405 protein-coding genes, 1 tRNA gene, 2 other RNA genes, 3 pseudogenes and 1 riboswitch (2 of these 412 cut by a window edge) are annotated in these 459008 nt (G+C 68.1%); of the genes and pseudogenes, 191 read left to right on the plus strand and 220 right to left on the minus strand.

The features are described 5' to 3' along the window. The 3 genes from BLV92_RS13500 to BLV92_RS13510 all read left to right on the plus strand — a co-directional run. A protein-coding gene (locus BLV92_RS13500; protein ID WP_090547064.1) for a DUF3096 domain-containing protein crosses the window boundary here: on the plus strand, window positions 1-25 show its 3' end. The gene continues 128 nt to the left of window position 1, outside the view; only the last 25 of its 153 coding nucleotides appear in the window; the start codon falls outside the window, past its left edge; the stop codon is at window positions 23-25. A 105-nt stretch (window positions 26-130) separates the two neighbouring features. Further along, window positions 131-1990: a glycoside hydrolase family 15 protein gene (locus BLV92_RS13505; RefSeq protein WP_090545657.1), complete on the plus strand. Its 1860-nt coding sequence runs from the start codon at window positions 131-133 to the stop codon at window positions 1988-1990. Between the two features lie 229 nt (window positions 1991-2219). Continuing rightward, window positions 2220-3500, plus strand: a complete 1281-nt coding sequence (locus BLV92_RS13510) for a polyhydroxyalkanoate depolymerase (RefSeq protein ID WP_090545658.1) — start codon at window positions 2220-2222, stop codon at window positions 3498-3500. 95 nt (window positions 3501-3595) lie between these two features. Here BLV92_RS13510 and BLV92_RS13515 read toward each other — a convergent pair whose 3' ends face one another. Then, complete coding sequence (locus tag BLV92_RS13515) at window positions 3596-4228, minus strand: TetR/AcrR family transcriptional regulator (RefSeq protein ID WP_090547066.1); 633 nt, start codon at window positions 4226-4228, stop codon at window positions 3596-3598. A gap of 288 nt (window positions 4229-4516) precedes the next feature. Between BLV92_RS13515 and rsxB the strand changes: the two genes are divergently transcribed. From rsxB to BLV92_RS13530, 3 genes are all read left to right on the plus strand, one after another. Beyond that, window positions 4517-5422: an electron transport complex subunit RsxB gene (gene rsxB / locus BLV92_RS13520; protein ID WP_090547068.1), complete on the plus strand. Its 906-nt coding sequence runs from the start codon at window positions 4517-4519 to the stop codon at window positions 5420-5422. 9 nt (window positions 5423-5431) lie between these two features. Next, window positions 5432-6076, plus strand: a complete 645-nt coding sequence (gene nth / locus BLV92_RS13525) for an endonuclease III (RefSeq protein WP_090545660.1) — start codon at window positions 5432-5434, stop codon at window positions 6074-6076. Between the two features lie 71 nt (window positions 6077-6147). Beyond that, a complete protein-coding gene (locus tag BLV92_RS13530; protein ID WP_090547070.1) occupies window positions 6148-6582 on the plus strand; it encodes a DUF1841 family protein in 435 nt (144 codons plus the stop codon). 138 nt (window positions 6583-6720) lie between these two features. Here BLV92_RS13530 and BLV92_RS13535 read toward each other — a convergent pair whose 3' ends face one another. Both BLV92_RS13535 and BLV92_RS13540 read right to left on the minus strand, forming a co-directional pair. Beyond that, window positions 6721-7119 carry a c-type cytochrome gene (locus tag BLV92_RS13535; RefSeq protein WP_090545662.1) on the minus strand — a complete coding sequence of 133 codons (399 nt, stop codon included), beginning with the start codon at window positions 7117-7119 and terminating at the stop codon, window positions 6721-6723. Between the two features lie 88 nt (window positions 7120-7207). Then, window positions 7208-7573, minus strand: coding sequence for a c-type cytochrome (locus BLV92_RS13540; RefSeq protein ID WP_090545663.1), 366 nt, complete (start codon window positions 7571-7573; stop codon window positions 7208-7210). A 442-nt stretch (window positions 7574-8015) separates the two neighbouring features. Between BLV92_RS13540 and BLV92_RS13545 the strand changes: the two genes are divergently transcribed. The 6 genes from BLV92_RS13545 to yjdN all read left to right on the plus strand — a co-directional run bounded on the left by BLV92_RS13545 (window position 8016) and on the right by yjdN (window position 13980). Continuing rightward, a complete protein-coding gene (locus BLV92_RS13545) occupies window positions 8016-8858 on the plus strand; it encodes an AAA family ATPase (protein ID WP_090545665.1) in 843 nt (280 codons plus the stop codon). Window positions 8859-8976: 118 nt separating this feature from the next. Next, entirely contained in the window at window positions 8977-9564 is a 588-nt protein-coding gene (locus BLV92_RS13550) for a GNAT family N-acetyltransferase (RefSeq protein WP_090545667.1), read from the plus strand. Between the two features lie 34 nt (window positions 9565-9598). Continuing rightward, window positions 9599-10771 carry a vWA domain-containing protein gene (locus BLV92_RS13555; protein ID WP_090545669.1) on the plus strand — a complete coding sequence of 391 codons (1173 nt, stop codon included), beginning with the start codon at window positions 9599-9601 and terminating at the stop codon, window positions 10769-10771. Between the two features lie 79 nt (window positions 10772-10850). Further along, window positions 10851-12068 (plus strand): benzoate/H(+) symporter BenE family transporter, encoded by a 1218-nt coding sequence (locus tag BLV92_RS13560; RefSeq protein ID WP_090545670.1) that lies wholly within the window; start codon window positions 10851-10853, stop codon window positions 12066-12068. Between the two features lie 221 nt (window positions 12069-12289). Then, complete coding sequence (tal, locus tag BLV92_RS13565; RefSeq protein WP_090545672.1) at window positions 12290-13249, plus strand: transaldolase; 960 nt, start codon at window positions 12290-12292, stop codon at window positions 13247-13249. A 299-nt stretch (window positions 13250-13548) separates the two neighbouring features. Then, window positions 13549-13980, plus strand: a complete 432-nt coding sequence (gene yjdN / locus BLV92_RS13570) for a VOC family metalloprotein YjdN (protein ID WP_090545674.1) — start codon at window positions 13549-13551, stop codon at window positions 13978-13980. Window positions 13981-13994: 14 nt separating this feature from the next. On the opposite strand, the gene BLV92_RS13575 is transcribed toward yjdN, so the two are convergent. The 4 genes from BLV92_RS13575 to BLV92_RS13590 form a co-directional block, all read right to left on the minus strand. Further along, complete coding sequence (locus BLV92_RS13575) at window positions 13995-15368, minus strand: FUSC family protein (RefSeq protein WP_373681883.1); 1374 nt, start codon at window positions 15366-15368, stop codon at window positions 13995-13997. A gap of 205 nt (window positions 15369-15573) precedes the next feature. After that, window positions 15574-17124 carry a monocarboxylate uptake permease MctP gene (gene mctP / locus BLV92_RS13580; protein WP_090545677.1) on the minus strand — a complete coding sequence of 517 codons (1551 nt, stop codon included), beginning with the start codon at window positions 17122-17124 and terminating at the stop codon, window positions 15574-15576. Continuing rightward, window positions 17121-17369 (minus strand): DUF3311 domain-containing protein, encoded by a 249-nt coding sequence (locus BLV92_RS13585; protein WP_090545679.1) that lies wholly within the window; start codon window positions 17367-17369, stop codon window positions 17121-17123. Before BLV92_RS13585 ends, mctP begins: the two co-directional genes overlap by 4 nt. A gap of 344 nt (window positions 17370-17713) precedes the next feature. Beyond that, on the minus strand, window positions 17714-18652 hold the full coding sequence (locus BLV92_RS13590) for a class I SAM-dependent methyltransferase (protein ID WP_090545681.1): 939 nt from the start codon (window positions 18650-18652) through the stop codon (window positions 17714-17716). A gap of 292 nt (window positions 18653-18944) precedes the next feature. Here BLV92_RS13590 and BLV92_RS13595 point away from each other — a divergent pair, with 292 nt between their 5' ends. Beyond that, window positions 18945-20483, plus strand: coding sequence for a methyl-accepting chemotaxis protein (locus BLV92_RS13595; protein WP_090547071.1), 1539 nt, complete (start codon window positions 18945-18947; stop codon window positions 20481-20483). 110 nt (window positions 20484-20593) lie between these two features. On the opposite strand, the gene BLV92_RS13600 is transcribed toward BLV92_RS13595, so the two are convergent. Further along, the gene (locus BLV92_RS13600; RefSeq protein WP_090545682.1) at window positions 20594-21619 is read right to left on the minus strand and encodes a methyl-accepting chemotaxis protein; all 1026 of its coding nucleotides are present in this window, start codon (window positions 21617-21619) and stop codon (window positions 20594-20596) included. A 568-nt stretch (window positions 21620-22187) separates the two neighbouring features. On the opposite strand from BLV92_RS13600, the gene BLV92_RS13605 reads away from it, so the two are divergent. Next, a complete protein-coding gene (locus BLV92_RS13605; RefSeq protein ID WP_090545684.1) occupies window positions 22188-22460 on the plus strand; it encodes a hypothetical protein in 273 nt (90 codons plus the stop codon). 22 nt (window positions 22461-22482) lie between these two features. Here BLV92_RS13605 and BLV92_RS13610 read toward each other — a convergent pair whose 3' ends face one another. Beyond that, window positions 22483-22887: a hypothetical protein gene (locus BLV92_RS13610; RefSeq protein WP_090545686.1), complete on the minus strand. Its 405-nt coding sequence runs from the start codon at window positions 22885-22887 to the stop codon at window positions 22483-22485. Between the two features lie 202 nt (window positions 22888-23089). After that, on the minus strand, window positions 23090-23296 hold the full coding sequence (locus tag BLV92_RS13615; protein WP_090545688.1) for a hypothetical protein: 207 nt from the start codon (window positions 23294-23296) through the stop codon (window positions 23090-23092). A gap of 52 nt (window positions 23297-23348) precedes the next feature. Between BLV92_RS13615 and BLV92_RS13620 the strand changes: the two genes are divergently transcribed. Both BLV92_RS13620 and BLV92_RS13625 read left to right on the plus strand, forming a co-directional pair. Further along, window positions 23349-24236, plus strand: a complete 888-nt coding sequence (locus tag BLV92_RS13620) for a helix-turn-helix transcriptional regulator (protein WP_090545689.1) — start codon at window positions 23349-23351, stop codon at window positions 24234-24236. Window positions 24237-24565: 329 nt separating this feature from the next. Further along, window positions 24566-25261, plus strand: coding sequence for a P-loop NTPase family protein (locus BLV92_RS13625; protein WP_090545691.1), 696 nt, complete (start codon window positions 24566-24568; stop codon window positions 25259-25261). 451 nt (window positions 25262-25712) lie between these two features. On the opposite strand, the pseudogene BLV92_RS33085 reads toward BLV92_RS13625, so the two are convergent. The 5 genes and pseudogenes from BLV92_RS33085 to BLV92_RS13650 all read right to left on the minus strand — a co-directional run. Further along, window positions 25713-25916: pseudogene (locus tag BLV92_RS33085) on the minus strand (glutathione S-transferase family protein); the annotation flags it as partial. 302 nt (window positions 25917-26218) lie between these two features. Continuing rightward, window positions 26219-26698, minus strand: a complete 480-nt coding sequence (locus tag BLV92_RS13635; RefSeq protein WP_090545693.1) for a DNA-deoxyinosine glycosylase — start codon at window positions 26696-26698, stop codon at window positions 26219-26221. Then, window positions 26698-27378: a chorismate--pyruvate lyase family protein gene (locus BLV92_RS13640; protein ID WP_090545695.1), complete on the minus strand. Its 681-nt coding sequence runs from the start codon at window positions 27376-27378 to the stop codon at window positions 26698-26700. Before BLV92_RS13640 ends, BLV92_RS13635 begins: the two co-directional genes overlap by 1 nt. A gap of 186 nt (window positions 27379-27564) precedes the next feature. Continuing rightward, window positions 27565-29478: a molecular chaperone HtpG gene (gene htpG / locus BLV92_RS13645; RefSeq protein WP_090545697.1), complete on the minus strand. Its 1914-nt coding sequence runs from the start codon at window positions 29476-29478 to the stop codon at window positions 27565-27567. A 160-nt stretch (window positions 29479-29638) separates the two neighbouring features. Beyond that, window positions 29639-31150, minus strand: coding sequence for an aminotransferase-like domain-containing protein (locus BLV92_RS13650; protein ID WP_090545699.1), 1512 nt, complete (start codon window positions 31148-31150; stop codon window positions 29639-29641). A 250-nt stretch (window positions 31151-31400) separates the two neighbouring features. Between BLV92_RS13650 and BLV92_RS13655 the strand changes: the two genes are divergently transcribed. The 6 genes from BLV92_RS13655 (at window position 31401) to BLV92_RS13680 (ending at window position 38739) form a co-directional block, all read left to right on the plus strand. Further along, window positions 31401-32081, plus strand: a complete 681-nt coding sequence (locus BLV92_RS13655) for a VOC family protein (RefSeq protein WP_090545701.1) — start codon at window positions 31401-31403, stop codon at window positions 32079-32081. A 71-nt stretch (window positions 32082-32152) separates the two neighbouring features. Next, on the plus strand, window positions 32153-33061 hold the full coding sequence (locus tag BLV92_RS13660; protein WP_090545703.1) for a DMT family transporter: 909 nt from the start codon (window positions 32153-32155) through the stop codon (window positions 33059-33061). A gap of 119 nt (window positions 33062-33180) precedes the next feature. Then, window positions 33181-34380, plus strand: a complete 1200-nt coding sequence (locus BLV92_RS13665; protein WP_090545705.1) for an aminotransferase-like domain-containing protein — start codon at window positions 33181-33183, stop codon at window positions 34378-34380. A gap of 183 nt (window positions 34381-34563) precedes the next feature. Beyond that, window positions 34564-35028: a RidA family protein gene (locus tag BLV92_RS13670; protein WP_090545707.1), complete on the plus strand. Its 465-nt coding sequence runs from the start codon at window positions 34564-34566 to the stop codon at window positions 35026-35028. A 103-nt stretch (window positions 35029-35131) separates the two neighbouring features. After that, window positions 35132-36016 carry a PhzF family phenazine biosynthesis protein gene (locus BLV92_RS13675; RefSeq protein ID WP_090545709.1) on the plus strand — a complete coding sequence of 295 codons (885 nt, stop codon included), beginning with the start codon at window positions 35132-35134 and terminating at the stop codon, window positions 36014-36016. 476 nt (window positions 36017-36492) lie between these two features. Continuing rightward, a complete protein-coding gene (locus BLV92_RS13680; RefSeq protein WP_090547073.1) occupies window positions 36493-38739 on the plus strand; it encodes a bifunctional diguanylate cyclase/phosphodiesterase in 2247 nt (748 codons plus the stop codon). 78 nt (window positions 38740-38817) lie between these two features. Here BLV92_RS13680 and BLV92_RS13685 read toward each other — a convergent pair whose 3' ends face one another. The 7 genes from BLV92_RS13685 to BLV92_RS13715 form a co-directional block, all read right to left on the minus strand. Next, on the minus strand, window positions 38818-39276 hold the full coding sequence (locus tag BLV92_RS13685) for a CopD family protein (RefSeq protein WP_090545711.1): 459 nt from the start codon (window positions 39274-39276) through the stop codon (window positions 38818-38820). A gap of 248 nt (window positions 39277-39524) precedes the next feature. Further along, window positions 39525-41843 (minus strand): DNA topoisomerase IV subunit A, encoded by a 2319-nt coding sequence (gene parC / locus BLV92_RS13690; RefSeq protein WP_090545713.1) that lies wholly within the window; start codon window positions 41841-41843, stop codon window positions 39525-39527. Between the two features lie 60 nt (window positions 41844-41903). After that, the gene (locus tag BLV92_RS13695) at window positions 41904-43892 is read right to left on the minus strand and encodes a DNA topoisomerase IV subunit B (protein WP_090545715.1); all 1989 of its coding nucleotides are present in this window, start codon (window positions 43890-43892) and stop codon (window positions 41904-41906) included. A gap of 225 nt (window positions 43893-44117) precedes the next feature. Beyond that, a complete protein-coding gene (locus BLV92_RS32075) occupies window positions 44118-44702 on the minus strand; it encodes a contact-dependent growth inhibition system immunity protein (protein WP_167627056.1) in 585 nt (194 codons plus the stop codon). 9 nt (window positions 44703-44711) lie between these two features. Beyond that, entirely contained in the window at window positions 44712-45449 is a 738-nt protein-coding gene (locus tag BLV92_RS13705) for an RNase A-like domain-containing protein (protein WP_167627078.1), read from the minus strand. 379 nt (window positions 45450-45828) lie between these two features. Then, window positions 45829-47760, minus strand: a complete 1932-nt coding sequence (locus BLV92_RS13710) for an ATP-binding cassette domain-containing protein (protein ID WP_090545716.1) — start codon at window positions 47758-47760, stop codon at window positions 45829-45831. Window positions 47761-47889: 129 nt separating this feature from the next. Beyond that, a complete protein-coding gene (locus tag BLV92_RS13715; RefSeq protein WP_090547078.1) occupies window positions 47890-48300 on the minus strand; it encodes a DUF4399 domain-containing protein in 411 nt (136 codons plus the stop codon). A gap of 293 nt (window positions 48301-48593) precedes the next feature. Here BLV92_RS13715 and BLV92_RS13720 point away from each other — a divergent pair, with 293 nt between their 5' ends. Next, on the plus strand, window positions 48594-48776 hold the full coding sequence (locus BLV92_RS13720; RefSeq protein ID WP_090545718.1) for a rubredoxin: 183 nt from the start codon (window positions 48594-48596) through the stop codon (window positions 48774-48776). A gap of 227 nt (window positions 48777-49003) precedes the next feature. Next, window positions 49004-49078: transfer RNA gene (locus BLV92_RS13725), tRNA-Arg, on the plus strand. Between the two features lie 158 nt (window positions 49079-49236). On the opposite strand, the gene BLV92_RS32080 is transcribed toward BLV92_RS13725, so the two are convergent. The 10 genes from BLV92_RS32080 to BLV92_RS13770 form a co-directional block, all read right to left on the minus strand. Beyond that, a complete protein-coding gene (locus BLV92_RS32080) occupies window positions 49237-49392 on the minus strand; it encodes a hypothetical protein (protein WP_166676649.1) in 156 nt (51 codons plus the stop codon). A 300-nt stretch (window positions 49393-49692) separates the two neighbouring features. Next, window positions 49693-50097, minus strand: coding sequence for a hypothetical protein (locus BLV92_RS13730; protein WP_244283795.1), 405 nt, complete (start codon window positions 50095-50097; stop codon window positions 49693-49695). 24 nt (window positions 50098-50121) lie between these two features. Beyond that, window positions 50122-50538, minus strand: coding sequence for a universal stress protein (locus BLV92_RS13735; protein ID WP_090545720.1), 417 nt, complete (start codon window positions 50536-50538; stop codon window positions 50122-50124). Window positions 50539-50697: 159 nt separating this feature from the next. After that, window positions 50698-51414, minus strand: coding sequence for a two-component system response regulator KdpE (gene kdpE / locus BLV92_RS13740; RefSeq protein WP_243844002.1), 717 nt, complete (start codon window positions 51412-51414; stop codon window positions 50698-50700). Then, window positions 51395-54211, minus strand: a complete 2817-nt coding sequence (locus BLV92_RS13745; protein WP_090545722.1) for a sensor histidine kinase — start codon at window positions 54209-54211, stop codon at window positions 51395-51397. The genes kdpE and BLV92_RS13745 overlap by 20 nt, the downstream gene beginning before the upstream one ends. A gap of 25 nt (window positions 54212-54236) precedes the next feature. Beyond that, window positions 54237-54818 (minus strand): potassium-transporting ATPase subunit KdpC, encoded by a 582-nt coding sequence (gene kdpC / locus BLV92_RS13750; protein WP_090545724.1) that lies wholly within the window; start codon window positions 54816-54818, stop codon window positions 54237-54239. A gap of 100 nt (window positions 54819-54918) precedes the next feature. Then, on the minus strand, window positions 54919-57012 hold the full coding sequence (gene kdpB / locus BLV92_RS13755) for a potassium-transporting ATPase subunit KdpB (protein ID WP_090545725.1): 2094 nt from the start codon (window positions 57010-57012) through the stop codon (window positions 54919-54921). Between the two features lie 85 nt (window positions 57013-57097). Further along, a complete protein-coding gene (gene kdpA / locus BLV92_RS13760) occupies window positions 57098-58903 on the minus strand; it encodes a potassium-transporting ATPase subunit KdpA (RefSeq protein WP_090545727.1) in 1806 nt (601 codons plus the stop codon). Continuing rightward, the gene (locus tag BLV92_RS13765) at window positions 58900-58995 is read right to left on the minus strand and encodes a potassium-transporting ATPase subunit F (RefSeq protein WP_090545729.1); all 96 of its coding nucleotides are present in this window, start codon (window positions 58993-58995) and stop codon (window positions 58900-58902) included. Before BLV92_RS13765 ends, kdpA begins: the two co-directional genes overlap by 4 nt. A gap of 349 nt (window positions 58996-59344) precedes the next feature. Further along, window positions 59345-59863, minus strand: coding sequence for a GNAT family N-acetyltransferase (locus BLV92_RS13770; protein ID WP_243842580.1), 519 nt, complete (start codon window positions 59861-59863; stop codon window positions 59345-59347). Window positions 59864-60042: 179 nt separating this feature from the next. Here BLV92_RS13770 and BLV92_RS13775 point away from each other — a divergent pair, with 179 nt between their 5' ends. The 8 genes from BLV92_RS13775 to BLV92_RS13810 all read left to right on the plus strand — a co-directional run bounded on the left by BLV92_RS13775 (window position 60043) and on the right by BLV92_RS13810 (window position 66708). Continuing rightward, window positions 60043-60432, plus strand: coding sequence for a hypothetical protein (locus BLV92_RS13775; RefSeq protein ID WP_090545732.1), 390 nt, complete (start codon window positions 60043-60045; stop codon window positions 60430-60432). A gap of 56 nt (window positions 60433-60488) precedes the next feature. Beyond that, a complete protein-coding gene (mnmH, locus tag BLV92_RS13780; protein WP_090545733.1) occupies window positions 60489-61535 on the plus strand; it encodes a tRNA 2-selenouridine(34) synthase MnmH in 1047 nt (348 codons plus the stop codon). Between the two features lie 97 nt (window positions 61536-61632). Then, the gene (locus BLV92_RS13785) at window positions 61633-61905 is read left to right on the plus strand and encodes a hypothetical protein (RefSeq protein WP_090545735.1); all 273 of its coding nucleotides are present in this window, start codon (window positions 61633-61635) and stop codon (window positions 61903-61905) included. Window positions 61906-62075: 170 nt separating this feature from the next. Then, window positions 62076-62372 carry a hypothetical protein gene (locus BLV92_RS13790; protein ID WP_090545737.1) on the plus strand — a complete coding sequence of 99 codons (297 nt, stop codon included), beginning with the start codon at window positions 62076-62078 and terminating at the stop codon, window positions 62370-62372. 161 nt (window positions 62373-62533) lie between these two features. Next, a complete protein-coding gene (gene dcm / locus BLV92_RS13795) occupies window positions 62534-63871 on the plus strand; it encodes a DNA (cytosine-5-)-methyltransferase (protein ID WP_177197998.1) in 1338 nt (445 codons plus the stop codon). A gap of 18 nt (window positions 63872-63889) precedes the next feature. Beyond that, a complete protein-coding gene (locus BLV92_RS13800) occupies window positions 63890-64339 on the plus strand; it encodes a very short patch repair endonuclease (RefSeq protein WP_090545741.1) in 450 nt (149 codons plus the stop codon). A 224-nt stretch (window positions 64340-64563) separates the two neighbouring features. Beyond that, window positions 64564-65067 (plus strand): YbhB/YbcL family Raf kinase inhibitor-like protein, encoded by a 504-nt coding sequence (locus tag BLV92_RS13805; RefSeq protein ID WP_090545742.1) that lies wholly within the window; start codon window positions 64564-64566, stop codon window positions 65065-65067. 231 nt (window positions 65068-65298) lie between these two features. Then, window positions 65299-66708, plus strand: a complete 1410-nt coding sequence (locus BLV92_RS13810) for an MFS transporter (protein ID WP_090545744.1) — start codon at window positions 65299-65301, stop codon at window positions 66706-66708. Window positions 66709-67025: 317 nt separating this feature from the next. Here the strand turns inward: BLV92_RS13810 and otsA are convergent, their stop codons facing one another. The 5 genes from otsA to BLV92_RS13835 all read right to left on the minus strand — a co-directional run bounded on the left by otsA (window position 67026) and on the right by BLV92_RS13835 (window position 71355). Beyond that, window positions 67026-68450, minus strand: a complete 1425-nt coding sequence (gene otsA / locus BLV92_RS13815) for an alpha,alpha-trehalose-phosphate synthase (UDP-forming) (RefSeq protein ID WP_090545746.1) — start codon at window positions 68448-68450, stop codon at window positions 67026-67028. A 179-nt stretch (window positions 68451-68629) separates the two neighbouring features. Continuing rightward, on the minus strand, window positions 68630-68851 hold the full coding sequence (locus BLV92_RS13820) for a hypothetical protein (RefSeq protein ID WP_090545748.1): 222 nt from the start codon (window positions 68849-68851) through the stop codon (window positions 68630-68632). A 61-nt stretch (window positions 68852-68912) separates the two neighbouring features. Continuing rightward, a complete protein-coding gene (locus BLV92_RS13825; protein ID WP_090545750.1) occupies window positions 68913-69185 on the minus strand; it encodes a hypothetical protein in 273 nt (90 codons plus the stop codon). Between the two features lie 143 nt (window positions 69186-69328). Beyond that, window positions 69329-70720, minus strand: coding sequence for a sigma-54-dependent transcriptional regulator (locus tag BLV92_RS13830; protein ID WP_090545753.1), 1392 nt, complete (start codon window positions 70718-70720; stop codon window positions 69329-69331). Between the two features lie 344 nt (window positions 70721-71064). Then, on the minus strand, window positions 71065-71355 hold the full coding sequence (locus BLV92_RS13835) for a hypothetical protein (RefSeq protein ID WP_090547082.1): 291 nt from the start codon (window positions 71353-71355) through the stop codon (window positions 71065-71067). A gap of 19 nt (window positions 71356-71374) precedes the next feature. On the opposite strand from BLV92_RS13835, the gene BLV92_RS31560 reads away from it, so the two are divergent. From BLV92_RS31560 to BLV92_RS13850, 4 genes are all read left to right on the plus strand, one after another. Beyond that, the gene (locus BLV92_RS31560; protein WP_143040683.1) at window positions 71375-71638 is read left to right on the plus strand and encodes a hypothetical protein; all 264 of its coding nucleotides are present in this window, start codon (window positions 71375-71377) and stop codon (window positions 71636-71638) included. Between the two features lie 181 nt (window positions 71639-71819). Continuing rightward, window positions 71820-72878 (plus strand): sigma-54 interaction domain-containing protein, encoded by a 1059-nt coding sequence (locus BLV92_RS13840; protein ID WP_090545755.1) that lies wholly within the window; start codon window positions 71820-71822, stop codon window positions 72876-72878. Between the two features lie 233 nt (window positions 72879-73111). Further along, window positions 73112-73615 (plus strand): hypothetical protein, encoded by a 504-nt coding sequence (locus BLV92_RS13845; RefSeq protein ID WP_373681885.1) that lies wholly within the window; start codon window positions 73112-73114, stop codon window positions 73613-73615. Further along, complete coding sequence (locus BLV92_RS13850) at window positions 73612-74172, plus strand: hypothetical protein (RefSeq protein ID WP_090545759.1); 561 nt, start codon at window positions 73612-73614, stop codon at window positions 74170-74172. Before BLV92_RS13845 ends, BLV92_RS13850 begins: the two co-directional genes overlap by 4 nt. 80 nt (window positions 74173-74252) lie before the next feature. Here BLV92_RS13850 and BLV92_RS13855 read toward each other — a convergent pair whose 3' ends face one another. Together BLV92_RS13855 and BLV92_RS13860 are read right to left on the minus strand one after the other, a co-directional pair. After that, window positions 74253-75602, minus strand: a complete 1350-nt coding sequence (locus tag BLV92_RS13855; protein ID WP_090545761.1) for an ABC transporter ATP-binding protein — start codon at window positions 75600-75602, stop codon at window positions 74253-74255. A 22-nt stretch (window positions 75603-75624) separates the two neighbouring features. Continuing rightward, window positions 75625-77382, minus strand: coding sequence for an ABC transporter permease (locus tag BLV92_RS13860; RefSeq protein WP_090545763.1), 1758 nt, complete (start codon window positions 77380-77382; stop codon window positions 75625-75627). Window positions 77383-78018: 636 nt separating this feature from the next. Between BLV92_RS13860 and BLV92_RS13865 the strand changes: the two genes are divergently transcribed. Both BLV92_RS13865 and BLV92_RS13870 read left to right on the plus strand, forming a co-directional pair. Then, on the plus strand, window positions 78019-79698 hold the full coding sequence (locus BLV92_RS13865; protein WP_090545766.1) for a sensor domain-containing diguanylate cyclase: 1680 nt from the start codon (window positions 78019-78021) through the stop codon (window positions 79696-79698). A gap of 218 nt (window positions 79699-79916) precedes the next feature. Further along, a complete protein-coding gene (locus BLV92_RS13870; RefSeq protein ID WP_090545768.1) occupies window positions 79917-80183 on the plus strand; it encodes a double-stranded DNA-specific endonuclease in 267 nt (88 codons plus the stop codon). Window positions 80184-80360: 177 nt separating this feature from the next. Here the strand turns inward: BLV92_RS13870 and BLV92_RS13875 are convergent, their stop codons facing one another. Beyond that, a complete protein-coding gene (locus BLV92_RS13875; protein WP_090545770.1) occupies window positions 80361-81677 on the minus strand; it encodes an ATP-binding protein in 1317 nt (438 codons plus the stop codon). After that, window positions 81661-82392, minus strand: a complete 732-nt coding sequence (locus BLV92_RS13880; RefSeq protein WP_090545772.1) for a response regulator — start codon at window positions 82390-82392, stop codon at window positions 81661-81663. Before BLV92_RS13880 ends, BLV92_RS13875 begins: the two co-directional genes overlap by 17 nt. A gap of 232 nt (window positions 82393-82624) precedes the next feature. On the opposite strand from BLV92_RS13880, the gene BLV92_RS13885 reads away from it, so the two are divergent. Further along, window positions 82625-83155: a Spy/CpxP family protein refolding chaperone gene (locus BLV92_RS13885; protein ID WP_090545774.1), complete on the plus strand. Its 531-nt coding sequence runs from the start codon at window positions 82625-82627 to the stop codon at window positions 83153-83155. A 130-nt stretch (window positions 83156-83285) separates the two neighbouring features. Here the strand turns inward: BLV92_RS13885 and BLV92_RS13890 are convergent, their stop codons facing one another. Next, window positions 83286-83984 (minus strand): pirin family protein, encoded by a 699-nt coding sequence (locus BLV92_RS13890; RefSeq protein ID WP_090545776.1) that lies wholly within the window; start codon window positions 83982-83984, stop codon window positions 83286-83288. 498 nt (window positions 83985-84482) lie between these two features. Between BLV92_RS13890 and BLV92_RS13895 the strand changes: the two genes are divergently transcribed. The 5 genes from BLV92_RS13895 to BLV92_RS13915 all read left to right on the plus strand — a co-directional run bounded on the left by BLV92_RS13895 (window position 84483) and on the right by BLV92_RS13915 (window position 89551). Next, window positions 84483-85259 (plus strand): ABC transporter substrate-binding protein, encoded by a 777-nt coding sequence (locus BLV92_RS13895; protein ID WP_090545778.1) that lies wholly within the window; start codon window positions 84483-84485, stop codon window positions 85257-85259. 286 nt (window positions 85260-85545) lie between these two features. Beyond that, on the plus strand, window positions 85546-86235 hold the full coding sequence (locus tag BLV92_RS13900; protein WP_090545779.1) for an ABC transporter permease: 690 nt from the start codon (window positions 85546-85548) through the stop codon (window positions 86233-86235). Between the two features lie 19 nt (window positions 86236-86254). Beyond that, window positions 86255-86968 (plus strand): ABC transporter permease, encoded by a 714-nt coding sequence (locus tag BLV92_RS13905; protein ID WP_090547084.1) that lies wholly within the window; start codon window positions 86255-86257, stop codon window positions 86966-86968. A 16-nt stretch (window positions 86969-86984) separates the two neighbouring features. Continuing rightward, window positions 86985-87767, plus strand: coding sequence for an ABC transporter ATP-binding protein (locus tag BLV92_RS13910; protein ID WP_090545781.1), 783 nt, complete (start codon window positions 86985-86987; stop codon window positions 87765-87767). A gap of 617 nt (window positions 87768-88384) precedes the next feature. Further along, complete coding sequence (locus BLV92_RS13915) at window positions 88385-89551, plus strand: porin (protein ID WP_090547086.1); 1167 nt, start codon at window positions 88385-88387, stop codon at window positions 89549-89551. 138 nt (window positions 89552-89689) lie between these two features. On the opposite strand, the gene BLV92_RS13920 is transcribed toward BLV92_RS13915, so the two are convergent. Both BLV92_RS13920 and BLV92_RS13925 read right to left on the minus strand, forming a co-directional pair. Continuing rightward, on the minus strand, window positions 89690-90028 hold the full coding sequence (locus tag BLV92_RS13920; protein ID WP_028207721.1) for a P-II family nitrogen regulator: 339 nt from the start codon (window positions 90026-90028) through the stop codon (window positions 89690-89692). An 86-nt stretch (window positions 90029-90114) separates the two neighbouring features. Then, window positions 90115-92181, minus strand: a complete 2067-nt coding sequence (locus tag BLV92_RS13925) for an NAD(+) synthase (RefSeq protein WP_090547087.1) — start codon at window positions 92179-92181, stop codon at window positions 90115-90117. 256 nt (window positions 92182-92437) lie between these two features. Here BLV92_RS13925 and BLV92_RS13930 point away from each other — a divergent pair, with 256 nt between their 5' ends. Further along, window positions 92438-93625: a GNAT family N-acetyltransferase gene (locus BLV92_RS13930; RefSeq protein ID WP_090545783.1), complete on the plus strand. Its 1188-nt coding sequence runs from the start codon at window positions 92438-92440 to the stop codon at window positions 93623-93625. Between the two features lie 63 nt (window positions 93626-93688). Beyond that, window positions 93689-94039, plus strand: coding sequence for a GIY-YIG nuclease family protein (locus BLV92_RS13935; protein ID WP_090545785.1), 351 nt, complete (start codon window positions 93689-93691; stop codon window positions 94037-94039). A gap of 84 nt (window positions 94040-94123) precedes the next feature. Here the strand turns inward: BLV92_RS13935 and ppa are convergent, their stop codons facing one another. Beyond that, entirely contained in the window at window positions 94124-94651 is a 528-nt protein-coding gene (ppa, locus tag BLV92_RS13940; protein ID WP_090545787.1) for an inorganic diphosphatase, read from the minus strand. Window positions 94652-95034: 383 nt separating this feature from the next. Between ppa and BLV92_RS13945 the strand changes: the two are divergent. After that, window positions 95035-95259 (plus strand): annotated as a pseudogene (locus tag BLV92_RS13945) (SDR family oxidoreductase); the annotation flags it as partial. 130 nt (window positions 95260-95389) lie between these two features. Further along, window positions 95390-96709 (plus strand): MFS transporter, encoded by a 1320-nt coding sequence (locus tag BLV92_RS13950; protein WP_090545789.1) that lies wholly within the window; start codon window positions 95390-95392, stop codon window positions 96707-96709. 322 nt (window positions 96710-97031) lie between these two features. Here the strand turns inward: BLV92_RS13950 and BLV92_RS13955 are convergent, their stop codons facing one another. Genes BLV92_RS13955 through hemC form a run of 3 tightly spaced genes read right to left on the minus strand, consistent with a single transcriptional unit; the run spans window position 97032 to window position 101362 of the window. Further along, on the minus strand, window positions 97032-98231 hold the full coding sequence (locus tag BLV92_RS13955; RefSeq protein WP_090545791.1) for a heme biosynthesis protein HemY: 1200 nt from the start codon (window positions 98229-98231) through the stop codon (window positions 97032-97034). Between the two features lie 3 nt (window positions 98232-98234). Then, on the minus strand, window positions 98235-100310 hold the full coding sequence (gene hemDX, locus BLV92_RS13960; RefSeq protein WP_090547089.1) for a fused uroporphyrinogen-III synthase HemD/membrane protein HemX: 2076 nt from the start codon (window positions 100308-100310) through the stop codon (window positions 98235-98237). Between the two features lie 56 nt (window positions 100311-100366). After that, a complete protein-coding gene (gene hemC, locus BLV92_RS13965; RefSeq protein ID WP_090545793.1) occupies window positions 100367-101362 on the minus strand; it encodes a hydroxymethylbilane synthase in 996 nt (331 codons plus the stop codon). A 493-nt stretch (window positions 101363-101855) separates the two neighbouring features. On the opposite strand from hemC, the gene ppc reads away from it, so the two are divergent. Next, complete coding sequence (gene ppc, locus BLV92_RS13970) at window positions 101856-105002, plus strand: phosphoenolpyruvate carboxylase (protein WP_090547091.1); 3147 nt, start codon at window positions 101856-101858, stop codon at window positions 105000-105002. 93 nt (window positions 105003-105095) lie between these two features. On the opposite strand, the gene BLV92_RS13975 is transcribed toward ppc, so the two are convergent. Beyond that, window positions 105096-105860, minus strand: coding sequence for a class I SAM-dependent methyltransferase (locus BLV92_RS13975; protein WP_090545794.1), 765 nt, complete (start codon window positions 105858-105860; stop codon window positions 105096-105098). 232 nt (window positions 105861-106092) lie between these two features. Here BLV92_RS13975 and BLV92_RS13980 point away from each other — a divergent pair, with 232 nt between their 5' ends. The 3 genes from BLV92_RS13980 (at window position 106093) to BLV92_RS13990 (ending at window position 109601) form a co-directional block, all read left to right on the plus strand. Next, the gene (locus BLV92_RS13980; RefSeq protein ID WP_090545796.1) at window positions 106093-106923 is read left to right on the plus strand and encodes a helix-turn-helix transcriptional regulator; all 831 of its coding nucleotides are present in this window, start codon (window positions 106093-106095) and stop codon (window positions 106921-106923) included. 162 nt (window positions 106924-107085) lie between these two features. Then, window positions 107086-108501, plus strand: a complete 1416-nt coding sequence (gene argH / locus BLV92_RS13985; protein WP_090545798.1) for an argininosuccinate lyase — start codon at window positions 107086-107088, stop codon at window positions 108499-108501. 164 nt (window positions 108502-108665) lie between these two features. Beyond that, entirely contained in the window at window positions 108666-109601 is a 936-nt protein-coding gene (locus BLV92_RS13990; RefSeq protein ID WP_090545800.1) for a bestrophin family protein, read from the plus strand. 229 nt (window positions 109602-109830) lie between these two features. Here BLV92_RS13990 and BLV92_RS13995 read toward each other — a convergent pair whose 3' ends face one another. From BLV92_RS13995 to apbC, 5 genes are all read right to left on the minus strand, one after another. Next, window positions 109831-110541 carry a lysozyme inhibitor LprI family protein gene (locus BLV92_RS13995; protein WP_090545802.1) on the minus strand — a complete coding sequence of 237 codons (711 nt, stop codon included), beginning with the start codon at window positions 110539-110541 and terminating at the stop codon, window positions 109831-109833. A gap of 5 nt (window positions 110542-110546) precedes the next feature. Then, the gene (locus tag BLV92_RS14000; RefSeq protein ID WP_090545804.1) at window positions 110547-112826 is read right to left on the minus strand and encodes an arginine/lysine/ornithine decarboxylase; all 2280 of its coding nucleotides are present in this window, start codon (window positions 112824-112826) and stop codon (window positions 110547-110549) included. Window positions 112827-112909: 83 nt separating this feature from the next. Continuing rightward, complete coding sequence (dcd, locus tag BLV92_RS14005) at window positions 112910-113479, minus strand: dCTP deaminase (RefSeq protein ID WP_090545806.1); 570 nt, start codon at window positions 113477-113479, stop codon at window positions 112910-112912. A gap of 209 nt (window positions 113480-113688) precedes the next feature. Further along, on the minus strand, window positions 113689-114225 hold the full coding sequence (locus tag BLV92_RS14010) for a superoxide dismutase family protein (protein ID WP_090545808.1): 537 nt from the start codon (window positions 114223-114225) through the stop codon (window positions 113689-113691). A 129-nt stretch (window positions 114226-114354) separates the two neighbouring features. After that, complete coding sequence (gene apbC, locus BLV92_RS14015) at window positions 114355-115443, minus strand: iron-sulfur cluster carrier protein ApbC (RefSeq protein ID WP_090545810.1); 1089 nt, start codon at window positions 115441-115443, stop codon at window positions 114355-114357. 303 nt (window positions 115444-115746) lie between these two features. Here apbC and BLV92_RS14020 point away from each other — a divergent pair, with 303 nt between their 5' ends. Both BLV92_RS14020 and metG read left to right on the plus strand, forming a co-directional pair. Then, a complete protein-coding gene (locus BLV92_RS14020) occupies window positions 115747-116397 on the plus strand; it encodes a YiaD family glycine zipper/OmpA-like lipoprotein (RefSeq protein WP_090545812.1) in 651 nt (216 codons plus the stop codon). Between the two features lie 441 nt (window positions 116398-116838). Continuing rightward, window positions 116839-118983, plus strand: coding sequence for a methionine--tRNA ligase (metG, locus tag BLV92_RS14025; RefSeq protein ID WP_090545814.1), 2145 nt, complete (start codon window positions 116839-116841; stop codon window positions 118981-118983). An 83-nt stretch (window positions 118984-119066) separates the two neighbouring features. Here the strand turns inward: metG and BLV92_RS14030 are convergent, their stop codons facing one another. Further along, window positions 119067-123728 (minus strand): translocation/assembly module TamB domain-containing protein, encoded by a 4662-nt coding sequence (locus BLV92_RS14030; RefSeq protein ID WP_090545815.1) that lies wholly within the window; start codon window positions 123726-123728, stop codon window positions 119067-119069. A gap of 79 nt (window positions 123729-123807) precedes the next feature. Next, a complete protein-coding gene (locus BLV92_RS14035; protein ID WP_090545817.1) occupies window positions 123808-125640 on the minus strand; it encodes an autotransporter assembly complex protein TamA in 1833 nt (610 codons plus the stop codon). A 319-nt stretch (window positions 125641-125959) separates the two neighbouring features. Between BLV92_RS14035 and BLV92_RS14040 the strand changes: the two genes are divergently transcribed. From BLV92_RS14040 to panD, 4 genes are all read left to right on the plus strand, one after another. Next, window positions 125960-126145: a DUF3460 family protein gene (locus tag BLV92_RS14040; protein WP_090545819.1), complete on the plus strand. Its 186-nt coding sequence runs from the start codon at window positions 125960-125962 to the stop codon at window positions 126143-126145. Further along, window positions 126145-127008: a segregation and condensation protein A gene (locus BLV92_RS14045; protein WP_090545821.1), complete on the plus strand. Its 864-nt coding sequence runs from the start codon at window positions 126145-126147 to the stop codon at window positions 127006-127008. Before BLV92_RS14040 ends, BLV92_RS14045 begins: the two co-directional genes overlap by 1 nt. Window positions 127009-127238: 230 nt before the next feature. Continuing rightward, a complete protein-coding gene (gene panC / locus BLV92_RS14050; protein WP_090545823.1) occupies window positions 127239-128072 on the plus strand; it encodes a pantoate--beta-alanine ligase in 834 nt (277 codons plus the stop codon). A 58-nt stretch (window positions 128073-128130) separates the two neighbouring features. Then, window positions 128131-128517, plus strand: a complete 387-nt coding sequence (panD, locus tag BLV92_RS14055; protein ID WP_090545826.1) for an aspartate 1-decarboxylase — start codon at window positions 128131-128133, stop codon at window positions 128515-128517. Window positions 128518-128586: 69 nt separating this feature from the next. Here the strand turns inward: panD and BLV92_RS14060 are convergent, their stop codons facing one another. After that, complete coding sequence (locus BLV92_RS14060) at window positions 128587-129213, minus strand: ParA family protein (RefSeq protein ID WP_090545828.1); 627 nt, start codon at window positions 129211-129213, stop codon at window positions 128587-128589. 195 nt (window positions 129214-129408) lie between these two features. Here BLV92_RS14060 and BLV92_RS14065 point away from each other — a divergent pair, with 195 nt between their 5' ends. The 5 genes from BLV92_RS14065 (at window position 129409) to BLV92_RS14085 (ending at window position 133588) form a co-directional block, all read left to right on the plus strand. Continuing rightward, complete coding sequence (locus tag BLV92_RS14065) at window positions 129409-129828, plus strand: PaaI family thioesterase (RefSeq protein ID WP_090545830.1); 420 nt, start codon at window positions 129409-129411, stop codon at window positions 129826-129828. 317 nt (window positions 129829-130145) lie between these two features. After that, a complete protein-coding gene (gene cobU / locus BLV92_RS14070) occupies window positions 130146-130685 on the plus strand; it encodes a bifunctional adenosylcobinamide kinase/adenosylcobinamide-phosphate guanylyltransferase (protein ID WP_090545831.1) in 540 nt (179 codons plus the stop codon). After that, window positions 130685-131620, plus strand: a complete 936-nt coding sequence (gene cbiB, locus BLV92_RS14075; RefSeq protein WP_090545833.1) for an adenosylcobinamide-phosphate synthase CbiB — start codon at window positions 130685-130687, stop codon at window positions 131618-131620. Before cobU ends, cbiB begins: the two co-directional genes overlap by 1 nt. Next, a complete protein-coding gene (gene cobD / locus BLV92_RS14080; protein ID WP_090545835.1) occupies window positions 131613-132662 on the plus strand; it encodes a threonine-phosphate decarboxylase CobD in 1050 nt (349 codons plus the stop codon). The genes cbiB and cobD overlap by 8 nt, the downstream gene beginning before the upstream one ends. Continuing rightward, entirely contained in the window at window positions 132659-133588 is a 930-nt protein-coding gene (locus BLV92_RS14085; RefSeq protein ID WP_090545837.1) for a cobalamin-binding protein, read from the plus strand. Before cobD ends, BLV92_RS14085 begins: the two co-directional genes overlap by 4 nt. A gap of 200 nt (window positions 133589-133788) precedes the next feature. On the opposite strand, the gene BLV92_RS14090 is transcribed toward BLV92_RS14085, so the two are convergent. The 7 genes from BLV92_RS14090 to BLV92_RS33090 all read right to left on the minus strand — a co-directional run bounded on the left by BLV92_RS14090 (window position 133789) and on the right by BLV92_RS33090 (window position 140377). Further along, a complete protein-coding gene (locus BLV92_RS14090) occupies window positions 133789-134454 on the minus strand; it encodes a histidine phosphatase family protein (RefSeq protein WP_090545838.1) in 666 nt (221 codons plus the stop codon). Further along, window positions 134439-135206: an adenosylcobinamide-GDP ribazoletransferase gene (locus BLV92_RS14095; protein ID WP_090545840.1), complete on the minus strand. Its 768-nt coding sequence runs from the start codon at window positions 135204-135206 to the stop codon at window positions 134439-134441. Before BLV92_RS14095 ends, BLV92_RS14090 begins: the two co-directional genes overlap by 16 nt. Window positions 135207-135242: 36 nt before the next feature. Then, window positions 135243-136307 (minus strand): nicotinate-nucleotide--dimethylbenzimidazole phosphoribosyltransferase, encoded by a 1065-nt coding sequence (cobT, locus tag BLV92_RS14100; protein ID WP_090545842.1) that lies wholly within the window; start codon window positions 136305-136307, stop codon window positions 135243-135245. A 37-nt stretch (window positions 136308-136344) separates the two neighbouring features. Continuing rightward, on the minus strand, window positions 136345-137172 hold the full coding sequence (locus BLV92_RS14105; protein ID WP_090547092.1) for an ABC transporter ATP-binding protein: 828 nt from the start codon (window positions 137170-137172) through the stop codon (window positions 136345-136347). Beyond that, entirely contained in the window at window positions 137169-138203 is a 1035-nt protein-coding gene (locus tag BLV92_RS14110; RefSeq protein ID WP_090545844.1) for a FecCD family ABC transporter permease, read from the minus strand. Before BLV92_RS14110 ends, BLV92_RS14105 begins: the two co-directional genes overlap by 4 nt. Window positions 138204-138245: 42 nt before the next feature. Then, window positions 138246-140216 (minus strand): TonB-dependent receptor plug domain-containing protein, encoded by a 1971-nt coding sequence (locus tag BLV92_RS14115; protein WP_090545846.1) that lies wholly within the window; start codon window positions 140214-140216, stop codon window positions 138246-138248. Continuing rightward, a complete protein-coding gene (locus BLV92_RS33090; protein ID WP_425018591.1) occupies window positions 140213-140377 on the minus strand; it encodes a hypothetical protein in 165 nt (54 codons plus the stop codon). Before BLV92_RS33090 ends, BLV92_RS14115 begins: the two co-directional genes overlap by 4 nt. Further along, a riboswitch (cobalamin riboswitch) is annotated at window positions 140333-140609 on the minus strand. Its footprint overlaps the gene before it by 45 nt. A gap of 196 nt (window positions 140610-140805) precedes the next feature. Here BLV92_RS33090 and BLV92_RS14120 point away from each other — a divergent pair. The 5 genes from BLV92_RS14120 (at window position 140806) to BLV92_RS14140 (ending at window position 143233) form a co-directional block, all read left to right on the plus strand. Continuing rightward, complete coding sequence (locus BLV92_RS14120) at window positions 140806-141165, plus strand: ATPase (RefSeq protein WP_090545848.1); 360 nt, start codon at window positions 140806-140808, stop codon at window positions 141163-141165. Then, the gene (locus BLV92_RS14125; protein WP_090545849.1) at window positions 141162-141476 is read left to right on the plus strand and encodes a cell division protein ZapA; all 315 of its coding nucleotides are present in this window, start codon (window positions 141162-141164) and stop codon (window positions 141474-141476) included. Before BLV92_RS14120 ends, BLV92_RS14125 begins: the two co-directional genes overlap by 4 nt. A gap of 72 nt (window positions 141477-141548) precedes the next feature. Beyond that, window positions 141549-141730, plus strand: a non-coding RNA gene (gene ssrS, locus BLV92_RS14130) — 6S RNA. A 140-nt stretch (window positions 141731-141870) separates the two neighbouring features. Continuing rightward, window positions 141871-142329 carry an EVE domain-containing protein gene (locus tag BLV92_RS14135; RefSeq protein ID WP_090545851.1) on the plus strand — a complete coding sequence of 153 codons (459 nt, stop codon included), beginning with the start codon at window positions 141871-141873 and terminating at the stop codon, window positions 142327-142329. A 172-nt stretch (window positions 142330-142501) separates the two neighbouring features. Next, a complete protein-coding gene (locus BLV92_RS14140; protein ID WP_090545853.1) occupies window positions 142502-143233 on the plus strand; it encodes an SIMPL domain-containing protein in 732 nt (243 codons plus the stop codon). Window positions 143234-143321: 88 nt separating this feature from the next. Here BLV92_RS14140 and lgt read toward each other — a convergent pair whose 3' ends face one another. Together lgt and BLV92_RS14150 are read right to left on the minus strand one after the other, a co-directional pair. After that, window positions 143322-144230, minus strand: a complete 909-nt coding sequence (gene lgt, locus BLV92_RS14145) for a prolipoprotein diacylglyceryl transferase (RefSeq protein WP_090545854.1) — start codon at window positions 144228-144230, stop codon at window positions 143322-143324. A gap of 161 nt (window positions 144231-144391) precedes the next feature. Then, window positions 144392-145378, minus strand: a complete 987-nt coding sequence (locus tag BLV92_RS14150; protein WP_090545856.1) for a LysR family transcriptional regulator — start codon at window positions 145376-145378, stop codon at window positions 144392-144394. A 146-nt stretch (window positions 145379-145524) separates the two neighbouring features. Between BLV92_RS14150 and ilvD the strand changes: the two genes are divergently transcribed. Together ilvD and BLV92_RS14160 are read left to right on the plus strand one after the other, a co-directional pair. Next, window positions 145525-147198 (plus strand): dihydroxy-acid dehydratase, encoded by a 1674-nt coding sequence (ilvD, locus tag BLV92_RS14155; RefSeq protein WP_090545858.1) that lies wholly within the window; start codon window positions 145525-145527, stop codon window positions 147196-147198. Window positions 147199-147385: 187 nt separating this feature from the next. After that, window positions 147386-147733, plus strand: coding sequence for a c-type cytochrome (locus BLV92_RS14160; RefSeq protein ID WP_090545860.1), 348 nt, complete (start codon window positions 147386-147388; stop codon window positions 147731-147733). 59 nt (window positions 147734-147792) lie between these two features. Here BLV92_RS14160 and BLV92_RS14165 read toward each other — a convergent pair whose 3' ends face one another. The 3 genes from BLV92_RS14165 to BLV92_RS14175 all read right to left on the minus strand — a co-directional run bounded on the left by BLV92_RS14165 (window position 147793) and on the right by BLV92_RS14175 (window position 150278). Next, window positions 147793-148188, minus strand: coding sequence for a DUF2486 family protein (locus BLV92_RS14165; protein WP_090545862.1), 396 nt, complete (start codon window positions 148186-148188; stop codon window positions 147793-147795). A gap of 124 nt (window positions 148189-148312) precedes the next feature. Then, complete coding sequence (locus BLV92_RS14170; protein ID WP_090545864.1) at window positions 148313-148729, minus strand: DNA polymerase III subunit chi; 417 nt, start codon at window positions 148727-148729, stop codon at window positions 148313-148315. A 37-nt stretch (window positions 148730-148766) separates the two neighbouring features. Continuing rightward, on the minus strand, window positions 148767-150278 hold the full coding sequence (locus tag BLV92_RS14175; protein WP_090545866.1) for a leucyl aminopeptidase: 1512 nt from the start codon (window positions 150276-150278) through the stop codon (window positions 148767-148769). 159 nt (window positions 150279-150437) lie between these two features. Between BLV92_RS14175 and lptF the strand changes: the two genes are divergently transcribed. Genes lptF through BLV92_RS14190 form a run of 3 tightly spaced genes read left to right on the plus strand, consistent with a single transcriptional unit; the run spans window position 150438 to window position 153124 of the window. Continuing rightward, entirely contained in the window at window positions 150438-151538 is a 1101-nt protein-coding gene (lptF, locus tag BLV92_RS14180; RefSeq protein ID WP_090545868.1) for an LPS export ABC transporter permease LptF, read from the plus strand. 3 nt (window positions 151539-151541) lie between these two features. After that, window positions 151542-152690: an LPS export ABC transporter permease LptG gene (gene lptG / locus BLV92_RS14185; protein ID WP_090545870.1), complete on the plus strand. Its 1149-nt coding sequence runs from the start codon at window positions 151542-151544 to the stop codon at window positions 152688-152690. A 56-nt stretch (window positions 152691-152746) separates the two neighbouring features. Further along, window positions 152747-153124 (plus strand): sirohydrochlorin chelatase, encoded by a 378-nt coding sequence (locus BLV92_RS14190; protein ID WP_090547094.1) that lies wholly within the window; start codon window positions 152747-152749, stop codon window positions 153122-153124. Window positions 153125-153241: 117 nt separating this feature from the next. Here BLV92_RS14190 and cobA read toward each other — a convergent pair whose 3' ends face one another. From cobA to BLV92_RS14220, 6 genes are all read right to left on the minus strand, one after another. After that, window positions 153242-154012 (minus strand): uroporphyrinogen-III C-methyltransferase, encoded by a 771-nt coding sequence (gene cobA / locus BLV92_RS14195; RefSeq protein WP_090545872.1) that lies wholly within the window; start codon window positions 154010-154012, stop codon window positions 153242-153244. 31 nt (window positions 154013-154043) lie between these two features. Further along, on the minus strand, window positions 154044-155363 hold the full coding sequence (locus BLV92_RS14200) for a sulfate adenylyltransferase subunit 1 (RefSeq protein WP_090545874.1): 1320 nt from the start codon (window positions 155361-155363) through the stop codon (window positions 154044-154046). Between the two features lie 25 nt (window positions 155364-155388). Continuing rightward, window positions 155389-156351, minus strand: a complete 963-nt coding sequence (gene cysD, locus BLV92_RS14205; RefSeq protein ID WP_090545876.1) for a sulfate adenylyltransferase subunit CysD — start codon at window positions 156349-156351, stop codon at window positions 155389-155391. Window positions 156352-156442: 91 nt separating this feature from the next. After that, the gene (locus tag BLV92_RS14210) at window positions 156443-157192 is read right to left on the minus strand and encodes a phosphoadenylyl-sulfate reductase (RefSeq protein WP_090545877.1); all 750 of its coding nucleotides are present in this window, start codon (window positions 157190-157192) and stop codon (window positions 156443-156445) included. After that, window positions 157189-157710: a DUF934 domain-containing protein gene (locus tag BLV92_RS14215; protein WP_090545879.1), complete on the minus strand. Its 522-nt coding sequence runs from the start codon at window positions 157708-157710 to the stop codon at window positions 157189-157191. Before BLV92_RS14215 ends, BLV92_RS14210 begins: the two co-directional genes overlap by 4 nt. 17 nt (window positions 157711-157727) lie before the next feature. Beyond that, window positions 157728-159407: a nitrite/sulfite reductase gene (locus BLV92_RS14220; protein ID WP_090545881.1), complete on the minus strand. Its 1680-nt coding sequence runs from the start codon at window positions 159405-159407 to the stop codon at window positions 157728-157730. 210 nt (window positions 159408-159617) lie between these two features. Between BLV92_RS14220 and BLV92_RS14225 the strand changes: the two genes are divergently transcribed. Both BLV92_RS14225 and BLV92_RS14230 read left to right on the plus strand, forming a co-directional pair. Further along, complete coding sequence (locus BLV92_RS14225) at window positions 159618-160559, plus strand: CysB family HTH-type transcriptional regulator (RefSeq protein WP_090545883.1); 942 nt, start codon at window positions 159618-159620, stop codon at window positions 160557-160559. A 98-nt stretch (window positions 160560-160657) separates the two neighbouring features. Then, entirely contained in the window at window positions 160658-161815 is a 1158-nt protein-coding gene (locus BLV92_RS14230; protein ID WP_090545885.1) for an ABC transporter substrate-binding protein, read from the plus strand. Window positions 161816-161837: 22 nt separating this feature from the next. On the opposite strand, the gene BLV92_RS14235 is transcribed toward BLV92_RS14230, so the two are convergent. From BLV92_RS14235 to BLV92_RS14270, 8 genes are all read right to left on the minus strand, one after another. After that, on the minus strand, window positions 161838-162125 hold the full coding sequence (locus BLV92_RS14235) for a type II toxin-antitoxin system RelE/ParE family toxin (protein ID WP_090545887.1): 288 nt from the start codon (window positions 162123-162125) through the stop codon (window positions 161838-161840). Next, window positions 162122-162454, minus strand: coding sequence for a type II toxin-antitoxin system RelB/DinJ family antitoxin (locus tag BLV92_RS14240; protein ID WP_090547095.1), 333 nt, complete (start codon window positions 162452-162454; stop codon window positions 162122-162124). Before BLV92_RS14240 ends, BLV92_RS14235 begins: the two co-directional genes overlap by 4 nt. A 129-nt stretch (window positions 162455-162583) precedes the next feature. Next, on the minus strand, window positions 162584-163738 hold the full coding sequence (locus tag BLV92_RS14245; protein ID WP_244283796.1) for a Gfo/Idh/MocA family protein: 1155 nt from the start codon (window positions 163736-163738) through the stop codon (window positions 162584-162586). Window positions 163739-163762: 24 nt separating this feature from the next. Next, window positions 163763-164812 carry a sugar phosphate isomerase/epimerase family protein gene (locus BLV92_RS14250; RefSeq protein WP_090545891.1) on the minus strand — a complete coding sequence of 350 codons (1050 nt, stop codon included), beginning with the start codon at window positions 164810-164812 and terminating at the stop codon, window positions 163763-163765. Between the two features lie 111 nt (window positions 164813-164923). Next, complete coding sequence (locus BLV92_RS14255; protein WP_090545893.1) at window positions 164924-165910, minus strand: substrate-binding domain-containing protein; 987 nt, start codon at window positions 165908-165910, stop codon at window positions 164924-164926. A 121-nt stretch (window positions 165911-166031) separates the two neighbouring features. Then, the gene (locus tag BLV92_RS14260) at window positions 166032-167048 is read right to left on the minus strand and encodes an ABC transporter permease (protein ID WP_090545895.1); all 1017 of its coding nucleotides are present in this window, start codon (window positions 167046-167048) and stop codon (window positions 166032-166034) included. Continuing rightward, the gene (locus BLV92_RS14265) at window positions 167029-168516 is read right to left on the minus strand and encodes a sugar ABC transporter ATP-binding protein (protein ID WP_090545897.1); all 1488 of its coding nucleotides are present in this window, start codon (window positions 168514-168516) and stop codon (window positions 167029-167031) included. The genes BLV92_RS14260 and BLV92_RS14265 overlap by 20 nt, the downstream gene beginning before the upstream one ends. Window positions 168517-168968: 452 nt before the next feature. Beyond that, window positions 168969-170063 carry a LacI family DNA-binding transcriptional regulator gene (locus BLV92_RS14270; RefSeq protein WP_090545899.1) on the minus strand — a complete coding sequence of 365 codons (1095 nt, stop codon included), beginning with the start codon at window positions 170061-170063 and terminating at the stop codon, window positions 168969-168971. Window positions 170064-170398: 335 nt separating this feature from the next. Here BLV92_RS14270 and BLV92_RS14275 point away from each other — a divergent pair, with 335 nt between their 5' ends. Next, window positions 170399-171052, plus strand: a complete 654-nt coding sequence (locus tag BLV92_RS14275; RefSeq protein ID WP_090545901.1) for a protein-L-isoaspartate O-methyltransferase family protein — start codon at window positions 170399-170401, stop codon at window positions 171050-171052. Between the two features lie 73 nt (window positions 171053-171125). Continuing rightward, window positions 171126-171449 carry a rhodanese-like domain-containing protein gene (locus BLV92_RS14280; protein ID WP_090545903.1) on the plus strand — a complete coding sequence of 108 codons (324 nt, stop codon included), beginning with the start codon at window positions 171126-171128 and terminating at the stop codon, window positions 171447-171449. Window positions 171450-171538: 89 nt separating this feature from the next. On the opposite strand, the gene aptA is transcribed toward BLV92_RS14280, so the two are convergent. Then, window positions 171539-172879, minus strand: coding sequence for an omega-aminotransferase AptA (gene aptA / locus BLV92_RS14285; RefSeq protein ID WP_090547096.1), 1341 nt, complete (start codon window positions 172877-172879; stop codon window positions 171539-171541). A gap of 505 nt (window positions 172880-173384) precedes the next feature. Here aptA and urtA point away from each other — a divergent pair. The 12 genes from urtA to ureG all read left to right on the plus strand — a co-directional run bounded on the left by urtA (window position 173385) and on the right by ureG (window position 185314). Continuing rightward, a complete protein-coding gene (urtA, locus tag BLV92_RS14290; RefSeq protein WP_090545904.1) occupies window positions 173385-174692 on the plus strand; it encodes an urea ABC transporter substrate-binding protein in 1308 nt (435 codons plus the stop codon). 118 nt (window positions 174693-174810) lie between these two features. Further along, complete coding sequence (gene urtB, locus BLV92_RS14295; protein WP_090547098.1) at window positions 174811-176451, plus strand: urea ABC transporter permease subunit UrtB; 1641 nt, start codon at window positions 174811-174813, stop codon at window positions 176449-176451. Window position 176452: 1 nt separating this feature from the next. Beyond that, window positions 176453-177643 (plus strand): urea ABC transporter permease subunit UrtC, encoded by a 1191-nt coding sequence (urtC, locus tag BLV92_RS14300; protein WP_090545906.1) that lies wholly within the window; start codon window positions 176453-176455, stop codon window positions 177641-177643. Next, entirely contained in the window at window positions 177640-178506 is an 867-nt protein-coding gene (gene urtD, locus BLV92_RS14305) for an urea ABC transporter ATP-binding protein UrtD (protein ID WP_090545908.1), read from the plus strand. Before urtC ends, urtD begins: the two co-directional genes overlap by 4 nt. Before the next feature lie 28 nt (window positions 178507-178534). Then, window positions 178535-179227, plus strand: coding sequence for an urea ABC transporter ATP-binding subunit UrtE (gene urtE, locus BLV92_RS14310; RefSeq protein WP_090545909.1), 693 nt, complete (start codon window positions 178535-178537; stop codon window positions 179225-179227). Between the two features lie 294 nt (window positions 179228-179521). Further along, window positions 179522-180460: an urease accessory protein UreD gene (locus tag BLV92_RS14315; protein WP_090545911.1), complete on the plus strand. Its 939-nt coding sequence runs from the start codon at window positions 179522-179524 to the stop codon at window positions 180458-180460. Between the two features lie 305 nt (window positions 180461-180765). Then, window positions 180766-181068, plus strand: a complete 303-nt coding sequence (gene ureA, locus BLV92_RS14320; protein ID WP_006048588.1) for an urease subunit gamma — start codon at window positions 180766-180768, stop codon at window positions 181066-181068. 16 nt (window positions 181069-181084) lie between these two features. Then, the gene (locus tag BLV92_RS14325; protein WP_090545913.1) at window positions 181085-181390 is read left to right on the plus strand and encodes an urease subunit beta; all 306 of its coding nucleotides are present in this window, start codon (window positions 181085-181087) and stop codon (window positions 181388-181390) included. A gap of 46 nt (window positions 181391-181436) precedes the next feature. Next, window positions 181437-183143, plus strand: coding sequence for an urease subunit alpha (gene ureC / locus BLV92_RS14330; protein ID WP_090545916.1), 1707 nt, complete (start codon window positions 181437-181439; stop codon window positions 183141-183143). Window positions 183144-183145: 2 nt separating this feature from the next. Continuing rightward, window positions 183146-183946 carry an urease accessory protein UreE gene (gene ureE, locus BLV92_RS14335; RefSeq protein ID WP_090545918.1) on the plus strand — a complete coding sequence of 267 codons (801 nt, stop codon included), beginning with the start codon at window positions 183146-183148 and terminating at the stop codon, window positions 183944-183946. After that, entirely contained in the window at window positions 183933-184613 is a 681-nt protein-coding gene (locus BLV92_RS14340) for an urease accessory protein UreF (protein WP_090545920.1), read from the plus strand. The genes ureE and BLV92_RS14340 overlap by 14 nt, the downstream gene beginning before the upstream one ends. A gap of 62 nt (window positions 184614-184675) precedes the next feature. Continuing rightward, window positions 184676-185314 carry an urease accessory protein UreG gene (gene ureG, locus BLV92_RS14345; RefSeq protein ID WP_090545922.1) on the plus strand — a complete coding sequence of 213 codons (639 nt, stop codon included), beginning with the start codon at window positions 184676-184678 and terminating at the stop codon, window positions 185312-185314. Window positions 185315-185427: 113 nt separating this feature from the next. Here the strand turns inward: ureG and waaA are convergent, their stop codons facing one another. From waaA to BLV92_RS14365, 4 genes are all read right to left on the minus strand, one after another. Further along, complete coding sequence (gene waaA, locus BLV92_RS14350; protein WP_090545924.1) at window positions 185428-186774, minus strand: lipid IV(A) 3-deoxy-D-manno-octulosonic acid transferase; 1347 nt, start codon at window positions 186772-186774, stop codon at window positions 185428-185430. Window positions 186775-186880: 106 nt separating this feature from the next. Then, window positions 186881-187765, minus strand: a complete 885-nt coding sequence (gene kdoO, locus BLV92_RS14355) for a Kdo hydroxylase KdoO (protein ID WP_090545926.1) — start codon at window positions 187763-187765, stop codon at window positions 186881-186883. A gap of 301 nt (window positions 187766-188066) precedes the next feature. Then, complete coding sequence (gene waaC / locus BLV92_RS14360) at window positions 188067-189062, minus strand: lipopolysaccharide heptosyltransferase I (protein WP_090545929.1); 996 nt, start codon at window positions 189060-189062, stop codon at window positions 188067-188069. A 419-nt stretch (window positions 189063-189481) separates the two neighbouring features. Beyond that, window positions 189482-190876: a phosphomannomutase/phosphoglucomutase gene (locus tag BLV92_RS14365; RefSeq protein ID WP_090545931.1), complete on the minus strand. Its 1395-nt coding sequence runs from the start codon at window positions 190874-190876 to the stop codon at window positions 189482-189484. A gap of 280 nt (window positions 190877-191156) precedes the next feature. Between BLV92_RS14365 and BLV92_RS14370 the strand changes: the two genes are divergently transcribed. Both BLV92_RS14370 and BLV92_RS14375 read left to right on the plus strand, forming a co-directional pair. Continuing rightward, window positions 191157-192419, plus strand: coding sequence for an oligosaccharide flippase family protein (locus tag BLV92_RS14370; protein ID WP_090545934.1), 1263 nt, complete (start codon window positions 191157-191159; stop codon window positions 192417-192419). After that, window positions 192416-193246: a glycosyltransferase gene (locus BLV92_RS14375; RefSeq protein WP_090545936.1), complete on the plus strand. Its 831-nt coding sequence runs from the start codon at window positions 192416-192418 to the stop codon at window positions 193244-193246. The genes BLV92_RS14370 and BLV92_RS14375 overlap by 4 nt, the downstream gene beginning before the upstream one ends. An 18-nt stretch (window positions 193247-193264) precedes the next feature. On the opposite strand, the gene BLV92_RS14380 is transcribed toward BLV92_RS14375, so the two are convergent. The 3 genes from BLV92_RS14380 to BLV92_RS14390 all read right to left on the minus strand — a co-directional run bounded on the left by BLV92_RS14380 (window position 193265) and on the right by BLV92_RS14390 (window position 196030). After that, window positions 193265-193999, minus strand: coding sequence for an LrgB family protein (locus tag BLV92_RS14380; protein ID WP_090545938.1), 735 nt, complete (start codon window positions 193997-193999; stop codon window positions 193265-193267). Then, window positions 193996-194367 (minus strand): CidA/LrgA family protein, encoded by a 372-nt coding sequence (locus BLV92_RS14385; protein ID WP_090545939.1) that lies wholly within the window; start codon window positions 194365-194367, stop codon window positions 193996-193998. Before BLV92_RS14385 ends, BLV92_RS14380 begins: the two co-directional genes overlap by 4 nt. 181 nt (window positions 194368-194548) lie before the next feature. After that, the gene (locus tag BLV92_RS14390; protein ID WP_090545941.1) at window positions 194549-196030 is read right to left on the minus strand and encodes an MDR family MFS transporter; all 1482 of its coding nucleotides are present in this window, start codon (window positions 196028-196030) and stop codon (window positions 194549-194551) included. A 405-nt stretch (window positions 196031-196435) separates the two neighbouring features. Here BLV92_RS14390 and BLV92_RS14395 point away from each other — a divergent pair, with 405 nt between their 5' ends. The 3 genes from BLV92_RS14395 to BLV92_RS14405 all read left to right on the plus strand — a co-directional run bounded on the left by BLV92_RS14395 (window position 196436) and on the right by BLV92_RS14405 (window position 200068). Continuing rightward, complete coding sequence (locus BLV92_RS14395; protein ID WP_134044660.1) at window positions 196436-197605, plus strand: glycosyltransferase family 4 protein; 1170 nt, start codon at window positions 196436-196438, stop codon at window positions 197603-197605. Between the two features lie 29 nt (window positions 197606-197634). After that, on the plus strand, window positions 197635-198666 hold the full coding sequence (gene galE / locus BLV92_RS14400) for a UDP-glucose 4-epimerase GalE (protein WP_090545945.1): 1032 nt from the start codon (window positions 197635-197637) through the stop codon (window positions 198664-198666). A 316-nt stretch (window positions 198667-198982) separates the two neighbouring features. Then, the gene (locus BLV92_RS14405; RefSeq protein ID WP_090545947.1) at window positions 198983-200068 is read left to right on the plus strand and encodes a class I SAM-dependent methyltransferase; all 1086 of its coding nucleotides are present in this window, start codon (window positions 198983-198985) and stop codon (window positions 200066-200068) included. Between the two features lie 36 nt (window positions 200069-200104). On the opposite strand, the gene BLV92_RS14410 is transcribed toward BLV92_RS14405, so the two are convergent. The 5 genes from BLV92_RS14410 to BLV92_RS14430 all read right to left on the minus strand — a co-directional run bounded on the left by BLV92_RS14410 (window position 200105) and on the right by BLV92_RS14430 (window position 206616). Next, window positions 200105-202003 (minus strand): polysaccharide biosynthesis protein, encoded by a 1899-nt coding sequence (locus BLV92_RS14410; RefSeq protein ID WP_090547100.1) that lies wholly within the window; start codon window positions 202001-202003, stop codon window positions 200105-200107. Window positions 202004-202008: 5 nt separating this feature from the next. Then, the gene (locus BLV92_RS14415; RefSeq protein WP_090545949.1) at window positions 202009-203037 is read right to left on the minus strand and encodes an MraY family glycosyltransferase; all 1029 of its coding nucleotides are present in this window, start codon (window positions 203035-203037) and stop codon (window positions 202009-202011) included. After that, window positions 203027-204019: a UDP-glucose 4-epimerase family protein gene (locus BLV92_RS14420; protein ID WP_090545951.1), complete on the minus strand. Its 993-nt coding sequence runs from the start codon at window positions 204017-204019 to the stop codon at window positions 203027-203029. Before BLV92_RS14420 ends, BLV92_RS14415 begins: the two co-directional genes overlap by 11 nt. Beyond that, the gene (locus BLV92_RS14425) at window positions 204016-204858 is read right to left on the minus strand and encodes a glycosyltransferase family 2 protein (protein ID WP_090545953.1); all 843 of its coding nucleotides are present in this window, start codon (window positions 204856-204858) and stop codon (window positions 204016-204018) included. Before BLV92_RS14425 ends, BLV92_RS14420 begins: the two co-directional genes overlap by 4 nt. 339 nt (window positions 204859-205197) lie before the next feature. Continuing rightward, the gene (locus tag BLV92_RS14430) at window positions 205198-206616 is read right to left on the minus strand and encodes a DUF2142 domain-containing protein (protein ID WP_090545955.1); all 1419 of its coding nucleotides are present in this window, start codon (window positions 206614-206616) and stop codon (window positions 205198-205200) included. Between the two features lie 535 nt (window positions 206617-207151). On the opposite strand from BLV92_RS14430, the gene BLV92_RS14435 reads away from it, so the two are divergent. Next, window positions 207152-207535, plus strand: a complete 384-nt coding sequence (locus BLV92_RS14435) for a GtrA family protein (protein ID WP_090545957.1) — start codon at window positions 207152-207154, stop codon at window positions 207533-207535. A 36-nt stretch (window positions 207536-207571) separates the two neighbouring features. Here the strand turns inward: BLV92_RS14435 and BLV92_RS14440 are convergent, their stop codons facing one another. The 9 genes from BLV92_RS14440 to rfbB are packed head-to-tail and all read right to left on the minus strand — an operon-like array spanning window position 207572 to window position 218993. Continuing rightward, window positions 207572-209389, minus strand: coding sequence for a glycosyltransferase family 2 protein (locus tag BLV92_RS14440; protein ID WP_090545959.1), 1818 nt, complete (start codon window positions 209387-209389; stop codon window positions 207572-207574). A 4-nt stretch (window positions 209390-209393) separates the two neighbouring features. Then, complete coding sequence (locus BLV92_RS14445) at window positions 209394-213047, minus strand: glycosyltransferase (RefSeq protein WP_143040684.1); 3654 nt, start codon at window positions 213045-213047, stop codon at window positions 209394-209396. A gap of 47 nt (window positions 213048-213094) precedes the next feature. Then, the gene (locus BLV92_RS14450) at window positions 213095-213844 is read right to left on the minus strand and encodes an ABC transporter ATP-binding protein (RefSeq protein WP_090545963.1); all 750 of its coding nucleotides are present in this window, start codon (window positions 213842-213844) and stop codon (window positions 213095-213097) included. 8 nt (window positions 213845-213852) lie between these two features. Next, window positions 213853-214635: an ABC transporter permease gene (locus BLV92_RS14455; protein WP_090545965.1), complete on the minus strand. Its 783-nt coding sequence runs from the start codon at window positions 214633-214635 to the stop codon at window positions 213853-213855. A 26-nt stretch (window positions 214636-214661) separates the two neighbouring features. Continuing rightward, complete coding sequence (locus BLV92_RS14460) at window positions 214662-215606, minus strand: glycosyltransferase family 2 protein (protein ID WP_167627059.1); 945 nt, start codon at window positions 215604-215606, stop codon at window positions 214662-214664. Then, window positions 215599-216483: a dTDP-4-dehydrorhamnose reductase gene (rfbD, locus tag BLV92_RS14465; protein ID WP_090545969.1), complete on the minus strand. Its 885-nt coding sequence runs from the start codon at window positions 216481-216483 to the stop codon at window positions 215599-215601. The genes BLV92_RS14460 and rfbD overlap by 8 nt, the downstream gene beginning before the upstream one ends. A gap of 7 nt (window positions 216484-216490) precedes the next feature. Next, complete coding sequence (rfbC, locus tag BLV92_RS14470; protein ID WP_090545971.1) at window positions 216491-217042, minus strand: dTDP-4-dehydrorhamnose 3,5-epimerase; 552 nt, start codon at window positions 217040-217042, stop codon at window positions 216491-216493. After that, window positions 217027-217920, minus strand: coding sequence for a glucose-1-phosphate thymidylyltransferase RfbA (gene rfbA, locus BLV92_RS14475; RefSeq protein WP_090545973.1), 894 nt, complete (start codon window positions 217918-217920; stop codon window positions 217027-217029). The genes rfbC and rfbA overlap by 16 nt, the downstream gene beginning before the upstream one ends. 11 nt (window positions 217921-217931) lie before the next feature. Continuing rightward, window positions 217932-218993: a dTDP-glucose 4,6-dehydratase gene (gene rfbB, locus BLV92_RS14480; RefSeq protein WP_090545975.1), complete on the minus strand. Its 1062-nt coding sequence runs from the start codon at window positions 218991-218993 to the stop codon at window positions 217932-217934. A 346-nt stretch (window positions 218994-219339) separates the two neighbouring features. Between rfbB and BLV92_RS14485 the strand changes: the two genes are divergently transcribed. Further along, window positions 219340-220191 (plus strand): symmetrical bis(5'-nucleosyl)-tetraphosphatase, encoded by an 852-nt coding sequence (locus BLV92_RS14485; protein WP_090545976.1) that lies wholly within the window; start codon window positions 219340-219342, stop codon window positions 220189-220191. A gap of 15 nt (window positions 220192-220206) precedes the next feature. On the opposite strand, the gene BLV92_RS14490 is transcribed toward BLV92_RS14485, so the two are convergent. The 9 genes from BLV92_RS14490 to BLV92_RS14530 form a co-directional block, all read right to left on the minus strand. Beyond that, entirely contained in the window at window positions 220207-221019 is an 813-nt protein-coding gene (locus BLV92_RS14490; protein ID WP_090545978.1) for a 2OG-Fe(II) oxygenase, read from the minus strand. A gap of 108 nt (window positions 221020-221127) precedes the next feature. Then, the gene (locus BLV92_RS14495) at window positions 221128-221913 is read right to left on the minus strand and encodes a lysophospholipid acyltransferase family protein (protein WP_090545979.1); all 786 of its coding nucleotides are present in this window, start codon (window positions 221911-221913) and stop codon (window positions 221128-221130) included. A gap of 49 nt (window positions 221914-221962) precedes the next feature. Then, window positions 221963-223237: a dihydroorotase gene (locus BLV92_RS14500; protein WP_090545981.1), complete on the minus strand. Its 1275-nt coding sequence runs from the start codon at window positions 223235-223237 to the stop codon at window positions 221963-221965. Between the two features lie 60 nt (window positions 223238-223297). Then, a complete protein-coding gene (locus tag BLV92_RS14505) occupies window positions 223298-224308 on the minus strand; it encodes an aspartate carbamoyltransferase catalytic subunit (protein WP_090545982.1) in 1011 nt (336 codons plus the stop codon). Window positions 224309-224407: 99 nt separating this feature from the next. Then, the gene (gene pyrR / locus BLV92_RS14510; protein WP_090545985.1) at window positions 224408-224944 is read right to left on the minus strand and encodes a bifunctional pyr operon transcriptional regulator/uracil phosphoribosyltransferase PyrR; all 537 of its coding nucleotides are present in this window, start codon (window positions 224942-224944) and stop codon (window positions 224408-224410) included. Continuing rightward, complete coding sequence (ruvX, locus tag BLV92_RS14515; RefSeq protein ID WP_090545987.1) at window positions 224941-225375, minus strand: Holliday junction resolvase RuvX; 435 nt, start codon at window positions 225373-225375, stop codon at window positions 224941-224943. Before ruvX ends, pyrR begins: the two co-directional genes overlap by 4 nt. Continuing rightward, the gene (locus BLV92_RS14520) at window positions 225372-225950 is read right to left on the minus strand and encodes a YqgE/AlgH family protein (RefSeq protein WP_090545988.1); all 579 of its coding nucleotides are present in this window, start codon (window positions 225948-225950) and stop codon (window positions 225372-225374) included. The genes ruvX and BLV92_RS14520 overlap by 4 nt, the downstream gene beginning before the upstream one ends. Before the next feature lie 340 nt (window positions 225951-226290). Beyond that, the gene (locus BLV92_RS14525; protein ID WP_090545990.1) at window positions 226291-227820 is read right to left on the minus strand and encodes a hypothetical protein; all 1530 of its coding nucleotides are present in this window, start codon (window positions 227818-227820) and stop codon (window positions 226291-226293) included. A 203-nt stretch (window positions 227821-228023) separates the two neighbouring features. Next, window positions 228024-228194 (minus strand): rubredoxin, encoded by a 171-nt coding sequence (locus BLV92_RS14530; protein WP_025527884.1) that lies wholly within the window; start codon window positions 228192-228194, stop codon window positions 228024-228026. A 245-nt stretch (window positions 228195-228439) separates the two neighbouring features. Between BLV92_RS14530 and thiD the strand changes: the two genes are divergently transcribed. Beyond that, entirely contained in the window at window positions 228440-229300 is an 861-nt protein-coding gene (gene thiD / locus BLV92_RS14535) for a bifunctional hydroxymethylpyrimidine kinase/phosphomethylpyrimidine kinase (RefSeq protein ID WP_090547102.1), read from the plus strand. Between the two features lie 132 nt (window positions 229301-229432). On the opposite strand, the gene groL is transcribed toward thiD, so the two are convergent. From groL to BLV92_RS14550, 3 genes are all read right to left on the minus strand, one after another. Beyond that, entirely contained in the window at window positions 229433-231073 is a 1641-nt protein-coding gene (groL, locus tag BLV92_RS14540) for a chaperonin GroEL (protein WP_090545991.1), read from the minus strand. A 43-nt stretch (window positions 231074-231116) separates the two neighbouring features. Next, window positions 231117-231407 carry a co-chaperone GroES gene (gene groES / locus BLV92_RS14545; RefSeq protein WP_090545993.1) on the minus strand — a complete coding sequence of 97 codons (291 nt, stop codon included), beginning with the start codon at window positions 231405-231407 and terminating at the stop codon, window positions 231117-231119. 522 nt (window positions 231408-231929) lie between these two features. After that, entirely contained in the window at window positions 231930-233087 is a 1158-nt protein-coding gene (locus BLV92_RS14550; RefSeq protein ID WP_090545995.1) for a porin, read from the minus strand. Between the two features lie 644 nt (window positions 233088-233731). Here BLV92_RS14550 and BLV92_RS32345 point away from each other — a divergent pair. Beyond that, the gene (locus tag BLV92_RS32345; RefSeq protein WP_177197955.1) at window positions 233732-235123 is read left to right on the plus strand and encodes a class I SAM-dependent methyltransferase; all 1392 of its coding nucleotides are present in this window, start codon (window positions 233732-233734) and stop codon (window positions 235121-235123) included. Between the two features lie 302 nt (window positions 235124-235425). Further along, window positions 235426-237603 carry a glycosyltransferase gene (locus BLV92_RS14560; RefSeq protein ID WP_167627061.1) on the plus strand — a complete coding sequence of 726 codons (2178 nt, stop codon included), beginning with the start codon at window positions 235426-235428 and terminating at the stop codon, window positions 237601-237603. A 124-nt stretch (window positions 237604-237727) separates the two neighbouring features. Here the strand turns inward: BLV92_RS14560 and BLV92_RS14565 are convergent, their stop codons facing one another. Continuing rightward, entirely contained in the window at window positions 237728-238849 is a 1122-nt protein-coding gene (locus BLV92_RS14565; protein ID WP_090545999.1) for a PLP-dependent cysteine synthase family protein, read from the minus strand. A gap of 146 nt (window positions 238850-238995) precedes the next feature. Then, window positions 238996-239700, minus strand: coding sequence for a GntR family transcriptional regulator (locus tag BLV92_RS14570; RefSeq protein ID WP_090547103.1), 705 nt, complete (start codon window positions 239698-239700; stop codon window positions 238996-238998). 223 nt (window positions 239701-239923) lie between these two features. Here BLV92_RS14570 and BLV92_RS14575 point away from each other — a divergent pair, with 223 nt between their 5' ends. Together BLV92_RS14575 and BLV92_RS14580 are read left to right on the plus strand one after the other, a co-directional pair. Continuing rightward, window positions 239924-241027 carry an MraY family glycosyltransferase gene (locus tag BLV92_RS14575; RefSeq protein WP_090546001.1) on the plus strand — a complete coding sequence of 368 codons (1104 nt, stop codon included), beginning with the start codon at window positions 239924-239926 and terminating at the stop codon, window positions 241025-241027. Window positions 241028-241120: 93 nt separating this feature from the next. Continuing rightward, window positions 241121-241255 (plus strand): entericidin A/B family lipoprotein, encoded by a 135-nt coding sequence (locus BLV92_RS14580; protein ID WP_090546003.1) that lies wholly within the window; start codon window positions 241121-241123, stop codon window positions 241253-241255. A gap of 186 nt (window positions 241256-241441) precedes the next feature. Here BLV92_RS14580 and BLV92_RS32085 read toward each other — a convergent pair whose 3' ends face one another. Then, window positions 241442-241606 carry a hypothetical protein gene (locus BLV92_RS32085; protein ID WP_167627063.1) on the minus strand — a complete coding sequence of 55 codons (165 nt, stop codon included), beginning with the start codon at window positions 241604-241606 and terminating at the stop codon, window positions 241442-241444. Between the two features lie 393 nt (window positions 241607-241999). Here BLV92_RS32085 and BLV92_RS32090 point away from each other — a divergent pair, with 393 nt between their 5' ends. After that, complete coding sequence (locus tag BLV92_RS32090) at window positions 242000-242452, plus strand: host attachment protein (protein WP_166676942.1); 453 nt, start codon at window positions 242000-242002, stop codon at window positions 242450-242452. Window positions 242453-242581: 129 nt separating this feature from the next. Here BLV92_RS32090 and BLV92_RS14590 read toward each other — a convergent pair whose 3' ends face one another. The 4 genes from BLV92_RS14590 to BLV92_RS14605 form a co-directional block, all read right to left on the minus strand. Then, window positions 242582-242758, minus strand: coding sequence for a DUF1427 family protein (locus tag BLV92_RS14590; RefSeq protein WP_090546007.1), 177 nt, complete (start codon window positions 242756-242758; stop codon window positions 242582-242584). Window positions 242759-242789: 31 nt separating this feature from the next. Further along, entirely contained in the window at window positions 242790-243758 is a 969-nt protein-coding gene (locus tag BLV92_RS14595; RefSeq protein ID WP_090546009.1) for a quinone oxidoreductase family protein, read from the minus strand. Window positions 243759-243900: 142 nt separating this feature from the next. After that, complete coding sequence (locus BLV92_RS14600) at window positions 243901-244713, minus strand: AraC family transcriptional regulator (protein WP_090546010.1); 813 nt, start codon at window positions 244711-244713, stop codon at window positions 243901-243903. Window positions 244714-244890: 177 nt separating this feature from the next. Further along, window positions 244891-245784, minus strand: coding sequence for an MBL fold metallo-hydrolase (locus tag BLV92_RS14605; protein ID WP_090546013.1), 894 nt, complete (start codon window positions 245782-245784; stop codon window positions 244891-244893). Between the two features lie 119 nt (window positions 245785-245903). Here BLV92_RS14605 and BLV92_RS14610 point away from each other — a divergent pair, with 119 nt between their 5' ends. The 3 genes from BLV92_RS14610 to BLV92_RS14620 all read left to right on the plus strand — a co-directional run bounded on the left by BLV92_RS14610 (window position 245904) and on the right by BLV92_RS14620 (window position 249051). Continuing rightward, window positions 245904-246239: an ArsR/SmtB family transcription factor gene (locus BLV92_RS14610; protein ID WP_090546015.1), complete on the plus strand. Its 336-nt coding sequence runs from the start codon at window positions 245904-245906 to the stop codon at window positions 246237-246239. A 347-nt stretch (window positions 246240-246586) separates the two neighbouring features. Next, window positions 246587-248191 carry a bifunctional protein tyrosine phosphatase family protein/NAD(P)/FAD-dependent oxidoreductase gene (locus tag BLV92_RS14615; RefSeq protein WP_090546017.1) on the plus strand — a complete coding sequence of 535 codons (1605 nt, stop codon included), beginning with the start codon at window positions 246587-246589 and terminating at the stop codon, window positions 248189-248191. 5 nt (window positions 248192-248196) lie between these two features. Beyond that, a complete protein-coding gene (locus BLV92_RS14620; protein ID WP_090547105.1) occupies window positions 248197-249051 on the plus strand; it encodes a sulfite exporter TauE/SafE family protein in 855 nt (284 codons plus the stop codon). A 37-nt stretch (window positions 249052-249088) separates the two neighbouring features. Here BLV92_RS14620 and BLV92_RS14625 read toward each other — a convergent pair whose 3' ends face one another. The 3 genes from BLV92_RS14625 to rarD all read right to left on the minus strand — a co-directional run bounded on the left by BLV92_RS14625 (window position 249089) and on the right by rarD (window position 250979). After that, window positions 249089-249469, minus strand: a complete 381-nt coding sequence (locus tag BLV92_RS14625) for a DUF5594 family protein (protein ID WP_090546019.1) — start codon at window positions 249467-249469, stop codon at window positions 249089-249091. A 69-nt stretch (window positions 249470-249538) separates the two neighbouring features. Continuing rightward, window positions 249539-249916 (minus strand): copper resistance protein CopC, encoded by a 378-nt coding sequence (locus tag BLV92_RS14630; RefSeq protein WP_090546021.1) that lies wholly within the window; start codon window positions 249914-249916, stop codon window positions 249539-249541. A gap of 175 nt (window positions 249917-250091) precedes the next feature. Then, a complete protein-coding gene (gene rarD, locus BLV92_RS14635) occupies window positions 250092-250979 on the minus strand; it encodes an EamA family transporter RarD (protein ID WP_090546022.1) in 888 nt (295 codons plus the stop codon). A 264-nt stretch (window positions 250980-251243) separates the two neighbouring features. On the opposite strand from rarD, the gene BLV92_RS14640 reads away from it, so the two are divergent. Beyond that, window positions 251244-252032, plus strand: coding sequence for a sulfite exporter TauE/SafE family protein (locus tag BLV92_RS14640; RefSeq protein ID WP_090546024.1), 789 nt, complete (start codon window positions 251244-251246; stop codon window positions 252030-252032). A gap of 79 nt (window positions 252033-252111) precedes the next feature. Here the strand turns inward: BLV92_RS14640 and BLV92_RS14645 are convergent, their stop codons facing one another. Both BLV92_RS14645 and BLV92_RS14650 read right to left on the minus strand, forming a co-directional pair. After that, on the minus strand, window positions 252112-252357 hold the full coding sequence (locus BLV92_RS14645; protein WP_090546026.1) for a hypothetical protein: 246 nt from the start codon (window positions 252355-252357) through the stop codon (window positions 252112-252114). Between the two features lie 285 nt (window positions 252358-252642). Further along, a complete protein-coding gene (locus tag BLV92_RS14650; protein ID WP_090546028.1) occupies window positions 252643-253005 on the minus strand; it encodes a BON domain-containing protein in 363 nt (120 codons plus the stop codon). A gap of 530 nt (window positions 253006-253535) precedes the next feature. On the opposite strand from BLV92_RS14650, the gene BLV92_RS14655 reads away from it, so the two are divergent. The 3 genes from BLV92_RS14655 (at window position 253536) to BLV92_RS14665 (ending at window position 256890) form a co-directional block, all read left to right on the plus strand. Beyond that, window positions 253536-255008: a TAXI family TRAP transporter solute-binding subunit gene (locus BLV92_RS14655; RefSeq protein WP_090546030.1), complete on the plus strand. Its 1473-nt coding sequence runs from the start codon at window positions 253536-253538 to the stop codon at window positions 255006-255008. A gap of 117 nt (window positions 255009-255125) precedes the next feature. Further along, a complete protein-coding gene (locus BLV92_RS14660; RefSeq protein WP_090546032.1) occupies window positions 255126-255779 on the plus strand; it encodes a 2-hydroxychromene-2-carboxylate isomerase in 654 nt (217 codons plus the stop codon). Between the two features lie 139 nt (window positions 255780-255918). Then, window positions 255919-256890, plus strand: a complete 972-nt coding sequence (locus tag BLV92_RS14665; protein ID WP_090546034.1) for a LysR family transcriptional regulator — start codon at window positions 255919-255921, stop codon at window positions 256888-256890. Window positions 256891-258046: 1156 nt separating this feature from the next. Here the strand turns inward: BLV92_RS14665 and xdhC are convergent. The 3 genes from xdhC to xdhA are packed head-to-tail and all read right to left on the minus strand — an operon-like array spanning window position 258047 to window position 262554. Beyond that, window positions 258047-258613 carry a xanthine dehydrogenase accessory protein XdhC gene (gene xdhC, locus BLV92_RS14670; RefSeq protein WP_373681871.1) on the minus strand — a complete coding sequence of 189 codons (567 nt, stop codon included), beginning with the start codon at window positions 258611-258613 and terminating at the stop codon, window positions 258047-258049. 16 nt (window positions 258614-258629) lie between these two features. Then, window positions 258630-260987: a xanthine dehydrogenase molybdopterin binding subunit gene (gene xdhB, locus BLV92_RS14675; RefSeq protein ID WP_090546036.1), complete on the minus strand. Its 2358-nt coding sequence runs from the start codon at window positions 260985-260987 to the stop codon at window positions 258630-258632. 37 nt (window positions 260988-261024) lie between these two features. Further along, the gene (gene xdhA / locus BLV92_RS14680; RefSeq protein ID WP_090546038.1) at window positions 261025-262554 is read right to left on the minus strand and encodes a xanthine dehydrogenase small subunit; all 1530 of its coding nucleotides are present in this window, start codon (window positions 262552-262554) and stop codon (window positions 261025-261027) included. A gap of 346 nt (window positions 262555-262900) precedes the next feature. Here xdhA and BLV92_RS14685 point away from each other — a divergent pair, with 346 nt between their 5' ends. From BLV92_RS14685 to BLV92_RS14695, 3 genes are all read left to right on the plus strand, one after another. Beyond that, a complete protein-coding gene (locus BLV92_RS14685; RefSeq protein WP_090546042.1) occupies window positions 262901-264112 on the plus strand; it encodes an MFS transporter in 1212 nt (403 codons plus the stop codon). 663 nt (window positions 264113-264775) lie between these two features. Beyond that, on the plus strand, window positions 264776-265744 hold the full coding sequence (locus tag BLV92_RS14690) for a LysR family transcriptional regulator (protein ID WP_090546044.1): 969 nt from the start codon (window positions 264776-264778) through the stop codon (window positions 265742-265744). Window positions 265745-265804: 60 nt separating this feature from the next. Next, window positions 265805-266803, plus strand: a complete 999-nt coding sequence (locus BLV92_RS14695; protein WP_090546046.1) for a 2-hydroxyacid dehydrogenase — start codon at window positions 265805-265807, stop codon at window positions 266801-266803. Here the strand turns inward: BLV92_RS14695 and BLV92_RS14700 are convergent. Next, entirely contained in the window at window positions 266788-267345 is a 558-nt protein-coding gene (locus tag BLV92_RS14700) for a plasmid fertility inhibition factor family protein (RefSeq protein ID WP_243842533.1), read from the minus strand. The genes BLV92_RS14695 and BLV92_RS14700 overlap by 16 nt on opposite strands. Window positions 267346-267546: 201 nt before the next feature. On the opposite strand from BLV92_RS14700, the pseudogene BLV92_RS14705 reads away from it, so the two are divergent. From BLV92_RS14705 to BLV92_RS14720, 4 genes and pseudogenes are all read left to right on the plus strand, one after another. Beyond that, window positions 267547-268304: pseudogene (locus BLV92_RS14705) on the plus strand (crotonase/enoyl-CoA hydratase family protein). A gap of 24 nt (window positions 268305-268328) precedes the next feature. Beyond that, window positions 268329-268670: a hypothetical protein gene (locus BLV92_RS14710; RefSeq protein ID WP_143040685.1), complete on the plus strand. Its 342-nt coding sequence runs from the start codon at window positions 268329-268331 to the stop codon at window positions 268668-268670. A 76-nt stretch (window positions 268671-268746) separates the two neighbouring features. Next, window positions 268747-269931, plus strand: a complete 1185-nt coding sequence (locus BLV92_RS14715; protein WP_090546050.1) for an MFS transporter — start codon at window positions 268747-268749, stop codon at window positions 269929-269931. 309 nt (window positions 269932-270240) lie between these two features. Then, the gene (locus BLV92_RS14720) at window positions 270241-271440 is read left to right on the plus strand and encodes an MFS transporter (protein ID WP_090546052.1); all 1200 of its coding nucleotides are present in this window, start codon (window positions 270241-270243) and stop codon (window positions 271438-271440) included. Between the two features lie 92 nt (window positions 271441-271532). Here the strand turns inward: BLV92_RS14720 and fahA are convergent, their stop codons facing one another. Both fahA and hmgA read right to left on the minus strand, forming a co-directional pair. Continuing rightward, window positions 271533-272846 carry a fumarylacetoacetase gene (gene fahA, locus BLV92_RS14725; RefSeq protein ID WP_167627065.1) on the minus strand — a complete coding sequence of 438 codons (1314 nt, stop codon included), beginning with the start codon at window positions 272844-272846 and terminating at the stop codon, window positions 271533-271535. Next, window positions 272843-274183, minus strand: a complete 1341-nt coding sequence (gene hmgA / locus BLV92_RS14730; protein WP_090546056.1) for a homogentisate 1,2-dioxygenase — start codon at window positions 274181-274183, stop codon at window positions 272843-272845. The genes fahA and hmgA overlap by 4 nt, the downstream gene beginning before the upstream one ends. Before the next feature lie 329 nt (window positions 274184-274512). On the opposite strand from hmgA, the gene BLV92_RS14735 reads away from it, so the two are divergent. Together BLV92_RS14735 and BLV92_RS14740 are read left to right on the plus strand one after the other, a co-directional pair. Then, window positions 274513-275340, plus strand: a complete 828-nt coding sequence (locus tag BLV92_RS14735) for an EAL domain-containing protein (RefSeq protein ID WP_090547108.1) — start codon at window positions 274513-274515, stop codon at window positions 275338-275340. A gap of 244 nt (window positions 275341-275584) precedes the next feature. Then, the gene (locus BLV92_RS14740) at window positions 275585-276202 is read left to right on the plus strand and encodes a hypothetical protein (RefSeq protein ID WP_134168197.1); all 618 of its coding nucleotides are present in this window, start codon (window positions 275585-275587) and stop codon (window positions 276200-276202) included. A gap of 58 nt (window positions 276203-276260) precedes the next feature. On the opposite strand, the gene murB is transcribed toward BLV92_RS14740, so the two are convergent. Continuing rightward, a complete protein-coding gene (murB, locus tag BLV92_RS14745; protein ID WP_090546058.1) occupies window positions 276261-277325 on the minus strand; it encodes a UDP-N-acetylmuramate dehydrogenase in 1065 nt (354 codons plus the stop codon). 285 nt (window positions 277326-277610) lie between these two features. Here murB and BLV92_RS14750 point away from each other — a divergent pair, with 285 nt between their 5' ends. Beyond that, window positions 277611-278096, plus strand: coding sequence for a YajQ family cyclic di-GMP-binding protein (locus BLV92_RS14750; protein ID WP_090546060.1), 486 nt, complete (start codon window positions 277611-277613; stop codon window positions 278094-278096). Between the two features lie 48 nt (window positions 278097-278144). Here BLV92_RS14750 and BLV92_RS14755 read toward each other — a convergent pair whose 3' ends face one another. The 7 genes from BLV92_RS14755 to queG all read right to left on the minus strand — a co-directional run bounded on the left by BLV92_RS14755 (window position 278145) and on the right by queG (window position 286130). Then, complete coding sequence (locus BLV92_RS14755) at window positions 278145-279944, minus strand: methyl-accepting chemotaxis protein (RefSeq protein WP_090546062.1); 1800 nt, start codon at window positions 279942-279944, stop codon at window positions 278145-278147. Between the two features lie 226 nt (window positions 279945-280170). After that, window positions 280171-281340, minus strand: coding sequence for an acyltransferase family protein (locus BLV92_RS14760; RefSeq protein WP_090546063.1), 1170 nt, complete (start codon window positions 281338-281340; stop codon window positions 280171-280173). Between the two features lie 436 nt (window positions 281341-281776). Continuing rightward, window positions 281777-282403, minus strand: a complete 627-nt coding sequence (gene plsY / locus BLV92_RS14765; protein ID WP_090546065.1) for a glycerol-3-phosphate 1-O-acyltransferase PlsY — start codon at window positions 282401-282403, stop codon at window positions 281777-281779. 155 nt (window positions 282404-282558) lie between these two features. Beyond that, window positions 282559-283050: a Cys-tRNA(Pro) deacylase gene (gene ybaK / locus BLV92_RS14770; RefSeq protein ID WP_090547110.1), complete on the minus strand. Its 492-nt coding sequence runs from the start codon at window positions 283048-283050 to the stop codon at window positions 282559-282561. Window positions 283051-283078: 28 nt separating this feature from the next. Then, the gene (gene xerD, locus BLV92_RS14775; protein ID WP_244283797.1) at window positions 283079-284224 is read right to left on the minus strand and encodes a site-specific tyrosine recombinase XerD; all 1146 of its coding nucleotides are present in this window, start codon (window positions 284222-284224) and stop codon (window positions 283079-283081) included. 11 nt (window positions 284225-284235) lie between these two features. After that, window positions 284236-284706 (minus strand): methylated-DNA--[protein]-cysteine S-methyltransferase, encoded by a 471-nt coding sequence (locus tag BLV92_RS14780; protein WP_090546067.1) that lies wholly within the window; start codon window positions 284704-284706, stop codon window positions 284236-284238. 80 nt (window positions 284707-284786) lie between these two features. Continuing rightward, the gene (gene queG, locus BLV92_RS14785) at window positions 284787-286130 is read right to left on the minus strand and encodes a tRNA epoxyqueuosine(34) reductase QueG (RefSeq protein WP_090546069.1); all 1344 of its coding nucleotides are present in this window, start codon (window positions 286128-286130) and stop codon (window positions 284787-284789) included. Between the two features lie 17 nt (window positions 286131-286147). Here queG and tsaE point away from each other — a divergent pair, with 17 nt between their 5' ends. Further along, window positions 286148-286723, plus strand: a complete 576-nt coding sequence (gene tsaE / locus BLV92_RS14790; RefSeq protein WP_090546071.1) for a tRNA (adenosine(37)-N6)-threonylcarbamoyltransferase complex ATPase subunit type 1 TsaE — start codon at window positions 286148-286150, stop codon at window positions 286721-286723. Continuing rightward, a complete protein-coding gene (locus BLV92_RS14795) occupies window positions 286705-288264 on the plus strand; it encodes an N-acetylmuramoyl-L-alanine amidase (protein ID WP_090547113.1) in 1560 nt (519 codons plus the stop codon). The genes tsaE and BLV92_RS14795 overlap by 19 nt, the downstream gene beginning before the upstream one ends. 73 nt (window positions 288265-288337) lie before the next feature. Here BLV92_RS14795 and BLV92_RS14800 read toward each other — a convergent pair whose 3' ends face one another. After that, the gene (locus BLV92_RS14800) at window positions 288338-289231 is read right to left on the minus strand and encodes an EamA family transporter (RefSeq protein ID WP_090546073.1); all 894 of its coding nucleotides are present in this window, start codon (window positions 289229-289231) and stop codon (window positions 288338-288340) included. A 159-nt stretch (window positions 289232-289390) separates the two neighbouring features. Here BLV92_RS14800 and BLV92_RS14805 point away from each other — a divergent pair, with 159 nt between their 5' ends. Next, window positions 289391-290272, plus strand: coding sequence for a pirin family protein (locus tag BLV92_RS14805; RefSeq protein WP_090546075.1), 882 nt, complete (start codon window positions 289391-289393; stop codon window positions 290270-290272). A gap of 102 nt (window positions 290273-290374) precedes the next feature. Then, complete coding sequence (gene trxA / locus BLV92_RS14810; protein WP_090546077.1) at window positions 290375-291223, plus strand: thioredoxin; 849 nt, start codon at window positions 290375-290377, stop codon at window positions 291221-291223. A gap of 78 nt (window positions 291224-291301) precedes the next feature. Here the strand turns inward: trxA and BLV92_RS14815 are convergent, their stop codons facing one another. Then, window positions 291302-292159 (minus strand): tRNA threonylcarbamoyladenosine dehydratase, encoded by an 858-nt coding sequence (locus BLV92_RS14815; RefSeq protein WP_090546079.1) that lies wholly within the window; start codon window positions 292157-292159, stop codon window positions 291302-291304. 170 nt (window positions 292160-292329) lie between these two features. Between BLV92_RS14815 and pdxH the strand changes: the two genes are divergently transcribed. The 3 genes from pdxH (at window position 292330) to BLV92_RS14830 (ending at window position 295891) form a co-directional block, all read left to right on the plus strand. Beyond that, window positions 292330-292965 carry a pyridoxamine 5'-phosphate oxidase gene (gene pdxH / locus BLV92_RS14820; RefSeq protein ID WP_090546081.1) on the plus strand — a complete coding sequence of 212 codons (636 nt, stop codon included), beginning with the start codon at window positions 292330-292332 and terminating at the stop codon, window positions 292963-292965. Between the two features lie 246 nt (window positions 292966-293211). After that, window positions 293212-294435, plus strand: a complete 1224-nt coding sequence (locus tag BLV92_RS14825; RefSeq protein WP_090546083.1) for an SAM-dependent methyltransferase — start codon at window positions 293212-293214, stop codon at window positions 294433-294435. An 82-nt stretch (window positions 294436-294517) separates the two neighbouring features. Then, a complete protein-coding gene (locus tag BLV92_RS14830) occupies window positions 294518-295891 on the plus strand; it encodes a DUF72 domain-containing protein (RefSeq protein ID WP_090546085.1) in 1374 nt (457 codons plus the stop codon). 31 nt (window positions 295892-295922) lie between these two features. Here BLV92_RS14830 and msrA read toward each other — a convergent pair whose 3' ends face one another. Then, the gene (msrA, locus tag BLV92_RS14835; protein WP_090546087.1) at window positions 295923-296471 is read right to left on the minus strand and encodes a peptide-methionine (S)-S-oxide reductase MsrA; all 549 of its coding nucleotides are present in this window, start codon (window positions 296469-296471) and stop codon (window positions 295923-295925) included. Window positions 296472-296656: 185 nt separating this feature from the next. Between msrA and BLV92_RS14840 the strand changes: the two genes are divergently transcribed. Next, on the plus strand, window positions 296657-297169 hold the full coding sequence (locus BLV92_RS14840; RefSeq protein WP_090546089.1) for a flavin reductase family protein: 513 nt from the start codon (window positions 296657-296659) through the stop codon (window positions 297167-297169). 75 nt (window positions 297170-297244) lie between these two features. Here the strand turns inward: BLV92_RS14840 and BLV92_RS14845 are convergent, their stop codons facing one another. Further along, window positions 297245-297751 (minus strand): Lrp/AsnC family transcriptional regulator, encoded by a 507-nt coding sequence (locus tag BLV92_RS14845; RefSeq protein WP_090546091.1) that lies wholly within the window; start codon window positions 297749-297751, stop codon window positions 297245-297247. Between the two features lie 130 nt (window positions 297752-297881). Between BLV92_RS14845 and kynB the strand changes: the two genes are divergently transcribed. From kynB to kynA, 3 genes are read left to right on the plus strand one after another with little or no spacing between them, the layout of a single operon-like run. Then, window positions 297882-298523, plus strand: a complete 642-nt coding sequence (gene kynB, locus BLV92_RS14850) for an arylformamidase (protein ID WP_090546092.1) — start codon at window positions 297882-297884, stop codon at window positions 298521-298523. A gap of 49 nt (window positions 298524-298572) precedes the next feature. Further along, window positions 298573-299823: a kynureninase gene (kynU, locus tag BLV92_RS14855; protein WP_090546094.1), complete on the plus strand. Its 1251-nt coding sequence runs from the start codon at window positions 298573-298575 to the stop codon at window positions 299821-299823. A gap of 11 nt (window positions 299824-299834) precedes the next feature. After that, window positions 299835-300887, plus strand: a complete 1053-nt coding sequence (gene kynA, locus BLV92_RS14860; RefSeq protein WP_090547115.1) for a tryptophan 2,3-dioxygenase — start codon at window positions 299835-299837, stop codon at window positions 300885-300887. A gap of 82 nt (window positions 300888-300969) precedes the next feature. Here kynA and purM read toward each other — a convergent pair whose 3' ends face one another. Continuing rightward, window positions 300970-302058: a phosphoribosylformylglycinamidine cyclo-ligase gene (gene purM / locus BLV92_RS14865; protein WP_090546096.1), complete on the minus strand. Its 1089-nt coding sequence runs from the start codon at window positions 302056-302058 to the stop codon at window positions 300970-300972. 114 nt (window positions 302059-302172) lie between these two features. On the opposite strand from purM, the gene BLV92_RS14870 reads away from it, so the two are divergent. From BLV92_RS14870 to panB, 7 genes are read left to right on the plus strand one after another with little or no spacing between them, the layout of a single operon-like run. Next, window positions 302173-303249 (plus strand): AI-2E family transporter, encoded by a 1077-nt coding sequence (locus tag BLV92_RS14870; protein ID WP_090546098.1) that lies wholly within the window; start codon window positions 302173-302175, stop codon window positions 303247-303249. A gap of 16 nt (window positions 303250-303265) precedes the next feature. Next, entirely contained in the window at window positions 303266-304015 is a 750-nt protein-coding gene (gene hda, locus BLV92_RS14875) for a DnaA regulatory inactivator Hda (protein WP_090546099.1), read from the plus strand. Window positions 304016-304026: 11 nt separating this feature from the next. Beyond that, entirely contained in the window at window positions 304027-304713 is a 687-nt protein-coding gene (locus tag BLV92_RS14880; protein WP_090546101.1) for a histidinol-phosphatase, read from the plus strand. Beyond that, a complete protein-coding gene (gene pcnB / locus BLV92_RS14885) occupies window positions 304710-306362 on the plus strand; it encodes a polynucleotide adenylyltransferase PcnB (protein WP_090546103.1) in 1653 nt (550 codons plus the stop codon). The genes BLV92_RS14880 and pcnB overlap by 4 nt, the downstream gene beginning before the upstream one ends. A gap of 53 nt (window positions 306363-306415) precedes the next feature. Then, window positions 306416-306955, plus strand: a complete 540-nt coding sequence (folK, locus tag BLV92_RS14890) for a 2-amino-4-hydroxy-6-hydroxymethyldihydropteridine diphosphokinase (RefSeq protein WP_090546105.1) — start codon at window positions 306416-306418, stop codon at window positions 306953-306955. Next, window positions 306952-307632, plus strand: a complete 681-nt coding sequence (locus tag BLV92_RS14895) for a deoxynucleoside kinase (protein WP_090547116.1) — start codon at window positions 306952-306954, stop codon at window positions 307630-307632. The genes folK and BLV92_RS14895 overlap by 4 nt, the downstream gene beginning before the upstream one ends. Before the next feature lie 42 nt (window positions 307633-307674). After that, a complete protein-coding gene (panB, locus tag BLV92_RS14900) occupies window positions 307675-308493 on the plus strand; it encodes a 3-methyl-2-oxobutanoate hydroxymethyltransferase (protein ID WP_090546107.1) in 819 nt (272 codons plus the stop codon). 52 nt (window positions 308494-308545) lie between these two features. On the opposite strand, the gene pabB is transcribed toward panB, so the two are convergent. The 7 genes from pabB to hrcA form a co-directional block, all read right to left on the minus strand. After that, on the minus strand, window positions 308546-310429 hold the full coding sequence (gene pabB, locus BLV92_RS14905; RefSeq protein ID WP_090546108.1) for an aminodeoxychorismate synthase component I: 1884 nt from the start codon (window positions 310427-310429) through the stop codon (window positions 308546-308548). A gap of 34 nt (window positions 310430-310463) precedes the next feature. Next, window positions 310464-311597 carry a molecular chaperone DnaJ gene (dnaJ, locus tag BLV92_RS14910; protein ID WP_090546110.1) on the minus strand — a complete coding sequence of 378 codons (1134 nt, stop codon included), beginning with the start codon at window positions 311595-311597 and terminating at the stop codon, window positions 310464-310466. A gap of 269 nt (window positions 311598-311866) precedes the next feature. Then, the gene (gene dnaK / locus BLV92_RS14915; protein WP_090546112.1) at window positions 311867-313813 is read right to left on the minus strand and encodes a molecular chaperone DnaK; all 1947 of its coding nucleotides are present in this window, start codon (window positions 313811-313813) and stop codon (window positions 311867-311869) included. Between the two features lie 347 nt (window positions 313814-314160). Further along, window positions 314161-314736, minus strand: coding sequence for a nucleotide exchange factor GrpE (gene grpE / locus BLV92_RS14920; RefSeq protein WP_090546114.1), 576 nt, complete (start codon window positions 314734-314736; stop codon window positions 314161-314163). A 469-nt stretch (window positions 314737-315205) separates the two neighbouring features. After that, complete coding sequence (locus tag BLV92_RS14925; protein ID WP_090546116.1) at window positions 315206-315613, minus strand: RNA-binding S4 domain-containing protein; 408 nt, start codon at window positions 315611-315613, stop codon at window positions 315206-315208. A 48-nt stretch (window positions 315614-315661) separates the two neighbouring features. After that, entirely contained in the window at window positions 315662-316729 is a 1068-nt protein-coding gene (gene hemH / locus BLV92_RS14930) for a ferrochelatase (protein WP_090546118.1), read from the minus strand. A gap of 160 nt (window positions 316730-316889) precedes the next feature. Further along, entirely contained in the window at window positions 316890-317909 is a 1020-nt protein-coding gene (hrcA, locus tag BLV92_RS14935) for a heat-inducible transcriptional repressor HrcA (RefSeq protein ID WP_090546120.1), read from the minus strand. A gap of 211 nt (window positions 317910-318120) precedes the next feature. Between hrcA and BLV92_RS14940 the strand changes: the two genes are divergently transcribed. Both BLV92_RS14940 and recN read left to right on the plus strand, forming a co-directional pair. Then, entirely contained in the window at window positions 318121-319026 is a 906-nt protein-coding gene (locus tag BLV92_RS14940) for an NAD kinase (protein WP_090546122.1), read from the plus strand. Between the two features lie 86 nt (window positions 319027-319112). Continuing rightward, window positions 319113-320780, plus strand: coding sequence for a DNA repair protein RecN (gene recN / locus BLV92_RS14945; protein ID WP_090546124.1), 1668 nt, complete (start codon window positions 319113-319115; stop codon window positions 320778-320780). A 205-nt stretch (window positions 320781-320985) separates the two neighbouring features. On the opposite strand, the gene glnE is transcribed toward recN, so the two are convergent. After that, window positions 320986-323799: a bifunctional [glutamate--ammonia ligase]-adenylyl-L-tyrosine phosphorylase/[glutamate--ammonia-ligase] adenylyltransferase gene (glnE, locus tag BLV92_RS14950; RefSeq protein WP_090546126.1), complete on the minus strand. Its 2814-nt coding sequence runs from the start codon at window positions 323797-323799 to the stop codon at window positions 320986-320988. A 209-nt stretch (window positions 323800-324008) separates the two neighbouring features. On the opposite strand from glnE, the gene BLV92_RS14955 reads away from it, so the two are divergent. From BLV92_RS14955 to tldD, 3 genes are all read left to right on the plus strand, one after another. Further along, window positions 324009-328541, plus strand: a complete 4533-nt coding sequence (locus tag BLV92_RS14955) for a YhdP family phospholipid transporter (RefSeq protein WP_244283799.1) — start codon at window positions 324009-324011, stop codon at window positions 328539-328541. Between the two features lie 159 nt (window positions 328542-328700). After that, complete coding sequence (locus BLV92_RS14965; protein ID WP_090546128.1) at window positions 328701-329531, plus strand: carbon-nitrogen hydrolase family protein; 831 nt, start codon at window positions 328701-328703, stop codon at window positions 329529-329531. Window positions 329532-329649: 118 nt separating this feature from the next. Then, the gene (gene tldD / locus BLV92_RS14970; RefSeq protein ID WP_090546130.1) at window positions 329650-331116 is read left to right on the plus strand and encodes a metalloprotease TldD; all 1467 of its coding nucleotides are present in this window, start codon (window positions 329650-329652) and stop codon (window positions 331114-331116) included. An 84-nt stretch (window positions 331117-331200) separates the two neighbouring features. Here the strand turns inward: tldD and BLV92_RS32095 are convergent, their stop codons facing one another. Continuing rightward, window positions 331201-331449: a hypothetical protein gene (locus tag BLV92_RS32095; protein WP_167626987.1), complete on the minus strand. Its 249-nt coding sequence runs from the start codon at window positions 331447-331449 to the stop codon at window positions 331201-331203. A 71-nt stretch (window positions 331450-331520) separates the two neighbouring features. Here BLV92_RS32095 and aroG point away from each other — a divergent pair, with 71 nt between their 5' ends. Continuing rightward, window positions 331521-332594: a 3-deoxy-7-phosphoheptulonate synthase AroG gene (gene aroG, locus BLV92_RS14975; protein WP_090546133.1), complete on the plus strand. Its 1074-nt coding sequence runs from the start codon at window positions 331521-331523 to the stop codon at window positions 332592-332594. Window positions 332595-332728: 134 nt separating this feature from the next. On the opposite strand, the gene BLV92_RS14980 is transcribed toward aroG, so the two are convergent. Further along, window positions 332729-333661, minus strand: coding sequence for a glycosyltransferase family 2 protein (locus BLV92_RS14980; protein WP_243842435.1), 933 nt, complete (start codon window positions 333659-333661; stop codon window positions 332729-332731). Between the two features lie 400 nt (window positions 333662-334061). Here BLV92_RS14980 and BLV92_RS14985 point away from each other — a divergent pair, with 400 nt between their 5' ends. After that, window positions 334062-335219 (plus strand): glycosyltransferase family 4 protein, encoded by a 1158-nt coding sequence (locus BLV92_RS14985; protein ID WP_090546135.1) that lies wholly within the window; start codon window positions 334062-334064, stop codon window positions 335217-335219. A gap of 99 nt (window positions 335220-335318) precedes the next feature. Here BLV92_RS14985 and BLV92_RS14990 read toward each other — a convergent pair whose 3' ends face one another. Further along, entirely contained in the window at window positions 335319-336566 is a 1248-nt protein-coding gene (locus BLV92_RS14990) for an oligosaccharide flippase family protein (protein WP_090546137.1), read from the minus strand. A gap of 289 nt (window positions 336567-336855) precedes the next feature. Between BLV92_RS14990 and BLV92_RS14995 the strand changes: the two genes are divergently transcribed. Further along, entirely contained in the window at window positions 336856-338142 is a 1287-nt protein-coding gene (locus BLV92_RS14995; protein ID WP_090546138.1) for a glycosyltransferase, read from the plus strand. Window positions 338143-338257: 115 nt separating this feature from the next. Here the strand turns inward: BLV92_RS14995 and BLV92_RS15000 are convergent, their stop codons facing one another. Further along, the gene (locus BLV92_RS15000) at window positions 338258-339409 is read right to left on the minus strand and encodes an acyltransferase family protein (protein ID WP_090546140.1); all 1152 of its coding nucleotides are present in this window, start codon (window positions 339407-339409) and stop codon (window positions 338258-338260) included. 264 nt (window positions 339410-339673) lie between these two features. Here BLV92_RS15000 and BLV92_RS15005 point away from each other — a divergent pair, with 264 nt between their 5' ends. Together BLV92_RS15005 and BLV92_RS15010 are read left to right on the plus strand one after the other, a co-directional pair. Beyond that, window positions 339674-341041 carry a hypothetical protein gene (locus tag BLV92_RS15005; protein ID WP_134042277.1) on the plus strand — a complete coding sequence of 456 codons (1368 nt, stop codon included), beginning with the start codon at window positions 339674-339676 and terminating at the stop codon, window positions 341039-341041. After that, window positions 341038-342249 carry a glycosyltransferase gene (locus BLV92_RS15010; protein WP_177197917.1) on the plus strand — a complete coding sequence of 404 codons (1212 nt, stop codon included), beginning with the start codon at window positions 341038-341040 and terminating at the stop codon, window positions 342247-342249. Before BLV92_RS15005 ends, BLV92_RS15010 begins: the two co-directional genes overlap by 4 nt. Before the next feature lie 41 nt (window positions 342250-342290). Here the strand turns inward: BLV92_RS15010 and BLV92_RS15015 are convergent, their stop codons facing one another. Continuing rightward, window positions 342291-342998, minus strand: coding sequence for a DapH/DapD/GlmU-related protein (locus BLV92_RS15015; protein WP_244283800.1), 708 nt, complete (start codon window positions 342996-342998; stop codon window positions 342291-342293). 233 nt (window positions 342999-343231) lie between these two features. Between BLV92_RS15015 and BLV92_RS32100 the strand changes: the two genes are divergently transcribed. After that, the gene (locus tag BLV92_RS32100) at window positions 343232-343852 is read left to right on the plus strand and encodes a hypothetical protein (RefSeq protein ID WP_090546144.1); all 621 of its coding nucleotides are present in this window, start codon (window positions 343232-343234) and stop codon (window positions 343850-343852) included. A gap of 67 nt (window positions 343853-343919) precedes the next feature. Here BLV92_RS32100 and BLV92_RS15025 read toward each other — a convergent pair whose 3' ends face one another. The 9 genes from BLV92_RS15025 to BLV92_RS15065 form a co-directional block, all read right to left on the minus strand. Continuing rightward, a complete protein-coding gene (locus tag BLV92_RS15025; RefSeq protein WP_090546146.1) occupies window positions 343920-345290 on the minus strand; it encodes a glycosyltransferase WbuB in 1371 nt (456 codons plus the stop codon). Between the two features lie 57 nt (window positions 345291-345347). Beyond that, a complete protein-coding gene (locus BLV92_RS15030) occupies window positions 345348-346490 on the minus strand; it encodes a glycosyltransferase family 4 protein (protein WP_090546147.1) in 1143 nt (380 codons plus the stop codon). Between the two features lie 184 nt (window positions 346491-346674). Further along, window positions 346675-347637, minus strand: a complete 963-nt coding sequence (locus BLV92_RS15035) for a GDP-L-fucose synthase family protein (RefSeq protein WP_090546149.1) — start codon at window positions 347635-347637, stop codon at window positions 346675-346677. Window positions 347638-347641: 4 nt separating this feature from the next. After that, complete coding sequence (gene gmd, locus BLV92_RS15040; RefSeq protein WP_090546151.1) at window positions 347642-348760, minus strand: GDP-mannose 4,6-dehydratase; 1119 nt, start codon at window positions 348758-348760, stop codon at window positions 347642-347644. A gap of 86 nt (window positions 348761-348846) precedes the next feature. Beyond that, window positions 348847-351069 carry a polysaccharide biosynthesis tyrosine autokinase gene (locus BLV92_RS15045; RefSeq protein WP_090546153.1) on the minus strand — a complete coding sequence of 741 codons (2223 nt, stop codon included), beginning with the start codon at window positions 351067-351069 and terminating at the stop codon, window positions 348847-348849. Window positions 351070-351139: 70 nt separating this feature from the next. Then, window positions 351140-352282 carry a polysaccharide biosynthesis/export family protein gene (locus BLV92_RS15050; protein ID WP_090546155.1) on the minus strand — a complete coding sequence of 381 codons (1143 nt, stop codon included), beginning with the start codon at window positions 352280-352282 and terminating at the stop codon, window positions 351140-351142. Window positions 352283-352332: 50 nt separating this feature from the next. Next, a complete protein-coding gene (locus tag BLV92_RS15055) occupies window positions 352333-353721 on the minus strand; it encodes an undecaprenyl-phosphate glucose phosphotransferase (RefSeq protein ID WP_090546157.1) in 1389 nt (462 codons plus the stop codon). Window positions 353722-353755: 34 nt separating this feature from the next. Next, window positions 353756-355210, minus strand: a complete 1455-nt coding sequence (locus BLV92_RS15060; RefSeq protein ID WP_090546159.1) for a mannose-1-phosphate guanylyltransferase/mannose-6-phosphate isomerase — start codon at window positions 355208-355210, stop codon at window positions 353756-353758. A gap of 158 nt (window positions 355211-355368) precedes the next feature. Further along, window positions 355369-356364, minus strand: coding sequence for a GlxA family transcriptional regulator (locus BLV92_RS15065; protein ID WP_090546161.1), 996 nt, complete (start codon window positions 356362-356364; stop codon window positions 355369-355371). Window positions 356365-356997: 633 nt separating this feature from the next. Here BLV92_RS15065 and BLV92_RS15070 point away from each other — a divergent pair. Then, a complete protein-coding gene (locus BLV92_RS15070; protein ID WP_244283801.1) occupies window positions 356998-358944 on the plus strand; it encodes a hypothetical protein in 1947 nt (648 codons plus the stop codon). Between the two features lie 280 nt (window positions 358945-359224). Continuing rightward, the gene (locus tag BLV92_RS15075; RefSeq protein ID WP_090546165.1) at window positions 359225-359677 is read left to right on the plus strand and encodes a GDP-mannose mannosyl hydrolase; all 453 of its coding nucleotides are present in this window, start codon (window positions 359225-359227) and stop codon (window positions 359675-359677) included. Between the two features lie 99 nt (window positions 359678-359776). Here BLV92_RS15075 and galU read toward each other — a convergent pair whose 3' ends face one another. Then, a complete protein-coding gene (gene galU, locus BLV92_RS15080; protein ID WP_090546167.1) occupies window positions 359777-360739 on the minus strand; it encodes a UTP--glucose-1-phosphate uridylyltransferase GalU in 963 nt (320 codons plus the stop codon). A 267-nt stretch (window positions 360740-361006) separates the two neighbouring features. On the opposite strand from galU, the gene BLV92_RS15085 reads away from it, so the two are divergent. Continuing rightward, entirely contained in the window at window positions 361007-361957 is a 951-nt protein-coding gene (locus tag BLV92_RS15085; protein WP_243843856.1) for a GlxA family transcriptional regulator, read from the plus strand. A 110-nt stretch (window positions 361958-362067) separates the two neighbouring features. Here BLV92_RS15085 and hmpA read toward each other — a convergent pair whose 3' ends face one another. Both hmpA and BLV92_RS15095 read right to left on the minus strand, forming a co-directional pair. Continuing rightward, window positions 362068-363273 carry an NO-inducible flavohemoprotein gene (gene hmpA, locus BLV92_RS15090; protein ID WP_090546172.1) on the minus strand — a complete coding sequence of 402 codons (1206 nt, stop codon included), beginning with the start codon at window positions 363271-363273 and terminating at the stop codon, window positions 362068-362070. Window positions 363274-363388: 115 nt separating this feature from the next. Next, window positions 363389-363985, minus strand: a complete 597-nt coding sequence (locus tag BLV92_RS15095; protein WP_090546174.1) for a cob(I)yrinic acid a,c-diamide adenosyltransferase — start codon at window positions 363983-363985, stop codon at window positions 363389-363391. Between the two features lie 153 nt (window positions 363986-364138). On the opposite strand from BLV92_RS15095, the gene BLV92_RS15100 reads away from it, so the two are divergent. From BLV92_RS15100 to proC, 6 genes are all read left to right on the plus strand, one after another. Then, on the plus strand, window positions 364139-365554 hold the full coding sequence (locus tag BLV92_RS15100) for an FAD-binding oxidoreductase (protein WP_090546177.1): 1416 nt from the start codon (window positions 364139-364141) through the stop codon (window positions 365552-365554). Between the two features lie 69 nt (window positions 365555-365623). Beyond that, a complete protein-coding gene (locus tag BLV92_RS15105; protein ID WP_090546178.1) occupies window positions 365624-367117 on the plus strand; it encodes an FAD-linked oxidase C-terminal domain-containing protein in 1494 nt (497 codons plus the stop codon). A 162-nt stretch (window positions 367118-367279) separates the two neighbouring features. Then, window positions 367280-368368 carry a glycolate oxidase subunit GlcE gene (gene glcE / locus BLV92_RS15110; protein WP_090546181.1) on the plus strand — a complete coding sequence of 363 codons (1089 nt, stop codon included), beginning with the start codon at window positions 367280-367282 and terminating at the stop codon, window positions 368366-368368. A 9-nt stretch (window positions 368369-368377) separates the two neighbouring features. Further along, window positions 368378-369607: a glycolate oxidase subunit GlcF gene (gene glcF, locus BLV92_RS15115; RefSeq protein WP_090546182.1), complete on the plus strand. Its 1230-nt coding sequence runs from the start codon at window positions 368378-368380 to the stop codon at window positions 369605-369607. Between the two features lie 144 nt (window positions 369608-369751). Then, window positions 369752-370450, plus strand: a complete 699-nt coding sequence (locus BLV92_RS15120; RefSeq protein WP_090546184.1) for a YggS family pyridoxal phosphate-dependent enzyme — start codon at window positions 369752-369754, stop codon at window positions 370448-370450. Window positions 370451-370471: 21 nt separating this feature from the next. Continuing rightward, window positions 370472-371287, plus strand: coding sequence for a pyrroline-5-carboxylate reductase (gene proC, locus BLV92_RS15125; RefSeq protein WP_090546186.1), 816 nt, complete (start codon window positions 370472-370474; stop codon window positions 371285-371287). A gap of 274 nt (window positions 371288-371561) precedes the next feature. Here proC and ubiA read toward each other — a convergent pair whose 3' ends face one another. The 6 genes from ubiA to recG all read right to left on the minus strand — a co-directional run bounded on the left by ubiA (window position 371562) and on the right by recG (window position 378938). Next, on the minus strand, window positions 371562-372425 hold the full coding sequence (gene ubiA, locus BLV92_RS15130; RefSeq protein WP_090546188.1) for a 4-hydroxybenzoate octaprenyltransferase: 864 nt from the start codon (window positions 372423-372425) through the stop codon (window positions 371562-371564). 218 nt (window positions 372426-372643) lie between these two features. Further along, window positions 372644-373132: a Dps family protein gene (locus BLV92_RS15135; RefSeq protein ID WP_090546190.1), complete on the minus strand. Its 489-nt coding sequence runs from the start codon at window positions 373130-373132 to the stop codon at window positions 372644-372646. Window positions 373133-373300: 168 nt separating this feature from the next. Continuing rightward, a complete protein-coding gene (locus BLV92_RS15140) occupies window positions 373301-373483 on the minus strand; it encodes a hypothetical protein (protein WP_110332442.1) in 183 nt (60 codons plus the stop codon). Window positions 373484-373677: 194 nt separating this feature from the next. Further along, the gene (locus BLV92_RS15145; protein ID WP_090546194.1) at window positions 373678-375123 is read right to left on the minus strand and encodes a catalase; all 1446 of its coding nucleotides are present in this window, start codon (window positions 375121-375123) and stop codon (window positions 373678-373680) included. A 422-nt stretch (window positions 375124-375545) separates the two neighbouring features. Continuing rightward, entirely contained in the window at window positions 375546-376505 is a 960-nt protein-coding gene (locus tag BLV92_RS15150) for a hydrogen peroxide-inducible genes activator (RefSeq protein WP_090546196.1), read from the minus strand. A 132-nt stretch (window positions 376506-376637) separates the two neighbouring features. Then, entirely contained in the window at window positions 376638-378938 is a 2301-nt protein-coding gene (gene recG, locus BLV92_RS15155) for an ATP-dependent DNA helicase RecG (RefSeq protein ID WP_090547123.1), read from the minus strand. 380 nt (window positions 378939-379318) lie between these two features. Here recG and queA point away from each other — a divergent pair, with 380 nt between their 5' ends. The 5 genes from queA to secF all read left to right on the plus strand — a co-directional run bounded on the left by queA (window position 379319) and on the right by secF (window position 385432). Further along, entirely contained in the window at window positions 379319-380374 is a 1056-nt protein-coding gene (gene queA, locus BLV92_RS15160) for a tRNA preQ1(34) S-adenosylmethionine ribosyltransferase-isomerase QueA (RefSeq protein WP_090546198.1), read from the plus strand. Between the two features lie 129 nt (window positions 380375-380503). After that, entirely contained in the window at window positions 380504-381703 is a 1200-nt protein-coding gene (gene tgt, locus BLV92_RS15165) for a tRNA guanosine(34) transglycosylase Tgt (RefSeq protein WP_090546200.1), read from the plus strand. A 264-nt stretch (window positions 381704-381967) separates the two neighbouring features. Then, window positions 381968-382297, plus strand: a complete 330-nt coding sequence (gene yajC / locus BLV92_RS15170; RefSeq protein ID WP_090546202.1) for a preprotein translocase subunit YajC — start codon at window positions 381968-381970, stop codon at window positions 382295-382297. Between the two features lie 121 nt (window positions 382298-382418). Continuing rightward, entirely contained in the window at window positions 382419-384467 is a 2049-nt protein-coding gene (gene secD / locus BLV92_RS15175; RefSeq protein WP_090546204.1) for a protein translocase subunit SecD, read from the plus strand. Window positions 384468-384481: 14 nt separating this feature from the next. Then, the gene (gene secF / locus BLV92_RS15180) at window positions 384482-385432 is read left to right on the plus strand and encodes a protein translocase subunit SecF (protein ID WP_090546206.1); all 951 of its coding nucleotides are present in this window, start codon (window positions 384482-384484) and stop codon (window positions 385430-385432) included. A 95-nt stretch (window positions 385433-385527) separates the two neighbouring features. On the opposite strand, the gene BLV92_RS15185 is transcribed toward secF, so the two are convergent. From BLV92_RS15185 to BLV92_RS15195, 3 genes are read right to left on the minus strand one after another with little or no spacing between them, the layout of a single operon-like run. After that, window positions 385528-386106, minus strand: coding sequence for a YceI family protein (locus BLV92_RS15185; RefSeq protein ID WP_090546207.1), 579 nt, complete (start codon window positions 386104-386106; stop codon window positions 385528-385530). Window positions 386107-386159: 53 nt separating this feature from the next. Further along, a complete protein-coding gene (locus BLV92_RS15190; RefSeq protein WP_090546209.1) occupies window positions 386160-386750 on the minus strand; it encodes a YceI family protein in 591 nt (196 codons plus the stop codon). Continuing rightward, window positions 386747-387316 carry a cytochrome b gene (locus BLV92_RS15195; RefSeq protein ID WP_090546211.1) on the minus strand — a complete coding sequence of 190 codons (570 nt, stop codon included), beginning with the start codon at window positions 387314-387316 and terminating at the stop codon, window positions 386747-386749. The genes BLV92_RS15190 and BLV92_RS15195 overlap by 4 nt, the downstream gene beginning before the upstream one ends. 445 nt (window positions 387317-387761) lie before the next feature. Here BLV92_RS15195 and BLV92_RS15200 point away from each other — a divergent pair, with 445 nt between their 5' ends. From BLV92_RS15200 to BLV92_RS15230, 8 genes are all read left to right on the plus strand, one after another. After that, window positions 387762-388577, plus strand: coding sequence for a paraquat-inducible protein A (locus BLV92_RS15200; protein ID WP_090546212.1), 816 nt, complete (start codon window positions 387762-387764; stop codon window positions 388575-388577). Beyond that, window positions 388574-389290, plus strand: coding sequence for a paraquat-inducible protein A (locus BLV92_RS15205; RefSeq protein ID WP_090546214.1), 717 nt, complete (start codon window positions 388574-388576; stop codon window positions 389288-389290). Before BLV92_RS15200 ends, BLV92_RS15205 begins: the two co-directional genes overlap by 4 nt. Beyond that, entirely contained in the window at window positions 389283-390920 is a 1638-nt protein-coding gene (locus BLV92_RS15210) for a PqiB family protein (protein WP_090546216.1), read from the plus strand. The genes BLV92_RS15205 and BLV92_RS15210 overlap by 8 nt, the downstream gene beginning before the upstream one ends. Continuing rightward, window positions 390917-391648, plus strand: a complete 732-nt coding sequence (locus BLV92_RS15215) for a PqiC family protein (protein ID WP_090546219.1) — start codon at window positions 390917-390919, stop codon at window positions 391646-391648. Before BLV92_RS15210 ends, BLV92_RS15215 begins: the two co-directional genes overlap by 4 nt. Before the next feature lie 120 nt (window positions 391649-391768). Continuing rightward, complete coding sequence (locus tag BLV92_RS31580) at window positions 391769-391954, plus strand: site-specific recombinase (RefSeq protein ID WP_166676900.1); 186 nt, start codon at window positions 391769-391771, stop codon at window positions 391952-391954. A gap of 157 nt (window positions 391955-392111) precedes the next feature. After that, window positions 392112-393434, plus strand: coding sequence for a THUMP domain-containing class I SAM-dependent RNA methyltransferase (locus BLV92_RS15220; RefSeq protein WP_090546221.1), 1323 nt, complete (start codon window positions 392112-392114; stop codon window positions 393432-393434). A 544-nt stretch (window positions 393435-393978) separates the two neighbouring features. After that, on the plus strand, window positions 393979-394368 hold the full coding sequence (locus BLV92_RS15225) for a VOC family protein (RefSeq protein ID WP_090546222.1): 390 nt from the start codon (window positions 393979-393981) through the stop codon (window positions 394366-394368). A gap of 111 nt (window positions 394369-394479) precedes the next feature. Then, window positions 394480-395172 (plus strand): helix-turn-helix transcriptional regulator, encoded by a 693-nt coding sequence (locus BLV92_RS15230; protein ID WP_090546225.1) that lies wholly within the window; start codon window positions 394480-394482, stop codon window positions 395170-395172. A gap of 39 nt (window positions 395173-395211) precedes the next feature. Here BLV92_RS15230 and BLV92_RS15235 read toward each other — a convergent pair whose 3' ends face one another. Genes BLV92_RS15235 through BLV92_RS15245 form a run of 3 tightly spaced genes read right to left on the minus strand, consistent with a single transcriptional unit; the run spans window position 395212 to window position 398155 of the window. Further along, on the minus strand, window positions 395212-396666 hold the full coding sequence (locus tag BLV92_RS15235; protein WP_090546227.1) for an NAD(P)(+) transhydrogenase (Re/Si-specific) subunit beta: 1455 nt from the start codon (window positions 396664-396666) through the stop codon (window positions 395212-395214). Then, on the minus strand, window positions 396663-396989 hold the full coding sequence (locus BLV92_RS15240; RefSeq protein ID WP_090546229.1) for an NAD(P) transhydrogenase subunit alpha part 2: 327 nt from the start codon (window positions 396987-396989) through the stop codon (window positions 396663-396665). Before BLV92_RS15240 ends, BLV92_RS15235 begins: the two co-directional genes overlap by 4 nt. Before the next feature lie 14 nt (window positions 396990-397003). Further along, the gene (locus BLV92_RS15245) at window positions 397004-398155 is read right to left on the minus strand and encodes a Re/Si-specific NAD(P)(+) transhydrogenase subunit alpha (RefSeq protein WP_090546231.1); all 1152 of its coding nucleotides are present in this window, start codon (window positions 398153-398155) and stop codon (window positions 397004-397006) included. Between the two features lie 496 nt (window positions 398156-398651). Between BLV92_RS15245 and BLV92_RS15255 the strand changes: the two genes are divergently transcribed. The 3 genes from BLV92_RS15255 to BLV92_RS15265 all read left to right on the plus strand — a co-directional run bounded on the left by BLV92_RS15255 (window position 398652) and on the right by BLV92_RS15265 (window position 402515). Continuing rightward, window positions 398652-399167, plus strand: coding sequence for an NUDIX hydrolase (locus BLV92_RS15255; protein ID WP_090546235.1), 516 nt, complete (start codon window positions 398652-398654; stop codon window positions 399165-399167). After that, window positions 399164-400327 (plus strand): tRNA 2-thiouridine(34) synthase MnmA, encoded by a 1164-nt coding sequence (mnmA, locus tag BLV92_RS15260; protein WP_090546237.1) that lies wholly within the window; start codon window positions 399164-399166, stop codon window positions 400325-400327. Before BLV92_RS15255 ends, mnmA begins: the two co-directional genes overlap by 4 nt. Before the next feature lie 574 nt (window positions 400328-400901). Further along, window positions 400902-402515 (plus strand): FMN-binding glutamate synthase family protein, encoded by a 1614-nt coding sequence (locus BLV92_RS15265; RefSeq protein ID WP_090546239.1) that lies wholly within the window; start codon window positions 400902-400904, stop codon window positions 402513-402515. Window positions 402516-402729: 214 nt separating this feature from the next. Here BLV92_RS15265 and BLV92_RS15270 read toward each other — a convergent pair whose 3' ends face one another. After that, window positions 402730-403341 (minus strand): glutathione S-transferase, encoded by a 612-nt coding sequence (locus tag BLV92_RS15270; RefSeq protein ID WP_090546241.1) that lies wholly within the window; start codon window positions 403339-403341, stop codon window positions 402730-402732. Window positions 403342-403642: 301 nt separating this feature from the next. Here BLV92_RS15270 and BLV92_RS15275 point away from each other — a divergent pair, with 301 nt between their 5' ends. The 9 genes from BLV92_RS15275 to BLV92_RS15315 all read left to right on the plus strand — a co-directional run bounded on the left by BLV92_RS15275 (window position 403643) and on the right by BLV92_RS15315 (window position 413631). Further along, a complete protein-coding gene (locus tag BLV92_RS15275; RefSeq protein ID WP_177197916.1) occupies window positions 403643-405154 on the plus strand; it encodes an aminopeptidase P N-terminal domain-containing protein in 1512 nt (503 codons plus the stop codon). Window positions 405155-405176: 22 nt separating this feature from the next. After that, window positions 405177-406451 (plus strand): UbiH/UbiF/VisC/COQ6 family ubiquinone biosynthesis hydroxylase, encoded by a 1275-nt coding sequence (locus BLV92_RS15280; RefSeq protein WP_090546243.1) that lies wholly within the window; start codon window positions 405177-405179, stop codon window positions 406449-406451. A gap of 463 nt (window positions 406452-406914) precedes the next feature. Further along, window positions 406915-407982, plus strand: a complete 1068-nt coding sequence (gene dusB, locus BLV92_RS15285; RefSeq protein WP_090546245.1) for a tRNA dihydrouridine synthase DusB — start codon at window positions 406915-406917, stop codon at window positions 407980-407982. After that, window positions 407979-408212, plus strand: coding sequence for a Fis family transcriptional regulator (locus BLV92_RS15290; RefSeq protein WP_090546247.1), 234 nt, complete (start codon window positions 407979-407981; stop codon window positions 408210-408212). The genes dusB and BLV92_RS15290 overlap by 4 nt, the downstream gene beginning before the upstream one ends. A 42-nt stretch (window positions 408213-408254) precedes the next feature. After that, window positions 408255-409820, plus strand: coding sequence for a bifunctional phosphoribosylaminoimidazolecarboxamide formyltransferase/IMP cyclohydrolase (purH, locus tag BLV92_RS15295; RefSeq protein WP_090546248.1), 1566 nt, complete (start codon window positions 408255-408257; stop codon window positions 409818-409820). A gap of 296 nt (window positions 409821-410116) precedes the next feature. Continuing rightward, on the plus strand, window positions 410117-410659 hold the full coding sequence (gene ruvC / locus BLV92_RS15300) for a crossover junction endodeoxyribonuclease RuvC (protein ID WP_090546250.1): 543 nt from the start codon (window positions 410117-410119) through the stop codon (window positions 410657-410659). Between the two features lie 154 nt (window positions 410660-410813). Next, window positions 410814-411395: a Holliday junction branch migration protein RuvA gene (gene ruvA, locus BLV92_RS15305; protein WP_090546251.1), complete on the plus strand. Its 582-nt coding sequence runs from the start codon at window positions 410814-410816 to the stop codon at window positions 411393-411395. Between the two features lie 201 nt (window positions 411396-411596). Next, window positions 411597-412658, plus strand: a complete 1062-nt coding sequence (ruvB, locus tag BLV92_RS15310; RefSeq protein ID WP_090546253.1) for a Holliday junction branch migration DNA helicase RuvB — start codon at window positions 411597-411599, stop codon at window positions 412656-412658. Window positions 412659-412761: 103 nt separating this feature from the next. Then, the gene (locus BLV92_RS15315) at window positions 412762-413631 is read left to right on the plus strand and encodes an oxygenase MpaB family protein (protein WP_244283828.1); all 870 of its coding nucleotides are present in this window, start codon (window positions 412762-412764) and stop codon (window positions 413629-413631) included. A gap of 150 nt (window positions 413632-413781) precedes the next feature. Here the strand turns inward: BLV92_RS15315 and BLV92_RS15320 are convergent, their stop codons facing one another. The 4 genes from BLV92_RS15320 to tyrS all read right to left on the minus strand — a co-directional run bounded on the left by BLV92_RS15320 (window position 413782) and on the right by tyrS (window position 417732). After that, on the minus strand, window positions 413782-414927 hold the full coding sequence (locus BLV92_RS15320; RefSeq protein ID WP_090547128.1) for a branched-chain amino acid ABC transporter substrate-binding protein: 1146 nt from the start codon (window positions 414925-414927) through the stop codon (window positions 413782-413784). Window positions 414928-415207: 280 nt separating this feature from the next. Next, a complete protein-coding gene (locus BLV92_RS15325) occupies window positions 415208-415879 on the minus strand; it encodes a histidine phosphatase family protein (RefSeq protein ID WP_090546257.1) in 672 nt (223 codons plus the stop codon). 118 nt (window positions 415880-415997) lie between these two features. Next, window positions 415998-416456 carry a D-aminoacyl-tRNA deacylase gene (dtd, locus tag BLV92_RS15330; RefSeq protein ID WP_090546259.1) on the minus strand — a complete coding sequence of 153 codons (459 nt, stop codon included), beginning with the start codon at window positions 416454-416456 and terminating at the stop codon, window positions 415998-416000. A gap of 28 nt (window positions 416457-416484) precedes the next feature. Further along, the gene (gene tyrS / locus BLV92_RS15335) at window positions 416485-417732 is read right to left on the minus strand and encodes a tyrosine--tRNA ligase (protein WP_090546260.1); all 1248 of its coding nucleotides are present in this window, start codon (window positions 417730-417732) and stop codon (window positions 416485-416487) included. A gap of 200 nt (window positions 417733-417932) precedes the next feature. On the opposite strand from tyrS, the gene BLV92_RS15340 reads away from it, so the two are divergent. Next, entirely contained in the window at window positions 417933-419060 is a 1128-nt protein-coding gene (locus BLV92_RS15340; RefSeq protein WP_256216047.1) for an anhydro-N-acetylmuramic acid kinase, read from the plus strand. A gap of 106 nt (window positions 419061-419166) precedes the next feature. On the opposite strand, the gene erpA is transcribed toward BLV92_RS15340, so the two are convergent. The 3 genes from erpA to rplM all read right to left on the minus strand — a co-directional run bounded on the left by erpA (window position 419167) and on the right by rplM (window position 420557). Continuing rightward, window positions 419167-419532, minus strand: coding sequence for an iron-sulfur cluster insertion protein ErpA (gene erpA, locus BLV92_RS15345; protein ID WP_090546264.1), 366 nt, complete (start codon window positions 419530-419532; stop codon window positions 419167-419169). A gap of 192 nt (window positions 419533-419724) precedes the next feature. Continuing rightward, window positions 419725-420117, minus strand: coding sequence for a 30S ribosomal protein S9 (gene rpsI / locus BLV92_RS15350; protein ID WP_090546266.1), 393 nt, complete (start codon window positions 420115-420117; stop codon window positions 419725-419727). An 11-nt stretch (window positions 420118-420128) separates the two neighbouring features. Then, a complete protein-coding gene (gene rplM, locus BLV92_RS15355) occupies window positions 420129-420557 on the minus strand; it encodes a 50S ribosomal protein L13 (protein WP_090546268.1) in 429 nt (142 codons plus the stop codon). 606 nt (window positions 420558-421163) lie between these two features. Between rplM and BLV92_RS15360 the strand changes: the two genes are divergently transcribed. Continuing rightward, window positions 421164-421586, plus strand: coding sequence for an OsmC family protein (locus BLV92_RS15360; RefSeq protein ID WP_090546270.1), 423 nt, complete (start codon window positions 421164-421166; stop codon window positions 421584-421586). Between the two features lie 91 nt (window positions 421587-421677). On the opposite strand, the gene rnpB is transcribed toward BLV92_RS15360, so the two are convergent. From rnpB to pyrC, 3 genes are all read right to left on the minus strand, one after another. Then, window positions 421678-422089, minus strand: an RNA gene (gene rnpB, locus BLV92_RS15365) — RNase P RNA component class A. 196 nt (window positions 422090-422285) lie between these two features. Then, the gene (locus tag BLV92_RS15370) at window positions 422286-423137 is read right to left on the minus strand and encodes a DUF3025 domain-containing protein (protein WP_244283802.1); all 852 of its coding nucleotides are present in this window, start codon (window positions 423135-423137) and stop codon (window positions 422286-422288) included. A gap of 351 nt (window positions 423138-423488) precedes the next feature. After that, window positions 423489-424544, minus strand: a complete 1056-nt coding sequence (gene pyrC / locus BLV92_RS15375; RefSeq protein ID WP_090546274.1) for a dihydroorotase — start codon at window positions 424542-424544, stop codon at window positions 423489-423491. A 347-nt stretch (window positions 424545-424891) separates the two neighbouring features. On the opposite strand from pyrC, the gene BLV92_RS15380 reads away from it, so the two are divergent. Next, the gene (locus tag BLV92_RS15380) at window positions 424892-425806 is read left to right on the plus strand and encodes a class II glutamine amidotransferase (RefSeq protein WP_090546276.1); all 915 of its coding nucleotides are present in this window, start codon (window positions 424892-424894) and stop codon (window positions 425804-425806) included. A gap of 147 nt (window positions 425807-425953) precedes the next feature. On the opposite strand, the gene BLV92_RS15385 is transcribed toward BLV92_RS15380, so the two are convergent. The 6 genes from BLV92_RS15385 to BLV92_RS15410 all read right to left on the minus strand — a co-directional run bounded on the left by BLV92_RS15385 (window position 425954) and on the right by BLV92_RS15410 (window position 431848). Beyond that, window positions 425954-426679 carry an amino acid ABC transporter ATP-binding protein gene (locus BLV92_RS15385; RefSeq protein WP_090546277.1) on the minus strand — a complete coding sequence of 242 codons (726 nt, stop codon included), beginning with the start codon at window positions 426677-426679 and terminating at the stop codon, window positions 425954-425956. After that, window positions 426676-427353, minus strand: coding sequence for a glutamate/aspartate ABC transporter permease GltK (gene gltK, locus BLV92_RS15390; protein ID WP_090546279.1), 678 nt, complete (start codon window positions 427351-427353; stop codon window positions 426676-426678). Before gltK ends, BLV92_RS15385 begins: the two co-directional genes overlap by 4 nt. Then, window positions 427353-428093 carry an amino acid ABC transporter permease gene (locus BLV92_RS15395; protein ID WP_090546281.1) on the minus strand — a complete coding sequence of 247 codons (741 nt, stop codon included), beginning with the start codon at window positions 428091-428093 and terminating at the stop codon, window positions 427353-427355. Before BLV92_RS15395 ends, gltK begins: the two co-directional genes overlap by 1 nt. A 79-nt stretch (window positions 428094-428172) precedes the next feature. Continuing rightward, the gene (locus BLV92_RS15400) at window positions 428173-429066 is read right to left on the minus strand and encodes a glutamate/aspartate ABC transporter substrate-binding protein (protein ID WP_090546283.1); all 894 of its coding nucleotides are present in this window, start codon (window positions 429064-429066) and stop codon (window positions 428173-428175) included. Between the two features lie 256 nt (window positions 429067-429322). Then, window positions 429323-430627 carry a Glu/Leu/Phe/Val family dehydrogenase gene (locus BLV92_RS15405; RefSeq protein WP_090546285.1) on the minus strand — a complete coding sequence of 435 codons (1305 nt, stop codon included), beginning with the start codon at window positions 430625-430627 and terminating at the stop codon, window positions 429323-429325. A 231-nt stretch (window positions 430628-430858) separates the two neighbouring features. Continuing rightward, window positions 430859-431848 carry a LysR family transcriptional regulator gene (locus BLV92_RS15410; RefSeq protein ID WP_090546288.1) on the minus strand — a complete coding sequence of 330 codons (990 nt, stop codon included), beginning with the start codon at window positions 431846-431848 and terminating at the stop codon, window positions 430859-430861. 249 nt (window positions 431849-432097) lie between these two features. Here BLV92_RS15410 and purB point away from each other — a divergent pair, with 249 nt between their 5' ends. After that, window positions 432098-433486, plus strand: a complete 1389-nt coding sequence (gene purB / locus BLV92_RS15415) for an adenylosuccinate lyase (RefSeq protein ID WP_090546290.1) — start codon at window positions 432098-432100, stop codon at window positions 433484-433486. Between the two features lie 116 nt (window positions 433487-433602). Here purB and BLV92_RS15420 read toward each other — a convergent pair whose 3' ends face one another. The 4 genes from BLV92_RS15420 to edd all read right to left on the minus strand — a co-directional run bounded on the left by BLV92_RS15420 (window position 433603) and on the right by edd (window position 438411). Continuing rightward, complete coding sequence (locus BLV92_RS15420) at window positions 433603-434106, minus strand: gluconokinase (RefSeq protein ID WP_090546292.1); 504 nt, start codon at window positions 434104-434106, stop codon at window positions 433603-433605. Window positions 434107-434116: 10 nt separating this feature from the next. Further along, the gene (locus BLV92_RS15425) at window positions 434117-435499 is read right to left on the minus strand and encodes a GntT/GntP/DsdX family permease (protein WP_090546294.1); all 1383 of its coding nucleotides are present in this window, start codon (window positions 435497-435499) and stop codon (window positions 434117-434119) included. Between the two features lie 369 nt (window positions 435500-435868). Next, on the minus strand, window positions 435869-436525 hold the full coding sequence (eda, locus tag BLV92_RS15430; protein WP_090546296.1) for a bifunctional 4-hydroxy-2-oxoglutarate aldolase/2-dehydro-3-deoxy-phosphogluconate aldolase: 657 nt from the start codon (window positions 436523-436525) through the stop codon (window positions 435869-435871). 2 nt (window positions 436526-436527) lie between these two features. After that, the gene (edd, locus tag BLV92_RS15435; RefSeq protein ID WP_090546298.1) at window positions 436528-438411 is read right to left on the minus strand and encodes a phosphogluconate dehydratase; all 1884 of its coding nucleotides are present in this window, start codon (window positions 438409-438411) and stop codon (window positions 436528-436530) included. Between the two features lie 289 nt (window positions 438412-438700). Here edd and BLV92_RS15440 point away from each other — a divergent pair, with 289 nt between their 5' ends. Further along, complete coding sequence (locus BLV92_RS15440; RefSeq protein ID WP_090546300.1) at window positions 438701-439552, plus strand: MurR/RpiR family transcriptional regulator; 852 nt, start codon at window positions 438701-438703, stop codon at window positions 439550-439552. Between the two features lie 199 nt (window positions 439553-439751). Here the strand turns inward: BLV92_RS15440 and BLV92_RS15445 are convergent, their stop codons facing one another. The 9 genes from BLV92_RS15445 to BLV92_RS15485 all read right to left on the minus strand — a co-directional run bounded on the left by BLV92_RS15445 (window position 439752) and on the right by BLV92_RS15485 (window position 449694). Beyond that, window positions 439752-440168 carry a CopD family protein gene (locus tag BLV92_RS15445; protein ID WP_090546302.1) on the minus strand — a complete coding sequence of 139 codons (417 nt, stop codon included), beginning with the start codon at window positions 440166-440168 and terminating at the stop codon, window positions 439752-439754. Window positions 440169-440302: 134 nt separating this feature from the next. Next, window positions 440303-441574, minus strand: a complete 1272-nt coding sequence (locus BLV92_RS15450; RefSeq protein ID WP_090546304.1) for a glutamate-5-semialdehyde dehydrogenase — start codon at window positions 441572-441574, stop codon at window positions 440303-440305. A 234-nt stretch (window positions 441575-441808) separates the two neighbouring features. Then, on the minus strand, window positions 441809-442999 hold the full coding sequence (gene holA / locus BLV92_RS15455; RefSeq protein WP_090546306.1) for a DNA polymerase III subunit delta: 1191 nt from the start codon (window positions 442997-442999) through the stop codon (window positions 441809-441811). Window positions 443000-443050: 51 nt separating this feature from the next. Further along, complete coding sequence (locus BLV92_RS15460) at window positions 443051-443602, minus strand: LPS-assembly lipoprotein LptE (protein WP_090546309.1); 552 nt, start codon at window positions 443600-443602, stop codon at window positions 443051-443053. 70 nt (window positions 443603-443672) lie between these two features. After that, entirely contained in the window at window positions 443673-446267 is a 2595-nt protein-coding gene (gene leuS / locus BLV92_RS15465) for a leucine--tRNA ligase (protein ID WP_090546311.1), read from the minus strand. Between the two features lie 350 nt (window positions 446268-446617). Then, the gene (locus BLV92_RS15470; protein WP_090546313.1) at window positions 446618-447064 is read right to left on the minus strand and encodes an ExbD/TolR family protein; all 447 of its coding nucleotides are present in this window, start codon (window positions 447062-447064) and stop codon (window positions 446618-446620) included. A 24-nt stretch (window positions 447065-447088) separates the two neighbouring features. Continuing rightward, the gene (locus BLV92_RS15475) at window positions 447089-447796 is read right to left on the minus strand and encodes a MotA/TolQ/ExbB proton channel family protein (protein WP_090546315.1); all 708 of its coding nucleotides are present in this window, start codon (window positions 447794-447796) and stop codon (window positions 447089-447091) included. A 52-nt stretch (window positions 447797-447848) separates the two neighbouring features. Beyond that, window positions 447849-448646, minus strand: a complete 798-nt coding sequence (gene dapB / locus BLV92_RS15480; protein WP_090546317.1) for a 4-hydroxy-tetrahydrodipicolinate reductase — start codon at window positions 448644-448646, stop codon at window positions 447849-447851. Between the two features lie 127 nt (window positions 448647-448773). After that, complete coding sequence (locus BLV92_RS15485; protein WP_090546319.1) at window positions 448774-449694, minus strand: outer membrane protein assembly factor BamE; 921 nt, start codon at window positions 449692-449694, stop codon at window positions 448774-448776. A 139-nt stretch (window positions 449695-449833) separates the two neighbouring features. Here BLV92_RS15485 and fur point away from each other — a divergent pair, with 139 nt between their 5' ends. Next, window positions 449834-450262, plus strand: a complete 429-nt coding sequence (gene fur / locus BLV92_RS15490) for a ferric iron uptake transcriptional regulator (RefSeq protein ID WP_090546321.1) — start codon at window positions 449834-449836, stop codon at window positions 450260-450262. Between the two features lie 137 nt (window positions 450263-450399). On the opposite strand, the gene gap is transcribed toward fur, so the two are convergent. Both gap and tkt read right to left on the minus strand, forming a co-directional pair. Then, window positions 450400-451410, minus strand: coding sequence for a type I glyceraldehyde-3-phosphate dehydrogenase (gene gap, locus BLV92_RS15495; protein ID WP_090546323.1), 1011 nt, complete (start codon window positions 451408-451410; stop codon window positions 450400-450402). 94 nt (window positions 451411-451504) lie between these two features. After that, window positions 451505-453499, minus strand: a complete 1995-nt coding sequence (gene tkt, locus BLV92_RS15500; RefSeq protein WP_177197920.1) for a transketolase — start codon at window positions 453497-453499, stop codon at window positions 451505-451507. 644 nt (window positions 453500-454143) lie between these two features. Here tkt and speE point away from each other — a divergent pair. The 3 genes from speE to BLV92_RS15515 all read left to right on the plus strand — a co-directional run bounded on the left by speE (window position 454144) and on the right by BLV92_RS15515 (window position 456258). Further along, window positions 454144-455007 carry a polyamine aminopropyltransferase gene (speE, locus tag BLV92_RS15505; protein WP_090546326.1) on the plus strand — a complete coding sequence of 288 codons (864 nt, stop codon included), beginning with the start codon at window positions 454144-454146 and terminating at the stop codon, window positions 455005-455007. A 67-nt stretch (window positions 455008-455074) separates the two neighbouring features. Continuing rightward, a complete protein-coding gene (locus tag BLV92_RS15510; RefSeq protein WP_090546327.1) occupies window positions 455075-455485 on the plus strand; it encodes a VOC family protein in 411 nt (136 codons plus the stop codon). 17 nt (window positions 455486-455502) lie between these two features. Next, a complete protein-coding gene (locus BLV92_RS15515) occupies window positions 455503-456258 on the plus strand; it encodes a 16S rRNA (uracil(1498)-N(3))-methyltransferase (protein WP_177197915.1) in 756 nt (251 codons plus the stop codon). Window positions 456259-456372: 114 nt separating this feature from the next. Here BLV92_RS15515 and BLV92_RS15520 read toward each other — a convergent pair whose 3' ends face one another. From BLV92_RS15520 to BLV92_RS15530, 3 genes are all read right to left on the minus strand, one after another. Further along, complete coding sequence (locus BLV92_RS15520; RefSeq protein ID WP_090546330.1) at window positions 456373-456936, minus strand: barstar family protein; 564 nt, start codon at window positions 456934-456936, stop codon at window positions 456373-456375. 16 nt (window positions 456937-456952) lie between these two features. Continuing rightward, window positions 456953-457447, minus strand: a complete 495-nt coding sequence (locus BLV92_RS15525) for a ribonuclease (protein WP_373681804.1) — start codon at window positions 457445-457447, stop codon at window positions 456953-456955. 345 nt (window positions 457448-457792) lie between these two features. Continuing rightward, a protein-coding gene (locus tag BLV92_RS15530; RefSeq protein ID WP_110332444.1) for an NADP-dependent malic enzyme crosses the window boundary here: on the minus strand, window positions 457793-459008 show its 3' portion. 1079 nt of this gene lie beyond the right edge of the window; only the last 1216 of its 2295 coding nucleotides appear in the window; the start codon falls outside the window, past its right edge; it ends in the stop codon at window positions 457793-457795.

Below are 459008 nucleotides of genomic sequence, written 5' to 3' on the forward strand. Positions count from 1 at the left end.
CGGGATGAATTCGGCGCATCTGTGACGCGCGCCCGCGGACATTGTTGCAACAAAGCGCGTTGCGCGAGCGCCCCCGCTGCATCTAAGCTGTGCGTGCCGCGGCCGTGAACCGCCTGTCAACTCGCTTACCATGCCCGCACTCATCGAAGACTATGCCCTGATCGGCGACGGCCATACGGCCGCGCTGGTGTCCCGCGCCGGTTCGATCGACTGGCTCTGCTGGCCGCGTTTCGACTCCGGCGCGTGTTTCGCCGCGCTGCTCGGCACCGAGCAGAACGGCCGCTGGCTGATCGCGCCCGCGCCCGACGACGCGCAGCAGGTAACGATCACGCGCCGCTATCGCGGCGAGACGCTGATCCTCGAAACGGACTTCGAGACGCCGGACGGCGCGGTCACGCTGATCGACTTCATGCCGCCCGGCAACGGCTGGTCCGAACTCGTGCGGATCGTCGTCGGCCGGCGCGGCACCGTGCGCATGGAGATGCAGCTGGTGCTGCGCTTCGATTACGGCTTCTCGGTGCCGTGGGTCAGCCAGCTCACCTATGAAAGCGGCATCAAGGCGATCGTCGGGCCGGACACTGTCGTGCTGCGCACGCCGGTCGACCTGCAAGGCGAGAACATGCACACGGTCGCGACGTTCGACGTGAAGGAAGGCGAACGCGTGCCGTTCTCGATGTCGTATGCGGCGTCGCATCTGCGCGTGCCGCCGCCGCGCGACCCGTTCACCGCGCTCGCGCGCACCGAGAATTTCTGGTCCGACTGGTCGTCGCGCAGCACCGTCACCGGCCGCTGGGCCGCGCCGATCCGCCGTTCGCTGATCACGCTGAAGGCGCTCGCGTACGAGCCGACCGGCGGCATCGTCGCCGCGCCGACCACGTCGCTGCCCGAGCAGCTCGGCGGCACGCGCAACTGGGACTACCGCTACTGCTGGCTGCGCGATGCGACGATCACGCTGCTCGCGATGATGCGCGGCGGCCACTACGACGAGGCGCGCGCGTGGCGCGCGTGGCTCGGCCGCGTGATGGCCGGCTCGCCGGAGCAGTTGCAGATCATGTACGGGATCGCCGGCGAGCGGCGCCTGCCCGAATCCGAGGTGGACTGGCTGCCGGGCTACGAAGGCGCGAGCCCGGTGCGGATCGGCAACAACGCGGTCGGCCAGTTGCAGCTCGACGTGTACGGCGAAGTGATGAACGCGCTGCACCTGGCGCGCGTCGGCGGGCTGCAGGCGGACGACACCGCATGGTCGATCCAGTGCACGATGCTCGAACACCTGGAGAAGATCTGGAACGCGCCGGACGAAGGCATCTGGGAAACGCGCGGCGGCCGCCAGCACTTCACGTTCTCGAAGGTGATGGCGTGGGTCGCGTTCGACCGCGCGATCGCGTCCGCCGAAAAGTTCGACCTGCCCGGCCCGGTCGAGCACTGGCGCGAGGTGCGCGACCTGATCCACGCGACCGTCTGCGAGCGCAGCTTCAATACGGAGCTGAACACGTTCACGCAGATCTACGACGGCACCGAACTCGACGCGAGCCTGCTGCTGATCCCGCTCGTCGGCTTCCTGCCGGCGGCGGACCCGCGCATCGCGGGCACGGTCGCCGCGATCGAGCGCGACCTGCTGTGCGAAGGTTTCGTGATGCGCTACCGCACCACCGAGTTCAACGACGGGCTGCCGCCCGGCGAGGGCACGTTCCTCGCGTGCAGCTTCTGGCTCGTGGACAACCTCGCGCTGCAAGGGCGCGTCGACGACGCGCGGCGCATGTACGAACGCCTGCTGTCGCTCGCGAACGACGTCGGCCTGCTGTCCGAGGAATACGATCCGATCGCGCGCCGGCTCGTAGGGAATTTCCCTCAGGCGTTCTCACACGTCGCGCTCGTTCACACGGGGCTCAATCTGATGCGCCACGAACAGCAGATCGCGGAAGAAACCGGGCATCCCGCTTGCGACGGGCTTGAGGAGGAAATCGCACGCGACGCGGACCTCCCTGCATGACCGTAAAAGCGCGCTAGATCATGGGTTCGACACCCGCATGACAGGCCCGTGACGTGTGCGGCGCGCAACGGTTGTTGCGTTGCACAATCAGACGGCCTCCGATATGATCGGACCCAAGCCAATGGCCTAAAAACCTGTCTATAACCTTACGAAGGCCCGCTACTGCGCCGCGCGCAGCACGACATACTGCAGTGCGACCGGGTGCGAACCGCCCCATGCTGGAGCGCCCATGCTCTACCAATTCCGTGAATTCCAGCGCGCGCTGCTGAGCCCGCTGACCGCCTGGGCCCAGGCCGCGTCGAAGTCGTTTTCGAATCCGGCCAGCCCGTTCTCCCTCGTTCCCGGCGCCAGCCGGCTGTCCGCCGGCTATGAACTGCTGTACCGGCTCGGCAAAGACTACGAGAAACCCGAGTTCAATCTCCACCAGATCCAGAAGGACGGCTTCAACATTCCGATCGTCGAGCAGACGATCATCGAGAAGCCGTTCTGCCGCCTGCTGCGCTTCAAGCGTTATGCGGACGACAGCACCGCGGTTTCGACGCTGAAGGACGAGCCGGTCGTGCTGGTGTGCGCGCCGCTGTCCGGCCACCATGCGACGCTGCTGCGCGACACCGTGCGCACGCTGCTGCAGGACCACAAGGTGTACATCACCGACTGGGTCGACGCGCGGATGGTGCCGCTCGAAGCCGGCCCGTTCCATCTCGACGACTACATCGCGTACATCCAGGAATTCATCCGCCACATCGGCGCGAAGAACCTGCATATCGTGTCCGTCTGCCAGCCGACGGTGCCGGTGCTCGCGGCGATCGCGCTGATGGCGAGCCGCGGCGAGGACACGCCGCTCACGATGACGATGATGGGCGGTCCGATCGACGCGCGCCGCAGCCCGACCGCGGTGAACTCGCTCGCGACGCAGCACTCGCTCGAATGGTTTGCGAACAACGTCATTCATCCGGTGCCGGCGAACTATCCGGGCGAAGGGCGTCACGTGTATCCGGGTTTCCTGCAGCACGCGGGTTTCGTCGCGATGAATCCGGACCGGCATGCGGCGTCGCACTGGGACTTCTACAAGAGCCTGCTGCGCGGCGACGAAGAGGATGCCGAAGCGCACCGGCAGTTCTACGACGAGTACAACGCGGTGCTCGACATGGCCGCCGAGTATTACCTGGAGACGATCCGGATCGTGTTCCAGGAGTTCCGGCTCGCGGAAGGCACATGGGATGTCGCAGGCGAGCGCGTGCGTCCGCAGGACATCACGCAGACCGCGCTGCTGACGATCGAGGGCGAACTGGACGACATCTCCGGCAGCGGCCAGACGCGCGCCGCGCAGGACCTGTGCACCGGCATTCCGGCCGAAAACAAACACCATCTGACGGCCGAGAAGTGCGGCCACTACGGGATCTTCGCCGGACGCCGCTGGCGCACGATCATCTACCCGCAGTTGCGCGACTTCATCCGGCAGCACAATCACGTGAAGAGCAGCCCCGCCGAACGCGCGGTGGTCGCATAAGCGGATAACGCAACGAACCAGGAAACAGGGGCGGCGCACTGCGCCGCCCTTTTTCGTTGTGCCGCGACCTGCGGCGTCCCGCGTCGGCCGCGCGCTTACTTGCGCATCAGGAACGCGAGCAGCATCTCCGTATTCAACTGAACGATCTCCGCGCGCTCGGTGGACGTGCTGAAGTCGCGCCCGAGCGTCGCCGCGAGCGTGTGGCGGTTCGACACGATGTAATACCCCATGCCGGACAGCGTCACGTAAAGACGCAGCGGATCGACGTTCGAGCGAAACAGCCCCGCCGATTCGCCGCGCGACAGGATCGAGCCGAGCGTCGCAACGATCGGCGAGATCATTTCGCGGATGCGCGACGACTTCTGCATGTAGCGCGCTTCGTGCAGGTTCTCGTTGTTCACGAGACGCAGCAGTTCGGGATGGTCGCGGTAGTAGTCCCATACGAAGTGCGCGAGCCGTGTGATCGCCTCGACCGGCGCGAGGCCCGACAGGTCCAGCGTGCGCTCCGCTTCGGTCAGCGCGCCGAACGCATGCTCCAGCACCGCGGTGAACAACTGCTCCTTGCTGCCGAAGTAGTAGTACAGCATCCGCTCGTTGGTTTCCGCGCGACGCGCGATCTGATCGACGCGCGCGCCGAACAGCCCTCCATTCGCGAATTCTTCCGCCGCGGCAAGCAGAATGCGGCGACGCGTGCCCTCAGGATCTCTTTTGATTTTCGGCTGATTCATGTTGGCAATCATGCTTGTTGAGCCGCGTTATCCGGATCGCGCCGACGGGTCCCTCCACTCCCTGCTCCGACGGCGTTGCACGGGGCGCGCCAGGTTAATGGACATGGACAACACCCGAGAATCCTACGGTCTATCGTATTAAGCGCTTTGATTATGGCACATGACATGCCGATGGCAATCCGGGAAATCGGCGATAATGCGACCTTTGACGCAAGTGCCGCGCGCACCCCGATGCGGCAGCGCCCGTCCCGGCCAGCCGGCTCCCCGGCCCGCCCTGATGTCGTGACCGTGACCGATTCCAAGACTCTCGCAGATCGCCTCGAAGATCTGCTGCCCCAGACCCAATGCACGAAGTGCGGCTACGACGGCTGCCGGCCTTACGCCGAAGCGGTCGCAGCCGGCGCCGCGAACTACAACCAGTGCCCGCCCGGCGGCGCCGAGGGCGTCGCGCGGCTCGCGCGCGTGCTCGGCAAACCCGTCATTCCGATCAATCCGGTCAACGGCGTCGAACGCGCGCGTCCGGTCGCGTTCATCGACGAACAGTTGTGCATCGGCTGTACGTTGTGCATGCAGGCATGTCCGGTCGATGCGATCGTCGGCGCGCCGAAGCAGATGCACACGATCGTGAAGGACCTGTGCACCGGCTGCGACCTGTGCGTCGCGCCGTGTCCGGTCGACTGCATCGCGATGATCCCCGTGACCGGCGACGCGACCGGCTGGGACGCATGGACCCAGCAGCAGGCCGACGCCGCGCGGCTGCGTCACGACCGCCGCGCCGCGCGGCTCGCGCGCGAGCGCGACGCGGCCGAGGCGCGCGCCGCCGCGCGCCGCCACGCGGCGGCGTCACCGCCGCAGGCCGCGGCGAAGGATGAAACGGCGAGCGCGGCGGCTGCGACGACGTCCGCCGCGACACCCGCGACGGCCGCAGCCGACGATCCGGAAGCGAAGAAGCGCGCGATCATCCAGGCCGCGCTCGAACGCGCGCGCCAGAAAAAAGCCGAACTGGCGGTGCGCGGCGAAGGTCCGCGCAACACCGAGAACGTGAGCGCGGACGTGCAGGCGCAGATCGACGCGGCCGAGGCGCGCCGCCGCCGCATCGGCATCGACGACGGACAACCCGATGAAGCGCGCGGCGAACCCTCCAGCGATGCGCCGCCACGCAACGACGACAACAACAACGACCCGTCCTCCTGAGCGCACCGTATGAACGCCACCAAGCGCCGCGCGATCTTCGAAACGCTGCAGAGCCTCAATCCGCATCCGACCACCGAACTCGAATACTCGACGCCGTTCGAATTGCTGATCGCGGTGATGCTGTCCGCGCAGGCCACCGACGTGTCGGTGAACAAGGCGATGCGCAGGATGTTTCCCGTCGCGAACACGCCGCAGCAGTTGATCGAACTCGGCGAGGAAGGCGTCGCGGACTACATCAAGACGATCGGCCTCTATCGCACCAAGGCCAGGAACGTCGTCGCGACGAGCCGCATCCTGCTCGAACAGTACGGCGGCGAAGTCCCGCAGACGCGCGAGGCGCTGGAAGCGTTGCCGGGCGTCGGCCGCAAGACCGCGAACGTCGTGCTGAACACCGCGTTCGGCCAGCCGACGATCGCGGTCGACACGCACATCTTCCGGGTCGCGAACCGCACCGGCCTCGCGCCCGGCAAGGACGTGCGCGCGGTCGAGGCCGCGCTGGAAAAGTTCACGCCGCCCGAGTTCCGGCACGACGCGCATCACTGGCTGATCCTGCACGGCCGTTACGTGTGCAAGGCGCGGCGGCCCGAATGCTGGCACTGTGTGATCGAGCCGCTGTGCGAGTTCCGCCCGAAGACGCCGCCGCCCGACCTGTGAGCGCGCGGCGCGCAACGCGCCCGCATGGTTATCATGAAACGCAGCAGCCCCACCCCGCATTGGTGACGACGATGTTCAATCCCAGCCGCGACGAAGTCCGCCGCTTTTTCACCGACACCTGGCGCAAGCAGCGCGCGGGCGAAATCCTCACGCCGCTCGAAGCGATCGCCGCCGACTGGATCGTCGAGCATCCGGAGTATCACGCGGAACTCACGGACGCCGACGCGGCCGCCGCGCAGGACTACTCGCCGGAGCGCGGGCAGAGCAATCCGTTCCTGCACCTGTCGATGCATCTCGCGATCAGCGAGCAACTGTCGATCGACCAGCCGCCCGGCATCCGCGCCGCGCACGAGCGGCTCGCCGCGCGGCTCGGCTCGACGCACGACGCACAGCACGCGATCATGGAATGCCTCGGCGAAACGATCTGGGAAGCGCAGCGCACCAACACGTCGCCGGACACCGACGCGTATCTCGCGCGCATCGAGCGCCGCGCATCGCGCGACTGAGCGCGGATCAGCAGGCACGGATCAAGCGCGAAGCACCAGGCGGACTGCCGAAACGACACTGCCCCTGATGGGCCTCGCGCCGGCGAGGCTCATCAGGGGCAGTGTCGTATCAGCGGATACCGGACGCCGCGAAGCCGCTTATTTCTTGTCGATCAGGTCGCCGCGCAGCGACTCGATGTACGCGGCGAGGTCGCGCATGTCGGACTGCGACAGGCTCTGCACCTGCGCCTGCATGATCGGGTTGTTGCGGCCGAGGTGCGGATTGCCGGTGCCCATCTGGTACTGGCGCAGCGCCCAGTAGATGTAGTCCGCGTGCTGCCCCGCGAGCTTCGGATATTCGGGGCTCACCGGCTGGTTCAGGTTCGGGCCGTGGCACGCCGCGCAGTTGTGGCTCTCCGCGAGCACCTTGCCGTTCGCCGCGTCGGCGGCAAATGCCGGATCGAATGCAAGCGCGCCGGCGAGCATGCCGGCGGCGGCGACAGTCCTGAACAGCGTGCCGGATGCGCGGACGGCCTGGGCCTTGTGGGGCTTGTTCATGAATTCTCCTGTCGATCGGAGCTGGCGCTTCGGCACTGACCCCGATCCCGTGCAAGATGATTGCTGTCCCGTCGATGCAGGGCGCGGGTTATTTCTCGGGATTGTTCTTCGACCCGGCGGTCTGCGCCGCATAGTAGGCGGCGATGTCCGCGATGTCCTGGTCGGTCAGCGACGCGGCGATCGCATGCATCGTTTCGAAATGCCGGTCGCCCTTGCGGTACGCCTTCAGCGCGTTGATGAGGTACTGCATGTTCTGGCCGCCGAGGATCGGCACGTGATAGACCTCGGGATACGCGGTGCGGTAGTCCGGAATCCCATGGCAGCCGATGCACATCGCCACCTTGCCCTGACCCGCCTTCGGATCGCCCACGATGTCCGCGTGCGCGACGGCTGCATAGCCTGCCAACACCGTCAGTGCTCCGATCACGACGTGCTTGCCGACAATTTTTTTCATAGCATCCAACCTGGCTTGAGGGGAATCGAACGCCCTGATCGGGCAACGACCTGCGCCGTTTTGCTTCTGGTTGTTACCTGGTTGTTACCTGGTAGCTACTTCTGGTTGCCATGCCTGCAGGACAAAAAAAGCGTCCCGATTGTACCGCGCTGCCGCGCCGTGCGTCCACCGGCCGACCCAGGCCCGGCAAGCCTTTGCGGGCAGGCGCGAGCGCCCCGCGAGCCGTGGCGGGACGGCCTTCGGCGCGAGCGATGCGCGTCGCATTCGCGACCGTCGAAGCCCGCGTAAACCCTGCCGCATCCGCGCCCCGCCGGCCGCCGTGCAGCCACCGCACGAAACGCCGCGCATGCCGCTGCCCGGCGCACCGACGATACGCGAACCCCGTCCGACACGGCATCCCATCTGACTTATACTGGGATTTTTTTCGAGCGAGCGGTCCGCCATGCGTTTCGAAGGTTCTTCGCAGTACGTCGCCACCGACGATCTCAAGCTCGCGGTCAACGCCGCGTTCCTGCTTGCGCGCCCGCTGCTGATCAAGGGCGAGCCCGGCACCGGCAAGACCATGCTCGCGGAAGAGGTCGCGGCCGCGCTCGGCATGCCGCTGCTGCAATGGCACATCAAGTCCACGACCAAGGCGCAGCAGGGGCTGTACGAATACGATGCGGTGTCGCGGCTGCGCGACTCGCAGCTCGGCGACGAGCGCGTGAAGGACATCGCGAACTACATCGTGAAGGGTGTGCTGTGGCAGGCGTTCGACGCCGACCAGCAGACCGTGCTGCTGATCGACGAGATCGACAAGGCCGACATCGAGTTCCCGAACGACCTGCTGCGCGAACTGGACCGGATGGAGTTCTACGTGTACGAGACGCGCGAACTGGTCCGCGCGAAACACCGGCCGCTCGTCATCATCACGTCGAACAACGAGAAGGAACTGCCCGACGCGTTCCTGCGCCGCTGCTTCTTCCACTACATCAGCTTCCCAGACCCGGCGACGATGCAGCGGATCGTCGAGGTCCACTATCCGGGCATCCGCGAGGACCTGCTGCGCGCGGCGATGGAGAGCTTCTTCGAACTGCGCGGCGTCGCCGGGCTGAAGAAGAAGCCTTCGACGTCCGAACTGCTCGACTGGCTGAAGCTGCTGCTCGCCGAGGACATTCCGCCCGACGCGCTGCGCGGCGCGGACGGCCGGCAGACGATGCCGCCGCTCGCGGGCGCGCTGCTGAAGAACGAGCAGGACGTCGGCCTGTTCGAACGGCTGATCTACATGAACCGCAACAACCGCTGACGCGCCGGATGCGGCGGGCGCGGCGGGCCATCGCGCCGCCGCGCCTTCGCCGCCAGAACACGCAGCGCCGCCTCGCAACGCCACCCTTCCAACCGAACGCCCGGGGAGCCCCAACACCATGAGCCGCTGGATCGAGCCCGTCACGCTGCAAGGCACGCACGTGAGCCTCACGCCGCTTTCGGCCGACGACACGCCCGCGCTCGCCGCCGCGGCCGCCGACGGCAAGCTGTGGGACCTGTGGTACACGAGCGTGCCCGCGCCGGGCCAGGAGCGCGCCTACGTCGACGCGGCGCTCGCGATGCGCGAGAACCTCGGCGCGCTGCCGTTCGCGGTGCGCGACGCATCCGGCGAGATCGTCGGCTCGACGCGCTACTTCAACGTGGACAGCGCGAACCGCCGGCTCGAAATCGGTCACACGTGGTATGCAAAGCACGTGCAGCGCACGCCGCTGAACACCGAGGCGAAGCTGCTGCTGCTCACGCATGCGTTCGAGAAACTCGACGCGATCGCGGTCGAGTTCCGCACGCATTTCATGAACCATCAGTCGCGCACCGCGATCGCGCGGCTCGGCGCGAAGCAGGACGGCATTCTGCGCAGCCATCAGATTGGCCGCGACGGCGTGCTGCGCGACACCGTCGTGTTCTCGATCATCGCGTCCGAATGGCCGGCAGTGCGCGCGAACCTGAAGCTCAAGCTCGCGCGCTGAACCTCGCGCGAGCGTCCCATCACGGAGATCCGGCATGCTGATCGACTTCTTCTACACGCTGCGCGACGCGAAGCTGCCGGTCTCGGTGAAGGAGTACCTGACGCTCGTCGAGGCGCTGAAGGAACGCGTCATCGCGCCGTCGCTCGACGAGTTCTACTACCTCGCGCGGATCACCCTGGTGAAGGACGAGCAGTACTTCGACCGCTACGATCAGGCGTTCGGCGCGTACTTCCGCGGCATCGAGGCGAAGTCGGCGCTCGCGTTCGACGTGCCCGACGACTGGCTGAAGAAACGCCTCGACCGCGACTTCACGCCGGAGCAGAAGGCGCAGATCGAGGCGATGGGCGGCCTCGACAAGCTGCTGGAACGGCTGAAGCAACTGTTCGACGAACAGAAGGAGCGTCACGAGGGCGGCAGCAAGTGGATCGGCACCGGCGGCACGTCGCCGTTCGGCAACGGCGGCTACAACCCGGAAGGCATCCGGATCGGCGGCGAAGGCGGCCAGCGCAGCGCGGCGAAGGTGTGGGAAGCGCGCGCGTTCCGCGACTACGACGACCAGGTCGAGATCGGCACGCGCAACATCAAGGTCGCGCTGCGGCGGCTGCGCCGCTTCGCGCGCGAAGGCGCGGCCGACGAACTCGACCTGCCGGACACGATCCGCAGCACCGCCGCGAACGCGGGCTGGCTCGACCTGAAGATGGTCCCGGAGCGGCACAACAACGTGAAGGTGCTGATGCTGCTCGACGTCGGCGGATCGATGGACGATCACATCCGCCGCACCGAGGAACTGTTCTCCGCCGCGAAGGCCGAGTTCAAGCACCTCGAATTCTTTTACTTCCACAACTGCGTGTACGACTTCCTGTGGAAGAACAACCGCCGCCGCCACGCGGAGCGCACGCCGACGTGGGACGTGCTGCACCGCTTCACGCCGGACTACAAGCTGATCTTCGTCGGCGACGCGACGATGAGCCCGTACGAGGTCGTGCAGCCGGGCGGCTCGGTCGAATACAACAACGCGGAGGCCGGCGCGGTGTGGCTGCGCCGTCTCGCGGACCACTTCCCGCGTTTCGCCTGGCTCAATCCGGAGCCGGAGCGGCTGTGGGAATACCGGCAGTCGGTGTCGATCATCCGCGAGGTGCTCGGCCACCGGATGTATCCGCTGACGATCGCCGGCCTCGAAACCGCGATGCGGGCGTTGAGCAAGTGACGCGCGCCGCCCCTTTCGCCATCCCTTTGATTCCGACTTTCATTCCGAACGTCGCGCACCCCGCCTGGAGAGTTTTCGCATGACCGCGCCCTCGTCCCCCGAACTGCCCGCGACCTTCCGGCCAGGACCGCTGCGGCCGTTCGCCGACACGTCGGTTTCCGCGATCGTCGCGGGCTTCGTCGCGATGATGACCGGCTACACGAGTTCGCTCGTGCTGATGTTCCAGGCGGGCCAGGCCGCGCATCTGACCGATGCGCAGATTTCGTCGTGGATCTGGGCGCTGTCGATCGGCATGGGCGCAACGACGATCGGGCTGTCACTGTGGTTCCGCGCACCGGTGGTGGTCGCATGGTCGACGCCGGGCGCGGCGCTCCTCATCAGTTCGCTGCCGCATGTTCCGTATGCGGAGGCGATCGGCGCGTACATCGTCTGCGCGCTGCTGCTGACCGCGGTCGGCGTGACCGGCTGGTTCGACACGCTGATGAAACGCATCCCCGGCGGCATCGCGGCCGCGCTGCTCGCGGGCATCCTGTTCGAGATCGGCATCGAGATCTTCCGCGCCGCGCAGTACCGCACCGCGCTCGTGCTGACGATGTTCTTCGCGTATCTGATCGTGAAGCGCCTCGTGCCGCGCTACGCGATCGTCGCGACGCTCGCGATCGGCATCGTCGCGGCCGCGCTGCTCGGGCTGCTCGACTTCAGCCGCTTCCACGTCGCGGTCGCGAAGCCGGTGTTCACGATGCCGGCCTTCTCCGTCGCCGCGATCGTCAGCATCGGGATTCCGCTCTTCGTCGTCGCGATGGCGTCGCAGAACGTGCCGGGCGTCGCGGTGCTGCGCGCGGACGGTTATCCGACGCCGTCGTCGCCGCTGATCGCGACAACCGGCCTCGCGTCGCTCGTGCTCGCGCCGTTCGGCTCGCACGGCATCAACCTCGCGGCGATCACCGCGGCGATCTGCACCGGCGCGGACGCCCACGAGGACCGCAGCAAGCGTTATACCGCGGCCGTCTGGTGCGGCGTGTTCTACCTGATCGCCGGCACCTTCGGCGCGACGATCGCGGCGCTGTTCGCCGCGTTCCCGAAGGCGCTCGTCGTGTCGATCGCGGCGCTCGCGCTGTTCGGCTCGATCATGAGCGGTCTCACGAACGCGATGCAGGACGCGCGCCAGCGCGAGGCGGCGCTGGTCACGTTCATGGTCACCGCGTCGGGCCTCACGCTGCTGTCGATCGGCTCCGCGTTCTGGGGGCTCGTCGCCGGCGTGCTCACGCAGGTCGTGCTAAACGTGCGGCGCGCCTGAGAGAGACGCGCGCCGCATGCGCAACACCGCGCGGTCACATCCGCTTCATCGCGGCGGCACGCGATCCGCAATAGAATGACGGGCATGAGCCGTGCATGACCGCGCGGCAAGCCGTCCGGCGCGGACGGCGCGGCGACACCGCATTCCGCCCGGCGCGCCCCGCGGCGCCCGGCCGTTCAACTCCCACCGATCATGGCGCGCATGCGCCTCCAGGGCCTGACATGACTACCGCACTCGATCAGTTGAAGCAGTACACCACCGTCGTCGCCGACACCGGCGACTTCCAGCAACTCGCGCAGTACAAGCCGCAGGACGCGACGACGAACCCGTCGCTGATCCTGAAGGCCGTGCAGAAGGACGACTACCGGCCGCTGCTCGAAAAGACCGTCCGCGATCACGCGGCGGAGCCGATGGAGTCGATCATCGACCATCTGCTGATCGCGTTCGGCACCGAGATCCTGAAGATCATCCCGGGCCGCGTGTCGACCGAAGTGGACGCGCGGCTGTCGTTCGACACGCAGAAGTCGATCGACAAGGCGCGTCACATCATCGACCTCTACAAGCACGCCGGCATCGACCGCGAGCGCGTGCTGATCAAGCTCGCGTCGACGTGGGAAGGCATCCGCGCGGCCGAGGTGCTGCAGAAGGAAGGCATCCGCTGCAACATGACGCTGCTGTTCTCGCTCGCGCAGGCCGCCGCGTGCGCGGAAGCAGGCGCGCAACTGATCTCGCCGTTCGTCGGGCGCATCTACGACTGGTACAAGAAGCAGGCCGGCAGCGCATGGGACGAAACGAAGGACGGCGGCGCGAACGATCCCGGCGTGCAGTCGGTGCGCCGCATCTACGCGTACTACAAGAAGTTCGGCTACCACACCGAGGTGATGGGCGCGAGCTTCCGCACGACGGGCCAGATCGTCGAACTGGCCGGCTGCGACCTGCTGACGATCAGCCCCGACCTGCTGCAGAAGCTGCACGACAGCAACGACAAGGTGGAGCGCAAGCTGTCGGCGGAAGCGTTTGCCGGCGAGCAGATCGACCGCGTGCCGGTCGACGAGCCGACGTTCCGCTTCCTCGTGAACGACGACGCGATGGCGACCGAGAAACTCGCGGAAGGCATCCGCGCGTTCGCCGCCGATGCAGTGAAGCTCGAAAAGCTGATCGACGAATTGCGCAAGCACTGATCGCGCCGTTTTTTCGGGTTCCGGATGCAACGCAAGCGGCCGCGCCGCGACGGTGAATGCCGTCGCGGCGCGGCCGTTTTGTCGTTGTGGGTGTCCGGCCGTTAGCGCAGGCCGCTGGCAACCCGCGTTCCCGCCTTCGTCCGCATAAACCCTGACCACATCGCGCCGCCGGCGCGCGAAGGCGCGCCTAGAATCAGGGCAGCGACGCCGCGGCGCGCAAACCGTCGCTTTCGCGGCGGGCGCGGCATGCACGCCATGCACGACATGGCGCCGTCCCCTCGATCCGCTGGAGAATCGCGATGCAGATCCAGTCCTACCTGTTTTTCAACGGCAATTGCGGCGACGTGATCGCGTATTACCGCGAAGTGCTCGGCGCCGAAGAACTGTTCCGGATGCGTTTCGACGAAGCGCCGCCCGACCCGCAACGGCCGCCGATGCCGCCCGACATGGGCGACAAGGTGATGCACGCGACGCTGCGGATCGGCCAGTCGGACCTGATGATGTCCGACGGCGGCTGCATGACGAACAGCAGCGCGTTCGCGGGCTTCAGCCTGTCGCTGGCCGGCGAGGACGCGGCGACCGCGGAACGCTACTTCAACGCGCTGGCGAAGGACGGCACCGTGAAGATGCCGTTCCAGAAGACGTTCTGGTCGCCGGGATTCGGCATGGTGACCGATCGTTTCGGCGTGCCGTGGATGGTCACCGCGCCGCCGCTCGAAAAGATCGGCTGACGCGGACGCGGCGATTACGGGGATTTCGGCGCGGCGCCGCGCTCGATGTTCCAGTTCGGCTCGATCGCGAGCAGCAGCGCGCGCAGTTCGGCGACCTGCTCCTCGAAACGCAGCGCGAGCCAGTAAGGCCCCTGCAATTCGGGCGCGAGCGGACCGGCGGCGGGTTCGGGCGGGCGTTGGGGTTCGGCTTCGGGTTGAGGCGGCGGCAAGGCCGGTGCCTGCGGTTGTGGTACCGCTTGTGTCTGCGCCTGCGCCTGCGATTGCCGTTGCGACGCCGCCTCAGCCTGACCCGGCGCGTCCGCCGTAACGGCATCCGGCATCGCACTCCGCACGCCGCCGCCGTCGCCCGCGCGAGAAACCCCGCCCAACGCAACATCGCCGCCGCCAACGGCCACCGAACCCGCCGCGCGATCCGCGCCCTTCTCCCCCCGCAGCGCATCCGCCGCGCCCCACGCGCGATGCGCGCCGCCGAAGCGCAACGCGCGCGCGGTCGCGAGCAGCATCGTCCGCACCGCCGCGCCGCGCGCCGCGAACGCGAGCCGCACCGGCTGCCGCGCGTCGTGGCCGACGCCGTCCGACAACATCTCCAGCGCGCTCAGCATCGACCGGTGCAGCCGCTGCACCTGTTCGAGCCGCGCCTGCGGCACGTCGATCTCCTTCGCGACCGACGGCATCAGCGCGCGCAGTTGCACCAGCCCTTCGCCGAGCCGCCGGAACGCGTCGGTCTGCGCGTCCGCGTCGAGCAGCTGGCCGCCCATCACGCGCGCGTAGATGCGCGCGCAGGCGCGCAGGTTGTCCGCGAGCCGGTAGCGCCACGTGTACGTCGCGTGCAGCGGCAGCGCGAACGAAAACGCGAGCGCGATCACGATGCCGATCATCACGTTCAGCGTGCGCCACAGGCCCGTGTCGATCAGGTTGTCGCCGTGACCCGCGACGATGCACATCGTGATCGCGGTCAGCAGCGCGACGTAACCCGGCTTGCCGATCGCGTAATACCCGCAGACGCCGGCCACCGCCGACATCAGCACGTAGGTCAGCGTCGTCGAGCCGGTGACCGCCTGCACGACGATCAGCGTGAGCCCGATCAATGCGCCGAGCAGCGTGCCGAGCGCGCGCTCGGTGGCCTTCTTGCGGATGAAGCCGTGGTGCTGAAGCCCGCCGATCACGACCAGCAGCGTCACCGACGCCCAGATGCCGTGCGGAATGTCGATGCCGGTCGTCGCGAGGATCGACGTCAGCATCGCGAGCCCGACCCGCACGCTGTGGATCACCTTCGCGTTGCGGTAGCGGTAGAACGGCGACGTGATCGCGCGCAGCATCCGCTCGGGCCGCGAGCGGCGGCGTCGCACGGGACGACGAACGGGAGTGTCGGTGCTGGATCGGGCCATGGGTGCTCGGACGAACGGGTCGGAGGGTCGCCACCGCAACGGTGCCGCGCCATCCATCCTGCACCAGAAGAAGAAAGGCCCGCAACCGGTCGTTGCGGGCCTGCGCCGGGAAGTCCCTCCCGGGCCTTCCCTGATGCTGCATCGCGCGCGGTCCGCGCCCGCCGCCATGCGTCCAGCGCGCACGGACGGGCCGGACCGCCGCCGGTCAGCCTTCGACGACGTCCAGATAGTCCTCCGGACGCGTGCGGTCCTCGGCCTTCTTCGCGCCGGCCACGTGCACCAGCGCGCTGACGGCCACCGACACGACGAGGTTCACGACCAGCGCCCACACCGCCGCGTACCCCGGCACCGCGAGGCCGAACAGGTGGATCACGTAGATCGAGCCGGCGAGCTTCAGCGACACCGCCATGTACGTGCCGGTCGCGATGCCGGCCGCCCAGCCGACCAGCAGGCCGCGATAGTCGAGCACCCGCGTGTACAGGCCGAGCACGATCGCGGGCAGCGTCTGGATGATCCAGATGCCGCCGAGCAGTTGCAGCTGGATCGCATACGTGAGCGGCAGCCCGAGAATGAACGCCACCGCGCCGACCTTCACGATCAGCGACACCAGCTTCGCGATGTTGGTCTCCTGCTCGTGGCTCATCCGGCGGTTGATGAACTCCTTGTGGATGTTGCGCGTGTACAGGTTCGCGGCCGCGATCGACATGATCGCCGCCGGCACCAGCGCGCCGATGCCGATCGCCGCGAACGCGACGCCGACGAACCACGACGGGAAGAAGTGCAGGAACAGCGCGGGCACCGCGAAGCTCGGGCCGAACGCCTTGAAGTACGGCGCGAACTCGGGCATGTCCTTCACGCCGGCCGCGAGCGCCATGAAGCCGAGCAGCGCGAGCAGGCCGAGCACCAGCGAGTACGCGGGCAGCATCGCCATGTTGCGGCGGATCGTGTTGCCCGACGACGACGACAGCACCGCGGTGATCGAGTGCGGGTACAGGAACAGCGCGAGCGCCGAGCCGACCGCGAGCGTCGCGTACGCGCTGTAGCCGTTCAGGCTCGACGCGTCGGGCGACTTCAGCAGCAGCTTCTCGGGCGGCACCGCCGCGAAAATGTGGCCGAAGCCGCCCATCTTCGCCGGGATCACGATGATCGCCGCGATGATCGTGATGTAGATCAGCACGTCCTTCACGACCGCGATCATCGCCGGCGCGCGCAGGCCCGACGTGTACGTGTACGCGGCGAGAATCGCGAACGCGATGATGAGCGGCAGGTCGCCGACGAAACCGGTCGTGTCGAAGCCGAGCGCGCCGATCACCACTTCGATGCCGACCAGTTGCAGCGCGATGTACGGCATCGTCGCGACGATGCCGGTCACGGCGATCGCGAGCGCGAGCATCCGGCTGCCGTAGCGCGCGCTGACGAAGTCGGCGGACGTCACGTAGTTGTGGCGCTTCGCGATTGCCCACAGCTTCGGGAACACGACGAACGCGAACGGATAGATCAGGATCGTGTACGGCAGCGCGAAGAAGCCGGTCGCGCCCGCGCCGAACACCAGCGCCGGCACCGCGACGAACGTGTACGCGGTGTACAGGTCGCCGCCGAGCAGGAACCACGTGACGAAGGTGCCGAAGCGGCGGCCGCCGAGGCCCCACTCGTCCAGATGCGCGAGGTTGCCGCGACGCCAGTGCGCGGCGACGAAACCGAGGATCGTCACGCCGACGAAGAACAGGATAAAGACGAAGGTGGCGGTGACGTTCATCGCGCGCCTCCCTGCGAACCGCCCGCATCGGCCTTGTTGCGGTTCTTCGTCTTCTGGTACACGAGCGCGGTGATGAGCGCGCTCAACAGCACCCACAGCAGCTGATACCAGTAGAAGAACGGGAAGTCCCACAGCGTGGGCTCGATCCGGTTATAAGACGGCACCCAGACCATCGCGATCCAGGGCAGCAGCAACAGCCAGAGCCAGTGTTTGCTGGCCTTGCCCGCGTCGGCGTCGTGAGCCATGACGTCTCCTCTGTCCTTATAGTGATTGGCGTCCGCCGGTCGGCGGGCGACGGCCCCGAGGGCGGATAACCCGCAGGGTCCCCGAAAGCGGGAAAAGAGTATAGGACGCGGCGGAACCCGGTCAAGCCGGGGCAACCCCAATCGTGGCGCGGCTGTCAAGCCGGTGGGGTGCGTCAGGGGGACCTGGGGGAGTGCTTCGGATGGCGAAGTCGTTCCGCGGCAACGAAAACGCCGGCGCGAAGGCCGGCGTCGCTATGCGGCGGGTGCAACGGGTTGACCGCAAGAAGCGGCCTCGTGCGCGCGGCTCGCCGAACCCGCGCCCGCCGGCGATCGACGATCGGCGCTCAGATCGAGAACGACTCGCCGTCCTTCCCGCTCGACTCGCGCAATCCCTTCACCCACTGCTGCGCCGGCAGGCCGAGCTTGGCCTCGATCAGCCGCGCGCGTTTTTCGAGCGCCGCGTACGGCACGTCGAGCGCCGGGCCGGAGAACGCGAGCGCGATGCGGTTGCCTTCGTGCACCTCGGGCAGCGCGATCACGCGGCCCTCGAACGCCTCGTTCAGCCGCTTCATGTTGCGCACGAAACTCGGATGGTCGCCGAACAGGTTGATCGTCGCGATGCCGGCATCGGTCAGGCACGCGCGCACCGCGCGGTAGAACGCGACGCTGTCGAGCACCGGGCCGCGCGCCGTCGCGTCGTACACGTCGATCTGCAACGCGCCGATCGTGCCGTGGTTCTCGCGATCGTTCACGAAGTCCCACGCATCGCGCTCGTGGACGGTCAGCCGCGCGTCGTCCGGCGGCAGCTCGAACATCGTTCGCGCCGCCACGACGACGGCCGGATTCAGTTCGACAGCCTCGACCTTCGCCGGCCGCAGGAAACGATGCGCGAACTTCGTCAACGCCGCCGCGCCGAGGCCGAGCTGCACGATGCGCGCCGGCGTCGCGAGGAACAGCAGCCACGCCATCATCTGCTGCGCGTATTCGAGTTCGATGTGATGCGGCTTCTTCAGACGCATCGCGCCCTGCACCCATTCGGTGCCGAAGTGCAGATACCGCACGCCGTCCTCTTCCGAGAACGTGACCGGCGCATAACGCGGCTTGCGCGGCGCGTCGATCTTCGGCGCGGCGTCGAGGTCGTCGTTCTGCGCTCGCGTGCGTTTCGTGTTCCGGCTGCGCGTCGCGATCGCGTCGTCCGACGCGGCCGCCGCGTGGCGGGCGTTGTTGCGGGAAATGCGGAAGGCGCGCGCCTCGGCGGACGCGCGTTTGATCAGAGTCGTCATGTAAAAGGTATCGCGCCAGCGGCGCAGGGTTGCGAGCGAACGAGAGAATATCATCCGGGTCGTCAACGCTTCCCGACAGCCGGCAAAAACCGTTCTGCAAGCCGCTTTCCGATCCGTTGCACGTGCAACCTCCAGCGCCAGGGCAACTTTCTTCCTTTGGCGCCGAAAACCCCGGGTATTCCCTAATGCGCGCGCATCGGCGCGACGCCGTAAGGCCATGGGAGCACACCATTTTGCCGTGCTCGAACTCCTCTCGCACGCAACGAACACCACGAAAAAACAGATGCAAAAAATGACCTTGAACCAGAAGCTCGGCTCGATGATCGCCGTGTTATGGGTTGGCCTGCTGCTGATCGGCGCGCTCGGCCTGTGGCAGAACCGGACTTCGATGCTGGACAGCCGCCGCGAGGAACTGACCGCGCTCGTCGATTCCGGCGTCGCGATCGCCAACCACTATTACCAGTTGTCGCAGCAGCACGTGCTTCCGGAAGACGAGGCGAAAAAACGGGCGCTCGAAGCGATCGGCGCGGTGCACTACGGCGATTCCGGCTACCTCGCGGTGAACGACTCGCATGCCGTAATGCTCGCGCACCCGAACCGGTCGATCATCGGCAAGAACATGGCCGACTTCACGGACCCGACCGGCAAGCACGTGGTCACCGACATGAACGCCGTCGCGGACCGCACCGGCAGCGGCTTCGACGACTACCTGTGGGCGAAGCCGGGCCACGACCAGCCAGTGCAGAAGACCGGCTTCGTGAAGCGCTTCGTGCCGTGGGACTGGTACGTGGTGACCGGCATGTACATGGACGACGTGCAGGACGCGTTCCTGCGCAGCGCGCTGCGCTGGCTCGCGATGACGGCGGCGCTCGCGGGCGGCTCGACCATGGTGATGCTGGTCGTGCTGCGCAGCGTGCGCCGCCATCTCGGCGGCGAACTCGAAGAGGCGGTCGAGACCGCGCGCCGGATCGCGCGGGGCGACCTGACCGTCGAGGTGCCGGTGCGCCGCGACGACGACGCGAGCCTGATGCACGCGCTGCACGCGATGCGCGCGGGGCTCGTGCAGACCGTGTCGCGCGTGTATTCGGGCACCGAGAACATCAACGTCGGCGCGAACGAGATCGCGTCCGGCAACACCGACCTGTCGCAGCGCACCGAGGAACAGGCGGCGGCGCTCGTGCAGACCGCGTCCACGATGGACCAGATGACGACCAACGTGAAGCAGAACGCCGACAGCGCGGTGCACGCGGCGCGGCTCGCGGGCCAGGCCGCCGAGGTCGCGACGCGCGGCAGCAGCGTCGTCGATCAGGTGATCGCGACGATGTCCGACATCTCGACCAGTTCGCAGAAGATCGGCGACATCACCGCCGTGATCGACAGCATCGCGTTCCAGACCAACATCCTCGCGTTGAACGCCGCGGTCGAGGCCGCGCGCGCGGGCGAGGACGGGCGCGGTTTCGCGGTCGTCGCGCAGGAAGTGCGCAGCCTCGCGCAGCGGTCCGCGAGCGCCGCGAAGGAGATCAAGACGCTGATCGGCTCGTCGACGCTGTCGGTCGAACAGGGCGCGACCCAGGTCGCGCAGGCCGGCGAGACGATGACGGAGATCGTCGAGTCGGTGCGGCGCGTGAACGAGATTCTGGAAGAGATCAGCCAGACGTCGCGCGAGCAGAGCGCGGGCATCGAGCAGGTGAACCGCGCGGTCGGCGAGATGGACCAGGTCACGCAGCAGAACGCGGCGCTCGTCGAAGAGGCCGCGGCGGCCGCGCATTCGCTGAAGGATCAGGCGGCTTCGCTGCGCGAGGCGGTCGCGAGCTTCAGGCTGCCCGCGTAGCGCCGGGACGGCCAACACCGAGCCGCAAACGAGACGGGCCGGCGAGCGCGTGCGGATGCTCCCCACGCAACTCGCCGGCCCGGTTTCATCCGGCCCGCGCGACCGGTTCGTCAGCGCGAACGCTTACGCTCGATCACGCCGTACCAGCCCATTCCCTTGTACGTCTCGTAACCCTGCGTCAGCGCGAACGCGATGAGCGCGTCGTCGGTCCAGTAGTAGCCGGAGCGGCTCGTTTCAGGGTCGTCCGTCGTCTTCAGTTGCAGGGTGCGGCGGAACACGCCGTCGTTGTCCGAGCTGGCGAGCACGCGGAACTTCGAATCGACGAGCAGGCAGCGCGTCGTTTCCCATTCGTCGCCGGACAGCCGCACGCCGCGCGTGACCGCGTGCGCCTGCGGGGCCCAGTCGAAGAACACCGCGAGCACGCCGATGGGCCGGCCGTTCTCGTTCGAGCCTTCGCGCACCGCGGTCGCATAGACCGCCGCCGGCGCGCCGCCGAGCAGCGCGACGCCTTCCGGCTCCGACGACACGTAGTCGGCGCCCGAGCGCGTCGCGACCGCCGGGCGGAACCACGACTCGTCCGCGACGTTGCGGCCGACGACCGGATACTTGCCCGGCCGGCCGGTCGCGACGACGTTGCCGTCGAGGTCCATCACCCACAGGTCGAGATAGACGGTGTAGCTGTCGAGAATCACGCCGAGCCGTTCGCTCGCGTGCGCCCGCGCGTCGCCCGACGCGTCTTCGAGCGCCTGCACGACGGCCGAATCGGTCGCCCACCAGCGCACGTCGCACGACCGCTCGTACAGGTTGCGGTCGATGATGTCGATCATGTTCAGCGCAAGATCCGTGAGCCGCTGCGCCTCCTGGTGCTGCAACTGGCCGACCATGCGCGTGCCGAGCGAATCGAGTTCGCTATGCAGTTCGCGCGTGAGCTGTTCGATTTTCTTCGAGACGACCTTGACCTGGTTCGCGACGACCGCAAAACCCCGCCCTGCCTCCCCCGCGCGCGCCGCCTCGATCAGCGCATTGATCGCGAGATACGTCGCTTCGCGATTGATGCTGTCGATGTCGGAAATCTTGCCGCGCGCTACCCGATTGATCTGTTTCGTTAGTTCGACGATGTCGACGACGTCGCCCATAAGTACCCCTTAGTCTCCACGATTCGCCGTAGCGACGAACCCGCCTCTCTCCGAAAATGGAAAAGCTGGAGCCGTATCCGGTGATCATGACTGAAAATAAAATCGTGGCAAAGACAAATTACGGGAATGTTGCGAAGTGGGCGTAATTGGTGAGAAAGCCGAAATAATTTGCACGAAGGCGGTTTCCCCCGTGCAATTAAATCGGTGCATTGCCGCACCTCGAATAAGCATCGGCATCAAAATGGGGAATTCGCCGTTCCGCCGATCAGCCGCGAAGTCAGTCCTGAGCCGGCCGCCGGGTCGGCTCCGGCGCGGCCCTCAAGTAATCGCGCACGCCGCCGTTAATGGCTCAAACCCTTTCGCACGGGACCGCGCCGAACCCGGCGGCGGCAGCAAAACCGACATGCAACTGAAACTCCGGCGTCAACGGAGCAGGCGAGAATCCACCGTGAGACCCGCCTCGTCGCGAACCGCGGGCGAGGCTGCAACCGGGCGGCACCGCTTCGATCCACGGCGGTGCATGACCCTGATGCGCAAGCGGGTATCACTGGATGCGGTTGGGCAACACATGAATCGAACATACGAATATCGCGGCTACCGGCTGGACGTCAGCGTCGAGGCGCTGTGCTTCGGCCAGGCGGGCCGCACGATGCTCGCGCGCCGACGCTACATCGCCGTGGTGCGGTTCGTCGCGGCGCACGACGCGACAGCGGAATTTCCGACGATGCGGCTCGACGAAGCCGGCGGACAACCGTTCGCATCGGAAGTCGATGCGCTGATGGGCGGCTATAGCGCCGGGCAGCGGCTGATCGACGACCGGTTGAGCCGGCCGCCGGGCTGACGCAGCCGGCGCGCCCTGCACGTCAGTCGTCGCAGCGCAGGTCCTGCTTCGACACCGCGATGATCACCGGATAGGTGCCCCGTTCCAGTTCGATGCGCGCGACCACCGCCATCGTCGTGCTGTCGATCTCGTCGTACACGCTGACCTTCTCGCGGCGAAGACTCGTGACCCCGGTGCAGCCGGACGCGCGGCCTTCGTCCGAGATCCGGCACTGGAACTCGTTGTCCGCCAGGTAGCGATACCTGTCCCGGTCGGGCGTCGCCAGATATTCGCGCAGGCTCTGCACCGCTCCGCCGACGCCGGTGACGTACCCGATCGAGCACGGCGGATCGGACGGCGCGCCGCCCGGCGTGTCGGCTTTCGCGGCCGTGCCCGCGAGCGCGATGACCGAGGCCAGCGCGAGGGTCGATGCAAGGATGGGTTTCATGCACAGGTTACGATCGTCGGTTCGAAGCCGTCGATTGTAATTGCATTGCGCATAAGCGGCGGCAAACGCGCACCGGCGCTGCCCCGCGGCAGGCAGGGGCCGCCGGCGACGCCATGCCATGCCTGCTACCATACCGGTCGCAGACGCGGACTCGACTGCCTTCCGATCGACTTCAAACTGCCCGGGTCGGGCCGTTCGTGACCTACGCGGCCTCGCGCGACTGCATCGCGGCAAGCGCCTGACGAAGCGTCTGCACGCGCGAACGCAGGGAATGGGTATCGGCAAACCCGCTCAGCACCTCGACGCGCTGCTGCCAGTAGCGCAGCGGGATGCCGCGGCGGTGACCGGAGATATAGCGGACCACCGTCTCCAGATGCTCGATTTCCCGTTCCAGCAAATGGGGATTCATAACGGACTCTCTGTGTATTCAGACGATCCATCGTTCGACGGGGAAAATATAAGTGAAGAATTCGCCGCTTCCTATTACCCGAAAGAGTAGCGAGGACGACCCCGCGCTACTGGCCGAGATCATCGGCCTCTATGCAGGCGAACCCGATCTGCATGAATTGCCCCCGCTGATTTTCTCGTCCGTGAGCCGGCTGGCCGGCGCCGACGTCGTGACCTATGCCGAGTTTCATCAGGCGACCCAGGACTTTCGTTCGCTGGTCTCCGTCGACGACGCGCCCGAGCGGCGCGCCGTCGCGATGGCGGCGTTCGCGCGTCACATGCATACGCACCCGTTCTGGCAGGGGACGCCGGACTTCTTCGGCGCGCATGCCTGGCGCGAATCCGATTTCTTCAGCGACACCGAATTTCCCGCGCTGCCGATGGCCCAGGACGCGTTTCTGCCATCGGGCGCGCGCCGCCTGATGACGATCGTGATTCCGCATAACGACTACGTGCTGACCGTCACCGCGGTGCGCATCATCGGACGCCCCGCGTTCAGCGACGCGGAGCGCGACCGCATGGAAGCGTTTCGCTCGCATTTGCTGCGGGTGTACCGGCAGGCGCAGGAACGCACGATTGCGCGGCTCACGCCCGTCGAGCGGCTGCGTTATGCGTTTCCGGACCTGACGCCGCGCCAGCTCGACGTCGCGTCGTGGATCGCGCGGGGCAAGTCGAACGACGAGATCGCGGCGATCCTCGAAGTCGGCATCGATACCGTGAAGGCGCATGCGAAGGCGATCAGCGGGAAGCTCGGCGCGGATAGCCGGGTCGGCACGGCCGTGCTGGCTCATACGGCGCTGCCGTTCGCGCGGTTTCCGCCGTTGTGGAAGCTGGGGGTCGGCGCGTGGGGGACCGAGGAAGGACAGGTCGTTCGGGTTGGAGAAGGGGCAGCGGAGAGGTGAGCGTCGCGACGCATGCTTGCGCAGCGAATCGAAACCCCGTTCGCGATGACAGGCATTGAACGCTTCCCATCTGCCGATGCCATGCGCGAGCATGCGAACCCATCGCGGGTCATCATGCAACGCGTGGAGCGAAAAGTCGCCCATCACCGAACCCCGAAACCGTCAGAGCGCATGAATATTTTGTCCAGTTTGACACCTCTGCCGCTCGCACAGCATGCTGCTGCCACGCGCGCATTTTCTTCGGACCCGATCCGTTCCGCCGCAACATCGCCAAAACTGCCGGCGTCCGTTTCCGGCCATACCTGCCACACAACACGGGGTTCTCAAGCATGAGCACGATCCACTTCATCGGCGGGGAAAAAGGCGGCGTCGGCAAATCGCTCGTCGCCCGCGTGTTAGCCCAGTATTTCATCGACCGGAGCATGCCCTTCGTCGGCTTCGATACCGACCGGTCGCACGGCGCGCTGCTGCGGTTCTATGCCGATTTTGCCGAGCCTGCCGTGCTCGATCAGCATGACAGTCTCGATCCCGTCATGGAATCGGCCCTCGCGGATCCGCAGCGACGCGTCCTGGTCGATCTCGCGGCCCAGACGCAGCAATCGCTCGTCAGCTGGCTCGACGATTCGGACGTACTCGGTTTCGCCGAAGAACAGGGGCTCGCGCTAACGTGGTGGCATGTCATGGACACCGGACGCGATTCGGTCGAACTGCTGCGGCAATGGCTCGACGAGTTCGGCGGACGCATCAAGCTGGTCATCGTGCTGAACGAAGTTCGCGGCGATCGTTTCGAGATTCTGGACGCATCCGGCGAGCGCGAGCGAGCCGAATCACTCGGCGCCAGCGTGGTTACGCTGCGTCATCTGCCCGACACGACGATGCAGAAAATCGATCGGCAAAGCGCCAGCTTCTGGGCGGCAGTCAACCATCCGGACCGCGCCGCCACCGGGCTCGGGTTGCTGGAGCGGCAGCGCGTCAAGATATGGCTGCAGCGCGCTTATGCGGAGCTGGAAAAGCTCGACTTGTAGGGTCGTCGCCACTGCTGCGCGGCGTGCTGCACATTGGGTCCCGGACGAGAAGGTCGCGGGCGACGCGCGACCAGCGACAAATCAGGGGATTGGGACGCTGCTGCAACGCCTGAAGATGGCGCCCAACGCCCTCTATCCGGCGAAAGCGACTACACCAATGGTTCACCGAGCCGTTCCGTCTTGATCGCCCGCTGAACCGCGGGACGTGCAAGCACGCGTTGCAGGTACGCGCCGAGTAGCGACCACTCGCGCGCCGGCTTCGCGAATCCGCGCGTCCATCTGCAAGCATAAGCGCATAGGGGTCCAATACCGTGTAGTGCTGGCCCAGCAGCCACGGGCCGCCGCTCGAATGAAGCTGAACCTCCAGCTGGTTGAGCAAAGTCGTAATCTTCGATTCGGCGTGAGCCCGAATCTGTTGCGCGCCGATTGAATTCTCCGGATCGACCCATCGCTAAGGGTAGTAATAGACGATCAGTGCCGTTTGCAGCGTATTCGTTAGCCACATCAACCATTTATAGAACTGCGCACGCTCCATCGTCCCCAGTTCGGGAGCAAGCCCGCTCGCCGGGTTCGTATCCGCCAGGTGCAAACAAATGGCGGCGGTCTCGTACAACACCAGGTCGCCATCAACCAGCACAGGGATCAATCCGGTCGGATTGAGCCGTAAGTATTCGACGGACTTATGCTCGCGTTGCTGGGGTAATAGAACAGTTTCACTGTCGTCATTTGAATAACATGGCCCTTGGGAGGGTTGTCCGCTGGTTTTCGCAGCCTATGACCACGGCAAGGCGGACATTAATGCGAGGTTCGCCTGCCTTCCATGACAGCTTGTGCACGAACGTCTGCGCCCATCCGGAAAGAGCCGTTATTGGCCCAGCATGGCGTCCGTCCGTTCGGGCCGCAATGTGCCAACCCTATCCGGACATAGCCCCCGTCTCCGAGAGAGCGCGGTGAACATCAAACAGGAATCTGCCGCCAAACAACCAGCTTCTCTTCGAACGAAAGCATCGCATAAGCCGGACTGGAAGAAGGCAACACGAGCGTGTCATACCCCGCGGCAGCGATGACCGGCGCAAACCGCCCCGCCGTCTTCCCGTTGAAGCAGACCTTCTTCAACAACGGCGCATGCTCGCGCAGCGAATCGAAGTCATTGGGCTGCGCATGGCGGATGGCCGAATCGAGGCTCCCTTCGCGATGACACGCATCGAGCACGTCCCATATGCCGATGCCGTGCGCGAGCACGCGAACCAGCCGGTCGTCATAGGGCAATTCGTGCAGCGAAGGCTCGCCGATCACGGCCCCCAACAGCCGCCAGAACTGATTCCGCGGATGCGCGTAATACTGCGCGGCGGCAAGCGATGCCTCCCCCGGAAAACTCCCGAGCACCAGCGTATGCGTCGTGTCGGCCGCGATAACCGGCGGGAACCCTTTCAGCATCAACGCCCCGCCCTGTCGTCCGCGCCGTGCGCGTGCGAAGCGGTATGCCCGAGCGGCCCGCGCTCGCGCGCCGGATGAACGCCGCGCGAGGCTAAAGCCGCAGCGTCCGCGTCGCGCGCCCCCGCCGCCAGCCGCGCCCACAAGGCCGGCAGCATGCATTCGGTGACCATCAGCGGCTCGTGATGCCGCTCGAACACCGACCGCCGCGCCACGAACGCATAGGGCAGCGCGTCCCCGGACAACTCGACCGCCGCCAGCGCATACAGCGGATGCCGCGCATTCACCCGCCGGCTCACGAGCGCCGAGCGCCCGACCTCGCTGTCGCTATACAGCAGTTCCGCCAGCGGCCGCGTGCGCAGCCGCCGCATCGCCTGCCACACGCCGACGCTCGCGCGCAGCGGCGTCACGCTATGCGCGGCGACGCACGGCGCGCCGTCGACGGACAGCACGACCTCGCGCACCCACGCGGGCTCGCGCGGCGCGAGCCGCAGCGCCGCGCATTCGTCGGGCCATGGCCGAGCGAACGCCTCGCGCGTGACGCGCACGTCGACCGCGCCGAGCGTGCGCAGATGCGCGGTCAGCGAGCCGCCGCGCGTGAGCCAGTCTTTCTGGTGAACGGTGAAGCCGGGCAGCGGCGTCTCGCGCCAGCGCCCGTCAGCGGCATCGAATCGGATAGGCATGGCGCGCATTATAGGCCGGCGCCCACACGCGCCGCGCCGCCGGCGGCATCCCGAAAAAGCGACACCCCGCAGGCATCGCGCCATGCGGGGTGTGCGGTCGAACCACTCGACGAATAGCCCGGCGAACCACCCGACGGCGACGGCCCGCATCGCGGACACACCGCCCGGGTCGCGCTTTCTCGCGTGTTAACCGGCCTTCGCGAGCAGCAGCGCGTTCGTGCGCTTCACGAAGCTCGCCGGGTCTTCGAGCGAGCCGCCTTCGGCGAGCAGCGCCTGGTCGAACAGCAGGTGGCACCAATCGCTGAACTCCGCGCTATCGGTGTTCAGCGCCTTCACGAGCGGATGCTCGGGGTTCACTTCGAGAATCGGCTGGAACGTCGGCGCCTGCTGGCCGGCCGCCTTCAGCATCCGCTGCAGGTAGCCGCTCATGTCGCCGTCGTCCGCGACGAGGCACGACGGCGAATCGGTCAGACGGAACGTCAGCCGCACGTCCTTCGCCTTGTCCTTCAGCGCGCCCTTCATCCGCTCGACGAGCGGCTTCAGTTCCTCGTTGACCTTCTCCTGCTGCTCCTTCTCGGCGTCGTCCAGCGCGCCGAGGTCGAGGTCGCCGCGCGCGACGCTCGCGAGCGGCTTGCCGTCGAACTCGGTCAGGAACGACAGCATCCACTCGTCGACGCGGTCGGTCAGCAGCAGCACCTCGACGCCCTTCTTGCGGAACACTTCGAGGTGCGGGCTGTTCTTCGCGGCCTGCCACGTATCGGCGGTCACGTAGTAGATCTTCGTCTGCTCGGGTTTCATCCGCGCGACGTAATCGGCAAGCGACACGTTCTGCTCGCCGCTGTCGTTGTGCGTCGACGCGAAGCGCAGCAGCTTCGCGATGCGGTCGCGGTTCGCATGGTCCTCGCCGATGCCTTCCTTCAGCACCTGGCCGAACTCGGTCCAGAAGGTTGCGTACTTCGCCTTCGCTTCGTCCGTGGCCTCGGCATCGCCCTGCGCGTTCGCGAGTTCTTCGAGCACCGACAGCACCCGCTTCGTCACGCCGTCGCGGATCGCGCGCACGTCGCGGCTCTCCTGCAGGATTTCGCGCGACACGTTGAGCGGCAGATCGCTCGAATCGACGACGCCCTTCACGAAGCGCAGATAGGACGGCAGCAACTGTTCGGCGTCGTCCATGATGAACACGCGCTTCACGTACAGCTTCAGCCCGCCGCGATGATCGCGGTTCCACAGGTCGAACGGCGCATGCGCCGGCACGTACAGCAGTTGCGTGTATTCGCTGCGGCCTTCGACACGGTTGTGCGTCCACGCGAGCGGGTCCTGGGAATCGTGCGCGAGGTGCTGGTAGAACTGCTGATACTGCTCGTCGGTGATCTCGTTCTTCGAGCGCGTCCACAGCGCGCTCGCCTGGTTGACGGTCTCGTCCTCGTCCTTCGCGACCATCTCGCCTTTTTCCTGATCCCACTCTTCCTTTTGCATCAGGATCGGCAGCGCGACGTGGTCCGAATACTTCTGGATGATCGTCTTGAGCTTCCACGCGGACAGCAGGTCGTCCTCGCCTTCGCGCAGATGCAGCGTGATCGTGGTGCCGCGCTGCGCGCGCTCGATCGTCTCGACCGAGAAGTCGCCTTCGCCGGCGCTTTCCCAGCGCACGCCCTCGGATGCCGGCAGACCCGCGCGGCGGCTCTCGACGGTGATGCGGTCGGCGACGATGAAGCCCGAATAGAAGCCGACGCCGAACTGGCCGATCAGCGCGGCGTCCTTCTGCTGGTCGCCGGACAGCTTGCCGAAGAATTCCTTGGTGCCCGACTTCGCGATCGTGCCGAGGTGCGACACGGCCTCGTCGCGGCTCATGCCGATGCCGTTGTCGTCGATCGTGACGGTGCGCGCGGCCTTGTCGAACGCGACGCGGATGCGCAGGTTCGGATCGTTCTCGTACAGCGCGCTGTTCGCGATCGCCTCGAAGCGCAGCTTGTCGGCCGCGTCCGATGCGTTCGAGACCAGCTCGCGCAGGAAGATTTCCTTGTTGCTGTACAGCGAATGGATCATCAGGTGCAGAAGCTGTTTCACTTCCGCCTGGAAGCTCATGGTTTCTTGTGCCATGGTCGAAGTCCCTGTTTCGTTGCTGAGCTGATGAGTGAATCGCGGGCGGCGGCGCGTGGCCCGCTGCCCCCGGTGCCGTCCGTCGCGCGGACCGGCCGGCGTGGCCGGCGCGGCTCCCTGCGGCACGCCGCCCGCGCAGATGGGGACGGCCGCACGTGTTTCAAGGGTTCGCCGGTCCGCCGGTCGGCGCGCGCCGCGCGACGCCGTCGAGATACCGCGCGAGGAACGCGGCCAACCCCGGATCCCCGCAGTTCGCAACGTTGAAGCGCAGCCACGTGGTCGGCGACTGATGCGGCGAAAACAGGCTGCCCGGCGCGAGCAGGAAACCCGCCTCGTGTCCGGCGGCGGTCAGCGCGTCCGCGTCGACGCCGGCGTCCGCCCACAGGAACATGCCGGCGCCCGGCGCGAGAAAGAGCCTCAGCCCCGCGCGCTCCAGCATCCGCGCGGCCTTGTCGCGCACGCCGTCGAGCCGCGCGCGCAAGCGTTCGACATGGCGGCGGTAGTGCCCTTCGGTCAGCACACGATACAGCACGCGCTCGTTCAGTTCGGGGCTCGTCATGCCGACCAGCATCTTCTGGTCGCTGACCGCCTGCGCGACGTCGAGCGCGGATGCGATGAAGCCGACCCGCAGGTTCGGCGCGAGCGTCTTCGAAAAGCTGCCGAGGTAGATCACGCGGCGCAACTGGTCGAGGCTCGCGAGCCGCGTCGCCGGATAACCGGCCGGGCACAGGTCGCCGTAGATGTCGTCCTCGACGACGATGAAGCCGTACTGCTCCGCGAGCCGCAGGATCCGGAACGCCTGCGCGGCGCTCAGCGACGTGCCGGTGGGGTTCTGCAGCACCGAGTTGATGACCAGCATCTTCGGCCGCCAGGTTTCCACCAGCGCTTCCAGCGCGTCGAGGTCCGGGCCTTCGGGCGTGTACGGCATCCCGACGAGCCGCGCGCCCTGCGACGCGAAACGCCCGAACATCTGGAACCACGCGGGATCGCCGACGATCACCGTGTCGCCCGGCTGCACGTAGAGGCGCGCGAGCAGGTCGATCGCCTGGGTGACGCCGGACACCATCACGATCTGGTCCGGCGTCGCGCCGATCTCCAGTTCCGCGAGGCGGGTCTGCAACTGCTGGCGTAACGGCAGGAACCCCTGCGGCGAGCCGAAGCCGAGCAGTTGCACGCCGCTGTGGCGGCCGAGCGAGCGCAGTGCGCCGCTGATCAGCTCGCCGTCGAGCCATCGCGCCGGCAGATAACCGAGGCCCGGCCCTTTCTCCGGCCGCGTCGACGTATGCAGCATGTTCCGCAGCAGCCAGACGACGTCGATCGTCGACGGCGCGGGCGCCGGGTCCGGGCTGACGAGGGTTACGGCCGGCGCGCCCGCGTCCGCGCCGCGCCGCTCGGCGGGCGCGAAACCCGCGGGCCGCTCGCGCACGTAGAAGCCGGAGCCGCGCCGCGAATCGAGGTAACCCTGCGCGACGAGCCGTTCGTATGCCTCGACGACCGTGAAGCGCGACACGCCCTTGTCGAGCGCGAGCTTGCGGATCGACGGCATCCGCATGCCGGGGCGGAACACGCGTTCGTCGATGCGGCGCCGGCCCCACTGCACGAGCTGGTCGACGAGCGTCAGCGCGGCCGCGTCATGCGGAGCGGGTATCTGGTCGAGTGCGACGGACGACATGGTCTCCTCCAACTGTACCGAACACTATCGGCCGGATTGTACCGTTACTGTGCAGGTGCGAGCCGGTACATTTGCTGTCGTGCGTACCGGTAAGGTTCCGGCGCGGCGGCGATCACGCCGCGTCCGCAGGTTCCGTACCTTGCCAGGCTGCCGCGCCCGACGGCCCGCGCCTGCGCCGGACCGGCCGCTTCGCCGCCCCGTTTCACCGTGTCGCCGCCCCATCGTTACGCGTTACGCCGAGCCGTCCGTCATGACCGCACTTCGCCTGAGCCTCGATCATCTCGTCGTTTCCGCCCGCACGCTCGCAGAGGGCGTGCAGTACGTGACCGACACGCTCGGCGTCGCGCCGGCCGGCGGCGGCGCGCATCCGCTGATGCGCACGCACAACCGGCTGCTCGGCCTGTGGGGCGGCGCGTATCTGGAGGTGATCGCGATCGACCCGGCCGCTGCGTCCGACACCGCTGCCCGCCCGCGCCTGTTCGCATTCGACGACCCGGCCATGCAGACGCGGCTCGCAAGCGGCCCGTACCTGTCGCACTGGGTCGCGCGCGTCGAGCCGCCGAGGAACCTCGAACGCTGGCGCGCGCAGTATCCGGCGCGCATCGCGGACGTCGTGCCGATGACGCGCGGCGACTTCGCGTGGTCGCTGACGGTCCCCGGCGACGGCGCGTTCCCCGCGTGGCAGGAGGCGGGCGACGGCGTGCTGCCGTCGCTGATCCAGTGGGACACGCCGCGCCACCCGTCGCAAACGCTGCCCGACTCGGGCCTCGCGCTGAAGGCGCTGCACGGCTTCCATCCGCGGGCCGACGTCGTGCGCGAGCAACTCGAATGGCTCGGCGCCGCGCACCTGATCGACGTGCAGGCCGCCGACGCGCCCGCGCTGGCCGCCGAATTCGAAACCCCGTCGGGCCTGCGCAGACTCGGCGCGTGACGTCCGAAAGCACCCGAAGCAAGCATCCTAAAACAAGCGAACCACACGAACCCGCCCGGACCCACGAAGCCATGAAAGCCCGCGAAACCCAAGGCATGCTGCTCGGCCTCGTCGGCGTGACGATCTTCAGTCTCACGCTGCCGATGACGCGCATCGTCGTCGCCGAATTCCATCCGCTGCTGAACGGCCTCGGCCGCGCGCTCGTGGCCGCGGTGCCGGCCGCCGCGCTGCTCGCGTGGCGTCGCGAGTCATGGCCGACGTGGCCGCAGATGAAAAGCCTCGCGGTCGTCTCGCTCGGCGTGATCGTCGCGTTCCCGGTGTTCTCCGCGTGGGCGATGAAGACGGTGCCGGCGTCGCACGGCGCGATCGTCAACGGCCTGCAGCCGCTCGCGGTCGCGATCTACGCGGCATGGCTGTCGCGCGAGCGGCCGTCGAAGGCGTTCTGGGCGAGCGCGCTCGCCGGCAGCGCGCTCGTCGTCGCGTTCGCGTTGCAGGCCGGCGGCGGCGCGCTGCACGCGGGCGACTTCTGGATGCTCGTCGCGGTCGGCATCGGCGCGCTCGGTTACGCGGAAGGCGCGCGGCTCGCGCGCACGCTCGGCGGCTGGCAGGTGATCTGCTGGGCGCTCGTGCTGTCCGCGCCGTTCCTCGCGCTGCCGGTCGGCTGGCTCGCGTGGGACCATCATCTGCATCATCCGGGGCCGGTCGCGATGAGGACATGGCTCGCGTTCGGCTACGTGACGCTGTTCTCGCAGTTCATCGGCTTCTTCGCGTGGTACGCGGGGCTCGCGATGGGCGGCACCGCGCGCGTCGGCCAGGTGCAGCTATTGCAGATTTTCTTCACGATCGCGCTGTCGGCGCTGCTGTTCGGCGAGCCGGTCGCGCCGTCCGCGTGGCTGTACGCGGCGGCCGTGATCGCGACCGTCGTGCTCGGCCGGCGCGCGACGGTCCGCAGCGCGCCGCTGCCGGTTCGCGCCGCCTGACGAATCGCGTCATAATCGAACGTTTCGACCTGCCCCATCCCGCTTTTTGCACCGCGCGGCGCGCAACGAACCCACGACCGCATTCACCCGCATTCACCACCGACCCACGAGGAGACTTCATGGACCATAGCGATCTTCAAGCCGCGCCCGCGTGGCAACTGTCCGAACGCGCGCTCAAGCTGACCAGTTCCGCGATCCGCGAGATCCTGAAGGTCACCGAACGGCCTGAAGTCATCTCGTTCGCGGGCGGCCTGCCGTCGCCGGCGACGTTCCCGGCCGAGGAAATGCGCGCCGCCGCCGACCGCATCCTGCGCGACGAGCCGGCCGCCGCGCTCCAGTACAGCGCGACCGAAGGTTACCTGCCGCTGCGCGAGTGGATCGCCGCGCGCCATTCGACCGGCGGCGTGCAGATCCGCGCGTCGCAGGTGCTGATCACGACCGGCTCCCAGCAGGCGCTCGACCTGCTCGGCAAGGTGCTGGTGTCGCCCGGCAAGCCGGTGCTGGTCGAGACGCCGACCTACCTCGGCGCATTGCAGTCGTTCTCGCTGTACGAGCCGCGCTACGTGCAGTTGCCCACCGACGAACGCGGGCTGATTCCCGAAACCCTGGCGCCGGACCTGACCGCCGACGCGCGCGTGCTGTACGCGATCCCGAACTTCCAGAACCCGACCGGCCGCCGGCTGCCGCTGGAGCGCCGCCGCGCGCTCGCGGAATTCGCGAAACGCGCGCCGTTCCCGATCGTCGAAGACGATCCGTACGGCGCGCTCGACTACGCGGGCGAGCCGCTGCCGACGCTCCTGTCGATGGCGCCGGAGCACATCGTGCATCTCGGCTCGTTCTCGAAGGTGCTCGCGCCGGGGCTGCGGGTCGGCTACATCATCGCGCCCGAGGATCTGCACTTCAAACTCGTGCAGGCGAAGCAGGCGACCGACCTGCACACGCCGAGCTTCACGCAGCGCATCGTGCACGAGGTCGTGAAGGACGGTTTCCTCGACACCCACGTGCCGAAGATCCGCACGCTGTACCGCAGCCAGTGCGACGCGATGATCGCGGCGCTCGAACGCTACATGCCGGAAGGCGTCACGTGGAACCGGCCCGAAGGCGGCATGTTCATCTGGGCGAGCCTGCCCGCGCACATCGACACGATGAAGCTGCTCGAAGAGGCGGTCGCGCGGAACGTCGCGTTCGTGCCGGGCGCGCCGTTTTATGCGAACGACGCGCAGCACAACACGCTGCGGCTGTCGTTCGTCACGGTGCCGCCCGCGAAGATCGACGAAGGCATCGCGACGCTCGCCGCGCTGATCCGCGCGCGGGCCTGATTGCAGCACCGGCCGCCGGCCGTCCGATGACCGTCTGTCCGTCTGTCCGTCTGTCCGTCTGTCCGCCTGTCCGCCGCGCCACGCGTGCGGCAACGACAGCGGCGACAACGACGGCGGTCCGCATTGCTCCGGTTTTCTTCCGTTCACCTTTCCCGTTCACCTTTCCGTAAAGGACCCCTGATCATGGCTGACCTCAACGTCTACGACCGGCTCGAACAACTCGGCATCGAACTGCCGGTGGCCGGCGCCCCGGCCGCCGCGTACGTGATGAGCGCGCAGAGCGGCAACACCGTGTACCTGTCCGGACACATCGCGAAGAAGGACGGCAAGGTGTGGGCCGGCAAGCTCGGCGACACGCTGACCACCGACGAAGGCAAGGCCGCCGCGCGCGCGATCGCGATCGACCTGCTCGCGACGCTGCACGCGCATACCGGCGACCTGAACAAGGTCACGCGGATCGTGAAGCTGATGAGCCTCGTGAACTCGACGCTCACGTTCACCGAGCAGCACATCGTGACGAACGGCGCGTCCGAACTGATCGCGGACGTGTTCGGCGAGCGCGGCAAGCACGCGCGCTCGGCGTTCGGCGTCGCGCAGATTCCGCTCGGCGCGTGCGTCGAGATCGAACTGATCGCCGAAGTCGCATAACGGCGTCGATCCCGTCGATCACGCGAGCCGCGCTGATCGCGGCCGTCGCCTCGACGGGCTCGCCGCCGCGAGCCCGTCCCGTCCCCTCCACGCCAATCTCCCGATGACCGCCCGCACCGTTCGCTTCAAGCAGGTCGACGTGTTCACGCCGGTTCCGTTCAAGGGCAACGCGCTCGCGGTCGTGTTCGACGCCGATGCGCTCGACGACGCGCAGATGCAGTCGATCGCCCGCTGGACCAACCTGTCCGAAACCACTTTCGTCGTCGCGCCGACCGATCCGGCCGCCGACTATCGCGTGCGCATCTTCACGACCGGCGGCGAGCTGCCGTTCGCCGGCCATCCGACGCTCGGCACCGCGCACGCGCTGCTCGACAGCGGCTACCGGCCGAAAACCCCGGGCCGGCTCGTGCAGCAATGCGGCGTCGGTCTCGTCGAACTGGCCGAACAGCGCGACGGCGGCTGGGCGTTCAGCGCGCCGCCCGCGCGCGTCGCGCCGCTGCCGCCGTCGCAATACGACGCGCTGGCCGCGGCGCTGCGCACCGACGCGATCGACTTCTCCGCCGCGCCGACCGCGGTGAACAACGGCGCGCCGTGGCTCGTCGTGCGGATGCAGTCGGCCGCCGCGTGCCTCGCGCTCGCGCCGGATACCCAGGCGCTCGCGTCGATCGTGCATGCCGCCGGCGCGCACGGCGTCGCCGCCTATGGCCCGCATCCGGCCGGCGGCCCGGCGACGTTCGAGGTCCGCTGCCTGATGGTCGGCGACAGCTTCGGCGTCGGCGAAGACCCGGTGACCGGCAGCGCGAACGCCGCGATCGCCGGCCTGCTGACGCAGCAGCAGCGCCGCCCCGGCCCGCGCTATACCGCGCGCCAGGGCACCGCGATCGGCCGCGACGGCCGCATCCGCGTCGAATACGACGACGATGCGGGCAAGACGTGGATCGGCGGCGAATCGGTGACGGTGTTCGACGGCACCTGCCGGCTTCCGTGATCCCGCGGGCTGCAAACCGGCTTGTAAACGTTTCGCATCCGCTTTCGCACCCGATCCGGCACGCAACGGTCTCGCGCCGCCCGTGCGATGCGCGTTCGCGCATCTATGCCCAACGGTTGCGCGGCGCGGGAAAGAAACGATGCAACGCGCGTATACCCGCACTGGGAACGCTTCCTTAATCAATTCTCTCCCGCTAATATCGAATCACCGGGCGCGTTCTGCGCCCGGTGCCCGTTCGGCCGTTCCGGCACCCTCCCATCCGTTGTCCTCGCTGCGATGTCGCCGATGCATTCGTCCGTTTCATTGCCGTCACGCTCACCGCAGCCGCGGCGACAGAGGCCGCGCACGCGGCGGGGACGAGCCGCGTGACCGGGCGCCCCCACCTGCCGGGCGCCGGCCTGCGCAACGAGCCAGCCACGCGGCTCACGCATCCGCGTGCGCTGCTCGTGATCCCGGTGCTCGGCGTGCTGGTGCTGATGGTGCTGTGGGCGGTGATCTTCACCCGGCTGTCGGTCGAAAAGGAAGCGACGCTGCGCGAGGCGAGCGCGTCGGCCGCGATCCTGTCGGCCGCGCTCGAACAGCACACGGTGAAGGCGATCCATCAGGTCGACCAGATCACCCGCTTCGTCAAATACGAATATGAAAAGGCGCCGGCCCATTTCGACCTCGCGACCACCGTCGACAACGCGGTCGTGCAAAGCGACTCGCTCGTGCAGGTGTCGCTGCTCGACGCGCGGGGCCGCCTCGTCGCGAACACGTCGGATTCGAATCCGAAGCCGATCGACCTCTCCGACCGCGAGCACTTCCGCGTCCATCAACGCGCGAACACCGACCAGCTGTTCATCAGCCGGCCGCTGACCGGCCGCCTGTCCGGCCACCAGACGTTGCAGTTCACGCGGCGGCTCAACCATCCGGACGGTTCGTTCGCGGGCGTCGTCGTGGTGTCCGAGGACCCGAGCTACTTCACGAGCGACTTCTACAACAACGCGGCGATCGGCCGGGACGGCGTGATCGCGGTGGTGTCCGACGACGGCGCGGTGCTCGCGCGCCGCACCGGCAGCGCCGAGCACGCGGCCGGCACGTTCTCCGCGAGCGGCGTCTATCCGTTGTCCGAACATGTATCGGGCATCTATGCGGACCCGATCGACCAGGTCACGCGGCTCGTGTCGTACCGGCACATCGACGGTTATCCGCTCGGCGTGCTGGTCGGGCTGTCCGAGGCCGAGGAGTTCGCGGACTACCACCACACGCGCGACGTCTATCTGCTGATGGCGACGTTCGTGTCGCTCGCGATCCTGTCGTTCTTCGCGGTCGCGACCGGGCTGATCGGCAAGCTGCTCGGCCGCGAGCGCGAGATGACCCAGCTCGTGCAGTACGACATCCTGACCGGCCTGCCGAACCGCTATTCGACGCTGCAGCGGCTGCGCCACGAGGTCACGCAGCCGGGCAACCTCGGCCGGCTCGCGATCCTGTTCATCGACCTGGACAACTTCAAGACCGTCAACGACACGCTCGGCCACAACGCCGGCGACATCGTGCTGCAGATGAGCGCCGCGCGGCTCGCGGACGCGGTCGGCAGCGCCGGCACGCTGTCGCGGATCGGCGGCGACGAGTTCGTCGTGATCGTGAAAGGCGACGACATCGAGGAACGCGCGGTCGCGCTCGCGGAAGCGACCGGCGCGGCGTTCATGCATCCGTTCGACGTGCGCGGCAGCACCTTCGTGCTGCATGCGAGCACCGGCATCGCGCTCTTCACGGTCGAGCACGAAAGCGAGATCGACCTGCTGAAGAAAGCGGACCTCGCGATGTACGCGGCGAAGGAAGCGGGCCGCAACTGCTTCCGGTTCTACTCGCCGCAGCTCGGGCATCGCGCCGACCATCTGATGAAGTGGGAGCAGCAGCTACGCGTCGCGCTCGACGACGGCCAGATCTTCCTCGCGTACCAGCCGAAGATCGACCTGCGCCGGCGCTGCATCACCGGCTTCGAGGCCCTGGCGCGCTGGAACCATCCGCAGTACGGGCTGATCCCCGCGGGCGAATTCATTCCGGTTGCCGAATCGACCGGGCTGATCGTGCCGATCGGCGATTTCGTGATCCGCACCGCCTGCGCGCAACTTGCGCAATGGCAACGCGAAGGTCACGAAACGCTGACGCTCGCGGTCAACATCTCGGCCGTGCAGTTCTGGCGCGGCGACCTGTACGAGACCGTCGCGCATGCGATCGAATCGACCGGCATCGATGCGCGCCGGCTCGAACTGGAGATCACCGAAACCGCGATGATGGAGTATCCGGACCTCGTGTCCGAGAAGATCTTCGCGCTGAAGCGGCTCGGCGTGCATATCGCGCTCGACGACTTCGGCACCGGTTATTCGTCGCTGTCGTACCTGAGCCGCTTCAAGGTCGACACGCTGAAGGTGGACCGCTCGTTCGTGCAGGCGATTCCGGCCGACCGCAGCGTATGCGTGATGGTGTCCGCGATCGTGAACCTCGCGCGCTCGCTCGGGCTCACGGTGGTCGTCGAAGGCACCGAGACCGAGGAGCAGGTCGCGTGGCTGTCGGCGCTCGGGCCGATCGAGGCGCAGGGGTTCCTGTTCTCGCGGCCGGTGCCGGCGAGCGACGTGCCGGCGCTGATCGAGCGTTACGGCGTCTGCGGCGTCGACGTGGCGGCGGGCCGGCGCGAACGGCTGGCGGAGCGCGTCAGCGACGCGCCGCAGCCGCGCTGAACGCGCGCGTCGGCGCGTTACGAAGAGAGCGAAGGGAAACGGCAGCGGGGCGGCGTGGCGCCCCGCGTGACCCGGAAATCAGAAACCGCGCGCGAGCAGCGCGACGCCGATCGTCACGACGCCGAGCACGATGTTCACGACGACGAGCCGGCGCACCGTGCCGACCGCGCGCGCGCCGTCGGGCCAGCGTTGCGCCTGCACCGCGCGGCGCACGCGCGGAAACAGCGCGAAGCGGATGTGGCCGAAGATCAGCATCATCAGCACGCCGAGGCCGGCCATCGCATGCAGTTGCCACGTCGCATGACCGCCGCCGAACTGCATCAGCAGGAACCCGCCGGACAGCAGGATCACGATCACCGCGCCGCCGACCCAGTTGAAGAAGCGGCCGAACACCGACTCCCACAGCGGCAGCCGCAGTTGCGGCGACAGGTCTTCGAGCGCGGGGCGCAGGCAGAAATGCGCGAAGATCATGCCGCCGACCCAGACGGCGACAGCCAGCAGATGCAGAAAAAGCGCGACTACGATCGCGTGGCCCATGGGGCAGGTTCCTTTGTTTTCGTGGATTGAACGGCATTGCGGGGCCGTGCGCGAAACGCGACGCCGGCCGGCGCACGGACTGCGTTCGACCGGCCAGCGCGCATTCGGTTCAGCGCATGCTTCAGTGCGCCGTGCGGCGCGCACGCGGCTGCGCGGCATTATTCCATGCCGCGGCCGCGCGCGCTCATAGTGCCGATGCGCTGGCACCTGGCATGCGCGCATCGCGCCCGCAATGCGAGCCGGCCCGCTCAGCCCGCGAGCACGGGACGCATGCCGCTCACCTTCAGCTTCGTGTCCGGCGCGCGGCCCTTGCGCGCGCGCTTGCCGACGTGCGGCTCCAGCGCGCCGCCCGCGAGCCGTTCCTCGCCGGCCTTGCCGCCGCGGCCGGTACCGAGCAGCAGGACGCCCGCCTTGTTGATCGCGAGCGCCTGCACGAGCTTCTCGTTGTCGTCGAGCGCCATCAGCGTGACGCCGCGTCCGCCGCCCGCCAGCGTCTTCATCTCGTCGAGGCCGAACACCAGCAGCCGCCCGCCGCCGGACAGGCACGCGACCTGCGTTGCGTCCGGCAGCATCGGCATCGGCGCGAGCGGCGTCTCGCCCGCGTCGATCGTCATGAACGACTTGCCCGCCTTCACGCGGCTCACCATGTCGCCGATCTTCGCGACGAAACCGAAACCGTTGCTCGACGCAAGCAGCAGCGCCTGGTCGGCCGGCGCGGCGAAGTAGTGCAACAGATGCGAGCCCGCTTCGAGTTCGATCAGCGACGTGACCGGCACGCCGTCGCCGCGCCCGCCCGGCAGCAGCGCCACCGCGACCGAATACACGCGGCCGTTGCTGCCCCACGCGATCAGCGTGTCCGGCGTGCGGCACTGGAACACGCCATAGAGCCCGTCGCCCGCCTTGAACATGAAGCCGGCCGGATCGAGCCCGTGGCCCTTCAGCGCGCGCACCCAGCCCTTCTGCGACACGACCACCGTCACCGGCTCGTCGACGACGCGCACTTCGAACGTCGCGCGCTTCTCCTGCTGGATCAGCGTGCGGCGCTCGTCGCCGTACTGCTTCGCGTCCGCCTCGATCTCACGGATCATCAGCCGCTTCATCGACGACTCGTTCGCGAGCAGTTCTTCGAGTTTCGCCTTCTCGTCGCGCAGTTCTTCGAGTTCCTTCTCGATCTTGATCTTTTCGAGCCGCGCCAGCTGACGCAGCCGGATTTCGAGAATGTCCTCGGCCTGGCGCTCCGAGAGGCCAAACGCGGACATCAGCGCGGCCTTCGGCTCGTCGGCCTCGCGAATGATGCGGATCACCTCGTCGATGTTCAGGAAGACGATCATCCGCCCTTCGAGGATGTGGATGCGGTCGTCCACCTTCGTCAGCCGATGCTGCGTGCGGCGCGTGAGCGTCGCGAAGCGGAACCCGACCCACTCCTGCAGGATCTCGCCGATCCCCTTCTGGCGCGGACGCCCGTCCGCGCCGATCATCACGAGGTTCAGCGGCGCGTTCGATTCGAGGCTCGTGTTCGCGAGCAGCGACGTGACGAACTCGGTCTGGTCGATGCGGCTCGTCTTCGGCTCGAACACGAGGCGCACCGGCGCGTCCTTGCCGGACTCGTCGCGCACCGTGTCGAGCAGCGCGAGCATCGACTGCTTCGTCTGCAGCTGTTCCGGCGTCAGCGTCTTCTTGCCGAGCTTGATCTTCGGGTTCGTCAGTTCCTCGATCTCCTCGAGCACCTTCTGGCCCGACGTGTTCGGCGGCAGTTCGGTGATCACCAGTTGCCACTGGCCGCGCGCCATCTCCTCGATCTTCCAGCGCGCGCGCACCTTCAGGCTGCCGCGCCCGGTCTCGTACGCGGCGGCGATCTCCGCCTCGCTCGAAATGATCTGGCCGCCGCCCGGGAAGTCCGGCCCGGGAACCTTCTCCATCAGTTCCGCGTGCGACATGCGCGGATTGCGGATCAGCGCGACCGCCGCCGCCGCGACTTCGCGCAGGTTGTGCGACGGGATCTCGGTCGCGAGGCCGACCGCGATGCCCGATGCGCCGTTCAGCAGCAGCATCGGCAGCCGCGCGGGCAGCGTGCGCGGCTCCTCGAACGAGCCGTCGTAGTTCGGCATGAAATCAACCGTGCCCATGTTGATTTCGTCGAGCAGCAGCTTCGCGATCGGCGTGAGGCGCGCTTCGGTGTAGCGCATCGCCGCCGCGCCGTCGCCGTCGCGCGAGCCGAAGTTGCCCTGGCCGTCGATCAGCGGATAACGCATCGAGAAGTCCTGCGCGAGCCGCACCAGCGCGTCGTACGCGGACTGGTCGCCGTGCGGGTGATACTTGCCGAGCACGTCGCCGACGACGCGCGCGGACTTCACCGGCTTCGCGTTGTCGGACAGGCCCATCTCGTTCATCGCGAACAGGATGCGGCGCTGCACCGGCTTCTGGCCGTCGCAGACGTCCGGCAGCGCGCGGCCCTTCACCACGCTCACCGCGTAGTCGAGATACGCGCGCTCCGCGTAGTGGCCGAGCGTCAGGAAATCGCCGTCGGGCGCGGTGGCCGGTTCGGTGAAAAGATCGTCTTGGTTCATTCAGTCAATCCGTGTGATTCGCGCATGAGATGGCGTGGCGGGAGCGGGTGCGCCGCGCCGTCAGATGTCCGCTTCGACCTCGTTGCCCTTCTCTTCGAGCCAGCTGCGGCGCGACGCCGCCTCGCCCTTGCCCATCAGCATCGTCATCCGCGCGACGGTCGCATCGAAGTCGAGGTCGCCCAGCGCGATCGGCGACAGCCGCCGCGTATCCGGGTTCATCGTCGTGTCCCACAACTGCTCGGCGCTCATTTCGCCGAGGCCCTTGAAGCGGCTGATCGTCCATTGCGTGTCGCGCACGCCGTCCTTGCGCAGCTTGTCGAGAATCGCGTCGAGTTCGCCCTCGTCGAGCGCGTACAGCTTCTGCGCGGGCTTCTTGCCGCGCGCGGGCGCATCGACGCGAAAGAGCGGCGGCCGCGCGACGTGCACGTGACCGCGCTCGATCAGTTGCGGGAAGTGCTTGAAGAACAGCGTGAGCAGCAACACCTGGATGTGCGAGCCGTCCACGTCGGCATCGGACAGGATGCAGATCTTGCCGTAGCGCAGGTTCGTCAGGTCGATCGTTTCGTCGGGGCCGTGCGGATCGACGCCGATCGCCACCGAGATGTCGTGCACCTCGTTGTTCGCGAACAGGCGGTCGCGCTCGGTCTCCCACGTGTTCAGCACCTTGCCGCGCAGCGGCAGGATCGCCTGGTATTCCTTGTCGCGGCCCATCTTCGCGGAGCCGCCCGCCGAATCGCCTTCGACGAGGAACAGTTCGTTGCGCCCGATTTCCGTCGATTCGCAGTCGGTCAGCTTGCCGGGCAGCACCGCGACGCCGGAACTCTTGCGCTTCTCGACCTTCTGGCCCGCGCGCGTGCGCGCCTGCGCCTGCTTGATGACGAGGTCCGCGAGCTTCTTGCCGTGCTCGACGTGCTGGTTCAGCCACAATTCGAGCGCGGGCCGCGCGAACGACGAGACGAGCTTCACCGCGTCGCGGCTGTTCAGCCGCTCCTTGATCTGCCCCTGGAACTGCGGGTCGAGCACCTTCGCGGACAGCACGAACGACACGCGCGCGAACACGTCTTCCGCGAGCAGCTTCACGCCCTTCGGCTGAAGGTTGTGCAACTCGACGAAACTCTTCACCGCCTGGAAGAGGCCGTCGCGCAGGCCGGACTCGTGCGTGCCGCCGGCGGGCGTCGGAATCAGGTTCACGTACGACTCGCGCGTAAGCGAGCCTTCCTCGCTCCACGCGACGACCCAGGCGGCGCCCTCGCCTTCCGCGAACGTCGTGTCGTCGCCCGCGCGCGAGTTGTCCGCGTAACGCTCGCCTTCGAACAGCGGAATCAGCAGATCGCTGCCGCCCATCCCTTCGAGCAGGTAACCGCGCAGGCCGTCTTCGTACTTCCAGCTCTGGCGCTCGCCGGTCTTTTCGTTGATCAGTTCGACTTCGACGCCCGGCAGCAGCACCGCCTTCGAGCGCAGCAGACGCTGGAGTTCGCCGAGCGGCAGGTTCGGCGAGTCGAAATACTTCGGATCGGGCCACGCGGTCACGCGCGTGCCGGTTTTTTTCTCGTCGCGCGCGGCGTTGCGCGTCTGCAGCTGCTTCGCGACGTCGCCGTGCGCGAAGCCGACCTCCGCGACCTTGCCGTCGCGCCACACCGTGACGTCGAGCCGCGTGGACAGCGCGTTCGTCACCGACACGCCGACGCCGTGCAGGCCGCCCGAGAACGTGTACGCGCCGCCGGCGGCCTTGTCGAACTTGCCGCCCGCGTGCAGCCGCGTGAACACGATCTCGACGACCGGCACGCGTTCTTCCGGATGCAGGCCGAACGGAATGCCGCGACCGTCGTCCTCGACCGACACCGACTGGTCCGCGTGCAGCGTGACCGTGATGCGGCGGCCGTAGCCGCCGAGCGCCTCGTCGGACGCGTTGTCGATGACTTCCTGGATGATGTGCAGCGGATTCTCGGTGCGCGTGTACATGCCCGGCCGTTGCCGGACGGGCTCAAGGCCCTTGAGCACCTTGATCGACGCTTCGCTATACGCAGCGTTGGACTTCTTCGTAGACATGGCGGATCCGGTCCGTCGGTTTCGACGCGCTTTCCACAGACGCTGTGGACAGCCGCGTGGAAACGCGTCGAGTTTTCAAAAAGGGCGAAACGAAACAACAGGGTGCGCGGGTCCGCCCGCCGCATGGGCAGGCGCCGCGCATATTCGCGAGGTATTGTACTGATTTGCTCGCGCGCGGCAATTTGCAGGAGGGGGAGTGGCTGACCGGATAGGGGGATGGGCCGGTTAGTCTAGCAGCAGGCGCTTCAGTTCGTTGAAAAAGGAGGCGGTTGTGTAGCCCCACAGTTCCGGGTCGAAGTCGGATCCGAAATCGCGCTCGAACCCAGCATCGAGGTCGTGGGGATGTTCCGCGGTGAATGAATCCAGTTCGACCGGGAGATTCCGATATTCGGGGCAGTCGTTTCTATAGCTGGAGACGACTTCCTGCACGGTGTTTCCGAACAGATCGAAATCCTGCCCGAAATACACGCCGAAGATCAGTCCCATCTGAGGGTAACGCTCCGCCGGCATCGTTTCCCCGTCCTCGATCAGCAGACGCCTTATGTCGGCGAGAAACGCAACCGCCGTGCAGCCCCATGATGCCGGATCGACAACCGGTCCAAAATCTCGTTTGAACGCAGGCTCCAGATCAGCGCGATGCTGCTCCATGTACGCGTCGATTTCGCGAGCCATCTCCCGATGCTGGTCGCGCCGGCTTTCTCTTCGGTAGCAGGAAACGATTTGCGGAAGCGATTTTTCGATCAGACCAGATTCGCGGCCCCAATACGCCTCCAGAAAATTTTCCAGCACCCAGTCATGATCCGATGACATCGTTCGCCCTCATTCGAGGTAAGCCGTCACGACATAGTGCGGCATATCGTTGTGCGATTCGAACTTCAGTACGACTTTTACCCTGTTCATTCGCTTGAGCTTTCCTTCTTTTCGCACGATTCCGTAGCCGATATTGCCTGCAATCCGTTGCATCAGCGTAAGAGGCGCGCGCCGGCCAGGACCATGCGCCCACGCCTGAATGCCTTGGGCATGGATCTGAAGCACCCTGGATATCGCCCATTCGGCCTGTTCGAGATTGACGAACGAGGACACCGCGCGGATGTCGGGTTCGTGCATCAATCTTTCCCGCAACTGCGCCTCCGTCCGCCCAACATGCTTCGCAATGGTATGCCCGCCGACCCGACTTCCCGCCCTCGCCTCATGCATCTCCAGGCGGATGCGGCCCATCGTGACCTGTGCGGCGCGTGCGGCCTTCAGCGAGCCCGCAAAGCCGAACGGTACGGCGATATCGATCGACAAGCCGATGTTGTCCGCCATCGCAGGATCGACGTTCAGCACCTCGGCCAGCTTCGTCGTGCCCTGACGGGTCAGCGTGGCCGTGTCCAGCCCGGTCCAGATTTGCCGCAAGCCCGCGGCCACCGTATCCGAGCCGTGCGCCCCGAACGCGACGCAGCCGATCTTGCTCGCCATCGTCGGTTCCGGCATCACGCACAGCACGCCTGCCCCCACCATTTCCAGCACGCCGCCCACGACCTGTAGCCCGCCCCATAGCTGGTTCGAAAGCATTTCGGTCCGGCTGATCGATTCGCGAGCCAGCACCGCCGCCTTTATCCGCCTGCGCCATACGAAAATCCCTGTCTGTTCGTTCGGGATTTCGATGCTGGCAGACAGGCCCGGCGGTACGGAATGGGCGACCGCTGATTCTGGAGTTTTCAGCGCGTGGGCATGCCGGCGGTCGCATTCATGGATCGGGCACGCGAGGCAGGCGGGGAAAAGAGCTTCGGCCGGGCGACGAGGCTCGGGCTCGCTGCGGCGCGCGGCCGCGCGCCGCCCGCACTCGCCGAATGGCACAACGACGCGACGGCCGCAACGAAAGCAGCCGGCACGCCGCGCACACGGCAGCGCCAGCGTTCCGCGGCCGCTTATTTGCTGCCCTTATTTGCCCTTACTTGCGCTTGCTTTCAAGCTCTTCCCAACGTTCGAGCACGACGAGCAGTTCCTCTTCGATCTGCGCATAACGCTCGGACAACCGCGCCCCTTCCTGCGCATCCTTCGCGAACACCGAACCGTCTTCGAGCCGCGCGCCGATCGTCTTCTGCTCCGCTTCGAGCGCCTCGATCTGCGCGGGCAACGCGTCCAGTTCCTTCTGCTCCTTGAACGACAGCTTCGCCGTGCGCTGCGCGTTGCGGCCCGCCGCGCTCTCCTTCGGCGCGCTCGCGGCCGCGCTCTCGCGCGCCGGCGTGCTGCGCGCGTCCGCGATCTGCTGCGCGCGGGCGCTCTGCGTCTGCCAGTCGGTGAAGCCGCCGACGTACTCGCGCCACTGGCCGTCGCCTTCGGCCGCGATCACCGACGTCACCACGTTGTCGAGGAACGCGCGGTCGTGGCTCACCAGCAGCACCGTGCCGTCGTAGTCCGCGAGCAGTTCTTCGAGCAGTTCGAGCGTCGGAATGTCGAGGTCGTTGGTCGGCTCGTCGAGCACCAGCACGTTCGCGGGCCGCGCGAACAGGCGCGCGAGCAGCAGCCGGTTGCGCTCGCCGCCGGACAGCGACTTCACCGGCGAACGCGCGCGCTCCGGCGCGAACAGGAAGTCGCCGAGGTAACTCATCACGTGCTTCTTCGCGCCGCTGATCTCCACCCAGTCGCTGCCGGGGCTGATCGTGTCCGCGAGACTCTTTTCGAGGTCGAGCTGCGCGCGCATCTGGTCGAAGTACGCGACCTGCAGGTTCGTGCCGACCCGCACCGTGCCTTCGTCCGGCTTCAGCTCGCCGAGGATCAGCTTCAGCAGCGTCGTCTTGCCCGCGCCGTTCGGGCCGACGAGGCCGATCTTGTCGCCGCGCATCAGCGTCGCAGAGAAACGGTCGACGACCGCGCGGCCGCCGTAACGCTTCGTCACGTCGGTCAGCTCCGCGACGATCTTGCCGGACTTCTCGCCCTGCGCGACGTCGAGCTTCACGTTGCCCTGCACGTTGCGGCGTTCCGCGCGTTCGCCGCGCATCTGTTCGAGCCGCGCGATGCGGCCGACGCTGCGCGTGCGGCGCGCCTCGACGCCCTTGCGGATCCACACTTCTTCCTGCGCGAGCAGCTTGTCGAACTTCTCGTTCTCGATGCGCTCCACTTCGAGCTGCTGCGCCTTGCGTGTCTGGTACTGCGAGAAATTGCCCGGATACGACAGCAGCCGGCCGCGATCAAGTTCGACGATGCGCGTCGCGACGCGGTCGAGGAACGCGCGGTCGTGCGTGATGAACAGCACGCTCGCGCGCTGCGACACGAGCAGGTCTTCGAGCCAGCGGATGCCTTCGAAGTCGAGGTGGTTGGTCGGCTCGTCGAGCAGCAGCACGTCCGGCTGCAGGACCAGCGCGCGCCCGAGCGCGACGCGCTTCTTCATCCCGCCGGACAGATCGCCGACCCGCGCGTCGCCGTCGAGGCCGATCTGCGCGAGCGTCGTCGCGACGCGGGTGCGCCAGTTCCACGCGTCGGCCGCGTCGAGCGACGATTGCAGCGCGTTCATCCGCGCGAGCAGCGCGTCGTGGTCCGCGCCCTCGGGCGTGTCCGCGAGACGGTGCGCGACCGCGTCGTATTCGTCGAGCAGCGCGCGCGCGCCGGCGAGGCCGGACGCGACCGTGTCGAACACCGACGCGTCCGTATCGAAGTCGGGCTCCTGCGGCACGTAGACCGTCGAGAGATTCTGCTGGCGCGTAACGAGGCCGTCGTCCGGCTTCGCGAGGTCGGCAACGATCGTCAGCAGCGACGACTTGCCCGCGCCGTTGCGGCCGATCAGCCCGACGCGCTCGCCCGCTTCGAGCGAAAAATCCGCGTGATCGAGCAGCGCGACGTGGCCGAACGCGAGCTGCGCGCCGGTGATGGAGTAAAGCGACATGAAAGAGGCGATGCCTGCGTTGGACCTGAAGCGCGCATTGTACCGGTCCGCGCGGGCGGGCATCCGGCGGCCCGCGGCGACGCCGGATGCCGGGCGGCGAGCGTTACATCACATGGTTACTTCACGGGGTTACTTCACGTGGACCGTGACCGTCTGCGCCCAGTCCGGGCCGTCCGAGCGATGCGCGCCGTCCGCGAACTGCGCGGTCAGCGTGTGGTCGCCGGGCGGCAGCGGCACGTCCGCCTCGGTCTGTCCCTTGCCGTAGTGCAGCGACTTGTCGTTCGCGGGTACGACTTCGCCCTTCGGCAGCGGGCCGCTGTCGATCAGCAGATGATGATGGCCGGTGCCGGGCGTCGTGGTGCCGGCGGGCGCGACCGTCATCCCGTCGACGGCGAACTTCACGTGAACCGGGCTGCTGACCGTCGCGCCGTCCTTCGGCTCGACGAACGACACGCCGTCCGCGCGCGCGGCGCCCGCCGCCGCGAAAAGTCCGACGCATGCCGCCGCCGCGAGCCATCGGCGAGAAGTGCTGGGGGTCATCGTGTGCTCCTGGTTGTCGTTCTGGTTGGGCCGGGCGCGCCTCAGTCGATCACGCCCGGCCGCGCGCCGCCGCGACACGTCGTCCATCGGACGCGCGAAAAAAGCATACACCGCCCGTATGACGGCGCGCCGCGAACGCGCGCCGGCGTCCGCCCAGGCGGCACGGAGGATTTCCGGTAACATCGCGGGTCGCGTCGCACCGTCAAACGGGGACGCAACGACGGGTCTGAAGGGTTCGGGACGCCTGGTGCGATCAGCACGACGGGCGCCGGCACAAACGAAGGATGTGAGCTGTGAGTGAAGTGATCGAGTACAAGAGCTGGGTCTGCCTGATCTGCGGGTGGATCTACAACGAAGAAGAAGGGCTGCCGGATGAAGGGATCGCGCCGGGCACGCGCTTCGCGGACATTCCGGACGACTGGCGCTGCCCGCTGTGCGACGTGGGCAAGGCGGAGTTCGCGGTGGTCGAGTTCTAGGCGGGTTCTGGATTTCTGGCGCCGGCGGCGGTTCGCGGCGGTGTCATGCGTTTGCTATACTCTTGGCCCTGCGGCGCGATTCGATCCGATCACGCTGGCGAAGCGGCGCATCGAACGCCGCGCGACGCCGGCCCGGATGCCGAACCGCGACGGCTCCGCGCCATGACGGGTCACTTGGGAAACATGGCGGCTTCGCGGAGCGCGGCTGCGTTCTCGTTGTGGTATGTCTCCCCGTAGTTCAATGGATAGAACAAGTGCCTCCTAAGCGCTAGATGCAGGTTCGATTCCTGCCGGGGGGGCCATCCGCCTCTTTCCTGTCGTCAGCGCGAGAGTTTACGCGCGCACCCATCATCGCGAACTGCTTCGCGACAACATCACTGAAAGCCAGAGCGGTCAGTGCCGGCAGTAGCCGTCGCCGGTTCTTCGACCGGACTTACTCCGCCGGCATTCACCGAATCCGCTAACGCCTGCGTTGCCCGCCACCCGGACGGTGCGCGCGTGCGACGACTTCCAGTTCGCCCAGCTTCGACAACGAATGGCAATGCGCAATCCACGCTGCCGCGAGCAGCAACGCCTGCGTCATTGCGAAGACGGTGACCATCTGAAGATCGGACATGGCTGCCTCCATGAGTGAACGAGCCAAGAGTAGGCGACCAAAACCGGCGTGAAAGTTAACGATTGTTAAAGACGCTCGATTGGCTTTTCGTAGCGTTGCGACGTCGAAAACGTGGCGGTCTCGCGTGGCATCGTGCTAGATCCGGTTCCGCCGCGTGAACGGCGACAGAGTCGCTTCCTTTTCCCCGATGCCATCGCTCAACGGCTGCCCGTCTCATCGCACCGCCGATTCTCGCTGGCCGGAACAGCAATCCTGGCTTCAGTGACTCGACAGCCGCGACCGATTCGACGACCCGCCCGGTCAGCGCCTGACGCATGAAGCCACCACCGCTCCCCCCTGCAACTCCACATACAAAACCACAAGCCACCTGCGCGGACACCGCCGCGCCACCCTCACACCCGAGCGTAACGTCTCGACATACCCCGCATCGCAAGCCGCGCGATACGCGTACTTCGCATCCGACCGTATCCACACGCTCAGCACCGTGCAAAGCGCGAAGCTGAACAGCGTCGTCAACCCGAGCGCGGCGTCCGGATGATTCCGCTGCGCGACGAACGCAAACGCGGTCGTCAGTATCTGGTTCGCGAGCACGACGATGGCGACGATCTTCGTCAGCGCCCTTTTCCGCCCCACCTTCCCGCGTCGCGCAACCGTCGCCGCGCCGCGATTCCTGTCCGCCGTATCCAGCGCCACCCGCTCATCCATCTGTTCCCCCGGCAACCCGCCCCCTCATTGCAGCAACGTCACCGGCGTATGCGTAAGCCGCCGCAGCCGCGCGATCACGCTCCATCGGCGAAAGAACCCGAGCCGGCTCGCGTCGATCACGACAATGTCCGCATGCCCGCGCTCCGCGCACGCGGCGATAACCCGCTCCGGCCGCCCGAACACGCGCTGCCACGTATAAGGCACGCCCGCGTCGTCGAGAATCGCGCGCGTGCGCAGCAGCGCGTCGCGCATCGCGTGCTTCTCGCCGAGCCGCAGTTGCGCGAGCGAACGGAACGCGGCGGTCCGGTCGTCGCCGACGTCGTCGAGCACCTCGACGATCTCCACTTCCGACACGCAGTACTCCGCAAACAGGAATGCGCCATGACGCGCCGCTTCGGGCGCGCCGTCGCGGTCGAGTATCGGTATCAGCAGTTTGAGCACGTGGAACCTCGCTGGGCCGCGCCCGGCCCGATGTTGAAACAGGCGGCCGAAAACCGCCCCTTCGTCTGCGATCAACGTTACCGGACCCGCCCGCAAATTGCCGCAAAGAATCGGCCCGGAAGCGTAAACACCGCATCAACGCACGCACTACCGCATGCACTACCGCACGCCGGCCAGCCGATACCCGACGGCCGTCTCGGTCAGGATGTGCTCCGGCTGCGTAGGGTCGCGTTCGAGCTTCTGCCGCAGATGCCCCATGTAGATCCGCAGGTAATGCGAGCTGTCGACGCGCGACGGCCCCCACACCTCCTGAAGCAGTTGCCGGTGCGTGAGCACGCGCCCCGCGTGGCGCGCGAGCGCGACCAGCAGCCGGTATTCGATCGGCGTCAGATGCACGGTGTCGCCGCCGCGCTGCACGAGCCGCAGGTTCATGTCGATGGTGACGTCGCCGAAGCTCACGCGCGGCGACTCGGCCTCGGTCCGGTTGTGCCGCCGCAGTTGGGCGCGAATCCGCGCGACCAGTTCGCCGACGCCGAACGGTTTGGTCAGATAATCGTCGGCGCCGGCATCGAGCGCGGCGACCTTCTGCTGTTCGAGGCTGCGCGCGGACAGCACGATCACCGGCATCGACGACCACTCGCGCAGTTGCCGGATCACGTCGAGCCCGTCGACGTCCGGCAGCCCGAGATCGACGATCACGAGATCGGGCCGCGTGCCGGCCGCCATCGCGAGCCCGCGCTGTCCGGTCTCGGCCTCGACGACGCGCATCGCCTCGCCCTCCAGCGACGTGCGCACGAACCGGCGGATATGCCGGTCATCCTCGATCACGACCACGTTGACGACCGCTTCCATCCGCTCAATCCCCCTCTTTTGCATCGATTCCGGCATCGCTGTCGGCATCGGCATCCGCCGGACCCGCTGCGGGCGGCGGCGCGTCGTCGGCCGGCAGTTCGAACCAGAAGCACGCGCCGCTCGCGCGGCCGTCCGCGCCGACGCGGTTCGCCGCGCCGATCCGTCCGTCGTGCGCATCGACGATCGCGCGGCAGATCGCAAGGCCAAGCCCAATGCCCGGTTTCGCGGACTCCTTCTCGCCGCGCGTGAACTTGTCGAACACGCGCGCCTCCATCCCGGCGGGCAAGCCCGGCCCGTTGTCGAGCACGTCGACGCGCACGCGCCGCCGCCCGTCGCCATCGACGACGATGCGCGCATCGAGCGTGACCGGCGTGCCGTCCGGCGTGTACTTCACCGCGTTCTCCAGCAGGTTCGCGAGCAGCCGCTCGACCAGCACCGCGTCGAGCTGCACGAGCGGCAACTCGGCGCTTACGTGCGTCGTCACCCTGCGTCCCGCGAGCATCCGCCGCGCGCCGCCGAGCGCCGCGCCGATCACCTCCTCGATCGACGACCACTGCCGGTGGAGCCGCATGCTGCCGTCCTGCAGCCGCGCCATGTCGAGCAGGTTCGTCACGAGGCCGGTCATCCTGAGCGCCTCGTCGTGAATCGCGTCGGCGAGTTCGTGCGCGGAACGGCCCGCCGGGGTCGCGTCGTGCGGCTGCTGCGCGAGCAGCGACGCGAACCCGACGATCGACGTCAGCGGCGTGCGCAGGTCGTGCGAGATCGCGGACAACAGCGAATTGCGCAGCCGCTCGGACTCCATGCTGACGAGCGCGTCCTGCGCGATCTCCACGTAGTGAACGCGCTCGACCGCGAGCGCGATCTGCGCGGCGAGCGTCTCCAGCATCCGGCGCTGCTCGGGCACCGCGAGTTCGTCCATCCGCGCGGACACGAGCGCGAGCACGCCGCGCGTGCGCATCGGCGCCTTCAGCGGCAGGTACAGCGCGACGGCGGCCGGCAGCGTATCGGTGCCGTGGCCGGCCGGCTTCTGCTGGTCGTACACCCACTGCGCGATGTCCGCGTCGAGCGATGCGTCGTCGAGCGTGACGGCCGGGTCCGGATTCTCGATCTTCTGCTTCACCTTCTCGGCGCTGTCGGGCAGCAGGATGGCGACGCGCGCGTGAAAAATTTCCGCGACGTGCCGCGTGCCGGTCTCGATGATCTGCGCGGTGGCGAGCGCCGCGCCGAGTTCGCGCGTCATCGCGAACATCGCGCCCGCGCGCCGCTCGCGCAGCGTCGCGACGTGCGCCTGGCGGCGCAGGCTCGACGTGAGATGGCTGATCGTCAGCGACGTCAGCAGCATTACCGCGAAGGTCAGCAGGTATTGCGTGTCGGACACGGTGAACGACATCCGCGGCGGCACGAAGAAAAAATCGAACGCGGCGACGCCGAGAAACGAATAGACGACGCCCGGCCCGCGCCCGAGCCGCGCGGCCGCGAACACCGCGCCGAGCAGGTACAGCATCACGAGGTTCGCGAGCGCGATGCTGTCGGCCAGCCCCGCGCCCGCGGCGGTGATCGCCGCGCACAGCGCGAGCGCGTACGCATACGCGGTGGTCGGCGAGCGGCGCGCGTCGTCACCGAGGCCCGCGAAACGCGCGGCGCGTTCGCCGCGATCCTCGCGGCCGGCGGCGTCGCGCACCGCCGGCGAGTTGATCAGCGTGACGTCGATGTCGGTCGCCGCGCGCACGATCCGCGCGGCCGCCGCGTGACCAAACCCGCCGCGCCAGCCAACCGACGCGGACGCCGCCGCGCCGACGACGAGCTTCGACACGTTGCGCATCCGCGCATACGCGACGAGCGTCGCGGCGACGTCGTCGCCGGGCAGCGTGACGGTTTCGGCGCCGAGTTCGGCCGCGAGCTTCAGCGCGGCGAGCGTGCGTTCGCGCCGCGCGTCGGGCAGCCGCTGCAGCTTCGGCGTCTCGACATACACCGCGAGCCAGTCGGCCTTCAGGCTCGCCGCGAGCCGCGCGGCGGAGCGCACGAGCGTCGCGCTCTCCGGTCCCGGCCCGACGCACACGATGATCCGCTCGCGCGCCTGCCAGATGCGCTCGATCGACTGGTCCGCGCGGTACTCGCGCATCTGCGCGTCGACGCGGTCGGCGGTGCGCCGCAGCGCGAGTTCGCGCAGCGCGATCAGGTTGCCCTTGCGGAAGAAGTTGCGCACCGCGCGCTCGGCCTGCTGCGGCAGATACACCTTGCCGTCGCGCATCCGGTCGAGCAGTTCCTCCGGCGGCAGGTCGACGAGCGTCACCTCGTCCGCGCGATCGAACACGCGGTCCGGCACTGTCTCCCACACGCGGATGCCGGTGATCTGCCCGACCACGTCGTTCAGGCTTTCGAGGTGCTGCACGTTGACGGTCGTGTACACGTCGATGCCCGCGTCGAGCAGTTCGTGCACGTCCTGCCAGCGTTTCAGGTGCCGCGAGCCCGGCACGTTCGAATGCGCGAGTTCGTCGACGAGGAGCAGTTGCGGTTTGCGCGCGAGCGCCGCGTCGAGGTCGAATTCGGCGAGCGTGCGGCCGCGATGCGCGACCCGCGCGGGTGCGAGTGTCTCCAGCCCGTCGAGCAGCGCGAGCGTTTCCTTGCGCCCGTGCGTCTCGACGACGCCGACGACGACGTCGATGCCCTCGTCGCGCCGGCGGCGCGCGGCCTGCAGCATCGCGAACGTCTTGCCGACGCCCGCCGACGCGCCGAAGAAAATCTTCAGGCGGCCGCGCTGCTGCCGGTCCTCGTCGCGCTGGATCCTGTCGAGCAGTTCATCGGGATCGGGCCGGTCCATCGAAAGTCCCCGTGCCATGCGCCAGTCAATGCAGCGGCTTCAGGTCGTCGAGCGCGAGGTTCAGCTTCAGCACGTTCACGCGCGGCTCGCCGAAGATCCCCCATTGCCGGCCGGCGGTGCTCTGCGCGATCAGGCTGTCGACCTGCTCGCGCGCGAGGCCGCGCGCCTTCGCGACGCGCCCGGCCTGCCACGCGGCGGCGGCCGGGCTGATGTCCGGATCGAGGCCGCTGCCGGACGACGTGACGAGATCGACCGGCACCGGCGCCGTGTTCGACGGGTCGGCCGCATGAAGCGCGGCGAGGCGGCCGTTCACCTCGTCGGCGAGCGCGGGGTTCGTCGGCCCGAGGTTCGAGCCGCTCGACGCCTGCGCGTTGTACGGGTTCGGCGACGTCGCGGACAGCCGGCCCCAGAAGTAATACGGCGCGTCGAACTGCTGGCCGAGCAGCGCGGAGCCGACCGTCTTGCCGCCGTGCTCGACGAGGCTGCCGTTCGCCTGATGCGGGAACGCGGCCTGGCTGACCGCAGTGACGACGGCCGGATAAACGATGCCCGTCGCCACCGTCATCACGGCGAGCAGGACGAGCGAGGGACGCAGGATGGACTTCATGATCGTAGGCTCGAATAACGTGGAGGTCTTCGGTGAAAAAAAGGCCGGGCGGGCGAAGAGTCCGGAAAAGATCCCGCCCGGCAAGGTCGCCGGTCGGCGCTCAGGCCCAGCCGCAGGCCGCGAGTCCCATGTCGATCAGCTTGATGAACGGGAACGGCAGCAGGATGCCGCCGAGCCCGTAGATCAGCAGGTTGCGCCGCAGCAGCGACGCCGCGCCGAGCGCGCGGTACCTGACGCCCTTCAGCGCGAGCGGGATCAGGAACACGATGATCAGCGCGTTGAAGATCACCGCGGACAGGATCGCGGACGACGGCGACGTCAGGTGCATCACGTCGAGCACCCGCAGTTGCGGATAGGTCGACGCGAACGCGGCCGGGATGATCGCGAAATACTTCGCGATGTCGTTCGCGATCGAGAACGTCGTCAGCGAACCGCGCGTCATCAGCATCTGCTTACCGATCTCGACGATCTCGATCAGCTTGGTCGGGTTCGAGTCGAGATCGACCATGTTGCCGGCCTCCTTCGCGGCCTGCGTGCCGGTGTTCATCGCGACCGCGACGTCGGCCTGCGCGAGCGCCGGCGCGTCGTTCGTGCCGTCGCCGGTCATCGCGACGAGGCGGCCCTCGGCCTGGTGCGCGCGGATCGTGGCCAGCTTCGCTTCCGGCGTCGCTTCCGCGAGGAAGTCGTCGACGCCGGCCTCGGCCGCGATCGCGGCGGCGGTCAGCCGGTTGTCGCCGGTCACCATCACCGTCTTGATGCCCATCTTGCGCAGTTCCGCGAAGCGCTCCTTGATGCCGCCCTTCACGATGTCCTTCAGCTCGATCACGCCGAGCACGCGCGCCGCGCCGCCTTCGGTGCGCGCCTTTTCGGCGACGACGAGCGGCGTGCTGCCGCGCCGCGCGACGTCGTCCACCGCCGTCTGCACGTCCTGCGGAAAGCGCCCGCGGTTGTCCTCGACGTAGCGGCGCACAGCGTCGGCCGCGCCCTTGCGGATCTCGCGGCCGGACGCCCCGGCGGAAGTCCCCTGCGGGGACAAGTCCACCCCGCTCATCCGCGTCTGCGCGGTAAACGCGAGGAACGTCGCCTGCAGCGAGGCCATGTCGCGCTCGCGGATGTTGAACCGCTGCTTGGCCAGCACGACGATGCTGCGGCCTTCCGGCGTTTCGTCCGCGAGCGACGCGAGTTGCGCGGCGTCCGCGAGGTCGTGCTCGGTGACGCCCGGCGCGGCGAAGAACGCGGACGCCTGGCGGTTGCCGAGCGTGATCGTGCCGGTCTTGTCGAGCAGCAGCACGTCCACGTCGCCGGCCGCCTCGACCGCGCGGCCCGACGTCGCGATCACGTTCGCCTGCATCATGCGGCTCATCCCCGCGACGCCGATCGCGGACAGCAGCCCGCCGATCGTCGTCGGGATCAGGCACACGAGCAGCGCGACGAGCGCGGTGATCGTCACGACGTGGCCCGCCTTCACCGCCGCGACCGAGAAGATCGAGAACGGCAGCAGCGTCGCGGTCGCGAACAGCAGCACCAGCGACAGCGCGACGAGCAGGATGGTCAGCGCGATCTCGTTCGGCGTCTTCTGCCGCTTCGCGCCTTCGACCATCGCGATCATCCGGTCGAGGAACGCCTCGCCGGGGTTCACGCTGACGCGCACGACGATCCAGTCGGACAGCACGCGCGTGCCGCCGGTCACGGACGAGAAGTCGCCGCCGGACTCGCGGATCACCGGTGCGGATTCGCCGGTGATCGCCGACTCGTCGACGGACGCGACGCCGTCGATCACCTCGCCGTCGGCGGGGATCGTGTCGCCGGCCTCGACGAGCACGACGTCGCCCTTTCGCAGATCGGTGGACGTGGCGATCTGGATCGGCGACTTCGGATGCGGCTGGTTCAGCTTCTTCGCGATCACGTTCTGCTTCGCGCTGCGCAGCGACGCGGCCTGGGCCTTCGAGCGGCCTTCGGCGAGCGCCTCCGCGAAGTTCGCGAACAGCACCGTGAACCACAGCCACAGCGCGACCGCGAGGATGAAGCCGGCCGGCGCCTCGGCCTGACCGGCGAGCGCCGCGATCCACAGGATCGTGGTCAGGATGCTGCCGACGTACACGCAGAACATCACCGGGTTGCGCAACTGGGTGCGCGGCGCGAGCTTCCTGAACGAATCGGCGATCGCGGGTTTCACGAGCGACGGGTCGAACATCGAGCGCACGGCGATACGGGCCTGCCCGAGATTGTCGGGACGATGGGCAGGCGTCGGAGTGGATTGAGTCATACGTTCCTCTGGTTCAATGGCCGGCGATCATCTGCAGATGCTCCGCGACCGGGCCGAGCGCGAGCGCCGGCACGAACGTCAGCGCGCCGATCAGCAGCACCGATCCGAGCAGCAGCACGACGAACAGCGGGCCGTGCGTCGGCAGCGTGCCGCCGGTGACGGCGAGCCGCTTCTTCGCCGCGAGCGAGCCGGCCACGGCCAGCAGCGCGACGATCGGCACGAAGCGGCCGAGCCACATCGCGACCGCGAGCCACACGTTGTAGAACGGCGTGTTCACCGACAGGCCGCCGAACGCGCTGCCGTTGTTGTTCGCCGCGGACGTGAACGCGTACAGGATTTCGGAGAAGCCGTGCGTGCCGGGATTGAAGATGCCCGCGGTGCCGGCGGCCGTCAGCACGCCGATCGACGTGCCGGTCAGCACGAGCAGCGGCATCACGAGCACCGCGATCGACACCATCTTCATGTCGTACGACTCGATCTTCTTGCCGACGTACTCCGGCGTGCGGCCGATCATCAGCCCCGCGATGAACACGCCGAGCAGCGCGAACGCGAGCATGCTGTACAGGCCCGAACCGACGCCGCCGAAGATCACTTCGCCGAGCTGCATCATCAGGATCGGCACGAAGCCGCCCATCGGCGTCAGCGAGTCGTGCATGCTGTTGACCGCGCCGCACGAGGCCGACGTGGTCGCGACGGTGAAGATGCCCGAATCCGCGATGCCGAAGCGCACTTCCTTGCCTTCCTGGTTGCCGCCCGCCTGCAGCGGCGTCGCGCTCTGGTCGACCCGCAGCGACGCGAACAGCGGATTGCCGGCCTGCTCCGCCGCGATCTCGCCCCAGCACGCGACCGCGAACGCGATTGTCATCGCGGCGAGCACCGCATACCCCTGGCGGCGGTCGCCGACCATCTGCCCGAACGTCACGCACAGGCCCGCGCCGATCGCGAGCATCACGATCACCTGCACGAAGTTCGACAGCGGCGTCGGGTTCTCGAACGGATGCGCGGAGTTCGCGTTCAGAAAGCCGCCGCCGTTGGTGCCGAGCATCTTGATCGCTTCCTGGGATGCGATCGGCCCCATCGGCAGCGTCTGTTTGTCGACCTTCACGTCCTGCATCGCCGGGTTGCCCTGCGCGTCCTTCACCGCGTTGCCCTGCGCATCGGTCTTCGGCGCCTGGTAGGTCGTGGTCTGCAGCGTCGGCACGTCCTGGTACGGCCTGAAGTTCTGGATCACGCCCTGGCTCACGAAGAACAGCGCGAGCAGGAACGAGATGGGCAGCAGCACGTACAGCGTCGAGCGCGTGAGATCGACCCAGAAATTGCCGATCGTCTGCGCCGAATGGCGCGCGAAACCGCGGATCAGCGCGATGACGACCGCGATGCCGGTCGCCGCGGACAGGAAGTTCTGCACCGTGAGCGCGGCCATCTGCGACAGATAGCTGAGCGTCGATTCGCCTCCGTAGTTTTGCCAGTTCGTGTTGGTCACGAAGCTGACCGCGGTGTTGAGCGCGGCGTCCGGCGTCATCGGGCCGAAACCCTGCGGGTTCGCGGGCAGCCATTGCTGAAGCCGCAGGAACGCGTACACAAGCAGCGCGCCGGCGAGGTTGAACAGCAGCACCGCGAGCGCGTAGTGCTTCCACGACATCTCCGCCTGCGGATCGACGCCCGCGAGCCGGTACAGCAGGTTCTCGACGGGGCGTCCGAGCTTCACGAGGACCGAGCGGCCTTCGAACACGGCGGCCATGTAGCGGCCGAGCGGGATTGCGATCGCGATCAGCACCGCGATGAAAACGACGGCGTGAAAAAGGTTGTTGGCGTTCATTCGAGGTCCTCCGCGCGCAGCAATGCGTACACGAGGTAGAAAAGCAGCAGCAGCGTCGAGGCGGCCGCGAGCCAGATCATCCAGGCACTCATGCGCGGCCTCCGGACGAACGTCGCGCGAGCTTTTCACAGCCGCTCGCGAGTGCCACGCATAGTCCCCAGAAGAAGACGATGCCGGCGAGGTAGATCAGGTCCATTGTTGTGTTCTCCCGTAACGGACAGGGCCAGCCGGAAGGTTAAGAAAATTCGGATAAAAGTCGTGACAAAAACCGGGGGGCGCGTGTAAAAAACGCGTAAACGCCGGGGGAATACGCGCGACGCGTCGCGAGCGCTGAAGGCGCTTCAGAAGGAGGGAAAACGCCGGCGACCGGGCGACACGCGCGCCAACGAGCCGCGCGTGCGCGGCATGCAGCGACGCAAGACGGACTGCGGAGAGAAAGGATCAGCCGACGCTGCGCAACTCGACGCCGGTCGGCTTGCTGAACACCGCGCTGTCGTAGCCGCGCCCCGCGAACTGCACGACGTCGACGAGCGCGAAACCCTGCGCGCGATAGAACGCGAGCAGATGCGCGGCCGGGAACGGCGTATCGAGCGCGAGTTGCGCGTAACCGTGCGTCGCGGCCCAGCGCGCGGCGAACGCGAGCATCGCCGCGCCGATGCCGCGGCTCTGCCACGACGGCTCGACGCCGAACTGATGCAGCGTCGCGACGCCGCGCAGCCGGTAGTGCTCGCACGGCGATTGCGGGTCGCGCGCTTCGAGCGTCATCGTCCCGATCACCCGGCCGTTGCACAATGCAACGAAGCAGTCGCCGGCCAGCGCGCGCTGGCGCGTGACGCTCGCGGGCTGGTCCGCCGACTCGCAGTGCAGGCCGCCCGCCGCGAGCGATGCGAACGCGCGATGCAGCAGCATCGTCAGCCGCTCCCACGAATCGCGTCGCGGATCGAAACGCCGCAGCACCATCCGGCCGATACCGGGCTGATGATGAAAAACCGGAGTGTCGTCGCGAAACGCTGCGTGTGGTGTCGGCATGGCGGGTCCTGAAGTTCAGGTGATCCGCAGTCTAGAATCGCGCCCCGCGCGCCACAAGAAAAAATGTCGTAAAAGCGCGGGGGGTGGCGCGAGTTTCCCGATCGATGCGTATGCACACGTTGCGCGGCATATCGGCCGGTTTCCGGGCTCGATTCGCGCGAAGCATCGCCGCGCGCGCGGCCGCCGCGATGCCGGACCTGAGCGGCCTCGACGACTGCCGGCCGTTCGTCGAGCGGATGCGCGCGGCGTTCTCGGCGATGATCGGCGCGGCGTCGCAGACCGCGCGCGACGTCGCGGAGGTCGTCTATGCCGCGACGGCCGACGGCACCGACCGGCTGTGCTACCCGGTCCGCGCGCCGCACGCTGGACGACCAGGATTACGTGGACTTCATGCGCAGGCGGTTCGGCGTGAAGTAAGCGGCGCGGACCGCCGCGGCTCGCGCGACGAAGCCGAACATGCGCACCGCGCGGGCCGTCCGGAACCGTCCGCACCCGCGTGAGATAATCGCCGCTTCGCCACACAGTGACGCCCACCCGCGTCCGGGACGTCCCGACCTTGAACCCGCTGCTCGTCACCCTCGACCGTCTGGCCGATTTCGAAGAGATCGTCGACGTGCGGACCCCGCTGGAGTACGCGGAGGATCACATTCCGGGCGCGCTGAACGCGCCCGTGCTGAGCAACGAGGAACGCGTGATCGTCGGCACGATGTATCACCGGGTGTCGCCGTTCGAGGCAACCCGCGTCGGCGCGGCGATGGTCGCGCACAACATCGCCAGGCATCTCGAAACGACGTTCGCGGACCGTCCGCGCGAGTGGCGGCCGCTGATCTACTGCTGGCGCGGCGGCAAGCGTTCCGGCTCGATGACGACGTGGTTCAACCTGATCGGCTGGCGCGCGCGGCAGCTCGACGGCGGCTACAAGAGCTGGCGGCGCAGCGTCGTCGATGCGCTCGCCACGCTGCCGTCGGCGTTCCGCTACAACGTGCTCGCGGGCCACACCGGCAGCGGCAAGACCCGCCTGCTGAACGCGCTCGCGACGGCCGGCGCGCAGACGCTCGACCTGGAGGCGCTGGCCGCGCATCGCGGCTCGCTGCTCGGCACGCTGCCCGGCGAACCGCAGCCGTCGCAGAAGGCGTTCGACACCGCGCTCGTGACGACGCTGCGCGGCTTCGATCCGAAACAGCCGGTGTTCGTCGAGGCGGAGAGCCGGCGCATCGGCGCGATCGCGCTGCCGCTCGCGCTGACCGACGAGATCCATCGCGGCGCCTGCATCCAGGTCGACACCGCGCACGACGAGCGCATCCGCCTGCTGCTGGAAGACTACGGCCACCTGTTTGACGACGCCGACGCGTTTCGCGCGCAGTTGTCGAAGCTGACCGAACTGCACGGCCGCGCGCGGATCGCCGAATGGCATCGGCTGCTCGACGAAGGCCGTCGCGCGGAACTGTTCGAGCAGTTGATCGACCGGCACTACGACCCCGCGTATGCGCGCAGCACCGCGAAGCACTTCGCGCGGCTGCCCGATGCGCTGCGTTTCGCGTTCCGCCCGACCGCCGACGACGTGCCCGAGCAGGCGCGCAGGCTGCTCGAACGCGCCGGCTGAACGGCCGCCGCGCCGCAACAAAGCCGCGCGCCGTTTGCATCGGCGGCGCGCGGTATCCTGTTCTTCACCTCCCGCTACTTCACCCGGATCGACACCCATGGACATCAACAAGCAGATCGCGGCGCTCACGGCGTCCGAACTCCAGACCGCCGGCGCGAGCCAGGCCACCGCGATCGCGGTCAGCGTGCTGCTGCGCCACCTGAACTCGCCGGAACTGTCGAAGCTGCTGAACTCGGCGTTCGAGAATCACCAGGCCGTGATGCTGCAATCGCCGTGGCCGGAACAGATGTTGCAATCGTTCGAGGCAACGCGGCGCTTTCTCGAAGGCGCCGCGCAACCGCAACGCGCGGCGCCGCCGCAGGCGGAATGAAAGGCCGGCCGGCGGAGGCGGCGCGCGAGGCGCCGGCAACGTCCGGCATCGTCGTGCGCGCGCGAATGTAGTTCTCGCGTGTAGCGCGTGCAGAAAGCGCAGCACGGGCGTCGGATCGCTGCTCAACCACGCTGCTCAAGAACGCGGCCATGCAGCCGTAATCCTGTCTTATGGATTCGAAGGTCCCACTTCCGCCCGGCGCGCTGGCGTCGAGCCTCATCGATCAGGAAATCGCGCACATCCGCCGCGTGATGCCGCTGTCGTTGAACGGCGATCTCGGCGGCCCGATCCTGCCCGCGCCGTACTGGCGTCAGCGGCTGTATCAGTTGCTCGACAGCGGGCTCGTCGGCAAGGGCCAGCTCGGCGAAATCGACAGCCTGTTGCTGCTGCTCGACGACTTCGAGCGGCGCGCGGCCAACGCCGGCGCACCGCCGAAGTCGGCCGGCGGCTCGGCCGAAGGTCGCTGAAGCGACGGGCGACCGGCCGCTGCGAAGCGGGCTGGCCGCGTGTCCTGATCTTTTCCGCGTGCGCTCGCCGCGCCGCGCGGGTTCCCGTTGCGTGCTCCCGCTGACCCGTTTTCCCGCTGCGCGTCGCGTTCGCTGCGAACGCGGGGCGGCGATCGGTCATAATGTCCGCCAAAACACCCAGCGAGGATTCCGTGCCCACGGCCCAACCGACAGACCTGCTGAAGCAGGCACGCAAGCGTTTCACCCAGCGGCAGATTGCCGAGCACGTCGGCAAGGACGTGAAGACCGTGCGTCGCTGGGAAAAAGGCGAGACGCCCTGCCCCGCGATGCTCGAACCCGCGCTGCGCGAACTGCTGCGGGTCGGCGGCGGCGCGGCGCGGCAGCCGGCGCGCTTTCGCTTCGTCGACCTGTTCGCCGGCATCGGCGGCATCCGCATGGGCTTCGACGCGCACGGCGGCGAATGCGTGTTCACGAGCGAGTGGAACCCGTATTCGAAAAAGACCTATCTGGAGAACCACGGCGACGGGCATCCGTTCGTCGGCGACATCACGGCGCTGCCGGCCGCCGACGTGCCGGACCACGACGTGCTGCTCGCCGGTTTTCCGTGCCAGCCGTTCTCGATCGCGGGCGTCAGCAAGAAAAACGCGCTCGGCCGCCCGCACGGCTTCGAATGCACGACCCAGGGGACGCTGTTCTTCGACGTCGCGCGGATCATCGCGGCAAAGCGCCCGGCCGCGTTCCTGCTCGAAAACGTGAAGAACCTGATGTCGCACGACCGCGGCCGCACGTTCGACGTGATCCTCCAGGTGCTGCGCGACGAACTCGGCTACGACGTGCATTACCGCGTGATCGACGGGCGGCACTTCACGCCGCAGCATCGCGAGCGGATCATCATCGTCGGTTTTCGCGAGCCCGCGCCGTTCTCGTGGGACGACCTGCGGCTGCCGTCCGACGGCCCGAAACTCGGCGCGATCCTGCACCGCGCCGACGGCGGCGAGCCGCTGCTGCCGTGGGACGGCGACCGCTTCTTCGACCACGCGGCGCGCCGGGTGCAGCCGAAATACACGCTGACGCCGGGGCTGTGGACGTATCTCCAGCAATACGCCGACAAGCATCGCGCGGCCGGCAACGGCTTCGGCTTCGGGCTCGCGTATCCGGACAGCGTCACGCGCACGCTGTCCGCGCGGTATCACAAGGACGGCTCCGAGATCCTCGTGCACCAGGGCGACGGCTTGCGCCCGCGCCGCCTGACGCCGCGCGAATGCGCGCGGCTGATGGGCTTGCCGGACACGTTCCGGATCACCGTCAGCGACACGCAGGCATACCGGCAGTTCGGCAACAGCGTCGTGATGCCGGTGATGCGCGAGGTCGCGCGCACGATGGTCCCGCATCTGCTCGCGGCGACGCGGCGCGACGCGCGCGCCGATACCGACCTCGCCCCCGCCCCTGTTACGACCGTCATCGCCGCTCCTCCGCAGCCGGCCGCGGAGACGGCCTGACTTCGCGAGGCCCGCGCGATGGTCGATGTCGTCGACGCCGCGACCCGCAGCCGGATGATGTCCGGCATTCGCGGCCGCAACACCAAACCCGAGATCCTGATCCGCAGCCTGCTGCACCGGCGCGGCTTCCGCTTCCGGATCGACGCGCGCGACCTGCCGGGCCGGCCCGACATCGTGCTGCCGCGCTATCGCGCGATCGTGTTCGTGCACGGCTGCTTCTGGCACGGCCACAACTGCGCGCTGTTCAAATGGCCGCAGACGCGCGCCGAGTTCTGGCGCGAGAAGATCTCGCGCAACCGCACCAACGACGCCAGGGCGCTCGCCGCGCTGGCCGCGCGCGGCTGGCGCGTCGCGGTGATCTGGGAATGCGCGTTGCGCGGAGCGGATCGCGATCCGCAGGCGGTCGTCGAACGGCTCGACGCGTGGCTGAAGGACGGCGCGTCCGCGTGGTTCGAAGCGCGCGCGTGACGCGCCGGCGGCCCGCGCGTGACTGCGCCCAAGCCGCGCGCGGCCCCCGCATGGCAGGTCCGGATTGCGTCGAGGATTGCGCGCGTCATGACGCACCTCATGCCGCGCGCCGGCCGGACACGCCCATTGGCCCACGCACGCGGTGATACACTCGATCGCTGATCCCGCAGCGCCGCCGGGCGCGCCCGACCATCCCGAAGAACCATCCGCGACGGAGGCAACCGATGGCTGATTTCCGACTGTGGTCCGACGACTTTCCGGGCAACGGCTTCATGCCGAAGGCCCAGGAATTCGACGACCGGGCCTTCGGCGTCGACGGCGACAACATCTCGCCGGCGCTGCAATGGGAAGCGCCGCCCGACGACACGCAGAGCTTCGCGCTGACCGTCTACGACCCCGACGCGCCGACCGGCAGCGGCTTCTGGCACTGGGTCGTCGTGAACATTCCGCCCGACGTGCGCTCGCTCGCCCGCAACGCGGGCAAGGCCGACGGCAGCCTGCTGCCGCGCGGCGCGGTGCAACTGCGCAACGACTACGGGCTCGTCGGATTCGGCGGCGCCGCGCCGCCGCGAGGCGACCGGCCGCATCGCTACATCTTCCGCGTGCACGCGCTGAAGGTCGCGCAACTGCCGGTCACCGCGGACACGACGAACGCGATCGCACGCTTCATGACGCATCTGAACGAACTCGACTCGACCACCTACGTCGGGCTGTACGAACTGAAGTGATCGATGAATTGATGGACGCAACCTCCCGCGAGCCGCCGCAGACGCGGTTCGCCGCGCGCCGGGCCGGCCAGCCGGCATAAACCGCGAACAGGCCCGGCGCGCGCAGAACAACAATCGAACGACATGGGACACGCGGCCTCCACGGAGCCGCGCACGAACGGACAACGACATCGGCCGCACCACCGCGCCACCACGCATCGGCATGGCGGCGCGTGGCCGGCTCCAGCAACGATGCACACCTCAGCTTCCCCGGACACCTCCGCCCCTCCCGCCGGCGCCGCCGCCGACGCCGGCCTGCCGCTGCCGCAGCGGTATCACGCGATCGTCGTCGTCGCGCTCGGCGTCACGCTCGCGGTGCTCGACAGCGCGATCGCGAACGTCGCGCTGCCGACGATCGCGCGCCATCTGCGCGCGAGCGCGGCCGGCTCGATCTGGATCGTCAACGCGTACCAGTTGTCGGTGACGATCTCGCTGCTGCCGCTCGCGTCGCTCGGAGACCGCATCGGCTACCGCCGCGTGTATCTGGGCGGGCTCGCGCTGTTCACGCTCGCGTCGCTCGGCTGCGCGCTGTCCACGTCGCTGCCGATGCTCGCGCTCGCGCGGATGATCCAGGGCCTCGGCGCGGCCGGGGTGATGAGCGTGAACACCGCGCTCGTACGGATGATCTACCCGCGCCAGCACCTCGGACGCGGCGTCGCGATCAACGCGATGGTCGTCGCGATCGCGTCGGCGCTCGGGCCGACGATCGCGTCCGGCGTGCTGTCGGTCGCGTCGTGGCCCTGGCTGTTCGCGGTCAACGTGCCGATCGGCGTCGCGGCGTTCGCGCTCGGCGTGCGCGCGCTGCCGGTCAATCCGCCGCATCGCGCGCCGTACGACTACCTGAGCGCGGTGATGAACGCGCTCGTGTTCGGCCTCGTGATCTTCGCGGTGGACGGCCTCGGCCACGGCGAGCGGCGCGCGCTCGTCGCGGGCGAACTGATCGCGGCGGCCGTGATCGGCTGGTTCTTCGTGCGCCGCCAGTTGACGCAGCCCGCGCCGCTGCTGCCGGTCGATCTGCTGCGGATTCCGGTGTTCGCGCTGTCGATCGGCACGTCGGTGTGCTCGTTCTGCGCGCAGATGCTCGCGTTCGTGTCGCTGCCGTTCCTGTTGCAGGAGACGCTCGGACTGTCGCAGGTGCAGACCGGCCTGCTGATGACGCCGTGGCCGCTCGTGATCGTCGGCGCGGCGCCGCTCGCGGGCGTGCTGTCGGACCGCTACCCGGCCGGGATGCTCGGCGGCATCGGGCTGACGCTGTTCGCGGCGGGGCTGCTGTCGCTCGCGACGCTCGGCGCGAACCCGACCGCGTTCGACATCTGCTGGCGGATGGCGCTGTGCGGCGCGGGCTTCGGCACGTTCCAGTCGCCGAACAACCGGCAGATGCTGTCGGCCGCGCCGCGCGAGCGCAGCGGCGGCGCGAGCGGGATGCTCGGCACCGCGCGGCTCACCGGGCAGACGCTCGGCGCGGCGTTCGTCGCGCTGATCTTCGGCGTCGCGCCGCAGCACGGGCCGACGATCGCGCTGTATCTCGCGGCGGCGTTCGCGATCGTCGCGGCGGTGGTCAGCATGATGCGGCTGATGCCTGGGAGCGTGGCGCGCGCGTAGGGGTAAGCGCGTGGAAAAGCTCGGCGCTCGAAGGGGGTCGCTGGGCGGGCGCGATGCGATTGCGTGGAGGTTCAACGGCGGACGGTGCGGCGCGCGGCGGCGGTGCTGACCGCGCAGTGAACCGACGTGATTGAAGAACCCATCGCTGCATAACGGCTCACAACGGCAGCGCCCGTCGATCAAGCCCTCGCGCGACGGTAAACGCAAACGCGGCGGCCTTTGGGCCGCCGCGTTTGCTTGCAGACCAGAGGCAACCGGCCCGCGCGCTTACCGGACGTCGCTCGATACGACGACACTCCAGAAGCGCATCGCCACCGTCACGCCGCCTTCGCCTGCACGAGCTTCGCGGCCTTCGCCGTCACCGACGCCGCGGTCGCGACGCTGCGCAGATCCGCGAGGAACGTATCGCGCCACACCGACAGATTGTTCTCGCGCAACGACGCCATCATGTCCGCGTGCCGCGCCTGGCGCTCGGCGAGCGGCATCGACAGCGCGCGCTCCAGCGCCTCGGCCGTCTGCGACAGATCGTACGGATTCACGACGAGCGCACCCGGCAACTGCTCGGCCGCGCCCGCGAATTGCGACAGCACCAGCACGCCCGGGTCCGCCGGGTCCTGCGACGCGACGTATTCCTTCGCGACGAGGTTCATCCCGTCGCGCAGCGGCGTCACGTAACCGACCTGGGACAGCCGGAACAGCCCCATCAGCAGATTGCGTTCGTACTTGCGGTTCAGGTACTGGATCGGCGTCCAGTCGAGCTGCGCGAAGCGGCCGTTGATGCGGCCCGCCTCGCCTTCGAGGTTGCGGCGGATCGTCTGGTACGTCTGCACGTCGGAGCGGGTCGGCGGCGCGATCTGCAGCAGCGACACGCGGCCATGCCAGCCCGGCCCGTTCTGCAACAGCCGCTCGAACGCCTGGAAACGCTCGGCGAGCCCCTTCGAATAATCGAGCCGGTCGACGCTCATGATCAGCTTGCGGCCGCGCATCGCTTCGCGCAGGCTGCGGACTGCCTTGCGGTCGCTGTACTGCGCGGCGGCCTTCGCAATTGCGTCCGGATAGATGCCGATCGGATAGGTGCCGACCTTCAGGAAACGGTCGAACGCGTGGACCATGCCGTCCTCGCTCGACGTGCCGTGGCCGCCGCGCTCGATGTAGTCGAGGAACGCCTGGCGGTCCGCGTCGGTCTGGAAGCCGACCACGTCGTAATGGCACATGAACTTGATCAGTTCTTCGTGCGGCGGCACCGAGCGCAGCACTTCCGGCACCGGAAACGGAATGTGCAGGAAAAAACCGATCGGATTCTTGACGCCCAGATCGCGCAGGCAGCGCGCGAACGGCAGCAGGTGATAGTCGTGAACCCAGATGATGTCGTCGGGCTGGATCAGCGGCTTCAACTGGCGCGCGAGCGTCACGTTCACGCGCAGATAACCGCCGTACTCCTGGCGCTCGTAGCGCGCGAGGTCGTTGCGGTAATGGAAGGTCGGCCACAGCGTGGTGTTCGAGAAGCCGCGATAGTACTGGTCGTAGTCGCGCCGGGTCAGACCCACCGTCGCGTACGTGACGCTGCCCTGCTGCTCGATCACCGGCGCGGTCGGCTCCGAAACGGTCTCGCCGCTCCAGCCGAACCACACGCCACCCGTTTCCTTCAGCGCGTCCAGCACGCCGATCGCAAGGCCGCCCGCGGCCGGCCGGCCTTCCTGGGTCGGCGCTACGCGATTCGATACCACGATCAGTCTGCCCATGCGGCTATACCTCCTGTTTCGTTGCGTAGGGACGTTGCCGATTCGTTGTATGCAAGACCCATGCCTTGCGGATACCGGCACGCGGCGACCGCGCGCGACCGCCTCCGCACGGACAGCCGTGTCCGCGTCCCTTCGCACTGCCTGTTATCGACGCCGGGCCGCCTGCCGGCGGCCGCGATTCACGCGTCCTGTTCGGACCCCAGGTCTCGCTGGTAATCGAGCCCTTCCGCCCGCGCACCGCCCTGGTTGTGCTCGCCATCCGGCGGAATGCCCGGCGCCGGGCGATTCTGCGCGGCCGGATCGGGCGCGACCGGCGGCGGGCCGCCCGCCTTCTGGTCGCCGTCGCGCGGACCGCGCTTGCCCGAATGACGCGCCGAGCGGCGCAATGCAGGGTGTCTCATCTCGCTCCCTCCAAGGGGAAGGCCGCTGCCGCGCGTCGAAGCGCAGCGGCGTTTGAATAGTCTAGGTGTTCGATGCGCCAAAATGCCGGTAAAAACTGCGACCGCTTTGTAACAAGTACATAAAATGTGTGAACACGGAGCGGCGTGGGTCCGCAAGTTGCACGCTGCGGCGCGCCACCGAGCGCGGCACTTCGCCCGGCTCGGGCGGGGGATCGCCGATCGGCGGCGCGTCGGGCTCGCCGGGTTCGTTCGGTGGGGGATCGTCGGGTTGCGGGGTATGCGCGCGCCACACGCGCAGGCGGTCGGCGGCGTCGGTCGTTCTGCAGAGCGGCATCTGAGGCTCCTCGTTGCGTCCATGCCTGCAACGCGCAAACGCTGTACCGCAGCCGCCGGGCGCGCGCAGCGGCGCTCCGGTCCGATCGCGCGCGGCAGCCTGCCGGCCCGCCGCGCCCGTCCGCTTCTCTTTGCGCGAACGCGCTACGCGCTCGCGCGCGACTCCGGATGATCCGGCGCGCCGCTCTTGCCCGACTCGTTGCCGTACTCGACGAGCCGGTTGTACAGCGTCTTGAGGCTGATGCCGAGGATCTCGGCCGCGCGCGTCTTCACGCCGCCGCACTGCTCCAGCGTCGCGAGGATCAACTGGCGGTCGGCGTCCGCGAGCGAGGTGCCGAACGGAATCGTCACCGCATTGCCGGCTGCCGGCTTCGACAGCGAAATCTGCATCGGCACCGTCGCGGTCAGGTCGGAGTCGGTGCCCGACATGATGTGCGCGCGCTGCACGTAGTTCTTCAGCTCGCGCACGTTGCCGGGCCACGGATACGTGAGCAGCATCTCGTGCACGGCCGGCGGGAACTGCTTGCGCGTGCCGTGCCGTTCGTTCAGTTCGTCGAGGAACGCCTGTGCGAGCAGTTCGACGTCCTTGCCGCGCTCGCGCAGCGGCGGCAGGCTGATCGGGAACACGTTCAGCCGGTGATACAGGTCGAGCCGCAGCTTGCCGTCGGCGACGGCCTGTTCCGGATCGCGGTTCGTCGCCGCGATCAGCCGCACGTCGGTCTCGAATTCCTTCGTCGTGCCGACGCGCATGAACATGCCGGTTTCGAGCACGCGCAGCAGCTTCACCTGCAGCTCGATCGGCATTTCCGTGATTTCGTCGAGAAACAGCGTGCCGCCGTTCGCGCGCTCGAAATAGCCCTTGTGCTGGCGGTCCGCGCCGGTGAACGAGCCGCGCTCGTGGCCGAACATCTCCGACTCGATCAGGTTCGGCGAGATCGCGCCGCAGTTCACGGCGAGGAATTCGTGCTTGCGGCGCAGGCTCAACTGATGAACCGTCTGCGCGGCGACTTCCTTGCCGGTGCCCGACTCGCCGACCAGCATCACCGATGCGGCCGTCGGCGCGACGCGGCTGATCTGGTCGTAGACCTCCTGCATCGCCGACGAATTGCCGAGCATCAGCCCGAAGCGGCCCATGCGTCGCAATTCGCCGCGCAGCGTGCCGATTTCGGCCTTCAGGTCGCCCGCGCGCGGCATCCGGTTCAGGATCGCCTTCACGCGCTGCAGGTTGATCGGCTTCACCAGGTAGTCGGTCGCGCCCGACTTCAGCGCCTCGACGGCGGTTTCAACGGTCGCGTGACCGGTGATCACGACGACCTCGACGCCGGAGCGCGGATCGAGATCCTCGAACAGGTCCATGCCGCTGCCGTCCGGCAGCTTCAGGTCGGTGAAGACGACGTCGGGGGTCTGCCGCACGAGCTGGATGCGCGCCTCGCGCAGGTCGCCGGCAAGCGCGGTGGTCAACCCGTCGTTGCCCACCACCGCCGCCAGCGCCTCGCGGGTGCCCGCGTCGTCATCGACAATCAATACATGTGGCATCGCGTCTCGTCAGCCTGGAAAGGTGAATGGCTCCACGCGCGGCGCAGAAACCGCCCCGCGCCGCCGGTTCGGGCGGCGCATCGGCTTGCGCTGTCGTGGAGTACGAAACGGATCGGACTGCGGGCCAAACCGGCGCACACTCGCATTGGATTCACCAACGCAACAATGTCGCTACCGGAATGCAGGCCGAACCATGATTGTTGTGAATATATCCATTATAGACATATTCGCGATAAGCCGGCGCGTTGTTCACAGGCTTGGGCATAAAGCCCCGCCCTACGGTCGGTCCTCGCCGCCGGCTAGCGGTCGGTCCCCGTACCGATCGGCAACCCGCGCGATCCGGGTCAGTGCCGCGTGCCGTGCGGAAACGGCCACGGGGTCGCCGTCGCGCCGTTCGTCATCTCCGGCGAGGCCGGCTCCAGCGGCTTCGCGGGCGCGGGCGCGCCGTTCTGCGGCGCGCTCTGGCCCGACGCTGCGAGCGCGCCGCCCTCGCCTTCCCAACGGCTCAGGTCGCGATGGTGCAGCGCATTCGCGCCACGATGCCGCTGCGCCCAGCGCCATGCGAGTCCGGCCACCGCGCCGACCGCGCCCACCGCCGCCAACGTACTGAACAGCCCCCTCTTTTGTCTGGACATTTCGCTCTCCCGAGTGCGTTTGCGACAACGGATCGACACCGCGTCCGAGACGCCGGATGGCGGCATCGCCGCGGGCCATCCCTCGTCGATCGATTTCGCGGACCTGAAGTTCCGCAGCATGCGACGTGCCAGCCGGGCGCACTTCTTGCGCGCCGCACGAAAACCGCCGCGACGTGCTGTAATCCGTCCGGTGCCGCGCCCGCGCGGCGACCCCGCGATGGCCACGCGGCCCGCGCGGAACCTGCATCGATTGCAGACCTCCACCGCCCTTGAGCCGGCGTGACGCGCGGCGCGTCCATTGCCCTGCGACGCGCGGCAGTGGTTAAATGTTTATGAGATTAACGCGGCCGTCGGCGCGGCACCCGCTCGCGCCAGTCCTGGGCGGCCATGCCGAACACCGCCCGCGCGCGAACCGAACCCCGGTCGCGCGCGGACAGCAGAACACTTTGCAGGACGAAATCCCTATGGCGTCAATCGGGCTGGAACCGCCGGCCGCCACGCGAGACGATGCGCGAGCGGCCGAAGCGCGCGTCGCGGGCCTACAGTCGTACGGCCTGTTGTACGGCTCGTCGGCGGTGATGCTGGACCTTTACGCGCAGATCGAACGCGTCGCCGTCACCGACGCGACCGCGCTCATCGTGGGCGAATCGGGCACCGGCAAGGAACTGATCGCGCGCACGATCCACGAACTGGGCGCGCGTCACGACGGGCCGTTCGTCGCGGTCAACTGCGGCGCGATCCCCGACGAACTGATCGAGGCCGAACTGTTCGGCCACGAGAAAGGCAGCTTCACCGGCGCCGTGCAAGGCCGCGCGGGCCACTTCGAACACGCGCACGGCGGCACGCTGTTTCTCGACGAGATCACCGAGATGTCGCCGCTGCATCAGGTGAAGCTGCTGCGCGCGCTCGAAACCGGCGAGTTCTTCCGCGTCGGCGGCAGCGAGCCGATTCGCGGCGACGTGCGGATCGTGGCCGCGACGAACCGCGACCCGGCCATCGCGGTGAAGGAAAACCGCCTGCGCGAAGACCTGATGTACCGGCTCGCGGTGTTTCCGCTGCGCGCGCCGCCGCTGCGCGAGCGCGACCGCGACCGCGAACTGCTCGCGCAGCTTTTCCTGACGGAGCTGAACGAGCAGGAAGGCGCGCGCAAGGTGTTCAGCAAGCGCGCGCTCGAAACGCTGCGCAGCTGGTCGTGGCCCGGCAACGTGCGCGAGCTGAAGAACGCGGTGTATCGCGCGTTCATTCTCGCGGAGAAGGTCGTCGAGATCGCGCATCCGCAACTCGTGTCACGCGTGAAAAAACCGGTCATGCAGGGCGACTCGATGAGCGTATGGATCGGCACGCCGCTCGCCGACGCGCAGAAGCAGATCATCCTCGGCACGCTCAAATATTGCGGCGGCGACAAGCGGCTCGCGGCGCGCACGCTCGGCGTGAGCCTGAAGACGCTGTACAACCGGCTCGGCGCGTACGGCACCGAGGACGCGCTCGACGACGATGGGACGGTGCCGCGCGACGACGCGTGATCGTGCGAACGGGTGCGGCGATGCCAGATAACGCCGCACCACGCACGATGTTTTGCAATTTCTTGCATTTTCCCTATCCCCTTGCGCGAACCCATCCTGCACAATCCGCAGCACGAGAATCGCGCGAACGCCAGCCACGAGCGGCGTCGAGCGCAAGTAGCCGGAACAGGAAAATGCCAGAACGAAGTTCTCCGGTGCCAACGGGTCCGCGTCGCCGCGCGACGCCGTTCGCGCTGCTGATCGTGTTGGCCGCGGGAGCGGCATTGAGCGGCTGCAGTTCGCTCTACTCCGAAACGGCGACGACGGGCGCGGGCATCGCCGGCGCCGCGGTCGCCGCGAAAGTCACCAACAATGCGGCGGTCGCGACCGGCATCGGCCTCGGCGTCGTCGCCGCGGCGCGCGCCGGCGTGCAGTACTCGGAACGCGTCGTCCACCGCAACACCCAGGACCGCATCGCGCAGATCGCCGGGCCGCTCGACGTCGGCGCGGTCGCGACGTGGTCGATCACGCACTCGATGCCGATCGAGGACGACGAACACGGCCGTGTCACGGTGAGCCGCTCGATCAGCAGCGGCGCGCTCGATTGCAAGGAGATCGTGTTCTCCGTCGATCACAACGCGACGAAGGACGCGGCCGCATCCAGCGCGTTCTACGTCGCGTCGATCTGCCGTGACGGCAGCGCGTGGAAGTGGGCGTCGGCCGAGCCCGCCACCGAACGCTGGGGCTCGCTGCAATGAGCGCGCGCGACCGGCGTCCTGCTTCTTTGCCCGCGCGTCGTTCCTGTCGCCGCTTCGCACGCGTCGCGGCGCTCGGCGCGCTGTGCGTGAGCGCCGCGACGCTGGTCGGCGGCTGTGGGTCGATCGGCGCGGCGAGCGGCGCCGCGGCGGGTGCGGCGACCGGCTTCGTGACCGCGAATCCGGCGGTCGGCATCGGCGTCGGCATCGCGGTGCAGGCGGCGACCGACGTGGCCGTCAACGACTTCATGCGCAAGATGCACACGGACCAGCAGAACCTGATCGCGTCGACCGCCGGCGCGCTGCCGGTCGGCGGCACGCAGACGTGGGCCGTCAAGCACAGGCTGCCGATCGAGAACGGTCACGGCGAGGTCCGCGTGACGCGCGCCTTCGCGTCGGCGCTCGCGCTCTGCAAGGAGTTCGTGTTCTCGGTGCAGGACGGCGACGGCCCGAACGCGCCCGCGCGCTGGTACACCGCGAGCACCTGCCACGACGACGACGGCGGCTGGAAATGGGCGGCCGCGGAACCCGCGGTCGACCGCTGGGGTTCGTTGCAGTGACGAAGCCCATGGCTGAAAGCGAAAAGGCCGCATCGTTGTCGATGCGGCCTTTTTAGTTCAGATCGGCGACTACGCGGATATCAGGACTCCACGTCTTCCAGACTGAAGATCTCCGACTGGTCGTTGTAAGAGAAAATCTCGCCGTAGCGGCCCCAGTCGATCACCGTGTCGAGCGTTTCTTCCGCCGCGCTATCGGACAGGAAGTCTTCCAGTTCCTGCTCGAAACGCACGCGCGGCGCGCGGTGTCCCGGCCGCTCGTTCAGCACCTTCTTGATCCGCGCGGCGAGCGGCACGTGCCGCAGCAGATGCTCGGCGAACATCATCTTGCGCTCCTGCGTGCCGAACTCCGCGAACACGCGCGCGGGCGGCGTCAGCAGCACGTCGCCTTCGCGCACGTCCGCGAACCCGAGGTTCTGCAGCACTTCGACGATCGGAAACAGGTCGTCCACTTCGAGATGCAGCGAGCGGGCGATTTCCGGCATGTCCGCGCGGCCGTGATACGGCGGCGCGGCCAGCGTCTCGATCAGACCCGCCATCAGGTTCGTCGAGACGCCCGGCAGCCAGCTTCCGAGTTCCAGCCCCTTCCTCGTCGTCTCGCCGGTCTGACGCGCGGTCATCTTCGCGTAGATGTCGTCCACCAGGCGGCGGAACGCCGGGTCCAGACGATTGCGCGGATGCTTGAACGGCACCTTGATTTCCGCGACCACCCGTCCCGGATTCGACGACAGCACCAGAATGCGGTCGCACATGAACACCGCTTCCTCGATGTTGTGCGTGACGATCAACACCGACTTGATCGGCAGACGCCCCTGCGTCCACAGGTCGAGCATGTCGGTGCGCAGCGTCTCGGCGGTCAGCACGTCGAGCGCGGAGAACGGCTCGTCCATCAGCATCAGCTTCGGGTCGACGACCAGCGCGCGCGCGAAACCGACACGCTGACGCATGCCGCCCGACAGCTCGCGCGGATACGCGTTCTCGAAACCGTCGAGACCGATCAGGTCGATCGCCGCGAGCGCGCGCTCGCGCCGCTCGCGCGCGCCGACGCCCTGCGCTTCGAGCCCCGCCTCGACGTTCTGCAGCACGGTCAGCCACGGGAACAGCGCGAACGTCTGAAACACCATCGCAACGCCTTCGGCCGGTCCGTCGAGCGGCTTGCCGAGCCACGTCACTTCGCCGCCGGTCGGTTCGATCAGCCCCGCGATGATGCGCAGCAGCGTCGATTTGCCGGAGCCGGAGCGGCCGAGCAGCCCGACGATCTCGCCTTCGCGCAGCGACAGGTTCGCATCGTCGAGGACCAGCAGTTCGCCCTGGGTCTTGTTGAACCCGCGGCACACGTCCTTCACGCGCAGGATTTCTTCGCCGAGCCGCGGCGGCGTGGCGGTCGTCTGCGCGTCGCCGGACGCGGCGCTCAAGGTCTTCGGGTTTTGCATTGCGTTTGCCTTCGGTTCTCGTTCAGTCGAGCCTCAGCCGGGCTTCGGCGTGAGCGTACATCGGTCGCCACAGCAGGCGGTTGAACAGCGTGACGAACAGCGACATCACCGCGATCCCGAGAATGATCTTCGGATAGTCCCCTGCGGCGGTCATCTGGGCGATGTATGCGCCGAGGCCGTGCGCGGCGACCCTCGTGTCGCCCCACTGCACGTACTCCGCGACGATGCTCGCGTTCCACGCGCCGCCCGACGCGGTGATCGCGCCGGTGATGTAGTAAGGGAAGATGCCTGGCAGGATCGCCTGACGCCACCACTGCCAGCCGCGAATGCGGAAGTTCGTCGCCGCTTCGCGGTAGTCGTTCGGATACACGCTCGCGCCGGCAATCACGTTGAACAGGATATACCACTGCGTCCCGAGCACGATCAGCGGCGACAGCCATACGTCCGGGTTCAGATGGAAGCGCACGATCACGACGACGAACGCCGGGAACAGCAGGTTCGCCGGGAACGCGGCAAGGAACTGCGCGAGCGGCTGGATCTTTTCGGCAAGCGCCGGACGCAGCCCGATCAGCACGCCGAGCGGCACCCAGATCACCGATGCGATCGCGATCAGCACGACGACGCGCAGCAGCGTAATCAAGCCGAGCACGAGTACGTGGCCGACCTCATCGAGCGTGACGCCGGTGCGCACGTAACCGACCACCCGCCACACGACGAACACGGTCAGCACGAGCACGAAGGTCGTCCACGCGATGTCGCCGAGCTTCGACGGCTTGCCGCTGCCTGCGGCCGGCACCGCGCGCCGGATCGACGCGAGCGCCGGCAGCCGCAGCGGCACGCGCGCCGCCTTCGCGAGCAGCCAGCCGGCCGGCACCAGCAGGCGGTGAATCAGCCGCGTGCGGCGGATCAGATCCAGCAGCCACGATTCCGGCGCGTTGCCCGAACTCGTGTTTTCCATCCGGAACTTGTCCGCCCACGCGACCAGCGGACGGAACAGCAACTGGTCGTACGCGAGGATCACCACCACCATCGTCAGGATCACCCAGCCGATCGCATGCAGGTTCTTGTCCGCGATCGCCTGCGCCAGATACGCACCGATCCCCGGCAGCGTGATCGTGTGGTTGCCGACCGTGATCGCCTCGGACGCCACCACGAAGAACCACCCGCCCGACATCGACATCATCATGTTCCAGATGAGCCCCGGCATCGAGAACGGCACCTCCAGCTTCCAGAAGCGTTGCCAGCCGGTCAGGTGAAAGCCTTTCGACACCTCGTCCAGATCGCGCGGCACCGTGCGCAGCGACTGGTAGAAGCTGAACGTCATGTTCCACGCCTGGCTCGTGAAGATCGCAAAGATCGCCGCGAGTTCGGCTCCAAGCACGCGCGACGGAAACAGCGCGAGGAAAAACGTCACCGTGAACGAGATATAGCCGAGCACCGGCACCGACTGCAGGATGTCGAGGATCGGCACCAGCACCTGCGCGGCGCGGCGGCTTTTCGCGGCGAGCGTGCCGTACCCCAGCGTAAAGACGAGCGACGCGATCATCGCCGCGAGCATGCGCAGCGTGGTGCGCATCGCGTATTCGGGCAGGTTCGACGGATCGAGCGAGATCGGCTGCGCGCTCAGCGTCGAGATGGGGGCCATCGACTCGTGAAAGCCGATTGCGGCCATCGCGAGCAGGCAGATGATCAGCGGGAACGCGACGAAGTCCCAGCGGTTCGGCAGCACGCGCCACGCGGATGCGTTGGCCGTGCGGTTCAGGTTGAAACCGAATTCCATCAGGCGCCCTCCCCATCGGCGAAGAGACGGGCGAGCGCAGCGGGACGCCGTGCGGCAGCGCCCCGGAACGAGCCATCCGGGACGCGAAACTCAGATTGGGCAAGACGCATGAGTACGGAAATTCGTTGACGTTGATAACGCGCGCGGCGCCGGTTCCGCAGACCGCTTTACAGACTCTTTGCAAACTGCGCGGAAAACCGGATCGTGCGGCTGATACGTTGCGGACTTGCCTTTTTTTATTCGGCACGACACTACTACAACCTGCGTGACAGATACAACCGCGGTGACGGCGTAGCCCCTGTCGCCGCGTGCGCCGCCCGTCGCGCGCGGCCCGCCGGCGTGGCGTGCGCGCGACAACCGAATGACAACTCCACTGGCCGCCGCGCCGTTGCCCGCGCAGCGATAATGGCATCCCGCATGAGTCCGCGCGCGATTCGTGTCGCTGCCGGATCGGGCGCGGCAGCGGGGGCCGCCGGGGAGCCGCCTTGCGCCGCCGTCCGCGCGGGTCACGGCGGGGTTAAAATCGGCGGGCGGCGACTGTCCCTCAGACCGGCACCGAAACGGAGGCGGCGCTGCGCCGATTGCGCGTCGCGCCGCCTGCCACCGACCCTTACTACTAACGGACCACAAAGGCCGATGAACAGGACACTCTTGCGCTGGACCGCCGGATCCGTCGGGATCGTGGCCGTCGTGCTCGTGTGCTGGGTTATCGCCGGCCTCGTGGCCGACCGGCTGGTCCGTCAGGAACTCGAAGGCGCCCTCAACTCGCAGCGGCAGATGACACGCTCGGTCGTCGGCAACATGGCCGAAGTGATCGCGAGCGACCTGTCGATGTCGCGTGCGATCCCCGCGACGATGGCCGAAACCGGCGTCGTCCAGCAGGCGCTCGCGCAAGCCGCGCATTATGCCCTGAACCGCTACCCGACGGAACTCGCGCGGCGCACCGTGCTGCTGAAGGCGCCCGAGTTCGCCGAGGTCAATATGCTGCTGCACGACGCGCAGGGTTTCTCCGGCCTCGACGCGATCTGGCTCGTGAACACGACCGGCATTTGCGTCGCGTCGAGCAACGCGAGCGACCGGATGTCGTACATCGGCATCGACATGCACACCCGCGCGTATCTGAACGACACGCTGCTCGGCGCGTTCGCGGAAATGTACGGCGTCGGCAATGCGAGCGGCGAGCCCGGCATCTTCGTCGCCGCGCCGGTGTACAGCGACGGGCTGCTGGTCGGCGCGGTGGTCGCGAAGGTCAGCATCGCGCGGCTGCGGCACTGGGTGGCGCACCCGGGCACGTTCGTGTCCGACAACAACGGCGTGATCATCATGGCGCACAACAGCGCGCTCGAAGGGCTCGCGCTGCCCGGCTCGCACGTCGAGGACATGAATGCGATCGACCGCGTGAACACCTACCTGCGCGAACGCTTCACGGAGATCGCGCTGCAGCCGGCCGCGCCGTCGGTGCGCCGGGTCGCGCCGTGGGTGCCGCGCGCGGACGCCGAGCAACTGGTCGAGCTGCCCGGCCAGCCGACGCCGGCGCTGTACGAATCGCGCGGCGGGCTGAATTCGGGGCTGTCCGCGCATCTCGTCGATCCGGTCAATTCGTGGCCCGAGTTGCTCGCGAACCATCACCGCAACCGGCTGCTGATCTTCCTGACGCTCGCCGGCACGGTGGCGCTCGCGGCGGTGATCTCGGTGTCGTGGGTGCGCGAGCGGCGGCTGCACCGCGCGACGCGCGAACTCGCGGAGCAGTTGCAGTCGGCGAACGCGCTGCTCGCCGCCGAGGCGCGCGACGATGCGCTGACCGGCGCGCTGTCGCGGCGCTATTTCCTCGACCTGCTGCGCCACGAGATCGACCGCGCGTACGAGGTCGGAGCGCCGCTGTGCATGGCGATCGCGGACCTCGACTACTTCAAGCAGATCAACGACCGCTTCGGCCACCCGGCCGGCGACCGCGCCTTGCAGCATTTCATCGAAACCTGCCGCACCGAACTGCGCGCGGACGACGCGGTTGGCCGGCTCGGCGGCGAGGAGTTCGGCATCCTGCTGCCGGCGACGACGCTCACGACCGGCCTCACGGTGGTCGAGCGGCTGCGCGAGCAGGTCCGGAACCGCCACTGCGCGGAACTGCCCGCCGACGTGATCCTGAGCGTCAGCATCGGGATCACCGAACTGGCCGCGAAGCAGGATCAGCCGGAGCGGCTGATGAGCCGCGCGGACCGCGCGCTGTACGCCGCGAAGTCAGCCGGGCGCGACCGCTGCGAAGCGGTGCCGCCAGACGGCGCGGTGCCGCCGCGCACGCCCGAAAACGCCTGGTAAGCGACTGGTAAGCGCCTGGCAAGCACCCGGTTAGCGCCCGCTAAACGCCGCCCCCGCCTTTGCCTCCCGCAGCGCGTCACACTGCCACGACGGCAGCCGCTTCGAAACGACGCGGTATCATCGGCCGGGCGCGCTGCGCGATTTTTCCGGCGCGCGCACGCGACGAGCGTGCGCGCGCTCCGCCGAACCGAGTTGTTCCGCAGAATCTGGAGGCATGCATGAAGGGAAATCTGGTCATCGTCTGCCGCGATCAGGACGCTGACGCGTTCGACCATCTGATGGTCGAGTACGGCGCGTTCCAGACGCGCCTGTCATCGACCGCGTGGTATCTGAAGCTCGATGTCGCGCCCGAGCTGATCCAGGAAGAGATCCTCGCCCGCATCGGCAAATACACGACGCATTACATCTTCGAAGCCGACACCGTCACGTACAACACCGTCGACAGCGAGGCCGCGTCCACCCTCGATTCGCTGTTCTCGGCCTGATCCGGCCGCAGACCGTCGCGGCCGGCATGAGCCGCGCGAACTGATCGACCCGCCGCGCGCCGGTTGCCGGCGCCACGTCGGGTCAACACTCCCGCGAAAAAAACCGTCGCGAACCGCGGCGGTTATCCGGTTACTGCCTGAAGAATGGCGGCGCCTTTTGCTTCCAGCGCCGCCGGATCACCACGCGTGCGCCGCTTCGACCGCCTTGCGCTGCACCACGTCGAGCGGGAACGTCATCCGCACGCACAGGCCGCCGGCCGGATCGTTGCCGATCTCCGACGCGCCGCCCGCGCGCCGCACCAGCCGCTCGACGATCGCGAGGCCGAGGCCACTGTGGCCGTTGCCGCCGCGCGCCGGATCGAGCCGCACGAACGGCCGGCTCGCGTTGATCAGGTCCTGCGCGGCGATCCCGCCGCCGTGGTCGCGCACCGTCAGCATGAAACCGCCCGGCGCCCGCGCGGTCTCGATGACGACCGGCGGCGCGCCGTAAGCCTGCGCATTGTCGAGCAGGTTCGACAGCACGCGTTCGAGCGTCGCGGCCGGCAGCCGGAAGCCGGGGCCGGCTTCGAGCCGGGTCTGCAGCGCGGCCGCGTCGCCGGCGACCGCCCGGTAGCTGCGCACGACGCGCTCGCACTGCTCGTCGACCTCGACCGGCTCGCTGCGGTCCGCGCCGTCGTGCGCGAACACGAGGAATTGATCGACGATGTGCGTCATCGAATCCACGTCGCGCACGACGCCGTCGCGCATCTTCGCGTCGTCCATCATCTCCGCGCGCAGCCGCAGCCGCGCGAGCGGCGTCTTCAGGTCGTGCGCGACGCCGGCCAGCATCACCGCGCGGTCGTTCCCGGTGCGCTCGACCTCGCGCACCATCTGGTTGAAGCCGAGCGTGAGCAGGCGCAGTTCGCGCGGCCCGCGCTCCGGCACCGGCGGCACCGGCAGTCCGCGGCCGAAGCGCGTGACCGCCAGCGCGAGCGAGCGCAGCGGCTGCTGAAGCTGCCACGCGGCGACCAGCGCCGCGATCAGCGCCGCCGAGAAGATGATGACGAACCACGGCACCAGCCTGTCGAGCGGCCGCATGATCCGGATCGGCTGAACCGGCACGACGATCCAGCGGCTGTCCGCGGGGCTGCGCACCCAGAGCGTCGGCGGACGGCCCGGCGGCCCGACGCGCACGTCGGTGCCGGGCGGCATCCGGTCGCGCACGTCGTCCGCGAAACGGCGCAGCGGCTGCGGCGTCTCCTCGCCGTTGACCGGCACGTCAGAACTCGTCGGCTCGACGAGTTGCACGCGCGACGGCAGCGGCTGGTCCGGCGAGCGCGCGACGTGCTGGCGCACCGCATCGACGAGGAAGGTCGCCTCCTCGACCGCGTAACGCGCCTGCATCTGGCTGCGCTCAAGGCGCATCAGCGCGAACCATGCGACGTGCGAGATCAGCAGGACGCCGACGAACAGCAGCGCGAGCCGCCCGAACAGCGAGTCAACCGGCCGGCGCATGGGAGTTCTGCTCGCCGTCCGGTACGAACACATAACCGCGGCCGCGCACCGTCTGGATGAAACGCGGCGTCGACGGATCGGTTTCCAGGATGCGGCGCAGACGCCACACCTGCACGTCGATGCCGCGGTCGGTGCCGTCGTATTCCGGGCCGTGCAGCAGTTCGAGCAGGCGTTCGCGGGTCAGCGTGCGCATCGGATGATTGACGAAGATCTTGAGCAGCGCGAATTCGCTGCCCGACAGCAGGATCGGCTTGCCTTCCTGCTGCAGCGTGCGCGACTGGAAGTCGAGCGTGAAGCGGCCGAACGAAAACGGCTCGCGCTGTTCGGGCGCGGCCGCCGACGGCATCGTGCGACGCCGCCGCAACACCGCCTGCACGCGTGCGAGCAGTTCGCGCGGGTTGAACGGCTTGCCGAGATAGTCGTCGGCGCCGAGTTCGAGCCCGACGATGCGGTCCACGTCGTCCGCGCGCGCGGTCAGCATGATGACCGGGATGTCGTCGCCGGACGCGCGCAGCTTGCGCAGCGCGGTGAGCCCGTCGACGCCCGGCATCATCAGGTCGAGCACGATCAGGTCCGGGCGCTCGCGTTCGAGCCGCCGCTCCAGCGAGCCGGCATCGTGCAGCACCGACACTTCCATGCCCTGCCGCGCCAGATAGTCGCGCAGCAGGTCGCGCAATTCGACGTCGTCGTCGACGACCAGGATTTGAGTAGCCATGGAGCGAAGTTTAACGCGCGCGCGACGGCGCCTTTGCTTACGGACCTGCCGTTTGGGTTACGAGGTGTTACTACGAAAGCGGTGCGTAATGTTGCGTAACGACCGGGGCCCGGCTCGTAACACGCGGCGCGCTCCGGGTCTTTACGCTACGGACACCGGATGCGCAAACGCGACGAGGTTGCTGGCGCATCGACGGATGGACGTGTTCACGTATCTAGTCAGGAGTTGCACCATGTACAAAAAGACCTCGCGCTTTCTCGCCGTTGCCGCCACCTCTCTCGCGCTGTCGATCGGCGCCGCGCATGCGCAGACGCCGCCGAAGGGTGGCTCCGGCGGCCCCGGCGGCTGGCACGGCCACATGATGAAGGAAATGCAGCAACTGCATGCGAAGCTGAACCTGAACGCGGATCAGGAAAAGCAGTGGCAGGCCGCGCTGACCACGATGAAGCAGAACCGCGAAGCTGCGCGCGCGAACCACAAGCAGATGAAGGAGCAGTTCGACTCGCTGAAGAACCAGCCGATCCTCGACCTGAACGCGCTGCACGCCGCGCACCAGCGCGTCGAGCAGCAGGACGCGCAGCTGCGCGAGCAGACCTCCAGCGCATGGCTCGCGTTCTACAACGGCCTGAACGACCAGCAGAAAACGACCGTCAGCAACGCGCTGAAGGCCCGCTTCGCGAAGATGGAACAGCGCCGCGAGAAGATGCGCGAACACTGGCAGCAGCATCGCGGCGCGGCGTCCGCGCCGGCCGCGCAGCAGTAACGCGGCCGAGGCCGTGCGGGCGGCGCGTCGCAGTCCGCACGGCGTTATCCGGGATCAACGAGCGGGGCCACGGAATCTCCGTGGCCCCGCTCTTCTTTGTCGCTCCGCAAGTGCGAAGCGGCAAACCCGATCACGCGACGTCGAACAGCAGCACTTCCGCGCGGTCGCCGCGTTCGAGCGTCACCGCGTCCTCGGCCTCGATCGTCGCCGCGTCGCCCGCGCGCAGCGCCTCGCCGTTGACATCCAGCGCGCCGCGCGCGACGTGCACATACACGCGCCGCCCCGCCGGCACCGCGTATTGCACGCGCTCGTCGCCGTCGATCAACGCCGCATGGATCGACGCGTCCGCGCGCACCGTCACCGAGCCGTCGCGGCCGTCCGGCGACGCGATGATCCGCAGCCGCCCGCGCCTGTCGTCGTCGCTGAAACGCTTTTCCTCGTAGCCCGGCGCGCCGCCGCGCTCGACCGGCAACAGCCAGATCTGCAGCAGATGGACTTCGTCGTCGCGCGACGCGTTGAACTCGCTGTGCATCACGCCGGTCCCGGCGCTCATCCGCTGCACGTCGCCCGGGCGGATCGTCGAGCCGTTGCCCATGCTGTCGCGATGCGCGAGCGCGCCGTCGAGCACGTACGTGACGATCTCCATGTCGCGATGGCCGTGCGCACCGAAGCCGCGGCCGCCCGCGATCCGGTCGTCGTTCAGCACGCGCAGCGCGCCGTACTGCATCTGCGACGGATCGTGATAGTCGGCAAACGAAAAGCTGTGGAACGTGTCGAGCCAGCCGTGATGGGCATGGCCGCGCGTGTCGGCGCGACGAATGGCGAGCATGGGGTTCTCTCCGGTAGATGAATATCGAGGCTCGTAAATGAGGACGGCGCGCCCGCGCGACAACCGCGGCTGCCGCACCGGATCGTTCCGCGCGCGGCGTCAATCGGCTTCGTCGCCTGGCCCGAAGCCCCGAAACGTCGGCCCCTGCCCGCCCGCGAACGGGGGGCCAGGCGCCGCCGTCCCCGTCCCGCCACAACTTCGGCCGCCGAACTGGCGCGCCCCCCGGCTTCGGGTAAAATACCGCGCTTTTCAGCCCCCGTCGCCCGGGCGACGCGTTCCGCGCGTCGGCATCGGACGCATCGGACGCGCCGGGCGATCGCCGTTCGACGCTCCGCGCCGAACGAAAAAAGCCGACTCCGGTCCCGGGTCGACCGGACGAGAACCGGACCACAACCGGACGACCCGCTTTTTTGATCGCCTAGAATGGCGGCGGCCGGCCATGAGCCGGCGCCGTTCGCGGGCTGTCCGCCGCGATCCGGCCGTATCAGCAGGAGCAAGATGAAGAAGTTCGCATTGTGCGTGGCGCTCGCGATGCTCGCGACCGGCGCCGCCGCAAAGGATTGGAAAACCGTGCGCATCGGCGTCGATGCCAGTTACCCGCCGTTCGAGTCGAAGGCGCCGGACGGCCGGATCGTCGGCTTCGACGTCGATCTGACGAAGGCGCTGTGCGAACGGATGAACATGAAGTGCGTGTGGGTCGAGCAGGATCTGGATGGCATCATCCCGGCGCTGAAGGCCCGCAAGTTCGACGCGATCGTGTCGTCGCTGACCGTCACCGGCCAGCGCCGCCGTCAGATCGACTTCTCGGACCGGATGTTCGACGCGCCCGCGCGGATGATCGCGAAGGCCGGCTCGCCGCTGCTGCCGACGCCCGCGTCGCTGAAGGGCAAACGCGTCGGCGTCGAGCAGGGCTCGACCCAGGAGAGCTACGCGAAGGCGCACTGGGAGCCGGCCGGCGTGGCCGTCGTGTCGTACCAGAACCAGGACCAGGTGTACGCGGACCTGATCTCGGGCCGCCTCGACGCCACTTTGCAGGACGAGGCGCAGGCGGACTTCGGCTTCCTGAAGACGCCGCGCGGCCAAGGTTTCGCGTGGGCCGGCCCGGAAGTCGAGGACCCGAAGACGATCGGCGAAGGCACCGCGATCGGCCTGCGCAACGAAGACGGAGACCTGAAGGCGAAGTTCAACGCGGCGCTCGCATCGATCCACCAGGACGGCACGTTCGACCGGATCGCGAAACGCTACTTCGACTTCGACATTTATAAAGGCAAATAAGTAGCGCAGACGAAGCCAACGGAAACGGAGAACACGCGCCCGGGGCAGTCACCGATGGGACGCCCGCGGGCTTCGTAATAAAGTCGATCCGAAGCGTCGAACCCGGCCCGGCTCGACCGGAGAACGACATCGAACCGCACGCAGTCCCGCCGGCAACGGCATGCGCGGGCGGCCCCGGCAAGACCGGGCGGCGCGCCGCAGCGACGGCCGCTTGCCCACCGGCGCACACGGCCGCGGCGCATCGCTTGAGCGCGGCCCACGCGACGCCCATCGTCAAGGACCACCTATGCTTCTTCAAGGCTACGGCCCGCTGATCCTCGCCGGCACCTGGCAGACCGTCAAGCTCGCGGTGCTGTCGCTCGCGCTGTCGTTCGCGCTCGGGCTGATCGGCGCGGCGGCGAAGCTGTCGAAAAACCGCTTCAGCAACGGCGCCGGCACCGTGTACACGACGCTGATCCGCGGCGTGCCCGACCTCGTGCTGATGCTGCTGCTGTTCTACAGCATCCAGATCTGGCTGAACGACCTGACCGACCTGCTCGGCTGGGACCAGATCGACATCGACCCGTTCGTCGCCGGCGTGATCGTGCTCGGCTTCATCTACGGCGCGTACTTCACCGAGACGTTCCGCGGCGCGTTCCTCGCGGTGCCGCGCGGCCAGCTCGAAGCGGGCCACGCGTACGGGATGACCAACTGGCAGGTGTTCACGCGAATCATGTTCCCGCAGATGATGCGCTTCGCGCTGCCCGGCATCGGCAACAACTGGCAGGTGCTGGTGAAGTCGACCGCGCTGGTGTCGATCATCGGCCTCGCGGACATCGTGAAGGCGACCCAGGACGCCGGCAAGGGCACGCTGCAGTTCTTCTTCTTCACGCTGCTGGCCGGCGCGATCTATCTGGTCATCACGACGGTGTCGAACTTCGTGCTGATCTATCTCGACCGGCGCTACTCGACCGGCGTGCGCAAGGCGGATCTCTAAAGGCCCACTCATGCAAGACCTGATCCAGCTGATCCAGCAATACTGGCGCAACTATCTGTACACCGACGGCTACCACTTCACCGGCGTCGCGATCACGCTGTGGCTGCTCGTGGTGTCGATCGGCCTCGGCTTCTGCCTGTCGGTGCCGCTCGCGGTCGCGCGGGTGTCGAAGAAGAAGTGGTTATCCGGCCTCGTGTGGCTGTACACGTACATCTTCCGCGGCACCCCGCTCTACGTGCAGTTGCTGATCGCGTACACCGGGCTCTACAGCCTGGAGATCATCCGCAATCACGAACTGACCAGCGCGTTTTTCCGCAGCGGCATGAACTGCACGCTGCTCGCGTTCACGCTGAACACCTGCGCGTACACGACCGAAATCTTCGCCGGCGCGATCAAGGCGACGCCGTACGGCGAGATCGAGGCCGCGCGCGCATACGGGATGTCGCCGTTCACGCTGTACCGGCGCGTGATCCTGCCGTCCGCGCTGCGCCGCGCGCTGCCGTACTACAGCAACGAAGTCATCCTGATGCTGCACGCGACGACCGTCGCGTTCACCGCGACCGTGCCGGACATCCTGAAGATCGCGCGCGACGTGAACTCCGCGACGTATCAGTCGTTCGGCGCGTTCGGCATCGCGGCCATCCTTTACCTGTTCATTTCTTTCACGCTCGTGTGGCTGTTCCGCTGCGCGGAGCGCCGCTGGCTCGCGTATCTGCGGCCGCTCGGCAAGTGAGCCTCCGAGGAACCTGATGAATTCGCAGAAGCAGAAACTTTTCGTCGACTCCCTGCACAAGCAGTACGGCGACCACGAAGTGCTCAAGGGCGTGTCGCTGCGGGCCAACGCCGGCGACGTGATCAGCGTGATCGGCTCGTCCGGCTCCGGCAAGAGCACGATGCTGCGTTGCATCAACTTCCTGGAGCAGCCGAATTCGGGGCGCATCTTCGTCGACGGCGAAGAGGTTCGCACGCTGTCCGACGTCCGTTCAGGCGCGCTGCGCGTCGCCGATCCGAAGCAGTTGCAGCGGGTGCGCACCAAGCTCGCGATGGTGTTCCAGCACTTCAACCTGTGGGCGCACATGACGGTGCTGGAGAACGTGATCGAGGCGCCGGTGCATGTGCTCGGCATCCCGCGCCGCGAAGCCGAGGACCGCGCGCGCACCTACCTCGAAAAGGTCGGCCTCGCGCCGCGCGTCGAGAAGCAGTATCCGTCGCACCTGTCGGGCGGCCAGCAGCAGCGCGTCGCGATCGCGCGCGCGCTCGCGATGCATCCGGACGTGATGCTGTTCGACGAGCCGACGTCCGCGCTCGATCCCGAACTCGTCGGCGAAGTGCTGAAGGTGATGCAGACGCTCGCCGAGGAAGGCCGCACGATGATCGTCGTCACGCACGAGATGGCGTTCGCGCGCAACGTGTCGAATCACGTGATGTTCCTGCATCAGGGACGCGTCGAGGAAGAAGGCAATCCGGCCGACGTGTTCGGCAATCCGCGCAGCGAGCGGCTCCGCCAGTTCCTGTCCGGCAGCCTCAAATAACGCGAAATCGGCCGGGCGGCCGGCGGACGCGCCGGCCTGTTCGCGGATGTAGTGAATGTAGTCTTACAAGGCGCTTTCCGCGCCTTTTCTTTTGTCCGCTCTGCGCCTTTTTCGAGGGCTTTTCGGGCCGTGCAACGCGGCCTCAAGGGCGCAAAAAACGCCCTTTTTGCCCTACTCCCAACCGTTTTTGACGTCAATAGTGGCAATCCTGAACGTTGCCCTGCGGGATCCGTGTGTCCCTTGTCCCACAAGGATTTACGCCGCGTCCGGAGGGTGCGCGAGGACACACAGGAGGCCGGCATATTGCAATTTGACGACACCCGCCCGCGCCGACGCCAATTAGTTCTCCCACATCTGACCTTTTTTGCTAAATTAGTAACCAAAGTAGCAAAACAAAGTTCATTAAAAGTAGTTTCACTTCAAAAAGAACGGGAGACGAGAGTCCAACAGGGGGATGCGCGACAACGAGCGGCCAGTTGTCTGGCTGCATCGTCCCCGGCATCCCCAGGTACGCTCCGTTGCGGATCCGGTTTTCGTTCGCGGCGCCTGACAACGCACGCGAACGTCTTTCGCAGTACCAGGGTACGACTTTTTTTGACAGGGTCATGGAGGAGAAGATGAAGAAAGCTTTGCTCGCCGCGGCATTGATGTCGGCCGGCGTAATCGCGCATGCGCAGAGCAGCGTGACGCTGTACGGCCGCCTCGATGCCGGCCTGGAGTACATCAACGGCTTGCCGACCGGCGTCGGTCCGAACGGCCAGGCGACCGGCAGCTCGCACCACTTCGCGGCCGAGAGCGGCGACTGGGGCACCAGCCTGTGGGGCTTGAAGGGCGTCGAGGACCTGGGCGGCGGCAACAAGGCGGTCTTCCAGCTCGAAGGCAGCTTCAACACGATGTCGGGCCAGGGCCCGGGCGGCGGCGGTCTCTTCAATCGCTGGGCGACCGTGGGTCTCGCGAACGACAGCTACGGTACGCTGCTGCTGGGCCGCGAACTGTTCATCGCGAACGGCGTGTGGGACTTCGATCCGTTCGGCCAGTCGAACTGGTCGTCGGCGTCGCTGGTCCGCGGCCGCAACTGGTCGCAGTCGAGCAACAACATTTCGTACCAGTCGCCGAAGTTCTACGGCTTCGACGTGTACGGCCAGTACTCGCTGTCGAACTCGACCAACTGGAACGGCAACGGCACGACGCCGCAAGGCCGCCAGGGCGGTCTGCAACTGACGTACACCAGCTCGCTGTTCCAGGTTCGCGGTATCTATGACGAAATCCGCAACCCGTCGAACGGCCTGCTCGGCGGCGCCTACGATCCGAACGACGGCAGCACGATCCTCGGCGGCAACGGCAACGGCAATGGCGTGTACGCGTATTCGCGCGAATACTCCGCGTTGCTCAACGTGTTCCTCGGACCGTTCAAGGTGCAGGGCGCGTATCAGGCGATCCGTTCGTCGGGCATGACGGGCGCGCTGCCCGGCCAGCCGACCACGCTCGACCACTTCTGGGGCGGCGTGACGTGGCAGGCAACGCCGGCGGCCGCGGCGATCGCGGCCGTTTATCACGTGAACGGCAACAACGGGGCGGGTAATGCGACGATCTACACGATCGGCGGCTCGTACAACCTGTCGAAGCGCACGCTGCTCGACATCCAGATCGCGACCGTGCAGAACAGCAAGGGCGCGAACTACGGCCTGAACGCGAACAACTTCGGCGACGCCTCCTCGACGGGCAACCCGCTGCCGGGTCACAGCCAGACGGGCGTTTATGCCGGTATCCAGCACTCGTTCTAACCACGCGCGAGTGTAATCAGAACAGCTTTACAACGTTTTCACGCTGCTGCGAGAGGCGCGTATCGGTGCGATGTCCGCAAGGGTATCGCACCGTTTTTTATTGATGCGGCCGGTTTATCCGGCTGGCCGGCGCGGGAATTACACCGCGGCTTCGTTCTCTTCGCCGGTGCGGATGCGGATCACCCGCTCCACGTCGGTCACGAAAATCTTGCCGTCGCCGATCTTGCCGGTGCGCGCCGCGCCGATGATCGCGTCGATCACCTGGTCGGCCTGATCGCTCGCGACCACCACTTCGATCTTCACCTTCGGCAGGAAATCGACCACGTATTCGGCGCCCCGATACAGCTCGGTGTGGCCCTTCTGGCGGCCGAAGCCCTTCACTTCGGTGACCGTCAGCCCGGTGAGGCCGACTTCCGCGAGCGCCTCGCGCACTTCGTCCAGCTTGAAGGGTTTGATCACGGCAGTAATGCGTTTCATGGCGTTCCTCGTCTCGTATCAGATGGTCTAAAAAGTTGCGGCTGTTCCGTCGATTCTACGCCACACACGCATGCGGCCTGCCCAGCTCATGCGTGTTGCGCGTCGCCGTCCGGCACCTCGGCGAGCGCGTCGAGCCACACCGTCGCTTCCGAATCGCTCGGCGCGCGCCAGTCGCCGCGCGGCGACAGCGACCCGCCGGTGCCGACCTTCGGCGCGTTCGGGATGCACGAACGCTTGAACTGGCTCTGCCGGAAAAAGCGGTCGAGGAAGATCCCGAGGTTGCGCTTGATCGCCGCGAGGCCGTACTGGTTGCGCACGACCTTCGCGTTCTCCGGCCACGCGCCGGTCTCGCGGTCGCCCCACGCGTGCAGCGCGAGGAACGCGACCTTGGTCGGCGAAAAGCCGAAACGCAGCGTGTAGTACAGGTTGAAGTCCTGCAGTTCGTATGGCCCGATCACGCTCTCGGTCTTCTGCTCCGGCGCGCCGTTCGCCTTGCCGGGGATCAGCTCCGGGCTGATGTCGGTGTCGAGGATCGCTTCGAGCACGTCCGAGCCGCTCGTGCCGATCTGCCCGGTCTCCGCGACCCAGCGCACCAGATGCGTGATCAGCGTCTTCGGCACGCTCGCGTTCACGTTGTAATGCGACATGTGATCGCCGACGCCGTACGTGCACCAGCCGAGCGCGAGTTCGCTCAGGTCGCCGGTGCCGATCACGATCGCATGGTTGAAGTTCGCGAGCCGGAACAGATGGTTCGTGCGCTCGCCGGCCTGCACGTTCTCGAACGTGACGTCGTAGACTTCCTGCCCTTCGTGATACGGATGGCCGAGGTCCTTCAGCATCTGCAGGCAGCTCGGGCGGATGTCGATTTCCGATGCGCTGCACCCGACCACGTCCATCAACTGCCGCGCCTGGCGCAGCGTGCGTTCGCTGGTCGCGAAGCCCGGCATCGTATAAGCGAGGATGTTCGCGCGCGGCAACCCGAGCCGGTCCATCGCCTTCGCGCAGACGAGCAGCGCATGCGTCGAATCGAGACCGCCCGACACGCCGATCACCACCTTCTTGATCCCGCTCGACGACAGCCGCTGCACCAGCGCCTGCACCTGGATGTTGTAGACCTCGTTGCAGCGTTCGTCGCGCCGCTTCGGATCGGCCGGCACATACGGGAACCGTTCGACGCGCCGCGCGAGCGGCAGCTTCTCCGCACCCGACGGCTCGACGTCGCAACGGAGCACGCGGAACTTCGCGACTTCGTCCGCGTGGCGGCGGATCGAATCGCCGAACGTCGTCTGCCGCACGCGCTCCTGCGACAGCCGCTCCAGATCGACGTCCGCGAAAATGAGGTGCGAGTCGTCGAGGAAGCGTTCCGACTGCGCGAGCAGTTCGCCGTTCTCGTAGACGAGCGCCTGGCCGTCCCATGCGAGATCGGTCGACGATTCGCCCTTGCCCGCCGACGTGTACAGATACGCGGCGAGGCAGCGCGCCGATTGCTGCGACACCAGTTGATGCCGATAACCGGCCTTGCCGACCACGACGTTCGACGCGGACAGATTCACGAGCACCGACGCGCCCGCGAGCGCCGCGAACGACGACGGCGGCACCGGCACCCATACGTCCTCGCAGATCTCGACGTGAAAGCGCAGCGACTCGATCGCCGGCACGTCGAACAGCAGCGACGCGCCGAACGGCACGTCGCTGCCGCCGATCCGCACCGAGTCCGCCGATGCGCTCGCGGCCGGGCTGAACTGGCGCGCCTCGTAGAACTCGCCGTAGTTCGGCAGATAACTCTTCGGCACGATGCCGACGACCCGCCCGCCCGCGACGACCGCCGCGCAGTTGAACAGCGTATGGCCGACGCGCACCGGCAGTCCGACGATCATCGCGAGCGGCAGCGATGACGACGCGGCCGCGATCGCCATCAGCGCGCGCTCGCACGCTTCGAGCAGCGCGTTCTGATGAAACAGGTCGTCGCACGTGTAGGCGGACAGGCCGAGTTCGGGGAACGCGACGAGCACCGCGCCGTGGTCCGCGGCTTCGCGCGCGAGCGCGAGCGTCTGCTCTGCGTTGAATGCCGGATCGGCGACGCGGCAGCGCGGCACGCCGACCGCCACGCGCGCGAAGCCGTGCGAATAAAGATTGAAGAAGCGCTCTTTCATGTGATTAACCTTGACGCGCACGCCGCGCGGGTTCACTGCCGGGTCGGTTCACCATCGCGGTCCGCCGTCGTGGTGCGCCGCACTCGCGCGCGGCGTTTGCATTACCATGACGTTCGCCGGGTTCGTCGGCCTGCGCCTGGCCTACGCTCGGCCTACGCGATATGCACACGCATCCATCGATGCCCGCGCCGCGATCGAACCGGCACACGCAACAGACAAACGCAACGCGCGCACGCACGTAACCGGACCACGCAGATTGAATCAGGAACGTTTCGATTATCGCACGGGCATTCTCGGCTCACCGGCCGAGGTGGACGCCGCCGAATGGAACGCGCTGCTCGCCCGCCAGGGGCAGCCGACGCCGTTCCTGCGCCACGAATTCCTGGCGGCGCTGCACGACACGCGCTGCGCGACGCCGGATGCCGGCTGGGCGCCGCAGTTCGTCACGCTGACCGACGAGCGCACCGGCCGGCTCGCGGCGGCCGCGCCTGTCTATCTGAAAGGCCACTCGTACGGCGAATACGTGTTCGACTGGGCCTGGGCCGACGCGTACAAGCGCAACGGCCTCGACTACTATCCGAAGCTGCTGTGCGCGGTGCCGTTCACGCCCGTCCAGGGCACGCGGCTGATCGCGGAGGACGAGATCGCGCGCCGCCATCTCGCGGCGACGCTCGTCGCGTTCGCGGAGCAGGCGGACGTGTCGTCGCTGCACGTGCTGTTTCCGACCGCCGACGACGCGGCCGCGCTGACCGGCCTCGGAATGATGCAGCGCGAAGGCGTGCAGTTCCACTGGCTCAACGACGGTTATCGCGACTTCGACGAGTTCCTGTCCACGCTCGAACAGAAGAAGCGCAAGAACATCCGCGCGGAGCGGCGCAAGGTGCGGGAAGCCGGCGTCACGCTGCGCCGCGTGCGCGGCGAGGACATCCGCGACGAGGACTGGCGCTTCTTCAGCCGCTGCTACCGGCAGACGTATCGCGAGCACTATTCGAGCCCGTACCTGAACCTCGACTTCTTCCGGTCGATCGGCGCGTCGATGCCGGAGAACCTGCTGCTGGTGATCGCCGAATACGAGGGCAAGCCGATTGCAAGCTCGCTCGTCGTCTATCAGCGCGACGAGAACGGCGGCGGCACGCTGTATGGCCGCTACTGGGGCGCGCTCGAACATGTGCCGTGCCTGCACTTCGAGACCGCGTATTACCAGCCGCTCGAATTCTGCATCGAGGAGAAACTCGCGGTGTTCGAAGGCGGCGCGCAGGGCGAGCACAAGATGGCGCGCGGGTTCATGCCGACCGTCACGCGCTCGACGCACTGGCTCGCGCATCCGGCGTTCTCGGATGCGGTCGCGCGTTTCCTCGAAAGCGAGACGAACCATATCCACTCGTACATGCACGAACTGAACGAGCACAATCCGTTTCGCGACCCGGACCATCGCGACCCATGACGCGCCATCGTGTGGGACACTGGCGCCCTCTCCTCCGTTTCCCCCGCTGAGCCTTTTCGACCCATGGCGTGGCATCTGTACCTGCTCGAATGCGAAGACCGCAGCATCTACACCGGCATCGCGACCGACGTCGCCGCGCGCTTCGCGCAGCACGCGAACGGCACCGGCGCGCGCTACACGCGCTCGCGCAAGCCGCAGCGGGTGCTCGCATCGTTCGAACTCGCGGACCGCGCGAGCGCGTCGCGCGCCGAATACTGGGTCAAGCGGCTCGCGCCGCGCGACAAGCGCGCGCTCGCGGCCGGCCTGCTGACGCTCGATTCGATCGTGCCGCCACGCGCGGCCGAACCGCCCGAACCGGGTGACGACACCGCCGCGCCGCAAGCCGATCCGCCCGCGACGATCGCCGCAGCATGAAAAAACCGCGCGGCCGTGAAACGGCTCGCGCGGTTCTGGCCGCGGAAGGCGTCGAGCCGTCCGCGCGCAATGCATGCGTCACGCTTACTTCTTGAAGTTCGCGATGCCTTCGGTGATTTCCTTGTGCGCGGCGTCGATGCCCGCCCAGCCTTCGACCTTCACCCACTTGCCCTTTTCGAGCGACTTGTACTGCTCGAAGAAGTGCTTGATCTGGTCTTTCAGATATTCGGGCACGTCGTCGATCGACTTGATGCCGGCCGTCATCGGGCAGACCTTGTCGTGCGGCACCGCGACCAGCTTCGCGTCGACGCCCGACTCGTCGGTCATCTGCAGCATGCCGACCGCGCGCGCGCGCACGACCGAGCCGGCGAGCAGCGGGAACGGCGTGATCACGAGTACGTCGACCGGGTCGCCGTCACCGGACAGCGTCTGCGGGATGAAGCCGTAGTTCACCGGATAACGCATGCCCGTGCCGATGAAACGGTCGACGACGAGCAGGCCCAGTTCCTTGTCGGCCTCGTACTTCACCGGATCGCTTTGCGCCGGAATCTCGATGATCACATTGAAGTCTTGCGGCAGATCCTTGCCGGCGGGGACGTTGCTGAAGCTCATGAGCGCTCTCTGGTCGGAAAAGAAGCCGGCAACCCGCGCCTGACGGAAGCATCAGGCGGCGCGCCGGCGGGCCGTGCGCGCCGAAGCGGACTCCGGACGATTGAGGATGCGCCATTATAGCCAATCGGTCCCGACGGACCGACGTTCGGCGGTGCGGGGCGGGCGGCGGCGGGCGTTCCGGCGGGGCCGGGCTGCTGAAACGCCCGTGACGGCGCGTGCCCGGTCAGCCGACCAGGCGACGATCTAGCGGACTGCACCGCGAGCCCGTCGCGCCGCCGGTCGCCATCCGCCCCGCGCCGTCGGGCGCGCTTCAGGTCACCTGGCAACGCCTCCAGCGCCTGCGTCCCTCCACATTGCCCCTCATGGCGCTCAACCGGCGAATGGCGCGATGCGTGAACCCGGTGCTCGGCGACACGGGGCTCACGGCCGAATTCACGGGTGCGGCCAATACGCCGGAGAACCGCGAGCGTGTGATCGCGGGCATTGCGCCCGGCCGCTTTTCCCCGCCGCAGGACATCGCGAACGCGTGCCTGTATCTCGCGTCCGACGACGGTGCATCGTTCATCACCGGCGTATGCCTGGAAGTGGACGGCGGACGCTGCACATGAACGCATAAGCGAACCCGGTCCCCGCTGCGTCGGTGTTTTCCCCGACCGTCACGCGCGTTCGCCGCGCGGCGGCGCTGTATAGAATGATCAGGCATCACAACAAAAAGACCGTTCAGGTTCAGGAGACACCATGGCCAGTCCCGCGAATCACCTGCCCCATGCAGGCACGGGCGCGCCGCCGTCCGGCTTCGAGGAGGCGACCTATCGCAAGGTCGCGTGGCGGCTGATCCCGTTGTTGATGCTGTGTTACGTGGTCGCGTATCTGGACCGCGTGAACGTCGGTTTCGCGAAGCTGCAGATGAGCGCGTCGCTGAACCTGTCCGACGCGGTGTACGGCTTCGGCGCGGGCATCTTCTTCATCGGGTACTTCCTGTTCGAAGTGCCCAGCAACGTCATTCTTCATCGCGTCGGCGCGCGCGTGTGGATCGCGCGGATCATGGTCACGTGGGGCCTCGTGTCGATGCTGACGATGTTCGTCACCACGCCGACGATGTTCTACGTGATGCGCTTTCTGCTCGGCGTCTGCGAGGCGGGCTTCTTCCCCGGCATCATCCTGTACCTGACCTACTGGTATCCGGCGCACCGGCGCGGCCGCACGACGACGTGGTTCATGACCGCGATCGCGCTGTCCGGCGTGATCGGCGGCCCGCTGTCCGGCTGGATCCTGAAGGCGTTCGACGGCCTGAACGCGTGGCAGGGCTGGCAGTGGCTGTTCCTGCTCGAAGGAGTGCCGTCGGTGATCGTCGGCGTGCTGGTGTTCAGCGTGCTCGACGACCGCATCCGCGACGCGAAGTGGCTCAGCGCGGAAGAACGCGCGCTGCTGGAGCGCAACATCGCGGCCGAGGACGCAACGAAGGTCGATCCGCCGATCCGCACGGTGCTGACGAGCCCGCGCACGCTGCTGATGAGCCTCACGTACTTCTCGTTCGTGATGGGGCTGTACGGCGTGAGCTTCTGGCTGCCGACGATCATCAAGTCGACCGGCGTCACCGATTCGCTCACGATCGGCCTGCTGTCCGCGATCCCGTTCGCGGCCGCGGTGGTCGGCATGGTGCTGGTGGCTCGCAGCGCGGACCGGCGGCGCGAGCGGCGCTGGCACGTCGCGCTGCCGGCAGCGGCCGGCGCGCTCGGGCTCGTGCTGTCGGTCGCGTGGGCGCACGACACGACGCTCGCGATGGCCGCGCTGACGCTCGCGACGATCGGCATCCTGACGACGCTGCCGCTGTTCTGGAGCCTGCCGACCGCGTGGCTCGCGGGCACCGGCGCGGCGGCGGGGATCGCGCTGATCAACTCGATCGGCAATCTCGCCGGGTTCCTGAGTCCGTATGCGGTGGGCTGGCTCAAGCAGGCGACCGGCGCGAACGACTCGGGGATGTACCTGCTCGCGGCGTTCATGATCCTCGGCGGATTGCTCGCGCTCGGCGCGCCGCGGAAGCTGGTGAATCGCTGACGCGTCGAGGGCCTAGCCACGCAGGCGCGATTTGCACGCGCGGCGCGACGCGACGCAAAAGCCGGAACTGACCAGGCAGCCGCGCGCCCCGCTGCGGCCCTCGATTGCCCCCGCCGCCACGACGCACCGCCACGCCACAACAACGCGGACGCGCCGAAAGCGTTGCCGCCACCCCGACACGCAGCGCCGCGCGACCTCCACGACGAAAAACACCCCGGAAAGACCGGACCACAAGGTCCGTCCCTTCCGGGGTGCCTGGTTCGGCCAGTCGGCGCCCGCGCCTTCGCGAAACCTCGCGAAACCGGACCCGACCGCCGCCCGCTCAAACCACGTTCATCGACAGCGCGCTCTCGCGATAGTGCTCGGCCGCCTTCGCGCTGTCGCCCAGTTGCTCGTGCAGCCGCGCGAGCGCGCGATGCGTGCGGATCTTCAGCGGCTCGTTCTCCGCGATGTCGGCGGACTTCAGCGCGCCTTCGAGGAACGATTGCGCCTTGCCCCACAACTGCTGCTTCAGGCACAGGCGGCCGAGCGCGAACAGCAGGTCCGCGTCGTCCGGCCGCTCCTTGCGCCACGCCTCGGCCTTCTGGATCAGCGGCAGCGCGTCCGCGCCGGCCGTGTCCGGGTAACGGCGCAGCAGCCGCGCGTCCCAGTTCTGCGCGAGCGCCTCCTCGACGATCCTGCGCGCGTCCTGCGGACGGTCCAGCCCGATCAGCAGTTCGGCCGCGAGATCCGCGAGACGCGACGAGTGACGCTCGACCGGCGTCAGCGACTGCCACAGTTCGAGCAGCGCGTCCGGATTGTGACGCCGGTCGCGCAACAGGTTCTCCGCCGCCAGCTGGCGCAGCCGCACCGCGACCGCCGGATGCAGCGCCTCGCGCTTCTCCAGCAGTTTCACGAGCTTGAGCACCTCGCTCCAGTTCTTCAACTGCTGCTGCGCGCGCAGCGCGATCTGCTGCGCGTGGATGCGGCGGCCGCCCTGGGTGCGCATCTCGGTCAGCGCGGTCAGCGCGCCGTCCGCGTCGCGGCCGTCCGCGCGCATGTCGGCGGTCGCCATCAGGCGCGCTTCCTGCCAGTCCGCGTCGTCGATCTGTTCGAGCCAGTCGTCGCGGCGCGCGTACTCGTGCATCCGGTGCGCGGCGTTCGCGGCGATCAGCCCGGCCGCGCCCTTGTTGCGCTCGTCCGCGAGCGAGTCGCGCGCGGCCTTCTCGGCGCGCGAGAAGCGCCCCGCGTACAGGTTGCCGATCGCGTCGCGCAGCGCGTTATGCGCCTTCTCCGCGCGCGAGCGCGCCCGATACGCAGCGACCCGGCGCGGCATCGTCACGACGTTGCGCACGAAGCGCAGCAACGCATAGAGCAGGATGAACACGACCACCACGCCGACGATGAACAGGTTCAGCGACACGTCTACCCGATACGGCGGATAGACGAACAGCACCTGCCCCGCGTCGAAGCGGCCGAGCGTCGCGAGCACGACCGCAATCGCGAACAGGAAAGCGAGCCACAGGAGTCCACGGATCGCCATGTCTTACCCCCGGCTCCGGAACTGCCCGATCGCCTGCAGGCTCGTGTCGAGGTTCGGCAGCGCGACCGACGCCGACCCCGCGTTCACCTCCTTCAGCAGGTCGCGCACCGCCTGGGTCTCCTTCGACGCGTTGTCGAAGTAGCGCGCGAGCGCGCCGTCGGCGGCCGCGAGGTCCGCCTTCAGCGTCGCGTCGTTGCGCGACAGCAGCGACAGCCGCGCGGACAACAGCCGCAGCTTCACGTTCTCGCGCACGAAGTAACCCTGGTCCGGCGCGACCAGCATCGCGTCCGCGTTGTCGATGCGGCGCACCTGCACGAGGCTCGCGATCTGCTGGCCGATGCCCGTCGCGAACTGGTCGAGCCACGCCTTCCAGCGCGGCTCGCCGTTCGCCGCGGCGGTCTTCGCGACGTCGCCCGGCGCGGCCGCATGCGGCTTCGCGCGCGGCACCGGCGCCTCGCCGGCGAGCGGCAGCGCGTCGATGCGGCCGAGCGCGGTGTCGAGCTTGATCGCGAGGCCGGTCAGGTCGGTCGACGGCGTGGCCTTCAGCTTGTCGATGTCCTGCGCGATCGCCTTGCGCACGACGAGCGCCTGCGGGTTCGACGACCCGGCGAGGCGGTTGTCCGCGCTTTGCAGCGCGAACAGCGCAAGCTGCGTGTTGCCGGTCAGTTGAAGCTGCTCGCTCGCGCTCGACAGCATCTGGCCGACCTCCGCGAGCGTCCAGTCGTCGCGCGTTTTCGCGAGGTCCGCGTATTGCTGCGCGAGCGCCTGCTGCGACGTCTGCGCGTCGGTGAGCCGGCCTTCGAGCTGGGAGATGTGCGACTCGGTCGCCTGCACGCCCGCGAGCGTCTGCTCGGTGCGCGCGCGCAGCTGCGCCGTCTGCGCGTCGGCGGCCTGCTGGCGCGCGACGAGCTGCTGGCCGGCCTGGTCGATCTTGCGGTTCAGCAGGTAACCGCCGGTGCCGGACGCCGCCGCCACCAGCACGAGGACGACCCACAGCAGCGGACCGCCCGCGCCGCGCCGCGCGCGCTCGTTGCCGTACGGCACGCCGGGCGGCGGCGTCAGCGGCGGCGCGGATTCGCGCGAACCGGAAGAACGGGGCGACGCGCCGGACGGCGCGGCTGGCGGAGTTGGCGTGTTGCTGGCGTTGTTCGAATCAGTCATGCGAGAGTGTGCCGGCGCATGCGCCGGAGGGTTCTGAACCGGTTGAACAGCAGAGGAAGCAAGGCCCGACAGCGTCTGCACGATGCGCTCGTCGCCGGCGCCGGACACCGTAATCCTATCAAAACCCAAACCCCGCGCCGTTTCGGCGATCCGTGGATGGGGCGCGACCAGCGGCGCGTGCTTCAACTGCGCGATCTCGCCGGCGGTCAGGTGCTCGTGCGCGAGTTCTTCCAGATTGCGCACGCCCTCGGAACTGGTGACGAGCCACGCATGCGGCGCGCCCGCGAGCAGCGCGTGCACCTGCTGCCAGACGCCGATCGCCGGGTCGGGCACGACGCGCCGGTACGCGGCGACCGTCTCCACCTCGGCGCCCGCCTCGCGCAGCCGGTCCGCGAGCCATTCGCGGCCGCCGTCGCCGCGCACGATCAGCACGCGGCGGCCGTCCAGGCCGGTCGCGCCGAACGTCGCTTCGAGCGCCGCGTAGAGCGCCTCGGAGTCGAACCGCGCCGGCTCCTCGTCGGCCGGCACCGGCGGGCTGATCACGCGATGGTCGGGCGCGGCGACGCCGTGGCGCGCGAGCGCGGCGACGCTCGCCGGGCCGACGACCGCGACCGGCAGCGGATGCGGCCAGATCGACGACACCGACGCGTAACTCGCGAATGCGCGATCGACCGCGTTCGGCGACACGAACACGACGAGCGCATACCGGTCGAGTCCGTTCAGCGCGGCGCGCAGCGGCGCGTCGTCGTGGGCCGGCGCGATCGCGATCAGCGGGAAGTCGAGCGTGCGGATGCGCCGCGCGGCAAGCTGCGCGACGAGCGAATCGGACTGGCCGGCGGGACGGGTGACGACGACGGTGAACGGGGCGGCGGCGGTCGGTGCGGCAGTCGGCGTGGCGGATGCGCCTTCGGCCGCCATCGCGTCGCTGTCACGGCGGCCCTGGCCGTCGCGATTCTCGGGAGTCGGCGCGCCGGTCATCGCGCGTCCGGCGGCGTGTTCGGCGACGGCGCGGCGTCCGCGAGCGCGCGCACGATGTCGAGCGCGCCCTGCGCGATCAGCGCCTGCGACACCTCGCGGCCGAGTTCGATCGCGCTCGCGGTGTCGGTCGCGCGGGTCGAGCCGTCGGCGCGCAGCACGCGGCTCGCGTCCGGCGTCGCGATGCTGCCGCGCAGATGCAGCACGCCGTCGCGCCACTGCGCGTACGCGGCGAGCGGCACGGAACACGAGCCGCCGAGCGCGCGCGACACCATCCGCTCGGCCTCGACCGCGGCGGCCGTGCGCGGGTCGTGCAGCGGCGCGAGCCACGCGGCGACGTCGGCCCGGTCCGCGCGGATCTCGATGCCGAGCGCGCCCTGGCCCGCCGCCGGCAGGCTGTCGTCCGGTTCGAGCAGCGCGCGGATCCGCGCCCCGAGGCCAAGACGCTTGAGCCCGGCCGCCGCGAGGATGATCGCCGCGTAGTCGCCGCGATCGAGCTTCGCGAGCCGCGTGTCGAGATTGCCGCGCAGCGGCTTCACGCCGAGATGCGGGTAACGCGCGCGGATCATCGCCTCGCGCCGCAGGCTCGACGTGCCGACGACGCTGCCCGCCGGCAGCGCCGCGAGCGAGTCGTAGCCGTTCGACACGAACGCGTCGCGCGGGTCCTCGCGCTCCATGATCGCCGCGAGCGCGAAGCCGTCCGGCAGCTCCATCGGCACGTCCTTCAGCGAGTGCACCGCGAGGTCCGCGCTGCCGTCCGCGAGCGCGTTCTCCAGTTCCTTCACGAACAGGCCCTTGCCGCCGACCTTCGACAGCGTGCGATCGAGAATCTGATCGCCTCGCGTCGTCATTCCGGCAATTTTCACGTCGCAGGATGGATATAATTTGTGCAGCGCAGCTTGTACATGCTCTGCCTGCCACATCGCCAGCCGGCTTTCGCGCGAAGCGATCACCAGCGTGCGGGGCGTGGGCGCGGATAACGTCTCGGGGTTCATCGCAAGGACACGAAGGACGGGATCGAAAAAAACGGATTCGGATAACCGGCAATGGTAGCACGCGCCCCCAGGCGCCCCGGCGGCAACTGCCCGCCGCACGGGCCTCCCGGGCCGCCACAGGGCGCGCGGACGACAACGGGGAGACAGGCGCGAACCCTTCCGCGCGACCCTCGCGCGGCGTAGCATCGCCGGCGCGAACGGCCGCGCCGGCGGCATCGGGTGCGCGCCCGCGAGGCGCGTTTGCGCGGGTGTTCACCCGTTGCGTTCGTCGCGTTCGCTTCGCGCCGCGCCGCACACGGGAGACCTGCTTCCCGGGCGCGGCGCACTCCACGAAACGGCCGCGCACCGTGCCGGCCGCATCCGCGCGCGGCCGCTCCGCCGTCCGGCCCGCTGTCGCACCCGGCGCTCTTCCCTGCTCCACCCGCAGCACGTGCAGTCGGCAGTCTCTTTCGATTAACGGACATCCACTCCTGGCTTGCCTGAGGAAATCATCGTGAAGTCTTCCGGAACGGCGCGCTCCGAGCGCCGCAACAACGCATCGAAGAACGCCGCCGCGGCGAATCCGGCCGCCCCCGCCGACAAGGCGGACAAAGCCGGCAAGGCCGCGAGGCGCGCCGCCGCGACAGCCGACGCCGCGCACGCGGCGAACGGCAAAAAAGCGCCGAAACACGCGCGCAAGCAGGCGGACGCCGCAGGCGACGCGCTGCCGACGCCAACGGCGGACGCGAACGGCGCCAACGGCGTCAACGGCGCGACCCAACCCGCCGAAGCGCCGAAGCCCGCGAAAACGCAGAAACCCGCCGTGCCGCGCAACGGCCGCACGCGCGACGACAAGGACCAGCCGCTGTTCGAGGACATCCGCTTTCTCGGCCGCCTGCTCGGCGACGTGGTGCGCGAGCAGGAAGGCGACGCAGTGTTCGACGTCGTCGAGACGATCCGGCAGACCGCGGTGCGCTTTCGCCGCGAGGACGACCGCGCGGACGCGCTCGCGCTGGAGAAGCAGTTGCGTTCGCTGTCGCCGGAAGAGACGGTCAGCGTCGTGCGCGCATTCAGCTATTTCTCTCACCTCGCGAACATCGCCGAGGACCGCCACCGCAACCGCCGCCACCGGATCCACGACCTTGCCGGCTCCGTGCCGCAGCCCGGCACCGTCGCGCATTCGCTCGACCGGCTGGTCGAAGCGGGCGCGGCCGCGACGCCGCTGTTGCAGCAGTTCTTCAACGACGCGCTGATCATGCCGGTGCTGACCGCGCACCCGACCGAGGTGCAGCGCAAAAGCATCCTCGACGCGCAGCACGACATCGCGCGGCTGCTCGCGGAACGCGACCAGCCGCTCACGCAGCGCGAATTCGCGCACAACGAGGCGCTGCTGCGCGCGCGGGTCACGTCGCTGTGGCAGACGCGGATGCTGCGCGACGCGCGCCTCACCGTCGCGGACGAGATCGAGAACGCGCTGTCGTATTACCACACGACGTTCCTCACCGAGATTCCGGCGCTGTACGGCGAGATCGAAACCGCGCTGAAGGAGCACGGGCTGTCCGCGCGGCTGCCCGCGTTTTTCCAGATGGGCAGCTGGATCGGCGGCGACCGCGACGGCAATCCGAACGTGACCGCGCCGACGCTCGAACAAGCCAGCGAGCGCCAGGCGACCGTGATCTTCGAACATTACCTGGAAGAGGTGCACCGGCTCGGCGCGGAACTGTCGGTGTCGAACCTGCTGGCCGGCGCGAGCGACGCGCTGAAGGAACTCGCGGCCGCGTCGCCGGACCAGTCGCCGCACCGCGTCGACGAGCCGTACCGGCGCGCGCTGATCGGCATCTACACGCGGCTCGCGGCGAGCGCGCGGGTGCGGCTCGGCGAAGGCGTCGTGCGGGTGCGCAGCGCCGGGCGCGGCGCGGCGCCGGTGCGCGCGAAGCCGTATGCGGACGCCGCGGAATTCTCGCGCGACCTGCATCTGCTGATGGACTCGCTCGCGGAACATCACGGCGCGTCGCTCGCGACGCCGCGCCTCGCGCCGCTGACGCGCGCGGTCGACGTGTTCGGCTTCCACCTGGCGAGCATCGACCTGCGGCAAAGCTCGGACATCCATGAGGCGGTGATCGCCGAACTGCTCGCGCGCGCGGGCGTCGCGGGCGACTACGCGGCGCTCGCCGAGGACGACAAGCAGATCGTGCTGCTCGCGCAGCTTGCGGACGCGCGCCTGCTGCGCTCGCCGTATCTCGACTATTCGGACCTCGTGAAGAGCGAACTCGGCGTGCTCGAAATGGCGCGCGTGACGCGCGAGAAGTTCGGGCCGCGCGCGGTGCGCAACTACATCATCTCGCACACGGAGACGGTGTCCGACCTGCTCGAAGTGATGCTGCTGCAGAAGGAGACCGGCCTTTTGACCGGCCGCCTCGGCCACGCGGACGACCCGGCGAAGGCCGGCTTGATGGTGATCCCGCTGTTCGAGACGATCCCCGACCTGCGCAACGCGCCGCACATCATGCGCGACCTGCTCGCGCTGCCGGGCCTCGACGCGCTCGTCGAGCACCAGGGCAACGAACAGGAAGTGATGCTCGGCTACTCGGACAGCAACAAGGACGGCGGTTTTCTCACGTCGAACTGGGAGCTGTACCGCGCGGAACTGGCGCTGGTCGCGCTGTTCAACGACCGCGGGATCACGATGCGCCTGTTCCACGGACGCGGCGGCACGGTCGGACGCGGCGGCGGCCCGACCTACCAGGCGATCCTGTCACAGCCGCCCGGCACCGTCGACGGCCAGATCCGCCTGACCGAGCAGGGCGAGGTGATCGCGAGCAAGTTCGGCAATCCGGAGATCGGCCGCCGCAACCTCGAAACGGTGATCGCGGCGACGCTCGAAGCGTCGCTGCTGCCGGTCGGCGAGGCGGCGGGCCACGCGCCGGACCAGTTGCCGGCGTTCGAGGAAACGATGCAGCGGCTGTCCGACGCCGCGATGGCCGCGTACCGGTCGCTCGTCTATGAGACGCCCGGCTTCACCGACTACTTCTTCACCGCGACGCCGATCGCCGAGATCGCGGAACTGAACATCGGCAGCCGGCCCGCTTCGCGCAAGCTGCAAGACCCGAAGCACCGGAAGATCGAGGACCTGCGCGCGATTCCGTGGGGCTTCTCGTGGGGCCAATGCCGGCTGCTGCTGACCGGCTGGTACGGATTCGGCAGCGCGGTCGGCGCGTATCTCGACGAAGCGGGCAGCGACGCCGAACGCGCGCGCCGCGTCGCGCTGCTGAAGAAGATGCACAAGACCTGGCCGTTCTTCTCGAACCTGCTGTCGAACATGGACATGACGCTCGCGAAAACGGACCTCGCGGTCGCGTCGCGTTACGCGCAGCTCGTGTCGGACAAGAAGCTGCGCAAGCAGGTGTTCGAACGGATCGTCGGCGAGTGGGAGCGCACGACCCGCGTGCTCGACGAGATCACCGGCGCGAGCGGCCGGCTCGCGGACAACCCGCTGCTCGCGCGCTCGATCAAGAACCGCTTCCCGTACCTCGATCCGCTGAACCATTTGCAGGTGGAACTGATCAAGCGGCACCGCGCGGGCGACACCAACGCGCGCGTGCGGCGCGGGCTGCACCTGACGATCAACGGGATCGCGGCGGGGCTGCGCAATACGGGCTGACGCCCGGTTCGCTCCGGCGAACGACTCGTCGCCACGAACCGCGCCGCCTTCTGGCGGCGCGGTTTTTTGCGGCGACAGAAACGAACCGTCCGCTCAGTCCCTTCGCGTCGCGAAAATCTGCAACGCGTCGAGCTTGAAAGACCCGTCCGGCTGCACGTCGAAATACTGTCTCACCTCGTCCGGCGCGCGGTCCCACAGCGAGCGGATCGCGACGACGCGCTCGTGGGGCGTGCGCATCCGCGCGACCCACGGCCCGAACTCGATGCCGATCCGCCAGCGCTCGTCGATCCGCGCGTCGAAACCCGCTTCGTCCAGCATCGCGAGCCATTCGTTAGCGCGGTAGTCGCGCACGTGCGAGCCGTCGCGCAGCAGTTCGATCGCCTGGATGTGGGTGTCGTACAGCGGATCGTCGATGCCGGCGATGTCGATGAACATCAGCCGGCCGCCCGGCGTCAGCACGCGCCGCACCTCCGCGAGCGCGCGGCGCACGTCGCGCCAATGATGGGCGCTCATCCGGCTGATCGCCCAGTTGAACGACGCGTCCGCGAACGGCAGCGCCTCGGCCACGCCCTGCTGCGTGCGGATCGACGCGAGGCCGCGCTCCTTCGCGGCTTCGGCGACCGTCGCGAGCATTTGCGGCGCGAGATCGTAAGCGACCACTTCGCGCACGTGCGGCGCAACCGCGAAACTCGCGTGGCCCGCGCCGCAGCCCATGTCCAGCACCGTCGCGTTGCCGCAGGTGGCCGCGAACGTCGCCGCGAGCCGTTCCAGATCCGCGCCGGTCGCGTGCACGCGGCTCGTCAGATACGCGGCGGCGGTCGAGCCGAACGCGTCGGCAACCTGATCGTGATGCTTCATCGAATGCTCCTGTTGCGTCGCGAACCGCGCTGCGCGGACCGGCGACGCCGTAGGTGGGGGGAGACCGCGACGCACGGGGCGTCGCGGCGTTCGCAAACCGGGGCGGCCGATGCGACGGCCCCAACGCCGCATCAGCCGCTACAATAGAGCCCGCGCTGTACCAGTACAAGACAAGCAATCATTCTGGTATCCGCACCACCCGCCACGGTTCACCACGATTCGCCGCACCGCCATGACCACCTCATTCGACGCTGCCGACACGGCTTCGTCCGGCCCCGCGAAAACCCTCGACGCGACACCCGCGCGCGCGCTCGGCGAGTTCATCCGCGCGCATCGCGAGCGGCTGTCGCCGCAGGCGGTCGGGCTGCCGCCCGGCCCGCGCCGCCGCACGCCCGGCCTGCGCCGCGAGGAGGTCGCGCAGTTGTGCGGCGTGAGCCCCACCTGGTACACGTGGATCGAGCAGGGCCGGCCCGTGTCGGCTTCGGCGGACGCGCTCGCGCGGATCGCCGTCGCGCTGCAACTGTCGCGCGCCGAACGCGCGTATCTGTTCGAACTGGCCGCGCAGCGCGATCCGGCCGAGCCGGACCCGGCCGCCGCCGACGCGCCCGCGACGCTGCTGCAGACCGTGCAACTGGTCGATGCGCCGGCCTACGTGCTCGACCGCCAGTGGGACGCGCTCGCGTGGAACGCGCACGCGGCCGACCTGTTCACCGGCTGGCTCGACGGCGCGCACGACCGCAACCTGCTGCGCTTCACGTTCACCGAGCCGCTCGCGCGCGCGCTGATCGTCGATTGGGAAACGCGCGCGCGGCGGCTCTGCGCGGAGTTCCGCGCGGACTCGATCCGCCATCTGAACGACGCGCCGACCCGCACGCTGATCGATTCGCTGATCGCCGCGAGCGACGACTTCGCGCGGTTCTGGGCGTCGCAGGACGTCGGCGAGCGCGAAGGCGGCCGGCGCGAATTCAACCATCCGCGTCACGGTCCGCTCGCGTACGACCAGATCACGTTCAAGCCGGCGCATCGCGAGGATCTGAAGCTCGTCGTGCTCGTGCGGCTTTGACTGCGCGCGCCCATCCCCGAAACCCGACACAGCCCCGCCCCGCCAGCCGGCCGCCCGGTGCGCGGGTGGTAAAATCGCCGTCTGTTTCTGTTGCGCCGCCCGCGCGTCCCGCATGCGCGGCCGGCCGCCCAGCCACCGCTCACCGTTCACTGCCCCAACACCATGACGTCCCAACTGCACAAAAAAGGCGAAGCCTGGTCGGCTCGCTTCTCCGAGCCGATGTCGGAACTCGTCAAGCGCTATACGTCGTCCGTCTTCTTCGACAAGCGCCTCGCGTTCGTCGACATCGAAGGGTCGCTCGCGCACGCGTCGATGCTCGCCGCGCAGAAGATCATCGCCGGCGACGACCTCGCTGCGATCCAGCGCGGGATGGCGCAGATCAAGGGCGAAATCGAACGCGGCGAGTTCGAGTGGCAGCTCGACCTGGAGGACGTGCACCTGAACATCGAGGCGCGCCTGACCGCGCTGATCGGCGACGCGGGCAAGCGCCTGCACACCGGCCGCTCGCGCAACGACCAGGTCGCGACCGACATCCGGCTATGGCTGCGCGGCGAGATCGACCGGATCGGCGCACTGCTCGGCGACCTGCGCGGCGCGCTGCTCGACCTCGCGGACCAGCACGCGGCGACCATCCTGCCCGGCTTCACGCACCTTCAGGTCGCGCAGCCGGTCACGTTCGGCCACCACCTGCTCGCGTACGTCGAGATGTTCTCGCGCGACGCGGAGCGCCTCGTCGACTGCCGCAAGCGCGTGAACCGCCTGCCGCTCGGCGCGGCCGCGCTCGCCGGCACGAGCTATCCGATCGACCGTTTCGCGGTCGCGAAGACGCTCGGCTTCGACGGCATCTGCGCGAACTCGCTCGACGCGGTGTCCGACCGCGACTTCGCGATCGAATTCACGGCCGCGGCCGCGCTGGTGATGACGCACGTGTCGCGCTTCTCGGAAGAACTGGTGCTGTGGATGAGCCCGCGGGTCGGCTTCATCGATCTCGCGGACCGCTTCTGCACCGGCTCGTCGATCATGCCGCAGAAGAAGAACCCGGACGTGCCGGAACTCGCGCGCGGCAAGACCGGCCGCGTGAACGGCCATCTGATGGCGCTGCTGACGCTGATGAAGGGCCAGCCGCTCGCGTACAACAAGGACAATCAGGAAGACAAGGAGCCGCTGTTCGACACCGTCGACACGGTCGCGGACACGCTGCGCATCTTCGCGGAGATGGTCGCCGGCATCCGCGTGAAGCCGGACGCGATGCGCGCGGCCGCGTTGCAGGGTTTCTCGACCGCGACCGACCTCGCGGACTACCTGGTGAAGCGCGGGCTGCCGTTCCGCGACGCGCACGAGGCGGTCGCGCATGCGGTGCGGGTCTGCGTCGATCGCAACTGCGACCTCGCGGACCTGACGCTCGACGAGATGCGCGCCGAGTTGCCGGCGGTCGCGCAACTGCTCGGCGACGACGTGTTCGAGGTACTGACGCTCGAAGGCTCGGTCGCGAGCCGCAACCATCCGGGCGGCACCGCGCCGGAGCAGGTGCGCGCGGCGATCGCCGCCGCCCGCGCGGCGCTGAACGCGTCGAAATAAGCGCGCGGTCGTGATGGGCGCGCGCGCCGTGTCACGGCATGCGCGCGTCCGTCGATGCCCGAACGCGATGTGCGGGTTCGCGGCCGGCCCTGAAGGCCGGACCGCGTCGCCCGACGCCCCGCCGCCGACCGCCCCGCCCCCCGCAACCGCCGATTCGTGATCCGATGATTGTCCGCCCCCGTCTCCACTGGTTCCGGATGCTGCTCGCGTGGCACGGCTCCGTGCTGCCGCAGCTGCTGCCGCGCCTCTTTCTCGTGCTGTGCCTGTCGATCGTCGCGGTCGCGTCGCACGACCACATCCTGCGGATCACCGTGAACCTGAGCACGGTGCCGTTCTCGCTGATCGGCATCGCGCTCGCGGTGTTCCTCGGCTTTCGCAACAACGCGAGCTACGACCGCTACTGGGAAGGCCGCAAGCTGTGGGGCCAGTTGCTGAACGAGTCGCGCTCGCTGGTGCGCCAGGCGCAGACGCTCGCGCCGAACGGCGGCGTGACGCCGCGCGTGCGCGAGTTAGTCAACGTGCTGTGCGCGCTGCCGCATGCGCTGCGCCATCAGTTGCGCGGCACCGATCCGCGCGACGACCTCGCAAGGCATCTGCCGCCCGCGCTGCTGGACCGCGTGATGGCATCGCGCTTCCGGCCCGCGACGCTGCTGCTGTGCGCCTCCGAATGGGTCCAGCGCGGGGTGCAGCTCGAACCGCGCGACCAGCGGATCGACGGCTGGGCCGTGGTCGCGTTCGAGCGCAACCTGAACGGACTGTCGGATGTGATCGGCGGCTGCGAGCGGATCGTGTCGACGCCGCTGCCGTTCGCGTACACGGTGATGATCCACCGGACCGTCTATTTCTTCTGCGCGCTGCTGCCGTTCGGGCTCGTCGACAGCATCGGCTGGCTCACGCCGGTGTTCGCGGTGTTCGTCGCGTATGCGTTCATGGCGCACGAGGCGATCGCCGCGCAGATCGAGGACCCGTTCGGCACCGAGGACAACGACCTCGCGCTCGGCGTGATGTCCACGGGGATCGAGGTCGCGCTGCACGACCTGATCGGCGACCCGACGACCGTCGACACGACGCCTCCCGGCAAGCGGACGGTTCTGCTGTAGAACACCGTGCGTGCCGGCTGGCGAGAGGTGCGAAGGCCGCTTCACGCGGCCTTTTTTGCGCGGATTGACGCGTCGTGAGCGACGTGAGCGACATGAACGACGCGGCACGGGCCGGATTCTGCCGATAAAACCGATCGAAAAGCGATGACGGCAGCGGTCGCCGCTCGCGCGCGCAGGTCAACGCCACGCCCGCCCAGCGCGGCTGACAGACCGGGCAGCCCGCCGCCCGCTAGTGATTCCCGACCGTCTCCGATAACCGCTTCAGCGTCGCGAGCCGCGCGCCGAGCAGGTCGAGCCGCGCGTGTTCGTCGATCAGCGGCGTCGTCGCGTCGCGGTAAGCGCGCCATGCGCTCTGCGCGCGCACGAGCGTCGGCCGCGAATGCGCGGGCATCCGCGCGGAGAGCCGGCGATAGTAGCGGTTCAGGTCATAGGTCGCGTGCTCGCAGCGCGCGTCGGCCGAACACGCCCGCGCGCGCGGCGCACGCTGCCCCGGCGCCATCTGCGCAAGCTGCGCGCGCAGCGCGAGCGCACGGTCGCGCACCGGCTGCAAACGCATGTCCGCTTCGTAGATCACGTACATCGACCCGCTCGTCGTCGCGAACACCGCGCCGAGCATCGGGTCCTCCGCATCGCGCCACGCGCCCCAGCGCTGCTGGCTCGTCTGCCAGCGGCGCTTCTGCGCGGCCGGCAGCTTCGCGAGCAGTTGCGCGAGCGCGGTGTCGGCCGCGCCGCGCCACGAAGCGCGCGCCTCGTCCATGCACTGCACCTGGCCCGCGGTCGACGAGCGGTCCGCGCGCGCGAGACACGCGCGCATCGCGGTGTCGATCGGATCGGCCGCCGCGACGTCCGCGTGCGCGGCGCCCGCGCCCGTCAGCCACGCGGCCGCCAGCACGGCAGCGGCGGCCCAGCGGCGGGACAGGCGGGTCGTCCAGGGCTTCATCGCGGTCAGTCGCGCACGCAGTCCACGAAGTACTCGATGCGGCCGTTGATCATCTCGCCGACGAGCCCGTGGATGTCCGTGTGGAAGCCGGGGAAACGCTCGTTGAACTCGCGCGCGAAACGCAGGTAGTTCACGATCGTCCGGTTGAACCGCTCGCCCGGGATCAGAAGCGGGATGCCCGGCGGATACGGCGTCAACAGGATCGACGTCACGCGGCCTTCGAGTTCGTCGATCGGCACGCGGTCGATCTCGCGGTGCACGAGCTTCGCGTACGCGTCGGACGGCTTCATCGCCGGCTCCATGTCGGACAGGTACATCTCGGTCGTCAGGCGCGCGATGTCGTTCGCGCGGTACACGCTGTGGATCTGCTGGCACAGGTCGCGCAGGCCGATGCGCTCGTATGCCGGATGCTGCGCCACGAACTCGGGCAGCACGCGCCACAGCGGCTGGTTGTTGTCGTAGTCGTCCTTGAACTGCTGGAGTTCGGTGACCATCGAGTTCCAGCGGCCCTTCGTGATGCCGATCGTGAACATGATGAAGAACGAGTACAGCCCGGTCTTCTCGACGATGATCCCGTGCTCGGCCAGATACTTCGTGACGATCGCGGCCGGAATCCCGTGTTCGCCGAACTCGCCGTCCACGTCGAGGCCCGGCGTCACGATCGTCGCCTTGATCGGGTCGAGCATGTTGAAGCCTTCGGCCAGCTTGCCGAAGCCGTGCCAGCGGTCGTTCGGGCGCAGCATCCAGTCGTCGCGCGAGCCGATGCCCTCCTCGGCCAGCTCCTCCGGACCCCACACCTGGAAGAACCAGTCGTCGCCGTACTCGGCATCGACCTTGCGCATCGCGCGGCGGAAGTCGAGCGCCTCCGCGATCGACTCCTCGACGAGCGCGGTGCCGCCCGGCGGCTCCATCATCGCGGCCGCGACGTCGCACGACGCGATGATCGCGTACTGCGGGCTCGTCGACGTGTGCATCAGGTACGCCTCGTTGAAGCGATGGCGGTCGAACGTGCTGTTCTCCGAATCCTGCACGACGATCTGCGACGCCTGCGAGATGCCCGCGAGCAGCTTGTGCGTCGAGTGCGTCGCGAACACCAGCGCGCCGGTGCGCGGACGGTCCGCGCCGATCGCGTGCATGTCCTGGTAGAACGAGTGGAACTCCGCGTGCGGCAGCCACGCTTCGTCGAAGTGCAGCGTGTCGAGCAGGTCGCCGAGCAGGTCCTTGATCATCTCGACGTTGTACACGACGCCGTCGTACGTGCTCTGCGTGATCGTCAGGATGCGCGGCTTCAGGTTCGGGTTCTTCGCGAGCGCCTCGCGCGCGAACGGATTCGCCTCGATCTTGCGGCGGATGTTCTCCGGCTTGAACTCGTCGCGCGGAATCGGGCCGATGATGCCGAAGTTGTTGCGGGTCGGCGTGAGGAACACCGGGATCGCGCCGGTCATCGTAATCGCGTGCAGGATCGACTTGTGGCAGTTGCGGTCCACCAGCACGACGTCGCCGGGCGCGACCGTCGCGTGCCAGACGATCTTGTTCGACGTGGACGTGCCGTTCGTCACGAAGAACACGTGGTCCGCGCTGAAGATGCGCGCCGCGTTGCGCTCCGACGCCGCGACCGGGCCGGTGTGGTCGAGCAGCTGGCCGAGTTCGTCGACCGCGTTGCAGACGTCCGCGCGCAGCATGTTCTCGCCGAAGAACTGGTGGAACATCTGGCCGAGCGGGTTCTTCAGGAACGCGACGCCGCCCGAGTGCCCCGGGCAGTGCCACGAGTACGAGCCTTCGTCCGCGTACTGCACCAGCTCCTTGAAGAACGGCGGCGCGAGCGCGTCCAGATAGACCTTCGCCTCGCGGATGATGTGGCGCGCGACGAACTCCGGCGTGTCCTCGAACATGTGGATGAAGCCGTGGAGTTCGCGCAGCACGTCGTTCGGCAGATGGCGCGAGGTGCGCGTCTCGCCGTACAGGAAGATCGGGATGTCCGCGTTGCGGCGGCGCACCGCCTCGACGAACGCGCGCAGCGCGACGATCGCGGGCGCGTCGTCCGGCGCGACGCTGTCCGAGCCGTCGACGTACGGCAGCAGTTCGTCGTCGTCGATCGACAGGATGAAGCACGACGCGCGGCTCGACTGCTGCGCGAACGACGTGAGGTCGCCGTAGCTCGTCAGCCCGAGGACTTCCACGCCTTCCTTCTCGATCGCTTCCGCGAGCGCCCGGATGCCGGAGCCCGAGATGTTTTCGGAGCGGAAATCTTCGTCGATGATGACGACGGGAAAACGAAACTTCATGGGCGATTCTCCAAAAAGAACGACCGCTGCTTCTGATGCGCAGCGGTCACCCGGAATGCTGGTGTGTCAGTGCGCAGCGCGCGTCACGTCTTCGGCAGCGTGACGCCGTGCTGCCCCTGGTATTTGCCGCCGCGGTCCGCGTAGGACACCTCGCAGACCTCGTCGCTTTCGAAGAAGAGCACCTGCGCGACGCCCTCGTTCGCGTAGATTTTCGCAGGCAATGGTGTCGTATTCGAGAATTCGAGCGTCACGTAGCCCTCCCATTCGGGCTCGAACGGCGTCACGTTCACGATGATCCCGCAGCGCGCATAGGTGGACTTGCCGAGGCAGACCGTCAGCACGGTGCGCGGAATCCGGAAGTATTCGACGGTGCGCGCGAGCGCGAACGAGTTCGGCGGGATGATGCAGACGTCGCCCTTGAAGTCGACGAACGACTTCTCGTCGAAATTCTTCGGATCGACGATCGTCGAGTTGATGTTCGTGAAGATCTTGAATTCGTCCGCGCAGCGGATGTCGTAGCCGTAGCTCGACGTGCCGTAGCTGACGATCTTGCGGCCGTCCTCCGACGTGCGGACCTGATCGCGCACGAACGGCTCGATCATCTTGTGCTGTTCGGCCATGCGCCGGATCCACTTGTCGGATTTGATTGCCATGTTGGTCGCTGCGTGACGGATAGGAAAGGTGAGCCGCTGCGGCGCGGCCCGCCTGCAAGGAGAGGGCCGGCGGCGCGCCGCGTTCGGGAACGCGAAAGGCGCCATTTTACGCGATATGGATCGCCGTGCCGCCAGTCTGCGCGGGCCGCCCGGCGAGCCGCCCGCTTCACGCCCGAGGACGTCGCCAGAAGCGCCGGCGAGCGCGGCGCTCACTGCTGGCGGATCACGCCGCACGCGAGCGCGGTGCCGGTGCCGCGCTGCGGATACGCATACGGATCGATTGCGTCGCGGTGGACGATCACCGCGCGTTGCAGCACCGAGCGGATGCCGTCGAGCGACACGTCCGGCGCGACGAGGAAGCCGGTCGCGACGCCGGTCGAATCCGCGTGGATGTTGCCGAGGTCGCCCTCGACGCGCGCGCCGGCGCGCAGCCGCTCGGCGGCTGGCGAAAACACCGGGCCGGCGCTCGACGCGTCGGCGGCATTGCAGTCGCCGCGCTCGTGGATCTGCAGCGCGTGGTCGCTGTCCGGCGGCAGCGAGGTCAGGCTGTAGCTCACCTGGACGCCGTCGGAGCGTTCGATGAAGGTCACGGTGCCGGTCGCCTGGTTGCCGACAGTGGGCAGCAGTTGCGCGTCGGCGCGCTTCTCCTGCGGCCGCAGAAAGCTGCTGCATCCGCCGAGCAGCGCGCACGCGGCCGCTCCCACGACGAATGCAAGCGCTATCTGCCTGTCGATTCCCTTTCCCATTCGATCCTCTTGCCGGCCGGCCGCGTCGTGCGCGGCCGTCGTGCGGTGCCGATGAAGCCGACATGATACCGCGCGCCACGCGCTGCGCCGCGTCTGCGAGCCGCTTCGCGCGGCGGCGCGGCCGCCTCCTCAGGTGTTCTGCACGACGATGCTCGGGAACTTCGACGTCATGTCGCGCGCGCGCTCCGCGATCTGCACCGCGACGCGACGCGCGATCGCGCGATACGCATGCGCAATGCGGCCGTCCGGGTCCGCGACGACGGTCGGGCGGCCCGCGTCGGCCTGCTCGCGAATGCCGATGTCGAGCGGCAGGCTGCCGAGCACCTCGACGCCGTATTCGCGGCTCATCCGCTCCGCGCCGCCGGTGCCGAACACGTGCTCCTCGTGGCCGCAGTTCGAGCAGATGTGCACGGCCATGTTCTCGACGATGCCGAGGATCGGAATGCCGACCTTCTCGAACATCTTGAGGCCCTTCTTCGCATCGAGCAGCGCGATGTCCTGCGGCGTCGTCACGATCACCGCGCCGGTCACCGGCACGCGCTGCGCGAGCGTCAGCTGGATGTCGCCGGTGCCGGGCGGCATGTCGACGACCAGGTAGTCGAGATCGCGCCAGTTCGTCTGACGCAGCAGCTGTTCGAGCGCGGACGTCGCCATCGGGCCGCGCCACACCATCGGGTTGTCCTGCTCGATCAGGAAACCGATCGAATTCGCCTGCACGCCGTGGCCGGTCATCGGGTTCATCGATTTGTCATCCGGCGACTCCGGGCGGCCCTCGATGCCCAGCATCATCGGCAGCGACGGGCCGTAGATGTCCGCGTCCAGCAGGCCGACCGACGCGCCCTCGGCCGCGAGCGCGAGCGCGAGATTCACGGCGGTCGTGCTCTTGCCGACGCCGCCCTTGCCGGATGCCACCGCAACGATGTTCTTCACGTTCGGCAGCAGCTTCACGCCGCGCTGCACCGTATGCGCGGCGATGTCCTGCCGCACCGAGACGCGGCTTTCCGACACGCCCGGCACCGCGGCGAGCGCCGCCTCGACCTGCTGGCGCACCGTGCCGAACAGGCTCTTCGCCGGATAGCCGAGCACGATCTCGACGCCGACGGCGCCGCCGTCGACCGTCACGTTGCGCACGCCCTTGTCGGCTGCATAAGGGCGGCCGGTGGTGGGATCCGTCAGCGCCGCAAGTGCGGCGTCGACCAAGGCCCGATCTAAGCTCATCGTTACTCCGTGGGGGGATGCAGGCGGCGCGATAGCGACCGCCCGGTCGTCCTCACGCCTTAAATGGAAAGAAATTGTTAAGCTGGATTGCGTAAATCCTGTCTGCAAGGCACGCTTCGCGGCAGCAGGCTCGCCCGACCCTCGCCGGGTGCCCTCGCCGGTCACGCAACCACCGGGCGCGCGCCTCATGCCGCCATTGTAGTGGCTGGCGGCGCACGCCGCCCGAAGACCCTCGGCGCTGTCGGGGCTGCTGGGAATCCACCGTGTGGTAGTCGTCCTGTTCACTCAAGAGAGGAATTCAAAATGAACACAAGAATCATGACCCGCCTGTCCGTGTTCGCTGTCGCCGGCGCCCTCGTCGCCGGCTGCGCGAGCCAGCAAGGCACCAACACCGCCGTCGGCACCGGCGTCGGCGCCGGTACCGGCGCGGCGCTCGGCGCGATCTTCGGCGGCGGCAAGGGTGCGGCGATCGGCGCCGGCGCCGGCGCGCTGGTCGGCGGCATCACCGGCTACAACTGGCAGGCGATCCGCAACCGCCTGTCGGGCGCGACGCAGGGCACCGGCACGCAGATCACCGAGCAGCCGGACGGCTCGCTGAAGCTGAATATCCCGAGTTCCGTCACGTTCGATACGAACAGCTACGCGATCAAGCCGTCGTTCGCGCCGGTGCTCGACCAGGTCGCGCAGACGCTGCAGCAGAATCCGGAAGTCATCGCGCAGGTCGTCGGCCATACCGACAGCACCGGCCAGCCGGCGTACAACCAGACGCTGTCGGTGAACCGCGCGCAGAGCGTCGTGAACTACCTCGCGCAACGCGGGGTCGCGTCGCAGCGCCTGTCGGCGGAAGGCCGCGGCGACACGCAGCCGGTCGCGGACAACAGCACCGAAGCCGGCCGCGCGCAGAACCGCCGCGTCGAGATCTATCTGCGCGCGACCGCGCAGCACCAGCAGTAACGACAGACGCCGCCGGTCGAGCCCCGGCGGCGGGAAGTGGCGCGGCGCACTCGCCGATGCGTTCGGCGGCGCGCCGCGCCATGCGGAAAACGGTGACGGAAAACCGTCCTGGACGGCGGCGATGCCGCCCGGCCGGCCCGGAAAATGGGCGCCGAACGATTTCGCAGGGCAATCGAAAAAATTTTCGAACTCTCCCGGAAATCCGCTGTCTTTCAGTACGGTACGTGGCTGGCGAAGCCGCCGCGTCACCATTCTCCTCTTGTCGTTGTTGCTCCGGGGCTACCGCCCCGGTTTTTTTTGGCCGCGCGTTTCGTGGCGCCGCCAGCCCGCCGACGAGGCCGCCGTCCCCGCCCGCCGCCCCGTCCCGCGCCGGACGCTGCGCGGGGCCGCCCTGCTAGAATCGCAGTTTCGTCCTCCCGCAACACTGGAAATCCCCCAGACATGTCAGCACCCGCCACCGACCTCCGTGCCGCCGGCGCGCCGCAGGGCCGCCGCCAGATTCTCGTCACGTCTGCCCTGCCCTATGCGAACGGGCAAATCCATATCGGCCATCTGGTCGAATATATCCAGACGGACATCTGGGTCCGCGCGCTGCGAATGCACGGGCACGAGGTCTATTACGTCGGGGCCGACGACACGCACGGCACGCCGGTCATGCTGCGCGCCGAAAAGGAAGGGATCACGCCGCAGCAGCTGATCGCGCGCGTCTGGCAGGAGCACAAGCGCGACTTCGACAGCTTCGGGATCTCGTTCGACAACTACTACTCGACCGATTCGGCAGAGAACCGCGAGTTGTCCGAGTCGGTGTACACCGCGCTGCGCGACGCCGGGCTGATCGAAACCCGCGACATCGAGCAGGCGTACGACCCGGTCCGGAACATGTTCCTGCCGGACCGCTTCATCAAGGGCGAGTGCCCAAAATGTGGCGCGAAGGACCAGTACGGCGACAGCTGCGAAGTCTGCGGCTCGACGTACCAGCCGACCGACCTCGTGAACCCGTACTCGGTCGTCTCGGGCGCGACGCCGGTCCGCAAGACCTCGACGCACTACTTCTTCCGCCTGTCCGACCCACGCTGCGAGAACTTCCTGCGCGCCTGGGTCAGCGGCCTCGCGCAGCCCGAAGCGACGAACAAGATGCGCGAATGGCTCGGCGAGCCGGGCGAAGCGAAGCTCGCGGACTGGGACATCTCGCGCGACGCGCCGTACTTCGGCTTCGAGATTCCGGGCGCGCCGGGCAAGTATTTCTACGTGTGGCTCGATGCGCCGGTCGGCTACTACGCGAGCTTCAAGAACCTGTGCGACCGGCTCGGCCTCGATTTCTACGCGTGGGTGAAGCCGGGTTCGAAGACCGAGCAGTACCACTTCATCGGCAAGGACATCCTGTACTTCCACACGCTGTTCTGGCCGGCGATGCTCGAATTCTCCGGCCACCGCACGCCGACCAACGTGTTCGCGCACGGGTTCCTGACGGTGGACGGCGCGAAGATGTCGAAGTCGCGCGGCACGTTCATCACCGCGCAGAGCTACGTCGACACCGGCCTCAACCCCGAGTGGCTGCGCTATTACTTCGCCGCGAAGCTGAACGGCACGATGGAAGACCTCGACCTGAATCTGGAGGACTTCCAGGCGCGCGTGAACAGCGACCTCGTCGGCAAGTACATCAACATCGCGAGCCGCGCGGCGGGTTTCCTGAGCAAGCGTTTCGACGGCCGCGTGCAGGACAGCGCGATGCAGCATCCGCTCCTCGTCGCGCTGCGCGTCGCGATCCCGCAGATCGCCGCGCACTACGAGGCGCGCGACTACGGCCGCGCGCTGCGCCAGACGATGGAACTCGCGGATGCGGTGAACGGCTACGTCGACACCGCGAAGCCGTGGGACCAGGCGAAGGATCCCGCGAACGCAGTCGCGCTGCACGAGACCTGCACCGTGAGCATCGAGGCGTTCCGGCTGCTGTCGCTCGCGTTGAAGCCGGTGCTGCCGACGCTCGCGGCCGCCGTCGAGGCGTTCCTGTCGATCGAGCCGCTGCAGTGGTCGCACGCGGACACGCCGCTGTCGTCGCAGCAGCCGATCACCGCGTACAAGCATCTGATGACGCGCGTCGATCCGAAACAGATCGACGCACTGCTCGCCGCGAACCGCGAATCGCTGCAGGCGACAGAAGCCGCCGCGCCGGCCGACGCCGCATCGAAGGCGAAGGCCAAGGCCGCCGCGAAGGACGCGGGCAAGAACGATGACGGCGCATCCGACACGATCTCGATCGACGACTTCGCGAAGATCGATCTGCGCATCGCGCTGATCGTCGACTGCAACGTCGTCGAGGGCTCGGACAAGCTGCTGCAACTGACGCTCGACGTCGGCGAGGGCCGCACCCGCAACGTGTTCTCCGGCATCCGTTCCGCGTACAGGCCGGAAGACCTGAAGGGCAAGTTCACGGTGATGGTCGCGAACCTCGCGCCGCGCAAGATGAAGTTCGGCGTGTCCGAGGGAATGGTGCTCGCGGCGTCGGCCGCCGACGAGAAGGCCGAACCGGGCCTCTACATCCTCGAACCGCACAGCGGCGCGAAACCGGGCATGCGCGTGCGCTGACACGCGACACCCGCCGCCGCGGTTCCCCATGAAAAAAGCACGCTCCCGGGCGTGCTTTTTTCGTTACTGCGCGCTCGCCGCGCCTAGCGGTCGTCGGCCGCCTGCGACCGCCCGCGGCTCCAGAACCGGTCGAACCGCCGCGTATAGAGCAGATCGACGCCGGAGAACGTGCCGCCGTACACCGCGACCGACCAGTAGCGCGTCAGGTTCAGCGTCGCCTTCACCGCGTTCGCCGCCGACTGCAAACCCTGCTCGTAGCCGATCACGAACCGCTCGTTGATCGCCTTCGAGATCATCACGACCTGCGGGTCGGTCAGCCCGACCTCGCTGCGGCCGATCGAGAATTCGTCGAGGCCGATCGTCTGCGCGATCCGCTTGCCGCTCGCGCTGCCGAGCAGCGCGAGCGCGGTCGTCATCGCGCTCTGCTGGCCGAGGTTGTTGCCCTGGTCGGTGCCGTGGCCGAACAGCAGCCACGACAGCTTTTCGTTGTCCGGCACGTTCGGCTCCGACACGAGCCGCGCGACCGGCGCCTGCACCGTGCCGGTCACCTGCACGCCTGCCTCGACCTGCTGGTTGCGGCGCATCGCGAGAATGTTGATGCCCGGGTTCGACACCGGCCCGTTGAACGTGAAAAAGCCGTTCTCGATGCCGAGCTTGCGGCCGAACGCCGTATACGTCGAACCCTCGGTCACGCGCACGTTGCCGACCGCGCGCAGCGGCAGGTTCGGCGCGCTCATCACGGTGATCGTGCCGGCCAGGCCGAGATCCGCGCCCTGGCCGCGGAAGCGGAAGTTGCGGCCGAGGTCGATGTCGACGTTCGCGCGCGGCGCGAAGCGGCCGACCGGCCGGTTCGCGCCCGGCGTCTCGACCGGGATGCCGCCGCGCGTGGTGCCGTCCGGCATCACGACGACGACGTCGTCGCCGAGCGACGGCGCCGGCTGGTCCGGCAGGTCGAACAGCGCGCGGTCGACCGCGAACTTGCCGTCGATCTGCAGCCCGCCCGCGCGGCCGGCGTTCGCGACCGTCGCGCTGCCCGACAGCGACAGCTTGCGGTCCGGCGACGCGAACAGTTCCAGCTTGTCCGCGACGATGCTCGCGGTCAGGTCCGGCTCGTCGTTGTCGAGCCGCACGCGGCCGGTCGCGCGCAGCGTGCCGCTCGCGCCGTGGAACTCGACCTGCTGGAAGTCCACGAGATTGTGCGACAGCGCGACGTGGATCACGCCGTCCTTCAACTGCACGCCCTGATCGACCATCGTCGCGGACAGCCCGTCGCCGGTCAGCGCGCCGGACAGGTCCGGCCGCGCGAGCGTGCCGCCGAGCGTCAGTTGCAGCGCGAGGTGGCCCGCGAGCAGGTAGCTCGGCCCGAACAGGCCGCCGGTCGTCGCGAGCGACGGCACGTCCGCGCGCACGGTGCCGCCGATCGGCGCGTCGTCCGCGAGCGCCAGCACGCCGTCCTGCGGCGTCAGCTGCGTGTACGCGTCGACGTCGAGCACGCCGACCCGGTTCGCGAGCGCGTGCGCCGTCAGGGTCAGCCGGTTGCCGCCGCTGAACTGCGCGCGCGCGTTCAGGTCCGCGATGCCGAGCGACGCCATCCCGCGGCCGATCTGCGTGGTGATGTCGCCGGCGCGGCGCTTCACCTGTACGTAGCCGGTCGCGGTCGGCCCGACCGAGAAGTCCCAGTCGCCGTCGAACACGAGGTCGGTGCGCATCGTCGACGCGACGCCGGTGATCTGCTGGCGCAACTGCATCAGCCGCGCGAGCGACACGCCGGTCAACGACCCGGCCGAACGGAGGCGGCCGTGGTCGAGGTCGAACGCGCGCAGGTCGAGCGTCGCGCCTTCGAGCCCGATCCGCGTCGCGCCGAGCGTCACCTTGCCCGGCCCGGCGCTGACGGTGAGCGGCGTCTGCAACGCGATGTCCGGCGCGCCGCGGTTCTGCAGCTGCGTGACGACGCCGTCCCAGCGCGTGCCTTCGCGCGTGTCGGACAGCCTGCCGTTCGCGGCGACCGACACGTCGAGCGCCTGCCCCTGCACCTTGCCGGTCGCGCTCGCGACGAACGTGTGCTTCGCGCGGGTGCCGGACAGGCGCGCGGTCAGCGTCGTCACGTCGATGCCGCCGACGCTCGCGTCGCGCGCGTCGGTCGTGAACACGAGCGCGCCGTTCGCGCCGTCGCGCAGTTCCGCGTGGCCCTGCGCGTGGCCGACGCGGTTCGAACCGAACGCGACGTTGTCCGCGCGGTAGTCGAGCGCGACGTCCGGATGCGCGAACGTGCCGGTCAGGTCGCCGCTCGCCGCGACCTGGCCCGCGAGGCCGAAGCCGAGGCGGTCGAGCTGCGGCGCGTCGATCCGGAAGCGCAGCCGGTCGCCGCGCGCGCCGAAGCTGCCTTGCAGATCGACTTCGTTGCCGGCGACCGACAGGTTCGCGCGGCTCGGCAGCAGCCGCGCACCCGCGAGCTGCACGGTGCCGGAGCCGGTCAGCGGCAGGCCGTCGTACACGCTCGGGCCGAGCCGGAAGTCTGCCTTCGTCGTGAACGCCGGCGCGAGCACGCCCGCGGCGGTGAGCGTGCCGTTCACGCGGGCTTCGACCGGACGCGAAGCGGATACGCCGCGGCGCGCGGGGGCGTGGCCGGACGCGGCCGGGCGCGGCGACGCGGGCGCGGGAGACGCGCGGGTCGGCTGCGGATGGCGCGCGTCGTCCTGTGCGGGGTTCAGCGCCGGATTACGGGCGGGATTCAGCGCGAGGTTGCGCTTCGGATCGAGCGCGTCGCGCTCGGCGGTGGCGCGGGAGGGAGCGCTGTTGCTGTTGGCGCTGTTACGGCTCCGCTGAACCGCCGCAGCCCCTGTTGCCGGCCGGCCATCGCCGCGCCGCGCCGCGCTCGCCGGCCGCTGCGACGTCAGCGACAGCGGATCGAAGTTCGTCAGCGTCGCCTTCAGGTTGTATGTCGAGTTCGCGTCGTGCTTGATCGCGCCGGCGAGGTCGATGCGCCCCGCGCCCGACGTCACGCGCACGTCGCTGAACGTCGTGCGCGCCGGATCGAGCGTCACCTTGCCCTGCGCGCGCAGACCGGCTTTCGCGTCCGCGAGGTCGAGCGTCACGCTCTGCACGTCGCCCGCGAGGCGGATGCCGACCGGGCCGGACAGTTGCGTCGCGCGCACGCTCGACTGGATCGCGTTCAGGTCGAGCGCCGCGACGTTCAGGTCGAACTGGCCGTTGCGCCCGCTGATCGTGCCGCCGCCCGTGACCGTCGCGTTCTTCACGACGCGCACGTTCAGGTTGCCGATCCGCTGCGTTTTCGCGTCGAGCGTGACGTCGGCGCGCGCGTCGATCAGCGGCAGCAACTGGTCGTCGAGCGAGCCGGGTTTCGCGTTGACGATCGACACGGAGCCGGCGACCGTAAAGCCGGCAGCGCCGCGCGATGCCTGCGGGTGCGGGGTCGGCGCAGCCGGCGACGCGCCGCCGGCGGAAGGAGCCGACGCGTAGGCGGACGCGGAAGCGGTCGAGGGTCCGCTGGCCCCAGGCGGGGCGGATGCGGCCAACTCAGGCGCCGACGCGGCCACCGGCTTCGACGCCCCGGCAACGCCCACAGCGCCGGACGCGCCGGACGCGCCGGACCTGCCGGACGCAACGCCCGCCGAAGCCGCCTTGACCACCCCGGCCGTCACGGCCGAACCCGCCGCCCCGGCGGCAGCCGCCGATGAAACCGCCGCCTCCCCGACCGGCGCCAGATCCGCCCGCACCGCGAGGTCCGCGAACGGCGCACCCGGCGCAAACGCCTGCGGATTCACGTGATCGAACGCGAGCGTCACGCGCTCCAGCGGCACCGCCTCGAACGGCGTCGCCTCCACGTGCGCGCGGCCGGTCAGCTTCATCCCGCTCGCTTCGAGATCGGCGCTCAGCGCCTCCAGCGAGCCGCCGACGCGCCCGTTCACCTGCACGTCCTCGCCGCTCACCTTGCCCGAATAACCGAGGTTGCCCTTCAGCGCGAACGGCCGCACGCCGTCGAGCTTCGCGTCGGCGCTCACCGCGCCGAACGGCGTGTCGAGCCGCTCGACGGTCGCCTCGTGATGGCGTCCGTCGCTGCGCGCGTGGAACATCAGCCGCGAATACTCGCTCGTCGACGCGCCCTGGTGCAGCGTGAGCCGCGCAACCTGGAGATCGCGGATCTCGACCGCGAGCGGCAGTTGCAGGTCGGTCGGCAGCGTCGCCGGCGACGACGGCTCCGTGGACGGCACGATCCGCAGATCGACGTCGCCGACGTGCAGATACGCGACGACGAACCGCCACGGCTGGCGGCCGAGCGCCCACTGTCCCGAGATGCGGTCCACGGTGACGCGCGTGCCGTCCGCGCCGCGCCACGCGACGTCGCGCAGCCGCACGCCGGTCGCGAGCGCGCCGCCGTCGAGCGTGCCCGCGAGCCGGCCGTCGAGCAGCTTCACCGCCGCGCGCCACGCGTACGCGGTGCCGCGCTCGGTCGTCAGCGCGCCGTACAGCAGACCCGCGAGCAACGCGACGAGCAGCACCGGCACCGCGATCAGCCACGCGAGCGCCTTCCACGGCCGGCGACGGCGGCGCGGCGGCGGCGCGTCCGACGACGGCGGCTCCGACCCGCCGCCGTGCGGCGGCTGCCCGCCGGAGAGCGGCGCGGCGTCGTCCCCGCTCCCGGCCGGCAGCGGCGGCCCGCCGGCGCGACCGGACGCACCGGACGCACCAGGCCAGTCGGACGGATCGTGCGCGGGCGTCGTCATACGGTCGGCGCGCCGCCGGGCGCGCGCGGGTACACGTTGCGGAACATCGAAGCGTTGCGGAACATCGAAGGCGTCATCATCAGAAAGCGATCCCGAGCGTCAGGTAAGGCCGCACGCTGCGGTTGCGAAAGCCGTACGCGAGGTCGAGGTTCACCGGGCCGACCGGGCTGCGCCAGCGCGCGCCGAGGCCCGCGCCCGGGAAGAACTGCTTTTCGCCCCACGTGTCGGTCGCGGTGCCGACGTCGAAAAACGCGGCCGCGCCCCAGTCGTGGCTGAACCAGTGCTGGTATTCGGCCGAACTGGTCACGAGGTACTTGGTCGGCAGGATCGAGCCGTCGACGTTGTTGCCGATGCTCTGGAAGCCGTAGCCGCGCACCGAGTTCGAGCCGCCCGCGCGGAACAGCAGCGACGCCGGCACGCCGGTCGAACTGCCGCTCGTGAACACGCCGCCGAGTTCCGCGCGGATCAGCACGATGTCGTCGCGGCCGATCGGGAAATACTGCTGGCCGCGCATGTAGCCGCGGATGAACGTCTGGTCCGCGAGCACGTCCTTCACCGCGAAACCCGCCTCCACGCGCACGAGGTTGCCCGAGCGCGGAAACAGCGGATCGTCGACGTTGCGGCGCGTCCACGACCACGACGGCACCAGCGCGCGGCTCGACGTCGGCGCGCCGGTGTTCTGCGTCAGCCGGTCCTGGTAGTACAGCAGTTGATACGCGTAGTCGATGTTCTGCGACGTGCGGGTGCGCTGCACGCCGATCCGCGCGCTGTAGATGTGCGTGTCGGACACGTCGGTGCTCGAATACGACGCGAGCGCGCTGTTCGTCCACGCGCGCGGCCCCGGCGGCATCGACAGCTGCACCTGGCCGAACTGCTGGATCTCGTCGAGCCGCCCCTGGATCTGGAACGGCCACGCGGCGCCGAACGTGTTCAGGTACGAGTACGAACCCTGCACGTGCGCGCCGGTATCGGTCGAATAACCGACGCCGCCCCGGAAGCTGTTGTACGGGAATTCGCTCAGCTTCGCGTGCAGCGGCGTCAAGAGCGGCTGGTCGGTGTTGTTGTCCACGTCGATCGCGACGCTCGCGTAATACGGCGTGTTCTGCAACTGGCGCTGCAGTTCGGTCACGCGCTGCAGGTCGTAGATTTCGCCCGGCGCGATCGGGTTCACGTTATGAACGATGCGTTCCGGATAGCGCCGCGCGCCGGTGACGTCGAGTGCGCCCATCGTGAAGGTCGGCCCGCTGTCGAACGTGACGGACAGTTGCGCGTCGTGCTTCTGCGGATCGACGCGCGCCTCCGAACGCGCGATCTTCGCGCCGAGGTAACGCTTCGACTGCAACGCCTTCAGCGACGCGTTTTTCGCGTCGTCCCAGCCGGACTGCGAGAACGGATCGCCCTCGCGCAGCGAGAACGCGAAGCGCGTCGCGTTCTCCTGCGTCGGGTCCTCGGTCAGCACCGGGCCGCGAAACGTCAGCGTGACCGACGACACCTTCGTCTGCGGCCCCGGCTCGACGCTCACCCGCACCTGCCGCTTGCCACCGGTCGTGCGCACGTCGGTCCGCACGACCGGCGTGAAATAACCGTCGGTCGCCGCGAGGTCGCGCACCTGCTGCGGCGTCGCGGTCACGAGAAAGCCGAACTGCTCGTCGCTGATGTCGTCGCGTTTCGCGAAGCGGGAGATGTCGAGGTGCTGCTGCAACAGCCGGCGCAGCGCGCGCGGCGACGCGTCGATGTCGACGCGGTACGACGCGAGCGCGTCGCCCGCCCACAGCGCGGCGACCAACGCCGCGACGAGCGGCCACGCGAGACGGAGCGCATGCGGACGCCGCGCCGGCCGGCCGGGCCAACGCACGCGAGCCGGCGCAACGGCGCCGCGAGCCGTGCCGCCGGCGGCACGGCCGGGCCGCATGCGCAACGATTCGATCTTCCACCCCGCCAAACAGGACCTCCGGCCGTCGTGATCTGGTTAGAACGGGGCTTCCCCGTCCGCTGGGCACCGCGTGGCGGGCGCAGACGCGTTATTTCACCACAACGGCGGCGCCGAACCCCACAACCAGCACGGCCGTCGGCACCAAACCCGGGTCGCGGCGGGATGCGCCGTGGCCTGTCCGGCACGCCGGGCCGGCGCGGGTGCCTTGCGCGCACGGCTTGCGGTAAAATTACGCCCGACCTGAACCCGCCACGGTTCGGCGTTGCGAAACCGCCTCCTTCGACCCGGACATCAAGCCATGTATCAGTCGGACATCACGCAGTTCCTGAACCAGCTCAAGCAACAAAAGCCTTCGCTCGAAGACGAACAGCGCCGCGGCCGCTCGCTGCTGTGGGACAAGCAGCCGATCGATCTCGACGAGCGCGAGCGCCAGCAGGCGTCGCGCGTGAAGCAGACGTCGTACGTGTACTACCAGAACTTCTGATGGCCGCTCCCGCCGGAGCAGGCGCTCCGGACGGCGACGCGCTCGCCGCCCCCGCGAACGACTCGACGCCCGACACGGTCGACGGCGTCGCGTTCGCGCGCCTGTACGGCGAGCCGCTGTTCAAGCTCCCGCAGGACCTGTACATCCCGCCGGACGCGCTCGAAGTCTTTCTCGAAACGTTCGAAGGGCCGCTCGACCTGCTGCTGTACCTGATCCGCAAGCAGAACTTCAACGTGCTCGACATCCCGATGGCCGAGGTCACCACGCAATATCTCGGCTACGTCGAGCAGTTGCGCAAGACGAACCTCGAACTCGCGGCCGAGTATCTGCTGATGGCCGCGATGCTCATCGAGATAAAGTCGCGGATGCTGCTGCCGGTCAGGAAGGCGGACACCGGCGACGAAGCGGAAGACCCGCGCGCGGAACTCGTGCGGCGTCTCCTCGAATACGAGCAGATGAAGCTCGCCGCGCAGCGCATCGACCAGTTGCCGCAACTCGGCCGCGACTTCCTGCGCGCCGAGGTGTACATCGAGCAGAGCGTCACGCCGCGCTTCCCGGACGTGAACAGCGACGACCTGCGCGCCGCGTGGGCCGACGTCGTGAAGCGCGCGAAGCTCGTCCAGCATCACAAGATCTCGCGCGAGGAGCTGTCGGTGCGCGAGCACATGAGCGTGATCCTGCGCAGGCTGCAAAACACGCGCTTCATGGAGTTCACGGAACTGTTCGACGTATCGCGCGGCGTGCCGGTCGTCGTCGTGAACTTCATCGCGATGCTGGAGCTGTCACGCGAATCGTTGATCGAGATCACCCAGGCGGAGCCGTTCGCGCCGATCTACGTGCGACTCGCCTACCTGCCGGCATGACGGACGCCGCGCGGGTCCGCTCGTCACGCACTCGCGCGCTCGCGCAACTCCAGCCGCGGCTGCGCTGCGCGCGCAAATCCACTACAATCCGCCCGCGCCTGCCCTGCCCGAAGCGGCCGGGCGCGCGCCTCGCGCAAGCGGCCCGCCGGCCAGGTCCGGCACGCCGGTTGCGGCAACCCTGTCCCGCTTCGCGCGTGGCTTAACGCACCGGCATCCCCGCCGCCCCGATCATGAAAGTCATCAGCTCGATCCAGGAATTGCGCGACCAGTTGCGCGGCCAGAACCGCACGGCGTTCGTGCCGACGATGGGCAACCTGCACGAAGGCCACCTGTCGCTGATGCGGCTCGCGCGCCAGCACGGCGACCCGGTCGTCGCGAGCATCTTCGTCAACCGGCTGCAGTTCGGCCCGAACGAGGACTTCGACAAGTACCCGCGCACGCTCGAAGCCGACATCGAAAAGCTGCAGAAAGAGAACGTGTACGTGCTGTTCGCGCCGACCGAGCGCGACATGTACCCGCAGCCGCAGGAATACCGCGTGCACCCGCCGCACGACCTCGGCGACATCCTCGAAGGCGAGTTCCGCCCCGGCTTCTTCACCGGCGTCTGCACGGTCGTGATGAAGCTGATGTCGTGCGTGCAGCCGCGCGTCGCGGTGTTCGGCAAGAAGGACTACCAGCAGTTGATGATCGTGCGCGCGATGTGCCAGCAGTTCGCGCTGCCGACCGACGTGATCGCGGCGGAAACCGTGCGCGACGCCGACGGCCTCGCGCTCAGCTCGCGCAACCGCTATCTGGCGCAAGCGGAGCGCGCCGAGGCGCCGCAGCTCGCGGCGGCGTTGCAGTCGGTGCGCGAAGCGGTGCTGTCGGGCCGGACCGACTACCCGCAACTGGAAATCGAAGCGATGGCGAAGCTCGCCGCGCGCGGCTGGCAGCCGGACTACATCGCGATCCGCCAGCGCTCGAACCTGCTGCCGCCGCTGCCGCAGGAAACCGATGCGCCGCTCGTCGTGCTCGCCGCCGCGAAACTCGGCGCGACCCGGCTGATCGACAACCTCGAAATCTGATCCCGATCCACCCAGACAGGAGCCCGGCGGACCGCCCCGTCCGCCCGAGGAGACGCCCATGCAACGCCACATGCTGAAGTCGAAGATCCACCGCGCGGTCGTCACGCACTGCGAACTGCATTACGAAGGATCGTGCGCGATCGACGAGAACCTGCTCGAAGCGGCGAACATCGTCGAGAACGAGCGGATCGACATCTGGAACATCAACAACGGCGAGCGTTTCTCGACCTATGCGATCAAGGGCGAGCGCGGCAGCGGGATGATCTCGCTGAACGGCTCGGCCGCGCGCCGCGCGCAGCTCGGCGACCTCGTGATCATCGCGGCGTTCGCGAACGTCGACGAAGCCGAACTGAAGGCGGGCTGGAAACCGGATCTCGTGTTCGTCGACGAGCAGAACCGGATCAAGGGCAGCCGCGATCACGTGCCGACGCAAAGCTGGACCTGACTCGCATTGCGGTCCGCCGCCGGTCATGCGCCGGCGGACCGCCGTCCGGATGGCCGATAGCCGTCCGCGCTACTTCCCGTTCAGCCACGACAGGATCGGCTGCCACTGCTCGACGTCGCGATCGACGCGGCTCTTCGCGACGTCCCACAGCGTGAGGCCGTGCGCCGCCAGTTGCACGTAGTTCTGCGTATCGCGCAGATAACCGAGCACCGGCAGCTTCAGCCCCTCGACGAAGCGTTGCAGCTGTTCCGCCGAGCGCGTGCGCGCATCGACGCGCATCCCGACCACGCCGACCTCGATCGTCCCCTTGCGCACCGCCTTCTCCTTCGAGAGCCGGTCGAGGAAGTCCTGCGTCGCGAGGATGTCGAACATCGACGGCTGCAACGGCACGATCACCTTGTCCGCCAGCTCCAGCACCGTCGCGAGGCGGCTGCCGTGCAGGCCCGCCGGCGTGTCGACGACCGCGTGCTCCAGTCCCTTCGGCGGCTTCGCGGGGTTGTCGAGATCGACGCTCCACGTCTCGATCGGCGGCAGCGTCGCGGGCCGAAGGTCGAGCCACGCGTGCGCGGACTGCTGCCGGTCGAGGTCCGCGAGCGCGACCCACTCGCCCTGCGCGGCGAAATAGCCGGCCAGATTGGTGGACAGCGTGCTCTTGCCGACGCCGCCCTTGGGGTTCGCCACCACGATCACCGTCATGAATGCTCCCGTCAGGAAGGCTGGCGCGCGGGCCAGCCGGATTGCCGATTCGGGGGCCGCGATGCGCGCGCCGCCCGTGGACGACGGGCGCGCAACGACCCAGCCGTTGATAATATCGGCAAACTCCGCCGCGCCGAAGCCCCTGACGCAACAGCGGCGGCCCATTCCAGCCCGTTATCCGGAGACTTTTCGCCCATGAGCCTGCTGCGCACCGACGTTTCGATCGACCGACTCCACGAACGGCAACGCGGCAAACTGCCGGATTGGCTGGGCTTTCGGGCCATTTCGCTCGACGCGGGGCGGCTGCGCGCGGAACTGGACGTCCGGCCGGACCTGCTCGCGCCGAACGGCTTTCTGCACGCGGCGACGGTGATCGGCCTCGCGGACACCGCCTGCGGCTATGCGTGTTTCGCGCACCTGCCGGACAACGCGAAGAACTTCACGACGGTCGAGCTGAAGAGCAACTTCGTCGGCACCGCGCGGGAAGGCACGCTGACGGCGGTCGCGACCGCCGTCCATCTCGGCCGCAGCACCCAGGTGTGGGACGCGACCGTCAGCGGGCCGGACGGGAAGACCATCGCGCTGTTTCGGTGTACGCAGATGGTGTTGTACTGAGCGTTCGGGTCGCTGATCTTCGCGGCGGTTGGCATGGCGAAGCGGTTCGGGGGTGAAACGGGGCGATCGGGTTCGGGGTCCGGGACAGGGCCGTCGAGCCGCCGCCCCTGTCGACGTTGATTTGCACGCCCGAACCTGCACGAGCTTTGCGCCCGCCCGACGCCGCTTTCGGGCATCGCATCGAGGCGGTCAAGCGCCGGCAAGCGCGTACGCCTGCCGGGGCCGCGCACCCACCGCGCCGAACGCCGGGCCATCGCCGTAACCGGCCGCCTCACCCCGCCCTCATCGCACCGCAACAACGCCGGTACAATCACGCGATGATTTCGCGCGACCTCACCTTCATCGTCGGCGGCGCGCGCTCGGGCAAGAGCGCGCACGCCGAACGGCTCGCCGCCGCGAGCGGCCTGCCCGTCACCTACGTCGCGACCGCGCGCGTCGCCGACGACGAATTCGCCGACCGCGTCGCGCATCACCGCGCGCGCCGCCCCGCCCACTGGGCGCTGGTCGAAGCGCCGCTCGACCTCGCGGGCGCGCTCGACGCCGCCGCCGCGCCCGGCCGCTGCGTGCTGATCGACTGCCTGACGCTGTGGCTCGCGAACCTGCTGTGCCCGCCGGACGCGGCCGCGCCCGCCGACGACTGGCTCGCCCGCCTCGACGCGTTCGCCGCCGCGTGCGAACGCGCGCGCGGCACCGTGCTCGTCGTCAGCAACGAGATCGGCCTCGGCGTCGTGCCGCTCGGCGCGGCGACGCGCCAGTACGTCGACGAACTCGGCCGCCTGAACCAGCGGATCGCCGCGCTCGCGGACCGCGCAACGCTGATCGTCGCCGGCCTGCCGGTCGTGCTGAAGGGGGGGTGATGCTGTCGCTGCCCGTCACCGCCGCGCTCGCGGTCGCCGCGGTTTTCGTCGACCGGGTGGTCGGCGAGCCGCGCCGCGCGCATCCGCTCGTCGCGTTCGGCGCGCTCGCGAACCGGCTCGAAGCGCGCCTGAACATCGGCCGGCGCGGCCGCCCGCTCGGCCTCGCCGCGTGGCTCGCGGCGGTCGCGCCGCCGGTCGCCGTCGCCGCGTGGCTGACCGCCACGCTGCCGTGGCCGCTCGCCGCCGCGCTGCACGTCGCGCTGCTGTGGTTCGCGCTCGGCGCGCGCAGCCTGCGCGAGCATCTCGCGCCGATCGCCCGCGCGCTCGCGCAGCGCGACCTCGCGGCGGCCCGCAAGCTGACGTCGCGAATCGTGTCGCGCGACACGTCGAACGCGGACGAGACCGCGCTGTCGCGCGCGGCCGTCGAATCGGCGCTCGAAAACGGCAACGACGCGATCTTCGGCGCGCTGTTCTGGTTCGCGGTCGCGGGCGGCCCCGGCGCGCTCGCGTTCCGCCTCGCGAACACGCTCGACGCGATGTGGGGCTACCGGACCCCGCGTTATCTGCGCTTCGGCTGGGCGGCCGCGCGCATCGACGACGTGCTGAACTGGATTCCCGCGCGGCTCACCGCCGCGAGTTACGCGCTGCTCGGCGACACGCGCGTCGCGCTGCGCTGCTGGCGCGACCAGGCGCCGCGCTGGGACAGCCCGAACGCCGGCCCGGTGATGGCGGCGGGCGCGGGCAGCCTGAACGTGCTGGTCGGCGGGCCGGCGGTCTATCACGGCACGCTCGAACAGCGGCCGGTGCTCGGCGCGGGCGCGCCGCCGCGCGCGGCCCACATCGACGCCGCGTTGCAGCTCGTCGAGCGCACCACGCTGCTGTGGCTCGGCGCGCTGCTCGCGCTCGCGTTCATCGGCGTCGCGACGCATGTCTGAGCGGATCGAACGCACGCCGGCCGCCGTCGCGCACGGCGGCAACCTGCACGACGCGGCCGAACGCTACGGCATCCCATACGACGCGTGGATCGACCTGTCCACCGGCATCAATCCGCATGGGTACCCGGTGCCGCCGGTGCCGGCCTCCGCATGGCGGCGGCTGCCCGACGACGGCGACGGCTTCGCCGCGTGCGCCGCGCGCTACTACGGCGCGCCGGACGAACGGCACGTGCTGCCGGTCGCCGGCAGCCAGGCGGCGATCCGCGCGCTGCCCGCGCTGCTGCCGCGCGGGGCGGCCGCGATCGCGCCGCTCACCTACGGCGAATACGCGCCGGCGTTCGCGCGCGCCGGCCATGCGGCGCTGATGCTCGACGCGACGGCCGACACGCTGCCGGACGGCGCGATGCACGCGGTCGTCGTCAATCCGGACAACCCGACCGCGACGCGCGTGCCGACGGCCCGCCTCTTGCGCTGGCGCGAGCAACTGGCGGCGCGCGGCGGCACGCTGATCGTCGACGAGGCGTTCGCGGATGCGTTCGCGCCGAAGCAATCGTCATCGCTCGCCGCGAGCGCCGCGCTGCCGGGGCTCGTCGTGCTGCGCTCGCCGGGCAAGTTCTTCGGAATCGCCGGCGCGCGCTGCGGCTTTGCGCTCGCGCAGCCGGACCGGCTGCACGCGCTGCGCGCCGCACTCGGCGCATGGACGGTCGGCGGCCCGGCGCGGCATGCGGTCCGGCATGCGTTCGCGGACACGGCATGGCAGACGCAGATGCGCGGGCAACTGGCGGCCGACAGCGCGCGGCTCGCGGCGCTGCTGCAAGCACATGGGCTCGCGCCGCGGACGACGCCGCTGTTCGCATGGGTCGCCGACCCGCGCGCGCAGGCCCTGCACGAAGGGCTGGCGCGACGCGGCGTGTGGACGCGCCTCTTTGCATCGCCCGCGAGCGTGCGTTTCGGCCTGCCGGCGTCGGACGACGAGTGGCTCCGGTTCGGCGCGGCGCTCGCGGACGCGATGCGATCGCTCGATCCGGGAGCCGTTCGATGACGTCGCGCGGATCGACAAGCGCGCGCGCGGCGCTGGCTGCGGCCGCCGTTCTGGCCGCTTCCGTCGGCGCGCACGCAGCAGTGACCGTCACCGACGACACCGGCGCGACCGTCACGCTCACCGCCCCCGCGGCGCGCGTCATCAGCCTCGCGCCGCACGCGACCGAACTGATCTACGCGGCCGGCGGCGGCGCGAAGCTCGTCGGCGCGGTCGCGTACAGCGATTACCCGCCGCAGGCGAAGGACGTGCCGCGCGTCGGCGACAACCGCTCGCTCGACCTCGAACGGATCGCCGCGCTGCGGCCGGACCTGATCGTCGTCTGGCGGCACGGCAACGCGCAGCAGCAGATCGACCGGCTGCGCGACCTCGGCATCCCGCTGTTCTTCAGCGAGCCGCGCCGCCTCGACGACGTCGCGACCGACCTGACGCGGCTCGGCGCATTGCTCGGCACGCAGGCCGCCGCGCAGCCGGCCGCCGATGCGTATCGGCGCGACATCGCGCAACTGCGCGCGCAGTACGCGACGCATCCCGCCGTCGACGTGTTTTATCAGGTCTGGGACCAGCCGCTGATGACGATCAACGGCTCGCAGATGATCAGCGACGTGATCGCGTTATGCGGCGGGCGCAACGTGTTCGCCGCGTTGCAGCCGCTCGCGCCGACCGTCTCGACCGAAGCGGTGCTGGCCGCGAATCCGGAAGCGATCGTGACCGCGTCGCAGGGCGCGACCGCCCCGGACCGTCCGCTGCCGGGCCTCGACCGCTGGCGCGCGTGGCCGACGCTGACGGCGGTCGCGCGCGGCAACCTGTTCGCGATCGATGGCGATCTGTTGAGCCGGCCCGCGCCGAGGATCGCGCAAGGGGCGGCGCTGCTGTGCAAGGACCTCGAAATCGCGCGAGGCCGGCGGCCGGAGGGGGGTGCGCGTTGAGGCGGCTGCCGGGGCGTGTCGCGAAACCGGACGCTCGGTTTGCTTTGCCGCTCCGATCCGGTGGATCGCTTACGCGCTCGTTCCCATGCCGTGCCGTTGCCGTCACGCAGCGTGGCGTCGCGAATACCCAGGGCGCGATACACGCATCGCCACCGACTGCGGCCGACCACCGCACACCGCATAACGCTCGCAAAGCGTGTTCAAACATTCCACCGCACGAGCCGCCACTCGCCACCCACCGCCTCGCGCCGCAGCCACACAATCGCCGCCATCTCCAGCGTCCAGCGCATGCAGTTCGACAGCGGCACGCCGAGCGCGCGCGCCGTCATCGCGCGAATCACGCCCGCATGCGTGACGATCCACGTCATCGACGGCGCACCGGGAACGCCGACCCACGCATCGAGCCCCGCCTGCACCCGCGCATCGAATTGCACAACACTCTCGCCGCCATGCTCGCGCGCATGCAGAAAATCGGCGGCCCACGCGTCGACCTGTCCGCGCGCGATCGCCTCCCATGCGCACAGTTCCCACGCGCCGAAGTCGATCTCCGCGAAACGGTCGTCATACTGCGCCGCGAGTCCGTGCATCGACGCGAGCCGTTCGGCAACCGACGAGCAGCGCGCGAGCGGACTCGTGACGATACGCAACGGCGACGCCAGGTCGCCGGTAGTCAACGCCTGCGCGATGTCCCCGCAGCCGGCAGGCGACACGTCACCGGCCGCTGCCGCCGCACCGATCGCAGCCAGCCGCCGCGCAATCTCCACAGCGCCCGCATCCGCATCGCCGGCGAGCGGCACATCGCTGCGCCCATAACAGACGCCCGCCTCGACGGCGACCGCCGGATGCCGGATCAGAACGAGATCCACGCGAGCCCCATCAGATAGATGGCGATTTCGAACACCTGCTGCGCGAAGCCGAGGCAGTCGCCGGTATAACCGCCGATGCGCCGCACGAAGTAACGGCCGAGCGCCCAGCGCAGCCCGCCCAGCACGACGAGCGTCGCGAGACCCGCGCGCCAGTCCGGCCACGCCGGCCAGAACAGCCACGGCAGCCCGAACGCGCACGCGACGAGCCATGCGCCCACGCGCATCCGCTGCGCGACCGGCTTCGCCTTGCCTTCGTCGCGCACGTAGTCGAGCGTCATCAGATAACTGATCGCGCACGCGCGGCTCGCCGCGTGCGCGGCGATCATCAGCGTCGCGGCCCGCAGCGGCGGCAGCGCGGCAAGCGTCTGCCACTTCAGCGCGAGCGCGACGACGAGGCCGATCGCGCCGAACGCGCCGATCCGCGAGTCGTGCATGATCCGCAGCACGTCGTCGCGTCGATACGCGCCGCCGAACGCGTCGCAGCAGTCGGCCAGTCCGTCCTCGTGGAATGCGCCGGTCGCGACGAGCGTCGCGACCATCGACAGCAGCACCGCGACGCCCGCCGGCAGCACGCGCTGCGCGGCGAGATACACGAGCGCGCCGAGCGCGCCGACGAGCACGCCGACAAGCGGAAAATAACGCGCGGCCGCGTTCAGCCACTGCGGTTCGTAACCGACCCAGCGCGGCACCGGCACGCGCGTGAAGTAACCGAGCGCGGTGAAGAAATAACGCAGTTCCGCGAGCGGATTCATCGCGCGGCCCCGTTCATCACGACGCGGTGTACGTCGTCATTCATCGCGGTCGCTGCGATCCGCGACGCCCGCCGATTCGAAGCTCGCCATCTCGTTGACGAATGCCGCCGCCGCGCGCAGCAGCGGCACCGCGAGCGCCGCGCCGGTCCCTTCGCCGAGCCGCAGATCGAGCGCGAGCAGTTCGCGCGCGCCGAAGTAGTCGAGCATCCGCCGATGCCCGGCTTCGTTCGACGCATGCGCGAACACGCAGTAGTCGCGCACGTTGCGCGCGAGCGCATCGGCGACGACGAGCGCCGACGTCGCGATGAAACCGTCGACGAGAATGACCATCCGCGCCTGCGCCGCCGCGAGCAACGCGCCGGCCATCATCGCGATCTCGAAGCCGCCGAACGTCGCGAGCACGTCGAGCGGGTCGCGCGCGTCCGCATGGCGTTCGAGCGCCGCCGCGAGCACGTCGCGTTTCTTCGCGACGCCCGCGTCGTCGAGGCCGGTGCCGCGCCCGACGCATTCCGCGACCGGCACGCCGCACAACCGGCTCATCAGACACGCGGCCGACGACGTGTTCGCGATGCCCATCTCGCCGAAGCCGATCACGTTGGTGCCGAGCGCCGCGTGATGGCGCACGCGCGCGGCGCCGGCCGCGAGCGCGGCAATCGCCTCGTCGCGCGACATCGCCGGCTCGCGCGCGAAGTTGCGCGTGCCGCGTCCGATGTGCGCGTCGATCAACGTCGGCGACGCGGGCAGCGGCGTCGCGACGCCCGCATCGACGATCTCCAGCGTCAGGCCCGCGACGCCGCTGAACGCGTTGATCGCCGCGCCGCCCGCGACGAAGTTCGCGACCATCTGCACGGTGACCGCCTGCGGATACGGGCTCACGCCCTCCTCCGCGATGCCGTGGTCGCCGGCGAACACGATCATCGCGGGCCGCTCGATGCGCGGCCGCGTGGTGCGCTGGATCATCCCGAGTTGCAGCGCGAGCCCTTCGAGGCGGCCGAGGCTGCCGGGCGGTTTCGTCTTCGTGTCGATCAGGTGTTGAAGCGTGTCGCGCAGCGACGTGTCGAGCGGCTCGACGGCGATCAGATCGTGCAGGGTGGAAGTCATGTTCGTTTCGTTCGTTGAAGGCATGGCAGGGCCGTTTTCATGCGTCGCGATGCAGCGCGGGCACCAGCGCCTCGTGCGCGCCGTCGCGGATCAGCACGAGCGGATGGCCGAACGCGTCGCTCGCGCGTTCGGGCGTCAGCACGTCCCGCACCGGTCCCGCGTGAAAACCGCCGCGTCCGTCGAGCAGCAGCGCATGGGTCGCGAACCGCCGCGCAAGGTTCAGATCGTGACAGGAAAAAACGATCGCACGCGCGTCCGCGTGGACCCAGCGGGTCAACGCTTCGAGGCACGCGATCTGGTGATGCAGGTCGAGATGCGACAGCGGCTCGTCGAGCAGCAGCAGCGGCGCGCCCTGGCACAGCACTGCCGCGAGCGCGACGCGCTGCCGTTCGCCGCCGGACAGCGACAGCACATCGCGCGCGGCGAGCCGTTCGAGGCCGAGCATCGCGAGCGCCGTCCGCGCGGCCGCGCGATCATCTGCGCGCTCCCAGCCCCAGCCGGTCAGATGCGGGTAGCGGTTCAGCAGCACGATGTCGAGCACGCTCGCGCTGAACGCATCGCGAATGTCCTGCGGCATCAATGCGCGCCGCTGCGCGAGCGTCGCGGGCGGCCAGTCCGCGAGCGCGGTTCCGTCTATCTCGACGTGGCCGTCGGCGGGTTTCGTCAGCCCCGCGAGCGTCGAGATCAGCGTCGTCTTGCCCGCGCCGTTCGCGCCGGCGACGCACCAGAGTTCGCCCGCGCGGAACGTCTGCGCCAGTCCTTCGACAAGCGTGCGCGTGCCGGCGCGCAGCGTCAGCGAACGCGCAGCGGCGAGCGCCTTGACGCCCGGTCCAACGGTCGCGGTCAGGTTCGTGCGGCCGGTCATCGCGGCCGCCTGCGCAGCAGCATCCACAGGAACACCGGCACGCCCGCGAGCGCGGTGACGACGCCGACCGGCAACTGCGTCGGCGCGACGACCGTGCGCGCGACGAGGTCCGCGCCCATCACCGCGACGCCGCCCGCAAGCGCGGCGGCCGGCAGCAGCATCCGCTGGTCGTTGCCGAACGCGAGCCGCAGCATGTGCGGCACGACCAGCCCGACGAAACCGATCGTGCCGCCGGTCGTCACCGCGGCCGCGGCCGCGAGCGACGCGGCGACGTACACGCCGAGCCGCAGCCGCATGACCGGCACGCCGAGCGCCTGCGCGGTCGCGTCGCCGCGCAGCAGCACGTTCAGTTGCGGCGCGGCCGGCACGATGCCGACCAGCACGATCGCGAGCGCGGCGAGCGCGGGCCACGGCGGCGCAACGCCGTTCAGGTCGCCGGTCAGCCAGAACAGCATCCCGCGCAGACGCGCGTCCGGCGCGAGCGTCAGCAGCAGCGTGATCGTCGCGCCCCAGCCCGCCGCGATCACCGCGCCGGTCAGCAATAGCCGTGGAGAACTGTCCTGCGGCTCGCCGCGCCACAGTTCGCGGCGCGCGAGGCCGAGTACCAGCAGGATCGATACGAACGCGCCCGCGCACGCGCTCGCCTGCACGATCCACCACGCGGCGCCGGCGATCATCGCGACCAGCGCGAACGCGGCCGCGCCGCCGGACACGCCGAGCACATAAGGCTCCGCGAGCGGATTGCGCAGCAGCACCTGAAGCAGCGCGCCCGCGAGTCCGAGCAGCGCGCCGCACGCGAAGCCGCCGAGCGCGCGCGGCAGACGCAGCGTGCGGACGATCTCCGCGGCGAGGTCCGCGCCGCCGTGCGCGGGCGTCAACGCGCCGACCGCCTGCGCGAGCGTAACCGGCACGCTGCCCGCGACGAGCGACGCGCCGAACACCGCGAGCGCGGCGAGCGCGAGCACGGCCCAGATCGCGGCCGCGCGGCGCGCGTTCATCGCGAGCGGCGCACGCACGATCGAACGGTTCATCGGCGCGTCATGGCTCACGCGGATCGCGCACGAAGGCCGGCATCACTGCTGCTGCCAGCCGAGCGTGAGATACGCGCCGCGACGCGGCGTGTTGTACGTGTAGACCAGCTCATAGTCCTTGTCGAAGAGGTTCTGGATTTGCGCGGCGACGTACCACGACTTCGTGATGTTATATCGCGCGGACAGGTTCACGATGCCGAAGCCGCCGAGTTCGGCGCCGCCGTCGTTGCGCGGCCCGCTGACGAGCCATTCGCCGCCGACGCGCCAGCCGCCGACGTTGCGGTTCGCCGCGAACGACGCGAAGCGCCGCGCGCGCCGGTCGAGGTCGGTGTGGTTGTCCTCGTCGACCGGATTCTGGAACGTGACCGACGCCCGCACGTCGGTCTTGCCGACGCGGCCGCGCCACGCGCCCTCGACGCCCTGCACCTTCGCGTTGCCGACGTTCTCCGCCATGTAGATGCCCGGCGTCGGCTGCGCGACCGATTCGATCAGGTTCGTATAGCGCGTCTGGAACAGGTTCACGCGGACCACGCCGAGCGCATCGGACGCGTACTGCAACGCGGCCTCGACCGAATGGCTGCGCTCGGGACGCAGCAGCGGATTGCCGTACATCGGATAAAACAGGTCGTTGAACGACGGCGCGCGAAACGAATCGGACCAGCTCGCCGTCGCCTTCCAGTGACGGTCGAAGTCGAAACCGTAACCGACGTAGTAACTGTTCGCGCCGCCGAAATCCGAATACTGGTCGTGCCGCAGGTTCGCCTGGATCTGGCTCGCGCCGAAGCGGCCCGTGTAGCCGACGAAACCCGAATCGACGTGACGGTCGGGCGCCGCGTAGCTGTTCGAATCGAGCGTCTGGTCCAGATGCTCGTAGCCGACCTGCAGTTTCTGTTGCGGCGCGAACGCGATGTCGTTCTGCCACGTGTACTGGCGATTGTCCGTGTCGTAGCGGTCCGTATAAACGCCGTTCAGCGCGTTCTGGTTGCGGTCGTTGCCCATCGCCGCCGTGAAGTGCGTCGTCCACCAGTCGGTCAGCCTGCCGTTCGCGAACACGGACGCCTGCTGCACGCGGCTGTACACGTCGTTCAGATCGGTTGGCATCCCGTACGGATTGTCGTAGCTGCTGTAGCCGTACACCTGGAAATAGCGCACGCCCGCGTCCCAGCGATCGTTGAAGCGGTGCCGCAACGACGCGGACACGCTCTCGTTCAGATAACCGTTCGGGTTCGGATTGACCGGCGCGCGCGCCGGATCGATCGCGGAGAAGCCGTCGTCCTTCGCGCGTGCGAGCGACACGCTGAAGGTCGTGCTGCCGTCCGCGTCGAGCGCGCCGGACACGCCCGCCTGCTGCCGCTGCGTGTGATAACTGCCGTACTCGACCTCGAAGTTGAAGCGCGGCGGATGATCGCCGCCGTCCTTCGTGAAGATCTGCACGATGCCGCCGATCGCGCCGGACCCATACAGCGCGGACACGTTGCCGTTCACGACTTCCACGCGGTCGATCTGGTCGAGCGGAATCTGCTCGATCTGCGCGCTGCCGAGGCTCACCGAATCGACCCGCACGCCGTCGATCAGCACGAGCGACTGGTCGGCATTCGAGCCGCGCAGATAGAGGCTCGCCGACGCGCCCGGCCCGCCGTTGCGCAGGATCTGCGCGCCGGGCGCGAGTTGCAGCAGACCGGGCAGATCGCGCGCGGTGGTGTCGGCGATGTCCTGCGCGTCGAACTGCGTGGTTTGCGGGATCGCGTCCGCGAGCGGCTGCGGGCCGCGCTGCGCGGTGACGACGATCGGCGCGAGCGTGCGCGGATCGCCGGGTGAAATCGAATCGCCTGCGGGTATCGAAGCCGCGATCGCCGATGCGGACGAAGCGGATTGTGCAGACGAAGCGGCTGACGCGGACGCCGCGCCGGTATCCGGCGCAACGGGCGCGGACGACTGCGCGAACGCCGCGAGCGGCACGCCGAGCGCAAGCAGCGCAATACGCGCGGCGCGCGGGCCGAGGGGCGTGTTCATCGAATGAAGATTCCTGTGGTGACGGGCGCGATTCCGCTCTCCGCGGAACCCTGCGCGATCAGGCGCGTCGCCGGGCGGCCGGCCGTCTTGAAGACATCGGCCGGCGCGGCACGCGGCGGCGCGTCCGCAGTCTGGCCGGTATCCGGGCTGACGATGTGCATCGATCCGCCTTCCCGCGCGAAGCGCAGTGGCCGGGGACGCGTTGCGCGATGCAGAAGCGGCATCGCACGACGCGTGCTGGATCGACGGGCATGCGCGGCGTGTGCGCATGCGATCGTTGTACCGTTGCGGAGAGCAGCACAGGATGGCGCGTCCGGGGCCGGACTTCGCTCCCTGTTTCCCGTTTAACCGCGCGCATTTTTCGGCGCGGGCACCAGAGTGCGGCAAGTGTAGGAGCGGACTCCAACACCGTCAAGAAACCTTCAGACACCGTTGCCGAACGGCCGCGCGGACCGGCAAGATGCGTTCCCGCGTCGCGAGCTACGGACCGTTACCGGCATGAAGCGAGGTTGTTACGTCTGGAAACGACGCAGTTATCGGAATACGCATTAATCCGCGCTAGAATGCCTGTCTTTAGAGGACGCAGCACATGCTCAACGAACTCGAAACACTCTCACAGAACATCGGGCGGCTGATTGAAATCAATCAGCGCCACCATGAGGCGCGCCTCGCGCTCGAAGAGCAACTCGCGCAACTGCGCGCGCAATGTGATGCGACGCGTGCGGAACTCGAACAGGTGCGCGAGGAACGTAATGGATTGCAGGCGGAACGCGATGCGTTGTCGGCGAAGATCGACGACGCGCAGGTGCGCCTGAACGCGATCCTCGAAAAGCTGCCGCGCGCCCGCTCGCAGTCCGAGCCGGACAACCAGCTCGATCTGCTCGACCCGGCGCGTCAGTCCGACGACGGTGAAGACAGCAACGCGGCCCGCCACGGAGAAAATGCATGACGACCAAGCAGATCGAAGCGACGATTCTCGACCAGACCTATCGTCTCGTGTGTTCGCCCGAGACCGAAGCGGCGCTGCTCGAAGCGGTCGCGCGCGTCGACGCGGAGATGTCGAAGATCCGCTCGCACAGCAACGTGCGCGGCATCGATCGCATCGCGGTGATGGCCGCGCTGTCGCTCGCATCGGAACTGCTGAAGCTGCAGACGAGCGTGCGTCATGGGGAGGCATTCCCCGCGGACGAAATCCGTCGTACAATGCGGCAAATGAATGAGCAGCTCGGCACGGTGATCCAGCAGTACGGCGTGCAGTAAGCGCATCACGGCGCGAGCTTCGGCAGCAGCATTCACAGGTTTTAAAAGGTCTCGCTTCAACAGGTTTAGTCAGCTTCCCTGCCTGGTTCGCCAAGGTCATATATTCCTTGAACCAATGCCATGTGCACGGTTGCGGAAATTTGTAGCACGGGTGTGCGCGTCACTCTGTCTGATGTACCCGAAGTGCTGCTAACTGCGACCAATTCTGAACCTCAGGTTCAGGATGCCGGCCTAGCGGCTAAGGCGGGGACCTTTTCCAACGGCATCGGACGCAAGTCCGATGCCGTTTCTCTTTGCAGCGTCCGCATTGCATCGGCCCGCGGCATCATGCGGATTCGCCGGTGCATGGCGCGCCGCGCGCCGTTCTCCCTTTCGACGTGACCTCCGACTGCTCATGCGCTACTGGCTGATGAAGTCCGAACCCGACGAAGCAAGCATCGACGACCTCGCGGATGCGCCGCATCGCACGTTGCCGTGGACCGGCGTGCGCAACTATCAGGCGCGCAACTTCATGCGCGATTCGATGCAGGTCGGCGACGGCGTGCTGTTCTATCACTCAAGCTGTCCGGAGCCCGGCATCGCGGGGCTCGCGAAGGTGTCGTCCACCGCGTATCCGGACCCGACCCAGTTCGATCCGAAGAGTCCGTACTTCGATCCGAAATCGACGCAGGAGACACCGCGCTGGCTGCTCGTCGACGTCGTGTTCGCGAAGAAGACGCCGCTGATTCCGCTCGCCGCGCTACGCGAGCACGACGAACTCGCCGGCATGCGCGTGCTCGCGAAGGGCAACCGGCTGTCGATCACGCCGGTGACCGCACACGAGTGGAACTTCATCACGAAGCGGCTGATGTGACGGCACGCGCGATGCCCGCCCACGCAGTCGCGGCATCGACGCCCCGCGCCGGCGGGAACCATCGCAACCGCCCACCCAACTAAATGGCACGCAGAAAACGCGCGGGCACGCGTCGTCATACCCTGCGGTCCGCGCGGATGCTGCGCCAACCTGTTCCGGAAGGAGTGAATACATGACTCGAAAAACCGTGATGACGCTCGCGGCCGCGTTCGCCGTGGCCGCGCCGCTTGCGCTGTCACTCGCGCCGCGCGTCGCGTTTGCGCAGAGCGACGCGCGTTATCAGCCGTCCGGCGTGCTGTCGCTCGCCGCGCAGGCGAGCGCGGAAATCCCGCAGGACGTCGTCACGATCACGCTGTTCTACGAGCAGGAAGCGAGCGATCCGTCGTCGCTGACGTCCACGCTGAACCAGCGGGCGGACGCCGCGTTGCAGCGCGCGAAAGGCGTGAGCGGCGTCACCGCGCGCTCCGGGCAGTTCTCGATCTTCCCGTCGACCGATCGCGACGGCCGCATCTCCGCATGGCGCGGCCGCACCGAGGTCGTGCTCGAATCGCGCGACTTCGCGGCCGCATCGAAGCTCGCGGGCGACCTGTCGTCGGCGATGCAGGTCGGCAACGTGCAGTTCTCGCTGTCGCCGGAAGCGCAGCGCGCGGCCGAGCAGAAGCTGACCGGCGAGGCGATCGCGTCGTTCCGCGACCAGGCCGCGGCCGGCGCGCGCGCGTTCGGCTACAGCGGGTATTCGATCCGCGAGGTCAACATCGGCCACTCGGGCGCCGCGCCGCGTCCGATGATGATGATGAGCGCGCGCGCGATGTCCGCGGACGCGAAGATGGCGCAGCCGCTGTCGCTCGAAGGCGGCACGTCGACGGTGATGGTCAACGTGTCCGGCTCCGTGCAGATGAAGTAACGACCCCACGCATACCGGCGGCGCGAACAAAAACGCCACGCTTGCGAGCGTGGCGTTTTTGTTATGCGGTGCCGGAAAAGCCGCGCGTTCAGCCCCCTGCGCCGACCGTCTGCGCGCCGTTGCGGCCCGCGCGGCGATACGCCCAGACCAGCATCAGCACGCCGGCGACGATCATCGGCAGCGACAGCCACTGCCCCATCGACAGGCCGAGCGCGAGCAGGCCGAGGAAGTCGTCCGGCTCGCGCGCGAACTCGACGGTGAAGCGCGCGAGTCCATAGCCGATCAGGAACACCGCGGACACCGCGCCGACCGGCCGCGGCTTGCGCGAGAACAGGATCAGCACGAGAAACAGCACGATCCCTTCGAGCGCGATTTCATAGAGCTGCGAAGGATGGCGCGGCAGCATGTGGTACTGCGCGAAAACGTCCGCGAGATGCCATTGCGCGGCCTGCTGCGGATGCGCGGCGAGCCACGCGCCGTCCTCGTTCGACGCGCCCGGAAACAGCATCGCCCACGGCGCGGACGGATCGGTCACGCGGCCCCACAACTCGCCGTTGATGAAGTTGCCGAGGCGCCCGGCCGCGAGCCCGGTCGGCACCATCGGCGCGATGAAGTCGGTCACCTGCAGCCAGGTGCGGCCGCGCTGCCACGCGAACAGCACCATCGCGAACGTCACGCCGAGGAAGCCGCCGTGGAACGACATCCCGCCTTCCCACACCTTGAAGATGTCGAGCGGATGCGCGAAGTACCAGCTCGCCTTGTAGAACAGCACGTAGCCGAGCCGGCCGCCGAGGATCGTGCCGAGCACGCCGTAGAACAGGATGTCGTCGATGTCCTTCGCGGTCCAGCCCTGCGCGGCGACGTGCGGCAGGCGCAGCCTCAGCCGTCCGATGACGATCGCGAGAACGAAGCCGACGAGATACATCAGGCCGTACCAGCGCACGGCGAGCGGCCCCAGGTGAATGGCTACGGGGTCGAAATTCGGGTGAATGAGCATCGTGAAGTCAGTTGACGTGTTGTTATCGGCGGGGGTCGGCGATTATCGGTGAAGGGGGCGTAAGGGTTCGGAAAGACGCGCCTGCGCGTCGCGAGCGTTGGACGGGCTGCGTCGCGCGAGGTTCGCGGGCCGCGATATGAACGCAAACCCGAACGCGGCGCTCATCGCCCGCCCGGATTCGGGTTCGCCGCTGCATCGCCCTTCACCGCGCCGGCCTTCGCCGCATGGGCGCGCACGATCTCGATGAAACCCGCGAGCACCGGGCTCACTTCGCCGGTGCGCCACACGAGGCCCGTCTCGATCGTCGTCGCGCGCTGCGCGAGCGGCCGGTAGACGACGCCGGTGCGCCGCAGGTTACGCAGCGATTGCGGCACCAGTGCGACACCCATCCCGGCGGACACGAGGCTCACGATCGTCTGCATCTGGATCGCCTCCTGGCCGACGCGCGGCGCAAGCCCGGCCGCGCCGTAGCAATCCATAATGATGTCATAAAAGCCTGGCGCCAGACGTCTTGGGAAAACGACGAGCGGCGCATCCGCGAGATCGCCGAGACTGACCGGCACGTCGGACCAGTCGAGATCGGCCGCCGCGCCCGCGCGCGCGGCCAGTTCGGCCGGCATCGCGATCACCAGCGGCTCGCGCGCGACCGGCAGATACGATAGCTGCGCCGCGTGGCGCGGCGGCAGCGGCGCGATCACGAGGCCCGCGTCGATGCGGCCCGCGACCAGTTCCTCGATCTGCACGTCGCTCGTCGCCTCCGCGAGTTGCAGCCGCACGCGCGGATGGCGCGCGCCGAAGTCGCGCAGCAGGAGCGGCAGCAGCCCGTAGTCGGCGGTCGACACGAACGCGAGCGACAGCACGCCCGCCTCGCCGCGCGCGAGGCTCTGCGCAAGCGGCCGCAGCGCCTCGGCGGCCGCGAGCAGCCGGCGCACCTCGGGCAGCAGGTCCGCGCCGACCGGCGTCAGCTCGACCGAGCGCCGCGTGCGCGCGAACAGCTCGACGCCGAGCGTATCCTCCAGCGCGCGGATCGCCTGCGACAGCGGCGGCTGCGTCATCGACAGCCGCGCCGCCGCGCGGCCGAAATGCTGCTCCTCGGCGACCGCGACGAAGTAGCGTAGCTGGCGCAGATCGGGAACCGTCGAATTCATCGTCTGATATGTTTTCCGACCCAATAGAGCCAGAATAATATATTGGACATTCGGCTCGCGAAACTGCATTCTTCACGCGACGTGCCGGCAGTCCCCCCGATACGCATCAAGCCGGTATCAGAGACAAAGACCAATGGAGCCCCCCAATGTCGTACAACCGTCGTTCGAAAAACATCACGCAAGGCGTCGCGCGTTCGCCGAACCGTTCGATGTATTACGCGCTCGGCTATCAGAAGAGCGATTTCGACAAGCCGATGATCGGCGTCGCCAACGGCCATTCGACCATCACGCCGTGCAACGCGGGCCTGCAACGCCTGACCGACGCGGCCGTCGAGGCGATCAAGGCCTCCGACGCGAACCCGCAGACCTTCGGCACGCCGACGATCTCGGACGGCATGTCGATGGGCACCGAGGGCATGAAGTATTCGCTCGTGTCGCGCGAAGTGATCGCCGACTGCATCGAGACCTGCGTGCAGGGCCAGTGGATGGACGGCGTCGTCGTGATCGGCGGCTGCGACAAGAACATGCCGGGCGGCATGATGGCCATCGCGCGCGCGAACGTGCCGGCCGTGTATGTGTACGGCGGCACCATCAAGCCGGGCAACTGGAAGGGCAAGGACCTGACGATCGTGTCGTCGTTCGAGGCCGTCGGCGAATTCACCGCGGGCCGCCTGTCGCAGGAAGATTTCGAAGGGGTCGAAAAGAACGCGTGCCCGACCACGGGTTCGTGCGGCGGCATGTACACCGCGAACACGATGAGTTCGTCGTTCGAGGCGCTCGGCATGTCGCTGCTGTACTCGTCGACGATGGCGAACCCGGACCAGGAGAAGGTCGACTCGGCGGCCGAGTCGGCGCGCGTGCTGGTCGAGGCGGTGAAAAAGGATCTGAAGCCGCGCGACATCATCACGAAGAAGTCGATCGAGAACGCGGTGTCGCTGATCATGGCGACCGGCGGCTCGACGAACGCGGTGCTGCACTACCTGGCGATCGCGCACGCGGCCGAAGTGGACTGGACGATCGAGGACTTCGAGCGTATCCGCAAGCGCGTGCCGGTGATCTGCGACCTGAAGCCGTCGGGCCAGTTCGTCGCGACCGACCTGCATCGCGCGGGCGGCATTCCGCAGGTGCTGAAGATCCTGCTCGACGCGGGCCTGCTGCACGGCGACTGCATGACGGTCACCGGCAAGACGATCGCCGAGGAACTGAAGGACGTGCCGTCGGCGCCGCGCGCGGACCAGAAGGTGATTTTCCCGATCGACCAGGCGCTGTACAGCGAAGGCCACCTCGCGATCCTGAAGGGCAACCTCGCGACGGAAGGCGCGGTCGCGAAGATCACCGGCCTGAAGAACCCGGTCATCACCGGCCCGGCGCGCGTGTTCGAAGATGAGCAGAGCGCGATGGAAGCGATCCTCGCGGACAAGATCAAGGCAGGCGACGTCGTCGTGCTGCGTTACCTCGGACCGAAGGGCGGCCCGGGTATGCCGGAGATGCTCGCGCCGACGTCGGCGATCATCGGCAAGGGGCTCGGCGAATCGGTGGGCCTCATCACCGACGGCCGCTTCTCGGGCGGCACGTGGGGGATGGTGGTCGGCCACGTCGCGCCGGAAGCGTTCGCGGGCGGCACGATCGCGCTCGTGCACGAAGGCGATTCGATCACGATCGACGCGCACAAGCTGCTGCTGCAACTGAACGTCGACGACGCCGAACTGGAGCGCCGCCGCGCCGCCTGGAAGCAGCCGGCCCCGCGTTACACGCGCGGCGTGCTCGCGAAGTATGCGGCGCTCGCGCTGCCGGCGAACCGCGGCGCAGTGACCGGCTGATGCGTGGATGACGGCCGCCTGGCCGCGTGGGCCAGTCCGTTCGATTCGCGACGTGATGCGATTCGATGCGGACGACCGCGGCGGTCCGGCGCGGTCAAGTGACAAAGGGCGCGCGGCCAGGCCGCGCGCCCTTTGCTTTTATAATGCGACCACACAACAGCCGGTGACCACGCCGGTGGAGACCAGCATGAATCTCGGGTCGCACGCGAAAACGACAATAGCGACGTTGGCCGCCGCCTTCGCGCTCGGCGGCGCCGGCGCGGCCGCCGCGCAGTCATCGGGGCCGCAGGGCCTCGCGCTCGCACAGCAGCAGAACTGCATGAGTTGCCACTCGGTGAGCCGCACGTTCATGGGACCGGCGCTGCGCGACGTCGCCGCGAAATATGCGGCGCGGCCCGATGCGCAGAGTTATCTCGCGCGCAAGATCACGGACGGCAGCAGCGGCGTCTGGGGACCGGTGCAGATGCCCGCGAACACGCAGTTGAGCGGCGCGCAGGCCGCCGCGCTCGCAAGCTGGGTTCTTTCGTTGAAGTGAAGGACGTGATGCGTGTGCTGCGTTGTCAGGTGTGTCGCGCGACGCGGCAGCGCCCGGCGCTATACGCCAGTGGACGGCGGACGGCCCGCGCGCGACGCCGCTTCGTCGCGCATCGCATCGCGCACCCAGCCGGCCAGTTCGGTTTCGAGCGCGAGGCCGACTTCACGCGTGATCTGGCCGACCAGCCAGTCCGAATGTTCGTTCAACGCCGCGCGGCAGCGCGACTCGACCACCGACCGCCCGTCGCCCGCGAGCCACGTCAGGCAGCGGCCGCGCAGCCGCTCGACGAGCGCATCGGCTTCGTACTCGCCGGCGCCGGAGTCCATGAACGCGGCCGTCGCCGCGACGGCCGGCTGTTCCGCGACCGACAGCGCCAGCGGCGGCGCGCTGCGCGCGCGCGCCGGATCGCCCGACACGAGGATGTCGGTCAGCAGCGGAATCGAAGGGTCGTACATGTCGTGAGGTTCCTGCGCGTCGGACACGGTCAGCCTCCGTCAATCGAATCATCCCGGCCCGTCGGCCGCGCGCCGCCGCCCCGCACCCATCCGCGATCTGACGGACGGCATGCGCGGCCGGCGCTCACGCGCCCTGCCGGTAGTTGTTGAGCGTATACCCGCGATCGCGGTAGAACCGGTAGCGGTCGCGGCCCGCGGCGAGTTCTTCCGGCGCGTTGCCGACCACTTCGAGCAGCCGCTCGAAGCGCGCGAACTGCTGCGGCACCGCCGCGCCGAGATTCAGCAGCACGCCATGATGCGGCGCGCGTTCGAGGTCCGCCGCCAGCACGACCGGCGTCTGCGCGGCGTTCGTGTTTTCGGCCATGCAGTGCGGCACGAAGTCGAGCGGCGAGAACGTCCACAGCATCTCGTCGAACGCGCGCAGCCGCTGCGGCTCCGCGAGCACCACCGCCTGCGTGCCCGCCTGATAGGCCTTGCGCACGAGCCGGCACGCATACAGCAGCGAATCGCCGACGTTCGTATGGAAGTCGATCCGCGTCATTGCGTGCGGCTCCGTGCGCGACCGGAAACGCGTCCGGTCATTGGCCCGCGCGGTCGATCAGGAACTGCGTGAGGAGCGGCACCGGACGGCCCGTTGCGCCCTTCGCCGCGCCGCTCTTCCATGCGGTGCCCGCGATGTCGAGGTGCGCCCACGGATACGCGTCGGTGAAGCGCGACAGGAAACACGCGGCGGTCACGCTGCCGGCCGGACGGCCGCCGATATTCGCGAGGTCCGCGAAGTTCGACTTCAGCTGGTCCTGATACTCGTCGTCGAGCGGCAGGCGCCACGCCGGGTCGCCCGCCTCGCGCGACGCGTCGAGCAGTTCGCCCGCGAGCGCGTCGTCCTTCGAGAACAGGCCGCTGTTGTGATGGCCGAGCGCGATGATGCACGCGCCGGTCAGCGTCGCGATGTCGACGACCGCGGCCGGCTTGAAGCGCGCCGCATACGTGAGCGCGTCGCACAGGATCAGGCGGCCTTCCGCGTCCGTGTTCAGCACCTCGATGGTCAGGCCGGCCATGCTGGTCACGATGTCGCCCGGCTTCGTCGCGTTGCCGGCCGGCATGTTCTCGCAGGTCGGGATGATGCCGACCACGTTCAGCTTCAGCCCCATCTCGGCGATCGCGCGGATCGTGCCGAGCACCGAGCCCGCGCCGCACATGTCGTACTTCATCTCGTCCATGCCCTCGCCGGGCTTCAGCGAGATGCCGCCGGTATCGAACGTGATGCCCTTGCCGACCAGCACGACCGGCGCGGCCTTCGCAGCGCCGCCCTGGTACTGCAGCACGATGAACTGCGGCGGCTCGACCGAACCCTTCGTGACCGCGAGGAATGCGCCCATCTTCAGCGCCTCGATCTGGCGGTCGCCGAGCACCTCGACCTTCAGCTTCCAGTCGCGCGCGAGCTTCTTCGCGGTGTTCGCGAGATACGTGGGCGTGCAGACGTTGCCCGGCAGGTTGCCGAGGTCGCGCGTCAGGTCCATGCCGTTCGCGATCGCCGCGCCCTGCTTCGCGGCGAGTTTCACCGCCTTCTCGTCGCCCGCGTCGACGCTGAACACCACGCGGCGCAGCGCGCGCGGCGCGGGTTCCGGCTTGCTCTTCATCTGCGTGAAGCGGTAGGTCAGTTCGCGCAGCGCGAGAATCGCCGTGCGTACCGCCCAGTCGGCCGAGCGATCCTTGATGGGCAGTTGCGCGAGCGCAAAGGTCACCTGTGCGATCTTCGTGCCGAGAATCGCGCGCCATGCGGCCTTCGCCGCGTCGCCGTACGCCTTCTGGCCGAACGCATCCTGCTTGCCGAGGCCGACGAGCAGCACGCGCGACGCGCCGATGCCCGACACTTCCGGCAGGAACAGCGTGGAGCCCGCCTTGCCGTCCATGTCGCCGGCCTTGACGATGCGCGAGATCAGGCCGCCCGTCGCGGCGTCGATCGCGAAAGCCGCGCCCGACAGCGTTTGCGCCTCGAACACGCCGACCACGATGCAGTCCGATTTGCCGGTCAGGAACGGGCCTTCCCCGCCTTTGCTCCAATCACAGGCTTTTATGCTAAAGTCCATCGCGCTTGTCCTCGGATAAAATCAGGGCTTAGGATGAAAGCCGCAATTATCCGCTATTTTTCCCGCGGTGGCTCCCCGGCAATCGTGCGACGGGCGCGGCACCCGATGCGCGCCGCGCGAACCGCGACGACGGCAGCCGCCCGCCCAGCCCATCCATAAATGATCTTCGAACGCTCCCTGCAGCGCGAACTCGCGTACACGGCCGGCGCCGTGTTCATGGTTCTGCTCACGATCATGCTGACGACGATGATGATCCGCATCGTCGGCTTCGCTGCGTCCGGCCAGATCGACCCGCGCGACGTGCTGGTCCTGATCGGCCTGACCGTGATCGGCTACATGGCCGTGATGCTGATCGTCACCCTGTTCGTGTCGATCCTGTTCGTGCTCACGCGCTGGTACAAGGATTCCGAAATGGTGGTGTGGCTCGCGTCCGGCGCGAGCCTGACGCGCCTCATCAAGCCGATCGCGATTTTCACGACGCCGATCCTGATCCTCGTCCTCTTTTTCGCATTCATCGGCTGGCCGTGGTCGAACGCGCAGAGCAAGCTGATCCGCCAGCGTTTCCAGCAGCGCGACGAAGTCTCGCTGCTCGCGCCGGGCCAGTTCCGCGAGTCGCCGACCACGCATCGCGTGTTCTTCATCGAGAGCATGTCGCCCGACCAGTCGCGCGTCGAGAACGTGTTCGTGACGAGCACCGAGAACGGCAAGGTCAACGTGATCGTGTCGAAGACCGGCCACACCGAGACGCGCGACAACGGCGACCGCTTCGTCGTGCTCGAAAACGGCCGCCGCTACGACGGCGAGCCGGGCCATCCGGACTTCCGCATCATGGAATTCCAGCGCTACGGCGTGAAGATCCAGAGCCAGCCGGTCGTGCCGGTGCAGACCGCGAGCAGCACGTCGACGCCCGGCCTGCTGCGCTCGCCGACGCCGGACAACCTGGGCGAACTCGCGTGGCGCGCGGGCCTGCCGCTGATCGCGATCAACCTGATGCTGCTCGCGATCCCGCTCGCATACCAGAACCCGCGCCGCAGCCGCACGATCAACCTCGTGATGGCGGTGTTGATCTACCTCACGTACTCGAACCTGCTGAACGTCGTGCAGTCGTGGATCGAGCAGGGCAAGATGTCGTTCGGGCTCGGGCTCGTCGGACTGCACGTCGTCGTGTTCGCGCTTGTCGTGTTCATCTTCTGGCTGCGCGTGCGCAACCGGCCGCTCATTTCGCGCGCGATGTTTTCCCGCGCGTCGCAACGGAGCTGACGGATGCGGATCTACGAACGATACTTCGCGCGTCAGGTCTATCTGACCTTCATCTTCATCCTGTTCGCGTTCTCGGGTCTGTTCTTCTTCTTCGACCTGATCAACGAGCTGAATTCGGTCGGGCACGGCAACTACAAGTTCACGTATGCGGTGCTGCGCGTCGCGCTGCAGACGCCGTCGCGCTTCTACGAAATCATCCCGGTCGCCGCGCTGATCAGCGCGATCTACGTGTTCGCGCAGATGGCCGCGAACTCGGAGTACACGATCTTCCGCGTATCCGGCCTCGCAACCGGCCAGGCGCTGCGCTCGCTGCTGAAGATCGGCATTCCGCTCGTGCTCGTCACGTACCTGATCGGCGAGGTGGTCGGCCCGTACACGGACCAGTTGTCCGAACGCGTGCGGCTCGAAGCGCTCGGCTCGGCGGTCTCGACGAACTTCCAGTCGGGCGTCTGGGTGAAGGACACGCTGAACGCGCGCGCCGACGGCGAGCAGGTCACGCGCTTCGTGAACGTGGGCGAGCTGCAGCCGAATGCGACGATCAGCAACGTGCGGATCTACGAATTCGATTCGCAGTTCCGGCTGTCGAACGTGCGGATCGCGAAAAGCGGCGCTTATCAGCCGCCGGGCCACTGGCTGCTGCGCGACGTCACCGAGACGCAACTGATCGGCGTCGCGCCGCCACAGGGCCAGCCGGTCGATGCGCTGAACCCGGTTTATCGCGCGCAGCAGGTCACGCTGCCCGAATACTCGCTCCGCTCGGAACTGACGCCGCAGATCCTGTCGGTGCTGCTCGTGTCGCCGGACCGGATGTCGATGTTCAACCTGTTCCGCTACATCCAGCACCTGACCGAGAACCACCAGGACACGCAACGCTACGAGATCGCGTTGTGGCGCAAGCTGCTGTATCCGTTCGCGGTGTTCGTGATGCTGGTGCTGTCGCTGCCGTTCGCGTACCTGCATACGCGCGCGGGCGTCGTCGGCGTGAAGGTGTTCGGCGGGATCATGCTCGGGATGAGCTTCCAGCTCGTGAACACGCTGTTCTCGCACATCGGTACACTGAACACGTGGCCCGCGCCGCTCACCGCGGCGACGCCGGGCCTGATCTATCTGGCGCTCGGGCTGATCGGCCTGAAGTGGGTCGACCGGCATTGAGGCCGCGCGTGCGCGCGACCGACCCGCGGCGCGCGACGAACGAGGAGACGGCGACGATGGGCGCGCACGGCATGATCCTGTTCGGCCACGGCGCGCGCGACGCGCGCTGGGCCGAGCCGTTCGAACGGCTCGCCGCGAAGCTCGCCGCCGCGCGCGGCGACAGCGGCCCGGTCGGGCTCGCGTTCCTCGAACTGATGACACCGGATCTGCCGGCGGCGGTCGCCGCCCAGGTCGCGGCCGGCTGCGACACGATCACGGTGATTCCGGTTTTCTTCGGCCAGGGCGGCCACGTGCGGCGCGATCTTCCACAGATCGTCGCGCAGTGCGAAACCGCGCATCCGGGCGTGCGGATACGCTGCGCGGGCGCGGTCGGCGAGGACGACGCGGTGCTCGATGCGGTGGTGAGGTACTGCCTGGAGACGGGTGCGGCGTGATCGACGCGGGCCGTTGCGGCCCGCTTCCGCTGGGCGCTAACGAAGGCTATCGGAGGAGTAACGCTGAATCGGGCAGCGGCGTCTTCGCGACGCCGCCCCGCTCTTGACCGGCCAGGCTCAAGCCGCCGCGCGCCTGCCCTTCTGCTCTTCTTCCTGTTCCTGCTCCGACTCCGCGCCCGCGCGTTCCGCGAACGCGTCGCCGATCATCAGCAGACTCGGCTGCGCCGGGTCGAGCCACGCCTGCGCGTCGCCGGCCGCGAGGCCTGCGAGCGTCAGCGTCAACATCCGTTCGCGGGGCGTGCTGCACGCCTCGACGATCGCGACCGGCGTGCCGCCCGGGCGACCGGCGTCGATCAGTTGCTGCGCGATCTCCGGCGCGCTGTCGCGGCCCATGTAGAACACCAGCGAATCCGCGTTCACCTGCTCGCGAATTTCGTCGGAGTCGGCCGCGCGCGAATGCGTCGCGAGCGCGACGCTGCGCGCGACGCCGCGTAGCGTCAGCGACCGCCGCAGCGAGGCCGCGCTCGCGAGCGCGGCCGTGATGCCCGGCACCACTTCGTACTCGATGCCGGCCGCTTCGAGCGCGCGCATTTCCTCGTCCGCGCGGCCGAACAGCATCGGGTCGCCGCCCTTCAGACGCACGACGACGCCATGCTCGCGCGCCGCATCGACCAGTTGCTTGTTGATGAAATGCTGGGCGGTCGAACGCTGCCCGCACCGCTTGCCGACCGCGATGAACTTCGCGTGCTTCGGCGCATAGTCGAGCATTGCCGGCTCGACCAGCGCGTCGTGCAGCACCACGTCGGCGGCGCCGAGCAGCCGCGCGCCGCGGACCGTAATCAGGTCCGCCGCACCCGGCCCAGCGCCGATCAGATACACCTTGCCCATATGCCTCTGCTGCTTTCGTTGCGTGCCGCGCTCAGGCCGCGAACGCGCGGATCATGCCGGCCGCAACCGTGTGGTGCGTGGCCTCGTCGATCAGCACGAACGCGCCGGTGCCCGGATGCGTATCGTACGCGTCGCAGACGAGCGGCTTCTGCAACGTGAGCGCGACGCGGCCGATGTCGTTCATCGCGAGTTCCTGGCGGTCCGTCGCGTGCGACAGCGTATGCACGTCGAGCACTTCCTTGATCGCGCCGATCCGCGCGAACACCGTGTTCGTCGTCTGTTTCAGCAAATACTTGCGCTGCGTGGACAACGGCTCGTCGTCGAACCAGCACAGGTCCGCTTCGAGCTTCTTCGCCGGCTGCGGAGCATCCGTCGCCGGCACGAACGTGTCGCCGCGCGACACGTCGACGTCTTCCGCAAGGCGGATCGTCACCGTCTGGCCCGCGAACGCGCGGTCCACCGGCGCGGTGCCGCCCGGCACCGGCGCGATGATTTCCGCGACCGTCGCGCTGCGGCCCGCCGGCAGCACGGTGATCGCGTCGCCGAGCTTCACCTCGCCCGACTCGACGCGGCCCATGTAGCCGCGGAAGTCGTCCGCGCTCGCGCCGTCCTGGCGCGCCACCCACTGCACCGGGAAACGCAGCGCGTCGCCGGACGCCTGCCCGACCGGCAGCGCCTCCAGCACGTCGAGCAGCGGCTCGCCAGCGTACCACGGCATCCGCTCGCTCGCGGTCACGATGTTGTCGCCCTTCAGCGCGGACACCGGCACGAACCGCACGTTCGCGAGGCCGAGCTGGCGCGCGAGCGTGACGTACGCGTCGCGGATCTCGTTGAAGCGCGCTTCGCTGTACTCGACGAGGTCCATCTTGTTGATCGCGACGATCACGTGCTGCAGGCCGAGCAGCTTCACGATCGCGCTGTGGCGCTTGGTCTGCGGCAGCAGTTGCGCGACGCCGTCGTCGAACGTGACGCGCGTGGCGTCGATCAGGATGATCGACGCGTGCGCGGTCGACGCGCCGGTCACCATGTTGCGCGTGTACTGCTCGTGGCCCGGCGTGTCGGCAATGATGAACTTGCGCTTCGCGGTCGCGAAATAGCGGTACGCGACGTCGATCGTGATGCCCTGCTCGCGCTCGGCTTCGAGGCCGTCGGTCAGCAGCGACAGGTCGATCTCGTCGCCGACGGTGCGCTTGTTCTTGGCGCGCGACAGCGCCGAAAGCTGGTCGGACAGCACCGCCTTGCTGTCGTACAGCAGGCGGCCGATCAGCGTGCTCTTGCCGTCGTCGACGCTGCCTGCGGTGATGAAGCGAAGCACGCCGAGGTCTTCAGGTTGATGCAGGGTGGTGCTCATGTGAATCGTTCCTCGTGGGCGTTCTTCAGAAATAACCTTGCTTCTTGCGCTGCTCCATCGCGGCCTCGGACGTCTGGTCGTCCATCCGCGTCGCGCCGCGCTCCGTGATCTCGGTCACCGCGGTTTCCGCGATGATCTTCTCGATGCTGTCCGCATCGCTGTCGACCGGGCACGTGCAGCTGATGTCGCCGACCGTGCGGAAGCGCACGAGCGCCGTTTCGCTGGTTTCGCCGTCGCGCATCGGCGTGAGCGGCGTGACCGGCACGAGCAGGCCGTTGCGGCGCACGATCTCGCGCCGGTGCGCGTAGTAGATCGACGGCAGTTCGAGCTTCTCGCGCTCGATGTATTGCCACACGTCCAGCTCGGTCCAGTTCGAGATCGGGAACACGCGCAGATGCTCGCCGTTGTGCAGGCGCGCGTTGTACAGGCTCCACAGTTCCGGGCGCTGCGCCTTCGGGTCCCACTGGCCGAACTCGTCGCGGAACGAGAAGATGCGCTCCTTCGCGCGCGCCTTCTCTTCGTCGCGGCGCGCGCCGCCGATCATCGCGGTGTAGCCGTGCTGCTCGATCGTCTCCAGCAGCGTGACCGCCTGCGCGGCATTGCGCGAGTCGGTCTCGCGGCGCAGGCGCACGGTGCCGCGCCTGATCGAATCCTCGACGTGGCCGATCACGAGCTGCGCGCCGATTTCGGCCGCGCGGCGGTCGCGGAAGTCGATCACCTCGTCGTAGTTGTGGCCGGTGTCGATGTGCACGAGCGGGAACGGCAGCGACGTTTTGCGGTTCGCGCCGAGGCCGAACGCCTTCAGCGCGAGATGCAGCACGACGACCGAATCCTTGCCGCCCGAGAATAGCAGCGCGGGCTTGCTGCATTCGGCGACCAGTTCGCGCAGGATGTGGATCGACTCGGCTTCGAGCCAGTCGAGATGGTCCATCCGGCTCGCCGTTACGTGAAGCGGCGCGTTGTCAACGGAATCGACCGGGGTGCTCATGTTCGGATCCTTCTCTGGATTTGCGCCGCATGGGAACGGCACGGGATGCTTGCTCTACGGGGACGCGCGCGGTGCGCGCGTCCGTTCTGGTTCAGTTGGCCTGCGAGACCTGCGATGCGTCGACGACTGGAATCGCGGAGATCGCGGTGATGTGCAAGCCGCATTCCTTCGTGTCGCGGGACTCCCACCACCAGCGGCCGGCGCGGCTGTCCTCGCCGGGACGCACCGCGCGCGTACACGGCTCGCAGCCGATACTCGGATAACCGCGCGCGTGGAGCGGGTTCACCGGCACGTCGAACGCGCGCAGATACGCCCACACATCGTCCTCGGTCCAGTCCGCGAGCGGATTGAACTTCGCGATGTTGCGCGCGCCGTCGTGCTCTTCCTCGTGCAGTTCCGCGCGCGTCACCGACTGCTCGCGGCGCTGGCCGGTCACCCACGCGCTGACGTCCGAAAGCGCGCGGTTCAGCGGCTCGACCTTGCGGATTTCGCAGCAGCGCTTGCGCAGGTCGATGCTTTCGTAGAACGCGTTCAGGCCGTGCGCCTTCACGTATTCGTCGACCGCATCCGTCTGCGGATGAAACTGCTCGATCTCGTAGCCGTAACGCTCGCGCACACGGTCGATCATGCCGACCGTCTCCGCGTGCAGCCGCCCGGTGTTCAGCGAGAAGATGCCTATTTTCACGCCGCGCGACAGGATCGCGTGCGTGAGCAGCATGTCCTCGGCCGCGAGGCTGCTCGCGAGCTTCACGTTCGCGTGGCGCGCGGCGATCGAGTCGAGCAGCGCGTCGAGACGCCCGATCTTCGCGGCGAGTTCCGGCGCGATCGCTTCGGTGCTCATGCTGCGGCCCGGCGACGGAACAGCGGCGTCGGATCGTCGACGGCGCCCTGATACTTGATGGTGAACTCGCCGAACGCGTTCAGCGCGTCCTGGATGTCCTTGTCCGCGCGCACCGCGAACGCGTCGAAACCGCAGCGTTCGAGGTACAGCAACTGGTCGCGCAGCACGTCGCCGATCGCGCGCAGTTCGCCGTTGTAGCCGTAGCGTTCGCGCAGCAGACGCGCGATCGAATAACCGCGGCCGTCGCGGAACACCGGGAAGTCCACGCCGATCAGCGCGAGGCGATCGAAGTCGTTCGCGAGGTCGGCCGGTTCGCTGTCCGGCGCGAGCCACACGCCGAGTTCGTCGCGGCCCTTCGCGGCGACGAGCGCGTCGCGCGAGCCCTGCCACAGCGCGAGCGGCACGATCACCTTGCCGGCCGGCAGCGCGGCGACTTCGGGCAGCGCGCCGTCGTCGGCGGCGCGCACCACCGTCCACGAATCCTCGACGACGGCGCGGTTCTTGATAATCAACGTCATGACTGTGAATCCTCGGTTCAGGCGTGGGCCGGCTGGCGCGATGCGTACACGCGCTCCTTGAACGGCGCGAGGCCGATGCGGTCGTACGTGTCGATGAAACGCTCGCCGTCGAGACGGTTCTCGACGAACGTGTCGATCACGTTCTGCACGACGTCCGGCATTTCGCCCGCGGAGAACGACGGGCCGATCACGCGGCCGAGGCGCAGGCCGTTCGCGCCGGTGCCCTGCTCGCCGCCGAGCGACACCTGGTACCACTCGGAGCCGTCCTTGTCGACGCCGAGCACGCCGATGTTGCCGACGTGGTGGTGACCGCACGAGTTCATGCAGCCCGAAATGTTCAGCGACACGTCGCCGAGGTCGTACACGTAGTCGAGGTCGCTGAAGCGTTCCTGGATTGCCTGCGCGATCGGAATCGACTTCGCGTTCGCGAGCGAGCAGAAGTCGCCGCCCGGGCACGCGATGATGTCGGTCAAAAGGCCGATGTTCGCGGTCGCGAAACCTTGCTGCTTCGCCGCTTCCCACAGGTCGAACAGGTCGCGCTTCTTCACGTCCGCGAGAATCAGGTTCTGCTCGTGCGACACGCGGATCTGGCCAAACGAATAACGGTCTGCCCAATCGGCGACGGCTTCCATCTGCGCGTCGGTCGCGTCTCCCGGCGCGATGCCGGTCGGCTTCAGCGACAGCGTCACCGACACGTAACCCGGCACGCGGTGCGGACGCACGTTGCGCTCGACCCAGCGCGCGAACGCGCGGTTTTCGAGCAGATGCGTTTCATACGACGCGTCGGTGTCCGGCAGCTTGTCGTACGCGGGCGGCGCGAAGAACTGCGCGACGCGATCGACTTCCGCCTGGGTCAGCGTGGACGGGCCGTCCTTCAGGTGCTGCCATTCCTCTTCGACCTGCTGCGCAAACTTCTCCGGCGACAGCGCCTTCACGAGAATCTTGATGCGCGCCTTGTACAGGTTGTCGCGGCGGCCGTAGCGGTTGTACACGCGCAGCACGGCTTCGCAGTAGGTCAGCAGATGCTGCCACGGCAGGTCGCGCTTGATGATCGAACCGACGATCGGCGTGCGGCCGAGGCCGCCGCCCGCGAGGATCGACGCGACGACTTCGCCCTGCGCGTTGCGGTCCAGATAGACGCCGAGGTCGTGCATCTGCACGGCCGCGCGGTCCTCTTTCGAGCCGGACACGGCGATCTTGAACTTGCGCGGCAGCCACGCGAATTCCGGGTGGAACGTCGACCACTGGCGCAGGATCTCGGACCACGGACGCGGGTCGATCACCTCGTCGGGCGCGACGCCCGCGAACTGGTCGGCGGTGATGTTGCGGATGCAGTTGCCCGACGTCTGGATGCCGTGCATCTGCACCGACGCGAGCTTTTCGAGGATCTCGGGCGTCTCTTCGAGCTTGATCCAGTTGTACTGGATGTTCGTGCGCGTCGAGAAATGGCCGTAGCCGCGGTCGTGCTCGCGCGCGATGTGGGCGAGCATGCGCATCTGGTCGCTGCGCAGGTTGCCGTACGGAATCGCGATGCGGTGCATGTACGCGTGGCGCTGCATGTACAGGCCGTTCTGCAGGCGCAGCGGGCGGAACTCTTCTTCGCTCAATTCGCCCGACAGCCGGCGGCGGACCTGGTCGCGGTATTGCGCGACGCGTTCGTCGACGATGGTCTGGTCGTACTGATCGTATTGGTACATTCGGGGACCCCAGGGTTTTATCACTCGCGGCGTTCCGGTTACGCCACGCTCCGACAGCCTCCGCCATCGCGAAAGACCACCTTAGACCAGGCGATCATTTGCTAATGACGAAAACAGATATCCATATTGGAAAAGTTGGGGGAATCGTAATAAACTCCCTTTATATTTCAAACGACTTAAAAATTCTGTTGATATGCCAAGGGGTTATATATGAACCTGCATCAATTCCGGTTCGTTCGGGAGGCCGTGCGGCAGAACTTCAACCTCACCGAAGCCGCCAAAGCGCTGCATACGAGCCAGCCGGGCGTCTCCAAGGCAATCATCGAACTGGAAGACGAACTCGGGGTCGAGATCTTCACCCGCCATGGCAAGCGCGTTCGGTCCCTCACCGAGCCGGGACGCATCATACTCGCGTCCGTCGAACGGATCCTGCAGGAAGTCGAAAGCCTGAAGCGCGTCGGCAAGGACTTCGCGGCGCAGGACCAGGGCAACCTGATTATCGCGGCCACCCACACGCAGGCGCGCTACTCGCTGCCCGCCGCGATCGCCGAATTCAAGCGGCGCTTTCCGAAGGTGCATCTTTCGATCCTGCAGGGCAGTCCCACGCAGGTCGCGGAAATGGTAATCCATGACCAGGCGGACCTCGCGATCGCCACCGAGGCGATCGCGAACTACAAGGAACTGGTGTCGCTGCCGTGCTTCACCTGGCACCACGTCGCGGTGATGCCCGCCGACCATCCGCTTCTGGACCGCAAGCCGCTGTCGCTCGACGACCTCGCGCAATACCCGCTGATCACCTACGACAACGCATTCGCCGGCCGCACGAAGATCAACGACGCGTTCCGGCTGCGCGGACTCTCGCCGGACATCGTGCTCGAAGCGATCGACGCCGACGTGATCAAGACCTACGTCGAACTCGGGATGGGCGTCGGCATCATGGCCGACATCGCGTTCAACGCGGAACGCGACCGCCACCTGCGCGCGATCCCGGTCGGCCATCTGTTCGGCAGCAACCTGACGCGGGTCGCGCTGAAGCAGGGCGCGTATCTGCGCAGTTACGTGTACACGCTGGTCGAGCTGCTGTCGCCGAGCCTGAACCGCAAGCTGATCGAACAGGCGCTCAAAGGCGAACACGAAAGCTACGAGCTTTGAGCGCCGCACCTCGTCACCCCACGCCGTAACGCCACACCTCGTCGGACCGGAAAGCCATACCCACAACCACCGCTATTTCTTCTCGCCGGAGATCCTTGATGACGCCCCACCCGTTCCTGCGCCCGCTCGTCGCCGCGGCCGCGCTCGTTGTCGCCACCGTCGCGCACGCCGACCTGAAGGTCGGCATCGACCTGTCGAGCACCGGCCCCGCGGCCGCGATCGGCATCACGAGCAAGAATGCCGTGCTGATGTGGCCCGCGACGATCGCCGGGCAGAAAGCCGACTACATCGTGCTCGACGACGGTTCGGACCCGGGCGCGGCGGTGCGCAACATCCACAAGCTGATCAACGAGGACCACGTCGACGTGATCGTCGGGCCGAACATCACGCCGGCCGCGCTCGCGGCGCTCGACCCGGTCGCGCAGAGCAAGACGCCGATGATCACGCTGGTCGGCTCGGCGTCGGTGGTCGAGCCGCAGCAGGGCGCGCGCACGTGGGCGTTCAAGATGGCCCAGACGGACAACGCGATGGCCGAGGTGATGACCCGCTACATGGCGAACCACAACGTGAAGACGGTCGGCTTCATCGGCTTCGCGGACAGCTACGGCGACAGCTGGCTGAACGCGTTCACGACGTTCGCCGCGCTGCGGCACATCCAGGTCGTCGCGGCCGAGCGGTTCAACCGGACCGACGCGAGCGTGACCGGCCAGGTGCTGAAACTGATCGCCGCGAAGCCGGACGCGGTGCTGATCGCGGGCGCCGGCACGCCGACCGTGCTGCCGCAGCGCGCGCTGGTCGAGCGCGGGTTCAAGGGGCCGATCTATCAGACGCACGGAATCGCGACGCCGGAATTCATCAAGCTCGGCGGCAAGGACGTCGAGGGCACGCTGTTCCCGACCCAGCCGGTGGTCGTCGCGCGGACGCTGCCCGCCGACCATCCGTCGAAGCGCGCGGCGCTCGCGTTCGTCGATGCGTACGAGGCGAAGTACGGCGCCGGCTCGGTCACGCAGTTCGCCGGCGACGCGGCCGGCGTCTATCCTCGCTTGCAGGACGCGGTGACCCGCGCGCTAAAAACCGCGCAGCCGGGAACCGAAGCGTTCCGCGTCGCGCTGCGCAACGAACTGGAAACCGCGCACGAACTCGTCGTGCCGAACGGCGTCGTCAACACGACGGCGAAGGACCACGTCGGGCTCGACCAGCGCGCGAGCGTGATGGGCGTGATCCGCGACGGGAAGTTCGTTTATCTGAGCCAGTAAGTGGTCCACCCGCCCGGCGCGTTCAGCCCTTCGCGCCGGGCCACTGCTGCGCGCCGTGCAGGATGCGCAGTATGCGCACCTCATCGGCCGCAATCCGGTAGACGACGATGAACGGCGTCTCGCAGATCACCAGTTCCCGCGTGCCGGCGACCCGCCCGAGCCGGCCCAGTTGCGGAAACCGCGCCAGCAACCGGATCTGATCGGCGATCCGCTCGTCGATCAACTCCGCCGCGCGCGGACTCTCCGCCTCGGCGAAGTCGAAGATGGCGTCGCGCTCGGCCAGCGCGCGCGCCGACCAGCCGACCCTCAAGCCTTTTCCTCGCCGCCGGCATCATCGCCATTTCGGCCAGCCGCACGCCGCGCCGCAGCGCGCCGCGCCGCGAAATGCACTTCGACGTTCTCCGCAGGAACCGCCGGACGCGGATCGTCCAGCGCTTCCTGCACCTTCGCGCGGAACCATGCGTCGTAAGTCTGCGGATCGACCGCGAAGTCGAACGGCAACGCGCCCTCGTTGGCCACCCGCGTGAGCAGAATCCGCACCGCGTCGGACACCGTCAGCCCCATCCTGTCGAGCACGGCTGCCGCGCGCTCCTTCAGTTCCGGATCGATTCTTACCTGTACCAATGCGCTAGCCGCCATGACCATGCTCCTGTGCGTGGACGAGGCGATATTGTAATTCATTTGCATGACTTCAGGACCCTCATGGATGTTGATCGGGATACCTGAAGTGTGCGCGGGGCCACGCGTGCTGTTGAGTCGCCCTTTCGGCTAACGATGCGGTTGAAGGAGCGGCTGCCACGCTCCATCGGCGGCGCTGCTCGCCAGCACCGCCGCGATGAACCGCAACCCGTCCACCCCGTCGTCGACCGTCGTCAGCAGCCGGCTTTCCGGCGGCGGCTCAAGGCCCGCGTCGTACGCGCGGATCTGCAATGCCGCGTCGCGGTACAACTGCGCGAACGCCTCCAGATACCCTTCCGGATGCCCCGCCGGCACCCGCGTCGCATGCAGCGCCTCGGCGCCCGGCACGCGGCCGCGCGTCAACCGCTGCGCCGCGCCGCCCTGCGGCGTGAACCACAGTTCGTTCGGCTGCTCCTGATCGAACGCGATGGCCGCCTTCGTGCCGAACACCCGGAGCCGCAGCGCGTTCTCCGCGCCGCTCGCGACCTGGCTCGCCCACAGCATCCCGCGCGCGCCGCCCGGATAACGCAGCATCGCGTGCACGTGATCGTCGACGCGCCGCCCCGCGACGAACGTATGCACGTCCGCCGACACCGCCGACGGCGCGAGCCCGCTGACGAACGCCGCCAGTTGATACGCATGCGTGCCGATATCGCCGAGACAACCCGCCGGCCCCGCGAGCGCCGGGTCGGTGCGCCAGCCCGCCTGCCGGTTCGCGCCGTCGCGCTCCACCGGCGTCGCGAGCCAGTCCTGTGCATATTCGACCTGCACGATCCGCACGTCGCCGATCTCGCCCGCCTCGACTATCTGCCGCGCATGCCGCACCAGCGGATAACCGGAGTACGTGTGCGTGAGCGCGAACACGCGACGCGCGACGCGCGCATGCTTCGCGAGCGCCTCGCCTTCCTCGACCGACACCGCGAGCGGCTTGTCGCAGATCACGTGGATACCCGCGTCCAGGAACGCATGCGCGATCGGCGCATGCAGATGATTCGGCGTGACGATCGCGACCGCGTCGATCCCGTCGTCGCGCGCCCGCTCGACGCGCGCCATCTCGCGCCAGTCCGCATAACTGCGTTCGAGGCCGATCGCTTCGGCGCTCGCCTGCGCGCGCGCCGGATCGGACGACAGCGCGCCCGCGACGAGTTCGAAACAGTCGTCGAGCCGCGCGGCGATCCGGTGCACCGCGCCGATGAACGCGCCCTGTCCGCCGCCGACCATCCCGAGCCTGAGCCTTCGTGTCATGACCGTTCTCCTCGCGCGCCGCGATTACAGCCCGAGCAGACCGCGCAGCTTGGCGCGATCGACGCCGCTGCCCGCGAAATCGTCGAACGCATGGTCGGCCACGCGAATGAGATGCCGCCGGATGAACTCGACGCCCTCGCGCGCGCCGTCGTGCGGATGCTTCAGCGCGCATTCCCATTCGAGCACTGCCCAGCCCGGATAGTCGTACTGCGCGAGCTTCGAGAAGATCGCGCCGAAATCGACCTGTCCGTCCCCGAGCGACCGGAAGCGCCCCGCGCGCTCCACCCAGCCGCCGTACCCGCCATACACGCCCTGCCGGCCGTCCGGCCGGAACTCCGCGTCCTTCACATGGAACGCCTTGATCCGCGCGTGATAGCGGTCGATGAACGCGAGGTAGTCGAGCTGCTGCAGCACGAAGTGGCTCGGGTCGTACAGGATGTTCGCGCGCGGATGGTCGTCGACGACCGCGAGAAACCGCTCGAACGTAACGCCGTCGTGCAGGTCCTCGCCCGGGTGCAGTTCGTAGCAGACGTCGACGCCTGCCGCGTCGAACGCATCGAGGATCGGCCGCCAGCGGCGCGCGAGTTCGTCGAACGCGGTCTCGATCAGCCCGGCCGGCCGCTGCGGCCACGGATACAGATACGGCCACGCGAGCGCGCCGGAAAACGTCGCGTGCGCGCTCAGCCCGAGGCGCTGCGACGCGCGCGCGGCCAGCTTCATCTGCGCGACCGCCCACGCGGTGCGCGCGTCGCGGTCGCCACGCACGTGCGGCGCGGCAAAACCGTCGAACAGCGCGTCGTAGGCCGGATGCACGGCGACGAGCTGCCCTTGCAGATGCGTCGCGAGTTCGGTGATCGCGACACCCGCGTCGTCGGCGACGCGCCGCAGGTCGTCGCAATACGCATCGCTCGACGCCGCCTGTTCGAGGTCGATCAGCCGCGGATCGGCCGGCAACTGCACGCCCTCGTAGCCGAGCCGCCCGGCCCATTCGGCAAGGTGCGCGAAGCTGTCGAACGGCGCGTCGTCGCCGACGAACTGCGCGAGGAAGATCGCCGGCCCCTTGATCGTTTTCATCGCACGAAGTCCTCTCGTGAACGCCGCGCGCGCTGGCGGCGCGCGGCCCGGTTGACGAAGGCGCGCCCCCTCTATCGCGCGCCGCGCCCGTTCATCCGCCCGCTACGGCATTCAGAACGGAGAGTCGGGGAAGTAGAACTGCTGCGCGTTGTCCTTCGTGATGAGCACCGACGGGATGATCGTCGTCGCCGGCAGCGACTGTCCCTTCAGCCGCGCCTCGGCGGTCAGCTTCACCGCGTCGTAGATGAACTTCGGCGAATACGACACGTCCGCGCGCACCAGCGGGTCGCCGTCCATCACGCGCTTGACCATCTCCTTCGACCCCGCGCCGCCGAACACCACCTTCACGTCGCTGCGCTTCGCCTGGTCGATCGCCTTCAGCACGCCGACCGCCATGTCGTCGTCGGCGGCCCACACCGCGTCGATGTGCCTGAAGCGCGTCAGGTAGTCCTGCATCGTGCGGAACGCGTCGTCGCGGTTCCAGTTCGCGTACTTCGCATCGAGAATCCGGATGTCCGGATAGTTCTTCAGCGCCGCCGTGAACGCGGTCCAGCGTTCGTTGTCGAGCGTGGTCGGAATGCCGCGCAGCGCGACGATGTCGCCCTTGCCGTTCAGCGTCTTCGCGAGATATTCGGCCGGGATCCGGCCGAACGCGGTGTTGTCGCCGGCGACGTAGGCGTCCTGCGCGCTCTTGTCGGTAAGCCCGCGGTCCACGACGGTCACGTAGACGCCCCTCTTCTTCACCTGCGCGACCGGCTGCGTCAGCGACGCGGACTCGTACGGAAAGATCACGAGCGCGTTGATGTGGTTGACCGTCACGAGATCCTGCAGCTGGTTCGCCTGGTCCGGCGCGTTCGCGGCGGTCTTCACGATCACCTTCAGGTCCGGGTGAGCTTTCTCCAGATCGCTCTTCGCCTGGTTCGCCCACCAGACGATGCCGCCGGTGAAGCCATGGTCGGCGGTCGGGATCGCGACGCCGAGCGTGACCTTGTCGTCGGCGTGCGCGACGCCCGCGCCGAGCGTCGCCGCGACGCCGACTGCCAGCGCGCCCTGGCCGATCCGCGTGATCCATCCCGTGGTCCGCGAGTTCTTCTTCATGGTGCTGTCTCCTGAGATGCGGGCGCGGCGCGCCCGCCGGTGTGGATGTCGTCTCCTCCTGCTACTGCGTCACTGCATTGCTGCAATCCGTCCGCGCGCGGCCCCGCCAAAGCAGGCGCGCCTACCGCCGCCCGCGCTGCAAAAACGCGACCGCGATGATCGCGACGCCCTGCACGGCCGCGTTCAGATACACGCTGATGATGCTGGTGAGATTGAGGATGTTCGCGATCACCGACAGCAGCACCGCGCCGACGACCGTCCCCGACACGCGCCCCTCGCCGCCCTTCAGCGCGGTCCCGCCGACCACGACCGCCGCGATCGCCTCCAGCTCCCACAGCAGGCCGGTGGTCGGCGTCGCGGAGCCGAGGCGGGGCACGTACAGCACCGTTGCGACGCCGACGCAGACGCCGAGCAGCACGTAGGTCGCGCACTTCACGCGATCGACGCGGATCGCCGCGTAGCGCGCGACCTGCTCGTTCGAGCCGATCGCCTGCACGTGCCGGCCGAACGCGGTGCGATTCAGGATCAGCGCGCCGCCGGCCGCGACGACCGCGAACACCCAGACCGGCACCGGCACGCCGAACAGGCTCGCGTAATAGACCGGCCCATACAGATCGGACAGATCGTTCTGCAGCGTCAGCGCGCCGCCGTCCGCGAGCCATGTGAGCACCGAGCGGAAGATGCCGAGCGTGCCGAGCGTCACGATGAACGGCTCGATGCGGCCTTTGGTGATCAGCAGCCCGTGTGCGAGCCCGAACAGCCCGCCGAGCGCCAGTGCGAGCACGATGCCGAGCGCGACGATCGTGAGCGGCGCGAACCCATGGCCGCCGAGACCGGCCGCGAGTGCGTTCATCGCCCAGATCATCGTGCCGGCGATCAGCGCGGCCATCGAGCCGACCGACAGGTCGATCCCGCCCGAGATGATCACGAAGGTCATCCCGACCGCGATGATCCCGATGAACGACGTGCGCGTCAGCACGTTCAGCAGGTTGTCGACGGTCGCGAAGTCGCGGTTCAGCAGCGTGCCGAGCACGCACAGCGCGATCAGGCCGGCGAGCGGCCCGATGCCCGCGAGCCGGTGGACAGCGACGAGCACGCGGCGCGGCCGGCCGCCCGCTTCAGTGGGTGCCGGTTGCATGGGCGATCAGCTCCTCTTCGGTCAGATGGTCGCGGCCGGGCGTCGCGACGAGCCGTCCCGCGCGCATCACCGCGACGCGATGCGACAGTCCGATCAGTTCGATCAGTTCGGACGAGATCACGATCACCGCGCGGCCCGACGCCGCGAGCCGGTGGATCAGGAAATAGATGTCGCGCTTCGCGCCGACGTCGACGCCGCGCGTCGGTTCGTCGAGCACGATGACGCGCGGGTCCGGCTGCAGGAACTTCGCGAGCGCGAGCTTCTGCTGGTTGCCGCCGGACAGCATCCGCGCGCGGCTCGCGAGGTCGCCGGTGCGGATGCCGAATTCGCGCACCGCCGTTTCCAGCGCGCGGCGGCCGGCCTTCAGGTCGATCAGCGGCGTGCCGTAGCGTTCGAGCGTCATCAGCGTCAGGTTGTCCTGCAGGCTCAGGTTCATGTGCAGCCCCTTGCCCTTGCGGTCCTCGCTCAGGTACGTGAGGCCTGCGCGCATCGCGTCGCGCGGATGCGCGAGCCGCAGCGCGCGCCCGCCGAGCTCGATCGTCCCCGCGCTGCGGCGGCGCAGCCCGACGATCGCCTCGAACGCCTCGGTGCGTCCCGCGCCGACGAGGCCCGCGAAGCCGAGCACCTCGCCCGCGCGCACGTCGAAGCTCAGGTCCTCGACCCAGCCCGGCACCGACAGGCCGGTCACTTTTAATGCGACCGGCGCGTCGGGCGGCGCGGCGCCTTTCTCCGGGAACATGTCCGACACGTCGCGCCCGACCATCAGGTTCGCCATCTGCTGACGCGCGAGGCCGGCGGTCGCGCTCGCCGCGACGAAGCGGCCGTCGCGCATCACGACCACGTCGTCGGTGATCCGCTCGACCTCGTCGAGCTTGTGCGAGATGTAGACGATCGTCACGCCGTCCGCGCGCAGCTTCGTCATCAGCGCGAACAGCCGCTCGGTCTCGGACGGCGTGAGCGTCGCGGTCGGCTCGTCCATGATGAGCAGACGCGCGTGGCGCGACAGCGCCTTCGCGATCTCGACCAGTTGCTTCTCCGCGACGATCAGGTCGCGCACCTTCGTATCCGGGTCGCGCGAAAGGCCGACCGACGCGAGCAGTTGCCGCGCGTCGCGGCGCATCGCGGTGTCGTCGAGCAGCAGGCCGCGCCGCTTTTCGTGGCCGAGGAAGATGTTCTGCGCGATCGTCAGATGCTCGGCCAGATTGAACTCCTGATGGATCAGCACGATGCCGGCCGCCTCGGCGTCGCGCGAGCCGTCGAAGCGGCGCGCGTGGCCGTCGACGATCAGTTCGCCGCCGCTCGCTTGCTCGTAGCCGGCGAGGATCTTCATCAGCGTGGACTTGCCCGCGCCGTTCTCGCCGAGCAGCCCGTGGATGCGCGCGGGCCCAAGCTCGAAGCTCACGCCGTGCAGCACGCGCACCGGGCCGAAGTCCTTGCGGATGTCGTTGAAACGGATGGCGACGCTCATCGGCGGCCGCTCCTCCTGGTGGGTCGTTCGTGCGCGGGAACGGCGGGCGGCGGCTTCACGCCGAAGCCGCCGCCCGCGCATCGTGCCGCGGGTCTCCTTGCTGCGAGCGGTGCTGCTGGCGGCGACCGGTTCGTTGCCGGTCGGCCTGCTTGTGTCTTTGTCGATGTGTCTATGCGCGGCTGCTTCGCTTCGAAGCCGCCGCTAGCGCATCGTGCTGCCAGCCTCCTTGCTGCGATGAGTGCGGCCTGCGGCGACCGTTCGTTGCCTGTCGGCCTGCCTATGTCTCTGTCGACATACCCGCGCGTGGCCGCTTCGCTTCCAAACCGCCGCCCGCGCGTCGTGCTGCGTGTCTCGTCGCTTCCATGAACGCCGCTAACGGCGACCGGTTCGTCCTGCCTATGTCTTTGCCGATCCATCCGTGCGTAACCGCCTTGCTTCGAAGCCGCCGCTCATCACCCGCTCCCGCGCACGACCAGCCGATGCGGCAGCAGCACGCCCGGCACGCTCGCGCGCGGATCGGCAAGCCGTTGCAGCAACAGCCGCGCGGCGGTCTCGCCCAGTTCGCGCATCGGCTGCGCGATCGTCGTCAGCGGCGGGTCGATCTGCGCGGACAGCGCGAGGTCGTCGAAGCCGACCACCGCGACGTCGTCCGGCACGCGCCGCCCGACGCCGCGCAAGCCGTTGATCACGCCGACCGCGAGCGTGTCCGACACCGCGAAGATCGCGTCGGGCGCTTCGCCGTCGCGCACCAGCGCGGCGGCGGCCTTCGCGCCCGCGTCGTAGTCGAGGCAATGGACGTCCACGCGCCATGCGTCGCGCGCATCGAGGCCCGCGTCGCGCAGCGCGTCCAGATAACCGTCGCGGCGCTGCTGCGCGTACAGGTAATGCTCGTCCGAGTTGATCAGCGCGATCCGCCGGCGGCCGCGCGCGATCAGGTGCCGCACCGCATCGCCGGCCGCGCGGTAGTTGTCGATGCCGACGTACGGCACGCCGACGGCCGGATCGAACTCGCAGCAGGCGACCCACGGCAGCGCCGTCGATTCGGCGGCGAGCGCGTGCTGGACCGTCGCCGGGTCGAGGCAGATCGCGCCGTCCGCGCGATGCCGCCGCAGCAGGTCGAAATAACTGCGCTCGCGGCCCTCGTCCGCGCCGGTGTCGCACAGCAGCATGAAGTAGCCGTGCTGCCGCGCGAGCGCGTCGATCCCGCGCACGATCTCCGCGTAGAACGGGTTGCCGAAGTCCGGCACCATCGTCAGCAGCAGGCGGCTCTCGGCGGTGCGCAGGTTGCGCGCGAGTTCGTTCACGCGATAGCCGCTCGCCTCGACCTCCGCGAGCACGCGCTCGCGCGTCGCCGGCCGCACGTTCGCGTGGCCGTTCAGCACCCGCGACACCGTCGCCACCGACACGCCGGCGCGCTGCGCGACGCCGGCGATCGAGCCGCCGTGCGCGGGGGCCGCTCCCGCCGCCGTGGCGGTGACAGCATCAGCGTCAGCGGCCTGCGAGACTGGCGTGGAAGCGGATACTCCGCGTTGCGGTTGAGCGGCCATGGGAGCGGAATCGCGGCGTTTTGGCGTCGTCGGAATGTAATCGATTACATTTTTGGTCGGCGCGAGCCGAAACTTCAAGGCCCGCGACGCCAGGACAAACACTGATCCGCCTGCGCGGTCCGGCTGCCCGCGGGGGCGCGCCATCCGGAACCGCTTTGATACAATCGCACGGTTCGCGCGAGGCGGCGTCCGTCCGCGCGGCCCGCACGCAGATCGCGGCGGCGCGAAGCCTTCACGGCCGGCGCCGGACTGCGGCGCGCGCGCCGCGGCCGGAGCGCGTCCCGACGCATTCGAACCGATTTCGACCTGATTTCGAACCACCACGCCGAGTCACCATGAACATCGAACAAGCGCGTTTCAACATGATCGAACAGCAGATCCGTCCCTGGGAAGTGCTCGACCAGGACGTGCTGAATCTGCTGTCGATCGTCAAGCGTGAGCAATTCGTCCCCGAGGTCTATGCGGACCTCGCGTTCGCCGACCTCGAAATTCCGCTGCCGAACGGCCAGCACATGCTCGCGCCGCGCGTCGAGGCGCGCGTGCTGCAGGAACTGACGGTGAAGAAGCACGAAAGCGTGCTGGAGATCGGCGCGGGATCGGGTTACATGGCGGCGCTGCTCGCGCATCGCGCACAGCAGGTGCTGACCGTCGAGATCGACATCGAACTGGCCGAATTCGCGCGCCGGAACCTGGCGAAGAACGGCATCGTGAACGCGGAAGTCGCACAGGGCGACGGCGCGCGCGGCTGGGCCGCGAGCGCGCCGTACGACGTGATCTGCGTGTCCGGCGGCCTGCCGGTCGTGCCGCAGGAACTGCTGGAACAGCTGAAGATCGGCGGCCGCCTCGCCGCATTCGTCGGCACCGCGCCGGTGATGGAAGCGCAGATCATCACGCGGATCGACGACAAGCAATACCGGATCGCGGTCGTGTTCGAAACCTACGTCGAGCCGCTGCAGAACGCGCTGCAGCCGCCGCGCTTCCGCTTCTGACCTTCTGACGCTCCCCCGTCCGCGCCGGGTTCCGCCCGGCCGGCCGCCCCGTTTGCCCATCCGAGTTTCCCGAATGCAGAACCTGACCGCTCCCGCCCTGGCCGAATGGCTCGCCGATCAATCGCGCGCCGCGCCCGTGCTGCTCGACGTACGCGAGCCGTGGGAAATCGAAACCGCGAAGATCGCCGGCTGCGTGTCGATCCCGATGCGCGAGATTCCCGCGCGCAGCGAGGAACTGGACGACGACGCGCAGATCGTCTGCGTGTGCCATCACGGCGCACGCAGCGCGCAGGTCGCGATGTTCCTCGAATCGCGCGGCTTCACGAAGGTGTTCAACCTGCAAGGCGGGATCGACGCGTGGTCGCGCCAGGTCGATCCGGCCGTCCCGACGTACTGAAGTCCCGCGAGGGTTCGCGCGATTTCATTTCACCGGCGCAGCGCGCGGCTCATGCCGCCGCGCTGCGCCGCGTCCTTCGCCCCCTTTCGTCACTCCACTTCCTTCAGCACCTGCGCGACGGTCGAGAAGATCTCGCCAAGCTGCGCTTCGTCGACGATCAGCGGCGGCGAGAACGCCAGAATGTCGCCGGTGTAGCGCGTCAGCACGCCCTTCTGATAGCAGCGCACGAACACCTCGTACGCACGCGCGCCCGGCGCGCCTTCGCGCGACTGCAACTCGACGCCGCCGACCAGCCCGAGGTTGCGCACGTCGATCACGTGCCGCTCGCCGCGCAGCTTGTGAATCGCTTCCTCGAATAGCGGCGCCATCTGCGCCGCGCGCTCGAACAGTCCCTCGCGCTCATACAGGTCGATCGTCGCGCACGCGGCCGCGACCGCGACCGGATGCGCGGAGTACGTATAGCCGTGGAACAGTTCGATGCCGGCCGGCGCGCCGTCGACGATCGTGTCGTGGACGCGCCTGCTCGCAGCCACCGCGCCGAGCGGCGCGGCGGCGTTGTTGGTGCCTTTCGCCATCGTCAGCAGGTCCGGCGTCACGCCGAAGTAGTTCGCCGCGAACGGCGCGCCGAGCCGCCCCCAGCCGGTGATCACCTCGTCGAAGATCAGCAGGATGCCGTGCCGGTCGCAGATCTCGCGCAGCCGTTGCAGATAACCCTGCGGCGGGATCAGCACGCCGGTCGAGCCGGCGACCGGCTCGACGATCACGGCCGCGATCGTCGACGCGTCGTGCAGCGTGACGAGCCGCTCCAGTTCGTCCGCCAGATGCGCGCCCCACGCGGGCTGCCCTTTCGAGAACGCGGTCTCGCGCAGATTCAGCGTATGCGGCAGATGATCGACGGACGGCAGCAGTTGCCCCGAGAACGCCTTGCGGTTCGGCGCGATCCCGCCGACCGAAATGCCGCCGAAACCGACGCCGTGATAACCGCGCTCGCGGCCGATCAGACGCGTGCGCTGGCCTTCGCCGCGCGCGCGGTGATACGCGAGCGCGATCTTCAGCGCGGTATCGACCGCCTCCGAGCCCGAGTTCGTGAAGAAGATGTGCTTCAGGTCGCCCGGCGTGTGCTTCGCGATCTTCGTCGCGGCCTCGAACGCCTTCGGGTGGCCCATCTGGAACGTCGGCGCGAAATCCATCTCCGCGGCCTGCGCCTGCACCGCGGCGACGATCTCGTCGCGGCAGTGACCGGCGTTCACGCACCACAGCCCCGCGGTGCCGTCGAGAATCCGGCGGCCGTCGTGCGACGTGTAGTACATCCCCTTCGCGCTGACGAGCAAGCGCGGCGCGCTCTTGAACTGGCGGTTCGCGGTGAACGGCATCCAGAACGCGGACAGGTCGGGCAGGTTCACATCGGACTTCGCGGGACTGGCACTCATCTGCATCTCCTTCGCGGATCGTGACGATCGTGGCGATCGTGACTGACGGTGGACGAAGGCGCCGCTGTAGGCGCCGCCGTTTCAGTGTAGGCGCAGCGGCGCGCGCATGCACAACGATGCAGCGCGGCCGCGTCCGATGCACCCGCAAGCATCGCGGCGACGTCGGACGCACCCCGCCGCAGCCTCGCCGCAGGCCGCTGCGGTGCGTGCGGTAGCGCACTAACCGCTTACGCACTGCGGCGAGGCAATGCGCCCGAAGCTGCATCCGCATGCACCACTTTCGCGCGAAACCGTTTTCGGCGACGCGCCGCCGTGCGCGAACGCCGCAGCCGCCGCGCCGCTTCCCCGCACGCATCGCGCATATTTACGAGACAGGGGCCGGATTGGCACAGGCCTTGCAGTAACGGCACGGCAAGACAGGCATAAAAACGGGCGGCGCGCCAACGACACCGACACGCACGCATGAGGCCCGCGAGTTCACCCATCCATCGTCAAGGGGAAACACATGAAACGTCGTAGTCTGCTGAAACTGGGGACCATGTCCGGTGCGCTGGCCGCCGCGGGCCGCGTGCCGTTCGCACACGCCGCCGATTCCGGCAGCGGGCCGATCAAGGTTGGCATCCTGCACTCCCTGTCGGGCACGATGGCCATTTCGGAGACGTCGCTGAAGGACACGGCGCTGATGACGATTGCCCAGATCAACGCGGCAGGCGGCGTGATGGGCCGGCAGCTCGAACCGGTCGTCGTCGACCCGGCATCGAACTGGCCGCTCTTCGCCGAAAAGGCGCGTCAGCTGATTTCGCAGGACAAGGTCGCGGTCGTGTTCGGCTGCTGGACGTCGGTGTCGCGCAAGTCGGTGCTGCCCGTGTTCGAGGAACTGAACGGCCTGCTGTTCTATCCGGTGCAGTACGAAGGCGAAGAAATGTCGCGCAACGTGTTCTACACGGGCGCCGCGCCGAACCAGCAGGCGATTCCCGCCACCGAATACCTGATGAGCGCCGAAGGCGGCGGCGCGAAGCGCTTCTTCCTGCTCGGCACCGACTACGTGTATCCGCGCACGACCAACAAGATCCTGCGTTCGTTCCTGCACTCGAAGGGCGTGCAGGACGCCGACATCCAGGAGGTCTACACGCCGTTCGGCCACAGCGACTACCAGACCATCGTCGCGAACATCAAGACGTTCTCGCAGAGCGGCAAGACCTGCGTGATCTCGACAATCAACGGCGACTCGAACGTGCCGTTCTACAAGGAACTCGGCAACCAGGGGCTGAAGGCGACCGACGTACCGGTGGTCGCGTTCTCGGTCGGCGAGGAAGAACTGCGCGGCATCGACACCAAGCCGCTGGTCGGCAACCTGGCCGCGTGGAACTACTTCATGTCGCTGCGCAATCCGGAGAACACGAAGTTCAAGGCCATGTTCGCGGACTGGGTGAAGAAGAACAACCTGCCGGGCGGATCGAAGCGCGTGACGAACGATCCGATGGAGGCGACGTTCGTCGGCATCCACATGTGGAAGCAGGCGGTCGAGAAGGCGAAGAGCACGGACGTCGACAAGGTGCGCGTCGCGATGATCGGGCAGAAGTTCGCCGCGCCGTCGGGCTTCACGCTGGAGATGGACGGCAACCACCACCTGCACAAGCCGGTGATGATCGGCGAAGTGCGCGCGGACGGCCAGTTCAACGTCGTGTGGCGCACCAAGACGACGATCCGCGCGCAGCCGTGGAGCCCGTTCATCCCGGGCAACGAGAGCAAGCCGGACGTCGTCAGTTCGACTGTGCTTCCCGCGTTCCTGCGCCGCTCGCGCGTAGCCTGACGGGACGCGCGGGGCGCGCACGGCAGTCGTTGCGACCGCCGTGCGCGCCCCGCGCCCCGCCCGCCTCCCCGGGGCCGCCGCCCCGCCAGGCCTTCCGGTCCTCTCGATGAAGAACATCATGGTGCACTCACTGACGACCCTGGCGACGCGCGGCAGCCGCGCCGCGCTCTGCGCATTCGCGCTGCTGTGCGGGCTCGCGCCAGGCGCGCACGCGCTCGAAAGCGCGGACGTCGCGCCGCTCGCGGGCGACGACTTCGATGCGAAGTCCGTCGCGATCGACAATCTGATCGCGACGCACGACGCCGCGTCGCTCGCGCTGCTGAAGGCGCTCGCCGACGACACCGTCGCCGCGACCGATGCGGGCGAAGTGCTGATCCAGGACGGCGACGCCGCGCGCGACGCGGCGACCGGCAAGCCGGTCGCCGCCGACGTCGCCGCGAGCGCGCAGCCGATCACGCTGAACAACCTGCTGCGCTCGAAGGTGGCCGGCGCGGTGTCGGGGCTGCAGCTGTCGTCGCCGGACGTCGAGATGCGCCGCGCGGCGGTCGCGGCACTGCTGAAAAATCCCGATCCGGCGATGAAGCCGATGATCGACGCGGCGCGCGCGAAGGAAACCGATCCCGCGCTGAAAAAACGCCTCGACACGCTATGGGCGATGACGGCGCTGCACAACCCGGACGCCGCGACGCGCCTCGAAGCGGTGAAGCTCGTCGCCGCGCGCCACGACCTCGACATGTACGAACTGCTGCGCCCGCTCGTCGCGAAGTCGTCGACCGGCGCATGGAACGAAGCCGACCCGCAGGTCCGCGCGGCCGCGCAACAGGGCATCGACGCGCTCGACAGCCTCCAGCGCCGCAGCCAGATCGCCGGCACGCTGTTCGCCGGGCTGTCGCTCGGCAGCGTGCTGCTGCTCGCGGCGCTCGGCCTCGCCATCACGTACGGGCTGATCGGCGTCATCAACATGGCGCACGGCGAATTCCTGATGATCGGCGCGTATGCGACCTACGTCGTGCAGACGCTCGTGCAGCACTACGCGCCGCGCGCGTTCGACTGGTATCCGCTCGCCGCGATCCCCGCGTCGTTCGTCGCGGCCGCGCTGGTCGGCATGGTGATCGAGCGGCTCGTGATCCGCCATCTGTACGGCCGCCCGCTGGAGACGCTGCTGACCACGTTCGGCATCAGCCTGATCCTGATCCAGGCGACGCGGATGCTGTTCGGCGCGCAGAACGTGCAGGTCGAAAATCCGTCGTGGATGAGCGGCGGCGTCACGGTGATGCCGAGCCTGATCCTGCCGTACAACCGCATCGCGATCCTCGCGTTCTCGCTGATCGTCGTCGGCATCGCGTGGACGGTGCTGACCAAAACCCGGCTCGGCCTGTTCGTGCGCGCGGTCACGCAGAACCGCCGGATGGCCGCGTGCGTCGGCGTAAAGACCGCGCGCGTCGACTCGTATGCGTTCGCGTTCGGCGCGGGCATCGCGGGCCTCGGCGGCTGCGCGCTGTCGCAGATCGGCAATGTCGGCCCGGACCTCGGCCAGAGCTACATCATCGACTCGTTCATGGCGGTCGTGCTCGGCGGCGTCGGCCAGCTCGCCGGCACGGTGATCGGCGGCTTCGGCCTCGGGCTCGTCAGCAAGGCGATCGAGCCGTTCTGGGGCGCGGTGCTCGCGAAGATCGCGGTGCTCGTGCTGATCGTGCTGTTCATCCAGAAGCGGCCGCAGGGGCTCTTTGCCCTGAAGGGCCGCAGCGCGGAGGCTTGAAATGACGACCGCCGCTTCCTCGACGCGCCCCGCTCCGTACGGCGCGCCCGCGCCGCAGCACGGCCAGGGCGGCCCCGGCGAGACGTTCGCGCTCGGCTTGCCGGCGCGGCCGCCGCTGCTCACGCGCGGCGCATGGATCGCGCTGATCGCACTCATACTCGCGATCGGCATCGGCGTGCCGCTGTGCGCGCTGGTGCTGCCGCAGTCGAGCGCGTTCCATCTGTCCGCGTATGCGATGACGCTCACCGGCAAGCTGATGTGCTATGCGATCGCCGCGCTTGCGCTCGACCTCGTGTGGGGCTACTGCGGAATCCTGAGCCTCGGCCACGGCCTCTTTTTCGCGCTCGGCGGCTACGCGATCGGCATGTACCTGATGCGCGAGATCGGCCACGACGGCAAATACGGCAGCGACCTGCCGGACTTCATGGTGTTCCTCGACTGGCATTCGCTGCCGTGGTACTGGCAGGGCACGCAGCACCTGTGGTACGCGCTGCTGCTGGTCGTGCTGGCGCCGGCCGTCGTCGCGTGGGTGTTCGGCTTCTTCACGTTCCGCTCGCGCGTGAAGGGCGTGTACCTGTCGATCATCACGCAGGCGACCACCTTCGCCGCGATGCTGCTGTTCTATCGCAACGAGACCGGCTTCGGCGGCAACAACGGCTTCACCGACTTCAAGCGGATCGCGAGTTTCCCGATCACCCATCCGGGCACGCGCACGGTGCTGTTTCTGATGACGTTCGCGACGCTCGTGCTCGCGTTCCTCGGCGCGCGCGCGATCGTCACGTCGAAGCTCGGCCGCGTCGTCACGGCGGTGCGCGACGGCGAAACCCGGCTGATGTTCCTCGGCTACAGCCCGCTCGGCTACAAGCTGTTCGTGTGGACCGTGTCCGCCGTGCTGTGCGGGATCGCGGGCGCGCTGTACGTGCCGCAGGTCGGCATCATCAACCCGAGCGAGATGTCGCCGGGCAACTCGATCGAGATGGCGATCTGGGTCGCGGTCGGCGGGCGCGGCACGCTGATCGGCCCGATCATCGGCGCGTTCGCGGTGAACGGCGCGAAGAGCGTGTTCACCGCGTATTTCGCCGAATACTGGCTGTTCTTTCTCGGCCTCATCTTCGTGCTCGTGCCGCTCCTGCTGCCGAACGGCATCATGGGGCTGATCGAACTCGTCACGCGCAAAAGGAAACACGGATGAACGGCACGACGATTTCGGACCCGCTGAACCACAACCCGTTCGACGACGACACGCCGACGCTGTCCGGCGTCGCGGGCCTCGGGCACGTCGTCGAGCCGGGCGCGATCGACGTGTCGCACGGCACGATCCTGTACCTGGAGGACGTGACGGTCAGCTTCGACGGCTTTCGCGCGCTGAACCAGCTGACGCTGTCGATCGACGTGAACGAGCTGCGCTGCGTGATCGGCCCGAACGGCGCGGGCAAGACGACGATGATGGACGTCATCACCGGCAAGACCTCGCCCGACTCGGGCAAGGTGTTCCTCGGCCAGACGATCGACCTCACGCGGATGAACGAACCGGCGATCGCGCGCGCGGGCATCGGCCGCAAGTTCCAGAAGCCGACCGTGTTCGAGCAGCATCCGGTGTGGGAGAACCTCGAACTCGCGATGAAGGCGGACAAGGGCTGGTGGGCGTCGCTGCGCGCGCGGCTCGACCGCGCCGCGCAGGCGAGGATCGAGGAGACGCTCGAAGTGATCCGCCTGGAGAGCGACGCGCGGCGGCTCGCGGGCGAGCTTTCGCACGGACAGAAGCAGCGGCTGGAGATCGGCATGCTGCTGATGCAGCAGCCGGCGCTGCTGCTGCTCGACGAGCCGGCGGCCGGCATGACCGACGACGAGACGATGGAACTCGCCGCGCTGCTGAACCGGCTGCGCGGCAGCTGCTCGATGATGGTCGTCGAGCACGACATGGAGTTCGTCGCCGCGCTCGCGGGCGAGACCGGCCGCGTGACCGTGATGGCGGAAGGCCACGTGCTCGCGGACGGCACCCTCGACGACGTGAAGCGGGACGAAGCGGTGATCGAGTCGTATCTCGGCCGCTGACAACGACAGTGGAAAACCAGGCATTCCCATGCTGACTATCGAATCGCTGAACCAGTATTACGGCGGCAGCCATATCCTGCGCAACGTGTCGATGACGGTGCCTCCGGCTAAGCTGACCGTGCTGCTCGGGCGCAACGGCGTCGGCAAGACGACGCTGCTGCGCTGTCTGATGGGCGTCGTGCCGACGAAGAGCGGCAGCATCGCATGGCGCGACCAGCCGCTGACGAAGCTGCCGACCTATGCGCGCGTCGCGCAGGGGCTCGCTTACGTGCCGCAGGGGCGCGATATCTTTCCGCGCCTCACCGTCGAGGAAAACCTGCTGGTCGGCGCGGCGAGCCGCAAGGCGCCGGCCGGCGTGCCGGACCATATCTATCGCCTCTTTCCGGTGCTGAAGGACATGAAGTCGCGGCGCGGCGGCGACCTGTCCGGCGGACAGCAGCAGCAGCTTGCGATCGGCCGCGCGCTGATGAGCGAGCCGCAGTTGCTGATCCTCGACGAGCCGACCGAAGGCATCCAGCCGTCGATCATTCAGGACATCGGCAGGACGCTGCGGCAACTGGTCGAAGAGATGCAGATGACCGTGCTGCTCGTCGAGCAGTATTACGACTTCGCGAAGGCGATCGCGGACCGGTATTGGGTGATGAGCCGCGGCGAGATCGTCGCCGGCGGCGAAGGCGCGAACATGGATGCCGACGGGGTTCGCGCGTTGATCGCGGTTTGACCGGTGCGGTGGCGCCGGCGCGTCGCTTCGCAGGCGTCGTTTCCGTGTTTGTCCGCGAACGGGGCGTTGCGTTGCGTTGCGTTGCGTTTCGTTTGCGCATAACCGGCCGCATCGCGATGCGCTCGTCGCATCGCATGTTGATCCGCCTTCCATCGAATAGCTCTCACACCGCTTCGCGCCCGCCGTTTCGCGTTCGCATCGCGTAGCGCCGGATTGCGCATGCTATGCTCGTCGCCATCGTCCGGCGGGACGTGACCGTACATGAACCCGCCTGCCTCTCCCGCTTTTTCCCGCATGTCCGTTCACGAAGATCACACCGCCCTCGTTCAGCCGTCGTCCGCCGCGCAATCCGCTCATCGCGAATGGCACGCGCGCCTCGAACTCGGCTTCGTACGGCATGGCGCTCCGCATGACCCTTCGCAGACAGACTCGCAGCGTCCCGCCCGCACGACGCTCGCGCATCGCCGCCATTTCGGCCCGCTGCGCGTGCAGCGGCCGCTGTATCCGGAAGGCGATGCGATCTGCCACGCGGTGATCGTGCATCCGCCGGCGGGCATCGCGGGCGGCGACCGGCTCGACATCGACATCGACGTCGGTGCCGGCGCACACGCGCTGCTGACGACGCCAGGCGCCACGAAGTGGTACAAGTCGAACGGCCGGGTCGCGCGGCAGCGGATCGACGTGCGGGTCGGCGCGGATGCGAAGCTGGACTGGCTGCCGCAGAACAACCTGCTGTTCGACCACGCGCATGCGGAACTCGACTTCTCGCTGACGCTCGGCGAGCGCGCGACCGCGATCGGCTGGGACGCGACGCAGCTCGGCCGGCAGGCGGCCGGCGAACGCTGGTCGGCCGGCACGCTGCGCGCGCTCACGCGCGTCGCGCGGACCACCGCCGACGCGAGCGAACTGCTGTGGTTCGAGCGCGCGATGCTCGACGCGGCCGACCCGCTGCGCGATTCGCCGCAAGGGCTCGCCGGTTATCCGGCATACGGCGTGCTGTGGGCGATCGGCCCGGCTTGCGACGACGAACTCGCGCAGACCCTCGCGGCCGACCTGCCGTTCACCGGCGCGTTGCGCGCCGGCGCAAGCTGCATCGTGCCGGGCGTGCTGGTCGTGCGTGCGCTCGCACGGTCGATGGAGCCGTTGCAGCATCTGCTCGCACAATGCTGGACACGGCTGCGGCCCATCGTTCACGGCGTCGACGCGATGCCGCTGCGGTTGTGGACGACGTGAGACCTCGGCGTCGCGGCCTATAAAGCAGACGGCCGGCCATCGAAGCAATGCACGCACGCATGAAAAATGGAAACGCCGACCGGCAGGCGAAACCGTCGTCGGCAGTCGGACCACGAGCCCGCCAGCCTCTCCGGCGCTACGCGGCCGCCACCGCGAATCCCCCGCTCCACCCCGCAAATCCCCGCCCCGGCACGCTCCCACCCCGTTTACCTGCTGCGCGACAAAATTGGCTCCTGTATGCTCGACGCTGGCAGCGGACCGCGCGGTCCCCGTTCCGGCCGACCGCCCCAACCGACACTCAACCGATGAAGCTCACACCCCGCGAGAAAGACAAGCTCCTGATCTTCACCGCCGCGCTGCTCGCCGAACGGCGCCGCGCGCGCGGCCTCAAGCTCAACTATCCGGAAGCCGTCGCGTTCATCACCGCCGCGCTGATGGAAGCCGCGCGCGACGGCAAGACGGTCGCCGAGGTAATGCACTACGGCACGACGCTGCTCACGCGCGACGACGTGATGGAAGGCGTGCCCGAGATGATCCCCGACATCCAGGTCGAAGCGACGTTCCCGGACGGCACGAAGCTCGTCACCGTCCACCATCCGATTCCTTGAACGAAGGGCGCGCATCATGATTCCCGGCGAACTGCTGATCGACGACGGCGAGATCGAACTGAACGCGGGCCGCGCGACCGTGACCGTCACGGTCGCGAACACCGGCGACCGTCCGGTGCAGGTCGGCTCGCATTTCCATTTCTACGAGGTGAACGACGCGCTGTCGTTCGACCGCGAGGCCGCGCGCGGCTTCCGGCTGAACATCGCGGCCGGCACCGCGGTGCGCTTCGAGCCCGGCCAGGAACGCACGGTCGAGCTGGTCGCGCTCGCCGGCGCGCGCGTCGTCCATGGCTTCAACGGCAAGGTGATGGGGCCGCTGTAACGCCGCCCCTTCTCCGCCCTTCGTTATTCGCTTCCGGACCCACCCCATGACCCTGAAAATCGGCCGCCGCGCGTACGCGGAAATGTTCGGCCCCACGACCGGCGACCGCGTGCGACTCGCCGACACCGAACTCGTGATCGAAATCGAGCGCGACTACACCGTCTACGGCGACGAAGTGAAGTTCGGCGGCGGCAAGGTGATCCGCGACGGCATGGGCCAGTCGCAGCTCGTCGCCGCCGACGTCGCGGACACCGTCGTCACGAACGCGGTGATCGTCGATCACTGGGGCATCGTGAAGGCGGACATCGGCATCAAGGACGGCCGCGTGTGGAAGATCGGCAAGGCCGGCAATCCGGACGTGCAGCCCGCGGTGACGATCCCGATCGGCGCGGCGACCGAGGTGATCGCCGGCGAAGGGCTGATCGTCACGGCCGGCGGCGTCGATACCCACATCCACTTCATCAGCCCGCAGCAGATCGACGAGGCGCTGGCCTCCGGCGTGACGACGATGCTCGGCGGCGGCACCGGCCCCGCGACCGGCACCAACGCGACGACCTGCACGCCGGGTCCGTGGCACATCGAGCGGATGCTCCAGGCCGCCGACGGCTGGCCGATGAACCTCGGGTTTCTCGGCAAGGGCAACGTGAGCCAGCCGCAGCCGGCGCTGGAGCAGATCGAGGCCGGCGCGATCGGCCTGAAGCTGCACGAGGACTGGGGCACGACGCCGGCCGCGATCGACAACTGCCTGTCGGTCGCCGACGACACCGACACCCAGGTCGCGATCCACACCGACACGCTGAACGAGGCGGGTTTCGTCGAGGCGACCGTCGCCGCGTTCAAGGGCCGCACGATCCACACGTATCACACCGAGGGCGCGGGCGGCGGCCACGCGCCGGACATCATCAAGGTGTGCGGCGAGATGAACGTGCTGCCGTCGTCGACGAACCCGACGCGGCCGTACACGGTGAACACGCTCGACGAGCACCTCGACATGCTGATGGTCTGCCATCACCTCGACCCGTCGATCGCGGAGGACATCGCGTTCGCGGAGTCGCGCATCCGCCGCGAGACGATCGCGGCCGAGGACATCCTGCACGACCTGGGCGCGCTATCGATGCTGTCGTCGGATTCGCAGGCGATGGGGCGCGTCGGCGAAGTGGTGATCCGCACGTGGCAGACCGCGCACAAGATGAAGGTGCAGCGCGGCGCGCTGCCCGAGGACAACGCGCGCAACGACAACTTCCGCGTGAAGCGCTACGTCGCGAAGTACACGATCAATCCGGCGCTCACGCACGGCATCGCGCACGAAGTCGGCTCGATCGAGCCGGGCAAGTGGGCGGACCTCGTGTTCTGGGAGCCGGCGTTCTTCGGCGTGAAACCGTCGCTCGTCGTGAAGGGCGGGATGATCGCGCTCGCGCAGATGGGCGACCCGAACGCGTCGATCCCGACGCCGCAGCCGGTCCACTACCGCGAGATGTTCGCGACGCGCGGCCGGGCGCTTTCGCAGACGTCGCTGACGTTCGTTTCGCAGGCCGCGCAGGAACGCGGCGTCGCGGAACGCTACGGGTTGAGCAAGCGCATCGTCGCGGTCCGGAACTGCCGCAACGTGACGAAGGCCGACATGATCCACAACGCGTGGCGCCCCGCGATCAGCGTCGATCCGGAGACCTATCAGGTCGTCGCGGACGGCCAGTTGCTGACCTGCGAGCCGGCGGCCGTGCTGCCGATGGCGCAACGCTACTTCCTGTTCTGACCATGCGCACGATCGACAAGCGGCTGACCGCGAAACTCGCGCCGGTGCTGGTGCGCCGCGCGCCGACCGTCACGCTCGCGTACGACGCGCGCTGCAAGAGCCGCTTCGCGGCGACGCTCGACACCGGCGAGGAAGTCGGCGTCGTGCTGCCGCGCGGCACGGTGCTGCGCGACGGCGACGTGCTGGTCGCCGACGACGGCGGCCTGGTGCGCGTCGTCGCGGCCGCCGAGAGCGTGCTGCTGGTGCGCGCGCCGGACCGGCTCACGCTGACGCGCGCCGCATATCACCTCGGCAACCGGCACACGCCGGTCGAGGTCGGCGACGACTACCTGAAGCTCGAAGCGGACCCGGTGCTGGAGGACATGCTGAAGCGGCTCGGCGCGCGCGTCGCGCGCGAGACGCAACCGTTCCAGCCGGAAGCCGGCGCGTATGGCGGCGGCCACCGGCACGGCCACGACGACACCTTCGCGGACGACTACGCGCTCGCGCAGAAGGTGTTCGACGAGCATCATGGGCATTCGCGTGACCATGGGCACGATCATGGGCACGCGCACGGCGGGCGCGACCATTCGCATGGGCACGGACACGCGCACGACCCGCACGGCGACGAGCATGTGCACGGCCCTGGCTGCGGACACGACCATTCGCACGCCGAGGGCCATACGCACGAGCACGAGCACGATCACGCGCACAGCCACGGCCACTCGCACGACGAGGCAGCGCACGTGCATGGCCCGGACTGCGGCCACGATCACGCATCCGACGCCGACCCGCACCACCCGCACGGCCATGCGCATCGCTGAACTCACGGCGCTGCTGCATCTCGCGTCGCCGGCGCTGCCGATCGGCGCGTTCAGTTATTCGCAGGGACTCGAAGCGGCGATCGACGCGGCGTTGATCCGCGACGCCGACGACGCGCGCCGCTGGATCGAAGACGGTCTTTCGACCGTGCTCGCGACCGGCGAACTGCCGTTCGTCGCGCACCAGCTCGAACGCTGGCGCACGCACGACGCCGCCGCGCTCGCGGCCGCGAACGAGGCATTCGTCGCGAGCCGCGAGTCGTCCGAGTTGCGCCGCGAAACCGCGCAGATGGGCTGGTCGCTGCGGCAACTGTGCTCGCAGCTCGAATGGGGCGACGCCGGACGCCGCGCGACGCTCGACGCGATGACGCCGGTCGCGCAGCCGACCGCGTTCGCGTTCGCCGCCTATGCGCACGACGCCGCGCCGGACGCGACGCTCGCCGCGTATGCGTTCGGCTGGGTCGAGAACCAGACCGCGGCCGCGCTGAAGGCCGTGCCGCTCGGCCAGCTCGCCGGACAGCGGATCGTCGTCGCGCTGCGGCCGGCAATCGAAACCGCGGTCGAACGCGCGCTCGCGACGCCGCCCGACGCGCTCAACACGTTCGCGCCGCAACTCGGCATCCTGTCCGCGCGGCACGAATCGCAGTATTCACGGCTGTTCCGCTCGTAGGCCGCGGGCACCTCGACCCGCATCGAAAAGCACCAGCAGGCACCAACAGGCACCACCGAAACATGACCCGAAACACCACGAAGCGCACGAAAAAACTGCCGCCGCTGCGCGTCGGCGTCGGCGGCCCGGTCGGCTCCGGCAAGACCACGCTGCTCGAAATGCTGTGCAAGGCGATGCGCGAGCGTTACGACCTCGTCGCGATCACGAACGACATCTACACGAAAGAAGACCAGCGTCTGCTGACCGTCGCGGGCGCGCTGCCGGCCGAGCGGATCATGGGCGTCGAGACCGGCGGCTGTCCGCACACCGCGATCCGCGAGGACGCGTCGATCAACCTCGAAGCGGTCGACCAGATGCTGTCACGCTTTCCGGACGCGGACATCGTGTTCATCGAGTCCGGCGGCGACAACCTCGCGGCGACGTTCAGCCCGGAGCTGTCGGACCTGACGATCTATGTGATCGACGTCGCCGGCGGCGAGAAGATTCCGCGCAAGGGCGGCCCCGGCATCACGAAGTCGGACCTGCTGGTCATCAACAAGACGGACCTCGCGCCGCTCGTCGGCGCGAACCTCGACGTGATGGCGTCCGACGCAACGAAGATGCGCGGCGAGCGGCCGTTCGTGATGTGCAACCTGAAGGCGCTCGACGGGCTCGATCAGGTGATCGCGTTCATCGAGAAGAAGGGGTTGCTGGTCGGGTGAACGATCGCGCGATGCAGGAACGCATCGCGCGAAAAAGCAGCGCGCCGCGTCGGCCACACCGCGCGGCGCGAACAGCGCGCGAACCGCGGCAGGCGTAACCGGCAGCCCGCGAATCAGACCGGGCTCAACCGCACGTCGTCCGGCATCCGCTCGGCGGACGGCGCGGGCAGCAGCGTCGTCAGCACGTCCACCGTGCGCGCGGTCGCGCCGCGATGGCGCGCGGCGAACGCGGCGGCCGACGCGCCCATCGCGACGCGCCGCGACTTGTCCGCGAACAGTTCGCGCAGCGCGCGCGCCAGGTCCGCCGGGTCCTGCACCTGCAACGCCGCGCCGGCCGCGACCGCGTCGGCGGTCGCCTGCGTGAAGTTGAACACGTGCGGGCCGATCAGCACCGGCGTGCCGACCGCGCACGCCTCGATCAGGTTCTGTCCGCCGAGCGGCAGCAGACTGCCGCCGATGAACGCGAGATCGGCCGCCGCGTAATACGCGCCCATCTCGCCCATCGAATCGCCGAGCAGCACGTTCACGTCCTGCGGCAACGCGCGGATGCCCGCATGCGCGGCGGCGGCCACCGCGCCGGGCGCCCATTCCGAGCGCCGCGCGACTTTCAGGTTGCGCCGCGCGGCCAGCGCGGCGACTTCGTCGAACCGCTGCGGATGGCGCGGCACGAGAATCAGCAACGCGTCCTCGACGCCGAGCGCCGCGAACGCGTCGAGCACCCGTTCCTCCTCGCCCTCGCGCGTGCTCGCGGCGACCCACACCGGCCGCGCGCCGATCGCGCGCCGCCATTCGCGGCCGCGCGCGATCAGTTCGGGCGGGCTCGCCATGTCGAACTTCAGGTTGCCGAGCACCGACACGTTGCGCGCGCCGAGCGACGTCAGCCGCTCCGCGTCGGACGGGCTCTGCGCAAGCACGCGCGCGAAGCCGCCGAACACGCCGCGCGTCGCGTGGCCGAACTTCGCCGCGCGCCGGTGCGAGCGCGCGGACATCCGCGCGTTCGTCAGCACGAGCGGCACATCCGCGCGGCGGCATTCGTCGATCAGCGTCGGCCACACCTCGGTCTCCATCACGAGCCCGAGCGACGGCCGCCACGCATGCAGGAAGCGCCGCACGGCATGCGGCATGTCGTACGGCAGATAACAGCGCAGCACGCGGTCGCCGAACAGCTTCTCGCCGGTCGCGCGGCCGCTCGGCGTCATGTGCGTGAGCAGGATGCGCGCGTCGGGCCGCGCGGCCGCGAGCGCGTCGATCAGCGGCTGCGCGGCGCGCGTCTCGCCGACCGACACGGCATGCACCCAGATCAGCGGCGCGTCGTCGTCCGGCATGCGCCCCGCCGACAGTCCGAAACGCTCGGCGATGTGCTCGCGATAACCGTGCTCGCGCCGCGAGCGGATCAACAGGCGCAGCACGGCGAGCGGCGCGATCAGCCACCACGCGGCGCGATAGATCGCCCTCAGCATCGCGCCCTGCCCGTATGCGTGCCGGAAACCGCGTCGAAGGCCGCGCCGCAAACGACGCGGAAAGCCACGCAGAAAACCCCGCAGACGCGGCCGTTGGCGGGCGCGCTCAAACGAGTTCCTTGCCTTTCAGGCGTTCGAGGATGCCGAGCGGCGCCCAGTCCGGATGCACCATCGCGTTGACCGGCAGGAAAAACGTCTGCTCCAGCATGAACTGGCCGGACATCACCGCATGCGACGCGTGATCGGAGAAGCACACCCACACGCTGCCCGGCGGAAAACCGATGGTTTCCTGCGGGCTCGTTTTCTGATAGTCGAGGTCGGCCTTCATGCTGTCGTGCAGGTTCAGCATCAGATGGTCGTATTCGCTGCGCGGCGACTTCGTGATGTGCAGCAGATGCTGAAGCCACGCGGAGCCGGGCATCTGCGGCTTGATGCGCGGCAGGAAACGCTTCGCCATGTCCTCGAACGGCTCGCCGACGCGCCACACGCGCGGCGCGCCGTTCGGGTTCACGTTCGTGAACACGCGCAGGATCCGCTCGCCGTAGTTCGGCCGCGACGGGAACGCGTCGACGTGCAGCCGGCTGTCGTCCTTGCGCCACGAGGTCTGGCGCGTCTCGACCTGATGCAGCCGCAGGCTCGTCGGCGCGACGCGCAGCTTGCCGCCGTATTCGGGAAAGAGGCCGTCGACCAGCGTGCGTGCGTTGGCCTGGTAACGCGCGACCAGCGCGCGCACCGCGGACTGCGTGACCGGATCGCCGAGCACGCCGTGCAGCGCGCCGCCGCCCGGGTCGAGGCTGATGTTCTTGCGCTTCGGGTCCGCGAGCGCCGGGTCGAGCAGCGCGCGCTCGCCGCCTTCGATCGCGAAGCGCAGGTTCGGGAAATACAGCACCTTGCCCTGCTCGACGCCGTTCAGCAGCGACTCGCGCGGCTGCGACAGGTTCTGGCCGTGCCAGTCGGCGGAAGTGACTTCGATGATCTGGGATTCGTTCATGGTCGCCCTTGTGAAGCGATGAAGCTGTGGATCCGGTTGCCTGCCGGCGGTTCGGGTCGTTCGGGCCGCTCCAGCCGTCGCGGCGGCGAAATTCGGGCCGCGCCGCCCGTGTCCCGCGCGACGCGGAACCTGGCCCGCCACCCGCGTTGCGGCGCGCGGCGTCCGGTATCCATTGCAACAGCCCGTGTGTGCGCCAACCCGGCAGGCATCTGACGGCGCGCATCCCGCGCGCCCTCGTCCTTATACCCGCCGGCCCGGCCGTGCGCCTTGACTCGCCGCAGTCCGTGCAGCGATCGCCGCGCTACAGAAGCCCGAAACCGGCCAGCACCGCCTTCACCTGTGGCAGCGTCGGCGGCTGCCCGGCGGTGCCGAGATTCGACACGTTCGGCGACCAGTAGCCGCCGGTCCGCCATGCGGTCGCGAAATTGTACAACTCGACGGTCGGCCGCTTCAGCGCGGCCGCGATGTGCACGAGCCCGGTATCGACGCCGACGGTCGCCGCCGCGCCGTCGATCAGCCCGACCACGGCCGGCAGCGACAGCCTCGGCGGCACGACCGCCGCCGCGCCGAACTCGCGCGCGAGGCGCTCGCTCGTGGCGCGCTCCGCGTCGCTGCCCCACGGCAGCACCAGCGACACGCCGCGCCGCACCAGCGCCTGGCCCAGCTCGATCCAGTTCGCGTCGGCCCACTGCTTGTCGGCGCGCGACGTCGCGTGCACGAACACGACGTACGGCACCGGCAGGTTCAGCCCGACGCCGGCGAGCGCGAGCGCCGCGCGGCCGGTGTCGATGCCGAAGTCGATGTCGTCGGCCGGCTGCGGGCGCGGTTCGCCGAGCGCGGCGGCCACCAGTTGCCGCGTGCGCTCGACCACGTGCGTGCGCGGCTCGATCGGGATCGCCCGGTCGTAGAAAAAGCGCACCGGCCACTCGTAACCCGCGCCGTCGGTCCGGTTGCCGAGGCCGACGAGCGGCCCGCGCGCCCAGCTCGCGACCCACGCGGTCTTGATGAGCCCCTGGCAGTCGATCACGAGGTCGTATTTCTCGGCCACGAGCGCGCGCCGGAACGCGCCGATCTCGCGCCAGCTCGATGCGGACAGCAGCCGTTTGCGCCAGCGGCGCAGCGAGAACGGAATCGCGCGGCGCACGCCGTGCACGAGTTCGACGAGATCCCTGAAACTCTCTTCGACCAGCCAGTCGATCTGCGCGTCCGGGTAGCGCCGCAGGATGTCGGCGATCGCGGGCATGTTGTGGACGACGTCGCCGAGCGACGACACGCGTACGATGAGGATCTTTTGCACGCTTAACGGGACGGACCGGCACGCTGCGCCAGCCCCGTCCGGATGGACAAGGTCCGCAATTCTAGCGCGGCGGCAGCCAAAGACGAATTTTCCGACGGGGATGCAGACGGATTCGGCCCGTGTCGAGGAACAGGGCCGGCGATGCACGGCACGCCCGCCGTTCGGGGCTGTGCCATGCGTCCGTCAGAGCGTGGGAGACGGCGGCTGGCGACCGACGGCCGCAACAGCCGCGATAGCGAAACCGGCGCGGACGCCCGTCCGGCATCGTGGTGGCGGACGGCATCTGCGACCCGGACCCGCGATTGATTCCGCCACTGATTCCGCCATTTACGCTCAAGCGATCGCTCGCCTGGGCGCTGGTCGGCAAACGCGCGGCGACGTTCAACGCACCGTGCGCTCCCATCCGGTCCAACCGACGTTCAGAACGGCAGTTTCGCGTCCGGCTTCTCCGCGACGATCACGCGGCGGAAGTCTTCCTGGATGCGCTTCAATGCTTCGTCGCTATCGGCCTCGAAACGCATCACGACAACCGGCGTCGTATTCGACGAACGCGCGAGGCCAAAGCCGTCCGGGTACTCGACGCGCAGGCCGTCGATCGTGATCACGTCGTCCGCGCCGGTGAATTTCGCGTTCTTCTGCAGCCGCGCGATCAGTTCGAAGTTCTCGCCTTCTTCGAGCTTCAGTTGCAGTTCCGGCGTCGCGCGCGAGTTCGGCAGGCCGTTCAGCAGCGCGCTCGGGTCCTGCGTGCGCGCGAGGATTTCGAGCAGCCGCGCGCCGGTGTACAAGCCGTCGTCGAACCCGTACCAGCGGTCCTTGAAGAACACGTGGCCGCTCATCTCACCCGCGAGCGGCGCGCCGGTCTCGCGCAGCTTCGCCTTCACGAGCGAGTGGCCGGTCTTCCACATCAGCGGCACGCCGCCCTTGTCCTTCACCCACTTCGCGAGATTGCGCGTGCACTTCACGTCGTAGATGATTTCCTTGCCCGGATTGCGCGTCAGCACGTCCTCCGCGAACAGCATCAGTTGCCGGTCCGGATAGATGATCTGGCCGTCCTTGGTGACGACGCCGAGCCGGTCGCCGTCGCCGTCGAACGCGAAGCCGATCTCCGCATCGGTTTGCTTCAGCGCGCGGATCACGTCCTGAAGGTTCTCCGGATGCGCGGGGTCCGGGTGATGGTTCGGGAAGTTGCCGTCGATCTCGGTGAACAGTTCGACCAGTTCGCAGCCGAGCGCCTTGAAGAGCTTCGGTGCGAGTCCGCCCGCAACGCCGTTGCCGGTATCGACGACGAGCTTCATCGGCCGCGCGAGTTTCACGTCGCTGACGATGCGTTGCAGATACGCGTCCGCGATGTCGTACTGCGTATAACTGCCCGCGCCCGACTCGAAGCGGTTCGACACGATCCGGTCATGCAGCCCGAGGATCTGCTCGCCGTAGATCGCCGCGCCGCGCAGCACCATCTTGAAGCCGTTGTAGTCCGGCGGATTGTGGCTGCCGGTCACGACGATGCACGAATCGACGCGCCGCTCGCCGCCTTCGAGCGCGAGCGGCACGCTCGCCGCGAAGTAGCCGACCGGCGTCGGCACCATGCCGACGTCGACCACGTCGACGCCCGCCGCGCGCAAGCCGTCGGACAACGCGCCGACCAGTTCCGGCCCGGACAGCCGGCCGTCGCGCGCGACCACCACCGCATCGCCGCCCTGCGCGCGCACTTCGCTGCCGAACGCGCGGCCGATCGAGCGGGCCGCGTCGGCGTCCAGCGTCTTGCCGATCACGCCGCGAATGTCATATGCCTTGAAAATCGATTTGGAGATCATGAGAGGCTCACCCGTGCAATGGAAAGTCGGACCTATACGTACCACAACCTGACTGCCAGTTCCGTTGCCCCGTTACCAAAAGTCGTATCCGTTACAAACTATAATTGCGGTTTTTCGGCCGTCGTTGGGCACCCATTTTAATGCCTCGCTGCTCCTTTTTTCCGACAAAGTCGCCCCAGCACGCGCCGCGCCCGGTCGATCCGCGCGCGGGCGCGCATCGCGACGCGACCGTCGGCAAGCGCCACGCCCCCGCGACCGCCAGCCGTTTCGCCGCGTCGCGATGCTGACGCTGCGACGCTTCGCCAACCCCGACGTCACGCGCGCGTTCGCGAACATCGTCTGGCTCGGGCTGGAGCGCGTCACGCAGATCGTCGTCGCGATCGCGATAAGCGGCGTGCTCGCGCGCTACTTCGGCCCCGACGTGTTCGGCAAGTGGCAATACGCGAACACGCTGCTGCTCGTGCTCGCGCCGATCACATGGGTATGCGGCGCGGAGATTCTCGTGCCGACCATCGTGCGGCGGCCGCCGCAGGAACTCGGCACCGTGCTCGGCAGCGCGTTCGCGCTGCGCATCGGCGTATCGGCGGCGGCGCTGCTGCTCACGTGGGCCGGCATCGCGCTCGGTCTCGCCGATCCGCTCGTCGGCGCGATGCTCGCGGGCCTCGCGGTGACGCTGGTGTTTCGCGAGCCGTTCGTCGGCGTAATCAACGCGTGGCTGCAAAGCATGACGTTCAGCAAGCCGCAGTTGATCGCGAGCATGGCGACCGCGATCGTGAAGGCGCTGCTCGTGTTCGCGCTCGCGCGCGCCGCGTTCGCGCCGGCGAGCTTCGGCTGGCTGTGGGCGCTCGAATCGGCGGCGATCGGCGCGGCGCTCGTGCTGTACTACCGGCGCAAGCATGGCGGGACGCTCGGCTGGCAGGTGGACCGCGCGCTGTTCCGCCATTTCGCGACGTCCGGCACCGTGTTCTGGATCGGGCTCATCTGCATGTACCTGTTCCTGAAACTCGACCGGCTGATGCTCGAACGCACGATCTCGTTCGCGGACCTCGGCCGCTATTCGGCCGCGCAGCAACTGAACGAGAACTGGATCACGCTCGCGCTGATGCTCGCGCAGACCATCGCGCCCGCGTTCGTCTATCGCGTGCAGCAGACCGCGCAACTGCGCCGCAACCTCGTGCGCCTCTTCGCGATGACCGCCGTGCTGATGATCGCCGGCGCGCTGGTGCTCGACGCGCTCGCGGGCTTCATCATCGGCCGCGTGTTCGGGCCGGCCTATGCGGGCGCGGCCGGCATCTTCCGCTGGGCCGTGTGGCTGTCGGTGCCGGCCGGCATCGAGGCGATCGGCAACCTCGTCGTGCTGAAGTACCAGGCGAAGTTCGTGCTGCTCGCGAAATGGGTGCTCGCGCTCGCGATCGCATTCGCGGTGAACCTCGTCGCGATTCCGCGGCTCGGCTCGTATGGCGCGCTCGTCGGCCTCGCGGCCGGTTACGTCGCGGCCGCGTGCGTGAACTTCTATTACATCCGCCTCAAGCTCGCTTCATGACGTTCTCTCCCGCTTCCTTCGATACGCGCGCGGGCGCGCTCGCCGACGTCGCGGTGCTGCTGCCGGCGTACAACGGCCAGGCCGACGTCGAGCGCACGCTCGCGTCGTTCGCCGAGGACGCGCCGGTGTACGCGCTGATCGTCGACGACGGCAGCACGCCGCCGATCGTCGCGCCGGCGGTGAACGGGATGCACGTCGAGATGCTGCGGATGCCGAAGAACGGCGGCATCGAGCGCGCGTTGCAGGCCGGCATCGAAACGCTCGCGGCGCGCGGCTTTCGCTACGCGGCGCGCATCGACGCGGGCGATCTCGCGGTGCCGCAGCGGCTCGCGAAACAGCGCGCGCGGATGGAGACGTCGCCGGCGCTCGCCGCGCTCGGCGCGTGGACCCAGGTCGTGAACCGCGCCGGCGAGCCGCTCTTCATGCTGACGCCGCCCGCCGATCCACGCGAACTGCGCCGCACGCGTTTCCTGCGCTCGCCGCTCGTGCATCCGTCGGTGATGCTGCGCATCGACGCGGTGCGCGCGGTGGGCGGCTATCGCGTCGCGTATCCGGCGGCCGAGGACCTCGACCTGTTCTTGCGGCTGATGGAGCGTTACGACTGCGCGAACCTGCCCGAGCCGGGGCTGTATTACGAGCTGAACGAAGGCGGGATCAGCGCGACGAAGCGCAGGAAGCAGATCGTTTCGACGCTGCGTTTGCAGATGCGTTATTTCGATGCGCTGAACTGGCGGGACTGGGCCGGCCTCGCGAAGAACCTGCTGCATTTCGTGACGCCGTATCGCGCGTTGCAGAAGGTGAAGCGGGTGCTGTACGCGTCGCGGTAAACGGCGGCGGCGCGCGACCTACCACCAGCGCAACAACACCGGCAGCAGCACCGGCACGACGAACGCGGTGAACACGCCGTTCAGCCCCATCCCGAGCCCCGCGAACGCGCCCATCTCCTCGCTGACCTGAAACGCGCGCGCGGTGCCGATCCCGTGCGATGCGACGCCGATCGCGAAACCGCGCACCTCGATCTCGTCGACCCGCAGGGTCCGCAGCACGCCGCGCGCGGTCACCGCGCCGAACACGCCCGTCGAGATCACCAGCACCGCGGTCAGCGAAGGAATGCCGCCGATCTTGTCCGCGACCGCCATCGCGATCGGCGTGGTCGCGGACTTCGGCGCGATCGACGCGAGCGTGTGCCGCGACGCGCCGAACAGCGCCGCGATGCCGACCGCCGACACGATCGCCGCAAGCGAGCCCGCGACGAGGCCGCCGACGAGCGGCAGCGCGGTGCGCTTCAGCTTCGACCATTGCCGGAACAGCGGCAGCGCGAGCGCGACGGTCGCCGGGCCGAGCAGGAAATGCACGAACTGCGCGCCTTCGAAGTACGTGCCATACGGCGTGCCGGTGGCCTTCAGCGCGAGCACGACGATCGCGACCGCGATCAGCACCGGGTTCGCGAGCGGGTTGAAGCGCGCGCGCATATAGACGTTGATGGCGATCAGATACGCGACCAGCGTCAGCGTGAGGCCGAGCAGCGGGCTCGCGGCCAGATACACCCAGATCGCATCAAGTTTCGGCAGCGGATTCACGCCTGCCCCTCCGGTCCGGCGAGCCGACGGCGCTGGCGGCGCAGCAGCGCGCGCGTGACGAGCGCGGTCACCGCGATGCCGACGGTCGTGCTGACGACGAGGCTCGCGATCACCGCGAACGCCTCGCCGCGCACCGCCTGCGCGGACACCATGATGCCGACGCCGGCCGGCACGAACAGCAGCGACAGATGGCGCAGCAGTTCGAGCGCGGTCGGCTCGATCGCGTCGGCAATGGCCGGCCGCATCATCACGAACGCGAACAGCAGCAGCATGCCGATCACCGGTCCGGGGACCGGCAGCGCAAATACGTAGGAAACGCTCTCTCCGAGACACTGGAAGATGAGGAGCGTGGCGAGAGAACGAAGCATGGGACTTTCACGAGAACACGGGCGTCCGGAACGCAGCGGACCCCGCGGCGCACGGCACGCCCGCCCGGGAGCCGCATGCCGGCCGCCGCTCGCCGCGTGCCGTGCCGAAGCGCGAGATTCTAGCCGAACGGCCCAGCCGATGCAGCCGCGCCGCCCCGCCGTGCGCGCCGTGCCGGGACGGCTAGATCGCCTCGCTCGCGGACACCTTCGCGACGCGCCCGATCTTCACCGGCGGCACGAACAGCATCGCCACGACGACCGCGATCGCGACCGCGAGCAGCGCGAGGAACGTCAGGTGCAGCGACTGCTGCAACGCGAGCCGCACCGACGCGTCGGCCGACACGTGGCCGCCCGGCGCGTCGAGCACGCGGCGCAGTTCGTCCGCGCCGCCGGCCGGCAGATACGGCGAATGGCGCAGCCCGAAGTTCAGCACCGCGCCGAACACCGTCGCGCCGAGCGTGCTGCCGAGATTGCGCGAGAACAGGTTCGACGCGGTCGCGCTGCCGCGCTCCGCCGGACTCACGATCTCCTGGATCAGCACGAGCGCGCACACGCTCGACGTGCCCATGCCGAACCCCATCACGAGCGAGCCGATGCCGGCCAGCACCGGCGAGCTTTCCGGATTCAGCAGCACGAACGGAATCGCGCCGACCGGCAGGAAGAAGCTGCCGCCGATCAGCACGCGGCGCAGCCCGAGCCGGTTGAAGGTGCGCGCGGCGACCGTCGCGCCGGACGGCCAGCCGACCATGATCATCGTCAGCGCGAAACCCGCGACGACCGCCGAGCGTTGCAGCACGCCCTGCACGTACATCGGCAGGAACGTCGTCAGGCCCATCAGCGCGATCCCGCAGAACACCGTCGCCGCGTTGGCGGCCGCGATCGGCCGGTGCGTCCACAGCGAGAACGAGATCATCGGGTCGGCCGCGCGCCGCTCCTGCCACACGAACAGCAGCGCGCACACCACGAACAGCGCGAGTTCGAGCGCCGCGCGCGAGTCGTCGGCGGAGCCCGCGTCGGTCAGCGCCATCATCAGCGCGCCGATCGCGATCGTGAAGAGCGCCGCGCCGCCGATGTCGATCGCCGGCCGCGCATGGCGCTCGTTCTCGTGCAGGTACAGGATGAAGCCCGCCGCGGACAGGATGCCGATCGGCACGTTGATCCAGAAGATCCACGACCACGACAGGTCGCGGATGATGAAGCCGCCCGCCATCGGCCCGAGCACCGCGGACAACGCCCATACGCTCGCGAGCCAGCCCTGCACCTTGCCGCGCTCGTGCACCGGATACAGGTCGCCGACGATCGTCAGCGTGATCGGCTGGATCGCGCCCGCGCCGACGCCCTGGATCAGCCGGAACACGATCATCGCGGGCATCGACCACGCGTAGCCCGCGAGCACCGAGCCGACGAGGAAGATCGCGATGCCGGCGAGCATCACCGGCTTGCGGCCGTACAGGTCCGCGAGCTTGCCGAACACGACCGTCATCGCGGTCTGCGCGAGCAGGAACGACGAGAAGACCCAGCTATAGAGACGCAGGCCGCCGAGCTGGGTGACGATCTGCGGCATTGCCGTCGAGACGATGGTCGCTTCGATCGCGACCATCGCCATCGCGGCCATCACGGACGCCACGACGAGCGGGCGCGAAGTTTTCGGATGGGGTGACATGGGGAGCTTGTAGAAATCGTGCGGACTGCGCGGATGCCGTGCCGACCGGAAAAGCGGCAGCGCCGCGTGCGGGGTCCGCGGGCGGCGCGCGGCCGTTCGCGGCGGCGGATCACGCCTGCCGCATCGGGGACGGGTCCCCGGCATCGCGACCGAAGCGGCGATTATGAACTGTTTACTGAAAACGCGCTGACGGCGGACGCGCCGCCCGAACAGCGAATCCGTCCGCTAGTTCAGTTGATACGAGAACGTCGCGCGGCACCACGCCGACTGCCGGGTCGGCAACGCGCTCCGCTAGAATGGCGTGCCCGGCAGGCCAACGCCCGGACGCCAGGTCGCCGGACCTATTCCGGCCGCGACGTCCCCGCGCCGGCCGGATCTACCCCGCATCAGAGCTTCCCGCCCTTCGTGAAATCCGCCGCCACCGAACTCCCGACCCCGAGCCGTTCCGCGTCGTCGCTGCGCGTCGCGCTCGTGTGCAACACCGCATGGGCGATCTACACGTATCGCCAGGGGCTGCTGCGCGCGCTCGCCGACGCCGGCGCCGAAATCGTCGTGATCGCGCCGCGCGACCGCACGTTCGAACCGCTCGCCGCGATGGGCTGCCGCTGCATCGACCTGCCGGTCGCGTCGAAAGGCACGAACCCGCTCGACGACCTGCGCACGCTCGCCGCGCTGTACCGGCACTATCGCGCGGTCCGCCCCGACGTCGTTTTCCATTACACGATCAAACCGAACATCTACGGGTCCGTCGCCGCGTGGCTCGCTCGCGTGCCGTCGGTCGCGGTGACGACCGGGCTCGGTTACGTGTTCATCCAGTCGAGCCGCGCCGCGCAGGTCGCGAAGCGCCTGTACCGTTTTGCGTTCCGCTTTCCGCGCGAAGTATGGTTTCTCAATCGCGACGATCTCGATGCGTTCACCGCCGAGCGGTTGCTCGCGCATCCGGACCGCGCGCGGCTGCTGCACGGCGAAGGCGTCGACGTCGACCAGTTTCCGTACACGCCGCCGCCCGCGCGCGAGACGTTCGTGTTCGTGCTGATCGGCCGGCTGCTGTGGGACAAGGGCGTCGCCGAATACGTGGACGCCGCGCGCCAGTTGCGCGCGCATTATCCGCACGCTCGCTTCCGGCTGCTCGGGCCGACCGGCGTCGACAACCCGAGCGCGATCACGCGCGACGAAGTCGCCGCGTGGGAACGCGAAGGCGTGATCGAGTATGCGGGCGAGACGGCCGACGTGCGCCCGTACATCGCCGACGCCGACTGCGTAGTGCTGCCGTCGTATCGCGAAGGCGTGCCGCGCACGCTGATGGAAGCCGGCGCGATGGGCCGCCCGGTCGTCGCGACCGACGTGCCGGGCTGCCGCGAAGTCGTCGCCGACCGCGACAACGGTCTGCTGTGCGAGGCGCGCAACGCCGCCTCGCTCGCAGCCGCGCTGAAAAAAATGCTCGACATGGATGCCGGCGCGCGACGCGCGATGGGTGAGCGCGGCCGGAAAAAAATCGAAAAAGAATTCGATGAGCGGGCTGTGGTACAACGCTATCGGGAACTCGTCCGGCAACTGACCGGCGCGACGTTTTGATTCGGAAATCAGGGAAACGGACAGGCAGCATGACAGCTCCGCACAGCAAAGGCACGATCCTCGTTACCGGCGGCGCCGGTTATATCGGCACGCATACCTGCGTCGAACTGCTCGAAGGCGGCTACGACGTCGTCGCGGTCGACAACCTCGTGAACAGCCGCCGCGAATCGCTCGCGCGCGTCGAGCGCATCGCCGGCAAGCCGGTGACGTTCTACGAAGCCGACGTGCGCGACGAAGCCGCGCTCAAGCGCATCTTCGACGCGCATCCGGTTACCGGCGTGATCCACTTCGCGGCGCTGAAGGCAGTCGGCGAATCGGTCGCGAAGCCGATCGAGTATTACCGCAACAACGTCGACGGACTGCTCGTCGTGCTCGACGCGATGCGCGGGCACGGCGTGAAGCAGTTCGTGTTCAGCTCGTCGGCGACCGTGTACGGCGTGCCGGAACGCTCGCCGATCGACGAGTCGTTTCCGCTGTCCGCGACGAATCCGTACGGACAGTCGAAGCTGATCGCCGAGCAGATCCTGCGCGACGTGCAGATCGCGGACCCGTCGTGGCGCATCGCCGTGCTGCGTTATTTCAATCCGGTCGGCGCGCACGAAAGCGGGCTGATCGGCGAGGACCCCGCCGGCGTGCCGAACAACCTGATGCCGTACGTCGCGCAGGTGGCGGTCGGCAAGCTGGAGAAGCTGCGCGTGTTCGGCAGCGACTACGACACGCCCGACGGGACCGGCGTGCGCGATTACATCCACGTGGTCGATCTCGCGCGCGGACACCTCGCGGCGCTCGACGCGCTCGCGAAGCAGGATGCGGGGTTCGTCGTCAATCTAGGAACCGGCCGCGGGTATAGCGTGCTCGAAGTCGTGAAGGCGTTCGAGACGGCGTCGGGGCGTCCGGTGCCTTACGAACTCGTGGACCGCCGGCCCGGCGACATCGCGCAGTGTTTTGCGAATCCCGCGGCGGCCGAGGCGCTGCTCGGATGGAAGGCCGGGCTCGGCATCGAGCGGATGTGCGCGGATCACTGGCGGTGGCAGGAGAGGAATCCGCGGGGGTTTGTCTAAGGGAGGCGCGCAACGTTTCGCGTGCCAGAACACGCCGCGGGCAGGCGTCCTCCAGCCTCCTGACCTCAACGAGCCTCGGTGTTCCGTAGAACGGAGGCGCCCCAGGATTTCCCGCCTCCGGCCTGTCGACGACTGTCGATAATGGTATCCTCGGCTACGGCCGTCTCCTCCGTCTTTCCGCTCCGAGACTGCCGGGAACACCTCGCCTGCACGCCGTGCAGGCGACCGAAGCATTTCGGTTCACCGCCACGCGCGGCTGAGTGCACGAATCAGAAGTTACAGCCGCCGCGGCTCTTCTTACGTAGCCTGCCCCGACATGAACCTGAGAGCTGAATTCCTGAAGACGATCGCGAAGAGTGACCTCGGCATCGAAATCGGTCCGTGGTTCAATCCGATGACGCCGAAGCGAGAGGGCTACCACTGTCTCAGCCTGGACATCTTCGATACCGAGAAGATGCGCCAGCGTGCGCTCGGGGACCCGCATGTGGCTTCGAAGGTGGATCAACTCGAAGAGGTCGACATCGTGGGTTCCACCGTCGAGATAGGCGAGTTGGCCGACCGGCACGGATGCGCAGGCCGGGTCGATTACATCGTCTCGTCGCACAATTTCGAGCATATCCCTAACCCGGTGAAGTTCTTTCAGGGTTGCGAGAAAACGCTAAAGCTGGGCGGTCATCTGAACATGATCATTCCCGACAAGCGGACCTGCTTCGATTATTTCAAGCCCCCGACCTCGCTCGGCATGTGGCTGGAGGCCTATCTTTATCAGCACGAGCGGCCGGCCTACCGCCACGTATTCGACGGCTTCCAGATGATGGCGAACCACAACGGATCGGGTGTGTTCAGCCTCGCCGAGGACTCGTCCCAGGTCTCGCTGAATTATTCGCCGATCCGGGACGGTTACGCGGCATGGAAGAGTTATGTCGAATCCGGCGACACGTCCTACATCGATGCGCACTGCTCGATACTCACGCCCACACTCTTCGAACTTCTGCTGCTGGACCTGAACATGCTCGGCCTCGTTCACCTGAAGGTGGTCAAGATTTCGCCTACGGTCGGGTGCGAGTTCGCAGTGTCGCTGGAGAACATGGGCGCGGACTGGCGGCCGGAACTGACCGACATGCAGCATTACGCGCGCAAAACCGAATTGCTGCGCCAGGTCGGTGAAGATCTCGCCTTCAACACCGCAACGGTTCACCGGTTGCTCGATGAACTGAAACAGCGAGAAAACTCGGTCAGTTCGCTCCGGAAGGAATCCAGAGTGACAGAATCGCTCGCGGAACAACTTCGCTCGCAATTGCAGGCGGTACGCGAATCGCGTAGCTGGAAAATCACCGCGCCGCTGCGCCGAACGATCACGGCCGTCCGGCGCACGTTCAACGGCCAGCGAAACCGGGTCTAGTCGCCAAAGGCCCAAGAGTCACGAATCGAGGGCAGTTCACCCCGCCTGATGGCTCTGCTGCATGGCGTTCTGGCCAGCCGGCACGCTGTGAATCGTCGGCAGAACGACCGGCTGATACTCCGGCACCCAGCGCCTCAGATCACGGCGCACCTCGTCGTCGCCCGGCACGCGATGTTGCATCAACCACGGCAGCAGTTCGTCGAGCAGATTGTCCGGCACGCCGCGCGCACGCGCGATGCGCAGCTTCGGATGCGGCGTGCGGGTCGTTGCCTCGTCGTCCGCCAGCAATTCCTCGTAGAGCTTTTCGCCGAGCCGCAGGCCGGTAAACACGATGCGGATCTGGTCTTCGGTAAACCCGTACAGATGGATCAGGTCGCGGGCAAGATCGACGATCCGCACCGGCTTGCCCATGTCGAGTATGAAGATTTCGCCGCCGCTCCCCATGCTGGACGCCTGCAGCACCAGTTGCGTCGCCTCCGGAATCGTCATGAAAAACCGCGTGATCTCGGGGTGCGTGACCGTGACAGGACCGCCCTTCGCAATCTGCTGCTGAAACTTCGGAATCACGCTGCCCGCGCTGCCGAGCACGTTGCCGAAGCGCACCGTCTCGAACTGGGTGCCCGAGCTCGTCTGCTGCAGCGCCTGACAGGCCATTTCCGCAAGCCGCTTGGACGCGCCCATCACGTTGGTCGGATTGACCGCCTTGTCGGTCGAGATCAGCACGAAACGCCGCACGTCGTGCCGGATGGACGCGCGCGCCAGCCGGTACGTGCCCAGCACGTTGTTGCGCACGGCCTGCCACGAATTCAGTTCCTCCATCAACGGCACGTGCTTGTATGCTGCCGCATGGAATACGACGTGCGGCGCATAGCGCGACATGACCTGATCCAGCAGTAGCGAGTCCCTGATGTCGCCGACGATCGGAATGATCGATATGTCGGGAAAACGCTCGCGGAACTCCTCCGCAAGCCGGTACATCGCGTATTCGGACACGTCGAGCGCGACTAGTTGCGCGGGAGCAAACCGCATGATCTGCCGGCACAGTTCCGAACCGATCGAACCGCCGGCGCCGGTCACCATCACCACGCGCTCGCGCAGCAGCGCTTCGACGTGAGGCGTATCGATCTTTACCGGCTCGCGGCCGAGCAGATCCTCCAGATCGATGTGCCGGACCTGTGACAGGAACGCCTGTCCGGGCGTCAGCGCGGTAAGGACGGGCAGGACCATCGCCCGGACCCCGGCGCGCACACACAGCGTCGCGACCCGCCGCTGCACGTCGGTGCCGGCGGACGGAATCGCGATGATCGCGTGATCCGCCTTCAGCGATTCGGCCCAGCGCGGCAACTCCCCGATCGGACCCAGCACCTTGTAGCCGTAGATTTCGCGCCCCTGCTTCGCGGGGTCGTCGTCGAGCAGACCGACGAGACGCCATTCGCTGGAGCGGGACAACTCGCGGGCAAGGCTGGCGCCGGCCGACCCCGCGCCAAGCACGATGACGGGCTTGCCTTGCGCCACGAGCCCGCCATACAGATAGAACTCCTTCGTCGCGCGATACAGCGCACGCGAACCGCCCATCGCAAGAAACAGCAACAACGGCGATACCACCAGCACGGAACGCGGAATGATCGGATACGGCTGAAACATCACCGCCCCGATCATCACGACCAGCGCGCCCGATGCAACCGCCTTCGAAATCCGCATCAGGTCCGGCAGGCTCGCGAACACCCACATGCCGCGATAGAGGCCGAACACCCGGAACGCCAGCGCATAAACAGGCAAAACCCAGACGAGCGAATACAGCGCGCTGCCCCAGAACTCGAAGGGTACGCTTGCGTTGAAGCGGATCAGATAGGCGGACAGCCATGTGGCCACGACCGCGAGCATGTCGAACAGGAAAGCACTGAAGGACAGCCAGTTCGCTCTTCTCTTGAGCATCAGCATTACCCTCCATGGTTCCAGGAAGTGTTGCCGGCCGCGAAACGGCGCCAGCGGACGTCAATACCGGTACCAATCAGCAATAGCGTTCCCATCCATATGACGACAAGCGCCCACTGGACCCCGGCGGGGCAGTTCAGCGCTACGAGAGCAATTACCACGCCCGACAGCATCACCGCATACCAGATCAGCGCAGTCCCGGCATGCCCGAAGCCACACCGCACCATGCGTTGATAATAGTGCTCGCGATGTGCAAGCCAGAACTTTTCGCCGCGCAACAGCCGGCGCAGCAGCGTGACCGACGCGTCGCCGATGAACGGCGCAAAGACCATCGCGGGAAACCACAGCGGCCAGACGGTTTCGCGCCAGCCCCAATAGCCAAGCGCACCGGCAAGGAAGCCAGCGGGAATCGAACCGGCATCGCCGAGGAAGATCCGCGCGGGATGAAAATTGAAAACCAGGAAGCCGGCCGCCGCGCCTGCCACCGCGGCACTGACCCATGCAAGCTCGATCGACGGCGTCGGTGCGAACAACGCGCCAAACGCATAACCGCCAAAGCCGAACAGCATCATTCCTCCCGCAAGACCGTCGGCTCCGTCCATGAAGTTGTACAGATTAACGAGCCACAGCATCAGGAACGCGACGATCGCGAGCGCCCACCACGGCACAGCGGCCGGATAGACGACGACGATTGCTACAACCGCCAGCAGATGGGCGGCAAACCGCACGCGCGCCGGCAATCCACGCCGGTCGTCGATCTGCGAGATCGCGGCGAGGCAGACAGCCGCGACCGCAACGAGCCACAACGAAGGCGCCAGCAGCACGATGGCGAGCACCGCAACCGGCACGGTTCCCCAGCCGCCGACTCGCGGCGTCGGACTCACATGGAGCGAGCGATCGTTCGGCACATCCGTCGCGAGGCGCCACGCCCAGCCGGTCTTGAGCAGCACGGCGAGCAACGCCGCGCAGACGACCGCTCCGGCCAGCGCCACGGCCGCCGCCGCGATCGACGTGGAAACGAAGTCAGCCCGCACGAACGACGCCTCCCCTATTCGGCACGCCCTGAATCGACCGGTACCACTGCGCCGTCGCAGCAAGACCTTCGTCGAGCGAATACGGCGGCCGCCAGTCGAGACAGGCGCGGATATGCGCAGCATCCATCCGCAGATCGTCGGTAAGCCGGCTGATCTGCGCCTGGCGTCCGGTCAGCCGGCCCGCCATGCGCAACAGCGCGGCCGGCACGGGAACCAGGCGGGCGCGTCGCTGCAGATAAAGGCCGATGCGCTCGATCAGTTCGGCCACCGCCAGATCTTCGCCGTCGCAGACGTGAAAGCAGCCGTTGGCCGCGCGGACGTCGGTCGCACAGCGAATCAACGCATCCACCAGGTTGCCGACGTAGACCAGGCTGCGCCGACCGGTTGCCGAGCCCAGCGGCAGCGGCGCGCCCCGCCAGACCGCATCCATCAGACGAAGAAAGTTCGCGCGCACGTCAGGCCCATAGACGAGCGGCGGCCTGACGATCACGACGTCGAGCCCCGTCTGTTCCCTGACATGAGCAAGCGCCCGCTCCGCGTCCCGCTTCGACCGGCCATACGGGTCGCCGGGACAAGCCGGCGCGTCTTCCACCAGCGGACTTCCGCCATCGACCTCGGCCACCGACTTGATGCTGCTGAGGAACACGAATCGCCGCACGCCGTTTCGGGATGCCGCGTCCGCGACGGCAAGCGTGCCGTCTACGTTCGTCGTACGAAATGCCGCGTCGGGGTCGGCGGCTTCGTCGTGCGTCACGTGCACACGGGCCGCCAGATGAATCACGCAGTCGGGCCGCAGGTCGCGCGGCCACGCCTGCGCAACGCCAGCGAAATCGCGCGGCGCATGCACCCATTCCATCACGCCATCGGGAGCACTGCCCACGTTGCGCACCAGCCCCGTGACCGTATGGCCGCGAGCCATCAGCGCGCGGCAAAGCGCACTACCCACAAAACCGTTCGCACCGGTAACAACGACATGTGTCATAACCACTTCCAGCCGAAACGACGGTAAAACTTCCATGCCGATACAGCAAACATCCGAATGTGCGAATAGCCCTTGCGCGAAGCACCGCCGCCGTAGTGTTGCACGCTGACTGCCGGTACATAAACGACTCGTGCGACATCATGCGTCCGCAAGCTCAAATCATAGTCCTCGAAATAGAGGAAATAGCGGGCGTCAAAACCACCAAGCTGCTTCAATACATCGGTGCGAAACAGCATGAAGCAGCCGGTCACGATCGGCGGATCCCAGACGACATCGCGTCCGTTGATCCGGTCTCGCATCTCGTAATGCGATAGTCGCTGCGAGAACAACCTCCGCAAATTCGACGGCAGGAATCCGCGAGCGAACAGATCAAGCAGCGCCGGGCGACGCCGGCACAGGTATTGAATTTCGCCATGAACGCCGACGATCTGCGGCGTCAACAACCCGGCTTCGCGGTGACCGTCCAGAAAGGAAAGAGCGTTGAGCAGCGTGTCGTCCGCCAGCTTCACGTCCGGGTTCAGCACGAGATGATAACGGCTCGACGCTCGCTCGATCGCGAGATTGTGTCCGCGCCCATACCCGATGTTGCCGTGCCCCGCGATCAAGCTGCATTCGATGTCCGCGCCGAACACGCCGCCGGCTGTGCGGGCCGCGTCGTCACCGCCGCCGTTGTCGACGAGATACACATGCACTGGCAGATGACGGCCGGCGCGCGCCGCGACGACAGCATCCCGAAGGCTTGTTAACGTGCGGTCAAGCAACACCGGATCCGGCCGGTATAGGACGATGGAAACAGACAGCGCCTGCTGCGCGAATTCCAGTGTGCTCTGAACGGTCATCTGGCAAACGTCGTATGCTTGGAAATCCGCCTCCTCCCCTCGCAACTTCCGCGAAGGAAGCCAGTGTGCTCAAGAATCCGATAGGCCGCAACCCGGCTTGCACTTTGTTACCGCTCTCCCGGCAACACAATGTCGATCTTCTGGACACCGAGTCCACCCGCCGATCGATATCTCCGCGATCCATAACGTTAAAGCAACGGCGGCACGCGTGCAACGGATACACCTTGCCCTATCAACTAACTCCTAAGCAGAAGTCATTCAACATGCAATTCATTGCGAGGAAAATGAAAAGAAAATGTTAAATGTCCAGAGGAATCGATAAATTCATCGCCTCTGTTTTTATCCATAGAACCGCACGACGATAGTTTCGATCAGTTCCACGAAGGTATAAAGCGGAAACACGACGACGAGTGCGATGCAGACGGAGTCGATGAACTGAAGCGCCATCGCAGGCACCCTGCCGCGCTCGATGAAAGCAGGCAGCAAAAGCCCGAGCAACGGGAACAATGGAAGGAAATAGCGCCCCTGAACGCCCTCGACGACCCGTTGCCCGACAGGCGTCCAGGTCAGATAGAGCGATGCAAAGATCATCGCGACGCACAGGAGAACGGCCACGAATATCAGCAGCCGGTTCACGAGCAGTCCCCGTTCGCTTACGCGGCCCTGAAACATCGTAGCAACGAACACGGCGACGAACATCGCGCGCGCGGCCGCATAGTAGGTAGGGCTCATCCGCGTGTCGAGCCAGCCCAGGATGCCGACGAAACTCTCGAAGTAGAACCCGGCGTTCTGTTTCAACGTCGCAACCGCAATGGGAAAAACGTCGACCGGATGGTGAAGCAGGTAGGCGATCTGCCCCGGCGCAGAGATCGGCGAAGACATAGGCACCCACAACCCATGGCTGAATATCTCAACAATCGCAACCGCGACGACACCTACCGCAACGATCCAGACCACGCGGCGCCAGAATCCGTAAGCGCTTTCGGTGCCGCCGACGCGAAGGCCCGGACACAGCAGGACAAGCAGCACGCCGACATACGGCGGTCGAGCCGAAATGCATAACAGCAACGCAAGGCCCGCAAGCAGCAGGTGCCGCCACGACAGTCTCCGGCCGTCGTGAAGGAAGCGATCCAGATGGGCGATCAGGACGAACGCCACCGGGATCACCAGCGCCTCCTGGCTGACGGACGAGAAGAGCATCAGCGTGCTGGGCAGCAAGGCCGTCGCGAACAGGATCAACGAGGTTCGCCGGCTCACGATCAGCGCCCAGCAGGTCAGCCCGATGCTGATCAGCAGATCCACCACACAGGTCAGCAGATACGTGCGAGCGATGGTCGCATTGAACATCCGGCCGGTTCCGATGGCGACGGCCTGGGGGAGATACGCGTAGGCGGGGTAAAAGACGGTATTCGGAAACGCTGCGTCGATCTGAACGTTGGACCAATGCGTCGCATCGGCCACCGACCGCATTTGCGACGTGAATTTCACGTCGGGGTGAAAACGCATCGGATTGACTAGTGCGCCGAGCGTCGACACACCCTGATCGACGGCGCCCCCCGCGAAGCGGCCGACCCGCTGACCGACGAGATGCCCCTCGGAAATCTGCACTGCGCGATAGAAGTGATTCAGCGCATCGGGCGTCTGAAACGGCGGCGTGGCGATTGCGAGAAACAGGCCCGAAGGCAACGCATAACAAAGATAAAGCACGGAAAAGCGCCGCAGCGAAATGAGTCTGAGAAATTCCCTGAATATCGACATATCCGCTGGTTCTCGCTCGTTTTATACGGCAACTGCAGGATGCGCCGGGTACAGCCCGGCGCCGTGGCATTCATTCGCACGCCGCGCCCCGCTGCATCTCCCAGAGCATCCGTGCTCCCATGGACGCCCCTGGCGACAGACTGCTTCGCGGCGGCTTGCCGACGCGTTTTCGCGACATGGTAAAGCGTCGCGACAAACCACCGTACTACAATGATCGGCGATTTCCGGCAGCACGCACCACGCATGGCCTTCCACAGCCCACGCGACATGAACCGGTCGATGACGAGTCCGGATGCCGTCACTAAAATAGCAGCCGCCGTCTCGCACCACAACGCGGCGGCAACGATTTCGTCGGTAGTGCGGCATTTCCCGGCCAGCGCGCCGATACCTTTGCGATACGCGCACAGCGCACGGGATCACTGCGCGAATCGCTGTTGTCTCATGCGGCAGCTTGCCGGATATGCCGGTCACGAAATGAAGCAGTTCGCGTATCGTTCAATGCCTCGGACCAACGACGCCGGAAGTGGCACATAAGATGAATCGACAGTTCTTTCGTTTTGCGATCGCCGGCGCCGCGGGTTTCGTCGTCGATACGGGCATCCTCTACCTGATGCTGAAACTCGGACTCGGCCCCTATGCGGGCCGCGTCGTGTCGTTTCTCTGCGCCGTATTCGCGACATGGCAGATCAACCGCCGCTACACGTTCGATCGGCCGACGTCCCGATCGATATGGCGCGAATGGAACGAATACCTGGCTGCGATGATCTGCGGCGGCGCATGCAACTATGCCGCATACGTCGCCGCGATAAAGCTGCTGCCCGCCGCGCCGCTTACTCCGCTCGCCGCCGTTGCCGTCGGCTCGATTGCGGGAATGTTCGTCAATTTCCTGATCGCAAGACACTGGGTCTTTCGGCACTGAAAACACGCCGTCGACACGCTTACGACCAGGACCGCCCTATTCGAATCTGCCGATGCGTGGCGGAAAAGCCGGTTCGAACGTGGCGCCCGATCGCGTGATCGCCAGATTCGGGTTGTAGTAGCGGTCGCGGCACGACTCGTCCCTCTCCTGGCCGGCTGAAGGGCAAGCGGTTGTGCGATGGCCGTCATCCGCATCGATCATGACTTTCGCAGCCGGTACGACCACGCTGGATCGGCCCGTGGCGATGACCCGCCGGGACAGATCGACATCGCGTGCGAATCCCTGCGATGCGGCGGTATCGATGCCGCCAGTTTCCCGCCACACCTCGCGTCTGAACACCATACACGCACCGGGCAATGCGGAAACCGTATGCGTCAATACCGCCTGCCCGAAATAGCCGATTCCGAGACTGCCGACACCAGCATGCGCCCGCAACGCAGTCCCATCCGGCAGCGTGATCAAACCGACCGCATGAATCCGTCCGTCCGGCCCGTGAATCGCCGGCCCCACGATGCCTACCGACGGCCGCACGGCTTGCGCCATCAACTCCGCGAGCCACCGGCGATCGAACAGGCGAACCGCGTCATCGCAAATGCATAGGTAGTCTTCGTCGCCCGCCTCGATGACCTCGTCGAGCGCATGATGCTCATCGTCGGCGCGACCGGCGTGCGTCACGCGCGCCGCATCGTCCGCGGAGAGAAAATCCATCGACGCGCTGCACGGCCCAACGATCGAAACGCGGTAATGCGCGTAGTCGGTATATTCGAACAGACTGCGAATACAAGCATCCAGACGCGTGTCGTCGCCGTGAGCCAGCACGACGATCCGCACACCCGGCACCGGGTTCGGAAGCGCCCGACGCACGCGAATGAACGGAAAGTCGCGACACGGCGCTTCGACCGACGTACCGGTTTCGTCCGCGGACAGATAGTCGGCAACCGCCCGAACCGCCGCTCGCACCGCATACGGCTTTTCGCCGATGTCGAGCGCGGTGCTGCCCTCGATCACGCGCCAGTGATACAGCACGTGCGGAATATGGACAACCGCCCGATCGCCGGCGGCCTGCACACACCTGAGCAGCAGGTCGTGATCCTGGCTGCCTTCGAGTCCGGCGCGAAACCCGCCAACCTCGCGAATCAACCGCGATTCGTAGACACCAAGATGCGAAAAGAAATTCTGCTGAACGATGAGTTCGGGGTCCCAGTCCGGCTTGAAATACGGCGTGCTGCGAACGCCCTGCCCGGAAATCTTGTCCTCGTCGCTATAGAACAAGCGGCCCGCCGGATGGGCATCGATGTATTTCGCCACGACCGCGAGCGCATGGCGCGGCAGCAGGTCGTCATGATCCAGCAGTGCGACGTAGTCTCCGCCAACCAGTTCCAGCGCACTGTTGCTCGCCGCACAGATATGCCCGTTCTGCTCGCGGAACACGACCTTGATGCGCGCATCCCGCGTCGCGTAATCGTCCAGCAGGCGTCGCACATGAGGCTCCGACGACGCGTCGTCCGCAATGCAAAGCTCCCAATGCGGATAGATCTGGCCGAGCACCGACTCGATCATGCCGGACAGCAGATGCGCCGGCGTATTGAATACGGGAACGACGACCGAAATCAGCGGCAGGCGCGCCAGTTGGCCGAGTTCGTCGCGTAGCGGCTGGAAAGCGTCGTCCCGTTCCGGCTCATACGCGTCGATCCACCGTTGATAACGGTCTTGCCGATCGACTACGCGAACAATTTTCCTGCAAGCCTCCCGCCATCCCTCGCGGCGAATCAGTTCGCGCACGGCCACGACGGATCGAACGACGCCACCGTTCGATGCAAGCCGCTCGATGGCGCCGCGCAGGCGGGTCAGCATCGGATCAGGAGGCAGCGAGCAGCGGCTGATCGCTCCGGTCTGCGGCGGCCGAAGACATCACGCCAGCGAGCATCGCCGCCAGCTCGTCCGCCTGCTGGTCGAACAGACGCACCTGTCCCGCATGGGGATTCCGGTAGCCGTCGAGCCGGGCCGGCTGGTCGAGCAGGCGGCCTATCGCCGACGCGAGCGCGGTGCCGTCATCGTCGAGCGGAATGATCTCGCCGTTCTCGCCAGGCACGATGTCTTCGATGACGCCGCCCGCATCCGTAGTGATCACCCACACGTCCCGGATCAATGCCTCTCGCACGGACAGACCAAAGCTTTCCTTCCATTGGGTGGGAAAGAGCAGCACGTCCAGCCCGTTGAAGAAATCGTCGATCGTATCCCGTGTATAGGCCGGCACGATCTTGAGCGTTCCCGGCACCTGCCACTCGCTCGTGTGAATCGTGGACAGTCCGAGATTGAGCGCATTGTCGACGACGTGCAGTTCGTAGTTCTTCTGCGGCAGACTCCGGAATGCCTTCTTGATGAGGTGCGCGCCCTTGATCGGCGTTTCGCCGCCGACATAACCGAACCGCAGCGGACGGCCGCGCGTCGGCGGCCGGTCGACCCGTGCGCTGGGCGGCAAAATGCCGTTCTTGTTGACGACGATTTTCTCCGCGTCAAAACCGTTCGCGACATACAACCGTCTGAAAAACTCGCTCGGCGCGATCAGCAGCGCGGCGGAAAGCAGAATTTCGCGCAGCCGGAACTGCCGGTACGTGTTCAGACTGGCGTCGTCCACGCACCTCGCGCAGACGTTCACGTCGATTTTCGTCTGGCCACAGTACTGGTTCTTGCCGGTCACCATGAACTGCCGCCCGCAGATCCACCACGCGTCGTGCAGCGTCACGACGAACGGTATCCGTTCGGTCCGGCACACCTCGGCAATCTGCGCGCCAATGCCCTGAATGCTGTGCAGATGCACGACGTCCGGCCGCAATGCGTGCACCGCTTCGGCAAAAGCCTTCACGGAATGCGGGTTTTCGAACCCCATCGACGGATCGTTCTCGTGCGGCAGCCCCATTGCGAAAACGCCGGCCGCTTCAGCAGCGTAGCGGACAAGGCGGTACGACGAAACGTCGGTCGTTGGCAATGTCGTGAACATGAAATATTCGATGTCACCCCGCTGGTTCAAACGCCGAGCCACCTCCTCAGCTACCACCGTCGCACCGCCAAAGCTGCGCGGCTCGAAGTAGACGTTCACGCCGAGCACGCGCGGCCGCAATTGCGCGCGCCGATAAGGCTCAAGGATCGGCGCAACCTGTTCGACCGCAACCGTGTGCGGCGCATAGTGCGTCGTCACATGGTCGTACGCCCGAGCCGCAATCCTCCCCCGCAGGCTCGCATCATCGATCAGCGCGAGCAGCGCCCGCTCCCACGCGTCCGGGTCCTCGGCCAGATAGCCAGTTTCTCCGTCCCGGATGGCGGTGCGGAACGCCGCGCTCGGCGAGCAGACCGATGGTAGCCTGATGACCGACGCTTCCAGGTATTTGATGTTCGACTTCGCATCGTTGAAGATGCTGTCTTCGAGCGGCGCGATGCTGATATCGCACTCAGCCAGTCGCTTCAGATATGTCGGGTAATCCGACAATGGCAAACGTTCAACCTGAGTGCGGACTTCGGCATAGTCAGCCGGGAGATTCAGTTCGCCGATGACCGTCAGCCGCACGTCCGGCCGTGCGCGCAACACCCGCTTGATCGCCGCGGCAGCTACCCGGAAGTCGGCGTCGTGCGTCTTGGTACCCGATCCATAGCCTATCCGCACGATGCCATCGGACGCCCGCCGCCGCTCGTTGATGCGGCTGGCAATGCGCATCGTCTCACCGTCCAGCGCGTTTTCGACAACGAACGCCTGCTTGACGCCCGCATCCAGCATCGCTTCCGCGAGACCGGTCGTGGACGCTATCGCGTAATCGCAGGCGAGCATTGCCGCACGATATAACGGCACGCCCGAAAGCACGCCCTTTTTCACGTCCAGGCTCAAATCGGTCAAGTTCGAGTTCAGGATGTACTTTTCCGCGTCGAAGATCAGGTCATCGACTTCCCAAAACGTCACCAATCCCTGCGCCTTCGCTTCGGCGATGATTTCGAGCGGTTCGGGAAATCCGGGAACGCGGTAGAAAAACGCAATCGAATGGGACGGCAGCAGATCGCGACATGCCTGGATGTCAGCCCAACTGACGACCGTGCAATCGACGCCCAGATCCTTGATCATCTGCTGCTTCTGGGTCACCCGATACTTGAGGCACTGCGGGATGCTGGTTTCCGCGATGATGAGCACCCTGGGGACCAGCGTTTCGAGCGCCGGCGACGCAGACGGCAACCTGAACGTCGGGCTCAGCGCCGCCCGACCGCCCGCAGCGGCACCGAGCAGCTTGCGCAGCCCGTGCCGCTTCGGCGCCGCCGCAATCTTCCGCAGCGTGACGCCCCAGCCGTCGGTCCGCACCGAGTTCCGCACGATCGTCGACAGATTCCTCGCTCTCGACACCGCGCCCCGGGACACCGGAACCGACGTAACGAGCGCGCGCACCGGCGCAGTGATCCGCCACGATGTGGACGTGCGCAACGCATGCACGTCATGGTTTGCGCGGTGCAGTTGCTCGGTCACGGCCCTCAACGTCGCGCTCTCGCGCTCGATGTCGTCGCTCAACGCGGCAATGCGCGTGCGGCAGGCGGCGTTATCCGCTCCGACCTCTTTAAGCCGCTGCTTCGCCTGCTCCAGTTCGCCCTTCGCTTCGGCCAGTTCGCCCATCACGTTTGCGAGCTTGCGGGCGGTGTTCTCCTGTTCACGGTCCTTCGACGACATCACGTGCTGCAACTCCTGAATCGTTTGTTCGCGCTCGCCCGACACCGTCGCCAGATCGTCGTGCGACTGCCGGATTGCGACACAACGGCCAAGCCGCGCGTAGGCGTCCCGGATTGTGGCCGCATCGGCGGCCGGCGCGTGCAGCAATGCACGCAACGCGTCCGGCACCGCCGGACCGACCGCGACAATGCCGAGGCCTCGCCCATGCAGAAAGCAGAACGACGGATACCGCACCGACACCTCTTCCCAAAGCCGCCAGACACCGGAACCCTGGTCCCGGACGTTGCATCCGTGCAGCAACACGACTCCCGCCGGCGACAGCTTCGGCAGCCAGCCTTCGAACACGCGACCCGCGCCTTCGTAATCGCCCACTCCGTCGATGTGCAGCAGATCGATCGTGCCGTCGGAAAAATGTTCGCGCGCTTCGTCGAACGTTGACTGGATCAGCGTGGAGAACGACGCATAGTGTTCGTCGTTGTACGCGCTCAAGGCCCGATAGTCGTCCTCCGCGCTCTCGCGAACGTACGGGCCTTCGCTGGCCCGATGCACGACCGCGCAGCACCGCGTCGCCAGCCCCAGCCGCTCGACGGCCTGGCACCAGGTCGTATACGAAAACCCATCGCCGGTGCCGAGTTCGACGAGCACGGCCGGCCTCACCGCCTCCGTCAGCCAGAATGCGAACGGCGCGTGCTCAAGCCATGCCGATCGGACGATACGCTCGGGCCACCAGAACGACGCGGGAGACAGAACCGCGCCGAGCCGATCCTGGTTCGCGCGAGTATCACGCTCGAAGTCCAATTGAGTTGTCACAGCTAGATCCTGGAGTCTGGTAAAACGCGATGCAAGGCCGACAAGGATCAACCGACGTATTGCTCGTAAGCCGATACGACTTCCTCGACGGAACCAAACGCTTTCACACGTCCACGCTCCAGCCAGAGCGCCTTGTTGCAGACACGCCGTATTTCCGGGTTCGAATGCATCGCCAGCACGACGATTTCGGCGCGGCTATGAAGATCGGCCAGCCGCTCCTTCGCCTTGTGCATGAACGACGCATCGCCGACCCCCATGACTTCGTCGAGCAGCAGGATTTCCGCGTCGACGGCCGTCGATACGGCAAACGCCAGCCTGACGCGCATCCCGCTCGAATACGTGCGGATCGGCAGGTCGAGGTAATCGCCCAGTTCCGAAAACTCCGCAATTTCCTGCTGTTTCGCCCTGATTTCCGAGTCGGACATGCCAAGCAGCAACCCTCGCAACCGGATGTTCTGTATTCCGGTCGAATTCTCGTCCATGCCCAGGCTGATATCAAGGAGCGGAACCACCTTGCCGTCGCGCTCCACCATGCCGGTGGTAGGAGAATAAATGCCTGCGATGGTTCGCAGCAGCGTCGACTTGCCCGCGCCGTTATGGCCGATCAGCCCGACACGGTCGCCGCTTTCGAGCCGCAGATCGACGTTGTCCAGCGCCCGCACCACGACAATGCCCTGGTTGTCCTCCGCGATCGCGTTGCGGCGGCCCATACGCAGCACCTGCCGTTTCAGCGATCGGCCGTGAACGTCGTAAATCGGCAGATCGAGCGTCGCGCCTTTCAGTTCTATATACGCCATGTCGTTCCTCAGACCCAATACGGAATGCGTTTCAGGTAGCGCCCCGTCAGCGCAAGCGCCAGCGGCCACCCGATCACGAGCATGCCGACCGTGACAGTCCACGTCAGCGCACCCGGCATCGTGCCGGTCAGCGGCGCCCGGACGATATCCACGAGATACGCAAGCGGATTCCATTCGACGATGAACGAAAAGCGGGTAAGGGCATCGGGCCGGTAGATGATCGGCGTCACATAGAACGCGATCTGGATCAGTGCACCGATGATCTGCGGCAGGTCGCGATAACGCGCGGACAGCAACCCGGCGACCATTGCGATCCACAGCGCATTCATCACGTAGATCACCAGCCCCGGGATGAACAGCAGCAGCGATTCCCAGTTCTTCACGCCGAAGATCAAGAACAGCACGATGACGATGACGAAATTGTGTGCAAGCACGACAAGGTTGCGCCAGACGACCTGCAACATGTAGATCAGTTTTGCGGTGGATGCCTGCCGGATGTACGTGCCGCTGTTGATGTACGCAACGCTGCCCTCCTGGACCATCTGTGCGAACGAATTCCACATCACCAGACTGACGGACAGGAACGGCAGGTAGTCGCTCATCTTCTGACCGAACAGCGTGCCGTACACCATGCCGATGGACGCGATCATCACGCCCATGCTGATCGTCAGCCAGAACGGCCCGACCTTGGAGCGCGCATAGCGCTGGCGAACCTCCAGCCATCCCAGCAATGTCCAGAGCCGCCACGACACGATGCTCTGTTTCAGATCGTCAAACGCAAGACTGAACATATCGATTCCCTGCCACCTTTATAAGATCAACCCCGAGCCCGGATCCCGTCCGACGGGCCACGCGACAAAGGCCCCATACGCCCTGTCACGCCATGCCACAACCCGAGCAACGACATCCGGACGTGCTCGATTCCCTGCGGCATGAAAAGGCCATAAATAACGAGGCGAAACGGCAATTTCACCAATTCGGTCGACTTCCAGCTCCACGGCAGATAGTTCCGCCGGATCAGCGCGACGGCATTCCGGAACATATAGTAATGGCGCAATGCGCTATGGCCCGGATACGCGCGACCGAATATGCGCACCGGTTCGCCACCCAGCGAATGGCGCATGCGCAGCGCGGGAAGGCCGAGCACCGAATAACCTTTGGCTCGCGCCCGCGCGCACCATTCGAGATCCACGAAGTCGATGAACAGCGCATCGTCCATCGGCCCCATCTCGCGCCAGACCGCCAGATTGATGCACGAGCCGGAACTGATGAGGAAATCGACCTCGACGGGAGCCGTTCCCGCCGGCGCGACGCGACGCAGCCTGAAATAGCCGAAGCGCACGAACGGCACGACGCCGCCCAGCCTCGCGTCCTCGTAGGCCGGCCCGACCAGCGCGATGCGCGGATTGGCTTTCAATTCGCGCTCCAGCGAACGCGGCAGCGCATCGAGCAGCACCATGGACGGCTCGCTATCCTGATCGAAAATCATCGCCGACGCGCAGCCGCGCCGGATCAATGCGTCGATGCCCTGATTGATGGCCGTCGCGATACCAAGGTTCCTGCCGTTGCGGACATACTCGATGCGCGCATCGAGCACGCCGGCACTCGGACCGTCCAGTCCTTCGGTGTTGTCTACGACGACGCACGGCCCGATTGCGGCCAGTCTGTTCGCGCGCTCGAAACACGCGCGATCCGGCCGGTAGAAGACAACGACGGTTCCTGTCACGGGCGCCCCGACCGAGGTCACCTGCAATTCAATCACCGAGGCAAAGCCGCAACGCGTGGTCCCAGGCGGGTAGATGCAATCCGAACGTATCGGCCAGCTTTTGATGAGACATCCTCGAATTCGCTGGTCGTGCGGCAGGCACCGGATATTCGCTGGCGCGAATCGGCACCACCTTCGGCGCGCCTGCGGGAAGCGCGATGCCGAAAATCGCTTCGGCAAAACCGTGCCACGAGGTTTCGCCCGCGGCCGTCAGGTGATAGACACCGGAACGGGTTCGCCACCAGTCCGCATCGCGCGAGCCGACGCCTTGCGCGACGATGTGCGTGGTCGCCGCCGCAATCGTGCGGGACCAGGTCGGCGCGCCGACCTGATCGGCCACCACGCGCAGCTCCGGCCGCTCGGCGCCGAGCTTCAGCATCGTCAGCAGGAAGTTCTTGCCGCGACGCCCATACACCCAGCTCGTCCGCAGGATCAGATGCGCGCATCCCGCCGCCGCGATCGCCTGCTCGCCCTCCAGCTTCGTGCGCCCATACACGTTCTGCGGGTTGGTCGCGTCGCCTTCGACGTACGGCGCAGCCTTCGTGCCGTCGAACACGTAGTCGGTCGAATAGTGGATCAACGTCGCGCCGCTGCGCGCCGCCTCCTCGGCCAGCACGCGCGGCGCGTCGGCGTTGATCGCCCGCGCCGCGGCCTCGTCCGTCTCGGCCTTGTCCACCGCGGTGTAGGCAGCCGGGTTGACGATGATCGCCGGCTTGAGTTCGCGCACGATGTCGCGCAGCCGTGCGGGGTCCGCAAGATCGAGCACCGCGCGATCCGCGGCGATCACACGCCCCAGCCCCTGCAGCGAACGCAACAGTTCGAAGCCGACCTGACCGTTCACGCCGGTCACCAGTATCGTGGCCTGTCCGCTCACGATGCCCTCACGCGAAGAGTTCGGCTTCTCCGAGCCGCTTGCCTGCCGCGTCCTTCGCCGCAAGCACGGGCTCGAAATCGATCGGCCATTCAATGCCGATCTCCGGGTCGTTCCATACGATGCTGCGCTCGTGCTCCGGGAACCAGTAGTCAGTCGTCTTGTACAGGAACTGCGCGGACTCCGACAGCACGACGAAGCCGTGCGCGAAACCCGGCGGCACCCACAGTTGCCGGTGATTGTCGGCGGACAGGTGCACGCCGACCCACTTGCCGAAGTTCGGAGAATTCCGGCGGATATCGACCGCGACGTCGAACACCTCGCCTTCGACCGCGCGCACCAGCTTGCCCTGCGCGTGCTCGATCTGATAGTGCAGTCCGCGCAGCACGCCCTTCGCGGAACGCGAGTGGTTGTCCTGCAGGAATTCGACGCCCGGCTCCACCTGCTCCGCGAAATCGCGCGCATTGAAGCTTTCGAAGAAGAAGCCGCGCGCATCGCCGAACACCTTCGGCTCGATGATCTTGACTTCGGGCAGCGCCGTGGCAGTTACCGTGATGGCCATGCAACCTGATCCGTAAGAATGTTCAGCAGATATTTCCCATACGCGTTCTTCGCGAGCGGCGACGCGAGCTTTTCGAGCTGACCCGCATCGATCCAGCGCCGGCGAAAAGCGATTTCCTCGGGACATGCAACGACGAGCCCTTGCCGCTTCTGCAGCGTCGCGATGAACGTCGCCGCGTCGATCAGCGAATCGTGCGTGCCGGTGTCGAGCCATGCATAACCGCGCCCCATGATCTCGACGTTGAGCGTCCCGTCCGCGAGATAACGCGAATTCACGTCGGTGATTTCCAGTTCGCCGCGCGCGGACGGCTCGATGTCGGCCGCGATGTCGCACACGCGGTTGTCGTAGAAGTAGAGGCCCGTCACCGCGTAGTTGGAACGCGGCCGCTCCGGCTTCTCCTCGATCGACAGCGCGCGAAAACCCTTGTCGAACTCCACGACGCCATAGCGTTCCGGATCCTGCACGTGATACGCGAACACCGTCGCGCCGCTCTCTCGCGCATTCGCGCTTTCTAGCTGTTTCGCGAGATCGTGACCGTAGAAGATGTTGTCGCCGAGAATCAGCGCGGACGGATCGTTGCCGACGAACTCGCGGCCGATGATGAACGCCTGCGCGAGACCGTCGGGCGACGGCTGGACCGCATAATGGAAGTTCATTCCCCACTGGCTGCCGTCGCCGAGCATCGATTCGAAGCGCGGCGTGTCCTGCGGCGTCGAGATGACCAGCACTTCGCGAATGCCCGCGACCATCAGCGTGGACAGCGGATAGTAGATCATCGGCTTGTCGTACACCGGCAGCAGCTGCTTCGAGACCGCATGCGTGATCGGATAGAGCCGCGTGCCGGAGCCGCCGGCGAGGATGATGCCTTTGCGCGCCATGTTTTACGCCTTTACGCGCGTTGCGCGTAGTTGGTCTCGACCCACTTGCGGTAATCGCCCGACGCCACTTCGTCGACCCACTGCTGGTTGTCCAGATACCACTGCACGGTCTTCGCGAGGCCGGTCTCGAACGTTTCGGCGGGTTTCCAGCCGAGTTCGCGTTCGAGCTTGCGCGCGTCGATCGCGTAGCGCCGGTCATGACCCGGCCGATCCTTCACGTAGGTGATCTGGTCGCGATAGGAGCCGGCCGCCTTCGGCCGCAATCCGTCGAGCAGATCGCACAGCGTATGCACGACATCGAGATTCTTCTTCTCGTTCCAGCCGCCGACGTTGTACGTGTCGCCGCTCGTGCCGCGCGCGAGCACTTCGCGGATCGCGCTGCAATGATCGCCGACGTACAGCCAGTCGCGCACGTTCTGACCGTCGCCGTACACGGGCAACGGCTTGCCGCCGAGCGCGTTCGCGATCATCAGCGGGATCAGCTTCTCGGGGAACTGGTACGGGCCGTAGTTGTTCGAGCAGTTCGTCGTCAGCGTCGGCAGGCCATAGGTGTGGTGATACGCGCGCACCAGATGGTCGGAGCCGGCCTTCGTCGCCGAATAAGGACTGTTCGGCGCATACGGCGTGATTTCGGAGAACTGGGGATCGGCGGCCGACAGCGAGCCGAACACCTCGTCGGTCGACACGTGCAGGAAGCGGAACGCGGCCTTTTCTTCGGCGCCGAGCGCGCTCCAGAACTGGCGCGCGGCTTCGAGCAGCGTGAACGTGCCGACCACGTTGGTCTGCACGAAATCGGCAGGCCCGTGAATCGAGCGGTCGACGTGGCTTTCGGCCGCGAAATGCAGGACGGCGCGCGGCCGATGCGTCGCGAACAGTTCGTCCAGCGCCACGCGGTCGCAGATGTCCACACGCGCGAACACGTGTTTCGGATTGCCATGCAGCGAGCGTAACGTGCCGAGGTTGCCCGCGTACGTGAGCTTGTCCACGTTCAGGACCGACTCGTCGGATTGCCGCAACCAGTCAAGCACAAAGTTGGCGCCGATGAAGCCCGCGCCGCCCGTTACCAGGATCATGGATTTCCTTTAACAAAATCGGGAGTGAGCCCCGCACGAAGTTGTCTGGCCGGATCGTCGAGAATGAGAAGAATATTGACCGACGAGGCCGTGGGTTCGTCCACGCCGAATGCTCCGGCGCCGTTTTCGAATGGGCTAATTATACGGCGAGCCTGTCCGAAAGCTACACCGCTAACATCTTGAAACAGCTTGACAAATCTGCGGTAGCGCACATTACGCAAGCGAAAACCCGACGCCCATGCATGCCCGCGACGGGTTCGCGCAACCGCCCGGAGAGCGGGCATGTGTTACCGTCACGGCAATGCTGCCGCACTGCAACCTCCGCACTGCAATCTCGTTACACCCGATGACTTCCAACCTGAATTATCCCGTGCCACTCGCTTTCGGCGACCTGCAAGGTTGCCGCACTCCGTTTCGTGAACTGCTGGCGAAAGCCGCTCCCGCCGAAGACACGCCGCTATGGTTCGCCGGCGACCTGATCAATCGCGGCCCCGACTCGCTCGCCACGCTGCGCGACGTGATCGCGCTCGGCGATCGCGCAGTCGCGGTGCTCGGCAATCACGACCTGCATCTGCTGTCGGTATCCGCCGGCATCCGCAAGTCGAAGAAAGGCGACACGATCGACGACATCCTGTCCGCGCCGGACGTCGACGACCTGCTGCACTGGGTCCGCCACCGGCCGATCGCCCACTTCGACAACGGCATGCTGCTCGTGCACGCGGGTGTGCTGCCGCAGTGGGACGTCGCGTTGACGCTCGAACTCGCACACGATCTGGAAAAGGCGCTGCGCAGCGACAACTGGAAAGAAACGCTCGCCGGACTCTACGGCAACGAGCCGAATCGCTGGTCGAAGGACCTCAAAGGCATCGAGCGGCTACGCATCACGTGCAGCGCGCTGACGCGGATGCGTTTCTGCAATCGCGACGGTCTGATGGATTTCAGCGCGAGCGGCGGACTCGATTCAGCGCCGCCCGGCTTCATGCCGTGGTTCGACGTGCCGGGCCGCAAGACCCGCGACGTCACCGTCGTATTCGGGCACTGGGCCGCATTGGGCCTCACGCTGCGCGACAACCTGATCGGCCTCGACTCCGGCTGCGTCTGGGGCAACCAGCTGTCGGCCGTGCGACTGGCGGCGAGCGCCGATCAGCGCGTCGTCACGCAGGTGCAATGCACTAGCTGTCGCGCGGTCAGCGAATAGCCCGCTACGCACGGATCAGCGCTTGCGGTACACGTGCGCCGTCGCTTTCATCCCTTTCGGAAACACGCGGCGCACCACCGCACGCGCGGCGGCGTCGGCCTGCAGCACGACGTCGCGCACCGGCTGCTCCGGGCGACCACGGAACGACGTCGGATGAAAGTAATCGTCGTCGCCGGCCGGATGATCTGAAAAGTAGTAGTTCGATACGCAGCAGCGCGCTTCGCCGCTGACGTTCTTCGACACCGAATGCCACGAATGCTGGTTCGTGACCATCACCGCAAGGCGGTTGAAGCGGCTGACGATCGTGGCCGGTTCCGCCTTCGTGCCGTCCGGCCACACTTCGAGGTTCGCGCCGTTTTCCAGCCGCCAGCCGGGCGACACGTAATAGAGCAGGTTCAGCACGCGATAGCGCGCGCGATCCTTGTCGTGCGAGTTGTCGAGATGCGGGTTCAGGAAGTGGCCGGGTCCCATCATCGATATGCCGCCCGCGTACAGATGCTCGTCCGGATAAAGCGAGCGCAGCCCGGTGGCTTCCTTGACCCGCTCGACAACCTCGGGCATCTGAAAACCGAAGATGATCTCTTCGAGAATCGGCGCGTGAGCGTTCATCTGCGCCGACACGTACTTCAGTTCGCGCAGGCTCCGGCGCAACATCATTTGCGACGGGTCCGGAAACGCGGCGCGAATCTCCATCGCCAAATCGTCGGGCAACAGGTCGTCGACAAAGAAATAGGGAATCGGCGCCGTCGATGCCCATTGCTCGCGCAGGCGGGCAAACTCCGCTTCGAGACGTCGCGCGATCAGTGCGCCGAATACGTTGCGATCCATGATAGAGAGCGACTCCGTCGTTGATGCCGGCTCCGGCGCACGCGCAATTCCGGACGACGACAGGCGATACGGGCAGTGAGCGCGGCTTCCGGCGAGGCGGCTGCCGCGCTAGTGCAATTGTGCGACGGTGCGCCCGATCTCGCTCGCCGCATCCCCCGCTTCCCCCCGCATCCCCTCCAGCGCCCCCCTCACCGTCTCCTCCGCCCGCGCCGCGAGACTCCGCCGGTCCGCGCCAGGCTCCAGCGCCTCGCCGACATAAACGTGCGCGGTGATCGGCCCGGCCCTCAGCAGCGCGTCGAGCGACTGTCCGAGCGAAATGTCGTCGATATAAGCGGGCGCCACCGACTGCCGCCCGAGCGCGTCCTCGTACATCAGGCAGATCGGCTGCACCGGCTTGCCGGCCGACACCGCCGCCTGGAACATGTTCGAGTGGAACGGCTTCAGCGCGAGCCCGTCCGACGTCGTGCCTTCCGGGAACACGCACATCAGCTCGCCGCGTTCGAGCCGCGCGGCCAGTTCGTGCATGATGCGCTTCGCGTCGCTGCGCTTCTCGCGCTCGATGAACACGGTGTCCAGTTGATGCGCGAGATAACCGACCACCGGCCACTGCCGGATCTCCGCCTTCGACACGAACGGCGTCGGTCGCCACGCGTTGATCACGTAGATGTCGATCCACGACACGTGATTGCTGACGACGAGCGCGCCCGCGTCGAGCCGCGCGCCGTCGTTGTGCACGACGAGGTTCAGCCCGCACAGCCGCAGCATCTTCAGCGACCACGCGCGGTTCAGTTCCATGCGCTGCTGGGGGGTCGCGCGCGGAAAGCGCACGGCGACGGTCACCACGCCGCGCATCAGATGCGTAAGGAGCCGGAGCTTGCGAATGAGCAGAATCATGATCGGATAGGCAAAAACCGCGTGACTACTTCGCCGCCGCGCGCGGGCGTCAGCGCCGCTCGAACGCGACGCGTCCGGCCACGAGCGTATGGTGCACGACGGCCGGCAGTTCGTAGCCGAGGAACGGCGTATTGTGCCCCTGGCTCTTCAGCGCGCGCGGCTCGACGCGCCAGTGCGCGCGCGGATCGAACACGCACAGGTCCGCGACCGCGCCCGGCGCGATGCGCCCGGCAGGCAGCTTCAGCACGTCGGCCGGCGCGGACGTCACGCGCGCGAGCGCCTTCGCGAGCGGCAGACCCGCCTCGTCGGCCCACTTCGTCGTCAGCGACAGGAACAGTTCGAGCCCGGTCGAACCCGGCGTCGCCTCGCCGAACGGCAGCAGCTTTTCGTCGTCGTCGACCGGCGTGTGGTCGGAGCAGATCGCGTCGATCGTGCCGTCCGCGAGGCCCGCGCGGATCGCGTCGCGATCGCGCTGCTGGCGCAGCGGCGGATCGAGCCGGAACTGCGCGTCGAAGTAGCCGATGTCGTTGTCGATCAGATGCACGTGGTTCGCGGTCACGTCGCACGTAACAGGCAGCCGTTCGGCCTTCGCCGCGCGCATCAGCTCGACGCCGGCCGCCGACGACAGATGCGCGATGTGCACGCGCGCGCCGGTCACGCGCACGAGTTCGAACAGCGTGTGCAGCGCGATCGTCTCCGCGCTGACCGGCACGCCGGACAGCCCGAGCCGCGACGCGACCGCGCCGCTCGCGGCGACGCCCTTCGCGAGATACGCATCCTGCGGCCGCAGCCATGCGACGTAGCCATACGTGCTCGCGTACTGCAGCGCGCGCAGCATCACCTGGGTGTCGACGATCGGCACGTCCGCCTGCGCGAACGCGACGCAACCGGCCTCGGTCAACTCGACCATCTCGGTGATGACCTGCCCCTTCAGCCCGACGGTCAGCGCGCCGAGCGGGTACACGTGCGCCTGGTCGAGATTGCGCGCGCGGAACTTCAGCATCTCGACGAGACCGGGTTCGTCGAGCACCGGGTCGGTGTCCGGCAGGCACACGAGGCTCGTGACGCCGCCGGCCACCGCCGCGGCCATCTCCGATTCGAGCGTCGCCTTGTGCTCGTAACCCGGCTCGCGCAGCCGCGCGCTCAGGTCGACGAGGCCCGGCGCGACGACGAGCCCGGTCGCGTCGATCGTCTTCGCGGCCTGGAAGCCGTCCGGCGCGCGGCCGAGCGCGACAATCTTGCCCGCCGCGACGTACACGTCCTGCTGCTGTTCGGTGCCGCTCGCCGGGTCGATCAGCGTGCCGCCGTGGATATGAATCTTCATGCGCTGCCTTTGTGGTTCGCTGCTTAAACGCTCACTACGCTCGTTACGTTCGATGCCGGCTCAGTCGCTGTTGCCGGCGACGATGCCCATCACCGCCATCCGCACCGCGATCCCGAAGGTCACCTGGTTCAGGATCACCGACTGCGGGCCGTCCGCGACCTGCGAGTCGATCTCGACGCCGCGGTTCATCGGCCCCGGGTGCATCACGATCGCATCGGGCTTCGCGAGCGCGAGCCGCTCCGGCGTGAGGCCCCAGCTCTTGAAATACTCCTGCGCGGACGGCAGCAGCGCGCCGCTCATCCGCTCGTTCTGGAGCCGGAGCATGATGATCACGTCGACGTCCTTCAGCCCTTCGTCGAGGTTGTGGAACACGCGCACGCCCATCTGTTCGAGGCCGCCCGGCAGCAGCGTGCGCGGGCCGATCGCGCGCACTTCCGGCACGCCGAGCGTGGTCAGCGCGTGGATGTCCGAGCGCGCGACGCGCGAGTGCAGGATGTCGCCGACGATCGCGACGCGCAGGTTCGTGAAGTCGCGCTTGTAATGGCGGATCGTGTACATGTCGAGCAGCCCCTGCGTCGGGTGCGCGTGCCGACCGTCGCCAGCGTTGATCACGTGCACGTGCGGCGCGCAGTGCTGCGCGATCAGGTACGGCGCGCCGCTCGACGCGTGGCGCACGACGAACATGTCCGCGTGCATCGCCGACAGGTTGCCGATCGTGTCGAGCAGCGATTCGCCCTTGCTCGTCGACGACGCGTTGATGTTCAGGTTCAGCACGTCGGCCGACAGCCGCGTCGCGGCGATCTCGAACGTGGTGCGGGTGCGCGTCGAGTTCTCGAAGAACAGGTTGAACACGGACTTGCCGCGCAGCAGCGGCACCTTCTTCACCTCGCGGTCCGTCACGCTGACGAACTGCGCGGCGGTGTCGAGGATGTGCGTGACGATCGCGCGCGGCAGGCCCTCGATCGTCAGCAGGTGCTTCAGTTCGCCGTTCTTCGTGAGCTGCGGATTGCCCTTCAGGAAGCCGTAGCGGAATGGCCCGGCAGCCGTGTCCGGAGTGGGCTGAGTGTTCATCGGTCGGTGTTCATCGCTGGAAGTTCGTCCGTCAGGACCGGATTCGGGTAGTACGGGGGGCGCGTGCGGCGCGGCGTCGGGCTCGGTGTGGTGACGTGGTCACGCGTCCTGCGGCTCGACGTGGAACGCGAAGCGGTCGTCGTCGCCGTGTGCGAGCACGAGCGTCGCGCCGCGCGGCACGTCGACGACGCCGCCGACGAAGCGCGCGGCGACCGGCAGTTCGCGTCCGCCGCGATCGGCGAGCACCGCGAGTTCGACCGACGCGGGCCGGCCGTAGTCGTACAGCTCGTTCAACGCGGCGCGCACGGTGCGGCCGGTGTACAGCACGTCGTCGACGAGCACGATGCGGCTGCCGTTCACGTCGAACGGCAGCGACGTCGGGCTCGCCTGCGTATGCAAACCTTTCTTCGCGTAGTCGTCGCGATGCAGCGCGACGTTCACGACGCCCCACTCGCTCGCGCCGAGGTCGCGCGCGAGCCGGCCGGCGAGCCATGCGCCGCCGCTGTAAATCCCGGCGAGCGCGACGCCGCCGGCGCGGCCGAACGCGTCGCCGTGCGCGGCGCGCAGTTGTTCGAGGACGGCGCGATACAGCGCCTCGGCGTCGGGGACGGCGGGAACGTCGGTCAGGTTGCTCATGTCGGCGAATCGGAAAGTTCGTCCAGATACTGCTGAAGGATCACGCACGCGGCTTCGGCGTCGAGCTGGTCCAGGTCCTCGCCGCGCTCGCGCAGCCGCGCCTCGGCGTCGACCGACGAATAACGTTCGTCGACCCAGGTCACAGGCAGGTTGAAGCGGCCGTTAAGCTGGTTGCCGAAGCGTTTCGCGTGCTGCGTCATCGCGTGAGGCGCGCCGTCCGGATGCGTCGGCAGACCGACGATCAGATGGTCCGGCTGCCACTCGCGCAGCAGCGCGGCGATCGCATCGAAACGGTAGTCGCGGCTGCGGTTGGGAATCACGGTCAGCGGCCGCGCGCTGCGCGTGAGCGCGTTGCCGAGCGCGACGCCGATGCGTCTTTCGCCGTAGTCGAACGCGAGCAGCGTCGCCTCACGCCCGGCGGCGACGCTCATGCGTGACCCGCTTCGCCCGACAGCATCGTCGACGAGATGCCGAGCAGCGCGAGCGCCGCCTCGAAGCGTTCCTCGGCGGGCACCTCGAACACGATCTTCGGGTCGGCCTCGACGGTGAGCCAGCCGTTCTTCGAGATTTCGTCTTCCAGTTGGCCGGCGCCCCAGCCCGCGTGACCGAGCGTCAGCAGGAAGCGTTCGGGGCCGTTGCCGTTCGCGACGGCTTCGAGCACGTCCTTCGACGTGGTCATTTCGAGGCCGCCGGGCACCGACATCGACGACGTGTAGCTCGTGCCCTCCGCGGCCGCGTGCAGCACGAAGCCGCGCTCGGTCTGCACCGGGCCGCCGAAATAGACGGGCACGTGCATCAGCGGTTCGATTTCGAGCTTGAGGTCGATGCGGCTGAAGAGCGCCTGCAGGTCGATGTCGGTCGGACGATTGATAACGAGACCGAGCGCGCCGCGCTCGCTGTGATCGCACAGGTACACCACCGTCCCTGAAAACGTGGGGTCCGCCATGTTCGGCATGGCGATCAGGAACTGGTTGGTCAGGTTGATGCGATCGTTACTCTTGGACATGGTTCGAATTCTAGCAAAGACGATGCGGAATGGCGGCGGCGTGACGGCACCGGAACGGGCCGGCAAGGCGGACGTCGCTGACGCCGCGGCAGCGCGCGGCCGTGGCCGGCCGTGCGTTCCGCTGCACCCCCGTGCAGCGCGGGAAATGCGCTCACTCTAACACGCGACCGTGGGTGCCTCGCGGTGTGCGAAAGGAGTCCGGCACGCTGCGCCCGCGCAAGACCGATACCCGCTCCGGCGCTGCGTCGGGCGAGCGTGAACGGAGGCGGGAAAAGGCACGGGACGAGAGGACGGTCGGAATGCGCGGCCTCGTCCGCGCGAACGGCGGCGAAGTCTCCGTTCAGCGCGCGCCGGCGTGGCCGGCTGGGTGGCCGGCTGAGAGGCCGACTGGGTGACCGATTGCACGGCCGAGCGCGTCGACGGCGGCGGTCACGTCCGGCTGGGCGACGCCCGCCGCCACCTTCAGCAGCGTCGCGCGCAATGCTTCGCCCGCGTGTTCGAGCGACGCGGCATCCGGCTCGACGAACGCGGGTGTGGCCGCGGACGCGCTCGCGGACGACGCCGCGCCGGCCGCCGCATGCGCGACGCGCCGCCATGCGAGCCCGAGCGCGTCGGCCAGCAGCGCGACGTGGCCGAGGCCGAGCGCCCATGCGTTCGCGCCGAGCCGGTACGCGGCGTCCGCCTTCAGCAGCGCGGCGCTCGCCCGCTCCGGCGTGCCGGCTTCGCCGGGCGTTTCGTTCAGCGCGGCCATCGACGCATCCGCGGTCTGCAGGAAATCCTCATACGCGTTCGCATTGACCGCGAGCGCGCCGAGTTCGCGCGTCGGCGCAACCCGCGATGCAACCTGATCCGCTTCCATCGAGCCGGCTTCCCACAGCGCGTCGGAATCCTGCGAGCCCGCGACGTGCCACTCGACGGTGAGCCCGTAGTCGCGCAGCAGTTCGACGTCGGCGGTGTCGTCGGCCGACGCGCCGAACAGCGCGTAGTCGCGCCAAAGCAGGGCAAGCGTCGAGCGCACCAGCGATTGCGGCGCAACCCGCAGCCCGCGTGCGTGATCCGCGAGCGCGAGATTGCAGCGTGCATAGAAGCGCCGCGCTTCGGTTTCGCCCGACGTCTGCGCGCCGCGCCGAAGCGCGCGGCCGCACGCGGCCGCAAGGCGCCAGAAATCGTATGGGTCGGGACCGGCTAGGTCGGTCAGGCACGCGTCCATTTCGCCGAACGCGGCATCGGCCCACGCGGCCGCCGCGCGGCTGCCGTTGTCCTGCGCTCTCAACGCAGGCAGCAGCGCCGCCTCGAAACGCGCGCGCAGTTGCGCGAGACGCTGTCCCGGCTGCGGACGCAGTTGCGCGGGCGGCACCGGCCGCCCGGCCAGCGCGACGTCCTCGAACGCCAGCGCGAATCCCGGCGCATGCGGCGCGAGCACCTCGCACAGCGCCTGCTGATGTGCGAACAGCGTCGGCGAGCATGCGATCTCGCTCAGGCTGTGGCGGTCGAGCGCGGCGCTCAGGTCGTGCAACGCGGCGACGAAACGCGTGCGCGCATCACCGGCGTGGTCGCGATCAGGCGCGGTGGCAGCATCCGCCGCGTGTGCGCCGGCCGATGCGCGAGCCGGCGCTCCGGCCTGCGAAGGCGCGGCGCCCGCGACCGCGAGCGGCGACGCGATCAGCAGCGTGTCCGCGAAACGCGCGGCCGCGAACCAGCCGGCGTCGTGCAGCGCATGCACCGCGTGCTGCAGCGGCGTCGCCACGTCGCCGTGCTGTTCGAGCGCGCGCGCGGCCTCGGCGAGCGCCGACTGCGCGGCCGGCACATGGCCGCCGCGCGGATTGGGCAACGCTTCGAGACTGGATGCTGACGTAAGGCGAACGGTCATGGGCGATGACGAAAACGATTGCGGAGCGGGGATCGCCGAACCGCCTTCGCGCGGCACGGGCAGCGCGAAGGCGGCGCGGTCACTGCATCGCGCAGCGGCCCGCAACAACACGGGTGACGGACTTTCCTGCGGCCCGGAACCGGCGCAGGACAGCGTTCATCGCACGAGACTCGCGGCAACGCCGCGCGCCGGCGCGCGAAGCCTCAGATCTGGACCATCTCGAAGTCTTCCTTGCGCGCGCCGCACTCGGGACACGTCCAGTTGATCGGCACGTCCTCCCAGCGGGTGCCGGGCGCAATACCTTCTTCGGGCAAACCGGCTTCTTCGTCGTAGATCCAGCCACAGATCAGGCACATCCAGCTTCTGTATTCCATTCTTATGCCGCGTCGAAAAGTCCAGGTAATCGGGGAAATCGGAGCCATGATGGTACCGTGTTGCCGTTCCGGTGCCTAGCAAACTGCGACGACGCAGCCCGCGCCGCGCAAGCCGGCGGGTTCGCGCGAATACCCGTCGCGCGGACCGGCTTTCATGCACGGCCGCGCCGATAAAGCCGCATAATTGAGAACTCGCCGCGCACCCGCGCGTCGCACCGCGATACCTACTCATGGCCGCCACGTTCATGTCCAGCGACACCCCTCCCATCGTCCTCACCTTCGGCCTGTCCGACCCGACCGGCGGCGGCGGCCTGCAAGCCGACCTGCTGACGCTCGCGAGCATGGGCTGCCACGGCGTCAGCGTGCTCACCGGCTACACGGTGCGCGACTCGGCAGGCTGCGAAGAGGTCACCGGCCTCGATCCGGACACGGTCGCGACCCAGGCGCGGATGCTGCTGGAAGACATGCCGATCGCCGCGTTCAAGGTCGGCGCGGCGGCGCGCGCGGAAGTGGTCAGCGCGATCGCCGAAGTGGTCGCCGACTACGACGACATCCCGCTGATCCTCGTGCCGGACTTCACGCTCGACGACGAGCACGTGCTCGCCGCGGACGAGTTGCGCGAGACGATCGCCGACCTGCTCGCGCCGCAGACGACGCTGCTCGTCGCGGACGCATCGACGCTGCTCGCGCTCGCGCAGCCGGACGGCGACGCGGAAGCGCCGAGCATCGACGCGGCGATCTCGCATCTGCTGTCGCAAGGGTGCGAATACGTGCTGTCCACCGAGACCGGCACGCATCGCATCGTGAACACGCTGTTCAGCGAGGACGGCCAGTTGCGCCAGGACCTGTGGGATCGCGCGATGCAGCCGATGATGGGCCTGGCCGACACGCTCGGCGCGGCGATCGCGGCGTTGCTCGCGAACGGCCAGGAGCCGGCCGAGGCGGTGCGCGAAGCGCAGGAGTACGTGTATCAGGCGGTGCGCAACGCGTTCCGTCCGGGCATGGGCGCGTGGCTGCCGGACCGCTTTTTCTGGGCGCGCAGCAACGACGACGACACGCCGGCCGGCGACAAGAAGGGCGCACCGTCCGGCGAGGCGAGGCACTGACGTCGCGCTGACTACGCCGCGCCGCCCCAGGCACCAAAGAAAAAACCCGCATCGCTGCGGGTTTTTTCTTGGCGGGAACGCGTCTCGCGACGCGTTCCCTGCACTTCGATGCAATAGAGGCGCGAGCCGCTATTACATGTCCATGCCCATGCCGCCCATGCCGCCGGGCATGCCGCCCGCCATCGGAGCATCTTCCTTCGGCAGTTCGGCAACCGCTGCGTCCGTCGTCAGCAGCAGGCCGGCGACCGATGCCGCGTTTTGCAGCGCGGTGCGCGTGACCTTCGTCGGATCGACGACGCCGGCTTCAACCAGGTCGCCGTACTCGCCGGTCGCCGCGTTGTAGCCGTAGTTGCCGGTGCCGGCCGCGACTGCCGCGACTACGACGCTGGCTTCTTCGCCGCCGTTCGTCACGATCTGGCGCAGCGGCTCTTCCATCGCGCGCAGCACGATCTTGATGCCTGCGTCCTGGTCGGCGTTGTCGCCCTTCACGCTGGCGATCGCCAGACGCGCGCGGATCAGCGCGACGCCGCCGCCCGGCACGATGCCTTCTTCAACGGCTGCGCGCGTGGCGTGCAGCGCGTCTTCGACGCGTGCCTTCTTTTCCTTCATTTCGACTTCGGTCGCGGCACCGACCTTGATCACCGCAACGCCGCCCGCCAGCTTCGCGACACGTTCCTGCAGCTTTTCGCGGTCGTAGTCCGACGTCGCTTCTTCGATCTGCGTGCGGATCTGCTTCACGCGCGCTTCGATGCTCGCCGCTTCGCCGGCGCCGTCGATGATCGTCGTGTTTTCCTTGCCCACTTCGATGCGCTTGGCTTGACCCAGTTCTTGCAGCGTCGCCTTTTCGAGCGTCAGGCCGGTTTCTTCCGCGATCACCTGGCCGCCGGTCAGGATCGCGATGTCTTCCAGCATCGCCTTGCGACGGTCGCCGAAGCCCGGCGCCTTCACGGCAACGGTCTTCAGGATGCCGCGGATGTTGTTGACGACCAGCGTCGCGAGCGCTTCGCCTTCGACGTCTTCAGCGATGATCAGCAGCGGACGGCCAGCCTTCGCGACCTGCTCCAGCACCGGCAGCAGATCACGGATGTTCGACACCTTCTTGTCGTGCAGCAGCACGAACGGGTTTTCGAGGACGGCGACCTGCTTGTCCGGGTTGTTGATGAAGTACGGCGACAGGTAGCCGCGGTCGAACTGCATGCCCTCGACCACGTCCAGCTCGTCCGACAGCGACTTGCCGTCTTCGACGGTGATCACGCCTTCCTTGCCGACCTTGTCCATCGCTTCAGCGATGCGATCGCCGATCGACGAGTCGCTGTTCGCCGAGATCGAGCCGACCTGCGCGATTTCCTTGTTCGTCGTGCACGGCTTGCTGATCTTGCGCAGTTCTTCGATCGCGGCCGTCACGGCCTTGTCGATGCCGCGCTTCAGGTCCATCGGGTTCATGCCCGATGCGACGTACTTCATGCCTTCGCGGACGATCGACTGGGCGAGCACCGTCGCCGTCGTCGTGCCGTCGCCGGCGTTGTCGCTGGTCTTGGACGCGACTTCCTTGACCATCTGCGCGCCCATGTTCTGGAGCTTGTCCTTCAGCTCGATTTCCTTCGCGACCGACACACCGTCCTTCGTGACGGTCGGGCCGCCGAAGCTGCGCTCCAGCACCACGTTGCGGCCCTTCGGACCCAGCGTGACCTTCACTGCGTTGGCGAGAATGTTCACGCCTTCGACCATCTTGGCACGAGCGGAATCGCCGAATACGACGTCTTTAGCTGCCATCTTCTAACTCCTTGAATTCTTTGGGATAGGTAGCGATGCGAACTTACTTGTTCACCACGGCCATGATGTCTTCTTCGCGCATCACGAGCAGTTCCTGCCCGTCGACCTTGACGGTCTGGCCGGCATACTTGCCGAACAGCACGCGGTCGCCGACCTTCACGTCGAGCACGATGTGCGCGCCCTTGTCGTCGCGCTTGCCCGGGCCGATGGCCAGCACTTCACCCTGGTCCGGCTTTTCTGCGGCCGCATCCGGGATCACGATGCCCGAGGCGGTCTTGGTTTCCTGATCGAGGCGCTTGACGATCACGCGGTCATGCAAAGGACGAAGGTTCATGGATAGATCCTCTCTCTTGATTGGGACTTGAAGGACACTCAAGAAAACCCGCCTCGGAGAACCCGGGCGGGAAATGTTGTTAGCACTCTCGTGCGGTGAGTGCTAATTATATGGAGGGGCAGTGACAAATTCAAGAACGGGGGTGGGAGAAGCTGGTGAAGAGCGGCAGACCGGCAACCGCAGCGAAATTGACGCGATCTTGCAGGAAACGGCCGGGATCGCGACAGAGTTGCGGATGATGAGGCCAGGTCGCGGACGCTCCATAGCGTAAACCCCTATCAAGACTTCGCATGCTCCCGACAACGAGGCTCGGCGAATGTACCGCATACGCGGCGCAAACCGAAAGGGAAATGTAGCCTTTCCAGGTTCGTTCACGGCCCTCGCGGGTTTGCTGCAACAGGCGCTTAAAAAGCCCGCAGGCCCGGCACGCCTCGTGAGCGCGCCGGGCCTGCGGGACCCATCATGCCTGGATGCGAAGCGCTGCGCGGACCGGCCGATCCGCGCCGCGCTTCATGGCATCGTTCAGAACCGGTGGCGCAGACCCACTGCGGCGGCAACCTGGTTCTGGCCGGTCGACGGCGTCAGCGTGTTGATCATCGCGACGTTCGCGCCGGCGTTGCCCAGTTCGCCCGACGCATGCTGATACACGCCTTCGACGTACACGTCGGTGCGGCGCGACAGCGAGTAGTCCGCCTTCAGCGAAACCGTGTGCCACTTCGGATCGCCGGTGCCGTTCGAGCCCTTCACCTTGCCGTCCGTGTACGTGTACGCGGCGTCGAGAGCCAGCGCCGGCGTCAGCGCGTAGCGGCCGTTCAGTTCGAAGTTGTCGAGGTGCAGGTTCGTGCCGGTCGGGATCACGAACGCGTCGCCGCCCTGCGAGCCGCCGAGCAGGTTTTCATACTGCGTGTGCGTCCACACGAAACCGACCGTCGCCGGACCGTATGCGTAGTTGACGCCCGCGCCGAACGTGCGCTGCGTTTCGGCCGTCAGGTTGAAGTTGTTGCCCTGACCCGAGGACACCGCGCCGCCCGCGTTCGCGGAGGTCGGCGAATTGTTCAGTTGCAGGTAGGCGGCAGCGAAGTTCAGCGGGCCGTTGCCGTACGATGCGCCGACGCTCCATGCGCGGTTATTCGAGAACTGGCCGGCGTCGTTGCTGAAGCCGTACAGGCCGCCGAACTTGAAGCCCGCGTAGTTCGCGCTCTGGAACTTGACCGCGTTCTTGACCGAGAACGAGTGGTCGAGGTTGTCGTTGTCGAACGGATGGGCGGCCAGGTTGTTGCCGTACGTGTTGCCGACGGCGGCGATCGGCGCGAGGTAGTCGACGACGGAGTCGTATTGACGGCCGAGCGTCACGGCGCCGAAGCGGTCGCTTTGCAGGCCGACGAACGCCTGGCGGTTGAACATCGTGCTGCTCTCGGCGAACTTGCCGTTGTTCAGGTCGAAGCCGTTTTCCAACGTGAAGATCGCGTGCAGGCCGGCGCCGAGGTCTTCGCTGCCGCGCAGGCCGAAGTACGTATCGGAGACCGAGCCGCTGCCTTGCTGCCAGTTGCTGTGGCCGCCGGCGTTGTTTGCGTAGACGATGCCCGCGTCGAGCGAGCCGTACAGCGTGACGCTGCTTTGTGCGTGAGCCGAGGCGGCGAATGCGCCGAGAACGCCGGCGATAATCAGAGTTTTCTTCATGACTTTCCCATTTGACATGCAAACCGCCCGGAATGGCTTCACTCGTTGAAACCGCTCCGGCAGTTCCGGGCGAAGTCTACGTGGCACGCGAATGAATGGCCGTTGATCCGGCCTGGAACAGACATTTGTGAAATCTGGAAATATCGCGGACAGGCGGGGTTAATTATCTGTATATAAAGCGATATCGTGTCGCAGTCCGGAAGGCCGCGCGGCGCGACGCTGTTGCCTGTACGCCACGTAGCCGTTCATTGCGAGAATTTGATTGTTGTCAGGAATAGATTGATTTGACGAAACTTCACGTGCTACGCTCCGCCGCCCTGAAGAATTCCAGACAGATTTCACCAGACGGATGGAATGATTTGCCATTGCGGATGATGCCATTTTTTATTTCTTTAAATGAATAGAATATTCAGGCTCGACAGCCATTAATCAACAATCGCAGAATTCGTTTCCATTCGAAGGTCCGGTCAAAAAAATGGGCCGCGTAATTCACATGGCGCTGCGATCCTGCTCCGTCGCTCCTCCACGCCAGTCATACAGACGGGTCATCCGGCCGAGTCGTTCTCCGTCAGATTAATCTGATAACATCGTCCGGCATCTTACGGTTCGCTCGTAACGTGGCACGGGAGAGTTGGATTAACGCGATGAAAATCTGGCAACGACGCACCCCGATCGAACAGCCCCAGCCCGAACAGCCGAAGCCATTCGACAGCGCCGCTTACTGGTCCGGGCGTTACCGCGCGGGCGGCAATTCCGGCGCTGGCTCATATGGCCGACTGGCCGAGTTCAAGGCGGAAATCCTCAATGCCTTCGTCGAAGAACACCACGTCGATTCGGTCATCGAATTCGGCTGTGGCGATGGCGCCCAGCTCAGGCTGGCGCGTTATCCGTCGTATCTGGGCTTCGACGTAGCCGAAGAAAGCGTCGCGCTTTGCCGCAACGCAATCGGAGAAAACGAGACGCGCGCGTTCCGCCATGCCGGGCAGTACCGGCACGAACGGGCCGATCTGACCTTGTCGCTCGACGTCATCTTTCATCTGATCGAGGATGACGTGTTCCACGAATACATGCGCCGCCTGTTCTTCTCGGCCGGACGCTACGTCATCATCTATTCGTCGAACTACGACGGCGACTGGCCCGCGGAACACGTCAAGCATCGCAAATTCACCGACTGGGTAGAGCAATACCACGCCAACTTCCAGTTGATCCGGCACATCCCGAACCGGTATCCCCTCGTCGACGATCCGCAGAACGAGTCCTTTGCGGACTTCTATATCTTCGAGAAGCGCCCTTCCCGAAGACACTCGTTGCCCGGACATCTAGTCGTATCGCTCACCTCGTACGAAAAGCGCTTTCCGACGCTCGAACTGACGCTTCGCCGCATCCTGCAGCAGAGCGTCACGCCCGACGAAACCGTGCTGTGGATTTCGGCGAAGGACAGCGAGCATCTTCCGGACGGCGTTGTCCAGTTGCAGCGCAACGGACTCTCGATCCAGATTACGAGCGACATCGGCTCGTACAAGAAGATCATTCCGGCGCTAAAACGCTATCCAGACAGTTTTATCCTGACGCTGGACGACGACCAGATCTATCCGCTCGACGTGATCGAGCCGCTGGTCGCCTGCTACCGCTCGCCCTCGGAAATCCTGTGCCGGCGCGCGCACCGGATCAGGTTCGATGCCGACGGAAAACCGCTGCCATACATGCAGTGGCAGCACGAATACCAGGACGACGAGGAGAGTCCCGACTTGTTCGCGACCGGCGTTTGTGGTGTTCTATATCCGCCGAAGTCGCTGGCTCCCCAGGTGCTCGACGACGAACAGTTCAAACGCCTCGCGCCGCGCGCCGACGATATATGGTTGTTCTGGATGGGGCGACTGGCGGGCAGCAAGGTGCGCCGCGTCGGGCGTCACTGGCAGAATGTCATGTGGCCGGGCGCGGAAGCGTCATCGCTGATGCATTACAACTGGAACGGCGGCAACGACGCGCAGATTGCCGCGATGATCATGCAGTACGGCTTCCCTCCGACGACTTGATCCGGTCCGAAAGCCAATCGGCGTAACACCCCTGTCGTAGACGCGGTGCCGGCCGCATCGGTTCGGCCCACGTTCCAGCGCGGCAGGCAACGGCCTCGCTTGCGGTTTCCATGCGCCCTCGTGCGGATCGTCAAGCCATGCCTGGACGCTGCTCCGCGCACGTCCAGCATGCACAGGCGTCAGGCACGAATCTGGCGCTGGGTCGACCAGCAACCCCACATCGAGAACTCCGCACTCACTGAAAACCCATGCCATTTCCCCGACGCTCAGAAGGACGTCTCGCACAACTCGCAGCACTGGGCGTGGATCTGCGCCCGCTCTTGCGTCGGATCCGCGACCGGATCACGGCTCCCCTCGTACAGCAGTTGTCGGATGAAGCCGAGGCACGCCGGCAGGCCATCGATTCGCTTGCCGCGACGCTCAATGCCGAGATCGACGAGCGTTTGCGGCAGTCTGCGCAGTTGCGGCAGGCGATCACCGACGAAACCGAGGCCCGGCAGACAGAAGATCAGCGTCTGCGCGCCGACGCCGAATCGCGCTATGCCGACAAAGCAGCGGTGGCCGAAGCACTCGCCGCGGAAGCCGGCGCACGGGAAGGCGCGATCGCAGCCCATGTGCAGTCGATGGATGCCCGCCTCGCGCACGAGGGGCAATTAGTGGCCCGCGAAGGTCGGCTGGTGGACGGACTGCTGGCAAGCATGCTCGATTCGCTGCTCGCGAATGCGCTGCCGCACTATGCGCCTTCGTCGTCCGCGCCGCGGGTCAGCGTCATCATGCCGGTCCGCGACCGGGCCGGGCCGGTGCGCCGCGCGCTGGCCAGCCTTCAGTCGCAGACCATGCGGGATTGGGAAGCGGTGGTCGTATCCGACGGCTCCACTGACGGCACGGTCGCGACGGTCGAAACACTTGCCGCATCCGATCCGCGCATCAAGCTGCTGCAATTGCCCGCGTCGGGTGTCTGCGCCGCCCGCAATCATGGCCTCGCGCATGCACGCGGGGACATCGTCGCATACCTGGATTCGGACAACCGCGCGTTCCCCGACTACCTCGCGGAAGTCGTGTCCGCATTCGATGCGTCCGCAGCGACGCATTGCGTCTATGCCGCGCTCGTCAGCGACGGCCCGTACGTCGACGGCAAGCGGATTCTGTGTCGCGAATGGAACCGCGACATGCTGCTCGCCGCCAACTTCATCGACCTGAATGTCTTCTCCCATCGGAGAAGCGTGTACGAACGCCTCGGCGGATTCGACGAAGGGCTCACGCGGCTCGTGGACTGGGATCTCGTGCTGCGCTATACCGAAGACCGGCCGCCGACCCGGCTGCTGATCGCGGGAGTCAGCTACAACACGCGCGGCGAAGACCGCGTGTCGCGGCGCGCCGATATCGGCCGCAACCGCTTCCTGATCCAGCGAAAGTGGCTTCCCCGCGCGAGCGTCAATCCTCGCGTGCTCTATGCGATCCAGCCCGGACCCGAACTCGACTGGGCCTGCCTGTGGACCGAGGTCCGCGCGGCGCTGCGTGCAGGAGTCAAGGTCGAGGTCTGGCTCGCGCAAGACGTCGCCCCATCCCTGCTCCCCGACGTGCCGCTACATCGCGGCGCTCTCGATGCGGCCATCGAACGATCGACGCCCGACCTGATACACGTCCATCGCATCGGCGCGCTCCCCGCCACACTGAACGTCGCGAATACGCGCGGCATCGCCGTCACCGTTCGTGCAGACAGCAGCGAAGGGGCTCAGGACGTGAGTGCGGTGACAGACCCGGCCTCGCAGGTCGCACGCGCAGACCTGTACCCGTACCAAGCCGTGACGGTGCCGCCGTGTCCGTGGGTGCACATGACGCACGCCGTATTCGACACCGAACTGTTCGTCCCGCCGGGCGACGGCAGCCTCGCGAAAGACCGTCGCACGATACTGCATGCGGTCACCGCCGCGTCGGCCGAACAGATCGAACTGCTCGTCGAAGCGGCGCGTCGCCTCCCCGAACACCGGTTCGTGCTTGCCGTAGCCGCCGGGCAAAAAGACCCGCTCGACGCCAGGCTCGCACAGATCGCAGGCAGCCATGCGGCGATCGAAGTCCATCCGATCCAGTCGCAAGCCGAACTGGCGAGCCTGATGGCGCAGGCGGGCATCTATCTGCATCTGCCCGATCGCGGAGAACCCCCGGAGAATTCGACGCTCGGCATGCCGACGCCGATTGCGGCGGCCATGGCGTGCGGCGCCATTCCGGTCGTGCCGGGCGATCCCGCGCTGATCGAGTACGTCGACAAGACCGGCACCGCCTATGCGAACGTCGACGAACTGGCGGCGCGCATCATAGAAACGCAATCGTGGGACGATCAAACGTGGCATGCGCGCTTCATCGCCGCGATCGATCGCGCGTTCGAGCACTACGCGGACGACATCACGCTCCACCCGCTGTTCGAAACGTGGCGGGCGCTGGCCGCCCAGCGTTCGGGGAGCGCCGAAGCGGCAGGATGATACGCACGAAACCAGGAACCGGCCTGCGGCTGCCGCAAATCGATTCCGGCCGGGTAATAAGCACGCCCCTGTTCGACGTCGCTCATTACCCGGCTGAATTCCGCGTTCGCAGGCACGACGGCCATCAGGCCGTCACCCCCGCCGTCCTGACCCCCACCCCCGCGTCCCCAAACACCCGCTCCCCCGCCGCCGCCCGCGCAATCACCCGGTCCGGTTCGTCGACCGGAATCCCCTGCGCGTCGTACCACGCGTCGTCGTAATACGTGCTCCGATACCGCTCGCCGCTGTCGCACAGCAGCCCGACGATCGCCCCCGCCTCGCCGGCCGCCTTCATCCGTTCCGCCAGATACAGCATCCCGACGAAGTTGGTCCCGGTCGACCCCCCGACGCGCCGCCCGAGCCGTTCCGCCAGATAGCGCATCGCCGCGAACGACAGCGCGTCCGGCACCTTCGCCATCGCGTCGATGCAGGTCGGGATGAACGAACTCTCGACGCGCGGCCGCCCGATCCCTTCGATCCGCGAACCGACGCCGAGCGTCATCCCGCGGTCCGGCCGCCCGTCGAGCACGCTCGCGTAGTAGTCGAAGAACACCGAGTTCTCCGGGTCGGCGCACAGCACGCGCGTCGTATGCCGGCGATACGCGACATACCGCCCGAGCGTCGCGATCGTGCCGCCGGTGCCGCCGCTCGATACGATCCACGCGGGCACCGGATGCTCCTCGTCGGCCATCTGCCTGAAGATCGACTCGGCGATGTTGTTGTTCGCGCGCCAGTCGGTCGCGCGCTCCGCGTACGTGAACTGGTCCATGAAATGGCCGCCCGACTCCGTCGCGATCCGGTGCGACTCGGTGTAGATGTCGGCCGGATTCGCGACCAGGTGGCAGCGCCCGCCGTAGAACCCGATCGCGTCGATCTTCGCGCGCGACGTGCTCGCCGGAATCACCGCGACGAACGGCAGCCCGAGCAGCCGCGCGAAATACGCTTCCGAGATCGCGGTCGATCCGCTCGACGCCTCGACCACCGTGCTGCCCTCGTGCAGCCAGCCGTTGCACAACGCGTAGAGGAACAGCGAGCGCGCGAGCCGGTGCTTGAGGCTGCCGGTCGGATGGCTCGATTCGTCCTTCAGATAGAAGCGCAGCGCTGGATAACCGGGCAGGTCGAGCGGTATCAGGTGGGTGTCGGCGGAACGGTTGAAGTCGGCGTCGATCTTGCGGATCGCATCGCGCGTCCAGGCGGAATGGGGCATCGGCATCCTTGCAGTAACGATGACGGACACGCGGAAACCGGCGGCCCCCGCGTTGAACGGACGTCATCTTACACTCGGCGACACGATCGTCAGTATTTCGACGTTGAAGCGGAAAATCTGCGGCGCGGCGCGTGTGCCGCGCCCGCTCAGCCGGCCGCGAAACGCACGCCTTCGAGCCGCTGCGCGCCGAGCTTGCAGACTTCCGCGCGGCAGCGGTACACGTGCCGCGACGCGAGCGCGGCGGCTTCGTCGCAGTGGCCGCCGCGGATCGCGGCGAGCAGCGCCGCGTGTTCGTCGTAGGTGTCGCCGACACGGTCGCCGTAGATGAAGCCGAGCCGGTGCACGACGTGGATGCGGTCGGTCACGCGCCGCAGCGCGGCGGACACTTCCTCGTTGCCGGCCGCATCGACGAGCGCGAGATGGAACGCTTCGTCGTGCTCCGCGACGCGCCGGCCGTCGGTCATCCGCTGCGCGGGCGGCACGTTCCACAGCGCATCGAGCGCGTCGAGCGTCTCGACGACGTCCGGCAGGCGTCGCGCGTAGCGGTCGCAGACACGGCGGATCGCGAACGTCTCGATCAGTTCGCGCATTTCGTACAGGTCGTCGAAACGGCTGAAGTCGATCGGCGCGACCTCCCAGCCGCCGCGCACGTAGCCGCGCATCAATCCGTCGCCCTGCAGCCGCTGCAGCGCCTCGCGCGCGGGCGTGCGCGACACCTCGAAGCGCGACGCGATGCCGGTCTCGGTCAGCCGGTCGCCGGGCAACAGGCGCAGTTCGAAGATGTCCTCGCGCAGCCGCGCGTAGACGAAGTCGGCGCGCGACACGCCGTCCGGCGCGCCTCGCAGCGGCATGGCGGCAGCGCCGCCGCTGTCGACGCGCGGCTCGGCGTCGTCCGGATGGGATAGGGACTTGTCTCGCATGATCCGCGAGATTATCGGCAGACGGTTTCCACCCCGTATTGATCGGGGTGAAATAAACGGCGGTCTGGCGCGCGCGCGGATGCCGCCGCCGGCTGCGGCAAAGGCGTCGCGCGGCCTTTGTATAATCGCGCATCCACTCCCCGGTCCCGCTTTCATGCTCAGTTTCGCGCTTGGCTTCATCGTCTCACTGCTGGTTACGCTGTTGATCGTGCGTTACGCGCATCTGCATGAAAAGTTCTCGACCGATGCGGATCTCGCGGGCGTGCAGAAATTCCACGCGCGGCCGGTGCCGCGCATCGGCGGCGTGGGGATCCTCGCGGGGCTCGTCGTGTCCGCCGCGCAACTGCACGGCGCGTATCCGGCGGTGTCCGGCGGCATTCTCGGCCTGGCCGCCTGCGGGTTGCCCGCGTTCGGCTCGGGGCTGACCGAGGACCTGACGAAACGCGTGTCGCCGCTCGCGCGGCTCGTCTGCACGATGGCGGCCGCCGCGATCGCGTATTTCGCGCTCGGCATCGCGGTCACGCGGATCAGCGTGCCGCCGCTCGACTTCCTGCTGTCGTACCCGGCGATCTCGTTCGCGATCACCGTGCTCGCGGTCGCCGCGCTCGCGAACGCGATCAATATCATCGACGGCTTCAACGGCCTCGCGTCGATGGTCGCGTTCATGATGTTCGCGTCGCTCGGCTACGTCGCGTTCCAGGTGCACGACGCGGTCGTGCTGTCGGCGTCGCTGGTCATGATGGGCGCGGTGATGGGCTTCTTCATCTGGAATTTCCCGGCCGGGCTGATCTTCCTCGGCGACGGCGGCGCGTATTTCATCGGCTTCATGCTCGCGGAACTGTCGATCCTGCTCGTGATGCGCAACCGCGACGTGTCCGCGTGGTATCCGGTGCTGCTGTTCATGTACCCGATCTTCGAGACGTGCTTCTCGATCTACCGGAAGAAGTTCGTGCGCGGGATGTCGCCGGGGATTCCGGACGGCGTGCACCTGCACATGCTCGTGTACAAGCGGCTGATGCGCTGGGCGGTCGGCGCGCGCACCGCGCGCGAACTGACGCACCGCAACTCGCTGACGTCGCCGTACCTGTGGCTGCTGTGCCTGCTCGCAGTGATCCCGGCGACGCTGTTCTGGCGTCACACGGTCCACCTGTTCTGCTTCGTCGTGCTGTTCGCGGCGACCTACGTGTGGCTGTACGTCAGCATCGTGCGGTTCCGCTCGCCGAAATGGCTGGTGGTGCGCAAAAGTCGCCGTACGTAGCAAGCGGCGTGCGCGCTCAACGCATATGGCCCTCTTACCGCGTACAATCGGGCCTGCCGCAACGTCGGCGCCGACATTAAAAGGAGAACCGTCATGACTCGATACATCGCGTTTGCGCTCGCCCTCTTCTCGGTCACGCTCGCCGCGTGCAACACCATCGCCGGCGCGGGCGAAGACCTGTCGCGAGGCGGCCAGGCAATCACGAACAGCGCGGAAAAGGCGAAATAAGCGGCGACCCGCCGCGGACTTCCGCCATCCGTTGCTGGCCGCGCAACGCGCGGCGCGGCGGGCGCCTGCGCCACCCTCGGCGCACCCCGCCGCACCAAACCGGCTCATCCAGCCTGCGAAACTCCGTCTCCGCTCCGCTTCATCGCCGCTCGACCGGTTCTGCCGGCACGGCCGTCGCTCGCCCGTTCAGGTGTGCCACTTGTTCTCCCGGTCGCGAATGCGCACGCCCTGCTGAGCGCGCTGCTTTGACGTCGGCGGTTTCGAAACGCTGCGGATATGCTTCGGACAGTTGACGTCCCACGCGTCGATCTCGACCGCGCTCGATCGCACGCCCGGCACGCGCCGCGCCATTGGGCTGCATCGGCATCGCGATCAGCGCGCGGCCCCACAACTCGATGCGCATAGTCGATCAGGAACAGGCGCGCGCGGATTGTGTTATCCGGAGATTGAGCGGCTTGGGCATCGGCGCGCGCACTACCGATGCGTTTGCCCTTTACCGGCCTCCGAAAAACCCCGCTCCGGTTCCCGGGAACGAATATCGCTGCCGCAGTCCTCGCGCACCCCGCCCGGACAAGGCCGCTTCGCACAACGAAACCCGCGCATTCGCACCGCCCGGCTGTCGGGATCGCGCTACCCTTGAAGCTCGCGGCGCGCTCGGCGCCCGCGAGTCCACCGATCGCTTCGGCACCGTGCGGCCGCTTCTGCGCCGCAACGGTTCGCCAAAGCCAGCGCAGCGAGGACAACATGACGAAGACCATCTGGATCGCCGTCGCCAACCGGGCGACCGCACGCATCTTCACGGCGGACAGTCCGCTCGGCGCGCTCGACGAAATCGAAACGCTCATTCATCCGGCCGGCCGCGCGCCGGAGCAGAGTCTCGTCACCGACAAGCCGGGCCGCACCTACGACCGCGCCGGCACCGGCCGTCACGCGGACTCCGACACCGCGCAGCACGATCACGAAGCGGCGGTGTTCGCGGCCGAAATCGCCGCGTGTCTCGCGAAGGGCCGCGAAACGGACCGGTTCGGCACGCTGATCGTCGCCGCGCCGCCCGCGTTCCTCGGCGAATTGCGCAAGCATCTGGACGCGCAGACGCAGAACCTCGTCACGCTGGAACTCGACAAGGATCTCGCGCACCTCGGCGCGCGCGAACTGCGCGCGTACCTGCCGGAGCGGCTGGTTCGGCACGAGGCGTAACGGCGCGGGCCGTCCGCCGCGCTAGCGGGCGGCGCAAGCAAAATCCGTCAGCCATGCGGCAAGCCTCGACCGCAAACGCCAGGCCGTCGCCGTTCACCACGCAAAACCACCTCGCCCCGGCCTACCCGCTCAACTGGCGAAATACGCGATGCAATGCCGGATGAACGGAATCGCATTCTCGCCGGCCAGCATGCCGAGCAGCCCGACGAGCGCGATCGTCGGCGGCGCGGGCGACTTCACGTCGACGACGTTATAAAGCAGGCCGACGACCACGCCGACCGCGAGCGAAACGAGATACGCCTTCATCGCAGTTCCTTGTCCCGGTGCGCGGCGCGCCTCATTCGGCGTCGATCACGACGCGGCCGCGCGTGCCGCCCGCGACCGCCTCGTACGCTTCGCGCGCGCGTTCGAGCGGGAACCGCAGCGCGACGACCGGCGCCTCGAAGCGGCCCGCGTCGAACCCTTCCGCGATCGCCGTCATGATCGGCGCGGACTCCACGACGCCGAGCTTCGCGCTGTCCGCGCCGAGCAGTTGCGTCTCGTTGTGATAGAAGTCGATCAGGTCGAACTCGACGCGCCGCCGCCCGGTCGCGCTGATCTCGACCACGCGCCCGCGCCGCTTCGCCAGCGACAGCGCGAGTTCGAACGCGACGCCGCCGACCGCGTCGTACACCACTTCCGCGCCCGCGCCGCCCGTCAGTTCGCGCACGCGCGCGGCGGTCTGGTCGTCGAACGGCACGAACTCGTCGACGAGCCGCGCGGCCGGCGAATCCGGATGCGGCTCGTGGCGGTCGATGCCGATCACGCGCGCGCCGCGCGCCTTCGCGATCTGCGTGACCGCGCCGCCGACGCCGCCCGACACGCCGATCACCGCGATCGTCTCGCCGGCCTCGACGCGCGCGTACTCGACCGTGCCGAGCCAAGCGACGACGAAGTTCACGCCGATCGACGCCGCCTGCGCGTGGTCGAGCGAAGCCGGCTTGCGCGCGAGCGCGGCGGCCGGCACCTCGATGAACTCGGCGTGCGTGCCGTTGCGCGTGAAGCCGATGTCGCCGCCGGTGCCCCATACGTCCGCGCCGAGCCACTCGTCGGGGCCGGCGACAACGGTGCCGCTGAAGTCGCGCCCCGGCACGCGCGGCAGTTGCGTGTGCCCGAAGTGGCCCGACACGTTCTTCACGTCGCTCGGATTCACCGACGCGCTTTTCACGCGGATAAGCGCGTGGCCGGCGGCGGGCTTCGGGGTCGGCAGTTCGACGTATTCGAGAACGTCCGGGGTGCCGAAGGTCTTGAACTGGATGGCTTTCATGGCGTGACTCCGCTGGGTGGGGACCGACGGCGCGCGGTTCGCGTCGCGTCGCGTCGATTTCAGGCGAAGTCTAGTTTGCCGGCAGACGATCGTGCGGACAGATGCTTTCGAATACCGGACAGGCCCGCCGCACGCGTTGGCGTCACGCGGCTGGCGCGGACGCTTCGTCGGCGGGCGCTTTCAGCGTCTGGGTCGCCTGGAAGCCGGTCGGCGGCGCGCCGAGTTCGCGGCGGAACATGTCGCTGAAGCTGCTCGGCAGATAACCGAGCGAACGCGCGACGCGGCTCACCGGCTCGCCTTCCGCGAGCCGCGACACCGCGACCGCCAGTTGCACCTGACGCCGCCACTCCGCGAACCCGGTGCCGAGTTCACGGCGAAACAGTCGCGACAGCGTGCGCGAACTCGCCCCGACCGACGCCGCGTGCTGCTCGAAGCTGACGTCGAGCGACGGGGCGGCGATCACCGCGTCGCACAGCATCGCGAGCCGCCGGTCCGCGCCGCCGGGCAGCGGGATGCGCTGCACGTGGCGGCGCGCGTGCGCGAGTTCCATCACGGTCAGCCGGTACGCGGTCTGCAGCCACGCTTCGTCGCGTTCCGCCTCGCGTTCGGCGAGCGTCGCGATCAGCTCGCGCAGCAGGCCGTTCACCTCGAACACGTCGCACTCGCGGCTCAGGTGGCCGACGTAGCGCCCGTGCAGATACACGTTGCGCATCTCGACCGCGCTCATCATCGTGATCCCGTGCAGCGTGCCGGGCGGCAGCCACACTGCGCGCTGCGGCGGCACGACGAGCGCCTCGCGGCCGGTCTCGACCCACATCACGCCGGACACCGCGTACAGCACCTGCGCCCAGTCGTGCATATGCGGATCGATTTTCAGGCCGCGCGGGTAGTGCCGCGCGAGCGAGCGGCCGTGATCGGGGCCGACGCGCAGGTCCGGCGGCAGGGCTTTGGGCATGGTGATGACGAAGGCGGCCCGCCGCGCGTGGCGCGGCGACGCCGATGCGCGACAGCATAGCCTGGCGGGCGAAGCGCGCAAACGCGGGACGGTGCTTCGATCACGACGCACGCCCGCGAAGCGCAAACCGCCCGCGGCGGCGCGAACGGTGATCGGCAAAGGAAGGCGGCGCGCGGGTTACAGCGCGTTCAACGGAATCTTCAGATACCGGACGCCGTTGTCCTCCGGCTCCGGCATCCGCCCCGCGCGGATGTTCACCTGGATCGACGGCAGGATCAGCGTCGGCATGTCGAGCGTGCGGTCGCGCGCGGAGCGCATCGCGACGAACGCGTCCTCGCTGACGCCGTCGTGCAGATGGATGTTGTCGCGGCGCTGCGCGGCGACGGTCGTCTCGAAGCGCGGCTCGCGCGCGTCCGGCGGATAGTCGTGGCACATGAAGAGGCGCGTCTGCGGCGGCAGGTCGAGCAGCCGGCGAGCCGAACGGTACAGCGTATGCGCGTCGCCGCCCGGGAAGTCGCAGCGCGCGGAGCCGACGTCCGGCATGAACAGCGTGTCGCCGACGAACACCGCGTCGCCGATCTGGTAGGCGAGATCGGCCGGCGTGTGGCCCGGCACGTGGAGCGCCCGCGCGGCGAGCGGGCCGACGGCGAACGTGTCGCCGTCCGCGAACAGGTGATCGAACTGCGTGCCGTCGGTCGCGACTTCGCGGCCGAGGTTGAACACGTCGCTGAACACCCGCTGCACCGTGCGGATGTGCTCGCCGATCGCGATCCGCCCGCCGACCTGCGCCTTCAGATACGGCGCCGCCGACAGATGGTCCGCGTGCGCGTGCGTTTCGAGCAGCCAGTCGACGGCGAGCCGCTGTTCGCGGACGAACGCGACCACGCGGTCGGCGGAGGCCGTGGACGTGCGGCCGGACTTCGGATCGTAGTCGAGCACCGGATCGACAATCGCGCAGACCGAGCCCGGCCCGCTGTGCACGACGTAAGTGACCGTCGCGGTGACGGGATCGAAAAACGGCTCGACGAGCGATGGCGATGTGTCGGGCCGGCCGGCGGTCGGAAGCGTCATGCGGAACTCCAGGTCATCATCTATTGAAACACATATTATGAATCGATATAATGTTTGTCAATGAATTGACCGACCCGTCACGGATCCAGCACAACGCGCGCGGTTTTGCGCGACGACCTATGAACTCACCGCTCACTCCCGAAGCCCTCGGCGCGCTGCGCGAATCGGCCGCGAAGGCGTGCGCGCTGCTGAAGGCGCTCGCGCACGAAGACCGTCTGCTGCTGCTGTGCCAGTTGACCGAAGGCGAACGCAACGTCGGCGAACTCGAAGAACTCGTCGGCGTGCATCAGCCGAGCCTGTCGCAGCATCTCGGCGTGCTGCGCGAAGAAGGCCTCGTGCAGACGCGCCGCGAAGGCAAGTACATCTACTACAGTCTCGCGGGCTTCGAAGTCATCCAGGTGATGCAGACGCTGTCGAGCCTCTATTGCGGCAAGCTGAGGGCGCAGCTCAAGTGAGCCCGGCCCATCAGCCCGCTTCGCCGCCCCCGCGCGTGGCCGGCCGGCCGCGCCGGCTCCATCGCCTGGCTCTTCACTCGACGCTTCACCATCCCCTCGCCGCCCGCCGCCTGCTCGCCGGCACCACCTGCCCGTAGCCGCACCAGCCGACGTCGTCCCGATCCCGCGAAGGCTTGACCGCGGCACGTATCGGCGCTCCGGTCGCGGTGACAAACTCCCGCCGGTCCAGCCGAACCGCCCCGCGCAGCACGCGAGCCGTCACGGACCCGGGATCCAGCGTCGATCGCCGCTCGCCCACGCGGCGGCGACGACCCGCCCCGACCCACTCTCCGAGGAGTCCCACACTCATGCAACTCGTCCAGCACGACGAACGTTTTTCGAGCGCCGACCAGATCACGCCCGACGACCTGCCCGCGCTCGCGCAGGCCGGCTACCGGTCGATCGTCTGCAACCGTCCCGACCACGAAGGCGGCGCGGCGCAGCCGACGTCCGACGCACTGCGCGCGGCGGCCGCGAAACTCGGCCTCCAGTTCGCTTACCTGCCGGTGAAACCCGGCCAGATCACCGCGGCGGACGCCGAAGCGTTCGCGCAACTGCTCGTCGATCTGCCCGCGCCGGTGCTCGCGTTCTGCCGCAGCGGCACCCGCGCGACGAGCCTGTACCAGCTCGCGCGTTCGCCGGCGACGGCCGCCAGCGCGCCCGCGCCGGCCGTCGCGCCCGCGTGCACGTGGGACGACACGACCTACGACGTCGTCGTGATCGGTGGCGGCCTCGCCGGCATCACCGTGACCGCGAGCCTGCTGCGCCGCCAGCCGAATCTGAACGTCGCAATCGTCGAGCCGAACGGCCATCACGACTACCAGCCCGCGTGGACGCTCGTCGGCGGCGGCGCATACGACGTGAAGAAAACGCGCCGGCCGATGGCGAGCGTGATCCCGCCGGGCGCGAAGTGGATCCGCGCGGCCGTGTCGCGGATCGAGCCGCAGGCCAACGTCGTCCATCTGGACAACGGCCAGCGGATCGCTTACCAGAGCCTGATCGTCGCGCCGGGGCTGCGGCTCGCGTGGGAGCGGATCGCCGGCCTGACGGAAACGCTCGGCAAGAACGGCGTCACGTCGAACTACCGCTACGACCTCGCGCCGTACACATGGGAACTGGTGCAGTCGATGAAGGGCGGCACCGCGCTTTTCACGCAGCCGCCGATGCCGATCAAATGCGCGGGCGCGCCGCAAAAGGCGATGTATCTCGCGTGCGATCACTGGCGGCGCAGCGGCGTGCTGTCGAACGTAAACGTCGAATTCGATCTGGCCGGCGCGGTGCTGTTCGGCGTCGCGACGTTCGTGCCGCCGCTGATGGAGTACGTGAAGCGTTACGGCGCGAACCTCGTGTTCTCGTCGAACCTCGTCGCGATCGACGGTCCGTCGCGCACCGCGACGTTCGAGGTGAAGGATGCGAACGGCAACGCGACGCGGGTCGCGAAGCACTTCGACATGATCCACGTGGTGCCGCCGCAGGTCGCGCCGGACTTCATCCGCGACAGCCAGCTCGCGGACGAAGCAGGCTGGTGCGAAGTCGATCACGCGACGCTGCAGCATCCGCGCTACCCGAACGTGTTCGGGCTCGGCGACGTCGCCTCCGCGCCGAACGCGAAAACCGGCGCGGCGGCGCGCAAGCAGGCGGTGATCGTCGCGGAGAACCTGCTCGCCGCGCGCGCGGGCCAGCCGCTCGCGTACCGCTACGACGGCTACGGATCGTGCCCGCTGACGGTCGAGCGCGGCAAGGTCGTGCTCGCGGAGTTCGGCTACGGCGGCAAGCTGCTGCCGACGTTCCCGCTCGATCCGACGCGCCCGCGCCGCCTGATGTGGTTCCTGAAGGCGAGCGTGCTGCCGCGCTTCTACTGGTCCGGCATGCTGAAGGGCCGCGAGTGGTTCACGCGGGCGTCGCGGGGCTGAACGCGATGACGGACGCCGCGATGCTGACGAGCGCGCTGCTCGGCTCGGTGGTCGGCCTGATTCTGGCGCTGACCGGCGCGGGCGGCGCGATCGTCGCGGTGCCGCTGCTCGTGTTCGGCCTCGGGCTGGAAGTCGCGCGCGCCGCGCCGATCGGACTGCTCGCGGTCGGGTTGTCGGCCGGCGTCGGCGCGCTGCTCGCGCTGCGCGAAGGCCACGTCCGCTACAAGGCCGCCGCGCTGATGGCTGCGACCGGCTCGGTCGTGTCGCCGCTCGGGCTGTGGGTCGCGCATCAGGTGCCGGACGCGCCGCTGACGCTCGCATTCGCATGCGTGCTCGCGCTGGTCGCGTGGCGGATGCTGCGCGCGGCGCGCGGTGCTTCCGGCCACGACAACGACGGCGCGGCGCATCGGCAAACCCGCCTGCCGTGCCGCCTCGACCTCGCGCGCGGCAAGCTCGACTGGACCGCGCCGTGCGCGCGGGCGCTCGCGCTGTCCGGCGCGGGGGCCGGTTTCCTGTCGGGGCTGCTCGGCGTCGGCGGCGGCTTCGTGATCGTGCCGGCGCTGCGGCGCGCATCCGACATCCCGATGCAGCAGATCGTTGCGACGTCGCTCGCGGTGATCGCGCTGGTGTCGACGACCGGCGTCGTCGCATCGGCCGCGTCCGGGCACATGCTGTGGATCGCCGCGCTGCCGTTCGCGGCCGGCGCGCTCGTCGGGATGCTCGGCGGACGCGGACTCGCGCGGCACGTCAGCGGCGCGCGGCTGCAACAGGCGTTCGCGCTGTTCGCCGGATTCGTCGCGCTCGGGATGGCCGCGAAGGCCGTGCACGCGCTGCTCGCAACGGGCGTCGCTCCGCACTGAGCCGCGCCGGCCGCTTACCGTTTGGCCCGTTCCCGCTTCAGCCCTCGAAATCGAGCCCGCCGATCAGGATTTCCGGCTCGCCCTGCGTGCGCGTCGCGAAGTCGATCGGCCGCGCGGCTTCCCACGCATGCAGCTTGCGCGACGTCGATTCCAGGTAATGCCCGAAGCGCGTATCGCCGCCCGGCTCCAGCAGCCGCTCGATCTCCGCGCTATCCCACGTGAGCGACACGTTCAGCGGATGCTCGTACGGATGCCGCAGCACGCCCGGATCGCCGGACAGGCGCACGCGCGTCGGGTGTCCGCGTCCTTCGCGCGGCACTACCTCGACGCGGATCTGCGGGTCCAGATGGCTCGCGATCCACGCGGCGATGCGCGGCGCAAACTCATGCTCGAATCGCTGTGCTGCTTCGCTGTTCATGCGCAGACCGCTCCGTTGGCGGACGGCGCGCGACGTCGCCGGGACTGCCGCGGCGACACGCGCGTCGCGTCATTTCACGTTGAACGCGTAGTGGCCCTGGGTGCGATGGCCGTCCGCGGCGACCGCGACCCAGTTGACGGTGTAGACGCCCGGCCCGAGATCGCCGACCGCGACGGCCATGTGCTTTTTGTCCTGCGCATCGACCGCCGACTTGCCGGCGCTGACCGTATGGCCCTGCGCGTCGCTGACGGTGATCGAGCTGAACGCGGGTTCAAGCGCGTCGTCGAACTCGATCGCGACTTCGTGCGGCGCGGCGACGGTCGAGTCGGCGGCGGGCGTGCGGACCTTCGGATACGCGTGTGCATACGCAAGCGACGCAGCGGCGAAAAACGAAACGGCGACGGCCGCATGCGCGACCGTGCCGGCGAAGCGGCGGGCAAACGTCATCGGATCGGACTCCGGCTGATGCGCGCCGCGACGGACTCCGCGCGGCGCAGGATGAATCGGTCCGGTGATCGTACCGTGTCGCACGCGCGCGGACCAGCCCCGCGCCGGGCCGCGCGCCGCGTCGCATAACGCGCGCCGGCTTCCGGAACCAACACGGCTGCTCGCCCGCCCCGGTTCAACCCGCCCGCGCGCCGCGCAGCGCGGCCGCGTTGCGCATGCCTTCGAGCGAATACAGCGCGAGCGCGACCCAGATCGCACCGTAGCCGAGCATCTGCACGTGGCCGAACGGCTCGCGATAAATGAGGACGCCGGTCAGCAGTTGCAGCGTCGGCGTCACGTACTGGATCACGCCGAGCGTCGACAGCGAAATGCGCCGCGCGGCCGCCGCGAACAGCAGCAGCGGCACCGCGGTGATCGGGCCGGCCAGCGCGAGCAGGAATTGCAGCGACGTCGGCGCGGCCGCGAACGCGCTTTCACCGCGCCAGCCGATCACCGCGAGATACAGCAGCGCGACCGGAAAGAGCAGCAGCGTTTCCATCGTCAGCCCTTCGAGCGCGCCGAGCCGCGCGGTCTTGCGCATCAGCCCGTAGCCGCCGAAGGTCGCCGCGAGCGCGAGGCTGATCCACGGCAGCGTGCCGTTCTGCCAGGTCAGGTACACGACGCCGGCCGCCGCGAGCGCGATCGCGCCGCCTTGCAGCGGCCGCAGCCGCTCGCCGAGGAACGCGTAGCCGAACAGCACGTTGAACAGCGGGTTGATGAAGTAGCCGAGGCTCGCCTCGACGATGTGGCCGGCGTTGACCGCCCAGATGTAGATCCCCCAGTTCGCGGACAGCAGCGCGGCGCTCGCGGTGAAGCGGCCGACGACGCGGCGGTCGCCGAGCGCCGCGCCGAGCCAGCGCCAGTGACGGCGCACGACGAGCACCACGGCGACGAACAGCAGCGACCAGGCCATCCGGTGCGCGAGCATTTCGAGCGCCGGGATCTGGTGCAGGGTCTTGAAGTAGACGGGGAAGAGGCCCCAGAGAACGAAGGCGAGCAGCGCGTACGGGATGCCGGGATTCATGGTCTCGATTGTTATGGCGCGGCGGGAAACGCGTGCCTCGGGGCAGGCAGGCGGCCTTGCAACCCGCGCCGCGCTTGACGCGCATTCGCACGCATCGCCGGACGGGCCAGCGCCGGATCGCCGGTTTTGCGACAATAGCGGATTTTCGCCGCTTACGACTGCCGCTGTCCAGCCTGACGGGCCGCTTGCGCCGCCCGCCGGATGCCGACGCCGCGCAGACCGACGCGACCGCCCCCTGACCCCGGCTTGCCGCCGGCCCGCCCGATGTCACTCCCCCATATCGATCCGCTTTATTCGCTGTCCGGCCTGTTCGTCGGCTTTCTCGTCGGGCTGACGGGCGTCGGCGGCGGCTCGCTGATGACGCCGATCCTCGTGCTGCTGTTCAACGTCCATCCGGCGACGGCGGTCGGCACCGACCTGCTGTACGCGGCCGCGACGAAGTCGGCCGGCACGCTCGTGCATGGCCTGAAGGGCTCGGTGGACTGGCGCGTGACGCTGCGGCTCGCGGCCGGCAGCGTGCCGGCCGCCACCGTCACGCTGATCCTGCTGCACCGCTACGGGATGGACTCGCCGCGCGCCGGCCATCTGATCCAGGCAGTGCTCGGCGCGGCGCTGCTGATTACCGCGATCGCGCTGATCTTCCGGCCGCAACTGGCCGCGTTCGCCGCGCGCCGCCGCCGTGCGCCGCGCGAGGCCAACACGCTGCTGCTGACGATCGTGACGGGCGCGGTGCTCGGCGCGCTGGTGTCGCTGACGTCGGTTGGCGCGGGCGCGATCGGCGTGACCGTGCTGCTGCTGCTCTACCCGCTGCTGCCGACCACGCGGATCGTCGGCTCGGACATCGCGCACGCCGTGCCGCTCACGCTGCTCGCGGGCGCGGGCCACTGGCTGCTCGGCTCGATCGACTGGTCGATGCTGCTGTCGCTGCTGTGCGGGTCGCTGCCGGGCATCGCGGTCGGCAGCCTGCTGTCGTCGCGCGCGCCCGACGCATTGCTGCGCCACCTCCTCGCGGCGACGCTGACGCTCGTCGGCGCGCGGCTGCTGATCGCGTAACGTCCAGCGAGACCCGCAAACCCCGGCGAAACACGGCAAACGGCCGCGCGACGGCGGCCTGGCGGAAGAGACGGCGCGGCTAGCGGAAGAACCGGCAGTTGAGATCGGTTTCGAACTGCCGCAGCCAGCGCCCGCGCGGATCGATCCGGTACGCCTGCGCCCAGCGGCCGCGCCGCACGACGACGAAACCGTCCTGCGACGGGTCGTCCGGGTCCGGCTCGCCGGAAATCTCGAAATGGAGCGGCGCGAGGCCGTGCCGCGCGCAGGCCAGCTCGAACGCGGCGCGGTCGACGATCGGCAGGTCGGTGTAGGTCCGGATGGTCATGACGGTTTCCCTCGGAGCCGGGCCGCGGCGGTCGGTCCGCGCGCGGCCCGCGTCGGTACGCATACTTCTCACGGTATACCCGGCGGCGGGAAACCTGTGTGTCACCGCGCACGTTCCGCACGCGCCTTTTTGTCGATTCATCGGACAAACGGGCCGGGACAGGCGGCCCGGACAAACGCGCGAGACCGGCGCGACGCAATCGAAATCGGACCGCCCAAACGCGCGCGGGCGGACCCGGCGTCGCACCGGAGTCCGCCCGCGCCGTGGCGGCGATGCGCGCCGCGCTTACTGCTGCTGAACGGTCAGCTTGTTCGACACCGACTTCACGCCGGCGACGCCCTGCGCGACCGTGCCGGCCTTGTCGATCTGCCCCTGGTCCGGCACGCTGCCGGTCAGCGTCACCGCGCCGTCGCGCGAGCGCACGGTGATGTTCGACACGTCGATGCCCTGCGTCTTCGAGATCGCGCGGCGGACCGCGTAGCCGAGCTTGCGGTTCGCGGTGCGCTGCGTCTTCGTCGGCTTCGCGGAAGCCGTCGCCGCGGTGCCGCCGGTGGCGTTCGTGCCCGCGTCGTCCTGTGCATACGCGCTGCACGCGATCGTCACGCACACCGCCATGCCCAGCGCCTTCAGAAAATTGACCGATTTCATGCTTTCTTCTCCTTGTTGCTCCGGATTGGACCGCCTCCCCCACCGCCGCACGGTCCGATGAACCGCGAGGCCGCGCCGGTTGGACGGCTTCGTTACGACTACCGCGGACCGGCCCGCCCGGCCTCGACGGCGGGCGGCAACGGGCTGGTCAGGGTCTTTGACACGGCGTGCGAGAGGCAAGGAGGTCGCGCGGAGCGCGGCGCCGCTTCGAAACGTGAAGCGGCGGCAACGCGGCCCGTGCGCCGCTGCATGTTCCGCGTGCTGCGTGCCCGGTGACGGGCGCCCGTTTGTTGTGTGACGCTTCGGGTCGTTGATGCGCAGGATCGGCGCGCGGCGGCGACCCACAATTTAGCCTGGTCCGTCACGACGCGCAAAGGGTTTGGCGATGCCGCGCGGCGCGCGCGCCACGGTCGCCCGCCGGACCGCCGGACCGCCGCCGGGACGGCGATCTCATGTACCATCGACGGGCGCGCGGCGGCCCGCCCGCCTGCCGCGCCTTCCCCCGACCGCCCGAGGCCCACCCGCTCCCGATGAAGTCCCGCTCCGGCCGCCGCGCCCCTCCCCGTCTCGTCGCGCGTTTCGTCGCGATTTCGTGGCGCGATCTCGCGGTGTCGTTCGGTCCGATCCTGCTCGTCAGCCTCGCCGCGATCTGGCTCGCGGTGCGGCTGATCCAGCCCGCGCCGCCGGGCACGCTGACGATGAGCGCCGGCCCGAAGGGCAGCACGTTCTGGAACGCGGCCGAGCAGTATCGCGAGATCCTCGCGCGCAACGGCATCACCGTGAACGTGCTCGAATCGGAAGGCTCCGCGCAGAACCTGCAGCGGCTCGCGGACCCGAACGGCAACGTCGACGTCGCGTTCGTGCAGGACGGCCTCGCCGGCAAGGTGCCGGACGGACTCGTGTCGCTCGGCAGCGTCGCTTATGTGCCGCTCGCGGTGTTCTATCGCGGGCCGCTCGCGACGAAGCTGTCGCAGTTCGACGGCCAGCGGCTCGCGATCGGCGGCGAGGGCAGCGGCACCCGCGAACTCGCGCAGATGCTGCTGAAGGCGAACGGCATCGCGCCGGGCGGCGCGACGAAGCTGCTGCCGCTGTCCGGCGACGCCGCCGCGCAGGCGCTGATCGACGGCAACATCGACGTCGCGTTCCTCGCCGGCGACTCCGCGCAGCCGCCGGTGATGGGCAAGCTGTACCGGACGCCCGGCATCCGCTTCTTCGACTTCGTGCAGGCGGACGCCTATGCGCGGCGCTTCACGTTCCTGAACGCGATCACGCTGCCGATGGGCGCGTTCGACCTCGGCCGCAACATGCCGGCGACGACGATCCACATGATCGCGCCGACCGCCGAGCTGGTCGCGCGCGACTCGCTGCACCCGGCGCTGTCCGACCTGCTGATCGAGGCCGCGAAGGAAGTGCACGGCCGCGCGACGCTGCTGCAGCGAGCGGGCGAATTCCCCGCGCCGCGCACCCAGGATTTCCCGATCAGCGACGACGCCGCGCGCTACTACAAGTCCGGCAAGAGCTTCCTGTACCGCGTGCTGCCGTTCTGGCTCGCGAGCCTCGCGGACCGGATGATCGTGCTGCTCGTGCCGATCATCGTCGTGCTGATTCCGGGGCTGCGGCTCGTGCCGTCGCTGTATGCGTGGCGGGTAAAATCGCGGATCTATCGCTGGTACGGCTCGCTGATCGGCATCGAGCGGGCCGCGATGAGCGATACGTCGGCCGCCGAACGCGACGGGCTGTTGCGCCGGCTCGACGCGATCGAGGAAGCGGTGAACGCGATGAAGATGCCGCTCGCGTATGCGGATCAGTTCTACGTGCTGCGCGAGCATGTCGGCTTCGTGCGTTCGCGGCTCGCGGCCGTGCACGCGGCGCGGGCGGCGGACGACGGCGAGAATGCGAAGCGGGACGACGAAGCGGATGAAGCTGACGAAGCGGGCAACGCGGACGACAGCGCCGAACCGCACGCGGCCGGCCCGGCGCCGGGCCGAACGCGCGACGATTGACGGATCGAACCCATAAACGCGATCACAAACGCACCTTTCATCGCGTAACATCGGAACCCGTCGGACTGACCGCGCGCCGCGCGGTCCGCACAAATAAAGCAAACCGGGAGGAACAGCATGATCAGCGGCATCGACACCAGCAAGCCGATGTGGTTTTACGACTTCGTGTCGCCGTTCTCGTACCTGCTGCTCGAACAACGCGAGAAGTGGCCCGCGATCGACTTCGTGCCGACGCCGGTGCTGCTCTCCGAGCTGTACCGCCACTGGGGGCAGACGAGTTCGTACAACATCCCGCCGAAGCGCGTGTTCACGTACCGGCACGCGCTCTTTCGCGCGGAGCAGCTCGGCATCCCGTTCAAGATGCCGCCCGCGCATCCGTTCGATTCGGTAAAGCCGATGCTGCTCGCGATCGCGTCCGGCGGCGACATCGCGTGCGTGCGCGAGATCTTCCGCTTCATCTGGCGCGAGGGCCGCGATCCGTCGAGCGACGAAGGGTTCGACGAACTGTGCGAGCGGGTCGGCATCACGCACGGCGCGTCGCTGATCGAGCAGGAAGTCGTGCGCGCGCAACTGCGCCGCTATACGTCCGATGCGACCGCGCTCGGCGTGTTCGGCGTGCCGACGTTCTGGATGAACCGGCAACTGTTCTGGGGCGAGGACGCGCTGCCGATGGTGCTGTACTGCGCGCGCACTCCGCACTGGCTCGACTCGCGCGAGGTGAAGCGCATCAGCGCGCTGCCGTCCGGGCTCGCGAAGCCGTCCGCCGACTGACCGGCGGCGCGCAACGCGCATCGTCACGGCCCGCGCGGCACGCTGATCCCCGCCATACCGCGCGCCCTATGGCGGCGCGGGTCCGTCCGGCCTATGGTTATGCCGTTATGCGTTATGCGGACCCTTCCTTCGCGCCGACATGGACGACCACGCCGCCTCTCTCGACATCTGGCTCGTGCGCGTGCTGCGCACGCTGCTGGTCGAGCGCAGCGTCACGCAGACCGCGCTGCGGCTGAACCAGACGCAGCCGGCGATCAGCACCGCGCTGCGGCGTCTGCGCGAGATCCTCGGCGACCCGATCCTCGTGCGCGGCAAGTCCGGCATGGTGCCGACCGAGTACGGCGAATCGCTGCTGCAACATGCGCAGCGCGTGCTGCGCGACGTCGATTTCGTCGCGACGCCGCACGGCGACTTCGACCCGGCGCGCTCGCGGCGCACGTTCCGCGTCGCCGCGCCGGACTATCTGAACGACTTCTTCATGCCAACGCTGATCGCGAGCTTTCGCGACGCCGCGCCAGCCGCGCGGCTCGAAATCCTGTCGCTCAGCCCGACGCTCGACCATCACGCGGCGCTCGACGCGGGCGAACTCGATCTCGTGATCGGCAACTGGCCGAAACCGGAGCCGCGCTTCGCGAAGAGCGACCTGTTCGCGGACACCGTCGTCTGCATGATGCGCGCGGACCATCCGCTCGCGCGGGAGCCGCTGACCCGCGACGCGTATCTGAACGCGCCGCATCTCGCGCCGACGCGCTATAGCGGCGCGAAGGCAAGCGCGATCGACGTCGGGTTCGCGAAGGCCGGCGCGCAGCGGCGCGTGGTCGCGACGCTGCCATATTTCGGCCTCGTGCCGCAGGTGCTGCTGCAATCCGATCTGATCTTCACGACGACGCGCCGCTTCGCGACGCACTACGCGAACCTGCTGCCGCTCGCGGTCGTCGAGCCGCCGTTCGCGTTTCCGCGCATCCGCTGCTATCAGTTGTGGCATCCGCAGCCGGACCGTCCCGGCGACGTCGCGTGGCTGCGCGGGCTGTTCGCGGACGCGTCGCGCGCGCTGACCGCCGGCGGCGGCCGGCGCGGCGCGGGGCGCCACGGCGCGGCCTGGAACCGGTAGCCGAAGCCGCCGAGAAAAACGTCGCTGTCCTTGTCGTAGGGGGTCATCACGCGGTGCCATGCGACGCGCGCGAACCAGTGGCGGCTCAGGTTGTACGCGGCCGTCATCGTGAACAGCAGCGACACCGGGCGGCCATTGCCGGATGGCGTGTCGCGCCCGACCGCGTAATACGGCCCCGCGCCGACGCCGAGGCTCAGCCGGTCGTCCGCGAAACCGCGCCGCAGCCACAGTTGCCCGGCGACGCCGCGCCGCTTGCTGAGCGAGGTCGAACCTTCGTCGAGCCAGCTCAGCGTCGCGTCGAAGTAGCGGTTCAGGCCGTGCCGGTATTCGACGGACCATGCGAACGCACTCGGCGTGCCGCGGTTGTTCACCGTCGCCAGCCCGACCAGCGCGGCCAACTGGTCGCCGGACGGCACGCTGGCCGCGGTGCCGCCCGCGAGCGGGCCGCGTCCGCGCGGCGCATCGAGCTGATAGCCGATCCCGAACATCAGCGACGTGCTGTCGAAGCTGCTCGCGGCGACCACCTGGTTCAACCGTAGCTGGTAGAACACGCGGCTTGCCGTGTACCACGTCGCCGCGACGCTCATCAGCGCACCCCAGCCGTGGTCGTCGCGATAACCGCCGGACGTCGTGTTGAAGAAGCCGTACGGCCCGATGCCGGCGGCAATCGACAGCCTGCGGTCGAAGAACTGCGCGCGCCGCCAGTACTGGAACGCGAGGCCGTCGCGATGGTTGTCGCGCACCGCGCCTTCGTTGATCCATTCGAACGCGAGCGCATCGTGTTCAGTCAGCGCGTGCTGATACTCGACACCCCACGCCCTGACCCAATGCGATTCGTCGTGCGCATGCAGCGGCCCCATGAACAGCGCCACTTCCTGCGCGCAGGCCGGCCCCGCGACCGGGGCGACGGCCGCGAACGTCACGCACGTCAGCAGGCGCGCCACTGCGACGACTGGTTTCAACAGGCAGATCCTCCGTGCATCTCGCGCGAACGGCCGCATGAAGGCACGGAAGCAACGAGGACAAAGAAGCCTGCAGGGTAATCAACGTTTCCGCGTCGATGCCGTGAACGCCGTGCGGCACGTTGAACCGGATGACGATTTGGCACGGATTGCGCGGATTGCGCGGGCGATGCGGCGCGAACCGCCGCCGCGGGTCAGCGCATCACCGCCTCGGGCTGCGCCGCGCGTACCGCGGCGGTGCGGACCTGCATCAGTTGCGCGGCGACCGCGAGCGCGATCGACGCGGGCGCCTTGTCCACGATGCCCGGCACGCCGATCGGGCAGACGATCTCCGTCAGCCGCGCCGGTTCGACGCCGCGCGCGACGAGCCGGCGCTCGAACTTCACGCGCTTCGTCTGCGAGCCGATCAGCCCGAACCACGACACGTCGCGGCGGCGCATGATCCGCTCGGTCAACTCGAAATCGAGCGCATGGTTGTGCGTCATCACGAGGAAATACGCGCCGGGCGGCGCGCGGTCGACGAGCGCGGCCGGCGTGTCGGTCGCCTCGACCTGCACGTTCGCGGGCGTCTCGTCCGGAAAGAGTTCGTCGCGCTCGTCCACCCACTGCACGACGCACGGCAACGTGCCGAGCAGCCGCGCGAGCGCATGGCCGACGTGACCCGCGCCGAACAGCACGACGTGCATCGGCGCAGCCTGCGGCGCGCCGGTCACGCGCCGCCCGATCACCGGTCCCGTCGATGGGGGTTCCATCGCCTGCATTGCCGCGCTCCTCGCTTCAACCCGGCGCCGCCGCGGCGCGCACCGCGCGCACGCTGCGCAGGATTTCCTCGGCGGTCGCCGGCCCGTTCAGCGGCGGATTCACGCGATAGTCGGCGACGCTCGCCACCGCGTCGCGGATCGCGAAGAACACCGAGAACGGCAGCAGCAGCGGCGGCTCGCCCACCGCCTTCGAACGGTGGATGCTGTCCTCCGCGTTGCGGTTCTCGTAGAGCCTCACGCGGAAGTCGGCCGGCATGTCGTTGACGGTCGGGATCTTGTACGTGGACGGCGCGTGCGTCATCAGACGGCCGTCCTTGTTCCACCACAGTTCCTCGGTCGTGAGCCAGCCCATGCCCTGCACGAACGCGCCTTCGACCTGGCCCACGTCGAGCGCCGGGTTCAACGACGCGCCGACGTCGTGCAGCGCGTCCGCGCGCAGCACGCGCATCTCGCCGGTCAGCGTGTCGATCACGACTTCGGAGACCGCCGCGCCGTATGAGTAGTAGTGAAACGGCCGGCCTTGCAGCGCCGCCTGGTTCCAGTGCAGCTTCGGCGTCGCGTAGAAGCCGTCCGACCACAACTGCACCCGCGCCAGATACGCTTTTGCGACGACCTCGCCGAACGGCACCGCATTGCCGCCGACGATCACGCTGTCGTGCGCGAAACGCACGTCCGATGCGCTGACGCCGTCATCGCCCCACGTGCTCGCGGCGAACGCCGCGAGCCGCTCGCGCAGTTGCCGCGCCGCGTCCTGCGCGGCCTTGCCGTTCAGGTCCGAGCCGGTCGACGCGGCGGTCGCGGACGTGTTCGCGACCTTGCTCGTGTCGGTCGCGCTGACCCGCACGCGCGCGAAGTCGATCCCGAGTTCGTGCGCGACGACCTGCGCGACCTTCGTGTTCAGCCCCTGGCCCATCTCGGTGCCGCCGTGGTTCACGAGCACCGAGCCGTCGGTGTAGATGTGGACGAGCGCGCCCGCCTGGTTGAAGTGCGTGACGTTGAACGCAATGCCGAACTTCACCGGCGTCAGCGCGATGCCCTTCTTCAGCACGTCGTTGTTCGCGTTGAACGCGCGGATGGCGGCGCGCCGCGCGCGATAACCGCTCGTCGTCTCCAGTTCGGCGATCAGCTCGTGCAGCACGTTGTCGTCGATCGCCTGCCCGTACGGCGTCACGTTGTCGTCGGTCTTGCCGTACAGGTTGCGGCGGCGCACGTCGAGCGGATCGAGGCCGAGCGTGCGCGCAATGTCGTCGATGATGTACTCGATCGCGAACGCGCCCTGCGGGCCGCCGAAGCCGCGAAACGCGGTGTTCGACTGCGTGTTGGTCTTGCCGCAATGGCCCGCGATCGACACGTCCTTCAGCCAGTACGCGTTGTCGAAGTGACACACGGCGCGCGTCATCACCGGGCCGGACAGGTCCGCGGAGAAACCGCAGCGCGACGTCATGTCGACGGCTACGCCGTCGATCGCGCCGTCGTCGCCGTAACCGACCTCGTAGGTGTAGTGGAAGTCGTGCCGCTTGCCGGTGATCGTCATGTCGTCGTCGCGGTCGGGCCGCAGTTTCACCGGACACAGCAGCTTCCACGCGGCGAGCGCCGCGCAGCACGCGAACAGACCGGACTGCGATTCCTTGCCGCCGAAACCGCCGCCCATCCGCCGGCATTCGACCAGCACGTTGTGCGACGCGACGCCGAGCACGTGCGCGACCAGATGCTGCATCTCGCTCGGGTGCTGCGTCGAGCACCACACGTGCATGCCGTCGTCGTCCTTCGGCACCGCGTAGGCGATCTGCCCTTCCAGATAGAACTGCTCCTGGCCGCCGAGCGTCATCTCGCCGGCCGCGCGATGCGGCGCGCGCGCGAGACGCGCGGCCGCGTCGCCGCGCGCGAGCTTCAGCGGCGGGATCACGTACTGTTCGGCCGCGCGCGCCTGCTGCGCGGTGAGCACGGCGGGCAGCTCCTCGTAGACGACTTCCGCGCGGCGCGCGGCGCGCCGCGCCGTTTCGTGCGACGTCGCGACGACGATGAACATCGGCTGGCCGACGTACTGCACGAGACCGTCCGCGAGCACCGGGTCGTCGTGGACGATCGGCCCGCAGTCGTTGGTGCCGGGAATGTCGCTGGCCGTCAGCACCGCGACGACGCCGGGCGTCGCGTGGACCTTGTCGAGCCCGAGCGACACGAGCCGCGCGTGCGCCTTCGACGACAGCCCGAGCGCCGCGTGCAGCGTGCCGGCGACGACCGGAATGTCGTCGGTGTAGGTCGCGCGGCCGCTTACGTGCAGATGCGCGGATTCGTGCGGGCGCGACACGTGCACCTGCGCGAACGCCTCGCGCTGCTGCGCGTCCTCGATGAACGGTTCGACCTGCTGGTTCATGACGTTGCTCTCCGGTTCTTTCGTTGCGGCGTGCGGCTCATGCGGCGGCGTCCTCGATGCCGGTCTCGGCCTGCACCGCGCGCACGTCGAGCGCGGCCTTCGGCAGCGGATCGCGCGGGCGCGTTTCGAGCCAGAAGCGATACAGCGTGTTTCGCGCGGCGTCGAGCCGGTAGTCGCCGGTCGCGCGCATGTCCGTGAGCGGCGCGTAGTCGTCGCCGAGCGCGAGCATCGCGGCCTGCGCGGTCGCCTCGTGCCACTGCGCGTCGGCGAGCGCGGCCTCGGTGCGCGCCGCGCGCTTCGGGGTCGCGGCCATCCCGCCGAACGCGACGCGCGGCGCGCGGATCGCGTCGCCGTCCGCGACGAACGCGAACGCCGCGCAGACCGCCGAGATGTCGGAGTCGAAACGCTTCGACAGCTTGTAGGTGCGGAATCGCAGATTCGGCACGCGCACCGGCACCTTCACCGCGAGCACGAACTCGTGGTCGGCCATGTCCTTTTTCTGGTACTCGAGATACAGGTCTTCGAGCGGCAGTTCGCGCGTAACGTCGCCGCCGCGCAGCACGACGCGCGCGCCGAGCGCGATCAGCCCCGGCATCGAGTCGCCGATCGGCGAGCCGTTCGCGACGTTGCCGCCGAGCGTCCCCGCGTTGCGGATCGGCAGCGACGCGAAACGCTGCCCCATCTCGACCAGCTCCGGATAGTGCTTCGCCAGTTCCTCATACGCGCGCTCGACGCTGACCGCCGCGCCGATCTCGATCCACGCGTGATCGACGGCGATGCGCGTCATCGCGTCGATGCCGCCGACATACACGACGTCGCCAAGGTCGCGCATCTGCTTCGTGACCCACAGCCCGACGTCGGTGCTGCCGGCGACGATGCGCGTCGCCGGGCGTTCGGCCTTGAGCGCGGCGAGCGCGTCGACGGTGCGCGGCGCGTCGAAGCGGCGGCCGTCGTATTCGTAGCGGAACGTGTCGTCGCGCTCCAGCGCCGCGAGCGCGCGGGCGAGCGCCGCGACGTCGAGCGGGACTTTCGGCGCGGACGAAGCGAACATCTGCTCGGCCGCGTCGAGAATCGGCCGGTAGCCGGTGCAGCGGCACAGGTTGCCGGTCAGCGCGTTCGCGATCTCGTCGCGCGACGGCACCGTAGATGCGTGCGCGGCGCCTGCGCCTTGCTCGTGGCCGTGCTTCTCGTACAGCGCCCACATCGACATCACGAAACCCGGCGTGCAGAAGCCGCACTGCGAGCCGTGGCAGTCCACCATCGCCTGCTGGACCGGATGCAGCGAGCCATCCGGCTGGCGCAGGTCCTCGACGGTGAAGAGCGCCTTGCCGTCGAGCGTCGGCAGGAACTGGATGCACGCGTTGACGGCCTTGAACCGGACGCCGCCCTGCCCGTCGCGCTCGCCGACGACGACCGTGCACGCGCCGCAGTCGCCTTCCGCGCAGCCTTCCTTCGTGCCGGTGCAGCGCGCGTCCTCGCGCAGATACTGGAGGACGGTGCGGGTGACCGGCGCGTCGCTGACTTCGCGGATCGCATGGCGGTGATAGAAGCGGATCGGCTGGCTCATCGGATCGATCGGGTGATTCGTCGAGGGGGGCGGGCCGCACGGGCCACGCTCGGGGGATGGTTTGAAAGCTATCACCGCCAATATTCGCAACCCATAGGCGCACGAGCATGGCGGACATATCGGTACGGCGATATGTCCCGGCCCGCGCGCCCCCCGGTCGCGGGCGGCACCCGTTCATTTTGCACCGCGAACCGGCCAGCAAGAAGGCCGGAGGCGGCCGGCGAAAAATCGCGGAAAACGGCCGCCCCGCCTTTCGTTCCCGTAAGCCGCTTCTTTGGTGACTGCAGAAGAACCGGTTCCATGGGAAAATCACGCTTTTCCGCCGTCTTCAACCCGCATTTCCCCCATGTCCGCCGACCTCGCGCCGCCGCGCAGCGAATTCGCGACGACCCTGCAGATCATTCCGGTCGTCTTTTTCACGTTCCTCTGCTACCTCGCCATCGGCATCCCGCTCGCGGTGCTGCCCGGTTATGTGCACGGCGATCTCGGCTTCAGCACGGTCGTCGCCGGCGCGGCGATCAGCGTGCAGTACCTCGCGACGCTTGCGTCGCGCGCGCTCGCGGGCCGCTCGGCCGACACGCTCGGCCCGAAAAAAACCGTGACGATCGGGCTGATCGGCTGCGGCGTCAGCGGCACGCTGCTGCTGCTCGCGACGCTCGCCGGCCACTGGCCGTCGCTGAGCCTCGGGCTGCTGGTGGTGAGCCGGCTCGTGCTCGGTTTCGGCGAGAGCCTGTGCGGCACCGGCGCGATCCTGTGGGGGATCGGCCGCGTCGGCACGGCGAACAACGCGCGCGTGATCTCGTGGAACGGCATCGCGACCTACGGCGCGCTCGCGATCGGCGCGCCGCTCGGCGTCGAGCTGGCGCGCTTCTGCGGCTTCTGGATTCTCGGCGTCACGGTGATCGCGCTCGCCGCGCTCGGCTACTGGCTCGCGCGGCCGATCGCGGCGGTGCCGGTGGTGCACGGCGAGCGGATGTCGTACCGCAGCGTGTTCACGCGCGTCCTGCCGCACGGCATCGGCCTCGCGCTCGGGTCGGCCGGCTTCGGCTCGATCGCGACGTTCATCACGCTGTTCTACGCGGCGAAGCACTGGCCGAACGCGGCGCTGTCGCTGACGGTGTTCGGCACGATGTTCATCGGCGCGCGGCTGCTGTTCGCGAACACGATCCGCAAGTACGGCGGCTTCCGCGTCGCGATCGCGTCGTTCTCCTGCGAATGCGCGGGCCTGCTGCTGCTGTGGCTCGCGCCGGCGCCGCAGGTCGCGCTCGCGGGCGCGGCGCTGACCGGCTTCGGCTTCGCGCTGGTGTTCCCGGCGCTCGGCGTCGAGGCGGTCGGCCTCGTGCCGCCGGCGAGCCGCGGCGCGGCGCTGTCCGCGTACTCGGTGTTCCTCGACCTGTCGCTCGGCATCACCGGGCCGCTCGCCGGGTTCGTCGCGAACCTGTTCGGCTACGGCTCGGTGTTCCTGTTCGCGGCGCTCGCGGCGGCGGCGGCGGTCGCGCTGTCGGTCGCGCTGTACCGGCGCAGCGTGCGAACCGGCGGCGCACGGACCGCCGGTTAGACACGCCGCACCGATCGTTGCAGCAGCAAGGATTCGCCGCGAAACCGTTGCGCGAGGGCGGAAAACGGTTTCACCGCGACGCGCCGCTCGCGGCCGCCTCGATGCGGCCGGCCGGGCCGATTGACGGAGTTAACAAAGTTAACATCGACGGTCAACAACCGCCCGTCGCCGGATTTACGTTTTCTTTTTCCGGACCCGAAAGGCATAAAAAAAATCAAATAGTCACGTTGCCAATATTTTTCGCGCGATGACTGCCGGATATGAAAAACTTCCGCCTTCTTTTTTTATCCGGGTTTAACTCTCCGCATGCGAAATTACGGCATCCGGACGATTCCCGCCGAAGGCCACCCCACAGGGCCGCCCACAGCCCGTTACGGGATAAATCCGCGCTGGCGCCCGAACAGTCAAAATCGAATTGTGACAGTCACGCCGATAAGCGGATTCATCATTTGAGTCGTCGTGCATTCGCGATTGCTGTAGCCATTTAAAAAGGATGGGTTTTTTGCCCGGAAGTTGTTATTTTCTCTGACAGTCAATATGATTTTCCTGCTTATTCAGCAATCGGAGGTCCGACGGGACATTCGCCCGCACACCACCGCGCCGTTCGTGTAGTTGCAACGCCCCTTCACCGGTCCATGTACCTTGCATACGAGGCGAACTTCGATGAACCAGATACATGCCATGCGCGTGTTCGTCCGGGTGGCGGAAAGCCAGAGCTTTCGCCGTGCCGCGCAGCAGCTCGACGTGTCGAACGCGCTCGTCACGCGCGCGATCGCCACGCTCGAAGCCCATCTGCACACCCGGCTCATCAACCGGACGACGCGCAACGTGTCGCTCACCGACGCCGGCCTGCGTTATCTCGAAGGCTGCCGCAGCGTGCTCGAAGAACTCGACCATCTCGAACATGCGGTCCTGCACACCGAGCACGAGCCGAGCGGCACGCTGCGCGTCGTCGCGTCCGGCGCGCTGTCGCTGCCGACCTTGACGCCGCTGATCGACGGCTACCGGCGGCTCTATCCGCGCGTGCACGTGCGGCTCACCGTGGACGCGCGCAACGTCGATCTGCTCGAAGACGGCTACGACGTCGGCATCCTCACCGCCTCGCCGGCGCCGGGCAGCGAGCTGATCACGCGCACGCTCGGCACCTCGGCGTTCGTGCCGTGCGCCGCGCCGTCGTGGCTGGAGGAACACGGAGAGCCCGGCACGCCGGAGCAATTGACGCTGCACGCGGCGATTTCGCTGCCGCCGGACCAGCACAGCGCGACGTGGCGCTTCGCGCGGGCCGGCGAGCACGCGCAGCCGGTCACGCTGCAACCCGCGTATGCTGTGAACAGCATGCTGATGGTGCGGCTCGCCGCGCTGGCCGGGATGGGCGTCGCGATCGTGCCCGCGCCGCTCGTCGCCGACGACTTCGCGGCCGGCACGTTGCAGCGTCTGTTGCCCGACTACGAGATCGACGACCCGGACGCGCGGCTGTCGATCGTCTATCCGGGCCGCCAGCATCTGCCGGCGAAAACGCGCCGTTTCGTCGATTACGCGGTCGAGCACTTCGCGAACGGCCGCCCGCCGGCGGCGCCCTGTCCGCTTGCCGCGAATGCCGGCGCCGCGCTGCGCGCGGTCGGCGGGCCATGACCTGAAACCAGCCGACGCCCGGTACGCACGGCCGAGACGGCGGCGCACCGGAGCGCAACGATGCGGATCGACCTGTTCAGCAGCCGCCAGTACGACGTCGACACGTTCAACGAAGCGAACGCGTCGTTCGGCTTCGATCTGCACTTCCACGACACGCGGCTCGACCCCGACACCGCGATCCTCGCGCGCGGCGCGGACGCGGTCTGCCCGTTCGTCAACGACACGGTGGACGCGGCGGTGCTGCAACAGTTGCAGACGCTCGGCGTGCGGCTCGTCGCGCTGCGCTCGGCCGGCTTCAATCACGTCGATCTCGCGGCGGCCGCGCGGCACGCGCTGCCGGTCGTGCGCGTGCCGGCGTATTCCCCGCACGCGATCGCCGAGCACGCGGCCGGCATGATCCTCGCGCTGAACCGGCGGCTGCCGCGTGCGGTGGCGCGCACGCGCGAAGGCGACTTCTCGCTGCAAGGGCTGCTCGGCTTCGACCTGTTCGGGCGCACGGTCGGCGTGGTCGGCACCGGGATGATCGGCAGGACCTTCGCGCGGATCATGGCGGGTTTCGGCATGCGCGTGCTCGCGTTCGATCCGGGCACGCCGGACGCCGGACTGATCGCGCTCGGCGTGCAGTACGTGCCGCTCGACACGCTGCTCGCGGAGTCCGACATCGTGAGCCTGCATTGCCCGCTGGTGCCGGCCACGCACCACCTGATCGACGCGGACGCGCTCGCGCGGATGAAGCGCGGCGCGATGCTGATCAACACCGGGCGCGGCGGGCTCGTCGAGAGCAATGCGCTGATCGGCGCGCTGAAGACCGGCCAGCTAGGGCATCTGGGGCTCGACGTGTACGAGGAGGAAGGCGGCCTCTTCTTCGAGGATCACTCGGATCTGCCGCTGCAGGACGACGTGCTCGCGCGGCTGCTGATGTTCCCGAACGTGATCGTCACCGCGCACCAGGCGTTCTTCACGCGCGAGGCGATGAACGAGATCGCGCGCACGACGCTTGGCAACGTCGCCGCGTGGCGCGACGGCGCGACGCGCAACGCGGTTCAGTTGCCGGAATGACGCGGCAGCGCGTCGGGGCCGAGGCCCGCGCCGGCGTCGGCGCCGTATTCGGGCATCAGCGCCACGCCGCACAGTTCGCGCAGCAGCGGCGCCTCGCGCTCGTGCGCCTCGACCGGCAGCCACAACGCGCCCGCATACGCGAGATAACGCGCGCGATGCTGGCCGTTGCGGAACGCAACGACCCCTTCGTGCGCCAGCCCGAACCAGCCCGCAATGCTCGCGACGCGACGCCGGCTGACGGTCACGTACGGCATCTGCGGGATCCGCTCGTTCGACGGATCGAGGAATTCGCGGATGCCGCGCACCTTGCCCGCATGCCATTCGTCAACCGGCTTCAGCACGTAGTCGGTGTCGTCGCGGTCCGCGCATTGCAGCAGCCTGCGCACGTCGACGACCACGACCTCGTGGCGCGCGCCCTCGTCCGCGAACACGCGCGCGAGACGCACGTGGTCGTACCCGGCATGGGCGGGCAACGGCACGATCCACAACGATCCGGACGACGGATCGCCATTCGGCAGGACGCTCGGGACAGACGACGGCATGGACAGAAAGGGGCTCCGGAGAAAGGCGGGATCGAGGATCGACGCCGAAAAGCGGCCTAAGCTACGGTTCATTTGTGAATGCCCCATGACGACGAACGGTTCCATTCATCGCGGGTAGCATGCCGCGTGCCGACCGTGGCCATGGCGCGCGGCGCAGGAGACTAACACATGATGACCGAAAGCTGGGGCTAGCACGAGCGCATCGAGCCGGACGGCCGCGTCGCGACGATCGTGCTCGACCGGCCCACGCGCCGCAACGCGCTCGACGCTCCGGCGGCGCACGCGCTCACCGACGCGTTCGCGCGCTTCGAAGCGAAGCCCGACGGGCATGTGGCCGTGCTGTTCGGTGCGGGGGCGGACACTTCTGCGCGGGCGCGGACCTGAGCGCGGACGGCGACGACGAGCGGCGCAACGACCTGAGCGCGGACGACCCCGGCGCGCTCGGCCCGACGCGGATGACGCTGACGAAACCGACGATCGCGGCGGTGTCCGGATATGCGGTCGCGGGCGGCCTCGAACTCGCGCTGATGTGCGACCCGCGCGTCGTCGACGAAGATGCGGTGCCCGGCGTGTTCCGCCGGCGCATCGGGATTCCGCTGATCGACGGCGGCGCCGTGCGGCTGCCGCGGCTGATCGGGCTGTCGCGCGCGCTCGACCTGATCCTGACCGGACGCGCGGTCGATGCGCGCGACGCGCGGTCGTTCGGCCTCGCGAACCGCATCGTGCCGCGCGGCGGCCGAGGCGCTCGCCGCGCAACTGGCCGCGTTCCCGCGGGCCGCTCGGCGCTGGAGCCCAGCCTGCTCGACGAGCTTGCGGACGCGCTGCGGCGCGAAGGCGAAAGCGGTTATCGCGCGGTGCTCGACGAAGGGCTCGCGGGCGCGGCGCATTTCGCGGAAGGCGCGGGACGGCACGGCGGATCGATCGAACGAAGCGGATCGAACGACGGTCCGGCGGACTGACGGGGCGGCGGGGCGGCGGCGGGCGTGCTCGATCCGCTGGTTTGCTGCGCTGCCCGCGAATCGCCCGATGCGTCGCTCGATGCGTTGCTCGATGCGTTGCCCGATACGTCGCTCGATACGTTGCCCGATGCGTTGCTCGATACGTTGCCCGATGCGTTGCCCGATGCGTTGCTCGATACGTTGCTCGATACGTTGCTCGATACGTTGCTTGATACGTTGCTTGATACGTTGCTTGATACGTTGCTTGATACGTTGCTTGATACGTCATCCTCCCTAATCAACCCGAACGCCCGCCCGTGTATCCCGGAAAAGCAACAGTGCCGGTCGCGCCGAGCGGCCGCATGGCGCGTTCGGTACAATCCCTAACCGCATCGCCGCCCGCCGCCGTGCGCGAACCGCGCGCCGTCCGACGCGCGGACCCTTCTCCGACGCGTCGCCCATCATGCCTCTGCCCCTGCTTGCCCTTGCCGTTGCCGCGTTCGGTATCGGTACCACCGAGTTCGTCATCATGGGGCTGTTGCCCGACGTCGCGCGCGACCTCGCGGTGTCGATCCCGGCGGCCGGGATGCTGGTGTCCGCGTATGCGCTCGGCGTGACGATCGGCGCGCCGATCGTCGCGATCGCGGTGGCGAACATGCCGCGCAAGCAGGCGCTGATGCGGCTCGTCGGCATCTTCATCATCGGCAACCTGCTGTGCGCGCTCGCGCCGAACTATGCCGTTCTGATGGCCGCGCGCATCGTCACCGCGTTCTGTCACGGCGCGTTCTTCGGGATCGGCTCGGTGGTCGCGGCGGGGCTCGTCGCGCCGAACCGCCGTGCGCAGGCGATCGCGCTGATGTTCACCGGCCTCACCCTCGCGAACGTGCTCGGCGTGCCGCTCGGCACCGCGCTCGGACAGCTCGCCGGCTGGCGCGCGACGTTCTGGGCGGTGACGGTGATCGGCCTGCTGGCGGCCGGCGCGCTCGCCGCGTTCCTGCCGTCGAACATCGAGATGCAGAAGGCGAGCCTCGTGCGCGAATTCGGCGTGTTGAAGAACCCGCAGGTGCTCGCGGTGCTCGGCGCGAGCGCGCTCGCGTCCGCGAGCCTCTTTTCGGTATTCACCTACATCACGCCGATCCTCGAAGACGTGACCGGCTTCTCGCCGCACGCGGTCACGCTCGTGCTGCTGCTGTTCGGACTCGGGTTGACGGTCGGCAGCACGCTCGGCGGCCGGCTCGCGGACTGGCGGCTGATGCCGTCGCTGCTCGGTTTCCTGTTCGCGATCGGCGTGATCCTCGCCGTGTTCGCGGCCGCGATGCATCAGCCGGCCGCCGCGATGGCGACGATCTTCGTGTGGGGCATCCTCGCGTTCGCGATCGTGCCGCCGTTGCAGATGCTGGTCGTCGATCGCGCGAGCGACGCGCCGAACCTCGCATCGACGCTGAACCAGGGTGCGTTCAACCTCGGCAACGCGGGCGGCGCGTGGCTCGGCGGCGTCGCGATCGGCGCGGGCGCGCCGCTCACCACGCTGCCGTGGGTCGGGCTGGCGATGGCGGTCGCGTCGTTCGCGCTGACGCTCGTGTCCGCGTCGATGGAAAAACGCGCGCGGCAGCGGATGGGGGTCGGGGAAAGTACGTCGTGTGTGTGATGCGGCGGTAAGGGCGGTTGACGTGCGCTGCCGCTGGTCGGTGCGGCCGGCGTTCGGAGCCGCCTGGGCCGCGTCGCGGCGATGGCGGCCTGCGCGATCGCATTGCCATGGCTGTCGCTGTCCGCACGTCGGGCGTCATAACCCGCCGGGTTGAATCCATCGCGTGCGCCCAGCCGCGGCACCCGAAACGCGGCCGCGGACCACATGGCGTCCGCGCCGGAAGCACGGCACACTCCCCGCCCCGACACCGCCCGCGCCGCTGCCGCCCCCGGCGGGCCGATCCCCTCACCCGTAGTAGCATCTCGCCCGATGAAGGCCATCCTGTCCCGCGATTTTCTCGCGCTGATCCTGAGCGTCGCCGTCGTCGGCCTCGGGTCCGGCGCCACGCTTCCCCTTACCGCACTCGCGTTGTCCGAAGCCGGCCACGGCGCCGGCATCGTCGGGCTGCTCACCGCCGCGCAGGCCGGCGGCGGCCTCGTCGTCGTGCCGCTCGCCGCGTGGATCGCGGCGCGCTTCGGCCACCGCCGCGTGATCGCCAGCTCGGTCGTCGCGGTCGCCGCCGCGACCGCGCTGATGCAGGCCGGCACCAACCTGTGGGTCTGGGCAGCGCTGCGGATCGTCTGCGGCGCCGCGCTGATGCTGCTGTTCACGATCGGCGAGGCGTGGGTCAACGAACTCGCGAACGACGCGAGCCGCGGCCGCGTCGTCGCGGTTTATGCGACCACCTTCACGCTGTTCCAGATGGCCGGCCCGGTGCTGGTGAACCGGATCGCGGATTTCACCGGATGGCGCTTCGCGATCTGCGGCGCGATCTTCGTGGCCGCGCTGCCGGTGCTCGCCGCGATCCGCACGACGCCGCACGCCGCCGCCGCGCACGGTCCGCACGGCGGCTGGCGCGCGGTGCTGCCGAAGATGCCCGCGCTCGTGATCGCGACCGGCTTCTTCGCGCTGTTCGACACGCTCGCGCTGTCATTGCTGCCGCTGTTCGCGATCGGCCACGGGATTCGCGCGGACGTCGCGGTGCTGTTCGCGTCGGCGGTGCTGTTCGGCGACACGGTGATGCAGGTGCCGATCGGCTGGCTCGCGGACCGTCTCGGCCGCGCCCGCGTGCATGCGGGCGCGGGGGTCGTCGTCGCGGCGCTGCTGCCGTTGCTGCCGTTCGCGATGGCGACGCAGTGGCTGTACTGGCCGGTGCTGCTCGCGCTCGGCGCGGCGGCCGGCTCGATCTACACGCTCGCGATCGTCGCGTGCGGCGAGCGGTTCGAAGGCGTCGCGCTGGTGTCCGCGAGCGCGCTCGTCAGCGCGTCGTGGAGCGCGGCGAGCTTCGGCGGCCCGCTCGTCGCGGGCGCGCTGATGGAGCGCGCGGGCGCGGACTCGATGCTGTGGGTGCTGCTCGCGGCGGTGCTCGCGTTTCTCGTCGCGCTGCGCTGGGAGAACGCGCGCGGACATAAGAGCCACGACACGCAGCGGGCGAAGGAGACAGTCCGCCGCAGCGTCACGCCACGCTGAAGCTTCGCGCGCCGCAGCCGCCATGAAAAAAGCCGGCGTCCATCGAAGGACACCGGCTTCATCGACCGGTCAACCGGCCATACACGATCGAATCACTTCGCCGCCGGCAAAATCTTCCCGACGCACGTACCGAACCCGACCCGATAGCCGTCGCCCTGGCACCACCCGGCGAGCGTCAGCTCGTCGCCGTCCTCGATGAACGACCGCGCGCCGCCGCCGTTCAGTTCGAGCGGCTTCTTGCCGTTCCACGTCAGTTCGAGCAGGCTGCCGAACGAATCCTCCGTCGGCCCCGAGATCGTGCCCGAGCCCATCAGGTCGCCGACCCGCGTGTTGCAGCCGGACACCGTGTGATGCGCCAGTTGCTGCGCCATCGTCCAGTACATGTGGCGGAAATTCGTGCGCGCGATCGTCGTCGCTTCGTTCGCGCCTTCGGCGCGCAGCCGCACTTCGAGCGCGATGTCGAACGCGTGGTCGCCGTCGTGTCGCAGATACGCGAGCGGCTGCGGCTCCTGCGCCGGCTGCGCGACGCGGAACGGCTCCAGCGCGTCGAGCGTGACGATCCACGGCGAAATCGACGTCGCGAACGTCTTCGCGTTGAACGGCCCGAGCGGCACGTATTCCCACTGCTGGATGTCGCGCGCGCTCCAGTCGTTCAGCAGCACCATCCCGAAGATGTGATCCTCGGCGTGGGCGCACGCGACCGGCTCGCCGAGCGCGTTGCCGCGCCCGATGACGAAGCCGGTCTCCAGTTCGATGTCGAGCTTGCGGCATGCGCCGAACACCGGGCGCTCGTGGTCCGGCAGCTTCAGTTGCCCGTTCGGCCGCCGCACCGGCGTGCCGCTGACCACCACCGACGACGCCCGGCCGTTGTAGCCGATCGGCATCTCGGACCAGTTCGGCAGCAGCGCGTTCTTCGGATCGCGGAACATCGAGCCGACGTTGGTCGCGTGCTCCTTCGACGAATAGAAGTCGGTGTAGCCCGGAATCTCGACCGGCAGATGCAGCGTCGCATCCTTGAGCGCCACGAGCGCGCGTTCGCGCAGCGCCGCGTCGTCGCGCAGCGTCGCGGTATCGCGCGCGAGCAGCGCGCTCAGTTGCACGCGCACGCTGCGCCACGCAGCGCGGCCGAGCGCGATGAAACCGTTCAGCGCGGGCTGCGCGAACAGGTCGGCCGGCGCGCCGGCCGGCAGCGTCAGCAGGCCGGCGCCGGCGAGCGCGGACAGATCGACAACGAAGTCGCCGATCGCGACGCCGACGCGCGTAGCCGCATCGCGCGCGTCGCTGAACACGCCGAACGGCAGGTTCTGGATCGGGAAGTCGCCGTGCGGATCGTTCGCGCTGTCGATCCAGCTCTTGCGCGACGGATCGAGCGTCGCCTGAAGATCGCTCGGAAGGGTGCGGCTCATCGTTGCTCCGGGTTGAAGTGTTTCGCGAGGCCTTGCCAGCACTCGTAGTAGTTCGCCTGACGCTGCGGCGTTTCGAGCGCGAAACGCGTCGGCCGGATCAGCGTGCGCGTCTCGAACATGAACGCCATCGTGTTGTCGACCTTGTGCGGCTTCGTCGTGTCGGCGTTCGACGCCTTCTCGAAGGTGTCCGCGTCCGGCCCGTGGCCCGCCATGCAGTTGTGCAGGCTCGCGCCGCCCGGCACGAAACCCTCGGCCTTCGCGTCGTACGCGCCGTGCACGAGGCCCATGAATTCGCTCGCGACGTTGCGGTGGAACCAGGGCGGGCGGAACGTGTCCTCGGCCGCGAGCCAGCGCGGCGGGAAGATCACGAAGTCGATCGAATCGACGCCCGGCGTGTCGGTCGGCGCGTGCAGCACGAGGAAGATCGACGGGTCCGGGTGGTCGTAGCTGATCGAGCCGATCGTGTTGAAGCGGCGCAGGTCGTATTTGTACGGCGCGTAGTTGCCGTGCCACGCGACGACGTCGAGCGGCGAATGGCCGATGTCCGCGCGCCACAACTGGCCGTTCAGCTTGGTCACCAGTTCGAAATCGCCTTCGCGGTCCTCGTAGGCGGCGCGCGGCGTCAGGAAGTCGCGCGGATTCGCGAGGCCGTTCGAGCCGATCGGCCCGAGGTCCGGCAGCCGCAGCAGCGCACCGAAGTTCTCGCAGAGGTAGCCGCGCGCGTCGCCGTCCGGCAGATCGACCGCGAAGCGCACGCCGCGCGGAATCACGGCGATCTCGAACGGCTCGACGTCGAGCCGCCCCATCTCGGTCGCGATCGACAGCCGGCCGTGCTGCGGCACGATCAGCAGTTCGCCGTCGCTGTCGTAGAAGAAGCGGTCGACCATCGGCCGGTTCGCCGCGTACAGATGAATCGCGCAGCCGTTCATCGACGCGGCCGAGCCGTTGCCGGCCATCGTGACCCAGCCGTCGATGAAGTCGGTCGGCGCGGCCGGCATCGGCAGCGGGTTCCAGCGCAACTGGTTCGGCGGGGTCGGCGGCACGTCCGCGAAGTCGGCGACGAGCCGCATTGCGCCGCCGATCGTGCCGGACGCGAGCGGCGTGAACGGCTGATGCATCGCGCCCGGACGGATCCGGTACAGCCACGAGCGGCGGTTGTGCGAGCGCGGCGCGGTGAACGCGGTGCCCGAAAGCTGTTCCGCGTACAGGCCGTACGCGGCGCGCTGCGGCGAGTTGCGGCCTTCCGGCAGCGCGCCGGGCAGCGCCTCGGTCGCGAATTCGTTGGCGAAGCCGCTCAGGTAGCCGGCGTCGAGGGGGGGGCGCAAGGGTGCGTTCATCAGCGGAGTCTCCACGTTGCTGCGCCGGGCGCGGCGGGCGCGCCGCACGGCGGTCGTCGGGTCTGGCGCGGCCCGCGACGGGGCCGGCGCGCACGCCGTTCCGCCGCGCAGCCGCCGCGCGATTTACGAATGGTAAAACGAATTACGTATAGTGAAATTCCACGTAAACCCTGATCCGCTTTACTTCGCGCGGAACCGTGCCGATAACGATATGACCATTTAGTGCATGCCGGCGCGCCGCAGGCTGCTACCATCCTGTGATCGGCGCCCCCCGCCGCGAACCGCGTCCGGCATGGCCCACGCCGCCGCCCGCCGTCTTTCCGATCACGATGATTCCACCCACCATTCCCGAACTCGTCGCCCGCGCAGCCGAGCATCCGTTCCTCGGCGAGCACCTCGCGATGGGCACCGGCGCGCGCGCCGCACAGGCCGTCGCGCGGCGCGGCGGCATCGAACTGTGCAGCGCGTACGAGCCGATCTACGACGTGACCGTGCACGGCCTCGAACAGTCGCTGTCGGCGGAGCCCGCGAGCGCCGAGCGCTTCGGCGACGAACTCGGCTTCCAGGCGGTCACGCTGCGCGCGGACGGCCCGCAGGCGGTGCCGTGCGACCCGTTCGGCGACACGCTCGACGACCCGGAACTGGTCGCGCTCGACCGGATGGCGCGCGCGCTGCACGCGATCAACTTCCTCGGCGCGAAGCAGCACGGGCTGCTGTTCCTGCGCGTGCACGAACGGCTGCTGAAGAGCGTGAAGTACGACCACGGCCGGCACTTCTCGAATATCCTCGTGTCGTTCGGGCTGAACCCGGGGCGCATCGTGATCGAACTGCCGGCCGCCGCGGTCGCACACCGGACCTTCGTCGGCTACCTGACGAAGAGTTACCAGCGTTACGGCTTCAAGGTCGCCGGCAACCTGCCGAACGCCGGACAGATCCTGTCGGTGTCCGACATGGCGCGGCTCGACTTCGTGAAGATGGATGCGGGCATCGCGCTGCGCGACTCGATGGTGAAGCCGCTCGTCAGCTATGCGGCGCGGCTGCGCATCCCGCTGATCTTCAGCCGCGTCGCGGACGCCGCGCAGTTCGACCTGCTGCAACAGTACGACGTGCGGTTCGTGCAGGGGCCGCTGTTCGCCGCGCAGGACAAGATCGTCTGAACGGCTCGGGAATGTCCGTCCCGCAGTCGCGCGCCGGTTATCCGCCGGTTATCTGATCGCTCCCCGCCAGCCATCCGTCTGCCGACCGTCTGTCGCCCGCCCGCCGTGCGCAAAGCCGCAAGGCACCGCGCGAAAACCATCGCCGAAAACGATCCCGACACGCGCGGCTATCAAGAACGGACGCCCATCTGCCGTTAGCAAACGGAGTCGTCCACCCAAAACCTGAAACAAACGGGGATTCAGTTTGAGAACAACAATCAAGGCCGTCGTCGCGGCGGTCGCCTGCACGGCGGCGCTCGCGGGTTGCGTAGCCGATGGACGGGGCGGGCTCGCGTTCGACCCGAACCGCATCAATGCAACGGTCGCGGTCGGCGCACAGCCGGCCTACGAAGAGGTGTATCAGCCGATGCCGACCGACGTGTACGTGTCGACGATCGTCGATCGCGACGTGGTCGTCGTGGGCGGCAACACGTATCTGTGGGTCACCGGCCCGGACGGCGTGCGCCGCCGCGAGTTCTATGCGCACGGCGACCACCGCGCGGAGGTGTTCCATCGCCGCGAGGAACTGCATTCGGTGATGGCGCATCACGGCGGCCGTCTGCCCGACCGTCCGATCGGCCGCCCGGGCGGTCCGGAACATCCGTTCGCGGGCGGCCCCGGCCATCCGGGCGGTCCCGAGCATCCGTTCGGCGCACCGGGCCATCCGGGCGCGGGCGGCCCCGAGCACGGCGAGCGCAACGACCACGCGTTCGCGGGCGCGCCGAACCGTCCGATGCCCGGCGGCCCCGGCCCCGGTCATGCACCGGCGCCGAACCGTCCCGAGCACGCGTCGAAACCCGAGCACAAGGACAAGAAGTCGTAACTCGACGGGAAAGCCGCCGCAACCGGACGGCGGCGGGCGGCAACGAAGCCGGCCGCCGTCAGAGGCTGACCGGCTCCTGCTCCAGTTCGACGCCGAAGCGCGCGCGCACGTCATGCCGGATCGCGTGCGCGAGTTCGAGAATGTCCGCGCCGGTCGCGCCGCCGCGGTTCACCAGCACCAGCGCCTGGCGGTCGTGCACCGCCGCCGCGCGCAGCGCGCGGCCCTTCCATCCGCACTGGTCGATCAGCCAGCCCGCCGCGAGCTTCACGCGGCCGTCCGGCTGCGGATACGACACGATGCCCGGCTCGCGCGCGGCCAGCGCGCCGAACTGCTGCGCATCGATCACCGGATTCTTGAAGAAGCTCCCCGCGTTGCCGAGTTGCAGCGGGTCCGGCAGCTTCGCGCGCCGCACCGCGACCACCGCGTCGAACACGTCGCGCGCGGTCGGCGACGCCGCGCGGCCGCGCGCTTCGAGCGCGCGCGCGAGGTCCGCGTAGTCCGCGTGCGGCGCCCACTGCTTCGGCAGCCGGAACGTGACCGACGTGACCACGAACCGGTCGCGGCCTTCGCGCTTGAAAAAGCTGTCGCGGTAGCCGAACCCGCATGCCGCCGCGTCGAATTCGACGACGTCGCCGGTTTCCAGCTCGACCGCGCGCACCGACGCGCAGCGTTCCGCCATTTCGAGGCCGTATGCGCCGATGTTCTGGATCGGCGCGGCGCCGACGGTGCCGGGAATCAGCGCGAGGTTTTCGAGGCCCGGCATCCGCTCGTCGAGCGTCCAGCCGACGAAATCGTGCCAGTTCTCGCCGGCCGCCGCCTCGACGTACCACGCAGCGGCGTCGTCGCGCACGACGCGCCGGCCGCGCAGCCCGACCAGCAGCACGAGCCCGTCGAAGTCGCGCGTCAGCACGACGTTGCTGCCGCCGCCGAGCACCAGCCGCCGCAGCCCGGCCGCGCGCGGGTCGCGCACGGCAGCGTCAAGATCGGCCTCGCTCGCGATGTGGCACGCGAGGTGCGCACGCACGTCGAAACCGAACGTGTTGTGCGCGCGCAGCGGATAACCGGCGGAAAACCAGGCGGGCGGCACGCCGGACGACGCGGCAGACGAAGCGGAAACGGGCATCGGAACGAAGCGGATCTGAAGCGGGTACGAAACGGAAAACGCGGAAAGCAGCGAAACGAAGCGGCAAACGCCGGCGGAATTTGCATGCCCGCGCGCCGGAACGACGAGCCGGCGTAACCGCGGCCGTCGGGCCAACCCTCACGCGGTCCCTCAAGCCGGCCATCCGGCGGCCTTGGGCAAACCCGAACCGCGCCGGTAAAATGGCGTCGGTCCGTGATTATAGCGAGTGCGCGGCCCGCGCCGGCGAACGGCTCCGGCCCGACATCGCACTACTGGGAGAACGCAATGCCATCGTTTGACGTCGTCTGCGAAGCCAACATGATCGAGGTGAAGAACGCGATCGAGCAGTCGAACAAGGAAATTTCCACGCGCTTCGACTTCAAGGGTTCGGACGCGCGGGTCGAGCACAAGGAGCACGAACTGACCGCATTCGCGGACGACGACTTCAAGCTCGGCCAGGTGAAGGACGTGCTGCTGTCCAAAATGGCGAAGCGCAACGTCGACGTGCGCTTCCTCGACTACGGCAAGATCGAGAAGATCGGCGGCGACAAGGTAAAGCAGGTCATCACCGTGAAGAAGGGCGTGTCCGGCGACCTCGCGAAGAAGATCGTGAAGCTCGTGAAGGACAGCAAGATCAAGGTGCAGGCGAGCATCCAGGGCGACGCGGTGCGCGTGTCCGGCACGAAGCGCGACGACCTGCAAAGCGTGATCGCGCTGCTGCGCAAGGACGTGACCGACACGCCGCTCGACTTCAACAACTTCCGCGACTGACGCTCGACCGCGCGGGCGACGCCCTGCCCGCGCCCTGTCACCTCAGGCTCATTCGAGCCTGAACTGCCCCACCACTTCCGCGAGATCCGCCGCCTGCGCGCGCAGCGCGGTGGCCGCGGCCGTCGATTCCTCGACGAGCGCCGCGTTCTGCTGAACCATCTCGTCCAGCTGGCTCACCGCGCGGTTCACTTCCTGGATGCCGCGCGTCTGCTCGTCGGCGGCCTGCGTGACTTCGGAAATGATCGTCGTCACGTTCGACACGTTGCTGACGATCTCGGCCATCGTGTCGCCGGCGTGGCGCACCTGCTGCGAGCCGGAGCTGACGCTCGCGACCGTCGATTCGATCAGTTCCTTGATCTCCTTCGCTGCCTGCGCGCTGCGCTGCGCGAGGCTGCGCACCTCGGACGCGACCACCGCGAAACCGCGCCCCTGCTCGCCCGCGCGCGCCGCTTCGACCGCCGCGTTCAGCGCGAGGATGTTGGTCTGGAACGCGATGCCGTCGATCACGCCGATGATGTCGGCGATCTTCACCGACGCGTTCTCGATCGTGCCCATCGTCGTCACGACGTCCGCGATCACGACGCCGCCGCGCGACGCGACGGCCGACGCGGACGCAGCCGTCGCATCGGCCTGGCGCGCGGCGTTCGCGGACTGCCCGACCGTCGCGGTGATCTGCTCCATCGACGCGGCCGTCTGCTGCAGGCTCGCGGCGGCCGCCTCGGTGCGGCCCGACAGGTCGACGTTGCCGGCCGCGATCTCGTCGGTCGCGGTGCGCACCGAGTGGCTCGTGTCGCGCAGATGGCGCATCACGTTGCGCAGCTTGTCCATGAACGCGTTGAACGAACGCGCAATCTGCGCGACCTCGTCGTTGCCGGCCACCGGCAGGCGCAGCGTCAAATCGCTTTCGCCCGCGCCGACCGCATCCATCGCGTCGCGCACCTGCGACAGCCGGCGGAACGACACGGCGGTCGCCGCCGCGACGAGCGCCGCCGCGATGGCCGCGATCACGACGAGCGCGATCAGCGACACGGTCAGCAGCGAGCGCATCCCGGCCGTCGCGTCGGTCTTGTCGAGCGCGACGATCACGCGCCAGTCGGTGCCGGCGATCGGCTCCGCGCGCATCAGCTTCGTGCTGCCGCCGACCCCGACCGGCAGCGGCTCGTCCGCGCCCAGCAGCGCCGGCAGGCGGTCCGCGCCGAGCGCCGGCGCGAGGTCGGACAGCGGCTTGAGCGTCAGCTTCGCGTCCGGATGCGCGACGATCTGGCCGGTGCTGTCGATCAGCATCCCGAAGCTGGCCGGCGTCGGATGGATCGACTTCACGTTCGCGATCACGGTGTCCATCGTCACGTCGCCGGCGACCACGCCCTTCACCGCGCCGTCGCGCACGATCGGCGCGGCGAACGTGACGACCAGCTTGCCGGTGCCGGCGTCGACGTACGGCGGCGTGACGACGCCCTTGCCCGCCGCGACCGCCTGCCTGTACCACGGGCGGCCGGTCGGATCGTAGTCGGCCGGGATGCCGGTCGGGTCCGAGAACTTCGCGGTGCGGTCCGCGTAACCGACGTACACGTTCGTGAAATCGCCGGCGGACGCGACCTGCTTCAGCGCGGCGGTCGGGTCCGGCGACAGCGCGGCGTCCTGCACCGAGTCGATCATCCGGCCGTGCGACGCGACCCAGTCGGCGATGCCGGCCGCGTGGCTGTCCTCGACCGCGCGCAGCATTTCGTTGATCGACTTCGCCTGATCGGCGCTGGACACGACATAGTTCAGCGCGGCGTTCGCCGCCAGCGCGACGACGACGATGACGACGCACAGCGCGACGATACGCGCGCGAATGGTAGAGAACATGGAACTCCCGCGGATTGAGATTCGACGACGAAATCCGCCTTCTCGCGGCGTCACGTCGTTATGCGGGTTAACGGCATCGCGCGATGGCCACTTGAGCTTGCGGCAGGCGAATGCCCGCGGAATACGAGCGTTATTTCTTGCGCGCGTCAATTAAACGTTTGCGCAGGAAACCAAATGACAGCCGTATGAAAAACGGCACCTGACACCGCCGTCAACCGAACCGTGCTCACTGCGCGGCGGCGACGGCGGCCGGCTGCGCGGCGCGGCCGTCTTTCATGAACGGATACTCGACGAAGCGGAACGTCGCGAGCGATACGCCGACCGTCGTCACGCCGATCGCCGCAATCACGCCCGCATACGCGACGTCGCCGATGCCGGCGACCGGTGCGACCGCATCGAGCCATTGCAGGCCCGCGTAAAGCAGCACGCCATGCGTCAGGTACACGCTGTAGCTGACGAGTCCGAGCACGCGCGCGGCCGGCATCGTCAGTGCGCCGAACAACGCGTTGCCGTACAGCGCGCACGCGAACAACGGCGACAGCAGCAGCGACTGCGCGAAACCGTAGTCGCGCGCGAACGGCAGCGCGGTCGCGCCCAACGCAACGAGCGCGACCGCGCCGGCCGCCGGCTGGCATAACCGTGGCGCGAGCGGCCGGCGCACGTGAAGCAGCGCGGCGAACGCGCCGAACAGGAAATTGACGACGACCGCATCGACGCCGAACGCGTACACGAGCAGCAGCGTGAGCCCGACGAGCAGCGGCGCGCGGCGCGGCGTCGCGAAACACGCGACGGCCGGCAGCGCCGCATAGAAGATCCATTCGTAGCGCAGCGTCCACATCGCCGGATCGATCAGCGCGGTCGCTTTCAGACCGTTCAGGTTGCCGTGCCCGAGCACGCCGAGGCCGAGCCACTTGAACGCGCCGACGAACAGCGTCGCCGGCGGCTCGCGCAGCACCCAGCCGGTCTTCTGGCCGACGACGACGAAGATCGCCGCCGTCACGAGCAGATACAGCGGCGCGAGCCGGCGCAGTCGTCCGGCATAGAGCCGCTTCCAGTCGAGCCGCCCGCGCGTCGTGACGACTTTCCGCGTGAACAGGAACCCGGTGATCATGAAGAACAGCGCGACCGGCACGCGGCCGCACAGCATGAACGCGACCGAGTCGGGCCACGCCCAGACGCCGGTGCGGTACCAGCCGACGCTCGACGCCGCGTGCGTGACGAACACCGCGAACGCGAGATAACCGCGCAGGCCGTCGAGGTGGCCGAACCGCGCGCCGTCGGCGGCGCCAATCGCGTCGCGAAAGAAATCGATGCGGCGCGCGGCCAGCGCCGCGGCCGCGAACGCGGCGCCGGTCGCGACCCAGCCGGCCCACAACGGAAAGTGCGTGGTCGCCATCGCGCGGAGATCGGGCTAAAGGTCCACCGAGCATAGCAGTGCGACAACCGCGTCCCGCGCGGCTGGCGAGCGGATGCTAGCAATTGTCCCCGCGGGCGCGCGAAACGGCCGGGCGCAGGTGCCGGCGCGTCCGCGCTGCCGGGGACTTCAGCGTTTCACCGAGGCTGTAGTGTTTCGGTAAGGATCGCGAACAGGATCAGCGTAGCTGGCTGTGCTTCGCGAATGGCTCAGGCCCGGTCGCCAATGAAGGAGGGAGGATCGAGGCCGACGCGACCCGATGTGCGTGCCGGGAACGGGGAGCGGATGGGCGACGTTGCGTCCTGGAATCGCAACTCGTCGACACCGTGAAGATGGCACCCCGAACCTCCGGTCGAAGCCGACAACGAAGCGAAACCTCGAACCGAACCCGCTTGCCCGAACGCCGCCCCCGCGACGCTCAAGACTGCGATTCCCGCTGCGCGTTCTTCTTGCCGCCGATCCGGCTTTCCGTCCCGGCAATCAGCTTCGAGATGTTCGACCGATGCCGCCAGAACAGCAGCACGCTCATTGCGAGGATCGCGAGCGCGATCGTGCTCGGCCCGAACAGGAACACGTCGAACACCGGCGCGAACACCGCGGCCGCGAGCGCGGCAAGCGACGAATAGCGGAAGAAAAACGCGATGATGAGCCACGTCAGCACCGTCGCGATGCCGAGCACCGGATGGATCGCGAGCAGCACGCCGGCCGCGGTCGCGACGCCCTTGCCGCCCTTGAAGCGGAAGAAGAGCGGATACAGGTGACCGAGGAACACGGCGATCGCGGCAAGCGCGATCGCATCGTTGCCGAGCCCGAAGCCCGGGCCGAAGCGCACGACGAGCCATACCGCCAGCCAGCCCTTGAACGCGTCGCCGATCAGCGTCAGCACCGCGGCCTTCTTGTTGCCGCTGCGCAGCACGTTCGTCGCGCCAGGGTTGCCGGAGCCGTACGAGCGGGGGTCGTCGAGCCCCATCGTGGCGCTGACGATCACGGCGAACGAAACGGAGCCGATCAGATAGGCGAGAACGGCGACGATCAGGTTGTACATGCGCGAAACCCGTGTGGACAGAAGCGGAAAGGCGCGCCGGCGGATGCCGCGATGGACGAGCCGCCGCGCGCGAAGGCGCTCATTCTACCGAAGCGCGGCGCGTAACGATGCCCGCTTTGCAGGCATGCTGCACAGGCGCACTTCGCAGGCCCGCGTCAGTCCACGCTCGCGCAGTTCACCGGCTTCGCGCCGAGCAGCGGTTGCAGCACCGACGGCGACAGGCTCACGAGAAAGCCGCGCCGCCCGCCGTTCAACCAGATTTCGTCGAGATCGAGGATCGACGCCTCGACATAGACCGGCATCGCCTTGCGCGTGCCGAACGGCGACGTGCCGCCGACCAGATACCCCGAATGCCGGTTCGCGACCTCGGGCTTGCACGGCTCGACGCGCTTCGCGCCGATCTGCCGCGCGAGGTTCCTGGTGGACACCTTACGGTCGCCGTGCATCAGCACGATCAACGGCTTCGCGTGCTCGTCCTCCATCACCAGCGTCTTGATCACGCGATGCTCGTCGACGCCGAGCTGCCGCGCGGACTCCTCGGTGCCGCCATGCTCGACGTAGTCATAAGGATGTTCGCCGAACGCAACGCCGTGACGGCGCAGCATCTGCGTCGCCGGCGTTTCGGATACGTGTTTCGATTTGCTCATCGGCGCATTGTAAAACGCGGACCGCCCGTTATCCGCGCGGATGGTGCTTCGCATGCAGCACCCGCAGCCGCTCGCGCGCGACGTGCGTGTAGATCTGCGTGGTCGAGATGTCGCTGTGGCCGAGCAGCAGCTGCACGACGCGCAGGTCCGCGCCGTGGTTCAGCAGGTGCGTCGCGAACGCGTGGCGCAGCGTGTGCGGCGACAGCGGCGCATGCACGCCGGCCGCCGCCGCGTGGCGCTTGATGATGTGCCAGAACTGCTGGCGCGTCATCCCTTCCGCGCGCGCGGTGACGAACAGCGCGTCGGTCGTGCGTGCGCCGAGCAGCGCGGGCCGCGACTCGCGCAGATAACGCTCGATCCACGCGTGCGCCTCCTCGCCGAACGGAATCAGCCGCTCCTTCGAGCCCTTGCCGAGCACGCGCACGACGCCCTCGTTCAGCCCGACCTCGACGGTCTTCAGCGTGACGAGTTCGGTCACGCGCAGCCCGCTCGCGTACATCAGTTCGAGCATCGTGCGGTCGCGCAGGCCGAGCGGCGTCGCGACGTCCGGCGCGCCGAGCAGCGATTCGACCTGCGCTTCGGTCAGCGTCGATGGAAAACGCGGCGGCTGCTTCGCGGAGCGGATGCGCACGGTCGGGTCCGCGCTCACGCGGCGCTCGCGCAGCGCCCAGCCGTAGTAGCGGCGAAACACCGACAGCCGGCGGTTCGCGGAGGTCGCCTTGTCGTCCTTGCGCAGCGCCGCGTAGGCGAGCAGATCGCGTTCTTCCGCGCGGTCGAGCGTGCCGTCGCGCGCACCTGCGAGCCACGACGCGAACAGGCACAGGTCGCGGCGATACGCATCGAGCGTATTGCGCGACAGCCCGTGTTCGAGCCACAGCCCGTCGCAGAACTGGTCGATGCACAGCAGGCTTTCGGCGAGCGACGCGGAGGGCGGCGGGTCGTCGCCGTCGTTATCGTTTCCATCGACCGGCGTTGCGTCGGCCGCCGACGCGCGGCGCGGTGGCTTCGCGGCGGCAGCCGTCGCGTCTCGCCCGGCCGCCGCGCGAGCGCCCCGTTTCGCGCGCGCGCCGCCCGTGGCTGGCGTCGCGTTCGCCGCGCCGTCGCCGGCCGGGGTCTGCGTCGCGTCGTCCGATGCGGTTGCCGGCGGCTCGCCTGCGGTGTTCGTCGTGTTCATCGCGCCGTTCGTCATGGAATCCGCACGCCTTCGTGCGCGAGCAGCCAGCGCTTCACGTCGCGAAAGAAGCCGTCGCCGCCGTGATGCGCGAAGCCGCCGATGCCGCTCGCGGACACCACGCGATGGCACGGGATCACGAGCGGAAAGAGGTTCGACCCGCACGCCTGCCCGACCGCGCGCGGCACGCCGCCGATGCGCTGCGCGAGTTGCCCGTAGGTGAGCACCGTGCCCGCGCCGATCGTGTTGATGCCGTCCCACACGCGCCGCTGGAACGGCGTGCCGAGCGCCGCGAGCGGCAGGTCGAAGCCGGCCGTCGCGCAGTCGAAGTAGCGCGCGATCTGCGCGGCCGCGCGTTCGGCCAGCGCGCAGTCCGGCGCGGCGGACGCCGTCGATGCGGGCAGATAGACGATCTCGCGCACCGCGTCGGCCGACGTGCGGATGCCGACCTTGCCGAACGGCGCGTCGATCACTGCGTTGAACATGATGGTTTGCCTCCTGATCGCAATCGCCGCCCGAGACGGCGGCCGGTCGCGCCCGCCTGCCCGCTACCGTGCCCGCTACTTTACGCTGCGGCGAGCGCCCATTGCACGTGCTCGCGAACCAGCGCGGACGCGTCGTGCTCGCGCGCCCGCAACGCGGCGACGAGTTCCGCGCGCGCCGCGGCGGGCAGCGCGCCGCCGCCGCTGCGCAGCGCATTGCCGATCGCGACCGCGACGTTGCGCAACCAGCGTTCGTAGCCGATGCGCCGGATCGCGCTGCCCTGCATCCGTTCGTCGAACTGCGCATCGGTCCAGCCGAACAGTTCGGCGAGCGTCGCGCGATCGAGCCCGTGGCGCACGTCGAAATCCGCGACCGGCGCGGCCTGCGCGAACTTGTTCCATGGGCACACGAGCTGGCAGTCGTCGCAGCCGTACACGCGATTGCCGATCAACGGCCGCAGCTCCTCGGGGATGCTGCCCGCCAGTTCGATCGTCAGATACGAGATGCAGCGCCGCGCATCGACGCGGTAGGGTCCGGTGATCGCGCCGGTCGGACACGCGCCGATGCAGCGCGCGCAGCTGCCGCAATGCGCGCCCGGCGTCTCGGGCGCGGCGGACGACGGCTCGTCGGCGTCGGCCGGCAGCGGCAGGTCCACGTAGATTTCGCCGAGAAAGAACAGCGACCCGGCATCCCGCTGCAACAGCAGCGTGTGCTTGCCGCGCCAGCCGATGCCCGCCTTCTGCGCGAGTTCGACTTCGAGCACCGGCGCGGAATCGGTGAACACGCGGTAGCCATACGCGCCGACTTCTGCTTCGATCCGCGTCGCAAGCTGCTGCAATCGCGCGCGCAATACCTTGTGATAGTCGCGGCCGCGCGCATAGATCGACACGACCGCGGCCTGCGGATCGGCAAGCCGCGCCTGCTCGCGCGCGCGCCAGTCGAGCGCGGACTCGTCGTCGCGAAGCACGCGTTCATCGGCAGCGCCACTGTCAGAGACGGATGGCGCAAGACTTTCGCGAGCCTTTCCATCGGCGTGCGGCGCGAGCGTCGATGCGGGCAGATAGGCCATCCGCGCGGTAATCACGCGTCGCGTTCCGGCCACAAGCTCGGCGGGACGTGCGCGTTTCATCCCATGTTTGGCCATATAATCCATCTCGCCGTGGTTGCCCGCTTCGAGCCATGCGGCGAGCCCCGCCTCGGCATCGGACAGATCGGTGTCGCTGATGCCGATCGCCCCGAACCCCAGTTCGCGCCCCCATGCGCGGATGCGCGCCGCGAGCGCGGCCAGCGCCGCTTCGTCGAGAGGATGGACGCCGGGCGCCGGCGCTTCGCGCGGCGGCCGCGCGTCGCCGGCTGCGCAAACGTGCGCGTCCGAAGGCGCCTGCAAGGCGGCCTGCGATGTGGGAGGCAACGGACTGCGGTTCATCACGCCATTTTACGAGAATGCCCGTTACGCCCGGTCACGACCACGCGCCTCAGTCTTTCGCCCCCGCGTTGCTCGAACGCCGCTTCGAGCTTGCGGACGAAGCCGCGACCGACGCATTCGGCGCGCGCTTCGCGAAGGCAATCGAAGCGGAATACGCGGCACGAACGGCGGCCGGCGAGCCGGACCACAACGCCTTCAGCGGCCTTCAGGTTCAACTGATCGGCGACCTCGGCGCGGGCAAGACCTCGCTCGTGCGCGCGACGCTGCGCGCGCTCGGCCACGCCGGACGCGTGCGCAGCCCGACCTACACGCTCGTCGAACCGTACACGGTGGCGACGGCCGGCGGGGAACTCCCGCTCTATCACTTCGATCTGTACCGTTTCAGCGATCCGGCCGAGTGGGCCGACGCGGGCTTTCGCGAATACTTCGACAGCGGCGCGGTCTGCCTCGTCGAATGGCCTCAACGTGCGGGCGCGCTGCTGGGCGTGCCGGACCTCGTGTTCACGCTCGAACCCGGCGAGCGCGGCGACGGCCGCGTGCTCACCGCGCAGGCATTCAGCGCATCAGGAAAGGCATGTCTAGAAAGATGTTAATCAAACCGTTCCGCTCGATCGAATCCGCCGCCACCGCCACGCACAACTGGCGGCGCAGGCAGATCCTGAAGGCGGGTGCGTCGACGCTGGTGCTCGGCCTCGCCGCGCCGCGCGCCGCGTGGGCGACCTCGGTGATCGGCGTGCGCGTGTGGCCCGCGCGCGACTACACGCGCGTGACGATCGAATCGGACCAGCCGCTGCAGAACGCGCAGCAACTGCTGCAAGGCCCGGACCGCCTCGTCGTCGACCTGAACGGCCTCGACCTCGACGACTCGCTGCGCAACCTCGTCTCGAAGATCACGCCGAACGATCCGCAGATCCAGTCGGTGCGCGTCGGCCAGTATCAGCCGCATGTCGTGCGGATGGTGTTCGACCTGAAGGGCTCGGTGAAACCGCAGGTGTTCACGCTGGAGCCGGTCGGCTCGTATCGCTACCGGCTCGTGTTCGACCTGTATCCGGCGGTCGCGCCCGATCCGCTGATGGACCTGCTCGCGCAGACCGAACGCAAGCAGCAGCAGTTCGATGCGCGCGAGAACCTGCGCGACGTGCCGCCTTCGACGCTCGCCGGCCCGACCGCGCCGCCGCCTGCGCCGTCCGACAGCAGCGACGCGTTCTTCCAGCGTTATGCGCAGGGCGACGCGGGCACGCCGCCGTCGCCTGCGCCGCGCGCGAACGCCGCGCGCCCCGCTCCATCGGCACCGCCCACGCTCGCGCAGCGGCCGAAGCCGGCCGCGCCGTCCGCCCCCGCGCTCGCGCAGGACGATGGCGACAGCAGCGGCGACAACGACAACTACGGCTTCACCACGCCGAAGAGCGGCAAGAACGGCACGGTCCGGCTGCTGACCGTCGCGATCGATCCGGGCCACGGCGGCGAGGACCCGGGCGCGATCGGCGGCGGCGGCACGTACGAGAAACACATCGCGCTCGACATCGCGAAGCGGCTGCGCGCGAAGATCGACGCCCAGCCCAACATGCGCGCGATGATGACGCGCGACGCGGACTTCTTCGTGCCGCTGAACGTGCGCGTGCAGAAGGCGCGCCGCGTCGGCGCGGACCTGTTCGTGTCGATCCACGCGGACGCGTTCACGACGCCGAGCGCGCGCGGCTCGTCGGTGTTCGCGCTGTCCGAGCACGGCGCGTCGAGCGCAGCCGCGCGCTGGATGGCGAACAAGGAGAACGCGTCGGACCAGATCGGCGGGATCAACGTGAAGACCGCCGACGCCGCGGTGAACCGCGCCCTCTTCGACATGTCGACGACCGCGCAGATCCGCGACTCGATGCGCTACGGCAACTTCGTGCTGAACGAGATCGGCGACATCAACAAGCTGCACAAGGGCTCGGTCGAGCAGGCCGGATTCGCGGTGCTGAAGGCGCCGGACATCCCGTCGATCCTCGTCGAGACCGCGTTCATCAGCAACCCGGACGAAGAGCGCCGGCTCAACGACGAAGCGTATCGCGACCAGATGGCGGCCGCGATCATGAAGGGCATCAAGCGTTATTTCGCGGCGAACCCGCCGCTCGCGAAGAGCCGGATGACCTGATGCCGATCCGATGGACGACGCGGCGACGCGCGCGCGGGTTCGCGCCGCGCCGCGCAGTCGTTGTCCGCTTCGTTCAGCGCGCCGCCGCGAACCGCTGGCGCACCCAGCCGCCGAACACGTTCACCGCCAGACCGCCCATCACGAGCGCCGCGCCGCCGACCTGCGCGGCCGACAGATGCTCGTCGAGCAGCAGCGCGGCCGCCGCGAGCCCGACGATCGGCACGAGCAGCGAGAACGGCGCGACCTGGCTCGCCGGGTAGCGCGACAGCAGCCGGCTCCACAAGCCATAACCGAGCAGCGTCGCGATGAACGCGAGATAGACGATGGCGAACACCGACGACGCGCCAATGCCCGCGAGCGCCCCGGCGATCTGCTGCGGGCCTTCGAAAAAGTACGACAGCACGAGGAACGGCAGCGGCGGCACGAGGCTCGCCCACACCACGAGCCCGACCAGATCGACGTGCCCGACCTTCTTCGTCACGATGTTGCCGAGCGCCCACATCACCGCCGCGCACAGCGTCAGCACGAAGCCCGCGAGCGTCATCGGATGCGCGCCCGCCGCCGACGCCTGCATCGAGATCAGCGCGAGGCCGCCCGCCGCGATCAGCAGTCCGGCAACGTTCTGCGCGCGCAGCCGTTCGCGCAGGAACAGCGCGGCGAAACCGAGCGTGAAAAACGCCTGCGCCTGCAGCACGAGCGACGCGAGCCCTGCCGGCATCCCGACGTACATCGCCGAAAAGAGAAACGCGAACTGGCCGAGCGAGATCGTCGCGCCGTACGCGAGCAGCCAGCGCAGCGGCATCCTGGGGCGCTTCACGAACAGCACCGCCGGGAACGCCGCGAGCAGGAAGCGCAGCGCGCCGAGCAGCATCGGCGGCACGCCGTGCAGTCCCACCTTGATCACGACGAAATTCACGCCCCACGCCAGCACGACCACCAGCGCGAGCAACAGGTCCCTCGGCGACATCGACCGCTCCGTCTTCTCGTTATCGAATCGCGAGTGTACCGGAGCGCAGCGCGGCCGCGGCACGGGCGCTAGAATGGGCGTTCTTCGCCGCGCGGACCGCACAGGCACGAACCCGATGCGGCGGGCGCGTTGCCCCCACGGCCATCCAGGAACGCATCCATGTCCTCATCGATCAAGGCAGTGCTCACGCCGCACCAGCGCGACATCGGCAACCTGCTCGTGCGGCGCGTGCTGCCCGCGCTCGCGGCGCGGCTCGTCGGGCCGTTCATCTTCTTCGATCACATGGGGCCGGCGACGCTCGCGCCGGGCAGCGGCGTCGACGTGCGGCCGCATCCGCACATCGGGCTCGCAACCGTCACCTATCTGTACGACGGCGCGCTGATGCATCGCGACAGCCTCGGCTCGCAGCAGAAGATCGTCCCCGGCGACGTGAACTGGATGACGGCCGGGCGCGGCATCGTCCATTCGGAGCGCACGCCCGACGAGGACCGCCCGCGCGGACTGACGATGCACGGCATCCAGACGTGGGTCGCGCTGCCGCTCGATCACGAGGACGCCGAGCCTTCGTTTCATCATCATGCGGCCGACACGCTGCCCGAGTTCGAGCGCAATGGCGTGACGATGCGCGTGATCGCCGGCACCGCGTTCGGCCATGCGTCGCCGGTCGCGACGTTCTCCGGCACGCTGTACGTCGCCGCGCAGTTCGCGCCGGGCAGCGCATTCGCGCTTGAACCGGAGCACGAGGAGCGCGGCGTGTATCTGGTGGACGGCGACCTGTCGATCGACGGCGAGCCGCTGAAGCCGCAGACGATGGCCGTGCTCGTGCCCGGCGAGACCGCGACGCTCGCGAGCGTTGGCGGCGCGCGCGTGATGCTGCTCGGCGGCGAGCGGCTCGAAGGCGAACGCTTCATCGAATGGAACTTCGTCGCGAGTTCGCGCGAGAAGATCGAGCATGCGAAGGCCGCATGGACGCGTCAGGAGATGGGGCAGGTGCCCGGCGAGACGGAGTGGATTCCGCTGCCGGAAAAGAAACCGCGCTGACGCGGCGCGAAATCCGGCCGAGGCAAACGCCCGCGGCGCCGCGTTGAACCGGCCGGTTTCGGCCCCAACTGCAATCGAACTGTTTTCAGAAGAGGATGTGCAATGGACACCACCCTGGCCACTTTCGAAAAGGACGTGATCGAAGCGTCGGCGCTCGCGCCGGTGCTGATCGATTTCTGGGCGCCGTGGTGCGGCCCGTGCAAGACGCTGGGGCCGATGCTCGAAAAGCTCGAAGCGGAATACGCGGGCCGCTGGAAGCTCGTGAAGGTGAACGTCGACGAGAACCAGGAACTCGCGATGCACTTCCAGGTGCGCAGCATTCCGCACGTGATCGCGTTCGCGGACGGCCAGCCGGTCGACCAGTTCATCGGCGTGCTGCCCGAAGGGCAACTGCGCGAGTTCATCGACCGGCTGATTCCGGATGCGGCCGAAGGCGAGCGGCGCGCCGCGCACGAGGCGCTCGCCGAAGGCCGCCGCGACGAGGCGTATGACGCGCTGAAGGCCGCGCTCGCCTACGATCCCGGCTTCGACGACGCGCGGATGGACCTGATCGAACTGCTGCTCGCGGACAACCGCGTGGACGAGGCGCACAACGAAGTCGACCTGCTGTCGCCGAAAACGACGCAGGGCATCGACGCGCGCTTCAACGCGCTGAAGACCCGCCTCGATGCGCTCGACGCCGCCGCGGACCTGCCGCCGACCGACGCGCTAGAAGACCGGGTCGCCGCGCATCCGGACGATCTCGAAGCGCGCTTCGACCTCGCGAGCGCGCTGATCGCGCGGCGCAAGTACGCGGGCGCGCTCGAACATCTGCTGGAGATCGTGAAGCGCGACCGCTCGTTCCGCGACGACATCGGCCGTAAGACGATGCTGTCGGTGTTCGACCTCGCCGCCCATCAGCCGCAACTCGTCGGCGAATGGCGACGCAAGCTGGGCGCGGCGCTGAACTGACACGCGCACCTCCGCCGAATAAAAAAACGCGGCCCTCGGGCCGCGTTTTTTTATGTCCGCATCAGACACACGGCGACGTTACGCCGCTTTCCGCGCAATCGCGCGCAGCACGTATGACGCCGCCGCGAACCCGAAGCTCGCGGTCACGCACACGCTCGACCCGAAACCCGCGCAGTTCAACCCGACCGGCCCATGGTGGCCCGGCGACGTCTCCACGTGACCGGCCTCGGGATCGACGTCGCACACCGCCGCTTCCGGATAGATCAGCGGCTCGTCGGAGTACACCGCGCTCACCTTGAACTTCGCCTTCGGCCCGCGCGGAAAACCGTGCTGCTTGCGCAACTGCCCGCGCACCTTCGACAGCAGCGGGTCCTGGATCGTCAGCGCCAGGTCGTCGATGCGGATGCGCGTCGGGTCCAGCTGCCCGCCCGCGCCGCCGGCCGTGATAAGCGGCTGGCCGCGCTCGACGCACCACGCGATCAGCGCGGTCTTCGTGCGCACGCTGTCGATCGCGTCGACCACGAAATCGAAGCCGCCGCCGAGCAGCGCGTCGAAATTGCCCGGCTCGACGAAGTCCTCGACGAGCCGCACGTCGCAGGCGGGATCGATCAGCGCGATGCGCTCCGCCATCGCATCGACCTTCGGCTTGCCGTAGTTGCCGTCGAGCGCGTGGATCTGCCGGTTCGTGTTGCTTTCCGCGACGTTGTCGAGGTCGATCAGCGTCAGCGTGCCGATCGCGCTGCGCGCGAGCGCCTCGGCCGCCCACGAGCCGACGCCGCCGATGCCGATCACCGCGACGTGCGCACGTTCGAACGCGGCGAGCGCGGGTGCGCCGTAAAGCCGCGCGACGCCGCCAAAACGTCGCGCCCGGTCGGCTTCAACCGGGTCGGGGACGGCGGTAAGATCGGCTTGCGGTGAAATCGGGATAGTGGACATGGTGGGAATCGAGTTGCGGCGGGTCGGTCGAACGCGGACCGGCCCGAACAGCCTGGCTCCGCGAGACCCGTATTTTGCCTGATCGCGCGCGGCGCGTCGGAGCACGGCGCAATGCGCGGAGATTCCCTTCTTCGCTATACTTGTCCGCCATTGAAGCGGTTGCATAAAACATGACGACTCTCGCCGATCTTCGCAAAAACTACTCGCTGGGCTCGCTCGACGTGGCCGACGTCGCGCCGGACCCGATCCAGCAGTTCCACACCTGGTTTGCACAGGCGCTCGACGCGAAGCTGCCCGAGCCGAACGCGATGACGGTGGCGACGGTCGACGCCGCGGGCCGTCCGGCGGCGCGGATCCTGCTGATCAAGGTCGTCGACGAACGCGGCTTCGTGTTCTTCACGAACTACGAAAGCCGCAAGGGCCATGAACTCGCGGTCAATCCGCACGCTAGCCTGCTGTTCCACTGGATCGAGCTGGAGCGCCAGGTGCGGATCGAAGGCCGGGTCGAAAAAACCAGCGCCGAGGAAAGCGATGCGTATTTCGCGTCGCGGCCGCCCGGCTCGCGGATCGGCGCATGGGCGTCCGAGCAGAGCGAGGTGATCGACAGCCGCGCGACGCTGGAAGCGCGCGAGGCCGAAGTCCGCGCGAAATACGGCGACAACCCGCCGCGTCCGCCGCACTGGGGCGGCTACCGGGTCGTGCCGGACACGCTCGAATTCTGGCAGGGCCGCCCGTCGCGGCTGCACGACCGGATCCGCTACACGCGCGCCGGCAGCGGCTGGCAGATCGACCGGCTGGCGCCGTAAGCGTCGCGATTCACCGCGGCCGCCCCAGCGGCGGCCGCCTGGCCGCCCTTCCCACTCACCGTCGGCGCCGCCCCGCCTCCCGACCAGGCCCGGCAGCAAACCCGTCGCGCAGCACCGGCCTCCGGCCGCTTGCGTGCGACACGACGGCCAGCGGAACCGGCGGCTGCGTCGCGGCGGTCGTGCGCCGCGAAACGCGTTGCAGTGCTATTTCTGGATTTGTCGTTCATTGAATACGGAGAGAAACACATGTTCTGGGAAAAGAAGCTTGCGCAGTGGGTCGATGGCGTGCGCAACAGCGCGAACCTGCCGGCGCGTCTCGTGCTGTGGAGCGGCGAGCAATACGACTTCGGCACGTTCGCGACGCCGCAGGTCACGCTGAAGGTGAACAGCGCGGCCGCGCTGCCGCTGCTGCTCGAACCGAGCCTCGACAACCTCGGCGAAGCGTACGTGAAGGGCAAGATCGACATCGATGGCCGGCTGTCGGACATCATCGACATCAGCTACGCGCTCGCGCGCAACACGGTGACGAGCGCGAGCAAGCTGTCGCGCGTGCGCCGCTACTTCACGCACTCGAAGGCGTCGGACAAGAAGGCGATCCAGTACCACTACGACGTGTCGAACGAGTTCTACCGGCTGTGGCTCGACGAGAACATGGTCTATTCGTGCGCGTATTTCGAGAACGGCGACGAGGACCTCGCGACCGCGCAATTGAAGAAGATCGACCACATCCTGACGAAGATCCAGCTTCAGCCGGGCCAGCAACTGCTCGACATCGGCTGCGGCTGGGGCGCGCTGGTGCTGCGCGCCGCGCAGAAGTTCGGCGCGCGCTGTGTCGGCGTGACGCTGTCGCAGAACCAGTTCGACCTCGCGACCGCGCGCGTGAAAGCGGCCGGCCTCGCCGACCGCATCGAGATCCGCCTGCAGGACTACCGCGACGTGACCGGCCAGTTCGACCGCATCACGAGCGTCGGGATGTTCGAGCACGTCGGCCGCAAGAACCTGCCGGCCTACTTCCGCAAGGTGCACGACCTGCTCGCGGACGACGGCATCGCGATGAACCACGGCATCACGTCGTCGGACGCGGACAGCGGCGAAACGGCGCTCGGCGGCGGCGAGTTCATCGACCGCTACGTGTTCCCGGACGGCGAGCTGCCGCACATCGGCCTCGCGCTCGAAGCCGCGCAGCGCGGCGGGCTGGAGGCGGTTGACGTCGAGAGCCTGCGCCGTCACTATGCGCACACGCTCGACCTGTGGGCGGAGGCGTTCGAGGCACACGCGGAAGAGGCGAAGAAGCTCGTCGACGACGAGAAGTTCCGCATCTGGCGCGTGTACCTGGCGGGCTGCGCATACGCGTTCGAGAACGACGACGTGTCGATCTACCAGATCGTCTGCCGCAAGGCGGGCCGCAGCGCGAAAACGCTGCCGTGGTCGCGCCGCTACATGTACGAGAAGCCGCTCGCGCTCGCGTGATCCGCGCGGCGCGCGGCCCGTGCCGCGCGCCGCGATCGAGGCGGAGGGGGCCACGCTTCACTTCAACACCGTAACGCAACGAATGAACGACCGCGACGCCGCGCCCGACCCCGCTTCCGATGATCCGCTGAACGACCGCGAATCCGGCGACAAAGCGGCCGGCACGAACGGCGAGAGCCACGGCGACGATTCGTCCGCAGAACCGGCGCAAACCGATCTGTTCGGCTTCGACGCAGCGCCGCCGAAACCCGCGCCGAAGCCCTCCCTGCGCGCGAGCCGGGCAAAACCGGCGGCCTCGCAACCCGACGCCGATCCGGCCGCCGCGGCATCCGATGCACAGCCCGACACGCCGCCCGCCGCCGACTCCGCGCCGAAACCGAAACGCCGCGCGCGCGGCGTGCTGCCGGCCGAACCGTCGCAGCAGGTGCTCGACCTCGCGGCCCACCTGCCGGCGACGCTGCGGCTCGGCACGTCGTCGTGGTCGTTTCCGGGCTGGCGCGGGATCGTCTACGGCGACGACTACAGCAACTCGAAGCTCGCGCGCGACGGCCTCGCCGCATACGGCGCGCATCCGCTGCTGCGCACGGTCAGCATCGACCGGTCGTTCTACGCGCCGCTGACGATCGCCGACTATCTGCGTTACGCGCAGCAGGTGCCCGACACGTTCCGCTTCATCGTGAAAGCGCCCGCGCTGGTCACCGACGCGTCGGTGCGCGGCGACCGCGGCGAGCCGGTGTCCGCGAATCCGTGTTTCCTGAACGCCGAACTCGCGGTCAGCGAATTCGTGACGCCGTGTCTCGAAGGGCTCGGCCGGAAAGCCGGCGCGCTCGTGTTCCAGTTCCCGCCGCTGCCGGACGCGATGCTCGCGGACCCGGCCGCGTTCGTCGAGCGGCTCGGGGCCTTTCTCGCGGCGCTGCCGCCGCTGCCGCCGGAGCCGGACGGTCCGTGTTACGCGGTCGAGATCCGCGACGCGAGCCTGTTGACGCCGCGTTTCGTGCGCGCGCTGCGCGCGGCGAACGTGCGCTACTGCGTCGGGCTGCACGCGCGGATGCCCCACCCGCTGCGGCAGGCGGCGGCGCTCGCGCTGATGGACGGCGGCGAGCCGGCTGGTCCGCTGATCGTCCGCTGGAGCCTGCACAGCGGCTTTCGCTACGAGCAGGCGAAAGCGCGTTACGAGCCGTTCGACCGGATCGTCGATCCGGACCCGCGCACCCGCGACGCGCTCGCCGAACTGGCCGCGCGCTACGCGATCGCCGGCCAGCCGGTGCTGATCACGACGAACAACAAGGCGGAAGGGTCGGCGCCGCTGTCATGCGCGACACTCGCGCAGGCGATCGCCGATGAAATGCTGCGTCGGAAGGAAGGCGGGGACCGGCGGGACGCCGCAGACGCCGATGGCATGCGGCAACAGCAAGAGAATCGGGACGGGCCGGCCGAAGCGCCGCCGGCCCCGTGACGACGCGGCGGCATCCGCCGCCGCGCGCCGCTCACACGGCCTTGAAGCGGTGCGCGAACTTCTGCCGGAACTTCGCGACCTTCGGCGCGACGACGAACGCGCAATACCCCTGGTTCGGATGCTGCGCGAAGTAGTCCTGGTGATACGCCTCGGCGGGCCAGTAGTTGTTGTCGAGCGGCTCGACCTGCGTGACGATCCGGCCGTCGTACACGTCCTCCGCCTCCAGTTCGCGGATCGCCTGCAACGCGACGTCGCGCTGCGCGTCCGAATGTGTGAAGATCACCGACCGGTATTGCGTGCCGACGTCGTTGCCCTGCCGGTTCAACTGGGTCGGATCGTGGATCGTGAAGAAGATGTCGAGAATCTCGCGATAGCTGATCTTCGCCGGATCGAACATCACGTTGACCACTTCCGCGTGGCCGGTGTCGCCGTCGCCGACCTGCTCGTACGTCGGCTGCGCGACGTGGCCGCCCGCGTAACCCGACTCGACGCTCACCACGCCGTCCACCCGCAGATACACCGCTTCGAGGCACCAGAAACAGCCGCCGCCGAGCGTCGCAAATTCCACTGTCTGACTCATGCTGGTCACTCCATTCGTTGCCGCAGCCGGGGCGGTTCGCCCGGCCGGACGGGTTCCGCTAAAATTGGGACAACTTGCCCCGTTTTCCACATGACGTTCGAACCTTCCGAATTTGCCGTTTCACCGGCCCCGTCGCCGGCTCTCAGCGCGCCGCGCGCGCGCTCCGGCTGCGGAGCGCCGCGCCGATGACCCGCCGCGCCAGCCCGCCCAACTTCGACGGCGCCGCGTTCCGCCGCGCGCTCGGCCAGTTCGCGACCGGCGTCACGGTGATCACGACGCGCGCGCCGGACGGCCAGCTGATCGGCATCACCGCCAGTTCGTTCAACTCGGTGTCGCTGAATCCGCCGCTCGTGCTGTGGAGTCTCGCGACGCGCTCCGCGTCGATGCCGGTGTTCCGGACCAACAGCCATTATGTGGTGAATGTGCTCGCCGCGTCGCAGCTCGACCTGTGCCGGCGCTTCGCGACGGTGAAGGGCGACCGCTTCGAAGGCGTGTCGCACGCGGCCGGCGACACCGGCATGCCGGTGCTCGACGGCGCGCTCGCGTGGTTCGAGTGCCACAACCGCAGCCGCTACGACGAAGGCGACCACGTGATCTTCGTCGGCGAGGTCGAGCGCTGCGGAATCCGCGAGAACCAGCCGGACGACGGGCCGCTCGTGTTCCACAACGGCGGATTCCACCGGATAGAGCCGCTCTGACGCGGCGGCGGGTTTCGCCGCCCGGCGCGTCGGCCGGAAACGGGGCAACCCCGAACGCGGCGCGCTTTCCGTCCGCTACACCGCCAGACTCTTCCCCGCCTTCTGCGACAGCAGATCCACCGGCACCCCCGCCTCGACCTTCAGCGTCTGCAGCACGATGTTCGAGCGGATGTCCATCACGCCGGGCGCCTTGTACAGCTTGTTCAGCACGAAGTCCGAATAGTGCTTGAGGTTGTGCGCGAGCACCCGCAGCAGATAGTGCGTCTCGCCCGTGACCACGTAAGCGCCGACCACCTCCGGCCAGTCGCGCAGCGCGCCCGCGAACTGCTCGTGCCAGTTCTCCTGGTCGTTGCGCATCGACACCTGCACGAACGCTTCCATCTCGAAACCGAGGATTTCCCGGTTCAGGCAGGCGCGGTAATGTTCGACGACGCCCTGCTCCTCCAGCAGCCGCAACCGCCTCAGGCACGCGGACGGTGACAGCGAAATGCGCTCCGCGAGGTCCAGGTTGCTGATCCTGCCCTCGTTCTGGAGAACCGCGAGAATACGGCAATCGGTAGCGTCGAGCGAGATTGCATTCATATTTGGTCTCCGTTTCCGTCTTGCCTCAAATTATGTGCCAACAAGCGTCGTCTGCGGCGTTTTTTTCGCAAGCACATTTCAATGCAGCTTGCCTATCATTCGAAGCACGACCATCCGACGCCCGCCCATCATGAACGGAATCTGGGACATTTCGCCCGCCATCGACCCTGCCACGCCCGTCTGGCCGGGCGACACGCCGGTCGGCATCGAGCGCGTGTGGCGCATCGAGGCTGGCTCGCCGGTCAACGTCGCCCGCGTGACGCTGTCGCCGCACACCGGCTCGCACGCCGACGCGCCGTTGCACTACGACGCCCACGGCGCGCCGATCGGCGCGGTGCCGCTCGACGCGTACCTCGGGCCGTGCCGCGTGATTCATTGCGTCGGCGCGACGCCGGTCGTCACGCCCGCGATGGTCGCCGCGGCGCTCGACGGCGTGCCGCCGCGCGTGCTGCTGCGCACCTGGCGGCGGGCGCCCGTCGAAACGTGGGACAGCGGGTTTTGCGCCGTCGCGCCGGAAACCATCGACCTGCTCGCCGCGCGCGGCGTCCGGCTGATCGGCATCGACACGCCGTCGCTCGATCCGCAGGAATCGAAGACGATGGACGCGCACCTGCGAATCCGCGCGCACCGGATGGCGATTCTCGAAGGCCTCGTGCTCGACGCGGTCGAACCCGGCGATTACGAACTGATCGCGCTGCCGCTGAAGTTCGCGACACTCGACGCAAGCCCGGTGCGCGCGGTGCTGCGCGCACTGCCCGCCGCGTCCGCCTGAAGGCGCGCGCCGAAATCCACCCTGTCGATCCCCATTGAACCGGAGACCCATGAAAGACCGCAACGAAGCGCTGGCCCTCGACCGCGCCGACCCGCTCGCCGCGCTGCGCGACCAGTTCGCGCTGCCGTCCGGCACGATCTATCTCGACGGCAACTCGCTCGGCGTCGCGCCGAAAGCCGCCGCCGCGCGCGCGCAGCAGGTGATCGCCGCCGAATGGGGCGACGACCTGATCCGCAGCTGGAATTCCGCCGGCTGGTTCGCGCTGCCGCGCCGGCTCGGCAACAAACTCGCGCCGCTGATCGGCGCGGCCGACAACGAGGTCGTCGTCACCGACACGATCTCGGTGAACCTGTTCAAGGTCCTGTCGGCCGGCCTGCGGATGCAGCAGATGCGCGACCCGCAGCGGCGCGTGATCGTGTCCGAACGCTCGAACTTCCCGACCGACCTGTACATCGCGCAGGGGCTGATCGAGCAACTGGACCGCGGTTACGAACTGCGCCTGATCGACGATCCGGCCGACCTGCCGGCCGCGCTCGGCGACGACGTCGCGATCTCGATGCTCACGCACGTGAACTACCGGACCGGCCGCATGCACGACATGCAGACGCTGACGCGGCAGATCCACGCGTGCGGCGCACTCGCGCTGTGGGACCTCGCGCACTCGGCCGGCGCGGTGCCGGTCGACCTGAACGGCGTCGGCGCGGACTTCGCGGTCGGCTGCACGTACAAGTACCTGAACGGCGGCCCCGGCTCGCCGGCGTTCGTCTGGGTGCCGCAACGGCACCAGCGCGCGTTCTCGCAGCCGCTGTCCGGCTGGTGGGGCCATAGCGCGCCGTTCGCGATGAGCCCCGACTACCGCCCCGCCGACGATATCGGCCGCTTCCTGTGCGGCACGCAGCCGATCGTGTCGATGGCGCTCGTCGACTGCGGGCTCGACGTGTTCCTGCAGACCGACATGCAGGCGATCCGCCGCAAGTCGCTCGCGCTGACCGACCTGTTCATCGAACTCGTCGAAACGCGCTGCGCGGGCCTCGGGCTGGAACTGGCGACGCCGCGCGGACACGCGCAGCGCGGCTCGCACGTGAGCTTCGCGCATCCGCACGGCTACGCGGTGATGCAGGCGCTGATCGCGCGCCACGTGATCGGCGACTACCGCGAGCCGCACGTGCTGCGGTTCGGCTTCACGCCGCTCTATCTGCGCTACGCGGACGTGTGGGACGCCGTCGAGATGCTGCGCGACGTGCTGGCGAACGAGCAGTGGCGGGCGCCGGAATTCGCGGCGCGCGGCGCGGTGACCTGAGGAACAGCCCGATGACCGATCACACGCAGGGGCCGGGGACGCCGGTTAACCGCGATAACGACGCAAGCGGCGGCGAAAAACCCAGCGAAAGCCGCGGCGCGGGAGCGGAAAACGCGGGCGGCGGCTGCCCGTTCTCCGCGGGCCACGGCACGGCGGCCGGCAGCGCCGATGCAGGCGGGGCAAGCGGGACAAGCGGCCCAGCCCGCGAGCGTCAGCCCGCCAGCGCGGGAACCCCGACGGACCCGGCCGGCTGGCACGGCGCGCAGCTCGATTTTTCGGCTTCGATGAGCTACGGCGACTATCTCGCGCTGGACGCGGTGCTGAACGCGCAGCATCCGCGCTCGCCGGACCACAACGAGATGCTGTTCATCGTGCAGCACCAGACGAGCGAGTTGTGGATGAAGCTCGCGCTGTACGAACTGCGCGCGGCGCTCGCGAACGTGCACGACGACGACCTGCCGCCCGCGTTCAAGCAGCTCGCGCGGGTGTCGCGGATTCTGGAGCAGCTGGTGCAGGCGTGGAGCGTCCTGTCGACGCTGACGCCGTCCGAATACACCGCGATGCGGCCGTACCTCGGCAGTTCGTCCGGCTTCCAGTCGTACCAGTACCGGCAAATCGAGTTCCTGCTCGGCAACAAGAACGCGCAGATGCTGAAGCCGCACGCGCACCGGCCCGAAGTGCTCGCGCAGGTGCAGGCGACGCTGGAAGCGCCGTCGTTCTACGACGAGGTGGTCCGCCTGCTCGCGAAGCGCGGTTTTCCGATCGCGCCGGAGCGGCTCGCGCGCGACTGGACGCAGCCGACGGAGCACGACGCGACCGTCGAGGCCGCGTGGCTCGCGGTGTACCGGAACCCGACCCAGCACTGGGACCTGTACGAGATGGCCGAGGAACTGGTCGATCTGGAGGATGCGTTCCGCCAGTGGCGCTTCCGGCACGTGACGACCGTCGAGCGGATCATCGGCTTCAAGCAGGGCACGGGCGGGACGAGCGGCGCGCCGTATCTGCGCCGGATGCTCGACGTGGTGCTGTTTCCGGAGCTTTGGCACGTGAGGACGGTGCTGTAGGCGGGCGGAGCCGGGCGAGGTGCAAAAAAAATGGCCAGCCTTCCGGCTGGCCATTGCGTCTCCGAACGAGACGCCGCGACCGTCAGACCACCACGGTCTGCGCTTCGCCCGCGCGGCTGTCGCGCACGACGCCGATCTTCCACACCTGCTCGCCGGCCGCGGCCAGCAGGCCCGCCGCCTGATCCGCGTCCGCCGCGGACACGATCACCGCCATCCCGATCCCGCAGTTGAACACGCGGTGCATTTCGTCGTCGGCGACGCCGCCGTGCTTTTGCAGCCACTGGAACAGCGGCGGCAACGGCCACGCGCGGTGGTCCAGTTCGGCCGTCAGCCCGTCGCGCAGCACGCGCGGAATGTTCTCGACGAGGCCGCCGCCGGTGATGTGCGCCATCCCCTTCACCGCGATCTGCTCCATCAGCGCGAGCAGCGGCTTCACGTAGATGCGGGTCGGCGCCATCAGCGCGTCCGCGAGCGGGCGGCCGTCGAAGTCGGCCGCGAGGTCAGGCTGCGCGCGCTCGATGATCTTGCGCACCAGCGAATAACCGTTCGAATGCACGCCGCTCGACGCGAGGCCCAGCACCACGTCGCCCGGCACGATCGTGCTGCCGTCGATGATCCTGCTCTTCTCGACCGCGCCCACCGCGAAACCCGCGAGGTCGTACTCGCCGTCCGGGTACATGCCCGGCATCTCGGCCGTCTCGCCGCCGATCAGCGCGCAGCCGGCCAGCTCGCAACCCGTGGCGATCCCCTTCACGACCGTCGCCGCGGTGCCGACTTCCAGCTTGCCGCACGCGAAGTAGTCGAGGAAGAACAGCGGCTCCGCGCCCTGCACGAGGATGTCGTTCACGCTCATCGCGACCAGATCCTGGCCGACCGTGTCGTGCCGGTTCAACTGGAACGCGAGCTTCAGCTTCGTGCCGACGCCGTCGGTGCCGGACACCAGCACCGGCTCGCGGTACTTTTTCGGCACCTCGAACAGCGCCCCGAAGCCGCCGATGCCGCCGAGCACGCCGTCGCGCAGCGTTTTCTTCGCAAAGGGCTTGATCGCGTCGACGAGCGCATCGCCCGCGTCGATGTCGACGCCGGCGTCGCGGTACGACAGGCCCTGGTCCGGATTGGACGCCGGGCTGGCCTGGTTCGCCGATCCCGGCGCGGATTTCGGTTGATTCATGGGGAAGTGCGAGAAGGTCGGTAAAATGCGATTTTAACCGATTGACGCCGCCTCGCCGCCGCCGGCGAGGTCCGACCGGCCCGCCGGACTCCGGGATCCACGGAACACACCGCTTTGTCGCCCAATACACCGATCTTCACGCCGTATCAGCGCCAGGCCTTCATCTGGACCGCGCTCGCCCTCGCCTTCGGCATCGTGCTGTGGCTGCTGCGGCCGGTGCTCACGCCGTTCCTGCTCGGCGCGATCCTCGCGTACATCCTGCAGCCGGGCGTCGCCGCGCTGGTGCGCCACCGCGTGCCGCGCGCGCTCGCCGCGCTGCTGATGATGCTGCTGTTCGCGCTCGTCGTCACGATGCTGGTCGTGCTGCTCGCGGTCGTCATCGAGAAGGAGGGGCCGCAGCTGAAGCAGCAGGTGCCGCAGATGTTCACGCACCTGCACGACTGGCTGCAGCCGAAACTCGCGTTCCTCGGCCTCGGCGATTCGCTCGACTTCCAGAGCCTGCGCGACATGGTCACGTCGCGCCTCGAAGACAGCGCGCAGCAGATCGGCGTCGCGGTGTGGGCGTCGGTCCGCACGAGCGGCAACGTGATGATCACCATCGTCAGCAACGTCGTGATGGTGCCGCTCGTGCTGTTCTACCTGCTGTACGACTGGAACTCGATGCTCGCGCGCGTGCAGACCTTCGTACCGCGCCGCTGGTTCGCGCGCACGATGGAGCTGGCGCGCGAGATGGACCGGATGCTCGCGCAGTATCTGCGCGGCCAGTTGCTCGTGATGGCGGTGCTCGCCGCGTATTACGCGATCGCGCTGTCGATCGCGGGCTTCGAAGTCGCGCTGCCGGTCGGCGTGTTCACCGGCCTCGCGGTGCTGATCCCGTACCTCGGTTATGCGACCGGGCTCGTGCTCGCGCTGGTCGCCGCGCTGCTGCAGTTCGGCAACCTGTACGGCTTCGGCGCGGTCGCGCTCGTGTACGGCGTCGGCCAGATTCTCGAAGGCTTTTTCCTGACGCCGCGGCTCGTCGGCGAGCGCATCGGCCTGCATCCGCTCGCGGTGATCTTCGCGCTGCTCGCGTTCGGCCAGCTATTTGGCTTCTTCGGCGTGCTGATCGCGCTGCCCGCGAGCGCGATCCTGTCGATCGCGCTGCGCGAGCTGCGCCGCAGCTACCTCGCGAGCACGCTTTACAAGAACTGATTTCCGCCTGACTACCGTGCTTCGACAGCTCACGCTCGATCTCGGCACTCCGCCGCCATCGACTTTCGACAATTTCTTCGCCGGCTCCAACGCCGAGCTGGTCGCGCGCCTTTCCGGGCTCGACGCGGCGCTCGCGGCCGGCCCGCTCGCGGACCGCACGTTCTACGTATGGGGCGAGCCGGGCAGCGGGCGCAGCCATCTGCTGCACGCGCTCGTGCACGACACGCCCGCCGGCCACGCGCGCTACCTCGGGCCGCAGAGCGGCCTCGCCGCGTTCGCGTTCGACCCGCGCGTCGCGATCTATGCGATCGACGACTGCGACGCGCTGTCCGGCGCGCAGCAGATCGCGCTGTTCAACCTGTTCAACGAGGTGCGCGCGCATCCGGTGAGCGCGCTCGTCGCGACCGGCAACGCGCCGCCGATCGGGCTCGCGGTCCGCGAGGACCTGCGCACGCGGCTCGGCTGGGGGCTCGTGTTCCACCTCGCGCCGCTGTCGGACGACGGCAAGGCCGCGGTGCTGAAGCGCGCGGCGCACGAGCGCGGCATCGCGCTCGCCGACGACGTGCCCGCGTACCTGCTGACCCACTTCCGCCGCGACATGCCGAGCCTGATGGCGCTGCTCGACGCGCTGGACCGCTTCTCGCTCGAACAGAAGCGCGCGGTCACGCTGCCGCTGCTGCGCACGATGCTCGCGACGCCGGACAGCGCCGCGGCCGCGGCGGGCGGCGACACGGGCGCGGGCAACGGCTCCACCCGCTTCAAGTAGAATGAGCGCCCATGGCTAATCTTGCACTTTTCGATCTGGATCACACGCTGATTCCCACCGACAGCGACCACGAATGGGGCCGCTTCATGGTGAAGCTCGGCATCGTCGACGCCGAGCGCTTCGCGCAGCAGAACGACCGCTTCTACGCCGACTACAAGGCCGGCGTGCTCGACATCCACGCCTACCTCGTCGCGATGCTGACGCCGCTCGCGAAATATTCGCGCGCGCAACTGAAAGCGTGGCATGACCAGTACATGCACGAGGTGATCCGCCCGGCGATCGTGCCGGCGGCGCTCGAACTCGTGCGCCGCCACAAGGACGCGGGCGACCTGTGCTGCGTGGTCACCGCGACGAACGAATTCATCACCGGGCCGATCGCCGACGTGTTCGGCGTCGACAAGCTGATCGCGTGCGAGGTCGAGACCGTCGACGGTCATCCGGACTCGCCGTACACCGGCCGGCCGACCGGCACGCCCAGCTACCGCGAAGGCAAGATCGTGCGCACCGAGCAATGGCTCGCGTCGCTCGGCAAAACGTGGTCGGACTTCGAGCGCAGCTATTTCTACAGCGACTCGCACAACGACATTCCGCTGCTCGAAAAAGTCACCGACCCGATCGCGACCAACCCGGACGCCACGCTGCGCGATTACGCGCAGAAGGCCGGCTGGCGCATCCTCGACCTGTTCCAACCGTCGTGATCAAGAAACTCATCCGCAAGCTACTAGGCCAGGACACGGCCGCCGAAACCGACGACACCGGCGCCGCCGGCATGGCCGCCGCGCCGGCACCGTCCGATCCGGACACCCCCGCCGCGAAACCGCGCCGCGCGCCGCGCCAGCCGGCATCCGGCGCGTCCCGCCCGTCGTCGAAGAAACCCACGGCCGTCCCCGACCCGACGACGCCGGTCATCCTGCCGGCCGACGTGCACGGCATCGATCCGGCGCTGATCTCCCGCAACGCGGTCCGCGTGACCGAGGGACTCCAGCAGGCGGGCTTCCGCGCGTTCATCGTCGGCGGCGCGGTGCGCGACCTGCTGCTCGGCGTCGCGCCGAAGGACTTCGACGTCGCGACCGACGCGACGCCCGACCAGGTGCAGAAGCTGTTCCGCCGCGCGCGGATCATCGGCCGGCGCTTCCAGATCGTGCACGTGCAGTTCGGCCAGGAAATCATCGAGGTCTCGACGTTCCGCGCGCTCGTCGACGCGCCGCAGGACTCGCCGCCCGCGTCGGCGCCGCCCGCGGCCGCGCCGTCCGCCGAACCGGCCGCGCCGCCGAAGCGGCTGCGCCGCGACGAACTCGACCGCCGCACGCACGCGGTCGACGCGAGCGGCCGCGTGCTGCGCGACAACGTCTGGGGCGAGCAGCACGAGGACGCGACGCGGCGCGACTTCACGATCAACGCGATGTACTACGACCCGGCGACGCAGACGGTGCTCGACTATCACAACGGGATGGCCGACATGCGCGCGCACCTGCTGCGGATGATCGGCGACCCGGTGACGCGTTATCGCGAGGACCCGGTGCGCATGCTGCGCGTCGTGCGCTTTGCGGCGAAGCTCGGGTTCGAGATCGAGGAGCGCACGCGCACGCCGATCAGCGAACTGGCCGACCTGATCAACAACGTGCCGGCCGCGCGCCTGTTCGACGAGATGCTGAAGCTGCTGCTGTCGGGCCAGGCGCTCGCGTGCCTGCAATGGCTGCGCAAGGAAGGGCTGCATCACGGCCTGCTGCCGCTCCTCGACGTGGTGCTGGAGCAGCCGCAGGGCGAGCGCTTCATCACGCTCGCGCTGTCGAACACCGACGCGCGCGTGCGCGCGGGCAAGACCGTGTCGCCGGGTTTCCTGTTCGCGACGCTGCTGTGGCACGACGTGCAGCAGCGCTACCAGCAGTACACGGCGGCCAACGAATATCCGGTGCCAGCGCTGCACCGCGCGATGGACGACGTGATCGACGCGCAGACCGAGAAACTCGCGATCCACCGCCGCTACTCGTCGGACATGCGCGAGATCTGGGGCCTGCAGCTGCGGCTCGAAAAACATTCGGGCCGCGGTGCGCTGAAGCTGCTGGAACACCAAAGATTTAGAGCAGGGTATGATTTCCTCCTGTTGCGCTGCGAGTCCGGAGAACTGGACGCAGCCATCGGCCAGTGGTGGACGGATTTCATCAACGGAGACGCCGCCGCGCGCGAGGCGCTGCTCACGCAAGGCGGGAAGGATCGATCGCCCAGAAAACGACGGCGGCGCGGTGGCGCGAGAAGCCGCAGGACGGGCGACGCAACGGAGGGCGGCGCAGACGCCGGCCCACGCGCAGCGGACGATGCGGACCACGACGGCCCGCACGACGACTGACCTGGTGAGGCCGCGCGGCGGCCCGTCGAACGAAAGTCGCAGGAAGTGATGCCATGACGGTTGCCTATCTCGGCCTCGGCGCCAACCTGGGGGATGCGCGCCAAACCCTGAAAGACGCGGTGGTGTGTCTCGCGCAGCAGCACCCCCTCACCGTGCTCGCCAAATCGAGCCTGTACCGCACCGCGCCGATCGACGCGGGCGGCGACGACTATTACAACTGCGCCGTCAAGCTCGACACGCCGCTTTCCGTGCGCCAGTTGCTCGCGCTGTGCCAGCGCATCGAGCATCATTTCGGCCGGGAGCGTCCCTTTCGCAACGCGCCCCGCACACTCGACATCGACATCCTGCTGTTCGGCGATCACGAGATCGACGAACCCGACCTGGTCGTCCCGCATCCGCGCATGACCGGCCGCGCGTTCGCGCTCGTGCCGCTCGTCGAGATCGACGCGGAACTCGTGATTCCGCGTCTCGGCCCCGCGAGCGCGTTCCTGCCGGCCGTCGCCGGACAACGCATCGAGAAGGTGAAGCCGCCGTGCCAGTGCCTCGGCGCAGGCGCGCCGCCGGGCGACCCGACGGCGGGCGAATGCCGATGACCACGCCGCCGCTCACCGTCACCGCACCGGACACGCGGCCTCCGCTGCGTTACATCGCGATCGAAGGTCCAATCGGCGTCGGCAAGACGGCGCTCGCGACGCGCCTTGCGCAACGCTGGTCGATGCAGACGCTGTTCGACACGAGCGCCGACAACCCGTTTCTCGAACGCTTCTATCGCGACACCACGCGCCATGCGTTGTCCGCGCAACTGCATTTCGCGTTGCAGCGCGAGTCGCATGCAAGGCGTGTCGCGGCGCTGCGCGCGGACGACGTGCCGCTCGTCACCGACGTCCTCGCGCAGAAGAGCGACCTGTTGGCGCGCCTGACGCTCGGCGCGGACGAACTACCGCTGTATCGCGCGCTGGCCGCGCGGCTCGATGCGGCCGCCCCGCCGCCGGACCTCGTCGTTTATCTGCAGGCGACGCCGGAAGTGCTGTTCGCGCGCATCCAGAAGCGCGCGAACCCGGTCGAGCTGCAGATCCCGGATGCGTACCTGCGCGCGCTGTGCGACAGCTATAACGAGTTTTTCTATCATTACGACGACGCGCCGGTCCTGACCGTCGGCGCGGAACACCTGAACCCGCAAGACTCCGACGACGACCTGGCGCTGATCGCCGGACGCATCGAGACGATGCGCGGCCGCAAGGAATTTTTCGTCAAAGGCACGTCGCTGTAAGCGGCCACCGCCTCCCCTCCCTTTCCAGGACGGACTGCCCCCATGACCTATCTGCAGGAAACGAGCCGCAGCGCCGTGACCGTACCCAAGCTTCAGGCGATGCGCGACGCCGGCGAGAAGATCGCGATGCTGACCTGCTACGACGCGAGCTTCGCGGCGCTGCTCGACCGCGCGGGCGTCGATTCGCTGCTGATCGGCGATTCGCTCGGCAACGTGCTGCAAGGCCACTCGACGACGCTGCCGGTCACGCTCGACGACATCGCGTATCACACCGCCTGTGTCGCGCGCGCGAAGCCGTCGGCGCTGATCGTCGCGGACCTGCCGTTCGGCACGTACGGCACGCCGGAAGACGCGTTCGCGAGTTCGGTGAAGCTGATGCGCGCGGGCGCGCAGATGGTGAAGCTCGAAGGCGGCGAATGGCTCGCGCCGACGGTGAAGATGCTGGTCGAGCGCGCGGTGCCGGTGTGCGCGCATATCGGACTCACGCCGCAGTCGGTGCACGCGTTCGGCGGCTTCAAGGTGCAGGGCAAGACCGAGAGCGGCGCGAGCCAGCTGCTGCGCGACGCAAGCGCGATGCAGGACGCGGGCGCGCAGTTGATCGTGATCGAGGCGGTGCCGTCGACGCTCGGCGCGGAAGTGACGAAGCAGGTGCGCATCCCGACGATCGGGATCGGCGCGGGTCTCGACTGCTCGGGCCAGGTGCTCGTGCTGCACGACATGCTCGGGATCTTCCCCGGCAAGCGGCCGCGTTTCGTGAAGGATTTCATGCAGGGGCAGCCGGACATCGAGAGCGGCGTCGCCGCCTATGTGCAGGCCGTGAAGGAAGGCTCGTTCCCCGGCCCGGAGCACGGGTTCCAGTAACCGGTTCGTGTGGGGTCGCCGCAGGTCTGTTGCGGGCGACCCGGTGCTTCGTTCAGATCAGCCGCGCCGGCAACGCGCCGCGCAGCGCGTTGCAGATCAACAGCGCCTCGGCATTCAGCACGTCGGCGCGCGCCAGCACGCGTTCCCCGGCGGCAAACGCCGCATCGTCGAGCAGCACGCCGCGCATCACGCCAGGCAGCAGCCCCGACGACAGCGGCGGCGTCCACCACCGGCCCTCGATCTTCACGAACACGTTCGAGCGCCCTCCTTCGGTCAGTTCGCCGCGCTCGTTGAAGAACAGCATGTCGAAACCGCGTTGCGCTTCGGCTTCGCGCCATGCGCGGTCGAACTCCGCGCGGCGCGTCGTCTTGCGCAGCAGCAGCGCGTCAGCCGAATGGACGTTCGCGAAACCATGGTCAGGCGCGAGCAGCACGCCGACCGGGCCTTCGGCCAGCGGCGCGAGCGGCGCCGCGGTCAATTGAACCTCACCGTTTTTTGCGAGCGCGACGCGCAGCCGGCTCGGCGCGCCGTCCGGCAGTTCGTCGCATTGCGCGGCGATGCGCGCACGCAGCGCCGCATCGTCGTAGCGGAAACCGAACCACGCAGCGCCGGCCGCAAGCCGCGCGAGATGCCGCTCCAGGTGCCGAACACCGTCCGCGCGCGTGGCGTACATCGTCTCGAACAGTTCAACGCCGGGATCGGCCTCGGTCAGAAAACGCGCCTTCAGCCGGCACTCGTCGTATTCGTCGGCCGCGACGCTGTCGAGCACGATCCCCGCGCCGATCCCCATCACGCCGCGCCGCATTGAACCGGCGTCGGCCGCGTCGAGCGTCAGCGTGCGGATCGCCACCGACAGGCAGAAGTCGCCGCAGGCCGCGTCGCCCTCGGCCGCCGCATCGAGCCAGCCGATCGCGCCGGTATAGAGCCCGCGCGGCCCATGCTCCAGTGCGTCGATCAACTGCATCGTCCGGTGCTTCGGCGCGCCGGTGATCGACCCGCACGGAAACAGCGCGCGCATCACGTCCGCGAACGACGCGCGTGCGCGCAACGTCGCCTCGATCGTCGACGTCATCTGCCACACCGACGCATACGGCTCGATGCTGAACAGCGCCGGCACGTGCACCGAGCCGGTCCGCGCGATCCGCGACAGATCGTTGCGCAGCAGGTCGACGATCATCACGTTTTCCGCGCGGTTCTTCGGATCATGCGCGAGGAAATCCGCCGCGCCGCGATCGTCGGCCGGATCGGCCGAGCGCGCGGCGGTGCCTTTCATCGGGCGCGCGCGCAGCGTGTCGCCGTGTTTTTCGACGAACAGCTCCGGCGAACAGGACAGGACCCAACGGTCGCCGGGCAGCGCGATCAGCGCGCCATAACGGACGCGCTGACGCTCGCGCAGCCGCCGGTACAGCGCGAGCGGCGTGCCGAACACGTCGAAATAAAGCCGGTACGTGTAATTGATCTGATACGACTCGCCGGCGCGCAGCGCGTCGTGCACCGCGTCGATCGCGTGCTCGAACTGCGCGCGATCGACGCCGGCCTGCAACTGCGCGATGCCGGCAGGCGCGGGCGCGGCCCCGCCTGCACCGCCGTCGCGTTGCGCGAGCCATGCGCTCGCCTCGTCGCGCGACAGCTTCTCGCAGCGCGAGAACAATAAAAAACGCAGCGCGGCATCGCCGCGCTGCGTCGTGTGTGCGGTGTCGGTGCCGTGCGTACCGAACTGCAGATTGCGTCCGAACTCGTAGTCGCCGAGCACGACCGCGAAGAGCCCGCCGCGCAAGTCCGCGTCGACCGCGGCGCATAACGCGTCGAGATCCGCCGGATCGCTCGCCGCGCGCTCGCGCACGAAGCCGGTGTACAGACGACTCGAACGGCCCGCATCCGTCGAATCGCTGTCGTCGAGCAGCGCGAAGATCGCGCCGCCGTCGTCAACCGCCATAGCCGTCACCCGCCATTACCCGGTTCGGACTGCGTCAATCGAAGAAGCTCTTCACCCGGTCGAACCAGCTCTTGCTCTGCGGGCTGTGCCGCGCGCCGCCCTCGACCAGCGACTTCTCGAACTGCTGCAGCAGTTCGCGCTGATTGTCGGTGAGCTTGACCGGCGTTTCGACCTGCACGTGCACGTACAGATCGCCAGCGATGCTCGAACGCAGCCCCTTGATGCCCTTGCCGCGCAGACGGAACGTCTTGCCCGACTGCGTGCCTTCCGGCACCGGGAACGTCGCGCGGCCCGCGAGCGTCGGCACTTCGATCTCGCCGCCGAGCGCCGCCGTCGTGAACGGAATCGGCATCTGGCAGTGCAGGTCGTCGCCGTCGCGCTCGAACACCGGATGCGACTTGATGTGAATCTCGACGTACAGATCGCCCGACGGCCCGCCGTTGATGCCCGGCTCGCCGTTGCCGGCCGAACGGATCCGCATGCCGTCGTCGATGCCGGCCGGAATCTTCACTTCGAGCGTCTTGGTTTCCTTCACCTTGCCCGCGCCGTGGCAATGTACGCACGGCTCGGGAATCCACGTGCCGGTGCCGTGGCACTTCGGACACGTCTGCTGGATGCTGAAGAAACCCTGCGACATGCGCACCGCGCCGGAGCCGTTGCAGGTCGGGCAGGTTTCCGGCTTCGTGCCGGGTTTCGCGCCGGAGCCGTGGCACACGTCGCACGGCGTCCAGCCGGGTACGCGGATCTGCGTCTCGTAGCCGTGCGCGGCCTGTTCGAGCGTGATCTCCATGCTGTAGCGCAGGTCCGCGCCACGGTACACCTGCGGGCCGGCCCGGCCGCCGCGCGCGCCGGCAGCCGCCTGGCCGAAGATGTCGCCGAAGATGTCGCCGAACGCATCGGCAAAACCGCCGAAGCCCTGCGCGCCCGCGCCGCCCATGTTCGGATCGACGCCGGCATGGCCGTACTGGTCGTAAGCGGCGCGCTTCTGCGAGTCCGACAGCATTTCATAGGCTTCCTTCACTTCCTTGAAATGCTCTTCCGCGTCCTTGTTATCCGGATTGCGGTCGGGGTGGTACTTCATCGCCAGCTTGCGATACGCCTTCTTGATTTCGTCGTCGCTTGCGTTCTTCGCGACGCCCAGAACCTCGTAGTAATCCCGTTTCGCCATATCGGTTCAACGCCGGCCACGCGTCGCGCGACGCACGGCGGCTCCTCTTGAATGCTGGAGTCTCGCGACCCGTCCTGCCGTCCCGTTGAACGCCGGCACGCCCGTCTGCGACGCGCCCGGCGGCCCCTGTCGAGAGCGGCCTCCAAAAAACAAATGTGCCCGGAGAGCCGAAAGACTCGCCAGGCGCTTCAATGCACGCGCATCGTAACCGATGCGCCAGGTTTCGGCAGAAGCCGCACACCTTGCGGTGTGCGGCTGCCACATGCTGCTTAGTCCTTCTTGACTTCCTTGAACTCGGCGTCGACGACGTCGTCGGCCTGCTGCGCGCCTTCAGCCGCGCCTGCCGCACCCGCAGCGCCTGCTGCTGCCGCCGCGCCCTGGCTCGCCTGCATGTCGGCGTACATCTTCTCGCCGAGCTTCTGCGAAGCCGTGGCCAGCACCTCGATCTTGCCTTCGATCGCCGCCTTGTCGGCCGACGTGTTCTTCAGCGTGTCTTCGAGGTCCTTCAGCGCCGCCTCGATCTTTTCCTTCTCGCCCGCGTCGAGCTTCTCGCCGTACTCGGTCACCGCCTTCTTCGTGCTGTGCACGAGCGCGTCGCCCTGATTGCGCACGTCGGCCAGTTCGCGCAGACGGTGATCTTCTTCCGCGTTGGCTTCGGCGTCCTTCACCATCTTCTCGATCTCGGCTTCCGACAGGCCCGAGTTCGCCTTGATGGTGATCTTGTTTTCCTTGCCGGTCGCCTTGTCCTTCGCGCCGACGTGCAGGATGCCGTTCGCGTCGATGTCGAAGGTCACTTCGATCTGCGGCACGCCGCGCGGCGCCGGCGGGATGCCTTCCAGGTTGAACTCGCCGAGCAGCTTGTTGCCGGCCGCCATCTCGCGCTCGCCCTGGAACACCTTGATCGTCACGGCCGACTGGCTGTCGTCCGCCGTCGAATACACCTGCGAGTGCTTCGTCGGGATCGTGGTGTTCTTGTTGATCATCTTCGTCATCACGCCGCCGAGCGTTTCGATGCCGAGCGACAGCGGGGTCACGTCGAGCAGCAGCACGTCCTTGCGCTCACCCGACAGCACCTGGCCCTGGATCGCGGCGCCGACAGCGACCGCTTCGTCCGGGTTCACGTCACGGCGAGGTTCCTTGCCGAAGAACTCCTTCACCTTCTCCTGCACCTTCGGCATGCGGGTCTGACCGCCGACCAGAATCACGTCGTCGATGTCGCCCACCTTCACGCCGGCGTCCTTGATCGCGACGCGGCACGGCTCGATCGTGCGCTCGATCAGTTCTTCGACCAGCGCCTCCAGCTTCGCGCGAGTGATCTTCAGGTTCAAGTGCTTCGGACCCGACGCATCAGCCGTGATGTACGGCAGGTTGATTTCGGTCTGCTGGCCCGACGACAGCTCGATCTTCGCCTTTTCAGCGGCTTCCTTCAGGCGTTGCAGCGCGAGCACGTCCTTCGACAGGTCGACGCCCTGCTCCTTCTTGAACTCGCCGATGATGTAGTCGATGATCCGCTGGTCGAAGTCCTCGCCGCCAAGGAACGTGTCACCGTTCGTGGACAGCACTTCGAACTGCATTTCGCCGTCGACGTCCGCGATCTCGATGATCGAGATGTCGAACGTGCCGCCGCCGAGGTCGAACACCGCGATCTTGCGGTCGCCCTTTTCGGCCTTGTCGAGACCGAACGCGAGCGCAGCCGCGGTCGGCTCGTTGATGATCCGCTTCACTTCGAGGCCGGCGATGCGGCCGGCGTCCTTGGTCGCCTGACGCTGGCTGTCGTTGAAGTACGCGGGAACCGTGATCACCGCTTCGGTGACCGGCTCGCCGAGGTAGTCTTCAGCGGTCTTCTTCATCTTGCGCAGCACTTCGGCGGAAACCTGCGACGGCGCGAGATTCTGGCCGTGCGCCGCGACCCACGCGTCGCCGTTGTCGTGCTTGACGATCTGATAGGGCATCAGGTTGATGTCCTTCTGCACTTCCTTCTCGTCGAAGCGGCGGCCGATCAGACGCTTGACCGCGTACAGCGTGTTCTTCGGGTTGGTGACCGACTGACGCTTCGCCGGCGCGCCGACGAGCACTTCGTTGTCGTCCATGTAGGCGATGATCGACGGCGTCGTCCGGGCGCCCTCGGAGTTCTCGATCACCTTGACCTGGTTACCCTCCATCACCGCCACGCACGAGTTGGTGGTGCCGAGGTCGATGCCGATGATTTTGCCCATGTTCAGTTAATCTCCAGATTTTGATCGCTGCGCGGATCGCGCTGGCGGGCCATTGCCCGCCCGGCCGTCCGCTTCAATTCGGAACTGTTGCCAAAATAAGTGCCGCTGCATCGTTTTCAAGACCCTCGACGCTATGCGGTCTTTAATTTTTTTAATCGCCTGCGCCGGGTTTGTCGGCGCGCGGGGTAATCCAGTCGGGCGTTGGAGCGACGATTCGCCTGGCCTGGCGACTCACCGGCAGACACGAACCGACGGTCGCCACTCCATGCCGCGGCGATTCCACATCGAACCAGCCAGCGGCCACCACAGCACGGCAGCGCCCAACCACCGCTGCGCGAAACGCCCGCTTACTTCGGCTGCGCGACGGTAACGAGCGCCGGACGCAGCACGCGGTCGGCAATCACATAGCCCTTTTGCAGCACGGTGACGACCGTGTTCGGCTCCTGCTCGGCCGGCACCATCGAAATCGCCTGATGACGGTGCGGGTCGAACTTCTCGCCGACCGGGTTAACGGCGACGACGCGCCCCTTCTCAAGGGCGCCGTTCAACTGCCGCAGCGTCAGCTCGACGCCTTCGCGGACTTTCGCGAGGTCGTCCGAGTTGTGCGCGATTGCCGCTTCGAGGCTGTCGACGACCGGCAGCAGATGCTCCGCAAAGCTCTCGATCGCAAACTTGTGCGCCTTCGACACGTCTTCCTGCGCGCGACGGCGCACGTTCTCGGTTTCGGCCTTCGCGCGCAGAAACGCTTCCTGCAGTTCGACGATCTTCGCCTGCGCCTCTTCGAGCGCGGCGGCGGCCTGCGGCGCGCCGGCTTCGGCCTGCGCCTCCGGCTGCTGGGCGGCCGCTGCGGCCGCCGGTTCACGCGACGGCTCGTCCGCGGGCGTCGGGTTCTGGCTCGTCGGGTTGTCTTGCGTGTTTTCCATGTCGCTGAACGTGATTGATGAGAGAAAAAAGAAGCCGTGATGACGCGCTGCGCCAGCCGGCGCGGCCGTTGCGCAGACGCGACACCGCAGTACGCATCGTTTGCCCACATAAGGGCGCAATCGACGATTTCAAGGGGCTTGCGACGGTTTTTTGCACCGCCGCCGTGCGCCCGAAACCCGCCGTTACAACCATTACCCCCGCTTGCCGAGATTGAAATTGAGTGCGCCGCGCGGCTGACCTACACTTCGTTTCAGGCGTCGCAAAGGACACGTATACCCTGATCGGGGCGCCGCACCGAGTTGGCCGTTTCAGTCGAATCCCCCGGGGGGAGTACCGTGAAACTGACCTTTGCAATATCGGTGGTCGCGCTGGTACTCATCGCCGGAACCACGACCATCTGCATGTCCGGAGCCGTCACGGACAACACCACGGAATACGGTGTCGTACACGCGACGATGGAATCGCTGTTCAACCCTCACGCGAAAGTTTGTCGATAGTGCGGCGGTCGCGCTTCGTCGGGCGGCCGTGCAACGTCGCCGCAGGCTCGCGGAACGTCCGCCGCCGCTCCAGTTCCGCCAGACGCCGCACCCGGCCTTCATCTGTTTCCGCATAAAGCGTCTGCGCGACGCTCGCCGGGCCGCGCACGTCGCACAGCCCCAGCACTTTCACCTGCCAGACCACCCGCTCGATGTCGATCTCGACGAGATCGCCGACGCGCACGTCCTTCGACGCCTTCACCGGCTCGCCGCCGATCCGCACGCGGCCCTTCTCGACGGCGTCGGCCGCCAGCGACCGGGTCTTGAAGAATCGCGCCGCCCATAGCCACTTGTCGATGCGCAACCGCGCAGACGGTTCGGTCGAAATCTTGTAGTTCATACGGATTCTTTCAACATGGTACGCGGCCGCACGGGGCCACTGGGTCCGTCATGCCGTCGCGCCGGTCGGCGCGGCCGCCTGCACCGGCCAGCCCTGCAGGTTCTGCGCGACGATCTCGCCGAGCGCCGCGATCCACGCGGGCGCCGCATTCAGGCACGGGATCCGGTGAAACTCCTTGCCGCCCGCGCGCACGAATTCGTCGCGCACTTCCATCCCGATTTCCTCGATCGTTTCGAGGCAATCCGCGGTGAAACCCGGACAGAACACGTCAACACGCCGCACGCCCGCGCCGCCGAGTTCCTTCAGCGTCGGCGCGGTGTACGGCTGCAGCCACTGCGCACGCCCGAAGCGCGACTGGAACGTGACCCGGCACTCGACCGGCGTCAGTTCCAGCGCGTGCATCAGCAACGCGGCCGTCTGCTGGCACTGGTCGTGGTACGGATCGCCGAGGTCGAGCGTCCGGCGCGGCACGCCGTGGAAACTCAACACGACGCGGTCGCCGGCCGCGAAGTCGGGCCGGCCGTGCGCATCCCAGTAATGCCGCACCTGCGCGACCAGCGCCGCGATATATGACGGATGATCGTGATACGAGCGCACCGTGCGGACTTCGGGCTGGTTGCGCATCCGCGCAAGCGCCGCGAACGCGGCGTCGAACGCGGTCGCCGTCGTCGACGCCGAATACTGCGGGTACATCGGCATCAGCAGCACCCGCTCCGCGCCCGACAGTTTCAACTGGTTCAGCATCGCCGGAATGTCCGGCGTGCCGTAGCGCATCGCGTGATCGACCAGCACCGTATAGTCGTTCGCGTGCAGCAGTTGCCGTAGCCCATCCGTCTGCTTTTGCGTATGAACCCGCAGCGGCGAGCCTTCCGGCGTCCACACCGCCGCGTATTTCTTCGCGGACGAGCGCCCGCGCGACGGCAGGATCAACGTGCGCAGCACCGGCTGCCACACGGCGGCCGGAATCTCGACGACGCGCGGATCGGACAGGAACTGCGCCAGATAACGGCGCACGGCGGCGGGCGTCGGCGCGTCCGGCGTGCCGAGATTGATCAGCAGGACCGCGACGCGATGCGCGACCGCGGACTGCAGGGGCCGCTCCAGATCGAAACGCATAGGCGATGGGAGGCGCCGCGCCAAGGCGCAGCATCGTTGCACAGGGAATTCATTATAACGGGCGCCCCGAACGCGCCCGACTGGCCATCCGGCCGATGGCGCGGCGCGCGCGTTTCGCGGATGATCGGCGTCAGGCGGGCGGAAAGCGAAAGACGGGAGGTCAGTTCTGGCTGAGCGCGAGCGACAGGAGCCGCGCGGTGATGTCGACGATCGGGATCACGCGGTTATACGCCATCCGCGTCGGGCCGATCACGCCGAGCGTGCCGACGATCTTGCCGTTCACCTCGTACGGCGCGGTCACCACGCTCATCTCCTCGATCGGCACGAGGTTCGATTCGCCGCCGATGAAGATCTGCACGCCTTGCGCGTGGCTCGACACGTCGAGCAGTTGCAGCAGGCTGGTTTTCTGGTCGAACACGTCGAACAGCTTGCGCAGCCGCGCCATGTCCGACGACAGATCAGCCACTTCGAGCAGGTTGCGCTCGCCGGAGATCAGCACCGTCTCGCCCGCGTCGGTCTCGTCGGTGCTCGCGGTCACGGCCGCGTGCATCAGCGCGGTCATGTCGCCGCGCAGCGCGTCGATTTCCTCGCGCAGCCGGCGGCGCACCTCGTCGAACGACAGGCCCGCGAAGTGGGCGTTGATGTAGTTGGACGCCTCGATCAGCTCGGACGGCGAGAAATCGCGCTGCGTCGCCATGATCCGGTTCTGCACGTCGCCTTCGGGCGTCACGATGATCAGCAGGATGCGCTTGTCCGACAGGCGCATGAACTCGATTTGCTTGAACACGTGGCTGCGGCGCGGCGTCAGCACGACGCCCGCGAACTGGGACAGATTGGACAGCACGCTCGCGGCGGCGGCCACGACCTTCTGCGGCTCGCCCGCGTGCAGCCTGGTCTTCACGGTGCGCATCACCGCTTCCTCGTCGGGCGACGGCTCGACGGTCAGCATCGTGTCGACGAACAGCCGGTACCCGCGCGGCGTCGGCACCCGGCCAGCCGACGTATGCGGACTGGACACGAGCCCGAGTTCCTCCAGGTCCGACATCACGTTGCGGATCGTCGCCGGGCTCAACTCCAGCCCCGAGTAACGCGACAGCGTGCGCGAGCCCACCGGCTGACCTTCGGCGATGTAGCGCTCGATCAGCGTTTTGAGGAGGGTTTGTGCGCGAGGATCTAGCATGACGGCAAATTTTAGCTCAACGGGGGAGTCGCTGCGAGTCCGGCCGGGCGACGGAGCGAAACGGCCGCTCATCCCGCCCATCCCGCCGGTCGCGACACGCCGGTCATCACCGTGTCACGCCGATCCTGCCGGCAACCGCGGACAGCGCCTGGCGCCCGTGCACGCGCGTCGCCAGGTTCTTTTCGCGACCTGACTATGGTGTAATGCCGGCATGCAGATCAACAGCCAGTTCAAGACCGTCGCGCTGGTCGGACGCAGCCAGACACAAGGCATCGGCGAGCCGCTGCTCGCCCTTGCGCGATGCATTTCGAAACTCGGCTTCGACGTGGTGTTCGAAGCGCAGACCGCCGAAGAAATCGGCGTCACCGACTATCCGGCGCTGCGGCCCGCGGAGATCGGCGCGCGCGCCGACGTCGCCGTCGTGCTCGGCGGCGACGGCACGATGCTCGGCATCGGCCGCCAGCTCGCGCCGTACCGCACGCCGTTGATCGGCATCAATCACGGCCGGCTCGGCTTCATCACCGACATCCCGTTCTCGGACATGCAGGAGGTCGTGCCGCAACTGCTCGCCGGCAGCTTCGAGCGCGAGGAGCGCATGCTGCTCGAAGCGCGCATCATGCGCGACCGCGAGCCGATCTACCACGCGCTCGCGTTCAACGACGTCGTCGTGAACCGCAGCGGCTTCTCCGGGATGGCGGAACTGCGCGTGCACGTGGACGGCCGCTTCATGTACAACCAGCGTTCGGACGGCCTGATCGTCGCGACGCCGACCGGCTCGACCGCGTATGCGCTGTCGTCGTCCGGGCCGATCCTGCATCCGCGGCTGCAGGGCATCGTGCTCGTGCCGATCGCGCCGCACGCGCTGTCGAACCGGCCGATCGTGCTGCCGGACGACTCGAACGTCGGCATCCAGATCGTCGCCGGCCGCGATGTGAACGTAAACTTCGACATGCAGTCGTTCACCGCGCTGCAACTCGGCGACGTGATCGAAGTGCGCCGCTCGCTCCATACCGTGCCGGTGCTGCATCCGGTCGGCTACAGCTATTACGCGACGCTGCGCAAGAAGCTGCACTGGAACGAGCACCCGGCGCTGCAGAACGACGCCCCCGAGGACTGACCGCGCTCCGGGCAGCCGGCCGCGCCGTGCCGTGCCGGCCCCGGCGACGCCCGCGGAACCGCCGACCAGCCACCCAGACGACCCCCATGCTCCGTCATCTCTCGATTCGCGACTTCGTGATCGTCGCGGCGCTCGACCTCGAATTCGATAGCGGCTTCAGCGTCTTTTCCGGCGAGACCGGCGCCGGCAAGTCGATCCTGATCGACGCGCTCGCGCTGACGCTCGGCGCTCGCGCCGACGCGAGCGTCGTGCGCACCGGCGCATCGCGCGCGGACATCACCGCCGAATTCGACGCGCCGCCGCACGTCGCGTCGTGGCTCGACGAGCAGGCGCTCGCGAACCCGGCCGACGACGGCGGGCCGGCGAGCGTGATGCTGCGGCGGGTCGTCGACGGCAGCGGCCGCTCGCGCGCGTTCATCAACGGCACGCCGGCGACGCTCGCGCAACTGCGCGAAGTCGGCGAGATGCTGGTCGACATCCACGGCCAGCACGCGCATCAACTGCTGATGCGGCCCGACGCGCAGCGCGAACTGTTCGACACGCACGCGGGGCTGTCCGGGCGGGCGGCCGCCGTCACCCGCGCATGGCGCGCGTGGCGCGACGCGACCCAGGCGGTCGAGACGGCGCAGTCGCGCGACCGCGAACTGCAACTCGAACGCGAGCGCCTTGCGTGGCAGCTCGCGGAACTCGACAAGCTCGCGCCGCAGCCGGGCGAATGGGAAGAGATCAACGCGGAGCATCATCGGCTGTCGCATTCGGCGAACCTGATCGATGGCGTGCAGGGCGCGCTCGCGGCGCTGTCCGAGTCCGACGAGGCGATGATTTCGCAGCTCGGCTCGATCGTGTCGAAGCTGCGCGACCTCGCGGAAATCGACCCGGCGCTCGGCGATGCGCTCGCCGCGCTCGAACCGGCCGCGATCCAGCTTCAGGAGGCCGCGTATTCGCTGAGCCATTACGCGCAGCGGCTCGACCTCGATCCGGACCGGCTCGCGCAGGTCGACAAGCGGCTCGACGCGCTGCACTCGGCCGCGCGCAAATTCCGGCTGCAACCCGAGACGCTGCCCGAAGAACACGCGTCGCGCCGCACGCAGCTCGCGACGCTCGACGCCGCCGCGGACCTCGGCGGACTGCGCGCGGCGGCGGCGAAGGCGCACGACGCATACGTCGCCGAAGCGAAGCTGCTGTCGAAGGGCCGCGCGAAAGCGGCAAAGGCGCTCGGCGCGGCGGTCACGCAGGGGATGCAGGAACTGTCGATGGCGGGAGGCAGCTTCGAGGTCGCGCTGGCGCCGCTCGCGGACGGCGGCGCGCACGGGCTGGAGCAGATCGAATTCCGCGTGGCGGGCCACGCGGGCGTGCCGCTGCGGCCGCTCGCGAAAATCGCGTCCGGCGGCGAACTCGCGCGGATCAGCCTCGCGCTCGCGGTGATCGCGAGCGCCGCGAGCCTGACGCCGACGCTGATCTTCGACGAGGTGGATACCGGCATCGGCGGCGGCGTCGCGGAAGTCGTCGGACGGCTGCTGCATCAGCTCGGGCAACAGCGCCAGGTGCTGTGCGTCACCCACCTGCCGCAGGTCGCCGCGCGCGGCGATCACCACTTCCAGGTGTCGAAGTCGGGCGACGGCAACGGCGGCACGCTGTCCGTCGTCACGCCGCTCGACCGGTCCGGACGGATCGAGGAAGTCGCGCGGATGCTCGGCGGGCTGGAAATCACCGCGACCACGCGCAAGCATGCGAAGGAGATGCTGGCGGCGTAGCGGAGTGGGCGCGGTGCCGTTTGCGTTGAACACGCATACCGCGTCGCCTCGCCGGCCGATGACCCGCTAGCCCGACCGGCAACAACGGCCATAGCCACAGACATCGGGCCAGCAGGAATCACCCGCTCGCGCGGCCTGTCGCCATCACGGCTTCGAATCACCCGCGTCGCCCAGCCCCAGCCTGCCGCACGAACCGCTCACCCCGCTAGCCGAACACCCTTTTCCACAACGCCAGCACCGCCTCCCGCTGCGGAGCGACGCGCGCGGGATCGACGCGCGCCACCTCCATCCCGTCGAGCCGCAACTGGTGTTGCAGCTTGCGATAGAGCCGGTATGCGGCGCCGATCGTCTCCGCCTCGTCCGCGCTCATCAGCCCAAAGCGCGACACCTCGCGCAGCAGCGCGATGTTCCCGGTGTTGCGGATCAGCTCCGGGTCCTGCGCCGCGTGCAGCAGCACCCAGTACTGCACCAGGAACTCGATGTCGACCATCCCGCCGCGATCGTGCTTCAGATCGAACAGGTCGGTCCGGTTCGGGTGCCCTTCCTCGACCCGCCGCCGCATGTCGACGATCTCGCCCGCGAGCGGCCCCGCCTCGCGCGGCGTCGTCAGCACCTGCACGCGGATCGCCTCGAAGTGCGCGCCGATCCCGGCGTCGCCCGCGCAGAAGCGCGCGCGCGTCAGCGCCTGGTGCTCCCACACCCACGCGGTGTTCGCCGCGTCGCCCTCGCGCAACTGGTAGCGGCGGAACGCGTCGAGGTCCGTCACGAGCAGCCCCGACTCGCCGTTCGGCCGCAGCCGCAGATCGACGTCGAACAGCGTGCCCGCGCCGGTCGCGGTCGTGAGCCACGTGATCAGCCGGCGCGCGAACATCGCGTAGACGTCCGACGCGCTGTCGTCCTCGTCGTCGTACAGGAAGATCAGGTCGAGGTCCGACGCGTACCCCAACTCCTTGCCGCCGAGCTTGCCGTATGCGATCGCCGCGAAACGCGGCACGTCGCGATGACGCCTCGGAAACTGCTGCCACACCGCGTCGATCGTCACGTCGAGCACCGCGTCCGCGAGTTCGGACAGCCGGTCGCTCACGTGCTCGACCGACAGCCGCCCCGCGAGATCGAGCAACAGGATGCGGAACACCTCGGCCTGGTGCGCGTGGCGCAGCAGGTCCATCTGCTGCTCCACGCCGTCCGCCGCCGCGAGCCGCGCGCGCAGTTGCTGCCTGAACACGGGCCAGTCGAACGGCGTCGCGATCGCTTCGTCGTCGAGCAGTTCGTCGAGTAGTTGCGGATGGCGGATCAGATAACCGGCCGCCCAGCGCGACCCGCCCAGCACCTTCAGCACCCGGGTCAGCGCGTCCGGATATTCGGTCAGCAGCGCGAGATACGCGCCGCGCCGGCCGACCGCTTCGAGCAGTTCGAACAGCCGCGCGAGCGTGTCCGCGCGGCGCTCGCGCGGCTCCAGCGTGCGCGCCGCGTCGAGCGCGCGCTGCGCGACGCTGTCGAAACGCTCGCGGCTGCGCTCCGGCAGGCTCGCATAACGCGACGACCGCCACAGCCCGCGCAGCCGCGCCAGCAGTGGCTCCGCGCCGTCGATGCCGAGTTCCGCGAGCCGCGCGAGCAGCGCGTCGTCGCCGCCGTCCTCCGCGAGCGCGCCGCTCCACACCCACGCGGCCGCGCCGTCCTCGGGCGCCGCGCAGCCGCCGTCCCCGTTCACCTTGTCCGCGAAGATCTGGTCGAACTGCCGCTCGACCCGGTCGCGGTGCGCGTCCAGCTCCGCGAGCAGCGCCGGATAACCGTCGAAGCCCATCGCGGCCGCCAGCGCGTGACGCTCCGCGTCGTCGACCGGCATCGCGTGGGTCTGCGCGTCGTCGCGGTATTGCAGCCGGTGTTCGAGCGCGCGCAGGAAGCGGTACGCGCGCGCGAGGTCCGTGCCGACCTCGGACGCGATCAACCCGCGCGCCGCCGCGTAACCGAGCACCGCGAGCGTCGGCCGCACGCGAAAACCCGCGTCCTGGCCGCCGCGGATCAACTGGAACACCTGCGCGCTGAACTCGATCTCGCGGATGCCGCCGCGGCCGAGCTTGATGTCGTCGGCCTTGTCCGGCCGCATCGTCGCGCGGCGCTGCGCTTCCTGGCGGATCTGCACATGCAGCGAGCGGATCGCGCCGATCACGCCGAAGTCGAGGTAACGCCGGTACACGAACGGCTTCACGAGCGCGTCGAGCTGCGACGCGAGCCGCTGTGCGGACTCGCTGTGCGGCTCCGACACGAGCCGCCCCTTGATCCACGCGTAACGCTCCCACTCGCGGCCCTGCACGTAGAAATATTCTTCGAGCATCCCGAGGCTGCACACGAGCGGCCCGGAATCGCCGTTCGGCCGCAGCCGCATGTCGACGCGGAACACGAAACCGTCCGCGGTCACGTCCGCGAGCGCCGCGATCAGCCGCTTGCCGACGCGCGTGAAGAAGTCCTGCGTCGCGATCGGCGCGCGCTGGCCGCCGGTCGTCTCGCCGTCGTCCTCGTACACGAAGATCAGGTCGATGTCCGACGACACGTTCAGCTCGCGCCCGCCGAGCTTGCCCATTCCGACGACGCCGAGCGTCAGCCGCTCGCCGTCCGGTCCGCGCGGCTCGCCGAACAGCGTTTCGAGATCGGCGCTGACGACCGCGAGCGAACGCTGGATCGCGATCTCCGCGAGGTCGGTCATCGCGCCGGTCACTTCGGCGACGTCCGCGACGCCGCCCAGGTCGCGCTCCATCACCGCGCAGAACACCTCGATGCGCAGCCGGCGCAGCACCTGCTTCAACTGCTCGTCGGTCAGCGGCGCGGCGACCGCGCCCGATGCGCCGGACGCGGAACCGCCCAAAGCCTCGCACAACGCGTCGAAGCGCGCGGCGATGCGCTCGCGCGTGACCGGCGCGGCGGCCAGCGACTCGACCTGCGCGGCCAGTTCGGGACGCGCTCCATAAGCGCGCGCCGCGTAACGGGAAAAGCCGGAACTCAGAAGAGGGATGTCAGTCATCGGGGGATCTGCTTGAGGAACGCACGGGACCTTCGCGCTGCCGGCTACCGGCTTGCTACCGTTTATGCCGCCTGCCACCGCTCGCCGCCGGCCGCGCCGGACCAGCGCCCGGCAAGCCTCCAGGGCTGCGCCGGATGGGCGTCTCGCGGGTCCTGTGTGATACATTTCGTCGTCAGAACGCAACGCTACCATACCCCACCCTCCGCAGTATGTCCGAGCGAAACGACCCCGCCGGCCCGCATCAAAATGGACAGGCCAGCAACCGTGCAAGCTCGGGTGCGCGCGCACGCGACCCACGTCACCCACACGACCATGTCGTACTGAGGCACGCGCTGCGCGTCACGCTTGCGATCGCGCTCGTCATCTGGTTCATCGTCGCCGCGCTGCTGCTCGGCCTGCGTTACGTCGTGCTGCCGCGCGTGGATGCGTTCCGCCCGCGCATCGAAGCGATCGTGTCGGAGAAGATCCACGCGGAATTCCGCATCGGCAAGCTCGCGCCGCACTGGTCCGGGTTCCAGCCGGGCATCGACGTGACCGACCTGACGATCCGCGACCGCCACGGCGCGATCGCGCTGAACATCCCGCACGCGACCGCGACCGTCGCGTGGCGCTCGCTGCTCCAGTTGTCGCCATTGCTGTCGAGCATGATCGTCGAGCGGCCCGACGTGCTGATCCAGCGCGACGAGGACGGCACGCTCGCGGTCGCCGGCGTGCAGGTGCCGAGCACGCGCAGCGGCAACGCGACGTTCTCGACGTGGCTGCTGCGCCAGCAGGCGATCGTGCTGCGCGGCGGCACGCTGCGCTGGCTCGACTCGACGCGCGACGCGCCCGAACTGACGCTGCACGACATCCGCCTCGCGATCCTCAACGACGGTTACGACCACCGCTTCGCGCTGCAGGCGCCGAGCGAGGGCACGGTGCTGCACGGCCCGCTCGACTTTCGCGCGCGCTTTCGGCACGCGCGTTTCTCGCAAGCCGGCAAGCCGCTCGACTGGACCGGCGACGCGTACCTGTCCACCGGCCCGGTCGATCTGCCGACCCTCGCGCGCTACGCGAACCTGCCGATCACGACCTACGCCGGGCGCATCGACAACGCGATCTGGGCGCACTTCTCGGAAGGCCGGATCACGTCGGCGAACGGCGTGCTCGACGGCGCGGGCGTCGCGCTGCGCGTGAAGCCGACGCAGCCGAAGCTCGACGTGCCGGTCGCGCATTTCGACTGGCGCGTCGATGCGATCCCCGGCGACTTCACGCTGAAGCTCACCGACTTCCACGCGGAACTGGGCCAGCCGCCGCTCGCGGACGGCACGCCGCTCACCCGCTCGCTCGCGCTGGCGACGCTCGACGCGCGGTTCCGGCAGCAGTCGGTGCAGCACGGCCAGCTGTTCACGGTTCGCGGCGACCGCATCGACCTCGGGATCCTCGCGGAATTCATGCGGACGCTGCCGCTGCCGGCGCGCGTGCTGAACACGCTCGTGCGCTTCAACCCGCGCGGACTGCTCGCGAACTACGAACTCGGGATGGAGCGCGCGCGGCCCGAGGCGAACCAGGCCGCCGCCGAGCAGCGCAGCACCAGCATCGAGCCGTTCGTCCACTATCGCTTCAAGGGCGACCTGCAAGGCATCAGCGTCGCCGCGCAGGAGCCGCCGCCGGGCCTCACGCCGCGCAATCACCCGCGCGCGGGCCTGCCCGGCGTCGAGAACCTGTGGGGCAGCATCGACGCGGACGAACGCCACGGCACGATCCGGCTCGACACCGCGAACGCGGCGGTCACGCTGCCGGGCGTGTTCGACGATCCGCGCCTGTTGTTCGCGCGGCTGTACGGCTCGGCCGACTGGACCGTCGCGCCGACGCGCGAGCCGGGCGACACGCACAAGGCGTTCAGCGTGAACGTGACCGAACTCGGCGTGCAGAACCCGGAAGTGCGCGCGCGGATGGCCGCGCGTTACTCGAACCCCGGCCACGGCCGCGGCTCGCTCGACATGAAGGCCGATTTCGAGGAAGCGCGCGTCGATTCGATCGTGCGCTACCTGCCGACGAGCCTCAGCGAGAAGGTCCGCACCTATCTCGGCCACGGGTTGCAGGCTGGCGTGTCGCGGGGCGCGACGATCGAGGTCCACGGCGACCTGACGAAATTCCCGTACGCGCGCGACCCGGACGCCGGGCAGTTCCGGATCGTCGCGCCCTTCACCGGCGGCCGCTTCGACCCGTCGCCGTACCCGCCGAGGACGATGAGGAACGGCACGCCGAACGTGTGGCCGGCGTTCGACGGCATCGACGGCGTGTTCCGGCTGACGGAGAACAGGCTGCGCTTCGACATCGCGCAGGGCCACTATCGCGGTTTCGTGCTGCGCGACGTGACCGGCCGGATCGACGACACCGGCACGCGCGAATCGAACCTCGTGATCGCCGGCAACGGGCGCGGGCCGCTCGCGGACCTGATCGACTACGCGAACAACAGCGCGCTCGGCGGAATGTCGAGGCACGTCGGCGCAAAGGTGCGCGCGCAAGGGCCGGCGACGCTCGCGCTGAAGCTGACGATCCCGCGCATCCCGAAGCCGAAGATCCGCGCGGAAGGCGCGATCGGCTTCCAGAACAACCGGCTCGCGGTCGAGAACGCGCCGCCGCTCACGAACGTGACCGGCCGGGTCCGCTTCACGAACCGCAGCGCGACGACCGACCGGCTCACCGCGCGGTTCCTCGGCGGCGACGTGCGCGCGAGCGGCGGGTTGCGCGAGGACGGCCGCTACACATTCGACGTGGACGGCGACGTGTCGGCCGACGCCGCGCGCGGGCTCGGCCTGCGCGGGCCGACGGCGGCGATGCTGGAGCGGGTCCGCGGCCACGCGCCCTATGCGTTCAGCTTGCGCGGCGCGCGCGGCGGCGGGCTGCCGGAACTGACCGCGACGTCGGACCTGACCGATCTCGCGCTCGACCTGCCCGCGCCGTTCGGCAAGACGGCCGGCGCGCCGATGCCGCTGCGCTTCGCGCTGCGCCCGGCGGGTGAAGCCGGGCCGGGCGTGCAGCACGCGGAGCTGGCGCTCGGTCCGCTCGCGGCGAACTACCTGCTGCGGCCGGAGCCGAACGGGCAGCCGCCGCAGGTCGTGCGCGGCGCGATCGGCGTGAACCGGCCGGCCGACCTGCCGGCAGAAGGCGTGACGGCGGCCGTCGATCTGCCCGAGTTCGACGCGGACGCGTGGCGGCGGGTCGTACAGCAGTTGCGGGCGGCGGCGGCACCGAATGCCGGCGCGGCCGGTTCGGCGCGCGCGGCCGACGCCGCCGGCAACGCGAGGCGGCCGACGTCGGCGACGGCCGTTGCGGGAAAAGCCGCGATCAGAGCGGCCGCTGCGGAAACGGCAACAGCAGCGGCCGTTGCGGGAAACCCTGCGGCCAGAACGACCCGGGCGGCAAACGACAGCGCGCCGATCGCGGCCGACACGGCAGCGGCAAGCGCCGCGACGCCGCCGGCCGACGCAATTGCAACCGCGAACGCGATCCGCTCGAACACGCGCATCGCCCAGCCGGCCGACGCGGCGGAACAGTCCGCGGCCGCCGCCGCGAATCCCGCCGTCCCGCAGTCCGCGTTCGCGCCGTACCTGCCGTCGCGCTTCGCGGTCCACGTCGGCACGCTGACGCTGCTGAAGCGTCACTGGGAAAACCTCGTCGTCGGCGCGTCGCGCAGCGGCAACCAGTGGCAGGCGAACCTCGCGTCGAACCAGGTGTCCGGCCACCTGTCGTGGAAACCCGGCCCGGTGCCGGGCACGCCCGGCACGCTGGAGGCGCGGCTCGCGCGGCTCGTCGTCCCGGCCGCGACCGAAAACGACCTGCTCGGCCAGGCGATCTCGACGCCCGCGCAGAACATGCCGACCGTCGATCTCGTCGTGAACCAGCTGTTCGTCCGCGGCCACGACCTCGGCCGGCTCCAGGTGAACGCGCACAACCTCGAAGAGAACGGCGTGCCGGTCTGGAAGCTCGACATGTTCGAACTCAGCAATCCGGCCGCGCGCCTCACCGCGACCGCGAACTGGCGCACCGTCGACGAAACCGGCCCCGGCCAGGACGAGCCGACGCCGCGCCGCACGGCGGTCGATTTCCGGCTCGACGTGAAGGACGCCGGCGCGCTGCTCGACCGGGCCGGCATGCCGCATACGCTGAAGGGCGGCGACGGCATGCTGTCCGGCGACGTCGAATGGCGCGGCGGCCCGGCCGCGATCGACTATCCGACGCTGAACGGCAGCGTGGCCGTCGATCTGCGGCACGGCCAGATCCTGCGCGTGAATCCGGGCCTCGCGCGGCTGCTCGGCGTGCTGAGCCTGCAAAGCGTCGCGCGCTTCGCGACGATGGACTTCCGCGACGTGCTCGGCGAAGGGCTGCCGTTCTCGCGCGTGACCGGCACCGGCCGGATCCAGGACGGCGTCGCGCACACCGACGACTTCCGGATGGTCACCGCGCCCGCGCGCGCGGAGATGTCCGGCGACGTCGACCTCGCGAAGCGGACCCAGACGCTGCACGTGCGCGTCGCGCCGACGATCAGCGCGGGCGCGGGCGTGCTCGCGGCGGCCGTGGTCAATCCGCTGTTCGGCCTCGGCGCGCTGGTCGCCGACTTCGCGCTGTCGCATTCGATCGAATCGGCGTTCGCGTTCCAGTACGCGATCACCGGACCGTGGTCGAAACCCGAGGTCGAGCGGGTGCGCGGCGATCAGGGTAAGATGGACGCGCAGGTGCCGGCCCCCGTGCGCTGACGCGAGCGGAAAGGCCGGCAGGCACGGCGAATGCGGCCGACCGGTCGCCGGCGCGAACGAAATGCGCGGCCCCGGCGGCCTGACCGGCAACGCGGCCAGTCCGCGAGCGCACCGCCGAAACGCCCGCCTGTTTCCCCCTGGTTTATTGAAGAGCCGTCGATGAGCGATTCGCACAGCCAATCCACGCCGTTCCGTGTCGCCGCGTTGCAGATGGTCAGCACGCCGGAGCGCGAACGCAATCTCGCCGAAGCCGGGCGCCTGATCGCGGAAGCCGCGCGAGACGGCGCGAAGCTGGTGCTGCTGCCCGAATACTTCTGCTTCATGGGCTACAAGGACACCGACAAGCTCGCGATCCGCGAACCGTACGGCGACGGCCCGATCCAGCGTTTTCTGTCGGACGCCGCGCGCGAACACGGCATCTGGGTGATCGGCGGCACGCTGCCGCTCGTCGCGCCGGAAGCCACGCGCGTGCTGAACACGACGCTCGTGTTCGATCCGCGCGGCGAGGAAGTCGCGCGCTACGACAAGATCCACCTGTTCAATTTCGAGAAAGGCGAAGAGTCGTTCGACGAGGCGCGCACGATCCGCCCCGGCGGCGACGTCCGCACGTTCGAAGCGCCGTTCGGCCGGGTCGGACTGTCGGTCTGCTACGATCTGCGCTTTCCCGAGCTGTACCGGAAGATGGGCGACTGCGCGCTGATGGTCGTGCCGTCCGCGTTCACGTACACGACCGGGCGCGCGCACTGGGAACTGCTGTTGCGCGCCCGCGCGATCGAGAACCAGTGCTACGTGCTCGCCGCCGCGCAAGGCGGCAAACACGAGAACGGCCGCCGCACATGGGGACACACCATGCTGATCGACCCGTGGGGCGAAATCGTGGCGGTCCGCGACGAAGGCCCCGGCGTGGTCGCCGGCGACATCGATACCGCGCGGCTCGCCGAAGTGCGCACCAGCCTGCCGTCGTGGCGGCATCGCGTGCTCGGCTGCTGATGCGCCGCGGCCCACCGCCATCAGCACCCATCCAGCCGAACCGATCCGGCGTCCGCAACTTGATATCCGCGCACGCCGCCCGAATCTGCGTCATGAACTTTCAACCTCACCTGCCCGCATGAACATCATCGAACCCGTCATTCATCACCTTGCGATCGCGAAGGACGCGCTGCTGACGCCCTACGGCCTCGACGAAGCGGTGCTCACGCGCACGCTCGGCGAGATCTTCACGCACCGCGTGGACTACGCGGACCTGTACTTCCAGGCTACCCGCAGCGAGGCGTGGAGCCTCGAAGAAGGCATCGTGAAGTCCGGCAGCTTCAGCATCGACCAGGGCGTCGGCGTGCGCGCGGTGTCCGGCGAGCGCACCGCGTTCGCGTACTCCGACGACCTGTCGCCCGACGCGATCCGCCAGGCCGCGATCGCCACCCGCTCGATCGCCAAGGCCGGCGGCGGCAAACAGAAGATCAAGGTCGCGTCGTCGCTGAAAGGCGTCTCCGGGCGCGACCTGTACCTGAGCGCCGACCCGCTCGCGTCGCTCGACGCCACCGAAAAGGTGAAGCTGCTGGAGCGCATCGAGCAGATGGCGCGCGGGCGTGACCCGCGCGTCACGCAGGTGATGGCCGCGCTCGCCGGCGAATACGACGTGGTGCTGGTCGCGCGCAGCGACGGCGCGCTCGCCGCCGACGTGCGCCCGCTGGTGCGCGTGTCGGTGACGGTGATCGCCGAGCAGAACGGCCGGCGCGAGGTCGGCAACGGCGGCGGCGGCGGCCGCTTCGACTACGGTTATTTCACCGACGACGTGCTGTCGAAATACGTCGACGACGCGGTCCACGCGGCGCTGGTGAACCTCGACGCGCGGCCCGCGCCGGCCGGCGCGATGACCGTCGTGCTCGGGCCGGGCTGGCCCGGCGTGCTGCTGCACGAGGCGATCGGCCACGGGCTCGAAGGCGATTTCAACCGCAAGGGCTCGTCGGCGTTCGCCGGACAGATCGGCGAGCGGGTCGCGGCGAAAGGCGTGACGGTGGTCGACGACGGCACGCTGCCGAACCGCCGCGGCTCGCTGAACATCGACGACGAGGGCAACCCGACGCAGTGCACGACGCTGATCGAGGACGGCATCCTGAAGGGTTACATCCAGGACTCGCTGAACGCGCGGCTGATGAAGATGCCGGTGACGGGCAACGCGCGGCGCGAGTCGTACGCGGCGCTGCCGATGCCGCGGATGACGAACACCTACATGCTGAACGGCGACAGGGATCCGGCGGAAATCCTCGCGTCGGTGAAGAACGGCCTCTATGCGGTGAACTTCGGCGGCGGGCAGGTGGACATCACGAACGGCAAGTTCGTGTTCTCGGCGTCGGAGGCTTACATGATCGAGGACGGCAAGATCACGTACCCGGTGAAGGGGGCGACGCTGATCGGCAGCGGGCCGGAGTCGCTCAAGTACGTGAGCATGATCGGCAACGACATGCGGCTGGATTCGGGCGTCGGGGTGTGCGGCAAGGAAGGCCAGAGCGTGCCGGTCGGCGTCGGCCAGCCGACGCTGCGCATCGACCGCATGACGGTCGGCGGCACGGTCTGATCGATGCATGGCCGTGCGGTAAATCCGCACGGCCATGCAGACAATCCGCGCAAAACCACCCTCTTTCGCAATAGATCCGCATTTTCACCGAAACCCGCTTGCCAAGCCGCAGACTATCGGGTTATAAAGGCAATCACCTTTTTCGAATACCGCGCCGCTAAACCGCACTCCGCCATGTTCGCCACGAAGTTTTACTTTTATTTTTTCTGGCATCTCAGACCGCAGGCGGATCGAGAGGGTTGATAGCACGCGCAACACCCGAACACACGAAAAACCGCCAGCGAAGCCTGGCGGTTTTTTTTCGTCCATCCCGTAACCGAGCAGCAACTTCATCTAACGACTTTTTGGCAGCACCGTCCGCGCCACCCCGCAGACACGCTACGAACGGATCAGGAGAACCAGCCATGCCCCCGCACAACACCGACGATGTCCGCATCCGGGAATTGAAAGAACTCACGCCGCCCGCCCACCTGATCCGCGAATTCCCGTGCTCGGAAGCCGCGTCGAACCTGATCTACGAATCGCGCCGCGCACTGCACCGCATCCTGCACGGGATGGACGACCGCCTGATCGTCGTGATCGGCCCGTGCTCGATCCACGACACCAAGGCCGCGGTCGAATACGCGCGCCAGCTCGTCGAGCAGCGCAAGCGTTTCGCCGGCGACCTGGAGATCGTGATGCGCGTGTACTTCGAAAAACCGCGCACCACCGTCGGCTGGAAGGGGCTCATCAACGACCCGTATCTCGACAACAGCTTCAAGATCAACGACGGCCTGCGCACCGCGCGCGAACTGCTCGTGCAGATCAACGAACTCGGCCTGCCGGCCGGCACCGAGTACCTCGACATGATCAGCCCGCAGTACATCGCGGACCTGATCTCGTGGGGGGCGATCGGCGCGCGCACGACCGAGTCCCAGGTGCACCGCGAACTCGCGTCCGGGCTGTCGTGCCCGGTCGGCTTCAAGAACGGCACCGACGGCAACGTGAAAATCGCCGTCGATGCGATCAAAGCCGCGTCGCAGCCGCACCATTTCCTGTCGGTCACGAAGGGCGGCCACTCGGCGATCGTGTCGACCGCCGGCAACGAGGACTGCCACGTGATCCTGCGCGGCGGCAAGGCGCCGAACTACGACGCGGACAGCGTGAACGTCGCGTGCGCGGACATCGGCAAGGCCGGTCTCGCCGCGCGCCTGATGATCGACGCGAGCCACGCGAACAGCCAGAAGAAACACGAGAACCAGATTCCGGTCTGCGCGGACATCGGCCGTCAGCTCGCGGCCGGCGACGAGCGGATCGTCGGCGTGATGATCGAATCGCATCTCGTCGCGGGCCGCCAGGACCTGAAGGAAGGTTGCGCGCTCACCTACGGGCAGAGCATCACCGATGCGTGCATCGGCTGGGACGAGAGCATCCCCGTGCTCGAAGGGCTGGCCGAAGCGGTCCGGCAGCGGCGCGTCGCGCGCGGCAGCGGGAACTGATCGTCCGCTGGCGAATGCGGTCGAAGGCGCGCTGCGCTCCCTGCGCTACGCAGACGCCTTCGTCAAGCCGCCGTTCGAAGCGAAGCACGAAGCCATACCGAAGCCCGCGCGAGTCGCGGGCTTTTTCATGTCGGCTACAGGCGCGCGGCGCGTTCCGGTTTCACCGAACCCAGACACATCTCGGCAATGCCGATGACGTTGCCGATCAGCCGCCCGCGCCGGTCGAGGTGCGCTTCGGGCCGCACCGACTTCACGCAGTTCATCCCGAGCGCGCGCACGATGTTGCTCGCCGCCTCCTTGCGCGACAGCACGCCCTTGCGGCACAGGTACATCGCGTTCACGACCTGCGAGTAGCCGAACTTGCGCCCCGACACACGGCCGCCCTGCATCCCGAGATGCACGCCGAGCAGATAATTGCAGCGCACGAGCCGCCCGCGCCGCGACAGCCGCCGCGAGAAGTCCTTGTCCTCCAGCCAGCCGTATAGCACGAGCCGTTCGTCGAAACGCAGGTCGCCGATCGACTGCACGCGGCACGCCATGTTGCAGCCATACAGCGACGTGCACGGATCGAGCGGCGGACGTTGCAGCGCGGCCGCTTCGGCGCCATCGACCAGCGTGAGCGCCTCCTCCCACGCAACCGGCTGTCCGGTCGCGCCGTCGCGCAGCGTGCGGCCGGACAATCCGGCAAGCGACGGGTCGGCGGCGAACACGTCGGCGCACTGCTCGATCCAGTGGCGCTCGGGCGCGAAGTCGTCGTCGAAGAAGATCACGACGTCGGTGTCCGGCGCGAGCGCATCGAGCGCGCGATTGCGCTGCACGCTCGAACCCGCGGTGCCGATCAGCACGTCGACACGCAGACCGTTGGCGTCGTAGGGGCCGATGTCCGCGTCGCAACTGCCGGACAGGATCAGTTGATCGGGACGCACCGTCTGCCGCGCGAGCAGTCGCACCGCCCACGCGGTCGCGGCCGGCCGCCCCTTCGTCGCGATCACGACCGAAACGCGCAGACGCGGTTTCGCATCGTCCGTCGCTGCAAGCGGAATGTCGTCGGTCGCGAGGGTCGTCATCGGGTTCTCCGCTTTCCGGTGGTCGCTCGGCGGCTGCGTCGCGCATCGCGCGACCGCGCAGTACAGTACAGATCGCGCACTTCACGACGAAGCGCTTCGAGGTTAACACGCCGCCTCGGTTCGCCCCCGCCCATTCGACTGAAGTTGTCCGAAACGTTCTATTCATCGACCGATTCAAACAGTGCATCCGCGATGCGCCGAATACGGCTTCATTCACACTGCATCGAGCGCGTTTCGACGCCTGAAAATAAGGGTGCTGCGCTTCATCGCATGCCATAGCGCCGCACCACCGAACGGTTTCGTCTAATAATTATTTTCTAGTTCCGCTCGCGTGGCAATTCACCTACAACTACTAGGCAGATCGCGAAAACCCGTCGCGTTCATTCTCCGGAGCCGCCACGTGACTAACAGGATCACGTCCACCGAACCGGGCCTCTGTCCCGGCGAATGCGCAACGCGCACGACGCGGCCCACCGTGTTCTACGTGCAGCCGTTGATCGCGCGTTATCGCGTCGAAGTCGTCGAATCGCTGAACCGGCTCTTCAACGTAAAGGTGTTCGCGCGTTCCGAAGGCGTCGAGGCCAGCGGCTTCTCGCGCGAGATGCCTCATTGCGAGGAGTTCGTCGAGACGCGCATCGGACGCCTGCTGTCGCGGCGCATCCACATGCAGAGCCACGTGCTGAGGCGCATCGTGGTCGAGCGCCCCGATGCGGTGCTGATCTTCGCGGACGTCCGTTATCTGTCGTTGTGGCTCGCGCTCGTCGCCGGGCGCGTGATCGGCGTGCCGGTGCTGATCCATGGCCAGGGGCTGTACCGCTACAAGCCCGCCGGCCTGAGGCGCGCGATCTGCTATCGGCTCGCGGTCGCGCTTGCAACGCGCTATGTCTGTTATACGGAGGCGTCGCGCTCGTCGCTCGAACAGATCGGTTGCCCGCCCAACAAGCTCGTCGTCGCGAACAACTCGCTGACGGTGTCGCATACGGTCGATCCGTCCACGAAGACCGGCAGCGAGGACGGCGTGCTGTTCATCGGCCGGCTGCGCGAAGGTTCGCAGGTCGAGCGGCTGATCGAGGCGGTCGGCCGGTTGCGCGCCGAAGGACGCAACATCACGCTGCACGTGGTCGGCGGCGGCGAGCACGGCGAACGCCTGAAGCGCGACTACGGCGATCGCGACTACGTGGTCTGGTACGGCGCGGTATTCGACGACGCCGAGATCGCGGCGATCAGCCAGCGTTGCCGCGTCGGCTGTTATCCGGGCGCGGCCGGGCTCAGCATCGTTCACCTGTTCGCGTTGAGCCTGCCGCCTGTCGTGCACGACCACCTGCCGCTGCACATGGGACCGGAGCCAGGTTACGTCGAGAACGGCCGCACCGGCTTCGTGTTTCCGAGCGACGGCGGCGTCGAAGGGCTCGCGGACACGCTGCGGCACATCTGGGCATTGCCGCCCGGTGCGATGCGAGTCACGGCCGAAGCCGCGTCTGCGGCGTACCACGAACTCAATTCGCCGACGCTCGGCCGGCGGCTCGCGGAGATCGTCGACGCGGCGGTGCGGGCCTGATACCGCTGACACCAGCACGACGACGCGGGAAGCGCGTGCGACGACACGCGCCCTGTCATCCGTTATCCGAAGCTCGTCACGGCGTTCCCAACTGAACGCTCACCGCCTGCGCAACGCGCGATACAGCATCCACCCCGCCCCCGACGCCAGCCCGAGCGTCATCGCCCAGGCGATGCCGGTGACGCCCCAGCGCTGCGTCGCGACCGGCACCGTCGCGATCAGCACGACGACCTGGAGCAGCGACGCATGCGTCGCCGCGCGCGCGTCGCCGATCGCGCGCAGGTACGACACGAGCACCGCGATCAGCGCGCCGATCGCCATGTTGATTACGAAGATCCGGAACAGCGGCACCGCCGACAGCCACGCGGAACCGAGCACGAGGCTGAACAGCGGCTCCGCCGCCGCGCGCAGCACGACGACCACGACGACGAGCCCGAGCGCGACCGCGCCGAGATACATCCGGAACAGGCGCGCGGCCGCGTGCGGCCCGCCCCGATGATGCGCGGCGAAGGTCGGAAACAGGTATTGCGACATCGCGAGCGCCGCATCGGCGAGCAGCATCTGCGCGAGCCGCGACGACATCTGGTACGCGCCGAGCTGGGTCGGCCCAAGCAGCTTGCCGACCATCACCTTGTCGAACTGGTTGATCATCAGGTTCACGACGCTGCTCGCCCAGATCCAGCGGCTGAAGCCGAGATAGTGGCCGATGCCGGACCAGCGCAGCCGCACCGGCGGACGCGGCGTCAGCGTGGTCCACGTGAGCACGCCCTTGAACGCCTCGCCGGTCATCATCCCGATCAGCAGCGAGTACGGGCCGACGCCCGTGAGCGCGAGCGTGACGCCGACCGTGCAGTCGACGCACGCGCATGCGATCTCGATGCACGCGATGTGCTGGAAGCGCCGGTCGCGCTGCGCGAGAAAATACGCCGGCGACGACACGCCGCGCAGCAGCGGCAGCAGCGCGGCGATCTGCACGAGGCCCAATGCGCCGCCGAGATGGAACTGCGCGTCCATCAGCGGCGCGATCGCGACCAGCAGCAGCGCGACCAGCAGCCCGCGCGTCGCGAGGGTCGTCCATACCGCGCCGAACTGGTCGCGCGTCGGCGGCGCATGGCCCTGGATCATCGCCTGCGAGAGCCCGGTATCGGACAGCGCCTCCGCGATCGCGACCGCGAGCAACGCGACGCTCGCGAGGCCGATCGCGGACGGCCCGAGAATCCGCCCGATCGCGAGAAACTTCACCGCGACGAGGCCGCGCACGACGACCTGCTGCAACAGCACCCACGTCGCCGCACCCGGACCGAAACCCAACTTCACCGGCCTTGCCGGCAGCCGCATCGCGCGCAATCTGCGCCTCCGTGTCGTGTGTCGTACCGCCGTTGATCGCATCGTTGCGCGCGCCGCCGCCGTCGGGCAGCCCGCCTCGCGCGCGAAGCCGGCCGCGCGCCGGCCTTCGGTGATGCCAGGTTAAACCGTCTGCTAAATCGCGGAACGCCATCTGCCAGGCAAATTCGGACTGCGCCGGCCGCCGCCCTGTCCGTTTCCGACACGGATGCACCCAATCTGGCGTTTCTGTTCCATCGCGCGATGCTAAGGTGAAGCTACCTTTCGTCCCGCCGCCCTTGCGCCGACCGCCATGGAACTCGTGACCGCGCCCGTCACCCGCGTTGCCGTCGCAGCCGAGTCGCCCCCGGCCCGCTCCGCCGAACCGGAACGCGGCTGGATCGCGATCATCGAGCCGAACTTCAGCGGCCACCGCTGGCGTTACGTCGAGTGGATCGCGGATGCGTGCATCGAGGCCGGCGAACGCTGCATCGTCGTCACCGACCCGCGCCACGCCTCGCATCCGCTCTCGGAGCGGATCGCGTCGAACCCGCAGCCGAACCTGCGCATCGCGTTCAGCGACATGCGCACGCTCGCGCCCGGCCTGCTGCGCCGGCGCAGCAGCTACGCGCGTTTTCACACGCTGTTCACGCGCGGCTTCGACGAAGTGAGCCGCGAACTGCCGGTCAAGCTCGTCGTCGTGCCTTACGCCGATTATTTCTTCTACACGCTCGGGATGCTCGGCTCGCCGTTCGGCTCGACCGACTGGATCGCGCTGATCATGGGCGCGACGTTCCATCATCCGCAGGTCGGCATCCGCACGCCGCGGCGGCCGCTCGTCGATCGCGCGAAAGGCCTGCTGTTCGCGCGCGGCATGCACGTGCGCGGGCTGCGCACGCTGCTGACGATCGACCCGACGCTGCCGGACTGGTTCGCCGGCTCACGCGCCGCGCGTCACGCCGCGCCGCTCGAATACGTCGCCGACCCGTTCCCGGACACGCCGGTCGAAGACCCGCAGCGCGCGCGCCAGCGCCTCGGCCTCGATCCGCATGCCCGTTATCTGCTGGTGTACGGCGCGATCAGCGAGCGCAAGGGCATCCGCGAACTCGTGCAGGCGCTCGCGCGCAAGGGCGATTCGCCGACGCTCGTGATCGCCGGCGAACAGGACGACGAAACGCGCGAGTTCCTGAATGCGCATCTGCTGCAACTCGCACACGAGCCGGTCGTGTTCGACCGCTTCATTCCGGACGACATGGAGCGTTCGCTGTTTTCCGCGTGCGATGCGGTGTGGCTCGGCTACAAGCATCACTACGGGATGAGCGGCGTGCTGGTGCAGGCGTACCGGTTCGGCAAGCCGGTGATCGCGACCGCGGACGGGCTGATCGGCTGGTTCTGCCGCGACGGCCGACTGGGGCCGCGCATCGACGATCTTTCGCCGGAGTCGATCGCGCATGCGCTCGACGTGATCGCGCAACGATGGAGCGGCGAGGCGGACGGCGCTTCGCTTGCGACGCCTGCGAACGAGAACCTGCTGGCGCGCAACACGCTCGATCAGTTCAAGCGGTCGTTTCAGCAGGCGGTGAGCACGGCGCGGCCGTGAACGCAGTGGCGGGCTTCGGCCGATTCCCGATTCCCGGTTATCGAATGACTGCGACGCACAACGGATGCATAGCAGGCACTGCTGCATCAGCGGTATCTGTTTGCAAGCTCGCCCCTCACGACAACTGCCCTTCCACCGCCGCGACATTGCCGGTCGCCGGGACCTTCGCGCGCCGGTCCGGGAAATACGCATCGCGCAGCCGCAGGAACGGATATTCGATCGCGCGCGTCGTCAGATACCCCAGCCCGATCGCGATGATGAACTGCGCGGGCAGCACGATGGCCCAGATCGCGGTCGGCGGCCACGCCAGCGCCGCGGTCTTGCGGATCAGAAAGTCGCCGGGCGCGAGCGCAAGCGAATGCCACAGATAGATCCCATACGAATACACGCCCATCCACGCGACCGCGCGATAAAACCACGACGCGCTGAACATTCCCGAATGTTCGAGCACGAGCACGATCACCGCGCAGAAGCCGATCGCCTGCAACGTGAAGCCGATGCTTTCATCGAGCGCGGTGTGGCGCGTCGCGAACACGAGCCATGCGCACAGCGCGACCACCGCGACGATCAGCGCGCCGGTATGCGCGGCGAGCCGCCGGTACACGTCGGGTTTCATCCAGTACAGCGCGGCGAGCAGCACGCCGAACAGCAGGCTGTCGATCCGGTACTGCGTATACGCGAACGCCGCGTCGAGATTGCCGTTCGCGACCACGACGCTGCGCGCGGCGAACACCGCGACGCACAGCACGGCGAGCACGCCGATGATCACGTTCGCGTTCACGCGCCAGCGCGCGAGCAGCAGCAGCAGCGCGGGCAGGAACAGATAGAAGTGCTCCTCGACCGCGAGGCTCCACGTCTGCGCGATCGACGTGCCGTAGTAGTTCTGCAGATGCGTGAGGTTCTGCCACAGGAAGGTGTCGCGCGGATGCCGGCCGACGAACGTATGGAACAGGATCAGCGCATAGTACGCGGGCCAGATCTTGAACATCCGCCGCACGATGAAACGACGCGCGTCGATGCTGCCGGACTGGGAATACTGCTTGAGCAGCAGGCCGCCAACGAGGAAGCCGCTCAGCGTGAAGAACAGGTTCACGCCCTCGCGGCCGAAGTTCTTCAGCGGATACTCGATCGCTTCGATCAGCGGGTTGCCGGTGCGCACCGTATGGAAATGGAAACCCATCACCGCGAGAATCGCGATGCCGCGCACGAAGTCCAGTTCGACCAGCCGCCCCCGCGCCGTCGAACGCGTACCGCGCCATAGCTTCATCACGCATTCCTCAGTCAAATAACAGTGACGAATCACGCCTTCCGTTGCCCATCTTCGTCACCGGCACCTGCTTGCGTTCGCCAAGTTCACGGCGTTCTCGGACACGCGGCACGGGGCGGGCGATTTATTCTGCGCCGCCACAACCCAGGCCGATCTCGCCAGCGCCGCGCGCAACGGACTTCCGGCGTTTTATAGTGGACCGAACCTTCGCTTGCGGCACACCCGCCGCCTGCGAGCCCCTGCTCCGCACCGGGAGAATCGGCGATGCGAAACAAACACGCCATCCTGTGGATATGGATGTGCCTGCTGCCCCTCGCACTCGACTACAAGGCGCCGGACGCGCAGTCCGGTCTCGCCGCGCAATGGCTCGTCGTGATCCCGGCGCTCGGCAGCACGCTGATCCTCGTGATGATCGCGCCGCGTTTCACGCACCCGGCGCCGCTGCGCACGTTCGTCGCGACCGCGGTCGCGTTGAGCATCGGCGGCAGCGTCGTCACGCAGCTCGCGCAGGGCAACGATGTCGGCAACTACCTGCGCGTGCTGCTGCCGTTCATGCTGTTCGCGCTCGGTTTCGTGGCCACCTGCGGCCCGTGGAAACCGCTGCGCGTCGCGCAGATGGAGCACGCGCTGTGGTATGCGAACGTGCTCTGCCTCGTGTTCACGCTCGTGTTCGGGCTCGCGGTCGGCGGGCCGCTGCACGACGTTCGCTACCGGATCGTGTCGCCGACGATGCTCGGCCTTCAGGCGGTGCTGCTGCATCAGTTCATCGTCGCGCGGCGCTTCTCGGTGACGACGGTGCTGGTGTTCATCGCGACGCTTCTGATCGAGCTGCTGAGCGTGACCCGCAGCCTGCTCGTCGGCACCGCGCTGCTCGCGATGTTCGCGACGTGGATCGCATCGCCGTCGCTGCGCCATCTGCTGAGGGCGAGCCTGCGCGCGCTCGGCGCGCTGCTGTGCATCGCGCTGATCGCGGCGTCGTCCGCATGGTTCGCGCCGGAGGTCGCCGATCACTGGGCGCAGCGCGTGTTCGCCGCGAAGCAGACGAGCGCGGGCCGCGATCCGACGACGATCACGCGCCTCGCGGAGATGCGCGACCAGTTCGACCAGGTGACGTCGTCGGCCGGCACGCTGCTGTTCGGCGAAGGCTACGGCCACGAATACCGCTACTCGCCGATCTATCTGCCGGACCTGCAAGGGCAGATCAGCGAAAAGGATTTCTACGCGATCCAGGACTGGACCGCCGGCCATAACTTCTGGGTCTACCAGTTGTTCGCGGGCGGCATCGTGTTCGGCATCGGCCTGCCCGTCGCCGTGCTCGGCGCGCTGCTGCGCGCCGGCTTCGCGTGCCGGCGCTGGCGGCGCGTCGCGCCGCGCGATCCGATGCTCGGGCCGTTCGGCCGCGCGGTGATGCTGCTCGCCGCGATGCCCGCGACGTCGATCGGCGGCAATCCGCTCGGCGCGCGTTTCTCCGGCCTCGTGTACGGCGTCGCGCTCGGGCTCACCGTCGCGCTGTATGCGCAACTGCATTACCGGCTCGACGTGGTGCGCGAGCGCAAGCGCGCCGAGCCGAACTTCGCCCGGCCGGTGCAGGCCGCATCGCTCAATACGTTCGTCACCTCGGAGCCCAGATGAAAATCCTGCATCTCGTGTCCACCGTCGATCCGCGTTCCGGCGGCCCGATCGAAGGCGTGCGTCAGAGCGGTCTCGCGATGACGTCGCTCGGCCATCAGATCGAGGTCGCGTCGCTCGACCCGATCGACGCGCCGTACGTGCGGGATTTTCCGCTGCCGCTTCACGCGCTCGGCCCGGGCCGCGGCCACTACGGCTACAGCGCCGACTATCTGCCGTGGCTGCGCGCGGAAGCGCCCCGCTTCGACGCGGCGATCGTGCACGGACTGTGGCAGTACCACGGCCTCGGCGCGCGCCGCGCATTGCGCGATGCGAACGTGCCGTACTACGTGTACGCGCACGGGATGCTCGACCCGTGGTTTCGCCGCACGTACCCGGTCAAGCATCTGAAGAAGTGGGCGTACTGGCCGTGGGCCGAATACCGCGTGCTGCGCGACGCGGCCGCGGTGATCTTCACGACCGACGAGGAACGCCGGCTCGCGCGCGAGTCGTTCTGGCTGTATCGCGCGAACGAGCGCGTCGTGCCGTTCGGCGCGAGCGCGCCGCCGGCGAGCGCCGACGCGCTGCGCGACGCGTTCCTGCGAACGTCGCCGCATCTTCAGAACAAGCGGATCGTGCTGTTCCTCGGGCGGCTGCATCCGAAAAAAGGTTGCGACATGCTGATCCATGCGTTCGCCGAACACGCGCGCGAAACGCCGGACGCGCATCTGCTGATGGCCGGCCCCGATCCGGCGCACTGGCAGCCCGCGTTGCAGGCGATCGCGCAGTCGCACGGCATCGCGCACCGGATCAGCTGGCCGGGGATGCTGCAGGGAGACCTCAAGTGGGGCGCGTTCTACGCGAGCGACGTGTTCGTGCTGCCTTCGCACCAGGAGAACTTCGGCGTCGCGGTCGCCGAGGCGCTGGCGTGCGGGCTGCCGGTGCTCGTGTCGGACAAGGTGAACGTGTGGCGCGAGATCGACAGCGACCATGCGGGCTTCGTCGCTCCCGATACGATCGCGGGCACGCAGCAGATGCTGGCGTCGTGGCGCGCGCTCGACGACTCGGCGCGCCACGCGATGCGCGCGCAGGCGCGGCGCACGTTCGATGCGCGCTTCGCGGTGGAAGGCATGGTGAAGGCGCTGCTCGCGCTGCTGCACGAGCATCCGTCGAACGCGGACGCGCGCTCGCGCGCGGAACGCGCAATGCGGACGGCGTCGGCCAGAAACTAGGCGAACCCACGGGCCGCGCGCGATGCGCGGCCCGTGAGTCGTCAATCGAAGCGCCAGCGAATGAAGCGGCACGGATTGCCGCCGTACACGCCTTCGGCTTCGAGCGACCGGTGCACGACCGACAGCGGCGTGACGACCGCCGAACGCCCGATCGTCACGCCCATCTGCACCACGCATTTCGACGAGATCCACGCGCCGTCCTCGATCACGATCGGCTCGACGTGCAGGTCCATGTTCGTGCGCATCTCGTGCGAGCCGGCGCTCAGGAACGTCCCCTGCGACAGGCACACGTTCGAGCCGATCCGGATCGGCGCCTGGTTGTAGATCCACACGTCCACGCCGACCCAGCAGTGGTCGCCCATCTGCAGGTTCCACGGCGCCTTCACGCGCATCGGATGCACGAGCCGGCAGCCGCGCCCGATCTTCGCGCCGAACAGCCTCAGCAATGCGGCGCGCAGCCCCGAGAACGGCAGCAGGCGATTGTCGAGCACCCATGTCTCCACCACGTACCACGCGGCCTGCACGAGCTTGCCGCGGCGCGACACGTAGTTGCCCTTGCCCGCGAGACTCAGGTCGATCACGCGGCCGTCACGCCGTGCGTCGGTATCGGAACCGGCGTCGGCGCGCGGCTGCGCGGCGGTCGCCGCGGAGGCCGCGGACGCGGCGCGCGGCGCCGGCTCTGCGTCGTCCGGCATCGTCGCGGCACGCAGGCCGCCGATCCGGTTCACCGTGTTCACCGCTTCCGTCATGAACGCTCCTTGCGCGGTTGCGTTGCCCGCCGCCGGGCAGGCCGCCCGCGCGACGCGACCCATCGCGCGACGCCCCCTGCCGCACCCGCTTCACGCGGCCATTATCCGGCGCGTGCCGCATCGCACCGCACGCGTGTCCGACACGGGAAGTGTTTTGGCGGCGACGCGCGAAGCGGCGTGGGCACCATGCACGAATGACGCCGCATCGTCTGCGGCACACAGCGGAGACGCCCATGTGCATGCTCCTTCGTTCGTCCCCGGCGGCCAGCGCGCCGCGCGCCCGCCCGCATCTCACGCAGGCCGCGTTCGTGTTCGTGCTCGCCGCCGCCGTGTCCGCGGTGTGCGCCGCGTATCCATCGATCGCGCACGCGCAGGCGAACAGCGCCAACGCGGCGGCGTCCACCTCGGCGGCCGGCTCGCCGGGCGCCAGTCAGCAAAAGAACGACGACGACCTTCCGGCCGCGACGCGGCGCGCGCGCGCGGACGAGCGGCGGCTGCTCGGCGGCCCGCGTTCGACGTTCGACCCGTATGCGAGCGACGACTCGTCGCCGGCGTCGCAGGAAGACGCGCTGATGAGCGAGCAGCGGATGACGATCGTGAGCCCGTCCCAGTTCTTCGCGGCGGGCAGCATGACGTCCGGCGATCCGGGCAGCGACGGCGGGGGCGGCGGCTCGATACGCCGCTTCGGCCGCGCCGGCAACGCGTCGGACGCGAACGGCGCGGGCGGCCAGGGGGGAGGGTCGGGCGCGTCGTCGCGCTACCGCTACGGCAGCGCATCGGCGTCGCCGGTGTATCGCGATCCTTATGAAGCGCAGCGCACGGCCGCCGGTCAGCCGTACCGGTCGCCGTGGTGAAACGCATCGCGAAGCGCGGCGCGCACCGTTAAGGCACGCGCGCCGCGCCGGTCACAGCCTGCAACGCCTATTGCGCATCCGACTGCTCGATCTCGGGCAGCGCGGGGCCGGCCGCGCCGACCGCCGCATCGGATGCGACGCCGTGCGCGCCGGCGGCAAGCGCACCGACGGCCGCCGCATCGACCGCGGCGGTCGCCACCGCCGGCGTCATCGCGCCGCCCTGCACGAGCGCCGCGAGCCGCGCATCGAGCGCGCCGAAGATCGAATGCGGCGACAGCATCCGCTGCGCGTACTGCCGCGCCGCGCGCCCGAGCGCCGCACGGCGCTCCGGGTCCGCCGCGAGCGCGACGATCGTCGCCGCGAGCGTGCCGCTGTCCTCGGGCGGCACCGCGACGCCGTGGTTCGACACGACGTCGAACAGGCTCGTGCCGGGCCGCGCCATCGCGACGACCGCGCGCCCGCTCGCGAGCATGCCGGTCAGCTTCGACGGCATCACCAGATCGGCGGCGTCGCCGCGTTGCGGCAGCACGTGGATGTCCGCGACGTTCAGCAGTTCGTTCAGCGACGCGGTCGGCTGCAGCGGCAGCACGTGGCAGTTCGGCAGCGACGCACAGCGCGCCGCGAGTTCGCGTTTCGCCGCGCCGTCGCCGCAGAACACGAAGCTGATGTCGCGTCTCGGCGCGAGCGCGGTCGCGACGTCCGCGAGAATCTCGATGCCCTGCTTCGCGCCCATGTTGCCGGAGTACAGCACGACGGTGTTGTCCGCCGGAATGCCGAGCCGCTCGCGATACGCGCTCGGCGCCGGCAGCGGATAGATCGCGCTCGTGTCGACCCAGTTCGGCACGCACACCGCGCGCTGCGCATCGACGCCCTTGTCGACGACGCGCTCGACCATCTTCGCGGAGATCGACGACACGACGTCGAAGCGGCGCAGCAGCAGCCGCTCCATCGCGCGCGCGAAACGCGCCGCGCGGCCGCCTTGCAGCAGCCCGAGATCGAATGCCGCGTCGACCTCGAAGTCCTGGATGTGCAGCCACGTCTTCGCGCCGGCCGCGCGCGCGGCCGCCAGCGCGCCCGGCGCGCACAGCAGCGTCGGCGCGATCAGCATCACGACCTGCGGCCGCCACGCCGCGTGCCGGATCAACAGCGGCAGCGATGCGGCGGCGAAGCTCGCGAGATGCACGATCCGCTTCAGCCCGCCGGGCCGCGACGGCACCCACAACGGCGCGCGCCACACGCGCACGCCATGCCATTCGTCGCGCTGGTAGCGCCACGCGCGGTAACCGTCCTGCACCCGCCACTGCGGGTAATAAGGCGGCGCGCAGACCATCCGCACATCGTGGCCGCGCGCCGCGAGCAGCTCCGTCATTTCCGCCGTATATTTGCCGACCCCCGACATTTCAGGCGCGTAGTTCAAGCCATAGACCAGAATCTTCATCGCTTCATCGTCCTCGTTCGCTTCATGCGGCGCACGGCCGGGTGAGATGAAATGCGCTCAGCCGCCGAGCATCAGCGCGCAGCCGCGCGCGATGTTCGCGGCGGCCGACGGCGGGTCGAAGCGGCAGATCACGTCCATGCAGCGGCGCGCGGTGCCTTCGGCATCGACGAACGCCTCCATCGCCTTGCGCATCGTCCGTTGCAGCGCGGCCGCGTCGCCGGCCGGGAACGTGTAGCCGCTCACGCCGTCGATCACGAGTTCCGGCACGCAGCCGCAGCTCTCGCTGACGACCACCGGGCAGCCGTGCGACAGCGCCTCGTTCACGACGAGGCCCCACGGCTCGCTGCGGCTCGGCAGCACGAGGCAGGTCGCGCCGTAGTATTCGCGTGACAGCGGCTCGTCCTGCAGGCTGCCGAGAAACGTCACCGCGCCGTCGATGCCGAGCGCCGCGACCTGCTCGTCGAGTTGCGCGCGCTGCGGCCCGGTGCCGACCAGACGCAGCCGCACCTCGGGAATCCGCCGGTAGAGACGCGCAAACGCTTCGAGCAGCGTCGAAATTCCCTTCTCCCCGGACAGCCGCCCGACGAACAGGAACACCGGCGGATTGCCGTCGCGATAGCGCGCGCGCTCGACGAGCGCACGCTCCGGCGAGAACGAGCCGGGCAATGCGGCCGCCTGGCACGGCACGAAGATCTTTTCGCGCTTCGCGCCGAGCGACATCAGATACTCGCGGCTGCGTTCGCCGAACCCGAAATAACCGTCGCAGAACGAGAAGAACAGCCGCTTCGCGATCGACGTGTGCAGCCGGCGCGGCCGGTCGCGCCCGGTCGAGTCGCAGAACACCGCGCGCCGCTTGCCGGTGACGATGCACGCGGCGAGCATCGCCCAGTACTCGGGACGGTGATAACCGGGCAGCACGATCAGGTCCGCCTTCGCGCTGAACACTTCCCACACGAGACGCCGGACCATCCGCAGCATCGGCACGTCCTCGTAACAGCCGTCGAACAGCTTCTGCATCGGATAACGATGGAACGAATAATCGACGTCCGAAAAGCCGACGCGGTCGTGTTCGGTGTCCGCGATCTGCACCATCGAATAACGGATCGCGCCCGCCGCCGAGATGTCGTGCAGCGCGGTGAACACGGCACCCTTGTGGCGCGACCAGACCACGTTGTGGAAAATCTTCACTGATGCAGTCATCGGACTGCTCCTCGTGATGCGGGCTCCGCCTGCCGGCTGTCGCTCACGCCGCGCGCGGCTCCCCGTTTCGCTCGACCGTCCGGCGAGAGCCGGCTCGCGACGCCGCGGGCCGGCGCTCGCCGGGCCAGAAAAAGCGGACGTCGTTCAGCCGGTCCCGCGCACGACGCCCGCCGCCCGCAGACACTCAGGCAGCCCGCGCCCCCACTTCGCACGCAGGCAGCGCATGCGTATGGAGGAAATCGTCGTAGGTCCGCGCGAGCCCTTCTTCGAGGCCGATGCGCGCGCGCCAGCCGAGCCCGCCGAGCCGCGACACGTCGAGCAGCTTGCGCGGCGTGCCGTCCGGCTTGGTCGCGTCGAACACCAGCTCGCCGCCGAAGCCGACCGTCTCGCACACGCGCTCCGCGAGTTCGCGGATCGTCAGGTCCTCGCCGACGCCGACGTTGTACAGACCGTCGCCGGTGTCGTGCTCCAGCACGAAGATCGTCGCGTCCGCGAGGTCGTCCACGTGCAGGAACTCGCGGCGCGGCGTGCCCGAGCCCCACACGGTCAGCGTGCGCTCGCCGCTCGCGCGCGCCTCGTGCGCCTTGCGGATCAGCGCGGGCAGCACGTGGCTGCTGGCCAGGTCGTAGTTGTCGTTCGGGCCGTACAGGTTGGTCGGCATCAGCGACACGAAGTGCGTGCCGTACTGGCGGTTGTACGCCTCGCACAGCTTCAGCCCGGCGATCTTCGCGATCGCATACGCCTCGTTGGTCGTTTCGAGCGGCGCGGTCAGCAGGTACGATTCGCTGATCGGCTGCGGACACACGCGCGGATAGATGCACGACGAGCCGAAGAACACCAGCCGCTCGACGCCCGCGCGGTACGCCGCGCCGATCACGTTGGTCTCGATCGCGAGGTTCTCGTACGCGAACTGCGCGGGCTGGGTCGCGTTCGCGAGGATGCCGCCGACCCGCGCGGCCGCGAGCAGCACCGCGTCGATCTGCTCGCCCTCGAAAAATTCGTCGACGGCGGCCTGGTCGGTCAGGTCCAGCTCCGCGTGCGTGCGCGTGACGAGGTTCCCGTAGCCGTGCGCCTGCAACGCGCGCACCAGCGCCGAGCCGACCATCCCGCGATGGCCGGCGACATAGATTCGTGCGTTCCTGTCCATGGCCTCACTCGTGATGTTCGAGCGCCTTGAAGCCGGCGAGCGTGACGAGCGCATCGCGCCGGGCGATCTGGAAGTCCGCGCGCACCATTTCCTTCACCAGCGAATGGAACGACGTGGTCGGCTTCCAGCCGAGTTTTTCCTGCGCCTTGGTCGCGTCGCCGAGCAGCGTCTCGACCTCGGTCGGCCGGAAGTAGCGCGGATCGACGCGCACGATCACGTCGCCCGGCTCGACGCGCGTGTCGCGGCCGTCCACCGCATCGACGACGCCGACCTCGTCGACGCCGCTGCCCTCGAAGCGCACGGTGATGCCGAGTTCGGCCGCCGCCGCGCGCACGAAGTCGCGCACGCTGTACTGCACGCCGGTCGCGATCACGTAGTCCTCCGGCATGTCCTGCTGCAGCATCCGCCACTGCATGTCGACGTAGTCGCGCGCGTGGCCCCAGTCGCGCAGCGCGGACAGGTTGCCGAGATACACCGCCTTCTGCAGCCCGACCGCGATCCGCGCGATCGCGCGCGTGATCTTGCGCGTGACGAACGTCTCGCCGCGCTGCGGCGACTCGTGGTTGAACAGGATGCCGTTGCACGCGAAGATGCCGTGCGCCTCGCGATAGTTCACCGTCGTCCAGTACGCGAACAGCTTCGCGACCGCATACGGGCTGCGCGGATAAAACGGCGTCGTCTCGCGCTGCGGCACCTCCTGCACGAGCCCGTACAGCTCGGACGTCGACGCCTGGTAGAAGCGCGTCTTCTGCGCGAGGCCGAGGATGCGGATCGCCTCCAGGATGCGCAGCGTGCCGAGGCCGTCCGCGTTCGCCGTGTACTCCGGCTCCTCGAACGACACCGCGACGTGGCTCTGCGCGGCGAGGTTGTAGATCTCGTCCGGCGCGACGCGCTGGATCACCCGCAACAGGCCGGTGGAATCGGTCAGCTCGCCGTGATGCAGCTGGATGCCCGGTTCGGGATCGTGCGCATCGCGGTACAGGTGATCGATGCGGTCGGTGTTGAAGAGCGACGCGCGGCGCTTGATGCCGTGCACCTCGTAGCCCTTCTGAAGCAGCAGTTCTGCCAGATACGAACCGTCCTGACCGGTGATCCCGGTTATCAAGGCAATCTTACGAGCCATCGTGCTCTCCTCGCGTGTGCGAAATGGATTCCGTCATCCGACAACCGTTCGCGCCGGCCGCGTGCCGGCGCGAACGGCACGTGCTGCTAACCGCCAATGCTTTCGTAACCGTAGTAGCCGCCGCGATAACCGCCGCCGGTGAACGCGCCGGTCTGCGGCACGTCGGTCAGCAGCACGCCGCGCAGGTTCACGCCGCCGTTGCGCAGCCGCTTCGCGGTCTCTTCCAGTTCGGACAGCGGATGGCGGCCGTGGCGGATCGCGAGCAGCGTCGTGCCCGCGTAGCGGCCGATCACCGTCGAGTCGGTCACCGCGAGCACCGGCGGCGTGTCGATGATCACGAGGTCGTATTGCGCGCGCAGTTCTTCGAGCAGCGTCTCGAAGCGCGCGCTCATCAGCAGTTCGGACGGGTGCGAGTGCAGCGAGCCCTTCGCGAGCACGTCGAGGCCCGGCAGCACCTCGCGCTGGATCGCGGAGCGCAGGTCCGCGCCGAGCAGCACGTCGGACAGGCCGGGCTGGTGCGGCACGCCGAAGTGCGAATGCACGTCGCCGCGCCGCATGTCGCCGTCGACGATCAGCACGCGCTTGTTCACCGACGCGACGAGCGCCGCGAGATTCACCGACAGGAACGACTTGCCGACGTCCGGCCGCGAGCCGGTCAGCATCACGATGTTGTTGCGCGCGTTGTTCAGCGATAGCTGCAGCGACGTGCGCAGGCTTCTGACGCCCTCGACCGCGATGTCCTGCGGCGACTGCTGCGCGAGCACGTGCAGGCCGCGCCGGCGCGACGACACGTTGTGCTGCAGCCGCAGCTGCTGCGAGCTGCGCGGCACGACCGCGAACACCGGCACGCCGAGCGCCGCTTCGAGTTCGTCCGGACGCTCGACGCCGCCGTACAGCGACTTGCGCACGAACGCGACGATCACGCCGAGAATCAGCCCGACGCCGATGCTCGCGACGATCACGAGCACGCGCTTCGGCCGCACCGGATCGTCCGGCGGCTCCGCGAAATCGACGACCCGCACGTCGCCGACCTGTCCCGCCCTCGCGACGCGCAACTGCTGCGCGCTGTTCAGCAGGTTCGTGTAAAGCTCGGTATTCACGTGCACGTCGCGCAGCAGCCGCACCGCGGTCTGCTCGGTGTCGGGCAGCGCGGACACGTTGCGCGTCAGCGTCCCCTGCGCGCCTTGCAGCGTCGCGATCTGCGCGTCGAGCGCGGAGACCGCCGGATGCTTCGCGGTGAAGCGTTGCGACATCTCCGCGCGCTGCTGCTGCAATTCGACGAGCCGCGTCTTGTTGTCGACGATCTGTTGCAGCAGCAGCCGGCTTTCCTCGCTCAGATCGACGGTGCCGTGCTGGTTGCGGAACTTGTTATAGCGCTGCTCGGACGCGTCGAGTTCCGCGCGCAGTTGCGGCAGTTGCTGGTCGACGAACGCGAGCATGTGCTCCGCCTCGGCCGAGCGGCTTTCGACGTCCTGGCGGATGAACTCGCGCGCCATGCTGTTCAGGATCGTCGCGGTCTGCGCGCTGTCGTGGCCTTCGAGGCGCGCGCGGATCACGCCGGACTGCAACGCGACCTCCTGCACGTCGACCGCCTTCTGCAAGCGCTCGACGGTGCTGAACGTCGATGCGCGCGTCAGCGTGAACGGCGTTCCCGGCGGCCCGCTCAACCGGTCGACGCGCAGCGCGATCGGGCCGTCCGGCGTGTTCGCGGCGATGTCCTCGCCGACGCGACCTTCGAGCAGCCCGATGCCGTCCGGGTCGCGCAGCACGAACGAGCCGTTCTCGCCGGCGACCAGCGTGAAGTCGCGGTCGTACAGCGCGGACGGCGTATCGAAGCGCGACACGCCGATCTGGCCGCGTCCCCACGCGAAGCCGGACGGCTTCAGCGACGCCGGCAGCCGCACGCCCCAACTGCCGTCGAAGAGTCCGGACAGCAGCCCGCCGATAAACGGAATTTCGCGCGGATGCGCGCCCACGTCGAGATGCAGCGCCCGCACCGTCTCCTCGGTGACGAGCCGCGACTTCAGCATCTCGATCTGCGCGGACGCGGACGTCTTCGTGTCGAACACGCCGGTCAACGGCGGAAGGCTGTCCTTCTTGTCGTTGTCCGTCTTGTCGATCACGTGGAACAGCACGTCCGCGCGATAGGTCGGCCGCGCGAGGAACGCATACGCACAGCCGAGCAGCGTGACCGCGAGCGTCACGAGCGCGATCACGCGCCAGTTCGCGATCACCGTTTGCAGATAGTCGCCCAGATAGCGCTCGTCGGTGCCCGCAGCGCCGTAGTTGCCGTCGAAGTTGATCGCCATCGTCGTAACCTGTCGGAAACAGAGTCATCCGGGCGGACGCGCATTGCGCCCGCCCACCATTCGCCCGCCGCTACTTCGCGAGCACCGCGCTTGTGACGCCCGCGTTGATCGCCGGCAGCAGCAGGTTCAGCACGCGGTTGAAGCGCACCAGCCCGTTGTTGTCGACGTACACCACATCGTTCGGCTGCAGTTCGAACTGGTTCGCGAGCAGCATCGACACCGGCGACGTCGCGTCGAGATGGAAAATCTCGGGCTTGTCGCTCATCGAGTTGCGGATCACGAACAACTGGCTCGCCTCGGCGGTGTTCGGATTCAGGCTGCCCGCCTGCGACACCGCCTGGGACAATGTGAGCCGGCCGTCGCGCATCGGCATGATCGTCGCGGGCCGGTTCACCTCGCCCATCAGGAACACGCCGTTGTCGTCGCGCGACGCGATGCGCAGCATGTCGCCGTTCTTCAGATAGATGTTCGACGGGCTGCGGCCGTGCTCGATCAGATCCGCGACGTTGACCGGATACGACACGCCGTTGCGCACCAGCGTCACGCGGCTCTGGTCCGCGTTCTGCGTGAAGCCGCCGGCGCGGTTGATCGCCTCGGTCATCGACATCGGAATGTCGTTGATCGCCTGCGCGCCCGGCGTATGCACCTCGCCGTCGATGTACACCTGCGCGGCGCGGAACGACGCGACGCGCACGGTCACCTCCGGCTTCAGGAACACCTCGCTCAACCGGGAATGCAGTTCGTTCTGCACGGTCGCCGTGTTCTTGCCGGCCACGTGCAGCGTGCCCGCATACGGAAACTGGACGTTGCCCGAATCGTCGACGAGGAAACCCGGCGCCGCGTCCGCGGGCCGCTGCGCCTGGGTCGGCTGGCCGACCGCAGCCGCGAGTTCCGGGTGATCCCACACGGTGATCTGCAATACGTCGCCGGGGCCGATCTGGTACGGCGTCGGCTTGCCGAACAGGTTCAGCGTCGCCGCGTTCGATTCGGCCTGCGACTGCGATGCGCTGTTCATCTGGCGCAGCATCGCGAGGTTGATGTCGGTAATCGGCACGTTCACCTGCTGCTGCGGCTCGGTGCTGTACTTGCCGCCCGTTTCGGGCAGCGTCGCGGGCGTGATGATCCGCTGGCCGGGCGCGAGACTGCACGCGCCCAGCACGACGAGCGCACTCCCTCCCAGCAACAGCCTGATCGACGACAGATATCGGTTCATGTTCTCTCCTCTCATTCCTGCCTGACGTGCATGAGTTGTCCGCGCCGCGTTCAATACGCGTTCGGACTCGCCAGCCCCCGTACGATCGTGGCCGCGATGATCCGCATGTCGAGCCAGAACGACCAGTGCCCGAGGTAATACAGATCGTGTGCCACGCGCAGCTCCATTTTTTCGAGTCGGTCCGTTTCTCCGCGAAAGCCGTTGATCTGCGCCCAGCCGGTGATGCCGGGCTTGATCCGGTAGCGGTGGATGTAGCCGGCGACGACGCTCTGATACAGGTCGTCGTGCTCCAGCGCGTGCGGGCGCGGGCCGACGACCGACATGTCGCCGCGCAGCACGTTGAAAAACTGCGGCAGTTCGTCGAGGCTCGTGCGGCGCAGGAACGCGCCGATTCGCGTCACGCGCGGATCATCGCGCGTCGCCTGGCTCACCTTGCCTTCCGCTTCGGTATGCATGCGCATCGAGCGGAACTTGTAGATCGTGAACACGCGGCCGTCCGCGCCCTTGCGCTTCTGCCGGAACAGCACCGGGCCGCGCGACGACAGCTTCACCGCGAGCGCGATCGCGACGAGCAGCGGCGCGAGGCTCAACAGCGCGGCCGCCGCGAACACGCGGTCGAACAGTTCCTTCTTCATCAGCGCGCTCGACGACAGCGGCGACGCGACGAGGTTGATCGCCGGCACGCCGAGCAGCTCGATCACGCTGCTGGTGTCGAACAGGGCGAGGCTGCGCACGTCCGGGATGAAGCGGATGTTCACGAGGTCGTTGCGGAACTCCGCGACGAGCCGCTCGACGAGCCGTTCGTCCGCGAGCGACATCGCGAGCCACAGTTCATGCACGTCGTGCGCGCGGATATAGCTGGCGAACGTGTCGATCGTGTCGCAGACCGCGGGCATCGGGCCGGCCGCCGCCGGCGCGATGCCCGGCGCGGTGTTGAACAGCGCGGTCGCGCGAAAGCCGGTGCCGGGCTCGGCCTCGATGCGCCGCACGATCTTGGCGCACTGCGCGGTGGAGCCGGCGATCGCGACCTGATGCAGGTTCAGCCCGGCGCGGCGCGCGCGCGCGAGCACCGCGTGCGTGACGAGCCGCCACGCGATCAGCAGGCCGCCCGCGATCGCCGTCCAGTACGCGAACCACAGCCGCGACACGATGTCGATGTGCGTGAGCGAGTACATCGAGATCAGCGCGCAGCCCTGCACGACGAGCCACGCGAGCGACACCTGGCCCGCGAGCAGCCGCTTCGAGCGGCCGCGCCACGACTGGTAGATGTCGAACGCGGGAAACAGCGCGAGCGCGAACGCGGCCGAGAACAGCACGAACGCGGCGTAGAAACCGCGCTGCGACGCCTCTTCGAAACGGATCTGCGACGCGACGGCCGCGCCGACGATCACCGCCGCGACGTCCAGCACTCTCGCCATCAGCCCTTGAAGCTCGCGCATTTTTCTCACCCTGCGGTTGTTCGTTGTGCGGCGATCAACTGCAACGTCCGTAGGTATCGTCGAAGCGGACGATGTCGTCCTCGCCGAGATACGCGCCCGACTGCACCTCGATGATTTCGAGCGGCACCTTGCCGGGGTTTTCGAGCCGGTGGCGAATGCCGAGCGGGATGAACGTCGATTCGTTCTCGCTCAGCAGGAACGACTCGTCGCCGCGCGTGACGAGCGCGGTGCCGCGCACGACCACCCAGTGCTCGGCGCGATGGTGATGCAGTTGCAGCGACAGCCGCGCGCCCGGCGACACGACGATGCGCTTCACCTGGAACCGCTCGCCGTGATCGATCGAGTCGTAGTAGCCCCACGGGCGGCGCACCTTGCGATGCGCGTCCGCTTCCGGCGCGTGCTCCGCCTTGATCCGCGCGACGAGGCCCTTCACGTCCTGCACCTTCGAGCGGTCCGCGACCAGCACCGCGTCCGCCGTTTCGACGACGACCAGATTCGACGTGCCGACGCACGCGACGAGCCGCCCTTCCGAATGCGCGTAGCTCGCGACCGCGCCTTCGAACACGACGCGGCCGCGCGCGACATTGCCGCTTTCGTCCTTGTCCATCGCGGCCCACACCGCGTCCCACGAACCGAGATCGGACCAGCCCGCGTCGAGCGGCACGACGACGCCTTCGGGCACGCCGTTCGCGCCGGTCAGCCGCTCCATCACCGCATAGTCGATCGAGTCCGACGGCGAGCGCCCGAACGCGTGCGGGCACGGACGGAACACCGCGCCGTCGCTGCCGCCGTTCGCGAACGCGGCGACGCACGCTTCGTGCATGTCCGGCTGAAGCGACTTCAGCGCGTCGAGCCACACGCTCGCGCGCATCACGAAGATCCCGCTGTTCCACCAGTACGCGCCGTTCGCGACGTATTGCGCGGCGATCTCGGGCGCGGGCTTCTCGACGAAACCGTCGATCCGGTGCGCGCCGTCGCCCAGCGCCGCGCCGACGCGGATATAACCGAAACCGGTTTCGGGCGAACGCGGCGGCACGCCGAGCGTGACGATCGCGCCGCGCTGCGCGTGGCGCGCGGCGAGGTCGAGCGCGCCGTGCAGCGCGCTCACGTCGGCGATCGCATGATCGGACGGCATCACGACGAGAATCGCGTCGCCGCCGTCGGCCTGCGCGAGCGTGGCGCCGAGCGTCAGCGCGGGAGCGGTCTCGCGGCGCGCGGGCTCGACGACGATCCGCGCACCGATGCCGCGCTCGCGCAGTTGTTCCGCAATCGTGAAGCGATGCTCTTCGCCGCACACGACGATCGGATCGGACGCCACCTGCCACGCGGCCGGAAAGCCGCTCATGCGGCGCACCGTCGCCTGCAGCAGCGAGTCGGTGCCGACGACGCCGATCAACTGCTTCGGATAGTGTTCGCGCGACATCGGCCACAGCCGCGTTCCCGAGCCGCCCGCGAGCACGACCGGCACGATGCGCGTGCAGTCCGGCATGGACCCGGCCGACGAATACGCGGCGACGGACGAAAAAACACCTCCCACGTAGCCATCCCGAACTGTCTGATTCGTATTCATATCAGTATTCCTAAGTACGTGACGAGTCACCGCCCGGAGGTTGAATCCGGGTCGGGGTCGAGGTCGGGTGGCCGGGCTCAGGCGCCGGCTTCGCGGCGGCTTTGCTGCCGGTATTCGGTGGGAGAAATCATCATGCGCTTGCGGAAAATCTTGGCGAGACGGTCGCCGTTGCCCATCCCGGTACGGCGCGCGATCTTGTCGACCGGCAGTTCCGAATCCGTCAACAGGCTGCACGTGATCGCAAGCCGCGCGTGCAACAGATAGTCCGATGGGGTGATGCCCATTTCCAGCTTGAAGCGGCGCAGGAAGTTGCGTTCGCTCATCGCAGCCACCTGCGCCGCGTCGGAGATCGAAATCGAACGCTGGCAGTTCTCCTGCAGCCAGCGCGCAGCCGCGCGCACCTTGTCGGCCGGGTCGCTGCCGAGCGCGTCGCCGAGCAGCGGCATCAGGTTGCCGCCGGAATCCGGCATCAGGCGTTCGGCCACGTTGCGCGCGATCTCGACGCCGAGGTCGCGCTTCACGAGCGCGAGCGCGCTCTTCATCGAATCGACGCGGTCGTCCGGATCGCTGATCACGTCTTCGCGCACGCTCTGCATCGCATACGAACCGAAGTCGCGCGGCACGCGCTGCCCGCACAGGCTGGCAGCCTCCAGCAGGGTCCGGCCTTCCGCGATCGGTCTTATCGTTCGCGTGTTGCCGTGCACGCGGCGCAGCCACGCAAGCAGCCGTTCGTCGGACGCCGCGTTGCACGCGCCCTTGCCGCCCGCGATGAACAGTGCGTCGAAGCCGATGTAGTGACGCGCGTCGAGACCGTCCGTCCACACGCGCACCGACGAAGAACAGGTGACGTTGCCGCCGTCCGCAGAGAGGATGCAGACGTCATACGCCTCGTTGCGCGTGCCGCTCGCAGCGAGTTCGTTGGCGACGTGGAAAACTTCGGCGACGATTCCCGCCCCTAGCAGCGAGCATCCGTCGTACAACAGAATCGCGATGTGTCTGACCTCTCGACTGATTCCACCTCTCACGATATGCGAGCCACTGGTGACAGGCAGATCGAGCGTTGCGTATGCCATGCTTTTTCCCCTAAACATTCCCCGTCCAAAGTGAAAAAGGCCTGGTATTAGCATTCCGTGTGCAGTGCATCATAGGCAGACATAAATCGGCACTGTGACGACTGACCGAAACTGGCGAGACATTGGCGTATTTAGTCCGGTCGCGGACTCTTTGCGCGACGCAGCGCCGCGTGCACAGACAAAAGCATCGTGCCGCGCGCGCTGGCGCACAGACAATCCGGCACAGGAAGCGGCGCCGAACCGGCGCTTCGCCAGTTTCTCTCGCGTCGGCGGCAGGCGTTTGCGCGTGCTGCAGCGTGCGCGAACGAACGAATATTAGGCTCTTTTCGCCACGGTTGCACCGCACAAATCCAGATAAAAAAATTAATAAGCGCGGCTTTTATCTTCAGATGAATAAGCGCATTCGTTTAATTCGGACGCTTTAGCAGTTGCGGAACCAGCATATGAATAAGCGCCGATAAGCGGGGATAACCCTGGTCCGCGGGTGCGACGAACGTTCATGCTGGCTTTTCCGGCAACCATCCGGCGGCCATTCGTGCGTGCCGGATTGCGCGAAAAGACTAGAGCCTGTCGCAGACAGCGGCCGTCCGGCACCTAGTCTTGCCTGACCAATACCGACAGGGACGCGGCAGCATGAACTCAAACCTCCGCCTCGCGCCGGCCCTCGGGCCATCCATGCCGCCGCTGCGGCCGGGCTTCGGCCGGCTCTGGCTGCCGTCGCTGTTGCTCGCACTGCTGCTTGTCGCCGCATCGACCGCCTGTCGCGCGCAGACAACGATGAGTTGCCGCAGCGCCGCCGCGTCCGCGAACCCGACGGCCGGTTCGGACACGATCTCCGCGGATACGCCGGGCAGCGACGGCACGCGTCTTTTTTCGCTCGGCCAGGGCGTGCGCATCGACGTCGTCACACGCGCGTCACGGGACGACAAGGTGCAATGGCAGATCGACGACACGTGGGGCCATGCGCAGGCGAGCGGCACGTTCGCGGTGTCGCAGGGCGCGCGCACGACGTCGCTGACCTGCTCGACGCCGCGCGCCGGCTACTTCGCGTTCAACGCGTCGCTCGCGTCGCAGCCGGCGACCACGCTGCCACAGCGAGGCACGCGGCCGGCCGGCATCACGACGTTCGGCGTGCTGCCGGACGTGTCGCAGACGCTGCCGCCGCTGAAATACGCGCACGCGGACCTGCACCGCTTCGGCGGCCAGGGCACCACGTACATCGCGCCCGGACAGCACTGCTGCGGCGGCGACGGCTACCGGCCGCTCTATACCGACCTTGGGCTCACGTGGATCAACGACAACCGCAACTGGTACGTCACGGAGCCGAACGCGCCGGGCCAGTTCGATCCGACGAAGAACCAGCTCGCGGCGTGGCTCACGAAAGGCGATCTGCTGCGGCTGATCCTGGTCGACGGCATTCCCGCATGGGCGAGCCCGAACGGCAAGCAGACGCACAGCTACGCGCCGAAGTCCGAAACGGCGCTGCGCGACTACATGACGAAGGTCGGCACCGAATCGAGCCGCGTGCGCAAGACGGTGTATCCGACCCAGGCGCACAACTACTATCAGGTGACGTGGGAGCCCGATCCGAAGGGCGGCCTGCCGTGGCTCGACACCGATGCGAATTTCGTCGCGATGTATGCGGCGGTATGGGAAGGCATCCACGCGAGCGATCCCGATGCAATCGTGATGGGGCCGACCTATTCGTCCGTTTCGGACAACGCGAAGTATCTGAAGCGTTATGCGACGCTCGGCCTCGCCCGCTATCTGGACGGCGTGACGGTCCACGGCTATTACGACTTCGGCAACTCGCCGTCGCATCCGCCGGAGCGGCTCGGCGACACGCCCGCGCCGAACGGCGTCGTGTCGCTGCCGGTCGCGATGCGCGATCTGCGCGAAGTGATGGCCGATACGATGAAGCCCGGCGCAAAGCTGTTCGTGACCGAAACCGGCATCACCTACGACATCGGCACGAGCTATGGGCCGCACTATCCGGACACCCAGGTGCTGTACGCGCAGAGCGCGCTCGTCGCACGCACGCATCTGATCCTGCTCGGCGAAGGCGCGGACGTCACGTTCATCTTCTATTCGCAGGACATGCCGCAGACGACGGCCGGCTACGGCGTGTTCTTCGAACTCGATCACCCGCAGGGCGCATACGGCGCGACGAACGTGAGTCCGAAGCCGGCCGCGCTCGCGGTCGCCGCGATGACCCGCATCGTCGACGGCAGCGGCACGCTCGGGCCGCTGCGCGACACGCCGCCCGGCGTCTATGCGTATGCATTCTCGCGGCCGGGCGGCAAGGTCATCACCGCGCTGTGGAGCCACGACAACGCGCACTGGAACACGTCGACCGGCTTCGACGCGACCCACAGCATCGACTGGCAGTTGCAGGTGGACGCGCGCGGCCGCTCGGGTCAGGTGACCGTGTTCGACATGATGGGCAACCCGTCGACGATGCCGTATCGCGACGGCATGCTCGCGCTCGGCATCACGCCGTCGCCGGTGTACGTCGTGTCGAACAACGTGGCGGTCGTGAAGGCGAACGCGACGACGCCGGCCGGTTACGTCGCGCCATAACGGCCGTCCGGTTCGACCGCTGCCCGCATTTTCACGCTTCCTCACGAGCGCGGTCCGCGCTCGCGTGAGCCGCACGATTCACAGGCTGCGAGCAATCGCTGTGCGCAGGCCCACATTCGCGCCCCGATTGGCTTCGCCGGGCGAGGTTTCGGCGGTTCGCGACAGTGCGGCCGTTTTTCTCGCCGCTTAGACTGCTATCGAAGCGCTTCCATTCGGAGCGGCAAAACCGGGCTCCCCCGACAGGGTCGCCGGCTCGTTCACGCACTGCGCACGGACCCTCATGTTGTCGCCCACCGAATTTCTCGACGTAGTGCGGCTCGCCCCGCTCGTGTCGATCGACCTGATCGTCGTCGACGCGTCGGGACGCGTGCTGCTCGGCCAGCGGCGCAACCGGCCCGCGCGCGGCACGTGGTTCGTGCCGGGCGGACGCATCCGCAAAGGGGAACTGCTCGACGCCGCGTTCACGCGGGTCGTCGAGACGGAACTGGGGATCGCGGGCGTGGCGCGCTCGGCCGCGCGCTTTCATGGCGTGTTCGAGCATCTGTACGACGACAACTTCGTCGCGGAGAACGGGATCGGCACGCACTACGTGGTGCTCGCGTATTCGCTCGAACTGGACAGCACGTCGCCGGTCGGCCGCTTCGACCAGCATAGTCAGTATGCGTGGCTCACACCCGAGGAACTGCTCGCGCGCGACGACGTGCACGAGAACACGAAGATCTATTTTCGTTAGGGATGCGTTGCTTTAGCGAGGCATTCGCCGTTCAGCGGCAAAGTGCGGCGCGGCACGCACATCGTAAGCGACGTGACGTTCCGCGCCGTTCGCGATGCATCATGCCGCGGTCTCGGGCTCCGGCAACGGCGTCGGGTCGGCCGGCGGCTCGGGCTCGACGTCGCGCAGGTCGCCGCGTCCCGGTCCGCCGAGGTCGCCCACACGCTCGCGCAGCCACGCGCCGAATTCGTCGCGCACCTCCGGATGCCGCAGCGCGAATTCGACCATCGCCTGCAGGTAGCCGATCTTGCTGCCGCAGTCGAACCGCTTGCCGTTGATCCGATACGCGAGCACCTGTTCGTCGACGAGCATCGACTGGATCGCGTCGCTCAACTGGATCTCGTCGCCCGGCGCAGGACGCAGCCGGCGCAAATGCTCGAAGATGCGCGGCATCAGCACATAACGGCCGACGACGCCGAGCGTCGAAGGCGCGGCGGCCGGCGCGGGTTTCTCGACGATGCGCGTCATCCGGAACATGTGCTCGTCCCAGCGGCGCGCGTCGACAACGCCATACGAACGCGAGTCCTGCCGCTCGATCTCCTCGACCGCGACCATCGAGCAGTGGTAGTGGTCGAAGCGTTCGAGCATCTGCGCGAGCACCGGCGTCGTCGCGTCGAGCAGGTCGTCCGCGAGCAGCACCGCGAACGGCTCGTCGCCGACGATCTTCTGCGCGCACAGCACGGCATGGCCGAGCCCGAGCGGCTCGGGCTGGCGCACGAAGAAACACTCGACGTTCGCCGGCTTGATCCGCTGCACGCATTCGAGCAGCGCCGCCTTGCCGCGCGCCTTCAGCTCGCATTCGATCTCATAGGACTTGTCGAAGTGATCCTCGATCGCGCGCTTGCCGCGCCCGGTCACGAAGATCATCTCGGTGACGCCCGCCGCGACCGCTTCCTCGACTGCGTATTGAATCAGCGGCTTGTCGACGACCGGAAGCATCTCCTTCGGGCTCGCCTTGGTTGCGGGAAGAAACCGGGTGCCGAGTCCCGCGACCGGAAACACCGCCTTGCGTACCTTGATCATGTCGGTCTCCCGTTCATACCGCCAGGGTGGGCAGGAATGTTGCGAAGGCCCAGCTTAACCAGCGCATATCGAGCCAATCTGCCAACATCTCGGTCTTTTCCGACGCTATGCCGGGGCTGCAACGGGTGCGGCATATGATTGCCTCCACGGGTGCGAGACGCCCGTGTCGGCTCGGTCCGCAAAGGGAGATCGACCATGCGCATCGACAGGGTGATCAGCAGGATCGCTACTTTCCAGCCGCGCGATGCAATCTACAAGGTCCCACACTTGGCCAGGCGCATCGGTATCCTCGTCTTCGACGCGTTCCCGCTCAGCGACGTCAGTCTGCTGGCGGACGTGTTCCGCCTTGCGAACGAAACGCACGCGGGACGCTTCGGCGGCGCGCCGCCGGTCTATTCGCTCGTGATGCTGTCGGAACTCGGCGGCAGTGTCGCCAGCAGCTGCTCGCTGCGGATCTGGACCGAGAGCCTGCACGCGCCGCTGATGAACGGCTTCGACACGCTGTTCATCGCCGGCGGGCCAGGCGCGATCGATGCCCGGCGTAACGAACGGCTGATCGCGCGACTGCGCGCGATCGCACCGAAGATCCGCGTGATCCGCGCGCTCGGCGAGGGCCGCGCGGTGCTCGCTCGCATCGACGCGTCGTTCCTGCGCGGCGGCCTGAATCCGGCCGCGGCCGCGCTGCGGCTGCGCCGCTCGCTGCCGTCGCAGGAGGTCGGCAGCGCGGCGGTCGTCGCGCCGTCCGAGGCGCTCGTCGCCGCGCTGAAGCTCGTGAAGCGCGATCACGGCGTCGCGCTCGCGCAGCAGATTTCCGAGCATTCGGCGCCGGGCGCGTGGGACAAGCTCGGCCTCGTGCTCGACGACGGCGAATCGGAGACCGCGAACAGCAAGATCAACACGGCCGCGCACTGGCTGCGCGAGAACTACCATCAGCCGATCTCGGTGGCGGACGCGGCGCGCGTCGCGCAGATGAGCATGCGGAATTTTCTGCGGCACTTCAAGACGCAGACGGGGCTCACGCCGTCCGAATATCTGCTGCGCGCGCGGCTCGATGCGAGCTGCACGCTGCTCGCGCAGACGGACCTGCCGATCGACGAGATCGCGCAGCGCTGCGGCGTGCCGCGAGGAGACCGGCTCGCGCGGATATTCAGGCGGCGGCTGTCGATTTCGCCGTCCGATTATCGGGCGGTGAATCAGCGGGGAGATAACGAGAAGTAGAGGTGCGGCCGCATGTTGAGGTGCGGCCGCGTTCGCCGGTTGATCGGGCGGGATGTGGATGGACCTTCAGGCTTGTCTCGTGCAGCCGCGACACAAGCCCTCCACGTCGATCAGTCGATCATCCCCGATCCGAAAATCTCGGTATGAACCCGTGCGGGATCGACGCCGCGCGCGGCCAGTGCCGCGCTCTGCTCGCGCATGAACGCAACCGGGCCGCACAGGTAGTAGTCGGCGTCGGGCAGCACGATGTCGTCCGCGATGCGCGCGAGATCGAGCCGGCCTTCGAAGTCGTGGTCGCCGCCCGCGCGGTCGTCCGCTTCGACCTGTTCGTAGAACACGACGCGCTTCAGGTCCGGATACGTGGCCGCCGCGCCGCGCAGCCAGTCGCGGAACGCATGCACGCGGCCGTTGCGGCACGCATGCACGAACGCGACCTTGCGCGCGCTGTGCTCCGCGATCAGCGTGGACAGCATCGACGCCATCGGCGTGATGCCGACGCCGCCACTGATCAGCACGACCGGCGTGGCCTTCGAACGGTCGAGCGTGAACTCGCCCATCGGCGCGCTCACGTGCACGACTGCCCCTTCGTCGACGCCGTCGTGCATCAGGTTCGACACGTGGCCCGGCTGGGTCTCCCCGCGACCGGCCTCGCGTTTCACCGAGATGCGCAGCCAGCGCCCGTGCGGCGCATCGGACAGGCTGTACTGGCGAGGCTGGTCGACACCGAGCCGGTCGATGAACCGCTTGACGCTCACGTACTGCCCCGGCTCGAAACCACCGGCCGGCGCGCCGTCCGCCGGCGCGAGATAAAACGACGTGATCTCGTCGCTTTCCACCTGCTTGCGGATCACGCGGAACGGACGGAAGCCGCTCCACGACGCCTGCTCGTACAGCTTCGCTTCCGCACCGATCAGGATCTGCGCGAGCTGCTCGTAGGCGACCTTCCACGCGTCGAGCGTCGGTTGATCGACCGCTTCGCCGAGCACGTCGACGACCGCGCCGAGCAGATGCCGCCCGACGATCGGATAGTGCTCAGGCCGGATGTTCAGGCTCGCGTGCTTATGCGCGATATGCGTGACCGCGCCGCCGAGCGCGCCGAGATTGTCGATGTTCGCGGCATACGCGTACACCGCGCGCGCTAGCGTTTCCGGCTGGCTGCCGCTTTGCTGGTGGGTCTGGTTGAAAACGTTCTTCAGCTCCGGATGCGCATCGAACATCCGCTGGTAGAAGTGCTTCGTAATGGTCGGGCCGAGTTCGGCAAAGACCGGTGCGGTGGCCTTCACACGGGCCATCTGGTCGGCTGTCAGCGCAGTCATTCGGGTTCTCTCCGCGTCAAAGATGCTCAAACAATACATCTTTTAGGCGGGAATGACCACGTGGACAGTTTGCCGCAGGTCGTTCGGTACGGCCGCTACGCGTGGATAACGCCGATCAGGCCGAAGACGCGCCGCCGCGATCGTGCCGCCACAGCACGTCGCCGCGGCCGTCCGCACGATTCAGCACGCGGGCCAGCACGAACAGCAGATCGGACAGCCGGTTCACGTACCGCCTCGGCGTGGCGGCAACCGGCGATGTATCCGACTCGCCGGACGCATCTGCCCCACCGGATGCGCCGATGGCGACGATCGACCGTTCCGCGCGCCGGCAGACGGTCCGGCACACGTGCGCGAGCGCGGCCGCCCGCGAGCCGCCGGGCAGAATGAACTCCTTCAGAGGCGCAAGCGTCGCGTTGTACTCGCCGAGCCAGCCGTCGAGACGGGCCAGATGAGCGTCGGTGACGATCGTATGTCCCGGCATGCACAACTCGCCGCCGAGATCGAACAGATCGTGCTGGATCGCGGTCAGCGCCGCGCGCACGTCGTCGGGCAACGCCTCGCACAGCAGCACGCCGATCTGCGAGTTCAGTTCGTCGACGTCGCCGATCGCCGCGATCCGTGCATCGTCCTTGCGCACGCGGCTGCCGTCGCCGAGTCCGGTCGTGCCGTCGTCGCCGGTGCGCGTGACGATCCTGCTCAAGCGGTTGCCCATCGCATGTCTCCTGGAGCGGCTGCCCATGCAGCCCTGCGTGCGGCCCATTATAGGTTTGACGCAGCGCAGCAACCCATGCGGCGGCCCGAGCACAAATGTTGAGCGTAAAATGGGCCGCACCGAATATCAGGCCAACAGGAAGGAGACCCCCGCGTGAATCATCCCGCGCCACCGGCGGCCGTGCGCCGCCCGTTCCCCGCTGAACTGCTTGCCGAGCTGACCGCCTCGTTCGGCGAGCGCGTGTCCACTTCCGAAGCCGTGCGCAGCCATCATGGCCGCGACGAATCCCCGTTCGATCCGCAACTGCCCGACGCCGTCGTGTTCGCCCACAGCACCGACGACGTGCAGGCCATCGTGAAGCTGTGCGCGCGCTACGGCGTGCCGATCATTCCGTACGGCAACGGCTCGTCGCTCGAAGGGCATCTGCTCGCGGTGCAGGGCGGCGTGTCGATCGACCTGTCCGAGATGAACCGCGTGCTGTCGATCAACGCCGAGGACCTGACTGTCACCGTCGAGCCGGGCATCTCGCGCAAGGCGCTGAACGAGGCGCTGCGCGACACCGGCCTGTTCTTCCCGATCGACCCGGGCGCGGACGCGAGCATCGGCGGCATGTCCGCGACGCGCGCGTCCGGCACCAACGCCGTGCGCTACGGCACGATGCGCGAGAACGTGCTCGGCCTGACCGCGGTGCTCGCGGACGGGCGCATCATCAAGACCGGCTCGCGCGCGCGCAAGTCGTCGGCGGGCTACGACCTCACGCGCCTGTTCGTCGGCTCCGAAGGCACGCTCGGCGTGATCACCGAAATCACCGTGCGGCTCTATCCGCAGCCGGAAGCGGTGTCGGCGGCGATCTGCACGTTCCACTCGATGGCCGAGGCGGTGCGCGCGGTAATCGAGACGATCCAGATCGGCGTGCCGGTTGCGCGCGTCGAATTCATCGATTCGCTCGCGGTCCGCGCGATCAACCGCCATTCGAACCTGACGCTGCGCGAAGCGCCGACGCTGTTCTTCGAATTCCACGGCACGCCGGCCGGCGTCGAGGAACAGGCCGGGCTCGTGCAGGAGATCGCCGCGCAGAACGGCGGCGAAGGGTTCGAATGGGCGACGCGCCCCGAAGACCGCAGCCGGCTGTGGAACGCGCGTCACAGCGCGTACTTCGCGATGCTGCAACTGAAGCCCGGTTGCCGCGCGGTGACGACCGACGTCTGCGTGCCGATCTCGCGGCTCGCCGAATGCGTGATCGAGACCGAGCAGGATCTGAAGGCCTCGCCGCTGCCCTGCCCGATCGTCGGCCACGTCGGCGACGGCAACTTCCACGTCGCGATGCTGATCGATCCGGACAAGCCGGAAGAACTCGCGGAAGCCGAGCGGCTGAACCGCCGCATCGTCGAGCGCGCGCTCGCGATGGACGGCACCTGCACCGGCGAGCACGGCGTCGGCCTGCACAAGATGGGCTTCCTCGTCGCGGAGCACGGCGCGGACACCGTCGATACGATGCGGGCGATCAAGCACGCGCTCGATCCGCAGAACCTGATGAACCCCGGCAAGATCTTTTCGTGGGGCGCCTGAGCGCGCATGCACCCGGCAATGGCACAGCGGGCCCCGGCTCGCGGTGCCGGCCCATCGAGCGGAGGAGACATGAACGCACTGGCTGAACTGTCGCCGGAAGTGCTCGCGCAGCGTCAGCGCGAAGTCGTGCAGGCGCTGATGGCGGTGCTGCCCGCGCACTGCCTGCTGCATCGCGAGGAAGACACGGTCGCGTACGAATGCGACGGGCTTGCCGCGTACCGGCGCCTGCCGCTCGCGGTCGCGCTGCCCGAAACCGAGTCGCAGGTGCAGCGGATCGTGCAGATCTGCCGCCGCCTCGACGTGCCGATCGTGCCGCGCGGCGCGGGCACCGGCCTCTCCGGCGGCGCGATGCCGATCCGTCACGGCATCGTGCTGTCGCTCGCGCGCTTCAAGCGGATCGTCGACGTCGATCCCTATGCGCGCACGGCCACCGTGCAGCCCGGCGTGCGCAATCTCGCGGTGTCCGAGGCCGCCGCGCCGTATGGGCTCTACTACGCGCCCGACCCGTCGTCGCAGATCGCCTGCACGATCGGCGGCAACGTGTCCGAGAACTCGGGCGGCGTGCACTGCCTGAAATACGGCCTCACCGTGCACAACGTGCTGCGCGTGCGCGCGGTGACGATGGACGGCGAGATCGTCGAGTTCGGCTCGCTCGCGCCCGATGCGCCGGGCCTCGATCTGCTCGCGGTGATGATCGGCAGCGAAGGCATGTTCGCGATCGTCACCGAAGTCACCGTGAAGCTGATTCCGAAGCCGCAGACCGCGCAGGTGGTGATGGCGAGTTTCGACGACGTCGTGAAAGGCGGCGACGCGGTCGCCGGCATCATCGCGGCCGGCATCATTCCAGCCGGCCTCGAAATGATGGACAAACCGGCGACGCGCGCGGTCGAGGAATTCGTGAACGCCGGCTACGACCTCGACGCGGCGGCGATCCTGCTGAGCGAATCGGACGGCACGCCGGAAGAAGTCGCCGAGGAAATCGCGCGAACGACCGCGGTGCTGCGCGAGCACGGCGCGACGCGCATCCAGGTCTCGCGCTCCGAGCAGGAACGGCTGCGCTTCTGGTCGGGCCGCAAGAACGCGTTCCCGGCCGCGGGCCGCATCTCGCCCGACTACTACTGCATGGACGGCACCGTGCCGCGCCGCGCGATCGGCCCGCTGCTCGCGCGCATCCACGAGATGGAAGCGCAATATCGATTGCGTTGCATCAACGTGTTCCATGCGGGCGACGGCAACATGCATCCGCTGATCCTGTTCAACGGCAACGACCTCGACGAATGGCACCGCGCGGAAGCGTTCGGCTCGGACATCCTCGAAACGTGCGTCGAGCTGGGCGGAACGGTAACGGGCGAACACGGCGTCGGCATCGAGAAGATCAACTCGATGTGCGTGCAGTTCTCGCCGCAGGAGCGCGATGCGTTCCATGCGGTGAAACATGCGTTCGATCCGGCCGGCCTGCTCAACCCCGACAAGGGCATTCCGACTCGCGCGCGCTGCGCCGAGTACGGACGCATGCACGTGCGCGGCAACCTGCTGCCACATCCGGAGCTGCCGCGCTTCTAGGTTCGCGCCGCCGGAGCCGGATGCGCTACGCGGACGGACGGCATACGTCGCATCGGGCAGCGGGCCACACGCCCGCTCCCCTTGCGCATATACGGGTCGGCTCCGGGTTGCGGCACGCCGCCGCGCCATTACAATCGAACGAACGACAACGAAAATCACGCCATGGAAGAGGACGACATCGTCGCCGTCTGGTCCGAGCGCATTCGTACGGCAAGCGCCGACGGCCGCCCGCTGCGCATACGCGGCGGCGGCACGAAGGACTGGTACGGTCAGGGGCTCGAAGGCGAGATACTCGATACGCGCGCGCATCGCGGCATCATTGCGTACGATCCCGCGGAACTCGTGATCACCGCGCGCGCCGGCACGCCGCTCGCGGCGCTCGAAGCGACGCTGGCGGAGCACGAGCAGATGCTCGCATTCGAGCCGCCGCACTTCGGCGCGCAGGCGACGCTCGGCGGCTGCATCGCGGCCGGCATCGCGGGACCGCGCCGCGTGTCGGCCGGCGCGCCGCGCGACTTCGTGCTCGGCGCGGTGCTGATGAACGGCCACGGCGACGTGCTGCACTTCGGCGGCCAGGTCGTGAAGAACGTCGCGGGTTATGACGTATCGCGGCTGCTGGCCGGCTCGCTCGGCACGCTCGGGCTGATCCTCGAACTGTCGGTGAAGGTGCTGCCGACGCCGAAGGCCGAAACGACGCTGAAGTTCGACATGAACGGCACCGATGCGGTCCGCAAGCTCAACGAATGGGGCGGGCGTCCATTGCCGATGACCGCGAGCGCGTGGCGCAACGGCACGCTCGCGGTGCGGCTCGCGGGCGCGGAAGCGGCGGTGAAAACCGCGCGCGCTTCGCTCGGCGGCGAGGTCGTCGATGCGGTCGAGGCGGAGCGGTTCTGGGCCGGTCTGCGCGAGCAGACGGACCCGTTCTTCACCGCGATCGCGCCGAACGCGGCGCTGTGGCGCCTCGCGCTGCCGTCGATCACCGAGCCGCTGCAACTGCCCGGCGCGCAACTGATGGAATGGGGCGGCGCGCAGCGCTGGTGGATCACCGACACCGATGCGCAGACCGTGCGCATCAGCGCGAAGCAGGCCGGCGGCCACGCGACGATGTTCCGCACCGGCCACGATTACGACCGCAGCGCGGGCGTGTTCACGCCGCTGCCCGCGCCGCTGATGAAGATACACCGCGGCCTGAAAGCCGCGTTCGACCCAGCCCGCATCTTCAATCGCGGCCGTCTGTACCCCGACTTCTGAGTCCGCGCGATGCAAACCAACCTCGCGGAATTCATCCGCAATACGCCCGACGGCGACGAAGCCGACGCGATCCTGCGCAAGTGCGTGCACTGCGGCTTCTGCACCGCCACCTGCCCGACCTATCAACTGCTCGGCGACGAGCTGGACGGGCCGCGCGGCCGCATCTACCTGATGAAGCAGATGGTCGAGGGCGCGCCGGTGACGCGCAGCACGCTCACGCATCTGGACCGCTGCCTCACGTGCCGCAGTTGCGAGACGACCTGCCCTTCCGGCGTGCAGTACGGACGGCTGATCGAAGTCGGCCGCAAACACGCGGAGCAGAGGGTCGCGCGCCCGGTGCGCCAGCGGCTGATGCGCCGGCTGCTCGCCGGCTTCCTGCCGCGCAGCGGACTCTTCTCGCCGGCGATGCGGATCGGCCAGCAGGTGCGTCCGCTGCTGCCGAAGCGGCTGCGCGACAAGGTGCCGGTGCGCCAGCGTCCGCTCGCGTGGCCGACGGCGAAGCACCCGCGCAAGATGCTGATGCTCGCCGGCTGCGTGCAGCCTTCGATGATGCCGAACATCAACATCGCGACCGCGCGCGTGCTCGATGCGCTCGGCATCGAGACGGTCATCGCGCCGCAAGCCGGCTGCTGCGGCGCGATCCGGCTGCATCTCGGCTATACGGACGACGCGCTCGACGACGTGCGCCGCAACGTCGACGCGTGGTGGCCGTATGTCGAACAGGGTGTCGAGGCGATCGTGATGAACGCGTCCGGCTGCGGCGCGACAGTGAAGGAATATGCGCACCTGCTGCGCGACGATCCGGCCTATGCGGACAAGGCGCGACGCATCGTCGAGCTGACGCGCGACCTGTCCGAGATCCTGCCGGCGTTCGAGGAGCAACTCGTCGCGGCGGCGCGGCGGCGCGGCATTCATACGGTCGCGTGGCATCCGCCGTGCACGCTGCAGCACGGCCAGCAGTTGCGCGGCGGCGTCGAGTCGGTGCTCGCCGCGCTCGGGCTCGACGTGCGCCTGCCGGTGGACAGCCATCTGTGCTGCGGCTCCGCGGGCACCTATTCGCTGACGCAGCCGAAGCTGTCGTACCGGCTGCGCAACCAGAAGCTCGAACGCCTCCACGCGCTCGAACCGCAACTGATCGTGTCCGCGAACGTCGGCTGCATCGCGCACCTGCAAAGCGGCACGTCGATTCCGGTCACGCACTGGATAGAGCTGGTCGAGCATATGCTGGCGGCGAACTGAACGATTGCCGCACAGCGTAGCGAACGCGCGCCGCCGCCGACACCTGGCCGTTCGGGCTATGTTTCGCGCGCGGCGCAGTCCGTATAATGGGCCTCGTTCGTTTCTGCCGGCCGCCGCGCGTTCGCGAGCGGCCATCCGCGCTCCATGACCGACATCGCCCGCCATCTCGAAGCCGTCCAGCAACGCATCGCCGCCGCCGCCCGCAGCGCCGGGCGCGATCCGCGCACGGTCGAACTGCTGGCCGTCTCGAAGACGTTTCCCGCCGACGACGTGCGCGCCGCGCATGCAGCCGGCCAGCGCGCGTTCGGTGAAAACTACGTGCAGGAATCGATCGCGAAGATCGAGACCCTCGCGGATCTGCGCGCGGATCTCGAATGGCATTTCATCGGCCCGCTGCAATCGAACAAGACGCGGCCGGTCGCCGAGCATTTCGACTGGGTGCATTCGGTGGACCGGTTGAAGATCGCGCAGCGCCTGTCCGGGCAGCGGCCCGCGCATCTGCCGCCGCTGAACGTGTGCCTTCAGGTGAACGTGAGCGGCGAGGCGTCGAAGAGCGGCGTCGCGCCCGGCGAAGTCGCCGAGGTCGCGCATGCGATCGCCGCGCTGCCGCGCGTCGTGCTGCGCGGGCTGATGTCGATCCCCGAACCCGAAAGCGATCTGGCCGCGCAGCGCGCGCCGCATCGCCGGCTGCGCGAACTGTTCGACACCCTGCGCGCGGACGGCCTCGCGCTCGACACGCTGTCGATGGGCATGTCGGCGGACCTCGAAGCAGCCGTGCTCGAAGGCGCGACGATCGTGCGGATCGGCACCGCGATCTTCGGCGCGCGCGACTACTCACACTGACCGACTCACGTTTCCATCATCATGAAAATTGCCTTCATCGGCGGCGGCAACATGGCCGCCGCACTCATCGGCGGAATGATCCGCAAGGGCGTCGCGGCGAGCGACGTGTATGCGATCGATCCGAACGCGCACGCGCGCGCGCGCAACGCCGAACAGTTCGGCATCCGCACCGGCGAAGCAGCCGATGCGACGCTCGCGCAATACGACGCGGTCGTGCTCGCGGTGAAGCCGCAGATCGTAAAGAGCGTCGCCGAAGGGCTCGCACCGCATCTCGCCGCGCATCAACTGGTAATCAGCATCGTCGCCGGCATTCGCAGCGCCGACCTGTCGCGCTGGCTGAACGGCCATGCGCGGATCGTGCGCACGATGCCGAACACGCCCGCGCTGATCGGCATGGGCGCGGCCGGGCTCGTCGCGAGCGCCGGCGTCGACGAAGCGGGGCGGCAGCTTGCGTCGGACGTGCTCGGCGCGGTCGGGCAAGCGGTCTGGTTCGACGACGAAGCGAAGATCGATGCGGTGACCGCGATCTCGGGCAGCGGCCCGGCTTACGTGTTCTATTTCATCGAGGCGCTCGAAGAAGCGGCGCGCCGGCTCGGCATGGACGAGCAGCAGGGCCGCGCGCTCGCGATCGCGACGTTCACCGGCGCGGCGCAACTCGCGCTGCAGTCGAGCGAACCGCCGGCGGTGCTGCGCGAGCGCGTCACGTCGAAGGGCGGCACGACGGCGGCGGCGCTTGCATCGTTCGACGCGTCCGGCGTGAAGGAAGCGATCGTGCGCGGCGCGCTCGCGGCCGACGCGCGCGCGAAGGAAATGGGCGACGAGTTCGGCAGGCAGTGACTGCGGCCGCGCGCGTGCGGCGGCCAGTGGCCGCAGTTGTCGATGCGCATATCGGATCGCGGTAGCTCGAAGTCGGCGGCTGGCATCCGGAATCCGGCGTTGCCGCCATTCAAGCCGCTCCGGTCACGGCCTTTCCCGAAGCAGGATGCGCGGGTTTCTGCGCCCCGCACGTCGCCACGCCTGAACGAAAAACGGCCGCATCGGCAATGCCGATGCGGCCGTCATCACATCGAGAGAACATCCGCGCAACGGTCCGCGTGCGCGTCGAAAAAACTTACATCGCCGCCGCCGCGTAATGCGCGGCGATTCCCGCGAACAGCGCGCCGCCCAGCCAGTTGTTGTGACGGAATGCGGCGAAGCATGCCATCCGTTCGCGTCCGCGAATCAGCGTGTAGTGGTACACCGCGCACCCCGCCGCCGCCGCCCAGCCGAGCCAGTACAGCAGACCGAAGCCGAGCATCACGCCGACGCCGACGTAAATGCCGAGCGTCACCGCATAACACAGCATGATCGCGAGCACGTCGTAGCGGCCGAACGTCAGCGCGGACGTGCGGATGCCGATCTTGATGTCGTCGTCGCGATCGACCATCGCGTACTCGGTGTCGTACGCGACCGACCAGAACACGTTCGCGATCAGCATCACCCAGCCGAGCGTCGGCACCTGGTCCTGAATCGCCGCGAACGCCATCGGAATGCCGAAGCCGAACGCGATGCCGAGATACGCCTGCGGAATCGCGAAAAAACGCTTCGTAAACGGATACGATCCGGCGACGAACAGCGCGACCACCGACAGTTGCTTCGTCAGCGCGTTGAGCGGCAGGATCAGCAGGAACGACACGAGCGCCAAGGCCGCCGCGATCGCGATCGCCTCCCATGCGCGGATGCGGCCCGACGTGATCGGCCGTTCCGCGGTGCGCTTGACGTGGCGGTCGAAGTCGCGGTCCGCGTAGTCGTTGATCGCGCAGCCGGCCGAGCGCATCAGGATCGTGCCGACAGTGAAGATCACCAGCAGCGACAGCGACGGACGGCCGTCCGATGCAATCCACAGCGCGTTGAGCGTCGGCCACAGCAGCAGCAGGCTGCCGATCGGCTTGTCCATGCGGACGAGCCGCAGATAGAGCGGGAGTCGGGCAAACATGATCGAACCGGCAAGAGATCGCGCAAACAGGATGGCGCTATTGTAGGCCACCGCGCGCGGCCCCTGCCGCGGGCCGGGCAACGCGCGGCGCATCGGCCGCAAAACGGAACGGCCCGCCGGAAAATCCCGGCGGGCCGTTCGTCTGATGCGACTTCAACCTGCGGCGATGCGCTTCATTTCTCAAAGCGCCGCGCGGCAAAGCTGCATTCAGCCGCTTGTTACGCGAGCAGCGAGCGCAGCATCCACGCGGTCTTTTCGTGCGTCTGCATGCGTTGCGTCAGCAGGTCGGCGGTCGGCTCGTCGTTCGCCGCATCGACGGCCGGGAAGATCGCGCGCGCGGTGCGCACCACGGCTTCCTGCCCTTCGACCAGCTGGCGGATCATGTCTTCCGCGCTCGGCACGCCTTCCGCTTCCGGGATCGACGACAGCTTGCCGAATTCGCGATAGCTGCCCGGCGCGAATTCGCCGAGCGCGCGGATGCGTTCCGCGATCGCGTCGACGGCCGTCGCCAGTTCGGTGTACTGCGTCTCGAACATCAGATGCAGCGTGTTGAACATCGGGCCGGTGACGTTCCAGTGGAAGTTGTGGGTCTTCAGATACAGCGTGTACGTGTCCGCGAGCAGACGCGACAGGCCTTCCGAAATCTTCCGGCGATCCTTGTCGCTGATGCCGATGTTGACGTGCTGCACGGTTCCCTTCTTGGCCATGACGACTCCTTTGATCGTTGAGACGAACCCGGTCGGCACCGCGAGCGCACCGCGCGACGCGGCGGGCGCCCGCGCCCGAATGGGCGTCAGTGTAGCGTAATAAAGGCCGCGAAACACCGCATCCGGCCCCGTCTTGCGGCGGCGCGGGCGCCTGTGTCGCGCGGTGCGTCAGCCGCCGAGCGCGCGCTGCAGGCCGTGAACGGCGATCACCGCCAACCCGCTGCCGGCGATCGCGAACCCGACCGCGCGGCGCAGGACGCCGCCCATGCGCGCGAGCGGCGCGCCGGAGGCCGCCGCAGTGTTGCCTGCGAGACCGGCGGCCTGCAGGGTCATCGTCATCATCTGGATCATGATCGTTCTCCTTGCCTGGTGGATGAAAACGGACGCGGCGCATTCGCGCCGCCCCCGACGTTATCGACCTTCGCGCGTCGCGACCCGTGGTCGCGGCCGGACTGCTTGCCGCAACTACGCAGTTCCAGCCGCGCGCCGGTTAGCCGCACGACGCATGCCGCGTCATATCGTGTCGCGCGGCGTCGCGTCTCACGTCACTTCGCGGCGGCGAGCTTCGCGATCGCCGCGAGCACGCCTTGCGCATACGCCGGATCGGCGCGGCGGAAGTGCTCGACCTGGCGCTGCACGATGTCGTCCGGCACACCGGCGATCGCGCGCGCGATGTTCGCGAACAGGCGCTCGCGCTGGCCCGCGTCGAACAACCGGAACAGCGCGCCCGGCTGGCTGTAGTAGTCGTCGTCCTCGCGATGGTCGTAGTGCGCGACGGCGCCGGCGGCGAGCGGCGGCTCGGCCGCGTTCGGGTCCTCGCGGAAGTCGCCGAAGCGGTTCGGCTCGTAGTTCGCCGCCGGACCGAGGTTGCCGTCGGTGCGCATCGCGCCGTCGCGGTGATACGAGTGGAACGGGCAGCGCGGCGCATTCACCGGAATCTGGTGATGGTTCACGCCGAGCCGGTAGCGCTGCGTGTCGCCATACGAGAACAGACGGCCCTGCAACAGGCGGTCCGGCGAAAAGCCGATGCCCGGCACCACGTTGGCCGGCGTGAACGCGGCCTGCTCGACGTCCGCGAAGTAGTTCTGCGGGTTGCGGTTCAGCTCGATCACGCCGACGTCGATCAGCGGGTAATCCTTGTGCGGCCACACCTTCGTGATGTCGAACGGGTTGTACGGCACCTTCGCCGCGTCCGCCTCGGGCATCACCTGGATGCGGAACGCCCAGCGCGGAAAATTGCCGTCCGCGATCGACGCGAACAGGTCGCGCTGCGCGGTCTCGCGGTCGCTCGCGACGGCCTGCGCGGCTTCTTCGTCGGTGAAGTTCTCGATGCCGTTCAGCGACTTGAAGTGGAACTTCACCCAGAAGCGCTCGTTGTTCGCGTTGACGAACGAGTACGTGTGCGAGCCGAAGCCGTGCATCTGCCGGTAGTTCTTCGGAATGCCGCGATCGCTCATCAGGATCGTGACCTGATGCAGCGACTCCGGCTGACGCGACCAGAAGTCCCACGCGGCGACGTTGTTGCGCAGGTTCGTCTGCGGGTCGCGCTTTTGCGTGTGGATGAAGTCCGGGAACTTCAGCGGATCGCGGATGAAGAACACCGGCGTGTTGTTGCCGACCACGTCCCAGTTGCCTTCATCCGTGTAGAACTTGATCGAGAAGCCGCGCACGTCGCGCTCGGCGTCGGCCGCGCCGCGCTCGCCGGCGACGGTCGAAAAGCGCATGAAGAGCGGCGTGTCCTTGCCGACTTCCGCGAACACCTTCGCTTTCGTGTATTGCGTGATGTCGTGCGTGACCTTCAGCGTGCCGAACGCGCCGGAGCCTTTCGCGTGCACGCGGCGCTCGGGGATCACTTCGCGGTCGAAGTGCGCGAGCTTTTCGAGCAGCCACACGTCCTGCAGCATGACCGGGCCGCGCGGGCCGGCCGTGATCGAGTTCTGGTTGTCGGCGACCGGCGCGCCGGCTGCGGAAGTGAGAGTGCGTTCGGACATCCTTGTGCTCCTTGGGAATCTACGGTGGGGTGGCTTCGCGACGAATGGGGCGGCAGCTCAGGCCGCGAGCGCGCGATCGACGAGCAGCGAAAACGCGACGGTGCGCAGCCCGCGGGCGGCGGCGGTGGTCGGAACCTGGGACGGCGCAGCGGCCGTGGACGGCGTAGTCGGTTGCATCACTTCCTCCTGGTGGACACGATCGGAATCGATGAAGCACACTATAACAATACTATCGATATCTAGTTTTTGATTTATTTAATCTATTCAATAGGCGACATCTGGCGCCTGGCGGCGAGTGCCGCGACGAAGGACTTCGGGAGAGAGGCGGAGCGCCAGCAGGCAGGCTGGCGGCGCAATGCAGACGGGGAAATCCGACGACGGCGGCGCGGCGAGCCGGACGGCCTGCGCGCCGCGCCAGCGGTTTACGCGGCGACTTCCGGCGCTTCGAGCTTCTTCACGCCCGGCAGGTCGCACGCGTTGATCGCGTCGACGATCGCTTCGATCGCGGGCATGCGCGTGAAACTCTTGCGCCACGCGAGCACGACGCGGCGGTCCGGCACCGGCTCGTCGAACGGCACGTACGACAGCAGGCCCGAATCGACGCCGCCCGCGTGCGGCTTCACTTCATGCACCGACATCCGCGGCAGCACGGTGATGCCGACGCCGCTCGCGACCATGTGCCGGATCGTCTCCAGCGACGACCCCTCGAACGTCTTCTGAATGCCGTCCGCGTTCTGCGAGAAACGCATCAGTTCCGGGCAGACGCCGAGCACGTGATCGCGGAAGCAGTGGCCGCTGCCGAGCAGCAGCATCGTTTCCTGCTTCAGGTCGTCCGGGTCGATCTTCGCGCGCTTTTCCCACGCGTGGCCGGACGGCAGCGCGACGACGAACGGCTCGTCGTACAGCGGACGCAGCGTGAGGCCGGTTTCCGGGAACGGCAGCGCCATGATCGCGACGTCGATCTCGCCCTGCTTCAGCAGTTCGATCAGCTTCAGCGTGTAGTTCTCCTGCAGCATCAGCGGCATCTGCGGCACGCGCTTGATCATCTGCTTGACGAGCGTCGGCAGCAGATACGGCCCGATCGTATAGATCACGCCGAGCCGCAGCGGCCCGACCAGCGGGTCCTTGCCCTGCTTCGCGATCTCCTTGATCGCGAGCGTCTGTTCGAGCACGCGCTGCGCCTGGGTGACGATCTGCTCGCCGATCGGCGTCACGCTGACCTCGCTCGTGCCGCGCTCGAAAATCTGCACGTTCAGTTCGTCTTCCAGCTTCTTGATCGCCACCGACAGCGTCGGCTGGCTCACGAAGCAGGCTTCGGCCGCCCGCCCGAAGTGGCGCTCGCGGGCTACGGCGACGATGTATTTCAGTTCAGTGAGCGTCATTGGGGACCAATCGAGAAAGGGGAATCAATAGGTTCTAGTTATACACCTATCGTGTCGATTAGCCAATATTCAAAGCCCAATGCGGGGACGGAACGGGATCGAGGTCGGCCGGCGAGACAAATGACGCGTGCGTCACGCCTTCAGGTAGTGCTCGCGCGCGCCGAGCCAACGGTTCAGGTGCTGCGTGACGACGTGCGGGTAGTCGCGCAACAGTCGTTCGGCCGCGCCGCGCGCGGGCTCGATCAGCCAGCCGTCGTTTTCGAGGCTCGCGAAGCGCAGCATCGCGGCGCCGGACTGGCGCGCGCCGAGGAATTCGCCGGGACCGCGGATTTCGAGGTCGCGGCGCGCGATCTCGAAACCATCGGTCGTCTCGCGCATTGTCTTGAGCCGCTCGCGGCCGGTCAGCGACAGCGGCCCGCTGTACAGCAGCACGCAGACCGACGCGGTGCTGCCGCGCCCGACCCGCCCGCGCAACTGGTGCAACTGCGCGAGGCCGAACCGCTCCGCGTGCTCGATCACCATCAGCGACGCGTTCGGCACGTCGACGCCGACTTCGATCACCGTCGTCGCGACCAGCAACTGCACCTCGTTGCGCGAGAAGCCGTCCATCACCGCGGCCTTGTCGGCCGGCGCGAGGCGGCCGTGCACGAGGCCGACCGTCAGTTCCGGCAGCGCGGCGACCAGCGTTTCATAGGTCTCGACCGCGGTTTGCAGTTGCAGCGTCTCGCTTTCCTCGATCAGCGGACACACCCAGTACACCTGGCGGCCCGTCAGCGCGGCTTCGCGCACGCGCGCGATCACCTCGTCGCGGCGGCCGTCGGCGATGAGTTTCGTCAGGATCGGCGTGCGGCCCGGCGGCAGTTCGTCGATCGTCGAGATTTCCAGGTCGGCGTAATACGTCATCGCGAGCGTGCGCGGAATCGGCGTCGCGGACATCATCAACTGGTGCGGCTGGAACTCGCGCGCGCCGTCGGCCGGCGACTTCGCGTTCTGCGCCTTCGCGCGCAGCGCGAGCCGCTGCTCGACGCCGAACCGGTGCTGCTCGTCGACGATCACGAGACCGAGCCGCGCGAACTCGACCGCGTCCTGGATGATCGCGTGCGTGCCGATCACCAGTTGCGCGGTGCCGAGCGCCGCCGCTTCGAGCGCCGCGCGCTTCTCCTTCGCCCTCAGGCTGCCGGCGAGCCACGCGACCTGCACGCCGAGCGGTTCGAGCCAGCCGCGCAGCTTGCGCGCATGCTGCTCCGCGAGGATTTCGGTCGGCGCCATCAGCGCGGCCTGATAACCGGCGTCGATCGCCTGCGCCGCCGCGAGCGCGGCCACGACGGTCTTGCCGCTGCCGACGTCGCCCTGCAACAGCCGCTGCATCGGATGCGGCTGCGTGAGGTCGCGCGAAATCTCGCCGACGACGCGCTGCTGCGCGCCGGTCAGCGCGAACGGCAGCGCCGCGCGCAGCCGCGCGACGAGCGAGTCGCCGGCCGCGTCGCGCAGCGGCATCGCCGGCGCGGCGCGCGTGCGCCGCTCCTCGTGCGCGCGCTTCAGCGACAGTTGCTGCGCGAGCAGCTCCTCGAACTTGATCCGCGTCCATGCCGGATGGCTGCCGTCGATCAGCGCGGTTTCGTCCGCATCGACCGGCGGATGGTGCAGCGTCTTCACCGCGTCGGTCAGCGCCGGCACGCCGAGCGGCGCAAGGAACTCGCGGACGACCGGCTCCGGCAGCAGTTCGGGCAGTTCGGTCCGGGCGACCGCGTTGTCGATCGCCTTGCGCAGATACGCCTGGCTCACGCCGGCCGTCGACGGATAGACCGGCGTCAGCGCCTGCGGCAGCGGCGTGTCGCCGTCGACGATGCGCACCGCCGGGTGCACCATCTCCATCCCGAAAAAACCGCCGCGCACGTCGCCGCGCACCCGCAGCCGCTTGCCCGGCGCCATCTGCGCGACCTGCGAGCCGTAGAAGTTCAGGAAGCGCAGCACCAGTTCGTCGCCGGCGTCGTCGCGCAGCTTCACCAGCAACTGGCGGCGCGGCCGGTACGCGATCTCGTTGTCGAACACGACGCCTTCGGTCTGCGCGATGCCGCCCGGCAGCAGTTCGCCGATCGGCGTCAGCGTCGTCTCGTCCTCGTAGCGCATCGGCAGGTGCAGCACGAGGTCGATTCCGCGCGTGAGGCCGAGCTTCGCGAGACGGTCGGCGGTTTTGGTGACGGCGGGTTTGGCCCTGGCCGGCTTTTCCTTCGCGGATCGGGTCTTTCGCGACGGGCTATCGTCGTTGGCGGCGTCGGATTCGCCGTCCGCGTCCGGCTTCGCGTTCGCGTCGTCTTTCTTGCGGCGGCCTGCGGCGGCGCGAGGCGTCGCTCGCGCATCGGCTGCGCCGGATGGCGACGCGTCCGCTGCGGGCGATGCCGAAGAATCGAACCGCGCGTCGACGTCCTGCATCGGGCCGGCGTCGTGCGCGCGTCCGTGCGGATCGCCGGTCCCCTGCCCGATCTCGCCGCGCCGAAGCACGCCGCCGCCCGCCGTCCGCTTCGCACCGCGCGCGCCGTCCGCCGCGGGCTCGCGCGGATCGTTCGCGGGATCGGTTTCGGACATCCAACGACTGACGGACGAGGGCATGAGCAGCTTCACAAGTACAATATCGGCTTTCCAGCAGCGCGCGGTTCGGGCGCGCCGCCGTGGCGGTCCTCGCAACATGGGCGTCGCGGCGGGTTGCGCCGTCCCGCAATCATAGCCGCTCGGCACCGGCCGGCGGCGCATTCCGGCGGCGATCGCCGCACGGCGCCCCTGCGCCATCCCGCATTCCTGTCTTATCTGGCCGCATGTTCAAGCTTTCCGATTTCGATTTCGACCTGCCTGCCGAGCTGATCGCGCAGACCGCGCTGCCCGAGCGCAGCGCGAGCCGTCTGCTTGAGGTGGACAACCTCGCGCAGCCGCCGCGGCTCGTCGATCGCCGTTTTGCCGAGTTGCCCGGCTGCCTTGCGCCGGGCGACCTGCTCGTGTTCAACGATACCCGCGTGCTGAAGGCGCGCTTCTTCGGCCAGAAGGCCAGCGGCGGCAAGATCGAGGTGCTGGTCGAGCGGCTGACCGGCGCGCGCACCGCGCTCGCGCAGATCCGCGCGAGCAAGAGCCCCGCGCCGGGCACGACGCTGCGCCTCGCGGACGCGTTCGACGTGACGGTCGGCGAGCGCGTCGAGCCGTTCTACACGCTGCATTTTCCGGACGACTGCCTGACGCTGATCGAGCAATATGGCCGCCTGCCGCTGCCGCCGTACATCACGCACGACGCGGACGCGACCGACGAAACGCGCTACCAGACGGTGTTCGCGCGCAATCCGGGCGCGGTCGCCGCGCCGACCGCCGGGCTGCACTTCGACGACGCGCTGCTCGCGCGGCTGGACGAACGCGGCATCGAGCGCGCGACGCTGACGCTGCACGTCGGCGCAGGCACGTTCCAGCCGGTGCGGGTCGAGAACATCGCGGAGCATCAGATGCACAGCGAGTGGTACGAGCTGCCGCAATCGCTGGTGGACCGGATCGCCGCGACGCGCGCGCGCGGCGGGCGCGTGGTCGCGGTCGGCACGACGTCGATGCGCGCGCTGGAAGCGGCCGCGCGCGACGCGGAGAACGCCGGCCGGCCGCTTGCGGCGACCGCGGCGGAAACGGACATTTTCATCACGCCGGGTTACCGGTTCCGCGTCGTGGACCGGCTGGTGACGAATTTTCATTTGCCGAAGTCGACGTTGCTGATGCTGGTGTCCGCGTTCGCGGGAATGGAGACGATCCGGGCCGCGTATCGGCATGCGATCGACGAGCGTTACCGGTTTTTCAGCTATGGCGACGCAATGCTGTTATGCCGGCAGGAGCAGGCTCTTTAGCGCCTTACAGCCGTCCCGTGCAACGCCGCCAGGCCACGAACCAACCCCAACCTCATCCCCGCCGCCGCCCCACGCAGCGGCAGTTATCACCCGCGCCGGACTGTATTCCGGTGGCACAGGAGTCAATCGATGACCGACGGTCATGACGCAACCGCACGCGCCGGCGACGGCGCCTGTCTGGGCGAGCGCCCGCAAAACGGCCTGCAATTCGACCTGCTGGCGACGGACGGCCTCGCGCGCCGCGGCCGCCTCACGCTGAACCACGGCGTCGTCGAGACGCCGATCTTCATGCCGGTCGGCACCTACGGCACCGTGAAGGCGATCCAGCCGCGCGAACTCGAAGAAATCCATGCGCAGATCATCCTCGGCAACACGTTCCATCTGTGGCTGCGCCCCGGCCTCGACACGATCGCCGCGCACGGCGGCCTGCACCGCTTCATGGGCTGGAACCGGCCGATCCTGACCGACTCGGGCGGCTTCCAGGTGTTCTCGCTCGGCGATCTGCGCAAGATCTCCGAGGACGGCGTGCGCTTCGCGTCGCCGGTGAACGGCGACAAGCTGTTCCTGTCGCCGGAAGTGTCGATGCAGATCCAGAAAGTGCTGAACTCGGACATCGTGATGCAGTTCGACGAATGCACGCCGTACGCGACCAACGGCGTGCCGACGTCGCACCACGACGCGGCCGAATCGATGCGGATGTCGATGCGCTGGGCCAAGCGCTCGATCGACGAGTTCAACGCCTTGGGCAATCCGAACGCGCTGTTCGGCATCGTGCAGGGCGGCATGTTCGAGGACCTGCGCGACGAATCGCTCGCGGGCCTTGCACAGATGCCGTTCCACGGCTACGCGATCGGCGGGCTGTCGGTCGGCGAGCCGAAGGAGGACATGATGCGCGTGCTCGACTACATCGCGCCGAAGCTGCCCGCCGACAAGCCGCATTACCTGATGGGCGTCGGCACGCCCGAGGACCTGGTGGCCGGCGTCGCGGCGGGCGTCGACATGTTCGACTGCGTGATGCCGACGCGCAACGCGCGCAACGGGTGGCTCTTCACGCGCTTCGGCGACATCAAGATCCGCAACGCGACGCATCGCGACTCGCTGCGCCCGCTCGACGAACAGTGCGGCTGCTACACGTGCCGCCACTTCACGCGCGGTTACCTGCACCATCTGCATCGGGTCGGCGAGATTCTCGGCGCGCAGTTGAACACGATCCACAACCTGCACTACTACCTCGAACTGATGGGCGAGATGCGCGCGGCGATCGAGACGAAGACGTTCGACGCATTCCGCCGGCGCTTCCACGAGAACCGCGCGCGCGGCGTGGACTGACTCGTCGCGCATCATCGTCACGCACACGCAGCGCGCGGATCGCGGCCGGGGTTTGCCGGCTTCGTTCAACCCGCGCGCTGCGCGCATCGTCGCGAAAGGCTCGACACACATTACAATCGCCTTTCGCGACAGATGCAGGCGAGCCGCGGCGATCCTCAATAACAGCTTGATCGGAAAGCCATATCGGCCGCGTCGTCGCGCCCGGCGCCGGTGGTAGAATAACCGGCTTGCTTTTTGACCGTATCCACGAACGGAGAGACCAACGTGTCGTTCATTTCCAACGCCTTCGCACAAGGCTCCGCAGCCGGCGGCGCAGAATCGAGCCTGATGAGCTTCCTGCCGCTGATCCTGATGTTCGCCGTGCTGTACTTCATCATGATCCGTCCGCAGATGAAGCGCCAGAAGGAACATCGCAACATGCTCGCCGCGATGGCGAAGGGCGACGAAGTCATCACGAGCGGCGGCATCGTCGGCAAGGTGACGAAGGTCGACGAGGCGTATGTCGGCGTCGAGATCTCGGAAGGCACCGAAATCACCGTGCAGAAGTCGTCGGTTTCGACGATCCTGCCGAAGGGCACGATCAAGTCGCTGTAAGACCTGCTCCTTCAGGCGTCGTCCAGAACGGCCTGTCGCGTCCGGCGCCGCGTCTTCTCCCGAAGGCCGCGCCGGACGCCGCGCTTCAAAAGGCAACTCCCCTCTCTCGTTGGGCCATCCAATGAACCGTTATCCCCTCTGGAAATATGTCGTGATGCTGGTGGCGCTCGTCATCGGCCTCGTGTACACATTGCCCAATTTCTTCGGCGAAGCGCCGGCGGTCCAGGTGTCGAGCGGCAAGGCGACCGTCCGGCTCGACGCGGGCACGCTCGCGCAGGTCGAGACCGCGCTCGCCGGCAGCCAGATCAAGGCCGACGACGTGACGTTCGACAACTCGTCGACGAACGCGAACATCCGCGTGCGCGTCGCGGACACCGACACGCAACTGCGCGTGAAGGACCTGCTGCAAAAGGCGCTGAACGCCGATCCGAACGATCCGCAGTACATCGTCGCGCTGAACCTGCAGAGCGCGTCGCCGCGCTGGCTGACCGCGCTGCGCGCGCTGCCGATGTACCTCGGCCTCGACCTGCGCGGCGGCGTCCACTTCCTGCTGCAGGTGGACATGGCCGGCGCGCTGAACAAGAAGCTCGATTCCGACGCGGCCGACGCCCGCGCGCTGCTGCGCGAGCGCAACATCCGCGACGGCGGCGTGAACCGCGCCGACCAGTCGGTCGTGATCAACTTCGCGGACCCGGCGACGGCCGACGAGGCGCGCGCCGCGCTCGCGACCGGCGTGTCCGAACTGCAATGGGCGAGCCGCAACGCGCCGGACGGCGGTTATCAGCTGGTCGGCACGTTCACGCCGGCGGTGATGCGCTCGGTGCAGGACGCCGCGCTGAAGCAGAACATCACGACGCTGCACAACCGCGTGAACGAACTCGGCGTCGCGGAGCCGGTGATCCAGCAGCAGGGCAGCGACCGCATCGTCGTCGAACTGCCGGGCGTGCAGGACACCGCGAAGGCGAAGGACATCATCGGCCGCACCGCGACGCTCGAAGCGCGCCTCGCGAATCCCGTGCTGCTGCATCCGAGCCCGTCCGACCCGGTGCCGCCGGGCTACGAACTGTTCACGCAGGGCAACCAGACGCCGGTGCTGCTCTCGAAGCAGGTGATCTTCACCGGCGACCGCATCATCGACGCGTCGGCCGGCTTCGACGAGCATCAGCGCCCGTCCGTGAACATCCGTCTCGATTCGGCCGGCGGCCGCGCGGTGCGCAGCGTGTCGCGCGACAACATCGGCAAGCCGATGGCGATGGTGCTGTTCGAGAAGGGCAAGGGTGAAGTGCTGACCGTCGCGACGATCCAGTCCGAACTCGGCGACCGCTTCCAGATCACCGGCCAGCCGACCCCGCAGGCCGCGACCGACCTCGCGCTGCTGCTGCGCGCGGGCTCGCTCGCCGCGCCGATGGAAATCATCGAGGAACGCACGGTCGGCCCGAGCCTCGGCGCGGACAACATCCGCAAGGGTTTCGACTCGGTCGTGTACGGCTTCGCGGCGATCGCGGTGTTCATGATCGCGTACTACATGCTGTTCGGCCTGATCTCGGTGATCTCGCTGTCGGTGAACCTGCTGCTGCTGATCGCGATCCTGTCGATGCTGCAGGCCACGCTGACGCTGCCCGGCATCGCGGCCATCGCGCTCGCGCTCGGCATGGCGATCGACGCGAACGTGCTGATCAACGAGCGCGTGCGCGAAGAACTGCGCCGCGGCGCGGCCCCGCAACTCGCGATCCAGAACGGCTACCAGCACGCGTGGGCGACGATTCTCGACTCGAACGTGACCACGCTGATCGCCGGCCTCGCGCTGCTCGCGTTCGGCTCCGGCCCGGTGCGCGGCTTCGCGGTCGTCCACTGCATCGGCATCCTGACGTCGATGTTCTCGGCCGTGTTCTTCTCGCGCGGCCTCGTGAACCTGTGGTACGGCGGCAAGAAGAAGCTGAAGTCGCTCGCGATCGGCCAGGTGTGGCGGCCGGATTCGCTCGCGGCCGACGGCGCGCCCGCGCTCGCCAGCGACGCGGACGCCGGCACCGACACGGGCCGCGCGGTCGCCGCCGCGACGAAGAAGCCGCGCGGCGAAACGGCCGGCGCGAAAGCCGCGCCGCGCGCCGGCAAGCCGGTCGTGCGCCGCCGCACCGGCTCGACGCCTGGCAAACCGGGCTCGTCCCGCTGATCCCGGAGAACACGATGGAATTTTTCCGCATCCGTAAAGACATTCCGTTCATGCAGCGCGCGTTGATCTTCAACGCGATCTCGCTCGTGACGTTCATCGCGGCGGTGTTCTTCCTGCTGCATCGCGGGCTGCACCTGTCGGTCGAGTTCACCGGCGGCACGGTGATCGAGGTGCAGTATCCGCAGGCGCTCGAACTGGAGCCGGTGCGCGCGTCGCTCGCGCAGATCGGCTACGCGGACGCGCAGGTGCAGAACTTCGGCACCTCGCGCGACGTGCTGATCCGCCTGCCGCTGAAGACCGGTCTCACGTCCGCGCAGCAGAGCGACCAGGTGATGACGACGCTGAAGGCCGCGAATCCGCAGGTGCAGCTGCAGCGCGTCGAGTTCGTCGGCCCGCAGGTCGGCAAGGAACTCGCGACCGACGGGCTGCTCGCGCTCGCGTGCGTGGTCGCCGGCATCGTGATCTACCTGTCGTTCCGCTTCGAGTGGAAATACGCGGTGGCCGGCGTGCTCGCGAACCTGCACGACGTCGTGATCATTCTCGGCTTCTTCGCGTTCTTCCAGTGGGAGTTCTCGCTGTCGGTGCTCGCGGCGGTGCTCGCGGTGCTCGGTTATTCGGTGAACGAGTCGGTCGTCATCTTCGACCGGATTCGCGAGACGTTCCGCCGCGAACGCAAGATGACCGTGATCGAAGTAATCAACCACGCGATCACGAGCACGATGTCGCGGACCATCATCACGCACGGCAGCACGCAGATGATGGTGCTGTCGATGTTCCTGTTCGGCGGCCCGACGCTGCACTACTTCGCGCTCGCGCTGACGGTCGGCATCCTGTTCGGCATCTATTCGTCGGTGTTCGTCGCGGCGGCGCTCGCGATGTGGTTCGGCGTGAAGCGCGAGGATCTGGTGAAGGACAAGAAGGAACGCCACGATCCGAACGATCCGAATGCGGGCGCGCAGGTCTGAGCCTGCGCGATACGCGCGGCTCGCGCAAAAAAGCCGGTTCCTTGGAACCGGCTTTTTTTATTCCGCGCGGAAAGGAACGCGTAAAACGACGCGCGTTACTGCTTCACCCCTTCGGCCTGGATGTGCAGCGTCGTCTTCATCTGGAAGCCGTACTGCTTGCCGGAGTCGATGCCGAAGTCCGAGCGGTCGAACGCCGAGGTCGCCTCGACGCCGCACACCTCGCGCTTGAGCATCGGATGCTGGATGCACTTGAACGACTGGATCTGAAGATTCAACGGCCGCGTGACGCCATGCAGCGTCAGCGTGCCGATCACCTCTTTCGGCCGGTCGCCGTCGAACACGATCCGCGTGCCCTTGTACGTCGCGGTCGGATATTTCGCGGCGTCGAGGAAGTCCGCGCCGGCCAGATGCTCGTCGAGCGCCGCATTGCCGGTCTGCACCGACGACGGATCGACGGTGACGTCGAGCGTGCCGGTCTTCGCGGCGCGATCGAGCGTCACGGTGCCCGAGCTTTTCGTGAACTTGCCGCGCCACACCGACAGCCCGTTGAAATGATCGGCCTCGAAACTCGGATACGTGTGCTGCGGATCGAGCTGATAGGTGTCGGCCGCAAACGCGCCGAACGACAGCGACGCCGCGAGCGCGCCGACGGTCATCAACAGGGATGGTTTCAACTGAGCCTCCTTGGTTATCGATGTGAGTGAAGCGAGACGAAAGCGCGCCGCCGCTATTGACGCTGCGTGACGACGTGAAAGCGGATCTGCACTTCGTCGGCGACGACGGACGTGTCCTTCCATTCGCCCGCGCCGATGCCGAACGCGAGACGCCGGATCGGCAGCGTGCCGTCGAACGTCTGCGTGGCGCCCTGCTGCGCGACGGTGATCGGCGCGACCACGGTTTCCGCGTGGCCGCGGATCGTCAACTGGCCGGTCACGCGATACTGGTTCGCGCCGGCCGGCGCGATCGACGTCGACACGAACGTCGCCTGCGGATGGGTTTTCGCGTCGAACCAGTCGGGGCCGCGCACCGAGTCGTTATAGGTCGCGTCGCCGAGATCGTAGCTGCCGACGTCGACGGTCACGCGCGCGGTGCCGGCGGCGGGTTTCGCGGGATCGAAGTCGATCTGCGCGTCGAACTTCGTGAAGCGGCCTTCGACGGACACGCCCATCTGCTTCGACACGGCGGTCAGCGTGCTCTTCGCGGGATCGAACTGCGCGGCGGCGTTGGCCGGCGTGGCGAGCACGGCAGCCACGGCGACAAGCGACGCGGCAACCGCGAGCGTCGCGTAAAAACGGCTGATCGAATCACGCGGGGTCATGTGCGTCCTCGTCCGATGAACGGAATCATCCGCGACAGCAGGCCGTCGCGATCGAACCACTGATGCTTGAGCGCCGCGGCGACGTGCAGCACGACGAGCACGGCGAGCGTATAGTTCAACGCGACGTGCACGTCGCGCAGCACGGTCTTCAGCGCCGGGTCGGGCGCGATCAGCATCGGCAGCGGCACGATGCCGAGATAAACGACCTGCACGTTCGCGGCCGAGCTGAACAGATACCCGGACAGCGGCACCGCGAACATCAGCAGGTACAGCAGCCCGTGCACGCCGTGCGCGGCCTGGCGCTGCCACGCGGGCATCGCGGGCGGCGGCGGCGCACGATGGGTCGCGCGCCACAGCACGCGCAGCGCCGCGAACGCGAACACGGTGACGCCGAGCCACTTGTGCCACGAATAATAGCGGAGCTTCGTCGGCGTGATTCCGTGGATGTCGGTCATCACCCAGCCGAGGCCGAACGCGCAGATCATCAGCAGCGCGATCAGCCAGTGCAGCGCGATCGCGGTGCGCGTCCATCCGGCGGGCGGGAGTCGTTCGGGGTCGGCGGTCATCGGTCGGTGCGTCTCATTCGGGCGGTCAATGGTGAACTCAACGCGGCAGCGGCCGCGTTTATTCCATCCGGTGCGGCCGGGCGGCGTGCCGCGCTCGCGGACGCGCGGCGCGCAACCGTGTCACACTCGTCGCCCGCGCGCCGGTCCGGCTGCGCACTCCGAGTTTGCTACGGGTTGGCCGCGAGGGTAGCTGCGGCGCAGCGGTCGGTCGCGCGACGGCGACGCGCGTCGCGAACCGCCGCGACGAATAACAGGCACGAAGGGGCGAACCGCAGCCAACGCCGTGGCCAAAGCCCCGCCGGACGGCCCCGACGCCGCGATTTAGCACGCTAAACAGTCCGTTTGGTAACATGGCGCGACGCCGCAGCAACCGCTGACCGTTGCATACGCGTGCGCGCACGGCGCTGCACGTTCCCGTCAACGCCGTTTTGCGTCACCTGCCCGCATGGCTTTCGAGAATATGATCGCGTGTCACGAATGTGATGCGCTGTACCGCAAACCGCGCCTGCTCGGCCGCCAGTCGGCGCGCTGCCCGCGCTGCGGCGCCACGCTCTATCACAGCTCGTCGGCGCAGCTCGACCGCATCTGCGCGATCACGCTCGCGGCGCTCGTCACGTTCATCATCGCGCAGTCGTTCCCAATCGTCGAACTCGACGCGAACGGCATCCACACGCAGTCGAGCCTGTTCGGCGCGCTCGTCGTGCTGTGGGAAGAGGACATGCAGATCGTCGCGATCATGGTGTTCTGCGCGACGGTCCTGTTCCCGCTGACCGAGATGGTCGCGCTGCTGTACGTGCTGCTGCCGGTGCGCTACGGCTTCATTCCGCCGGGCTTCAACCGGGTGCTGCGCGCGATCCAGTTCGTGCGGCCGTGGGGGATGCTCGAAGTGTTCATGCTCGGCGTGCTGATCACAATCGTCAAAATGGTGAGCCTCGCGCGCGTGATTCCGGAGACGTCGCTGTTCGCTTTCGGCGCGCTGACACTGATGTTCACGGTCGTCGTCACGTTCGATTCGCGCACGCTATGGGACATCGCCGATGCGCTGCGCGCCGGCGCGCGCGCGTCGCGCGGCGGCCCGGCCGGCGATGCGGGTGACGCGGGCGATCGAGGCAACCCGGACGCCCCGCACGACTCCGACGATCCACGCGGCGCCGGCGGCCTGCCCGGCCCGCACGGCGCATTGCCGGCGCTGCCCGACATCCGCGGCCGCGCGCCGGGCCGCGCGCGCCGCGCCGCCGTCTACGGACGCCCGCCGCGATGAAATACCGAACCGCCGCCTCCGCCGGCCTCGCGTCGTGCCACGCGTGCGGACGCGTGCAGCCGCTCGTGCGCTCGGTCGCGCAGCAGCGTTGCATGCGCTGCGGCGCGCCGCTGCACCGGCGCAACCCGGACAGCCTGATGCGCACCTGGGCCTTGCTGATCGCCGCCGCGCTGCTGTACATCCCGGCGAACCTGCTGCCGGTGATGCACACCGCGTCGCTCGTCGGCGACCAGGACGACACGATCATGAGCGGCGTCGTGTTCTTCTGGACCTCGGGCGACTGGGCGCTCGCGGTGATCGTGTTCATCGCGAGCATCCTCGTGCCAATGCTGAAGCTGTCGGTGCTCGCGCTGCTCGCGATCACGTCGCAGCGCCGCTCGACGTGGCGTCCGCACGAGCGCACGTCGCTGTACCGGCTCGTCGAGTTCATCGGCCGCTGGTCGATGCTCGACGTGTTCGTCGTCACGCTGACCGTCGCGCTGGTACGCTTCCAGTCTCTCGCAGTGATCACCGCGGGGCCGGGCGCGATCGCGTTCGGCTCGGTCGTGATCCTGACGATGCTCGCATCGCTGCAGTTCGACCCGCGCCTGATCTGGGACCCGCTGAACGACGCCGGTCCGGACCGGCGCCGCAACGGCACGCCGCCGTTGCCCCAACCGCCACAGCCACCCCTGCAACAACCGCAACACACTCAGGACCGTCCCCATGAATAGTCCGCAAGGACCGACTCCGCCGTCCGCGGGCGGCCCGCTGCCGCCCGACCTGCCGGAGCCCGACATCGTGCCGCCGCGCCGCTGGCTGCCGTCGCTCGTCTGGATCGTGCCGCTGATCGCCGCGCTGATCGGCGTCGCGCTCGTCGTCCGGTCAGTCGCGAACCGCGGCCCGACGATCACGATCAGCTTCGCGAGCGCCGAGGGCCTGGAACCCGGCAAGACGAAGGTGAAGTACAAGGCCGTCGACATCGGCTCGGTCCGCTCGATCAAGCTGTCGAGCAACCTGTCGCACGTGCTCGTCGAGGTGGAGCTGACCAAGGACGCCGAAGCGTTCGCGCTGAAGGACAGCCGCTTCTGGATCGTGCGGCCGCGGGTCGGCGCGACCGGCGTGTCCGGGCTCGGCACGCTGCTGTCCGGCTCGTACATCGGCGCGGACGCCGGCCGTTCGACCGAGTCGCAGTCGGAATTCGTCGGGCTCGAAACGCCGCCCGCGGTGACGATCGACGAGCGCGGCCACCGCTACACGCTGCACGGCGACTCGCTCGGCTCGCTCGACATCGGCTCGCCGATCTTCTACCGGCGCGTGCAGGTCGGCCAGGTGACCGGCTTCTCGCTCGACAAGGACGGCACCGGCGTCACGCTGCAGGTGTTCGTCAACGCGCCGTACGACCAGTACGTCGGCGGCAACACGCGCTGGTGGCACGCGAGCGGCGTGAACCTGCAACTGGATTCGAGCGGCTTCAAGCTGAACACGCAGTCGCTCGCGACGGTGATCGTCGGCGGCATCGCGTTCCAGCAGCCGGCCGGCCAGCCGATCGGCCAGCAGGCGGCAGACAATTCGACGTTCCTGCTCGCATCCGACGAGAACGACGCGATGCGCGAGCCGGACGGCCCGCCGGTGCGCGTCGTGATGTACTTCAACCAGTCGCTGCGCGGGCTTGCGGTCGGCGCGCCGGTGGACTTCCGCGGCATCACGCTCGGCCAGGTGACGGACATCGGCATCCAGTACGACCCGAAGCAGCACAACTTCACGATGCCGGTCACGATGGACCTGTACCCGCTGCGGCTGTCGCGCCGCGTGCGCGGCGAGCCGCCCGCGCCGCAGACGCCGCAGAGCCACGAACTGCTGAAGCGGCTCGTGTCGCGCGGGCTGCGCGGCCAGTTGCGCACCGGCAACCTGCTGACCGGCCAGTTGTACATCGCGCTCGACATGTTCCCGAAGGCCGCGCCCGCGCAGGCGAAGCTGGACCGCGACCCGATGGAGCTGCCGACCGTGCCGAACACGCTCGACGAGCTTCAGCTGCAGGTCGCGGACATCGCGAAAAAGCTCGATCAGGTCCCGTTCGACCAGATCGGCACGAACCTGAACAGCGCGCTGAAGAACGCGAACCAGCTATTCACGCAGTTGAACGGCCAGCTCGTGCCGCAGGCGCGCGACACGCTCGCGGCCGCGCAGAAGACCTTCGGCAGCGCGGAAGCGACGCTGCAGCAGGACTCGCCGCTGCAGTCAGACGTGCACCAGGCGTTGCAGGAACTCACGCGCACGCTGCAGTCGCTGAACGCGCTGTCCGATTATCTGGAACGCCACCCCGAGTCGCTGCTGCGCGGCAAATCAGGAGACCAGCCATGACGTTCGACCGGCGCCCCGCCGCCGCGCGCGCGCCGCGCCGCGCCGCCCGCCGCGCCGGCGCGGCGCTCTTCACCGCGTGCGCGCTCGCGGCGGCCGCCCTCGCCGGCTGCGCGTCGCCGCCGAGCCGCTTCTACACGCTGAACCCCGGCGATACGACCGCGCCCGCCGTCGCGAATCCGCCCTGGCTGATCGAGCTTGCGCCGGTCGACATGCCGTCGCAGGTCGCGAAGAACCAGTTCGTCGTGCAGCGCAGCGCAACGCAGGTCGACATGCTCGAACAGGAGCGCTGGGCGTCGCTGCCGGGCGACGAGGTGCGCCGCGCGCTGTCGGGCGACCTCGCGCAGCAGCTCGGCACGATCGACGTGTACGGCTCGCCGCATCCGGAAAACGTGCCGGTGTACCGCGTCAGCGTGAACGTGCAGCGCTTCGAGTCGTGGCCCGGCTCGCACGCGCTGATCGACGCGGTGTGGAGCGTGCGGTCGCTGCGCACGCAGAACGTGATGACCTGCCGCAGCGTCGTCAACGAGCGGGTCGGCGACGGGTACGAACAACTCGTCGACGGACATCGGCGCGCGGTGCAGGCGCTGTCGGACGCGATCGCGACCGGCGTGCGCACGCTTTCTCAGGCTGGACCGGCGGTCGCGACGACGACGGCCGCCGGCTCCGCTAGCCGCGCGAAGGCGCCGGTCGGCATCCCCTGTCCGGCGGCCGTCGCGGCGGGGAGCTGAGCGCCGCCGCGCGGGGCGACGATGCGCCGACGCCGATGCGCGCACCGGACCCCGTGGAACGCGCATGGGGTTGCGCTGGCGTACACGGCCCTCGCGAACCTGGCCGCGCCGCATCCCGCGATGTCCGCTGCTCGCGCGGGGCCCTGGGCGCTCGCGCTCCTGATGGCGGTCCGCTCGCGCGGGCTGCGGCGCAGCGAAGTGTGGCCGCTCGTGCGCGCGATCTGGCGGCGCATCGCGCGGCATCCGCTCGATCTCGTGTGGCCGCTGCGCGCGCGCCGCGACGCGGATGCGGGCGGCCACGGCTGAAGCGCGTCGCATGGCGGCTGTCCGGGCGCGGCCCGCGCATGAGCGCGCTCCCGCCGCCCCCGTCCCGCACGGAGGCTTTCACCGCCCCGTCGTCCGGCCCGACGCGCGCAACCGCGTACAATAGCGCCTTCCGCCGCACCGTCTCCTCCTTCCCTTCATGTCCTTCGAATTTTTTGTCCCCTGCCCGCGCGGGCTCGAAGCCGCGCTCGCCGCCGAACTGGCCGACACCGCCGCGAACCGGCTGCCGCCGGGCGCGCTGCAACCCGGCGCCGAGGTTCCCGGCGGCGTGCATTTCCGCGGCAACTGGGCGGGCGGCATGGCCGCGAACCTGCATTCGCGGATCGCGAGCCGCGTGATGCTGAAGATCGCGCAGCGCCCGTACCGCAGCGAGCAGGACGTGTACGCGCTCGCGCGCGAGCAACGCTGGGAGCAGTGGTTTTCGGCGAACGAGACGCTGCGCGTCGACGTCACGGCGATCAAGTCGCCGCTGCGCAGCCTCGAATTCGCGACGCTGCGCGTGAAGGACGCGATCTGCGACCGGCTGCGCGAAGTGAGCGGCGCGCGGCCGAGCATCGACACCGCGCTGCCGGACGTCCGCGTGTTCGCATTCCTGACCGCGACCGACTGCACGCTGTACCTCGACACGTCCGGCGAGCCGCTGTTCAAGCGCGGCTGGCGGCTCGACAAGGGCGCGGCGCCGCTGCGCGAGAATCTCGCGGCCGGCATCCTGCGGCTGACGGGCTGGACGCCCGGCACGCCGCTGTACGACCCGATGTGCGGCAGCGGCACGTTCCTCGCGGAAGCCGCGCAGGTCGCGCTCGCCATCGCGCCGGGCATCGACCGCCGCTTCGCGTTCGAGAAGTTCAGGCAGTTCGATTCGGCCGCGTGGCGTCACCTGAAGAGCGCGGCGACGGCCGCGCGCGACGACGCGCGGCGCGCGGCGCGCGACCTGCAGATCTACGGCAGCGACATTTCCGGCGACATGCTCGACAAGGCGCGCGCGAACTTCCAGCGCGCGGGCCTCGCGAACGTGCCGCTCAAGCAGGTCGATGCGCGTGACATGGCGCCGCCGGCCGCGACGCCGGGGATCGTCGTCGCGAATCCGCCGTACGGCGAGCGGATCGAGGTGCGCGGCCGCAACGCGCGCGGCGAGGCGCGGCCGACCGCGCGCAGCCTGCGCGAATCGAACGGCGACGACGAAGGCTTCCGCCGCGCGCAGACCGACGCGCCGGACAGCGAGTTCTTCCAGGCGCTCGGCGATGCGCTGAAGCAGCGTTTCACCGGCTGGCGCGCGTTCATCCTGACGTCGGACCGCAAGCTGCCGGGGCAGCTCCGGTTGCGCGAATCGGCGAAAACGCCGCTCTATAACGGCGCGCTCGAATGCCGGCTGTTCCGCTTCGACCTGATCGCGGGCAGCGTGCGGCAGCGGCCTGCCAACGCAGACGGCGCGAGCGAGGACGGCGCGCAGAAGCCGGTTTGAGGTAGAGGGTCTGTGCCGCGCGTGGGTTGCGCGGACCGGTAGTGGAGTCCGGTATCGCCCGGTGCCGGCCTGTCTAAACGCTCTTCCGTCGTGTTTCCCCGAGCGCGGCGACGATTCGGCCGCGTCGGCACGTTTGCGTGCGGTTCGTCGCCACACACAGGCAGAACACCCGCACCGCCACAAAACCGCGGCGATCCGGGCGCGCGCCGGTGATCCGCATCTCGCGCCCACACGCGGCGACGGCGGCGTGCAATGTCGGCTAAGGCCGCGACAGGCCGCGAGTCATACGCGCGGCACTGAATGCGAGCCGCTATCCGCCATCCGCGACTCGCCACTCACCGCGCCGCAACCCCAGCCGTATCAACGCCCTGCCGTCCCGCGTCCTCTGTCGCAACGACAGCCGCCGCCGCGATCGACGCACACCGCCCCCTCTCCCCGAACGCTACTGACAGAACGCTGTCAGCAGCCGGTCCGCACACTGCGGCTACGCCATCCACGGCGCAATCGAGCAGTCGTCGTTCATCCGTCACCGAGGAGCAAGATCATGTCCACTGAAACGTCCCGCGTCATCGCCTGGTTCCAGATTCCCGCGCACGATTTCGAGCGCGCGACGCGCTTCTACGAAGCCGCGCTCGACGTATCGCTTCAACGCGCAGTGTCCGGCGGCGTGCCGATGTCGCTGTTCCGGCACGCCGAGGCCGACACCGGCGGCTGCATCGTGTACAACCCGCCCGAATCGAAACCGAATGCGGACGGCGTGCTCGTTTATCTGAACGCGAAACCGTCGGTGACAGCCGCGCTCGACCGCATCGAAAAAGCCGGCGGCAGGAAACTCGGCCCGGCCGTCGAACTGCCTGACAACTACGGCTACATCGGCCACTTCATCGACACCGAAGGCAACCGCGTCGGTCTGCACGCGCCGAAGCTCGCTTAATCGGCCCGGCAATCAGGCATCCGGACAAACGGGCCGCGACGGCACCGGCGGCGCTATCATGCCGCATCGCTTCGTTGCGGCCCGCGCCGTCTCTTTCCCCCTGTTCCCGCCATGTCCCGTCGCGCCGACCGTCTGTTCCAGATCGCCGAACTGCTGCGCGGCCGCCGCCTGACCACCGCGCAGCAACTGGCCGAATGGCTCGCGGTGTCGCCGCGCACCGTCTATCGCGACGTGCGCGACCTGCAACTGTCGGGCGTGCCGATCGAAGGCGAAGCGGGCATCGGCTACCGGCTCGCGCGCACCGCGAGCCTGCCGCCGCTCACCTTCACCGCCGACGAACTGACCGCGCTCGCGGTCGGCGCGCGGATGGCCGAATCGTGGGGCGGCACGGCGCTCGCCGGCGGCGCGCGCGGCGCGCTCGCGAAGATCGCCGCCGCGATGCCGTCGGACAAACGCGCGGTGATCGAACGGCTCGCGGTGTTCGCGCCGTCGTTCCACATCGACCGCGCGTTCCCGGAGAAAGTCGACGCGCTGCACCGCGCGGTGGACACGCGGCTCGTCGTGCGCTTCGGTTATTGCGACCGGCTCGGCGCGCTGACCGAGCGGCGCGTGTGGCCGCTCGGCCTCGCGTACTGGGGCGCGCGCTGGACGGTCGGCGCGTGGTGCGAACTGCGCGACGACTTCCGCAACTTCGACATCGCGCGGATGGAGCGCATCGAGGTGCTGGAGCCGTTTCCCGACGTCAGCGGCCGGCGGCTCGCGGACTATCTGCGGCGCGTGAACGCGCCGTCGCGATCGACGTGACCCACGTGACAACAAAGAGATCGACGAAAGCGGCGCCCCTCACTCAACCGACTTCACCATGTCCTCGATCACCTTCTTCGCGTCGCCGAACACCATCATCGTCTTGTCCATGTAGAACAGATCGTTGTCGAGCCCCGCGTAACCGGCGGCCATCGACCGCTTGTTCACGATCACCGTGCGCGCCTTGTACGCCTCGATGATCGGCATTCCCGCGATCGGCGACTTCGGGTCGTTCTTCGCGGCCGGATTCACGACGTCGTTCGCGCCGAGCACCAGCACCACGTCGGTCTGCCCGAACTCGTTGTTGATGTCGTCCATCTCGTACACGAGGTCGTACGGCACTTCGGCTTCCGCGAGCAGCACGTTCATGTGGCCCGGCATCCGGCCCGCGACCGGATGGATCGCGTAACGCACGTCGACGCCCTTCTCGATCAGCTTGTCGGTCAGCTCCTTTAACGCGTGCTGCGCGCGCGCGACCGCGAGGCCGTAACCCGGCACGATCACGACCGACTCCGCGTTGCCGAGCATGAACGCCGCGTCGTCGGCCGAGCCGGACTTCACCGGGCGCTGCTCCTGCGCGCCGCCCGCCGCGGCCGCGCCCGGCTCCGCGCCGAAGCCGCCGAGCAGCACGTTGAAGAACGAGCGGTTCATCGCGCGGCACATGATGTACGACAGGATCGCGCCGGACGACCCGACCAGCGATCCCGCGATGATGAGCATCGCGTTGTTCAGCGAGAAGCCGATGCCGGCGGCCGCCCAGCCCGAATACGAGTTCAGCATCGACACGACGACCGGCATGTCCGCGCCGCCGATCGGGATGATGATGAGCACGCCGAGCGCGAACGCGATCAGCGTCATGATGATGAACGGCAGCCACGACTGCGTGAGGAAAAAGATGACGCCGAAGCCGATCATGCCGAGCGCGAGCATCAGGTTGATCAGGTGCTGGCCCGGATAGACGACCGGCGCGCCCTGAAACAGCCGGAACCTATATTTCCCGGACAGCTTGCCGAACGCGATCACCGAGCCGGAGAACGTGATCGCGCCGACGAACGTGCCGATGAACAGTTCGATCCGGTTGCCGTACGGCAGGAAACCCGGATACGGCGCGTCCTCGGCGACCAGCCCGAACGCGGCCGGCTCGGACACGACCGCATACGCGATGCACACCGCCGCGAGGCCGATCAGCGAGTGCATCGCGGCGACCAGTTCCGGCATCTTCGTCATCTCGACGCGCGCGGCGATATACGCGCCGACGCCGCCGCCGACGATCAGCGCCGCGAACAGCAGCCCGAGGCCGATCCCGAGGTTCGAGCCGAACTGCGCGGCCTCGCGCGCGATCAGCGCGATCGTCGTCAGGATCGCGATCGCCATCCCGACCATGCCGAACACGTTGCCGGCGCGCGCGCTCTTCGGGTTCGACAGCCCCTTCAGCGCCTGGATGAAGCACACCGACGCGACCAGGTAGAGCAGCGTAACGACGTTCATGCTCATCGCGCGTCCTCCTTCGTGGCGGCCAGCTTCTTCGGCTCCTTCTTGCGGAACATTTCGAGCATTCGCCTCGTGACGAGGAAGCCGCCGAACACGTTGACCGCGGCGAGCGCGACCGCGAGCGTGCCGAAAAACTTGCCCGGGCCGCCGACGGTGAGCCCGGTCGCGAGCATCGCGCCGACGATCACGATCGCGGAGATCGCATTCGTCACGGCCATCAGCGGCGTGTGCAGCGCGGGCGTCACGTTCCAGACGACGTGATAGCCGACGTACACCGCCAGCACGAAGATGATCAGGTTGATGACGGTGTGGTTGATGACTTCCATCGCCGGTCTCCTCGTCAGGCCTTGCGCGCGACCTGGCCGTCGCGCGCGAGCAGCGTCGCCGCGACGATGTCGTCGGCGAGATCGATGTTCAGGGTGCCTTCCTTCGTGACGATCAGCTTCAGGAAGTCGAGCAGGTTGCGCGCGTACAGCGACGACGCGTCCGCCGCGACCATCGCCGCGAGGTTCGTGTAGCCGCAGATCTGCACGCCGTGCCGCACGACCACCTGATCGGCCTCGGTCAGCGGGCAGTTGCCGCCGCGCCGGCCGGTCGCCTCGTCCGCGACCGGGCCGCGCCCGGCCGCGAGATCGATCACCACCGAGCCGGGTTTCATCGCCTGCACGGTCTCGGCGGGCAGCAGCGTCGGCGCGTCGCGGCCCGGGATCAGCGCGGTCGAGATCACGATGTCGGCCTGCCGCGCGCGCTCGTGCACGAGCGCCGACTGGCGCGCGAGCCACGACGGCGGCATCGGCCTTGCATAACCGCCGACGCCCTGCGCCGCGTCGCGCTCTTCGTCGGTCTCGTACGGCACGTCGAGAAACTTCGCGCCGAGCGATTCGATCTGCTCCTTCACCGCCGGGCGCACGTCGGACGCCTCGATCACCGCGCCGAGCCGCCGCGCCGTCGCGATCGCCTGAAGCCCCGCGACGCCCGCGCCGAGAATCAGCACCCGCGCGGCCTTCACGGTGCCGGCGGCGGTCATCAGCATCGGCATGAAGCGCGGATACAGGTTCGACGCGACCAGCACCGCCTTGTAGCCCGCGATGTTCGCCTGCGACGACAGCACGTCGAGGCTCTGCGCGCGCGTCGTGCGCGGCGCGGCTTCGAGCGCGAACGCGGTGAGCCCCGCGTCGGCGAGCTGCGCGGCGTTCTGCGCGTTGAACGGATCGAGCATCCCGACCAGCACCGCGCCGCGTTTCATGAACGGCAGTTCGCTGACCGAAGGGGACTGGACCTTGAGGACGAGATCGGCGCCGAACGCGGTCGCCGCGTCGACGAGTTCCGCGCCGGCGGCCGCATACGCGTCGTCCGGGAAACTCGCGGGGACGCCCGCGCCGCTCTGGACCGTCACGCGGTGGCCCTGGCCGGCGTATTTCTTCACCGTCTCGGGCGTCGCGGCGACGCGGGTTTCGTTCGCCCGCGTCTCGGCAGGCACTCCGATATGCATCGTTGATTCCTCCCCGACAGGGTGTGGTGTCACGAGCAGGACCGACGTGTCGATCGGAGCGGGCGTTTCAGCGCTGACTCCGATCCCGTGCAACACGCACGACAGGTCGGCTTTCGAATGCAACGGCTGGACGACGCCCCACTTTAACCGAAAGCGGGGGCGAATCTAACCTGGAGCGAATACGGGGGGACCGGCCCGCAATGTCGTAGCCGCCGATGCAGGACCGACCGGCCGGTTGGCCGGTTGGCCGGTTGGCCGGTTGGCCGGTTGGCCGGTTGGCCGGTTGGCCGGTTGGCCGGTTGGCCGGTTGGCCGGTTGGCCGGTTGGCCGGTTGGCCGGTTGGCCGGTTGGCCGGTTGGCCGGTTGGCCGGTTGGCCGGTTGGCCGGTTGGCCGGTTGGCCGATCGGCCGATCGGCGACGGCGAAGCGCGGGCGACACCGACGCGCGCGCTCCGGCCCCAAGCGCCGCCGGGCGCGTCCCGGTAAAATGCCGGTCCATGAATGAGGAAACCTGGGCACCACACGTGACCGTGGCCGCGATCGTCGAGCGCGGCGGGCTATTTCTGCTCGTCGAGGAACACACGAACGCGGGATTGCGGCTCAACCAGCCGGCCGGCCATCTGGAGGCCGGCGAAACGCTGGAGGAAGCCGTCGCCCGCGAAACGCTGGAAGAAACCGCGCATCCGTTCACGCCCGACGCACTGGTCGGCGTGTACATGACGCACTTCGGCCAGCCGGGCGAAAGCGGCGCGACCTACCTGCGCTTCACGTACTGCGGCCACGCCGGCGACGCGCGCGACGACCTCGCGCTCGATCCGGACATCGTCCGCACGCTGTGGATGAGCGCCGACGAGCTGCGCGCCGCGAGCGCGCGGCACCGGACGCCGCTCGTGATGCAGTGCGTGGACGACTATCTGGCGGGCCGGCGCGTGCCGCTCGATTTCGTGCATACGCATGCGACGGGCCCACGTGCGATGGCTCCGGGTTTCCGCGCGACGGGCAGCAGGTCATGAGCAAACAGAAAGTCGTGGTGGGCATGTCGGGCGGCGTCGATTCGTCGGTGACCGCGTGGCTGCTGAAGGAGCAGGGATACGACGTCGTCGGCCTCTTCATGAAGAACTGGGAGGACGACGACGACAGCGAATACTGCTCGACGCGCGAGGACTGGATCGACGTGGTGTCGGTCGCGGACCTGATCGGCATCGACGTCGAGGCGGTGAACTTCGCGGCCGAATACAAGGACCGCGTGTTCGCGGAGTTCCTGCGCGAGTATTCGGCGGGCCGCACGCCGAACCCGGACGTGCTGTGCAACGCGGAGATCAAGTTCAAGGCGTTCCTCGACCACGCGATGTCGCTCGGCGCGGAAACGATCGCGACCGGCCACTACGCGCGCGTGCGCGAGAACGACGGACGCTTCGAGCTGCTGAAGGCGACCGACCACACGAAGGACCAGTCGTACTTCCTGCACCGGCTGAACCAGGCGCAACTGTCGAAGACGATGTTCCCGCTCGGCGAGATTCCGAAGACGCGCGTGCGCGAGATCGCCGAACAGATCGGCCTGCCGAACGCGAAGAAGAAGGATTCGACCGGCATCTGCTTCATCGGCGAGCGGCCGTTCCGCGACTTCCTGAACCGCTATCTGCCGACGAAGCCGGGGCCGATGAAGACGCCCGATGGCAAGGTGGTCGGCGAGCATATCGGCCTCGCGTTCTATACGTTCGGCCAGCGCAAGGGCATCGGGCTCGGCGGCAGCAAGGACGGCAGCGGCGAGCCGTGGTTCGTCGCCGGCAAGGACATTCCGTCGAACACGCTCTACGTGGTGCAGGGCCACGATCATCCGTGGCTGCTGTCGCACCTGCTGCGCGCGGGCAACGTGAGCTGGGTCGCGGGCGAGCCGCCGGCCGACGGCCACGCGTGCGCCGCGAAGACGCGCTACCGGCAGGCCGACGCGCGCTGTACGTTCCGCGCGGCGTCCGCTTACGGCGCGGGCCAGTTCGAGCTGCATTTCGACGACGCGCAATGGGCGGTGACGCCGGGGCAGTCGGCGGTGCTGTACGACGGCGACGTGTGCCTCGGCGGCGGAATCATCGAACATGCGGCGACTGCGCAGCCGCAGGCGGTGCCGCCAAGGCCCGCGCGGGAAGCGGCGTTGCTTGGGGCGAAAGAGGTTTAAACCGCTATCCGGTGCGGCGCGCGAGGCGGGTCGCTTCTCACGGCTTCTTTTCGTTCGGTTGAAGGAAATCTTCGGACGTCGGACGAATTGGCGGGCTTCGTTGCGGATACGCCTGGTTTTTGGCGCCACACGGTTGTTGGGCCAATGATTTGAATCGCTTTCCCGTGATAAGTCGTACGCTTGGGAGAAAGTAAAATCGTTGAAAAAAGATCGCGGTAATTGAGGCAACTCTCGGTGCCGACGTACTCATCGAATTTGATTCGCTGAAAGTCGTACCGGAATTACCTTCCGCGTAAGGCTGACGCTTGATTACGCGTCGAAAGCACAACGACTTGCCCCGCGGTGAAGATCCGATACCGCGAACCCCCACTCCCGACCGCTTTGATGAGCTTCCGGCATCGGCGGCCGCGACCTGCTTCCCCCCGCAAATAAACCTGCCCGCTTCCCGTCCAGTTTCACAAACTTCCGGCATCATTCGCGCAGACCGCGCCGCGCCCCGGCGCCGCCTGCGGCGCACCGCGCCGGCCACGCAGCCGGCGCGGCCCGCGTTCAAACCAGTCCGAGGAGTCCCCCGATGTTTTCCCGACGTTATCTCGCCATGTGGTGCGCGGTGCTGCTGCTCGCGGCCGTCGTCGCCGCCGCGGCGTTCGCTGGCCTGTCCTGGCTCTGCGCGATCATCCCCGCGCTGCTCGTCGCGCTCGGCGTGTACGACCTGACCCAGGAGCGTCACGCGATCCTGCGCAACTATCCGCTGTGGGGTCATCTGCGTTTCATGTTCGAGTTCGTGCGGCCCGAGATCCGCCAGTATTTCGTCGAGGACGACACCGACGAAAAACCGTTCTCGCTCGTGCAGCGCAGCGTCGTCTATCAGCGCGCGAAGAACGCGGTCGACAGCCGTCCGTACGGCACCGAACTCGACGTGAAGTCGATCGGCCACGAGTGGATCGGCCACTCGCTCGCGCCGACGAAACTCGCCGGCAGCGACTTCCGCGTGCTCGTCGGCGCGAACCGCGAACAGCCGTACTCGATCTCGATCTTCAACGTGTCGGCGATGAGTTTCGGCGCGCTGTCCGCGAATGCGATCCGCGCGCTGAACCTCGGCGCGAAAAAAGGCGGCTTCGCGCACGACACCGGCGAAGGCTCGATGTCGAAGTACCACCGCGAAAACGGCGGCGACATCGTGTGGCAGATCGCGTCCGGCTACTTCGGCTGCCGCAACGACGACGGCACGTTCAGCGACGAGAAGTTCGCACGCCAGGCGGCCGAGCCGCAGGTGAAGATGATCGAGGTGAAGCTGTCACAAGGCGCGAAGCCGGGCCACGGCGGCGTGCTGCTCGCCGCGAAGGTGACGCCGGAGATCGCGGAAACGCGCGGTATCGCGCTCGGTCAGGACTGCGTGTCGCCCGCGCAGCATTCGGAATTCTCGACGCCGCGCGGGCTGCTCGAATTCATCGAGCGGCTGCGCCGGCTGTCCGGCGGCAAGCCGGTCGGCTTCAAGCTGTGCATCGGCCATCCGTGGGAATTCTTCGGCATCGCGAAGGCGATGCTGGAAACCGGCATCCTGCCGGACTTCATCGTCGTCGACGGCGCGGAAGGCGGCACCGGCGCGGCGCCGCTGGAATTCACCGACCACATCGGCACGCCGTTGCAGGAAGGGCTGCTGCTCGTGCACAACACGCTCGTCGGCATCGGGCTGCGCGACCGCATCAAGATCGGCGCGAGCGGCAAGATCGTCACGGCGTTCGACATCGCAAGGACGCTCGCGATCGGCGCGGACTGGGTGAACTCGGCGCGCGGCTTCATGTTCGCGGTCGGCTGCATCCAGGCCCAGAAGTGCCATTCGGACCGCTGCCCGACCGGCGTCGCGACCCAGGACCCAGTGCGCCAGCGCGCGCTGAACGTGCCGGACAAGGGCGAGCGCGTGTTCAACTTCCATCGCAACACGCTGCACGCGCTGCAGGAGATCGTGCAGGCGGCGGGGCTGAAGAGTCCGTCAGACCTGCGCGCGCATCACATCGTGCGGCGCGTGTCGTCGTATGAGGTGAAGCTGATGTCCGAACTGCTGAGTTATCTGCAGCCGGGCGATCTGCTCACAGGCCGCTACCGTTATCAGCTTTACGAGAAGTGGTGGCCGGTCGCACGCGCCGATTCGTTCGCGCCGCAACTGGAAGAAGCGGTGGCGGCGTAACGACGGTGGCGGCGGGCGGCGGCTTCGTAGCCGTCGTTGCGCTCCGGGGCTTGCGGCCTGGCGTTGCGCGGCGAATGAACATCCGGCGCGAATGCCGGCGCTCCCCGCTTAACGCGGGAACACCGGCTCCGACGCAATCCGCCTGAACTGAACGCCGCGACGCTTCCATCGGGAACGACGCGGCAACCCGCCGGCATGCGGCGGGATCGAAACGTCAGCCCTGCGGCACCGTATCGACGAACGACTGCCGCTGCGACAGCTTCTCGTAATAACGCGCGAGGTTCGGATACGCGTCGCGCCAGTCGACCTCGGCCATCCGGAAGTCGAGATAACCGAGCGCGCAGCCGACCGCGATGTCCGCGAGCGTGTAGCGGTTGCCCGTGCACCACGGGTTCGCGTCGAGCCCCTTCGACATCGCGACGAGGCCTTCGTCGATCTTCTTGCGCTGGCGCGCGAGCCAGTCCTCGTTGCGCTGCTCGGGCGTGCGCTGCGTGCTTTCGAGGCGGATCAGCACGGCGGCGTCGAGGATGCCGTCCGCCAGCGCCTCCCAGCAGCGCACCTCGACGCGCTCGCGGCCCGACGGCGGCACCAGCTTGCCGACCGGCGACAGCGTATCGACGTATTCGCAGATCACGCGCGAGTCGAACACGGCTTCGCCGTCCTCCATCACGAGACACGGCACCTTGCCGAGCGGGTTGAAATCGTGGATCGTCGTCTCCGCGGCCCACACGTTTTCGAGCACCAGCTTGTAGTCGATCTTCTTTTCGGCGAGCACGATCCGCGCCTTGCGGACATACGGGCTGCCGAGCGAACCGATGAGTTTCATTGCACCTGCCTTTTCTGGAATCCGGCGGAAGTATACGTTGGTTTCGTGTATTTCTTACGGGCTGCCATTACGGGCGCGGGAATTACCCGACAACCGATGTGGGCGGAATGCAACATCGGACCGTGGTCGGACCGGAAGCCCGATGTCGGCGATTGGGCGGAAAAGCGGCGGTGAACCAGCCGATACACGACACCCAAACGATTGCGCGCGACGAATCGATGACCGCCGCGTGGTAGCGAGCGACGATTCGCACTCCGCGTGACGCCGAGCCCCTCCGGACGGATCCGGCGAAGCGGCCGTCATGGTGTCCGCCGGACCGCCGCGCCGGCCGGCGGCCCGGCGGCGCGACAGACGGCGCTACAATCGCACGATGAACACGACGAACCCGCCCACCGTGCCGGCCGCCCCGCGCGCCGCCGCCGACCCGCTGCCCGGCCCCGACGGCGGCGCGGCCCTCTATCGCGAACGGCGCGAGCGCGTGCTGGCCGCGATGCGCGCGCGCGGCGGCGGCGTCGCGCTGGTGCCGACCGCGTCCGAGGCGCTGCGCAACCGCGACGCCGACTATCCGTACCGTCACGACAGCTACTTCTACTATCTGACCGGCTTCACCGAGCCGGATGCGCTGCTCGTGCTCGACGCGAACGCGGGCGACGGCCAGCCCGCGGCGATCCTGTTCTGCCGCGCGAAGAACCCGGAGCGCGAAACGTGGGACGGCTTCCGCTTCGGCCCCGACGCGGCGCGCGAGACGTTCGGCTTCGACGCCGCGTTCCCGATCGACGAACGCGACGCGCGCGTGCCGCAACTGATCGCGAACCGGCCGGCGCTGCATTACGCGCTCGCGGCGTCCAACGGATTCGACACGCAGGTGCGCGGCTGGCTCGACGCGGTGCGCGCGCAGTCGCGCAGCGGCGTCACCGCGCCATCGGCCGCGTACGACCTGCTGCCGGTGCTCGACGACATGCGCATCGTGAAGGATGCGCACGAACTGTCGGTGATGCGCCGCGCCGCGCAGATCTCCGCGCTCGCGCATCGGCGCGCGATGGCCGCGTGCCGCCCCGGCATCCGCGAATACGAACTGGAAGCCGAACTGCTGTACGCGTTCCGCAAACACGGCGCGCAGGGTCCGGCTTACGGCTCGATCGTCGCGGCGGGCGCGAACGCGTGCGTGCTGCACTACCCGGCCGGCAACGCGAGCGCGCGCGACGGCGACCTCGTGCTGATCGACGCCGCCTGCGAGCTGAACGGCTACGCGTCCGACATCACCCGCACGTTCCCGGCGAACGGGCGCTTCACGCCCGCGCAGCGCGAGCTGTACGACATCGTGCTCGCCGCGCAGCAGGCCGCGATCGACGCGACACGCGCCGGGGTCGATTTCGAGGCGCCTCACCAGGCGGCGGTCCGCGTGCTCGCACAGGGGCTGCTCGATACCGGGATCATCGATCGCGCGCGGTTCGCGTCGGTCGACGACGTGATCGCCGAGCGCGCGTACGCGCGTTTCTACATGCACCGCACCGGCCACTGGCTGGGGATGGACGTGCACGACGCGGGCGACTATCGCGAGCGCGACGCGAACCTGCCGGCCGACGCGACACCGCCGTGGCGCACGCTGCGCCCGTCGATGACATTGACGATCGAGCCGGGCCTGTACGTACGCGCGGCCGACGACGTGCCCGAACGCTACTGGGACATCGGCATCCGGATCGAGGACGACGCGATCGTCACCGCGACCGGCTGCGAACTGATCACGCGCGACGTGCCGGTCGAGGCCGCCGAAATCGAGGCGCTGATGCAGGACGCGCAGCGGCGCGCATGAAGCTCCCCCACCACGGAACACCATGAATGCAGTGACCGACACCGTCGATGCAGCCGGCACGACCGGCACACCCGGCACGACCGGCGCAAGCGCCGCCCCGCCCGCGCCGTTCGACTACGACGTGACGATCGTCGGCGCGGGGCCGGTCGGCCTCGCGCTCGCCGGCTGGCTCGCGCGGCGCAGCGCGACGCAGCCGTTGTCGGTCGCGCTGATCGACTCGCGCGAGCCGGAGGACAGCGTCGCCGACCCGCGCGCGATCGCCGTCTCGCAGGGCAGCCGGACGCTGCTCGAAGCGCTCGCGTGGCCGCACGACGCCACGCCGATCGACCGGATCCACGTATCGCAGCGCGGGCATTTCGGCCGCACGCTGATCGACCGCGCGGATTACGGGCTGCCCGCGCTCGGTTACGTCGCGCGCTACGGCTCGATCGTGCAGGCGCTCGCGCAGGCGGTGCGCGCGACGCCGGTGCACTGGCTGCATCACACGCACGCGCTCGCGCCGGTGCCGGAACACGACGGCGTCACGCTGCCAGTCGAAGGCGCTCACGTGACGCGCAACCTGCGCACGCGCGTGCTCGTGAACGCGGAAGGCGGCCTGTTCCGGCCGCGGCAGGACGGCCAGGACCACGGCCATGACGCCGCGACCGCCGGCAAGTGCTCGCGCGACTATCGTCAGACGGCGCTGGTCGGCGTCGTCACGGTGTCGTCGCCGCAGCCGCACGTCGCGTGGGAGCGCTTCACGAGCGAAGGGCCGATCGCGCTGCTGCCGATGGGCGGCGTGCGCGGCGCGGACTACGCGCTCGTCTGGTGCGCCACGCCGCAGCAGGCCGAACGGCGCGCGCAGTTGGCCGACGCGGAATTCCTCGCGGAACTCGAAGCCGCGTTCGGCGCGCGAATGGGCCACTTCACGCAGATTCACGGCCGCGCGTCGTTCCCGCTCGGGCTCAACGCGACCGAATCGCTCGCGAAGGGCCGCGTCGCGGTGGTCGGCAACGCCGCGCAGACGCTGCATCCGGTCGCGGGCCAGGGGCTGAACCTCGGGCTGCGCGACGCGCACGCGCTCGCGGACGCGCTCGCGCGGCACGGCGCGACGCCGCTCGCGCTCGCCGACTTCGCGCGCCGCCGCACGTTCGACCGGCGCATGACGATCGGCGCGACCGACACGCTCGCACGGCTCTTCACCGTCGATTTCGCGCCGCTCGCGGCGCTGCGCGGCATCGCGCTGACCGCGCTCGAATTCGTGCCGCCGGTCAAGACGGCGCTCGCGCGGCAGATGATGTTCGGACAGCGAATCTAACTGCGGAAGGAGCGCGGGCGTTCGCGACGCGCATTTAACATTTGCTTCACGTGCGGCCTCGAATAACGGCGCACCCACGACGGCGGCAACGATGACATAGGGCCGGCCTTGCGGAATGCGCCGGTCGCGCGGCGGCAACAGCGGTTCGCGCGGGTTCGCAGCAACTTCACGTCGCCGTTCCCCGCTGCCGCAGCGCCGCATCGCACTGGCTGCCCACCGTCACCGGACGAACCCGAAATCGCGCGACGCCCCGCCGGCAAGCGAACCGTAAGCCCGCCCCGGTCGATCCCCCATTTCGGCATCGCAGCAACCGCCCGCGCGCGGGCCGTTCGTTGCGCGCGCCCGCTGCCGCGCGGCACGCGCTGCCATCGTTCCGGCATTCTGTTAACGGTAAAATGCGCGTTTCCCCTTTCGTTTCGGCCGCCGCGCACCGTTCGCGCGACGGCGATTTCGCCCGCGCGTCATGCTCACACTCGGCCGTCACATTCTGCGCAACAACCTGTTCGTCGCCCCGATGGCGGGCGTCACGGACCGGCCGTTCCGTCAGTTGTGCAAGCACCTTGGCGCCGGTTACGCGGTGTCGGAAATGGTCGCGTCGAACGCGCAGTTGTGGAAGAGCGAAAAGACGATGCGCCGTGCGAACCATCAGGGCGAAGTCGAGCCGATCGCGGTGCAGATCGCCGGCGCGGACCCCGCGATGATGGCCGAGGCCGCCCGCCACAACGTCGCGAACGGCGCGCAGATCATCGACATCAACATGGGCTGCCCGGCGAAGAAGGTCTGCAACGTCGCCGCGGGGTCCGCGCTGCTGCAGGACGAGCCGCTCGTCGCGCGGATCGTGAAGGCCGTCGTCGACGCGGTCGGCGTCGGCCCGGACGCGGTGCCGGTCACGCTGAAAATCCGCACCGGCTGGAATCGCGACAACCGCAACGCGCTGACGATCGCGCGCATCGCCGAGGAAAACGGCATCTCGATGCTGACCGTGCACGGCCGCACGCGCGCGGACCTGTACCACGGCGAAGCCGAATACGACACGATCGCGGCGGTGAAGGCCGCCGCGCGGATTCCGGTCGTCGCGAACGGCGACATCGTGTCGCCGCAGAAGGCGCGCGACGTGCTCGCGGCCACCGGCGCGGACGCGATCATGATCGGCCGCGCGGCGCAGGGGCGTCCGTGGCTGTTCCGCGAGATCGCGCATTTCCTCGCAACCGGCGAGTTGCTGCCGCCGCCGCGCGTGGACGAAATCCAGACGATCATGAACGGGCATCTGGAGGATCACTACGCGTTTTACGGCGAATTTACCGGTGTACGTACTGCGCGCAAGCACATCGGCTGGTACACTCGCGGCCTTCGCGGCGCCAACGCGTTCAGGCACCGCATGAACACGCTGGACACCACGCGCGAACAGTTGCTCGCGGTCAACCAGTTTTTCGACGAACAGAAGGCCGTCTCCGAGCGGCTCGTGTACGTCGACGAAGACACCGGCGACGAGACCGGCGGGCAGGAATCAACCGATCGACTGGCAGCATGAGCAAGCACAACATCGAACAATGCGTCCGCGACAGCCTGGGCATTTATTTCCAGGATCTCGACGGCTCCAATCCGCACGACGTTTATGAAATGGTGATGTCGTGCGTCGAAAAACCGATGCTGGAGGTGGTGCTCGAACAGGCCGGCGGCAACCAGTCGCTGGCCGCCGAGTATCTCGGCATCAACCGCAACACGCTGCGCAAGAAGCTCCAGCAGCACGGACTGCTGTAGCCGCGCGCCCCGCTCCCGACTCCTCTTCTCCATCCGACCATCATGATCAGGCAAGCGCTCATCTCCGTTTCCGACAAGTCGGGCATCGTCGACTTCGCGAAGTCGCTGTCCGGCCTCGGCGTCAAGATCCTGTCGACGGGCGGCACCGCGAAACTGCTCGCGGACGCAGGCCTTTCCGTCACCGAAGTGGCCGACTACACCGGCTTCCCGGAAATGCTCGACGGCCGCGTGAAGACGCTGCATCCGAAGGTGCACGGCGGCATCCTCGCGCGCCGCGACCTGCCCGGGCACATGGCCGCGCTCGATGAGCACGGCATCCCGACGATCGACCTGCTGGTCGTGAACCTGTACCCGTTCGTGCAGACGGTCGCAAAGGAAGAGTGCACGCTGGAAGACGCGATCGAGAACATCGACATCGGCGGCCCGACGATGCTGCGCTCGGCCGCGAAGAACCATCGCGACGTGACGGTGATCGTCGATCCGGCCGACTACGCGGCGGTGCTCGACGAAATGCGCGCGAACGGCAACACGGTCGGCTACGCGACGAACTTCCGCCTCGCGACGAAGGTGTTCGCGCACACCGCGCAGTACGACGGCGCGATCACGAACTACCTGACGAGCCTGACCGACGAGCTTCAGCACAAGTCGCGCAACACCTATCCGGCGGTGCTGAACGTCGCGTTCGACAAGGTGCAGGACCTGCGCTACGGCGAGAACCCGCACCAGAGCGCCGCGTTCTACCGCGACCTCGCGGTGCCGGCCGGCGCGCTCGCGAACTATCGCCAGTTGCAGGGCAAGGAACTGTCGTACAACAACATCGCCGACTCGGACGCCGCGTGGGAATGCGTGAAGACGTTCGACGCGCCCGCGTGCGTGATCGTCAAGCACGCGAACCCGTGCGGCGTCGCGGTCGCGGAGAGCGCACACGACGCGTATGCGAAGGCGTTCAAGACCGACCCGACCTCCGCGTTCGGCGGGATCATCGCGTTCAACCGCGAAGTGGACGAGGCGGCCGCGCAGGCGGTGAGCAGACAGTTCGTCGAAGTGCTGATCGCGCCGTCGTTCGCGGACGCGGCGAAAGCCGTGTTCGCCGCGAAGCAGAACGTGCGCCTGCTCGAAATCGCGCCCGGCGACGGTCATAACGCGTTCGACCTGAAGCGCGTCGGCGGCGGCCTGCTCGTGCAGTCGCTCGACGCAAAGAACGTGCAGCCGCACGAACTGCGCGTCGTCACGAAGCGCCACCCGACGCCGAAGGAAATGGACGACCTGCTGTTCGCATGGCGCGTCGCGAAGTTCGTGAAGTCGAACGCGATCGTGTTCTGCGCGGACGGAATGACGCTCGGCGTCGGCGCGGGCCAGATGAGCCGCGTCGATTCCGCGCGGATCGCGAGCATCAAGGCGCAGAACGCGGGCTTGACGCTGGCAGGCTCGGCGGTGGCGTCGGACGCGTTTTTCCCGTTCCGCGACGGCCTCGACGTGGTGGTCGCGGCGGGCGCGACCTGCGTGATCCAGCCGGGCGGCTCGATGCGCGACGACGAAGTGATCGCCGCCGCCGACGAGCACAACATCGCGATGGTGATGACCGGCGTGCGGCACTTCCGCCACTGAGCATCGCGCAAGCGGACGCTTGACCGCCCGAACCCGCCCGGCTCGACGCCTGGCGGGTTTTTTACTGGTGGTTCGCGACGGGGCGTGCAGGCGGCCTGGGTAGCGACGTCGTTGATGGCGCTGCGGCGCGAGCGGACCGGGCGTGCATCAGCGGTTCAGCGGTCGCGAATCTTCCGTAGACCGCACGCCGAATCGCACGCCGAACCGCACGCCAAATCGCCGGCCGCGCGGTTTCGGCGTCCGAACCGCGCGCGGTTCGTTGTACCATCGCAGGCAATCCGACCGCATCGCACCTCATGAGAATTCTCGGCATCGACCCCGGCTTGCGCGTGACCGGCTTCGGCGTAATCGACCGCAACGGCCACCAGCTCACGTACGTCGCGAGCGGCGTGATCCGGACCGCGGACGCCGACCTGCCGAGCCGTCTCGGCACGATCTTCGAAGGCATCTCGACGCTGATCCGCGAACACTCGCCGGACCAGTCGGCGATCGAAAAAGTGTTCGTCAACGTGAATCCGCAATCGACGCTGCTGCTCGGCCAAGCGCGCGGCGCGGCGATCTGCGGGCTCGTGTCGGGCGGCGTGCCGGTCGCCGAATACACCGCGCTGCAACTGAAGCAGGCGGTGGTCGGCTACGGCCGCGCGACGAAGGAGCAGATGCAGCAGATGGTCGTGCGCCTCCTGAACCTCTCCGGCGTGCCGGGCACCGACGCGGCCGACGCGCTCGGCATGGCGATCTGCCACGCGCACGGCGGCGACACGCTGAACACGCTCGGCGGGATCGCGCCGTCGCTCGCGAAGAAGGGGCTGCGCGTGAAGCGCGGGCGGCTCGTGGGTTGACGCGCTGCGCGGCCGGCGATGTACGGCGCGTGCGGCAAGCATGGATGTGACGCTGCCGTCCGCGTATCGGACCAACTACCTGCCTGCCGCTCCCCGCCTGCCGCACCCGCCGCCGCTCCGCTACACTCACGCTTTCCCCATCACAGAAACCGCCATGATCGGTCGCATTGCCGGCGTCCTGCTGGAAAAGAATCCGCCGCACCTGCTGGTCGACTGCAACGGCGTCGGCTACGAGGTCGACGTGCCGATGAGCACGTTCTACAACCTGCCGTCGAACGGCGAGAAGGTCGTGCTGCTCACGCAGATGATCGTCCGCGAGGACGCGCACCTGCTGTACGGCTTCGGCACCGCGCCCGAGCGCGCGACGTTCCGCGAACTGCTGAAGATCAGCGGGATCGGCGCGCGGATGGCGCTCGCGGTGCTGTCCGGGATGAGCGTTCACGAGCTGTCGCAGGCGGTCACGCTGCAGGACGCGGCGCGGCTCACGCGCATCCCCGGCATCGGCAAGAAGACGGCCGAACGGCTGCTGCTCGAACTGAAGGGCAAGCTCGGCGCGGACCTCGGCGCGATGGCGAGCGCGGCGTCCGCGTCCGATCACGCGAACGACATCCTGAACGCGCTGCTCGCGCTCGGTTATTCGGAGAAAGAGGCGCTCGCCGCGATCAAGAACGTGCCGGCCGGCACCGGCGTGTCGGAGGGGATCAAGCTGTCGCTGAAGGCGCTGTCGAAGGCTTGATCGGCGGCCACGCTGCTTCGGCGGTTCGTTTCGACGCAGTTCGCCGGGTCGAATGCGGGGAACTCATGGCTCTCGGCGCGACGCCGTTCCGGCGCCAAGCCACCGCCGCCCCCCGCGTTGCTCATCGCCTGATCCCCGCCCCTTTTCCCACCCCACGCCGCCCGCGCCAGTCCGCACATCCCGCGCGGTACAATCGGCGGCATGATCGAAACCGACAAACTCGCCGCCGAACGCGTGATCGCCCCCACGCCGGCCTCGCCGAACGAAGAAGCGTTCGAGCGCGCGCTACGCCCGCGCCAGCTCGACGAATACGTCGGCCAGGAAAAGGTGCGCGGGCAGCTCGAAATCTTCATCGAGGCCGCGAAGCGCCGCTCGGAGCCGCTCGACCACGTGCTGCTGTTCGGGCCGCCGGGTCTCGGCAAGACGACGCTCGCGCACATCATCGCGCGCGAGATGGGCGTGAGCCTGCGGCAGACGTCCGGCCCGGTGCTGGAGCGCGCGGGCGACCTCGCCGCGCTGCTGACGAACCTCGAAGCGAACGACGTGCTGTTCATCGACGAGATTCACCGGCTGTCGCCGGTCGTCGAGGAAATCCTGTATCCGGCGCTGGAGGACTACCAGATCGACATCATGATCGGCGAGGGGCCGGCAGCGCGCAGCGTGAAGCTCGACCTTCAGCCGTTCACGCTGGTCGGCGCGACGACGCGCGCCGGCATGCTGACGAACCCGCTGCGCGACCGTTTCGGGATCGTCGCGCGGCTGGAGTTCTACAACGCGGACGAACTCGCGAAGATCGTGCGCCGCTCGGCGGCGCTGCTGGGCGCGCAGATCCATCCGGACGGCGCGCTCGAAATCGCGCGCCGCTCGCGCGGCACGCCGCGGATCGCGAACCGGCTGCTGCGCCGGGTGCGCGACTTCGCCGAGGTGAAGGCGGACGGCCACATCACTGCGTCGGTCGCGGACGCCGCGCTGAAGATGCTCGACGTCGATCCGGTCGGCTTCGACCTGATGGACCGCAAGCTGCTCGAAGCGATCCTGCACAAGTTCGACGGCGGCCCGGTCGGCGTGGACAACCTCGCGGCCGCGATCGGCGAGGAGCGCGACACGATCGAGGACGTGCTGGAGCCGTACCTGATCCAGCAGGGTTACCTGCAACGCACGCCGCGCGGCCGCGTCGCGACGCTGCTCGCGTACCGCCACTTCGGGCTCGCCGCGCCGGACTCCGCCCACTCCGGCGGCCTGTGGGACCCGAACGCGTCCTGACCGGCGCGGCCCACCGCTTCCGCCCATGTCCGAGCACGCCGGCCGCCGCCACGACGCTCCCGAGCCGGACGGCTTCGCCGGCCTGCTCGCGCATCGTCTGCGGATGGCGCTCGCGGACAGCATCACGCACCTGACGACCGGCAGCGGCCCGCGTCTCGACTATTCGTCGCCGCCCGGCGACCCGGGCCTGTTCGGCCCCGACGCGGTGTGCTGGAAGGTGCACGCGGATTTCGCGTCGATGATGGCGGGCGGCATCAGCGCGCTGCTGTTGCAGGCGCTGCACCCGCTGGCGCTCGCCGGCGTCTGGGACCATTCGACGTTCCGCGAGGACATCCTCGGCCGGCTGCGCCGCACCGCGACGTTCATCGCCGGCACCACGTACGGCAGCCGCGCCGACGCGCTCGCGCTGATCGAGCGCGTGAAGCAGATCCATCTCGGCGTGACCGGCACCGCGCCGGACGGCAGGCCGTATCGCGCGAGCGATCCCGCGCTGCTGACGTGGGTGCACGTCGCGGAGGTGTCGAGTTTTCTGGCCGCGCATCTGCGCTACGTGAATCCCGCGCTGCCGACCGCCGAACAGGATCAGTATTACGCCGAGACCGCGCGCATCGCGCAGATGCTCGGCGCGACCGACGTGCCGCGCTCGCGCGCGGAAATCGCCGCGTATCTGCTCGCGATGCAGCCGCAGCTGGAAGCCGGCGAGCGCACGCGCGAAGTCGTGCGGGTGCTGATGAACGCGCCCGCGCCGCGCCCGGCGATGCGTCCGGCCGGCGCGCTGATGCGGCAGGCCGGCATCGACCTGCTGCCGCCATGGGCGCAGCGGATGCTCGGCTTCGATACGTTCGCGGGCATGCGAAGGATCGTCGTGCAGCCCGGCATGCGGACGATCGCGCCGGTGCTGCGATGGGCGCTCGTCAACGGCGTGTCGAAACGCGCGAGGCGGCGCGCGGCGGCGCAACCGGAACGGGGCTGACGCGCTCGCCGAACGCCGCGTGACGCATCACCGCGAAGACAGGTAACGCCGCAAAAAAACGGGCGGCCCCGCAAGGCCGCCCGCCGATCGGGCAGGCACGATGACGACTCGTCGCCGCCGCCCGCCACCCGCCGCGAGGCCATCGGCCTCTTACATCTTCACCACGTCGAGCAGCGTTTTCTTGCCCGCCTTGTAGTTGTACAGCGAGATCACGCCGTGCTGAAGATCACCCTTCGCATCGAACGCGGTCGTGCCGATCACGCCGTTGTAGTTCGTGCCCGGAATCTGCGCGAGGATCTTCGCCGCGTCGGTCGAGTTCGCACGCTTCATCGCATCGACGACGATGTACACGGCGTCATACGTGAACGGCGCATCGAATTCGATCGGGTGACCGAAACGCTTCTGGTACTTCGCGGAGAACGCCGCGCCGCCCGCCATCTTTTCGAGCGCCATGCCCGCCTGCGAGCACACGACGTTGTCGGCCGCCGCCCCCGCGAGCTGCGCGAGGCTTTCGGTGCAGACGCCGTCGCCCGCGAGCACCTTCGCGCGCAGGCCGAGTTGTTTCGCCTGCTTCGCGAACGGACCGCCGGTCGCGTCCATGCCGCCGTACATGATCGCGTCCGGGTTCTCGCCCTTGATCTTCGTGAGAATCGCGCGGAAGTCCACGGCCTTGTCGTTCGTCGCGTCGTGCGACAGGACTTTCAGACCGAGCGACTTCGCGGTCTTCTCGAATTCGTTCGCGAGGCCCTGGCCGTAGGCGGTCGAGTCGTCGACGATCGCGACGCTCTTCACGTTCAGCCCCTTCGCCGCGTAGTCGGCGAGCGCCGGGCCTTGCTGCGCGTCGGTCGCGACGACGCGGTACGTGGTCTTGAAACCCTGCCGCGTATAAGCCGGATTCGTCGACGACGGCGAAATCTGCACGATGCCCGCGTCGCTGTAGATCTTCGACGCCGGAATCGACGCGCCGGAGTTCAGATGGCCGACCACCGCGACGACCTTGTCGTCGACGAGCTTCTGCGCAACCTGGGTGGCGGTGCGCGGGTCGGCCGCGTCGTCCTGCGCGTCCAGTTGCAGCGTGACCTTCTGGCCGTTGATCGTCAGCCCCTTCGCGTTGATCTCTTCGATCGCGAGGCGCGCGCCGTTCTCGTTATCCTTGCCGAGGTGCGCGGAACCGCCCGTCAGCGGCCCGACGTGACCGATCTTGACGATCTGGTCGGCGGCGGCATTCGTCATCATCGTTGCGAACGCCACGACCGCCGCGCCGGCCGGCAACAGCTTGTGAAGCTTGTACGTCATCTGAATCTCCTGCATCCATTCTCGAAAACAACCGTTCGTATGACACCCCGCATGGCGCGGTTGCGCGCGCATCCACCGCGCTTCGACGCATGACGGCGCGGCCGGTCCACGCAGGGCGGACAAGATGGTAACAGGCGGGACCGCTTCGATGTCGGGCGGTTGAAAGGCGAACGCGCCGCGCCGGCGACGCAGCGCAATGGTGGAGACGATGACGGGAAATCGGTGCGGCGGACAGGCGCGACGGCGGCGTGCTGTCGCCGCCGTGCTTCGGATGCTGGCGTCAGGACGGGCGGCGAATGCCGTCGTCGCTGCTCTCCCCTTCGAGATGGCCGACGTCGGCCCACGACACGATGTTCGCCTGCGTCACGTAGCCGTCGGTGTCGAAATCGACGACGTTGACGCTCGCGTTCAGGAGCGGCCAGTCGCGCCGCACGTCGAGCGCGATGCCGCGCGCGAAGCGGTACACGCAGTCGAGCACGCCGCCATGCGTGACGCACGCGACGCGGCCCTCCGGATATGCGGCGATCACCGGTTCCAGCGCGTGCAGCACACGGTGATAAAGCTCTCGTAGCGATTCGCCTTCCGGCGGCGCGAAACCCGGATCGCGCGATTGCCACTGCGCGTATTCGTCGGGAAAGCGCGCGGCGATCTCGTCGCTGTCGAGCCCCTGGAAGAGTCCATAGGAACGCTCGCGCAGCCCCGGCGCGCGCTGCACCGCCAGGCCGAGCGCAGCGGCCGCGGGCTGCGCGGTCTGCTGCGCGCGCGTCAGATCGCTCGACAGGATCGCGTCGAGCCGCAGACCGGCGCGCGCGTCGTCGGCCAGCCGCGCGCCGAGCCGCTGCGCCTGATCGACGCCGGTCGATGCGAGCGGAATGTCGAGATGCCCCTGGATGCGCTTGTCGCGGTTCCAGTCGGTTTCGCCGTGGCGGATGAAAAGTATCTGGGTCGTCATGGGCGCGAACGGGAAGGTGCAAGGAACAGGCGGTCCGTGCGGAACCGCCATCGTCGCTGAAAACGGCGCGCGCTGCCGGCCTGAATCGCCGCCGGCGGATGCGGCGCGGCGTCGACGCTCAGCCGCGAGTCTGAAGCCAGAACGTGACAGGCCCGTCGTTGACGAGCGACACCTGCATGTCCGCGCCGAACTCGCCGGTCTCGACGACCGGATGCTTCGCGCGCGCAGCGGCGACGAAGTAGTCGAACAGGCGCCGGCCCTCGTCGGGCGGCGCGGCCGGCGTGAAGCTCGGCCGCAGTCCGCTGTTCGTGTCGGCCGCGAGCGTGAACTGCGACACCAGCAGCAAACCGCCGGCCGTGCCCGCGCCGTCGATGTTCTGCACCGGCAGGTTCATCTTGCCGGCCGCGTCGCTGAACACGCGATAACCGAGCACCTTCGCGAGCAGGCGGTCGGCGATCGCGTCGGTGTCGCCGCGCTCCGCGCAGACGAGCGCGAGCAGCCCCGCGCCGATCGAGCCGGTCACGCGGCCGTCCACGGTCACCTCCGCGCGGCGCACGCGCTGGATCAGCGCGATCACCGGACGCCTCCGCGCACGTCGGCCGCCCTCATGCGCCGAGCGTCACGCGCGCGAAGCGGCGCTTGCCGACCTGCACGACGTAGTCGCCCGCGTCGATCTTCAGCGCCTTGTCGGTGATCGTCGCGCCGTCGATCTTCACGCCGCCCTGCTCGATGTTGCGCAGCGCCTCGCTCGTCGACGGCACGAGGCCCGCCTGCTTCAGCAACTGGCCGATCGCGAGCGGCGCGCCGCCGAGCGTCACCGACGGAATGTCGTCCGGCACGCCGCCCTTCGCGCGGTGGTTGAAGTCCTCCAGCGCGCGCTCGGCGTCCGCCTGCGAATGGAAACGCGCGACGATCTCCTGCGCGAGCATCACCTTGAAGTCGCGCGGGTTGCGCCCCGCGTCGATCTCGCGCTGGAAGCCTTGGATCTCGCTCATCGGCCGGAACGACAGCAGCTCGAAGTAGCGCCACATCAGCGTGTCGGAGATGCTCATCAGCTTGCCGAACATGTCGGACGGCTTCTCGCTGATGCCGACGTAGTTGTGCTTCGACTTCGACATCTTCTCGACGCCGTCGAGGCCTTCGAGCAGCGGCATCGTCAGGATGCACTGCTGTTCCTGCCCGTACTGCTTCTGCAGTTCACGGCCGACCAGCAGGTTGAACTTCTGGTCGGTGCCGCCGAGTTCGAGGTCCGCGTTCAGCGCGACCGAGTCGTAACCCTGCATCAGCGGATACAGGAACTCGTGGATCGAGATCGGCACGCCGCCCTGGAAACGCTTCGTGAAGTCCTCGCGTTCGAGGATCCGCGCGACCGTGTAGCGCGACGCGAGCTTGATCATCCCGTCCGCGCCGAGCGGCATCGACCATTCGCTGTTGTAGCGGATCTCGGTCTTGTCGCGGTCGAGCACGAGCGCGGCCTGATCGAAGTAGGTTTTCGCATTCGACTCGATCTGCTCGCGCGTGAGCGGCGGGCGCGTCGCGTTGCGGCCGGACGGATCGCCGATCAGCGACGTGAAATCGCCGATCAGGAAGATCACCGTATGCCCGAGGTCCTGCAACTGGCGCATCTTGTTCAGCACGACCGTATGGCCGATGTGGATGTCGGGCGCGGTGGGGTCGAGACCGAGCTTGATGCGCAGCGGTTTGCCGGTGGCCGCGCTGCGGGCCAGCTTCTGAAGGAATTCTTCCTCGATCAGCAGTTCGTCCGCGCCGCGCTTCGCGATTTCGAGCGCGTGGCGGACCTCGTCGGTGACCGGAAAGGCGGGCGCGTTTTGGGTGGGAGACTCGGTGCTCATGCTGGATCGTAACGTTAGGTCAGACCGCGATTTTACGTGATTCGCCCGGCCGCGCCGACTCCCGGCGGCCGCATGCGGGTCTCGCCGGGTTATGCGGCGTCTTGCGGAGTGTCTTACACATGGCCGTCATTGCGCCGATAATCCGCACTGGAAGACAACGACAGGAGCACAACGTGGCGCCACGCGACGCACAGAAGGAGATCCGGCACGCCGCCGACGGCGTGTATTTCGGCCTCATGTCCGGCACCAGCATGGACGGCGTGGACGGCGTCGCCGTCCGGTTCGCGCACGGCAGGCCGCCGGCCGTGCTGGCCGATGCGTTCGTGCACTTCACCGAAAACATGCGCGAGGCGCTGTTCTCGCTGCAACAGCCCGGCGACAACGAGATCGAGCGCGAGGCGCTCGCCGCGAACGCGCTCGCGGCGCGTTATGCGGTGTGCTGCCATGAACTGTTGCGCTCGATCGGTCTGTCCGCCGACGACGTCCGCGCGATCGGCGCGCACGGGCAGACCGTGCGCCACCGGCCGGAAAAGGGCTACACGGTGCAGATCCAGAACCCGGCGCTGCTCGCGGAACTCACGCACATCGACGTGATCGCGGACTTTCGCAGCCGCGACGTCGCGTCCGGCGGCCAGGGCGCGCCGCTCGTGCCCGCGTTCCACGCGACGATCTTCGGCGCGAGGGACGAGACGCGCGTCGTCTGCAATCTCGGCGGGATCAGCAACGTGACGATCCTGTCCGCGTCCGGCTCGGTGCGCGGCTTCGACTGCGGCCCGGCGAACGCGCTGCTCGACCTGTGGGCGGAACGCCATCTTGGCAAGCCGTACGACGAGAATGGCCACTTCGCGGCCCGCGGCACGCTGCATCAGCCGCTGCTGAACGTGCTGCTCGACGAGCCGTATTTCGCGCAGCAGCCGCCGAAGAGCACCGGGCGCGACCTGTTCAATGCGCAATGGCTCGACGAACGGCTGAAGGGCTTCGAAGCGCTGACGCCCGAGGACGTGCAGGCGACGCTCGTCGCGCTGACGGCGGTGACGGTCGCCCGCGAGATCGAGCGCCACGCGTCCGATTGCCGTGCGGTGTACGTATGCGGCGGCGGCGCGCGCAATCCGGTGATGCTCGATGCGCTGCGCGACGCATTGCTCGCGAGCGGCGTCAGTGGCGTGCCGGTGGCGACGACCGACGCGCTCGGCGTGCCGCCGCATCACGTGGAGCCGCTCGCGTTCGCGTGGCTCGCGATGCGCTGGGTCGCGCGCGAGCCGGGCAACGTGCCGTCGGTGACGGGCGCGGCCGGCGAGCGGGTGCTGGGCGCGCTGTATCCGCGCTGATGCCGCTGGCCGGGAGGTATCGGCCGCACCTGGGAAGGGAATCAGCGGAAACAAAAAACGGGGCTGCCGAGCCCCGTTTTTATTGCCTTGCGGCGTCGGACGGCAATCAGACCGAGAACGACGAACCGCAGCCGCAGGTGGTCGTCGCGTTCGGGTTCTTGATCACGAACTGCGCGCCGTTCAGATCGTCCTTATAGTCGATCTCGGCGCCGACCAGGTATTGATAGCTCATCGAGTCGATCAGCAACTGGACGCCGTTCTTGTTCATCACGGTGTCGTCTTCGTTGATCGCCTCGTCGAACGTGAATCCGTACTGGAAGCCGGAGCAGCCGCCGCCCTGCACGAACACGCGCAGTTTCAGGTCCGGGTTGCCTTCCTCGTCGATCAGTTGCTTGACCTTGTCAGCCGCTGCGTCGGTGAAGACGAACGGACCGGGCATTTCGGTCACGGGGGTGTCGGTGACAGCGTTCATTCGAACTCTCCAAAAAGGCTTTTGCCGCTATTGTAGGGCTGATCCCGAGATCGTGCTTAAGCCCACAGAATCAAGGGTTTCTCCGCGGCGCGGCGCACTGCCCCGGCAACCGGCGCCCACAAACGAAAAAGCCGCCTCGCGCACGGGGCGCGGGCGGCCTTTGCAGCAGTCGCGCCCGGAGGCGCGAAGCGCTTAACGCTTCGAGAACTGCTTCCGGCGACGTGCCTTGTGGAAGCCGACCTTCTTACGCTCGACTTCACGCGCGTCACGCGTGACGAAGCCGGCGCTCGACAGCGCGGGCTTCAGCGTCGCGTCATAGTCGATCAGCGCACGGGTGATGCCGTGGCGAACCGCGCCGGCCTGGCCCGTTTCGCCGCCGCCCGTCACGTTCACCTTGATGTCGAACGTGACGCCGTGGTTCGTCAGTTCCAGCGGCTGGCGCACGATCATCAGCGACGTTTCGCGCGAGAAGTAGTCGGCGATGGGCTTGCCGTTGACGATGATGTCGCCCTTGCCCGACTTGATGAAAACACGAGCGACTGCGCTCTTGCGGCGGCCCGTACCGTAATTCCAGTTACCGATCATGTGGGCTCCCCTTAGATCTCGAGCGCTTGCGGCTGTTGAGCCGAATGCGGATGCGTTGCGTCGGCGTAGACCTTCAGCTTCTTGATCATCGCGTAGCCGAGCGGACCCTTCGGCAGCATGCCCTTGACCGCCTTCTCAAGCGCGCGGCCCGGGAAGCGTTCCTGCATCTTGCCGAACGTCGTTTCATAGATACCGCCCGGGTAGCCCGAGTGACGGTAGTACTTCTTGTCGGTGGTCTTGTTGCCCGTGACCTTCAGCTTGCTCGCGTTGATGATGATGATGAAATCACCAGTATCGACGTGCGGAGTGAACTCAGGCTTGTGCTTGCCGCGCAGACGGCGTGCCACTTCGCTGGCAACACGGCCGAGAACCTTATCCGTCGCGTCAATCACGTACCATTCGCGCGTCACCTCATGGGCTTTTGCGGAAAACGTCTTCATGATCGATCCAAAAAAAATGCTGTGCCCTGTGTTCTTGTCCTGCTTGTTAGGAAGCGCTCGACCGTGGTCCGGCGGCGCTGGCGCAGGCTCTCCCTGTTTTTCCGGCGGGCATGAATGCGGAAAACCCTGAATTATAAAGGAAAAGATCCGGCGCGGTCAAAAAATGCGCGCACTGGCGCGGACCGCGGACGAAAAAAAGCCCGAACGCGCTGTTCGGGCTTAATCCACCTTTGGAGGAGGGTGGAGGAGACATGCTGAGGTGTCAAAACGCGACAACCAATGACACGCATTATACGGAGCGAGCTTGTGCGACGCAAGAAAATTTGCATTGCGAAATCTCAATTCACGATGCGAAATATTCAAGCCCGCGAACCGCACACCATTAAATATTAAAAATCAACTGGTTATCTGATCTCACCCGACAATTTGGCGCCAATCTTCTACGCAAAAACCCTGCGTTGCCTGGGGAAATCGCGCAGGCCCGACCCATGGCGCGCCGCAACACGCAACCCTTCCCACCGCGCCCCCTTTCGGCCATGTCACCCCGGCATGCCAGTAACGAGCGGGCTACAATGCCGGCTGAATGTAAAGACGCGGGACAAGAGCATGGAATGCAAAGTTAGCTGGATAGGACAGGACGGCATGGCGTTCGCGGCCGAGACGGGCAGCGGGCATCTGGTGTCGATGGACGGCGCGCCCGAGGGCGGCGGCCGCAATCTCGCGCCGCGTCCGATGGAAATGGTGCTGCTCGGCACCGGCGGCTGCACCGCGTACGACGTCGTGATGATCCTGAAGAAGAGCCGTCAGGAAATCACCGACTGCTCGGTCACGCTGAAGGCCGAGCGCGCAAGCGAAGACCCGAAAGTGTTCACGAAGATCCACTTCCATTTCACCGTCACCGGCAGGAACCTGAACCCGGCGACCGTCGAACGCGCGATCAACCTGTCGCACGACAAGTACTGCTCCGCGTCGATCATGCTCGCGAAGACCGCCGAGCTGACTCATTCGTTCGACATCGTCGCGGTCTGAGAACACGCGATACCGCGCATCGAGCCGTATCGCGCGACAAAGAAAAAAGCCGGCGCAGTGAAATCACTGCGCCGGCTTTTTGTCGTAAAAGCGGCAAAGCGGGCCGATAAGCCGGATTCTGTGCACCCGCGACGCCTTGCGGCGGCGCGCGCGTGGCAGCCATTCCTCTAGGCGCGCCATTGCTGACGCGCTCAAGCTTCCTACCCGCAGACGAGACGGGGGCACCGTCCTGCATCGCGAAGATGCGCGCCTGCCTACTTGGAATTGCTCCGGGTGGAGGTTACCGTGCCGGTCTGCGTCGCCGCAGCCGCGGTGCGCTCTTACCGCACCGTTTCACCCTTACCTGATCCCGACCGAAGCCGGGCCATCGGCGGTTTGCTTTCTGTTGCCCTGTTCCGCGTGTCGCCACGGATGGCCGTTAGCCATCACCCTGCCCTATGGAGTCCGGACTTTCCTCGCCCCCCCGGCCGAAACCGCGGGGCCGCGACTGCCTGGCCTGCTTTGCGAACGGCGATGTTAGCACGCGGCGGCGGTGCGCGCCGATGGACGGAGGGCCGCTGGCGACGAATGGCGGATGATCGATCGTAACGGGAATGCCATCGCAGGCAAGCGGCGAGTCGGCGTTATGTAGACGTTGAGTCGGAAGAATCGGTGCGCAGCCCAGGGCCGGCCGCACCCGGCCCCATTTCGATGCCAGCCTCAGCGTGCTCGCCGGCCGCGCCGGAACACCGTCGCATCGTCGTAGAACGAAGCCGCTTCGTTTTCCGTCCACCAGCCCGGAATCCCCAGCACCGGCAACGGCGCGAAGCGGCGCGGCGTAAGGTCGTCGTCGCCGGCCAGTCGATCCGCGACCGCGCGATCGAGCCACGCGTCGCGCGCGTCGGCGCTCCATCCGAAGTAGTCCGCCGGCACGTCGACGATCCACGCGTGCGCGGTGCACGCGCGATACGGCGCGATCAATTTCTCCAGCAACGCATGACCGAACGGACGCACTTCGCAGCGTTCGCCCCATGCGGCTCGCCCGGCGACGAACAGCGTGTGCCACTCGAAACCGCGCAGCGCCGCCGACAGTCGCGGATCCGCGCACGCGAACAGCACCGCGTTTTCGTCGAAGAGCGTCAGCGCATCGCGCAGACCGCCGCGCGTGGGGCCGACGCCGAGCGCGTCGATCGCCGCCGACTGCCGCGCGTTCAGCGCCGCCTTGATCCGCGGGAACGCGAACCACATCAGCGCATTGAAGAAGTCGTGCAGGTTGTGGCGGGTCGGCACGCAGCCGGTCGCCGCGATGTGCGCCTCATAGGCGGCGCCGGGCGGCAGGTCGTCCTGCGCGATGAACGACAGCGGCTCGCCGCGCCCGGTATGTCGGGCCGACGCGCGCGCGTCGGCGTTCAATTCGTCGAGATAACGCGCGTAACCCGCAAGCGCCGCCTGTTGCCAGCGGCGGCCGCGTCGCGCGAACGGTGAAAACCACGGTTGAGTCCAGTCGATCGCCGCGAAAGCGGACGGCGCAACGGCTTCGTTGCGCGCATCGGCGGACGGATGGGGCGGCACGGGCGCGTCATCGTGCACAGGCAGTCTCGTACCGCCCAGCACCGGGGGGACCGGATCGCCAGCCGTATCGCCCAGCACTGGCGACATCGTGCAAGCCGTCGCATCAGTACGCATTGGTGACCTTGGCCGGTCCACGACATCGCCGCGTACCATCGGAATTGCACGATCCACCGTATCATCCCGCACCGGCGACATCGCACTATCCGCAGCATCGCTACGCGCCGACGACATCGGCCGGGCCACCGCATCGTCCTGCATCGGCGACACCCCGCCGCTCACCGCATCGTCAGCCCCCGGCGGCGTCGCACCACCCGCCCCGTCACCGGGCGCCCCGCCGCCGCCCATCGCCAATCAAACCAGCCGCCAGCCGATCGACTCGCCGCCGCGCAGCGGCACGACCGGCGTTTCCCCCGCATCCACCTCGGCCGGCAGCGTCCACTGCTCGCGCCGCAGCGTGACCTGCTCGCCACTGCGCGGCAGCCCGTAAAAATCCGCGCCGAAGAAACTCGCGAACCCTTCGAGCCGGTCGAGCGCGCCCGCGTTGTCGAACGCCTCCGCGTACAGTTCGAGCGCATGCAGCGCCGTATAACAGCCCGCGCAGCCGCACGCATGCTCCTTCAGCCCCTTCGGATGCGGCGCGCTGTCGGTGCCGAGGAAAAAGCGCGGGTCGCCGGACGTCGCCGCGTCGACGAGCGCAACGCGATGCGTCTCGCGCTTCAGCACCGGCAGACAGTAGTAGTGCGGACGAATGCCGCCCTGGAAGATCGCATTGCGGTTGTACAGCAGATGATGCGCGGTGATCGTCGCGCCGAGCAGCCCCGGCGCCGCGCCGTCCGCGCGGATGTAGTCGACCGCGTCCTTCGTCGTGATGTGCTCGAACACGACCTTGAGCTGAGGGAAATCGCGGCGCAGCGGCGTCATCACACGGTCGATGAACACCTTCTCGCGGTCGAACAGGTCGATGTCCGCGTTCGTCACTTCGCCATGCACGAGCAGCGGCATCCCGACTTCCTGCATCGCTTCCAGCGTCTGCGCGCACTTGCGCAGGTCGGTGACGCCAGCGTCCGAATTCGTCGTCGCGCCCGCCGGATACAGCTTCACGCCGTGCACGAAGCCGCTCGCCTTCGCGCGGCGGATCTCGTCGGCCGGCGTGTTGTCGGTCAGATAGAGCGTCATCAGTGGCTCGAAACGCATGCCCGCCGGCAGCGCCGCTAGAATCCGCTCGCGGTACGCGCCGGCCTGCCCAGTGGTCGTGACCGGCGGCTTCAGGTTCGGCATGATGATCGCGCGGCCGAACTGGCGCGCGGTGTGCGGCAGCACGGCCGCCAGCATCGCGCCGTCGCGCACGTGCAGGTGCCAGTCGTCGGGGCGGGTCAGCGTCAGGGTCGTCGGTGAGGAAGCGTTCATGGCGAAAGGCGCGGTTCTGCGCGGATAACGGTGATGGGAAGCGGTCGGCGGCCACCGGCGTCGGCGTGCGCCGCGGCGAACGTGGAAGCGAACCTCGCCGCAGGCCGGGAACGCGGCGCACATCGTCGCAAAGTCGCCGCGTTTCGCACGCCCCCGCAGCCCGCCGCACATCACGGCGTGGCGCCCGCGCGACACGCGAGGGCGAAAATGCGCGCCGATGGACGCTACACGACGCCGGATGGAAAGCATCCGACAAATTTCATATTGGCCGCGCGAGGCGCGGTGCTATGCTTGGCAATCGCCATTGTACCGGCTCACCGGTAAGCCTCGCCCCCTCAAGCACCACCATGTGCCAGCTTCTCGGAATGAACTGCGCCGCGCCGACGGACGTCACGTTCTCCTTCACCGGCTTCGCGGCGCGCGGCGGCGTCACCGACCATCACGCTGACGGCTGGGGCATCGCGTTCTTCGAGGACAAGGCCTGCCGCCTGTTCATCGACCATCAGGCGTCGGCGCGCTCGCCGCTCGCGGAAATGGTCAAGCGTTATCCGATCAAGTCGCGCAACACGATCGCGCACATCCGCAAGGCGACGCAAGGGCATATCCTGCTCGAAAACTGCCACCCGTTCCTGCGCGAGCTGTGGGGCCGCCACTGGATCTTCGCCCACAACGGCGACCTGCAGGACTTCCATCCGGTGATGTCCGGCGTCTATCAGCCGGTCGGCACGACCGACAGCGAACTCGCGTTCTGCATGCTGCTGCAAGGGTTGCGCAAGGCGTTCCCCGGCTCGCAGCCGCCGCTCGACGAACTGTTCTCCGCGCTGGAAGCGCTCACGCGCGAGATCACGCAGTTCGGCGTGTTCAACTTCCTGATGTCGAACGGCCAGGCGCTGTTCGCGCATTGCTCGACGCACCTGTATTACCTCGTGCGCCGCTGGCCGTTCTCGACCGCGCATCTGGTGGACGCCGACCTGTCGATCGACTTCGCGAAATACACGACGCCGGAAGACCGCGTCGCGGTGATCGCGACGCAGCCGCTGACCGACAACGAGGTCTGGACGCGCTTCGCGCCCGGCGACCTGCTGATGTTCCAGCACGGCGAGGTGATCGCGCAGACGAACGTGCCGGTGCCGCAGAAGGTACTCGACAAGCTGCGCAATCCGTCGACGGACGCGTCCGCTTCGGCGCCGCAGCCGGTGCCGGCCGGCGTGCCCGGCTTCGAGGATGCCGAAGGCGCCGAGCTTCAGACCTGGGGCGAGTAACGCCGCTTCGTTCCCCCTTCGCGCGCGTCGCGGCAACAACGCGGTGGCGCAACGAAAAAAGCCGCGCGGGCAGCGATGTCCGCGCGGCTTTTTCTTCGGCGCTGAAGTCACGGCGTCGCAGCCGCGCTGCCGGGAATCCGCGAGCTGTCAGTGCAGGATCTTCGCCAGAAAGTCTTTCGCGCGATCCGACTTCGGGTTCGCAAAAAACGCTTCCTTCTGGTCGTCCTCGACGATCAACCCCTTGTCCATGAAGATCACGCGATGGGCGACCTTCTTCGCGAAGCCCATTTCGTGCGTCACGCACATCATCGTCATCCCTTCCTGCGCGAGTTCGACCATCACGTCGAGCACCTCGTTGATCATCTCCGGATCAAGCGCCGACGTCGGTTCGTCGAACAGCATCGCGATCGGGTCCATCGACAGCGCGCGCGCAATCGCGACGCGCTGCTGCTGGCCGCCGGACAGTTGCCCCGGAAACTTGTCCGCATGCGCGCGCAAGCCGACGCGGTCGAGCAGCTTCAGCCCCTTCGCGGCCGCCTCGTCCTTCGAGCGGCCGAGCACCTTCACCTGCGCGAGCGTCAGATTCTCGGTGATCGACAGGTGCGGGAACAGCTCGAAGTGCTGGAACACCATCCCGACCTTCGAGCGCAGTTTCGACAGGTTGGTCTTTTTATCGCCGACGGACTGGCCGTTCACGAGAATCTCGCCCTGCTGGAACGGCTCCAGTCCGTTGACGGTCTTGATCAGCGTGGACTTGCCCGAGCCGGACGGCCCGCACACGACGACCACCTCACCCTTCTTCACTTCCGTCGTGCAGTCGGTCAGCACCTGAAAGTGACCGTACCACTTGGAAACGTTCTTAATCGAAATCATCTAGCGACCTTTTTCTGAAGACCTTTCACGAGGCTCGACGCGGCCACGCAAATCACGAAATAGCACGCACCGGCGAACAGTACCATTTCGACCGTCGTGCCGTCGCGGTCGCCGATATTCGTCGCGGTGCGGAAGAAGTCCGCGAGGCTGATCACGTACACGAGCGACGTGTCCTGGAACAGCACGATCGCCTGCGTGAGCAGCAGCGGCACCATCGCGCGGAACGCCTGCGGCAGCACGATGTAGCGCATCGCCTGGCCATAGCGCATGCCGAGCGCGAACGACGCGTTCACCTGGCCGCGCGGCACCGCCTGGATGCCCGCGCGGATGATCTCCGAGTAATACGCGGCCTCGAACAGCGAGAACGCGACCATCGCGGACGCAAGCCGGATGTCGATGTCCGGCGACAGGCTCAGCACGCTTTGCAGCACCTGCGGCACGATCAGGAAGAACCACAGCAGGACCATCACCAGCGGGATCGAGCGGAACACCGTCACGTACGCCTTCGAGAACCATTCGAGCGGCTTGACGCCCGACAGCCGCATCAGCGCGAGCAGCGTGCCCCACAGGATGCCGACCACGATCGCGATGACGGTGATCTTGAACGTGACGATCGCGCCGGTCCACAGCGTCGGCAGCGCGCCCGGAATGCCGCTCCAGTCGAAATGATGCATCACTTGCCTCCGATATAGCCGGGCAGCCGGGTCTTCGCTTCGACCCAGCGCATCAGGCTCATCACGACCAGGTTGATCAGCATGTACGCGACGGTCACCGCGATGAACGACTCATACGTCTGCGCGGTGTAGTCGACCAGTTGCCGCGCCTGCGCGGACAGGTCGAGCAGGCCGATCGTCGATGCGACCGCCGAGTTCTTGAAGATGTTCAGGAACTCGGACGTGAGCGGCGGCACGATGATCCGGTACGCGACCGGCAGCAGCACGTAGCGGTACGTCTGCCACTGCGTCAAGCCGACCGCGAGGCCCGCCGCGCGCTGGCCGCGCGGCAGCGCGTTGATGCCGGAGCGCACCTGCTCGCACACGCGCGCGCCGGTGAATAACCCGAGGCAGACGATCGACGACGAGAAGAACTGCGCGTTCGGCGGCAACTGCTTGAACCACGTGCCGAGCGACGCCGGCAGCAGTTCGGGAATCACGAGATACCAGACGAAGAACTGCACGATCAGCGGAATGTTCCGGAAGATCGCGACATAGACGGTGCCGGCGCCCGACAGCCATTTGTTCGGCGCGGTGCGCAGCACGCCGAAGAACGAGCCGACGACGAGCGCGATCACCCACGCGGCAAGCGACACCGTGACCGTCACCCACAGTCCGGACAGCAGCCACCCCAGGTACGTGGTCGGCTCGCCGGTCGATACCGGGGACAGCAGGATGCCCCAGTTCCAGTGATAGGACATGACAAAGACTCCAACAAAAAGAACGGAAGAAGCAGGGCTTCTTCCGTTCCGTTCAACAGGACTGTCGCGGCAGCGCCGGTCAGTCGATGGCCTTGTCGTTCGGGTTCTTGAACAGCGTCCGCATGTCGTCGCTCATCGGGAAGTTCAGGTTCAGCCCCTTCGGAGGAATCGGCGACTCGAACCACTTCTTGTAGATCTGCTCGCCTTCGCTCGACGTCTGCACCTTCGCGATCGCGTCGTCCGCGACCTTCTTGAACTCGGGGTCGTTCTTGCGCATCATGCAGCCGTACGCCTCGCGCGACTGCGGCGTGCCGACGATCACGAAGTCGCCGGGGTTGCTCGACTTCGCGCGCTCGCCCGCGAGCAGCGCGTCGTCCATCATGAACGCGACCGCGCGGCCAGTCGACAGCGTCAGGAACGACTCGCCGTGATCCTTCGCGCTGATGATGTTCATGCCCATGTTCTTGTCCTGGTTCATCTTGCGCAGCAGGCGCTCGGACGTCGTGCCCGCCGTCGTCACGACGGTCTTGCCCTTCAGGTCGGCGAAGTCCTTGATGCCGGAATCCTTCTTCGTCATCAGGCGCGTGCCGATGATGAAGATCGTGTTCGTGAACGCGGCCTGTTGCTGGCGTTCGAGGTTGTTCGTCGTCGAGCCGCACTCGATGTCGACGGTGCCGTTCTGCACGAGCGGAATGCGGTTCTGCGACGTGACCGGCGTCAGCTTCACCTTCAGGTTCGGCATGTTCAGCTTCTGCTTGACCGCCTCGACGATCTTCAGCGCGTAGTCCTGCGAATAACCGATCACGTTCTGCTTGTCGTCGTAGTACGAAAACGGAATCGACGACTCGCGGTGGCCGAGCGAGATGACGCCGGTATCCTTGATCTTCTTGAGCGTGCCCGAATCCTGAGCGTATGCGCCCGTGGCGACCATACCGAGTGCGGCAAGTACGACCGCGGCCTTTTTGATTTTCATCTGTGATCTCCTTGGCAAGAATCGCCGCCAGTTTAGCAAAGTAATTTTTCTGAAAGAATAAGGACGAGCCCCGTTGTCGCCTCGATCCGACGTTCCGGCCCATGCGCGCGCCGGCGGGTCGTCCGGATGTAACAAAACGGACGGCGCCGCGCTCGGGCCGTCCGTTTTATTGCGAAAAATCAAGCGCCCAGGGCGCGGCGCGACGCGCTGCGAAACACTCGGGCGCAACCCCGTTCCGTCCGGGCGCCGCGACGGATCAGGGGTACAGACCGCGCAGTTCGCGCGCCATCAGGATCCGCTTGCACGCGACGATGAACGCGGCGGTCCGCATCGACACCTGCTGCTCGCTCGCGACCTGCCACACCGCGGTGAACGCCTCGCGCATCACGCGTTCGAGCCGCTCGTTGATCTCGTGCTCGGTCCAGAAGAAGCTCGAAAAATCCTGCACCCACTCGAAGTACGAAACCGTGACGCCGCCCGCGTTCGCGACCACGTCCGGGATCACGAGCACGCCCTTGTCGTGCAGGATGTCGTCGGCCGCCGTGGTGGTCGGGCCGTTCGCGCCTTCGACGATGATCTTCGTGCGGATCTTCTCCGCGTTCTTCTCGGTGATCTGGTTTTCGAGCGCGGCCGGGATCAGGATGTCCGTCTCGATCGTCCAGAACTCTTCGTTCGCGAGCGTGTCCGCGCCGGCAAAACCCGCGACGCCGCCGGTCTTCTGCACGTGTTCGAGCAGCGCCGGCACGTCGATGCCGGTCGACTTGTACAGCGAGCCGGTATGGTCCTGCGCGGCGACGACTTTCGCGCCCGCCTCCTGGAACAGCCGCGCGGCGATCCCGCCGACGTTGCCGAAACCCTGCACCGCGATCCGCGAGCCTTCGATCGCGAGGCCCGTGCGCCGCGCGGCCTCGCAGCCGACGACGAACACGCCCCGGCCGGTCGCCTCGCGGCGGCCGAGCGAGCCGCCGAGCGCGATCGGCTTGCCGGTCACGACGCCGGTGGCCGTCTGCCCCTGGTTCATCGAGTAGGTGTCCATCATCCACGCCATCACCTGCTCGTTCGTGTTCACGTCCGGCGCGGGAATGTCGGTGTTCGGCCCGATGATGATGCCGATTTCGCTCGTGTAGCGGCGCGTCACGCGCTCCAGCTCGCCGCGCGACAGCGCGCGCGGATCGACGCGGATGCCGCCCTTCGCGCCGCCGTACGGCACGTTCACCGCCGCGTTCTTCACCGACATCCACGCGGACAGCGCCATCACTTCGGACAGCGTGACGTCCTGGTGATAACGCACGCCGCCCTTGCCGGGACCGCGCGATACGTTGTGCTGCACGCGATACCCTTCGAAGTGCGCGACCGTGCCGTTGTCGAGTTCGATCGGCACGTCGACGATCAGGATGCGCTTCGGCCGCTTCAGCGTTTCGAGCCAGCGCGACAGCGGCCCGAGATACGGCGCGACGCGATCGACCTGACGAAGATAGTTGCCCCACGGGCCGAGATCGTCGGCATGCAGGTACGACGGAATGGACAACGACGACGATGCAGACTGCGGTTGGGATGACATGTACGCTCCAGCGTCAAACGGGTGGTGCCATTGTCAAAAAACGCCCGCGCGAAATCCAATGCCGTTTGATCATCTCGTTATGCGTTTGACGCATAACGTTCGTGAAACCGAAAAATCCTGTCGCGGGCCGCCCTCGGGGTGTTGCAGCAAACGATGCTCCTCGACGAAACGTTTCGCAAACCGGCGGAAACGTTTTCGGCGCACCCGCCGTCCGGTCGTGCGTGATGCAGATTACTGCTTCGCGGGCCGGCCTGCGCGTTCGCTGTCACCGCGCGCGGCATGGGCCAGCGCGCCGGCCGCGTCCCACACCTCGCGGACCAGCGCCTTGTGCGGATCGTCGCCTTGCGCGGCGAGCTTGTCGCGATACAGGCGGATCTCCATCGCGAGCGTGAACTGGCCTTCGCGCGCGCCGCGCGTCGCGCGGTCGAGGCGGATCAGGCTGCCGTCCGCCACCGCGTCCTCCACGGCGCTGTGCGGCAGGAACGCGATCCCGTGTCCGGCGAGCGCCATCGCCTTCAGCCCTTCGGCCATGTCGGTTTCATACACGCGGTTTAGATAGAGGCGCGTCGGCGCGTTCGCGACGATCACCTCGGTCATCCGGCCGAGATACGCGTTCGGCGTGTACGACAGATACGGCGTCGGCGCGTCCGGCTGCCCCGGCAGCGCGTAGCGCGCGCGGCCCGCGCGGGCCGGCGCCGAATACGGGCTGATCGATTCGGCGCCGAGCGTCAGCGTGTCGTAACGCGCGGGATCGAGCGTGACCGGATGGCTCGGATGGTGATAACCCATCACCAGATCACAGCCCCCCTCGACCAGCGACAGCACCGCGTCGTGCACGTTCAGCGCGCGCAGACGCGTGGAGACGCGGCCGAGCTTCGCCTCGATCTGCTGGAGCCAGCGCGGGAAAAACGTCAGCGACAGCGTGTGCGGCACCGCGAACTCGATCGTCGCGGCAGGCGTCGCCGTGTGTCCGCGCAGCAGCGTGCGCGCCTCGTGGAACTGCGACAGCATCGCGAGCGCCTGCTCGTAGAACACCTGGCCGGCGGCGGTCAGCCGGGTGGGGTACACCGAACGGTCGATCAGTTCAGTGCCGAGCCACGCTTCGAGCGCCTGGATGCGGCGCGAAAACGCCGGCTGCGTGACGTGCCGCAGTTCGGCGGAGCGGCTGAAGCTGTGGGTTTCCGCCAGCGAGACGAAATCTTCCAGCCATTTGAGTTCCATGCGGGTCCGGTCGGTCGTGAACGTGAAGTCCGCATTCTAGGCCGCGCCGCCGGCCGCCGCGGGCGACGGACGGACGTTGCCCGCGCAGACCGCCGGCTGCCCGTTCGCCGCCGCCTCGCCCGCAGCGGCGGCAAGCCGGACCGGCCAGTCCCGCCGCCTCGCCGGTCCGCTGCGGGCGAAGTGATAAAATGCCGGGTTCCCGCCGTCTCCAATCCGACTGACCGTAACCTCGCACGTTACGTCCCCATCATGTCCGACACCCGTCCCGATACCCTGTTCGCGCTGACCGCGCTCTCCCCGCTCGACGGCCGTTATGCGTCGAAAACCGAAGCCCTGCGCGACTGGCTGTCCGAAGCCGCGTTCATGCGCCATCGCGTGACGGTCGAGATCCACTGGCTGATCGCGCTGTCGCAGGCCGGCTTCGCCGAGGTGCCGCGCTTTTCCGAAGCGTCCGAGCAGTTCCTGCTGAAGCTCGCCGAGAACTTCACCGCGCACGACGCCGCGCGCATCAAGGAAATCGAGCGCGTGACGAACCACGACGTGAAGGCGGTCGAATACTGGCTGAAGGAGTCGGTGAAGGGCCAGCCGGAACTGGAGCGCGCGAGCGAGTTCATCCACTTCGCGTGCACGTCCGAGGACATCAACAACACGTCGCACGGCCTGATGCTCGCCGGCGCGCGCGAGCACGTGATCCTGCCGGCGCTGCGTTCGGTGCACCAGCGGCTCGTCGCGCTCGCGCACGCGCAGGCCGACCAGCCGATGCTGTCGCGCACGCACGGCCAGCCCGCGAGCCCGACCACGCTCGGCAAGGAAATCGCGAACGTCGCCGCGCGTCTCGCGCGCGCGATCACGCGCATCGAGAAGGTCGAACTGCTCGGCAAGATGAACGGCGCGGTCGGCAACTTCAACGCGCACCTGTCGGCGTATCCGGAGTTCGACTGGGAAGCGTTCTCGAAGAAGGTCGTCGAAGAGCGACTGAAGCTCACGTTCAACCCGTACACGATCCAGATCGAGCCGCACGACTACATGGCCGAACTGTTCGACGCTCTCGCGCGCGCGAACACGATCCTGCTCGACCTGGACCGCGACGTGTGGGGCTACATCTCGCTCGGCTACTTCAAGCAGCGGACCAAGGCGGGCGAGATCGGTTCGTCGACGATGCCGCACAAGGTGAATCCGATCGACTTCGAGAACTCGGAAGGCAACCTCGGCCTCGCGAACGCGACGCTGCGCCACCTCGCGGACAAGCTGCCGGTGTCGCGCTGGCAGCGCGACCTGACCGACTCGACGGTGCTGCGCAATATCGGCGTCGCGTTCGGCTACGCGCTGCTCGCGTACGACGCGCTGATCCGCGGTATCGACAAGCTCGAAGTGAACCCGCAGCGCCTGAACGAAGACCTCGACGCGACGTGGGAAGTGCTCGCGGAGCCGGTGCAGACGGTGATGCGCCGCTACGGCATCGAGAACCCGTACGAGCAGTTGAAGGAACTGACCCGCGGCAAGGGCATCACGCGCGACGCGCTGCAGACGTTCGTCGCCGGCCTCGCGATTCCGGACGACGCGAAAGCGCGCCTGCTCGCGATGACGCCGGCGTCGTATGTCGGCCTGGCGGCGGAACTGGCGAAGCGGATCGCTTAATCGTCCCGGTCCCGGTGTGAAAAAAGGCGCTCCTCGTGGAGCGCCTTTTGCGTTTACGGCCCGCTGCGATGTCCGCCCGCCGGGCGCGGACCGAACCGCGCCCGGCCCATGCCGGATCAGGCCAGATTCCGCGCCTTCACCTGCCGCAGCGCGTCGTCGACGATCTGCTCCGGCGTCAGTTCGATGCTGACCACGACCGCCTCGTCCGAACCCGGCTCTTCGAGCGTGTCCAGCTGGCTCCGCAGCAGCGACGGATCGAAGAAGTGACCGGTGCGCGTCGCGAGCCGCTCCTTCAGCACGTCGAACGTGCCCTTCAGGTACACGAAGCACACGTCGCGGTCGGTGCCGCGCAGCACGTCGCGGTACGAGCGCTTCAGCGACGAACACGTGAACACCGCCGTCTCGTGATTGCGCTGCTTCTCCTCGATCGCCGCGCGGATCGTCTTGAGCCACGGCCAGCGGTCGTCGTCGGTGAGCGGAATCCCGCGGTGCATCTTTTCCTTGTTCGCGTCGCTGTGGAACGCGTCGCCGTCGGTGAACGCGCACCCCAGGCGTTCCGCCAGCAATTCGCCGATGCGCGTCTTGCCCGCGCCCGACACGCCCATCGCAATCAGAATCATCTACTGCTCCTTACAGCACGGCCGCGAGCGCAAAGGTCAACCCCAGGCCCAGCAGCGAAATGATGGTCTCGCACAACGACCACGTCTTGAAGGTCTGACCGACGGTCATCCCGAAGTATTCCTTGATCAGCCAGAAGCCGCCGTCGTTCACGTGCGAGAAGATCAGCGAGCCCGAGCCCGTCGCGAGCACGAGCAGTTCCGGCTTCACCGTCGCCGCGCTCGCCGAGGCGATCGGCGCGACGATCCCGCACGCGGTCGTCATCGCGACCGTCGCGGAGCCGGTCGCGAGGCGGATCATCGCGGCGACGAGCCAGCCGAGCAGCAGCGGCGACAGTTGTTCGGACTGCGCGAGCCCGACGATCTGGTGAGAGATGCCGCTGTCCATCAGCACGCGGCCGAAACCGCCGCCCGCGCCGACGATCAGCGTGATGCCGGCGATCGGCGCGAGACAGTCGCCGCAGAACTTCTGGATCTGCTCGCGATTGAAGCCGCGCTGCGCGCCGAAGGTCCAGAAGCTGACGAACACCGCGATCAGCAGCGCGACGTCCGACGTGCCGATGAAGTGCAGCAGGTTGTTCGGCAGCGTCTTCGGCGCGAACACGAGGTCGGCCCAACTGCCGATCAGCATCAGGATCACCGGCAGCAGGATCGTGAACAGCGTGACGCCGAAGCCCGGCAGTTCGCGCTTTGCACCCGGGTCGGCGCCGCCGTTGCCCGACTGGCTGCCCGAAATGAACTGCTCGGCGAGCGGATTCGTTTCCGGCAGCTTGATGTAGCGATTGATCAGCAGCGCGAACAGCGGGCCGGCGACGATCGCGGTCGGAATGCCGACCAGCAGCCCGTAGGCGATCGTGCGGCCGATGTCCGCGTGATACGCCTGCACCGCGAGCAGCGCGGCCGGGTGCGGCGGAATCAGCCCGTGCACGACGGACAGCCCCGCGACCATCGGCATGCCGACGAGCAGCAGCGACTTGCCGGTGCGCTTCGCGACGTTGAACGCGATCGGAATCAGCAGCACGAAACCGACTTCGAAGAACACCGGCAGGCCGACGATCACCGCGACGAACATCATCGCCCAGTGAATGTTCTTTTCGCCGAACCAGCCGATCAGCGTCGTCGCGATGCGTTCCGCGCCGCCCGACTCCGCCATCATCTTGCCGAGCATCGTGCCGAGGCCGACGACGATCGCGATGTGGCCGAGCGTGTTGCCGTTGCCGGTCTCGAACGACTTGACGATCTGGTCCATCGGCATGCCGACCGCGAGGCCGAGCAGCAGCGACACGACGATCAGGACAAGAAACGGATAGACCTTGTAGCGCGTAATCAGCAGGATCAGCGCGGCGATCGCGATCACCGCGAAAACCAGCAGCGTGCTGCCGTGGACAGCTCCCATGAAGCTCCTCTCTCGATACTGTGTTGTGATTGATGGCCAAACCGATGCGCGGGCACGGACGTGCGGACGGCTGCGCGCCGCGTAGCGGCGGGCGGGCTTCGTGGTTATAGCCGAATTCGGCGCGGCGTGCACGGCGCGCTCCGCACCTCGATCGCCGCGAGGCGCGGCACGTTCCCGCACGCGGGACGGGTCGCGGCCGGCACGCGGATGCGAGCAAACGGGAGGCCCGGCCTCAGACGGGACCGGCGGCGAACCCGCAGCAGCCCCACGGCGACGCACCTGCGAAAAGCGGGCGCCGAGGCGCCCGCATCATCCATCACGCATCACGCGCGGCCGACCGGCCACGGCTCGCGCCAGGCAGCTCGCCGGTCAGCGCACCGGGCGCGACAGCTCGCTCGCGGCGCGCGCGAGGCGCGTGATCTCCGCCCAGTTCTGCGACGCGACCGCTGCCTTCGGCGTGAGCCACGAGCCGCCGACGCAGACCACGTTCGGCAGCGCGAGGAACGTCGACGCGCTCTCCGGGGTGATGCCGCCGGTCGGGCAGAACTTCAGCGCCGGGAACGGGCCGTGGAACGCCTGCAGCATCGGCACGCCGCCGGCCGGCTGCGCGGGGAAGAACTTCACGATCTCGTAACCGAGTTCCAGCGCGGTGATGATGTCGGTCGGCGTCATCACGCCCGGCAGCAGCGGCAGGCCGGCTTCGACCGCCGCCGCGTGCATTTCTTTCGTCAGGCCCGGCGACACGCCGAACTGCGCGCCGGCCTTCTTCGCGAGCGCGCATTGCTCGGGCCGCGTGATCGTGCCGACGCCGACGACGATGTCCGGCGCGATCTGCGCTGCGCGCTCGATCGCTTCGAGTCCGGCTTCGGTGCGCAGCGTGATTTCGAGCACCTTCACGCCGCCCGCGTGCAGCGCACGCGACACGTTCTCGCCCTGCTCGGCCGAGTCGAATGCGAGCACCGGAATCACCGGGCCGAGGCGGACGATGTCGGCCACCGGAATGCCGGCCACCGTGAGTTTTGCCATGTTCATGCTCCTTGATGTTGTGTTTCGTGGCGCGCGAGCGCGCCTTGCGGCGCCTCGCCGACGAGCGGCCCGAACACCGATGCGCCCAGTTCCGCCGGCGCGGCGGCCGCGCGGAACACGCCGAACAGTTCGCGGCCGAAGCCGACTTCGTTGCCCGCCTGGTGCGCGGGCTGCGCGACCGGACGCCGTTCCCATTCGCCGTCGTCGATCTCGACGTCGAGCACGCCGGCCACCGCGTCGATCACGATCACGTCGCCGTCGCGCACCTTGCCGATCGGGCCGTGCAGCAGCGTCTCCGGCGACACGTGGATCACCGCCGGCACCTTGCCCGACGCGCCCGACATCCGCCCGTCGGTGACGAGCGCGACGTGGAACCCTTCGTCCTGCAGCACGCCGAGCAGCGGCGTCAGCCGGTGCAGTTCCGGCATCCCGTTCGCGCGCGCGCCCTGGAAGCGCACGACCGCCACGAAGTCGCGCTTCAACTCGCCGCGATCGAACGCTTCCTGCACCGCTTCCTGCGAGTCGAACACGATCGCGGGCGCGCGCACCTGGCGGCGCTCCGGCGCGACCGCCGACACCTTGATCACGCCGCGTCCGAGGCGGCCCTGCATCAGCCGCAGCCCGCCGTCCGGCTGGAACGGCTCCGCGAGCGGGCGCAGCACCGCCGCGTCCTGGCTCACCTCGACGCCCGGCACCCACGCGAGCTTGCCGTCGAGCAGCTTCGGCTCTTCGGTGTAGTGGCGCAGACCCTCGCCCGCGACGGTCTTCACGTCTTCATGCAGCAGGCCGCCGTCGAGCAGGTTGCGCACGAGGAACGCGATGCCGCCCGCCGCGTGGAAGTGGTTCACGTCCGCCTTGCCGTTCGGGTACACGCGCGCGAGCAGCGGCACCGCCTGCGACAGCGCGTCGAAGTCGTCCCAGTCGATCACGATGCCGGCCGCGCGCGCGATCGCGACGAGGTGCAGCGTGTGATTGGTCGAGCCGCCGGTCGCGAGCAGCGCGACGATGCCGTTCACGACGGCCTTCTCGTCGACCACGTGGCCGACCGGCGTGTACTGGCCGCGCTCGACGGTGAGGTCGAGCACGCGGCGCGCGGCGGCGGCGGTCAGTTCGTCGCGCAGCGGCGTATGCGGATGGATGAACGCGGAGCCCGGCAGATGCAGGCCCATCACTTCCATCAGCATCTGGTTGCTGTTCGCGGTGCCGTAGAACGTGCAGGTGCCGTGGCCGTGGTACGCCTGCGCCTCGGCTTCGAGCAGCGCGTCGCGGCCGCACTGGCCGGTCGCGAACTGCTGACGCACCTTCGCCTTGTCGTCGTTCGACAGGCCGCTCGTCATCGGTCCGGCCGGCACGAAGATCGTCGGCAGATGGCCGAACTGCAACGCGCCGATCAACAGGCCCGGCACGATCTTGTCGCAGATGCCGAGGCACAGCGCGGCGTCGAACATGTTGTGCGTGAGGGCGATCGCGGTGCTCATCGCGATCACCTCGCGCGAGAACAGCGACAGCTCCATGCCCGCATTGCCCTGCGTGACGCCGTCGCACATCGCCGGCACGCCGCCCGCGAACTGCGCGACGCCACCGTTCTCGCGGGCCGCCTTCTTGATGATGTCGGGGAAATCCTTATACGGCGCGTGCGCGGACAACATCTCGTTGTACGACGACACGATGCCGATGTTCGGCTCGCGAATCGCCTTGATTACAAGCTTGTCGCGGCCTTCGAGGCCGGCGAAGCCGTGCGCGAGGTTCGCGCAGGACAGCGCGCCGCGCGCCGGGAAGCGGTCCTGCGCGGCGGCGATGCGCGCGAGATACGCTTCGCGCGTCGGCCTGCTGCGCTCGATCACGCGCCGCGTGACCTTCATCAACTCCGAATGCGGGGAACCCATCGAATCTCCTTCCGTTCTTGTCTCGTCTCGGCGACAGGGTCGCCTGGGCGCGCATCCGACGCGCCTGCCCGGCGATTGCGCGATGTTAGTAGAAAAACTACATCGCCGCAATCCCGACCAGCCCTCGAAACCGCACTGCCGTCGTTTGCTTTCTACGCTTACTGCAAAGACGTTTCGGCTCCGAGCCCGACCCCGCCGGTCGCCTCTCGCACCCCGCATCTGTAGTTTTTGTACATTTCCGCGAATCCGCTATAGTCCACGGATCTTCCAGCATAGTGCGAGTTCGTTGATGCTGCTGTCCCAGGTGAAAGCGATGCGCGAGCAGTTGCGCCCGTCAGAGCGCAAGCTCGCCGACTACGTCGTCGACGCGCCGCGCGAGGTGCTGGACCTGTCGATGACCGAGGTCGCCGCGCGCACCGGCGTGAGCCAGCCGACGATCGCGCGCTTCTGCCACGCGCTCGGCTTCTCGGGTTTCCGCGAGTTCAAGATCCGGCTTGCGCAGGCGGTCGCGGCGGACCTGCCGGCCGTGTCCGTCTACCGCGACGTCGGGCCGGACGAGCCGGTGCCGGGCGTCGCCGCGAAGGTGCTCGACCGGACCATCGGCGCGCTGCTGCAGGTGCGCAACAACCTGTCGAACGACGCGGTGGCCGACGCGATCGGCCTGCTCGCGAACGCGTCGCGGATCGAGTTCTACGGCGCGGGCGGCTCGGGCATCGCCGCGCAGGACATCCAGCACAAGTTCTTCCGGCTCGGGATGCCGAGCGTCGCGTATTCGGACCCGCACACGTTTTTGATGTCGGCCGCGCTGCTCGGCCCCGGCGACGTGGTCGTCGCGATCTCGAACACCGGACGCACGCGAGACGTCGTCGATGCGGCGCGCGCGGCGCTCGCGGGCGGCGCGAAGGTGATCGCGATCACGCACGGCACGTCGCCGCTCGCGCGGCTCGCGACGGTCGGACTGCATGCGAACGTGGACGAGGATACGGACGTGTTCTCGCCGATGACGTCGCGCACCTCGCATCTCGCGATCGGCGACATCCTGGCGGTCGGGGTCGCGCTGAAGCGCGGGCCGGAACTGGCGGAAAAGCTCGCGGACGCGAAGGAACTGATCTCGCGGCGGCGGCTCGATCCGCCGGCGTGATGCGGGTGCGGGTGCGGGTGCGGGTGCGGGTGCGGGTGCGGGTGCGGGTGCGGGTGCGGGTGCGGGTGCGGGTGCGGGTGCGGGTGCGGGTGCGGCTACAGGCTGCGCGAGTTACGGGACACGAATACCAGCTTGCAGGACGGAGCGCGTCCGCGGCGCGGTCCCCTTGACGGCGCGCCTGCCCGCCGAAGCAGAAAAATCAGAACGGCTTGATCACCGCGAGCGCGACGGCCGCGAGCATCCCGAGCACCGGCAGTTCGTTGAACATCCGATACCACTTGTCGGAGCGGCGGTTCTCGCCGCGCTCGAACGTCGCGAGCAGGCGGCCGCAATACGCGTGATACGCGACCAGCAGCACGACGACGCCGAGCTTCGCGTGAATCCAGCCCTGCCCGCGCCCGATGCCGACGACGAGCCACAACCAGATCCCGCACAGCAGCGCCGGCACCGCGATCAGCGTCATGAAGCGGTACAGCTTGCGCGCCATCACGAGCAGACGGTTCACCGCCGCGGGTTCGGTCTCCATCGCCAGATTCACGAAGATGCGCGGCAGATAGAACAGGCCGGCAAACCAGGATGCGATCAGAACGATGTGAAACGTCTTTACCCAGAGCATCGATGATCCTCGACAGCGTGTGATGGGGGAGTTTTCAAAATTCGGCGGGGCCGCGGCCGGCGCTCGCCGCGCGGGAGACGTACCGGCGCGGGCGCGAACCGCACGAGGGCGGCCCGCGCCGGCGCGCATGCCGGTTACTGCCGCCCTTCGCCGTGCCCGAGCACGACGTACTTCAGCGACGTGAGCCCTTCGAGCCCGACCGGCCCGCGCGCGTGCAGCTTGTCGTTCGAAATGCCGATCTCCGCGCCGAGGCCGAACTCGAAGCCGTCCGCGAAGCGCGTCGACGCGTTCACCATCACGCTCGCCGAATCCACTTCGCGCAGGAAACGCATCGCGCGGTCGTGGTCCTCGGTGACGATCGCGTCGGTATGCGCGGAGCCGTACGTGTTGATGTGGTCGATCGCCGCGTCGAGCGTGTCGACCACCTTGATCGCGAGCACCGGCGCGAGGTATTCGGTGCGCCAGTCCTCGTCGGTCGCGTCGACGAGCGGGCCGACGCCCGCGTCCGCGAGAATCGCGCGCGCGGCCGCGTCGACGCGCAGCTCGACCTCCTTGCCGCGATACAGCCGGCCGAGCGGCGGCAGCACGTCGGCCGCGATCCCGCGCGCGACGAGCAGCGTCTCCATCGTGTTGCAGGTGCCGTAGCGATGCGTCTTCGCGTTGTCGCAGACGGTCAGCGCCTTCGCGAGATCCGCGCGGTCGTCCACGTACACGTGGCAGATGCCGTCGAGGTGCTTGATCATCGGCACGCGCGCCTCGGCCATCAGCCGCTCGATCAGGCTCTTGCCGCCGCGCGGCACGATCACGTCCACGTAGCCGGTCATCGTGATCAGCTTGCCGACCGCCGCGCGGTCCGACGTCGCGACCACCTGCACCGCGTCCTGCGGCAGCCCAGTGGCCGCAAGCCCCTCGCCGATCAACTGCGCGAGCGCGGTGTTGCATTCGAGCGCCTCGGAGCCGCCGCGCAGGATCGTCGCGTTGCCGGACTTCAGGCACAGCGCGGCCGCGTCGATCGTCACGTTCGGGCGCGACTCGTAGATGATGCCGATCACGCCGAGCGGCACGCGCATCTGGCCCACCTGAATGCCGCTCGGCCGGTACTTGAGGTTGCTGATCTCGCCGATCGGGTCCGGCAGCGCCGCGACCTGGCGCAGGCCTTCGACCATCGTCTTCAGCGCCTTGTCGGACAGCGTCAGGCGATCGATGAACGCTGCGTCATGGCCCTTCTCCTTCGCGCGCGCGAGGTCGCGCGCGTTCGCGTCCTTCAGCTTCGCGACGTCGCGCTCGATCGCCTGCGCGACCGCTTCGAGCGCCGCGTTTTTCGCGGCGGTGGACGCCCTCGCCATCGCGCGCGAAGCCTGGCGGGCGCGGCGGCCGAGATCGGTCATGTACTGGTCGATATCCATGGTGTTCCGTGTTGATGCGTTGATGCGACGCGCCCGGCCGGGAATGCGGGATGGGGGTCAGCGTCGATTGTAAGTCCAGCGCCCCGGAATTGCCCGCGCCGGACCGGCGGGGACGTCGAGGGTTTGCGTCGGTCGGGATGCGCCGGCGGTGCTTCGAAACCTGGCCGGAGCCGGCGCGGGCCGTGTTTCGTGCAGCGGTCCGCTCAACGTATCCCGGCGGTTAGCGGTTAACCGTCAGCCCGGCCGGCGTCCCGGCGCTGGCGCGGCGCCGCGTGGCGGCGGATAACCGGCTGGCCGGCCAGCCGGGGCCGCCGGAGCCGCGCCGCGCGACGGTCGCGCCGGCGCGGCGGCCGCCCCCGCGCCGCGTGGCGCGGCGACGGTCATCGCCAGTTCGAACAGGCCGTCCCACGCGTCGGGCGGCAGCGCGTTGCGCCAGTCGCCGCGCGCGTGGCCGCTCAGCCCCGTCAGCCCCTTCACCTGGCGGTCGAGCCGCGCGGCGATCGCGAGCGCCTGCTCCAGCGCGCCCTCGCTGACGCGCGACAGCGCCGGCCCGATCAGCCGTTCGCGCGGCCCCCACACGCGGTTCTCGCGCAGCAGCATCGCGAGCGGCTTGCCCGCCGCGACGCCGCGTTTCACCCGCAGCAGCGTGCGCACTTCCTCGACGAGCGCCCACAGCACGAGCACCGTCGCCTCGCCCTCGCCGCGCAGGCCGTCGAGCATCCGCGCGAGCCGGCCGACGTCGCCCGCCAGCATCGCCTCGTTCAGCTTGAACACGTCGTAGCGCGCGACGTTCAGCACCGCGTCGTGGATCTGCTCGAAGCTCAGCACGCCCTGCGGATACAGCAGCCCGAGCTTCTGGATCTCCTGATGCGCGGCGAGCAGGTTGCCTTCGACGCGCTCCGCGATGAACTGCAACGCCCGCCGGCCGTCGTCGCCCGGCGCGACGCGCTGCCCCTGCTGCGCGAGCCGCTGGCCGATCCAGTTCGGCAGTTGCGCGCGCTCGACCGGATCGACCTTCAGCGCGACGCCGGCATCCGCGAGCGCGCTGAACCATGCGGACTTCTGCGTCGCCGCATCGAGGCGCGGCAGCGTGACGAGCGTCAGCACATCCGGATTCGCGGCCGCCGCGAGCGTCTTCAGCGCATCCGCGCCTTCCTTGCCGGGCTTGCCGGTCGGAATCCGCAATTCGACCAGCTGGCGGTCGCCGAACAGCGACATCGACTGGCTCGCGCCGAGCAGCGTGCTCCAGTCGAAACCGCGCTCGACGGTGAACACCGAGCGGTCCGTGAAACCCGCGTCGCGCGCGGCCGCGCGGATGCGGTCGCACGCCTCCTGCGCGAGCAGGTGCTCGTCGCCGTACACGACGTACAGGCCGGTGAGCCCCTTCGCGAGATGCGGTTCGAGTGCGTCGAGTCGCAGTTGCATGGCGGACGGTTCAGATTAAAAAAGCGGAAGGCGCGGCGAACGAGGCGGCGCTCACAGCGGTGGCGGCGGCAGCGGCGCGCGCGGCGCGATGCCCGGCACTTCCTGGCCCGGCGCCGGCGTCAGCGTGCGCACGACCGCGAGGCGGCGCAGCAGTTGATCGACCGCGTCGTTCTGCATGTCCGCGAACAGCAGGTCGGATTCGGCGACCTTCGCCTGCGAGAACTGGTCGCTATACGTCATCGCGCGGTTCAGGTCGATCCGGCTCAGCCCGAGCAGCACGCGGCCGTCCGCGCCGAGCAGCGTGAACGTCAGCGAATAGTTGACCTGATATTCCTGCACGACGCCGAGCGAGTTCAGCGTCAGCGTGCTGAGGCCGCGCCCTTCGGACACGTGCAGCACCGCGTCGGCATTGGTCGTCGAATTGACGACCACCGAGTCGCTGCCGCCCTCGACCATCCGCGTGATCCGGGCGGAGACCGGCGGCGGCGCGCCGACGATCGCGAGGCGCTTGAACGCGAAGTCCTGCTGGCCGCGCAGTTGAAAACCGCAGGCGGACAGCGTGAGCGTGGCGCAGGCCAGCATCAGAAACGATCGGCGAATCACATGGGCTCCCGGGTTCGCAACAGGGTTGCTACGGCGGACGCGGGCGCACCGGCGCCCGCATCGTTCCTCATCAGACGACGACGTTCACGAGCCGTCCCGGCACGACGACGACCTTCTTCGGCGGCTTGCCTTCGGCGAACTTCGCGAACATCTCGTGCGCGAGCGCGGCGGCTTCGATCGCTTCGCGCGGCGCTTCCTTCGCGACCTTGAGCGCGCCGCGCACCTTGCCGTTCACCTGCAGCACGAGCTCGATCTCGGCCTGTTCGAGCGCGGCGGCGTCGACCTTCGGCCACGGCGCATCGAGCAGCGTGCCGAACTCGTCCGCGTAACCGAGTTCCTGCCACAGCCGGAACGTCAGGTGCGGCACGACCGGATACAGCACGCGCAGCAGCACGCCGAAGGTTTCGCGCAGCACCGCGGGGCGCGCGTCCTTCGCGCCTTCGAGCGCGTTCAGCATCTTCATCGCGGCCGACACGACCGTGTTGTACTGCAGACGCTGATAGTCGAAGTCGGCCTGCTTCAGCACGCCGTGAATCTCGCGGCGCACGGTCTTTTCGGTTTCGGTCAGCGACGCCACGTCGAACGTCGCGCGCGCCTTCAGACCCGCTTCGTGCGCATGGCCGAACGCCCACACGCGGCGCAGGAACCGGCTCGCGCCTTCGACGCCCGCGCCCGACCATTCGAGCTGCTGCTCGGGCGGCGCGGCGAACATCGTGAAGAGACGCGCGGTGTCCGCGCCGTGCAGGTCGATCAGCACCTGCGGATCGACGCCGTTGTTCTTCGACTTCGACATCTTCTCGACGCCGCCGAGCACGACCGGCTGGCCGTCCGCGTTCAGCGTCGCGCCGACCGGGCGGCCCTTGTCGTCGTGCGTGACGGTCACGTCGGCCGGGTTGTACCAGGTCTTTTTGCCCGCGTCGTTCTCGCGATAGTACGTTTCGTTCAGCACCATCCCCTGCGTGAGCAGGTTCTTCGCCGGCTCGCCGAACTTCACGATGCCGAGGTCGCGCGACACCTTCGCCCAGAAGCGCGAATACAGCAGGTGCAGGATCGCGTGTTCGATGCCGCCGATGTACTGGTCCATCGGCATCCAGTAGTCGGTGCGCGCGTCGACCATCGTCGTCGCGTCCGGCGCCGCGTAGCGGTAGAAGTACCACGACGAGTCGACGAACGTGTCCATCGTGTCGGTTTCGCGCTTCGCCGCCGCGCCGCACTTCGGGCACGTGCAGTTCACGAACGCTTCGGACTTCGCGAGCGGGTTGCCGGTGCCGTCCGGCACCAGGTCTTCCGGCAGCACGACCGGCAGGTCCGCTTCGGGGACCGGCACGTCGCCGCAGCTCGGGCAGTGGATGATCGGGATCGGCGTGCCCCAGTAACGCTGGCGCGAAATGCCCCAGTCGCGCAGACGCCACGTGACCTGCCTGTCGCCGTAACCGCCCGCCTTCAGGTCGGCGGCGATCGCATCGACCGCCTGCGGGTAGCCGAGGCCGTCGTACTTGCCGCTGCTCACGCAGACGCCGCGTTCCTTGTCGCCGTACCACTCCTGCCATGCGTCGGTCGAGTACGTCTCGCCTTCGATCGCGATCACCGGCTTGATCGTCAGGCCGTACTTCTTCGCGAACGCGAAGTCGCGCTCGTCGTGCGCCGGCACGCCCATCACCGCGCCTTCGCCGTAGCTCATCAGCACGTAGTTGCCGATCCACACCTCGACCTGCTCGCGCGTGAGCGGATGCGTGACGAAGAAGCCGGTCGCCATGCCCTTCTTTTCCATCGTCGCGACGTCGGCTTCCGCGACGCCGCCGCGCTTGCATTCGTCGATGAATGCCTGAAGCTCGGGCTTGCCCTGCGCGAGACGCGTCGCGAGCGGATGCTCGGCGGCGATCGCGCAGAACGTGACGCCCATGATCGTGTCGGCGCGCGTCGTGAACACGCGCAGCAGCTTCTGTTCGCCGTCGAGTTCGTACGGGAAGCCGAAGTTCACGCCGAAGCTCTTGCCGATCCAGTTCTGCTGCATCACCTTCACGCGCTCGGGCCAGCCGAGGCCTTCGAGGTCGTTCAGCAGTTCATCCGCGTACTGCGTGATCCGCATGTAGTACATCGGGATCTCGCGCTTCTCGACGAGCGCGCCCGAGCGCCAGCCGCGGCCGTCGATCACCTGTTCGTTCGCGAGCACGGTCTGGTCGACCGGGTCCCAGTTGACGGTGCCGGTCTTCTTGTACGCGATGCCCTTTTCGAGCATCTTCAGGAACAGCCACTGGTTCCACTTGTAGTACTCGGGCTTGCAGGTGGCGACTTCGCGCGACCAGTCGATCGCGAGGCCCATCGACTGCATCTGGCCTTTCATGTACGCGATGTTGTCGTAGGTCCACTTCGCGGGCGGCACGCCGTTCGCCATTGCGGCGTTCTCGGCGGGCATCCCGAACGCGTCCCAGCCCATCGGCATCAGCACGTTGTAGCCGTTCATCCGCAGATAACGGTACATCACGTCGTTGATCGTGTAGTTCCGCACATGGCCCATGTGGAGCTTGCCCGACGGATACGGCAGCATCGACACGCAATAGAACTTGGGCTTGTCGGCCACTTCGGCCGTCCGGTACGCGTCGCTGGCGCGCCATTCGTTCTGCGCGGCAGATTCGACGTCGGAGGGAACGTATTTTTCGTGCATGGTGTGGATGGGTGACGCTGGATTCGGTGCTGGGTTCGGTGCCGGATGCACCGGGCCGGACTCGCTGGCCCGGCTGGTTGCGTTGGCTGCTCTGGACCCTGCCTCGCAGGGAAACGGTGATTATACCGTTGACCGGCCGGGGTTTTCCGCGCCGGGCGGTTCGGCGGCGGAGCCGGGGCCGCGTCGCGGCGCGATTGTGCGGTAACCGCGCCGCGACCGGCGCGCGATCAAGGCTGCGGCGACGGCGGCGTTGCGAGCTGTTACGGCTGTTGCGTTACCGCTGTTGCGGTGGTGACGGCTGCGCGGCGACGCTGCGTTGCGGCCAACGGCTGTCGCGGAGACGCTTAAGGCTACGGCGACGGCTGCGCGGGCGCGGCGGACGCCGGCGGCGGCTCCGTCACGAAGCCGATCCGTTCGAGCCCCGCCTGCTGCGCGGCGCCCATCACCTGCGCGATCACCTCGTAGCGCGTCGAGCGTTCGGCGCGCAGTTGCAGGTCCGGCTGCTCGGGGCTTTTCGCGGCGGCCGCGAAACGCTGGCGCATCTCGTCCGCCGACACCGGCTGGCCGTCCCAGAAGATCCGGCCCGCGCCGTCGATCGACAGCGTGACCGTCTGCGGCGTCTGCCGCGCGGGCTCGGCCGCGACCTTCGGCAGATCGAGCCGGATCGCATGCGTGAACAGCGGCGCGGTGATGATGAAGATCACCAGCAGCACGAGCATCACGTCGATCAGCGGCGTCATGTTGATGTCCGCCATCGGCGCGGAGTCGCGGTTGCGTTCGAGTCCGCCGAATGCCATCGGATGCTCCTTCGGGTTCGCGCGTCAGCGCGCGCCGGATTCGACCGGCTCGTGCCGGCGCGGCTCGGCGGCCGGCGCGCACACGTACGCGTGCAGGTCGTGCGCGAAGCCGTCGAGGTCGTCGGACAACTGCCGCGCGAGACGGCCGAGCACGTTGTACGCGAGCACCGCCGGAATCGCGACGACAAGGCCGAACGCGGTCATGATCAGCGCCTCGCCGACCGGGCCGGCGACGTTCTCGATCTGCGCCTGGCCGCTCGCCGCGATGCTGCCGAGCGCGTGATAGATGCCCCACACGGTGCCGAGCAGCCCGACGAACGGCGCGGTGCTGCCGATCGACGCGAGCAGCACCTGGCCGAATTCGAGCCGCCGCTGCGACGCGAGAAGCGCGCCGCGCAACGCGCGCAGCACGCGTTCGCCGCGCTCGACGCGCGACAGCAGCACCCCGGGAATGTCGGCTTCGGCGGATGCGAGCGCCGCTTCGGCGAGCGGCAGGAACACGCGCTCGCGATCGGTTTGACGCAACGTCGCGACGCCGTCGGACAGCGTGCGCGTCTGCCAGAACCGCGCGATTCCGCGCGGCCCCTGGCGTTTCGCGCGCACCAGCATCCAGCTTTTGACGATCACGAAGCACCAGCTCGCGACGGACATCGCGAGCAGCACCCACGCGACCGCATGCGTGACCGCGTCGCTGGACTGCAGATAGTGGATGACGCCCGTACCCGCTGCCATCGGACCTCGCTACCGGCGGCGCAGACGCGCCACGCCCGCCGGAGAAAAACGCTCAGCGCAGGCCGAGCACGTCCTGCATATCGTACAGGCCGCTCGCGCGGCCTTCGAGAAAGTGCGCGGCGCGCAGCGCGCCCTGCGCATACGACAGCCGGCTGGCCGACTTGTGCGTGATCTCGACGCGCTCGCCGATGCCGGCGAACAGCACCGTATGGTCGCCGACGATGTCGCCGCCGCGAATCGCGGAAAAGCCGATCGTCGACGGATCGCGCTCGCCGGTCACGCCGTGGCGGCCGTACACCGCGCAGTCGTCGAGGCTGCGGCCGAGCGCGCCGGCAATCACCTCGCCCATGGCGAGCGCCGTGCCCGACGGCGCATCGACCTTGTGCCGGTGATGCGCCTCGATCACCTCGATGTCGTAGCCGGTCGCGAAATAACGCGCGGCGAATTCGAGCAGCTTCAGCGTGACGTTCACGCCGACGCTCATGTTCGCGGCGAACACGATGCCGATCTTTTCCGCGGCCGCCTGCAACGTCGCCTTCTGCGCGGCGTCGAAGCCGGTCGTGCCGATCACGAGCCGCACGTCGTGCCGCAGCGCGGCCTCGATATGCGTCATCGTGCCGGCTGGACGCGTGAAGTCGATCAGGCAGTCCGCCTGCGAGAACACCTGGTCGAGGTCGTCGGTGAGCCGCACGCCGGTTTGCCTGCCGAGGAACGCACCCGCGTCCTGGCCGAGCGAATCGGACCCGGCGGGGACGAGCGCGCCGGCGAGCGTCAGCGCCGGATCGTTCAGCACGGTTTCGATGAGCATCCGGCCCATGCGGCCGGACGCGCCGGCAATTGCGATTTTCATGTGTGTCCCTGCTGATGCGGCGACGCTGAACGCAGCGGAACCAGCGCCGCGAATTCATGCATGCTGCGGCGGTGCGCGTCCTGACCGGACCGCACGTGCGGTCGATCGCGCAGTCCGCTCAGTCCGTTCAGTTCGCCGGTGCGGATGCCGGCGCAGGCGGCGCGGCCAGCGACGGATTCTGCGCGGGCGCGGGCGGCGTCACGTCGCCGGTGCCCTGGCTGCCGGCGGTCGGCCCGACCGGGTTCGGCGGCGGACCGTTCGGCGTCGGCGGCGGCTGGCGGCGCAATTGCACCTGCTGCGGCATCGTGCCGACGTTCGGCGGCAGGCCGGCCGACGGCGGCGTGTTCGCGCGCACCGACGGCGTCAGGCCGGTCGGCGTCTGCACCGCGTTCGTCGCGCGGTTCGCCGCGTCGGCAGCCTGTGCGTTCGGTTCGACCGGCAATGCGGCCGTCGCGTTGCCGAGTTCCGACGACGGCGTGCGCGCGGTGTCCGGAACCGTTGCGCCGATCGCCGCCGCAGCGGCCTCCGAACCCGCGGCGGCCGCTGCGGCGCTGCTGGCGACGGGCGCCGAAGCGGCCGCGGCAGCCTTCGCGCGGGCGCGCCGGCCTGCGCGGTCGCCGTCGATCTCGGCGAGCAGTTCGAGGTTCGACGGCAGGTCTTCGCCGCCGGTCCAGTTGGCAACGCGGTCGCCGTCGAAATTCACGACGAAGTCACGCTGCTGGACGACGGCCGTCGAGCCGCGCTTGAAGTAGAACACGTAGTCCCAGCGGTTCGCGTGGAACAGGTCGGTAAGGAGCGGCGTGCCGAGCAGTTGTTTCACCTCCGCACGCGACATGCCGACGCGCATCTGGGCCGCGGCTTCCTTCGACACGAAATTGCCCTGCACGATCGTGATCCGATACGGCGTGATGCTTTGCGCGACGCGCTGAGTCAGGCTGTCGTAAGTCGAGCAGCCGGCGACAACCGCGAGCGCCGCGGTCAGCAGCGTCCCCGTCAGGGTGCGCGCGAGGCGGCCTCCCTGGCCGATCGTTTTGGATTCTGGAATCATTTCCCTCACCGTGCGGGCTCTTTTATCGCATTCGTAGCGAAGCCGCGCGTATTCTGTCGAAGTTCTGTCGAAGATGACCGGAACAGCAAAAACGCATTACCATTAAGAACCCAGCATTGTACTCCAGGGACTTATTGTCATGACCAATCCAACCGATCTGAAGAACATCGGGCTAAAAGCGACACTGCCGCGCCTCAAGATCCTGGAGATTTTTCAGCACAGCCCGGTCCGCCACCTGACGGCTGAAGACGTTTATCGCAGCCTGCTGAACGAAGAACTCGACATCGGCCTCGCGACCGTCTACCGCGTGCTCACGCAGTTCGAGCAGGCGGGCCTCCTCACGCGCAGCAACTTCGAATCCGGCAAGGCGGTGTTCGAGCTGAACGAAGGCACCCACCACGATCACCTGGTGTGCCTCGACTGCGGGCTCGTCGAGGAATTTTTCGACCCCGAAATCGAGAAGCGCCAGCAATTGATCGCCACCGAACGCGGCTTCAAGCTGCAGGAACACGCGCTCGCGCTGTACGGCGCATGCACGAAGGACAACTGCCCGCATCGCAAACATTGATCCAGCCACCCCTGCTGCGCACTGTCGATCGGGTCTTGATCGTGCGCAGACAGGCCAACGAAAAAACGCCACGGCATCGCTGCCGTGGCGTTTTTCGTTGAAGCACCGCATCGGGCCGCGCAGGCCCGACACGCCGCTTACTTCGCGTTCGCGAGCGCGACCGCGGTGTCCAGCATGCGGTTCGAGAAACCCCACTCGTTGTCGTACCAGCTCGACACCTTCACGAGACGGCCCGACACCTTCGTCAGCGTCGCGTCGAACGTCGACGACGCCGGGTTGTGGTTGAAGTCGATCGACACGAGCGGCGCCGTGTTGTAGCCGAGGATGCCCTTCAGCGCGCCTTCCGACGCTTCCTTCATGATCGCGTTCACTTCTTCGACCGTCGTGTCGCGCTTCGCGATGAACGACAGGTCGACGATCGACACGTTGATCGTCGGGACGCGGATCGCGTAGCCGTCGAGCTTGCCGTTCAGTTCCGGCAGCACGAGGCCGACCGCCGCCGCCGCGCCGGTCTTCGTCGGGATCTGGCTGTGCGTCGCCGAGCGCGCGCGGCGCAGGTCCTCGTGGTACACGTCGGTTAGCACCTGGTCGTTCGTGTACGCGTGGATCGTCGTCATCAGGCCGGTTTCGAGGCCGATTTTGTCGTTCAGCGGCTTGACGAGCGGCGCGAGGCAGTTCGTCGTGCACGAGGCGTTCGAGATCACCGTGTCCGACGCCTTCAGCACGCCGTGGTTCACGCCGTAGACGATCGTCGCGTCGACGTCCTTGCCGCCCGGCGCCGAGATGATGACCTTCTTCGCGCCGCCCTTGATGTGCGCGCTCGCCTTTTCCTTCGTCGTGAAGAAGCCGGTGCATTCCAGCACGACGTCGACGCCCAGCTCGCCCCACGGCAGTTCGGCCGGGTTGCGGTTCGCGAGCACGCGGATGCGGTCGCCGTTCACGACGAGGAAGTCGCCGTCCACCGACACTTCGCCGGGGAACTTGCCGTGCGCGGTGTCGTACTGCGTCAGGTGGGCGTTGGTCTTCGCGTCACCGAGGTCGTTGATCGCGACGATCTCGATGTCGTGCTTCTTGCCGTTTTCATAGAAGGCGCGCAGCGTATTGCGGCCGATCCGGCCGTAGCCGTTGATTGCGACGCGAATCGTCATGGTTTATCTCCTGATGGCTGAAAAATCCTGATGCCGGGCCGGGCGCGAGCCCGGCCGCCGTGCGCCGCGCTTCCGGGCGGCGCGGCGTCACGCATTAGTCGAGCGCCGCCTTCGCCGTGGCGACGATGTGCTCGACCGTGAAGCCGAAATACTTGAACAGCACGCCGGCCGGGGCCGACTCGCCGAACGAGTCGATGCCGACCACGCCGCCTTCGAGACCCACGTACTTGCGCCAGAAGTCGGTCACGCCCGCTTCGATCGCGACGCGGCGCACGCCCTTCGGCAGCACGCGCTCGCGATACGCTTCGTCCTGGCGGTCGAACGCGTTGGTCGACGGCATCGACACGACGCGCGCGCCGATCCCTTCGCGCTGCAGCGGCTCGACCGCCTTCAGCGCGAGTTCGACTTCGGAGCCGGTCGCGATCAGGATGATCTTGCGCGCGGGGATGTCGTCGTTCCAGTCGCGCAGCACGTAACCGCCCTTCGCGATGTTCTCGATCTGTGCGTCGGTGCGCTCGCTGTACGCGAGGTTCTGGCGGCTGAACACGAGGCACGACGGGCCGTGATGCTCGATCGCCTGGGTCCACGCAACCGCCGTCTCGACCGTGTCGGCCGGACGCCACAGCGTGATGTGCGGGATCAGCCGCAGGCTCGCGAGCTGCTCGACCGACTGGTGCGTCGGGCCGTCCTCGCCGAGGCCGATCGAGTCGTGCGTGAACACGAAGATCGACGGCGCCTTCATCAGCGCGGCGACGCGCAGCGCGTTGCGGCTGTAGTCGGAGAACGTCAGGAACGTGCCGCCGAACGGCTTGTAGCCGCCGTGCAGCGCGAGCCCGTTGATCGCGGCGCTCATGCCGAATTCGCGCACGCCGTAGTTGATGTGGTTGCCCCACTGGACGCCCGCGCCGTCCTTGTTCGCGCGGACCGGCTTCGACGCCTTCCAGTTCGTCAGGTTCGAGCCGGTCAGGTCAGCCGAACCGCCGAGCAGTTCCGGCAGCGCGGCGGCGAGCCCTTCGATCGTCTGCTGCGACGCCTTGCGGGTCGCGACCGTTTCCTTGCGCGCGTCGGCGTCCGCGATGATCGCCTTCGCCTTCTGCGCCCAGTCGTCGGGCAGGCGCTTCGCGTTGCGGCGCTCGAACTCGGCGGCTTCCTGCGGATACTTCGCCTTGTACTGCGCGAACGCGTCGTTCCACGTCGCTTCGAGCTTCGCGCCGGACGCCTTCGCGCTCCAGTCGTCGTACGCTTCCTGCGGCACGACGAACGGCTCCCACTTCCAGCCGGACGCCGCGCGCCACTTCGCGATCTCTTCCGCGCCGAGCGCCGCGCCGTGCACGTCGTGGCCGCCCTGCTTGGTCGGCGCGCCCTTGCCGATCACCGTCTTGCAGCAGATCAGCGTCGGCTTGTCCGACGCCTTCGCCTTCTGGATCGCCGCGTCGACCGCGTCGACGTCATGGCCGTCCACGTGCGGGATCACGTTCCAGCCGTACGCCTCGAAACGCTTCGGCGTGTCGTCGTGGAACCAGTTCACGACGTCGCCGTCGATCGAAATGCCGTTGTCGTCGTACAGCGCGATCAGCTTGTTCAGCTTCAGCGTGCCGGCGAGCGAGCAGGCCTCGTGCGAGATGCCTTCCATCATGCAGCCGTCGCCGAGGAACACGTACGTGTGGTGATCGACGATCTTCGCGTCCGGCTTGTTGAATTCGTCCGCGAGCAGCGCCTCCGCGAGCGCCATGCCGACCGCGTTCGCGACCCCCTGGCCGAGCGGGCCGGTGGTCGTCTCGACGCCCGGCGTGATGCCGTATTCCGGATGGCCGGGCGTCTTCGAATGCAGCTGGCGGAAGTTCTTCAGTTCGCCGATCGGCAGCTCGTAGCCGGTCAGGTGCAACAGCGAATACAGCAGCATCGAGCCGTGGCCGTTCGACAGCACGAAGCGGTCGCGGTCGTTCCAGTGCGGGTTCGCCGGGTTGTGGCGCAGATGGCGCGACCACAGCGCGACCGCGATTTCGGCCATGCCCATCGGCATGCCGGGGTGGCCCGAGTTTGCCTGTTGAACGGCGTCCATGGACAGCGCGCGGATCGCGTTGGCCATCAGCTGGGTAGAGGCGGCGGGGGAAGAGGACGGGGTCGTCATGTCGAGTCCGGGAACGAGTGCAAAAAGCGGCGTGCGCGAAGTGGCGGCGGCACAGCAGCGCGGGGTCCGGAAGCTCGGCTAGCCGTCCGCTACGACGCACGATGCGGCGCCGGAAGACGCGAAACGGGCAGAGCAAACGGGCAAGGCTGCAAAGGGCGATAGTCTAACAGATCGTGCAGATTTTCCCTGTCGGACAGGCGCGTCGGCGCGGGCTCCGAAGGCCGGTGCGGCCCGCCGCGCGGCGGGCCGAAGCGACGCGCGCGCCAGCACCTGCGGCGCGCCGGCGATCGCCTCCGCAGCTCGGCCGCAGCGTGCGCATCCGCCGTACCCGCCGCGACGGCGCGACACGTCGCGCGACGTTAGCGGTCGAGCCGCGATCGAGGCCGGGGACGGCTCTCGATCGGCTCTCGATCGGCTCTCGATCGGCTCTTGATCGGCTCTTGATCGGCTCTCGATCGGCTCTCGATCGGCTCTCGATCGGCTCTCGATCGGCCCGCGAGCGGCGCGGCAGTGCGCCCCGATCAGTCGAGTTCAGCCCGCATGCAGCACGTATAATTCCGCCGTTTGCCTTACTTTTCCGGCTGCGCCGCGCGCGACCCATCGTGAACGACCCGCTCATTTTCCACCCCGCCGCCGACACGCTCTACGGGTTCCCTGGCGCGCGACGGCTGGAGTCCGTCGCTTCGGCGTGGCAGCGCATCGAGGTCTGGGACACGCCGCAACTCGGCTGCCTGTTCACGCTCGATGGCCGGCCGATGACGTCCGCCGGCGACGAGTTCGTCTATCACGAATGCATGGTGCATCCGGCCGCGCTCACGCACCCGTCGCCGCGCGCGGCGCTCGTGCTCGGCGGCGGCGACGGCGGCGCGGCGCGCCAGTTGCTCAGGCACCCGGGCATCGCGCGGATCGTCGTCGCGGAACTCGATCCGGACGTCGTGCGGCTCACCGGCGACTATCTGCCGGAGGTGCGCGGCGGCGCGTTCGACGACCCGCGCGTCGAACTGGTGATCGGCGACGCCGCGCTGTTCGTCGCGGCGACCCGCGAGCGTTTCGACCTCGTCGTATTCGACCTGACGCCGCCGGACTCGCCGGCCGCCGGGCTCTACACACGCGAGTTCTACGCGGCGCTGAAACGCGTGACGACGGACGACGCGCTCGTGTCGCTGCACCTCGGCTCGCCGTATCAGCACGCGGCGCGGATCGGCGCGCTGCTCGACGGACTGCGCGCGTCGTTCGCGACGGTGCGCACGCTCGGCGCGTTCGTGCCGCTGTACGGCTCGTTATGGCTGATGGCGGTCGCGAGCGACCGGCTCGATCCGCTCGCGCCCGATGCGGCCACGCTCGCGCAACGGATCGCGCAGCGCGGGATCGCCGGTCTGCGCTGCTACGACGCCCGCGTGCACGCCGCGCTGTTCGCGGCGCCGCTGACCGCGCGCGATAAACTAGGGCCATTGCTGGAGCCGTGACGCCGGCGGTCCGCCGCTCGGCGACGCCGCAGCGACGCCCATCGAACCTCGAACCTGGAGAGCCCTGATGACCGCACCACGTCCCGCCGGAGTGCCGTGGCTGACGCCGTACCTGACGGTGCGCGACGCCCGCGCCGCGATCGCCTTCTTCGAGGCGGCTTTCGGTTTTTCGGTGCGCGACTGCGTACAGGACGACGGCGTGGTGATGCACGTGGAGATGAGCTATCACGACCAGTTGATCGTGATGTTCGCGCCGGAGGGGGCATTCGGCTCGACCGCGCACACGCCGCGCAGCGCGGGCGCGATCGCGCCGCAGTCGTTCTACCTGTACGTCGACGACGTCGACACGGTGTACGCCCGCGCGCTGACGGCCGGCGCGAAGTCGCTGAGCGAGCCGCAGGACCAGTTCTGGGGCGACCGCTTCGCTCAGATCGAGGATCTCGACGGCTACCGCTGGGCGCTCGCCTGCCACCTTTGATGGTCTCCCTCTGATCGATGAGTACGTCTTCCGTGCCCCGCTTTTTCGTCGGCGTCCCGCTTCAGTCCGACGACGTGATTACCCTTCCCGATGAAGTCACCCGCCATGTTCAGGTGCTGCGCCTGCAAGCCGGCGACGCGATCGCGCTGTTCAACGGCGACGGCGGCGAATACCGCGCGGAAATCGTCGGCGTCGAACGGCGCGCGGCAACGGTGCGCATCGGAGCATTCCGCGACGTGGAGGCCGAGCCGCCGTACCGGCTGACGCTCGCGCAGGGCATCGCCGGCAGCGACAAGATGGACTGGCTGATCGAGAAGGCCGTCGAACTCGGCGCGTCCGGCTTCGCGCCGCTGACGACCGCGCGCGGCGTCGTGCGGCTGTCCGGCGAGCGCGCGCAAAAGCGGCACGCGCACTGGCAGCGCATCGTGCAGGCCGCGTGTGAGCAGTGCGGCCGCAACCGGCTGCCGGACGTCGCGCCATCGCGCGAGATCGGCGCGTGGCTCGACGCGCTGCCCGCGACGCCGGCGGACGGCGAATTGCGGCTGCTGCTGTCGCCGCGCGCGAGCATTGCGTTCGCGGCGCTGCCCCACACGCCGCCGGCGGGCGAAGTGATCCTGCTGATCGGACCGGAAGGCGGGTTGTCGCCCAACGAAGAGGACGCGGCCGTCGCGCGCGGATTCACGTCGATCGGCCTCGGGCCGCGCGTGCTGCGCACCGAGACGGCGGGCATCGCGGTGCTGGCCGCGCTGGCCGGACGCTGGGGGGGATGGTGAGAATACGGGCGAAAGGGGACGGCGAAACAGCAAACGCCGCCTGAAAACGACAAGGCCCGCCGAAGGCGGGCCTTGCATAAAACGGATGCCGAAACAAACGCGGCGCCGAACGGCCTACGCGAACGAGTAGAACACGCGGAACGGCACCTTCCGCTCGGCCCAGAATTCAGACGCCTCGCGGAACACGTCGAGCAGCGTCTCGCGCCCTTCCTTGTCGAACTTCTGCGCGATCGGCAGCCCTTCGAGCACGATCACGAAACCCGGCTGCTCGCCGGCCTTCTGCACGAGATCGGTCAGGCAGTCGTGCAGCGCGTCGTAGTTCTTGCCGAAATGCTTCGGAAACAGAAACGACGTCGCGATCGTTTCGAGCACTTCCTGCTTCGTCTGCGCGTTCGCGCAGTACGCATACAGGAAATGCTGCTGCAACCGCTCCGCCTCGTCGGCCAGATCCTGCACGCGGAACGCGCGGATCGACTGCACGATGTTCGGCCGGACCGTCCTGAACAGACTCATCGCCCCCTCGCCAGGTGAAAGCGTCCCGCCGGCCTCGCCGTGGGCGCCCTCGCCCTGCTGCCCGGCGCTCTTCATCTGCATGACGCGCTGAAACAGGTTGCCTTCGCCGGCCGCGAACAGATCCCTCGCGACCCTGGTGTCGTGCGCGTAGACGTTATCGCTCATGCCGCTCTTCCCGGTTTCATTCAACAATTCGCTTAAAACTGGCGTAGTGGTCGTCGGAGTAGTAGCAGTTGTCGGTCCGCCGCTGCGGACCGCCGCAGACGATGCGCCGCGCGCCGCGATTGCGCGCGCGCGGCGTCGGCACGGTGTATTCGTGATAGTAGCCACGCCGGTGCTGCGGCAGCAGCCGCTCGAAATTGCCGAATACGACGCCGTCTTTCCCGTACGAAAACGGCCCGCCCGCGGCGATCAGGTCCAGCGTATTGGCAGCTTCGCGCGGCAGTTCGGACCGCTCGATCGTCGCGGTGACAGCGCCGGCGTCGTCAGCGCGGCTGGTGCGCGCTTCTGCGCCCGGTGCCGCGAAGCCGGCGAATGCGACCGCCGCCACGACCGCCGCCGTCGCCACCCGCCGCAGGCTGCCTGACCAGTGGTGGGTGCACAGCCCGCCGAGGCTCGCGCCCGACGTCACTGTCTCGTTGCCGCAGTTTCCCTGAAGCAGCCCCCTGCGCGCCATCTGGTTTCCCGCTGTCGGATCCACGCGTTTGACGACCATGAAAGATGCAAGGGTATCGCTAAAGGCCTCTGGAATCAACGCTTTCCCGGCGGCGGCGGACGTGCGCGCACCCCGAACCGGTCAAGGCCCGGTAATTTTTGCAATAAGGGAAAGATTGCCCGAGACCCGCATGAAACGGGCTGCAAACGGCGCGGCAGGCGGCAATTCGCCCGGTGGCGGAACCCTTCGACGGGGTTCCGCGCGCCAGCCCGGAACCGCGGCGCGCCCGTTGCAGGCGCGCCACTTTTTTAGACCGGGCCGGCCGGTCAGCGCACACCGCGCAACCAGCCCGCCCGGGGACGGAGCTTAACGCGCCGCGTTCACATCCGCGACCAGCAGCGCGGTCATGTTGACGATCCGGCGCACCGTCGCCGACGCGGTCAGCACGTGCACCGGCCGCGCAGCGCCGAGCAGGATCGGCCCGATCGCGATGTTGTTGCCTGCCGCGGTCTTCAGCAGGTTGTACGAGATGTTCGCCGCGTCGATGTTCGGCATCACCAGCAGGTTCGCCTCGCCTTCCAGCGTCGAGTCCGGCAGGATCTCCGCGCGCAGGTTTGCGTCGAGCGCGACGTCGCCGTGCATCTCGCCGTCCACCTGCAGTTCCGGCGCGCGCTCGCGCAGGATCGCGAGCAGGTCGCGCATCTTCTGCGCGGACGGCGCGAGGCTCGAACCGAAGTTCGAATGCGACACCAGCGCGACCTTCGGCTCGATGCCGAAGCGGCGCACTTCGTCGGCCGCCATCAGCGTGATCTCGGCCAGTTGCTCCGGCGTCGGATCGACGTTTACGTGCGTGTCGACGAGGAAGATCTGCCGGTTCGGCAGCACCAGCGCGTTCATCGCCGCGTAGACGCTCGCGCCCGGCTTCTTGCCGATCACCTGGTCGATGAAGTGCAGGTGACGGTGCGTCGTGCTGACCGTGCCGCAGATCATCCCGTCGGCGTCGCCCTTCTTCACCAGCATCGAGCCGATCAGCGTCGTGCGGCGGCGCATTTCGAGCTTCGCCATCTGCGGCGTGATGCCCTTGCGCGCCATGATCTTCGCGTAGGTCTGCCAGAAGTCGCGGTAACGCTCGTCGTGGTCGGTGTTCACGACCGTGTAGTCCTGGCCCGCGACGAGGCGCAGGCCGTAGCGCGCGATGCGCTGCTCGATCACCGCCGGGCGGCCGATCAGGATCGGCTTCGCGAGCTTTTCGTCGACGACGATCTGGATCGCGCGCAGCACGCGCTCTTCCTCGCCCTCGGCGAACACGATGCGCTTCTTCTCCGGCTCGACCGCGCGCGCGATCTGGAAGATCGGCTTCATCGTCGTGCCGCTGTGATACACGAACTGCTGCAGATGCTGCTCGTACGCGTCCATGTCCTCGATCGGACGGGTCGCGACGCCCGAGTCCATCGCGGCCTGCGCGACGGCCGGCGCGATCTTCACGATCAGGCGCGGATCGAACGGCTTCGGAATCAGGTACTCGGGGCCGAACGACAGGTCCTGGATCCCGTACGCGGTCGCGACGACGTCGCTCTGCTCC

This window comes from Paraburkholderia caballeronis (genome assembly GCF_900104845.1).
Classification (GTDB): domain Bacteria; phylum Pseudomonadota; class Gammaproteobacteria; order Burkholderiales; family Burkholderiaceae; genus Paraburkholderia; species Paraburkholderia caballeronis.

Bases quoted from the DNA above. Each gene is read 5' to 3' on its own strand.
- BLV92_RS13505 (WP_090545657.1), top strand. From the start codon at position 131: ATGCCCGCACTCATCGAAGACTATGCCCTGATCGGCGACGGCCATACG.
- BLV92_RS13510 (WP_090545658.1), top strand. From the start codon at position 2,220: ATGCTCTACCAATTCCGTGAATTCCAGCGCGCGCTGCTGAGCCCGCTG.
- BLV92_RS13515 (WP_090547066.1), bottom strand. From the start codon at position 4,228: ATGAATCAGCCGAAAATCAAAAGAGATCCTGAGGGCACGCGTCGCCGC.
- nth (WP_090545660.1), top strand. From the start codon at position 5,432: ATGAACGCCACCAAGCGCCGCGCGATCTTCGAAACGCTGCAGAGCCTC.
- BLV92_RS13530 (WP_090547070.1), top strand. From the start codon at position 6,148: ATGTTCAATCCCAGCCGCGACGAAGTCCGCCGCTTTTTCACCGACACC.
- BLV92_RS13535 (WP_090545662.1), bottom strand. From the start codon at position 7,119: ATGAACAAGCCCCACAAGGCCCAGGCCGTCCGCGCATCCGGCACGCTG.
- BLV92_RS13540 (WP_090545663.1), bottom strand. From the start codon at position 7,573: ATGAAAAAAATTGTCGGCAAGCACGTCGTGATCGGAGCACTGACGGTG.
- BLV92_RS13545 (WP_090545665.1), top strand. From the start codon at position 8,016: ATGCGTTTCGAAGGTTCTTCGCAGTACGTCGCCACCGACGATCTCAAG.
- BLV92_RS13550 (WP_090545667.1), top strand. From the start codon at position 8,977: ATGAGCCGCTGGATCGAGCCCGTCACGCTGCAAGGCACGCACGTGAGC.
- BLV92_RS13555 (WP_090545669.1), top strand. From the start codon at position 9,599: ATGCTGATCGACTTCTTCTACACGCTGCGCGACGCGAAGCTGCCGGTC.
- BLV92_RS13560 (WP_090545670.1), top strand. From the start codon at position 10,851: ATGACCGCGCCCTCGTCCCCCGAACTGCCCGCGACCTTCCGGCCAGGA.
- tal (WP_090545672.1), top strand. From the start codon at position 12,290: ATGACTACCGCACTCGATCAGTTGAAGCAGTACACCACCGTCGTCGCC.
- yjdN (WP_090545674.1), top strand. From the start codon at position 13,549: ATGCAGATCCAGTCCTACCTGTTTTTCAACGGCAATTGCGGCGACGTG.
- BLV92_RS13575 (WP_373681883.1), bottom strand. From the start codon at position 15,368: ATGGCCCGATCCAGCACCGACACTCCCGTTCGTCGTCCCGTGCGACGC.
- mctP (WP_090545677.1), bottom strand. From the start codon at position 17,124: ATGAACGTCACCGCCACCTTCGTCTTTATCCTGTTCTTCGTCGGCGTG.
- BLV92_RS13585 (WP_090545679.1), bottom strand. From the start codon at position 17,369: ATGGCTCACGACGCCGACGCGGGCAAGGCCAGCAAACACTGGCTCTGG.
- BLV92_RS13590 (WP_090545681.1), bottom strand. From the start codon at position 18,652: ATGACGACTCTGATCAAACGCGCGTCCGCCGAGGCGCGCGCCTTCCGC.
- BLV92_RS13595 (WP_090547071.1), top strand. From the start codon at position 18,945: ATGACCTTGAACCAGAAGCTCGGCTCGATGATCGCCGTGTTATGGGTT.
- BLV92_RS13600 (WP_090545682.1), bottom strand. From the start codon at position 21,619: ATGGGCGACGTCGTCGACATCGTCGAACTAACGAAACAGATCAATCGG.
- BLV92_RS13605 (WP_090545684.1), top strand. From the start codon at position 22,188: ATGAATCGAACATACGAATATCGCGGCTACCGGCTGGACGTCAGCGTC.
- BLV92_RS13610 (WP_090545686.1), bottom strand. From the start codon at position 22,887: ATGAAACCCATCCTTGCATCGACCCTCGCGCTGGCCTCGGTCATCGCG.
- BLV92_RS13615 (WP_090545688.1), bottom strand. From the start codon at position 23,296: ATGAATCCCCATTTGCTGGAACGGGAAATCGAGCATCTGGAGACGGTG.
- BLV92_RS13625 (WP_090545691.1), top strand. From the start codon at position 24,566: ATGAGCACGATCCACTTCATCGGCGGGGAAAAAGGCGGCGTCGGCAAA.
- BLV92_RS13635 (WP_090545693.1), bottom strand. From the start codon at position 26,698: ATGCTGAAAGGGTTCCCGCCGGTTATCGCGGCCGACACGACGCATACG.
- BLV92_RS13640 (WP_090545695.1), bottom strand. From the start codon at position 27,378: ATGCCTATCCGATTCGATGCCGCTGACGGGCGCTGGCGCGAGACGCCG.
- htpG (WP_090545697.1), bottom strand. From the start codon at position 29,478: ATGGCACAAGAAACCATGAGCTTCCAGGCGGAAGTGAAACAGCTTCTG.
- BLV92_RS13650 (WP_090545699.1), bottom strand. From the start codon at position 31,150: ATGTCGTCCGTCGCACTCGACCAGATACCCGCTCCGCATGACGCGGCC.
- BLV92_RS13655 (WP_090545701.1), top strand. From the start codon at position 31,401: ATGACCGCACTTCGCCTGAGCCTCGATCATCTCGTCGTTTCCGCCCGC.
- BLV92_RS13660 (WP_090545703.1), top strand. From the start codon at position 32,153: ATGAAAGCCCGCGAAACCCAAGGCATGCTGCTCGGCCTCGTCGGCGTG.
- BLV92_RS13665 (WP_090545705.1), top strand. From the start codon at position 33,181: ATGGACCATAGCGATCTTCAAGCCGCGCCCGCGTGGCAACTGTCCGAA.
- BLV92_RS13670 (WP_090545707.1), top strand. From the start codon at position 34,564: ATGGCTGACCTCAACGTCTACGACCGGCTCGAACAACTCGGCATCGAA.
- BLV92_RS13675 (WP_090545709.1), top strand. From the start codon at position 35,132: ATGACCGCCCGCACCGTTCGCTTCAAGCAGGTCGACGTGTTCACGCCG.
- BLV92_RS13680 (WP_090547073.1), top strand. From the start codon at position 36,493: ATGGTGCTGTGGGCGGTGATCTTCACCCGGCTGTCGGTCGAAAAGGAA.
- BLV92_RS13685 (WP_090545711.1), bottom strand. From the start codon at position 39,276: ATGGGCCACGCGATCGTAGTCGCGCTTTTTCTGCATCTGCTGGCTGTC.
- parC (WP_090545713.1), bottom strand. From the start codon at position 41,843: ATGAACCAAGACGATCTTTTCACCGAACCGGCCACCGCGCCCGACGGC.
- BLV92_RS13695 (WP_090545715.1), bottom strand. From the start codon at position 43,892: ATGTCTACGAAGAAGTCCAACGCTGCGTATAGCGAAGCGTCGATCAAG.
- BLV92_RS32075 (WP_167627056.1), bottom strand. From the start codon at position 44,702: ATGTCATCGGATCATGACTGGGTGCTGGAAAATTTTCTGGAGGCGTAT.
- BLV92_RS13705 (WP_167627078.1), bottom strand. From the start codon at position 45,449: ATGCTTTCGAACCAGCTATGGGGCGGGCTACAGGTCGTGGGCGGCGTG.
- BLV92_RS13710 (WP_090545716.1), bottom strand. From the start codon at position 47,760: ATGTCGCTTTACTCCATCACCGGCGCGCAGCTCGCGTTCGGCCACGTC.
- BLV92_RS13715 (WP_090547078.1), bottom strand. From the start codon at position 48,300: ATGACCCCCAGCACTTCTCGCCGATGGCTCGCGGCGGCGGCATGCGTC.
- BLV92_RS32080 (WP_166676649.1), bottom strand. From the start codon at position 49,392: ATGTCCGATCTTCAGATGGTCACCGTCTTCGCAATGACGCAGGCGTTG.
- BLV92_RS13730 (WP_244283795.1), bottom strand. From the start codon at position 50,097: ATGGATGAGCGGGTGGCGCTGGATACGGCGGACAGGAATCGCGGCGCG.
- kdpE (WP_243844002.1), bottom strand. From the start codon at position 51,414: ATGCAAAAGAGGGGGATTGAGCGGATGGAAGCGGTCGTCAACGTGGTC.
- BLV92_RS13745 (WP_090545722.1), bottom strand. From the start codon at position 54,211: ATGGACCGGCCCGATCCCGATGAACTGCTCGACAGGATCCAGCGCGAC.
- kdpC (WP_090545724.1), bottom strand. From the start codon at position 54,818: ATGAAGTCCATCCTGCGTCCCTCGCTCGTCCTGCTCGCCGTGATGACG.
- kdpB (WP_090545725.1), bottom strand. From the start codon at position 57,012: ATGTTCGACCCGTCGCTCGTGAAACCCGCGATCGCCGATTCGTTCAGG.
- kdpA (WP_090545727.1), bottom strand. From the start codon at position 58,903: ATGAACGCCAACAACCTTTTTCACGCCGTCGTTTTCATCGCGGTGCTG.
- BLV92_RS13765 (WP_090545729.1), bottom strand. From the start codon at position 58,995: ATGAGTGCCTGGATGATCTGGCTCGCGGCCGCCTCGACGCTGCTGCTG.
- BLV92_RS13770 (WP_243842580.1), bottom strand. From the start codon at position 59,863: ATGGTGCTGCGGCGTTTCGATCCGCGACGCGATTCGTGGGAGCGGCTG.
- BLV92_RS13775 (WP_090545732.1), top strand. From the start codon at position 60,043: ATGCACACGTTGCGCGGCATATCGGCCGGTTTCCGGGCTCGATTCGCG.
- BLV92_RS13785 (WP_090545735.1), top strand. From the start codon at position 61,633: ATGGACATCAACAAGCAGATCGCGGCGCTCACGGCGTCCGAACTCCAG.
- BLV92_RS13790 (WP_090545737.1), top strand. From the start codon at position 62,076: ATGGATTCGAAGGTCCCACTTCCGCCCGGCGCGCTGGCGTCGAGCCTC.
- dcm (WP_177197998.1), top strand. From the start codon at position 62,534: ATGTCCGCCAAAACACCCAGCGAGGATTCCGTGCCCACGGCCCAACCG.
- BLV92_RS13800 (WP_090545741.1), top strand. From the start codon at position 63,890: ATGGTCGATGTCGTCGACGCCGCGACCCGCAGCCGGATGATGTCCGGC.
- BLV92_RS13805 (WP_090545742.1), top strand. From the start codon at position 64,564: ATGGCTGATTTCCGACTGTGGTCCGACGACTTTCCGGGCAACGGCTTC.
- BLV92_RS13810 (WP_090545744.1), top strand. From the start codon at position 65,299: ATGCACACCTCAGCTTCCCCGGACACCTCCGCCCCTCCCGCCGGCGCC.
- otsA (WP_090545746.1), bottom strand. From the start codon at position 68,450: ATGGGCAGACTGATCGTGGTATCGAATCGCGTAGCGCCGACCCAGGAA.
- BLV92_RS13820 (WP_090545748.1), bottom strand. From the start codon at position 68,851: ATGAGACACCCTGCATTGCGCCGCTCGGCGCGTCATTCGGGCAAGCGC.
- BLV92_RS13825 (WP_090545750.1), bottom strand. From the start codon at position 69,185: ATGCCGCTCTGCAGAACGACCGACGCCGCCGACCGCCTGCGCGTGTGG.
- BLV92_RS13830 (WP_090545753.1), bottom strand. From the start codon at position 70,720: ATGCCACATGTATTGATTGTCGATGACGACGCGGGCACCCGCGAGGCG.
- BLV92_RS13835 (WP_090547082.1), bottom strand. From the start codon at position 71,355: ATGTCCAGACAAAAGAGGGGGCTGTTCAGTACGTTGGCGGCGGTGGGC.
- BLV92_RS13840 (WP_090545755.1), top strand. From the start codon at position 71,820: ATGGCGTCAATCGGGCTGGAACCGCCGGCCGCCACGCGAGACGATGCG.
- BLV92_RS13850 (WP_090545759.1), top strand. From the start codon at position 73,612: ATGAGCGCGCGCGACCGGCGTCCTGCTTCTTTGCCCGCGCGTCGTTCC.
- BLV92_RS13855 (WP_090545761.1), bottom strand. From the start codon at position 75,602: ATGCAAAACCCGAAGACCTTGAGCGCCGCGTCCGGCGACGCGCAGACG.
- BLV92_RS13860 (WP_090545763.1), bottom strand. From the start codon at position 77,382: ATGGAATTCGGTTTCAACCTGAACCGCACGGCCAACGCATCCGCGTGG.
- BLV92_RS13865 (WP_090545766.1), top strand. From the start codon at position 78,019: ATGAACAGGACACTCTTGCGCTGGACCGCCGGATCCGTCGGGATCGTG.
- BLV92_RS13870 (WP_090545768.1), top strand. From the start codon at position 79,917: ATGAAGGGAAATCTGGTCATCGTCTGCCGCGATCAGGACGCTGACGCG.
- BLV92_RS13875 (WP_090545770.1), bottom strand. From the start codon at position 81,677: ATGCGCCGGCCGGTTGACTCGCTGTTCGGGCGGCTCGCGCTGCTGTTC.
- BLV92_RS13880 (WP_090545772.1), bottom strand. From the start codon at position 82,392: ATGGCTACTCAAATCCTGGTCGTCGACGACGACGTCGAATTGCGCGAC.
- BLV92_RS13885 (WP_090545774.1), top strand. From the start codon at position 82,625: ATGTACAAAAAGACCTCGCGCTTTCTCGCCGTTGCCGCCACCTCTCTC.
- BLV92_RS13890 (WP_090545776.1), bottom strand. From the start codon at position 83,984: ATGCTCGCCATTCGTCGCGCCGACACGCGCGGCCATGCCCATCACGGC.
- BLV92_RS13895 (WP_090545778.1), top strand. From the start codon at position 84,483: ATGAAGAAGTTCGCATTGTGCGTGGCGCTCGCGATGCTCGCGACCGGC.
- BLV92_RS13900 (WP_090545779.1), top strand. From the start codon at position 85,546: ATGCTTCTTCAAGGCTACGGCCCGCTGATCCTCGCCGGCACCTGGCAG.
- BLV92_RS13910 (WP_090545781.1), top strand. From the start codon at position 86,985: ATGAATTCGCAGAAGCAGAAACTTTTCGTCGACTCCCTGCACAAGCAG.
- BLV92_RS13915 (WP_090547086.1), top strand. From the start codon at position 88,385: ATGAAGAAAGCTTTGCTCGCCGCGGCATTGATGTCGGCCGGCGTAATC.
- BLV92_RS13920 (WP_028207721.1), bottom strand. From the start codon at position 90,028: ATGAAACGCATTACTGCCGTGATCAAACCCTTCAAGCTGGACGAAGTG.
- BLV92_RS13925 (WP_090547087.1), bottom strand. From the start codon at position 92,181: ATGAAAGAGCGCTTCTTCAATCTTTATTCGCACGGCTTCGCGCGCGTG.
- BLV92_RS13935 (WP_090545785.1), top strand. From the start codon at position 93,689: ATGGCGTGGCATCTGTACCTGCTCGAATGCGAAGACCGCAGCATCTAC.
- ppa (WP_090545787.1), bottom strand. From the start codon at position 94,651: ATGAGCTTCAGCAACGTCCCCGCCGGCAAGGATCTGCCGCAAGACTTC.
- BLV92_RS13950 (WP_090545789.1), top strand. From the start codon at position 95,390: ATGGCCAGTCCCGCGAATCACCTGCCCCATGCAGGCACGGGCGCGCCG.
- BLV92_RS13955 (WP_090545791.1), bottom strand. From the start codon at position 98,231: ATGGCGATCCGTGGACTCCTGTGGCTCGCTTTCCTGTTCGCGATTGCG.
- hemDX (WP_090547089.1), bottom strand. From the start codon at position 100,310: ATGGCGGCCGAAGGCGCATCCGCCACGCCGACTGCCGCACCGACCGCC.
- hemC (WP_090545793.1), bottom strand. From the start codon at position 101,362: ATGAACCCCGAGACGTTATCCGCGCCCACGCCCCGCACGCTGGTGATC.
- BLV92_RS13975 (WP_090545794.1), bottom strand. From the start codon at position 105,860: ATGAAGCATCACGATCAGGTTGCCGACGCGTTCGGCTCGACCGCCGCC.
- BLV92_RS13980 (WP_090545796.1), top strand. From the start codon at position 106,093: ATGACCACCTCATTCGACGCTGCCGACACGGCTTCGTCCGGCCCCGCG.
- argH (WP_090545798.1), top strand. From the start codon at position 107,086: ATGACGTCCCAACTGCACAAAAAAGGCGAAGCCTGGTCGGCTCGCTTC.
- BLV92_RS13990 (WP_090545800.1), top strand. From the start codon at position 108,666: ATGATTGTCCGCCCCCGTCTCCACTGGTTCCGGATGCTGCTCGCGTGG.
- BLV92_RS13995 (WP_090545802.1), bottom strand. From the start codon at position 110,541: ATGAAGCCCTGGACGACCCGCCTGTCCCGCCGCTGGGCCGCCGCTGCC.
- BLV92_RS14000 (WP_090545804.1), bottom strand. From the start codon at position 112,826: ATGAAGTTTCGTTTTCCCGTCGTCATCATCGACGAAGATTTCCGCTCC.
- dcd (WP_090545806.1), bottom strand. From the start codon at position 113,479: ATGGCAATCAAATCCGACAAGTGGATCCGGCGCATGGCCGAACAGCAC.
- BLV92_RS14010 (WP_090545808.1), bottom strand. From the start codon at position 114,225: ATGGGAAAGGGAATCGACAGGCAGATAGCGCTTGCATTCGTCGTGGGA.
- apbC (WP_090545810.1), bottom strand. From the start codon at position 115,443: ATGAGCTTAGATCGGGCCTTGGTCGACGCCGCACTTGCGGCGCTGACG.
- BLV92_RS14020 (WP_090545812.1), top strand. From the start codon at position 115,747: ATGAACACAAGAATCATGACCCGCCTGTCCGTGTTCGCTGTCGCCGGC.
- metG (WP_090545814.1), top strand. From the start codon at position 116,839: ATGTCAGCACCCGCCACCGACCTCCGTGCCGCCGGCGCGCCGCAGGGC.
- BLV92_RS14030 (WP_090545815.1), bottom strand. From the start codon at position 123,728: ATGACGACGCCCGCGCACGATCCGTCCGACTGGCCTGGTGCGTCCGGT.
- BLV92_RS14035 (WP_090545817.1), bottom strand. From the start codon at position 125,640: ATGCGGCCCGGCCGTGCCGCCGGCGGCACGGCTCGCGGCGCCGTTGCG.
- BLV92_RS14040 (WP_090545819.1), top strand. From the start codon at position 125,960: ATGTATCAGTCGGACATCACGCAGTTCCTGAACCAGCTCAAGCAACAA.
- BLV92_RS14045 (WP_090545821.1), top strand. From the start codon at position 126,145: ATGGCCGCTCCCGCCGGAGCAGGCGCTCCGGACGGCGACGCGCTCGCC.
- panC (WP_090545823.1), top strand. From the start codon at position 127,239: ATGAAAGTCATCAGCTCGATCCAGGAATTGCGCGACCAGTTGCGCGGC.
- panD (WP_090545826.1), top strand. From the start codon at position 128,131: ATGCAACGCCACATGCTGAAGTCGAAGATCCACCGCGCGGTCGTCACG.
- BLV92_RS14060 (WP_090545828.1), bottom strand. From the start codon at position 129,213: ATGACGGTGATCGTGGTGGCGAACCCCAAGGGCGGCGTCGGCAAGAGC.
- BLV92_RS14065 (WP_090545830.1), top strand. From the start codon at position 129,409: ATGAGCCTGCTGCGCACCGACGTTTCGATCGACCGACTCCACGAACGG.
- cobU (WP_090545831.1), top strand. From the start codon at position 130,146: ATGATTTCGCGCGACCTCACCTTCATCGTCGGCGGCGCGCGCTCGGGC.
- cbiB (WP_090545833.1), top strand. From the start codon at position 130,685: ATGCTGTCGCTGCCCGTCACCGCCGCGCTCGCGGTCGCCGCGGTTTTC.
- cobD (WP_090545835.1), top strand. From the start codon at position 131,613: ATGTCTGAGCGGATCGAACGCACGCCGGCCGCCGTCGCGCACGGCGGC.
- BLV92_RS14085 (WP_090545837.1), top strand. From the start codon at position 132,659: ATGACGTCGCGCGGATCGACAAGCGCGCGCGCGGCGCTGGCTGCGGCC.
- BLV92_RS14095 (WP_090545840.1), bottom strand. From the start codon at position 135,206: ATGAATCCGCTCGCGGAACTGCGTTATTTCTTCACCGCGCTCGGTTAC.
- cobT (WP_090545842.1), bottom strand. From the start codon at position 136,307: ATGACTTCCACCCTGCACGATCTGATCGCCGTCGAGCCGCTCGACACG.
- BLV92_RS14105 (WP_090547092.1), bottom strand. From the start codon at position 137,172: ATGACCGGCCGCACGAACCTGACCGCGACCGTTGGACCGGGCGTCAAG.
- BLV92_RS14110 (WP_090545844.1), bottom strand. From the start codon at position 138,203: ATGAACCGTTCGATCGTGCGTGCGCCGCTCGCGATGAACGCGCGCCGC.
- BLV92_RS14115 (WP_090545846.1), bottom strand. From the start codon at position 140,216: ATGAACACGCCCCTCGGCCCGCGCGCCGCGCGTATTGCGCTGCTTGCG.
- BLV92_RS33090 (WP_425018591.1), bottom strand. From the start codon at position 140,377: ATGCACATCGTCAGCCCGGATACCGGCCAGACTGCGGACGCGCCGCCG.
- BLV92_RS14120 (WP_090545848.1), top strand. From the start codon at position 140,806: ATGCTCAACGAACTCGAAACACTCTCACAGAACATCGGGCGGCTGATT.
- BLV92_RS14125 (WP_090545849.1), top strand. From the start codon at position 141,162: ATGACGACCAAGCAGATCGAAGCGACGATTCTCGACCAGACCTATCGT.
- BLV92_RS14135 (WP_090545851.1), top strand. From the start codon at position 141,871: ATGCGCTACTGGCTGATGAAGTCCGAACCCGACGAAGCAAGCATCGAC.
- BLV92_RS14140 (WP_090545853.1), top strand. From the start codon at position 142,502: ATGACTCGAAAAACCGTGATGACGCTCGCGGCCGCGTTCGCCGTGGCC.
- lgt (WP_090545854.1), bottom strand. From the start codon at position 144,230: ATGCTCATTCACCCGAATTTCGACCCCGTAGCCATTCACCTGGGGCCG.
- BLV92_RS14150 (WP_090545856.1), bottom strand. From the start codon at position 145,378: ATGAATTCGACGGTTCCCGATCTGCGCCAGCTACGCTACTTCGTCGCG.
- ilvD (WP_090545858.1), top strand. From the start codon at position 145,525: ATGTCGTACAACCGTCGTTCGAAAAACATCACGCAAGGCGTCGCGCGT.
- BLV92_RS14160 (WP_090545860.1), top strand. From the start codon at position 147,386: ATGAATCTCGGGTCGCACGCGAAAACGACAATAGCGACGTTGGCCGCC.
- BLV92_RS14165 (WP_090545862.1), bottom strand. From the start codon at position 148,188: ATGTACGACCCTTCGATTCCGCTGCTGACCGACATCCTCGTGTCGGGC.
- BLV92_RS14170 (WP_090545864.1), bottom strand. From the start codon at position 148,729: ATGACGCGGATCGACTTCCATACGAACGTCGGCGATTCGCTGCTGTAT.
- BLV92_RS14175 (WP_090545866.1), bottom strand. From the start codon at position 150,278: ATGGACTTTAGCATAAAAGCCTGTGATTGGAGCAAAGGCGGGGAAGGC.
- lptF (WP_090545868.1), top strand. From the start codon at position 150,438: ATGATCTTCGAACGCTCCCTGCAGCGCGAACTCGCGTACACGGCCGGC.
- lptG (WP_090545870.1), top strand. From the start codon at position 151,542: ATGCGGATCTACGAACGATACTTCGCGCGTCAGGTCTATCTGACCTTC.
- BLV92_RS14190 (WP_090547094.1), top strand. From the start codon at position 152,747: ATGGGCGCGCACGGCATGATCCTGTTCGGCCACGGCGCGCGCGACGCG.
- cobA (WP_090545872.1), bottom strand. From the start codon at position 154,012: ATGGGCAAGGTGTATCTGATCGGCGCTGGGCCGGGTGCGGCGGACCTG.
- BLV92_RS14200 (WP_090545874.1), bottom strand. From the start codon at position 155,363: ATGAGCACCACCCTGCATCAACCTGAAGACCTCGGCGTGCTTCGCTTC.
- cysD (WP_090545876.1), bottom strand. From the start codon at position 156,351: ATGAGCACCCCGGTCGATTCCGTTGACAACGCGCCGCTTCACGTAACG.
- BLV92_RS14210 (WP_090545877.1), bottom strand. From the start codon at position 157,192: ATGAGCACCGAAGCGATCGCGCCGGAACTCGCCGCGAAGATCGGGCGT.
- BLV92_RS14215 (WP_090545879.1), bottom strand. From the start codon at position 157,710: ATGACGTTGATTATCAAGAACCGCGCCGTCGTCGAGGATTCGTGGACG.
- BLV92_RS14220 (WP_090545881.1), bottom strand. From the start codon at position 159,407: ATGTACCAATACGATCAGTACGACCAGACCATCGTCGACGAACGCGTC.
- BLV92_RS14225 (WP_090545883.1), top strand. From the start codon at position 159,618: ATGAACCTGCATCAATTCCGGTTCGTTCGGGAGGCCGTGCGGCAGAAC.
- BLV92_RS14230 (WP_090545885.1), top strand. From the start codon at position 160,658: ATGACGCCCCACCCGTTCCTGCGCCCGCTCGTCGCCGCGGCCGCGCTC.
- BLV92_RS14240 (WP_090547095.1), bottom strand. From the start codon at position 162,454: ATGGCGGCTAGCGCATTGGTACAGGTAAGAATCGATCCGGAACTGAAG.
- BLV92_RS14245 (WP_244283796.1), bottom strand. From the start codon at position 163,738: ATGACACGAAGGCTCAGGCTCGGGATGGTCGGCGGCGGACAGGGCGCG.
- BLV92_RS14250 (WP_090545891.1), bottom strand. From the start codon at position 164,812: ATGAAAACGATCAAGGGGCCGGCGATCTTCCTCGCGCAGTTCGTCGGC.
- BLV92_RS14255 (WP_090545893.1), bottom strand. From the start codon at position 165,910: ATGAAGAAGAACTCGCGGACCACGGGATGGATCACGCGGATCGGCCAG.
- BLV92_RS14260 (WP_090545895.1), bottom strand. From the start codon at position 167,048: ATGCAACCGGCACCCACTGAAGCGGGCGGCCGGCCGCGCCGCGTGCTC.
- BLV92_RS14265 (WP_090545897.1), bottom strand. From the start codon at position 168,516: ATGAGCGTCGCCATCCGTTTCAACGACATCCGCAAGGACTTCGGCCCG.
- BLV92_RS14270 (WP_090545899.1), bottom strand. From the start codon at position 170,063: ATGGCCGCTCAACCGCAACGCGGAGTATCCGCTTCCACGCCAGTCTCG.
- BLV92_RS14275 (WP_090545901.1), top strand. From the start codon at position 170,399: ATGAACATCGAACAAGCGCGTTTCAACATGATCGAACAGCAGATCCGT.
- BLV92_RS14280 (WP_090545903.1), top strand. From the start codon at position 171,126: ATGCAGAACCTGACCGCTCCCGCCCTGGCCGAATGGCTCGCCGATCAA.
- aptA (WP_090547096.1), bottom strand. From the start codon at position 172,879: ATGAGTGCCAGTCCCGCGAAGTCCGATGTGAACCTGCCCGACCTGTCC.
- urtA (WP_090545904.1), top strand. From the start codon at position 173,385: ATGAAACGTCGTAGTCTGCTGAAACTGGGGACCATGTCCGGTGCGCTG.
- urtB (WP_090547098.1), top strand. From the start codon at position 174,811: ATGGTGCACTCACTGACGACCCTGGCGACGCGCGGCAGCCGCGCCGCG.
- urtC (WP_090545906.1), top strand. From the start codon at position 176,453: ATGACGACCGCCGCTTCCTCGACGCGCCCCGCTCCGTACGGCGCGCCC.
- urtD (WP_090545908.1), top strand. From the start codon at position 177,640: ATGAACGGCACGACGATTTCGGACCCGCTGAACCACAACCCGTTCGAC.
- urtE (WP_090545909.1), top strand. From the start codon at position 178,535: ATGCTGACTATCGAATCGCTGAACCAGTATTACGGCGGCAGCCATATC.
- BLV92_RS14315 (WP_090545911.1), top strand. From the start codon at position 179,522: ATGTCCGTTCACGAAGATCACACCGCCCTCGTTCAGCCGTCGTCCGCC.
- ureA (WP_006048588.1), top strand. From the start codon at position 180,766: ATGAAGCTCACACCCCGCGAGAAAGACAAGCTCCTGATCTTCACCGCC.
- BLV92_RS14325 (WP_090545913.1), top strand. From the start codon at position 181,085: ATGATTCCCGGCGAACTGCTGATCGACGACGGCGAGATCGAACTGAAC.
- ureC (WP_090545916.1), top strand. From the start codon at position 181,437: ATGACCCTGAAAATCGGCCGCCGCGCGTACGCGGAAATGTTCGGCCCC.
- ureE (WP_090545918.1), top strand. From the start codon at position 183,146: ATGCGCACGATCGACAAGCGGCTGACCGCGAAACTCGCGCCGGTGCTG.
- BLV92_RS14340 (WP_090545920.1), top strand. From the start codon at position 183,933: ATGCGCATCGCTGAACTCACGGCGCTGCTGCATCTCGCGTCGCCGGCG.
- ureG (WP_090545922.1), top strand. From the start codon at position 184,676: ATGACCCGAAACACCACGAAGCGCACGAAAAAACTGCCGCCGCTGCGC.
- waaA (WP_090545924.1), bottom strand. From the start codon at position 186,774: ATGCTGAGGGCGATCTATCGCGCCGCGTGGTGGCTGATCGCGCCGCTC.
- kdoO (WP_090545926.1), bottom strand. From the start codon at position 187,765: ATGAACGAATCCCAGATCATCGAAGTCACTTCCGCCGACTGGCACGGC.
- BLV92_RS14365 (WP_090545931.1), bottom strand. From the start codon at position 190,876: ATGATCTCCAAATCGATTTTCAAGGCATATGACATTCGCGGCGTGATC.
- BLV92_RS14370 (WP_090545934.1), top strand. From the start codon at position 191,157: ATGCTGACGCTGCGACGCTTCGCCAACCCCGACGTCACGCGCGCGTTC.
- BLV92_RS14375 (WP_090545936.1), top strand. From the start codon at position 192,416: ATGACGTTCTCTCCCGCTTCCTTCGATACGCGCGCGGGCGCGCTCGCC.
- BLV92_RS14385 (WP_090545939.1), bottom strand. From the start codon at position 194,367: ATGCTTCGTTCTCTCGCCACGCTCCTCATCTTCCAGTGTCTCGGAGAG.
- BLV92_RS14390 (WP_090545941.1), bottom strand. From the start codon at position 196,030: ATGTCACCCCATCCGAAAACTTCGCGCCCGCTCGTCGTGGCGTCCGTG.
- galE (WP_090545945.1), top strand. From the start codon at position 197,635: ATGACAGCTCCGCACAGCAAAGGCACGATCCTCGTTACCGGCGGCGCC.
- BLV92_RS14405 (WP_090545947.1), top strand. From the start codon at position 198,983: ATGAACCTGAGAGCTGAATTCCTGAAGACGATCGCGAAGAGTGACCTC.
- BLV92_RS14410 (WP_090547100.1), bottom strand. From the start codon at position 202,003: ATGCTCAAGAGAAGAGCGAACTGGCTGTCCTTCAGTGCTTTCCTGTTC.
- BLV92_RS14420 (WP_090545951.1), bottom strand. From the start codon at position 204,019: ATGACACATGTCGTTGTTACCGGTGCGAACGGTTTTGTGGGTAGTGCG.
- BLV92_RS14425 (WP_090545953.1), bottom strand. From the start codon at position 204,858: ATGACCGTTCAGAGCACACTGGAATTCGCGCAGCAGGCGCTGTCTGTT.
- BLV92_RS14430 (WP_090545955.1), bottom strand. From the start codon at position 206,616: ATGTCGATATTCAGGGAATTTCTCAGACTCATTTCGCTGCGGCGCTTT.
- BLV92_RS14435 (WP_090545957.1), top strand. From the start codon at position 207,152: ATGAATCGACAGTTCTTTCGTTTTGCGATCGCCGGCGCCGCGGGTTTC.
- BLV92_RS14440 (WP_090545959.1), bottom strand. From the start codon at position 209,389: ATGCTGACCCGCCTGCGCGGCGCCATCGAGCGGCTTGCATCGAACGGT.
- BLV92_RS14450 (WP_090545963.1), bottom strand. From the start codon at position 213,844: ATGGCGTATATAGAACTGAAAGGCGCGACGCTCGATCTGCCGATTTAC.
- BLV92_RS14455 (WP_090545965.1), bottom strand. From the start codon at position 214,635: ATGTTCAGTCTTGCGTTTGACGATCTGAAACAGAGCATCGTGTCGTGG.
- rfbC (WP_090545971.1), bottom strand. From the start codon at position 217,042: ATGGCCATCACGGTAACTGCCACGGCGCTGCCCGAAGTCAAGATCATC.
- rfbA (WP_090545973.1), bottom strand. From the start codon at position 217,920: ATGGCGCGCAAAGGCATCATCCTCGCCGGCGGCTCCGGCACGCGGCTC.
- rfbB (WP_090545975.1), bottom strand. From the start codon at position 218,993: ATGATCCTGGTAACGGGCGGCGCGGGCTTCATCGGCGCCAACTTTGTG.
- BLV92_RS14485 (WP_090545976.1), top strand. From the start codon at position 219,340: ATGACTTCCAACCTGAATTATCCCGTGCCACTCGCTTTCGGCGACCTG.
- BLV92_RS14490 (WP_090545978.1), bottom strand. From the start codon at position 221,019: ATGGATCGCAACGTATTCGGCGCACTGATCGCGCGACGTCTCGAAGCG.
- BLV92_RS14495 (WP_090545979.1), bottom strand. From the start codon at position 221,913: ATGATTCTGCTCATTCGCAAGCTCCGGCTCCTTACGCATCTGATGCGC.
- BLV92_RS14500 (WP_090545981.1), bottom strand. From the start codon at position 223,237: ATGAAGATTCATATCCACGGCGGCACGCTGATCGACCCGGCGAGCGGC.
- BLV92_RS14505 (WP_090545982.1), bottom strand. From the start codon at position 224,308: ATGAACACTCAGCCCACTCCGGACACGGCTGCCGGGCCATTCCGCTAC.
- pyrR (WP_090545985.1), bottom strand. From the start codon at position 224,944: ATGAGCAACCTGACCGACGTTCCCGCCGTCCCCGACGCCGAGGCGCTG.
- ruvX (WP_090545987.1), bottom strand. From the start codon at position 225,375: ATGAGCGTCGCCGCCGGGCGTGAGGCGACGCTGCTCGCGTTCGACTAC.
- BLV92_RS14520 (WP_090545988.1), bottom strand. From the start codon at position 225,950: ATGTCCAAGAGTAACGATCGCATCAACCTGACCAACCAGTTCCTGATC.
- BLV92_RS14525 (WP_090545990.1), bottom strand. From the start codon at position 227,820: ATGACCGTTCGCCTTACGTCAGCATCCAGTCTCGAAGCGTTGCCCAAT.
- BLV92_RS14530 (WP_025527884.1), bottom strand. From the start codon at position 228,194: ATGGAATACAGAAGCTGGATGTGCCTGATCTGTGGCTGGATCTACGAC.
- thiD (WP_090547102.1), top strand. From the start codon at position 228,440: ATGTCCAGCGACACCCCTCCCATCGTCCTCACCTTCGGCCTGTCCGAC.
- groL (WP_090545991.1), bottom strand. From the start codon at position 231,073: ATGGCAGCTAAAGACGTCGTATTCGGCGATTCCGCTCGTGCCAAGATG.
- groES (WP_090545993.1), bottom strand. From the start codon at position 231,407: ATGAACCTTCGTCCTTTGCATGACCGCGTGATCGTCAAGCGCCTCGAT.
- BLV92_RS14550 (WP_090545995.1), bottom strand. From the start codon at position 233,087: ATGAAGAAAACTCTGATTATCGCCGGCGTTCTCGGCGCATTCGCCGCC.
- BLV92_RS32345 (WP_177197955.1), top strand. From the start codon at position 233,732: ATGAAAATCTGGCAACGACGCACCCCGATCGAACAGCCCCAGCCCGAA.
- BLV92_RS14565 (WP_090545999.1), bottom strand. From the start codon at position 238,849: ATGCCCCATTCCGCCTGGACGCGCGATGCGATCCGCAAGATCGACGCC.
- BLV92_RS14570 (WP_090547103.1), bottom strand. From the start codon at position 239,700: ATGCCGCTGCGAGGCGCGCCGGACGGCGTGTCGCGCGCCGACTTCGTC.
- BLV92_RS14575 (WP_090546001.1), top strand. From the start codon at position 239,924: ATGCTCAGTTTCGCGCTTGGCTTCATCGTCTCACTGCTGGTTACGCTG.
- BLV92_RS14580 (WP_090546003.1), top strand. From the start codon at position 241,121: ATGACTCGATACATCGCGTTTGCGCTCGCCCTCTTCTCGGTCACGCTC.
- BLV92_RS32085 (WP_167627063.1), bottom strand. From the start codon at position 241,606: ATGGCGCGGCGCGTGCCGGGCGTGCGATCGAGCGCGGTCGAGATCGAC.
- BLV92_RS32090 (WP_166676942.1), top strand. From the start codon at position 242,000: ATGACGAAGACCATCTGGATCGCCGTCGCCAACCGGGCGACCGCACGC.
- BLV92_RS14590 (WP_090546007.1), bottom strand. From the start codon at position 242,758: ATGAAGGCGTATCTCGTTTCGCTCGCGGTCGGCGTGGTCGTCGGCCTG.
- BLV92_RS14595 (WP_090546009.1), bottom strand. From the start codon at position 243,758: ATGAAAGCCATCCAGTTCAAGACCTTCGGCACCCCGGACGTTCTCGAA.
- BLV92_RS14600 (WP_090546010.1), bottom strand. From the start codon at position 244,713: ATGCCCAAAGCCCTGCCGCCGGACCTGCGCGTCGGCCCCGATCACGGC.
- BLV92_RS14605 (WP_090546013.1), bottom strand. From the start codon at position 245,784: ATGACGCTTCCGACCGCCGGCCGGCCCGACACATCGCCATCGCTCGTC.
- BLV92_RS14610 (WP_090546015.1), top strand. From the start codon at position 245,904: ATGAACTCACCGCTCACTCCCGAAGCCCTCGGCGCGCTGCGCGAATCG.
- BLV92_RS14615 (WP_090546017.1), top strand. From the start codon at position 246,587: ATGCAACTCGTCCAGCACGACGAACGTTTTTCGAGCGCCGACCAGATC.
- BLV92_RS14620 (WP_090547105.1), top strand. From the start codon at position 248,197: ATGACGGACGCCGCGATGCTGACGAGCGCGCTGCTCGGCTCGGTGGTC.
- BLV92_RS14625 (WP_090546019.1), bottom strand. From the start codon at position 249,469: ATGAACAGCGAAGCAGCACAGCGATTCGAGCATGAGTTTGCGCCGCGC.
- BLV92_RS14630 (WP_090546021.1), bottom strand. From the start codon at position 249,916: ATGACGTTTGCCCGCCGCTTCGCCGGCACGGTCGCGCATGCGGCCGTC.
- rarD (WP_090546022.1), bottom strand. From the start codon at position 250,979: ATGAATCCCGGCATCCCGTACGCGCTGCTCGCCTTCGTTCTCTGGGGC.
- BLV92_RS14640 (WP_090546024.1), top strand. From the start codon at position 251,244: ATGTCACTCCCCCATATCGATCCGCTTTATTCGCTGTCCGGCCTGTTC.
- BLV92_RS14645 (WP_090546026.1), bottom strand. From the start codon at position 252,357: ATGACCATCCGGACCTACACCGACCTGCCGATCGTCGACCGCGCCGCG.
- BLV92_RS14650 (WP_090546028.1), bottom strand. From the start codon at position 253,005: ATGAAATCGGTCAATTTTCTGAAGGCGCTGGGCATGGCGGTGTGCGTG.
- BLV92_RS14655 (WP_090546030.1), top strand. From the start codon at position 253,536: ATGAAGTCCCGCTCCGGCCGCCGCGCCCCTCCCCGTCTCGTCGCGCGT.
- BLV92_RS14660 (WP_090546032.1), top strand. From the start codon at position 255,126: ATGATCAGCGGCATCGACACCAGCAAGCCGATGTGGTTTTACGACTTC.
- BLV92_RS14665 (WP_090546034.1), top strand. From the start codon at position 255,919: ATGGACGACCACGCCGCCTCTCTCGACATCTGGCTCGTGCGCGTGCTG.
- xdhC (WP_373681871.1), bottom strand. From the start codon at position 258,613: ATGCAGGCGATGGAACCCCCATCGACGGGACCGGTGATCGGGCGGCGC.
- xdhB (WP_090546036.1), bottom strand. From the start codon at position 260,987: ATGAACCAGCAGGTCGAACCGTTCATCGAGGACGCGCAGCAGCGCGAG.
- xdhA (WP_090546038.1), bottom strand. From the start codon at position 262,554: ATGAGCCAGCCGATCCGCTTCTATCACCGCCATGCGATCCGCGAAGTC.
- BLV92_RS14685 (WP_090546042.1), top strand. From the start codon at position 262,901: ATGTCCGCCGACCTCGCGCCGCCGCGCAGCGAATTCGCGACGACCCTG.
- BLV92_RS14690 (WP_090546044.1), top strand. From the start codon at position 264,776: ATGAACCAGATACATGCCATGCGCGTGTTCGTCCGGGTGGCGGAAAGC.
- BLV92_RS14695 (WP_090546046.1), top strand. From the start codon at position 265,805: ATGCGGATCGACCTGTTCAGCAGCCGCCAGTACGACGTCGACACGTTC.
- BLV92_RS14700 (WP_243842533.1), bottom strand. From the start codon at position 267,345: ATGCCGTCGTCTGTCCCGAGCGTCCTGCCGAATGGCGATCCGTCGTCC.
- BLV92_RS14715 (WP_090546050.1), top strand. From the start codon at position 268,747: ATGCCTCTGCCCCTGCTTGCCCTTGCCGTTGCCGCGTTCGGTATCGGT.
- BLV92_RS14720 (WP_090546052.1), top strand. From the start codon at position 270,241: ATGAAGGCCATCCTGTCCCGCGATTTTCTCGCGCTGATCCTGAGCGTC.
- fahA (WP_167627065.1), bottom strand. From the start codon at position 272,846: ATGAGCCGCACCCTTCCGAGCGATCTTCAGGCGACGCTCGATCCGTCG.
- hmgA (WP_090546056.1), bottom strand. From the start codon at position 274,183: ATGAACGCACCCTTGCGCCCCCCCCTCGACGCCGGCTACCTGAGCGGC.
- BLV92_RS14735 (WP_090547108.1), top strand. From the start codon at position 274,513: ATGATTCCACCCACCATTCCCGAACTCGTCGCCCGCGCAGCCGAGCAT.
- murB (WP_090546058.1), bottom strand. From the start codon at position 277,325: ATGCCCGTTTCCGCTTCGTCTGCCGCGTCGTCCGGCGTGCCGCCCGCC.
- BLV92_RS14750 (WP_090546060.1), top strand. From the start codon at position 277,611: ATGCCATCGTTTGACGTCGTCTGCGAAGCCAACATGATCGAGGTGAAG.
- BLV92_RS14755 (WP_090546062.1), bottom strand. From the start codon at position 279,944: ATGTTCTCTACCATTCGCGCGCGTATCGTCGCGCTGTGCGTCGTCATC.
- BLV92_RS14760 (WP_090546063.1), bottom strand. From the start codon at position 281,340: ATGGCGACCACGCACTTTCCGTTGTGGGCCGGCTGGGTCGCGACCGGC.
- plsY (WP_090546065.1), bottom strand. From the start codon at position 282,403: ATGTACAACCTGATCGTCGCCGTTCTCGCCTATCTGATCGGCTCCGTT.
- ybaK (WP_090547110.1), bottom strand. From the start codon at position 283,050: ATGAGCAAATCGAAACACGTATCCGAAACGCCGGCGACGCAGATGCTG.
- xerD (WP_244283797.1), bottom strand. From the start codon at position 284,224: ATGAACACGACGAACACCGCAGGCGAGCCGCCGGCAACCGCATCGGAC.
- BLV92_RS14780 (WP_090546067.1), bottom strand. From the start codon at position 284,706: ATGTTCAACGCAGTGATCGACGCGCCGTTCGGCAAGGTCGGCATCCGC.
- queG (WP_090546069.1), bottom strand. From the start codon at position 286,130: ATGAACCGCAGTCCGTTGCCTCCCACATCGCAGGCCGCCTTGCAGGCG.
- tsaE (WP_090546071.1), top strand. From the start codon at position 286,148: ATGCCCGTTACGCCCGGTCACGACCACGCGCCTCAGTCTTTCGCCCCC.
- BLV92_RS14795 (WP_090547113.1), top strand. From the start codon at position 286,705: ATGTCTAGAAAGATGTTAATCAAACCGTTCCGCTCGATCGAATCCGCC.
- BLV92_RS14800 (WP_090546073.1), bottom strand. From the start codon at position 289,231: ATGTCGCCGAGGGACCTGTTGCTCGCGCTGGTGGTCGTGCTGGCGTGG.
- BLV92_RS14805 (WP_090546075.1), top strand. From the start codon at position 289,391: ATGTCCTCATCGATCAAGGCAGTGCTCACGCCGCACCAGCGCGACATC.
- trxA (WP_090546077.1), top strand. From the start codon at position 290,375: ATGGACACCACCCTGGCCACTTTCGAAAAGGACGTGATCGAAGCGTCG.
- BLV92_RS14815 (WP_090546079.1), bottom strand. From the start codon at position 292,159: ATGTCCACTATCCCGATTTCACCGCAAGCCGATCTTACCGCCGTCCCC.
- pdxH (WP_090546081.1), top strand. From the start codon at position 292,330: ATGACGACTCTCGCCGATCTTCGCAAAAACTACTCGCTGGGCTCGCTC.
- BLV92_RS14825 (WP_090546083.1), top strand. From the start codon at position 293,212: ATGTTCTGGGAAAAGAAGCTTGCGCAGTGGGTCGATGGCGTGCGCAAC.
- BLV92_RS14830 (WP_090546085.1), top strand. From the start codon at position 294,518: ATGAACGACCGCGACGCCGCGCCCGACCCCGCTTCCGATGATCCGCTG.
- msrA (WP_090546087.1), bottom strand. From the start codon at position 296,471: ATGAGTCAGACAGTGGAATTTGCGACGCTCGGCGGCGGCTGTTTCTGG.
- BLV92_RS14840 (WP_090546089.1), top strand. From the start codon at position 296,657: ATGACCCGCCGCGCCAGCCCGCCCAACTTCGACGGCGCCGCGTTCCGC.
- BLV92_RS14845 (WP_090546091.1), bottom strand. From the start codon at position 297,751: ATGAATGCAATCTCGCTCGACGCTACCGATTGCCGTATTCTCGCGGTT.
- kynB (WP_090546092.1), top strand. From the start codon at position 297,882: ATGAACGGAATCTGGGACATTTCGCCCGCCATCGACCCTGCCACGCCC.
- kynU (WP_090546094.1), top strand. From the start codon at position 298,573: ATGAAAGACCGCAACGAAGCGCTGGCCCTCGACCGCGCCGACCCGCTC.
- kynA (WP_090547115.1), top strand. From the start codon at position 299,835: ATGACCGATCACACGCAGGGGCCGGGGACGCCGGTTAACCGCGATAAC.
- purM (WP_090546096.1), bottom strand. From the start codon at position 302,058: ATGAATCAACCGAAATCCGCGCCGGGATCGGCGAACCAGGCCAGCCCG.
- BLV92_RS14880 (WP_090546101.1), top strand. From the start codon at position 304,027: ATGGCTAATCTTGCACTTTTCGATCTGGATCACACGCTGATTCCCACC.
- folK (WP_090546105.1), top strand. From the start codon at position 306,416: ATGACGGTTGCCTATCTCGGCCTCGGCGCCAACCTGGGGGATGCGCGC.
- BLV92_RS14895 (WP_090547116.1), top strand. From the start codon at position 306,952: ATGACCACGCCGCCGCTCACCGTCACCGCACCGGACACGCGGCCTCCG.
- panB (WP_090546107.1), top strand. From the start codon at position 307,675: ATGACCTATCTGCAGGAAACGAGCCGCAGCGCCGTGACCGTACCCAAG.
- pabB (WP_090546108.1), bottom strand. From the start codon at position 310,429: ATGGCGGTTGACGACGGCGGCGCGATCTTCGCGCTGCTCGACGACAGC.
- dnaJ (WP_090546110.1), bottom strand. From the start codon at position 311,597: ATGGCGAAACGGGATTACTACGAGGTTCTGGGCGTCGCGAAGAACGCA.
- dnaK (WP_090546112.1), bottom strand. From the start codon at position 313,813: ATGGGCAAAATCATCGGCATCGACCTCGGCACCACCAACTCGTGCGTG.
- grpE (WP_090546114.1), bottom strand. From the start codon at position 314,736: ATGGAAAACACGCAAGACAACCCGACGAGCCAGAACCCGACGCCCGCG.
- BLV92_RS14925 (WP_090546116.1), bottom strand. From the start codon at position 315,613: ATGAACTACAAGATTTCGACCGAACCGTCTGCGCGGTTGCGCATCGAC.
- hemH (WP_090546118.1), bottom strand. From the start codon at position 316,729: ATGCGTTTCGATCTGGAGCGGCCCCTGCAGTCCGCGGTCGCGCATCGC.
- hrcA (WP_090546120.1), bottom strand. From the start codon at position 317,909: ATGCTAGATCCTCGCGCACAAACCCTCCTCAAAACGCTGATCGAGCGC.
- BLV92_RS14940 (WP_090546122.1), top strand. From the start codon at position 318,121: ATGCAGATCAACAGCCAGTTCAAGACCGTCGCGCTGGTCGGACGCAGC.
- recN (WP_090546124.1), top strand. From the start codon at position 319,113: ATGCTCCGTCATCTCTCGATTCGCGACTTCGTGATCGTCGCGGCGCTC.
- glnE (WP_090546126.1), bottom strand. From the start codon at position 323,799: ATGACTGACATCCCTCTTCTGAGTTCCGGCTTTTCCCGTTACGCGGCG.
- BLV92_RS14955 (WP_244283799.1), top strand. From the start codon at position 324,009: ATGTCCGAGCGAAACGACCCCGCCGGCCCGCATCAAAATGGACAGGCC.
- BLV92_RS14965 (WP_090546128.1), top strand. From the start codon at position 328,701: ATGAGCGATTCGCACAGCCAATCCACGCCGTTCCGTGTCGCCGCGTTG.
- tldD (WP_090546130.1), top strand. From the start codon at position 329,650: ATGAACATCATCGAACCCGTCATTCATCACCTTGCGATCGCGAAGGAC.
- BLV92_RS32095 (WP_167626987.1), bottom strand. From the start codon at position 331,449: ATGAAGTTGCTGCTCGGTTACGGGATGGACGAAAAAAAACCGCCAGGC.
- aroG (WP_090546133.1), top strand. From the start codon at position 331,521: ATGCCCCCGCACAACACCGACGATGTCCGCATCCGGGAATTGAAAGAA.
- BLV92_RS14980 (WP_243842435.1), bottom strand. From the start codon at position 333,661: ATGACGACCCTCGCGACCGACGACATTCCGCTTGCAGCGACGGACGAT.
- BLV92_RS14995 (WP_090546138.1), top strand. From the start codon at position 336,856: ATGGAACTCGTGACCGCGCCCGTCACCCGCGTTGCCGTCGCAGCCGAG.
- BLV92_RS15000 (WP_090546140.1), bottom strand. From the start codon at position 339,409: ATGAAGCTATGGCGCGGTACGCGTTCGACGGCGCGGGGGCGGCTGGTC.
- BLV92_RS15005 (WP_134042277.1), top strand. From the start codon at position 339,674: ATGCGAAACAAACACGCCATCCTGTGGATATGGATGTGCCTGCTGCCC.
- BLV92_RS15010 (WP_177197917.1), top strand. From the start codon at position 341,038: ATGAAAATCCTGCATCTCGTGTCCACCGTCGATCCGCGTTCCGGCGGC.
- BLV92_RS15015 (WP_244283800.1), bottom strand. From the start codon at position 342,998: ATGACGGAAGCGGTGAACACGGTGAACCGGATCGGCGGCCTGCGTGCC.
- BLV92_RS32100 (WP_090546144.1), top strand. From the start codon at position 343,232: ATGTGCATGCTCCTTCGTTCGTCCCCGGCGGCCAGCGCGCCGCGCGCC.
- BLV92_RS15025 (WP_090546146.1), bottom strand. From the start codon at position 345,290: ATGAAGATTCTGGTCTATGGCTTGAACTACGCGCCTGAAATGTCGGGG.
- BLV92_RS15030 (WP_090546147.1), bottom strand. From the start codon at position 346,490: ATGACTGCATCAGTGAAGATTTTCCACAACGTGGTCTGGTCGCGCCAC.
- BLV92_RS15035 (WP_090546149.1), bottom strand. From the start codon at position 347,637: ATGGACAGGAACGCACGAATCTATGTCGCCGGCCATCGCGGGATGGTC.
- gmd (WP_090546151.1), bottom strand. From the start codon at position 348,760: ATGGCTCGTAAGATTGCCTTGATAACCGGGATCACCGGTCAGGACGGT.
- BLV92_RS15045 (WP_090546153.1), bottom strand. From the start codon at position 351,069: ATGGCGATCAACTTCGACGGCAACTACGGCGCTGCGGGCACCGACGAG.
- BLV92_RS15050 (WP_090546155.1), bottom strand. From the start codon at position 352,282: ATGAACCGATATCTGTCGTCGATCAGGCTGTTGCTGGGAGGGAGTGCG.
- BLV92_RS15055 (WP_090546157.1), bottom strand. From the start codon at position 353,721: ATGCGCGAGCTTCAAGGGCTGATGGCGAGAGTGCTGGACGTCGCGGCG.
- BLV92_RS15060 (WP_090546159.1), bottom strand. From the start codon at position 355,210: ATGCCGGACTGCACGCGCATCGTGCCGGTCGTGCTCGCGGGCGGCTCG.
- BLV92_RS15065 (WP_090546161.1), bottom strand. From the start codon at position 356,364: ATGGCATACGCAACGCTCGATCTGCCTGTCACCAGTGGCTCGCATATC.
- BLV92_RS15070 (WP_244283801.1), top strand. From the start codon at position 356,998: ATGAACTCAAACCTCCGCCTCGCGCCGGCCCTCGGGCCATCCATGCCG.
- BLV92_RS15075 (WP_090546165.1), top strand. From the start codon at position 359,225: ATGTTGTCGCCCACCGAATTTCTCGACGTAGTGCGGCTCGCCCCGCTC.
- galU (WP_090546167.1), bottom strand. From the start codon at position 360,739: ATGATCAAGGTACGCAAGGCGGTGTTTCCGGTCGCGGGACTCGGCACC.
- hmpA (WP_090546172.1), bottom strand. From the start codon at position 363,273: ATGACTGCGCTGACAGCCGACCAGATGGCCCGTGTGAAGGCCACCGCA.
- BLV92_RS15095 (WP_090546174.1), bottom strand. From the start codon at position 363,985: ATGGGCAACCGCTTGAGCAGGATCGTCACGCGCACCGGCGACGACGGC.
- BLV92_RS15105 (WP_090546178.1), top strand. From the start codon at position 365,624: ATGAACGCACTGGCTGAACTGTCGCCGGAAGTGCTCGCGCAGCGTCAG.
- glcE (WP_090546181.1), top strand. From the start codon at position 367,280: ATGGAAGAGGACGACATCGTCGCCGTCTGGTCCGAGCGCATTCGTACG.
- glcF (WP_090546182.1), top strand. From the start codon at position 368,378: ATGCAAACCAACCTCGCGGAATTCATCCGCAATACGCCCGACGGCGAC.
- BLV92_RS15120 (WP_090546184.1), top strand. From the start codon at position 369,752: ATGACCGACATCGCCCGCCATCTCGAAGCCGTCCAGCAACGCATCGCC.
- proC (WP_090546186.1), top strand. From the start codon at position 370,472: ATGAAAATTGCCTTCATCGGCGGCGGCAACATGGCCGCCGCACTCATC.
- ubiA (WP_090546188.1), bottom strand. From the start codon at position 372,425: ATGTTTGCCCGACTCCCGCTCTATCTGCGGCTCGTCCGCATGGACAAG.
- BLV92_RS15135 (WP_090546190.1), bottom strand. From the start codon at position 373,132: ATGGCCAAGAAGGGAACCGTGCAGCACGTCAACATCGGCATCAGCGAC.
- BLV92_RS15140 (WP_110332442.1), bottom strand. From the start codon at position 373,483: ATGATCCAGATGATGACGATGACCCTGCAGGCCGCCGGTCTCGCAGGC.
- BLV92_RS15145 (WP_090546194.1), bottom strand. From the start codon at position 375,123: ATGTCCGAACGCACTCTCACTTCCGCAGCCGGCGCGCCGGTCGCCGAC.
- BLV92_RS15150 (WP_090546196.1), bottom strand. From the start codon at position 376,505: ATGACGCTCACTGAACTGAAATACATCGTCGCCGTAGCCCGCGAGCGC.
- recG (WP_090547123.1), bottom strand. From the start codon at position 378,938: ATGCAGGACGTCGACGCGCGGTTCGATTCTTCGGCATCGCCCGCAGCG.
- queA (WP_090546198.1), top strand. From the start codon at position 379,319: ATGTTCAAGCTTTCCGATTTCGATTTCGACCTGCCTGCCGAGCTGATC.
- tgt (WP_090546200.1), top strand. From the start codon at position 380,504: ATGACCGACGGTCATGACGCAACCGCACGCGCCGGCGACGGCGCCTGT.
- secD (WP_090546204.1), top strand. From the start codon at position 382,419: ATGAACCGTTATCCCCTCTGGAAATATGTCGTGATGCTGGTGGCGCTC.
- secF (WP_090546206.1), top strand. From the start codon at position 384,482: ATGGAATTTTTCCGCATCCGTAAAGACATTCCGTTCATGCAGCGCGCG.
- BLV92_RS15190 (WP_090546209.1), bottom strand. From the start codon at position 386,750: ATGACCCCGCGTGATTCGATCAGCCGTTTTTACGCGACGCTCGCGGTT.
- BLV92_RS15195 (WP_090546211.1), bottom strand. From the start codon at position 387,316: ATGACCGCCGACCCCGAACGACTCCCGCCCGCCGGATGGACGCGCACC.
- BLV92_RS15200 (WP_090546212.1), top strand. From the start codon at position 387,762: ATGGCTTTCGAGAATATGATCGCGTGTCACGAATGTGATGCGCTGTAC.
- BLV92_RS15205 (WP_090546214.1), top strand. From the start codon at position 388,574: ATGAAATACCGAACCGCCGCCTCCGCCGGCCTCGCGTCGTGCCACGCG.
- BLV92_RS15210 (WP_090546216.1), top strand. From the start codon at position 389,283: ATGAATAGTCCGCAAGGACCGACTCCGCCGTCCGCGGGCGGCCCGCTG.
- BLV92_RS15215 (WP_090546219.1), top strand. From the start codon at position 390,917: ATGACGTTCGACCGGCGCCCCGCCGCCGCGCGCGCGCCGCGCCGCGCC.
- BLV92_RS31580 (WP_166676900.1), top strand. From the start codon at position 391,769: ATGTCCGCTGCTCGCGCGGGGCCCTGGGCGCTCGCGCTCCTGATGGCG.
- BLV92_RS15220 (WP_090546221.1), top strand. From the start codon at position 392,112: ATGTCCTTCGAATTTTTTGTCCCCTGCCCGCGCGGGCTCGAAGCCGCG.
- BLV92_RS15225 (WP_090546222.1), top strand. From the start codon at position 393,979: ATGTCCACTGAAACGTCCCGCGTCATCGCCTGGTTCCAGATTCCCGCG.
- BLV92_RS15230 (WP_090546225.1), top strand. From the start codon at position 394,480: ATGTCCCGTCGCGCCGACCGTCTGTTCCAGATCGCCGAACTGCTGCGC.
- BLV92_RS15235 (WP_090546227.1), bottom strand. From the start codon at position 396,666: ATGAGCATGAACGTCGTTACGCTGCTCTACCTGGTCGCGTCGGTGTGC.
- BLV92_RS15240 (WP_090546229.1), bottom strand. From the start codon at position 396,989: ATGGAAGTCATCAACCACACCGTCATCAACCTGATCATCTTCGTGCTG.
- BLV92_RS15245 (WP_090546231.1), bottom strand. From the start codon at position 398,155: ATGCATATCGGAGTGCCTGCCGAGACGCGGGCGAACGAAACCCGCGTC.
- BLV92_RS15255 (WP_090546235.1), top strand. From the start codon at position 398,652: ATGAATGAGGAAACCTGGGCACCACACGTGACCGTGGCCGCGATCGTC.
- mnmA (WP_090546237.1), top strand. From the start codon at position 399,164: ATGAGCAAACAGAAAGTCGTGGTGGGCATGTCGGGCGGCGTCGATTCG.
- BLV92_RS15265 (WP_090546239.1), top strand. From the start codon at position 400,902: ATGTTTTCCCGACGTTATCTCGCCATGTGGTGCGCGGTGCTGCTGCTC.
- BLV92_RS15270 (WP_090546241.1), bottom strand. From the start codon at position 403,341: ATGAAACTCATCGGTTCGCTCGGCAGCCCGTATGTCCGCAAGGCGCGG.
- BLV92_RS15275 (WP_177197916.1), top strand. From the start codon at position 403,643: ATGGTGTCCGCCGGACCGCCGCGCCGGCCGGCGGCCCGGCGGCGCGAC.
- BLV92_RS15280 (WP_090546243.1), top strand. From the start codon at position 405,177: ATGAATGCAGTGACCGACACCGTCGATGCAGCCGGCACGACCGGCACA.
- dusB (WP_090546245.1), top strand. From the start codon at position 406,915: ATGCTCACACTCGGCCGTCACATTCTGCGCAACAACCTGTTCGTCGCC.
- BLV92_RS15290 (WP_090546247.1), top strand. From the start codon at position 407,979: ATGAGCAAGCACAACATCGAACAATGCGTCCGCGACAGCCTGGGCATT.
- purH (WP_090546248.1), top strand. From the start codon at position 408,255: ATGATCAGGCAAGCGCTCATCTCCGTTTCCGACAAGTCGGGCATCGTC.
- ruvC (WP_090546250.1), top strand. From the start codon at position 410,117: ATGAGAATTCTCGGCATCGACCCCGGCTTGCGCGTGACCGGCTTCGGC.
- ruvA (WP_090546251.1), top strand. From the start codon at position 410,814: ATGATCGGTCGCATTGCCGGCGTCCTGCTGGAAAAGAATCCGCCGCAC.
- ruvB (WP_090546253.1), top strand. From the start codon at position 411,597: ATGATCGAAACCGACAAACTCGCCGCCGAACGCGTGATCGCCCCCACG.
- BLV92_RS15315 (WP_244283828.1), top strand. From the start codon at position 412,762: ATGGCGCTCGCGGACAGCATCACGCACCTGACGACCGGCAGCGGCCCG.
- BLV92_RS15320 (WP_090547128.1), bottom strand. From the start codon at position 414,927: ATGACGTACAAGCTTCACAAGCTGTTGCCGGCCGGCGCGGCGGTCGTG.
- BLV92_RS15325 (WP_090546257.1), bottom strand. From the start codon at position 415,879: ATGACGACCCAGATACTTTTCATCCGCCACGGCGAAACCGACTGGAAC.
- tyrS (WP_090546260.1), bottom strand. From the start codon at position 417,732: ATGAGCACCGAGTCTCCCACCCAAAACGCGCCCGCCTTTCCGGTCACC.
- erpA (WP_090546264.1), bottom strand. From the start codon at position 419,532: ATGAACGCTGTCACCGACACCCCCGTGACCGAAATGCCCGGTCCGTTC.
- rpsI (WP_090546266.1), bottom strand. From the start codon at position 420,117: ATGATCGGTAACTGGAATTACGGTACGGGCCGCCGCAAGAGCGCAGTC.
- rplM (WP_090546268.1), bottom strand. From the start codon at position 420,557: ATGAAGACGTTTTCCGCAAAAGCCCATGAGGTGACGCGCGAATGGTAC.
- BLV92_RS15360 (WP_090546270.1), top strand. From the start codon at position 421,164: ATGGAATGCAAAGTTAGCTGGATAGGACAGGACGGCATGGCGTTCGCG.
- pyrC (WP_090546274.1), bottom strand. From the start codon at position 424,544: ATGAACGCTTCCTCACCGACGACCCTGACGCTGACCCGCCCCGACGAC.
- BLV92_RS15380 (WP_090546276.1), top strand. From the start codon at position 424,892: ATGTGCCAGCTTCTCGGAATGAACTGCGCCGCGCCGACGGACGTCACG.
- BLV92_RS15385 (WP_090546277.1), bottom strand. From the start codon at position 426,679: ATGATTTCGATTAAGAACGTTTCCAAGTGGTACGGTCACTTTCAGGTG.
- gltK (WP_090546279.1), bottom strand. From the start codon at position 427,353: ATGCATCATTTCGACTGGAGCGGCATTCCGGGCGCGCTGCCGACGCTG.
- BLV92_RS15395 (WP_090546281.1), bottom strand. From the start codon at position 428,093: ATGTCCTATCACTGGAACTGGGGCATCCTGCTGTCCCCGGTATCGACC.
- BLV92_RS15400 (WP_090546283.1), bottom strand. From the start codon at position 429,066: ATGAAAATCAAAAAGGCCGCGGTCGTACTTGCCGCACTCGGTATGGTC.
- BLV92_RS15405 (WP_090546285.1), bottom strand. From the start codon at position 430,627: ATGTCATCCCAACCGCAGTCTGCATCGTCGTCGTTGTCCATTCCGTCG.
- BLV92_RS15410 (WP_090546288.1), bottom strand. From the start codon at position 431,848: ATGGAACTCAAATGGCTGGAAGATTTCGTCTCGCTGGCGGAAACCCAC.
- purB (WP_090546290.1), top strand. From the start codon at position 432,098: ATGTCCGACACCCGTCCCGATACCCTGTTCGCGCTGACCGCGCTCTCC.
- BLV92_RS15420 (WP_090546292.1), bottom strand. From the start codon at position 434,106: ATGATTCTGATTGCGATGGGCGTGTCGGGCGCGGGCAAGACGCGCATC.
- BLV92_RS15425 (WP_090546294.1), bottom strand. From the start codon at position 435,499: ATGGGAGCTGTCCACGGCAGCACGCTGCTGGTTTTCGCGGTGATCGCG.
- eda (WP_090546296.1), bottom strand. From the start codon at position 436,525: ATGGCAAAACTCACGGTGGCCGGCATTCCGGTGGCCGACATCGTCCGC.
- edd (WP_090546298.1), bottom strand. From the start codon at position 438,411: ATGGGTTCCCCGCATTCGGAGTTGATGAAGGTCACGCGGCGCGTGATC.
- BLV92_RS15440 (WP_090546300.1), top strand. From the start codon at position 438,701: ATGCTGCTGTCCCAGGTGAAAGCGATGCGCGAGCAGTTGCGCCCGTCA.
- BLV92_RS15445 (WP_090546302.1), bottom strand. From the start codon at position 440,168: ATGCTCTGGGTAAAGACGTTTCACATCGTTCTGATCGCATCCTGGTTT.
- BLV92_RS15450 (WP_090546304.1), bottom strand. From the start codon at position 441,574: ATGGATATCGACCAGTACATGACCGATCTCGGCCGCCGCGCCCGCCAG.
- holA (WP_090546306.1), bottom strand. From the start codon at position 442,999: ATGCAACTGCGACTCGACGCACTCGAACCGCATCTCGCGAAGGGGCTC.
- leuS (WP_090546311.1), bottom strand. From the start codon at position 446,267: ATGCACGAAAAATACGTTCCCTCCGACGTCGAATCTGCCGCGCAGAAC.
- BLV92_RS15470 (WP_090546313.1), bottom strand. From the start codon at position 447,064: ATGGCATTCGGCGGACTCGAACGCAACCGCGACTCCGCGCCGATGGCG.
- BLV92_RS15475 (WP_090546315.1), bottom strand. From the start codon at position 447,796: ATGGCAGCGGGTACGGGCGTCATCCACTATCTGCAGTCCAGCGACGCG.
- dapB (WP_090546317.1), bottom strand. From the start codon at position 448,646: ATGAAAATCGCAATTGCCGGCGCGTCCGGCCGCATGGGCCGGATGCTC.
- BLV92_RS15485 (WP_090546319.1), bottom strand. From the start codon at position 449,694: ATGATTCCAGAATCCAAAACGATCGGCCAGGGAGGCCGCCTCGCGCGC.
- fur (WP_090546321.1), top strand. From the start codon at position 449,834: ATGACCAATCCAACCGATCTGAAGAACATCGGGCTAAAAGCGACACTG.
- gap (WP_090546323.1), bottom strand. From the start codon at position 451,410: ATGACGATTCGCGTCGCAATCAACGGCTACGGCCGGATCGGCCGCAAT.
- tkt (WP_177197920.1), bottom strand. From the start codon at position 453,499: ATGGCCAACGCGATCCGCGCGCTGTCCATGGACGCCGTTCAACAGGCA.
- BLV92_RS15510 (WP_090546327.1), top strand. From the start codon at position 455,075: ATGACCGCACCACGTCCCGCCGGAGTGCCGTGGCTGACGCCGTACCTG.
- BLV92_RS15515 (WP_177197915.1), top strand. From the start codon at position 455,503: ATGAGTACGTCTTCCGTGCCCCGCTTTTTCGTCGGCGTCCCGCTTCAG.
- BLV92_RS15520 (WP_090546330.1), bottom strand. From the start codon at position 456,936: ATGAGCGATAACGTCTACGCGCACGACACCAGGGTCGCGAGGGATCTG.
- BLV92_RS15525 (WP_373681804.1), bottom strand. From the start codon at position 457,447: ATGGCGCGCAGGGGGCTGCTTCAGGGAAACTGCGGCAACGAGACAGTG.